Origin of the sequence: Robbsia sp. KACC 23696, assembly GCF_039852015.1 — a bacterium.
Lineage (GTDB): Bacteria > Pseudomonadota > Gammaproteobacteria > Burkholderiales > Burkholderiaceae > Robbsia.
The window spans coordinates 1-461,373 of sequence record NZ_CP156628.1 but is presented as its reverse complement, the minus strand read 5'-3'; the positions used below and the strand labels follow the sequence as shown (position 1 = coordinate 461,373).

The 461,373-nt window shown below is 59.8% G+C and carries 393 protein-coding genes, 6 pseudogenes, 1 riboswitch and 2 other annotated features (1 of these 402 only partly in view); of the genes and pseudogenes, 174 read left to right on the top strand and 225 right to left on the bottom strand.

The genetic code is table 11. The features are described 5' to 3' along the window. The 5 genes from hydA to ABEG21_RS23360 all read right to left on the bottom strand — a co-directional run. Positions 1-1,054: the 5' portion of a dihydropyrimidinase gene (gene hydA / locus ABEG21_RS23380; protein ID WP_347558955.1), read on the bottom strand. The gene continues 443 nt to the left of window position 1, outside the view; the window shows 1,054 of its 1,497 coding nt (coding positions 1-1,054); the start codon lies at positions 1,052-1,054; the stop codon falls past the left edge of the window. Continuing rightward, positions 1,051-1,779 (bottom strand): aspartate/glutamate racemase family protein, encoded by a 729-nt coding sequence (locus ABEG21_RS23375; protein WP_347558954.1) that lies wholly within the window; start codon positions 1,777-1,779, stop codon positions 1,051-1,053. The genes hydA and ABEG21_RS23375 overlap by 4 nt, the downstream gene beginning before the upstream one ends. 19 nt (positions 1,780-1,798) lie before the next feature. Further along, positions 1,799-2,644 carry an ABC transporter ATP-binding protein gene (locus tag ABEG21_RS23370; RefSeq protein ID WP_347558953.1) on the bottom strand — a complete coding sequence of 282 codons (846 nt, stop codon included), beginning with the start codon at positions 2,642-2,644 and terminating at the stop codon, positions 1,799-1,801. A gap of 16 nt (positions 2,645-2,660) precedes the next feature. Then, positions 2,661-3,461: an ABC transporter permease gene (locus ABEG21_RS23365; RefSeq protein WP_347559072.1), complete on the bottom strand. Its 801-nt coding sequence runs from the start codon at positions 3,459-3,461 to the stop codon at positions 2,661-2,663. Between the two features lie 121 nt (positions 3,462-3,582). Further along, complete coding sequence (locus ABEG21_RS23360; RefSeq protein WP_347558952.1) at positions 3,583-4,641, bottom strand: ABC transporter substrate-binding protein; 1,059 nt, start codon at positions 4,639-4,641, stop codon at positions 3,583-3,585. Positions 4,642-4,893: 252 nt separating this feature from the next. Here ABEG21_RS23360 and ABEG21_RS23355 point away from each other — a divergent pair, with 252 nt between their 5' ends. After that, positions 4,894-5,634 (top strand): GntR family transcriptional regulator, encoded by a 741-nt coding sequence (locus ABEG21_RS23355; RefSeq protein WP_347558951.1) that lies wholly within the window; start codon positions 4,894-4,896, stop codon positions 5,632-5,634. 76 nt (positions 5,635-5,710) lie between these two features. On the opposite strand, the gene ABEG21_RS23350 is transcribed toward ABEG21_RS23355, so the two are convergent. From ABEG21_RS23350 to ABEG21_RS23290, 13 genes and pseudogenes are all read right to left on the bottom strand, one after another. Beyond that, positions 5,711-6,847: a glutathione-independent formaldehyde dehydrogenase gene (locus ABEG21_RS23350; RefSeq protein ID WP_347558950.1), complete on the bottom strand. Its 1,137-nt coding sequence runs from the start codon at positions 6,845-6,847 to the stop codon at positions 5,711-5,713. 90 nt (positions 6,848-6,937) lie between these two features. Further along, positions 6,938-7,099, bottom strand: coding sequence for a hypothetical protein (locus tag ABEG21_RS23345; protein WP_347558949.1), 162 nt, complete (start codon positions 7,097-7,099; stop codon positions 6,938-6,940). Positions 7,100-7,136: 37 nt separating this feature from the next. Continuing rightward, positions 7,137-8,162 (bottom strand): LacI family DNA-binding transcriptional regulator, encoded by a 1,026-nt coding sequence (locus tag ABEG21_RS23340; protein WP_347558948.1) that lies wholly within the window; start codon positions 8,160-8,162, stop codon positions 7,137-7,139. 55 nt (positions 8,163-8,217) lie between these two features. Beyond that, on the bottom strand, positions 8,218-9,495 hold the full coding sequence (locus ABEG21_RS23335) for a Zn-dependent hydrolase (protein ID WP_347558947.1): 1,278 nt from the start codon (positions 9,493-9,495) through the stop codon (positions 8,218-8,220). 56 nt (positions 9,496-9,551) lie between these two features. Beyond that, positions 9,552-11,090 carry an amidase gene (locus tag ABEG21_RS23330; protein ID WP_347558946.1) on the bottom strand — a complete coding sequence of 513 codons (1,539 nt, stop codon included), beginning with the start codon at positions 11,088-11,090 and terminating at the stop codon, positions 9,552-9,554. Positions 11,091-11,497: 407 nt separating this feature from the next. Further along, positions 11,498-12,694: pseudogene (locus ABEG21_RS23325) on the bottom strand (amidase); the annotation flags it as partial. A 39-nt stretch (positions 12,695-12,733) separates the two neighbouring features. Then, positions 12,734-13,849 carry an ABC transporter ATP-binding protein gene (locus ABEG21_RS23320; protein WP_347559071.1) on the bottom strand — a complete coding sequence of 372 codons (1,116 nt, stop codon included), beginning with the start codon at positions 13,847-13,849 and terminating at the stop codon, positions 12,734-12,736. After that, positions 13,849-15,021, bottom strand: coding sequence for an ABC transporter ATP-binding protein (locus tag ABEG21_RS23315; protein WP_347558945.1), 1,173 nt, complete (start codon positions 15,019-15,021; stop codon positions 13,849-13,851). The genes ABEG21_RS23320 and ABEG21_RS23315 overlap by 1 nt, the downstream gene beginning before the upstream one ends. Before the next feature lie 4 nt (positions 15,022-15,025). Next, positions 15,026-15,880 (bottom strand): ABC transporter permease, encoded by an 855-nt coding sequence (locus tag ABEG21_RS23310; RefSeq protein ID WP_347558944.1) that lies wholly within the window; start codon positions 15,878-15,880, stop codon positions 15,026-15,028. Positions 15,881-16,056: 176 nt separating this feature from the next. Further along, on the bottom strand, positions 16,057-17,007 hold the full coding sequence (locus ABEG21_RS23305) for an ABC transporter permease (RefSeq protein ID WP_347558943.1): 951 nt from the start codon (positions 17,005-17,007) through the stop codon (positions 16,057-16,059). A gap of 145 nt (positions 17,008-17,152) precedes the next feature. Next, the gene (locus ABEG21_RS23300; protein WP_347559070.1) at positions 17,153-18,775 is read right to left on the bottom strand and encodes an ABC transporter substrate-binding protein; all 1,623 of its coding nucleotides are present in this window, start codon (positions 18,773-18,775) and stop codon (positions 17,153-17,155) included. A 634-nt stretch (positions 18,776-19,409) separates the two neighbouring features. Further along, positions 19,410-21,872 carry an FdhF/YdeP family oxidoreductase gene (locus ABEG21_RS23295; RefSeq protein WP_347558942.1) on the bottom strand — a complete coding sequence of 821 codons (2,463 nt, stop codon included), beginning with the start codon at positions 21,870-21,872 and terminating at the stop codon, positions 19,410-19,412. Positions 21,873-21,884: 12 nt separating this feature from the next. Beyond that, positions 21,885-23,006, bottom strand: a complete 1,122-nt coding sequence (locus ABEG21_RS23290) for a catalase family protein (RefSeq protein ID WP_347558941.1) — start codon at positions 23,004-23,006, stop codon at positions 21,885-21,887. 213 nt (positions 23,007-23,219) lie between these two features. On the opposite strand from ABEG21_RS23290, the gene ABEG21_RS23285 reads away from it, so the two are divergent. Then, positions 23,220-24,557, top strand: coding sequence for a putative DNA modification/repair radical SAM protein (locus ABEG21_RS23285; protein ID WP_347558940.1), 1,338 nt, complete (start codon positions 23,220-23,222; stop codon positions 24,555-24,557). Between the two features lie 7 nt (positions 24,558-24,564). Further along, positions 24,565-26,130: a UdgX family uracil-DNA binding protein gene (locus ABEG21_RS23280; protein WP_347558939.1), complete on the top strand. Its 1,566-nt coding sequence runs from the start codon at positions 24,565-24,567 to the stop codon at positions 26,128-26,130. Positions 26,131-26,224: 94 nt separating this feature from the next. Here the strand turns inward: ABEG21_RS23280 and ABEG21_RS23275 are convergent, their stop codons facing one another. The 7 genes from ABEG21_RS23275 to ABEG21_RS23245 all read right to left on the bottom strand — a co-directional run bounded on the left by ABEG21_RS23275 (position 26,225) and on the right by ABEG21_RS23245 (position 34,722). Beyond that, positions 26,225-27,913, bottom strand: coding sequence for a rhodanese homology domain-containing protein (locus ABEG21_RS23275; protein WP_347558938.1), 1,689 nt, complete (start codon positions 27,911-27,913; stop codon positions 26,225-26,227). A 50-nt stretch (positions 27,914-27,963) separates the two neighbouring features. Then, a complete protein-coding gene (locus ABEG21_RS23270; protein ID WP_347558937.1) occupies positions 27,964-29,232 on the bottom strand; it encodes an acyl-CoA dehydrogenase family protein in 1,269 nt (422 codons plus the stop codon). A gap of 45 nt (positions 29,233-29,277) precedes the next feature. Further along, positions 29,278-30,657, bottom strand: a complete 1,380-nt coding sequence (locus ABEG21_RS23265) for an NtaA/DmoA family FMN-dependent monooxygenase (RefSeq protein WP_347558936.1) — start codon at positions 30,655-30,657, stop codon at positions 29,278-29,280. A gap of 79 nt (positions 30,658-30,736) precedes the next feature. Beyond that, complete coding sequence (locus ABEG21_RS23260; protein ID WP_347558935.1) at positions 30,737-31,765, bottom strand: aliphatic sulfonate ABC transporter substrate-binding protein; 1,029 nt, start codon at positions 31,763-31,765, stop codon at positions 30,737-30,739. A 56-nt stretch (positions 31,766-31,821) separates the two neighbouring features. Next, positions 31,822-32,658, bottom strand: a complete 837-nt coding sequence (locus tag ABEG21_RS23255) for an ABC transporter ATP-binding protein (protein WP_347558934.1) — start codon at positions 32,656-32,658, stop codon at positions 31,822-31,824. Beyond that, positions 32,655-33,494, bottom strand: coding sequence for an ABC transporter permease subunit (locus ABEG21_RS23250; protein ID WP_347558933.1), 840 nt, complete (start codon positions 33,492-33,494; stop codon positions 32,655-32,657). The genes ABEG21_RS23255 and ABEG21_RS23250 overlap by 4 nt, the downstream gene beginning before the upstream one ends. 457 nt (positions 33,495-33,951) lie before the next feature. Beyond that, on the bottom strand, positions 33,952-34,722 hold the full coding sequence (locus ABEG21_RS23245; RefSeq protein ID WP_347558932.1) for an alpha/beta hydrolase: 771 nt from the start codon (positions 34,720-34,722) through the stop codon (positions 33,952-33,954). 485 nt (positions 34,723-35,207) lie between these two features. On the opposite strand from ABEG21_RS23245, the gene ABEG21_RS23240 reads away from it, so the two are divergent. From ABEG21_RS23240 to ABEG21_RS23215, 6 genes are all read left to right on the top strand, one after another. Then, positions 35,208-36,269 carry an acyl-CoA dehydrogenase gene (locus tag ABEG21_RS23240; protein WP_347558931.1) on the top strand — a complete coding sequence of 354 codons (1,062 nt, stop codon included), beginning with the start codon at positions 35,208-35,210 and terminating at the stop codon, positions 36,267-36,269. After that, entirely contained in the window at positions 36,257-36,901 is a 645-nt protein-coding gene (locus tag ABEG21_RS23235; protein WP_347558930.1) for a class I SAM-dependent methyltransferase, read from the top strand. The genes ABEG21_RS23240 and ABEG21_RS23235 overlap by 13 nt, the downstream gene beginning before the upstream one ends. Further along, the gene (locus ABEG21_RS23230) at positions 36,898-37,710 is read left to right on the top strand and encodes a glycosyltransferase family 2 protein (protein WP_347558929.1); all 813 of its coding nucleotides are present in this window, start codon (positions 36,898-36,900) and stop codon (positions 37,708-37,710) included. Before ABEG21_RS23235 ends, ABEG21_RS23230 begins: the two co-directional genes overlap by 4 nt. After that, positions 37,707-38,537: a PIG-L family deacetylase gene (locus tag ABEG21_RS23225; protein ID WP_347558928.1), complete on the top strand. Its 831-nt coding sequence runs from the start codon at positions 37,707-37,709 to the stop codon at positions 38,535-38,537. Before ABEG21_RS23230 ends, ABEG21_RS23225 begins: the two co-directional genes overlap by 4 nt. A gap of 182 nt (positions 38,538-38,719) precedes the next feature. Beyond that, complete coding sequence (locus ABEG21_RS23220; protein WP_347558927.1) at positions 38,720-39,394, top strand: heavy metal response regulator transcription factor; 675 nt, start codon at positions 38,720-38,722, stop codon at positions 39,392-39,394. Next, complete coding sequence (locus ABEG21_RS23215) at positions 39,384-40,838, top strand: heavy metal sensor histidine kinase (RefSeq protein ID WP_347558926.1); 1,455 nt, start codon at positions 39,384-39,386, stop codon at positions 40,836-40,838. Before ABEG21_RS23220 ends, ABEG21_RS23215 begins: the two co-directional genes overlap by 11 nt. Positions 40,839-40,876: 38 nt before the next feature. On the opposite strand, the gene ABEG21_RS23210 is transcribed toward ABEG21_RS23215, so the two are convergent. Next, the gene (locus ABEG21_RS23210; RefSeq protein WP_347558925.1) at positions 40,877-41,944 is read right to left on the bottom strand and encodes an SDR family oxidoreductase; all 1,068 of its coding nucleotides are present in this window, start codon (positions 41,942-41,944) and stop codon (positions 40,877-40,879) included. Positions 41,945-42,246: 302 nt separating this feature from the next. On the opposite strand from ABEG21_RS23210, the gene ABEG21_RS23205 reads away from it, so the two are divergent. From ABEG21_RS23205 to ABEG21_RS23190, 4 genes are all read left to right on the top strand, one after another. Then, positions 42,247-42,792 carry a sigma-70 family RNA polymerase sigma factor gene (locus ABEG21_RS23205; RefSeq protein ID WP_347558924.1) on the top strand — a complete coding sequence of 182 codons (546 nt, stop codon included), beginning with the start codon at positions 42,247-42,249 and terminating at the stop codon, positions 42,790-42,792. Positions 42,793-42,827: 35 nt separating this feature from the next. Continuing rightward, positions 42,828-43,985 (top strand): FecR domain-containing protein, encoded by a 1,158-nt coding sequence (locus ABEG21_RS23200; RefSeq protein ID WP_347558923.1) that lies wholly within the window; start codon positions 42,828-42,830, stop codon positions 43,983-43,985. Between the two features lie 153 nt (positions 43,986-44,138). After that, positions 44,139-46,676: a TonB-dependent siderophore receptor gene (locus ABEG21_RS23195; protein ID WP_347558922.1), complete on the top strand. Its 2,538-nt coding sequence runs from the start codon at positions 44,139-44,141 to the stop codon at positions 46,674-46,676. A 44-nt stretch (positions 46,677-46,720) separates the two neighbouring features. Continuing rightward, entirely contained in the window at positions 46,721-47,911 is a 1,191-nt protein-coding gene (locus ABEG21_RS23190) for an alpha/beta hydrolase-fold protein (protein ID WP_347558921.1), read from the top strand. Here ABEG21_RS23190 and ABEG21_RS23185 read toward each other — a convergent pair. From ABEG21_RS23185 to ABEG21_RS23170, 4 genes are all read right to left on the bottom strand, one after another. After that, entirely contained in the window at positions 47,812-48,381 is a 570-nt protein-coding gene (locus ABEG21_RS23185; RefSeq protein WP_347558920.1) for a thioredoxin domain-containing protein, read from the bottom strand. The two genes, ABEG21_RS23190 and ABEG21_RS23185, sit on opposite strands and share 100 nt — an antisense overlap. A gap of 141 nt (positions 48,382-48,522) precedes the next feature. Then, complete coding sequence (locus ABEG21_RS23180; protein ID WP_347558919.1) at positions 48,523-48,774, bottom strand: antibiotic biosynthesis monooxygenase; 252 nt, start codon at positions 48,772-48,774, stop codon at positions 48,523-48,525. A 75-nt stretch (positions 48,775-48,849) separates the two neighbouring features. After that, entirely contained in the window at positions 48,850-49,563 is a 714-nt protein-coding gene (locus tag ABEG21_RS23175) for an RraA family protein (protein WP_347558918.1), read from the bottom strand. A 21-nt stretch (positions 49,564-49,584) separates the two neighbouring features. Next, complete coding sequence (locus ABEG21_RS23170; protein ID WP_347558917.1) at positions 49,585-50,940, bottom strand: 2-hydroxycarboxylate transporter family protein; 1,356 nt, start codon at positions 50,938-50,940, stop codon at positions 49,585-49,587. 355 nt (positions 50,941-51,295) lie between these two features. On the opposite strand from ABEG21_RS23170, the gene ABEG21_RS23165 reads away from it, so the two are divergent. Next, positions 51,296-52,027 carry an IclR family transcriptional regulator gene (locus ABEG21_RS23165; RefSeq protein WP_347558916.1) on the top strand — a complete coding sequence of 244 codons (732 nt, stop codon included), beginning with the start codon at positions 51,296-51,298 and terminating at the stop codon, positions 52,025-52,027. Between the two features lie 54 nt (positions 52,028-52,081). Here the strand turns inward: ABEG21_RS23165 and ABEG21_RS23160 are convergent, their stop codons facing one another. Together ABEG21_RS23160 and ABEG21_RS23155 are read right to left on the bottom strand one after the other, a co-directional pair. Beyond that, positions 52,082-53,302 carry a GGDEF domain-containing protein gene (locus ABEG21_RS23160; RefSeq protein WP_347558915.1) on the bottom strand — a complete coding sequence of 407 codons (1,221 nt, stop codon included), beginning with the start codon at positions 53,300-53,302 and terminating at the stop codon, positions 52,082-52,084. 199 nt (positions 53,303-53,501) lie between these two features. After that, the gene (locus ABEG21_RS23155; protein ID WP_347558914.1) at positions 53,502-54,950 is read right to left on the bottom strand and encodes an HDOD domain-containing protein; all 1,449 of its coding nucleotides are present in this window, start codon (positions 54,948-54,950) and stop codon (positions 53,502-53,504) included. Between the two features lie 228 nt (positions 54,951-55,178). On the opposite strand from ABEG21_RS23155, the gene ABEG21_RS23150 reads away from it, so the two are divergent. Both ABEG21_RS23150 and ABEG21_RS23145 read left to right on the top strand, forming a co-directional pair. Further along, positions 55,179-55,709, top strand: coding sequence for a hypothetical protein (locus ABEG21_RS23150; protein WP_347558913.1), 531 nt, complete (start codon positions 55,179-55,181; stop codon positions 55,707-55,709). A gap of 18 nt (positions 55,710-55,727) precedes the next feature. After that, positions 55,728-56,951: a DUF2252 family protein gene (locus tag ABEG21_RS23145; RefSeq protein ID WP_347558912.1), complete on the top strand. Its 1,224-nt coding sequence runs from the start codon at positions 55,728-55,730 to the stop codon at positions 56,949-56,951. Positions 56,952-57,012: 61 nt separating this feature from the next. On the opposite strand, the gene ABEG21_RS23140 is transcribed toward ABEG21_RS23145, so the two are convergent. Then, positions 57,013-58,149 (bottom strand): GAF domain-containing protein, encoded by a 1,137-nt coding sequence (locus tag ABEG21_RS23140; RefSeq protein ID WP_347558911.1) that lies wholly within the window; start codon positions 58,147-58,149, stop codon positions 57,013-57,015. Between the two features lie 325 nt (positions 58,150-58,474). Between ABEG21_RS23140 and ABEG21_RS23135 the strand changes: the two genes are divergently transcribed. Next, positions 58,475-60,322 (top strand): sensor domain-containing phosphodiesterase, encoded by a 1,848-nt coding sequence (locus ABEG21_RS23135; RefSeq protein ID WP_347558910.1) that lies wholly within the window; start codon positions 58,475-58,477, stop codon positions 60,320-60,322. Here the strand turns inward: ABEG21_RS23135 and ABEG21_RS23130 are convergent. Together ABEG21_RS23130 and ABEG21_RS23125 are read right to left on the bottom strand one after the other, a co-directional pair. Next, positions 60,303-62,726, bottom strand: coding sequence for an SLBB domain-containing protein (locus tag ABEG21_RS23130; RefSeq protein WP_347558909.1), 2,424 nt, complete (start codon positions 62,724-62,726; stop codon positions 60,303-60,305). The two genes, ABEG21_RS23135 and ABEG21_RS23130, sit on opposite strands and share 20 nt — an antisense overlap. A 637-nt stretch (positions 62,727-63,363) precedes the next feature. Then, positions 63,364-63,804: a hypothetical protein gene (locus ABEG21_RS23125; protein WP_347558908.1), complete on the bottom strand. Its 441-nt coding sequence runs from the start codon at positions 63,802-63,804 to the stop codon at positions 63,364-63,366. Between the two features lie 435 nt (positions 63,805-64,239). Between ABEG21_RS23125 and ABEG21_RS23120 the strand changes: the two genes are divergently transcribed. Then, the gene (locus ABEG21_RS23120; protein ID WP_347558907.1) at positions 64,240-64,965 is read left to right on the top strand and encodes a class II aldolase/adducin family protein; all 726 of its coding nucleotides are present in this window, start codon (positions 64,240-64,242) and stop codon (positions 64,963-64,965) included. 38 nt (positions 64,966-65,003) lie between these two features. On the opposite strand, the gene ABEG21_RS23115 is transcribed toward ABEG21_RS23120, so the two are convergent. Beyond that, a complete protein-coding gene (locus ABEG21_RS23115; protein WP_347558906.1) occupies positions 65,004-65,444 on the bottom strand; it encodes a RidA family protein in 441 nt (146 codons plus the stop codon). A 726-nt stretch (positions 65,445-66,170) separates the two neighbouring features. Between ABEG21_RS23115 and ABEG21_RS23110 the strand changes: the two genes are divergently transcribed. After that, positions 66,171-66,890 (top strand): hypothetical protein, encoded by a 720-nt coding sequence (locus tag ABEG21_RS23110; RefSeq protein ID WP_347558905.1) that lies wholly within the window; start codon positions 66,171-66,173, stop codon positions 66,888-66,890. A 25-nt stretch (positions 66,891-66,915) separates the two neighbouring features. Here ABEG21_RS23110 and ABEG21_RS23105 read toward each other — a convergent pair whose 3' ends face one another. Further along, the gene (locus ABEG21_RS23105; RefSeq protein ID WP_347558904.1) at positions 66,916-68,538 is read right to left on the bottom strand and encodes a methyl-accepting chemotaxis protein; all 1,623 of its coding nucleotides are present in this window, start codon (positions 68,536-68,538) and stop codon (positions 66,916-66,918) included. A gap of 408 nt (positions 68,539-68,946) precedes the next feature. Here ABEG21_RS23105 and ABEG21_RS23100 point away from each other — a divergent pair, with 408 nt between their 5' ends. Then, complete coding sequence (locus ABEG21_RS23100; protein ID WP_347558903.1) at positions 68,947-70,110, top strand: Gfo/Idh/MocA family oxidoreductase; 1,164 nt, start codon at positions 68,947-68,949, stop codon at positions 70,108-70,110. Positions 70,111-70,730: 620 nt separating this feature from the next. Here ABEG21_RS23100 and ABEG21_RS23095 read toward each other — a convergent pair. After that, positions 70,731-71,957 carry an ROK family protein gene (locus ABEG21_RS23095; protein ID WP_347558902.1) on the bottom strand — a complete coding sequence of 409 codons (1,227 nt, stop codon included), beginning with the start codon at positions 71,955-71,957 and terminating at the stop codon, positions 70,731-70,733. 163 nt (positions 71,958-72,120) lie between these two features. On the opposite strand from ABEG21_RS23095, the gene ABEG21_RS23090 reads away from it, so the two are divergent. The 4 genes from ABEG21_RS23090 (at position 72,121) to ABEG21_RS23075 (ending at position 75,424) form a co-directional block, all read left to right on the top strand. Next, positions 72,121-72,999, top strand: a complete 879-nt coding sequence (locus ABEG21_RS23090; protein ID WP_347558901.1) for a sugar phosphate isomerase/epimerase family protein — start codon at positions 72,121-72,123, stop codon at positions 72,997-72,999. A 100-nt stretch (positions 73,000-73,099) separates the two neighbouring features. After that, positions 73,100-74,797: a sodium:solute symporter family protein gene (locus ABEG21_RS23085; RefSeq protein ID WP_347558900.1), complete on the top strand. Its 1,698-nt coding sequence runs from the start codon at positions 73,100-73,102 to the stop codon at positions 74,795-74,797. Beyond that, complete coding sequence (locus ABEG21_RS23080; RefSeq protein WP_347558899.1) at positions 74,794-75,057, top strand: hypothetical protein; 264 nt, start codon at positions 74,794-74,796, stop codon at positions 75,055-75,057. Before ABEG21_RS23085 ends, ABEG21_RS23080 begins: the two co-directional genes overlap by 4 nt. A gap of 124 nt (positions 75,058-75,181) precedes the next feature. After that, complete coding sequence (locus tag ABEG21_RS23075) at positions 75,182-75,424, top strand: CsbD family protein (RefSeq protein WP_347558898.1); 243 nt, start codon at positions 75,182-75,184, stop codon at positions 75,422-75,424. A 103-nt stretch (positions 75,425-75,527) separates the two neighbouring features. On the opposite strand, the gene ABEG21_RS23070 is transcribed toward ABEG21_RS23075, so the two are convergent. Next, positions 75,528-76,361, bottom strand: a complete 834-nt coding sequence (locus ABEG21_RS23070) for an oxidoreductase (RefSeq protein WP_347558897.1) — start codon at positions 76,359-76,361, stop codon at positions 75,528-75,530. Between the two features lie 165 nt (positions 76,362-76,526). On the opposite strand from ABEG21_RS23070, the gene ABEG21_RS23065 reads away from it, so the two are divergent. Then, positions 76,527-77,438 carry an AraC family transcriptional regulator gene (locus tag ABEG21_RS23065; RefSeq protein ID WP_347559069.1) on the top strand — a complete coding sequence of 304 codons (912 nt, stop codon included), beginning with the start codon at positions 76,527-76,529 and terminating at the stop codon, positions 77,436-77,438. A gap of 241 nt (positions 77,439-77,679) precedes the next feature. Next, positions 77,680-77,958, top strand: a complete 279-nt coding sequence (locus ABEG21_RS23060; protein ID WP_347558896.1) for a cupin domain-containing protein — start codon at positions 77,680-77,682, stop codon at positions 77,956-77,958. Positions 77,959-78,282: 324 nt separating this feature from the next. Here the strand turns inward: ABEG21_RS23060 and ABEG21_RS23055 are convergent, their stop codons facing one another. Beyond that, on the bottom strand, positions 78,283-79,260 hold the full coding sequence (locus tag ABEG21_RS23055) for a tRNA-dihydrouridine synthase (protein WP_347558895.1): 978 nt from the start codon (positions 79,258-79,260) through the stop codon (positions 78,283-78,285). A 178-nt stretch (positions 79,261-79,438) separates the two neighbouring features. On the opposite strand from ABEG21_RS23055, the gene ABEG21_RS23050 reads away from it, so the two are divergent. The 4 genes from ABEG21_RS23050 (at position 79,439) to ABEG21_RS23035 (ending at position 85,929) form a co-directional block, all read left to right on the top strand. Continuing rightward, positions 79,439-80,785 carry an MFS transporter gene (locus ABEG21_RS23050; RefSeq protein WP_347558894.1) on the top strand — a complete coding sequence of 449 codons (1,347 nt, stop codon included), beginning with the start codon at positions 79,439-79,441 and terminating at the stop codon, positions 80,783-80,785. Between the two features lie 116 nt (positions 80,786-80,901). Continuing rightward, positions 80,902-81,642, top strand: coding sequence for an alpha/beta hydrolase (locus ABEG21_RS23045; RefSeq protein WP_347558893.1), 741 nt, complete (start codon positions 80,902-80,904; stop codon positions 81,640-81,642). Between the two features lie 354 nt (positions 81,643-81,996). Next, on the top strand, positions 81,997-82,878 hold the full coding sequence (locus tag ABEG21_RS23040) for a hypothetical protein (RefSeq protein WP_347558892.1): 882 nt from the start codon (positions 81,997-81,999) through the stop codon (positions 82,876-82,878). Positions 82,879-83,007: 129 nt separating this feature from the next. Beyond that, positions 83,008-85,929 (top strand): EAL domain-containing protein, encoded by a 2,922-nt coding sequence (locus ABEG21_RS23035; protein ID WP_347558891.1) that lies wholly within the window; start codon positions 83,008-83,010, stop codon positions 85,927-85,929. A gap of 70 nt (positions 85,930-85,999) precedes the next feature. Here the strand turns inward: ABEG21_RS23035 and prpF are convergent, their stop codons facing one another. Further along, positions 86,000-87,172: a 2-methylaconitate cis-trans isomerase PrpF gene (gene prpF / locus ABEG21_RS23030; protein WP_347558890.1), complete on the bottom strand. Its 1,173-nt coding sequence runs from the start codon at positions 87,170-87,172 to the stop codon at positions 86,000-86,002. An 83-nt stretch (positions 87,173-87,255) separates the two neighbouring features. Beyond that, positions 87,256-89,856 carry a Fe/S-dependent 2-methylisocitrate dehydratase AcnD gene (gene acnD / locus ABEG21_RS23025; protein WP_347558889.1) on the bottom strand — a complete coding sequence of 867 codons (2,601 nt, stop codon included), beginning with the start codon at positions 89,854-89,856 and terminating at the stop codon, positions 87,256-87,258. Positions 89,857-90,027: 171 nt separating this feature from the next. On the opposite strand from acnD, the gene ABEG21_RS23020 reads away from it, so the two are divergent. Genes ABEG21_RS23020 through ABEG21_RS23005 form a run of 4 tightly spaced genes read left to right on the top strand, consistent with a single transcriptional unit; the run spans position 90,028 to position 94,507 of the window. Further along, positions 90,028-91,062 (top strand): ABC transporter substrate-binding protein, encoded by a 1,035-nt coding sequence (locus ABEG21_RS23020; RefSeq protein ID WP_347558888.1) that lies wholly within the window; start codon positions 90,028-90,030, stop codon positions 91,060-91,062. 54 nt (positions 91,063-91,116) lie between these two features. Next, positions 91,117-92,409, top strand: a complete 1,293-nt coding sequence (locus ABEG21_RS23015) for an MFS transporter (protein WP_347558887.1) — start codon at positions 91,117-91,119, stop codon at positions 92,407-92,409. Positions 92,410-92,460: 51 nt separating this feature from the next. After that, entirely contained in the window at positions 92,461-93,138 is a 678-nt protein-coding gene (locus ABEG21_RS23010; protein ID WP_347558886.1) for a response regulator transcription factor, read from the top strand. Further along, entirely contained in the window at positions 93,128-94,507 is a 1,380-nt protein-coding gene (locus tag ABEG21_RS23005; RefSeq protein ID WP_347558885.1) for a sensor histidine kinase N-terminal domain-containing protein, read from the top strand. Before ABEG21_RS23010 ends, ABEG21_RS23005 begins: the two co-directional genes overlap by 11 nt. A 57-nt stretch (positions 94,508-94,564) precedes the next feature. Here the strand turns inward: ABEG21_RS23005 and ABEG21_RS23000 are convergent, their stop codons facing one another. Both ABEG21_RS23000 and ABEG21_RS22995 read right to left on the bottom strand, forming a co-directional pair. Then, complete coding sequence (locus ABEG21_RS23000) at positions 94,565-94,924, bottom strand: helix-turn-helix transcriptional regulator (RefSeq protein WP_347558884.1); 360 nt, start codon at positions 94,922-94,924, stop codon at positions 94,565-94,567. Between the two features lie 406 nt (positions 94,925-95,330). Further along, positions 95,331-95,666, bottom strand: a complete 336-nt coding sequence (locus ABEG21_RS22995) for a hypothetical protein (protein WP_347558883.1) — start codon at positions 95,664-95,666, stop codon at positions 95,331-95,333. A 460-nt stretch (positions 95,667-96,126) separates the two neighbouring features. Between ABEG21_RS22995 and ABEG21_RS22990 the strand changes: the two genes are divergently transcribed. Then, the gene (locus tag ABEG21_RS22990; protein ID WP_347558882.1) at positions 96,127-96,903 is read left to right on the top strand and encodes a flagellar brake protein; all 777 of its coding nucleotides are present in this window, start codon (positions 96,127-96,129) and stop codon (positions 96,901-96,903) included. 52 nt (positions 96,904-96,955) lie between these two features. On the opposite strand, the gene ABEG21_RS22985 is transcribed toward ABEG21_RS22990, so the two are convergent. The 6 genes from ABEG21_RS22985 to ABEG21_RS22960 all read right to left on the bottom strand — a co-directional run bounded on the left by ABEG21_RS22985 (position 96,956) and on the right by ABEG21_RS22960 (position 104,687). Next, positions 96,956-97,900: a succinylglutamate desuccinylase/aspartoacylase family protein gene (locus tag ABEG21_RS22985; RefSeq protein ID WP_347558881.1), complete on the bottom strand. Its 945-nt coding sequence runs from the start codon at positions 97,898-97,900 to the stop codon at positions 96,956-96,958. A gap of 103 nt (positions 97,901-98,003) precedes the next feature. Then, positions 98,004-99,176 carry an FAD-binding oxidoreductase gene (locus tag ABEG21_RS22980; protein ID WP_347558880.1) on the bottom strand — a complete coding sequence of 391 codons (1,173 nt, stop codon included), beginning with the start codon at positions 99,174-99,176 and terminating at the stop codon, positions 98,004-98,006. Positions 99,177-99,227: 51 nt separating this feature from the next. Then, the gene (locus ABEG21_RS22975) at positions 99,228-100,115 is read right to left on the bottom strand and encodes an ATP-binding cassette domain-containing protein (RefSeq protein ID WP_347558879.1); all 888 of its coding nucleotides are present in this window, start codon (positions 100,113-100,115) and stop codon (positions 99,228-99,230) included. Continuing rightward, on the bottom strand, positions 100,112-102,151 hold the full coding sequence (locus ABEG21_RS22970) for a dipeptide/oligopeptide/nickel ABC transporter permease/ATP-binding protein (RefSeq protein ID WP_347558878.1): 2,040 nt from the start codon (positions 102,149-102,151) through the stop codon (positions 100,112-100,114). The genes ABEG21_RS22975 and ABEG21_RS22970 overlap by 4 nt, the downstream gene beginning before the upstream one ends. 37 nt (positions 102,152-102,188) lie before the next feature. Next, on the bottom strand, positions 102,189-103,091 hold the full coding sequence (locus ABEG21_RS22965; RefSeq protein ID WP_347558877.1) for an ABC transporter permease: 903 nt from the start codon (positions 103,089-103,091) through the stop codon (positions 102,189-102,191). A 51-nt stretch (positions 103,092-103,142) separates the two neighbouring features. Then, entirely contained in the window at positions 103,143-104,687 is a 1,545-nt protein-coding gene (locus tag ABEG21_RS22960) for an ABC transporter substrate-binding protein (RefSeq protein ID WP_347558876.1), read from the bottom strand. Positions 104,688-104,895: 208 nt separating this feature from the next. Between ABEG21_RS22960 and ABEG21_RS22955 the strand changes: the two genes are divergently transcribed. Continuing rightward, positions 104,896-105,780, top strand: a complete 885-nt coding sequence (locus ABEG21_RS22955; protein WP_347558875.1) for a LysR substrate-binding domain-containing protein — start codon at positions 104,896-104,898, stop codon at positions 105,778-105,780. A gap of 36 nt (positions 105,781-105,816) precedes the next feature. On the opposite strand, the gene ABEG21_RS22950 is transcribed toward ABEG21_RS22955, so the two are convergent. Further along, positions 105,817-107,883, bottom strand: coding sequence for an EAL domain-containing protein (locus ABEG21_RS22950; RefSeq protein ID WP_347558874.1), 2,067 nt, complete (start codon positions 107,881-107,883; stop codon positions 105,817-105,819). Between the two features lie 50 nt (positions 107,884-107,933). Between ABEG21_RS22950 and ABEG21_RS22945 the strand changes: the two genes are divergently transcribed. Then, a complete protein-coding gene (locus tag ABEG21_RS22945) occupies positions 107,934-109,028 on the top strand; it encodes a LysR family transcriptional regulator (protein WP_347558873.1) in 1,095 nt (364 codons plus the stop codon). Positions 109,029-109,039: 11 nt separating this feature from the next. On the opposite strand, the gene ABEG21_RS22940 is transcribed toward ABEG21_RS22945, so the two are convergent. The 8 genes from ABEG21_RS22940 to ABEG21_RS22905 all read right to left on the bottom strand — a co-directional run bounded on the left by ABEG21_RS22940 (position 109,040) and on the right by ABEG21_RS22905 (position 117,847). Beyond that, on the bottom strand, positions 109,040-110,029 hold the full coding sequence (locus ABEG21_RS22940) for a protocatechuate 3,4-dioxygenase (protein WP_347558872.1): 990 nt from the start codon (positions 110,027-110,029) through the stop codon (positions 109,040-109,042). 83 nt (positions 110,030-110,112) lie between these two features. Continuing rightward, positions 110,113-111,390: an MFS transporter gene (locus ABEG21_RS22935; protein WP_347558871.1), complete on the bottom strand. Its 1,278-nt coding sequence runs from the start codon at positions 111,388-111,390 to the stop codon at positions 110,113-110,115. A gap of 62 nt (positions 111,391-111,452) precedes the next feature. Beyond that, positions 111,453-111,854: a dihydroneopterin aldolase gene (locus ABEG21_RS22930; protein ID WP_347558870.1), complete on the bottom strand. Its 402-nt coding sequence runs from the start codon at positions 111,852-111,854 to the stop codon at positions 111,453-111,455. Beyond that, positions 111,847-112,710, bottom strand: a complete 864-nt coding sequence (gene folD / locus ABEG21_RS22925; RefSeq protein ID WP_347558869.1) for a bifunctional methylenetetrahydrofolate dehydrogenase/methenyltetrahydrofolate cyclohydrolase FolD — start codon at positions 112,708-112,710, stop codon at positions 111,847-111,849. Before folD ends, ABEG21_RS22930 begins: the two co-directional genes overlap by 8 nt. Before the next feature lie 7 nt (positions 112,711-112,717). Next, positions 112,718-113,590 carry a formyltetrahydrofolate deformylase gene (gene purU / locus ABEG21_RS22920; RefSeq protein WP_347558868.1) on the bottom strand — a complete coding sequence of 291 codons (873 nt, stop codon included), beginning with the start codon at positions 113,588-113,590 and terminating at the stop codon, positions 112,718-112,720. Between the two features lie 75 nt (positions 113,591-113,665). Further along, positions 113,666-115,033 (bottom strand): hypothetical protein, encoded by a 1,368-nt coding sequence (locus ABEG21_RS22915; RefSeq protein WP_347558867.1) that lies wholly within the window; start codon positions 115,031-115,033, stop codon positions 113,666-113,668. A 203-nt stretch (positions 115,034-115,236) separates the two neighbouring features. After that, entirely contained in the window at positions 115,237-116,685 is a 1,449-nt protein-coding gene (locus tag ABEG21_RS22910; RefSeq protein WP_347558866.1) for a methylenetetrahydrofolate reductase C-terminal domain-containing protein, read from the bottom strand. Positions 116,686-116,821: 136 nt separating this feature from the next. Beyond that, positions 116,822-117,847, bottom strand: a complete 1,026-nt coding sequence (locus ABEG21_RS22905; protein WP_347558865.1) for a porin — start codon at positions 117,845-117,847, stop codon at positions 116,822-116,824. A gap of 556 nt (positions 117,848-118,403) precedes the next feature. Between ABEG21_RS22905 and ABEG21_RS22900 the strand changes: the two genes are divergently transcribed. Further along, complete coding sequence (locus ABEG21_RS22900) at positions 118,404-119,249, top strand: aldo/keto reductase (protein ID WP_347558864.1); 846 nt, start codon at positions 118,404-118,406, stop codon at positions 119,247-119,249. A gap of 19 nt (positions 119,250-119,268) precedes the next feature. On the opposite strand, the gene ABEG21_RS22895 is transcribed toward ABEG21_RS22900, so the two are convergent. From ABEG21_RS22895 to ABEG21_RS22870, 6 genes are all read right to left on the bottom strand, one after another. Beyond that, the gene (locus tag ABEG21_RS22895) at positions 119,269-120,456 is read right to left on the bottom strand and encodes an SGNH/GDSL hydrolase family protein (protein ID WP_347558863.1); all 1,188 of its coding nucleotides are present in this window, start codon (positions 120,454-120,456) and stop codon (positions 119,269-119,271) included. Positions 120,457-120,604: 148 nt separating this feature from the next. Next, on the bottom strand, positions 120,605-121,456 hold the full coding sequence (locus tag ABEG21_RS22890) for an amidohydrolase family protein (protein ID WP_347558862.1): 852 nt from the start codon (positions 121,454-121,456) through the stop codon (positions 120,605-120,607). Then, positions 121,449-122,483: an NAD(P)-dependent oxidoreductase gene (locus tag ABEG21_RS22885; RefSeq protein ID WP_347558861.1), complete on the bottom strand. Its 1,035-nt coding sequence runs from the start codon at positions 122,481-122,483 to the stop codon at positions 121,449-121,451. Before ABEG21_RS22885 ends, ABEG21_RS22890 begins: the two co-directional genes overlap by 8 nt. After that, complete coding sequence (locus ABEG21_RS22880) at positions 122,477-123,682, bottom strand: LacI family DNA-binding transcriptional regulator (RefSeq protein WP_347558860.1); 1,206 nt, start codon at positions 123,680-123,682, stop codon at positions 122,477-122,479. The genes ABEG21_RS22885 and ABEG21_RS22880 overlap by 7 nt, the downstream gene beginning before the upstream one ends. A 12-nt stretch (positions 123,683-123,694) precedes the next feature. After that, positions 123,695-125,638 (bottom strand): TRAP transporter large permease subunit, encoded by a 1,944-nt coding sequence (locus ABEG21_RS22875; RefSeq protein ID WP_347558859.1) that lies wholly within the window; start codon positions 125,636-125,638, stop codon positions 123,695-123,697. Between the two features lie 24 nt (positions 125,639-125,662). Beyond that, entirely contained in the window at positions 125,663-126,691 is a 1,029-nt protein-coding gene (locus ABEG21_RS22870) for a TRAP transporter substrate-binding protein (RefSeq protein ID WP_347558858.1), read from the bottom strand. A gap of 365 nt (positions 126,692-127,056) precedes the next feature. Between ABEG21_RS22870 and ABEG21_RS22865 the strand changes: the two genes are divergently transcribed. Further along, positions 127,057-127,806 carry a hypothetical protein gene (locus ABEG21_RS22865; protein ID WP_347558857.1) on the top strand — a complete coding sequence of 250 codons (750 nt, stop codon included), beginning with the start codon at positions 127,057-127,059 and terminating at the stop codon, positions 127,804-127,806. A gap of 77 nt (positions 127,807-127,883) precedes the next feature. Here ABEG21_RS22865 and ABEG21_RS22860 read toward each other — a convergent pair whose 3' ends face one another. Further along, positions 127,884-128,438, bottom strand: a complete 555-nt coding sequence (locus tag ABEG21_RS22860) for a helix-turn-helix domain-containing protein (RefSeq protein WP_347558856.1) — start codon at positions 128,436-128,438, stop codon at positions 127,884-127,886. Between the two features lie 104 nt (positions 128,439-128,542). Here ABEG21_RS22860 and ABEG21_RS22855 point away from each other — a divergent pair, with 104 nt between their 5' ends. After that, positions 128,543-129,436, top strand: a complete 894-nt coding sequence (locus ABEG21_RS22855) for an SDR family oxidoreductase (protein WP_347558855.1) — start codon at positions 128,543-128,545, stop codon at positions 129,434-129,436. A gap of 40 nt (positions 129,437-129,476) precedes the next feature. On the opposite strand, the gene ABEG21_RS22850 is transcribed toward ABEG21_RS22855, so the two are convergent. Both ABEG21_RS22850 and ABEG21_RS22845 read right to left on the bottom strand, forming a co-directional pair. Beyond that, positions 129,477-130,031: a hypothetical protein gene (locus ABEG21_RS22850; protein WP_347558854.1), complete on the bottom strand. Its 555-nt coding sequence runs from the start codon at positions 130,029-130,031 to the stop codon at positions 129,477-129,479. 112 nt (positions 130,032-130,143) lie between these two features. Next, complete coding sequence (locus ABEG21_RS22845) at positions 130,144-130,584, bottom strand: ATP-binding protein (RefSeq protein ID WP_347558853.1); 441 nt, start codon at positions 130,582-130,584, stop codon at positions 130,144-130,146. 541 nt (positions 130,585-131,125) lie between these two features. Here ABEG21_RS22845 and ABEG21_RS22840 point away from each other — a divergent pair. The 5 genes from ABEG21_RS22840 (at position 131,126) to ABEG21_RS22820 (ending at position 136,176) form a co-directional block, all read left to right on the top strand. After that, positions 131,126-131,398 (top strand): hypothetical protein, encoded by a 273-nt coding sequence (locus ABEG21_RS22840; protein ID WP_347558852.1) that lies wholly within the window; start codon positions 131,126-131,128, stop codon positions 131,396-131,398. A gap of 94 nt (positions 131,399-131,492) precedes the next feature. Beyond that, on the top strand, positions 131,493-132,407 hold the full coding sequence (locus ABEG21_RS22835) for an alpha/beta hydrolase (protein ID WP_347558851.1): 915 nt from the start codon (positions 131,493-131,495) through the stop codon (positions 132,405-132,407). A 163-nt stretch (positions 132,408-132,570) separates the two neighbouring features. After that, positions 132,571-133,422 (top strand): archaetidylserine decarboxylase, encoded by an 852-nt coding sequence (gene asd, locus ABEG21_RS22830; RefSeq protein WP_347558850.1) that lies wholly within the window; start codon positions 132,571-132,573, stop codon positions 133,420-133,422. Between the two features lie 551 nt (positions 133,423-133,973). Beyond that, the gene (locus ABEG21_RS22825) at positions 133,974-134,474 is read left to right on the top strand and encodes an MFS transporter (protein WP_347558849.1); all 501 of its coding nucleotides are present in this window, start codon (positions 133,974-133,976) and stop codon (positions 134,472-134,474) included. After that, positions 134,467-136,176, top strand: coding sequence for a thiamine pyrophosphate-binding protein (locus ABEG21_RS22820; RefSeq protein WP_347558848.1), 1,710 nt, complete (start codon positions 134,467-134,469; stop codon positions 136,174-136,176). The genes ABEG21_RS22825 and ABEG21_RS22820 overlap by 8 nt, the downstream gene beginning before the upstream one ends. Before the next feature lie 103 nt (positions 136,177-136,279). Here ABEG21_RS22820 and ABEG21_RS22815 read toward each other — a convergent pair whose 3' ends face one another. After that, entirely contained in the window at positions 136,280-137,224 is a 945-nt protein-coding gene (locus ABEG21_RS22815; protein WP_347558847.1) for a LysR family transcriptional regulator, read from the bottom strand. A gap of 287 nt (positions 137,225-137,511) precedes the next feature. Between ABEG21_RS22815 and ABEG21_RS22810 the strand changes: the two genes are divergently transcribed. Together ABEG21_RS22810 and ABEG21_RS22805 are read left to right on the top strand one after the other, a co-directional pair. Next, the gene (locus tag ABEG21_RS22810; RefSeq protein WP_347558846.1) at positions 137,512-137,826 is read left to right on the top strand and encodes a hypothetical protein; all 315 of its coding nucleotides are present in this window, start codon (positions 137,512-137,514) and stop codon (positions 137,824-137,826) included. Positions 137,827-137,982: 156 nt separating this feature from the next. Then, a complete protein-coding gene (locus ABEG21_RS22805; protein WP_347558845.1) occupies positions 137,983-138,723 on the top strand; it encodes a GntR family transcriptional regulator in 741 nt (246 codons plus the stop codon). A 53-nt stretch (positions 138,724-138,776) separates the two neighbouring features. Here the strand turns inward: ABEG21_RS22805 and ABEG21_RS22800 are convergent, their stop codons facing one another. After that, positions 138,777-139,613, bottom strand: a complete 837-nt coding sequence (locus ABEG21_RS22800; protein WP_347558844.1) for a glucose 1-dehydrogenase — start codon at positions 139,611-139,613, stop codon at positions 138,777-138,779. 38 nt (positions 139,614-139,651) lie between these two features. Beyond that, entirely contained in the window at positions 139,652-140,482 is an 831-nt protein-coding gene (locus ABEG21_RS22795) for an isocitrate lyase/PEP mutase family protein (protein WP_347558843.1), read from the bottom strand. A gap of 137 nt (positions 140,483-140,619) precedes the next feature. Here ABEG21_RS22795 and ABEG21_RS22790 point away from each other — a divergent pair, with 137 nt between their 5' ends. Then, complete coding sequence (locus ABEG21_RS22790; protein ID WP_347558842.1) at positions 140,620-141,996, top strand: MFS transporter; 1,377 nt, start codon at positions 140,620-140,622, stop codon at positions 141,994-141,996. A gap of 96 nt (positions 141,997-142,092) precedes the next feature. Here ABEG21_RS22790 and ABEG21_RS22785 read toward each other — a convergent pair whose 3' ends face one another. The 5 genes from ABEG21_RS22785 to ABEG21_RS22765 form a co-directional block, all read right to left on the bottom strand. Further along, entirely contained in the window at positions 142,093-143,718 is a 1,626-nt protein-coding gene (locus tag ABEG21_RS22785) for an ABC transporter substrate-binding protein (RefSeq protein ID WP_347558841.1), read from the bottom strand. A 216-nt stretch (positions 143,719-143,934) separates the two neighbouring features. Further along, positions 143,935-144,909, bottom strand: coding sequence for an agmatinase (locus ABEG21_RS22780; RefSeq protein ID WP_347558840.1), 975 nt, complete (start codon positions 144,907-144,909; stop codon positions 143,935-143,937). Between the two features lie 36 nt (positions 144,910-144,945). Continuing rightward, the gene (locus ABEG21_RS22775; protein WP_347558839.1) at positions 144,946-146,373 is read right to left on the bottom strand and encodes an MmgE/PrpD family protein; all 1,428 of its coding nucleotides are present in this window, start codon (positions 146,371-146,373) and stop codon (positions 144,946-144,948) included. Next, positions 146,370-147,161 carry a transporter substrate-binding domain-containing protein gene (locus ABEG21_RS22770; RefSeq protein ID WP_347558838.1) on the bottom strand — a complete coding sequence of 264 codons (792 nt, stop codon included), beginning with the start codon at positions 147,159-147,161 and terminating at the stop codon, positions 146,370-146,372. Before ABEG21_RS22770 ends, ABEG21_RS22775 begins: the two co-directional genes overlap by 4 nt. 43 nt (positions 147,162-147,204) lie before the next feature. Next, on the bottom strand, positions 147,205-147,612 hold the full coding sequence (locus ABEG21_RS22765; protein ID WP_347558837.1) for a RidA family protein: 408 nt from the start codon (positions 147,610-147,612) through the stop codon (positions 147,205-147,207). Between the two features lie 128 nt (positions 147,613-147,740). Here ABEG21_RS22765 and ABEG21_RS22760 point away from each other — a divergent pair, with 128 nt between their 5' ends. Both ABEG21_RS22760 and ABEG21_RS22755 read left to right on the top strand, forming a co-directional pair. Further along, the gene (locus ABEG21_RS22760; RefSeq protein ID WP_347558836.1) at positions 147,741-148,625 is read left to right on the top strand and encodes a LysR family transcriptional regulator; all 885 of its coding nucleotides are present in this window, start codon (positions 147,741-147,743) and stop codon (positions 148,623-148,625) included. 273 nt (positions 148,626-148,898) lie between these two features. Further along, entirely contained in the window at positions 148,899-150,230 is a 1,332-nt protein-coding gene (locus ABEG21_RS22755) for an MFS transporter (protein ID WP_347558835.1), read from the top strand. A 32-nt stretch (positions 150,231-150,262) separates the two neighbouring features. Here ABEG21_RS22755 and ABEG21_RS22750 read toward each other — a convergent pair whose 3' ends face one another. After that, on the bottom strand, positions 150,263-150,964 hold the full coding sequence (locus tag ABEG21_RS22750) for a glutathione S-transferase C-terminal domain-containing protein (RefSeq protein ID WP_347558834.1): 702 nt from the start codon (positions 150,962-150,964) through the stop codon (positions 150,263-150,265). Positions 150,965-151,284: 320 nt separating this feature from the next. Here ABEG21_RS22750 and dld point away from each other — a divergent pair, with 320 nt between their 5' ends. Next, a complete protein-coding gene (dld, locus tag ABEG21_RS22745; RefSeq protein ID WP_347558833.1) occupies positions 151,285-153,051 on the top strand; it encodes a D-lactate dehydrogenase in 1,767 nt (588 codons plus the stop codon). A gap of 8 nt (positions 153,052-153,059) precedes the next feature. Here the strand turns inward: dld and ABEG21_RS22740 are convergent, their stop codons facing one another. Next, positions 153,060-154,133 (bottom strand): LacI family DNA-binding transcriptional regulator, encoded by a 1,074-nt coding sequence (locus tag ABEG21_RS22740; protein ID WP_347558832.1) that lies wholly within the window; start codon positions 154,131-154,133, stop codon positions 153,060-153,062. Here ABEG21_RS22740 and ABEG21_RS22735 point away from each other — a divergent pair. The 6 genes from ABEG21_RS22735 (at position 154,132) to ABEG21_RS22710 (ending at position 160,567) form a co-directional block, all read left to right on the top strand. Then, complete coding sequence (locus tag ABEG21_RS22735) at positions 154,132-154,278, top strand: hypothetical protein (protein WP_347558831.1); 147 nt, start codon at positions 154,132-154,134, stop codon at positions 154,276-154,278. The two genes, ABEG21_RS22740 and ABEG21_RS22735, sit on opposite strands and share 2 nt — an antisense overlap. A 54-nt stretch (positions 154,279-154,332) precedes the next feature. Next, a complete protein-coding gene (locus ABEG21_RS22730) occupies positions 154,333-155,370 on the top strand; it encodes a TRAP transporter substrate-binding protein (RefSeq protein ID WP_347558830.1) in 1,038 nt (345 codons plus the stop codon). Between the two features lie 95 nt (positions 155,371-155,465). Continuing rightward, positions 155,466-157,349, top strand: coding sequence for a TRAP transporter large permease subunit (locus ABEG21_RS22725; protein WP_347558829.1), 1,884 nt, complete (start codon positions 155,466-155,468; stop codon positions 157,347-157,349). Between the two features lie 25 nt (positions 157,350-157,374). Next, complete coding sequence (locus ABEG21_RS22720) at positions 157,375-157,914, top strand: VOC family protein (RefSeq protein ID WP_347558828.1); 540 nt, start codon at positions 157,375-157,377, stop codon at positions 157,912-157,914. Beyond that, positions 157,911-159,197 carry a ribulose-bisphosphate carboxylase large subunit family protein gene (locus tag ABEG21_RS22715; RefSeq protein WP_347558827.1) on the top strand — a complete coding sequence of 429 codons (1,287 nt, stop codon included), beginning with the start codon at positions 157,911-157,913 and terminating at the stop codon, positions 159,195-159,197. Before ABEG21_RS22720 ends, ABEG21_RS22715 begins: the two co-directional genes overlap by 4 nt. Continuing rightward, complete coding sequence (locus ABEG21_RS22710) at positions 159,194-160,567, top strand: four-carbon acid sugar kinase family protein (RefSeq protein ID WP_347558826.1); 1,374 nt, start codon at positions 159,194-159,196, stop codon at positions 160,565-160,567. Before ABEG21_RS22715 ends, ABEG21_RS22710 begins: the two co-directional genes overlap by 4 nt. On the opposite strand, the gene ABEG21_RS22705 is transcribed toward ABEG21_RS22710, so the two are convergent. The 4 genes from ABEG21_RS22705 to ABEG21_RS22690 form a co-directional block, all read right to left on the bottom strand. Further along, entirely contained in the window at positions 160,547-161,476 is a 930-nt protein-coding gene (locus ABEG21_RS22705; protein ID WP_347558825.1) for a PHB depolymerase family esterase, read from the bottom strand. The two genes, ABEG21_RS22710 and ABEG21_RS22705, sit on opposite strands and share 21 nt — an antisense overlap. A 96-nt stretch (positions 161,477-161,572) precedes the next feature. Then, a complete protein-coding gene (locus ABEG21_RS22700; RefSeq protein ID WP_347558824.1) occupies positions 161,573-162,886 on the bottom strand; it encodes an ATP-binding protein in 1,314 nt (437 codons plus the stop codon). Beyond that, positions 162,883-163,656, bottom strand: a complete 774-nt coding sequence (locus ABEG21_RS22695) for a response regulator (RefSeq protein ID WP_347558823.1) — start codon at positions 163,654-163,656, stop codon at positions 162,883-162,885. Before ABEG21_RS22695 ends, ABEG21_RS22700 begins: the two co-directional genes overlap by 4 nt. Before the next feature lie 94 nt (positions 163,657-163,750). After that, entirely contained in the window at positions 163,751-163,981 is a 231-nt protein-coding gene (locus tag ABEG21_RS22690; protein WP_347559068.1) for an EF-hand domain-containing protein, read from the bottom strand. A gap of 254 nt (positions 163,982-164,235) precedes the next feature. On the opposite strand from ABEG21_RS22690, the gene solA reads away from it, so the two are divergent. Next, on the top strand, positions 164,236-165,420 hold the full coding sequence (gene solA / locus ABEG21_RS22685) for an N-methyl-L-tryptophan oxidase (RefSeq protein WP_347558822.1): 1,185 nt from the start codon (positions 164,236-164,238) through the stop codon (positions 165,418-165,420). A 122-nt stretch (positions 165,421-165,542) separates the two neighbouring features. Here solA and ABEG21_RS22680 read toward each other — a convergent pair whose 3' ends face one another. From ABEG21_RS22680 to ABEG21_RS22620, 13 genes are all read right to left on the bottom strand, one after another. Beyond that, on the bottom strand, positions 165,543-166,232 hold the full coding sequence (locus ABEG21_RS22680; RefSeq protein WP_347558821.1) for a hypothetical protein: 690 nt from the start codon (positions 166,230-166,232) through the stop codon (positions 165,543-165,545). A 663-nt stretch (positions 166,233-166,895) separates the two neighbouring features. Beyond that, positions 166,896-167,246 (bottom strand): hypothetical protein, encoded by a 351-nt coding sequence (locus ABEG21_RS22675; protein WP_347558820.1) that lies wholly within the window; start codon positions 167,244-167,246, stop codon positions 166,896-166,898. Positions 167,247-167,254: 8 nt separating this feature from the next. Beyond that, on the bottom strand, positions 167,255-167,950 hold the full coding sequence (locus ABEG21_RS22670; RefSeq protein WP_347558819.1) for an acyltransferase: 696 nt from the start codon (positions 167,948-167,950) through the stop codon (positions 167,255-167,257). Positions 167,951-167,954: 4 nt separating this feature from the next. Then, complete coding sequence (locus tag ABEG21_RS22665; protein ID WP_347558818.1) at positions 167,955-169,361, bottom strand: oligosaccharide flippase family protein; 1,407 nt, start codon at positions 169,359-169,361, stop codon at positions 167,955-167,957. Positions 169,362-169,462: 101 nt separating this feature from the next. Further along, positions 169,463-170,371, bottom strand: a complete 909-nt coding sequence (locus ABEG21_RS22660) for a glycosyltransferase family 2 protein (protein WP_347558817.1) — start codon at positions 170,369-170,371, stop codon at positions 169,463-169,465. Between the two features lie 30 nt (positions 170,372-170,401). Further along, positions 170,402-171,427: a glycosyltransferase family 1 protein gene (locus tag ABEG21_RS22655; protein ID WP_347558816.1), complete on the bottom strand. Its 1,026-nt coding sequence runs from the start codon at positions 171,425-171,427 to the stop codon at positions 170,402-170,404. A gap of 8 nt (positions 171,428-171,435) precedes the next feature. Beyond that, positions 171,436-172,389, bottom strand: a complete 954-nt coding sequence (locus ABEG21_RS22650; protein ID WP_347558815.1) for a glycosyltransferase family 2 protein — start codon at positions 172,387-172,389, stop codon at positions 171,436-171,438. Positions 172,390-172,426: 37 nt separating this feature from the next. Continuing rightward, entirely contained in the window at positions 172,427-173,515 is a 1,089-nt protein-coding gene (locus ABEG21_RS22645; protein ID WP_347558814.1) for an EpsG family protein, read from the bottom strand. A 64-nt stretch (positions 173,516-173,579) separates the two neighbouring features. Continuing rightward, positions 173,580-174,749 carry a GNVR domain-containing protein gene (locus tag ABEG21_RS22640; protein ID WP_347558813.1) on the bottom strand — a complete coding sequence of 390 codons (1,170 nt, stop codon included), beginning with the start codon at positions 174,747-174,749 and terminating at the stop codon, positions 173,580-173,582. 24 nt (positions 174,750-174,773) lie between these two features. Beyond that, a complete protein-coding gene (locus ABEG21_RS22635) occupies positions 174,774-177,164 on the bottom strand; it encodes an SLBB domain-containing protein (protein ID WP_347558812.1) in 2,391 nt (796 codons plus the stop codon). Positions 177,165-177,247: 83 nt separating this feature from the next. Then, entirely contained in the window at positions 177,248-178,348 is a 1,101-nt protein-coding gene (locus ABEG21_RS22630; protein WP_347558811.1) for a glycosyltransferase, read from the bottom strand. A gap of 216 nt (positions 178,349-178,564) precedes the next feature. Continuing rightward, positions 178,565-181,585: a YjbH domain-containing protein gene (locus ABEG21_RS22625; RefSeq protein ID WP_347558810.1), complete on the bottom strand. Its 3,021-nt coding sequence runs from the start codon at positions 181,583-181,585 to the stop codon at positions 178,565-178,567. After that, on the bottom strand, positions 181,575-182,237 hold the full coding sequence (locus ABEG21_RS22620; RefSeq protein WP_347558809.1) for a hypothetical protein: 663 nt from the start codon (positions 182,235-182,237) through the stop codon (positions 181,575-181,577). Before ABEG21_RS22620 ends, ABEG21_RS22625 begins: the two co-directional genes overlap by 11 nt. Positions 182,238-183,461: 1,224 nt before the next feature. Here ABEG21_RS22620 and ABEG21_RS22615 point away from each other — a divergent pair. Together ABEG21_RS22615 and ABEG21_RS22610 are read left to right on the top strand one after the other, a co-directional pair. After that, complete coding sequence (locus tag ABEG21_RS22615) at positions 183,462-184,856, top strand: sugar transferase (RefSeq protein ID WP_347558808.1); 1,395 nt, start codon at positions 183,462-183,464, stop codon at positions 184,854-184,856. A 349-nt stretch (positions 184,857-185,205) separates the two neighbouring features. Then, the gene (locus ABEG21_RS22610; protein WP_347558807.1) at positions 185,206-185,463 is read left to right on the top strand and encodes a hypothetical protein; all 258 of its coding nucleotides are present in this window, start codon (positions 185,206-185,208) and stop codon (positions 185,461-185,463) included. 65 nt (positions 185,464-185,528) lie between these two features. Here ABEG21_RS22610 and ABEG21_RS22605 read toward each other — a convergent pair whose 3' ends face one another. After that, positions 185,529-186,428, bottom strand: a complete 900-nt coding sequence (locus ABEG21_RS22605) for an SDR family NAD(P)-dependent oxidoreductase (protein WP_347558806.1) — start codon at positions 186,426-186,428, stop codon at positions 185,529-185,531. A 169-nt stretch (positions 186,429-186,597) separates the two neighbouring features. Next, complete coding sequence (locus ABEG21_RS22600) at positions 186,598-187,230, bottom strand: lytic transglycosylase domain-containing protein (RefSeq protein WP_347558805.1); 633 nt, start codon at positions 187,228-187,230, stop codon at positions 186,598-186,600. Positions 187,231-187,548: 318 nt separating this feature from the next. Between ABEG21_RS22600 and ABEG21_RS22595 the strand changes: the two genes are divergently transcribed. Continuing rightward, positions 187,549-188,313, top strand: a complete 765-nt coding sequence (locus ABEG21_RS22595) for a hypothetical protein (RefSeq protein ID WP_347558804.1) — start codon at positions 187,549-187,551, stop codon at positions 188,311-188,313. Between the two features lie 45 nt (positions 188,314-188,358). Here the strand turns inward: ABEG21_RS22595 and ABEG21_RS22590 are convergent. From ABEG21_RS22590 to ABEG21_RS22565, 6 genes and pseudogenes are all read right to left on the bottom strand, one after another. After that, a pseudogene (locus tag ABEG21_RS22590) lies at positions 188,359-189,480 on the bottom strand (aminotransferase class V-fold PLP-dependent enzyme); the annotation flags it as partial. 174 nt (positions 189,481-189,654) lie between these two features. Further along, positions 189,655-191,322, bottom strand: coding sequence for an ATP-binding protein (locus ABEG21_RS22585; protein WP_347558803.1), 1,668 nt, complete (start codon positions 191,320-191,322; stop codon positions 189,655-189,657). Positions 191,323-191,325: 3 nt separating this feature from the next. Then, complete coding sequence (locus ABEG21_RS22580) at positions 191,326-192,441, bottom strand: ATP-binding SpoIIE family protein phosphatase (protein WP_347558802.1); 1,116 nt, start codon at positions 192,439-192,441, stop codon at positions 191,326-191,328. After that, positions 192,426-192,806 (bottom strand): anti-sigma regulatory factor, encoded by a 381-nt coding sequence (locus ABEG21_RS22575; RefSeq protein WP_347559067.1) that lies wholly within the window; start codon positions 192,804-192,806, stop codon positions 192,426-192,428. The genes ABEG21_RS22580 and ABEG21_RS22575 overlap by 16 nt, the downstream gene beginning before the upstream one ends. 17 nt (positions 192,807-192,823) lie before the next feature. Beyond that, positions 192,824-193,207 (bottom strand): STAS domain-containing protein, encoded by a 384-nt coding sequence (locus tag ABEG21_RS22570; protein ID WP_347558801.1) that lies wholly within the window; start codon positions 193,205-193,207, stop codon positions 192,824-192,826. A 4-nt stretch (positions 193,208-193,211) separates the two neighbouring features. Then, complete coding sequence (locus tag ABEG21_RS22565) at positions 193,212-194,075, bottom strand: STAS domain-containing protein (protein ID WP_347558800.1); 864 nt, start codon at positions 194,073-194,075, stop codon at positions 193,212-193,214. Positions 194,076-194,388: 313 nt separating this feature from the next. On the opposite strand from ABEG21_RS22565, the gene ABEG21_RS22560 reads away from it, so the two are divergent. The 7 genes from ABEG21_RS22560 to ABEG21_RS22530 all read left to right on the top strand — a co-directional run bounded on the left by ABEG21_RS22560 (position 194,389) and on the right by ABEG21_RS22530 (position 203,691). Then, a complete protein-coding gene (locus ABEG21_RS22560; protein ID WP_347558799.1) occupies positions 194,389-195,123 on the top strand; it encodes a hypothetical protein in 735 nt (244 codons plus the stop codon). Between the two features lie 47 nt (positions 195,124-195,170). Beyond that, the gene (locus tag ABEG21_RS22555) at positions 195,171-195,653 is read left to right on the top strand and encodes a secondary thiamine-phosphate synthase enzyme YjbQ (protein WP_347558798.1); all 483 of its coding nucleotides are present in this window, start codon (positions 195,171-195,173) and stop codon (positions 195,651-195,653) included. Positions 195,654-195,816: 163 nt separating this feature from the next. Next, on the top strand, positions 195,817-197,586 hold the full coding sequence (locus tag ABEG21_RS22550; protein ID WP_347558797.1) for a methyl-accepting chemotaxis protein: 1,770 nt from the start codon (positions 195,817-195,819) through the stop codon (positions 197,584-197,586). 83 nt (positions 197,587-197,669) lie between these two features. Further along, complete coding sequence (locus ABEG21_RS22545; RefSeq protein WP_347558796.1) at positions 197,670-198,350, top strand: hypothetical protein; 681 nt, start codon at positions 197,670-197,672, stop codon at positions 198,348-198,350. Next, on the top strand, positions 198,343-199,041 hold the full coding sequence (locus ABEG21_RS22540; RefSeq protein ID WP_347558795.1) for an RES family NAD+ phosphorylase: 699 nt from the start codon (positions 198,343-198,345) through the stop codon (positions 199,039-199,041). Before ABEG21_RS22545 ends, ABEG21_RS22540 begins: the two co-directional genes overlap by 8 nt. Positions 199,042-199,422: 381 nt before the next feature. Then, positions 199,423-202,485 (top strand): hypothetical protein, encoded by a 3,063-nt coding sequence (locus ABEG21_RS22535; protein WP_347558794.1) that lies wholly within the window; start codon positions 199,423-199,425, stop codon positions 202,483-202,485. A gap of 186 nt (positions 202,486-202,671) precedes the next feature. Continuing rightward, entirely contained in the window at positions 202,672-203,691 is a 1,020-nt protein-coding gene (locus ABEG21_RS22530; protein WP_347558793.1) for an aliphatic sulfonate ABC transporter substrate-binding protein, read from the top strand. 59 nt (positions 203,692-203,750) lie between these two features. Here the strand turns inward: ABEG21_RS22530 and ABEG21_RS22525 are convergent, their stop codons facing one another. From ABEG21_RS22525 to argE, 3 genes are all read right to left on the bottom strand, one after another. Further along, positions 203,751-203,888 carry a hypothetical protein gene (locus ABEG21_RS22525; protein WP_347558792.1) on the bottom strand — a complete coding sequence of 46 codons (138 nt, stop codon included), beginning with the start codon at positions 203,886-203,888 and terminating at the stop codon, positions 203,751-203,753. A 476-nt stretch (positions 203,889-204,364) separates the two neighbouring features. Further along, complete coding sequence (locus ABEG21_RS22520) at positions 204,365-207,571, bottom strand: EAL domain-containing protein (RefSeq protein WP_347558791.1); 3,207 nt, start codon at positions 207,569-207,571, stop codon at positions 204,365-204,367. A gap of 399 nt (positions 207,572-207,970) precedes the next feature. Beyond that, the gene (gene argE / locus ABEG21_RS22515; protein WP_347558790.1) at positions 207,971-209,212 is read right to left on the bottom strand and encodes an acetylornithine deacetylase; all 1,242 of its coding nucleotides are present in this window, start codon (positions 209,210-209,212) and stop codon (positions 207,971-207,973) included. A 314-nt stretch (positions 209,213-209,526) separates the two neighbouring features. Here argE and ABEG21_RS22510 point away from each other — a divergent pair, with 314 nt between their 5' ends. Then, the gene (locus ABEG21_RS22510; RefSeq protein WP_347558789.1) at positions 209,527-209,898 is read left to right on the top strand and encodes a response regulator; all 372 of its coding nucleotides are present in this window, start codon (positions 209,527-209,529) and stop codon (positions 209,896-209,898) included. 45 nt (positions 209,899-209,943) lie between these two features. On the opposite strand, the gene ABEG21_RS22505 is transcribed toward ABEG21_RS22510, so the two are convergent. After that, complete coding sequence (locus tag ABEG21_RS22505) at positions 209,944-210,273, bottom strand: hypothetical protein (protein WP_347558788.1); 330 nt, start codon at positions 210,271-210,273, stop codon at positions 209,944-209,946. Between ABEG21_RS22505 and ABEG21_RS22500 the strand changes: the two genes are divergently transcribed. From ABEG21_RS22500 to ABEG21_RS22465, 8 genes are all read left to right on the top strand, one after another. Continuing rightward, positions 210,272-211,567 carry an MFS family transporter gene (locus tag ABEG21_RS22500; RefSeq protein WP_347558787.1) on the top strand — a complete coding sequence of 432 codons (1,296 nt, stop codon included), beginning with the start codon at positions 210,272-210,274 and terminating at the stop codon, positions 211,565-211,567. The two genes, ABEG21_RS22505 and ABEG21_RS22500, sit on opposite strands and share 2 nt — an antisense overlap. Positions 211,568-211,718: 151 nt before the next feature. Next, positions 211,719-212,804: an alanine racemase gene (gene alr / locus ABEG21_RS22495; RefSeq protein WP_347558786.1), complete on the top strand. Its 1,086-nt coding sequence runs from the start codon at positions 211,719-211,721 to the stop codon at positions 212,802-212,804. 138 nt (positions 212,805-212,942) lie between these two features. After that, entirely contained in the window at positions 212,943-213,965 is a 1,023-nt protein-coding gene (locus ABEG21_RS22490) for a sugar kinase (RefSeq protein ID WP_347558785.1), read from the top strand. Between the two features lie 73 nt (positions 213,966-214,038). After that, entirely contained in the window at positions 214,039-215,304 is a 1,266-nt protein-coding gene (locus tag ABEG21_RS22485) for an MFS transporter (RefSeq protein ID WP_347559066.1), read from the top strand. A gap of 3 nt (positions 215,305-215,307) precedes the next feature. Next, positions 215,308-216,324 (top strand): D-glycerate dehydrogenase, encoded by a 1,017-nt coding sequence (locus tag ABEG21_RS22480; RefSeq protein WP_347558784.1) that lies wholly within the window; start codon positions 215,308-215,310, stop codon positions 216,322-216,324. Further along, the gene (locus ABEG21_RS22475) at positions 216,321-217,445 is read left to right on the top strand and encodes a LacI family DNA-binding transcriptional regulator (protein WP_347558783.1); all 1,125 of its coding nucleotides are present in this window, start codon (positions 216,321-216,323) and stop codon (positions 217,443-217,445) included. Before ABEG21_RS22480 ends, ABEG21_RS22475 begins: the two co-directional genes overlap by 4 nt. 271 nt (positions 217,446-217,716) lie before the next feature. Then, the gene (locus ABEG21_RS22470; protein ID WP_347558782.1) at positions 217,717-219,000 is read left to right on the top strand and encodes a DUF445 domain-containing protein; all 1,284 of its coding nucleotides are present in this window, start codon (positions 217,717-217,719) and stop codon (positions 218,998-219,000) included. 189 nt (positions 219,001-219,189) lie between these two features. Continuing rightward, positions 219,190-219,717, top strand: a complete 528-nt coding sequence (locus ABEG21_RS22465) for a hypothetical protein (protein WP_347558781.1) — start codon at positions 219,190-219,192, stop codon at positions 219,715-219,717. Between the two features lie 183 nt (positions 219,718-219,900). Here ABEG21_RS22465 and ABEG21_RS22460 read toward each other — a convergent pair whose 3' ends face one another. Both ABEG21_RS22460 and ABEG21_RS22455 read right to left on the bottom strand, forming a co-directional pair. After that, entirely contained in the window at positions 219,901-220,116 is a 216-nt protein-coding gene (locus tag ABEG21_RS22460; protein ID WP_347558780.1) for an RNA-binding S4 domain-containing protein, read from the bottom strand. A 198-nt stretch (positions 220,117-220,314) separates the two neighbouring features. Further along, positions 220,315-220,488: a hypothetical protein gene (locus ABEG21_RS22455; RefSeq protein WP_347558779.1), complete on the bottom strand. Its 174-nt coding sequence runs from the start codon at positions 220,486-220,488 to the stop codon at positions 220,315-220,317. Positions 220,489-221,027: 539 nt separating this feature from the next. On the opposite strand from ABEG21_RS22455, the gene ABEG21_RS22450 reads away from it, so the two are divergent. After that, positions 221,028-222,209: a metallophosphoesterase gene (locus tag ABEG21_RS22450; RefSeq protein ID WP_347558778.1), complete on the top strand. Its 1,182-nt coding sequence runs from the start codon at positions 221,028-221,030 to the stop codon at positions 222,207-222,209. Here ABEG21_RS22450 and ABEG21_RS22445 read toward each other — a convergent pair. After that, positions 222,206-222,580, bottom strand: coding sequence for a hypothetical protein (locus ABEG21_RS22445; protein WP_347558777.1), 375 nt, complete (start codon positions 222,578-222,580; stop codon positions 222,206-222,208). The two genes, ABEG21_RS22450 and ABEG21_RS22445, sit on opposite strands and share 4 nt — an antisense overlap. Before the next feature lie 319 nt (positions 222,581-222,899). Between ABEG21_RS22445 and ABEG21_RS22440 the strand changes: the two genes are divergently transcribed. Further along, entirely contained in the window at positions 222,900-223,316 is a 417-nt protein-coding gene (locus ABEG21_RS22440) for a hypothetical protein (RefSeq protein WP_347558776.1), read from the top strand. Between the two features lie 136 nt (positions 223,317-223,452). Here the strand turns inward: ABEG21_RS22440 and pcaF are convergent, their stop codons facing one another. The 4 genes from pcaF to ABEG21_RS22420 form a co-directional block, all read right to left on the bottom strand. Beyond that, positions 223,453-224,655, bottom strand: a complete 1,203-nt coding sequence (gene pcaF / locus ABEG21_RS22435; RefSeq protein ID WP_347558775.1) for a 3-oxoadipyl-CoA thiolase — start codon at positions 224,653-224,655, stop codon at positions 223,453-223,455. Positions 224,656-224,669: 14 nt separating this feature from the next. Then, positions 224,670-225,317 (bottom strand): 3-oxoacid CoA-transferase subunit B, encoded by a 648-nt coding sequence (locus tag ABEG21_RS22430; RefSeq protein WP_347559065.1) that lies wholly within the window; start codon positions 225,315-225,317, stop codon positions 224,670-224,672. Positions 225,318-225,431: 114 nt separating this feature from the next. Further along, positions 225,432-226,106, bottom strand: coding sequence for a 3-oxoacid CoA-transferase subunit A (locus tag ABEG21_RS22425; protein ID WP_347558774.1), 675 nt, complete (start codon positions 226,104-226,106; stop codon positions 225,432-225,434). Further along, positions 226,103-226,252: a hypothetical protein gene (locus tag ABEG21_RS22420; protein ID WP_347558773.1), complete on the bottom strand. Its 150-nt coding sequence runs from the start codon at positions 226,250-226,252 to the stop codon at positions 226,103-226,105. Before ABEG21_RS22420 ends, ABEG21_RS22425 begins: the two co-directional genes overlap by 4 nt. Before the next feature lie 232 nt (positions 226,253-226,484). Between ABEG21_RS22420 and ABEG21_RS22415 the strand changes: the two genes are divergently transcribed. The 6 genes from ABEG21_RS22415 (at position 226,485) to ABEG21_RS22390 (ending at position 234,597) form a co-directional block, all read left to right on the top strand. Next, on the top strand, positions 226,485-227,336 hold the full coding sequence (locus tag ABEG21_RS22415) for an IclR family transcriptional regulator (RefSeq protein ID WP_347558772.1): 852 nt from the start codon (positions 226,485-226,487) through the stop codon (positions 227,334-227,336). Positions 227,337-227,846: 510 nt separating this feature from the next. After that, positions 227,847-228,872, top strand: coding sequence for a porin (locus ABEG21_RS22410; protein WP_347558771.1), 1,026 nt, complete (start codon positions 227,847-227,849; stop codon positions 228,870-228,872). Between the two features lie 231 nt (positions 228,873-229,103). After that, positions 229,104-230,078 carry a PhnD/SsuA/transferrin family substrate-binding protein gene (locus tag ABEG21_RS22405; protein ID WP_347558770.1) on the top strand — a complete coding sequence of 325 codons (975 nt, stop codon included), beginning with the start codon at positions 229,104-229,106 and terminating at the stop codon, positions 230,076-230,078. A 95-nt stretch (positions 230,079-230,173) separates the two neighbouring features. Beyond that, the gene (locus tag ABEG21_RS22400; RefSeq protein ID WP_347558769.1) at positions 230,174-231,454 is read left to right on the top strand and encodes an MFS transporter; all 1,281 of its coding nucleotides are present in this window, start codon (positions 230,174-230,176) and stop codon (positions 231,452-231,454) included. 73 nt (positions 231,455-231,527) lie between these two features. Next, positions 231,528-232,514, top strand: a complete 987-nt coding sequence (locus ABEG21_RS22395; protein ID WP_347558768.1) for a protocatechuate 3,4-dioxygenase — start codon at positions 231,528-231,530, stop codon at positions 232,512-232,514. Positions 232,515-232,614: 100 nt separating this feature from the next. Continuing rightward, on the top strand, positions 232,615-234,597 hold the full coding sequence (locus ABEG21_RS22390; protein ID WP_347558767.1) for a hypothetical protein: 1,983 nt from the start codon (positions 232,615-232,617) through the stop codon (positions 234,595-234,597). An 82-nt stretch (positions 234,598-234,679) separates the two neighbouring features. Here the strand turns inward: ABEG21_RS22390 and ABEG21_RS22385 are convergent, their stop codons facing one another. Further along, the gene (locus ABEG21_RS22385) at positions 234,680-235,582 is read right to left on the bottom strand and encodes a hypothetical protein (protein ID WP_347558766.1); all 903 of its coding nucleotides are present in this window, start codon (positions 235,580-235,582) and stop codon (positions 234,680-234,682) included. A 528-nt stretch (positions 235,583-236,110) separates the two neighbouring features. On the opposite strand from ABEG21_RS22385, the gene ABEG21_RS22380 reads away from it, so the two are divergent. The 6 genes from ABEG21_RS22380 to cysE all read left to right on the top strand — a co-directional run bounded on the left by ABEG21_RS22380 (position 236,111) and on the right by cysE (position 242,280). Continuing rightward, positions 236,111-237,139, top strand: a complete 1,029-nt coding sequence (locus tag ABEG21_RS22380; protein ID WP_347558765.1) for a porin — start codon at positions 236,111-236,113, stop codon at positions 237,137-237,139. A gap of 196 nt (positions 237,140-237,335) precedes the next feature. Further along, positions 237,336-238,277, top strand: coding sequence for a helix-turn-helix domain-containing protein (locus ABEG21_RS22375; RefSeq protein ID WP_347558764.1), 942 nt, complete (start codon positions 237,336-237,338; stop codon positions 238,275-238,277). Positions 238,278-238,365: 88 nt separating this feature from the next. Then, positions 238,366-239,577, top strand: a complete 1,212-nt coding sequence (locus tag ABEG21_RS22370) for a lactonase family protein (RefSeq protein ID WP_347558763.1) — start codon at positions 238,366-238,368, stop codon at positions 239,575-239,577. A 125-nt stretch (positions 239,578-239,702) separates the two neighbouring features. Further along, positions 239,703-239,960 carry a YkgJ family cysteine cluster protein gene (locus tag ABEG21_RS22365; RefSeq protein ID WP_347559064.1) on the top strand — a complete coding sequence of 86 codons (258 nt, stop codon included), beginning with the start codon at positions 239,703-239,705 and terminating at the stop codon, positions 239,958-239,960. A 428-nt stretch (positions 239,961-240,388) separates the two neighbouring features. Beyond that, positions 240,389-241,225 (top strand): alpha/beta hydrolase, encoded by an 837-nt coding sequence (locus tag ABEG21_RS22360; protein WP_347558762.1) that lies wholly within the window; start codon positions 240,389-240,391, stop codon positions 241,223-241,225. A gap of 230 nt (positions 241,226-241,455) precedes the next feature. Beyond that, positions 241,456-242,280 carry a serine O-acetyltransferase gene (cysE, locus tag ABEG21_RS22355; RefSeq protein WP_347558761.1) on the top strand — a complete coding sequence of 275 codons (825 nt, stop codon included), beginning with the start codon at positions 241,456-241,458 and terminating at the stop codon, positions 242,278-242,280. A gap of 19 nt (positions 242,281-242,299) precedes the next feature. On the opposite strand, the gene ABEG21_RS22350 is transcribed toward cysE, so the two are convergent. After that, positions 242,300-243,229, bottom strand: a complete 930-nt coding sequence (locus ABEG21_RS22350; protein WP_347558760.1) for a DUF2090 domain-containing protein — start codon at positions 243,227-243,229, stop codon at positions 242,300-242,302. A gap of 258 nt (positions 243,230-243,487) precedes the next feature. Here ABEG21_RS22350 and ABEG21_RS22345 point away from each other — a divergent pair, with 258 nt between their 5' ends. Next, a complete protein-coding gene (locus tag ABEG21_RS22345; protein ID WP_347558759.1) occupies positions 243,488-244,078 on the top strand; it encodes a hypothetical protein in 591 nt (196 codons plus the stop codon). 140 nt (positions 244,079-244,218) lie between these two features. Here the strand turns inward: ABEG21_RS22345 and ABEG21_RS22340 are convergent, their stop codons facing one another. The 4 genes from ABEG21_RS22340 to ABEG21_RS22325 all read right to left on the bottom strand — a co-directional run bounded on the left by ABEG21_RS22340 (position 244,219) and on the right by ABEG21_RS22325 (position 247,838). Further along, positions 244,219-244,869 carry a cysteine dioxygenase gene (locus tag ABEG21_RS22340; RefSeq protein ID WP_347558758.1) on the bottom strand — a complete coding sequence of 217 codons (651 nt, stop codon included), beginning with the start codon at positions 244,867-244,869 and terminating at the stop codon, positions 244,219-244,221. Between the two features lie 30 nt (positions 244,870-244,899). Beyond that, a complete protein-coding gene (locus tag ABEG21_RS22335) occupies positions 244,900-245,685 on the bottom strand; it encodes an ABC transporter ATP-binding protein (protein ID WP_347558757.1) in 786 nt (261 codons plus the stop codon). Between the two features lie 63 nt (positions 245,686-245,748). Further along, the gene (locus ABEG21_RS22330; RefSeq protein WP_347558756.1) at positions 245,749-246,717 is read right to left on the bottom strand and encodes an ABC transporter permease; all 969 of its coding nucleotides are present in this window, start codon (positions 246,715-246,717) and stop codon (positions 245,749-245,751) included. Beyond that, a complete protein-coding gene (locus tag ABEG21_RS22325; RefSeq protein WP_347558755.1) occupies positions 246,714-247,838 on the bottom strand; it encodes an ABC transporter substrate-binding protein in 1,125 nt (374 codons plus the stop codon). Before ABEG21_RS22325 ends, ABEG21_RS22330 begins: the two co-directional genes overlap by 4 nt. Positions 247,839-248,050: 212 nt before the next feature. On the opposite strand from ABEG21_RS22325, the gene ABEG21_RS22320 reads away from it, so the two are divergent. From ABEG21_RS22320 to ABEG21_RS22300, 5 genes are all read left to right on the top strand, one after another. Further along, complete coding sequence (locus ABEG21_RS22320; RefSeq protein WP_347558754.1) at positions 248,051-249,172, top strand: LLM class flavin-dependent oxidoreductase; 1,122 nt, start codon at positions 248,051-248,053, stop codon at positions 249,170-249,172. A 207-nt stretch (positions 249,173-249,379) separates the two neighbouring features. Then, on the top strand, positions 249,380-250,717 hold the full coding sequence (locus ABEG21_RS22315) for an acyltransferase (RefSeq protein ID WP_347558753.1): 1,338 nt from the start codon (positions 249,380-249,382) through the stop codon (positions 250,715-250,717). Between the two features lie 188 nt (positions 250,718-250,905). Next, positions 250,906-252,687 carry an ABC transporter transmembrane domain-containing protein gene (locus ABEG21_RS22310; RefSeq protein ID WP_347559063.1) on the top strand — a complete coding sequence of 594 codons (1,782 nt, stop codon included), beginning with the start codon at positions 250,906-250,908 and terminating at the stop codon, positions 252,685-252,687. Then, positions 252,677-254,536: an ABC transporter ATP-binding protein gene (locus ABEG21_RS22305; RefSeq protein WP_347558752.1), complete on the top strand. Its 1,860-nt coding sequence runs from the start codon at positions 252,677-252,679 to the stop codon at positions 254,534-254,536. The genes ABEG21_RS22310 and ABEG21_RS22305 overlap by 11 nt, the downstream gene beginning before the upstream one ends. A gap of 279 nt (positions 254,537-254,815) precedes the next feature. Next, positions 254,816-255,685 carry a manganese catalase family protein gene (locus tag ABEG21_RS22300; RefSeq protein WP_347558751.1) on the top strand — a complete coding sequence of 290 codons (870 nt, stop codon included), beginning with the start codon at positions 254,816-254,818 and terminating at the stop codon, positions 255,683-255,685. A 52-nt stretch (positions 255,686-255,737) separates the two neighbouring features. Here the strand turns inward: ABEG21_RS22300 and ABEG21_RS22295 are convergent, their stop codons facing one another. Next, a complete protein-coding gene (locus ABEG21_RS22295) occupies positions 255,738-256,112 on the bottom strand; it encodes a CHRD domain-containing protein (RefSeq protein ID WP_347559062.1) in 375 nt (124 codons plus the stop codon). Positions 256,113-256,420: 308 nt separating this feature from the next. Here ABEG21_RS22295 and ABEG21_RS22290 point away from each other — a divergent pair, with 308 nt between their 5' ends. Both ABEG21_RS22290 and ABEG21_RS22285 read left to right on the top strand, forming a co-directional pair. Then, positions 256,421-257,473, top strand: coding sequence for an NADP(H)-dependent aldo-keto reductase (locus ABEG21_RS22290; protein ID WP_347558750.1), 1,053 nt, complete (start codon positions 256,421-256,423; stop codon positions 257,471-257,473). 183 nt (positions 257,474-257,656) lie between these two features. Beyond that, complete coding sequence (locus ABEG21_RS22285; RefSeq protein ID WP_347558749.1) at positions 257,657-259,387, top strand: NYN domain-containing protein; 1,731 nt, start codon at positions 257,657-257,659, stop codon at positions 259,385-259,387. A 55-nt stretch (positions 259,388-259,442) separates the two neighbouring features. Here the strand turns inward: ABEG21_RS22285 and ABEG21_RS22280 are convergent, their stop codons facing one another. Further along, positions 259,443-260,066, bottom strand: a complete 624-nt coding sequence (locus ABEG21_RS22280; protein ID WP_347558748.1) for an NUDIX hydrolase — start codon at positions 260,064-260,066, stop codon at positions 259,443-259,445. 147 nt (positions 260,067-260,213) lie between these two features. On the opposite strand from ABEG21_RS22280, the gene ABEG21_RS22275 reads away from it, so the two are divergent. Next, entirely contained in the window at positions 260,214-261,314 is a 1,101-nt protein-coding gene (locus ABEG21_RS22275; protein WP_347558747.1) for a branched-chain amino acid aminotransferase, read from the top strand. 27 nt (positions 261,315-261,341) lie between these two features. On the opposite strand, the gene ABEG21_RS22270 is transcribed toward ABEG21_RS22275, so the two are convergent. Further along, a complete protein-coding gene (locus tag ABEG21_RS22270; protein ID WP_347558746.1) occupies positions 261,342-262,292 on the bottom strand; it encodes an alpha/beta hydrolase in 951 nt (316 codons plus the stop codon). A gap of 183 nt (positions 262,293-262,475) precedes the next feature. Between ABEG21_RS22270 and ABEG21_RS22265 the strand changes: the two genes are divergently transcribed. Then, complete coding sequence (locus tag ABEG21_RS22265) at positions 262,476-263,654, top strand: hypothetical protein (RefSeq protein WP_347558745.1); 1,179 nt, start codon at positions 262,476-262,478, stop codon at positions 263,652-263,654. Positions 263,655-263,710: 56 nt separating this feature from the next. Here the strand turns inward: ABEG21_RS22265 and ABEG21_RS22260 are convergent, their stop codons facing one another. After that, the gene (locus ABEG21_RS22260) at positions 263,711-263,926 is read right to left on the bottom strand and encodes a DUF2945 domain-containing protein (RefSeq protein WP_347558744.1); all 216 of its coding nucleotides are present in this window, start codon (positions 263,924-263,926) and stop codon (positions 263,711-263,713) included. A 145-nt stretch (positions 263,927-264,071) separates the two neighbouring features. Here ABEG21_RS22260 and ABEG21_RS22255 point away from each other — a divergent pair, with 145 nt between their 5' ends. Next, entirely contained in the window at positions 264,072-264,536 is a 465-nt protein-coding gene (locus ABEG21_RS22255; RefSeq protein WP_347558743.1) for a MarR family transcriptional regulator, read from the top strand. 60 nt (positions 264,537-264,596) lie between these two features. Here the strand turns inward: ABEG21_RS22255 and ABEG21_RS22250 are convergent, their stop codons facing one another. The 6 genes from ABEG21_RS22250 to ABEG21_RS22225 all read right to left on the bottom strand — a co-directional run bounded on the left by ABEG21_RS22250 (position 264,597) and on the right by ABEG21_RS22225 (position 271,771). Further along, positions 264,597-265,007 carry an ester cyclase gene (locus ABEG21_RS22250; RefSeq protein ID WP_347558742.1) on the bottom strand — a complete coding sequence of 137 codons (411 nt, stop codon included), beginning with the start codon at positions 265,005-265,007 and terminating at the stop codon, positions 264,597-264,599. A gap of 120 nt (positions 265,008-265,127) precedes the next feature. Beyond that, positions 265,128-267,125, bottom strand: a complete 1,998-nt coding sequence (locus ABEG21_RS22245) for an ATP-binding protein (protein WP_347558741.1) — start codon at positions 267,123-267,125, stop codon at positions 265,128-265,130. Between the two features lie 304 nt (positions 267,126-267,429). Continuing rightward, on the bottom strand, positions 267,430-269,097 hold the full coding sequence (locus ABEG21_RS22240) for an APC family permease (protein ID WP_347558740.1): 1,668 nt from the start codon (positions 269,095-269,097) through the stop codon (positions 267,430-267,432). A gap of 369 nt (positions 269,098-269,466) precedes the next feature. Beyond that, positions 269,467-269,877 carry a YidB family protein gene (locus ABEG21_RS22235; RefSeq protein ID WP_347558739.1) on the bottom strand — a complete coding sequence of 137 codons (411 nt, stop codon included), beginning with the start codon at positions 269,875-269,877 and terminating at the stop codon, positions 269,467-269,469. 240 nt (positions 269,878-270,117) lie between these two features. After that, positions 270,118-270,492 (bottom strand): 2Fe-2S iron-sulfur cluster-binding protein, encoded by a 375-nt coding sequence (locus tag ABEG21_RS22230; RefSeq protein ID WP_347558738.1) that lies wholly within the window; start codon positions 270,490-270,492, stop codon positions 270,118-270,120. Positions 270,493-270,514: 22 nt separating this feature from the next. Further along, positions 270,515-271,771, bottom strand: a complete 1,257-nt coding sequence (locus ABEG21_RS22225) for an MFS transporter (protein ID WP_347558737.1) — start codon at positions 271,769-271,771, stop codon at positions 270,515-270,517. Between the two features lie 178 nt (positions 271,772-271,949). On the opposite strand from ABEG21_RS22225, the gene ABEG21_RS22220 reads away from it, so the two are divergent. Further along, positions 271,950-272,936, top strand: coding sequence for a LysR family transcriptional regulator (locus ABEG21_RS22220; protein WP_347558736.1), 987 nt, complete (start codon positions 271,950-271,952; stop codon positions 272,934-272,936). A gap of 330 nt (positions 272,937-273,266) precedes the next feature. Further along, complete coding sequence (locus ABEG21_RS22215) at positions 273,267-275,498, top strand: NADP-dependent isocitrate dehydrogenase (protein ID WP_347558735.1); 2,232 nt, start codon at positions 273,267-273,269, stop codon at positions 275,496-275,498. 151 nt (positions 275,499-275,649) lie between these two features. Here the strand turns inward: ABEG21_RS22215 and ABEG21_RS22210 are convergent, their stop codons facing one another. Beyond that, positions 275,650-276,420, bottom strand: a complete 771-nt coding sequence (locus ABEG21_RS22210) for an IclR family transcriptional regulator C-terminal domain-containing protein (RefSeq protein ID WP_347558734.1) — start codon at positions 276,418-276,420, stop codon at positions 275,650-275,652. A 401-nt stretch (positions 276,421-276,821) separates the two neighbouring features. Here ABEG21_RS22210 and shiA point away from each other — a divergent pair, with 401 nt between their 5' ends. Continuing rightward, positions 276,822-278,138 (top strand): shikimate transporter, encoded by a 1,317-nt coding sequence (gene shiA, locus ABEG21_RS22205; protein WP_347558733.1) that lies wholly within the window; start codon positions 276,822-276,824, stop codon positions 278,136-278,138. Between the two features lie 153 nt (positions 278,139-278,291). On the opposite strand, the gene ABEG21_RS22200 is transcribed toward shiA, so the two are convergent. Further along, the gene (locus ABEG21_RS22200; protein ID WP_347558732.1) at positions 278,292-278,669 is read right to left on the bottom strand and encodes a hypothetical protein; all 378 of its coding nucleotides are present in this window, start codon (positions 278,667-278,669) and stop codon (positions 278,292-278,294) included. Between the two features lie 178 nt (positions 278,670-278,847). After that, positions 278,848-279,351, bottom strand: coding sequence for a rubredoxin (locus ABEG21_RS22195; protein ID WP_347558731.1), 504 nt, complete (start codon positions 279,349-279,351; stop codon positions 278,848-278,850). A 784-nt stretch (positions 279,352-280,135) separates the two neighbouring features. On the opposite strand from ABEG21_RS22195, the gene ABEG21_RS22190 reads away from it, so the two are divergent. The 3 genes from ABEG21_RS22190 (at position 280,136) to ABEG21_RS22180 (ending at position 283,619) form a co-directional block, all read left to right on the top strand. Further along, positions 280,136-281,035, top strand: a complete 900-nt coding sequence (locus tag ABEG21_RS22190; RefSeq protein ID WP_347558730.1) for a sugar phosphate isomerase/epimerase family protein — start codon at positions 280,136-280,138, stop codon at positions 281,033-281,035. Between the two features lie 87 nt (positions 281,036-281,122). Then, positions 281,123-281,998 (top strand): tetratricopeptide repeat protein, encoded by an 876-nt coding sequence (locus ABEG21_RS22185; RefSeq protein ID WP_347558729.1) that lies wholly within the window; start codon positions 281,123-281,125, stop codon positions 281,996-281,998. A gap of 214 nt (positions 281,999-282,212) precedes the next feature. After that, a complete protein-coding gene (locus ABEG21_RS22180; protein WP_347558728.1) occupies positions 282,213-283,619 on the top strand; it encodes an MFS transporter in 1,407 nt (468 codons plus the stop codon). A 69-nt stretch (positions 283,620-283,688) separates the two neighbouring features. On the opposite strand, the gene ABEG21_RS22175 is transcribed toward ABEG21_RS22180, so the two are convergent. After that, entirely contained in the window at positions 283,689-284,618 is a 930-nt protein-coding gene (locus tag ABEG21_RS22175) for a LysR family transcriptional regulator (protein ID WP_347558727.1), read from the bottom strand. Positions 284,619-285,022: 404 nt separating this feature from the next. On the opposite strand from ABEG21_RS22175, the gene ABEG21_RS22170 reads away from it, so the two are divergent. Genes ABEG21_RS22170 through ABEG21_RS22160 form a run of 3 tightly spaced genes read left to right on the top strand, consistent with a single transcriptional unit; the run spans position 285,023 to position 288,350 of the window. After that, the gene (locus ABEG21_RS22170) at positions 285,023-285,274 is read left to right on the top strand and encodes a DUF485 domain-containing protein (protein WP_347558726.1); all 252 of its coding nucleotides are present in this window, start codon (positions 285,023-285,025) and stop codon (positions 285,272-285,274) included. A 5-nt stretch (positions 285,275-285,279) separates the two neighbouring features. Next, complete coding sequence (locus ABEG21_RS22165; RefSeq protein WP_347558725.1) at positions 285,280-286,872, top strand: sodium/solute symporter; 1,593 nt, start codon at positions 285,280-285,282, stop codon at positions 286,870-286,872. 35 nt (positions 286,873-286,907) lie between these two features. Then, complete coding sequence (locus tag ABEG21_RS22160; protein ID WP_347558724.1) at positions 286,908-288,350, top strand: CoA transferase; 1,443 nt, start codon at positions 286,908-286,910, stop codon at positions 288,348-288,350. On the opposite strand, the gene ABEG21_RS22155 is transcribed toward ABEG21_RS22160, so the two are convergent. The 6 genes from ABEG21_RS22155 to ABEG21_RS22130 form a co-directional block, all read right to left on the bottom strand. After that, complete coding sequence (locus tag ABEG21_RS22155) at positions 288,339-289,706, bottom strand: MFS transporter (protein WP_347558723.1); 1,368 nt, start codon at positions 289,704-289,706, stop codon at positions 288,339-288,341. The two genes, ABEG21_RS22160 and ABEG21_RS22155, sit on opposite strands and share 12 nt — an antisense overlap. Positions 289,707-289,813: 107 nt before the next feature. After that, positions 289,814-290,230: a MarR family winged helix-turn-helix transcriptional regulator gene (locus tag ABEG21_RS22150; RefSeq protein WP_347558722.1), complete on the bottom strand. Its 417-nt coding sequence runs from the start codon at positions 290,228-290,230 to the stop codon at positions 289,814-289,816. A gap of 89 nt (positions 290,231-290,319) precedes the next feature. Next, the gene (zwf, locus tag ABEG21_RS22145; RefSeq protein ID WP_347558721.1) at positions 290,320-291,792 is read right to left on the bottom strand and encodes a glucose-6-phosphate dehydrogenase; all 1,473 of its coding nucleotides are present in this window, start codon (positions 291,790-291,792) and stop codon (positions 290,320-290,322) included. A gap of 94 nt (positions 291,793-291,886) precedes the next feature. Then, positions 291,887-293,551, bottom strand: a complete 1,665-nt coding sequence (locus ABEG21_RS22140) for an ATP-binding protein (protein WP_347558720.1) — start codon at positions 293,549-293,551, stop codon at positions 291,887-291,889. Positions 293,552-293,575: 24 nt separating this feature from the next. Next, positions 293,576-294,205 (bottom strand): MEDS domain-containing protein, encoded by a 630-nt coding sequence (locus ABEG21_RS22135; RefSeq protein ID WP_347558719.1) that lies wholly within the window; start codon positions 294,203-294,205, stop codon positions 293,576-293,578. Positions 294,206-294,404: 199 nt separating this feature from the next. Then, entirely contained in the window at positions 294,405-295,130 is a 726-nt protein-coding gene (locus tag ABEG21_RS22130; RefSeq protein ID WP_347558718.1) for a helix-turn-helix domain-containing protein, read from the bottom strand. Between the two features lie 250 nt (positions 295,131-295,380). Between ABEG21_RS22130 and ABEG21_RS22125 the strand changes: the two genes are divergently transcribed. Then, on the top strand, positions 295,381-296,496 hold the full coding sequence (locus ABEG21_RS22125) for an AbrB family transcriptional regulator (protein WP_347558717.1): 1,116 nt from the start codon (positions 295,381-295,383) through the stop codon (positions 296,494-296,496). On the opposite strand, the gene ABEG21_RS22120 is transcribed toward ABEG21_RS22125, so the two are convergent. Next, entirely contained in the window at positions 296,484-297,485 is a 1,002-nt protein-coding gene (locus ABEG21_RS22120; RefSeq protein ID WP_347558716.1) for a glutathione S-transferase family protein, read from the bottom strand. The genes ABEG21_RS22125 and ABEG21_RS22120 overlap by 13 nt on opposite strands. Positions 297,486-297,716: 231 nt before the next feature. Here ABEG21_RS22120 and ABEG21_RS22115 point away from each other — a divergent pair, with 231 nt between their 5' ends. Then, complete coding sequence (locus ABEG21_RS22115) at positions 297,717-298,961, top strand: FAD-binding oxidoreductase (RefSeq protein WP_347558715.1); 1,245 nt, start codon at positions 297,717-297,719, stop codon at positions 298,959-298,961. A gap of 131 nt (positions 298,962-299,092) precedes the next feature. After that, on the top strand, positions 299,093-300,289 hold the full coding sequence (locus ABEG21_RS22110) for an MFS transporter (protein WP_347558714.1): 1,197 nt from the start codon (positions 299,093-299,095) through the stop codon (positions 300,287-300,289). A gap of 28 nt (positions 300,290-300,317) precedes the next feature. Here ABEG21_RS22110 and ABEG21_RS22105 read toward each other — a convergent pair whose 3' ends face one another. The 4 genes from ABEG21_RS22105 to garD all read right to left on the bottom strand — a co-directional run bounded on the left by ABEG21_RS22105 (position 300,318) and on the right by garD (position 305,416). Beyond that, a complete protein-coding gene (locus ABEG21_RS22105; protein WP_347558713.1) occupies positions 300,318-300,926 on the bottom strand; it encodes a glutathione S-transferase in 609 nt (202 codons plus the stop codon). A gap of 151 nt (positions 300,927-301,077) precedes the next feature. Continuing rightward, positions 301,078-302,436, bottom strand: a complete 1,359-nt coding sequence (locus ABEG21_RS22100; protein WP_347558712.1) for an MFS transporter — start codon at positions 302,434-302,436, stop codon at positions 301,078-301,080. A gap of 71 nt (positions 302,437-302,507) precedes the next feature. Further along, positions 302,508-303,734, bottom strand: coding sequence for a mandelate racemase/muconate lactonizing enzyme family protein (locus ABEG21_RS22095; RefSeq protein WP_347558711.1), 1,227 nt, complete (start codon positions 303,732-303,734; stop codon positions 302,508-302,510). Positions 303,735-303,790: 56 nt separating this feature from the next. Further along, on the bottom strand, positions 303,791-305,416 hold the full coding sequence (gene garD / locus ABEG21_RS22090; RefSeq protein WP_347558710.1) for a galactarate dehydratase: 1,626 nt from the start codon (positions 305,414-305,416) through the stop codon (positions 303,791-303,793). Positions 305,417-305,658: 242 nt separating this feature from the next. Here garD and kdgD point away from each other — a divergent pair, with 242 nt between their 5' ends. From kdgD to ABEG21_RS22065, 5 genes are all read left to right on the top strand, one after another. Next, positions 305,659-306,576, top strand: coding sequence for a 5-dehydro-4-deoxyglucarate dehydratase (gene kdgD / locus ABEG21_RS22085; protein ID WP_347558709.1), 918 nt, complete (start codon positions 305,659-305,661; stop codon positions 306,574-306,576). A 140-nt stretch (positions 306,577-306,716) separates the two neighbouring features. Continuing rightward, a complete protein-coding gene (locus tag ABEG21_RS22080; RefSeq protein WP_347558708.1) occupies positions 306,717-308,072 on the top strand; it encodes an MFS transporter in 1,356 nt (451 codons plus the stop codon). 155 nt (positions 308,073-308,227) lie between these two features. After that, positions 308,228-309,109, top strand: a complete 882-nt coding sequence (locus ABEG21_RS22075) for a FadR/GntR family transcriptional regulator (RefSeq protein ID WP_347558707.1) — start codon at positions 308,228-308,230, stop codon at positions 309,107-309,109. 426 nt (positions 309,110-309,535) lie between these two features. Then, positions 309,536-310,774: a porin gene (locus ABEG21_RS22070; RefSeq protein WP_347558706.1), complete on the top strand. Its 1,239-nt coding sequence runs from the start codon at positions 309,536-309,538 to the stop codon at positions 310,772-310,774. A gap of 233 nt (positions 310,775-311,007) precedes the next feature. Continuing rightward, entirely contained in the window at positions 311,008-312,510 is a 1,503-nt protein-coding gene (locus ABEG21_RS22065; protein ID WP_347558705.1) for an MFS transporter, read from the top strand. Between the two features lie 16 nt (positions 312,511-312,526). Here the strand turns inward: ABEG21_RS22065 and ABEG21_RS22060 are convergent, their stop codons facing one another. Next, the gene (locus ABEG21_RS22060; protein WP_347558704.1) at positions 312,527-313,039 is read right to left on the bottom strand and encodes a peptide deformylase; all 513 of its coding nucleotides are present in this window, start codon (positions 313,037-313,039) and stop codon (positions 312,527-312,529) included. 209 nt (positions 313,040-313,248) lie between these two features. On the opposite strand from ABEG21_RS22060, the gene ABEG21_RS22055 reads away from it, so the two are divergent. Both ABEG21_RS22055 and ABEG21_RS22050 read left to right on the top strand, forming a co-directional pair. Further along, the gene (locus ABEG21_RS22055) at positions 313,249-313,467 is read left to right on the top strand and encodes a hypothetical protein (protein ID WP_347558703.1); all 219 of its coding nucleotides are present in this window, start codon (positions 313,249-313,251) and stop codon (positions 313,465-313,467) included. A 69-nt stretch (positions 313,468-313,536) separates the two neighbouring features. Next, entirely contained in the window at positions 313,537-313,971 is a 435-nt protein-coding gene (locus ABEG21_RS22050) for a GNAT family N-acetyltransferase (RefSeq protein ID WP_347558702.1), read from the top strand. 24 nt (positions 313,972-313,995) lie between these two features. Here the strand turns inward: ABEG21_RS22050 and ABEG21_RS22045 are convergent, their stop codons facing one another. Next, a complete protein-coding gene (locus ABEG21_RS22045; protein ID WP_347558701.1) occupies positions 313,996-314,781 on the bottom strand; it encodes an SDR family oxidoreductase in 786 nt (261 codons plus the stop codon). Positions 314,782-314,951: 170 nt separating this feature from the next. Here ABEG21_RS22045 and ABEG21_RS22040 point away from each other — a divergent pair, with 170 nt between their 5' ends. Both ABEG21_RS22040 and ABEG21_RS22035 read left to right on the top strand, forming a co-directional pair. After that, positions 314,952-315,401: a helix-turn-helix domain-containing protein gene (locus ABEG21_RS22040; RefSeq protein WP_347558700.1), complete on the top strand. Its 450-nt coding sequence runs from the start codon at positions 314,952-314,954 to the stop codon at positions 315,399-315,401. 133 nt (positions 315,402-315,534) lie between these two features. Then, a complete protein-coding gene (locus tag ABEG21_RS22035) occupies positions 315,535-317,742 on the top strand; it encodes a hypothetical protein (RefSeq protein WP_347558699.1) in 2,208 nt (735 codons plus the stop codon). A gap of 105 nt (positions 317,743-317,847) precedes the next feature. On the opposite strand, the gene ABEG21_RS22030 is transcribed toward ABEG21_RS22035, so the two are convergent. The 3 genes from ABEG21_RS22030 to ABEG21_RS22020 all read right to left on the bottom strand — a co-directional run bounded on the left by ABEG21_RS22030 (position 317,848) and on the right by ABEG21_RS22020 (position 320,897). Next, entirely contained in the window at positions 317,848-318,258 is a 411-nt protein-coding gene (locus ABEG21_RS22030; protein WP_347558698.1) for a hypothetical protein, read from the bottom strand. Positions 318,259-318,446: 188 nt separating this feature from the next. After that, positions 318,447-319,808: an MFS transporter gene (locus ABEG21_RS22025; protein WP_347558697.1), complete on the bottom strand. Its 1,362-nt coding sequence runs from the start codon at positions 319,806-319,808 to the stop codon at positions 318,447-318,449. A 6-nt stretch (positions 319,809-319,814) separates the two neighbouring features. Further along, positions 319,815-320,897 (bottom strand): PRC-barrel domain-containing protein, encoded by a 1,083-nt coding sequence (locus ABEG21_RS22020; protein ID WP_347558696.1) that lies wholly within the window; start codon positions 320,895-320,897, stop codon positions 319,815-319,817. A gap of 428 nt (positions 320,898-321,325) precedes the next feature. On the opposite strand from ABEG21_RS22020, the gene waaC reads away from it, so the two are divergent. Together waaC and ABEG21_RS22010 are read left to right on the top strand one after the other, a co-directional pair. Further along, a complete protein-coding gene (waaC, locus tag ABEG21_RS22015; RefSeq protein WP_347558695.1) occupies positions 321,326-322,426 on the top strand; it encodes a lipopolysaccharide heptosyltransferase I in 1,101 nt (366 codons plus the stop codon). Between the two features lie 410 nt (positions 322,427-322,836). After that, positions 322,837-323,892, top strand: a complete 1,056-nt coding sequence (locus ABEG21_RS22010) for a porin (protein WP_347559061.1) — start codon at positions 322,837-322,839, stop codon at positions 323,890-323,892. Between the two features lie 21 nt (positions 323,893-323,913). Here ABEG21_RS22010 and ABEG21_RS22005 read toward each other — a convergent pair whose 3' ends face one another. The 9 genes from ABEG21_RS22005 to ABEG21_RS21965 form a co-directional block, all read right to left on the bottom strand. Beyond that, positions 323,914-324,864: a diguanylate cyclase gene (locus ABEG21_RS22005; protein WP_347559060.1), complete on the bottom strand. Its 951-nt coding sequence runs from the start codon at positions 324,862-324,864 to the stop codon at positions 323,914-323,916. 319 nt (positions 324,865-325,183) lie between these two features. Further along, positions 325,184-326,188, bottom strand: coding sequence for a chemotaxis-specific protein-glutamate methyltransferase CheB (gene cheB / locus ABEG21_RS22000; protein ID WP_347558694.1), 1,005 nt, complete (start codon positions 326,186-326,188; stop codon positions 325,184-325,186). Further along, the gene (locus tag ABEG21_RS21995) at positions 326,185-329,070 is read right to left on the bottom strand and encodes a hybrid sensor histidine kinase/response regulator (RefSeq protein WP_347558693.1); all 2,886 of its coding nucleotides are present in this window, start codon (positions 329,068-329,070) and stop codon (positions 326,185-326,187) included. The genes cheB and ABEG21_RS21995 overlap by 4 nt, the downstream gene beginning before the upstream one ends. Then, positions 329,067-329,819, bottom strand: coding sequence for a chemotaxis protein CheW (locus ABEG21_RS21990; protein WP_347558692.1), 753 nt, complete (start codon positions 329,817-329,819; stop codon positions 329,067-329,069). The genes ABEG21_RS21995 and ABEG21_RS21990 overlap by 4 nt, the downstream gene beginning before the upstream one ends. Before the next feature lie 13 nt (positions 329,820-329,832). After that, complete coding sequence (locus tag ABEG21_RS21985; RefSeq protein WP_347558691.1) at positions 329,833-331,563, bottom strand: protein-glutamate O-methyltransferase CheR; 1,731 nt, start codon at positions 331,561-331,563, stop codon at positions 329,833-329,835. 64 nt (positions 331,564-331,627) lie between these two features. Continuing rightward, entirely contained in the window at positions 331,628-332,089 is a 462-nt protein-coding gene (locus ABEG21_RS21980; RefSeq protein ID WP_347558690.1) for a chemotaxis protein CheW, read from the bottom strand. Next, entirely contained in the window at positions 332,089-333,726 is a 1,638-nt protein-coding gene (locus tag ABEG21_RS21975) for a methyl-accepting chemotaxis protein (RefSeq protein ID WP_347558689.1), read from the bottom strand. The genes ABEG21_RS21980 and ABEG21_RS21975 overlap by 1 nt, the downstream gene beginning before the upstream one ends. A gap of 166 nt (positions 333,727-333,892) precedes the next feature. Further along, positions 333,893-334,891 carry a hopanoid-associated sugar epimerase gene (gene hpnA / locus ABEG21_RS21970; protein ID WP_347558688.1) on the bottom strand — a complete coding sequence of 333 codons (999 nt, stop codon included), beginning with the start codon at positions 334,889-334,891 and terminating at the stop codon, positions 333,893-333,895. Between the two features lie 69 nt (positions 334,892-334,960). Further along, positions 334,961-335,581: a Fur family transcriptional regulator gene (locus ABEG21_RS21965; RefSeq protein ID WP_347558687.1), complete on the bottom strand. Its 621-nt coding sequence runs from the start codon at positions 335,579-335,581 to the stop codon at positions 334,961-334,963. A gap of 254 nt (positions 335,582-335,835) precedes the next feature. On the opposite strand from ABEG21_RS21965, the gene ABEG21_RS21960 reads away from it, so the two are divergent. Beyond that, positions 335,836-337,059: an MFS transporter gene (locus tag ABEG21_RS21960; RefSeq protein ID WP_347558686.1), complete on the top strand. Its 1,224-nt coding sequence runs from the start codon at positions 335,836-335,838 to the stop codon at positions 337,057-337,059. Positions 337,060-337,064: 5 nt separating this feature from the next. Here the strand turns inward: ABEG21_RS21960 and ABEG21_RS21955 are convergent, their stop codons facing one another. Beyond that, on the bottom strand, positions 337,065-337,610 hold the full coding sequence (locus ABEG21_RS21955) for a 6,7-dimethyl-8-ribityllumazine synthase (protein ID WP_347558685.1): 546 nt from the start codon (positions 337,608-337,610) through the stop codon (positions 337,065-337,067). A gap of 134 nt (positions 337,611-337,744) precedes the next feature. Further along, a riboswitch (FMN riboswitch) is annotated at positions 337,745-337,950 on the bottom strand. A gap of 327 nt (positions 337,951-338,277) precedes the next feature. Here ABEG21_RS21955 and ABEG21_RS21950 point away from each other — a divergent pair. The 4 genes from ABEG21_RS21950 (at position 338,278) to ABEG21_RS21935 (ending at position 343,236) form a co-directional block, all read left to right on the top strand. Then, positions 338,278-339,036, top strand: a complete 759-nt coding sequence (locus ABEG21_RS21950) for an aldolase/citrate lyase family protein (protein ID WP_347558684.1) — start codon at positions 338,278-338,280, stop codon at positions 339,034-339,036. A 249-nt stretch (positions 339,037-339,285) separates the two neighbouring features. Continuing rightward, complete coding sequence (locus ABEG21_RS21945; protein ID WP_347558683.1) at positions 339,286-340,809, top strand: hypothetical protein; 1,524 nt, start codon at positions 339,286-339,288, stop codon at positions 340,807-340,809. 275 nt (positions 340,810-341,084) lie between these two features. Continuing rightward, a complete protein-coding gene (locus ABEG21_RS21940) occupies positions 341,085-342,131 on the top strand; it encodes a hypothetical protein (RefSeq protein ID WP_347558682.1) in 1,047 nt (348 codons plus the stop codon). 157 nt (positions 342,132-342,288) lie between these two features. Next, a complete protein-coding gene (locus ABEG21_RS21935; RefSeq protein WP_347558681.1) occupies positions 342,289-343,236 on the top strand; it encodes an aldo/keto reductase in 948 nt (315 codons plus the stop codon). Here ABEG21_RS21935 and ABEG21_RS21930 read toward each other — a convergent pair. From ABEG21_RS21930 to ABEG21_RS21915, 4 genes are all read right to left on the bottom strand, one after another. After that, complete coding sequence (locus ABEG21_RS21930) at positions 343,230-344,189, bottom strand: MurR/RpiR family transcriptional regulator (protein ID WP_347558680.1); 960 nt, start codon at positions 344,187-344,189, stop codon at positions 343,230-343,232. The two genes, ABEG21_RS21935 and ABEG21_RS21930, sit on opposite strands and share 7 nt — an antisense overlap. Positions 344,190-344,258: 69 nt before the next feature. Then, on the bottom strand, positions 344,259-345,029 hold the full coding sequence (locus ABEG21_RS21925; protein WP_347558679.1) for a hypothetical protein: 771 nt from the start codon (positions 345,027-345,029) through the stop codon (positions 344,259-344,261). 82 nt (positions 345,030-345,111) lie between these two features. Next, positions 345,112-345,921, bottom strand: coding sequence for an NYN domain-containing protein (locus tag ABEG21_RS21920; protein WP_347558678.1), 810 nt, complete (start codon positions 345,919-345,921; stop codon positions 345,112-345,114). A 189-nt stretch (positions 345,922-346,110) separates the two neighbouring features. Beyond that, entirely contained in the window at positions 346,111-347,793 is a 1,683-nt protein-coding gene (locus tag ABEG21_RS21915) for a leucine-rich repeat domain-containing protein (RefSeq protein ID WP_347558677.1), read from the bottom strand. A 353-nt stretch (positions 347,794-348,146) separates the two neighbouring features. Here ABEG21_RS21915 and ABEG21_RS21910 point away from each other — a divergent pair, with 353 nt between their 5' ends. Next, a complete protein-coding gene (locus tag ABEG21_RS21910) occupies positions 348,147-349,019 on the top strand; it encodes a response regulator transcription factor (protein ID WP_347558676.1) in 873 nt (290 codons plus the stop codon). A 387-nt stretch (positions 349,020-349,406) separates the two neighbouring features. Here the strand turns inward: ABEG21_RS21910 and ABEG21_RS21905 are convergent, their stop codons facing one another. Beyond that, positions 349,407-350,801: a helix-turn-helix transcriptional regulator gene (locus ABEG21_RS21905; protein ID WP_347558675.1), complete on the bottom strand. Its 1,395-nt coding sequence runs from the start codon at positions 350,799-350,801 to the stop codon at positions 349,407-349,409. Positions 350,802-351,201: 400 nt separating this feature from the next. On the opposite strand from ABEG21_RS21905, the gene ABEG21_RS21900 reads away from it, so the two are divergent. After that, complete coding sequence (locus tag ABEG21_RS21900; protein WP_347558674.1) at positions 351,202-351,870, top strand: HutD family protein; 669 nt, start codon at positions 351,202-351,204, stop codon at positions 351,868-351,870. A gap of 33 nt (positions 351,871-351,903) precedes the next feature. Here ABEG21_RS21900 and ABEG21_RS21895 read toward each other — a convergent pair whose 3' ends face one another. Beyond that, positions 351,904-353,148, bottom strand: a complete 1,245-nt coding sequence (locus tag ABEG21_RS21895) for a flagellar brake protein (RefSeq protein ID WP_347558673.1) — start codon at positions 353,146-353,148, stop codon at positions 351,904-351,906. A 218-nt stretch (positions 353,149-353,366) separates the two neighbouring features. On the opposite strand from ABEG21_RS21895, the gene ABEG21_RS21890 reads away from it, so the two are divergent. From ABEG21_RS21890 to ureG, 7 genes and pseudogenes are all read left to right on the top strand, one after another. Next, the gene (locus ABEG21_RS21890) at positions 353,367-354,320 is read left to right on the top strand and encodes an urease accessory protein UreD (RefSeq protein WP_347558672.1); all 954 of its coding nucleotides are present in this window, start codon (positions 353,367-353,369) and stop codon (positions 354,318-354,320) included. A 94-nt stretch (positions 354,321-354,414) separates the two neighbouring features. Beyond that, the gene (locus tag ABEG21_RS21885; RefSeq protein ID WP_347558671.1) at positions 354,415-354,717 is read left to right on the top strand and encodes an urease subunit gamma; all 303 of its coding nucleotides are present in this window, start codon (positions 354,415-354,417) and stop codon (positions 354,715-354,717) included. Between the two features lie 164 nt (positions 354,718-354,881). Beyond that, positions 354,882-355,187: an urease subunit beta gene (locus ABEG21_RS21880; protein WP_347558670.1), complete on the top strand. Its 306-nt coding sequence runs from the start codon at positions 354,882-354,884 to the stop codon at positions 355,185-355,187. A gap of 96 nt (positions 355,188-355,283) precedes the next feature. Beyond that, positions 355,284-356,990, top strand: coding sequence for an urease subunit alpha (ureC, locus tag ABEG21_RS21875; protein WP_347558669.1), 1,707 nt, complete (start codon positions 355,284-355,286; stop codon positions 356,988-356,990). Between the two features lie 55 nt (positions 356,991-357,045). Then, positions 357,046-357,696 (top strand): annotated as a pseudogene (ureE, locus tag ABEG21_RS21870) (urease accessory protein UreE); the annotation flags it as partial. Positions 357,697-357,817: 121 nt separating this feature from the next. Beyond that, positions 357,818-358,609: an urease accessory protein UreF gene (locus tag ABEG21_RS21865; protein ID WP_347558668.1), complete on the top strand. Its 792-nt coding sequence runs from the start codon at positions 357,818-357,820 to the stop codon at positions 358,607-358,609. 2 nt (positions 358,610-358,611) lie between these two features. Next, positions 358,612-359,262, top strand: coding sequence for an urease accessory protein UreG (gene ureG, locus ABEG21_RS21860; protein ID WP_347558667.1), 651 nt, complete (start codon positions 358,612-358,614; stop codon positions 359,260-359,262). A gap of 60 nt (positions 359,263-359,322) precedes the next feature. Here ureG and ABEG21_RS21855 read toward each other — a convergent pair whose 3' ends face one another. Both ABEG21_RS21855 and ABEG21_RS21850 read right to left on the bottom strand, forming a co-directional pair. Next, positions 359,323-360,750 (bottom strand): alpha-hydroxy acid oxidase, encoded by a 1,428-nt coding sequence (locus tag ABEG21_RS21855; protein WP_347558666.1) that lies wholly within the window; start codon positions 360,748-360,750, stop codon positions 359,323-359,325. An 80-nt stretch (positions 360,751-360,830) separates the two neighbouring features. After that, positions 360,831-361,244 carry a VOC family protein gene (locus tag ABEG21_RS21850; RefSeq protein ID WP_347558665.1) on the bottom strand — a complete coding sequence of 138 codons (414 nt, stop codon included), beginning with the start codon at positions 361,242-361,244 and terminating at the stop codon, positions 360,831-360,833. 108 nt (positions 361,245-361,352) lie between these two features. Here ABEG21_RS21850 and ABEG21_RS21845 point away from each other — a divergent pair, with 108 nt between their 5' ends. Next, positions 361,353-362,447, top strand: a complete 1,095-nt coding sequence (locus tag ABEG21_RS21845) for a LysR family transcriptional regulator (RefSeq protein WP_347558664.1) — start codon at positions 361,353-361,355, stop codon at positions 362,445-362,447. On the opposite strand, the gene ABEG21_RS21840 is transcribed toward ABEG21_RS21845, so the two are convergent. Next, positions 362,404-362,862 carry a response regulator gene (locus ABEG21_RS21840; protein ID WP_347558663.1) on the bottom strand — a complete coding sequence of 153 codons (459 nt, stop codon included), beginning with the start codon at positions 362,860-362,862 and terminating at the stop codon, positions 362,404-362,406. The two genes, ABEG21_RS21845 and ABEG21_RS21840, sit on opposite strands and share 44 nt — an antisense overlap. Before the next feature lie 582 nt (positions 362,863-363,444). On the opposite strand from ABEG21_RS21840, the gene ABEG21_RS21835 reads away from it, so the two are divergent. Further along, entirely contained in the window at positions 363,445-364,956 is a 1,512-nt protein-coding gene (locus tag ABEG21_RS21835) for a SulP family inorganic anion transporter (protein ID WP_347558662.1), read from the top strand. Between the two features lie 16 nt (positions 364,957-364,972). Here the strand turns inward: ABEG21_RS21835 and ABEG21_RS21830 are convergent, their stop codons facing one another. Next, positions 364,973-366,157, bottom strand: coding sequence for a YncE family protein (locus ABEG21_RS21830; RefSeq protein WP_347559117.1), 1,185 nt, complete (start codon positions 366,155-366,157; stop codon positions 364,973-364,975). A 276-nt stretch (positions 366,158-366,433) separates the two neighbouring features. Continuing rightward, positions 366,434-367,156 carry a creatininase family protein gene (locus tag ABEG21_RS21825; protein WP_347559116.1) on the bottom strand — a complete coding sequence of 241 codons (723 nt, stop codon included), beginning with the start codon at positions 367,154-367,156 and terminating at the stop codon, positions 366,434-366,436. 507 nt (positions 367,157-367,663) lie between these two features. On the opposite strand from ABEG21_RS21825, the gene ABEG21_RS21820 reads away from it, so the two are divergent. Continuing rightward, positions 367,664-367,873 carry a DUF3820 family protein gene (locus tag ABEG21_RS21820; protein ID WP_347558661.1) on the top strand — a complete coding sequence of 70 codons (210 nt, stop codon included), beginning with the start codon at positions 367,664-367,666 and terminating at the stop codon, positions 367,871-367,873. Positions 367,874-367,921: 48 nt separating this feature from the next. Here the strand turns inward: ABEG21_RS21820 and ABEG21_RS21815 are convergent, their stop codons facing one another. Next, positions 367,922-369,145 (bottom strand): branched-chain amino acid ABC transporter substrate-binding protein, encoded by a 1,224-nt coding sequence (locus ABEG21_RS21815; protein WP_347558660.1) that lies wholly within the window; start codon positions 369,143-369,145, stop codon positions 367,922-367,924. A gap of 485 nt (positions 369,146-369,630) precedes the next feature. Here ABEG21_RS21815 and ABEG21_RS21810 point away from each other — a divergent pair, with 485 nt between their 5' ends. The 3 genes from ABEG21_RS21810 (at position 369,631) to ABEG21_RS21800 (ending at position 373,048) form a co-directional block, all read left to right on the top strand. Beyond that, a complete protein-coding gene (locus tag ABEG21_RS21810; protein ID WP_347558659.1) occupies positions 369,631-370,395 on the top strand; it encodes a 5-oxoprolinase subunit PxpA in 765 nt (254 codons plus the stop codon). A 58-nt stretch (positions 370,396-370,453) separates the two neighbouring features. Further along, positions 370,454-370,960, top strand: a complete 507-nt coding sequence (locus tag ABEG21_RS21805; RefSeq protein WP_347558658.1) for an ureidoglycolate lyase — start codon at positions 370,454-370,456, stop codon at positions 370,958-370,960. A 63-nt stretch (positions 370,961-371,023) separates the two neighbouring features. Continuing rightward, the gene (locus ABEG21_RS21800; protein ID WP_347558657.1) at positions 371,024-373,048 is read left to right on the top strand and encodes a diguanylate cyclase; all 2,025 of its coding nucleotides are present in this window, start codon (positions 371,024-371,026) and stop codon (positions 373,046-373,048) included. On the opposite strand, the gene ABEG21_RS21795 is transcribed toward ABEG21_RS21800, so the two are convergent. The 3 genes from ABEG21_RS21795 to ABEG21_RS21785 form a co-directional block, all read right to left on the bottom strand. Then, positions 373,026-375,779, bottom strand: a complete 2,754-nt coding sequence (locus ABEG21_RS21795) for an AAA family ATPase (protein WP_347558656.1) — start codon at positions 375,777-375,779, stop codon at positions 373,026-373,028. The two genes, ABEG21_RS21800 and ABEG21_RS21795, sit on opposite strands and share 23 nt — an antisense overlap. Then, a complete protein-coding gene (locus tag ABEG21_RS21790) occupies positions 375,779-377,176 on the bottom strand; it encodes a DNA repair exonuclease (RefSeq protein WP_347558655.1) in 1,398 nt (465 codons plus the stop codon). The genes ABEG21_RS21795 and ABEG21_RS21790 overlap by 1 nt, the downstream gene beginning before the upstream one ends. A 69-nt stretch (positions 377,177-377,245) precedes the next feature. Beyond that, positions 377,246-378,859 (bottom strand): catalase, encoded by a 1,614-nt coding sequence (locus tag ABEG21_RS21785; protein WP_347558654.1) that lies wholly within the window; start codon positions 378,857-378,859, stop codon positions 377,246-377,248. 351 nt (positions 378,860-379,210) lie between these two features. On the opposite strand from ABEG21_RS21785, the gene ABEG21_RS21780 reads away from it, so the two are divergent. The 8 genes and pseudogenes from ABEG21_RS21780 to ABEG21_RS21745 all read left to right on the top strand — a co-directional run bounded on the left by ABEG21_RS21780 (position 379,211) and on the right by ABEG21_RS21745 (position 388,951). Next, positions 379,211-379,759: a GNAT family N-acetyltransferase gene (locus ABEG21_RS21780; RefSeq protein WP_347558653.1), complete on the top strand. Its 549-nt coding sequence runs from the start codon at positions 379,211-379,213 to the stop codon at positions 379,757-379,759. Between the two features lie 367 nt (positions 379,760-380,126). Next, complete coding sequence (locus ABEG21_RS21775; protein ID WP_347558652.1) at positions 380,127-381,875, top strand: methyl-accepting chemotaxis protein; 1,749 nt, start codon at positions 380,127-380,129, stop codon at positions 381,873-381,875. Positions 381,876-382,255: 380 nt separating this feature from the next. After that, positions 382,256-382,519 carry a hypothetical protein gene (locus ABEG21_RS21770; RefSeq protein WP_347558651.1) on the top strand — a complete coding sequence of 88 codons (264 nt, stop codon included), beginning with the start codon at positions 382,256-382,258 and terminating at the stop codon, positions 382,517-382,519. Between the two features lie 504 nt (positions 382,520-383,023). Next, complete coding sequence (locus tag ABEG21_RS21765) at positions 383,024-384,292, top strand: FUSC family protein (RefSeq protein WP_347558650.1); 1,269 nt, start codon at positions 383,024-383,026, stop codon at positions 384,290-384,292. Positions 384,293-384,497: 205 nt separating this feature from the next. Then, a pseudogene (locus ABEG21_RS21760) lies at positions 384,498-384,784 on the top strand (transposase); the annotation flags it as partial. 598 nt (positions 384,785-385,382) lie between these two features. Then, positions 385,383-386,114 carry a DUF4396 domain-containing protein gene (locus ABEG21_RS21755; protein WP_347558649.1) on the top strand — a complete coding sequence of 244 codons (732 nt, stop codon included), beginning with the start codon at positions 385,383-385,385 and terminating at the stop codon, positions 386,112-386,114. Positions 386,115-386,153: 39 nt separating this feature from the next. After that, the gene (locus ABEG21_RS21750; RefSeq protein ID WP_347558648.1) at positions 386,154-387,143 is read left to right on the top strand and encodes an SDR family oxidoreductase; all 990 of its coding nucleotides are present in this window, start codon (positions 386,154-386,156) and stop codon (positions 387,141-387,143) included. A 44-nt stretch (positions 387,144-387,187) separates the two neighbouring features. After that, entirely contained in the window at positions 387,188-388,951 is a 1,764-nt protein-coding gene (locus ABEG21_RS21745; RefSeq protein WP_347558647.1) for a glycoside hydrolase family 15 protein, read from the top strand. A gap of 26 nt (positions 388,952-388,977) precedes the next feature. Here ABEG21_RS21745 and ABEG21_RS21740 read toward each other — a convergent pair whose 3' ends face one another. Further along, a complete protein-coding gene (locus tag ABEG21_RS21740) occupies positions 388,978-390,060 on the bottom strand; it encodes a mechanosensitive ion channel family protein (RefSeq protein ID WP_347558646.1) in 1,083 nt (360 codons plus the stop codon). Between the two features lie 82 nt (positions 390,061-390,142). Here ABEG21_RS21740 and ABEG21_RS21735 point away from each other — a divergent pair, with 82 nt between their 5' ends. After that, positions 390,143-391,453 carry a DUF2254 domain-containing protein gene (locus ABEG21_RS21735; RefSeq protein ID WP_347558645.1) on the top strand — a complete coding sequence of 437 codons (1,311 nt, stop codon included), beginning with the start codon at positions 390,143-390,145 and terminating at the stop codon, positions 391,451-391,453. Between the two features lie 323 nt (positions 391,454-391,776). On the opposite strand, the gene ABEG21_RS21730 is transcribed toward ABEG21_RS21735, so the two are convergent. The 9 genes from ABEG21_RS21730 to ABEG21_RS21690 all read right to left on the bottom strand — a co-directional run bounded on the left by ABEG21_RS21730 (position 391,777) and on the right by ABEG21_RS21690 (position 402,500). Beyond that, on the bottom strand, positions 391,777-392,094 hold the full coding sequence (locus ABEG21_RS21730) for a cytochrome-c oxidase (protein WP_347558644.1): 318 nt from the start codon (positions 392,092-392,094) through the stop codon (positions 391,777-391,779). Positions 392,095-392,111: 17 nt separating this feature from the next. Then, positions 392,112-392,735: a cytochrome c oxidase subunit 3 gene (locus ABEG21_RS21725; RefSeq protein WP_347558643.1), complete on the bottom strand. Its 624-nt coding sequence runs from the start codon at positions 392,733-392,735 to the stop codon at positions 392,112-392,114. Then, positions 392,732-394,843, bottom strand: coding sequence for a cbb3-type cytochrome c oxidase subunit I (locus ABEG21_RS21720; protein WP_347558642.1), 2,112 nt, complete (start codon positions 394,841-394,843; stop codon positions 392,732-392,734). The genes ABEG21_RS21725 and ABEG21_RS21720 overlap by 4 nt, the downstream gene beginning before the upstream one ends. Next, positions 394,840-395,871, bottom strand: coding sequence for a cytochrome ubiquinol oxidase subunit II (locus tag ABEG21_RS21715; protein WP_347558641.1), 1,032 nt, complete (start codon positions 395,869-395,871; stop codon positions 394,840-394,842). The genes ABEG21_RS21720 and ABEG21_RS21715 overlap by 4 nt, the downstream gene beginning before the upstream one ends. A gap of 383 nt (positions 395,872-396,254) precedes the next feature. Beyond that, positions 396,255-397,925 carry a GMC family oxidoreductase gene (locus tag ABEG21_RS21710; protein ID WP_347558640.1) on the bottom strand — a complete coding sequence of 557 codons (1,671 nt, stop codon included), beginning with the start codon at positions 397,923-397,925 and terminating at the stop codon, positions 396,255-396,257. After that, positions 397,915-398,568, bottom strand: a complete 654-nt coding sequence (locus ABEG21_RS21705; RefSeq protein WP_347558639.1) for a gluconate 2-dehydrogenase subunit 3 family protein — start codon at positions 398,566-398,568, stop codon at positions 397,915-397,917. The genes ABEG21_RS21710 and ABEG21_RS21705 overlap by 11 nt, the downstream gene beginning before the upstream one ends. After that, a complete protein-coding gene (locus ABEG21_RS21700) occupies positions 398,565-399,527 on the bottom strand; it encodes a hypothetical protein (protein WP_347559115.1) in 963 nt (320 codons plus the stop codon). The genes ABEG21_RS21705 and ABEG21_RS21700 overlap by 4 nt, the downstream gene beginning before the upstream one ends. 59 nt (positions 399,528-399,586) lie before the next feature. Beyond that, positions 399,587-400,690, bottom strand: a complete 1,104-nt coding sequence (locus ABEG21_RS21695; RefSeq protein WP_347558638.1) for an enolase C-terminal domain-like protein — start codon at positions 400,688-400,690, stop codon at positions 399,587-399,589. A gap of 1 nt (position 400,691) precedes the next feature. Next, entirely contained in the window at positions 400,692-402,500 is a 1,809-nt protein-coding gene (locus ABEG21_RS21690) for a thiamine pyrophosphate-requiring protein (RefSeq protein ID WP_347558637.1), read from the bottom strand. Positions 402,501-402,689: 189 nt separating this feature from the next. Between ABEG21_RS21690 and ABEG21_RS21685 the strand changes: the two genes are divergently transcribed. From ABEG21_RS21685 to ABEG21_RS21675, 3 genes are all read left to right on the top strand, one after another. Continuing rightward, positions 402,690-403,574: an SMP-30/gluconolactonase/LRE family protein gene (locus tag ABEG21_RS21685; RefSeq protein WP_347558636.1), complete on the top strand. Its 885-nt coding sequence runs from the start codon at positions 402,690-402,692 to the stop codon at positions 403,572-403,574. Between the two features lie 578 nt (positions 403,575-404,152). After that, positions 404,153-404,497 carry an IS66 family insertion sequence element accessory protein TnpB gene (gene tnpB, locus ABEG21_RS21680; RefSeq protein ID WP_347558635.1) on the top strand — a complete coding sequence of 115 codons (345 nt, stop codon included), beginning with the start codon at positions 404,153-404,155 and terminating at the stop codon, positions 404,495-404,497. Positions 404,498-404,541: 44 nt separating this feature from the next. After that, positions 404,542-406,089 (top strand): IS66 family transposase, encoded by a 1,548-nt coding sequence (locus ABEG21_RS21675; RefSeq protein ID WP_347558634.1) that lies wholly within the window; start codon positions 404,542-404,544, stop codon positions 406,087-406,089. Positions 406,090-406,466: 377 nt separating this feature from the next. On the opposite strand, the gene ABEG21_RS21670 is transcribed toward ABEG21_RS21675, so the two are convergent. Both ABEG21_RS21670 and ABEG21_RS21665 read right to left on the bottom strand, forming a co-directional pair. Beyond that, entirely contained in the window at positions 406,467-407,501 is a 1,035-nt protein-coding gene (locus ABEG21_RS21670) for an IS110 family transposase (RefSeq protein WP_347558633.1), read from the bottom strand. Between the two features lie 584 nt (positions 407,502-408,085). Then, positions 408,086-408,362, bottom strand: a pseudogene (locus ABEG21_RS21665) (IS3 family transposase); the annotation flags it as partial. 248 nt (positions 408,363-408,610) lie between these two features. On the opposite strand from ABEG21_RS21665, the gene lpxO reads away from it, so the two are divergent. Continuing rightward, positions 408,611-409,510, top strand: a complete 900-nt coding sequence (gene lpxO, locus ABEG21_RS21660; RefSeq protein ID WP_347558632.1) for a lipid A hydroxylase LpxO — start codon at positions 408,611-408,613, stop codon at positions 409,508-409,510. Positions 409,511-410,103: 593 nt separating this feature from the next. Here the strand turns inward: lpxO and ABEG21_RS21655 are convergent. Next, a protein-coding gene (locus tag ABEG21_RS21655) for an IS3 family transposase (RefSeq protein ID WP_347557067.1) occupies positions 410,104-411,338 on the bottom strand; the annotation gives its coding sequence in 2 pieces (ribosomal slippage) (positions 410,104-411,059 and positions 411,059-411,338; 1,236 coding nt in all). After that, positions 410,944-411,060 (bottom strand) — a sequence feature (AL1L pseudoknot). It overlaps the preceding gene by 117 nt. An 84-nt stretch (positions 411,339-411,422) precedes the next feature. Between ABEG21_RS21655 and ABEG21_RS21650 the strand changes: the two genes are divergently transcribed. Genes ABEG21_RS21650 through ABEG21_RS21640 form a run of 3 tightly spaced genes read left to right on the top strand, consistent with a single transcriptional unit; the run spans position 411,423 to position 414,383 of the window. Further along, positions 411,423-412,514 (top strand): glycosyltransferase, encoded by a 1,092-nt coding sequence (locus ABEG21_RS21650; RefSeq protein WP_347558631.1) that lies wholly within the window; start codon positions 411,423-411,425, stop codon positions 412,512-412,514. Beyond that, entirely contained in the window at positions 412,507-413,559 is a 1,053-nt protein-coding gene (locus ABEG21_RS21645; RefSeq protein ID WP_347558630.1) for a hypothetical protein, read from the top strand. The genes ABEG21_RS21650 and ABEG21_RS21645 overlap by 8 nt, the downstream gene beginning before the upstream one ends. Continuing rightward, positions 413,556-414,383, top strand: a complete 828-nt coding sequence (locus ABEG21_RS21640) for a galactosyltransferase-related protein (protein ID WP_347558629.1) — start codon at positions 413,556-413,558, stop codon at positions 414,381-414,383. The genes ABEG21_RS21645 and ABEG21_RS21640 overlap by 4 nt, the downstream gene beginning before the upstream one ends. A gap of 481 nt (positions 414,384-414,864) precedes the next feature. On the opposite strand, the gene ABEG21_RS21635 is transcribed toward ABEG21_RS21640, so the two are convergent. Together ABEG21_RS21635 and ABEG21_RS21630 are read right to left on the bottom strand one after the other, a co-directional pair. Continuing rightward, a protein-coding gene (locus ABEG21_RS21635; protein ID WP_347557067.1) for an IS3 family transposase occupies positions 414,865-416,099 on the bottom strand; the annotation gives its coding sequence in 2 pieces (ribosomal slippage) (positions 414,865-415,820 and positions 415,820-416,099; 1,236 coding nt in all). Then, positions 415,705-415,821, bottom strand: a sequence feature (AL1L pseudoknot). It overlaps the preceding gene by 117 nt. Before the next feature lie 573 nt (positions 416,100-416,672). Continuing rightward, positions 416,673-417,554, bottom strand: a complete 882-nt coding sequence (locus ABEG21_RS21630) for a manganese catalase family protein (RefSeq protein WP_347558628.1) — start codon at positions 417,552-417,554, stop codon at positions 416,673-416,675. Positions 417,555-419,022: 1,468 nt separating this feature from the next. Here ABEG21_RS21630 and ABEG21_RS21625 point away from each other — a divergent pair. Next, positions 419,023-420,272, top strand: a pseudogene (locus ABEG21_RS21625) (IS256 family transposase). 85 nt (positions 420,273-420,357) lie between these two features. On the opposite strand, the gene ABEG21_RS21620 reads toward ABEG21_RS21625, so the two are convergent. Beyond that, the gene (locus ABEG21_RS21620; protein ID WP_347558627.1) at positions 420,358-420,534 is read right to left on the bottom strand and encodes a CsbD family protein; all 177 of its coding nucleotides are present in this window, start codon (positions 420,532-420,534) and stop codon (positions 420,358-420,360) included. Positions 420,535-420,847: 313 nt separating this feature from the next. Here ABEG21_RS21620 and ABEG21_RS21615 point away from each other — a divergent pair, with 313 nt between their 5' ends. After that, positions 420,848-421,513, top strand: coding sequence for a glycosyltransferase (locus ABEG21_RS21615; RefSeq protein WP_347558626.1), 666 nt, complete (start codon positions 420,848-420,850; stop codon positions 421,511-421,513). A gap of 273 nt (positions 421,514-421,786) precedes the next feature. Further along, positions 421,787-422,077, top strand: a complete 291-nt coding sequence (locus ABEG21_RS21610) for an H-NS histone family protein (RefSeq protein WP_347558625.1) — start codon at positions 421,787-421,789, stop codon at positions 422,075-422,077. Between the two features lie 201 nt (positions 422,078-422,278). Here the strand turns inward: ABEG21_RS21610 and ABEG21_RS21605 are convergent, their stop codons facing one another. The 3 genes from ABEG21_RS21605 to ABEG21_RS21595 form a co-directional block, all read right to left on the bottom strand. After that, on the bottom strand, positions 422,279-423,040 hold the full coding sequence (locus tag ABEG21_RS21605; protein ID WP_347558624.1) for an EAL domain-containing protein: 762 nt from the start codon (positions 423,038-423,040) through the stop codon (positions 422,279-422,281). 180 nt (positions 423,041-423,220) lie between these two features. After that, positions 423,221-424,270, bottom strand: coding sequence for a methyl-accepting chemotaxis protein (locus ABEG21_RS21600; RefSeq protein WP_347558623.1), 1,050 nt, complete (start codon positions 424,268-424,270; stop codon positions 423,221-423,223). A 29-nt stretch (positions 424,271-424,299) separates the two neighbouring features. Then, complete coding sequence (locus ABEG21_RS21595; protein WP_347558622.1) at positions 424,300-424,740, bottom strand: MCP four helix bundle domain-containing protein; 441 nt, start codon at positions 424,738-424,740, stop codon at positions 424,300-424,302. 376 nt (positions 424,741-425,116) lie between these two features. Here ABEG21_RS21595 and ABEG21_RS21590 point away from each other — a divergent pair, with 376 nt between their 5' ends. Beyond that, a complete protein-coding gene (locus ABEG21_RS21590; protein WP_347558621.1) occupies positions 425,117-425,716 on the top strand; it encodes a DUF2254 family protein in 600 nt (199 codons plus the stop codon). 899 nt (positions 425,717-426,615) lie between these two features. Beyond that, positions 426,616-430,527, top strand: coding sequence for a response regulator (locus ABEG21_RS21585; RefSeq protein WP_347558620.1), 3,912 nt, complete (start codon positions 426,616-426,618; stop codon positions 430,525-430,527). 544 nt (positions 430,528-431,071) lie between these two features. Here the strand turns inward: ABEG21_RS21585 and ABEG21_RS21580 are convergent. Beyond that, positions 431,072-431,821 carry a glucose 1-dehydrogenase gene (locus ABEG21_RS21580; RefSeq protein ID WP_347559114.1) on the bottom strand — a complete coding sequence of 250 codons (750 nt, stop codon included), beginning with the start codon at positions 431,819-431,821 and terminating at the stop codon, positions 431,072-431,074. A gap of 125 nt (positions 431,822-431,946) precedes the next feature. On the opposite strand from ABEG21_RS21580, the gene ABEG21_RS21575 reads away from it, so the two are divergent. Continuing rightward, entirely contained in the window at positions 431,947-432,507 is a 561-nt protein-coding gene (locus ABEG21_RS21575; protein WP_347558619.1) for a helix-turn-helix domain-containing protein, read from the top strand. A gap of 211 nt (positions 432,508-432,718) precedes the next feature. Here the strand turns inward: ABEG21_RS21575 and ABEG21_RS21570 are convergent, their stop codons facing one another. Then, the gene (locus ABEG21_RS21570) at positions 432,719-433,702 is read right to left on the bottom strand and encodes a sulfate ABC transporter substrate-binding protein (RefSeq protein WP_347559113.1); all 984 of its coding nucleotides are present in this window, start codon (positions 433,700-433,702) and stop codon (positions 432,719-432,721) included. Positions 433,703-434,043: 341 nt separating this feature from the next. Between ABEG21_RS21570 and ABEG21_RS21565 the strand changes: the two genes are divergently transcribed. The 3 genes from ABEG21_RS21565 (at position 434,044) to ABEG21_RS21555 (ending at position 437,171) form a co-directional block, all read left to right on the top strand. After that, positions 434,044-434,550: a flavin reductase family protein gene (locus tag ABEG21_RS21565; RefSeq protein WP_347558618.1), complete on the top strand. Its 507-nt coding sequence runs from the start codon at positions 434,044-434,046 to the stop codon at positions 434,548-434,550. Positions 434,551-434,686: 136 nt separating this feature from the next. Then, positions 434,687-435,433, top strand: a complete 747-nt coding sequence (locus ABEG21_RS21560) for a gamma-glutamylcyclotransferase (protein WP_347558617.1) — start codon at positions 434,687-434,689, stop codon at positions 435,431-435,433. Positions 435,434-435,674: 241 nt separating this feature from the next. After that, entirely contained in the window at positions 435,675-437,171 is a 1,497-nt protein-coding gene (locus ABEG21_RS21555) for an MFS transporter (RefSeq protein ID WP_347558616.1), read from the top strand. Positions 437,172-437,178: 7 nt separating this feature from the next. Here ABEG21_RS21555 and aroQ read toward each other — a convergent pair whose 3' ends face one another. From aroQ to ABEG21_RS21515, 8 genes are all read right to left on the bottom strand, one after another. Continuing rightward, positions 437,179-437,628: a type II 3-dehydroquinate dehydratase gene (gene aroQ, locus ABEG21_RS21550; RefSeq protein WP_347558615.1), complete on the bottom strand. Its 450-nt coding sequence runs from the start codon at positions 437,626-437,628 to the stop codon at positions 437,179-437,181. Between the two features lie 197 nt (positions 437,629-437,825). Further along, complete coding sequence (locus tag ABEG21_RS21545; protein WP_347558614.1) at positions 437,826-438,137, bottom strand: DUF4148 domain-containing protein; 312 nt, start codon at positions 438,135-438,137, stop codon at positions 437,826-437,828. A 285-nt stretch (positions 438,138-438,422) separates the two neighbouring features. Continuing rightward, on the bottom strand, positions 438,423-438,740 hold the full coding sequence (locus tag ABEG21_RS21540; RefSeq protein WP_347558613.1) for a DUF4148 domain-containing protein: 318 nt from the start codon (positions 438,738-438,740) through the stop codon (positions 438,423-438,425). A gap of 343 nt (positions 438,741-439,083) precedes the next feature. Beyond that, entirely contained in the window at positions 439,084-439,401 is a 318-nt protein-coding gene (locus ABEG21_RS21535) for a DUF4148 domain-containing protein (RefSeq protein ID WP_347558612.1), read from the bottom strand. A gap of 366 nt (positions 439,402-439,767) precedes the next feature. Continuing rightward, a complete protein-coding gene (locus tag ABEG21_RS21530; RefSeq protein WP_347558611.1) occupies positions 439,768-440,097 on the bottom strand; it encodes a DUF4148 domain-containing protein in 330 nt (109 codons plus the stop codon). Between the two features lie 339 nt (positions 440,098-440,436). Beyond that, positions 440,437-442,524, bottom strand: coding sequence for an ATP-binding protein (locus tag ABEG21_RS21525; protein ID WP_347558610.1), 2,088 nt, complete (start codon positions 442,522-442,524; stop codon positions 440,437-440,439). A 315-nt stretch (positions 442,525-442,839) separates the two neighbouring features. Next, positions 442,840-443,979, bottom strand: a complete 1,140-nt coding sequence (locus ABEG21_RS21520; RefSeq protein WP_347558609.1) for a porin — start codon at positions 443,977-443,979, stop codon at positions 442,840-442,842. Between the two features lie 203 nt (positions 443,980-444,182). After that, entirely contained in the window at positions 444,183-444,944 is a 762-nt protein-coding gene (locus ABEG21_RS21515; protein WP_347558608.1) for a hypothetical protein, read from the bottom strand. A gap of 153 nt (positions 444,945-445,097) precedes the next feature. Here ABEG21_RS21515 and ABEG21_RS21510 point away from each other — a divergent pair, with 153 nt between their 5' ends. Beyond that, the gene (locus tag ABEG21_RS21510) at positions 445,098-445,259 is read left to right on the top strand and encodes a hypothetical protein (RefSeq protein WP_347558607.1); all 162 of its coding nucleotides are present in this window, start codon (positions 445,098-445,100) and stop codon (positions 445,257-445,259) included. 151 nt (positions 445,260-445,410) lie between these two features. On the opposite strand, the gene ABEG21_RS21505 is transcribed toward ABEG21_RS21510, so the two are convergent. The 5 genes from ABEG21_RS21505 to ABEG21_RS21485 form a co-directional block, all read right to left on the bottom strand. Then, complete coding sequence (locus ABEG21_RS21505; RefSeq protein ID WP_347558606.1) at positions 445,411-445,692, bottom strand: hypothetical protein; 282 nt, start codon at positions 445,690-445,692, stop codon at positions 445,411-445,413. Between the two features lie 207 nt (positions 445,693-445,899). After that, positions 445,900-446,067: a hypothetical protein gene (locus ABEG21_RS21500; RefSeq protein WP_347558605.1), complete on the bottom strand. Its 168-nt coding sequence runs from the start codon at positions 446,065-446,067 to the stop codon at positions 445,900-445,902. 147 nt (positions 446,068-446,214) lie between these two features. Then, positions 446,215-446,610 (bottom strand): hypothetical protein, encoded by a 396-nt coding sequence (locus ABEG21_RS21495; protein ID WP_347558604.1) that lies wholly within the window; start codon positions 446,608-446,610, stop codon positions 446,215-446,217. Positions 446,611-446,856: 246 nt separating this feature from the next. Then, positions 446,857-447,021, bottom strand: coding sequence for a hypothetical protein (locus ABEG21_RS21490; protein ID WP_347558603.1), 165 nt, complete (start codon positions 447,019-447,021; stop codon positions 446,857-446,859). Positions 447,022-447,057: 36 nt separating this feature from the next. Continuing rightward, the gene (locus tag ABEG21_RS21485; protein ID WP_347558602.1) at positions 447,058-447,237 is read right to left on the bottom strand and encodes a hypothetical protein; all 180 of its coding nucleotides are present in this window, start codon (positions 447,235-447,237) and stop codon (positions 447,058-447,060) included. Positions 447,238-447,352: 115 nt separating this feature from the next. On the opposite strand from ABEG21_RS21485, the gene ABEG21_RS21480 reads away from it, so the two are divergent. The 3 genes from ABEG21_RS21480 (at position 447,353) to ABEG21_RS21470 (ending at position 448,637) form a co-directional block, all read left to right on the top strand. Further along, positions 447,353-448,051 (top strand): SOS response-associated peptidase, encoded by a 699-nt coding sequence (locus ABEG21_RS21480; protein ID WP_347558601.1) that lies wholly within the window; start codon positions 447,353-447,355, stop codon positions 448,049-448,051. A 70-nt stretch (positions 448,052-448,121) separates the two neighbouring features. Further along, positions 448,122-448,265 (top strand): hypothetical protein, encoded by a 144-nt coding sequence (locus tag ABEG21_RS21475; RefSeq protein WP_347558600.1) that lies wholly within the window; start codon positions 448,122-448,124, stop codon positions 448,263-448,265. A 108-nt stretch (positions 448,266-448,373) separates the two neighbouring features. Then, positions 448,374-448,637: a hypothetical protein gene (locus tag ABEG21_RS21470; RefSeq protein ID WP_347558599.1), complete on the top strand. Its 264-nt coding sequence runs from the start codon at positions 448,374-448,376 to the stop codon at positions 448,635-448,637. Here ABEG21_RS21470 and ABEG21_RS21465 read toward each other — a convergent pair whose 3' ends face one another. The 16 genes from ABEG21_RS21465 to ABEG21_RS21390 form a co-directional block, all read right to left on the bottom strand. Beyond that, positions 448,638-449,354 carry a hypothetical protein gene (locus tag ABEG21_RS21465; protein ID WP_347558598.1) on the bottom strand — a complete coding sequence of 239 codons (717 nt, stop codon included), beginning with the start codon at positions 449,352-449,354 and terminating at the stop codon, positions 448,638-448,640. 13 nt (positions 449,355-449,367) lie between these two features. Then, positions 449,368-451,689 carry a hypothetical protein gene (locus ABEG21_RS21460; protein ID WP_347558597.1) on the bottom strand — a complete coding sequence of 774 codons (2,322 nt, stop codon included), beginning with the start codon at positions 451,687-451,689 and terminating at the stop codon, positions 449,368-449,370. Between the two features lie 62 nt (positions 451,690-451,751). Continuing rightward, the gene (locus tag ABEG21_RS21455) at positions 451,752-452,144 is read right to left on the bottom strand and encodes a hypothetical protein (protein WP_347558596.1); all 393 of its coding nucleotides are present in this window, start codon (positions 452,142-452,144) and stop codon (positions 451,752-451,754) included. Between the two features lie 24 nt (positions 452,145-452,168). Then, positions 452,169-452,609 (bottom strand): hypothetical protein, encoded by a 441-nt coding sequence (locus ABEG21_RS21450; RefSeq protein WP_347558595.1) that lies wholly within the window; start codon positions 452,607-452,609, stop codon positions 452,169-452,171. 302 nt (positions 452,610-452,911) lie between these two features. Beyond that, positions 452,912-453,235, bottom strand: a complete 324-nt coding sequence (locus tag ABEG21_RS21445; protein WP_347558594.1) for a hypothetical protein — start codon at positions 453,233-453,235, stop codon at positions 452,912-452,914. Further along, a complete protein-coding gene (locus ABEG21_RS21440) occupies positions 453,235-453,774 on the bottom strand; it encodes a glycoside hydrolase family 104 protein (protein WP_347558593.1) in 540 nt (179 codons plus the stop codon). The genes ABEG21_RS21445 and ABEG21_RS21440 overlap by 1 nt, the downstream gene beginning before the upstream one ends. Then, entirely contained in the window at positions 453,771-454,094 is a 324-nt protein-coding gene (locus ABEG21_RS21435; RefSeq protein WP_347558592.1) for a hypothetical protein, read from the bottom strand. Before ABEG21_RS21435 ends, ABEG21_RS21440 begins: the two co-directional genes overlap by 4 nt. Beyond that, a complete protein-coding gene (locus ABEG21_RS21430) occupies positions 454,095-454,421 on the bottom strand; it encodes a hypothetical protein (protein ID WP_347558591.1) in 327 nt (108 codons plus the stop codon). Positions 454,422-454,479: 58 nt separating this feature from the next. After that, positions 454,480-454,971, bottom strand: a complete 492-nt coding sequence (locus tag ABEG21_RS21425) for a hypothetical protein (protein ID WP_347558590.1) — start codon at positions 454,969-454,971, stop codon at positions 454,480-454,482. A gap of 62 nt (positions 454,972-455,033) precedes the next feature. Next, positions 455,034-455,318, bottom strand: a complete 285-nt coding sequence (locus ABEG21_RS21420) for a hypothetical protein (RefSeq protein WP_347558589.1) — start codon at positions 455,316-455,318, stop codon at positions 455,034-455,036. Positions 455,319-455,322: 4 nt separating this feature from the next. Further along, positions 455,323-457,239 carry a hypothetical protein gene (locus ABEG21_RS21415; RefSeq protein WP_347558588.1) on the bottom strand — a complete coding sequence of 639 codons (1,917 nt, stop codon included), beginning with the start codon at positions 457,237-457,239 and terminating at the stop codon, positions 455,323-455,325. Continuing rightward, entirely contained in the window at positions 457,239-457,889 is a 651-nt protein-coding gene (locus ABEG21_RS21410; protein WP_347558587.1) for a DUF2612 domain-containing protein, read from the bottom strand. Before ABEG21_RS21410 ends, ABEG21_RS21415 begins: the two co-directional genes overlap by 1 nt. A 1-nt stretch (position 457,890) precedes the next feature. Continuing rightward, a complete protein-coding gene (locus ABEG21_RS21405; RefSeq protein WP_347558586.1) occupies positions 457,891-459,318 on the bottom strand; it encodes a hypothetical protein in 1,428 nt (475 codons plus the stop codon). A 54-nt stretch (positions 459,319-459,372) separates the two neighbouring features. Then, a complete protein-coding gene (locus ABEG21_RS21400) occupies positions 459,373-459,732 on the bottom strand; it encodes a hypothetical protein (protein WP_347558585.1) in 360 nt (119 codons plus the stop codon). Between the two features lie 8 nt (positions 459,733-459,740). Beyond that, entirely contained in the window at positions 459,741-460,514 is a 774-nt protein-coding gene (locus ABEG21_RS21395) for an oxidoreductase (protein ID WP_347558584.1), read from the bottom strand. Then, on the bottom strand, positions 460,498-461,373 hold the full coding sequence (locus ABEG21_RS21390; protein ID WP_347558583.1) for a hypothetical protein: 876 nt from the start codon (positions 461,371-461,373) through the stop codon (positions 460,498-460,500). Before ABEG21_RS21390 ends, ABEG21_RS21395 begins: the two co-directional genes overlap by 17 nt.

Sequence of the window (461,373 nt, the reverse complement as noted above, 5' to 3'; positions counted from 1 at the left end):
TCGGTACGCGGTCGAACGACGCGTCGCTGCCGTGCATTTGCTTGCCGCCGTCCCCCACGTATTTGTACGGTGCATGATCGGATGAGAAAACGGTGAACAGGCCGCTATCCAGTGCCTGCCAGACCACCTCCTGGTTTGCGGCATCCCGCGGCGGTGGGCTGCAGATGCACTTCGCGCCGGCGAAAGCGTCGCCGTCACTGCCTTCCAGATCGTCCGCGGTCAGAAAGAGGTATTGCGGGCAGGTTTCCGCGAAGATCGGGGCGCCGCGATTCTGCGCCTGTCGAATCTGCTCGATCGCTTCCTTTCCTGAAACATGCACGATCAGCACGGGCGTATCGAGCATCTCCGCCAGTGATATCGCACGATGCGTGGCTTCTCGCTCCACCAACGGCACACGCGATGCACCATGAAACGACGGTGCGCGCTTGCCCCGCGCCAACAGTCGCTCGGTCAGCCAGGCGATGCAATCGGCGTTCTCTGCGTGGATCATCGTCATCGCCTTTTCCTTCCGCGCGATTTCGAGCACGTCCAGAATGTGATGATCTTCCAGCTTCAACGAGTCGTACGTCATGTAAAGCTTGAACGACGTATAGCCCTCCTCGATCAATCCCGGCAGCGTCTCGGGCAACTTCCCGGCCTCCGCATCGGCGATGATCAGATGAAAGGCGTAGTCGATGATCGACTTGCCTTCGGCACGCCGATGATAGTCATCGATGGCCTCACGCAGCGAATGACCCTTTTGCTGCGCGGCAAACGGAATCACCGTCGTCGTACCGCCGCAAGCGGCAGAACGGCTTCCTGCCTCGAAATCGTCGGCATTGATCGAACCATCGGAGCTGGGTTGGTCCAGATGGATATGCGCATCCACGCCGCCCGGCAATACCCAACGCCCCGCCGCATCGATCTCGCGTTCGCCGTCGACCAAACCCCGACCCAGGGCCGCGATCGTACCGCCGACGATTCCGATATCGGTATCGAACACATCCGCTGCCGTCGCCACGCGCGCGTTGCGAATGACCAGATCGTACATGGCTTTCACTTTTTGATCGCTCATACCACCTCCCGGAACAATCGACCCCAACCCTGCACACGCTTCGGATCCGTTCCGGCAAGCACCAGGGATTTCCAGACTACCGTGGAGATTGTGTCATAAATCGGGATACCGACCTCCTGCTCGAGGGCCTCGACCAATGGCGCGCCGCGCAGATTCGTGCAAAAAATCGAGATGGCGTCTGGCTTCGATTCGGCCACTTCATGCACCATCCGTCGGATCGTCGCGGCATCGACTTCCGAGAAAGAGAAATTGTCGCGCTTGTTCAAATGACGTTCGGCGACGCAATCCCATCCGGCGCCACGATAGGTCTCGATGACTTTTGCCTGCACATCATCGGTGTAAGGCGTCACCAGACCGAAACGCTTGACGCCGGTCTTCGTAAAGATCTCGTTCAAGGCCAGCACCGATGTACAGGCAGCAATGCCTGTACGTTCGGTAATGCGCGCGCAAAGACGCTCGTCGGCGTCGAAACCGAGCCAGCCCGACGAGGTACCGTTCCAGGCGATTACATCGAGCTTCGCATGCGACAGCAGTTCGGCCGCGGCCAGAATGGGGGCATCGTCGAACTGCGCCAACGCATTGTCCGACAGCGCGATCTCGGTCACTTTAAAGCGGCCGAAATGGGCACTGCTGTCCTCCAGACCATCGAGCATCGCCGACGTGACGGGTTCGAGCGTCGTATTGGAAGACGGCGTCAACATGCCGAGTAGGTAACGCCGATTCATATTTATCTCCAAAATCGTGTCAGGCCATTTGTTCTTCGCGCTGCAAGCGCATCGCCGCCGATGCTTCCTCGCGTATCAGCGCGTGAACGTGGCGCTTGAGGTCGTTGAACGCCGGCGATGTCATGTCGCGCGGGCGTGGCAAATCGATCGGAATCAATTCCCGGATACGTCCCGGCCGATGCGTCATCACCGCGACCTTCGTTCCCAGCAGCAACGCTTCATCGATACTGTGTGTCACGAAGACGATCGTCGAACGCGATTTCTGCCAGATCGTCACCAGCTCCTCCTGAATCTCCTCTTTCGTCTGCGCATCCAGCGCCGCGAAAGGTTCGTCCATCAGCACGACGTCCGGATTCAACAGCAAGGCGCGCGCGATCCCGACGCGTTGACTCATGCCGCCGGACAGTTCCGCCGGATAATGATTCTCGAAACCACGCAGACCGACCATCTCGATATACGGACGCGCCAGTTCACGTCGCGCTGCGGCGGACTTGCCCTTGAGCTTGTAGTGAAAGGCAATATTGTCCCAAACCGGTAGCCACGGCATCAGCGTGGGCTGCTGGAAGACCATGCCGCGTTCGGCACCGGGTCTGTTCACCTGCTTGCCGCCCACCTTGACGCTGCCGGACGTCGCCGTCTCGAAACCGGCGATCATATTCAATAAGGTCGACTTGCCGCAGCCGGACGGCCCTAGCAGACACAGGAATTCCTGCTGCGCCAGATCGAGATCGATGTGGTCCAGCGTGGTCAAGTCCGTGCCACGTTTCGGGTCAGAGAATACCTTGCTGACGTCGCTTATTTCGAGATATGCCGCAGGCGGCGCATCGACTGCACCGGCCGCGCCGCGATTCGGATCATATTGCATAAGATGCTCCGTGTATTCAGTGCTGGCGCGCCGCGCCGCGACGTTGCCAATGCAGTACGCGCGACATCAATTCGCGCATCAACAGGTCGGACAGATAGCCCAGCGCGCCGATGCTGATCATCGCGCCGATGACGAGGTCGTAACGCAGGAAGTAATACGAATCCCACAAGGCATAGCCCAGACCGCTTTTCACGGCGACCATCTCCGCCGTCACCGTCAACATCCAGGCTGACCCGATCGCAATACGCAAGCCGGCGAAGATACTCGGTAGCGAGGCTGGCAACACGACGAAACGCAACATTTGCGATTGCGACGCACCCATCATGGCGGCCGCGCGAATCAATTGCCGGTCCGTGTTCTTCACGCCATGGATCGTGTTCATCAGAATGGGAAAGAACGCGCCGAGGAAGACCAGAAAAATAGCGGGCTTGTTCGCGATGCCGAACCAGATGATGGCCAGTGGAATCCATGACACCGGCGGCACCGGACGCAGCAATTGCAAGGTCGGTTCGACGGTCCGTTCGATCCAGCGCCACCAGCCGATAGCCACGCCGAGCACGACACCGGAAATCGTGGCAATCGCGTACCCGGCCAGCACACGCCCCAGGCTGGCCAGCGCGTTGGGCCCCCAGGTGCCGCTATAGCTGCCAGACGTACCGTTGGTCCCGAAAATCCAATCGATCAGCGTCCACAACACGCGCGACGGCGCAGGCAATAAAGACTGCGGAATCGCACCCGATCGAGAAAAGGCTTCCCAGCCCGCCACGAGCACCACCGGCACGATGAAACGTGTCAGCCAGGTCGCGCCAGCCGTCATCCTCGCCTTGCCTTTTTTCGCCTTTACCGGAACCACGGCGTTCACCATGCTGGCCTCGCCGTCGGCGGCACCTGCGCCCTGTATCGTATCCATGGATTGCATCGCTCCTTCACGTACGACATCAATAGCCCAATGCGGTCTTCGGTTGACCGGTGGCCTTGCTCAGGAAGTCGTAGTCCATCTTGGCCGCGATCTGCGGCGTGACATCGCTGGATACGTAGTTCAGGTCGCGCATCATTTTGGCGATGGCTTCGGTCTTCTGGCGATACATCTTGTAATCCGGGAAGGCGTTTTTCAGCGATTCGGCGGCGACAGTCTTGTCCAGTGCCGTGTACTTGTCGATGGAAGCCAGCCAGGCGGTATTGCTCTGCTTCAGACCGTCAACCATCTTGACCACGGCATCCACCGTCTGTTGCACCTGCTCCGGATGTTCCTTGATGTAATCGCCACGCGTGACGATCAGATTGGTCAGATTGCCCGCCGCCTGGTCGTACGGAAAGTTGAAGAAATCGCCCGCGCCGGACAGACGAATTTGCGACGCGAACGGCTCGACCGCGCAAACAATGTCGATTTCACCGCGTTGCAGCGCACCGATATCGTCGGCCGGATTGGGGATATTGATGAACTGCACATCCTTGTCGGGGTTAATGCCGTGCATCAACAGCTCACCGCGCATATGAATATCCTGCGCATTGCCACGCGACGCCGCCACCTTCAATAACTTCCCCGACGCCTTGGCGGCCGCGACCTTCGCCTTCATGCCTGCCCAGTCGTTTTCCTTCAAGCCGAAGCCCTTACGCGTCAGGATGGCAGAGCCACCGTTCACTTGACCGGATACGGCGACCACATCGAAACCACGGTCCAAGGCGGTGACAAAATGGAGATAGGTGACTTGCGCGATGTCGATGCTGTGCGAGACCAGCGCCGTCAACACGTCATTCCCGGACGTGAAGTTGATCGCATCGATCTTTGCCTTACTGTATTGCGGCACCAAAGCCATCGACAGACATTGCGCGCATTTCGCAAAACCCAACTTCACGGTGTCGCCGGCCGGCGCCTGTGCGTGCGCCGAGGAAACAATGCCCAGGCCGATGACCGCCGACGCCATCGCCGCCACAAGTCGTGATTTGCACTGCGGCAATGTGAACAACGATTGCTTGAACGTCAGGTTCTTGAACATGGTCGGCGCTTGCTCCTCGTTCGGATCGAAAAATAGATGTGAATGTCCGCCGCGGATACTCGTGTCGCCCCCGCCCACCGGGCCGAACACCATGTTGCGGACATTTATGGGATGGATTGTATGCAATCCAAAAAACAATCAAGGTATTTTTCAAAAACGATTCGAGCGGGGTTTTTGAACATCGATGGCGACAAACACGGTGATTTTTGACTTATCATCGCAACAGAACCTTCCGAAGCCTCGCACGTCGTCATGGATCAGAACACCCCGCTTGACCGCTCGCCGAATGCCCCCGCCGCCGCAACAAGCGCTACGGCGACGGAACGGGCCGCGTTTACAAACGAGGAAATTTATCGGCGGATCCAGAACGCGGTTCTGGAGCACCGGCTGCCTCCCGGTACGCGATTGGTGGAGGACCGGCTGGCGGAAGTGTCGGGGGTCAGCCGCACCAAAGTGCGGGAAGTGCTGAATAAACTCGCGCACGAAGGGCTCGTGACGATGGTGCCGAACAAGGGCGCATGTATCGCCAGTCCGACCGTCGAACAAGCACGCGACGTCTTTGTGACGCGCAGGATGATCGAGCCGGAAATGGCCCGCCTGCTGACGGAAAGCATTACACCGGCACACATCAAAACGCTACGCCGCCATGTAAAGCAGGAAAGCGATGCGCGCAAACGCAACGATATGCACGCGGTCATTCGGCTGTCCGGCGAGTTTCACATTCTGATCGCCGAGATGGTTGGCAACGAAATTCTGCTACGTTTGATGCGGGAATTGGCGCCGCTGACTTGTTTGATTATCCTGCTCTACGACAAACCGAATGCACCGGCCTGTCCGCACCACGAGCACGACCATTTCATCGATGCCGTGGAGGCCCGCGATGCATCACGTGCCGCACAAGTGATGTTGACGCATTTGGAACATATCGAAGCGACGATCAGCCTCAGCACGCCGCCAGTCTCGCAGCCCGATATCGAAGCGATTTTCAGTTGACGCGCGGATGTGCAACGGGCGACGCCCTCGGCGTCGCCCGCTTCTTGATACCCCGCCCGCGCTTATTTCGCGGGGATCAAGCTCCGGTTTTCAAGACGACCTTCGTCCAGCCATCCTCTCGCGCATCGAAATGCGCATAACCGTCCGCAGCCTGTTCGAACGGTAGTTCATGCGAAACGATTTGCGATGGCGACAGTCGGCCCGACTCGATCAAATTGCAGAGCTTTCGGTTATACGCTTTGACATTGGCCTGACCAGTGGCAATTCTCTGCCCCTTCATCCACATCGGACCGAAATCGAAAGCCAGCTTCCCTTCCTTCATCAGCGGATCCGGGCTGCCAGGATCTTCGGCGACAAACACGCCAACCACGCCGATGCCGCCCGTTGCGCGGACCGATTTGACCAAGTTATTCATCGTCAAATGGGGCACTTCATGTCCTTTGCAGCTGCATTGATAGCCAACGCATTCGCAGCCGCGATCGGCCCCCTCGCCTCCGGTCATCTCCAAAACGCGATCGGCGCCATGTCCATCGCTATCGTCGACAGCAATCCCGCCGAGTTTTTCGGCCAGTGCCAGTCTGTCTTTGTGCGAATCCACCACCATGACCTTGCTCGCGCCCTTTAGATAGGCCGACATTGTAGCCATCAGGCCCACGGGACCCGCACCGTACACAACAACGGAATCACCCGGTTCGACCCCCGCGAGTTCGGTCGCGTGATACCCGGTTGGGAGGATGTCCGAGAGCATGACGTAATCGTTCTCTTTTTCAGCCGCGTTCTTTGGCAGGACCAGACAGTTGAAATCGCCAAACGGAACGCGCAATAGCTCGGCTTGGCCGCCCTCGTAGGGTCCCATGCCGGCAAATCCATAGGCAGCGCCGGCCATTCCAGGATTCGCCGTCAGGCAGAATCCTGTCAACCCGCGTTCGCAATTTTTGCAAAAACCACAACCGATATTGAACGGCAGGCAAACGCGGTCCCCTTTTTTGATCCGCTGAACACCGGGGCCGACATCGATCACCACACCGAGATTCTCATGCCCGAGGATCCGACCCGTCTCCATATTGGTTCGGCCTTCGTACATGTGGAGATCCGAGCCGCAGATATTGGTGGACGTGATTTTGACCAAGACATCGTTCGGCTGTTCGATACGGGCGTCGGGCATATTTTTGACGCTGACTTTTCGCGGCCCTTCGTAAACCAATGCTTTCATCGTCGTGCTCCCAGGTAAGTCCTAGCAACACCGCGACGTTCATGCCGCGCACGGACTTTTGGGATACATCGGATCCGGACGACTGATTCTTCAGGCGCCCCCGCGTTTCGCGATCAGCGCGTCGATATCGCTGTCGCCCGGCTGTGCCGCAACGAAGGCGGGGGCCAGGTATTGCATCGCCGCATCCGTTTGTGAAACCGGCGGCGACGGCATATGCGTGGGCCCGCTGAAATCTTGCGCACCGCCCTTCATCCCATCCCGAGCACACCCCTCCCATCCTCGCGTTGGCTTAATGCCCGAGACTGCTCGCGCGCACTTCCAAAGTTGGAGTCAACAAGACGGGGGCAACGGCCCGCCCCGCCAGGATATCGAGCAGCATGCCGACGGCCAGCCTGCCCATTTGTTGCATCGGCAGACGGACGCTGGTCAACGCCACCGGGAGCTGGGCCGCCAACGGCGTGTCGTTATATCCGATCACGGCGATATCCCGCCCCGCATGGAGCCCGCGATCGCGCATCGCGCCCATCAATCCGATCGCCAGGAAATCATTGACGGCAAAAATGGCCGTTGGATAAGGCCGCTTCGCCAACAACCGCTCGCCCAACTCCCGACCGGTCTCCGTATCGAATTTGCCGGACAGCACCCGCGCTTCCGGCACCGCGATTTCCCGACGTCGAAAAAAATCGAGAAAGCTGTCGCGCCGGTCGACGCTGGTTGCCGCATGCGTCTCGCCGGCAAGAATCGCGACCTCGCGATGCCCCATCTCGAAAAGATGCCGTGCCGCCAGTCGGCCGCCCGCGTTGTCGTCGCAGGTGACACTGGGATAGCCCGCCAATCGACGGCTCACCAGTACGAAAGGGACCTGTCTCTGTGTCAGCCAAGCCGCCAGCGGCTCGGGCGCATCGATATGGGAATCTCCGACGATCAGTCCAGCAACCTGTCGCAGCAATGCCCGTTCGGCTCTCGCGCGCTGGAGCGCCGGGTTATCGAGGGTATTCGAGACAAACGCGGCATAGCCGGCGGCGTCGGCCGCTTCGTCTATCCCCTCGTAGATCATCGCCATCACGAGATCGGACAGCCGCGTCATCAACACGGCAAACTCCTTGCTACGGCCCGCCTGCAGGCTCGTCGCCTGCACGTTCGGGCGATAACCTCGCCTTTGCGCCAATGCTCGGATACGCGTGACGACTTCCGCCGATGCCGCGCGACTGGCCTGCTCGGGTTCGCCATTCAAGACACGCGAGACGGTGGAGACATGCACCCCGAGCTCGGCGGCAATCGACTTCAATGTGGCGGGCGCGGCACGATCTGGCATGGCTATACGATAGTCGGACAGGAGACGGCGGAGCGTAAAGCCAGGGCGGGTTCACTCACACGGTTTGCGCTGCCTCCAACATCGCAAGCAGTAGCACATTGCACCCCGCATTGAGATGCGCCGGTTGCGCAGACTCGATCTCGTTATGACTGATACCGTCCTTGCACGGCACAAAGATCATGGCCGCCGGTGCGACGCGCGCGACATATACGGCATCGTGTCCTGCCCCGCTTACCGTCGGCATCGCCGGGAGACCCAGCGTCTGCGCAGCCCTTTCGACCGCTTCCACCAGTACCGGCGTGAATGCCTGGGCGGGGAAATAGACAACTTGCTCGACGTTGATCGCGACGCCATGCGCGTCTGCCGCGCTGGCACAGGCCGCACGCAATCGCGCATCCATCGCGGACAACGTGACCTCATCCGGCGCACGCAGATCGACACTAAATCGAACCTGCCCTGGAATCACATTGCGTGAATTGGGATAGTTTTCGATCCAGCCGACCGTGCCGCGTCCGTCCGGCGCAAAAGCCAACGCGACGGCATTGACCTCGGCAATCAAGCTGGCCGCGCAGAGCAAGGCATCGCGGCGCATCGGCATGGGCGTCGGGCCCGCATGCGCTTCCATGCCTTTTACCGTGACGTTGTACCACCGCTGTCCCAGCGCGCCTTGCACGACACCGATCACTTTGTCATGGGCCTCCAGCACCGGGCCTTGCTCGATATGCGCTTCGAAATAAGCGGACGGCGTCGTGGCCGGGCTCGCCAGCGCCGCACCGGGCGCCCCGGCATATCCGATTCGTTGCAAGGCCTCGGCCACGCTGATGCCATCGAGATCGCGCTGCGCCAATGCGTGTTCCAGTGTGAACGCCCCGCAATAGACGCCGGAACCCATCATGACGGGCACGAAACGCGAGCCCTCCTCGTTGGTCCAGATCGCTACCTCCAATGGACGCTCGGTGATGACGCCCGCATCGTGCAAGGCCTGCAGCACTTCTATTCCGGACAACACACCGAAGTTGCCATCGAATTTGCCACCGGTCGGCTGGGTATCGATGTGACTGCCGGTCATCACAGGCGCCAGGTCGTCGCGACGACCACGACGTCGCATGAAGATATTGCCGATCGCATCCACCCGCACCGAACAGTCCATCGCGCGGGCCCACCCCGTCACCAGATCGCGGCCCTGCCGGTCCAGATCCGTCAACGCCAGGCGGCAGTTCCCACCCGCCGGCGTTGCACCGATTTCGGCCAGCGACATCAGGCGCCGCCATAGCCGATCGCCATCGATACGCAAAGCGGAGACGTCGTGTTTCCCAGTTGCTACCTCTGTCATTGTGCTTTCTCCGTTCTCTATCGCCCGCTGGCGCATCGATATTGCGTTACCGACGATCACACGTTCGGACAGCGCGTATGCCAATCGGACCGTTGCTGGAAGTGATGGCCCATGCGGAACAAATACCCTTCCGTCAATGGACGGCCTACCAGTTGAAAACCATTCGGCAAGCCGTTGTCGGTAAAACCCATTGGCAAGGCCAGCGCGGGCAACCCCAGATAATTGATGCCCCGCATCCAATACGACAATTGACCAAAACGCGCCTCCACTTCCTCGGGCGCGCCCGCCAACGATGCCGCGATCGATGGCACTGCCCCGGGCAGGACCGGCAAAAGGATGGCCGCGCAATCCGGCATCGTCTCGGCAATGAAACGGTCGAGCAGGGGCTTTCGCAGGCGCATCGCCTGCACGTACTGCGCACTGGAATACAGCAGCCCGCGCTCGATGCGACGCCGGACCTGTTCGCCATACGCATCCGCGCGCGTTTGCAACCACGCGAGATGGGTCGCCGCCGCTTCGCTCATGCACAGCACGTTGGCCAGCGCTCCCAGTTCTCCGAAGTCAGGCAGCGGCACGCGAACGATGGTCGCACCGGCCATCTTGAAAATAGCGACGGCCCCTTCCAGCAATGCGCACACCTCCTCGGTCAGCAACGGTCCGACGCGCCAGGTCGGCACCGCGATGCGGGTGCCGGCAAGCGGCATCCGCACATCGCGTGTGTAATCGACACTTGTCGACGCGATACATGTCGGATCCTTCGGATCGGGGCCCACGACGGCAGAGAGCAGGCGTGCGCAGTCGTCCGCGCTGGGCGCGAGAAAGCCGACGCAATCGAGACTGGGCGACAGCGGCATCACCCCCTGCATGCTGACCAAATGATTCGTCGGTTTGATGCCGGTAACGCCGCACATGGCCGCGGGACCCCGTATGGAGCCGCCGGTGTCGGAACCCAACGCACCGGACACGAGGCGTTGCGCAACCGCCATTGCGCTGCCGCTGGACGATCCGCCGCTCACGTAGGGAATAAAGGGCACGTTCTCCGCGCTCGACCCATCCGGCATCGACGACCACGGATTCACGCCGTCACCCAGATGCGCGTTGACACCGGTCGGACTCATGGCAAATTCGGCCATATGCAATGCGCCGATATCGACGCCACCGGCCGCCTCGAGCCGCGTCACGACCGTGGCCGTGACCGACGGTCGATAGCCCCGCAGAATCGCACTACCGCATTCGCACGGCTCGTCATCCCGAAAAAACATGTCTTTTCGCGCGAAGGGAATGCCATGCAGCGGACCCAACGGCGCACCATCGTTGCGTGCCGCATCGCGTGCACGCGCGTCGTCGACCGCACTGCCCGCTGTCGACGTCGATCGATCACGAACACGGACAAAACCGCTGTGAGATCGATGCGCGATTGTGTCGATACAGCGCCGCGTCACCGTCTCGACGGCCAGGTTGCCCTCTCGAAAAGCCGCTGACAAGGTTGCGATATCGGACTCGACCGCAACGGCCGTCGCCGGCTGACGCGGTGTGTCACTTGCGGCGTTTCCGATAATGCCGTGCGCGGCTTCGCGCTTACCCGCATCGCTCATATGCCCTCCGCCGACGGTCCGTCGATGCTGTGCACTCTATTCGCATCGCCGCTATGTGCTCCGAGCTGTCGAAGCTGCGTGCCGAAGGCCTGCGTGGCATTCGTCCAATCGAGATGCGCGGCAGCCACCGCTCGCACCGTCGCCGAAACGGGGACCGCCAACGCCGAAACGGGTGCCAGATCCGATGCCGTAATGGATGCGCCGGACATGTTCTCTGCATACCACGCCAATGCGGTTGCGCCGATGTCAGCGGTGCTTCGGACGTCCCTCGACGACCGAACGCCGCCGACGCGCACTTCATCCCACGCACCCACGCCCCCTTCCATTACTGACGTTTTTTCGCACGTTGCGCTTTGTGCCCCACCCGACGCGACAATTGCGCCTTCGGGAAGCGGCAAGCTCGCAAGCAGACGTACAAGGGCGAGATCCGTTCCTGCGGGGCCTATCACCGAGATACCCAACGGCGCGCCGTCGCGGCCGGCAAACGGCATCGACACCTGGGGCATCCCGCACAAGGGCGTGAGCCCCATGAGATGCGTGGCACGGTTTCGGTAATGCTCGATGTCGTCGGCGTCGATGCTCCGAAGCGGCGCGATATCGGGTTGCGTCGGCAGGATCAAAATAGCATCGCGTCCAAGCAACGCCCCGATGTTCTCCTTGAAGGCCTGGCGGACTGCCGTCGCGTCGTCCGCCTGTTCCGATGTAACCGATCTCGAAAATGCGAAACGCGCCGCCACGTCCGGGCCCAGACATAAGGCATCACTTTCGATCCGTGCGCCTTGCATCCGCCATGCCTCCCACCCTTGCAACACACGATAGGCACCGTACAAGCGACTCGCATCGTCGGGCTTGGCGCTGTCACCAATCCGACATGCCGACACCGGATGTGCCTTGCCCCAAGCCGACTCGATCGCCGCGACCGCGGGCTGTAGCGCGTCGCGTACTTCGGCGGTCAATAAGGCGAATAAATCCTCGGCGATCAGGACGCGCGGAATCGCAGGGAGTGACGGCCGCGCTGTATCGTCGGGACCTAACAGCACGGTCGCCGCCTGCTCGAATGTGCGGGCATCGCGGGCAAAGAAACCGCACGTATCGAAAGTCGGCGCCAGCGGAAAACACCCTTCCAAAGAGATGCGCCCTTGCGTCGGACGAATCCCATAAATGCCGCAGTGACTGGCGGGACCGCGCACCGAACCACCGGTGTCGCTGCCCAATGCAATATCGCACTGTCCATTCGATACCGCCGATGCCGATCCGGACGACGAGCCGCCGGTGATTCGCTCCGGTGCGCCGCCATTGATCGGTGTCCCGAAATGTACATTGCTTCCCAGCGCGGAGAACGCCAGTTCATCGGTCACCGTCTTGCCGACGAAGCGCGCTCCGGCGGCGAGCAGCTCGGCGACGGGCGGCGCATGCGCCGTCTTGATACCCGAACGCACCAGCACATGCGGATTGCCTGCGCCGGTGGGATATCCGCAGACATCGAAGATATCCTTTACCGCAAAGGTCAGACCGGATAAAGGACCCCGTGCCGCATGCGGCACCTCGGCATGCGGATAGGGGAGGAACGCGCGTGTCGCGCGATCCGTCCTTTCATCGTTCATGGGTTGCGAAGCGTCTTCTTTATGAGATGCGTTCATCGTCTACTCCGGAAGGGACGCGGCGTCGGCAAGGGACGATATCGGCGGCTCGCCCGGCGCCGCGATCGGTGCAATACGGTGCCCTTTCGCATCGTAGAGAAAGCAGCGGACGCGATGGTTGGCGCCATCGGGCGACGGCACTTCGGTGGGTGCGCGCTGCGTGCATACGGGCATCGCGTGCGCACACCGCGGCGCAAACGCACAACCGGGGATATCCTGCGATAAGTCGGGCGGTGCCCCCGCTATCGCCTCCAACCGTTCGCCCTTGCGCATCCCGCCCTCCTGACGACTGCGCAACAGCGCCACGGTATAAGGGTGTCGCGGCGCACGGGTCACACTGCGCACATCGCCTTCCTCGACGATGCTGCCACCATACATCACCGCGATACGATCGGCGATTTCGACCGCCGCTCCCAAGTCGTGGGTAACGAAGACGATCGACAGACCAAGCTCGCGCTGCAGTTCGCGCAGCAGGATCAGCACCTGAATCTGCACGGTGGCGTCCAACGCGGTCGTGGGTTCGTCGGCGAGCAGGATCTGCGGGTTTCCCGCCAAGGCCAGCGCGATCATCGCTCGTTGACGCATCCCGCCCGACATTTCATGGGGATAGGCGTCCAAGCGGCGCTCAGGGCTTGGAATACGAACCGCCTGCAGCAATGCGAGGGCACGTTGCCGCGCCGCCCCGCGCGAACACGCGCTATGCGCGCGCACGGTCTCGGCAATTTGCTGGCCAACGGTATAGACCGGGTCCAAAGCGAGCAGCGGCTCCTGAAAAACCATCGCCACCTTGCCGCCACGCAATGCCGCAAGCTGTCTTGCGGAGGCGGCCATCACATCCTCACCGAAGACGCGAATGCTCCCTTCGATCTCCGTCACACGCGGAGGATGCAGGCGCATCATCGCCCGCAGCGTCACACTCTTTCCCGAGCCGGACTCGCCGATCAAGGCAAGCGCCTCGCCCTTCGCGACGTGCAACGATACATCGTTGACTGCCTTGACGACCTTCCCACGCGCATGGAAACGCACGCGCAGATGCGCCAACGCGATCGCATCGTGCACTGCTGGCGACGCATCGGTTGCGTCGGATTCAGAACGGCCCAAGGTCTGCGACGGCGTCATCATGCGTCGACCTCCGTATCTGCAAAGTGGCCGGCGCCGTCCTCGGCAACCAGAACGCTCTCGGCGTGTTGCCGCATATAAAGATGCACTGACGTCCCTGCTGCAATTTCGCGCGCGGCGCTATGACCCGAGTCCGCTTCCTGCATCAAGCACGCGGCGGCGTGTCCCGCTCGATCGAGCAGACGCGGCGCCACCCGCGCGCAGATCGGTTCGGCGAAACGACAGCGCGGATGGAACGCGCAACCGGACGGCGGGTCCACGGGATTGGGCGGGTCGCCGGCGAGTGGCGGCGTCAGCGTACGCCGGTCCGGATCCATCGATGGCACGGAAGACAGCAATGCCCGCGTATAGGGATGCTGCGGTGCTGAAAAAACCGCCTCCGCCTCACCGATCTCGACCACCTTGCCGAGATACATCACGAGCACGCGATCGCATAAATAGCGCACCACGCCGAGATCGTGGCTTATAAAGAGATAGGTCAGGGCGAAATCGGCCTTCAGGTCGCGCAGCAGGTTCAGCACTTGTGCCTCGACCGACTTGTCCAAGGCAGATACCGCTTCGTCCAGTATGACGAGCCGGGGGTTGAGCGCGAGTGCCCGCGCGATATTCACACGCTGCCGCTGGCCACCCGAAAGCTCATGCGGATAGCGGCCTGCAAACCGCGCCGGCGCCAAACCGACGCGTTGCAGCAGATCGTGCGCGCGACGCGTGGCTTCGGTCCGCGAGACCTTGTGCACGCGCGGCGAGAATGCAATCGACTCCTCGATCGTCAGCCGCGGATTCAGCGACGCATAACTGTCCTGAAAAACCATCTGCACCTGGCTGTAATACCGGCGCAGCGGCAATGCATGCGAGCCGACGGTCTCGGCATCGAACACCAGTTCACCGCCGTCTTGCCGCATCAACTGCATCAGCAGCCGCGCCGTGGTGGACTTGCCGCACCCGGACTCGCCGACCACACCGAGCGTCTCGCCTTTTCGTATATCGAAACTGACACCGTCGACCGCCTTGACGAATTGTCGCGACGATCCGGGCAACATGCCCTTCAGCGGGAAATACCGCTTCAGATTCCGTACGGTCAGCAACGGTTGCGCCGGCCCGCCAACATCGGCATGTTCGGCAAGCCCGAGGGGGGAAGCGGCGGAAGCGGACGCGCTTTTGATTTCGCTCATCGTCTTAACCCTTGATTTCCATTGCAGAACGGATCGCGTCCGCCAGCACATTGAACGAAATCGACGTGATGAAAATCATCACCCCGGGCAACGCCGCCACCAGTGGTTGCGTGTAGATGGCGGTCCGCAAGGTATTGAGCATCAGTCCCCACTCCGGATTCGGCGGCACCACGCCCAAACCGAGAAAAGACAAACCCGAAGCCAGGATCATCGACACCGAGATCAAGCTTGTGGCATAGACGAAGATCGGCCCCAATACATTGCCGAGCAGGTGCACGCGAACGATCGTGAAGGCCGAGGCACCGGAACTGCGCGCCGCTTCGATGAAATCGCTATTGCGCAATTGCGTGGTGACGCTTTCGGCCACGCGCACGATCTGCGGCGTGAAGACGATTGTCAACGACAGCAAGGAGTTGCCGATGCCCGAGCCGAGCGTCCCGGACAAGGCGACCGCCAACAAGACCGATGGGAAAGCGTAGAAAACATCCACCACTCGCATGATCGCCGTATTGACGAAGCCCCCCGCATAACCGGCGAAGATGCCGATAGTCCCGCCGAGAACGAAAGCGATTGCGACCGGCACGATCCCCATGAAAAGTGATAGCCGCGAACCGACGATCAGCCGGGTGAGCATATCGCGCCCCAATTCATCGGTACCGAGCACGTGCCCTGCACTGCCGATGGACTGGAGACGATGCAGCATCGACGTCTGGAAAGGATCTTGCGGCGCCAGGTGCGGCGCGAACAGCGCCATCAGGATCAGCAGCGCCACCACCGTCCCGGAGACCAGCGCGGTGGGATCGCGCCGCAGTTTCCGCAACGTACTGCGCCAGTAGTTTGGCGAACGTGGCGGTTCCATGGCGTGCTGATCCGGCGGTCCCGATGCATCGGGCCCCGGATGCGAGCTTACTGGACTGATCTGCGACATCGAAACAGGCACTCCCATGCTGGTAGAGGGATCCGCGTGCGATTTAGGCCGAGAAGAAAAAGCGCATCGTCGGGCAGGCCCGGCGTGCGCCTTTTATCCTGACGCGCTCAGCGTGCAATCCGCGGATCGAACAAGGTCTGCAATACGTCGACGATCAGGTTCAATACAACGAAGAACAGCGCCAAAACAAGGATCGTTCCTTGTAGCAAGGGATAGTCTCGTTGAAAAATCGCTGTATTCAGCAAAAATCCGGTGCCGGGCCACGAGAAAATCGTCTCGACCAGAATCGAGCCGCCCAATAGATAGCCGAGTTGTAATCCCATTACCGACAACGCGGTGGGGGCGGCATTCTTTACGACATGACGGAAAATTGCGCCCTGCCCTAGCCCGCGTGCCTGCAGCCCGACGATGAACTCCTGCGACAGAATCTCCGCCACCAGCGCGCGCGTGGTGCGGGCGATGATGCCCATCGGGATCATCGCCATCGCAAAGGCCGGAAGTACCATAAAGGAGAGATGCGCCCAATCCAGTGCCCAGCCGTCGACGCCGTCGGGACCGCCGCCTGTAGCAGGCAACCAGGGCAGCAGCACCGAGAAAACGATGACCAGGATGATGGCCAGCCAATAATGCGGAATGCTGACGCCGAGCACGGCAAAAAACGAGGCGATCTTGTCGAGCCAGGACTGCTTGAAATAGCCGCCGATAAAGCCGAAGGCGCATCCCAAAATGAAACCGATCAAGGTCGCCAGCACGGCAAGCCGCAGCGAATTGACCACGGCGGCAAGCACATCGCGGCTGACCGGTGCACCCGTCGAGATCGACGTCCCCAGATCGCCATGGAGCGCCCGCCAAATCCAACTGAGGAATTGGACCGGCAGCGGCCTGTCGAAACCGTATAGATGAATGAGTTGGGCGCGCAGCGCCTCCGACGCATCGGCCGGCAATACCGCCGATAGCGGATCACCCGGCGCCATATGCAACAGCGCAAAACACAGCAGGCTGACACCGAACATGATCGGTATCGCATACAGCACACGGCGGATCAAATAAACGAGCATCGCTTGTTCCACTTCTTATGCCCGACAACGACTCGCGAGAGCTGGCCATCAGGCACGACAGGGATCGGACGAAAGGGATGGATCGAATGGGCAAAGAAACGGTGACCACCGGCGCCGGTCCGTCGAAGACCGGTGCCGCACGCGCTTATTTCATCGACATGGTGGCAATGTCGATCAACCAGTTTTTGGGCTGCACCACGCCGCCGACCTTGGCGGAAATGGCGCGTGGTCCGACGTCATGTGCGACCCATAGGAAGGCCGCCTGATCGATCATATAAGCATTCAAATCGCCGAGCGCCTTATCGCGCGCCTTGGCGTCGAATGACGATCGCGCTTCGCCGACCAACTTCTCGGTGGTGTCGTCACTGTAGTAACCCCAGTTATTCGATACCGGCGGGAACGTGCTCTTGCTGGCGAAACGCACCATCCCGAAAAACGGATCCATCGAATTGAAGCTGACGTTGATCGCATTGGCACCGTGTGCCACCGGATCCTTTGCCCCCAGACGCCAGTTCGTGAACAGCGTATTCCAATCCACGGTGTCCAGCGTCACATTGAAATAGCACTGCTTCAGGTTCTCCTGAATGTACTCGTTCATCTGCTGCGGCTGCATCTGACCAGACCCGGACGGTGACACCTGCACTTTGATCTGTGCCGGCTTTGCCGCGGAGTAGCCCGCGTCCGTCATCAACTTCTTCGCTTCGGTCGGATCGTACTTGATGTTAAACGAAGGATTGCCGCGCCACGGATCGCCCGGTTCGTAGGTGCCTGTCGCTTCCGCCATATAGCCGCCCAACAGCGTTTTCAAGCCGGCACGATCGACGCAGAGATTCGCCGCTTTTCGCACGCGGATATCTCGCCAGGGCGAGCCTTCCAGATAGGAGAACTGCCAGGGCCAATTGTGCGGTTGAATATTGGCATAGACCTTGAAACCGCGCGATTTCAATTGCGGGATTGCGTCGGGTGCCGGCGCCTCGATCCAATCGACCTGCCCCGATAGCAAGGCCGCGGTCCGTGCGCTGGCCTCCGGCATCGGCAACAGAATCACCTTGTCGATCTTGGGTCGACGCTTCGGATCCCAGTACGCATCGTTCTTGACCAATTCGAGGCGCTGGCGCGGCACGAAACCGGTCACCTTGAACGGCCCGGTGCCCGCAGGACTGGCGGCAAACGTCGCCCAGGCCGCCTGGCTGCGCTTGGCCGGATCGCTCACCGAGGCGGGCACCGCCGTCAGATCCTTTTGCCACTGCGACGGCGAGGCGAAATAAAGATTCACCATCGCATACGGAAAAAAGGAATCGACGAGATTCGTCGTGAACTCGACGGTCGTGTCGTCGATCTTGCGCACCGCCTTCAATGTGGGCAGACGCGAAAGCGTCAAACCGGCCTGGCGCGGATCGTATTGCGGCGCCGACTTGTCCAGCACCTTGTTGACATTCCAGACGACGGCATCGGCGTTGAACGGCGTACCGTCATGAAATTTGACGCCACTGCGGAGCTTGAAAATCCATTTCGTCTTGTCGCCGGCATCGACGTGCCAATCCGTTGCGAGATCGGGAATCAGACCGCTGGGCGCATCCGACTTGCTCAGATCCCATTGGATCAAAGAGTCGAAGATCGTGATACCGGTGAAGCGATTGCCTTCATAGCCCTGATCGGGCTGCCCGGCCGTGTACGGGATATCGGCAGCCGTCATCGCGATACGCAAGGTCGACTCGGCATAGGCCGCACCAACTTGCATCATGCCTAATGCTGTGGCGACAGCCATCGCCAGCAGCGGCCGCTTATGCCGCGATCCGTATGCCAGCCCCACTCCTTCGGTTACGTCCTTGCCCGCCATCTTCACCACTCCCCGGAATGCGCGTTGATCGACTGGATAGCCCGCCGCGTCCTCGATGAAATCAATCGCACTCATCTATGAGGACTACGAATCGGATTTATGCGATACATGGGCGCGGTGCGTTTGACCGCTCGTCGCAATGCCCATGGACAATGCATCGTATGAAGGAAAAATTGACTTGTCCAACGCTGTCAAATGCGCGGTCGTCCGCGTGGCGCGATCGGCGCGCCGCGTGAACCGCTCACGGGAATGCAGGAATGGCGACGCGGGACGCTGATTTTTTTAATTTGACAGGCTGTAAAAGACGCCTATCAAGCCGGCGAACGGCGGGACGCCTTATGGCACAACCCTGCATTGCCCAAACGTTTGCGTAGACGCTTGGTCGTGTCAAAAATCATCCTGTAACGCCGCCGATTGTCGACTTGCTGCCATGTTTGTGAGATTGCAGCAAACAAAAAGCAGGGTGCGGCGATATGCCGCACTCTGCTTTTTGTGGCGATCCACGGCGTATTGTTGCGCCTTACCGTTTACTCGACTTCAGGGATTCGTCATAGAGGGAGGATCAGACGACATCTGCCTCCTTCGTCATGTCCGGGGTTTCCTCTGCCGCTGCGACATCGCTCATCATTGACTGCTTCACCACCCTGACGGAGATCGACTTGGCGGCCGGGACATGACTACCCTCGGCGTGATGCCACAACGGGATCAAGACATTGAGCTCGGGGTAATAGCCCATCGCGCAACCGCGAGGAATATCGAAGGCGCGCGCCGATAAGCCGGTCACCCGTCTCGTCACGCCATCATTGGCCACTGTCTCGACGTTCACGCGATCGCCCGGCACCAAGCCGCGCGCTGCAATGTCGGCTTCATGCATCAATATCACCTCGCGCGTGCCGTAGACGCCGCGAAACCGGTCATCCATGCCGTAGACCGTAGTGTTGAACTGGCTGTCCCCGCGCGTCGTCATCAACTGCAGGATCGACGGGTCCGCCAGCGCAGGCAAATCGGGATCGGCCGCCAATTGCGAGACGACGGTGAAATTTGCTTTCCCGTTCGGCGTCTTCCAACTCCTTTCCGCAACCGGCAAGGGTCGATGGAAACCACCGGGTTGCCATAAGCGTTGATTGAAGTCCGCAAAGATGGCGGGGAATGTTTCCGAGATGGCATCGCGGATTCGTGCGTAATCGCCTATCCAGCCGTCCCAATCGACCGCATTCGGCGGCAATGTGGCCTTCGCAATGCCTGCCACGATCGCCGGTTCGGACAGCAATAACGGGCTAGCCGGCTCGGCGAATCCTCGCGATCCATGAAAACATCCGGTGGAGTCTTCGATCGAGACAGCCTGTTCACCACCAGCTTGGCGATCGATCTCGATTCGTCCACGACAGGGGAGGATATACGACACCTCGCCGTGCATCAGGCAACTGCGGTTCAACTTCGTGACGATATTTACCGTCAATCGCAGCTTCTTCCATGCTGCCTCCATCCGGCCCGTATCGGGAATGGCCCGCACGAAATTGCCGCCCAACATAATGAAAGCCTTCAGCCGGCCCTCTATCGCCGCCTCGCATGCGCCCACGGTATCCAAGCCTTTATCCCGGGGCGGCTCGAAGTGGAATTGCTTCGCCAAGACATCCAACGGTGCCAGTTCAGGCTTCTCCGTAATGCCGACCGTGCGCTGTCCTTGAACGTTGGAGTGCCCGCGAACCGGGCAAATGCCGGCACCAGGCTTGCCAAAATTGCCGCGCAACAACAGCAGATTGACCAACAGCTGGATCGTATCGACACCCTTGCGATGTTGCGTCAGTCCCATCCCATAAAAGGCCATCGCCGTGCGCGCGTGCATATAAGTGTGCGCGGCCGTTTCGATTTCTGCGCGCGTAACGCCACTGCGATGCGCGATTTCCGTCCAATCCGCCCCGCGCGCCTGTTCCGAGAACGCCTCGAAGCCGTGCGTGTGCGTATCGATAAATGCGGTGTCGATAATGCGATCGGTGCCAGCGTTCCGCGCCGCATCGTCGGCCTCGATGATCACCTTGCACATGCCCAGGATCACCGCCGCATCGCCGCCGATTTTTAACTGCACATATTGGGAGCTGATGGCGGTGTCGTTGCCCGGTACCAGCATTTCCGCTGGAGACTGTGGATTGACGAAACGCATCAGCCCCGCCTCGCGCACCGGATTAAAGGCGATCAGCGGCACACCGCGCTTCCGGGCTTCTTGCAACGGGTGCAACATCCGAGGCGCGTTGGTGCCGACGTTATGACCGAAATACAGGATGCAGTCGGTTTTCTCAAAATCATCGAGACCCACCGTCCCGACTGGTACGCCGATCACGGGCGGCAGCGCGACGGAGGTCGTCTCGTGACACATATTCGAGCTGTCAGGGAGGTTGTTGGTGCCATAAAGCCGCGCCAGCAACTGGTACATATACGATGTTTCCAGCGAGGCGCGCCCGGACGCATAGAACACGGCGTCGTTCGGCGCGATCGCACGCAACTCGCGTCCGATCTCTTCAAACGCCTGCTGCCACGATACCGGCACATATTTGTCGCTTGCCGGGTCCCAGCGCAGCGGGGCCGTCAACCGGCCCTGCTCTTCCAACGCCAGATCGCCCCATTCTTCGAGCTCGGCGCAGGTGTGCTCCGCAAAAAAATCGGGCGTTGCGCGTTTGTCCGTGATTTCCCAGGCGGTGGCTTTCGCGCCGTTCTCGCAAAACTCGGCGAGGTGCGGGTCGGCGGGCTTCGCCCAGGAACAACTGACGCATTGAAAGCCATCGGGCTTGTTCTGCTTCAGCAGCAATTTGGCGCCGCGCATCAAGACGTGCTCTTGCCGAAGAATCTGCGTCACCGCCTTCATCGATCCCCAGCCGCCGGCAACGTTGTCTGCGTGCGCACTGGCGTCGGCGTCGCCACGCGCCTTGTCCGAAGGCGAGACGCGCTGCTCGCGCGATTCCGGCGCGTCGCCGTTACCGGTGCTGCCGTGAGGAGTCAATCCGTCGCCTGGAAGATCGTCTTTCAACATGAATGCCTCGGATCAGTCGGGGGTTTGCGTCGGGTTTTTCGCAGCAGCGGCCGCGGCGAACGGACAACCATTTGCGGAGAAGCGATGGCGCTGCGACGCCTCATATGCGGGCTTGCGCGAACGCATGATGCCGCCGAGCGGGCGATGCGCGCTGAGGCAGTGCCAGGGCGAAAAGCCCGAGCATTGATCGATGCTGCGCTCCACTTCGGCGGACCAGGCGTCCTGTTTCGGCACGGTGATCCGCGCGACAGCGACATATGGGCTGACCGACTCAGGCCATTCTTGCGACGCATCTTCGATTGGAAACTGCTCCCGATCGGCGGCCAATTGCACCCGTATTTCCCATTCGGCATCGTTCTGGCTGAAGAATGCAACGACGGCGGCGCGCAATCCATCCGGATTGTCTTTCAAAGAAACGGCTTGGTCGGTTAAGGACTGCAGGCCCGGCGACACAGGCGCGACCGATACCTTCCCGTAATACTCGCCATATAAAAGCGGGACCATCGTGTAGAACGTTTCGCCCAGCACGTGCGTCATCGGGTGACCGCCCATGCTTTTAATGGCGCCGCTCTCGCTACCGACCTTCTCGATTAGGGACTCTGTTCCGCGCAACACGGCGGACAAGGCCACCTTCAGACCCTCGGCCTTGTCGGTCGTCTTCGCCAGCAGTTTCAGATTGCCGAGAAAGGCCTTAGGCGTCGGCGCCGTGAACTTCGGCGCGTTCTGCATCACGAAATCCTGGCTGAACGTGCCGTCGAGCCCGGCAGCCACACCACCCTCGGTGGCTGCGTCGTCGGGCAACATGATTTTAAGCGCCAGTCCGCGCGGCGTCGAAACCCGGTCGTCGAGAATGTCGCCGGGATTCGTGGAGAAACGCATGACCACCGGATAGTGGGCGGGCTTGGCGAACAAACCTTGCGCAAGCTGCGGCGGCAAGTTGTCCAGTACCTGCACGGTGCCTTTGACGATCCCATGACTCTTGGCGTGGACCGAACGCACTGCGGTGGGATAGTCTTCCGTCGTAATGGCTTGAATGGTGTGCAGCGCTTCGATCAACTCTGCCGTCGTCTGCGCTTCGTCTTCCGGAACGACTTCCATGTCAGGTTGAAAGCGAATCGGGTGCAATGCGGTCATGGGGAACCTCTTTTTGTATTTTTAAAAAAACGTTTCGCAGTATGCGATTTTCAATGCCGACGCAATTCGTGTTCCCGGGGCAACGGTTAGGTATGAGCGACCGACCGCGCTTCGCTCCTGGCCGAACCAACAGCGGCTGTTACACAACAAACCTTGCCGACCCCGCCGTTTGCACCGATACTGTATATATGTACAGTATCGGTGCAAACGATCATGGATCGACTTAAGAAGTTGGAAATCCTCGCCGACGCCGCCAAATACGACGCCTCCTGCGCCAGCAGCGGCGCGGGCGGACGCGATTCGCGCGGCAAGGAAGGGATGGGAGTAACCACTGGTCAGGGCATCTGCCATAGCTATACGCCGGACGGCCGCTGCGTCTCGCTGCTAAAGGTGCTCCTGACCAATTTCTGCCTGTACGACTGCCAATATTGCGTTAACCGGCGAAGCAGCGACGTGCAGCGCGCGCGCTTCGCGCCGGAGGATGTCGTCCGGCTTACCCTCGATTTCTATCGGCGCAATTACATCGAGGGGCTGTTTCTGAGCTCCGGCGTGATCCGCTCGTCCGACTACACGATGGAGCAACTCGTCGAAGTCGCGCGGAGTTTGCGCGAGGACCACCAATTTCGCGGTTATATCCATTTGAAGACGATCCCTGACGCAGCGCCGGAATTGATTGACCTCGCCGGCCGCTACGCGGACCGTCTCAGCGTCAATATCGAGCTGCCTACCGCTGTATCGATCGCGCGTCTCGCACCGGAGAAAAATCTCGGGACGATCCGCAAAGCCATGGCGCGCATCCGCCATCGGCAATTGGTAACGGCGGACGACACGGCAGCTTCCGGCACGGCAGACGTCGGCACATCGCCTCATGTGGACAGCACGCCGGCATCGGTACCGGTGACGCGCGCCGTCGCCGCCTCACGGGTGAATCCTGCGGCGCGCGCTCGGCCGCCCCGCTTCGCGCCCGGCGGTCAAAGCACGCAGATGATCGTCGGCGCGGACGAGGCCGACGACCGGACGATTCTCGGGACGGCCGAGACACTGTATCAATCGTATCGCTTGCGGCGCGTCTATTACTCCGCCTTCAGCCCCATTCCCAACAGCCCCGGCAGCGTCCCGCTCGCGCCGCCGCCTTTGCGGCGGGAACATCGTCTCTACCAAGCTGATTTTCTGATACGGCAATACGGCTTTACATCGAACGAGATCATGGGCAAAGAGGCCGATCTTGCACTGGATGTCGATCCGAAAATGGCCTGGGCCCTGACGCATCGCGAGCTGTTTCCCGTCGATCTGAATCGGGCCGAGCGCGGCATGATTGCCCGTGTTCCCGGCATCGGCCTACGCAATGCGGAACGCATCGTCGCCTTGCGGCAGCAACGGCGGCTGCGCTACGACGATCTCGTCCGTCTGCGGTGTGGGCTCAAAAACGCCCGTGCGTTTATCGTTGTCGATGACTGGCGCCCTCGCAATAGCGAGCAGAGCAGTGCCGCCTTGCGACAGGCCGTTGCGGTTGCCGCCACGCAGGTCCCGGTACAAGCGTCGTTGTGGTGACACTGACGTGCGCATCGTCACAATCGAGAATGACTTCGCCAGTTGGCGATCTGCGGCACGCGATCTGATCGCGGCAAACGTCGATCCGTCGTTGGTGGAATGGCGTATGGCGACGGCACGCGGAGGCGAAACACGCAACGGAGCCGGTGCACGCGACGACAGCACGTCGCCCGCGATTGGCGCGGGGCATGGCCCATCCGACGCGCCGGACGCATCCGACACCGGGCATGATGCCGATCGTCCTCCTGCCCCGCGCGATTTGAGCGCGGCGATAAATGGCTCGCTATTCGAGGAAATCGCGGCGGTCAGCGAGACGCCAGGCGTCCGCGCTGCCCGCTTCTCCCTATCCCGAGAAGCATTGAAACAGTTGCGGGCGGCGGCGCGCCATGCCGAGCCACGACGCTGGGCCTTTCTGTACCGCGTGATCTGGCGCTACGCGCACGGCGATCATTCGGCGGTGCTTCCCGGCGACGTCGATGGCGCGCGTTTGGTACGCCTCGTCCGCGACGTGTCGCGCGAATACCATCATTGGCGCGCCTTCATGCGGTTCCAAGAAGCGCGGGGACCCGATCAGACGCCCGTATTGATGGCGTGGTTTACGCCCGAGCACGACATCCTCGAACCGCTCGTCGATTATTTCGAGAAACGCTTGGGACGGGCACATTGGATCATCGCATCACCCCGCGGGCTGGCGCGCCACGATGGACAAAGCGTCGCATTCGATTGGACTCCGCGTCTGCCGCCGCCGCAACAAGAAGACGACGCCGAAGCGTTGTGGCGGACCTACTATCGGAGCATTTTCAATCCGGCGCGAGTCAATCTCGCCCTGACCCGCCAACACCTGCCCGCGCGGTATTGGAAACATCTGCCCGAGGGCGACCTCATCCCGCAACTCGCCGCGGCGGCCTCCACGGGCCAACAGCGCCATGGGCAAGCCGGCGCCTTGCGTGGCGCACACGGCAGGATTATTCCCGTGTCGGCGGACGCGGCGCAACCGCAACGCGACACGCCACACGATCTCGACGCCTGCCGGCGCTGCGCGCTATGGGAGCATGCCACGCAAGCCGTGTCGGGCAGCGGCCCGACGCAGGCGGCCCTAATGCTGGTTGGCGAGCAGCCCGGCGATCAGGAGGATCTGGCGGGTCGGCCCTTCGTCGGGCCCGCCGGTCAATTGCTGGATCGCGCCCTGCAGCGTGCCGGTATCGCGCGCGATACCGTCTATTTGACAAACGCGGTGAAGCATTTCAAATGGACGCCGCGCGGTAAGAGACGGCTCCACAAAACCCCGGCGCAACGCGAGGTGGAGGCGTGTCATCACTGGCTCGAACAAGAGATCGCCGCGAACCAGCCGCGCGTCGTCGTGGCGCTCGGCGCCACCGCCCTGGCCTCACTGGCCGGCAGCCGTCTGTCGCTTTCGAAAATTCTGAACACGCCGTTCGAACTGGATGGCCTGTGGATCGTGCCGACTTATCATCCTTCGTATGTCTTGCGCGCGCCCGATGCGGACGTCCGCGACAAGGCCGAAAACGCTTTGACCGAAGCGCTGGCGATTGCGCTGACCTTATCTCGGTAGGTCCCGCGTTGCGCGCAGAGCAGCGCGCATTGTTTTGAAACTGTTCGTCATGCCATGAAAATGGTCGGGGCGCCACACTGCGCGCCCACGTCGATCAGATCACCGTGAAGAAATGCGTGGCATCGTTCTCCAACTGCGCGACCAGTCCATATTCCCATTCAAGATAGGCTTCCATCGCTTCGCGCGGCGCGTCGGTGCCTTCGTACGGCCGACGATAGCGATCCGTTCGCGGCGAGGCGAAGCGCGCCTGCACGGCCTGGGTCGCGTCGTACCCGGCGTTGGCCGCCGACGTTTCCACCGGCAGCCCGGCCTCACGCCACGCCTGGGTGCCGCCGTTCAATACATACACATCGGCGGAGGTCAGCGCTTGCAGATCGACCGCCGCATGGCGCGCCAAAGCGCTCGTGCCGCAGGTCAGCACATAACGCTCCGGCGCCACGCCGGCGGCATCCAGCGTTTTCAGCGCACCGGCGAGTTGCGCGCGCAGGGCGAACCATGCCCCCGGGATATGTCCCTTGACGAAGTTGGCCGACGCCGTGACGTCGAGCACGACGGTACGACCGTCGCCGCTCTCCAGATAAGTCGCCAGTTGCCGAGCGTCCACCAACGCCACTTCCGGCGCGATGATCGATTCGCTCGATACATCGCCGGTTTCCCGCCGTTGCGCACGATGCGCGGCATCGGCCGGATCGATGACGTAGACCTCCCATCCCATCTGCGCCAACCAGGATGCCGACATATCGGCGCGTACGCCATCGTCGTCCGCTAATAAAATCAGCGCACCGCGCACCGGCGCCGTGTGATCGGTTTCCTGCACCAGCTGGCCACCCGGCACGTTAATAAAGCCTGGCAGATGCCCGTCCCGATATTCCTCGGCGCTGCGCACATCCACGCGATAGACGGTGCGCACCGCAGCGCCGCCAGGCTGCGCCAGACCCGCCGCCTCATCGAGCGAAACCCGTCGAACCCCGGCCCGCTCGGCCACGGCGCGAGCATCGGCCTGCGCCGCCAAACGGACTTCCGGCCGCGATTCCGCATAGCGACGGCTCGCGCCCTTGTCCAACGTCAGACCCGCCAGCGTCCATCCGATGGTGCCATTGCGCAATCCGGCAACCGGATTCGGAATACCCGCATTGATCAACGATTGCGTCCCAATAATCGACCGGGTCCGGCCCGCGCAGTTCACGATGACCGTCGTTTCAGGATCCGGCGCGAGCTCACGTACGCGCAATACGAGTTCCGCGCCCGGCACGGAAATGCCGGACGGAATGCTCATCGTGTTGTATTCGTCGTAGCGGCGCGCGTCCAGGATCACCGGCGGCTTGTCGGAATCGATCAGGCGTCGCACCTCCTCGGCCGGCAACAGCGGCGTGTGTCGACGCGACTCTACCCATTCGCCAAAGGACTTCGACGGCACGTTGACGTCGATAAATGTTTCATATCCCTTCGCCTCCCACGCCGCCAATCCCCCCTCGAGCAGGTGCACATTCGTATAGCCCCACACCTCGAACTTCGCAGCAGCCAGCGGCGCCAGGTCTCGGTGCGCATCTTCACCATACAGTACGATCAGCACATCACGACGCGGCACCCGGCGACGTACCTCCAACTCCAGCTTGCCAAACGGAAAATTGGCGGCCCATAGCGGATGTCCCTTTGCATAAGGGTCCTCCTCGCGCAGATCGGCCAACAGGATTTCCTCGCGTGCCAGCAGGTGCGCACGAACCGCCTCGGCGTCGAGGAAGGGAAAGCGCCTGGCGGCGGTGGAGTGGAGCGAATCGGTCATGAGCAATAAGAACGAAGAATAGGGGCCGGAAGCGGCACGCGCGGCAAGGATCAGAAAAATGCGCCGGTGGGCGGCAGGCGCCCTTCCAGACGATTCTGACCGAGGAAGCGTTCCTTGTAGAGACGCGGATTATGAGAAGCAATCACCTTGATATTACGCCAATGTCGATCCAACCCCGCCCGGCGCGATACCGCGGACCCGGAGCCGAGATCGATCAGCCAACTGGCGACTTGCGGCGCGAGATCATCGACGACGATCTTCGCTTCCGCCGCCGACAAGGAGGCGGCCAGCACCGCATCGTATTCAGCGTCGGTGCCGATCGCGTCCCAGGCGCGCTGCAGCGCGGCGATGGTGCGATCGATCGTCGCCTCGATGCTCGCGGCATACGCGCGAATACGGCCGAGCTGCGCTTGCAACACGGCCTCTTCCGCCGGGTGCGCGTTTTCCCCGTGGTAAAAGTTGCGACCCCTTCCACGCAGCACCTCGACGGCATCGAAGGCGATGCGTCGCACGATGCCAGCGATGCAATTCGTCAGATACACCTGGTGAAAGGTGAACTTCCATGGTGCGGCCCCTTCGCGGTCCGGCGTGTCCGGCGGATAGGTCTGCGATGCCGGAACCGTCACCGATTCGAACGTCGCGGTACCGGAACCGGTGGCGCGTTGACCGAAGCCCTGCCAGTCGTCCTCGTTGCCGACACCCGGGCCGCGATCCAACACGTATTGGACGGTCTTCCCCTCGCGGCTCTCGATAGCCGTGCCGACAAAGGCATCGTTATAGAGATTGCCGGTGGCATAGACCTTCACGCCCGAGCCGGTATAACTGCCTCGCGCATCGTTCCATTCGAGTCGCGACAGCACCCGTGTCGGCCGCGCCCCGGCGGCAGGTGAATCCGTCACGGTAAAGCTCAAACCAACCGTTTTATGCGCGCCTGCCAAGGCCAGTACCTTGGCATGGAAAGGATGGTCCGCACGCCGCAACGCCGCTTCCACCTGAAACAAATGATTGCGGAAAGCGTGGGCGATATTGGAGTCCGCGGCCGCGATGTCACGCGCGACGGTAAAGAGGTCCGTCAGCGATGTGCCTTTACCGCCTGCTTCCACAGCGAGCCGAAGGGCCCCAAAACCTGCCGCTTTGAGTTCGGCGATTTCCTCGTGCGGCAAGCGTTGCGCGAATTCGCGCTCGGCCGCGCCGCGCGCGATACGCTCGATCAGCGGGGACAAGCCCAATGTGTCGGACAGCGACGAAGTCAGTGACGCGTTCGACGGCGACGCGGCCGACGGCTTCGCGTCGTCGGAGGAGGAGGAGGATGTCGACATATTCATTTCGAGATATTCACGCAGGCTCGGGCGTCCGTGACTGAATCAGGCGGCGCCCGCGAGTTCACGCGCGAAATAGGGGGTGGTGTCGGGCGATACGTTCGCCGCCTCGAAGCGCGGCAATCCCAAATTGTCCCGTAAGGTCTGCCCTTCATACGCGGTACGGAAGCGCCCGCGCCGCTGTAGCACCGGGATCACTTCGTCGGCAATCAGATCGAGGCCGGTCGGTTGCACGTCGATATTCAAATTGAAGCCGTCCGCACCCTTCGTATCGACCCAATGCAACATATCGTCCGCAAATCCCTCCGGTGTTCCGACGAAGATCCGATGACCGCCAGTGATATTCGAGAAGAGCAAGGCGCGGATATTCCAGCCATTCGCTTTCGCTTCTTTCAGCATCTCCTTGCGATGCCAGCGCGACGCGGTGGGCACCAGATGCTCGTTGGCCTCCGTTTCCCGATACGGAATCGGCGCGTCGAGATCGGCCAGCAGCGCGGCGTCGACGGCCAGGTGACGTGCCAGCTCCTCTCGCAAGGCCACGGAGTCCAACAGATCGTCGAGCCGACGCTTATGGCGCTGCGCCTCCTCGTCGGTGGACGCGAGGATCGGAAACAGCCCGGGCATGACAAGCAGATGATCGGGATTGCGACCGTAACGCGTCGCCAGTCCTTTCACCTCGGAATAAAAGCTCCGCGCGCCGTCGAGCACGCGCTGACCGGTGAACAAGGCATCGGCGTAACGTGCGCCGAAAGCCCGGCTGTCGGCGGATTGCCCCGCCTGGAAGATCACCGGGCGTCCTTGCGGCGTTTCCGGCACGGAAGACGCGCCGCGCGCACGGAAATGACGCCCTTCGTAATCCAGTTTCCGCAGCCGCGACGGGTCCAGATACACGGTCCGCTCCACGTCGGCCGCGACGGAACCTTCCGGCACGCTATCCCAGAATTGCGTGACGATCTGCACGAACTCCTCGGCGCGCTCGTATCGTTCGGCCTGGTCCCAGCCTTTGTCCACGCCATAGGCATGCAAAGCCGGTGGATTTTGAGATGTGATGACGTTCCACGCGGCGCGACCGCGGCTGACGTGATCGATCGATGCGATCTGGCGGGCGATCGTGTACGGATGACCGAACAGCGAGGTGGTCGTACATACCAGACCGATATGTCGCGTATGCGCCGACAGATGCGAGACGAGTACCGCCGGATCCAAGGCGCGCCAGGGGCGCGTGTAGGATTCGGAGACGAGGCCGCCGGGATTGTCGGCGAGAAATATCGCGTCGAGCAAACCGCGCTCCGCCGCTTTGGCGATGGCGACGAAATGGTCGATATCGGTGGACAGCGCCGCCTTGTCGTCAAACGTTTTCCAGGCCGCGTCATGGCGCCCCGAAGCAAGCACGTTGACGCCCAAACGGATGTGTGGCTTTGACATGATCGATTTCCGAATGTTGTCCGCTCGGCGGCGCACCTCGGCGCTTACGACGGCAGCGGTCTGTGGAATGCGGGTTCGCTTAGACGCGATAGCAATAGTCGGCGACCTTCACGTGCGAGCGGATGATTTTGCGGTCCGCCAGCCAATCTGCCGCACGCTGGAACTGCTTGTTGAAATCCGGATCGTCGGCTTCGTAGAAATGGTTGACCCGTTTCAGGCTCGTCAGGTAATCGCGCACCTCGTCCGGATATTTCCCTTCGGCCTGAAGGATCTTCTCAGAGTCGGCCGGATGCGCCGATTGCCATTGCCCCACCGTGTAGTACGCGTCGAGCACGGCACGGATCAGTGCCGAGTTCTCTTCACTGAATTTGCGCAGCGTCACCAGCGAGTTGAAATCGATCAGGAATTTCAGATCGCGCCCCTCGTTGAAGATATCCTTCGCATCGTTGCCAAAGCGCGCGATATCGACTGCCGGAGACCACATCGACCATGCGTCGATCTTGCCTTGTGCGAAAGCCGGCGCGGCATCGGGCGGGTTCAGATAGATCATATTGACCTTCGAACGATCGATCCCGTTTTGCTCCAGCGCCGCCACCAACAGAAACTCGCCCAGACCGGAACGGTTCACCGCCACGGTCTTGCCCACCAGGTCTTTGACCGAGTTGATACCGCTCGTCTTCTTGACGATGATCGCGGTCGAACGGGGCGAATAGATATTGAACGCGTTGAAGACCAAGGGCGATCCGGCCAACATCGCGGCCAGCGCCGGGGTGGTCGATCCCCAGAATCCGAAGTCCGCGCTCCCGCCCACAACAGCCTGCATTGACGGGGCGTGGTTCGGGAACGGGCCGACCCATTCCACCTTGATATCTTTTTCCGCGAGCGATTTCTTGAAGGTGTCGCTCTGCATCGCAAGCATCGACAAACTGCCATGGCCCCAGCCGATCCGCACCTTATCCGTATTGCGCGTCAGCTTTCGCGGCGCGTCGGCGGCAAACGCCGGCGTCACGCCCGATGCGATCAACCCCGACCCCACAGCCGCGGCACCCGCCAACAAACCACCCGCGGTGCGCAGCACGCGGCGCCGGCCGATAATAAAGTCCTGCATTGTCATTCATTCCTTTTTTTTATGGGATTGCGCACCTGTCGTGCGCATTGAAACCGTCAATGCAGCGCCGGCGCCACATGAACACCGAGTGCATCCAATAGCGCCTGCCGAAGCGATTGCCGACGGCCCTCTCCCGCATAGGCGGCCGGATGATAGGCGGCGGCGATCCGCCCCGCTCGCATTACGAGGATGCGGTCCGCCACGGTGATCGCCTCATCGACATCGTGCGTGACGATCAAGGCGCCCGGCTGATGGCGTGCCACCAGTTCTTTCACTAGCCCGTGCATCTTGATACGCGTCAACGCGTCCAGTGCCGCGAACGGCTCGTCGAGTAACAGCAATTTCGGATGCCGCACCAAGGCCCGTGCCAGGGCAACGCGTTGCAATTGACCACCGGAGAGATTGCGTGGCCAGTCATCGGCGCGACCTTGCAAACCGACTTCGACCAGGGCCTGCTCCGCACCGGCACGCCCGACGGTCTTCTCGTTCCCGAGCACGACGTTTTCCCACAAGCGCGCCCACGGCAGCAAACGATGCTCTTGAAAGACGACCGACGGCCGGTCCGTGGCACGGATCTGCCCGGCATCGGGACGATCGAGCCCGGCGAGCGCGCGCAATAAGGTTGTCTTGCCGCAACCGCTCTCGCCCAGCAAGGCCACAAACTCGCCCTGATGAATCCGCAGGTCCAGCGCACGAATCACGACCCGATCGCCGTAGTGTCGACGCAGTCCCGTGACCGATACCGCCAGCGGCGTATCGGCGAAGCGCTCGTCTGCGCCTATTGCCGCCACCGTCGCCGCCGTGTCCGTGGCGTGCTCGCCCTGACCGTTCGGACGCTGTCCGTGACGCACGCCTTCCACCGTCTCGCTCGAAGAAAACGAAGCCTGACTCATCGCCGTGCTCCTTTCGCAAAATTGGGATGCCATCCCAGAAGTCGGGTTTCCAACAAACGCGCAAAGGCATCCGCCACGACACCGATCACCGCATAAATGACGATCGTCAACACGATCACATCGGTCTGCAGAAACTCGCGCGCATCCATCGCCAGGAAACCGATACCCTGCTGCGTCGCCAACGTTTCCGCAATCACGAGCGCCAGCCAGGCATGGGCCAGCGCGTAACGCACGCCGGTCAGGATCGACGGCATCGCGCCGGGGAGAATGATGCGACGCACGACAGCAGACCAGCTCAGATTGCTGACCTTAGCCAATTCCATCAGCTTCGGATCGATCTGGCGGATGCCCAGCACCGTATTGATATAGATCGGAAACAAGACGGCCAGCGCCACCAGGAAGACCTTGGCGACTTCGCCCACGCCGAACCACACGATCACCAGCGGGAGCAATGCGAGGAAAGGCACGGCGCGTACCATTTGCACGGTGCGATCAAACAAGGCATAGGCCAATGGCGAGAAACCGACGGCCACGCCCAACATGAAGCCCACCGTCCCACCAATGGCGAAACCGATCGTCGCGCGCAATAGCGAGACGCCGAGATCGACGAACAATTCACCGGTCTTCGCCAAACCCCATGCGGTTTCCAACACCCGACTTGGCGCGGGCAAAGCCTGCGGCGAAAGCCAGCCGACGCGTGCTGCCGCTTCCCAGATGATCACGAGCACGACTGGCGCGGCCCAGGACAGCAGCCAGTAGAAGGACTGCCGGGAAGGGCCCTTGCGGCTTGCCACTTCCGGCGCGTAGTCGCGTAGCGACGTGGTGAGATCCGTCATCAGTATTCTCGTTTCCGAATGGATGTCGTTCGACACGCAAGGAGCCGCGCGTGCTGCGTCACCGTCTATTAAAAATGTCGCGCTAAGTACGCGTCGCGCACGAAGGCGCCCTGCCATGCCGCCACCGCAAGTCACCCGCCAGGCACACCGCCTCAATCGCGTGACCTCGTCTGTCGACAAGCGCCAGACGACCGCCGTCATTCACCCGGAAATCGGGTGAATCACCTTGTGAGATAAAAAGGGAATCGATCGAAGAAATCGACTGCGGCTGCGCTATGCACGGCAGCGCGAAAGGCTTGATTAAAACGTGCCATCGCTTCGTTAGCAAATGGTCGTTTTCGCTTTGCTAACCCGAAATTCTGCAATAGACATCACGGGATCAGCTTTCGTAGCGATAGTGAAACGCGGAAACACCCGCATTCCAGGCCGGCGACACGATGCGCCGCTGCCTGCGTTTCTAGGCCGCGTGCGTCAGCGACGCGTCGCGCGTCGGCCTCTGCGTGGCGGTGCTCGCATCCCGCCGCGCCTGCCAGCACAACATATCCGTCAACTCCAGCCCGAGCGGCCAGGGGCCGAATCCGGACGCGACATTGATATGTCCTGCGTTGCCGAGATTGATCAAGCTGCTGCCCCAGGCCTGCGCAAATTGGCGGACCGCGTCGAAAGGCATCCAGGGATCGTTTTCGCTGCCGACGGTGACCGACGTCACCGGCAAGGCGGCGCGCAGACGCGACGGATCGATGTCGAATCGTGCAGGGTTCGCCGGCGCGACCAATAAGGCCGCGGCAACGCGGTCGAGCCCTTGATCGCCGCAAGCGGCGCCGGATTCCAGCAACGCTGCCGCAATGGTCAAGCAGCCGAAGCTGTGCCCGACCAGGACGATCGGCGCATCGCTCTCCGCCGCCGCTATCGCGATCTCTGCTCTGACCCGTTCGCTCCACTCTTTTAGCGAGGGCCGCGCCCAATCGCGCTGAATGACGCGCCGCGCCGACGGCATCGTTCGTTCGAGGCAGCTTTGCCAGTGGGCGTCTTCGCTGCCGTGCAAGCCCGGTACGATCAATACGGTGACGGCGGTCTTGCCATCACGCAGTGCGTCGGTCGACGTACGTCCATCGCCGTGACGGCCACGCTGCGCGCTGTCCAACCGGCCCGGCGCGGCCCTGTCGAGAAAGGTCGAGCGGGCCGCAACGCCGGGTATACGTGGAGTGACTGAATGTGGGCTGGGCATAGTCCGCCTCCGCAACGGCTTCGAGATTTGTAAGACTGCCGCGTTTCGCGGCAGCGTGGAAGGAAGGAATAGTGATTTGCTAATGAGCAAGGGCGGGCGCTTGCGTGAATGCGCGCTGTATCGCGCGCGCCCGCTGGGTTTGACCTGACCCGCAGGTTGCGGCTTTGACGACATGGCCACAACGCCTATCCTCGCATCCGCCTCTAAGCCGGGCCCGTTAATTGCTCTGAAAGAATTACAACGTATCGATCCCGCTAGCCGACGGCCCCGGCCACGCATTTCAGGCGTCCATCACGTTCCCCGCCGGTTCCGCCCCCGATTGGCATGCGGACGGCATCGCGACTTTGCCTTGGAAAATGGCCTATATGACCGAATTAGCCGAACTCAGAGCACCGGAGAGGATATCGTCGCTTCCGCCGGATACGAAAGCACAAACGGTTGCGCATTCAGCGCTGCCACGCGTTGCACCTGCATCGGATAGCGCGATGACGAACAGTGCCGCGCTGCGTGCGGTAGCCGAGCTTGGAAGCCGGCTGTCGAGCGACGCCTATGTAGCGCCAGCAGACGACGCGTCCGTGAATGGGCGACTGACCGCGGTGAAACCGTGGATTCGTGACGGGCTGGATCGCATTCCCTTACCGGGACAAGGGCAAACGCTGGCACGCTGGCGCGCGCTCGCTGTTGTAGGTGCTTATGACCTGAGCGCGGCGAAGCTCTACGAGAGTCATACAGACGCACGGGCGATCCTTGCGGAATTGGCCCCCGGCGTGACACCGCCCGAAGGATTAGGCGCCGTCTGGGCCGCGGAAAATGGCTTGGATCGATTGCTGATCGACGATGACGGCCGCTTGCACGGGCGAAAGCCTTGGTGCTCCGGTGCGCATCTGGCCGACTGGGCGCTCCTGACCGCATGGCCTGCCCGCGCACCGCTCGGCGGTGGCGCCAGCCAGAAACGGCACCTGGTACTCGTCGATATGCGCGCTGCCGGGATTGCGCACGACGCGGCCGGCTGGCACGCCGTCGGCATGGCGGAAACGCAAACCGGCACGGTACGGTTCGACAACGTGCCGGCCGACGTAATTGGCGGTCCCGATGCTTATCTCGATCGGCCCGGTTTCTGGCAGGGGGGCGTCGGGATTGCCGCTGTCTGGTTCGGCGCGGCCTGTGCGATCGGCGCCCGCGTCGCACGCGGCGCCGGCGACGATCCCTATAAAACCATGCATCTCGGTGCCATCGACGGCCTGCTGTCCTCGGTCCGGGCGCTGCTCAGCGAGACGGCGCGCGAGATCGATGCACAACCGCAGGCATCGGCCTATCCCTGGGCGTTGCGGACTCGTACCGTTACCGATGACGCGGCGCGCCGGATCGTCGACCATGCCGCCCGCGCGCTCGGTGCCGCGCCCCTGTGCCAGGAAGCGGGTTTCGCCAAGCGCATGGCCGATTTACCGGTATTTCTGCGGCAAAGCCATGCGGAAAAAGATCTGGCCGCCTTGGGCAAACACGTGGCAGACGAAGCCCGACAGGGAGCGATGTCATGGCGGCTCTAAGCATCCACGCGCGGGAAACCGAGCAGCAGCCCGGCTTCTCCGAGCGGTACTTCGACGCGTGCTACGCGAACAGCCCGGACCCTTGGAAAATCGAAAAAGGCTGGTATGAGGAGCGCAAGCGCGCCTTATTGCTGGCCAGCTTGCCGCGCCAGCGTTACCGCCAGGCATATGAGCCCGGCTGCGGAACCGGCGTGCTGACGCGCGCGCTGGCGGCGCGATGCGACCGCGTACTTGCCAGCGATACCGCGCAAGCCGCGCTGGACATTGCCCGGGCGCATCCCGAGACGCCGAACCATATCGGCTGGCAAGTCATGTCGCTCGGCAAGGACTGGCCCGATGGGCGCTTCGATCTTATCGTCCTCAGTGAGCTCGCCTACTACTTGAGCGATGCCGCATTGAATGAGGTGATCAGACGGCTGAAAGCGACATTGCTCCCGGACGCGACCGTCGTGTGTTGCCACTGGCGCCATCCGTTCGAGGGCGCGCCGCGCGTTGGTATCGAATTGCATCGGCATATCGACAAACTCATCGGACTCCCGATGCTGGGCGAATATCTCGACACGGATTTTTGTCTTTCCCTTTGGACCACGTCATCGGAATCGGTGGCGCAGAGCGAGGCGCTGCGAACATGAACGACCCCTACGACACATCCCGTAACGGCGCCACCGGTATGCGTGGCGCGAGCACGATCCAGCCAGCGCCACATGGCGCCGCCGCGATGATATCGATGACATCGCTGCCCGTGAAGCTGGGCGAAACGGCGTCGCTAGCGGTGGTCATTCCAGCACATAACGAAGCTCTGCTGCTGCCGAGATGCCTTGACAGCATCGGAGCAGCAATCCGGCATCCTTCCCTGGCAGGGGTTCATGTCGATGTCATCGTGGTCCTCGACAGTTGTACCGACGACTCCGAATCCATCGTCGCGGCCTACGACTGCCGCGTCCTGCGCTCGGCGCATCGCAACGTCGGCCTGGCGCGTGCGATGGGCGCGGCCTATGCAATGGGCCTCGGCGCCCAGTGGCTATCTTTTACCGATGCCGATTCCGCAGTTCCCGTCGAATGGCTTGCCAGCCATCGTCGTTGGCACCATGCCGGTACCGATGTGGTCTGCGGTACCATCACCGTCGATGACTGGTCCCAGCGCAGCGCCGCCTGCATGGTACGCCACGAAGCGGGTTATCAGCGCATCGATGGCCACCGCCACGTTCACGGCGCCAACCTCGGGCTCTCCACGGCAGCCTATCTGGCCGCCGGCGGCTTCGCGCCTTTACGCTCCAGTGAAGACGTCGCACTGCTCGCCGCTCTGGAAGCCATGGGCGCCGTCATCGCGCGTCCTGGCAGCCCGTCCGTCATCACCAGTGGCCGGGACGAAGCACGCGCGCCAGACGGCTTTGCCGCGTTTTTGACGGCGATCGAGCATACCTCCGGCGTGCCCGGATGAGTCTCGACGTCGATCAGCCGGTTTTCGGGACATTCGGACGCGTCGTCGTCGTGTCGCCGCATCTGGATGACGCTGCGCTCAGTTGCGGCGCGTTGATCGCGGATTGCGCCGACGCCACGGTCGTCACCTTGTTTGCCGGGACCCCGCCCGACGCCTTCCTCAGCACGGCCTGGGATCGGGAGTGTGGCTATGGTTCCGCCGAGCAGGCGGTCCGCGCCCGACGCGAGGAAGACCATGTCGCGATGATGTCGCTTGGCGCGGCCGTCGTGCATATGGATTGCCTCGACGGCCAATATCTGCCAGCGTCCCCTTCCGCCGATGAGATCGAACGCGACGATGCCGACAACGCCGGCGCCCTGGCGGCCGTCTTGAAAAACCTCGCCCCCGACCTGATCATCGTACCCCTCGGCTTGTTTCACAGCGACCATATCCGCGCCCGACGCGCCTGGATCCGATGCGCCTCGGCGCCCGTCCTCCGCGCGATTCCCTGGATCGCCTATGAGGACGTCCCGTATCGGAGCATCGGCGGCGCGCTACAGCGCGCCTTGGTCGCGCTCCATCATGCCGACTTCATCGCCACGCCCGCGCGGTGGCAGAGGCCAGCAAGTAGCGCCGCCGTCGGGGGCACACGCGATGTACCAAACGGATCGACGGGTCGGGCGTCGTTACCGCTACACGGTGGCGCAGATCGCGCCGCCTTTCAGTGCAAGCATACGGCGATCCGCGCCTATGACAGCCAGCTCGGCGCACTTGGCGCGGCAGCGCTGGACGACGCGAACGCTCCCGAACGTTTCTGGGCGATTTCGCCGAGCCACGCCGCGTCCTGACGCCTTGTCATTTCTCTGTAATGATTCGGTCACCCTGCCGTGGGCGCGGGCGCTTTACTCTGCGCACTGGGCCACGATAGCCGTCATCTTGAAAAAGGACGGTTATCATGGCAGGCGCCGGTGCGATCCACCGGCCGTCGCCCGATTTCGCGGGCCTGCCGTGACTACCCACAGGAATGACAATGAAGATCCTCGTCATCGATGACGAAGCCAAGACCGCCGAGTATCTGCAAAACGGCTTGACGGAATCCGGCTATGTCGTCGATGTCGCGCATGACGGCGTCGACGGTCTGCACATGGCGCAGGAGTCACGTTACGACTTAATCTTGCTCGACGTGATGATGCCGAACATGGATGGTTGGACGGTGATTCAGAAGCTCGGCGTGCGAACGAAGACGCCCGTATTGTTCCTGAGCGCGCGCGGCACGCTCGAAGATCGACTCAAGGGCCTCGAACTCGGTGCCGACGACTATTTGGTGAAGCCGTTTTCCTTCGCCGAGCTGCTGGCACGCATTCGTATCATCTTACGCCGTGGCGCCCAGCCGGAACAACTGGCCGTCCTGCAGGTGGGCGACTTGACGATCGACGCGGCCAAGCGTCGCGTGCAGCGTGGCGAGACGCGTCTTACCTTGACGAACAAGGAATTCAATCTGCTGCTGTTTTTCGTCCAGCACCCAGGCGAAGTCCTGTCGCGGACACTGATTGCCTCGCGCGTCTGGGACATGAATTTCGACAGCGACAGCAATGTCGTCGACGTCGCCGTGCGCAGACTACGCCAGAAAGTCGACGATCCCTTTTCCGTCCGATTGATTCATACCGTTCACGGCGTGGGATATCGCTTCGAAGATGAATCCTGACATCCAGCCGCCGCGCCCTGCCGCTCGCGCACGCTTGGTCGGTACGTCATTGACGACACGGCTCGCCCTGCTCTACGCGACCATCGCGTTTTGCGCCATCGCGATTCTCGGTTATGCGATGTATCGAAAACTGGAAGCCCAGTTGATCCTGCGCGACGACGCGGCCTTGGTGACGCGGGTCGATCAGATCCGTACCTTGCTGCATGATGCGGATGTGCGCGAGCTGATTCGGGACAAGCCCCGCCTGTTTGCGAATATGCTCGGCAACACCGAGTCCCTGCTGGTGATTCGCTTCCCCGGGCAGCCGCCGCTGATCGCCGTCGACCCCGGGCATACGTCAGTCCCGGCAGTGCGTCCGATCGCGGCGGATGTCCCGCTATCGCTCGACGACGTGCATCATGTCGAGAGCGCACAGGGAACGCCCTTCATCTACGTCGCGGCAGCGGCGCAGGCCCAGGGCATGACGCCGACCCAATCATTGGAAATCGTATCGGGCCGCCTGATGAGCGAGCGCACGCGCATGCTCGCCGATTATCGTCGGCAGATCATCGCGTTTGCCATCCTCACCGCCTTGCTGGCTGCCGTCATTGCCTATGCGATCGCGCGTCGTGGGATGCGCCCACTGAGCCATTTGGCGGAGCAGACGGCCTCGATCGGTATCGACAATCTGTCGGTACGCGTGACGATGCGCCACGCGCCGCGCGAGCTTGCCCCCGTCATTCAAGGCCTGAATCAGATGCTGGCACGGCTTGAGCGGGGATTCACGCAATTGAGTCAGGTTTCCGCCGATATGGCGCACGACTTGCGCACGCCGATCAGCAATCTGCTGGGGCAAGTGGAAGTGGGCTTGCACCACCCGCGCGACACCGCTTATTACCAACACCTGCTCGGCTCCAGCTTCGAGGAGCTGCAGCGGCTCTCCAAGATGATCGACAATATGCTGTTTCTCGCACGCGCGGAACATGCCGATCATGCCATCGCACGGGACACGTTTCGCGTCGATCCGGAAATCAAGCGAATCACCGGCTATTTCGAAGATCTCGCCGACGACCGCGGCATCCAGTTGACCGTCGAGGGAGATGCAACGATCTGGGCAGATCCCGATTTGTTGCGGCGCGCGGTGGCGAACCTGCTGGCGAACGCGGTTCGCTTCGCCGCCGCCGGTTCGATCATTCGCACCACCGTCGAGACGACATCGGATGGCGTCACGATCGCCGTCGAGAATCACGGACCGACCATTCCCCTTGCGCATCAGGGCCGTCTGTTCGATCGCTTTTATCGCGAAGACCCTTCGCGGCAACGCGCGGCCGAGTCGAATGGGCTTGGCCTATCGATCGTCCGCAGCATCATGACGCTACATGGCGGCGCATGGGGCGTCCTGAGCGATGCCGGCGTCACGCGCTTCAGTCTGACCTTCCCAAAAAAGCCGGATAGCGCCACTTGATCGTCAAAACGCCCGCGATGGGGGCGTACGCCCGACGCTTACTTGCCGGGAATCAAACGATCAGCGCGGAGCTGCGTGAACAGATCGTAGAATGCGTCATCGGTCGCTTGATACGCGGTGAACCCCATGCGACGACTCTTCGACATATCGGTCACTACTTCGATCGGCCGCCCGAGATCCGCGTCGGTATGCCAGGGTGAAGCCAGTCTTCCCAAATCGGCTTCCGCCAGGCCCTCGCGCCGCGCGATCTCGCGCCACCGTTCGGCGTCCCCCGCCATCTGCTGCTCAAGCGGGCGTACCGTGCCATCGAACGGCACGGCTTCCACCCCGAACCATTCCGCGATGCGTCCCCACATCCAACTCCAGCGGAACACGTCGCCGTTGACGACGTTGAAATCCTGATTCGCCGCCGCTGGCGTGGTGCTGGCCCATAGCAACTGCTTGGCCAGCACACGGGCATCGGTCATATCGGTCAAGCCGTTCCACTGCGCGGCGGAGCCCGGAAACAGGAACGGGCGCCCAATCTCCCGGCATAGCGTCGCGTACGCCGCCAAGGTCGTGCCCATATTCATCGCGTTGCCGACGGCCTTGCCGATGACCGTATGCGGGCGGTGCACACTCCACGTGAAGCCATCGCGTTTCGCCGCCGCAAAGACCTCGTCTTCCTGCGCGTAATAAAAGTTCTCGACGTCCAAGCGACCCTGCTCCTCGCGGAACGGCGTCTGCGGCAATGTGCCCTTGCCATAGGCCTCGAACGGCCCGAGATAGTGTTTGAGTCCGGTGACCAACGCGACATGCCGCGGTCCGCCGCCAGCACGCAGGGCATCCAGCAGATGGCGCACCATCGCCGCATTGACGCGGATATTTTCGGCCTCGCTGTCTTGTCGCAGCCAGGTCGTGATGAACACGGCATCGTAGCGCCGACCGGCGAGCGCTTGCGCCGTCGCCGCAGCGTCTTGCAAATCGGCCGCTATCGGCGTGACGTCGGTCTGGGAGACGGGGCGGCGCGCAAGGCCCGATACCGTCCATCCCTCGCTTGCAAGCAAGGCCGCCGTCGCGCTGCCGACGATACCGCTTGCGCCAACCACCAATGCACTTCCTGCCATCGTCAAATCTCCGTAGTAGGTCGAGCGCCTCCGGGGCGCCGGCACCTCATGCACCATCCTTTATCATGCCCCAATTCCCGGAACGAAGACGACGCCCGGATCGCGACGCTTTTTAGGACAGACGCGCGGACGAATGTTGCATCTTGAAAACCGTCGGAGCCGCTTAGATCACCCTTGCAAAATGTAATTGTAAGATTATAATGCGACGCATTCTCATTTAAATCGATGGTGTCTCGTCTTTCGCTGCGGGCTCAGCATGCCGCCCGCCGACCGGTCACGCCACCGTAAGCGCTGCATCCACCTTGTCTGCCAACGACAGTCTGCTCCGCGCGTTTGAAGCGCACTATCGAACGCTGCTCCTCTTCGCGCGGCGACGGACCGCCTCGACCTCTCACGCCGATGCGGCAGCGGATATCGTGCAGGACGCCTTTCTCCGCATCGCGACGCTTGCCGCCCCACAGCAGATCCAACAACCGCACGCTTTTTTCCGCCGCGTCGTCGAAAACCTGATGATCGACCGATTCCGCGAGCGGGTCTGCCTGCCCTTGCCTACTGGCGACGAGGGCGAGGAAGACATCCCGCACGAACAACATGCCAGGCGCTCGCATGAACAAGCAGATGCGCCCGACGAGGTATTGCAGGCGAAGCAGACTGCTGCTGCGCTCGATCAGCTGATCCAGTCCCTGCCGCCCCGCTGTCGCGATGTGTTCCTGCTGCGGAAGGTCGAAGGATTGACGCATTGCGAGATTGCGCAGCGCCTTGCAATATCTCAAAATATGGTGGAAAAGCATCTGCGGCGCGCATTGCTGGCGTTCCAGGACTTCTCCGACGCGAAGGGCGCCCCTTGATGAAGGCTGCGCGCCACGACACTGTGCCGTCCCCGATGCACGAACAATCCGATATCCCCGATACAAGCGATACAAGCGACGCGTCCCTCTCGTCAGTCGCTACGCGCGCAGCACCGAATAACGGTGACGATGCGGCTGCGCCCGCACAGCGGCGGCGCAGGCGCTTGCGCGCCGAAGCGGCGGTATGGATGATTCGACTCGATGCGGGACGGGCGCGGGAAAGCGACCCATCCCTCGCCCGTTGGTGCGCGCGATCGCAAGCGCATCGCGACGCCCTGGCATCGGCACGCGAAAGCTGGTCGCGTGCGACGCCGATGGAAACCGGCGCACAGGCAGCCGTCCGTCAGCCCGATCGATCGCCGCTTCGCGACCGATACACGACGGCGCGGATGGCGAACCGCCGACCCAGCGCGAGCCATCACGTCGAAAGCAACCCTGCATCGAAACGCGCTAGCACGACCCGGTGGAATGGCAAGCTAGGTGCCGGTATCGGTCTGGCTGCCATCGTATGCGCCGTCGTTGTCGGCAATATGGCGCTGACACCGGATTTCAAGAGCGACACAGGTGCGGTTCGAACGGTTGCGCTCGCCGACGGTTCCGTCATGCGGCTCGACGCGCAGTCCGCCGTGGACGTGCATTACACGAACGACACGCGACAGATCGTCCTGCGCGAAGGCCGCGTGGCATTCGACGTCGCGCATGGCGATAGACGCCCCTTTGTCGTCGACACGGCTGGGGGTCACGTCACCGACATCGGGACCGCCTTCCAGATCGACAGCCGTGACACCCCAGCCCGGCCGCTCACGGTCACGGTCACGCAAGGCGCGGTCCGTTTTTCGATGGCGGGCGCATCGATGACGATGCATGCCGGTGACGTCGCCGAAGCCATGCCCGACACGGCACCGTCCCTCGTTCATACGAACGCGGACAGCGTCATCGCGGACACGGCATGGCAGCGGGGTCGCCTGCAATTCGACGACAGTCGGCTCGCCGATGTCATCTCGCAATTGAACCGCTACTTTCCCGGTCACCACATTTTCCTCGATGCGGCCGGGGGAAACCTGCGTGTCTCAGGCAACTTCGCCTTGAACGATCCGGCCACCGCGCTTGCGACGCTCGTGGAGGTGCTCCACTTGCAGGAGACCCGCTGGGCTGGACGCCTCATTTTTCTGAACGTGCGATCCGACGCCTGATCCCGGCGCATTGCAGGCACTGCCTGCGCACGAAACTATTTTTCACTTTTCGTCGATTTCGACATCCGGTTTTTCGTCGCGCGCCCGTCTATTCCGATAGACGCGGCTTCCCCACGACAGCGCGCCATCACCACACGAAAGTACCGGACGACCATGCAGCACGCTCAAAACTTTTTCAAACGCCGCGGCACGCGCGGCGTCTCGCATCACCCGCGCACCAAGCACGCCTTGCAGACGCGGTTCCGCCCCTGCCGCTCTCCTATCTCGCGGCTGATACTCGGCCTGACACTGGGGGCGGGAGCTTACACCGCGGCGTCAGGCGCGGAGATCGATACGCGTGAGCGCGCCTCGCAGGCAATGCCGGAACACGTCGCCCCCGCCGACACGCGTACGCAGCAATATGAGATAGCAGCGGCCCCCCTTACCCGAGCGTTGAATGCATTCGCCGAGCGCAGCGGTGTGCAATTGATCTACACCGCCAGCCTGGTTGCCAAAAAACAGTCGCCCGGCGTGCGCGGCCGCATGACCGCGATCGGCGCGCTCAATGCGCTCTTACGCGGTACGGGCCTCTACGCGCGTCCCGGCGCGAACGCTGCATTCGTGTTGGAACCGCAAAAAAACGTCGATCGCATCGATGCCGCCGACGCGCCGCTCAGCGAAGGCGCGTTGCCGGGCGTCACCGTCACCAGTGCCGATAACCAAACGTCGAACAGTGCGAACGCCGCTCTGAAAACACGCACGCCGCTGAAGTCGACTCCCCAGTCCGTCACGGTGATCGAACGCAAACAGATGGACGATCAGAACGTCCAGACCGTCGCGCAAGCGCTGCGCTATACCGCAGGCGTCGTCGCCGAGACCCGCGGCATCGGCGATCGCTATGACAGCCTCCAGATGCGCGGCTTCGGCGGTTTCGGCGGCAATGCCAGCTATATCAATTTTCTGGACGGCCTGAAATTAGGACGCGGCTTGTCGTATGCGGTGCCGCAGATCGAGCAATACGGCCTGCAGCGTATCGAGGTCCTGCGCGGCCCCAGCTCGCTCCTCTATGGTCAGGCGAATCCGGGTGGCGTGGTCATCATGGAAAGCAAGCTGCCGGAAGCGAACCACGTCAACGAGATCGAACTCGAAGGCGGCACGCATGATCGCTGGCAAGGTGCCTTCGACTTGGGCGGATCGCTCGGGGAAGACAAGAAAGTGCTCTATCGCTTTGTCGGTCTCGCCCGCGACGCAGACACCCAAGTCAGCGGCACCAAGGATCAGCGACTGTACTTCGCGCCCTCGGTCACGTTCAAACCGGACAGCAACACGACGTTGACGCTGCTCGCCAGCTATCAATACGATCCGGCCAACGGCTATTACGGCTTTCTGCCGCGTTATGGCACCGTGTCTTACAATCGCTACGGTCAGATCGGTACCAGCTTCAACGACGGCGACCCCGACTACGATCATTTTCGGCGTCAGCAGACCTCGGTGGGCTATTCGCTCACGCATCGCTTCGACGACACCTGGACCGTGCGTCAGAACGTGCGCTACATGCATATGTGGAGCGACTATCGAACGGTCTATTCGAGCGGCTATACCAATACGACAAATCGCTACCTGAACCGGCTGACCAGTGCATCGCTGGAGCATGTGGACAGCCTGTCCATCGATAATCAGGCGGAAGCGCATTTCCAGACCGGTGCGCTCCAACATACGGTGTTGTTCGGCCTCGATTATCAAGTTGCGGTATCGGATCGTCGACTCGCCTCGGGCAAAGCCGCGGCACTCGACATCACCGCGCCCGTCTACAACCTGACGATCGCCGATCCCACCCTTGCCAGCTACACACGTCAGCGGACCGATGAGCTCGGGCTCTATGCGCAGGATCAGATCCGCCTGGGGCGATGGTCCTTCGTCTTCGGCGGCCGGGAAGATTGGTCGTCGACCGATGCGAACGAATACGTTAAATCGACGACATCGCACCAGTTCGATCGCGCCTTTACCTGGCGCGCCGGCCTCGTCTACGAATTCGCCAACGGCCTGTCGCCGTACTTCAGCTATTCCCGTTCCTTCCAACCCAGTACGTCGGGAACGACATCGTCGGGGGCGCTGTTGAAACCGACAACCGGCGGTCAGTACGAGCTTGGCGTGAAGTATCAACCGCCCGGCGGCCATACCGCCACGACGCTCGCGCTCTACGATCTGCAGCAAAGCAACGTCGCCACTGCGGATCCGGCAAACTCCGCATACAAAGTGCAAACCGGTAAAGTGCATAGCCGCGGGATCGAACTCGAATCGCATGTCGATCTCACGTCCAGCCTGACGCTGGTGGGGGCGTACACGTACACCAGCGCCTGGGTGGCAGCTGCAAACGATAGCTCGCTGAATCACACGCCGGTCGCGGTGCCACGGCAGATGGTGTCGTTGTGGGCCGATTACACGCTGCATGGCGGCCCGCTGCGCAATCTGGGTGCCGGTGCCGGTGTCCGATATATTGGCAGCTCGTATGGTGCATCGGACGATTCGTTCCGCGTATCGTCCTTCACGCTTTTCGATCTGGCGATTCACTATGATTGGCGCAACTGGCGCTTCGGCCTCAATGCCACAAACCTCTTCGACCGGCAATACGTCGCTGCCTGCGCGAGCGCCACGCAGTGCTTCTGGGGAACGCGCCGCGAAGTGATGGGAACCGCGAGGTACCAATGGTGATGCGCAAACGTCCGATATCCATTGCGTGCCGGCGACTTTCGACCGTGCGCGGTGATGCCCTTGCCGCGCGAAGCGCGCGTGCTGCGCGCATCGCACCCGTCGCGCGCGTCGCACATATCGCACGGGCGGTCGTAAGGCTCGCCATCGCCTGGGCCTGTACGACCGCCGTGCCCGCATACGCGCACGCTGACCCCGTCCCCGATACACGCGATACACGCGGCGTCTCGACGCAATCGTACACCGTGGAAGCGCGCGCGGCACAAGCGGCCATGCAGGCGCTGCTGCCAAACACCACGTCGTTCGTGGTCCGCAAGGCAGGCCATGCTTACCGTGTGTGGCTTTACACGCCGGATGCACGCGCGGCAAACGGGCACGCCATGCCGCTGCTGGTGCTGCTCGATGGAAACGCCACCTTTCCGATCGCGCTGCAAGCCGCACGGCTGCAGGAACGCCTGATCGGCCCCCTGGTCATTGCGGCGATCGCGCCGGACGACGACAGCCTCTTCGACGCAGCGACGCGGTATCGCGACTTCACTACCCAAGCGTCGGACACGGTCTGGGGAGTCCCGACATTCGGCGCCTTGCGGGCACACGACGACGCCGCTCGGATCGCGCCATCGGCGGGCGATCGCTCGGGCGGGCCGGATGCCCGCGTGCCGACTGGGGGTGCGAGCGCCTTCCGCGACATCATCGGAAAATCGATTCTGCCTGAAATCGAACGCAGGGCCGCGATCGATACCGAACGTACCACCTTGTTCGGGCACTCCTTGGGGGGATTCTTCGTGTTGGATACGGCACGGCACGATCGCTGCCTGTTTTCCCGTTACATCGCCGCCAGCCCTTCCTTGTGGTGGAACGATCGAGAACTGCTACGAGAGACGGATCATCCGGCGCCGTCGGCGTGCCGCACGCGCCCCGTCATGCTCCAAGCCGGGGGATCCGAGCAAACCCTGGCGCCCGACGCGTCGCCCGCGCGCATCGAACGCGTACGGCGCGCCGCGATGTTGGACAATGTGAAAGCGATGGCTGCCATGCTGCAACAGTGGCCCGACCTGTACACGCTCGACGGGCCGCACCTCTATCCGGATGGCAATCATGTTTCCTATCTGCCTGCCGCGCTTAGCGAGGCAGTGCGTTATGCCACGCCCAGTCGCGCGGCCCACGCATCGATCTCTTCACCGCTGCTGAAGGCCGGGTCGACCACGCCATCGACGATAAAAGTCGGCGATACGTGAATGCCGTTCTGACGCGCATATTTGCACTGCCACTTCACGGCCTTATCCAGATCCGGTAGTGCGAAAGCGGCGGCCAATGCGACGCCGCTTTCCTGTTCGAGACGGGCGATCAGTTGATTCGGCGTGACGTCCATATTGGCGCCGCCGCTATGCTTGTGAAACTCATAGCTTTCGCGGTTCGCCGCGATCGCGGCGAGTACGGCCTTCGCGGCGGACTTTCCGTCCGGTGTCGTCGATGCGGCCAGCACGCAGCGGACCAGGACACCGGAGTACATATGCCAGGGCTGCGACTGCAGGCGAATTTTCACCGTCAGGCGATCTTCGCCAGCCTTGTCTAGCAACGGCCAAATCTTGTTGAAAGCTTTGACGGAATACGGACAGGTGGGTTCGAGAAACAATTCGAATACCGTGGCACCATGCCCCCACACCAAGGGGTCGGCACGCCAACCTTGACCTGCTATCTGACTCATCGAGACTCTCCTGAGTGAACAACGCGTCCTGGACGATCCGTTCATTATAAGGAGATTACGAAAACGCTTCCCGCAGGAAGGCGGCGAAGGCCCGGAGCACCTGGCCCGCGGGCCGAACGTCCGCCGCCCTCGCCCACGTCTTCAGCTGTTAGTACTGCTACCCGATACATCCTTGAGCAAGGCGCGATGACTCATCAGCGGCTTTGCCAGCGTCTGAGAGAACACGCCGCGAATTTCGCCGATCACCGGTCGCTTCAGATTAGCGTCGTGCGTTTGCGCGTTCGTCCAACGCTCCAGCTGCACCATCATGTCCGGGTCTTTCGCATCCTGGAAAACGTCGAACGCGATATTGCCGGGTTCCGTACGCGAGTGAGCGACATTCGCCTGCGTCACTTTGATACGCGGCGCATTCGCGCGCCTGTCTCCCCACCCCTACGAGGCGTATCGCCAATCTGCTTTTTTTTCGAACTACACCGGGCAACCCTTTTGCCGCAACAGCGCGGTGAATCGCTCAGGGTCCGCACTTCCTGCTTTGTTCACGGCACGAATACCGTCTTCTTTTTTGAGATGTGCTTGCACTTGCGGCAGCAGCGCATCGATACGATCGAACGGGATCGCCAATACGCCGTCCGCGTCGCCGACAACCAGATCGCCGGGCTGCACGACCATGCCCGCGCAGACGATGTCGACGTTGACTTCGCCCGGACCTTCCTTGGTCGGGCCACGGAACGTATGGCCGCGTGCGTAGACGGGCAAGCCGCCTTCGGCCCATTCGACCAGATCGCGCACCGCGCCATCGACCACGAATCCGCCGATCTTCTTGCGCAATGCCGACGTCCGCATCAAGCCGCCGATCAGCGCCTGGGTCAGATCGCCGCCGCCCTCGATGACAATGATGTCACCCGGCTGCGCCATCTCGATCGCCTTGTGAATCATCATATTGTCGCCTGGCCGCACACGAACGGTCAGCGCCGGCCCGCACATCGTCAGCGCGAGGTCGTTGTGATAAGCCAGCAGCCCCGTGGCACCGGTAATGCGGCCCATGCAGTCGCCGATATTCGCTACTTGCAGCGGCGCAAAGGCGGCGACCTGCTCGGGCGACGCACAGCGGCTCCGTTCGGCAATGAAAAATCCGGCGGGCCAACCCGCGCGCGGATCGGCTTGTTGGATTCGCTCGCTCATATCGAAGTACTCCGTTGACAGTCAATGAAAGTGAGAAACGGTCAGCAGCGCAAGGGTCACCGTCACGAAGCCGCCAATCTTCGTCGAGACCTGCGCCGTTGCCATCAAGCCCAGGCGCTTTCCCGCGCCGAGAATCGCGACATCGCCGGTGCCGCCGGAACCGGCGTGGCACACGGTAATGATCGCGGTTTCGATCGGATACATCCGACACCATTTGGCAACGTAGAAACCGGTTGCCGCCAAGGTGAACACCGTGCAGACGATCGTGATGCAGATCGATGGCGTAAAGGCGGCAACCATCGGTTTCCACGGCGTGAGCACGACGCCGACGCAGAACATCAACGGATAGGTGCCGGCCAGTGCGAAGAAGCGATAGACCCACCGCGTACCCTGCTCCATCGCCGGCGGCACCATCCGCGCCATCTTCATGACCACTGCCAACATCAGCATGATCAACGGGGCCGGCAGATCGACCAGATGCTCGACCGCCACCGATACCGCGTATAGCGTCAGCAACGTTAGCCCGGCGACGGCCGGACTGCGGATATCGGCCAGCAGCGAGGTATCGTCGTTGCCCGCAGTGCTGTCCGACAGCGCATCGCTTTTATCATCTCGCAGCAACAAGCCATTGCCGCTCAAATGCGCGCGTCGCTGACCCAGCGTGTGCAGTAGCCCGGCGATAACGATCGCGCAGACATTCGACAAGGCGACGATCGGCAGAATCTGGCCCACCACCTCGGCTTGCGTCCCATGCAGGATGCCGGCATAGCCGATCGCCAGCGGTACCGCGCCTTCTCCCACGCCGCCCGCCATGATCGGCGCCAGAATATAGAACAGCGTGTATTTCACGCTCAAACCCAAGGACACGCCTACGGCCAGGCCCACGGCGGTCGCCGCGACGGAACTGATGACCAGGGGAATGACAATCTTGACGATGTTCGCAAGCAGCGTCTTACGTTCCATCGAGAAAATACTACCGACGACAACCGCCGCGACGAAGAGATAGAGAAAGTTGCTTTGCTTGAAGAACAGGCCGATCGATTTCGTCAGGTCCGTCGGCATCAGGCCGTAGAACACCAGGGCCGACGGCAAAAACGTGTTCAGAATGACGGCGCCGCCCAAGGCCCGGAAGATCGGCAGGCGCTGGCCGATCTCGGCCAGCGTATAAGAGCAGGCCGAGAGCACGACCGCCATGATGCAAAGATCGGTGGGAACCTTTCCCCGGACGACGAACGAAACCAGACACGCCACGGCGACCAGATACAGCGGCATCGGCATAATGCCGACCTTGAAGCGTACGAAGCGCTGAAGGGGCGACGAATGGTCGGCCAGCGCCGTCTCGGCGTCGCGGGATGCTATGCGGGCGGGTTCCTGCATTTCTCTATCTCCAAATTCTCAATCGGGATGTACCTCCCTTCGATTTCCTGCCAGCGCCGGCGACGCTCCAGCCGCCACCCCGCACCGCTTATTTCGAGACAGGATGGCCGAGCGACACGTCGCCTTGGAATGTAACACGCTTCCATTAAATGATTTATAGTATCACCAGATGAAACTACATAGCGGGATCTGCTGTGTCGGGCCCGTGGCGGCGGCGGTTCCGGCGATGCTGCAACACGTCGGGCCGCGGCCCCGTGTAGGGCGTTTTGCGGCGACGGCCGTGCTGCGCCCCGATCGAACATGGCAAAATAGCCCGCACCTGTCACATCGGCGTGTACGGGATAAAGGAAACTGGATGGCAGGGGATTCGATTCGCTCGGTTGATCGGGCGTTGGACATTTTGAATGCCTTCTCGACAAGAGACGGACCACTCACGTTGACGGAGCTGTCGCGGCGTATCGATTTGAATAAAAGTACGACCTCGCGGCTGCTGCAAACGCTGGAACAACGACGCTTCGTGACGCGCCTGGCGAATGGCGCCTATCGCCCGGGACCGTCGCTGGGCCGGCTCGGAAATGTCTTTCGCGCATCGCTGCAATTCGACGAGCAGGTCTTGCCGGTCTTGCAACGTCTGACCGCCACCACTGGCGAAAGTAGCGCCTGCTTTCTGCGCGAAGGAGACATGCGCCGATGCCATATGCGCGTCGAGTCGAGCCTATCGGTACGCGACCAACTCGAAGTCGGAATGCGCGTGCCCCTGGGACCGGGCTCGTATGGGCGCGTGCTGACATTCTTCGAGCCGGTGGGCAATCGCGTGCCGACGGCGGCCGCAGTGATCGCCACTGCGGGGGAACGAGAGCCCAAGATGGCCAGCATCGCGGCGCCAGTGTTCGGACAAAACCAGCAGTTGCTGGCCGCGATCGGCATATCGCTGCCCTTGTTCCGGTTCAGTCGTGAATTCGTCGACCGCGCCGCCCCGGCCGTATTGAACGAAGCAATCGAATTGACCGAATTATTGGGCGGCGATCCGAGCTATCTCAAAGAAGCCGCGAAAAACGGTTTCGAGATACACGATAAAAAACCTTAGCCTGGTGGCCGCGAACGCGCGGTCTTGACCTGTCGTCCCAGTGCCGGCCACGACTTACGAAAAGCTGCTCGTATTGCTCAGTTCGTCCTCGGGCAGACGCAATGCCTGAAGCGACTGCGCCACCTCCAACCGATTACGGCCCAGCGATTTCGCGCTATAGAGTGCGCGATCGGCGGCGGCCAACAAGTCCGCCAGCGACAACAGCTCATCGCCGAACTGCGCCAAACCGATACTGACGGTGGCTTCGATCCGGCGATCCGCCAGTCGGCTCGACATCGTTTCGGCAAAGCGACTGGCGATCGATTCCCCCAGTTCCTTGCCCTTGAACGTATCGTAGCCGGGGAACAGCGCGGCAAATTCCTCTCCACCGATACGCGCGAGGATGGCGCCCGACGGCACCATTGCCAACGCGGTGTCGGCGAAGGCGCGCAATACTTCGTCGCCGGTCTTGTGGCCGAACTGATCGTTGATCGCCTTGAAGTGATCGAGGTCGAACACCATCAACGACATCGGACGATTTCGGGCCTCGCTGGAAAGATGGGTGAGCACGAGTCGCTCGCCTGCCTCGAAAAACCAGCGACGATTGCCGAGGCGCGTCAGGTAGTCGGTTTGCGAGTCACGCAACAGCTCGCCATGCGATTCTTCGCGAACCAGGCGGAGCACTGCCATCGGCAGCAGCACCGAGTACAGTACGCCCTCGTACATCGTGATCTTGCTGGCAATCGACAGAAAACCATCACCCATCGGCGCGACGAGCCAAGGCAGAATACAGGCCCTGAACAAGTAGAGCAGCGCATGGACGCCTGTTACCGCGACCGCGACATGCCGCGATTGGACCGCCTTCGCCGCATCGCTGCGGAACAATTCCCGCGCCGTCAATCCGGATACCATCGCGATCGGGAACGCGGTAACGAAGCGCCACATCACCGCCTGACCGGCCGACCCGGCGACGGCCCACGTCACGGCCGACAGCGCGAGGATGCCGAAGGAAAAAAGCGCATATCGCCGCCCGTTCCATATCGCCGCACCGTGCAGGACCAGCAGATAGCCACCGAGAATAATAAGATTACTTACCGCAGAGCCGCTGGCACCCGGAAAGTGGCCCCGCAGGAGCACCGCCCCGCACCCCAGCGCCAGCGTCACATACGCGGCCGAAAAGACACGGAGTTCCTTGCTGCGTTTCGGATGCGCGCGATGCTCCCAGTACGTCATTCCGGCGCTGGCCAGAAGCGTTCCTATTGCGAGAAAATAGAGAGTAAGGAGATCGACGTGCATGCTGGCGCGGCGCTTGGAGCGCGCGTACAAACCGGAGGCAGCTGCATTCTACGCTGAAAATTTATGCCGATGACAATGTGTATCTTTCCGGCCCGGCTGTGATTCTGCAAGACGCAAAGCCAAGCGGAAAATGCGAGAAAACAGCGTGGGCAGAGGGTGCCTAGGCATGGTCCCGCTATTCCAAAAATCCCGTGCGCGATCAATGCGGTAGCGATCGTGCAACGCTCAGTGACATCTCAGCTGCGAGCGCCTTCAATCCCTCGATCTCGCCCCCCATCAAGGTTCGTGACAGCGGCGCCGCTCCCCACGTGCCGCAGAAGAGCGCGATACAGCGGTCCCGTAAATACACCGGCACGAAAATCCAGGAACGGGCATGCGGAAACGCACTTCGATGCCATTCCGGGATGCGGGGTGCGACGGCATCGTCCTGAATATCGAGAAAGAACATCGGCATGGTCGTGTCCGTGGCCCGATGGAAGAGATCCGGCTCGAAACCGCCATTGAATTGCAACGTCGGCAAGACCTCCCGCATGCCATCGCCATAACCCACTTTCGCGGTGAACTGATCGTCCTTCGCCTGATGGATCATCAGGAATGCGCTTTGGAGATTCAAGCAACGCCCTATCGCCTCCACGACCCACGAGAGAACCGTCGCCGATCCGAGTGTCGGGGCCGATTCACGGATCTCGTTCAGCGCCGATGCCAAGCGCTCCAGCGTATGCGGCGGCAGCGCGAATTCCGCGCGTTCTTGCGTGGGCACAGCGTGTTGCTCGCCGACCCCCTGCTCGGCAAATGACTTCGCCACCGCCACGGCCTGCGCTACCGCCTGTTTCATCGTGCCGACGTCGAGCCCTAACGCGCCCAGATAGGGCAGTAAGAATCGTTCGATATCAACGATCTCTCTCTTTTTCTCGATCATCGACGCCACCTCCGCCGCCAGCGTCGCATTGACGCAGAGCCAACGCGAATGGCTCCCGATATGCAGCCCGGGCGGCGGCAATGCCGCTTCCATACTTTCCGCCAGCTCGGGCGGCAAACTGAATCGCTTGGCCAGCGCCGCACTTACTTCGGTCAAGGAAACACCGAACACGGCATGACACGCATCGCTCAATGTTATTTCGGGATGAAGCCGCTGCCTGGCGAGCACCTGCAGCCAGTCTTTCTCGAAATAGACCGCGAGGATCGCCGGCGCCCATTGCAACAACAGAGACGCTAGTACGGCCTCCTCTCCCGCCAGCGCCGCATGGCGATGCGTGAACGCACGGGTAAAGGCGCCCGCAATGGAAGCGGTTTTCAGTGCATCCCTCGCCGCTGCATGTGTACCGGCATGCGTCTCGAACTGATCGAGCACGCGGATCCCTGTGCTCAGCCGCTCGACCGCCGTCACGCCGAGCGCCATGATCGCGCGCGACACCGTGGTCACTTCCGCGCCCGATGCGTGCCCCATCGCGGCATTCGCCTGCGTGATTATTTTTTGAGATAGCGACAGGTCCGACAGGACCAGCGCCGTCAATTCCGACAGGTTTGCCTGCTCCCGATGCAATGTATCGGCAATTTCAGCGGACGCATTCTGTAAGGAAGGCAGATCGCCACGCGTTTCCATTTCAGAAAACAGGCGGTTGAACCAATGTGTTTTTTGATCTGTCACGTCCACGGCCGAGACCCATCCTTCTCGCGATTCCGATCGAACGATAACGGCACGCTGCACCGTTACTCTATTGAAACGTTACCCGTCCTGCCTCCAGTTGGGAAGCGAAATCACGCCGCCGTTGCGAATATATCGCAGCCAGTGGCACACAATTTGCATGAGGCTTTCCGAATCTGGCCTGTATCGGATCCGACCCACGCGAACCACCTTACGATGGAGCACTCACGCATGCGCAAGTCCGTAGAACAAGAAACCCTGAGCGGCACCTTTCAACATCTTATCTGGGCACCGCACGGCACCGTCGAAGGCATCATGATTCGATCCGCAGACGGACAGGCCCAATGGGTCGTGGGCCATCAAACGGCGGCGCTCGCATGGCACGATTTCCCGGTCAACGCCGCCCTCGAAGCAGAAGGCGAGTTTCTTGGCTGGTCATCGAAGAAAGACGATGCCCATCGCGTCTATTCCTTGACGCAACTGAAATCGGTGAACGGCAAGAAACCCCCGGCCGGCAAAGCGATAAAGCGCACGCCGTCGTATTCGGGAACGGTGACACGGATCAACTATGCACGCCACGGTGAACCCAATGGCGTCATACTCGATTCCGGTGATTTCATCCACGTGAAGCCGGACGGCTTCAAGAAACTCAAGCTCCAAGTGGGCGATCTGGTCGAAGCGGACGGCGATAGTCACGCGCTGGCGGCCAGTCACGGCTACGTCGTCGAGGCCACGCGCGTCAACGGCAAGTCCATTCGCTGAATCCACCTGGAATATCGCATGCCGAAGCAGTCGAAGCCATCCCGGCCCCCTGTCCTGGATCAGGAAGAACGGCGGCACATCCTCGCCGAGAAACGCAATGCCAAAATGGCCCGTTCGACGCATGCCTACGTCAGAGGCAACACGAATAAATTTTACGATTGGCTTCAGGAGGCGGACGTCAAGCGTCTTCCGCAAGGTCCCGCGATCTGGATCTGTGGCGATTGCCATACCGGCAATCTGGGCCCGGTGGCAGACACGCAAGGCCGCATCGAAATTCAGATCCGCGATCTGGATCAGACCGTTATCGGCAACCCGGCACACGACTTGATTCGCCTCGGCTTGTCCCTCGCCACCGCCGCCCGCAGTTCCGATCTTTCCGGCGTTACCACCGTCAGTATGATCGAGGCGCTCTTCGAAGGCTATCTCCTCGCCTTCGATGCCAAGCACGCCGCCGCGGCGCTTAAAAAGCGTCCGGAGGTCGTGCGCGTCGTGATGCGCGAAGCCGTACGACGTTCGTGGAAGCATCTGGCACTGGAACGCCTCGACGATATCGAGCCGACCATTCCGCTCGGCAAGCGATTCTGGCCCGTGAGCAAAATCGAACGCGCGGCGCTTACCGGCATTTTCGAGAAACGCTCTATCTCGCAATTAGCGACGAGTTTACGCGGCCGCTCCGACACAGGACAGACGACGATGCTCGACGCCGCCTATTGGGTGAAGGGCTGCAGCTCGCTCGGCCGTCTTCGTTATGCTGTGCTGCTGGATGTCGACGGCGGCGCCATCGAAGGCGACGATCTTTGTCTGATCGATATCAAAGAGGCGGTCAAGGCCGCCGCGCCGCGTTATGCAGGCACGCCGATGCCGACGGACAACGCCCAACGCGTGGTGGAAGGGGCACGCCACTTGTCGCCTTATCTGGGAGAGCGCATGCGCGCGAGCGATCTGCAAGATCACTCGGTCATCCTTCGGGAATTGCTGCCGCAGGATTTGAAACTCGAAATCGAACAGATCGGCGAGACCGAAGCACGGAAAGTGGCACACTACCTGGCTTTGGTCGTCGGGCATGCGCACGCCCGCCAGATGGATGCGGAGGCGCGGCGCAATTGGCTGGGCGATCTAGGCCGCAGCAAAAGCAAGTCCATCGCGGCCCCCCTCTGGCTTTGGCAGAGCATTGTCGACCTGGTCGGCAGCCACGAGACGGGCTATCTCGAACACTGTCGCCGCTTCCGCCAATACGCCTGACCTGCACGCCCGGCCGACAAACCGGACCGGCGCATTGCCTCGGTCGACATCGCTTGCTGGCTCATACCGACCGAAGCTGCCGATCGCGAAGGCGCAGATTGATCTTGTCCTCTACCGCGGTGGCAATGGTACGCAGCGCCTCGACTTGGGGCGGCCGGATCGACCGCGGCTTGCGATCGATGACACACAATGCGCCGAGCGGAAAGCCATCGAGATCTTTCACTGGAAAGCCGGCATAGAAGCGAATATTCGGCTGGCCCACGACCAGCGGATTCGACTTGAAACGCTCGTCGGATGCCGCATCTTCCACGACGAAGATCTCGTCGCCTTGGATCGTATGATTGCAAAACGACCAGGCACGGGGCGTCTGCGTCGCGTCCAATCCCCAATGCGATTTGAACCATTGCTGATCCGATGTCAGGATACTCAATAAGCAAATGGGCGCTTGCAAAGTCTGACCTGCCAACCGGGTGAGGTCGTCGAACGTCTTTTCGGGACCCGCGCCGGCGAGGCCGCTGCGATGCACCGCGAGCATCCGGTTGGCTTCGTTTGCCGGCGTGATAAACGTTGTCGTCTCGCACGGCGTCGCGGCGCAGTCCGTAAGTGGCATCAGCGCATTGGCGCCCGATGGGCCGCCCAAGCGAACATGGACGCTTGAGAGAAAGGCCGCCGTGTCGGTATCCGGTGCCAATAACAAGATGCGGTCCGTAGCACCAAGCTCGCTGCGCAGCTCCCGCTCGCTCAAGTCGCTTAAGACCATGATTTTGGTATGACTCAGACGCGGCGTCGAGATGATCCGTCGCAGCATCTCGAATTTCTGCCAGTCGATATCGCTGAGTTCGACGATAAGCAGCGCCGGCATTACGGAGCCGACCTGAATCAACAGATCGAGCATGTCGCCAGCATTGACGTGAACCGGATACGGCGTCTCGCGCAGTTGCTCGACCCGCACCTGCATCGCATTGCCGGACCGATGAATCAGGATGGTTTGATTCAGGCGGACATTCGCGGCCGGAGGTTGGCGCAAGGCGAGGACGGTGCTCCGTTTCGCGCGCCGATGTCCGCCAGGCGTCTTCCACGAAGGAATATCCCCCTGCTCCAACCACACTTGCGCGGTTTTTAACGAGACGCCTAGCAGCGCTGCCGCCTCGCGCGTGGTCACGAACGGATCGTCATCGGGAGCACTTTTCGCAGTCATCAAACGCACCTCGGCTTTTCGGATTGATCGATTCTATGCGATGAAATGGTAGAAATGGTGCCCCTGCCGTGGCAGTTACGCACGACATGTGGTCAACTGGCGACATCGGATCCTGTCTAGCTTACAGAAATGGTAAAAATGGTAATGTAGTGATAGTCTCGTCATCGACTCGACGGGCATACAACCCGGATGCGGGTTTGAAATCACTATAACAACGTCGAGAAGCAGAACGTCGGCAGGATGCCTTCCCTATTGCATGGCGGGAGGCACTTGGAACGACGCCTGCGACGCGGGCGAGACGGGGCTTCCCACAATGGCTATGTCGATGTCAGCCAAACCAGAAGATCAGCATTCGCGCGTTGATGCGCTTCGCTCGACACGGCGCCTGCGGTATGCATCGGAACCGTTCTACGATGAAATCACGGCGTTGACGGCCAAACTGTTCCAGACGCCGCATGCCGACATACTACTCATCAATGCCGGAAAGCATTGGGGTAAGTCACGCCACGGGTTTGCTTGCCATCGCCCGTTTCACGAGATTCCGTTCTGTCGACACACCATTGACACCTCCGGCATCACCGTTGTGGCCGACGCATCCCTGCACCCTCACTTCCAGGACGATCCACTTGTCGACGCCGATCCGGGCGTCCGCTTTTATGTGGGCGCGCCGCTGTACGGCGATAACGATACCGTGATCGGCCTTTTATGCGCATTCGGGCCGACGCCGTGCCACACGGTCGGCGAGATCGAATCGGAACAGCTCCTGCATCTGGCTGCGGCGGTCTCGGAACACTTGAAAGGCGTACGGGCGGTGGTGTATCAAGATCCCGCAACGGCGCTCCCAAGCTTGCCGAGTCTGATAGAAGACATGCAGCACTTCATACACGATCTGCAAGGCAGACCGCAGACGGAAGCCTATGCCGTAATGATCGATGTCTATTCATTGGCCGATATCAACCATCTCGTAATCGCGATGGGCATCCTTGCCGTCAGCCAGGTAGCAATAACGGCTGCGACACGCCTGAGAGCGGTACTGCCGGACGGCGTGGTCCTGTATCGCGTCGGCTATGCCCGTTACGTCTTTTTCCAGGCCACCGAATACCATGTGATTGCCGATCTGACGCAGCGCTGTGCCGCCGCTTTCGATCGACCGATGACGGTGGGCGAATCCGTGCCGATCGATGTCAACCCGCACATCGGTGTCGTCGGACTGCATCCGACGACCGACGCATTCGCGCTCGCCAGCGAATTGCTCGCCATCTCGGAGGAAGCACGTCGCTTGCGCGTGCCCATGTTGCTTGGCAACGCCTCGTTCTCGACCAAAACACGACGCGCGTTCGAAATCATCAATTCGGTCAAGCGGGCACTGCAATCGGATCCGCCGCAATTCCGCCTTGTCTTCCAACCGGTCGTCGATCTTCCCCAACAGGCAGTGAGCAAGTTCGAGGCATTAATACGCTGGGCGCACCCCAGCCTGGGGGAACTGATGCCGGGCGAATTCCTGCCCTTGATCGAGGCGACCGCCCTGATGCCGCGCCTCACGACATGGGTTCTCAACGCGGCGGCAAAGCAGCTCGCCGAATGGGGCGCGGATGCCGCGCATATCAAATTAGCCGTGAATATCGGCGCCAGCGATTTGATGCGTGAGGACCTGGGCCAGGACATCGTGGACGCACTGGCACCATACGGCGTGGCGACATCCCGTCTCGAATGCGAAGTCACCGAAACCGCGTTGATTTCCAGCTTCGAGCAAGGCATCAAAAATATTGCTGCACTAAAGCGTCTTGGCGTCGCGGTCTCGATCGACGACTTTGGTGCCGGCTATAGCAACCTCGCCTACCTCCAGCGCTTTGCCGTCGACGCGCTGAAGATCGATCAAAGTCTGGTGCGTTCCATCTCGGAAAACGCGCGCGACGCAGCCATTGTTCGCGCGGCTATTTCCCTCGCACACGAACTCGGCTATACGGTGACGATCGAAGGCGTCGAGACCTCGGGCATATTGTCACTCGTCGACGGTTGGGGCGCGGAATGCGCTCAGGGCTATGCGATAAGCCGACCGATGGAAGCGGCAGACGTCTCCGCGTGGATTCCACCGCCTCCGCTCGGCACGACCGGGGAACCCGTGCCGCGCCCCCTATCCGATCATCTCGATATCATCGATTCAATACTTTGATCGCGGCGACGCCCAAGCCTAATTGCGAGATGACCTGCGACCAATCTTTCAGCCCCGCCATGAACTTCGTCATCGTCGAACGCGGGTCGGCTTTTTCCGGCACGACGACAGTGTCCCCTGGCATTAGCTTCGTCGCTTCCAGCGAACGCCGCCAATTGGCCGAATCACGGGAATAGACGCTGCCATCGGCGCGCAGGACGAAGGTACGGCGCGTATCGGCGATATCGCTCTGTACGCCGGCCACCCGCAACACATCGGCCACCGTCCGCCCTTCACGCCAGATGATGGCATTCTCGTTGTTCACCGCGCCCATCACGGTAACGAAGGCAGGCATTGGCGGAATATACAAGGTATCGCCGTTATCCAGCGCCAGATCCGGCAGGTCCTCGATCCGCTGCGCGGCAGCGTCCAGCTCCAAGGAGACACGCCCCGTCGGCCGCATATCCCGCAACCGGGCAAGCTGCGTTTGATGGTGCTTGGTCATCTGCGCCGCCAAGGCGTCGCTTGTCCCCGCGTTATTGCTCATGCTCGCCACCAGGCTGGCGAGCCGTGCGCTGGCCTGTTGATCCATGCGCCGAATCGCATCCTGCAGATTGGTCTCCTGCTGTAGACGCGTCTGCTCTCGCGTGAATTCCGTTCCATACACATAGGCCGACGATGTCACGCCGCCGGCCCGCACCAGAATCGACTGCACCGTATCGTTCGGCAGCAACTCGTAGACACCGGCCGAACGGACCTCTCCATCCACCCGTATCAGTCGCGTATGATCGTCGCGCGGCAAACGCATATCCTGGCTGCCGAAGACGGTCACGATATCGCCGGGTTCGAGCAGCAAGTCTTGCGTCGGGTCCGTCTTATGGACCACCGCACCCAGATTGAAAGGCAGCAATCGCGTCGTCAACCGTTGACGATCCATCCGCTCGATGACGGCATACCGCCAATTCGGCTCATCGATCAGACTCTGAATGCGATTCGCCTCGAATTGCGCCGTGCCGGTCTTTCGGACCTCCACCGCGTCGATCTGAACCAGAACGTTTTTTCGCTTGAAATAGTCCGGGGTCAGCAACGCTTCCGGTTCGGGCAATAAATCGGAGAGCCGCATCCCGTCCCGATAGGGATAGCGCAGCGACGCGGCGACATTGCCTCGCAATGTGATAGCGTTCTTGAAAGACGGGTTGATTTTTTGCAACGTGACAACATCGCCATCCTTGACGACGCGGCCCAAGCCGGACACGTCGAGACGCAGCGCCTCCACCGACCGGCCGGGCGTCAGGAGGCCGCCCCCTGCATCCACCCGCTCGATGGTGACCTTATCGGTGCTGGTAAGCGCCGTGGTGCCGCCGGCGTATCCCAAGACATCGGCAAGCGACTCGTTCGCGCCCTTCAATTCATAAATTGCCGGCGAATCCAAGGCGCCCAGCAGCGCGACGCGGGCACCGGCAGGCGGAATCACGATGACATCACCCGCCATCAGGTGGCGATCCCCGTCTGATTTTCCGCGCGTGATAAAGCCATATAAGTCGACGGTCCCCACCAATACGCCGCCACGACGCAGGGCGATCTGTCGCATCGACCCGTTGGGGCCCGGCCCCCCGCTAGCAAACAAGGCATTGACCAAGGTCGACATGCTTGACACCGTGTAGGCACCTGGGCGCTTTGCCTGTCCCACGACATAGACTTGGATCGAACGCAGCTTGTTCAATGAAGCAGACGCCTCGAACCCGGTGAAATTGCGACCGATCGCCTGCTTCAAAACCGCATCCAAATTGGATGCGCGGCTGCCCGCCACCGTGACGTTGCCGATTTTCGGAATCGCGATTTGACCATTGCGATCCACGGTCAGTTGCAGATCCCCTTCCACTGCGCCCCAGACGTGCAGCGTGATACTGTCGTCGACGCCGATGACATAATCATCGGGAACGGCCTTATTCTGCACTGCTGTATATTGTGCGCGAACGTCGGAATCAAACAGACTCTGGCCAAAGACCGGAAGCCGACGCCCCGTCGTGTCCAACACGAACTGCTGGAAGGCATTGAGCCGAACCGGAAGATGCCGTCCGAGCGGATCGATCGACCGCTCCTCGCGCGTCGTCGATGCCGTCCGGGCCCAATGCGGGTCCGCCCCGGCGAGCAGGTCCCGTTCGCGAAATGGGTCCGAATCCTCGCGAAAGGCCCGATCATTGAACGTTGCCGACGATCGTCCCAGACTGTTAGCACCCGCAGCCGATGTCCGTAACGTTGGACTTGCCAATGATCGGACCGCGGGCGCGCCGGTCGAGACCTCATCGCTTTGTATCCACTCCGGAATGGGCGGTGTGTCGGAAGATCGGGGTATCGCGGCATCTGGCGACAGCGCAAGGCGTTGACTGGAAGCGCTTTGCGCGGTCGCATCGAGCGGAAGCATGATCGTTGCGATGGCGAACCAGGCAGCGGTAGCTAGCGAAAGCGAGGGAGGTGCGGCATGAACGATCTTTGAACAACCGAAAAACGGAAAACCCATCATATGCAACGGCTCTTGAATCTCAACATTACGCTCATTCCCTAACCATTCGTCTGATTCCCGAAATGGATTTCACTTGGCCGCCATCATCCGGGAATGGCCTCCAGTCGGAGGCATCACGTCGGCGCTGACATCGTTAGATAATACGTCAGTATGACGAAGTTTCTATTTTGCCCTGCACGATCGTAGACGTGTCTCATCATTTTTCATGACGGAGATCAATGAAAAAGAAAAGGATGATCGATGCCAACGCCGCGGTTAGGAGGGTAGAATGTCGGCGGTCGCTTCTATTGCAGAAGCAATCGATGTCCATTTCACGACATTGACACGACGCAAACGCTAAGAACGCGAACGGGCCGTTGCTATGGCGCTTCGTGAGATGAATGGCGAAGGGAGATGCGGGGGCCGCTAACGACCGCCGCGGATGACGATCGCTTGACGCGATATGCTGCATCGCAGCAATTCACGCGGCTGAGAGGGGATACCGGCTATTGCGCTCGGATATGCCGGAACGGGCGCACCGGCTCCCGATGCATGCGGACTAACCGCGATAAGTGAGCGCCCATTCCGGCGAGTCGGTCCATCGCCGGCCATGCTTGGCATCGGACAGCGCACCGGGGGTACCGGGCCGACGCATCTCGACAAGCGCGGCGATCGCCGCTTCGGCACGAAGCCGGGCGTGATCGGCGTGTGCCGTCTCCGGTGCGCCTGAAGCGCCCTCTTTCGGGCCGGCCGCATGCTGTGGAGGCGCTAGACTGGACGCGTACACGACGCTCTCGAAATCGATGTTCCAGCTCTTTTCCAACTCGGTGTTGTAAAGCGACAGTCCGACGGTCAGCAAACTGCGAACGTCATCTTCACCAAGTCGCTCCGCGTGGGCCGCGAGCCAATGCACCAGATGCGCAAGCGCATCACTGCCGCTGGGCGCACGCCCCGCACTGGCTTCCGATCTCAACATCTCAAGGATTGTTGCACTCTGCATGATCGCTCAACCTGCAAACTCTACCTGACTCGCCACATCGCCTACAGCATCAACCGCCGCTGTCACTAAAATCCTAGCGGATGTTGCTACCAAGCGAAAGATTTGTCTAATGCCGTAAGGGGTTTTTTACTACTGAGGCGGACCGACGTTGCAAATCCGCAATAGATAAATCTGACTTAAGCAGAGTGTTTAAATGATTCGATTTGCATTTGCTTAGGCTAGGGACCAACGCGCCCTTCCCAGTGCCGTCGAAACCGCCCGAATCGCGTGCTGCGATATACGCCATCTCGGGCTGTCATATGACGCGTTACCGCACGCGACGCTCCTCCTATCGGTGTAAATCGCAAATTCCTATTCGATGCGTGGGAAAACACGATCTTGTCATCTAATTTGGCTTGCTAGAGTGCACTGCCCCCCGTCACCAAGGTTGGAAACATGGATGAGCGTCAACTCCGCATAGACCTCGCAGCCGCCTTCCGCTGCTTCGCGAAACTCGGCATGCACGAGGCCGTTGCAAATCATTTCAGCGTCGCCGTATCGGCGGATGGTCGGCGATTCCTGATGAACCCCAAATGGATGCACTTTTCCCGCATCCGTGCCAGCGACCTGTTGCTGCTCGACGCCGATGACGGTGAGGATCTAGCCGGACGCACGGACGTCGACCCGACGGCGTGGGCCATACACGGTCAGATTCATCGGCACGCACCGCATATCCGCGTCGCGTTCCACCTGCATCCGGTCTATGCCACGGCAATCGCCTGTCTCGCGGATCCGGAGATTAGGCCGATAGAGCAGAACACGGCGCGGTATTTCAAGCGACTGGCTTACGATCAGGCTTTCGGCGGCATGGCGGATACGGCTGAAGAAGGCGCGCGCCTGGTCGCGGCACTCGGCACGCATTCCCGGTTGATGATGGGCAATCATGGCGTCATGATCACCTCGGCGACGATCGGCGAGGCGTTCGACGATATGTACACGCTCGAACGTGCCTGCCAGATCCTCAGCATCGCCTACGCGACCGGCCAGCCCTTGAAGGTGCTTGCCGATGACGTCGCCGAAAAGACCGCGCGCGACTGGGAAGGTATTCGCGATTTCTCCATCGCCCATTTTGACGAAATGAAACGGATCTTGGACAAAGAAGATCCTTCCTACGCCGATTGATGCGCCGCAACAATCGCCACGCACCCGTCATCGACGACTCACACCGCCCCGGCGGCCGACCAGCCCTCGGGAATCACCGCGATGACATCGATCTCCATCAACCACTCCGGCTGGCCTAAGGCTACGACCACAAGTCCCGTCGAGATCGGGTACACCCCCTTGAGCCAGGCGCCCACCTCCCTATACACCGGTTCGCGATAGCGCACGTCCGTCAAGTAGGTTGTCGTTTTAACGATATGACTCAGGTCGCTGCCTGCTTCGGCGAGGAGCTGTTTGACGTTCTTCATTGCCTGCTCCGCCTGCGCGCGCGGATCGCCCAAGCCAACCAGGCGACCCTCGAAATCCGTTCCAATCTGCCCTCGGACATAGACGGTATTGCCGGCGCGTACCGCTTGGCACAGGTCGTTGTCGAGCGTTTGATTGGGGTAGGTATCCTTGGTGTTGAACATGCGGATACGGGTATGCGTCGGTTGGTTCATGGTTGAAATCGGCTGCGGTTGAATGGCGTTGCGGGAAATGCTCTCGGATCTGACACACCTCGTCGAGCAATGTACGCGCGGCGGGATAGAAGCAAAAAAACTATTTCGAGATGACGTGCATCGCATTTTCCGATGGCGCGTGTCGGGGCGTCGCGCAGCGCCATGCTTTCGCTCCAAGGCAAGCACTATCGGCTCGTGGAACCATGCCTCCACAGGCTGAAAAGACGTGAATTACACTGCACTCCGAACCATTCAAACTTCTGGCTGCGGGCCTATTCGTTTTTAGGCTAAGCTTTTTACGCCATGCACACCAATCCCGTAACCCCGGCATATTTGAAGATGAAAATAATATACGGGTTTACAAAATACATGCCATGTAGTCATGGCGTCGACACGATCGGCCTCGTCGCCTTATTCCGACGACGACCACGTTGCTGTCCGGGACCGGAAATCCACACAAGCAGAAGAAACAGTATTCCCAAAGGGGACATCTGCGGTTTCGCGCTTTTCGTAGCAAACGGCATTTGCCGTCAGCGAAGATCTCTCGTTAGAATGGCGGGCACTACCGAATAACGAAAGACAATATGTCTTAAGCGACGTTCAATGTTTGGCCGTGCGCTTTTTCTCGTTATACAATCGCGTACCGCAAACGCGGAACCCAGACCGGCCGCCCCGTAATTGTCGTGGGATGCCCATGAACGCACCTACCTGCGGGAAGAAGATGAGATGAGAAGCGACGCTATTCTCAAGCTGTTTTCTGTCTACTCACTGTCGAGCTGCGAGCCGGTCGATCACGTTGCAATACGGTTTGCCGAGCATCTGTCGCATCGTTATAACGATATCAGCTCAGCGGAACTGGCATTTTTTCTTCGCGTGGGGGGGCAATTGGTCCGCCAGAGAATGGAAGATCTCTGGAACGCAGCCGACATGACGGAAAGCAGGCCGTGTTTTATTGCACACAAATCGAAAGGTGAATGTAATATCACGCCCGATAGTGCATTGTCCCATCGCCTTTATTGCGAGACCGCAGAGGCGATGAACGACGATCGATACGAAAGAATACGAGACTGGCCAGCCCTGCAGCGGAACGACCCAAATCCCGGAACGGTGTCTCGGCTTCGGCGCATTAGCTCGGAGACCAACACGACACTGAGCGGCGCCGCGGTCACTCCAACGGGCGTCCCCTGTCCGCTCGGGCAAAATGCGCAATGGCTGCGAATGAAGCCCCCTCACATTCATAGTGCGATCGAAAATGAGATTGCACGCTCGCACGAAATTGTCGCGTCGTCCCGAGAACTGATCGCGCGCTCCAAGGAATTGCGCGCGTCGATTAACTTGTCCCGGGCCAGTCGCGCCGCCTCGACCGCAAAAACCGCGGCAACCCGGAGCGCGTCGACAGTTGGCATGTGGACGTTCGTCATTTGCAAGGCGCGCGTTTGGTCCTGAGACGCGCGCGCATCGCTCCGACCGATCACGCGAGTGCCGCACGTACGCCATGACCCGTCGCCCAGGACGTCCCGACAGCGCGACGTTCTTGCGGTTTGGCATCCAACACGAAAACAGAGACCGCCTCGCGCATGGCGTGACTGCTTTCTGCCAAAGCTTGCGCCGCAGCCGAGGTCTGTTCGACGAGCGCGGCATTCTGCTGCGTGACCGCGTCCATCTGTGACAAAGCGAGATTGATCTGCTCCGCACCTGTGCTTTGCTCGATCGAGCCAGTCGTCACCTCCCGCATGATGACAACAAGATTGTCGACCGACGTCAATAACGAGTCCATGCTCACACCGGCCCGTGCGACCAGCTCGGCGCCCGACGATACCCGCTGAGCCGACTCGTCGATCAAACCCTTGATTTCCTTGGAGGCAGACGCGCTTCGCTGCGCGAGTGCCCTGACTTCCGACGCCACCACCGCAAAGCCTCGCCCTTGCTCGCCGGCTCGCGCCGCTTCGACCGCCGCATTCAGCGCGAGAATATTGGTTTGGAAGGCAATGCTCTCGATGACGGCGATGATCTGAACCATCTTTGCCGAGCTTGCGGTGATGCCTTGCATCGTATCGACCACCTGCGCCACGATTTGTCCATTTTCACGGGCTGTTTTTGAGACGCCGGATGCAACCGCATTACCGTGGTCGGCGTTCTCCGCGTTCTGTCGTGCCGTCATGGCGATTTGATTCATGCTAGCTGCCGTCTCTTCAAGCGAGGCAGCCTGCTCTTCGGTACGCTGCGCGAGGTCGGTCGAGCCCTGCGCAATTTCGCTCGAAGCCGCATTGATCGTTTCACCTGAGTGCTGGATGTCACGCACGATCTCGTTCAACTGTTTCCGCATCCGTTCGAGCGACGCCATCAAGCTGCCGTCGTCCTTCCCGTCGAGGGCGATTCTTTGCGATAAATCGCCGGCGGCGATGGCACGCGCGAGATCCACGGCCGCTGCAGGCTCGCCGCCCAGTTGACGAATTAGGCTGCGCGACGTGATTACCGAGGCCGAGATACCGAGCAAGACCGCAATGCCGCCGACAATCACAATCACGTCTTTTAGCATTGCCGCTGATCGATTCGCCTCATCGGACACGGCCGCATTCTGCTTCGACTCGATATCGGCGAGCGCCGCCAGGTTCGCTGTCCATGCACGTTGCTTGTCGCGCAGCTCACCGCTCAATAAAGAAACGGCACCACGGGTATCACCGCGCTCGCCCAATTTGCTGGCGATTTGAAGCAGCGGCAATGCCTCGGTCTCGTTGCGGCGCAGCACGTTGAAGGCCTGTCTTTCGTCCGGCGTTGCGCCGTAGCGTTGGAAGAGCTGGTTCAAATTGTCGTAGATCTGCCGGTACTTTTCCAATTGCGTGTGCATCCGCTCGATTTCGACACGCTTATCGTCGGCTGCATCGAACAGGACAACATTCCGCAGCGCGATCGTCACGTCCAGTACCGCGCTGCGCAAATCCAATGCCGCTTGCTTCTCCTTGTTATTGATCTGCGTAATTTCCAGGACTTTCTGTTGCAACAATTGGATGCCGGAAAAACTTGTCACGGCAATCCCGGTAAGGAGTACCAGAACGAGTCCAAATCCAAGGGCAAATTTGTAGGCGATTTTCATCTCAGCGCTCGTGTAAGACGACAGTCAGCAAAGTGGCCAGGGCATAGGTTGCCGTGACATCTCTCGCTCTAACGACATGATACGCACCTGACTTTAGCGATAAATACAGAGCACTCACACAAAACATTCGTTTTAATTAATGCACTGTATTTGTCGGGGATTTCCATTAATCAAGCCAAAAGATACAGAGCATACCTTTCCCTTTATCGTTTGGTCGCGACGGGCCATCGATGTGCCGATGCCGCGGCCCGGCCGGCGCTCCTTCGCCGCTCGCTCAGCGACGGCGAAACCCCGCGTCAGGAACGGTAGTTGCTGAATGTTGCTCGCAAACGACGCACACGTGTCGGTAGATCGGCCCGCGTGGACGGGACCGATTGCTAATCCATTTAAAGAAAGGTTGATTTCAAAATGAGTATTCTTTCCAAGATCGGACTTTCCAACTACAAGAAAATTCGCTATGCCATCGTCGGACTTGGCGACATCTCGCAAGAAGCAATGATGCCCGGCGTGGATCACACCGGTAATTCGGTGATCACGGCCTTCGTCACGAGCGATATCGAGAAGGCACGCCAGCTCGGCGAGACCTACGACGTGCCGCGGGAGAACATCTTTACCTACGATGGCTTCGAGCAGCTACTGACGTCCGGCAAGGTCGATGCAATCTATCTGGCAACGCCCAACTGGCGGCATGCCGAATTCATCATCCCGGCATTGAAGGCCGGTATCCACGTCCTCGCGGAGAAGCCGCTCGAAATATCGACGGCGCAATGCCGCGCTATCGCCGACGTCGCCAAAACGGCCTCTGCCAAGTTGATGGTGGCGTATCGCCTGCACTTCGAGCCGGGCACGTTATCGACGATCGAGCGGATACGCGCCGGCGAATTGGGTGACGTCATGCTCTTCACGTCGACGTTCGTGCAAAAGGTCGATCCCAAAAATCACCGTGCCCATAGTGGCGTGGTGGCGGGCCCGCTGTTCGATATGGCCCCGTACACGATCAATGCGGCACGTTATGTCTTCGGCGCGGAGCCGACTGAAGTGGTGTCGGCCGTCGGCACGCGTCGACCGGGTACCGGTTTCGGCGACTTCGACGATACGGTCGCCGTGACGCTGCGCTTCCCGGGTGACCGTCTCGCGCAATTCGTCGTGTCATACGCCGCCAATGCACTGGAGTCGTTTTTCGCGGTCGGAACCAATGGCAGTATCGCGATGCAGCCGTGCTATACGTACGGCAAGCCACTCGAACAGGTGGTCACGATCGGTCAAGACGAAAGTACCCAGTCGTTCAAGAACACCGATCACTTCGGTGGCGAGCTGAAATACTTCTCCGAATGCATTATCGAGAACCGGCAGCCAGAACCGGATGTCGAGGAAGGTTATGCCGATGTCCGCGTTATCGAGGGCATCGTCCAGGCATTGGAAACCAAGGCCGCGGTGCCGCTGGCACCTTTCACCCGAACGCGACGCATCGATACGAAGGCGCAGTTGCAGACGCTGCGCGCGGTGAAGTCGGCGGCGCTCGTGAACGCCGACAATCCGGCTGCCGGCGTCGACAAGGTTCCGCAGAATTGAGAAACGATACCGACAATACGGTCCGCGATGCGCATGGCACTCTCCCATTGGCCGCCTATGGGGTCTCATCGGCGACGGCCGATCGGTGGCGCCGGGCCGCCTTCCCTGGGCCGAATTGGCACGACGTGTGGAAGGCTTGGAGGGACGGTTCGATTCGACGTCCAAATACGGTGTAGCCGGCGCGGGGGCAAGATCAACTCGTACGGCTCCGTGATCGGCGGTCACGACGTCTTTCATGCCGGCCGGGTGTTGGGACTGTTTTTACACAGCGATGGCGTGAGCGTTCATCAGAAGGACGATGCGCGACTCGCCGCCCGCTTCACGGTCAGCGAGGGAGTCGCGATCGATGGGAACGCGAAAGGGATCGTATCCCCGAATGGATCCGCACCGAAGGCTGATCCGAGGCCAGAGACACGGCCGCGACGACAGCGACGCTCGATCAGGTGGTCGCCGCACTCTACCGCGGCGTCGGGATTTATCCCGAAATGGCGGCACCCGACACCGGCGACTATCTCGGAAATATGCCGCAAGGCTTGACCCATCTCGCCGTGATAAAAGCGCTAACGTCCCTCCACCTCGAATCGTCGGCGTGAACCACGCCGCATCGGGAATGCGACCCGCTAGGACAGCATCTCTGTAATACGACGGTCTACCGCCGGAGGCGCGAACAAGGTGTCGACCATCATCTGTGCGACGCCATGCAACGCCGCCGTATAGCCCAGCGGGCTTGCGACGATGTGCAGCTCACGCGTCGCCAAAGGCGATGCGCGCCGGTAGACGGCTTGACGCAACGCGGCCAGGAAGTGATCCTGAACCATCGCACCGCCGACGATGATGATTTCGGGATTTAGCAAACTGACCGCCAAGGTCAGGGCGTCGCCGATCCTCTCCCCCGCTTGGGCCAACATCTGCAACACCGTCGGATCCCCGGCTTCAGCCAGCGCCATTACGTCGCTCAACGTGCAGGGAGCCGTCTTTGGAAGACGCCCTCGCTTCGAAGGCGGGGACGAATCGCGCAGATCACGCAGCAGCGCCCAGCCGGACGCATAGGCTTCCAGGCAACCCAGATTCCCGCACCGACACCGCAGCGGCGCACGCGTGCCGGGAGGCGGCATGAACCAATGCCCGAGATCCCCCGCTGCGCCCGACGCGCCGCGCTGCAGCCTTCCCGACATAATCAAGCCGGCGCCGATCCCTTCCCCCACGGTGAGATAAACGAGATTATCGGTATCGTGAAAATGCAGGCGATGTTCCCCCAACGCCATCAGATTGGCATCGTTATCGACCATCACCACCGCATCGAAACGCGATGCGAAATAGTCCGGGATCCGGTAGTCGTCCCACCCTTTCATGATCGGCGGCCGTACCACACGGCCCTCCCGAAAAGCCACCGGCCCGGGCACACCGATACCGATGCCCCGCACTTCCTCGCGACTATGTCCGAACTGTTTCAGCAAGGCGTCGAACGCGACGACCACGCGCGCCAGTACCGCCTCGGGCCCCTCGCCGATGTCGATCGCTTCATAGCGACTGAAGCGCAGCGTACCCGCCGCGTCCGCCAATCCCACATGCATGCCATGCGCGCCTGTAGCGGCGATCAATAGCACGCCGAATGCCGGATTCACGCGAAACGCGCCGGCCGGTCGGCCCCCACTGGACTCCGCCGGCGCGGCCGCGGCCAGATAGCCCGCCTTGTGCAAGAGGTCGAGGCGCTGGGCAATCGTCGATCGCGACAGTCCCGTCACGGCGATCAAAGACTGCCGCGTGACCGCCCGCCCCGTCCGCACCAAGGCAAGAATTGCCCCAGGGCCGTCCGTCGATGCCGCCTCGCTCTCCCATTCCGCCATTGCCCCCTCCTACGCGCCCCACACTTTTGCGTAATAATAAATCAAAAGTAGGTCCAAAAGCAGCAAAAGGACATGCGCTCTGCCGCATGCTCTCGTGCTGCAACGCTGGGCCAGCCGCGCGCGGCAACGCGATCCACGACACGAAGCATAGGAGATTGACGCAATGAACACCCTCGGCGTACATGCATTGGTATGGGCAGGCGATCTCACCGCCGCGTCGGTCGAGACGATCGTCAAGGGCAGCAAAGCCGCTGGATACGGGCTAGTGGAATTCTCGCTGCACGATACATCGGTGCTCGATGTCGCCGCCACCCGTGCGTTGATGGAACGCGAAGGGATCGAGGTCGCGTGTTCCCGCGGCCTCGCCTTCGACGCGGACGTATCGAGCGATGACCCCGAGATCGTTGCGCGCGGGGTCGCCCTGCTCGAAAGCAGCCTCGACGTCGCCCACGGACTTGGGTCGAAGTACTTCTGTGGCGGCCTTTACAGCGCTTTCGGCAAATACACGCGACCCGTAAGTGCGCAAGGACGACGCAATGTCGTCACCTCGTTGAAACGCGTCGCCGACAAGGCCGCGGGACTTGGCATCACCCTTGGCCTCGAAGTCGTGAACCGGTACGAGAGCAATGTCGTCAACACGACGGAACAGGCGCTCGAGGTGATCGAACAAGTAGGTGCCGATAACCTGAAAGTGCATCTCGATATCTATCATATGAACATCGAGGAAGCGGACTTCTTCTCGCCGGTGATCGCCTGCGGCGACAAGCTCGGCTATGTGCATATCGGCGAGAATCATCGCGGATTTCTAGGCTCCGGCCATCTCGATTTCGCCAGCTTCTTCCACGCCCTCGCCACCATCGGGTATCGCGGCCCCCTCACCTTCGAGAGTTTTTCGTCCGCCGTCGTATCGAAAGGACTGTCGGTCGACCTCGCCATCTGGCGCAATTTATGGGACGACAGTGCCACGCTCGCACGTCATGCGCGCGATTTCATGGCCCTGCACGCGAGTGCGGCAGGCCTGGGCAAGGCAACGGCTCGCTGAGCGACGGAAAAGCCTGTCGGTGGACGGATCACCGGCAGCTTCGACGGCAGGTTCACCGGCCAAGCGGGCGCCGTGACGACATATAACAGGAGGGGCAACGATGTCCTCAAGCCATACCGGCATTCTGCATCTCAATTTTCTCGACTATACGATCCTGGCGATCTATTTCGCGATGATCGTCATCATCGGGCTGCTAGCGAATCGCGCGACCAAGACATCGAGCGACTTCTTTCTTTCCGCCAGATCGATGCCCGCCTGGATTACCGGCATTGCCTTCATCTCGGCGAATATGGGTGCGCTGGAGATTCTCGGCAACGCCGCGAACGGCGCGCAGTACGGTGCCGCCGCCGTGCACTTCTTCTGGCTCGGCGCCATTCCAGCGATGGTGTTCCTCGGTGTCGTGATGATGCCCTTCTATTATTCGTCGCGCGTGCATAGCGTGCCGGAATATCTGCGTCGTCGCTTCAATGCGCCAACCCATTTGCTGAACGCACTGATATTCGCCGTCGGTCAGATCCTGATTGCCGGCATCAATCTGTATGCGCTTGCATTGATCATCGAGCGGCTTCTGGGCTGGCCCTTGATGGTGTCCGTTGCCTTGGGCGCGGCCTTCGTCCTGCTCTATATCTTGCTGGGCGGCTTGTCAGCGGCGATGTATGGCGAGGTCCTGCAATTCTTCGTGATTCTCGCGGGCCTCGCGCCTATCGTGGCACTCGGTCTGCACCACGTCGGCGGCTGGCACGCCCTGGCGGCCGCCATGCCTAGTCCCGAACATACGATGACGTGGGAAGGCACGCAGGTGGGACATTGGCATAACCCGATGGGCGATTGGATCGGCCTCGCCATGGGCGAAGGCTTTCTGCTCGCCTTCGGCTATTGGACGACGAACTTCGCCGAAGTTCAACGAGCCTTGTCCGCCAGCAGTTTGAACGCGGCGCGACGGACGCCGATCATCGGCGCTTTTCCCAAAATCATCCTGCCGCTGTTCACCGTGGTCCCTGGCATGATCGCATTGGTGATGATCCCGGGACTCGGCACGAGCCACGGTCCGTCCTTCAATCAGGCCATCCCGGAATTGATGCAACGGCTGCTTCCCAACGGCGTGCTCGGCCTGGCGGTCACCGCCTTGCTTGCCGGCTTCATGGCCGGCATGGCAGCCAACATCAGCGGTTTCAACACGGTGTTTACCTACGACTTGTGGAAGCCTTACGTCGCCAAAGATCGTAGCGACCACTACTATCTACAGGTCGGGCGGCTGGCCACCATTGCCGGCATCGTCATCACGATGGGCACCGCGTTTATCGCCGCGAGCTATAACAACATCCAGAATTACATGCAGATGTTGTTCTCGTTTTTCAACACACCGCTGTTTACCGCGTTCATCATCGGCTTGTTCTGGCGCAAGACGTCAGGCGCGGGTGCGTTCTGGGGAATGCTCGCAGGCACCGTCGGGGCCGCGCTGGCGCACCTGGCCGCGCCCCATGTCGCGTATTTTCATCGTGACGGCATCCTCGATACCGATCACTTCAGCGAACAGATGGCCAACTTTTATGGCGCCATTGCCGCCTTCGTTTGCACGGCAATCGTGACAGTGGGCGTCAGTCTGTTCACGACATCGCGGCCGATATCGGAGTTGAAAGGGTTAATTTGGGGCCTGCCCGATCCCGATTCCCCCGACGCGGCAGAAGCCATGCAGGCAAGCGTCTGGTACCGGTCGCCCGCCGTGCTGGGAAGCATCGTGTTGGTGATGGCTGTCGGCGTGTCCCTGTTGCTGATCTATTGGAGAGCCACATCATGAGCAAGCCGGTAATAGACGTCGCGGACAAAGAAGCCGATAAAACAGGACGCAGCGGATCGGGCGGTCTATTCGATTTGCGCGTCCTCGTGGCAGGACTCTTGTTCGTATATGGACTGTTGCTGCTCGGCGCGGGCCTTGTCGATACTGCGTCCACGCTGTCCAAGGCAGACGGCGTACGGATCAATCTCTGGGAAGGCGTGACGCTGCTGGTCGTATCCGCCTGTTTTGCCGGGTGGCGTTGGCTGGACAAACCGCGCTAGGAAGACATGCCGTGCCCGCACGCGGCGATGCGCAAGGTACCATCACGCGGACCGGGAACGGATCGTGCTTGCTTGGTGTGTTCAAACGACGTTAACAACGACATCAAGACAACAGGAGTTGCACATGTACGAAGATCAAGCAATCGGCACGGCGAAGAACCTGGCAGGCAAGGCACAAGAAGGCATCGGCAAGCTGATTGGCGATCCGGCCACGGAATTCGAAGGCACGCTGCGTCAAGCCGGTGGCGCGCTGCAACAGTCGTATGGACAGGCGATCGACAAGGTGAGCGAGACGACGCGCATCAACCCGCTCGGCTCGCTTCTGGTCGCCGCGGCGTTCGGCTTCGTTCTGGGCAAGCTTCTCTGATCGAACGCGGTGTCGGCGCTTTAGGGCCAACACCGCAGCAGTACGATCCAGACAAACAGCGACCGACGGTCGCTGTTTGTCGTTTTTGCGTTCCGGCCGGTGCTCAGCCGTCCGTCGAGCGTGTCAGCGATTCCCACGCATCGATCTCCTTTTCCATCGCTTGCAACTTTCTCCGGACCAGGCCCAGCGCGTCGGTGCCGAGCAGGATGCGCGCGGGCGGATTCTCGCTCGCAAGAATCGTCAGCATGGCCAGTGCGGCCTTTGCCGGATCGCCGAGTTGCTTGCCGCTTTTTGCTTCACGCGCCTCCCGGATCGGGTCGAATTGCGCATCGTAGTCCGCGATCGTGCGCGGCGTCCTGACCATCGACCGGCCGGCCCAATCCGTGCGGAACGAACCCGGCTCGATTGCCGTCACATGAATGCCGAAAGGCTGCACTTCCTTACCGACCACCTCGGAAATGCCCTCCAAGGCAAATTTGCTGCCGCAGTAGTAGGCGATGCCGGGCATCGTGATAAAGCCGCCCATCGACGTGATATTCAGGATACGGCCACGGCGCCGACCCCGCATATAAGGCAGCACCCCTTTCATCATGGCCACCGCGCCGAACACATTGACATCGAATTGCTGGCGCATCTCGGCGATCGATGACTCTTCCATGATGCCTTCATGGCCGTATCCGGCATTGTTCACCAGCACGTCGATCTCGCCGACTGCTGATTCGATGTCGGCGATGACACCCTCGATATCGTCGAAATGGGTCACATCGAGCATCCGAGCGAACGCCCGCGTCGGGTGGAGCGCCTCGAAGTCCCGTTGCGCCGCGGCGTTTCGCACCGTGCCGACTACCGCATAGTCGGCGGCCAGCGCCGCCTCCGCCAAGGCGCGTCCGAAGCCGCTACTGACGCCGGTGATAAGCATGATTTTGCTGGAAGACATGTCGCTGCTCCTTTATTCGCGGGAAGAATTGCATGTTAGTCTTTCATCTCAGCCTTTTTAAGGCAGCTTTCTCTCGCCTTCTTGCCTATTTCTATGAACGCCATCCTAAGCGGCGCGACCCCCGACACCTCGCGCGAATACGACGCGCGGGTCGATCAGCAACGCATGGTCGACTTGCTCCGTACGATGGCGCCGAGAGAAGGCTATAACCTCACGCCACTGCCCGGCGTGCGCTTTCTCCGGTGCGACCGCAATCTCAGCCGCACGCCGGTGTTGTATGACCCGGGCATCGTGATCATTTGTCAGGGGCGAAAGCGCGGATTCTTCGGAGACCGGGTTTATTTATACGACGAGCAGCATTATCTGGCGGTCTCGGTGCCGGTTCCATTCACGATGGAAACGGACGCGACGCCGGCCTGTCCTCTATTGGCGATTTATCTCCATCTGGATTTTCAATTGGCGGCAGAACTGTTGATCCAATTGGATCGCCACGAGGCCCCCCTCGCCGACGCCCCACCCCAAACGATGATGTCCAGCCCGATGGACAGCGACATACGATCGTCGGTGCTCCGTTTCCTTGAAGCGATGGGTAAGCCGACCGAAGCCGCCATTCTCGGTCCGGCGCTGCTGCGCGAGCTGTATTTCAGGGTGCTGACCGGCACGCAAGGCAATGCGATGCGCGCCGCGTTGGCGATGCAAGGGCAATTCGGCAAGGTGGGAAAAGCATTGGAGCGCATTCATGCAACCTACGCCGAACCTCTGAATCTGCCATTGCTGGCAAATCAAGCCGGGATGAGCGTACCGACGTTTCACAGCCATTTCAAGATCATCACCAACACGTCGCCGATGCAATACGTCAAGTCGACCCGCTTGCACCAAGCACGCTTGCTGATGGTAAGGCAGGAGATGACGGCGGAGGCGGCGAGCCATGCGGTGGGCTATACAAGCCCCTCTCAATTTAGCCGCGAGTTCAAACGACTCTTCGGGCTGACGCCCGCGGAAGAGACGAAACGCCTGAAGGCGAGCTTTTCCCTACCGCCCGCCTTTCCAGATTCGCGCTTCGTGTCGTCTCATTAAGCGCCGCCGAGGCGATGAACAACGTCACGGCCCACGCACGGCAGACGTATCGCATGCGTGCCCGAACCGCACCGGCACGCATTCGGTTTTTTTATTGACAGCGGGTAAAATCCGGGCGAAGCCGACGGGCAGCCCGGTCCCGTCCATGTCACATGCAAGGAATCCTGTGTCTCTTCTCGTCAGCCTAGATGCGAATCCCGATTTCGAACCCGAGCAGGGAACGCCGCGTCCCGATCGGCTCGTGTCCGGCAACCCGCTTTTCAAGACATGGCTTCTCGACAGCTCACGGAACGGCGCCATTGAAACCGGCATTTGGGAGGCGACGCCCGGCGAGACCCGCGCCATCCGCGGCGAGATGTACGAGTTCTGCCATATTCTTTCCGGGATCGTCGAAGTCGTCGAAGAAAACGGCGCCACCGTACGCTACGGCGCGGGCGATAGCTTTGTCATCAAACCGGGCTTTGTCGGCATCTGGCGGACGATCGAAACGGTGCGCAAAATCTTCGTCATCTGCGCTTGAGGGAGAGAAGAAGACCGGACCCTTCCACCAATGAGGGAATTTCCCTATGCGCGAAGGACCGCACGTTGCTTCCGATACGGGCCCCAACCCCGGTTGCTCATCGCCATGTGGTCCCTCCGTTCATTCCTGTTTCACAAAGAATCGCACTTACCGGTCGGCATGGACGCTGCCAAGACGTGCGATCCTGAAACCCCGCCGGCAACCGTTGCCGGCCAGGGCCCTCTCGCTCGCCCCGATCACCCGCATGACGCACCGGCCTCGAGCAGACCGCCTGAACGCTGGAGACCGCTGCAGTAACACGCGCCTGCAACTTACCCGATTGCCTCAGGCAGTCGCCATACCGTACGCCGGGGCATCGCGCATCGTCTCGACCACCGCCAGGATCTCTGGAACGTCCTGCAAGCGCCGCACGGCGGTATGCAGCAGCGTGGCTTGCGGCCAGGTCCGTTGCAGATAGCTTAGCCATTTCTTCAGGCGCCCATGCCCGTGATCCGGCTGGCCCGGCGCCTGCAGCGAATGCAGATAACCGATGATCGCGCTCAATACGAGCGGCCACTCCGCATCACTGGCACAGCGGGCCATATCGCCACGAATACGTTGCGCCAGGAAGGGATCCGATACCGCGCCGCGCCCGATCATCACGTCCGCGCAACCGCTCACCTCGCGGCAGCGCTCCCAATCCGCGACGGTCCAGACCTCGCCATTGGCCACGACCGGCACGGACACGGCCGCAGCAATCCGGGCGATCCACTCCCAATGCGCTGGCGGCTTATACCCATCGTCGCGGGTGCGCGCGTGGACGACCAGCGATGCCGCGCCGCCGTCGGCCAGGGCCTGCGCGCATTCGACCGCCTGCGATGTATCCGAGACGCCCAGACGCATTTTGGCCGTCACCGCGATAGAGGATGGGACCGCAGCGCGCACCGCGGACACGATGGCATGCAGTTTTTCAGGATCGGCCAGCAGCATGGCGCCGCCGCCGTGTTGATTGACGACCTTGGCCGGGCACCCGAAATTGAGATCGATACCCCACGGAGAGACCTTGGCCGCTTGCACTGCATTACGCGCCATCCATTCAGCGTCACTACCAAGCAATTGGATGACCATGGGCGTGCCGCCCGGCGTGCGCGCGCCATTCAGAATCTCGGGCGCCTCACGCTCATAGACGCGTCTGGGCAGCACCGATGCGGTCACCCGGATAAACTCCGACACGCAACCGTCGAATCCGCCCGCACGCGTCAACACATCGCGCAACACACTGTCCGCCAGTCCTTCCATTGGGGCAAGAAGCAGCCGACTCATACCGAAAACTCTCTGTTGGCGATGTGGAACCCGCAAGTATACCGGAGCACGCCGTCTTCATGCCATTGATTTTACAAGGATCTGTTCTATTTTAAGACAGCGCTCGGCATAACTTCGTGGCTTCCGATACACTCCCGGCAAATTCTCGAAATCTGATTCTTTGCACATTCGGAGTCGCGTGGACAGTTTGTCTTCATCGCAGCGCAATTGGGTGATGTCCTGCCTTTTGTTGGGCACCATCCTCAGTTCGCTGGACAGCGCTATTGCGAATATTGCGCTGCCCATTATTTCCCGATCGTTGCAGACCAGCGATTCCGCCGTGGTGCTGGTGGTGAACGCCTACCAGGTCGCCGTGACGGTCTGTCTGCTGCCCGTTGCCGCCTTGGCGGAATCCTTCGGCTTGAAACGCCTTTACGCTAGCGGGCTGGTGATTTTCACCTTAGCGTCGTTGGCATGTGCGTTGTCACCCACCCTCGCGATATTGGTCAGTGCCCGCGCGATGCAAGGCGTAGGCGGCGCTTGCATGGCCGTCACCAGCATGGCGATGATCCGTTCGATCTATCCGCCTCAGCTGTTAGGCCGCGGCTTTGCGTTAATGGCGCTCGCGATTGCCGTTTCCGGTGCGATCGGACCGACGGTCGCGGCGGCGATCCTGTCGATTGCCAGTTGGCATTGGCTGTTTTTGATCAACGTGCCGCTGGGTGCCATCGCCGCACCGGTCTTTCTGGCGCTCGCGCCGGCCGGTGTCCGCCAGAAGCGGGCCTTCGACTTTATCGGGACCCTTCTCAATGCCTTCGCTTTTGGCTTGATCATCGTCGGCGTCGACACGCTCGGTAATGGCCACACGCCCTTGGCGATCGGCGAAATGATCGCGGGCCTGGCCTGCCTCGGACTCCTGGTGCGGCAGCAGATGCATCGGACGGCGCCGCTGTTGCCATTGGATTTAGTCCGCATCCCGGTCTTCGCCCTGTCGATGGGCACGTCGATCTGCTCGTACGCCGCGCAAGTGCTCGCCTATGCCAGTCTGCCGTTTTATTTCGAACGCACGCTGCACCTGAGCGCGGTACAGACCGGATTACTACTGACGCCTTGGCCGATTCTTGTCGCCGTGACGGCCCCTATCGGCGGCCGCCTGATGGTGCGCTATGCGGCTGCCAAGCTGAGCAGCATCGGACTGGCGGTGATGGCCGCCGGCCTTTTCTTATTAGGATGCTTGCCGACCGATCCCTCGCATCTCGATATCGTCTGGCGCATGGCACTCTGCGGCATCGGCTTCGGTCTGTTCCAGACGCCCAACAACACGACCCTGATGACGGCAGGGCCACCAACGCGCAGCGGCGCGGCCAGTGGCATGGCTGCCGTTGCCCGTTACGTCGGCTGGTCCTTCGGGTCTGCCGTAGTCGCGCTGATTTTCTCGTTTGGCGGTTCGAGCCCGACGATTGCCTGCTTGATTACCGGCGCGGTTTTCTCCGTAAGCGGCGCCGTGTTCAGCACCGCGCGGTGGCGACTGCAGACGACGCGCTAGCGCGTTCGCGACGGGCGTGCATTGACGCTGCCCAACGTCGCTACCCCTTTCCGATCCGAGCCGCTTTTGCTATCGTGCCCCCTTCCCTTCGGAGACGTGGTGACGCAGTGAATAAAATGCCCAGGATTCGACTGGCGGAGGGCGACCCGGATGCACCCACGCTGGTGTGTCTGCCAGGTGCCATGTGTTCGCCCGAGGTATTCGCCATGACCGCGCAACGCTCCGGTCTGTCGGCGATCGCCCTTGCCTGGCTCGAAGACGACGGGCCGCATGATCTCGAGGCCATCGCCAGCCGCGTCACCGACGCGATACGCGATCTGTCGTCGGTGATCCTCGTGGGCCATTCGATGGGCACGCCCATCGCGATGCTGACGGCGCTGCAATCCGAGCAAGGCGCCGAGCGGCATCCATCGAAGATCAAGGGCCTGGTCTTATCGAACAGTGGCGCCAATACGCGCGGGCATGGCGATATCACGGCGTTGCTCGATCGCATCCGTGACGACTGGGACCAGCCTTTTTGGGATGCTTTCATGGCGCGCTGTTTTCATACGCTGCCGTCATCGCCCTTGCTGGAAGCGGTCAGACACTATCCAAGCCGACTTCGCCAACAGGCCGTTATCGATGTCCTGCAAAGTCAGCGGCAAATCGACTTCGTGCCCTTGCTACCCCAATTGGCGGACAAACGCATCGCCGTGGTCCACGGCAAGCACGACCAGGCGCGTACGATCGATCATGCGCGTGAATTAGCCGAAGGCATTCCCGGCGCCACGCTGCACGTCTTCGACACCGGCCATACTTCCTGCGCCGAAGATCCGGATCGGTTTGCCGAGGTGCTAGGGGCAATGGCCGCTCGCTAGCGGGATGTCATCGCTGTTCCCGCGATTTTCCCAGCCGGGACGTTTTACGCGACACCACGTGCCGCGCTGATGTCGCCACGCTAAGCGCAAAGCGGCATTTTCTTTCATATTGCTTTCTACTGCAGGCGAGATCGATAGCGCGGATGGGCCATCGGGCCGGCATCACCGCGCGATCCATTTCCAGACATCCCCTTGCGGGCTTCCCGCCCTCCGCGAGAGGGTGTCGGCGGCCCCCGCTCGCACCGCCCTTCCCCTTTCCCTCATCGTGCTTCCAGCGTGATTTTGCTGACCGAAAGCCGCTTACATCCCATGCTTTAAATACTGCCCGCCAGCGCTATCAACGCCTTTGCGTTCATGCGAACCTTGTTTTGTCGTCTTTCTATCGATCGACTGTATCGAGAGGCGACGCTTTGTCTGTTAATTACTCACGAGGTTTGTATGGACCGCATCGAAGCAGTTGTCTTGAATCAAAACACCGGTTTTACACCGTTGGATGCCCTTGTCGACCAACGGAGGGTAAAGCTATCCGAACGATTGCCGTTTACCGTGAAAGTAGTGAGTTCCGACGCCGAATTGGAAAAGGCCGTGCACATGCGTCGCGCTGCATATGGACGGCATTTGCCGGAGTTTGCCGAATCCATGGGGGTGGAAGCGTTGGATAGCGCCCCGGGCACCGTCGTGTTGCTTGCGCAGTCCCGTCTTGATGGCGGGCCGCTCGGCACCATGCGGGTTCAAACAAATACGTTCGGACCCCTGGCGATGGAACAGTCAGTGCAGTTGCCAGACTGGCTCACTGGCACGCGGATGGCCGAGGCGACACGGCTCGGCGTGGCCCGCGGCACGATCGGTAGACTGGTGAAAGTCGCACTTTGCAAAGCGTATTACACGTACTGCGCGCAGAACGACATCGACTGGATGCTGATCACGGCGCGTTCGCCGCTCGATCGGGAATATGAAGCCATGCTGTTCAACGACGTCTATGAACAAAATGCCTTCATCCCGATGACGCACGTGGGTGGCATGCCGCACCGCGTGATGGCAAAGCCGGTGGCAACGGTCCGGCAGCGTTGGGCACAAGTCAACCATCCCTTCTTCGGTTTCTTTTTCGAGACAGATCATCAGGACATCGATGTCACCGTTGCCGCAACACCCGCGGCAACGAGATTAATGGCGACGGACGGCACTACACTGTTGCCTAGCCCGTCCAGCGAAGCGATTTCGTTGAGCGCGGCGTAAAACACCTGTCCGCTCGCTGCATTTCGAGCGGACAATACACCGGCGGTCGATTGGGTTCGCGCCCATCGATCGCCGGCGCGTAGAGCATCGTTATGCATTTGAGAATGAAGCCATTGGGAAGCGCAGCAAATGACGAGCGTTAAGTGGGCATTCCGGGACAGGCTGACCGGTTGGGCATTTCACCGGTTCTCTGTTTTCGTTGCGCCGTTTGTGATTGTGCTGGGTAGCGTGGTGGTCATGCTCTGCCTGCCGCGTCAGTTCGATACCAAGGGGACGGTGACGCTCAGCTTTCCCGTGCTCGCGGATCCGTCTGCGAGCCTGACGGCAGCGGACGCCTTCGCACGCCTCCAGAACACGGCTGCCACCACCCGATTCAGCACCCATCTCGCCGAAACACCGTTTTGGTTCCTGCTTTCGGTGCCAGTGGTCGCCGACAAGGTGCCGTTTCTCGAATTACCGTCGCGTCACGCCCAGACCATCACGTGCTGGCAGACCGACGCCGATTTTCATCTGCTCGGCAAGGGCGACCGCTACGGCACCAGTGGCGTGATACGGCCGAACAAAGCCGGTTTCGTCGTTCAACTTGGCGAACAGACGCAGGTCGATCGCGTGCTATGCCGCGGGACCTTTTCCGGCCCGGCCTACATCAGCGCCATCGCACTCACCGCAACACAGCTAAGCGAAACGACGCTCGACTTCCAGGAAAGTGCCTCGCTGATTACCGGCGGCCTGCTGACCCTGGCGATATTCGTGTTCGTCACCGCGATCATCAATCGCGAATGGACCTATGTCATCTTTGCCGCCTGGTTGATCGGCAACCTGCGATTGAGCGCCAATGCCATCGGCTTCGATACCGAGTGGATGGGCCGCGCCCTCCCGCCCGAGCATATGGCCTTCATCCGCGAATTCTCTTTCGCGGCCTATTACGTCCTCACCACCACGCTGTTTATCGCGCTATTCCGGCTCGAACTGAAGACCATCGGTCCGCGCTGGATTCTGAACATTGTCCGTTATGGCGGCTGCGCGTTGATGCTCGCCGCCTTCCTGCTCGACTACGCGCATTTCGTCCCTGTGTTATGGGTCTGTGCGAGTTTCTGCATCATCGTCCTGACCTACTTCCTCGTGCAACTGGTCGTGAAGGTACGATCGCGCACGGTGCTCTGGTATGTCGCATCGATGGCGGTCGTATTGATCGGCACGCTGTCCGAGGTCTTTGCCGCGGCCTTCGGCCTGAAATCGCTCGCCGGGGCCCACAGCCCCGTCGTGACGGCGCTGTCGTCGAGCATGCTATGCGCCTTTGCCATCGCCGAGCGCATGCGCGAAGATCGCGAGCGCCGTCGGCAGATGCAGGTCGCTTTGCGCAATACCTATGACGTGACGCCCATCGGGCTGTTTACGCTGGACCAGGACGGCTGTTTTGTTCGCGCGAATCCGGCCGCGCACAGCATGCTTGGTCTGCCGTTGCAACAGTTCGAAGCGCATCGCTGGGCCGCCTACTTCGCCGGCAATGCCGCGGCAACGCTCGCCGGGCTGCTCGAACGTAACGACGCGTCGTCGATCGAAATCGACGGTATCGCCGGCACCGAGACTGGCGCACGACGCTATTCCTTACGCGCGATCCGCGCGAACGGCTTTATCGAAGGCTCGCTCGAAGATGTCACCGAGCGGTCGAAGGCGGTCACGCGGCTGCACTTTCTCGCGGAGCACGACTCGCTCACAGGGCTATTGAATCGCCCCGGCATCGAGCGCGCCATCGAAGCGCAGGCCGCGCTGCCCGGCACCTGGGCGCTCGCCTATCTCGATCTGGATCGCTTTAAAATATTCAACGATCTGTTCGGCCATGGCACCGGCGATCAGATACTGCGCCACGTCGCCGCACACTTGGTGAAGCACCTGGGCGTCGACGTGCCGATCGGCCGGATAGGCGGGGACGAATTCGTCTGCGTGCTTGCCGATATGTCCGTCGATGCCGCCACCGAGCGGTGTCGCGAAGTCGTCATGGCATTGAACTCGGCGCCGTTCAGCGTCGATCGTCGCGCGTTCCAGGTCAGGGGATCCATCGGCGTGGTCGAGTGTTCGCACGGCGATCGGGTGCCGGATGCACTGGCCTATGCCGATCGTGCCTGCCGCTCCGCTAAACGCGGCGGCAATGCCCGCCTTGTGGTTCTGCGTAAGGGCGCGCCGGCTTTCGAGGAACGGGCGGCCGAAATCGCGTTGATCGAGCAACTCGGCAACAGTCGCTTGCCCGAGGGTCTCTTCCTTGTCATGCAACCGATCATGTCGATGCTGGCGCCCACGCAGACGCTCGACTTCGAGGTCCTGCTGCGCCTACGCGCCCCGGATGGCTCGGTCACCACCGCCGCCAAGTTGATCGCCGCCGCCGAGGACTCCGGCAATATCATCGCCATCGACCGCTGGGTGCTAACCACGACGCTAGACTGGTTGAGCGCGAATCGCCACGTTCTCGTCAATACGAACTTTGTCTGCGTCAATCTCAGTGCGGGCTCGCTCAATGACGAAGAATTCCTCGACGAGTTGTTCGCCCTCCTGTCTCGCCACGAAGAGATCATTCATTTCCTTTGCCTCGAAATCACGGAAAGCGTGGCACTGCACGATCTGGAGCATACCGAGCGGTTTATTTCGCGCGTACACGATATGGGCGCGAAGATCGCCATCGACGATTTCGGGGCCGGCCAGACCTCGCTGCGATATCTTAAAATGCTATCCGCCGATGCGCTGAAAATCGACGGCGAGTTCGTGCGGACCATGTGCAACCATCCGGCCGACGTCGCCATCGTCGAAGCGATCATCGCACTGGCGCGAAACCTGGGCATGCGCAGCATCGCCGAATGGGTCGAGGATTTCGAGACGCTGCGTGCCTTGCAGGAAATGGGCGTCGACTATGTCCAGGGATTCGTGATTGCAAAACCTCAAGACGCCGACGACATACTCACGGCCACCTCCTCGGCCAGCTTCCTGACCAATGCCGAAGTAACGAATTATTTGATTGGACAGCAGGCCAGGACAGACGGCTTCAGCGGTCTGCTGTGATTTGTCTGCCTGCCCGCCAGCCGGGACGGCGACGGCTGAAGAGGTCGCCGCACGCCGCGGCGTCACGCGGCTAGGCCAGCGGCACGCGTACATAGCCTTCCATCAACACCCGCGCGCTACGGCTGACACTGACTTTTTTCACGGTCCATTCGCCCGCTATGTGTTCGCTTTCCGCCCCCACGAGCAGGCTTCCGGACGGATGTCCGAACCGTATCTGATGCCGCACGCCGCCACCCGCCGCGCGATTCACCAAGGTCCCTTCGATCGAGGCGGCCGCGCCGATCGCCACCGCCACTGTGCCCATCATCGCGTGGTGCAGCTTGCCCATCGACATCGCCCGTACCGATAAGTCGATATCCCCGGCACCGATGGGCGCGCCGCTCGACGATGTGTAATCGGTTGGCCGCGCGACAAACGCCACCTTCGGCGTATGCTGCCGCGTGCCGATCTGATCTGCATGCGCGATCAGCCCCATACGGACGGCGCCCGCCGCACGGATGGTTTCGAGCATCGCGAGCGCATGATCGTCACCGTTGACGCTGTCCTGCAACTCCGTCCCGGAAAAGCCGATTTCCTCGGCGTTCACGAAGATCGTCGGAATACCCGCATTGATCATCGTCGCCTTGATCGTGCCGATCCCCGGCACAGCCAGATCGTCGACGACCTGCCCGGTAGGGAACATGCCGCCCTCGTCCGCCGCCGGGTCGACGAACTCGAGCCGAACCTCCGCTGCCGGGAATGCCACGCCATCCAGGGAAAATTCGCCTAGCTCCCGGACGACGCCATCGCACATCGGCACGTGGGAAACGATCGTCTTACCGATATTCGCCTGCCAGATATGGACCGTGCTCGTCCCATTTTGAGAAAGGCGTTCACGATCGACCAAGCCATTGGACACGGCAAAGGGCCCTACCGCGGCGGACAGGTTGCCGCAATTCCCGGTCCAATCGATAAAGGGCCGATCGATCGACACCTGCCCGAACAGATAATCGACATCGTGACCGGCCCGCGCGCTTTTACCGACGATCACCACCTTGCTGGTGCTCGATGTGGCCGCGCCCATGCCGTCGATCTGCTTTCCATACGGGTCCGGGCTCCCGATCACGCGCATCAGAAAAGCATCCCGGGCGGCACCCGGGGTGCGTGCGTCGGGCGGCAAATCCTCGAGAAGGAAAAAGACGCCTTTACTGGTGCCGCCCCGCATATAGGTGGCGGCGACCCTGCTCTGAGGCACATATCCCATGATCGGGTGATCCTTATGACAGTGAACGTATCGGTAAATATCGCCGCGGCTTCCACCGCGTCAGACGCCTGGGCCAACGGCGATCAATGCGCGCCAGCCACTTCACCACGCAGAAAATCGCTTGCAAACCGTTGCAGCACGCCGCCCGCCTCATAGATCGACGCCTCCTCGGCGGTATCGATTCGACAGAGGACATCGATCTCGACGCGCGTGCCGTCGGCGCGATCGATGCGAAGGCAAACCGTACCACGTGGACGCGGCGTGCCGATTACCGCGAACGTCTCGCGCCCGTCCAGCTGCAACGTATGCCGCGTCACCCCTGGGGCGAACGCAAGGGGCAACACGCCCATTCCAATCAGATTCGTGCGATGGATACGCTCGAATCCCTCGGCCACGATGACTTCGACGCCCGCGAGCCGTACCCCTTTCGCGGCCCAGTCCCGCGAAGATCCTTGCCCATAGTCCGCCCCCGCGATGACGATCAGCGGTTGGCCCCGCGCCATATAGGTTTCAATCGCTTCCCACATGCGCATCACGGTGCCGTCGGGCTCGACGCGGGCCAGCGAGCCGGTCTGGATATCGCCGTTCACCCGCGCCATCTCGTTGCGTAAGGTGGGATTCGCGAACGTCGCGCGCTGCGCGCTCAAATGATCACCCCGATGCGTCGCATACGAGTTGAAGTCCGCTTCCTGCAAACCCATCTTAGCGAGATACTCGCCGGAAGCACTGTTCGCCGAAATGGCATTGGACGGCGAAAGATGATCGGTCGTGATGTTGTCGCCGAGTAACGCCAACGGTCGCATCCCCGTCAGCGTCCGCTTGCCCGCCAAGGCGCCTTCCCAATATGGCGGTCGCCGGATATAGGTACTGGCGGGGCGCCAATCGTAAAGCGCTTGCACGCGCTTGCCGTCATCCACCGCGATTGCAAACATCGGATCGTACACAGTGCGGAACTGCGTTGGTTTGACATACGCCGCGACACAGGCATCGATCTCTTCGTCGGACGGCCAGATATCGTCGAGCCGTACGTCGCGCCCTGTCGCATCGCGACCCAGCACATCCTTTTCGATATCGAAGCGAATCGTGCCGGCAATGCTGTAAGCGACTACCAAAGCCGGCGAGGCGAGGAAGGCCTGTTTCGCATTTGGATGGATTCGCCCATCGAAATTGCGATTCCCCGACAGTACCGCGGTCGTGAAAAGATCGCGTGTCTCGATTTCTTCTCGAATAGCCGGATCCAAAGCACCGGACATACCATTGCACGAGGTACAGGCATACGCCACCACGCCGAAACCCAAGGCCTCCAGCGCCTGCAGCAAGCCGGCCTCCTGCAAGTACAGCGTGACCGCCTTGGATCCGGGCGCCAGCGAGGTCTTCGTCCAAGGCTTGCGCATCAAGCCTAGTCGATTCGCATTGCGGGCAAGCAGGCCGGCAGCCATCATGTTCCGTGGGTTATTCGTGTTCGTGCAACTCGTGATCGCCGCGATGATGACCGCCCCGTCGGGCATCAGGCCAGGGATATCGTCGACCGGGCCGCTGATGCCGCGCTCCGCCAGACGTGACGTGGGCAAATACGCATGCGGATTGGACGGCCCGGCAATCGAACGCACCACGGACGATAGATCGAACGCCAGCACCCTATCGTATTCGACTTCCTGCAAGGTATCGGCCCACAGTCCGGCTTGCTTCGCATAGCGCTCGACCAAGGCGACCAAAGCGCTATCGCGACCCGTCATCGTCAAATATCGGGTCGTCTGCTCGTCGATGTAGAACATGGCCGCCGTCGCACCGAACTCCGGTGCCATATTGGCAATGGTCGCGCGATCGCTCAAGGTCAAAGTGGCAACGCCCGCGCCATGAAATTCGAGATACGACGAAACCACCTTCTCTCTGCGGAGAAAGGCCGTCAAGGCCAACACCGTGTCCGTCGCCGAGATACCGGGGCCGACACGCCCGGTCAATCGTACGCCCACGATTTCCGGCAGGCGCATCCAGCACGCGCGCCCGAGCATCACGCTTTCCGCCTCCAGGCCGCCCACACCGATCGCCAGCACACCGAGTGCGTCCACCATCGGCGTGTGCGAATCGGTGCCGACGAGCGAGTCGGGAAAGGCGACGCCATCCTGCACCTGCACTACCGGGCTCATCCGCTCCAGATTGATTTGATGCAGGATGCCGTTGCCCGGTGGAATCACCTCGACATTGTGGAAAGCGCGCTTGCTCCAGTCGATAAAATCAAACCGATCTTCATTGCGCTGATCTTCGATCGCGCGGTTTTTCGCGAACGCATCGGGATCGAAGCCGCCGCACTCGACTGCCAGCGAATGGTCCACAACCAATTGCGTCGGTACGACCGGGTTTACCAGTGCGGGATCGCCTCCCTGCTGCGCGATGGCGTCCCGCAGGCCGGCCAGATCGACGAGCGCGGTTTGTCCCAAAATATCGTGGCAGACGACGCGCACAGGAAACCACGGAAAATCCGCATCCTGCCGACGCGCGATAAGCTGCATCAAGGCCGCGTGTATCTGCTCCGGGTCGCACCGTCTTACGAGGTTTTCGGCGAGGACCCGAGAGGTATAGGGAAGGCGGTCGAACGCGCCGCCCTGAATCGCATCGACGGCCGACCGCGCGTCGAAAAAATCAAAGTCGCTGCCGACAAGACGCTTACGATTTTTAATATTCACGGCGGATGGCATCCCGGAGGTTGGAAAGAACGCAAAGTCTACGTCGCTTTTTCACTGCCCAACTCCCAGGGTTAACGACGACGTTTTTCCGCTCGGCGGGAAAGCATATGGAAGGCTTTTAGTTCTTATACTGTCTCCATAAATCCAAGAAATACAACGAGACACGTATTCATGCCGCGATTTTCCCGACCGAAGAAGGGTGCGTTGGCCGGCTTCGCCTTGTCGCTGGCCATGACGCTGGCCTTGTCGCTCGCATCGTCGTTCGCCCAGGCCGACACGCTGACGTTGATGACGGCCGGCAAATCGAAATTCATTTACATGCCGCTGGTCCTTGCGGCATCGCTCGGCTATTTTCGCGACGAAGGACTCGATGTCAAAATCCTGTCGCAACAAGCCGGCATCGATTCGACCACCGAGTTGCTGAGCGACGCCGTGCAAGGCGCCGCCGGCTTCTACGATCACACGATCGATCTCCAGACGCGCGGCGTCGGCCTGGTGTCGCTCGTCGTTTTCGCGCAGAGTGCGGGACTGGTGGAGCTGGCCTCCGCGCGCACCGATTTGCACAGCATGTCCGGCATCGCCGGCAAGCAGCTCGGCGTTACCGGTCTGGGTTCGTCCACCTACTTCATCACGCGCTATATCGCATCGCGCGCCGGGGTGCCGTCGAAAAACTACACGATCGTGCCGATCGGCTCCCCCGACAAATTCATATCGGCTTTCCGGGAAGGTCGGCTCGATGCGGCGCTGATCGAGGAGCCGGCTGCGACGCAACTTATCGCCGAGAGCGGCGCGACGGTGCTGGCCGATCTGCGAAGCGTCGAAGGCAGCCGGAGCGTATTCGGCGGCAACTATGCCGGCGCCTGCCTGTACGTTCGTCGCGAATGGCTCGAATCGCATCACGCTCAGGCGCAGAAGCTCGTCACGGCCCTGGTGCGTTCCCTGCATTACATCGCCAGCCACGATGCCGCGACGATCGCCGCGCATCTTCCACAGGATTCCGACCGGCCCGCGAATGCGCTTTATCTCGATGCGCTGCGCCGTTCGATTCCGATGTTCGTCGTCGACGGAAGAATGCCCGAAGGTGCGCCGGAGACGGTTCTGAAGCTGCTTACAAGCAACAACACCGCGATCGACCCGCGCCACGTCGACTTGTCCGAGACCTATACCAATGCCTTCGTCGATCAGGCATCGGCAACCCTGCATTGACGCATCGCTTTCCTGTTGCACACACCCGATTACAGTTGAAGGACGGTATACGCCATGTCTAGTCACGCCCATCGCGCCGGTGATTCTCCGGCAAAAGCAGTGCTCCGCGTGGTCAGCGGAAACTTTTTGGAGATGTATGACTTCACCGTCTACGGGTATTACGCCTCGGCCATCGCGAAAACCTACTTCCCGAATGGCAATGAATTCGCCTCCTTGATGCTGGCCTTGTCAGTGTTCGGCGTGGGCTTCCTGGTGCGCCCCATCGGCGCCGTGATCCTGGGTGCCTACATCGACCATCACGGCCGGCGTAAAGGGCTGATCCTGACGCTCTCGCTGATGGCGATCGGCACCGCCTTCGTGGCCTTTGTCCCGAGTTACGCAACGATCGGCCTGCTTGCGCCCGTCCTGGTCTTGATCGGGCGACTATTACAAGGCTTCTCCGCCGGCGTCGAACTGGGCGGCGTGTCCGTCTACCTCTCGGAAATCGCCACGAAAGGCAATAAAGGCTTTTATTGCGCCTGGCAATCGGGCAGTCAACAGGTCGCCGTCATTTTCGCGGCGTTGCTCGGTGTGATCCTGAGCCAAGTCATGTCGCCCGAGCAACTGGGCAGCTGGGGTTGGCGCGTGCCGTTCCTGATCGGTTGCCTGATCGTCCCGTTCGTCGTCTATATTCGCCGCTCGCTGCGTGAAACGGAGGCGTTTTCCTCGCGCTCGCATCATCCCAGCATTCGGGAAATCATTGCGTCGATGGGCCAGCATTGGCGCTTGATCCTGGCCGGCATGGGCTTGGTCACGATGACGACGGTCGCCTTCTACTTCATCACCGTCTATACGCCGACGTACGGACGCGCCGTCCTGAAATTGTCGACCGTCGACGTCATGTGGGTCACCGTGTGCGTCGGTCTGTCCAATTTCATCTGGCTGCCGATTTCAGGCGCCGTATCGGATCGGGTGGGTCGTCGCCCGGTGTTGCTGGTCTTCACGATTCTCGCGATCGTCACGGCCTATCCCACTATTCAGTGGCTCGTCGCGCAACCGTCGTTCACCCGTCTGTTGATGGTCGAACTGTGGTTGTCCTTCTTGTACGGCTGGTATAACGGTGCCATGGTGGTCGCACTCACCGAAGTAATGCCGATGAGCGTGCGCACGACCGGCTTCTCGATTGCATACAGCCTCGCATCGGCGCTCGGCGGTTTCACGCCGTCGATTGCTACCGCGCTAATTCAAAGTACCGGCAATAAAGCCTCACCAGGAATCTGGTTGAGCTGCGCCGCGGCGTGCGGCCTGGTCGCCACCCTCGTGCTCTATCGTTCGGCGGCGGCGCGTGCACAGTGGAAAGTCGCGTAATGCGAAATCCGGGCTACACTTTGGGCAGATAATCCCGGGCGGATGGAAAGCATGAAAGTCTTGTTGGTGGAGGATAACGAGCAACTCGCGCATTGGATCGCGCGCATCCTGCAGGATGATGGTTTTCTGCTCGATCAGGTGCGCGATGGCGAAAACGCCGATCTGATGCTGCGTACCAACCACTACGATGTGGTGTTGCTCGACCTCAACCTGCCGGGATTTTCAGGAAAGGCCGTGCTTCGTCGCCTGCGTGAAAGAGGCGATGCCACGCCCGTACTGATCTTGACCGCCACCGGCTCGGTCGATGAAAAGGTGGTCTGCCTGACGGCCGGTGCCGACGACTACGTGGTCAAACCGTTCGATTCCCGTGAACTGGTTGCTCGGGTCAAGGTGTTGGTCAGGCGACAATTGCCATCGCGAGCGAACGTTGTCCACTGCGGCGACCTGGCGTATAACCTGGACACGCGCCAATTTACCGTAGACGCCCAGGCACTGGCGCTGCGCCCGAAGGAACATGCGGTACTCGAAACGCTGATCCTCAAAGCCGGAAAAACCGTCTCGAAATCGGCGCTCGCCGCCTCGCTTGGCGACGCGACGTCGCACACGACAGAAGACGCCATCGAAATCTACGTCTCCCGCGTCCGCAAGAAGCTGGAACACAGCGCGGCGACGATCATCACGCTGCGAGGCCTGGGCTATTTGCTGCAGGCTGGCGACGATGAGGAATAGCCTGCGTCTGCGGTTGTTATTGTGGCTGCTCTTCCCGCTAACGGTCTATGTCGCCGCCGCGGGATTTATGGGATACGGCAACGCACAGCGAACGGCAACGCTGATCCAGGACAACGCCTTGCTGTCTTCCGCCAAAGTCATGAGCGGCGATGTGAAATGGGAAGGCGAGACGCTCCGGGCCGATATCTCACCGAGTGCCATCGAAATACTGAGTACCCCGGCCGGCGACTCGGTGTATTTTCGCATCGGCGTGATAGACGGCGCATCGATCGCCGGTACCTCTGAACTGCCGCAGCGTACCCCGGTGTCCTCTCCGACTTGGTACGACACCGTTGTCGAAGGCCAGTCCGTCCGTGCGGTGAGCATCATCCGCACCATGTACGACGCCGGCATCAAGCAGCGCGTGCTTATATCGGTGGGACGCACGCAAATGGATCGCGATGCGACGGCAGCGCGCTTCTGGCAACCGCGCTTGCTGAACTTGATGGAGATCGTGGGCATCGCTATTGTCCTGATGTGCGTGGGGCTCACCTTCGAACTCCGGCAATTGATGGCATTGACGAACGATCTGCGCGATCGCGCGCCCGATACGCTAACGCCGCTCTCGACCGCTCGGTTGCAAACCGAGCTGCGACCCATCGTCGATGCCATCAATCAATGCATCTCCCGCATTGCGCTGCAAACGGCGATGCAGCGACGCTTTATCGCGCATTCGGCGCATCAATTGAGAACACCGCTTACGCTATTGGGCGCGCAGCTGCAGTATGCGCGGCGCAGCGACGACCCGGCCGTCGTCAAGGAAACGCTACGCGCGATACATGAAAGTCATCGCTCACTTGTGTCCCTGACCAATCAGTTGCTGATGCTCGCGCAAGCGGAGTCGGCAGACTATGATCAATTCGATGGCGAACGCGTTGACTTGTGCGAGCTATCGACCACGACGATCGAGCAATTGGCCCTGCATGCACAGCGTCGCGGCATTCATCTGGCGGCGCAGCTCTGCCAGGACGCCCTTGTACTGGGTAACCCGCGACTGCTGTCCATCATGATTTTTAATCTGATGGATAACGCCATTCGTTACACGCCACGGGAGGGACAGGTGACGTTGTCGATCGAAAAGCGGGACGAGAGCCTGGCTTTGACAATCAGCGATGACGGACCCGGCATCGCACCCGACATGCGCGAGCGTGTCTTCGAGCCATTTTTCAGGATATCGACCGAAGAAGGTTCCGGGCTGGGCCTCGCCATCGTCCGCGAGATCGTCCGCGCGCATCGGGGTCAGATCGTGCTGGCGGCAGCCGCGCAAGGGACCGGACTGTGCGCCGAGGTGACATTCCTGGCTTTATCGCGCAATGGCGACGTAACGTAGTGAGGATCATCAGCGCGGATTTCACCGCGCGATGATCAAAACAATCCGACATCCGCCCTACGCACGTCGAAAGTCGCCAGCACTCGAACGCATCGCCACCGAATTCTCAAGTGCTGAATCTAAAGTGTTCATGTCGCAACCGAGCGCTGTGCAAAACAACCGCATCGTTTCGCGCTTCATATCCGAACGCGCACCTGATTCGTACAAAGAGATATTCGACTGCTTCTGCCCTACCAATTGGGCTAATTGCACTTGCGTAAGCCCGGCACTCATACGTAATGAGGTGAGCGTTGCGCGACCGTCACCATCTGTCGCCAGCGGAGCAAGTTCCTGACCAGTGGATGCCAACACCGCTTTGAATAACGGGTCGGCGTCACCCAGCTCGGACATCAGTGCCGCGATTTCATCAAATGACACATCGTCGCTCGAGGAGACGCCAGCGAGCGACGATGTGTCACCGCCGCCCTCTTGGTTCGACGCCGATCCACCGCCCGGTTTGCAATCGCGTGATCTTAGTGTGTCCATTCTCGATCCTCGTAACGACGTTTTAGTTCATTCAACGTGCTCAGGAGATAAGCCACGTCTCTATGAAACACGCCCAAGACCTGAAAAACGGCGGTCTGCCCCCTGGACATTCGCTGAGCGTAAAAAAACCGATATCGATCGGCTGGGCTATTGCGCAAGTCGCGGGGGTATAGTGATCCAAAACGGTTCGTACGATCGTTTTTTGGGCGCTTCTGGCATTTTCGATAGTAAAACCAGAGGCTTTCTTGGTTACTGCCGCACTACCTGCGAGATTCACCCACAGGTCAACTCCCCATCCCTACGGCGCGCAGCGGGACACGATGTCGTTGAACGCGTCGCTCGACAGCTTGTCATCCTTGGGTTTCGAGTGACGCACCGATACGCGGGTGCCGCGCTCCTGATCGGCGATATCGATCAAATAATAGTTTCGATAGCCATAGCCGTCGTAACCGCCCAGCGTGAGCCGCGTGACACCCGGCTCGATTTCCGGGAAATTCCCGACATCGCTTCCGAAACGCGATAAGGCGTCGGAGACGCAACGTGCCACCTGGTCACGCGTCCGCAACGTATTCAGTTGAAAAGAGACCGGTGCCTTTTGCAGCTCGTCGAATGTGCCGCCATTGCAGCCGGCCAAGATCAATGCTAAACCGCTTAGAAGGCAAGGCTTCCAAAATATCGCACGCGTCATGCTTCGCAATTCAAAAAATGAAAACGCCATCATACGCTGGTGGCAGCTTGCATTTGCGTAAGGATAATAATGGGTAATACGATAGCGCGGCCACCTTGGGCCAAGGCGCGCGATCGCGCCACCTAGCGTCAAAGGATCATTGCCACAGCACTGAACAGTCCTATTCGTGCCGTAACAAGTAGCCGGCCGTTACGTAGCACACCCTCGCACATCGGGCTCATTTCGCCCCGTCACAGCGAGTGCAGCGTTCCGGGAACCCCCGTTCCCTAAGGCGCCCCGGCCTTTTTCACATCACTGGCACGCTCTATGCATTATCCGGTTCAACCGATGATGGGCTCGCCGTACGCCTCCGCTTCTCCCGGAAACGACGTTCTCACGGATCGATCACGTAACAACGGATATCACGATGGCTCCCGCCCTTGCTACTGCCGCCGCCGAATCAGAAGTCGATGTTTCCGCGCTGACCGCCGATGCCGCGTACTGGCAACATCATCCGTTGCAGATCGCGATGTGTCTGCGCAATCTGATATCACATCATGATCGCGTGACCGTGACCTTCGACGACGATTGCCAATATACCTTGTGCATACTCGATGTGGACTCTCGCAAAGGGCGCTTCACCTTCGACGTCAGTAATGTCGATGCCGATAACGCCACTTTGCTGAAATGCGACGAACTGTCGTTCTCCAGTTTGCCCGGCACGATTCGGACGCAATTCAAGACGAACGGCGCGATCAAGGTCCGCTTCGACGAACGCCCGGCATTCGAAACCGACTTCCCCTCTGCCTTGTATTTCGCGCAACGGCGTGAACACTTCCGCGTGCACACGCCCACGATCGAGCCCTACATCGCCTATGGCGTCGCACCGGACGGCGAGCGTTTTCAGACCGAACTTTACGATATGTCCTTAGGCGGGATCGCGCTGCGCGTCTCGGAAAAACGCTTCGGCGAATGGGTGCTCGGGACCCAACTGCCGAAAGTGGAAATGCATCTGGGACACTTTGGCGCCGTAACCGTCGATCTTGAAATCATGTCGCCGCGCTGCATGACGACGCCCAAAGGCGAAACGCAGTACATCGTCGGCTGCCGTTTCCTGGATCGCCCGGCCGCGGCGGAACGGCTGTTGCAACGCGTGATCATGCAGCTCGAAACCAGCCGTCAGGCAGCCGCCCTGCGGTCTTGAACGCCGAAGCGCGACGCATCGCGTCGCTACCAATCCGCACAACACACGCCTGCTATGCGCGCTGTCGCGGAGTACCGTTATTGCCGATCAACTCGCCTTTCCGGACAAAGACCTTGGACGTGAGGCGCACGATATAGCCCGTCATCGGGCTCTGTATCGCCTCCGTCGGATAGGATCCATCCACCGCATGCAAATGGGCGACAACCTGTCCTTGCTCGACGAAATCATGCAGTTCGACCGCATGTTCGACAAGCCCGGCGCGGGGGGCCAGCCACTGGTTTTCAGGACCGGCGTCGAAATGGATGCACGGGCCGATGTCGACCGACGTCGCTGCCGCCATCGGTGACGTCAATACGCCATAGGCGGCCATTCCGCGCAAAAGATTCTGATACATCGTCTCCACCTCGGTGCCCAGCAACCGCGAACCGCCGCCGCCCTCGATTTCCACCGATGCGATGCCGGCGGCCAACGCCACGCCACACGAGGTGCTGGCCACCGGCGTGACATGCTGAACGTAGCGATAGCCCCACGCCTCCATCACGCGATTCAGCTCGGCGTCGCTCATGCCGCATTCCGGTGAGGTAAAACCGAAAATCATCGGCAATACCGTGCAGCCGGCACCGCCCGCATGGACATCGATCAGAAACGTACACACGGGAAAGATCTGCTCGGTCAGAAACGCGGAAAGCCGCTGCGTGATCGTCCCGGACGGATCCCCAGGGAATTCCCGATTCATGTTTTGTCCGTCTTCCACCGAAACCCGCTTGCCCGCATGCGCCGCCGGATAGTTCAGAGAGGGGATGATGATCACGCGCCCCAGCACGTCCTTTGCTTCCAAGACACGCGCCAATCGACGCAACACCAACTGCGCCTCGTATTCGTCCCCGTGAATCCCTCCGGTCAACACCACGCTGGGGCCCTCGCCCCGATTGATACACACCACCTCGTCCGTCGTTGCGCGATCGTCGTTGGGGAAGATCTCGCTGAAGGTATACACGTGCTTTCCTTCCCGAGTCGGATCGAATCTTGTAGTACTGCTCATATTGTTAGCATTCCTATTTTTACCGCAATAAACCTGTCTTTTCAATGTCGATACCGGATTACATCGCGGGCTTCAAGAAGCGACTGGGTGCGAACGGCGCCAAGGCCTCCGGCTTTTTACCGCTCAGCACCCATTCCGTGAAGTAGTGGGTAAATCCCAGCGAGATCGCAAAACCGTGTCCGCTCCAGGCATAGCCATAGATCGTATTGGACAAGGCGACCGATTGTTCGATGATCGGGATACCGTCGAGCGCGACCGTATCGGTGCGTGACGCGTCTACCTTGATAAAACTGGATGCTTCGAGAAAGGGCAAGGTGGCGATCGAATCGGTGAGATTCACAGCGGTCGCGCTCAAGGAACCCACCATCTTATTGTCGCCGACATGACTGACGCTGACCCCGCCCGATAGCATGATGGTGCCATCCGGAATCTGCTTGACCGCAAGGCGCCGATGCGCGTGCGACAGTAGATGATGAATCTTGCGCCCCTCGGGATTACTGACATACATCATCTGCGGCATGATGTTCCATACCGGCGCGGGTTCCTGAGGCGTGAATATCGGCTTCATCAACTGCTTCACGCCGGCATTCGCGAGAATGATCAGCTTGCTGCCGACCGTTATCGTCTCGCCGCTGTCCAGCTTCACGCCATTGGCCTCACCCCCGCGATGAAGAATCTCGCTGACCTTGGCCCCGGTGCGAATCACCGCACCCGCCTTCCGCGCTTCTTTGGCGAACTGCTGGGTGGCAAAGGTATGGTCACCCACGCCGTCGTTTCGGCAATACATCGACCATTTGACGCCCGAGAACATTTCCGGCTCTTTATCCAGCGTTGCCTCGCGAGAAAGGATCTCGGTCGGGACCCCCATCTCGTTCTGAATATCGGTCATCGCCTGCATGCGCCCATACACTTCGTGCTCCCGATGCCCGTACGGCACATCGAACGCTTGCAAACCGCCGATGCGACGATAGCCGACGCCGCCCTCGAATGTCGATTGAAACGTTCTCCAGCGATCCAGCGCCAAGGCCGCAATAGGTAGCTCGCGGATATCGCGGCGGTTGGCGCGCACGCCTCGCTCTCCCGGGCCGCCCGACGCACCGGATGCGATTTCGCTCGCTTCCAGCAACATGACCTGCTTGCCCGCCTTCGCTAGCGCATAGGCCAGACTCGCCCCGTAAATGCCGCCGCCGACGATAACGATATCGGATCCGTTCATTGCTTCCGTGCTCATGATATTTCCTCGCTACGCAGAAAAATACAACGCTAAAGGGGTCAGCCGCGCTTACGACGCCGCCGAAGAAGAATGAAAGCCGCCACCCGGTACCGACGACAATAAGTGCTTGGTATAGGCATGCTGCGGGTCGTAACAGACCTGCAGCGCATCGCCCTGCTCGACGAATTTTCCGTGACGCATAACGCCCACCGCATCGGCCATGTGGGCGACCAGAGAAAGATCGTGCGTGATCATGATGTAAGTCAGGCCGAACTCTTGCTGCAGGCTGACCAACAGATTGATGATCTGCGCCTGCACCGATACGTCGAGCGCACTCACGGGCTCGTCAAGCACGAGGACATCGGGTTCGCACAGCAGCGCCCGGGCGATGGCAACCCGCTGTCGTTGACCGCCCGACAACTGATGCGGAAAACGCGGCAGGAATGCCGGCCCCAGACCGACGCGCCGCAGCACCGCTTCGATGCGCTCGCGCTGCGGCTCGACGCCGGGATGCAAGCGATGCACGATCAAGGCCTCTTTCATGATCGCGTAGATATTCATACGCGGATCGAGCGAAGCGCGCGGGTCTTGCAATACCATTTGCACATGCCGCCGAAAACTGCGCAACGCAGCGGGCGCCTGCGTCGATAGCTGGACGCCATCGACAAATACCTCGCCCGACGTGGGGCGATGCAGTCCAACGATCAGTCGTGCCAGGGAGCTTTTGCCGGATCCCGATTCGCCTACGATTGCAAAGCAGCGCCCGGCCGCCACGTCGAAAGAGACGCCGTCCACCGCGCGAACGATGCCGAAATCGGTCGCGCCAGCACGACGCTTGCTCGCCAGGAATTGCGTCAGCCAACTCGATGCCACCGGGTAATGCAAGGCGGCATCGTCGACACGAATCACCGGCGAGGCGGCATCGATTACCGCAGGCTGTCTGGACGTCGTGCTCATAGCCACTCCTCTGCAAAATGACACGCCACCGCGCGTTCGTCCACACGCCGCAGCACCGGCACGTGCGTCACACACTCGGGGCGATCGCGACACACGCCGCAACGCGCTTGAAACGCGCAACCAGTGGGCAAGGCGTCGAGTGCGGGCGCCTCGCCTTGAATCGACGCGAGATGCCGCGACGCCCCATCGTTCGACGTGGCGCCCGTCACGCGCGGCTCGGGCGCCGGGCTGGACGCCTTCAGCGCCCGTGTATAGGGATGCAGCGGCCGGTCGAATACGCGATCCACCGGACCCTGCTCGACGAAGCGGCCCGCGTACATCACCGCGACCTGGTCGGCATATTGATGGACCAGCCGTAAATCGTGCGTGACCAGAACGATGGCAAGCCCGCTGGCGCGCTGTCGCTCCCGCAGCAACGTCAGAATCTGACGCTGGATCGTGACATCGAGCGCGCTGGTAGGTTCATCGGCGAGCAGCAGCCCCGGGCGCTGCGCCAACGCCATCGCGATCACGATGCGTTGCTTCATCCCTCCGGAAAACGCATGGGGATACATCGCCAAACGCGTTTCCGGCGCCGTGATGCCTACCTCCCGCAACAGCGTGATGGCCTGGACGCGCGCCTCGCCGCGGTCGATGTGGGTGCCATGTCGAATCGCTTCGATCAACTGCGCGCCAATCGTCACCACCGGATTCAGGGCACTCCCGGGATCTTGAAATACAAAGCCCATGGCCTTCTGGCGTATCGACGACAGCGCTTTTCGAGACAATGCCGTCACCTCGACATTGCCGATACGGATCGAACCCGCCGTCACCTTCGCTTGGCCCTGCGGCAACAACGTGGCCGCCGCCCGCAGGAAAGTGCTCTTGCCAGAGCCCGATTCCCCCACCACGGCTAGGGTGCCCCCTGGCGCAACGTCGAGACTGATGCCACGGACGGCAGTCAGCGGTCCGCGCGGGGTCGTGAATGCGATATGTAGATCGCGCACCGATAAGGCGGCGTTCGCACGCGGGACATGAACTGCACTGTCCGTGCGCGGCGCGGCCGCGCCGTCATCGCGCGTTTCGACATCGCGCATCGTCCCTTTCTTGAACCAGCCCGCAAACGCCTTCCGCCGTGCAATCTTGACTGCCGTGGGGTCGTAGACGTTTCGCAAGGCTTCGCCGAACAGGTTGAAGGCCAAGGCGGCGAAGGCCAATAGGAGGCCGGGAAAGGCCGAGAGATACGGCTGCGTCGTGATATACGATCGGCTCTCGCCGAGCATCGCGCCCCATTCGGGCGCAGGCGGCTGGACACCGAGGCCGAGAAATCCCAAGCCCGACGCGGTCAGCAACGTGGAGGCAAACAGCAAACTCGACAACGTCAGCAAGATGCCGGCGATGTTCGGCACGATATGCCGCAGCACGATGCGCAACGGGCCGCAACCCAGCGTGCGGCTGCCTTCGATATACGGTTCCGCCAGCGTGCTCAAGGTCACCGCCCGCGCCGTGCGCGTATAGACCGGTACCGACACTAGCCCCACGGCAATGATGACATTCTGCGTATCCGCACCCAGCAACGCGACGATCGCCAGCGCGAAGATAATGTCGGGAAAGCTCAGCATCACATCCGCGGCACGCATGATCAGGCTGTCCACCCAGCCACCGCGATAGCCGGCGACGATGCCGAGCGGTACGCCGATCACGAGTGCGATCAACACGCCGCCCACACCCACGCCCATCGAGGGCGCGGCGCCGGTCAGCACGCGGCTGAACATATCGCGTCCCAATTGATCCGTGCCGAACCAATGCGCCAGAGAGGGTCCGTGAAGCGTTTGCGTGAAGCTTTGGGCATACGGGTCCTGCGGCGCCACCCACGGCCCGGCGATCGCAAGCAAAGCGTAGAAGCAGATCAGGACGAGTCCGATCGCCCCTTTCGGTTGCCCGACGATGTCGCGCAAGCGCCCCCAGCGCGGGAGCACCGCGACTGCGTCGCGCGTCCGTCCCGAGGATAGCGGGATCGATTTACCGGATTTCAGCGCTTTGATCGTAACGGTCATCGTTCTCCATCCTTTCCATGTCGAGAGACAAGCGCATTCATCGCGTGCGGGGATCGAGCCATTGCGTGGCCAGATCCGTCAGCAGATTGATGATGATGAAAAACACGGCGAACATCAGGATCGTGTATTGAATGACCGGATAGTCGTCGCCGCTGACCGCATCGACTAGCAAGCGACCGACGCCGGGAATGCCGAAGACCGTCTCGGTCACCACGGCACCGCCCAGCATCGCGCCGAACTGCACGCCCGCCACGGTCACGGCGGCGACCAAGGCATTGCGCAGCGCGTGTTTCACGATCACGGCCCATTCGGGCAAGCCTTTGGCGCGCGCCGCATCGAGGTAGTCGCGCCCCACCACTTCCAGCAAACTGGCCGATATGAGCCGACTGAACATCGCTGCGGGACGTGTGGCCACCACGAGAATCGGCAAGACGAAATGCATTGGGGTGGACGCCCCCGCTGCCGGCAGCCATCCGAGCGTCACCGCGAACAGCCAGATGCAAAGCAGGGCCAGCCAGTAGATCGGCATCGACACGCCGGCCAAGGTCACGGCCGTGATCGCCGCATCGAGCCAACCGCCTTGCCACAAGGCGCTGATCACACCGGTGCTGACGCCGATGAGCATGCCGACCAGCAAACCGCCCACGGCGATCGCGATCGTGTTCGGCAATCGGTCTCGAATTTCTTGCACCACCGGCCGACTGGTCAGAAACGACGTGGCCAGCGACGGCGTGTACAGCCCTTCTAAAAAGCGCCCGTAGCGCTGAAGCGGTGGCGCATCGAGACCGAGTTTGTCGCGAATCAATTGCACGTCCGCATTCGATGCCATCGGGCCGGCCAGCAGCCGTGCCGGATCACCAGGCATCATATTCGCAAACGAGAACACCAATAGCGAGACGACCAACAAGGTGACACACGACGCGAAAAGACGTTTCAGCATGAGTATGTCGACTCCGATAGCAGCGGTTCACCAGGATGGCGATCACACGGCTTATAGATGAATGTGATCGAAATCGATGACTTCATCCGGGCGTGCCTGGAAACCCTTGATGGACTTCGCGACGCCGAACGCTTGTTTTTGATACCAGAGGAAGAGGAAAGGCTGCGCATCCCAAATACGCTTCTGGATCTCGGCGTAAATCGGCGTCTGCTCGGCCACCGTGGTCGTCGTACGCCCCTGCGCTAGCAGCTTGTCCACCGTGGGGTCGTCGAAGCCGGTACGATTCGAGTCGACATTGCTGTGGAACAGCCGATACAAGGTGTAATCCATCCCGGCCGTGCCGCGACCGACCATCCCCATATTGTCGCGACGGGCCGCCGGTGGCGTGTTCACCACCGCCGACCAGGTGGGCCGATCGACGATATTCGCCTTCGCTTTGATGCCGATCGCGGAAAACGATCCCTGCAAGGCCTGGCATATCGCCGCGTCCTTGATATAGCGACCGGTCGGGCATGTCAGCGTCAAGGCCAACTGGTTCGGCCGATAACCGGCCGCCTTCAGCAAAGCCTGGGCTTTTTGCGGATCGAATGGAATTTCCGGGAAGGTGGCGCGCAGGTCGTCCTGCGTGCCCGGGCCGGGCATGCCGACCGACGGCGTCCCGAGGCCACCCAAAATGCCTTGAATCATGCCCTTGCGATCGACGGCCAGGTTCAACGCCTCGCGCACCCGAGGATCCTTCAGCGGGCCCGTCAGCACCATCTCCATATTGATCGAGAACATGCTGGGCAGCATGACGGCCGAGGCATTCGGCAGCTTATTGATCGTAGGCAGGGCTTCCGCCGGCACCCGCTCGGCCAATTGCACATCGCCGGTCTGGAGCAAGGCCATGCGCGCGCCGTCCTCCGGCGCCACGACGAATTGAATCGATTGCAGTGTTGCCGGGTGATCTCCCTGATATTTGGGATTGGGCACCAGCTTATAGCCCTCCCCGCCGATGAAATTCTCGACCAGATACGGTCCGCTTCCCACCGGTTTGCGCCCGTATTCGGCCCCGATCTGTTGGGCCACCTTGACGTCGACGATATCGGCGGGGTCGCTTGCCAATAGCGTCAGCAGATGGCCGTTCTTCGCAGGCAGGTGAAACACGACGGTGTCGTTACCCACCGCTTCCGCCTGACCCAGCGTGGCGTAGAGCCCGCGATAGACCGATGCCACCTTCGGATCGGCGAGCCGATTGAACGACGCGACGACAGCCGCGGCGTCGAGCGGATCGCCATTGCTGAACGTCCGGCCCGTCACGATCTTGACGGTAAAGGTCAGTCCATCAGGCGAGAACTGCGCGTCGGTGGCCAGGTCCTTCTGGATGGCATTGTGGCCGTCGAGGCGATACAGGCCGTCGAAGACGAGGCGCTGGATCGTGGAACCGGCCGGCAGGTCATTGGCGACCGGATCGAACGTGGAGGCCCCGGTGCTGAGCGCGACACGGATGGCCCCGTGCGGGGCCGGCAGCGGTGTCTGCGCATGGGCAGGCGGCATGCCGAAACACAGGCCGGCAATCGACGCGGCAATCAGGGACTTCGGGCAAAACTGCTTCACAGGCTGCTCCACATTGAGTACGGAAAGACTGATCGTCCGATCCGCCGTAACACGCGCGTGGCGACTGACACACGTCGCCCGCGCGGCGCGCACGGGTGGTACAAAAGAAGGCGTTGCCGTGTTACCGATGCGGGAATATTGATAGGCGCTAAAATCGACGTCAAATTCAGAAAATTCGAGGGTCGATAGCCTTCGGTTATATCGCTCAATGAACTTTCGCCAGACTGAGGTCTTCAAAGCCATCATGGAAACGGGGTCCGTCACACAAGCCGCCGCGCGTCTGTGTGTCTCGCAACCGTCGATCAGCAAGTCTTTACAGGCGCTGGAGCAGGATCTTCATGTTCAGCTGTTCGAACGTACCGCGCGCGGCCTGGTGGCCACGGTAGAGGCCCACAGCCTGTACGAGGAGGTCGAACGCGCCTACGGCGGAATCACGAGTTTGTCTCGCTATGCCGCGGGGTTGCGGCATATGAAGCATGCACGGCTGGTGGTCAGCTCGATCACGGTGCTGGCCATGCAATGGTTGCCCCGCGTGGTATCACGCTTCGTCGCGGATTATCCGCAGACCAATCTGACCGTGCAGTCGTGGGATTCGAGCCGCACGGCGCAGATGGTCGCCGAAGGCCAGATCGATTTCGGCATCGCGCAATCGAAAGTCAACGAACAATCGGTGGGACGGCTGAAGCTTTTCGAGATCGAAACGGTATGTGTGCTGCCACGCGACCATCGCCTCGCGGGGGCGACGTTCGTGGAAGCGGAGGACCTGCGGGGCGAGACCTTGGTATTGCTTTCGACAAACGACGAGATACGCGTCCAGTTGGAAAAGATCCTGCACGACCGCGACATCCCCGTTACCTCGTTCATCGACGCGACGCTCGGAGTGACGCTCTGCGCCTTGATCGAGCATGGCTGTGGCATAGGCGTCGTCGATACCGAAACCGCGCGCTTGTATGCCAATGATCGACTGGTCTTTCGGCCGTTCAAACCGGCGATCCAGATGTCGGTTTATTTGATGCGCACCACGGCGCGCGCGCCTTCCGCGATTGCCAGCACATTCCAAGAGTATGTTTTGGAAGAAGCGCGAAAACGATAGGTGTCGGCGGCATGGCGTGATGCCGAGCTTCCCTTATTACGCAACCGTATCGGCCCCTGTGAGCAGATGGACGAACTGTTTGGGCGGAACCGGCTTTCCGAGCAGATAGCCCTGCATTTGATCGCATCGCATCTGTTGCAGCAAGGCCAGTTGCGTGTGTGTCTCGACGCCCTCGGCCACCACTTCCATGTTCAAGGCATGGGCCAGCGCGATGATGGCGGTCACGATCGCACGCCCCTGAGCCCCATGCGCATCGAGGCCATCGACGAAGAAACGATCGATTTTCAATTGTTTCACCCGAAAACGCTGCAGATAGGCAAGGCTCGAATAACCGGTACCGAAATCGTCGATCGCGATGTCGAAACCCGCCGCCTCGAATTCCTTCACCATCTCGACGGTGCGCGCCGCATCTTCCATCGCCACGGACTCGGTGATCTCGAACATGATCGATTTCGGTGCGATCCCTTCTTCACGCAATAGCGCCAATATGCTGTCGAGGAGATCGGCTTGCAACAATTGCTTTGGCGAAAGATTGACGGCAATCTTGATCGGCGCATGCCCTTCCGCCAGCCAGGTCTGTATCTGTCGACATACTTCCCGCACGACCCAAGACCCGATCGGAATGATTTGCCCGGAACGCTCGGCAATCGGGATAAAGGCCATCGGCGACAGTGTTCCCAGACAGGGGTGATGCAGTCGAAGCAGCGCTTCCGCGCCGACGACACGCATGCCGTCGCAGCAATACTTCGCCTGATAGTCGATTGAAAAATAGCCATGAATCAATGACTCATGCAAGGCGCGTTGTAGTTGCAAAGTGCGCTCCGCCGCCTGATTCATCGACGCATCGAAAAACCGGTAGGCGCCGTATTCGTTCCGTTTGGCATCGTGCATGGCGGCATCCGCATTTCGCAGCAGTTCATCCACGCTTCGCCCATTTTCAGGAAACAACGCGATGCCGATGCTGGGACTGACCTGATACGGCTGCGCGTCATCCCACGAACCGACGCGCATCTCGTGCGAAATCCGCACCGCCAACGATTCCGCGCTATCCGCCGATGCGCTTTGCAGCAGAATCACAAACTGATCGCCGCCCAGATGCGCCACCGTGTCACCGCCACGCACACTGTCGAGTAATCGACGCGCGAACGACTGCAGCACGTGATCACCGGCGGCCTGCCCGAACGAATCGTTGATCGCCTTGAAATTATCGAGATCCACGAATAGCACGGCGAATCCGCTCGTCTGCTTCTCCGACATCGCAATGACCGCATTGATCCGCTCATGCAGGGTCCGTCGATTGGGCAGATTCGTCAGGCTGTCGTAGGTCGTCATCCGGACGATTTGACCGTTCAGTTCGGACAGGGAACCCGCCAGCATCGTTGTGCGCTGGTCATAGAGCGACAACAAGAAGGAGACGATCATGACCGCGAGCGTAAAAACGGTCACCGTGGTCGCCAGCCATTGCGGATTGATGCCGGACGCCGCGCCGCATATGGCACCCGGTAAAAATGTCGCGGCCGCCATGCCGGTATAATGCATCGCGGTGATGAACAGGCCCATCAACACCGCGGCCAGCATCCGACGCTGGACCAGATGCTTTCGCTTCCCGGCAATCAAGGCCCGCGCAATATAGATCGCGACACACGACGCAACCACGGCGATGGCCACCGACGCAATGAACAATGTACGGTCGTAGACAATCGCCGGCGACATCAACATCGCCGCCATCCCGGTGTAATGCATCGCCGCAAGCCCGGCGCCGACGACCACGCCCTCGACGATCAAACACGCCCACCCCCGCATCGGCCGCGCCATCAGATAAAGCGCGACATAGGCGATACCGATCGCCAGCACCAATGAAAGCCCGGTCAGCGTCAGGTCATAGCCGACGGTAATCGGCAATGACATCGACAACATGCCGACAAAATGCATCGACCAGACGGAGATGCCGAGCGCGACTGCGCCGCCGGCCAGCCACAGCTGGCGCGCCCAACGGGCCGTCAGCGTTGCGATTCTGGACGCCAGATCCAAAGTGGTATATCCGGCCAGGGCTCCGACAAAAATCGAAATCGCGACTAGGGGGAAGGAATAGCTGGTGTGCATACAAGGACAAACGAGGGACTCGCCTCTTCTAACGGCAGTATTTCGACTTTATGAAGCAGGGTTTACCGCCTGCGACGCTATTTCGCTGCCAGCGAACCATCCAAACGTCCGCTTTCGAAAGATTGGCCGGGTGCGACTTCCGGTATCATGACTTCACTTACCGCGGCATAGACCGACGGCTGAAATTCGCCCGTAGAAGGGACGCGGCCCGCCGTAAAGGGCGCGATTCCAAGGGCCTCAGGAGACAAAAAAAAGTGGATCGATTGAGCGCGATGGAGGCTTTTTTCGAAGCCTCCAGGCAAGGCAGCCTGGGCGCCGCGGCATTGCGCCTCGGCATTTCCCGAACCTTGGTCAGCCGGCAAATTCAGGCTTTGGAAGACAAGCTTGGCGTGCGATTGATGAATCGCACCACCCGCTCCCTGGCATTAACCGAAACAGGGCGACGCTATTACCAGTTTTGCGACGAGATCCTGACACGCGTCAATGAAATGGACCGCCAGGTATCGTCACAGGCGGCCGAAGCGCGCGGCGAAATATCGGTCCTGGGTCCCCGATGGCTGCAAAAATCGGCGACCGAAATGCTGAGCGCATTCTCAAAATGTCATCCCGAAATACAGCCGAGACTGATCTTGGGCGGCGTCGCGCAAACGGCCTATGGCTTCCTGGAAAATGGCTGCGACATCGCATTGCACACCCGCCCTATTCCGGACAGTCGCATCCTCGCCCGCAAAATCGCCGACATTCCCTATAGTCTCTGCGCCTCGCCGCGCTACCTTGCCACGACGCCCCCGCTCGCGCATCCGAGCGATATCGCAAAACATAATGCCTTGGTGCACTTCAATTACCCGACTTGGCAGTTTGCAAAAAACGCCGTCGAGGAGCGAATCGTCCCGACACCCGCCTTCTCGACGAATGCCTTTTCCGCACTCCGGGACGCGGCACAGGAAGGCTTCGGCCTAACCCTCCTGCCGACGCAACTGATAAGCGACGACCTTACGCAGGGCACCCTCCAGGCCGTTCTCCCCGAATGGACGCCCTCGCGCCAAATGCTCTATGTGGCCATCGCGCCCGGGACCGGCGTTCCGGCGAAGGTTCGACTACTGATGGATTTCATCGTCGATTGGTTCCCCAAACACCCCGCCTGACCCCAGCGCGCTTACTGCGCGCCGACATTCCAATACATGAAGCCCATCCCCTCGCCGGTGCCGGCAGGCGTGCGCCAGCACGGAACGTAGTCCACGAGCGTCATCTCCGCACCGGTGCCCTGCACCGCCTTCATCACGCTGACGTACAACTTGATTTCCGACGTGCCGGACTGATAGGAGCGATCGTCCACCGCCGCCAGACCGTCATAATCGTATTCGGCCAACATTTTCAAGATGCGATGGTCGAATTCCTCGTCGTTGACGAAGTGCGACAAACCGCCGGAAGCAAAGATGCCTACGCGGATATCTTCGGGCCACGCAGTGATCGCTTCCCGCAACAGGCGGCCGAATGCGATGCATCGTGACATGGACGGCTGCGTCGGCGGGTAGAAACAATTCATGATGATCGGGACGTGTGGCGGCGGATTGTCGTCCATGATCTGGTGATACACGAAACTGTACGCATGGGGTGCCACCGGATAGTCGGGCAAGGGCTTCATCCACACGTTATCCGGCCATGCGAAAAGGTCGGTCAGATCGAAATCCTCGCGTTGAAAAAAATCGATCAGGTAGCGCGCGAAAGCGGGATGACACTTGTGCGTCACATGATGATCCGGCGCATAGACGGCGCGTTGCGGGGGACCGTTATGCACCTCCTCACCGGTATAGATCGCGATCGACGGCGAAAATGTCGTGAAGATTTCCTTCTGATCTTTTCCCAAAATAATCGCCACATCGATCTTCGCATCGCGATAGGCGCTTGCCATCTTGTCCAACGCCGCGCGACAGCGGTCGGCACGCGTGGTCCGCTCCTCGAGCGTCAGAAAAGGTTCGAACGCGGCGCCGCGATGCGCTTCCAATTCGGGATACGTCCACGTTCGGTTTTGAAACCAAAGCTCGGGATTATTCCGATCCCGTTCGCCGTTTTTGAGCCAATCCTCCGGTGCCTGTCCCAGCATGCCGCTGTGCGGCACGGCCATGCCAAATACGATTTTCGCCATGTTGTCTCCGTTCTCGTTCGATGTATCAGGATGGAATGCATATGCCGGGGAAGCGGAAGCGCCCCAGCGGTTCAGTATCGGCATTACGCGACCGCGGTCACTTTCGGCGACCATTTCGGCCGCAGCAAGATCGCCGTCGAGGCCGCGCCGATCAGCAAGAACACAAAAATCACCATCATCGGCAAGGTATAGCTGCCGCCGACATGCAGTAACCACCCTGACAAGGTCGCCGCCACCCCACCGGAAAAACTGGTGGCCACCTGCTGCACCCCGGTCACCAGTCCGATCGCTTGCTTCGGTATCAAGGTCAGCCGCGACAAGGCCAAGGCATTCGCCGTGGCAAGGCCGAGAAAGGAAAGCGAAAAGACATTCCAGAACAAAGCCATTTGCAGTGACGTGGCGTAGGCGCCGAGCAGCACCGTACATCCGCCCACGAAGCCGGCGATGACGAAAAGCTTTCTTACTCGAATGGGATCGTGACCTCGCGCGATGATGCGATCCGCGGCCCATCCCGAAATGGCGGCGACGATCGCGATACCGGCAAAACTGAAAAATGTGTAGAGCCCCGACTCACTCAAGGAGAGGCCGCGCTGCTCCACCAGGTAGGCCGGCATCCAGGTCGCGCAATAGAAGGTGAAATAGCCGTAGCAAAAACTGGTGAGCATGCCGCCCCAAACCACCGGGCTGGAAAGGATGTCTCGCAATCTGACGGTCGACGCTTTCCGGCACGACAAGGCGCGAGTCGCCGCCGTCGGGAAGTCGTTCTTGACGCAGAACAACCACGGAATCAGCCACAGTATGCCGACCGCACCGGTGGCGACGAACATCACCTTCCACGAATAATGCACGATCAGCCAGGCACCGATCGGTGCGCCAATGGCCGGACCGAACTTATTGCCCATGGTAAAGATGCCGACCGCCAAGCCGGTCCGGCTTTCGTCGAAGTTATGGCGGATCCAACGGTAGCTCGCCGGAATCACGATGGCCTCCGCCAAGCCGATCAGCAGACGCACGACCACCAGCGCGGTAAGGGCAGTAACGGCCCCCATCAACGCCGTGCCGAGGCACCAAAGCGCGAAACAGACCGCGTACGGCCATTTGACGCCGTAGCGATCGACGAGCCAGCCCATAGGAATCTGAACCAGCCCGTAGGACCAAAAGAACGCGGAATTGACCCAACCTCGATCCACGCTACTTAGCGCAAAGGTCTGGATGAATGCACTGTTCGCCAGTGCGGACGACATGCTGGTGCGATCGACAAAGGAAATCAACACGCCCAGGGCCAACAGCGCCAGAACGGTCCACCGGTTGGAACCCCCGGATCGATCCGGGGCATGTGTCACGACATTGAACGTCTCCATACATCTTGTCTCCAATGGCTGATTTTATTTTTTAGCCGGAACGACGCTTGCGCCAGCGGTCGTCACGGAGGGTACTGGCTCAGCGTGATACGCGTGCCCGCCATGCAGCCGGGGATGGCACGCGGCTTGTCGATGCGCACCTGTGCCTCGATGACCCTATCATCGACCAGACAGCGCTGCGCCAACTTCATCGCAAACGTTTCGATCAGCACCGTGCGCTCGATGGCAAGCTCGGATGCAAACGCTTGGATAGCGGAATAGTCGAACGTGTGCGCAAGGCTGTCCCTTGCCGGGGGCACGATGCGGAGCACGACATCGATCCGTAACGGCTGCAATACGCCGATTTCGCTCTCGAAGGCGCCGATGTCGGCCATCACCTCGATATCGCAGAGCTGCACCTCGCAACATGCCGCGCGTGGCGCGCGAAGCGTCGGCAGGCTTCGGGAAAAAACCGATTCATCCATGGAAAGACATCCTCGCAGCTTTCAAGGTGTTCGCCAGCAAGCAGGCGATCGTCATCGGTCCGACACCGCCGGGAACCGGCGTCACCGCGGCCGCATGCGCCATCTCCTCTATCGCGCAGTCGCCGACCAACACCGTCTTGCCGTCCGCGCGTTGCACTCGTGTAATACCCACATCGATCACCACCGCACCCCGCTTGATCCAATCACCGCGAACCAGGCTCGGCGAGCCCGCCGCCGCGACGACGATATCGGCGTGACGAACGATGTCCGGCAAGCCACGCGTGGCGATATGCGTCACCGTCACCGTGCATTCGCGTTCGAGCAGCAGCATCGCGACGGGCTTTCCCACGATATTGGATTTGCCGATCACCACGGCATGCTTGCCGCGCAGCTCATCGATGACGGTATCCAGCAGCATCAGGCAGCCCAATGGCGTACACGGCGTCAGCCCTTCGTTGCCCGACGACAGTCGCCCCATATTGACCGGATGAAAACCATCGACGTCCTTTCCCGGGTCGATCGCATCCAACATCGCCGCGGCATCGATATGGGCGGGCAAAGGCAATTGCACCAAAATGCCATGCACCGTCTTGTCCGAATTAAGACGATGAATCAACTGGCGCAGCATTGGCTCGTCGGTGTCCTTGGGCAGCCGGTATTCGACGGATCGAATACCGGCCACATCGCACTGCTTCACCTTTTGTCTGACATAGACGTCGCTGGCCGGATCTTCTCCGACCAGAATTACCGCGAGTGCCGGCGCGAGACCGTGACGCTCACGGAAGCCCCGTACCTCCAATGTCACCGTCTCGATCAGCTCTCTCGCGATCTGCTTGCCGTCAATCACTTTACGCACGGCGCCCTCAGTTCCGGAATACGATTGTCTTGCTTCCCGAGAGCTGCACGCGGTCCTCGACGTGCAGCCGAACAGCCTCCGAGAGCACGCGCCGCTCGATATCTCGGCCCTTGCGCACCAGATCCTCCGCGGAATCCGCGTGCGTGATGCGTTCGACATCCTGATGAATGATCGGTCCCTCGTCCAGATCCGCCGTGACATAGTGGGCCGTCGCACCGATCATTTTCACGCCACGCTCGTGCGCCTGATGATACGGTTTGGCACCCTTGAAGCCGGGGAGAAAGGAGTGGTGAATATTGATACAGCGCCCCGCGAGAAACGCCGCCATATTATCCGACAGGATCTGCATATACCGGGCGAGGACGACGAGATCCGCGCCCGTTTCTTCCACCAGCGCACGGATCTGCGCCTCCTGCTGCGGCTTTGTTTCGCGCGTGATCGGAAGATAATGGTAGGGAATGCCGCTGCTGAGCGAAATCGTGACGGCTTCTCGCGGGTAGTTTCCGGCAATGCCGACCACATCCATCGCCAGCTCGCCCATTCGACGGCGATATAGCAGATCGCCCAGACAGTGATCCATCTTGCTGACGAGGAAGAGCACTTTGGTCGGCGTCGCATTGCGTCGCAGCTTCCACTGCATCCTGGCCGATCGCGCATAGGCCGCGAAATCTTCATCGAATGCTCGCAGCGCGTTTCCGTCGGGAAGATCGATCTCGATGCGCATGAAGAAGCGACGCGAGTCGCGATCGTTAAACTGCGCCGCGTCGACGATATTGCCGCCGTGCGATGCCAGGCAGGTCGCGACTGCAGCGACAAGCCCGGGATGGTCGTCGCACTGCAATGTGAGGGTGAAGGTTTCGGCCACGTCGAAGTCTCTCATTCCAAGATAAGGCCCTGCCGATGCGAGCGATCGGCAAGCGGCGCCGACCCGCGCTGCAACGGGCCGGCGATTGCGTCACTTCCGGTACACGCTCCGCGCGTGATTGCCATACGGCGCCGGCGCCACAATCGCTTTGATCGACGTCTGTTCGTGCGGCTCGACCTGCGGCTTGCCGGAAACTGGATTCTCGCCCCACAGCACGGTGACTTCGGTACCCGTTTCCGCATAGGCTTCGTCGATCACCGCCAACGACACGATGGCCCGCTCATTGGCGATATAGCCGCAGTCCATCGAAATCCCGACGCGCTCGCCGCCCACCAGCACATCGTCCATTTGATACAGGCCGTACCGCGCCTTCGGCATATTGAAATGCTTGAACTTCGGGCCCGGCGTCCAGGCCGATGCCACCACGCGCGCCATATCCTGCGGATCCCAGACCAATGTCACCTTCCGCCGCCGACGCCCCTTCGCATGTTCCTGCAGCGCCTGGGCCCCGACGAAATCATGGTCGAACACCACAAGCCGCTCATAGCCGAGATCGAAAGGCGTGACGTAGTAGTCAGCAATATCGGACGAAAAATAGCTGCCGGCGAGGCTACCCGCGGACTTGGCCGGCAGCCATTCGCGATAGGCCTTCAGTTCCGGTTGATCGAAAATGGCGGGGAGCGGACCCGGAATCCAACCCGATTCGAGATTGGCCGTCGAATACGCCGTCGAACCCACGCGCAGCAAACCGAACTCCTCGCCTGCGGCAAGAATGGCGTCACGCACCGCCTCGCCTTCGGCCCACGGTCCGAACATCTCGAAACCGACAGCGCCGGCCATGCCGTGACGCAATGCGCGAACGCGATGCCCGGCAATCTGGAAGTCCGTCATGCCGAAGAACTTGACGTCCGGCAGCGGCTTGCCCGTCAACTTTTCGATCAATGCCGCGGCACGCGGACCTTGCAACTCATAGCGATAAACCACCGGCGGACGACCCCCGCGATCCATCGATTGCGGATCGCGTTCCGTTGTGACATCCCATTTACCCGTTTCGACGTGATATTGAACCCAATCGAGGGCCGTCGGACGTCCCACGAGATTGAATAGTTCCTCTTCCAGATAGAAGAGCACGCAATCTCCAAGGTAATGACCGTCCGGCGTTGTCGCGACGAACTGCTTGGCCATGCCGGGCTTGAAGTTCTTGAAGCTGTTGACGGCCAGACTCGAGAGCAGATCGAATGCCCCGGGCCCTTTCACATAGTGATCCACCATGTGATGTGACTGATCCATGAAACCGCAAGACGTCAGCCAGGAATTGACTTCACTTTGCCAATTGGTGAATTGTCCCGATACGGTGCCATGCGAGAAGGCACGGCGTTGGCTGTTGCGAAGCAGCTCGACGGCGCTGCCTGCGCGTTGAATGGCGCTTTCCAGGCTCTCATGGGGTAGGGCTGTCATTGGGTCATCTCCTGTGTCGGTTTTGGTTTCTTCACGCTTGACATGGTCGGGTGCGTCAACAGCGTGGTGTTGCATTACGCAAAAGCAGTCTATTCCCTTGCTCGATGCGGAAAAAGCGGCTCGGCCGCACACTTACCGTGCGAAAACAGCGCAAATCGATTCGCGGGCCGCGTCCGTTCCGCAGCCGTTCGAAAGCGCGCGTGTCACGAGGCCAATACCAATGGATCGACCGACGGACGCAGTCCCGCTTCGACGATGATCTGCGCCAATACGGCCTCGTTTCGATATCCCATAAGATGCACGCCCGCGACGCCCTCGATGTTGCGGATTCGCTTTATGGTCTCTATACAGAAGCGCTTTCCTTCCAATCGCTGATCCGATGCGGCGGCGATTCGATCGGTGACCGCCATCGGAATGTGGACGCCCGGAACGTGGTCGGCCATCCATCGCAAGGCCTTCGCCGTTGAAAGCACCCCCACTCCGACGATAATCGCCGCGCGCTCATGCAAGCCGCGTGCACGAACCACCTCCATGAATGCCGCCAGCAAATCGAGGTCGAAGCAAAATTGCGTCTGGATGAATTGCGCACCGGCATCCACCTTGCGCTCCAAGTTGGCCACGCGCTCGACAAACGGCGGCACGAACGGATTGGCGGTGGCACCGAGAAACAATCGCGGCGCCCGTTCGAGCGTGCGGCCGGACGCATAGGTAGCGTCATCGCGCATCCCTTTCAATGTGTGCAGCAAATTGACGGAATCCAGATCGAATACAGGCTTGGCTGCGGCATGATCGCCCTTCGACACATCATCGCCCGTCAGGCACAGTACATTTCGAATGCCTAGTGCCGCGGCGCCCAATACGTCGCCCTGCAATGCAATGCGGTTTCGATCGCGACAACTGAACTGGCTCACGGCGGGATAGCCCGCGGCCACCAATATCGCGCTCGCGGCCGCACTCGACATATGACAGTTGGCGCCCGCACCATCGGTGATGTTGATGGCATCGACCAAGCCGCCGAACAGCGCCGCCCGGCGCAATAGCGATTCCGGGTCCGCCGAGTCCGGCGGTGAGATTTCGACGGTCACGATGAAGCGGTTTCGCTCACGGCATAAGGACTCGAACGCATTGTCGGATCGGTCCCGCGCGTGCACGCCTGCAGGCGCGGCGCGCGTTCCGGCGGACGCTGACGCACGATTCGACTGCACGTTGACCGGCGCGATCATCGGCAACCATGTCGACCGTCCGGTACGCCGATAATCGCGTGGCGCGGCGCGCTGCGTCCACGTCTCGGTATGGCCGGTTCGAATCCGTGCATCACCTTCCGTCGCATCCACCCATGTACAGCGGCGCTCCGGCACCACCTCACAATTCCCGTCGGCGCGCACGCCACCGCACGGTCCGTTACGCATGCCTTTTGCGCAGCCTGTCGGACAGGCCATCCCAGTAACCGACAAGCCGCATTGGCCGCACATCTGACAGTCGAAGAACGCCTCCTTTGCAGCGCGTTCTATCGGGAGCACGACCTTTTCGAGACGATCGCGACCCACGACGCGCTCGGCGAATGCAAGATGCGGCGCGAGCGTTTCGAACCATCCATATAAGCGCCGAACACCGCGCGCGTGATTGAGGGACCAACGACGTAACGCTTTCACCTGACCGCTCCTGTATTTTTACGACGCGCGCTTTCAATGACACCCAGCTTATTACGGCCACTGCATCGGAAAAAGCGCCTACCGTGCACACTTAGGTTGCGCAATCCACGCAAATCCCACCGACAAACGCTAGCCATTAGAATTTGTGCGCCATCCCGACGATCACGCCGCGTGCATAACTTCCCGGGGCAACAGGGATGCCGTCGTATTGGGTGCCGTTCAAGGTGTAGGCGGCTTGATTCTTGTTTTGGATGACGGCAACCGCGGCATACAACAAGGTCCGCTTGGAAAGGTAATATTGGTACATCGCACCCACTTGCTGCGCGTTGTTGGCAGCGCCGGTCCTGTCTTGCGCATACCCGTACAGCAGCGTCAGACTATTGAAGGGATTGAACATATAGATAGCGGACAGCTGATAGATGCGCCGGTTCTCGGTGTTATCCGACTGCCGCTCCTGCTGATAGGCCAGGAAGAAACGCGCTTTCCCCATGCGATAGACCAAGGAACCTCGCAGTACCCGTTGCAACGCGGTGCCGGTTGCATTACCCCACTGTTCATAGCCCAGCCCGGCAACGAAGGGGCCATTCGTGTAGCGCGCGGCAACGTTGTATAACTCCAGCCCGTTCGTCGGCTTCGTCGTCTGGTCGCGCATGGCCACCATGAATTGCGTGGTCAGCCCGTAGAGGTTAGGGGTGAAGTAGGCAATGGCATTGTTGGCCCGCACCGCGACGTCCTCGAAATTGCCGTACGGTGACGCGAGGCTTTTACCGGCAATCGGGTCCATCACGCCATTAAGAAATTGGTATTCCGGCTTCTTCTGACGACCAAATCGAAATTCACCGAAAGGACCTGACAGGCCCACCCAGGCCAAGCGATTGAATGCGGCAGTGGCAACGGTGGCGGCGCCGGTTGCCGCCGAGAAACCTTGCTCCAACTGGAAGTTGGCGTACAGCCCACCGCCAAGATCCTCCTTGCCTTTCAAGCCGTAGACGGTCGCATACAAACCGCTCGACATCATGCGAACCGCCGCGCCGGCACCGCCATTTTGATATTCGATGGCGTTGTCGATAATGCCGTACATCGTCACAGACGACTGCGCGTGCGCCGCATGCAGCGCACACGCTGACGCGAGCACCAACGCGAGCCTGGAATGCTTATTCATCGTGTCTCCGAATATTTTGATTTTTGTGCGGTCCGCTTCTGTCGTGAGCGATAGCCGCTATAACAACGTCTTTTCGATAATTCGTATTCCTAATCTGTATATACGTAGAAACCCGTTTATCCCATTTCGCCATGACCCCGAGACGCGCGGAAGTGCTCGGAACGGAGAAAGGTGCGGGAACGTAGGCGATAACGATGCAGCGCGGTAGCAAAGCGTCGAGAGGTCTTCCAGCGCTCGGCCCTGCGACCGCCGATGGCGAGGCGTGCGTGCTGACCTGAGCTTATTACGTAGCGAGAGCGGGAAAAAGCGGGACAGACGCACACTTAAGTTGCGGAAATCGTGCAAATTGGCGCGCGGAAGGGCCTTCGGCTCGGCCGCCCTCGCTCGCGGGCCCTGCCGATTCGGCGAAAAGTGATGGCATGATGGGCACCACGTGCGCGTCGCCGAAGCGTGCACGATTCTGCCTAACTGCTACCATTACTGTCTCTAAACGACAGTAATCGGACTCTGAAACGCGCTTTTTAGGACCTTGACACAACAAACAGGGTAATTCACCATGACGACACACGCTCCCGTAGCGGCAGCCCCCACAGTGACATTGGCGAATGGCGTGAAAATGCCGATGCTAGGCCTGGGAACCTGGCCGATGAACGACACGCAAGCCGCCGACGCCGTATCCAACGCGCTCGGTATCGGCTATCGACTGATCGATACCGCGGAGAATTATGGCAACGAGGTGGGTGTCGGGGAAGGTATTCGTCGTTCGCACGTCCCGCGCGATCAGGTATTCGTTACGACGAAATTCAATAAGCGATGGCATAGCGTCGATGGCGCGAAAGTCGCCTGCGAAGCTAGTTTGAAGCGTCTGGGGCTCGATTACATCGATCTATTGCTGATTCATTGGCCGAATCCGGACCAGGATCGTTATGTCGATGCTTTCCGCGGTTTGGTCAAACTGCTGGATGCCGGCGTCGTCCGCGCCATCGGCACTTCGAACTTCAAACCCGCGCATCTTCAAAAACTGTTCGATGCGGGTATGGTGCCGCATGTCAACCAGATCCAGTTGGACCCGATGCATACGCGCTCGGACATCGTGACGATCCATCAAGCACGCGGGATCGTCACGGAGGCATGGAGCCCCTTGGGTCGCGACAGCGCCCTGCTGAAAACGCCGGTCATCGTCGATATCTCAAACCGAATCGGCCGCACGGAAGCGCAAGTCGTGCTGCGCTGGCATGTACAACAGGGCATCATTCCCACGCCGAAGTCGAGCGCTGCCACGCGCCAGGCAGAGAATCTGAGGGTCTTCGATTTCACGCTGACCGCAGCGGACATGGCCGCGATCAGCGCGCTGGATCGGCCTGACCCGAAGATGATGGATGCCGATGTCTTCGGCCATTAAGGCCATTGCGATCGACGGACTATTTGCCTAAACCACTCGCCGCCACCTGCTGTTCCACATACGCCGCGAACAACGCGTGCGTATGCGTGGTCGGATGCACGGTATCGGCGTACATATACGTTTGATCCGCCCCGCTCACCGTCAGGAAATTCGCGGTGCAGTAGAGCGATGACGCATAGTCCGTGGGGCTGGACAAACCCGCCAGCGTGGCCGCCGCCGCCATCGCGGCGAGATTGCAAGCGGTGCCGGTATTCGACACCGTATAGCCATTGCTCTGATAATTCGTCGCCAGGTTGTCCTGCCACGAATACGCATCGACATAGATGACCTTGCTCAGATTGCCAGAGGCAAGAAGCTGAGCGCGCAATGCCGTATTGAACACCTGGGTGATGCCCGACAGCACCGCTTGCGCATCGGTGCCGAGCGCCGCGCCGAGCGGGGTCTGACCGATATCCGGTACGTTCGACACGACGACGTGCGTCGCCCCCGAATCGAGAATGGTCCCTACCGTATCGGCAAGACTTTGTGCCGCCGGCACCAGCGTCGTCAACGTCTCCTGAGCAATCGCCGCCTGCGAAGACATGCCGCCGGTAATATCCGCTTCGATCGCCGTCAGCAAATCGGTGAGCTGTATGAAGATGTCGTTCGCACCGCCGTTGACCAACACGATTTGCGCGGAATTGAACGAGCCGTGCGCGGCGAGATAATTGCTGACTTGGGTGCTGACCGGCACTGTCGTCGCGGCTGCATAATCCGCTTCCGACGACGAGGCGTGCCCTTCTCCATCAGGGTCCTCGACCCGCGCGCCCCCTTGCGCATAGCCAAGACCCGAGCTTGCCACCAGCGGCGTGCCATAGCCCCCTAGCGCCGCAGGCGTCAACGTGCCGCCATAGTACTCGGCGACTTTCTGCGTCCACACCTCGCCCGGGTTCGTCGTGTAACGCCCGCGGGTGAACCCACTTACCGGCGTCGTGGACGCATAGGTCCCGACGTCGGACAGGCTGTCCCCAAACGATACCGCTTGTAGCGTCACGCCACCTGGGGCATTCGATGCAGGTGCCGATGCATTATTGTCACCGCCCCCGCAGCCCGTCAGCGCCGATGCCAAAATCAGAGAGATCGCACTTCCTTTCAACAAGGATACGGAATGATACGGTGCGGCGTGCGGCGTCTTTTTGATACGCGCGTCTCGATCGATGGGACCCATGGGATTCAGTTTGCCCTTCTACGAACTAGCGCCTTCTCGATCGCCCTCGGCAGCGCTGTTTCAGAATGGAGGGCATTACGGGATAGCAAAAAACGTTCCATGAATCGACGATACCGCGCGCCCCACGCCGACAGTGACGGGCGACCATCTACGCCACTTCGAAGCCGTACAAGGCGGCGGGATTTTCTACCAGAATGCGCGTCCGTTCTTTCGCGTCTGGGACCCAGTAAGTCAAGAGATCGAGCATCGCGGCATCGTCCGGCGCAGGCGCGCGCCCTGGATGGGGCCAGTTGCTGGACCACAGGCACCGCTCCGGATGCGCCTTTGCCAGCGCCATCGCCAGCGCACTGACATCCTCGTAGAACGGTGCGCCGCGTTTCGATGTTTCATACGGTGCCGAGAGCTTGACCCAAGTATTGCCGGCGTCCAATAGCCGCATAAGGCTAACGAAGCCGGGATGCGAGAGGGGCACCGGTTCCAGGAATTTGCCGATATGGTCGATCGACAACTTGCTCCGCACCTTCTTCAACCTCGCCTCGTACTCCGCGATCGATCGGCCATCGAGTTGCAAATTGATAACCCATCCGAACGCCGCAATCTTGGCATCGAGCAGTTCCAGCGCATCCCAGCCGAGCACGCCGCCACTTCCTGGAATCATCATGAAGCGCACGCCGCGAATGCCGCGGGCCTGTAATGCGGCCAACTCCGCCGTCGATGTCTCCGGTGCAATGACGGCGATCCCTCTTGCAATGTCGCTTCCTAATTGCGATGCCGTGTCGAGCGCATCGAGCAAGCACGCATTATCGAAACCATAGCCGGTTGGCTGAACCAATACGGCGCGGCGCAACCCGAGCGCCCCGCGCACCTGAAGGTAATCGTTCCAACTCGCTTGCGGCGGCCCGTATGTCGAGGTGCTTGCCAAGGGAAAACGCGTGAAATCGTAGATATGCACATGACAATCGCAGCCATCGCCCGATATGTCCCGAACCGCGTCACTCATTGACATTCTCCTTGCACGGCATCCCAACAGGTGACACGGATGGCAGGCTCGCCAAGCGGCTCGCCTGTTCCGCATTGACGGCACCAGATGGCATGACCCCACGCCGCAGGTCCGCCACCTGACGCACGGTATCCATTGCTTGATGTGCGCTAGCAGGTGGCGTCAAGCCGCCGATGTGCGGCGTCGAAATCAGCTTCGCATGGGGCGTCAGTGAGGGGCTCGGCATCTGATCGGGTGCTCGGCCGACATCGATGGCCGCCCCCGCGATCAACCCGTTATCGAGCGCGTCGTGCAGCGCCCGTTCATCCAACAATTCGCCGCGTGCCGCGTTGATGAAAAACGCATCCGGCCGCATCGCCGCAAACGCCTCGGCGTCGAACAGATCGGTTGTCTCCGGCGTCGCGGGTGCAAGGCATACGACGTACTCGGCGGCCGCCAAGACCGCGTCGAACGCGCACTGCGTCACCTCGGCATCGGAGATCGTCGTGTAAGGGTCGTACACCACGATCCGCATCCCGAACGCTTTCGCGAGCGATGCCAGACGCTGTCCGATAAAGCCATAGCCGATGATGCCGAGTGTCGCACCGCGCAGTTCGCGCCCCATCTCGATAGTCGGCAGATGCCCTGCCCAATACGTCGCGGCAGCGCGGCTGATGCCGCGCCCCAGATCGATCATCACACCGATCACCCACTCCGCCACCGACGTATCAAAACCCGGCGAGGCCCGTGTGACCAGCACGCCGTGGCGGCTGGCCGCGTCGACATCGATATTGCGGATATCCACCGCCACCCGCGAAAACATGACGAGCTCGGGCAACTGTTCGAACAACGCCGCCGGCGCCGCGGTCTCGCGACTCGAGACGATGACGGTATGCCCCTGCGCAAGGTCGATCAGTTCCTCCGTCGTCAACGGGTGCGGCAACGGATTCAATGTGACCTCACCCAGCGCCTGAAGGCGGGACAGCGCCGCTTGGCCATAATAGTGATCCAAGGTCTGCGGTGCGTGCGTGAGGAATATTTTCAACATGACCGGATAGACTCCTTTCCGTCTTTGTCAGAAGGCGGCATGACGGACTGACGTTCAACCAAGCTCGTCTCGAATAAGGCATTGAGCGGCGGCAGATCCGGCTCGCGCGCGCGGGCGATCACGCGCTCGACCATCGCCTCCGCCATTGCGGCCAATGGCATCGCCACCGACGTGAGTCCCGGATTGACGAACGCGGCGATCGGCAAACCATCCATGCCCACGACGGAGATATCGTCGGGTATTTTCAATTTCAATTTGTTCAGCCCCGACATCAAGCCGATCGCCAGCATGTCGTTGACGGTGACGACGCCCGTCGGGATCGGCTTCATTGCGGCGATCTGTTCGGCCATCGCCGCCCCGAGATCGAGCAATTCGGAGTCGCCGAATGCATCGGCGGTAGGCGCTTTGACGACGCGCGCCAAAACGGGTGCGCCAAGATCGCCGCCTTCCTCGGCACGCGCCAAGAAGCCGGCGATCTTCGCGCTGCGACTGATCGTCGTCGCCGACGGGAGCAGGAACGCGAGATGGCGATGACCCCGATCGATCAAATGCTCGCAGGCGATATAGCCCGCTTGAAAATTGTCGGGAGAAATATGGTCGACGCGACTCACGTCGTCCGACCCTGTCGCTCCGGACATCGAAACGGCGTCGCCATGAAGGAAGGCGGACGACGTCGACAGCGGCGTACTCGATACGACACGCGCCCCGGCACCGGACGCGGACGACAGATGCACCGCCTTGGTATGCCGCGCGGCGCGGTCATAGCTCACCACGGCCATGCCGTTGCGCGCGGCCTCGTTTAAATGCTGCTCATCGGCCAATGACGAAACGACGATCACGGCGCGTAATCCGTACGCGAGCATGTCGGCGAACATCCGGCTTTCCTGCTGCTTGTCCCGATGCGTATTGCCGAGCAGCACGCTATAGCCATACCGCGACTGCGCCGCCGCCTCGATGTTCAGCGCGAGTTGGCCATACATCGGATTTGCCGTGGAAGGGACCAGCAGGCCGAGCATCGACGTATGCCCCGTCTTCAATTGGCGCGCAACGCGATTCGGACTGAAATTCAAACTCCGAATGGCCGCTTCCACACGCGAGTACGTCTTGGCGCTGAGCTTGTCCGTGCGTCCGTTCAGCACATTGGACACCGAGCTGGCCGATACGCCGGCCAAGGCCGCAACGTCGTGAATCGTTGTCATGAAAGGGTTCCCTTACGCCATGTGGAAAAATCGCGGAAGCGAAAGTGAAATCGACGGCACCAATATCAATAAAACCAACATGACCGCAAGCAATGCCAGATATTTGAACATGTGCTTGGACACTTCGTCGACGCGCGTCCCCGTGATCGCGCAAGTCGCAAACAGGCCGAGACCGAATGGCGGCGAGAAGAGACCGAAGCCCATCGCGACCACGGCAATCGTGCCGAAGTGCAGCGGGTTGACGCCCGCTTGCGTGGCGATGGGAACGAGCAGCGGTCCAAAAATGATCAAGGCCGGCGCCCCTTCCAGCACGGCGCCGAAGACAATCATGATAATGACGGAAACCCCCAAGAAGGCGACGGCGCCATAATTGTGCGCGAGTGCCAGCAGCGAGGTCGACATAATCGACGGAATCTGCAGTACCGTCAGCGCGAAGGCAACGCCGGACGCCGCGGCCATGATGAACAGAATGCCCGCCGCCATCGACGCGGCGCGCACGAAGAGATCCACGATCGCGCGCGGCGTCAATTCCCGAAACGTCAAACCACCCACCACCAAGGCATAGACCACGGCGAATGCCGACACCTCGGTCGAGGTCGCGATGCCCGACGTGACCCCTTTGCCGATCATCACCACCATGACCAAGGCGACCAGTGCGCCTCCGAGCAAGCGAAATAGCGGTCGCCGCGAGATAAACGCGCTGCCCGGATCCACCTTCTTCCCAAAAATGACCACCATCGTCGACAAGGCGAGTGCCGTCATCAAGGCCGGCACGATGCCGGCGAGGAATAAGCCGCCGATGGAGATATTCGCGACGAAACCGATGATGATCATATTGATACAGGGCGGAATGGTTTCGGCCATCACACCCGACGCCGCCAGCACCGCGGCCGTTTCATTCGGATCTTGTTTCGTGCGGCGCACGGCGGGTACGACGATGCCTCCTACCGCGGCGATATCGGCGAGCTTCGATCCCGAGACGCCCGAGAAAAACGCCGTCGCCAGGATGGCAATGAGGTTCATCGAACCGCGTACGCGCCCGAATATCCGCACGAGCAGCTCGATCAAGCGCGCCGACATGCCGTTGACCTCCATCACCAGACCGGCGAGGACGAAGAATGGAATCGCGAGCAAGACGAAATGATCCATCCCCGCCATGACCTGCTGCGAATAGATCACCATCGGCAAGCTGGGATCGCTGATGAAGTACAGCAACGCCGACAGCGCCAGTACGAATGCGATAGGCACCCCGAGGGCCAGGCCACCGACAAAGCCGATGAGCATCAACGACCAGGAAGGGATGGCATGATCGGGAACATACACGTCCCATGCCCAGACAACCGCACACACGGCGCAGCAGCCCAGCAAACTCCACCATGTCGATCGAGTGGGCCGGTGGGCCGCCACGGCGATGCCAACGATCGTCATCAGCAGCGCACCGACAAATACGGGAAGGACCGTCAGCCACTGCGGGAAACCCATCGGCGTGGTGACATTGGCCGCGTCATCCAGCAGCAACCAGGCGGACCAGGTCAGGCCGCCGGCGGTGCCTGCCACGGCCCAGCCCCCTATCCGGATCAGCACTGGCCGCCACGACGCCGGAAGAAGCTTCCGGAAAGCATCGATATGCACATGCTGCGCGCGTGCCAGCACGGTGGCGCCGCCCAGGAAGACCAGGATGATCATCAATCCTCGCGCCACCTCTTCCGCCCAATCCACCGGATGATGGACGAAATACCGAAGAATGACGGAGAGGAAGACCACGAGCACATCCACCGCAAGCACCAGCGCGCAGAGCCGCTCGATAGCCGTGCACACCGCGCCCAGCACGCGCCCCGCTGCGTGCGTCGTGCCGAATGCAAACGTGTGCCGATGGAGCACCGGGCCCGCCAATGCCTCGTCGGCAGGCTCCGGATGGAAGTCATCGATGGTCAAACTGTCGACGGAGTTTTTCATGAAAACCTCTGATTACGCGGTAGATCAGGCGCGCGCCTTGTCGATCGCGCTCAGCACCGGCGCGGTTTCAGGATGACTTTGGGTGAAAGGTACCCAGAGTTTTTCCCGCATCATCGCGCGCACCGTGGCACGTTCGCTGTCGGCCATCGGGTAGAGCGTCATGCCGGTTTTCTTCAGCGTGGCCAACGCTTCCGTCCCCTTGACGGCGGCGATCTGACGTTGATACTGCGTTGCCTCTAGCGCCGCCGCCCGAAAAGGTCCTTGCAGCGCGGCCGGAATCTTGCTCAAGCCCCGCTTGCCGATCACCGTCAGGCTCGGGCTGAACAGATGATTTGTCTGCCAGCTGTTGCGCACCACTTCGTTGAGCTTGTTCGCCAGCACGCTGGCTGCGTCATGTTCGAATCCATCCACCACGCCTGTCTGTACTGCGGTATAGACTTCATCGAATGAAATGGGCACCGGCGTGGCGCCCATCAGCTTGAACGTCTCGATAAACGGCTGCGTCGGCAAAACGCGCAGCTTGACGTTTTTCAACTGCGCGAGATTTTGGATGGCCGGCTTGGTATAGACGCTGCGCGCATTGAAGTGCGAGCCCCATCCCAAAATCGTGCATCCCGTCCGCGTTTCCATCAGCTTGTCATAGACACCGGAGACGCCGTTATCGACCGCCTTCGCGACATGGGCCCAACTGTCGAAGAGAAAGCCCAGATCCAATAAAGCCAGCTCGGGCAGCGCCGTGGCCCAGATTGAGCTGCCCGTGATCATCATGTCGATCGATCCCAGTCGCACTTGCTGCACGACGTCCGCCTCCTTCCCCAACTGACCGTTGGGGAAAAAGTTGATCTGAATCTGGTCACCCACCGCGGTTTTCAAATTGTCTCGAAAACGGGTGTACCAGATGTATTGGGTCGAATTCGGATCGGCCGTCATCGACGAGGAAAATCGCAATTGCACCGGCGACGCCGCAACGCCTCGGGTGGATATCCCCGCAGTGGCGACGGCCGCCAGCCCCGTTGCGGCAGTGCCAAGAAATCGACGACGTGATAAGGCCATGTTCTGTCTCCGCTATTTTTAGTAAATCGATTTACTAAATCGATTTAGTGATGATAGAGAATTCGAACGGCCTTGCCATCGACGTATACCCCGCGCTAGGGGTACACCCTGAAATCTTACGAAGGAATACGCTTTTTTACTAAAGTAACGCCGACACGGGCCGATATCACGCACAGGGAAGCCGCCGCAGCTCAGTATGAGTGCGGTCAGAGAATCGTCGCGGCTCAGATCGAACCGTTCTGCCAGGAACAAGAACCGCAATGCACGCGCAGCGAATCGTCAACCGAAGCATCGTCGTTGGGCTCTGTATGCCCCTCTTTCTGACATTGGGGTGTGCCTCGATCGCTGGAGGGACGCATCAATCCATGGATGTCGAGACACGCACGATCGACGGGCAAGTAGTTGGAGGAATCGGCTGCAAGCTCGAAAATTCGAAGGGGACGTGGTTTCTGACCACGCCGGGCCATCTGACGATTCACCGCGCTTCCGACGACCTTCGGATCTCCTGTTCCGATGCTGGAGAGCCCTTTGGCAGCACGGTCGCCCGGTCTTCCGTTCGCGGCTTGATGTATGGCAATGCGTTGGCGGGCGGATTGATCGGTGTCGGTGTCGATATCGGCACCGGCGCCGGCTTCCAATACAACGATCACGTCACCGTGACATCGCGGTTTCCGACGAAATCGGCGAATCTGGCTGCGAACGGCAATAGTAAGGTCATCGTGACACCGCTGGCGTCCACTTTCGGCGCATCCGCGACGGCCAATGTCCCGGAGACGGGCACGCGTGAACTGCCCGAGGCGTATCGCGATGTCACAAGCAACGTGCCAATCATGATCGCTGCTCACGCGGATTGGGACCATCTGTGTCGTACCGAGGGGCCGACGCCGACCATCACGATACTGACTGGCGCCCAGCACGGAACGCTCGAAATCAAATCGGGGAATTTCGCCGCTCCCGACGCACACGCCGCATCGTCATGCCCTGGCGGCCAGCTCTACGGCTCGCAACTCGTGTATCGATCGAACCCGGCATACCACGGTCCCGACCAGCTGCGATACGAAGTCGCCACCGAAACGGGCCGATTTACCCGTGTCGTCGATATCGCGGTGAAATAAGGCAGCGTCGATCATGTGACGCATCGTTTTGCGATACCAGCGCGACGATGCAGAAAGGCAGCGGCCTGGCGCTGCGCTCAGAAAAGCGACTTCAGCCCATCGTATGCGCGATCCAATCGCTCGGCCAAGCCGATCTCCGGATCTTCCAACCAACTGATCGTCGCATAGGCGAATGCGGCCATGCCGGCCCGTGCCGCTAGCGCCGCGTGCAGTTCGGAAACGCCTCGCGCCTGCAATGCATCGGCAAGCGAACGCGCCAGCGCCTCCGTTTTTGCAAGCTCTCGCTCTTGCAGTGCGGGCGTGTTCGAAATCACGTCGTGGCGGGGCTTGGCAAACGGCCGGTTCGCTTCGATAACCTGCTGAATAGCATGGAAGGCCCGAAACAGCGTATCGAGCGGTCCAATCTCCGCCGGCGCGCTCGCGATCGACGCCGTCAAGGCCGCCCGCAGAATAGCCTCGCCCTGAAATAGCACTTCGCGTTTGTCAGGGAAATGCCGAAAAAAAGTCCGCTCCGTCACGCCGACGCGCGCGGCAATCTCCGCCGCCGTCGTCTGCTCATAACCGCGCTCCTGAAATAGTGCCAATGCCGCCCGCTGCAAACGCGTGCGGACGTCCTCTTCGTTTTTTGTCATTTTATTGCCTGGCCCTTGCTGTCAGTCACTGACAATGCTACCTTGTCAGTGACTGACATGACGGTATATCGATGCCGCTGTTCTTAAACGTGAGGGAGATTAGCATGCGTGTGTTTTTGACAGGGGCAAACGGCTGGATCGGCTCGACGATCGCGGCGGCGCTGCTTGAGGCAGGTCATACGGTGCAGGGATTGGTGCGTACCAAGGAGAAAGCGGAGGCGATCGCGGCGATCGGCGTCACGCCCCTGCTCGGCACGACGGCCGATCTGGACGTTCTCCGAGCGGGCAGCCGCGACGCCGACGGGATCATCCACACCGCGTTCGGCGTCGACTTCGCGCGCATCGTCGCGATGGCGGACGAGGATCGACGCGCGATCGAGACGTTCGGCGAAGTCTTCGCCGGTTCCAAGCGGCCGATTGTCGTCACGGGCGGATTTGGCTTGCTGCCCGCAGGGCAGATATTCAACGAAACGGCACGGCCACCCATCGTTCCCGCGTTTCCTCGTGCATCGGAGCAAACTGCGTTTGCGCTGGCCGAACGGGGCCTGCATGCCTCGGTCGTTCGTTTGCCGCGTTCGGTTCACGGAAAGGGAGAAACGCACGGTTTCGTGCCGATGCTGGCCAATGTGGCGCGCCAGAAAGGCGTGTCCGCGTATATCGGCGACGGACAGAATCTCTGGCCGTCGGTGCATCGCATCGATGCCGCGCAGCTGTTTAGGCTCGCGCTCGAACACGGCGCGTGCAACCAGGCGTATCACGCCGTCGGCGAACAGGGCGTGCCGTTTAAAGAGATCGCTGAAGCGATCGGGCGCCAGGTTGGGGTGCCGGCTGTCTCACTGAGCGCCGAGGAAGCCAATGCCCATTTCGGTCCACTGGCGATGTGGGTAGCGGGCAATGGCCCGGCGTCAAGCGAGCACACGCAGCGGACGCTCGGCTGGGTCCCGCATGAAGCGGGCATCGTCGCCGATATCGCTCGGGCGGACTACTCTCGCGCTTAAAGACGTGCAAGCGCGCAAGTCCAGTTAGCAGCAACTGCGACTAGCGTCCGTCGGCCGCCTGCGCGAAAGCGTCCTCGGCCTCATAGCCATCCATCAACAAGGCGATGATCTTGGCTTTCTGCTTGGCGATGTCTGGCGGCAGTTGGCGCTTATGCGCTGCGTAGTATTCGAAGAGGACCTTTGACGCCTCCGGTTCTTTTCGCTTGGTCGGTTGAACGGCGCCCTTCAAGGCATCGATGACGTACGTATCGAAAGCAATCAGCTTTTGCTCCCAGTCATAACTGAATGCTTGCTGCTGTGCGGCCGACGCAACCGGCTTTTCGACAGCCTCATCGGCGCTGGCCGAGTCCGTATTGACGGCCAAACTTGCCAGATCCGGCGCATTCGCTTTCTTACAAAATGCTTTGATGACTTCCAGTTTCTGGCCAGTCGACGACGGCATGGCGCGTGCCACATCCTCATTTTTGGGATGACGCGCCTTTGCGGCTGAAATCAAATCGTCATAGGTGGTGATGCGCTTACGTCTGGCGCAATCCACCAGGATCGGGAAATAAACAGACGCAAGACGAACAGCATTGGGCGTGAACAGGGACATAGGGTCCAAATATTAGGAATGAATAGGTAGACCAGAACGCGAGTTTACAACGTTCAGCGACGAGCGTCTCCTCCTAGTACCGCGAAGCGCAATACGGGGTGGTGATCGCGCGCTAGGCGAGCACGCCCGGGTCCGACGATCGTGGCAACGTCATGATGAACGTCGCGCCCTGTCCTGGCCCGGCACTCTCGACATGGAGCGTGCCGTGATGGGCGGTTACGATCGTATGGGCGATCCAGAGTGCCAGCCCTAATCCACTATGTCGTTGCGCACCTGCCTCCAGTGCTTGCGTGAAACGTCCGAATATTTTGTCCTGCGACGCGACGGAAATGCCGATGCCGCTGTCTTGCAAAGCGAATCGGATCGATGTTTCATTCGACGTCAGCGTCGCGCTGATTTCACCGCGGTCGGTGAATTTGATGGCATTGGTCAGTAAATTGAAGATCACTTGCCGCAGCCTCGTCTCATCGCCTGAGATTGCGCAGCGTGGCGCTATGTCGGTCTTTAGAACCAGGCCTTTTGCTTCGATATTCAATCGGGCATCTTCCAACACTGCAGCGCTGCTTCGAGTACCGCGCGAACACGCGGACGATCGGCTGGGTCGATGAGCTCGTTCAGGAGACTGTCGTGCGTCACATTGACGATCTGGCGTCGACTGCCGAACACTTTCCAGTATCGGTCAGAGGTGCTTGAAGGATCGTTCGGCAGCGGATATCGTAACGGGGACGTTTCCGCGAGCTCGACAGATCGTAGACGCGCTAAAAGCGTCGTCAACGTCATTTCCCGCTGCTCGCGCGCCGTTTGCGACGCATGCTGATTGACCTCGTAAATGCTACGTCCCAGGACTGCCGTTGCCGGTTGCTTCGTCAGGCCGCAATATCGCTCGTTCGCTGCGACAACGCGGTATTCGTCATCTAAGACAAGGTAGGCGTCCGTCAGAAGATCGAACGCGCGTTGCTTTGGCGACGATATGCACATCCCCGCACTCTGCCATTCAATCCGATCACGTCGGATAAAGTGATGTAAGCTTTTGTCGAAACCCGCTCGCGAAACGGGCAAATTATCGATGCGCGATAACACTATCGGAGGAGAGGATGAGCGATTCCACGAAGGGGGCGCCTTCGGGCGCGTCCGGCGACATAAGCTTCATTCACGAAGTGGACGGCGCCGCCTACGACATCACCATCACCAAGCGTTGCTACGATCTCCGCTTTGGCGGAACGATGGGCGATGATGCGCACCAGACAGGCGAGGCACGCCGTCAGATGATCGAGCATATCGCAGAAGAAAAAATCAGGAACGGCGCGACCTCCCCTGTCGTTATCGATCTAGGCGATATCCCCGACGACTTCGTACCGCGCACTTGATAACACGTCGATGTCTCGCATGTTCTCATTGACGAGCGATAAAAAGGGAGGGTGAAAAAGGATGCGTGGACGGTTCATCAGCAGGATCGGTATCGTGGGTGTCGTCGCGTGCACGGCAATATTGCCTTATACGCTGGCGCATTCCGCGCCGCCAGACAACGCAATTTCCGCCGCTGCGTCGCCCAATTCGCCATTGCCGCATGGCGTCGTGCAATCCTTCGTGCAAGCGGGCCCGGCGCGGTTACAAGTACTGAGTCAAGGCAAGGGGCCGACGGTGGTGATCCTGCCGTCTCTAGGGCGCTCGGTGCGCGATTATGACGAGGTCGCACAAATCATCGCCGCCCACGGCTTTCGCGTGCTGCGGCCTGAGCCACGCGGCATCGGACAGTCCCGGGGTCCGATGGACAATCTCACCTTGCACGATTACGCCAACGATATCGCCGCCGTCATTCGGCAAGAGCATGCGGGCGATGCCGTGGTCGTCGGGCACGCCTGGGGCAATTTCGCCGCCCGGCAATTCGCAACGGACTATCCCGATTTGGTGAAGGGGGTGGTCCTGGCAGCGGCATCGGCCGGCAAAGTGCCTCCCGGCTCAAAAGAAGCGCCCATCTCGCCTGAAATGCGCAAAGCCATCGATGGCGCCGGGGACCTGTCGCTGTCGTCGGCACAACGGATGGCCTATCTGAAAGAAGCCTTCTTCGCACCGGGCAACGATCCCCGTCCATGGGTCGACGGCTGGTATCAAGCCGCCCATGACGCCGAATCGCACGCGCGGGATGTCACGCCCGTCGATAGCTACTTCGCGGCCGGCCAAGCCCCTATTCTCGACCTCCAGGCAGAAGACGACGCCGTGGCACCACGGCGCTTCTCCAAAGTCCTGAAAACGATGGTCGGAGACCGCGTGACGATCAGCGTCATACCGCATGCCGGCCATGCACTGGCACCGGAGCAACCGAAGGCCATGGCGGACGCGATCGCGGCGTTTGCACATCGCCTCGACGCCGTCTAGCCTGGCGCCGCCATGCGCTGCCTGACGTGGCGCCAACAGAACTTATGTAAAATCCCGGCTATTGCCAACGCTGCCAGCCGAAACCTCCGCGACGTCGTCGCGTCGCCTCCGGTTCGAATCCGCCTGCAGCGTTTCCATGCTGAATCATTCTGTTGGGGTATCCGTGTCTGATCGAATTGCATTATTGTTTCAACACCTGCTGCCGAAGGGCGCGCTGACTTCTTTCGCGGGTCGCGTCGCCAGCGCACGTGCAGGCGCATTGACGACCGGCCTGATCCGCTTGTTCGTCGACAAATATCACGTCGACATGACCGAGGCGGCGAACAGCAATATCGATAGCTACGCCAGCTTCAATGATTTTTTCACCCGTGCGCTCAAGCCCGGCGCCCGACCCATTGCGGACGCAGCCTTTGTCAGCCCCGTCGATGGCGCCATCAGTCAGCTCGGTGCAATCGACGAGCAGAAGATCGTCCAGGCCAAAGGCCACGATTACACGGTGAGCGAACTGCTGGGTGGCGATGCGGCACTGGCCCAACGCTTTCAGAACGGCCGCTTTGCAAATCTGTATCTGTCGCCGCGCGACTATCATCGCCTGCACATGCCCTGCGATGGACGTCTGACGCGCATGGTCCATGTTCCCGGCAGCCTGTATTCGGTCAATCCGACGACGGCACGCGGCGTACCCAAGCTTTTCGCGCGCAATGAGCGCGTCGTCTGCGAATTCGAAAGCGATACCGCCGGCACCTTCGTCATGGTCTTGGTCGGTGCGACGATCGTCGGCAGTATCGCCACCGTCTGGCACGGCGTCGTCAACGCGCAGCGTCCGCAGACAATCCGGGAATGGAAGTACGACGATCAAGACATCGTGTTGAAACAGGGCGCCGAAATGGGCCGCTTTCTGCTCGGCTCCACGGTGATCATGTTGTTTCAGTCCGGCTCGATCGCGCTTAACCCGGCATGGACATCGGAGCGCGCGGTGCGCCTCGGTGAAGTGATGGGTACACGCGGCGCCTGAGCATCCCCCTTCTGCTGCAAACAGTACAGTTCTGTCTCACAAAACCATTTTTAAGACACATAGGCACGATTGCAAGCGGCACTGCTTGCATAGCTGCTATGCATCCGTCGCAATCCTCCACGAAGCGATTGTCACCATACTAGGCGCTTGACGTCGCAGGTGCCTCTGCCAGCACGCCCTCGCGGCGCCTGAGCACGCTCGGGATCGTCATTCCGAGATGGAACGTGCGGATAGAAAAAAACAAAAATGTAAGGTGACGAGAATGCAGTCCTGGTACAGCAGTATGCCGTCGCCCCATCGCAGAATCTTCTGGGCCTGTTTTCTGGGATGGGCATTGGACGCGATGGACGTTCAGCTCTTCGCTTTCGTGATTCCGTCGCTGCTGGGACTTTGGGGCATGACGAAGGGCCAGGCAGGCATCATCGGCACCTCCGCATTGATCTACTCCGCAATCGGTGGCGTACTGGCGGGTGGTCTGGCCGACCGTATCGGCAGAGTGCGCGTGCTGAAAATCGCGATTCTCTGGTTCTCGCTTTTTCCTGACTTGGCTCGTGACCTATTTACGCCAGACCCAAGCGTTGACCGTCAATCTCACATCGATCTTTCTGGCGGTGAATCTTTTCGGTTCGTTTTGCGGCTACGTCGGCATGGCGTATATGAGCGATTGCCTGGGACGTCGCGTCATGTTTGCCTTCTCAGCCGCAGCCGCGACGGTCACGGTGCTGATCTACACCCAATTACACCTGCCGCTCTTCGGTCTGCTACTGCTCGGCTTCCCGCTCGGACTGTTTCAATCGGGGATCGTCTCCGGCATGGGCGCATGCTTCACCGAGCTGTTCCCGGCACAGATCCGCGGGACCGCCGGGGGCTTCTCGTACAACTTCGGTCGCGGCATCGGCACACTCGTTCCCGCTGTCGTCGACTTGACGAGCGCATCGTTGGGCCTGGCACCCGCTATTGGCATCTGGGCCGCATTGTCATACGTCCTCGTTTTCATCGTCGCCATCTTTCTGCCGGAAACCCGAAATAAGGAGTTGGAAATCCATGTCTGAAGTCGCTCACCGCTCAGGTCCGCGCAACGGCGGCCAGATTCTGGTCGATACGTTGGTGAACAATGCCGTCGATACCGTCTACTGCGTTCCAGGCGAAAGCTATCTCGCGGTCCTCGACGCGCTCCACGACGCCTGCAGCATCCGCACGATCGTCACGCGTCATGAAGGCGCCGCCTCGAACATGGCCGACGCCTACGGCAAGCTCACCGGCCGGCCCGGCATCTGCTTCGTCACACGCGGCCCCGGCGCCACGCACGCCGCCAATGGTGTTCATACTGCCTTCGAAGACTCGACGCCGATGATCCTATTCATCGGCCAAGTGGAACGCGGCATGATCGGTCGTGGCGCATTTCAGGAAGTCGATTACCGTCAGATGTTCGGTGGCCTGGCAAAGTGGGCCACGGAAATCGACAGCATCGAACGCATTCCTGAAATTGTCTCGAAAGCGATCAGCATCGCCCTTTCCGGGCGACCGGGTCCGGTTGTCATCGGGCTGCCCGAGGATGTCTTGTTCAATGCCGCCGAGGTCCCCGACGCGCCCCCCGTGCGCGTTGCCTATTCCGCGCCTGCTACGGCAGACATGGCGGAACTGGTCACGCTGTTGCAGGGTGCGCGTCGACCGCTCGTGGTCGCTGGTGGCACGGCCTGGGACCCCGTGGCGACCGATGCGCTGAAGCGCTTCGTGCACGCTTACGATCTCCCTCTGGCGGCATCATTTCGTCGGCAAGATTTGCTCGACAACCGCGATCCGCATTATGTCGGTCAACTCGGTCTCGGCATCTCCCCCCAGCTCGCCGAACGCGTTAAAAATGCCGATCTGCTGCTGGTCATCGGCTCGCGACTCGCGGAGACGACATCGGTCGGCTATACCTTGATCGAAAGCCCCGCACCAAAGCAAACGCTGATTCACGTCCATCCCGATCCGGAAGAACTCGGGCGCGTGTTCCAGGCGCACTTGCCGATCAATGCCAGCCTGCGGGGTTTTGCAGCGGCGCTCGATACGCTCGATCGCGTGCGGACCGATCACACCGATGCGCATGGCGACAACGCGTTTGTCCCGCCCTGGCATGACTGGACGCAGTCCGCCCGCGCCGACTACGTGAAGCATTCGACACCGGCGCCAAGCGCGACCGATATCAAGGGCGTCGATCTGGCGCATGTGGTGTCGCATCTCAGCGAGGTGCTACCCGATGATGCCGTCATCACCAACGGCGCCGGCAACTACACCGTCTGGGTGCATCGTTTCTACCGCTATCGGCAGATGGCCACGGAATTGGCGCCGACGAATGGCGCGATGGGGTATGGCTTCCCCGCGGCCATCGCTGCAAAACTGCACGATCCAAAACGCGCCGTGGTCTGTTTCGCCGGTGACGGCTGCTTCATGATGTATGCACAGGAACTCGCCACCGCCGTACAGTTCGGTGCACCGCTGGTGGTGATCGTCGTGAATAACGGGATGCTGGGAACCATCCGCATGCATCAGGAGAATAGCTATCCGGGCCGGGTATCGGCGACGCGGTTGACGAATCCGGATTTCATCGCGCTGGCGAAGGCCTTCGGTGCGCATGCCGAATGCGTGGAAACCAACGCGGCCTTCCCCGCCGCGTTCGAGCGGGCGCTTCATGCGGGCGTACCGGCGCTGATCGAGCTGCGCACGGATCCGCTACAGATCACGCCGGCCAAACGACTCGAGCACGTGTGATTCTGACGCAAAGCGCCGTCTTTGGTCTGTCGACCGGTCAGGAACGCTATCATCGCCGCCGAGGGGTCTTCCTCATCGGCGATGCGCGTGAACAGCGATCATTTCACACAGCCTTTATCGCCTCGGACAAACGCGCATTCGGCCAGGCACCACTGCCGACCAACTCGGCGGCGGCGCGACGAATGATGTGCGACGCTTCCCACACTGTACCGGCAGCCGCGCCGTTCGACGGCAAGACAATGCCGACGTCGCGCGACACCTGCGGTTGATCCAGGCGAAAGCGTTTCAATCTTCCCGCCGCCACTTCCTCGACGACCGCCGCCTCCGGTAACACGGTGCACCCGCAATGCGCCAACACCAGCCGTTTGGTAATCGAAATAGAGCCATCGCATTCGAAGGCGATGGTGGGAGAGAATCCGTGGGGCGCCGCAAGCGATTCGACCAATCGTCGCAAGCCGTGATGCGTGCTGGGCAAGATCAACGGCAGGCCATTCAACACGCGGACATCGATCCTGTCGCCTTTTAGCGGATGATCGGGCGGCGTGATCAGGCAGACGTCCTCGGTCAGCAGGCGATCGTACTGCAATGCCCCGCGCTCCTCCGGAAGATACATCACGGCCACATCGATTTCGCCATTGCTCAACGCGCTTAACAATTGACTGGCGAGCCCCTCCACGAAGCGAATTTTCGTGTTCGGATAGCGGTCGGACAGTGCGTGCGCCAGCGTGCCGAACATGATCCTGGCAATCGTCGGTTGCGCGGCAATACACAGCCGGGTGGGCCCCAGTTCCGAACTGTTCCGAAGGGTTCGGCTGACCTCGTCGATACTGTGCTTCACCGTCTCGGCATAGCGCATCAATATCTCTCCGCGCTCCGTCAAGGCAACGCCGCGCCCGCTGCGACGAAACAAGCGAACCCCCAACTCTGCTTCGAGCGTGGCGATATGGCGGCTGACCGTCGATTGATTGAGCCCGGTGTCCAGTGCCACGCGCGATAAGCTGCCCGAGCGGGCAACGCGCGCGAAAAGATTCAGATCGTCGGAATTCATTCTGATGCAAAAACTCGCATAAAAAGTGATCTGCTGGCGATAAATACCGATTCAATCGCCCAGGCGTGCAGTATAGATTCAACGAGCCGACCGTGTCCGCCTTCTCTCCCCACGAGGCGCAAGTTCCGGCCACGGTTTTATCACTCTACCCGCTGGGGAATAAGGCGCACGCGCGATACCCATCATGACAAGGCCTCACGCAGCGGGCGCCCAGACGCAACCGGCAACGAGATAGTGGCGTATATTAAGACACGGATTACCCTGTAACGCGGCCCTCGGAGGGCACCATGAACAAGCGATACCTCGTGCAATATGGGATGTTGGGTTTGCTTGTCTGGTGCGCTACTGCCCAAGCCGAGCCGGTGTTCCACTCCAGCGTATTTGCCGGGAATGTCTTCATCGACGGCACGAATCCCGACAATCGCGCGTATAACTGCCGCGCGGTATTTTCGTATCACTACTTCGCTGGCGCCACCTTAACCCCTGGCAAGGTCGACGAGGCCTTCACAATGCCCCCGAACTTCAGCGGCCGTGTGGTGACGTCCGTCATCCCGAGCGCGAATGTGCAGATCGACGGCGATATCCAAACGCCCTGTCAGTAGTGGTATACGGCAGGAAGCGGCGACCGGCTTGCATCGCGCCGACAAGAGGCGCGGAGATAACAGCGATGCCCGGACTTGATGCCGGGTCCGCCCGCCGCACACATGCAGTGCTACCATGTCGACTATTCTTTTTTCATTCGACAGACTGGGAACTACATGGGTCGAACGCTTGCGATGACGCGTCCGCGCACCCTGGCGGGCGTCGTTACGGAAAGGTTGCGCGCGGCAATCGTCGACGGCGAATTTGCCCCCGGCGAATTGTTGTCCGAAGACGCTCTGGCGGCGCAATTGGGCACGAGCCGGACGCCCGTGCGCGAGGCACTCAACACGCTGCAATTTCAGGGTCTCGTCAATATCGTGCCGCAGCGCGGCACCTTCGTGTTTTCGCCGACGGACGCCGATATCGCGGAACTCTGCGACTACCGGGCGACACTGGAAATGAAGGCGGTACAGCTCGCCATGGCCCGGCATCCTGACGCGGCGCATCGCGATCTGAAAGCCGCGCTGGCCGACATGACCCGTGCACACAAAAAACACGACGACATTGCCTATGCACGCGCCGACAGCGCCTTTCACGAGACGTTCCTGACGCATTGCGACAACCCCTATCTTAAAAATGCCTATTTGCTGGCATCGGGGCGCGTGGCAGCAGTGCGCTGCTTTCTTGCGTCGCATGTAACCGGCGAGCCGGCGCGCTCGTTCGACGAGCATCGAGAGATCGTGAAGCTGTGGGGCGAAGGAGACGGGCAGCGCATTGCCACGATTCTCGCAGCGCATATCATGCGCACACAGGAAAACTATTTACGGGCGCTGAAAGCCGGCACGATTACGACGCAAACCGCCACGACGCCGACGCGTCGCGCATCGGCACTTAAATCCGGCCTGACCCATGCTTAAGCGGAAGGCGTGGCGGCCCGCGCAGGCCTGCTCTCGCCTTCCGTCGTTCGCCATCAGCTCATCGTCAGGCCGCCTTCGATATTCAAGGACTGGCCGGTCATATAGTCGGCATCGGGGCTCGCCAAAAATGCAGCGAGACCCGCCACATCGCCCGGCGTCTGCGCGCGACCGAGCGGTACCGCCGCCACGCGGGTTCGCCAGGCCTGACCGGACTCCCATTGCTCGATATCGGACCACTGTTGGTCGATTTTCTTCCACATATCGGTATCGACCAAGCCCGGGCAGATTGCATTGACGGTAATGTCCGGCGCGAACGTGTAGGCCGCGGACTGCGTAATGCTGATGACGGCCGCCTTGCTGGCTCGATAATGTGGGATGATCGGCGCCATCGGCCCGGCGCCGTAGCGGCCCGCGATCGACGACAAGGTAACGATCTTTCCCTTCGGCCGGCCATCCCCTAACGCGGTCTGCTTCTGCATCTGTTTCGCGGCGGCTTGCACGGTGAAAAACACGCCCTTGACGTTGACCGCGAAAATCGGATCCCAGTCCTCCGCCTCGATATCTTGAAAACGCTTCACTTGCACGACGCCGGCATTGCATACCATCATGTCGAGACGACCATAATGTTCGACGATATGCGACACCATCGCCTCGCATTGCTCGCGTTCGACGACATTGACGGAAAGACCGATCGCGTCATGCCCGTCGGCGCGCAGGCGCGCGGCAGCCTGTTCGGCGCGGTCCGCATCGATATCGGCTATCGCAATGCGCGCGCCGTCCGCTGCAAGTCTTTGCGCCATCGCAAAGCCAATACCTTGCGCGGCACCGGTGATCGCGACGATCATTCCGTCCAGTCGCCCGGCGATTTGCTGCGTCTGTGCGTGTGTCATTATCCTGTCTCCTTTAGTCTGTCTTCGATAAGCGGGCGTTACTGATAGCCGTCTTTGCCCAGCACGCTCTCATAGTCGTGCAACGACATCAAACATTGCGGCGCACCGGCCGTGGTTCCCGCTTCTTTGATATGAGCGACGAAGGTCGTCATCATCTGCGCATAGGCAAGCGTCGACGACACCGGAAAGGCCATCATCTTGACGCCTAGCCGTTCAAAGTCCGGCGCGGTAAGCGGCGGCGCTTTACCGTCGACATAGTTGAACATCAGCGGCGCGTCGATCGCGCGCACCGCCTCCGCGATTTCTTCGTCGGACTGCAACATTTCCAGCAGTACGAGATCCGCGCCGGCACGGGCATACGCCCGGCCGCGCGCCAAGGCATCGGCAAATCCATTTGGAATGCGTGCGTCTGACCGACCGATGATCAGCAGATTCGGATCCTTGCGCGCCGCCACGGCTGCCCGAATCTTGTCCGCATGTTCGTCCGCCGAGATCAAGGCGATCCCCGCCATCGCCCCGCAACGCTTCGGCGTGACCTGATCTTCGAGATGGATCGCGGCCACCCCTGCCGCCTCATAAGCGCGAATCGTTCGCGCGACATTGTTGGCGTTGCCGTAACCGGTGTCGGCATCGGCGATGACGGGTATCTTCACCGCATCGGCGAATGCCCGGCCACGCTCGACCATTTCCGACATGCTTAAGAGGCCAATGTCCGGTGCGCCGATCAACGACGCCGACAAGCCGTTGCCGGTCATATACACGGCCTCGAAACCCGCCTGCTCGATGATCCGCGCGCCCAAGGCATCGTGACACCCTGGTGCCACCACGATGCCGGGTTGTTTGAGCCGCTCGGCCAGGGTTGCTCGCATAGTCCTTGTCTCCTTAATTGCTTTCGTCGACGCCCTCCCCGCGAGTCGAACCCTCGGGAAAACCGCCATTTTTAGGATACTAGTACCTCAGTTAAGATAGCGCAATCCGGAAATATCTGGAATCGAGGAGACATACGATGGCATTAGAAACATCGGGAAATACCGTGCCGAAGGCATGGCCGGCCGTCGCGACCGCACCGCGCGACGGTGACATCGACGGTCCGGATGCCGCCATGGCAAACGCGGCACTGGCCACGCAAGTGACCAAGAAGCTCTATCGCCGTATCGTCTGGTATTGCTTCTTCCTCTTCGTCATCAATTACCTCGACCGCGTCAATATCGGTTTCGCCGCGCTACAGATGAACGCGGAGATCGGCTTGAGCGCGAAGGCGTACGGCATGGGCGCCGGGATTTTCTTTCTCGGCTATATCCTCTTCGAGGTCCCGAGCAATCTGATTTTGCATAAGGTCGGGCCGCGCATCTGGATTGCGCGGATCATGGTGACCTGGGGCATCGTCTGTTGCGCGATGGCGGCGTTGCAAGGGCCGAACTCGTTCTATCTGCTGCGTTTCCTGCTGGGGCTGGCCGAAGCGGGCTTTGCGCCGGGCATACTGCTTTACTTGACCAATTGGTTCCCCAAAAAGGAACGCGGCAAAGCGGTGGCCGGTTTCATGTTGGCTACGGTCTTGTCTTCGGTGTTCGGTGCGCCGCTGTCGGGATGGATCATGAGCGCGGCACATGGCTGGATGGGATGGTCGGGCTGGCGCTGGATGTTCCTGATCGAAGGGATACCCGCGGTGATCTTCGGCGTGGTCACGTTCTTCTACCTCGCCGACCGTCCTGAAACGGCCCGCTGGCTGAGCGCGGCCGAGCGCAACTGGCTGACGCGAACGCTGGCGCGCGATGTCGACGCCTCCGCGGCACACAACACGCATTCCTTCGGGGCAGCATTGGGCGACACCCGCGTTTGGGTGCTGACCGCGATCTATGCCTTTAACGGGATGGCGATTTATGGCGTGGTGTTATGGCTGCCGCAGATCGTGCGCAGCGTGGGCGGCCTGACCACGATGCAGACCGGCATCGTGTCTGCGATACCGTTTATTTTCGGCGCCCTGGGACTGATTTTTATCGCACGCAGTTCCGATCGTACCGGAGAGCGACGGTGGCATACGGCCTTGGCGGGACTGAGCGGCGGAATCTTTTTAGCCCTCAGCGCCATCGCGCCCACCCCGTTGCTAGGCCTTGTCGCGCTGTGCTTTTGTGCAATCGGCTTGTGGGCCACGCTCGGCGTGTTCTGGACCTTGCCGGCTCAGTTTCTCACTGGCGCGGCCGCAGCCGGCGGATTGGCCTTCATCAACGGCGTGGCGCAATTGGGCGGCTTCACCGGCCCCTATTTGGTGGGCTGGATCCGGGAAAGCACGGGGAGCTTCACCGCACCGCTGCTGACGCTATCGCTCGGCCCCTGCATCGCCTTCCTTTTGTGCATGACACTGAAAGGCGTGCGCGATCGATAATGTTTCAAGGATGTTGGATCGTTTCGCGGGCTTTAGAAGCGATCCGACATTTTCAAGATGCGACGCTTTCGGTCGCAATCCTCTTAACACCATCTATCAGGTCTTCACCAGATAGACATCGGAGAGATTACCTTCCAGCCCTTGCGCCGTGACCGTATGGTTGCGGACGCGCTTATTGGCGAGGGTCATCATGCGCGGTGCGATCAAATTCAAGATCGGCAGATCCTGATTCACGATCTGCTGAAACTGGCGATACAAGGCCACGCGCTTCGACTCGTCGATTTCGACCGATGCCGTTTCGAGCAAGCGATCCACTTCCGGATTGCTGTAGTGCGGCGCATTCGAGAACGGCACACCCGGCCGGTAGTTCTTCGACCAATACAAGCGTTGCACACCCACGCTCGGATCGAACAAGGTGTTCACACCAATACTGGTGAAGTCGAATTGCCGGTCCGTATAGACGCGCTTCAAGAAACTCGGCAGATCTTGCGAGCGCACCGTCACGGCGATACCGATACGCGCGAGCGCAGATTTCACATAGCCCGCGCAGCGCTGATGCAAATCCCCGTAGGGCAAGTAGTCGTGCGTCAGTTGAAACCGAATGCCGTCGGCTTTGCGCGGATAGCCGGCCTGATCCAGCAAGCGTTCCGCCGTGGCGACATCGATCGTATAGGGATGTATCGTCGCGTCGTGATACGGCGAGGCTGGCGTGATCGGCGTCGGCGACAGGTCCGCATAGCCGTAGGCCACCGTCCGTTGCACGACCTGCGGATCGATCGCATGGGCAATCGCCTGGCGCACGCGAAGATCCTTCAAAATGGGATGGTCGAGATTGAAGTCGATCTCGGCCAACGGCGACAGGAAACGATAGCCACGCGTTTCCACCGTCAGTTGCGGCAATTTTTCGAGACGCGGCAAATCCGTCAGCGGTACGGGATTTTCGCCACCCAAGTCGAGTGCGCCCGTCTCGAACGCCGCCGACCGCGCAGCCGCGTCCGGGATCACCTTGAAGATCAAACTGTCGATGTAGGGCTTGCCGGGCGCCCAGTAATCGGGGTTGCGTTCGTACTCGATGCTGGAGCCGCGGGTCCAGGATTTAAAACGATAGGGACCGGTGCCGATAGGCGCATTGTTATGCGGATTCGTCAGCGGATCGCCCGTCTCATAAAGATGTTTCGCGACGATGGGCGACTCGCCGGCGGACAACGCTTTTAGCAAGTAAGGCGCCGGCTTCGAGAGCTCGATCACCGCGGTATAAGCGCTCGGGGTAGTCACACGCGCGACGTTGGCGAAAGTGCTCCGCCCACGCGGATGCACGCTCTTCAACAAATCGATCGAGAAGGCGACATCCGCCGACGTGAAGGACTTTCCATCGTGCCACTTGACGTTTTGGCGCAGCGTGAACGTGTACTTGAGACCGTCCGGGCTGACATTCCATGCGGTCGCCAATTGAGGCTGCGGCGAAAGCGAAAAGTCGTACGACAGCAAGCCCTCATGCACTTTCGAGCTGGCAACCAAGGTCGGACCGGTGGTTTGCGCAATCGAGACCAATACCGGCGGTTCGGGATTGATGAGCATGTTCAGCGTCCCACCGCGCGTCGGCGCTTCCGCCGACGCCCCCTTCTGCTCGGCGGCCCACGCCGGCACTCCAGAAACCGCCAAGCCGGCCGCGGCAGCGCCGGTCGTTATCAAAAAGCCACGTCTATCCAAGCTGCTGCGCATATGCTGCTAACCCTCTGCCTCTTCCGGCGTCTCCGGCGCCGCGGTTGTCACGCAGAACGCAGGATGTCGCATCGCATGACGCCGTGTCGCCTTTTTGTTGATGTCGGCGTGATGGTAGGGCGCGGCGCGCGAGACGCGAACCAACGCTTTGCGATATCTATTTCGCAAAACGCGATAACCGACAACGAAAGCGGAAGGCTGAGGACGACTTCGACGTCAGACGCCTGCGTTACGCGGTGCGTCGAAATAGTCCGCGCGTACCGCCGCGCCGATCATATTGACGATAAGGCGCCCAGCGGTGATCGAGGTCAAATTATTGACATCGGTCGCCGGCGTGATCTCGACGATATCCATGCCGACGACGCGTCCCTTTTTCACCAATCCGTGAATCAGCTTGCGCATCTGGACATAGGTGATCCCTCCCAAGGCAGGACCGGCTACCGCCGGCGCAATCGACGGGTCGAGGCCATCGGCATCGATCGTCAGATAATAGCGGCCGCCATCGGGAATTCGATCAAGCACGGACTGCATGCCGTTATCGTGCACGTCATAGGCCGGGATCAGATGCGAACCGTAGGCGATCGCCGCATCGTAATCCGCCTGCCGGCCGCTACCCTGCGCGCGCAATCCAATCTGAAAAATCTCGCCGATATGCGGCATCTCGGACGCGCGACGTATCGTGCTCGACAAGCCTTCGCGAATCCCGTTCACTTCATCGCGCCAATCCAGATGGGCATCGATGTGTACCAAGGTGATCGGCCCTTGATCGTCATAGGCCCGCAATACCGGGATCGGAATCGCATGATCGCCGCCCAGAATAATCGGCATGGCGCCGGCCTTGAGGATCTTGCGCACGGCAGCTTCGGAGCGCGGACCGTGTGAACTCAGATCCTGCGGATCCGCAGGAACATTGCCACAGTCGACGACTTTCAACGCGCGATTGTCGTAGATCGGCCCACCAACGTCGAAGTCGTAGTGATGCAGCGCACGACAAATGCGATCGCTCATCGCGCGGATCGCATCCGGCGCGCGACTTTGATCGTTGCTGATGTGTTCGGCCGTGTAAGCCTGCCCATAAGGGATGCCGAGGATCGCAACATGGGCGTCCAATTGATCCAGGTCAGTACAGATCGGCGACCACAAGAAGCTTTGGTGTTTTTTGGATGGCGGAATGGTAAGGGGGAATGTCATCGAACCTCTCCCGAATAATAGGATGGAGAAAATGCGTCAAGGAAACAGCGTATCGAGTGTCGCAAGTGTCTCGATATCGCCAAGTGTGTCGAGAATGCGGCGCGCCGATGCCTCAGGCATGGCACGCGTGGCGCAATCCAGAAATTTTTGCTGCAGTTGCGCGTCGCTGAGCGGCTTCGATGCCGCGCCGACCGGATAATCGCGAAACGCTTGCATCGTGCCGCCATCGGCAAAACGCACGGTTACGAAAGCCCCTTCCGGGGCCCGCTCGCACAGCGTCGCGTCCCATCGTTCAGACGAGTGCATCGAGACGCGATTCATGGCGGCACGAATATCGTCGCGCGCCAAAACGGCCGGCGTCAGCGAATCCAGCGTGACTTCACCATCGCAGCAGATGCATGCGAGCGCGAACTGCATGCTGAATTGCGCCTGCTGCGCGGTCTGTGGATTCGAATAAATCAGATTTTTGAGAACGATCGGCGGCACATCGCAATCGATCGCAACGATCGTATCCCGGTCGTAAGCATCCTCCGCAGAATGACCGAGCATCTCTGCGAGCGCATCGGCTGCGGCATGTGACGAGAGGCAGACAGGGATCCGTTTGATATCCAGACCCGGCGTCAGCAGGCGCCAGGTCTGACCCAAACGCAGTGCGTCGACGTCGAACACCCCGCCATTTATCAACGCAGCAAACCCGTTCGGCCCCTCCAAGGCGTGCGCCGGCCCGCTGCACCCTTGCCGGGCGAGCAATGCCATCATCACGCCCTGTTGTGCGGCGTTACCCAACAGGATCGCTTTTGCATCGCTGCCAAAGCCCGCTTTCATCCCCGCGCTGCCGACCACGGCCAAGCCGAGCGCCGCGCTCGTTTGTTCCACGGACAACGCCAACGCACGGCATGCCGCGGCACAGGCACCAAACGCACCGTACAGCCCCGTAGTCCACCAGCCGCGATCATAGGGACCGCGACCAAGGGCGCTAGCCAGGGCAAATTCGGCTTCCGCGCCAGCAATAAAGGCATCGATCAGCGTGGCGCCGCTGCCCCGAACCATCTCGGTGGCAGCGAACGCAGCGGGCGCGATCACGGCCGAGCCGTGCACGAAACCGGCATAGCAGTTGTCGTCGTAATCGAGCGCATGGGCAGCAACGGCGTTTGCGAAAGCCGCGCCACCGGCCGCGAGACGCGCGCCGTCGTTGTGCCATACGGCGGCGCCCGGGGTACTTGCCGCGTACTGGCTCGACTGCATGACGTCGAGCGTCTTGCGCGCGATGTCGGTCGTACTGCCTGCCAGCGCGACCGCCACCGTGTCGATCAGCGCACGTCCGGCAACGCGCCGCACAGGCATCGGCGTATTGTCGGCACCAACACCAACGACCCAGCGAGCAATGCGTTGCACCGCGGATTCAGGTAAGCGCGCGGCGTCGACTGCCCCGCCGTTCGCGCTCACGTCCAGGCGCTCGGTCATTCCGGCAAGTCACCCGGGCCGGTGCCGAGCCACTTCATCGAGATGGCTTTGATCGTGCCATCGGCCTTTGCCGCACGAATGATCTCGTTCAGCTTGTTCACCAGATCCGGATTGCCCTTCGGCACGCCGATGTAGCAAGGCGAATTCGACAGCACGACCTTCAAGGCGATATCGACATTCGGATGGTCTTTCTTGATCGCCGCCGCAACGGTAGTGCCGATCGCCATCATCTGCACCTGCCCCGACAGGAAGGATTGGATCGTCGCACTGTTGTCGTCGTAGCGCTGAATCAACGCCTTCGGTGCGCGGTCGCTGATTTCCTGATCTTGCATCGATGCTTTCGTCGCCGAGATCGTCTTGCCGTTCAGATCGTCGAAATTCGAGACGGCCAGATCCTTCTTCCCGAACACCGCGTCGAAGAACGGCGCATAAGCGATGGAGTAATCGATGACCTTCGAGCGCTCGGCGGTCTTCCCCAGCGACGATATCGTGATATCGGCCTTGCCGGTTTGCAAGTAAGCGACGCGATTCGGCGACGTGACCGGCACCAGATCGAGTTTCACGCCCAATTTCTGCGCGATAAGCCGTGCGGAATCGATATCGATCCCCTGCGGCTGCATATCGGGACCGACGAAACCATACGGCGCATAGTCGGTCGGCACGGCGATGTGGATGACGTGCGACTTTTCGATTTTTTCCAGCAATCCATCAGCATGCGCCGCAAAAGAGGTGCACGTAAGCAACGCTGCGGTAGCGCTCAGCATCAGTCGGAGGGAGAGACGTTTCACTTTTTTCGCTTCCATTTTTTAAGATTGCGTTGATGCGGCTTTTTCAGGATTTCACAGCGATCACATCGACTTCGACCAGCCACTCGGGCCGCGCGAGCGCGGTCACGGTGAGGCCCGTCGATACCGCATGGACACCCTTGAGCCAACGGCCAATGACGTTATAGACCTGCTCGCGGTAGCGCACGTCGACCAGATAGACGGTGACCTTGCAGATGTCTTCCAACTTGCTGCCGGCTTCTTCCAGCAACATCTTGATATTCGCCATTGCCTGTTCCGTCTGCGCCGCGGCGTCGCCAATCCCGACCGATTCATAGGTGTCGAGGTTCTGACCAATCTGGCCGCGCAAAAACACCATGTTCCCCGCTACCACTGCCTGGGCCAGATCGTTATCGAGCGATTGCTCCGGATAGGTTTTCTTCGTATTGAATGGGCGAATGCGCGTGTGTTCCATAACGTCGTCCTTGGCTCAAGGGGCTGTAAAGGGGTGTAGCAAAAATGTAGGTGGCTAAAATGTATTTGAAAAATCATTTTTCTGCGCCTAAGGTTGCGAAAAATGAAACCTTTTACGATGAGAGCGCAATGAAACGTCAGGGCCTGTCGGAACGTGACCTTCTGTCGCTACGGGTCTTCTGCGCCGTCGCCGAGGCCGGCGGGTTCGCCCCGGCAGAAACGTCGCTTGGCATGTCGAAGGCCACGATCAGCCGACATATCAAGGATGTCGAGACCCACCTCTCGGCAAAGCTGTGCGAGCGCGGCCCGGCCGGATTCGCGCTGACCGAGGCGGGTGACGTGGCATTGCGCGTGGCACGGGAAGCATTGGATGCGCTGGAGCGCATCAAACCCGAGGTGGATGGCGTGCGCGGAGTATTGTCCGGGCCGCTGTTACTTGGCAGCGCGGAACACGTAATGGCACATGAGGATTGCCATCTCGTCGAGGCCATCACTGAACTCCAACGCACGGCACCCTTGGTGCGGCCTACGCTGACGGTCATGGCCTTTGGCGATCTGGGACGGGCGTTGACGGACAGGCGCGTCCAGATCGCCATTCGCGGGAAATACAAGCCGATCCCCGGTCTGCGTCATTACCCACTTTTCGATGAAACCCAGCGCGTCTTTTATTGCCCATCCCACGCCGGTGTCATTGCCGCTCACAGCGATACGCGTTCCTTGCCCCTGGTCTGCCGCCGACATCCCTTCGTAACCGATGCCCTTGCAAACCACGGCTTTACGCCGGGACCGGACGTCGATGGTCTGGAGGCCGTGGCGACGATGATTGCAACCGGACGCTATGTCGGTCTCTTGCCTGAACACTATGTCGCGAAGCTGGGGCCGCGCTATCAGTTCGACGTGCTGCCCGACTCCCCGCACTACACCGTGCCTTTCTGCGCGATCGTCGAAGAGGCCCGCGGTTTGACGCGCAGCGCCGAAGCGTTTTTAGAGATATTGCTTGCCGCGCATCGCTGAAGCCTGCATCCAGCAGGGCAGCCGCCGAAGCTGATGCTTTGCCTAGCCGAGCGCCGGCCCCCTTCCGCTAACACCCTGATTCCAAGGCGTGATCTTTCCCAATAGCTATGGAGATTGGTTGTCCGACAACGGCGACTTCAGCTTACTGAAATCCATTAAACCGCGCGAACCTAGGGCTATCCCGGGCTCTTTCCCTGCATTTCCCCGACTATACTGCCTGCACGTCAACGCTTCCTACAGTTACGACGTCAGACAATTAGATTGGAGCGCTGCATGAAACCTGCCGTTTCCGCCGCACCGGTTCCTCCGGACAGCGACACGCTGCATGTCGATGCGCATGGCGCTGAAAGCAAGCTCTACGCGCGTGTGACAAGCAAGCTGGTGCCGCTGTTATTGACTGCGTTTTGTATCGCCTATCTGGATCGTATCAACGTCGGGCTTGCAAAGCTTCAGATGGCCGACGATCTTGGATTCAGCGATGCCGTCTATGGCTTTGGTGCAGGAATTTTCTATGTCGCCTACGCTATTTTCGAGATACCAAGCAATCTGATCATGCATCGCGTTGGCGCTCGCCGCTGGATCACACGGATCGCGATATCGTGGGGCCTGGTATCGATGTGCATGCTTTTCGTCAGCACCCCGTTCTCTTTCTACGCCCTACGTCTGCTTCTGGGTATTGCCGAATGCGGCTTATTTCCCGGCATCATTCTGTATTTGACCTATTGGTACCCGGCAGAGCGGCGTGCACGAATCATCGCCATCTTCATGGCGGCATTGCCGCTGTCCGGACTCGTCGGCGGCCCGCTCTCCGGCTGGATCATGCAACGTTTCGTCGGCGTGGCAGGACTGCATGGATGGCAATGGCTTTTCATGTTGGAAGCGCTACCGGCAATCGTGATCGGCTTTGTGATCTGGCGCCTGCTGCCAGACGGCATTGCCGACGCCAATTGGCTGAGCGCCACGGAAAAGAAAGTGCTTTCCGCCAACATCCAAGCGGAAGACGGCTCCAAGCCGACGCACAGCGCGCGCGCCGCATTCAAGAGCCCACGCATCTGGGTGATGAGCTTGATGATGTTTTGCTTTGCCACGGGAAACATGGGTATCAGCTTCTGGCTGCCGACGATCGTACAGCGTGCGGGACACGGCAACACACTCAGCGTCGGATGGCTTACGGCGATACCGTATGCCTTTTCAGCCGTGGCGATGTTCGCCCTATCTTGGAGTTCCGATAAGCATCTCGAACGCCGTTGGCATCTCGCCATCCCGGCTTTTATCGGCGCAGCGCTATTGGTCGCGAGCACATGGTGGGATCACGCACTGACGCCGACGATCATCGTCATGACATGCGCTTCGATGTGTGTGTTCGCCGTTGCCCCGCTACTCTGGGCCCAACCCACGGCACTGCTGAGCGGCAGTGCCGCTGCGGCCGGCATCGCACTGATCAGTTCGCTGGGGAATCTCGCGGGCGTATTCGCGCCCTCGCTTTTCGGCTTCCTCACGACACGCACGCACAGCACGAGCGCGGGGATGGTTTTACTCGCCTCGGCGATGGTGCTAGGCGGCCTTCTCGCCCTGACTGCGCCCGCGCGGTTGGTGAACAAGTGAACAGATGCGGCAACGGCTTCCGTCGGGCGCGTTTATGCCCGAGGATAATTCGACGGAAACAGCGCGCGCTCGGCTTCCTCGTCCCTCACCGTTTTGAACGTATGTGACTTGGCGAGTGCTCTTGCGCGCGTGATCGCGGGGCGCGCGTCCACGCGGGCGAACCAGCGTTGCAATTCAGGAAACGCCCCCAAGGGATCTTCGGCGCCGCCGAACACACGGGACGCGCGATCGATCCATCCCCAGGCCGAAATGTCCGCAATCGTGAACTGCTCACCGACTATGAATTCGCGCCCCGACAAGTGGTCTTCGAGCACTTGATAGTGCCGTTCCGCCTCGCGACGGTATCGATTGACGGCATAGTCCAGTCCCTTCGGCGCGGCAAACTGGAAGTGCACTGCCTGGCCCGAATAAGGCCCCAAGCCGGATGCAATGAAGAGCAACCACGACAGCAGCTCCGGGCGATCCTCAGGCGCGCCCAGAAGCTGCCCGGTCTTCTCTGCCAAATAGATCAGGATCGCGGTCGAATCGAAGACCCTTACCTCCTTGCCACCGGGCCCCTCGGTATCCACGATCGCTGGCACCTTGCCATTCGGATTGATCGCCCGAAAACCCGGCGCGTGTTGTTCGCCCTTGCTGGTATCGACAGGCACGGCTTCATACGCAAGCCCTGCTTCCTCCAAGAACAATGCGATCTTTGCGGGATTAGGGGTCGGGTGAAAATAAAAACGAATCATGACGCGTTCCTCATCGATATGAATGCCAGTCGGGTCTTAAAATGACGGCCCGCTCTCGCGCGGACATCATGTTGGGATAATTACTGGTCCCACATGGTAAGCGAGCATTGGACGCAAGGCCTAAACCAGATTACAGAAATAGCGGAAATTGCCGTTAAACGGTTTGTCGTCAGCGCATTTTCAAAACATTCTTTTCCTCCAAACCATCCTCACCGTCGAGACCGCTCGAACCCGCTAACAACCCAAAACCCCATCCGATTTCCACGCTATGATAGCGGGCGCCGCAGCGCTTCGCATCGCATGCTTCTTTTGGAAATTTTATGCGACAAGGTTCCGCTATCAAGCCTGAACATCCGCTCTCTATTTCTCAAAATGCCCACGCATTCGTCGGTACGTTGCGCGACATTGTAGGGAGCCAGCATGTCTTGACCGATGCCGACAAGACGCGCCGATATCGCACCGGCTATCGCTTTGGTGGAGGCGATGTCATTGCGGTGGTGGCGCCTGGATCGCTGGTGGAACAATGGCGGGTGCTATCGGCCTCCGTGGCGGCAAACGCTATTGTCATCATGCAGGCAGCCAACACCGGCCTGACAGGCGGATCCACGCCACATGGGGAGGACTACGATCGCCCCATCGTCATTGTGAACACGCTCCGCGTCAATCAGATCCACGTCATCGACAACGGACGACAGGTGATTTGCCTACCGGGCGCCACGCTGGATCAGCTCGAACGCGTCCTGAAGCCGCTGGGGCGCGAACCCCACTCCGTCATCGGCTCCTCGTGTATCGGCGCGTCCGTTATCGGCGGCGTCTGCAATAACTCGGGGGGCTCGCTCGTGCAGCGAGGGCCGGTGTATACAGAAATGGCCCTGTTTGCGCAGATGGACGCGGATGGATCCATCCGTCTGCTCAATCACCTGGGTGTCGCGCTACCGGGCGACCCGGAGCAAGCGCTTTCCACGCTCGAGCAAAAACGCTATGCCGACAGCGACATTCGCTTCGGCGAAGCAGCGGCATCGGATCATCGGTATGCAGCACAAGTCCGCGAGGTCGATGCGCCCACGCCCGCGCGATATAACGCCGATCCCAGCCGATTGTTCGAAGCGTCCGGCAGCGCAGGGAAACTGGGCGTCTTCGCCGTCAGACTGGACACCTTCCCGATCGAAAAGAATGCCCAGGTTTTCTACATCGGATCGAACGATGCCGACGAACTCACGGCGATCCGTCGCGATGTTCTGACCCATCCCGATATCCTGCCAATCGCCGGCGAATATATTCACCGCGAAGCATTCAACGTCGCCGAGGTCTACGGCAAAGACGTTTTCATCATGATCAATAAGCTTGGCACGTCGCGTCTGCCAAGCATCTTCAATGCTAAAAGTCGTTTCGATGCGCTATGCGAACGCTCCCGCTTTCTGCCGAACGGCTTAAGCGACCGCATCCTGCAAGCGGTCAGTCGGCTCTTTCCCTCTCACCTGCCGTTAAAAATGCGGCAGTACCGCGACCGCTACGAACACCATCTGCTGTTGAAAGTCCCCGAGAAATCGGCGTCGATCACGGGCCAGTATTTGGATCAATTCTTTTCTCAAGCGAAAGGAAGTTATTTCCGCTGCTCCGATGAAGAGGGAAAAAAGGCCTTCCTGCATCGCTTTGCCGTCGCTGGTGCCGCCGTTCGCTACCGCGCCGTGCACCGCCAGCAGGTAGAAGAAATCGTGGCCCTGGACATTGCGCTGCGTCGTAACGACAGACAGTGGTTAGAAACACTGCCCCCTGAAATCGATCAAAAATTATCCAAAAAACTGTATTACGGGCACTTTCTCTGCCACGTCTTCCACCAGGACTATGTCGTCAAAAAAGGCAATGACTGGCTCACGGTGGAACACGACATGCTCCAGCTACTGGATGCCCGCGGCGCCGAATATCCGGCGGAACACAATGTCGGACATCTATATCAAGCCAAACCCGCGTTGGCCGATTTCTATCGTAAACTGGATCCCTGCAATTGCTTCAATCCGGGCATTGGCGGTACGCCGAAATTCAGTCACTGGCTATCCGATTCGGTAGACGCGAAAGACACGCTCTGATTTACCCATCAAGGCAAGTTCTCCCGCAGCACGATGGAAAAGGGGACCGGCTTCACGCCATCCAAGGCGTCGCCCTTTCGCCGCAGGTTATCGAAAATCTTCAGGCAGTTTGCAACGATAGCCTGCGGCGTCTGGGTGATGAGCGCGTCCATGGTCCCGTCGATCAATCGTGCGCGGGTGTCCGAAGTCAGGCCGTGGCCGATAAACAGAATCTTGTGCTCCGGCCGCGCTTCGATAATCGCTCTCGCGACGCCTTCCGATCCGCCCCCGCTGTTGTAGATCCCGACAAGATCCGGATGCCGTCCCAATAAACTGCGCATCTGCTCATAGTTTCGTTCGCTATCGTCCTGCCCCTCGCGTAAGCCGAGCACCTCGACGTTCGGAAAAGAGGACTTGATCAAATGCAGGAAGCCGATCTCGCGCTCTTCGTGGCCACGGTAGTTCAAGCTTCCCGCCAACATGGCGATCTTGCCGCATGGCTTGGGACCGAGAAATCGTCCGAGCAGCAGTGCAGCCGTACGGCCTGCGGAGCGATTATCGATGCCCACATAGGCGACGCGCTGCGCGTTGGAGAGGTCCGATATCATCGTGACCGCCGGCACCCCTCTTGCCGCTAGCGCATCGACGGCGTCGCGTACCAATGGATCGTCCAGCGCCATAAAGGCGAGGCCGTCTGCACGTTGGCCGTAATGCAATAGCCCCTTTGCCAGCGCCTCCGGGTTGAAGCTCTCCACATAATGCACCCGGCATTTCATCCGCTGCGCCGTCCACTGGGCATGCGCGAGTTCGATATAGTCGCCCAGCATACGCAGATAGCGATTCGTCCCCGCGGGCATGAGAAACGCAATATGCATCGGCTTTACCGGCGCTTTAATCGGTTTCTGCACCGCCATATCGCGGGGTTCGGTGAGATAGCCGGCTTTTTCGGCGGCAGCCAAGACGCGCTGGATGGTGGCGGGACGCACGCCGTCGCGCGCATTGAGCACGCGGTCCACCGTGGCGGCCGAGACGCCGGCGGCCCCCGCGATGTCGGCAATGCGTGGGCTTTTCAATGACTGTGGCTCGGGTACGGCGTCTGACATGATCGATGAACGCTCCTCGGAAACCATCAAAAACCATCATTTTGTGCGTTTGACAGCACCCACCATGTTCCTTAGGCTTGCCGCTAACGTAAGCCGTTTTGCCCAGCAAGATCAAGCGCATAGGGATGCAGACTATCCGACTTGATGCAATTTGAGGGCTAGGGTTTACATCAAATAACAAAAGACGGAGACAAGCCGAATGACGCGCGCAATGATGCCTGACCGCCGAAGATTTCTATCCGCTGCGGTTGCAGCCCCGCTTGCTGGTTTGGCCGCGAGCGCTTTCTCCCCCGCGGCGCGTGCCGCCGCGCCCGAGTTCCTGTTCAAATACGGCAATAATTTACCGTTGACGCATCCGCTGAATGTACGCGCCCAGGAGGCAGCGAATCAAATCCGCGATGCCTCGAAAGGACGCATGGAGATACGCATTTTCCCCAACAACCAGTTGGGCGGCGACACGGACATGCTGGCGCAGGTGCGAAGCGGCGGCATCGAGATGTTTACGCCCTCGGCGCTGGTGGTGTCCACGCTGGCGCCCGCGGCGGCCATCAATGCGGTTGGCTTCGCCTTCAATGACTACACGCAAGTGTGGAAGGCCATGGACGGTCAACTCGGCGCCTACGTTCGCGCGGCGATGGCAAAAGCGGGGCTCGTCTCGTTCGAAAAGATGTGGGACAACGGCTTTCGCGAGACCACGACCAGCAATCGTCCCATTAATAATGCCGCCGATATGCGCGGTCTCAAAATTCGGGTGCCGGTCAGTCCGCTCAGTATCGATATGTTCAAGGGCCTGGGTGCCGCGCCCGCCAGCCTGCAATTCAGCGAAGTGTATTCCTCGCTGCAAACGCACATCGTCGATGCGCAGGAAAATCCGCTGCCCATCGTGCAAGTGGCGAAGCTGTATGAAGTCCAGAAATACTGCTCCCTGACGCATCACATATGGGATGGCTTCTGGTTCGTCTTGAACCCGCGTGCGTGGCAACGTCTTCCCAAAGATCTGCAAGCGATTGCATCGGACGCCTTCAATCAAGCGGCCCTGAAACAACGCGACGATGTCAGCAAGCTGAACGAGGCGGCCGTCACGGAATTGCAGGCAAAAGGCTTGACCATCAACCGCCCCGCGCCGGACACGTTTCGGGCCGCCCTACGGCAAGCCAATTTCTACGCGCAATACAAAGAGAAATTCGGCAACGAGACGTGGTCCTTGCTGGAAAGTTATACCGGCAAGCTGGTCTGAACGGCACAGGACGCCCACGCATCGGAAAGCGGTTGGCCCGTCCGACATGCCTGTCATTTGTCACTAGGTTGTCATCTCAGTGCGGGAGGTAAGCCATGGCGAACCCGATTTCAGCGACGCAACGCCCTATCGATGGCGTCTTCGCCGGTGGCCCGCGACGTTGGCTCAGACGCTTCGACCGGGCACTGATCCTGTTGGTCGAATGCTTGGTCGCGTTGCTCTTGGCCGGCGAAGTGCTGGTGCTGCTAGCGGGCGTGTTTTGCCGCTATGTGCTTCAGTCGCCCATCGTCTGGTCCGACGAATTCGCCGCCACGCTGTTCCTTTGGCTCTCGATGCTGGGTGCCGTACTGGCCCTCCGACGCGGCGAGCATATGCGCATGACGGCCCTGGTCAGCCGCCTGTCGCCCACGGCACGTGCCTTCGTCGATGCCCTCGCGTTGACCTTGTCCGTGACGGTACTGATCCTCGTGCTGCTCCCGGCGAGCGATTACGCCATCGGTGAGCTGCCGATTCTATCGCCCGCACTGCAAATCAGCGATGGGTGGCGCGCTGCGGCACTCCCGGTCGGCACGGCGTTGATGTTGGTGGTCGGCCTCGTGAGATTGTTCGAATTTTGTCGGCCGCGCGATATCCTGCTGGCCCTCGGCGTATGTGGCGTCGCCGCGCTTGGCGTCTGGCTCGTGGCGCCCGCGCTGCTGGAATTGGGCAAGATCAACCTGATCATCTTTTTCGTCGGCGTCGTGGCGGTGGGTATCTTCAGTGGCCTGCCCATCTGCTTTGCGTTTGCCCTGGCGACATTCGGCTATCTCGGTCTTACCACGCAGACACCGCTCGAAGTCATTGTGGGACGCATGGACGAGGGCATGTCGCATATGGTGTTGCTCGCCGTGCCGCTCTTCGTGTTTTTGGGATTGATGATCGAGATGGCCGGGCTCGCCCGCGCCATGATCCAGTTCCTTGCCAGCCTTGTCGGCCATGTGCACGGCGGTTTGTCGTATGTCTTGATCGGCACGATGTATCTGGTGTCCGGCATCTCCGGTTCGAAAGTCGCCGATATGGCGGCCATCGCGCCGATTCTTTTTCCCGAAATGAAAAAGCGCGGTGCCAATGAAGGCGATCTCGTCGCGCTGTTGTCGACCGCGGGCGCGCAGACGGAAACGGTGCCGCCCAGTATTGTCCTGATCACCGTCGGCTCCGTCACTGGCCTGTCCATATCGGCCCTTTTCACCGCCGGGATGCTGCCTGCATTGGTGCTCGCGATCTTCCTGTGTTTCGTCGTATGGCGGCGCTATCGGAACGACGACCTGACGAAAGTGCAGCGCTTCAGCCGACGCGAAATCGGCAAGATGTTTGTGGTCGCCCTGCCCGCGCTCGCATTGCCCTTCGTGATTCGTGCAGCCGTCGTGGAAGGCATTGCCACCGCCACCGAGGTATCGACGATCGGCATCGCGTATTCGATCGTGATCGGCCTCTTCGTCTATCGCCAGTTCCAGTGGTCGAAAGTGCCACGCATGCTGGTGGATGCCGCCACCTTGTCCGGCGCGATTATTTTCATTATCGGCTTCGCGACGGCGATGGCCTGGGCGCTTACCCAATCGGGCTTCTCCCAGGATCTGGCGGATCTGATGACGCATCTGCCGGGGGGCGCTTACGCCTTCATGGCCTTGTCCATCGTGATCTTTATCGCCTTGGGCAGCGTCTTGGAAGGGATTCCGGCCATCGTGCTGTTTGCCCCCTTGTTCTTCCCGATCGCGCGTATGGCGGGGATCAACGAGATCCATTATGCGATCGTCGCGATCCTATCGATGGGCGTCGGGCTCTTCTCCCCGCCCTTCGGCGTCGGCTACTACTCGGCCTGTGCGATCAGCAAGGTCAATCCCGATGCCGGCATGCGTCCGATCATCGGCTATATGAGCGCGCTGATCGCCGGATTGGTATTGATCGCGGCGGTGCCCTGGTTATCCACTGGTTTTCTCTGATTTACCCTTCTTGCGGAGCATTTTCATGAGTCGTTATTTCGGCGAAATTCGTCAGGCGGGCTATGTCGTGCACGACATCGAGGCGGCGATGGACCATTGGAGCCGTGTACTTGGCGTCGGACCGTGGTTTTATAAAGAGAAAGTGCCAATCGAGGACTACACCTATCGCGGCCAATCCTACGAGGTGCACAACTCGGTGGCGCTCGCCAACTCCGGCAGCTTGCAGGTCGAACTCATTCAGACACGCAATGATGCGCCCTCGATGTACCGGGACTTTCTGCGCGCGGGTAATACGGGATTGCAGCACAACGCCTATTGGACGACGCAGTTCGATGCCGATCTCGCCCGATTGCAATCGGAAGGGTTCAAGGTTGCGATGAGCGGGAACGTCGGGGCCAACGGCCGCTTCGTTTATTTCGATACGGAAAACCATCCTGGCACCGTGATCGAATTGTCCGAGATCGCCGGCCCGAAGGGCACGCTGTTCAAACTTATTCACGACGCGTCACTGGATTGGGATGGATCGAATCCGGTTCGCCCTTTTCCTGATTTGAGCACCCTATGAATGCCACGCATGCGCACACCGAACGGTTCGAGGCGGACTATCTGATCGAAACGCCCTTCGACCCCGCACAGGTGGCCGAAATCATGGCGGGCGAACAGTCCAGCGGCACGTTTGTCCGGGTCGCGAATGAAACCGACGCCTTGCGCGAGCGCAGTCGCGCACAAGTAATCCATATTGCCGAGCTGGAGCCGGCATCGCGCCCAAGCCTCTCGAATGCCTTCCTCACGCGTAAAGGCGTCACCGGGCCATGGCGTCGCGCGATCGTCACGCTGTCCTTTCCCGTCAGCAATGTCGGCGCGAATCTGCCCACCTTGGCCGCCACGGTGAGTGGCAATCTATACGATCTCGGCGAGGTCACCGGCATGCGCCTGCTGACGTTACGCTTGCCTGCGGCGTACCGGCAGCGCTTCGACATGCCGGTCCACGGCGTCAGGGGCACACGCGCGATAACCGGCGTGGCGCGCGGCGCGATGATCGGCACTATCATCAAGCCGAACGTCGGAATGGGCACCGAGGAGACGGCCTTGCTGGTCAGAGGCCTGTGCGAGGCCGGCGTCGATTTCATCAAGGACGACGAGGTGTGTGCCAATCCGGAGCATGCACCGTTGGATGCGCGGGTTCGCGCGGTCATGAAAGAAGTCCGCGCCTACCGTGATCGGGCCGGCCGGCACGTCATGGTGGCGTTTAATATCACCGACGACCTGGACGCGATGCGTCGTCACGCCGAGCTGATCGAAGCCGAGGAAGGATCGTGCGTGATGGCGAGCATCAATTGGTGCGGATTCTCGGCGATTCAGGCTTTACGGCGCTCCACTGGATTGGTCTTGCACGCGCATCGGAACGGATACGGCATGATGTCGCGCGACGAGAGCCTGGGGATGTCGTTTCAGGCCTATCAGACGCTATGGCGGCTCGCCGGCGTCGATCACATGCATGTCCACGGACTGCAGGGAAAATTTGCGCAGACCGACCAAGAGGTCATTGAATCGGCGCAGGCTTGCGCAACGCCATTGACGGCGGACATCGAGGATAGGGTCCTCCCGGCGTTTTCATCGGGACAATGGGCGGGGACCGTGCCCGCGACCTTTGCGGCCACGCAGTCCGACGATCTCTTGTTTATGTCCGGTGGTGGCATCCTCGCGCATCCCGATGGTCCGCAAGCTGGCGTGCTGAGCGTGCGCCAAGCCTGGCAGGCTGTCACCGACGGCGTCACGTTGGAACAGTTTGCAAAAGACGCGCCGGAACTGCGTACCGCGCTGGCATTCTTCGGTGGGCGCGCATGAGCGAGGCACCGGCTTACGGATTCTACGGTGACGACTTCACCGGCGCGACGGACACCCTCGCCCATCTGTCGCGCGCCGGTTTTCGCACGATGCTGTTTTTTAATCCGCCTACCGATGCGCAACTGGAGGCGGTCGGGCCATTGGATGCCATCGGCGTGGCGAGTTCGACGCGGGCGATGGGGCCGGCTGCAATCAAAGCGCAGCTCACCGATGCCGGCGCTCGCTTTGCCGCGCTCGGCGTGCGTCTCTTTCATTACAAGATCTGTTCGACGTTCGACAGCAGCCCGGACATCGGAAGCATCGGGGCCGCTGTCGGTGCATTGCGGCCCTTCTTCCCCAATCCACTGCTTGCGATCGTCGGCGGCCAACCAGGCCCGCGACGCTATTGCGTCTTCGGCAATTTGTTTGCGGCGAGTACGATCGAAGGAGACGGAAGCGCCTCGGTCGTGCGTATCGATCGCCATCCCACGATGGCCAATCACCCCTCTACGCCGATGCATGAGGCCGACTTGCGACAACACCTCGCGGCGCAAGGGCTGTCGCCCATCGCCTTGGTCGATTGCCTGAGTTATCGGCCGTTGGGTGACGTTGCCAGTATCGATCATGACAGCGATACCGATATACGCGCGAAGGTAGCGCCCCATCTCGCGCCAGACGCCACGGCTGCCGCCGTGCTTTTCGACGTGATCGATGATAGCCATCTCGCCATCATCGGGCGCGTACTGGCGCATCACAGCGCGCAGGCGCCCCTGTTAGCGGTGGGTGCCAGTAGCGTTGCCCAGGCGTGGGCTTTTGCAAAAGGCAGAGGACCACACGCGAACCTCGCTGACGGGACTGCGCAAGCTAAACGTCCCAACGAAGCAGCAGTTCCTGATCTTCCCGTTTTTGCTTTTGCCGGTAGTCTGTCGCCGATGACAACGCGCCAAATCGCCGCCGCGCATTCGTATTCGACTGTCGAAATCGATCCGGACAATTTCAATATGCAGACGCTAGGCCATCATGTCGATGACATCGTGAGCCGGCTGAACGCGGGAAAGCATGTACTGGCCTTCACCGGGCGATCCGTGCGTTCGGTGGCGTCGCGCGACGAGACCGCGCGCTGCGCCGCGTCGCTGGTCGCCGCGGTGCTCGCTTCCACCCGCGTCCGACGATTGGTCGTTGCAGGCGGGGACACCTCAAGCTTCATCGTGCAAGAACTAGGCGGATGGGGTCTGTCCTACGTGGCAACCGTTTCGGAAGGGGTCGCCATGTGTCGCTTGCACGCCGACGCCGCCTCGCTGAACGGGCTGGAAATCGCACTCAAAGGGGGCCAGATGGGCGGGATCGATTTCTTCGAGCAGGTGTTGACGTCACTTGGCCCGCGGCAATGACAGGAAAAAGCTGGCGATCGTTTCGCTGGCATCCAGTTGCTGGCTTGCAAAACCGACAACGCGGGGCCGAGCATACTGTGGGCCGCCGGGCCATGCGTGTCCCCCGCCGATTACGGACAGCAGGGTGACAGGTGCACCGGGTGCGCATCCTTGATAACGGGCTTCCATAATCCGCGTTCGATCAAACGCTACAATCGGCGGTAAAAGCTGTTGCGAGGCATGGGTTGAACAATGGTTCTGCTTCGCCCAGAAGGAAGCGGTGGCTGGAACGGAGATGACGTCCCCTCCCTCTCCTGCCCCTCCCAAAGTGGAGACCGCACCGCCGCCGAACGGCATGATTGGATCCTTGGTTCCATCAATTTGCATTACGGCAATCGCGCGACGCGGATGGCAGATCAATACGAGATCGGAAGGTAACGAACCGGCAACGGGCGCGATGCCATGTATTTTCCCGGAAAGATCGCACCCCAGACGCTCGGCAAACAACGCACCATTCGAGATGCCTGTCGCATAGACGCGCTCTTGATCGATTCGGGAAAGATGCGTCATTCGATCAATGAGAGCCGAGACGAAGGCGACATCATCTTGCGGGTTCTTGATACTAGACCGACCGTCATTCCAGTGTTTATCGATGCCATTCGGATAGACGACGATGAAACCTCGGGTGTCGGCGACTTGATCAAGGTGGGTGAGTCGACGCATTCCCTCCCCTTGCATACCCCCACCGTGGAAAGCGAGTATCAGCGGGAAGCCCTCGGCAGGAGGCGACCGATCCGGCACATGGATCAAGAAAGTACGAATATGATCGTTGATCGTCAACTCCCCTTGCTCATCGTTTGCGAAGGCGAAGGGGGATAGCAAAACGAAAGACCAAGCCAGCGCGGCATGAAATATTTTCTTAATTTTCATTTATTCCGCACTCCAAATCATATTTAAGAACAGCGTTGCTCCGGGCGAACTCTGCTTCCCTCTCCGAAACGTCGCGACCTTCATGCCGCATCTTTATTACGCTTCAGGCGCGACACGTATCGATAGCGTCACATCCAATCCCCCACGCTCGCGGCGGCGCAAAGTGAGGTCACCGCCGTGCTCGCGTATTATCCGCGTTGCAATTGCAAGGCCGAGCCCTGTTCCGCCGCGTCCCTGATCGACGGCATTGCCGCGTCGGAACGGTTGTTGAATGACGGGAAGCAAAGCCTCAGGCACGCCTGGCCCCCGATCTTGAACTGCAACGTAGACGAAATCTTTCTCGGCCCACGTCTTTACGTGCAATCCACGTTGACCATAATCCGCCGCGTTCTGCATGACGTTCATCAGCACCCGAAGCATGCTGACTGGCCGAAACTGCACCAGCGGGAGCGCCCCAAGCGAAAGATCGAAAAAATGCCCCAAGCCCGAAAAATCGGCTGCGATCTGCGTAACCAAAGCATTCAGATCGCCCTCCTGCGGCGATTCACCTTGTGCGCCACGTGCCAGATCGATGAATTGTTGCAAGATTGCATCGATATCCTCGATCGAGCGTTCCGCGATGGCGGACTGCGAGGCGTCGTGGCGTAATGCAATCGCCAGACGCAACTTTGTCAGCGGCGTACGGATGTCGTGAGAAATGCCGGCCAGCATTGCAGCGCGTGTCGCCTCCATTTCCGCCAGGCGCGCGGTCATGCCGTTGAAGGCCGACGCAACCGATGCAATCTCGACGGGTCCGGTGGTCGGAATGGGATCAGGCCAGACATCGCGACCCACCCGATCCGATGCCCGCACCAATTGCTGCAACGGCCGATTGATGCGGCGATGAATAGCGAAGGCGGCCAGCACTGCCAGCAAGCTCTGAAAAAATGACAACGATATCGCGATCCATGCGCGCGGGTATCGCTCGCCCCGCTTTGCCGGCAAGGCGATCCAATAGCTATCGCCATCGGTGTTCATTTGCACCCAAAGCCGGGCGGCCGGCGGACCTGGTTCCCATCGCAATTGCGTACCTTCCGGGAGGTGTGCCGCCAAGGCGCGCAAGAACACCTTCAATTCGTAGCTGCCGAACGGTCGTCCGGTATCGATGGGGCTATCGATCGATCGTCCCGGCAAGCTTGATTGCCGATTCAGTCTCTCGACATAAGGCGCGCGTTGCGCGTCAGGCAGTTCGGCAAGGAGACGCTGAACGAGCACGATCTCCTGACCGAACACCCCGGCCGCATCCTCCAGGCGCGGTTGCTGCACGAAGAACATAAAAACCAGCACCGCGACGATCTGACTGACCATGACGGTGGCGATGAGCAGCGCGATATTGCGTCCGAGCAAGCTGGATGGCCAGAGCGTCTTCATGCGACCACGTCCGCCGCAAGCATATAGCCAAGCCCCCACACCGTCTTGATATAGCGCGGCTGCGCAGGCTGGTCTTCGATCAGTTGCCGTATCCGTAGCACTTGTACATCCACGCTTCGCTCACTGGCCTCGTATTCGCGCCCACGCGCACGCAATAGCAAATTGTCTCGGCTAACGGCACGGTTTGGCGTGCTCGCCAACGCCTGCAATAGCCGCGCCTCGGCAGAATTTAAGACAACTTCCTCGCCGTCCTTCAATAACAGGCCGCGCGGCACGTGAAACGTAAAAGCACCGAATCTCAATTGCGTCGGTGCGAATGGCACGTCGCCGCGCAGGACTTGCTGCCGGCGCAAGATCGCACGGATGCGCGCGACGAGTTCCCGCGGCAGAAAGGGTTTTGCAAGATAATCGTCGGCGCCCGTCTCCAGTCCGATCACTTTATCGATTGGATCGCCACGCGCGGTCAGCATCAGAATAGGGATGGTCTGCCCTTCCGCGCGTAGGCGTCGACACACCGAGAGACCGTCCTCGGGCTCCATCATCAAGTCCAGCACGAGCAGATCGAATGACTGACGCTCAAGAAGGCGTTCGAGCCGCACGCTATCCGGGACGGTGCGGACGTCGAAACCTTCGCCGGTCAGAAAACGCTGCAACATGTTGCGCAGCTCGGCTTCGTCGTCCAGCACCACGATACGGTCGACACGCGTCGGTGCCCCGGTATCGCGCGCTATTGCCCTTCCCGCCTCGTTATCCGCTGTCGAATCGGTCATCGACGCACTCCTTCCCTCCCGGCAAGCTGGCCGGCACATATCGCGTGGCAGACGTGGAGCGAGTCCCCACGACAGTCACGGCAATCATAAACGCTCAGCCGCCGCGCTGCCTCTGCATCGCCGCGACAATTTGGTCCAGCGTGATGCTGCCGCGTTTCTCGGTATCGATCTGATCGAAATGCGCCGCGACCCTGGGCATACCGGCTTCCGCCTCGCTCCGTGTCAGGCGCCCGTCGTGATTCGTATCCGCTGCCTGAAAACGCGCGGTCAATTGTTGCATGCCGCTGCTCTGTGCAAAGGCGGTGCCGATCGCCCCGCCCGCCATGCCCAGGCACAACGTGGCTGAAAGCACGAGGCGTGCAGGGGTGATACGTCCGCTGTAGCGGCGGGGAGAAACCGTCGTCATGCCTGTCTCCTAACGGAAAGATTCCTTAAAGCAGCGAGTGTAGGCGCGGGGGGAAAAAACCGGGTTTCAAGCCCGTGAGAAATTATGTCGCCTGATGTCATGGCGCGTTTCTCGCAAACAGACAGAAATGCGGCGTGACGATAAAATCGGCCGATCCATTGAGGGTTTTCCGAATGAAAACAGACACTGTCGCCGACGTGATCGTCGTGGGCTTGGGAGCGTTTGGCAGCGCCACCGCTTATCAACTGGCGAAACGCGGGGTGCGCGTCTTGGGCATCGATCAGTTCACGCCGCCGCACGACCGCGGCTCCAGCCACGGCGCAACGCGTATCACCCGCATGGCCGTGGGTGAAGGCGAGGTGTATGTGCCGATCATCAAGCGCTCTCATGCTATCTGGGACGAGCTGGAACGCGATACTGGCGCCACACTCTTCCATCGCACAGGGGGTCTTATCATGGGCCTGTCCGGCGAGACCAGCCATCACGGCAGAACGGACTTCATCAAACGATCCATCGACACCGCCGTTCAATTCGGCATACCCCATGAAGTGCTCGACGCCGCCGAAGTGAGGCGACGCTATCCCCAGTTCCAAACACAGGACGATGAAATCGCCTACTTCGAGCCGGGCGCTGGTGCGCTCGTGCCGGAATCCTGCGTGCAAGTGCAGTTAGACGAGGCCAGACGATTAGGCGCTGATTTGCGGTATGGCGAAAAGGTGCTGTCGATCACGGAGCAAGGCGATAGCGTCACGGTGCGCACAACAAGCGGCGACTATTCGGCCGCCAAGGTGATCGTCACGGCGGGGCCGTGGGTGCCCGGGATGGCCGGTGGTGTTGTACAGGCGAATCTTCGCGTGATGCGACAGACGTTGCATTGGTTCGCAACCGATGCGCCGCAATGGTATGCGCCGGAGCGCTGTCCGGTTTTCATCTGGATGCACGGTCGCGGCGACGATGAATATCTTTACGGATTTCCGATGGTGGATGGCAAACCCGGGGTCAAAGTGGCTTCCGAGCAGTACTTTGCGGAGACCCTTCCGGATCAGTTTGCGCGCGCTGTCGAGACGGAAGAATCGGAGGAGATGTACGACCGGCATGTGAAGAACCGACTCCGTGCGCTTCAACGCCAAGCTGTTCACGCTGCCGCCTGCTTATACACCGTCAGCACCGACTCGCACTTTATCGTCGATCGCTACCGCGACATGCGCAATGTCCAAGTCGTATCGGCCTGCTCGGGGCACGGTTTCAAAAACTCGGCGGGACTCGGGGAACAATTGGCGTTGGCGGCGATAGAGGGTGTCACGGATGCCGGTCGCGCCGAAACGCTTGCGGCGTTTTCAGTTTCCCGCTTTTGTTGATGTTGATGTGGCAGGGGTGGCACTAATCGTGGAGATCCGGGCCTTTCCGCCAACGATTTTCATAGATGCCGCAATGGGGCTATCCGCTAGACAATTGGAGAATACGGCAGCAAGTGACGTCATCAGGCTCGCTTACTTCTCTGCCATTTTACCCACTGAACGATAGTCCCCGCGTAAATTGGAGCGCATTGCGAAAAATCCAGGATGACATAGAACCAGAAGTGCTTCGGGTCCGTGTGTATATCGGCGACATGTCGGCCGTGACGCGCTTGCCCATGACGCAATAAATACGTCAGCAAGCAAGTCATGAAGATTGAAAGTGCTATCGAGAATGCCAGCCAGAATGCATTCCACCGTGACCAGGTGGGCTTCGATCGTTTCTGCGTCGGCGCCCGCTCGAAATCGGGAACCAAGGGCCTAGCTGGCGTGATGCCAGGATCGTTAAGCCCGCTCTCACTACGCGTCACTTGGCTGACAGCTGAAGGACGCCAAAACCACCGTAACGTGACCGGAAAAAATCCGCAAATCAACGCAGCGGGCCCCGCGTAGATCAACATCGCCAGGAAATAATTCAAATGCCTCGCCGGCGATTCGTAAAAATTCAATAGCGCCGCGCATACCATCGCCGCCGTTGCGATCTGATAGATCCATGCGACGCGGACACGTTTGACCAGAAAATACGCCATCGCACCATCAACCAAAAATGCGATAACGAGGAAATCGAGTCGATGCGCTGCCTCCGCCGGTGAATTAGTCGAGATGCTCAGCCACAGACCCACCGTCAGCGAAAATAAGGCGAGGGCACGGACCATAGCGGCCCCCAAAAAATAGCTGACCGGTGTAGGCCATCGACGGTGCGTGACGCCATCATCCGCCGAATTTATTATTTATCTTTTTTCTCTTCGTAGGTCTTTATTTAACCCGATTTTATCGCTCGATGTGGAAATTCGGAAGAAAAATGGATAATTGAAAGCGGTTCGAAAGGCCGGGTTTCCAAAGTGTTGCTCGACGTGCGAAGAGGAGTATCGGCCTCCTTGAAGCATGACTCCAAGAACCCGGCGGAACTGGGAAGCAATTTGGCCTTTGCGGCGATAAACGGCATCACGGCCGCCGATCACGTCGAAGCATCCGCAGAGTTCTTATCTTCCCGGTTTAGCTGATGCTTATGCGGCGGTAATAGCGTTTTATCCGCTCGCCATGGTTCCGTAGTAGCCCGTCCACGATCCTCCCAATTTGCACCGCGGTAAGAACACATTCGCGATTTCTCTTCTATTCCATCGCGTACATCATGGATGCGTTGCGTCATAGGTTTAGGGCGATGCGACGAACATACCAGATATGTTTACCGCCCCCCCGCCCTGAATCTCAGTGTAAAACACTGGTGGCTCATACATTCAGCCCCATCCTCAAATCTTAGGCAAGAAATTGTCGTGGGCAACGCCTTTTTATCCAAAGATTTCAAAGTTTTATTCATTTCAAAAACACCATTTTCTTATTGCCACATTTACATTTTTTTCAACAGTAATGTGAAAAATAATACCAGAAAAAACAGATGTAAATACTATGAAAAAATACAATAGATAAGAATCAATTGAAACGAAAATTTTTAACTTTGCAGACAATTTGCACAGCACAGAAACAACGGGCAAATGAACAAGATATATAGCATAAGACGAATCCCCCAATTTCTGAAGTATTAAAGGAACAGTGACACGGCCATCTCGCTCCCATCCCACAAACGCCCAAATCATTAAGAAAGTAGCAACTCCATAACCAAGCTCCAGCCACAACCCCATTTTAATATCAGAAAAGAAAAATGTCGCCAAGAAATTTATTAAAAATAAGATGGCCCCTGACAGAAAGCTGACCTTAGGAAAATAAATAAACTTGGAATCCAGATAAAAAAGCAGTGCCCCCAAAAAAATATAACATTTAGAGGGGAAAAATAAAATTTAAAAAATATTGAATCTAGAAAATTAAATAAAAGAGAAAGCAAACAACCCATAAACCATGAAAATAAAATGACAACACCAAATCTTTTATTTATTACCACACAGCAATAAAAAAGGTAAAATAAAATTTCATGATATAGCGTCCATGCCACCGTCAAAATGGTGGCTGCACTTGAAATGTGCACCAATAGTATAGACGAAAGCAAAAGACCAAAACCGTGAACGTCCTCTGCACCCGAATCTTTGAGCAAAATTGGCGGCGCAACAAATAATAACGTCACCCAATATAAAGGGTAAATACGCAACAACCTTTTTTTCACATAGTTCCACAATCGCCCCACATTGCCAGCATCGGACCAATGTGAGAAAAAAATCACAAAACCACTTATTACAAAGAAAAATGGAACGCCCGAGTATCCGAAGTTCCAGAACCCATTAAATGGATCAAATCCAAGATATTTATCTTTGGCAATCGTAAAAGCCGTATGTGCAAAAACGACAAATATAGCGGCAAAACCTCGCGCCGCTTGAATCGTTAATATTTTTTCAGGCCTATTATTGACCAACCCAGAAGCCATAAAATTACACCCTCTTAAAAGTAAAACATATCACAAAAATATCGATTATTAAAGCGACAAGGTAACCACTCGCCACCCCGAGTAACGCACCATACCCGCCATAGATAGGGATTAATATTATATCGAAAATAATAGCCGCGAGAAATGCTATGCACCACTTGAAAAGAACAGAGCCTTTCATTTGAAATTTTAATAAATATTGTGAAGTAATAGATTGAATTCCTACAAGAACCGCGATCCATGTTGACCATGTGAGATAACGAGCCGCATCGACAAATTTACCGCCAAAAACCAACCGGATGATATCGGTTGAAAAATAACTTATAATAATAGCGCCAAGCGACATGAATATTGTTACTATCAACGACAAAACCGCTATATTTCTTCTGAGCTTTTTCCTATCGACAACACCAAAAATAAATATTGGAGCGACAGTTTGCGCAATCATTAACGCCATCGTTATCCAATTTTCGGTAATTTGCTGCGCCGCCCCATACTGCCCAAGAACGTCATAGCCGACGTACCGCTGTAAAATAATCCGATCAATTTTCAAAAAAACCGTGTAAAAAATCAAAGCAACCCAAAAAACAGCGCCATTTAAAAGCAGATCTCTTGCCATCTCGGTTCGAAAATTCCAATCACTTAACACCTTAACTATATTATTGAATCTCGCTTTTAAAGAACATTTTAAATTTTCTACATTATATTTATAATATTTATTTACTAAAAAGATAGGGCGTCTCGATTTAAAAAGAACGTAAATCCAACACAAACCAACGGCAACCACAATTGATTCAAACGCCCATAGTGACGAATAAAATTTAGTCGAAAAGCTAAATTTAATAAAAATGTAAAGTAAGACCGTTTTCATTACTGCAGCAATCAGACTCACCAACAGCGCAGGCCTGGAATGAGTGCGAGCCTGCAACCACGCAGTAAAAACAGCAAAAGGTTCACGAAACAATAAGGCGCCTAGAAAGCCAAAAAAAATATTCGAAACCACCGGATCAACAGTGCTTCGTTGACCAAACAAAACTACAACAAGTCCCGACACGAAGACCACAAAAATCGATGCGATGAGTCTTATAACGAATGCAGTCCCAATAATATCGTTTATAGCAGGAATCGAATCTATCGACATATTGTCAACTCGAGTCTTTCCATTTTCCGCCAAACTACGTACCATCAATGGCACAAGGATTTCAGCGCCGCACACCCACGTCAGCGGCGATATGATAAGCAAGATAGAATTAGCGTATTGCCACTTACCAAAATCATCTGGGCCAAGTCCACGCGCAAGCATTCCCGAAATGATGATCGCCAAGGCAAATTGCCCCCCCCTTTCAACGAAAAGCCAAAATAAATTTCTTGTGATCTTTCCTATATTTTCAATATTATATATTTTTTTCATTACACTAAAATATTTGTTTAAATAATTACTCGAATTCCCGAGAGCGTCTTTTCGGAATAAAACCTGCTATTTATCGCCGACGTCTGATCAGTTGAAAGAAATTATTCGACCCAATACCGCCTGTGCATCCCTATTTTCTTTTTTATAAAAATTGGCAACTTACTTTCAATTTTTCCAATTTTATACCCTAACAACTTCACAAACGTTCTAATCATAGATTTAAAAATAAAAGCCAATCCTCCGGAACGTACATATTTTAATTCGGAACGAACAAATCTCTTCCCTTCGTTGTTCGCGGAACCAAATGCGTCGGAAATCCAACTCTCGCGCGCGTGGAACACGCCCATGTCAAAATAACGGCGAAACTCTTCTTCCAATGAATAATTGTGCGAATGTTTGCAAATAGCACTGCTTTCATATGAAATCTTCCAACCATCCAGCAATAATTTTGCGGCTACATACATATCCTCTCCAAATATTAAATTCGAAGGGAATCCACCAACTGAAGTGAGCGCCGTCGAACGATAAGCAGCAAAAGAATTCGACATAAACGCTGCTTTCAATCCCAACTTTGGGATATCCCCTCGATCTCGAATAAAACTTTTATTGGGATAATTGAACAGCCTCGCATGTGAAGCGAAACGATCGGCATTATCATGTGGTATCTGTCTGCCACAAACGGCGCCGACCATGGGGTCAGAAAAAGGCTTGACTATATTTTCAATGGCATATTGATCATTTAACAGTGCATCTTGTGTCACAAAAATATAAATATCAAAACCGCTATTTTTTTCGACAATACTTTGACGCGTCCCTCCATGGTTAAAATCCTTTGATAAAATTGAATAAAATTGAATATTATTTTGTTTTAAAATTGATTGCGTTTCGTCCGTCGAGCTTGAGTCGACAACAAAAATGGATAGTGCCACAGATTGATTAATTATCCGATGCAATGCATCATCCAACGACGGACCAGCATTAAAAGTTGGTAAAATACATGCAATTTTCATAAAAACCCTACGGATATTAAAATAATTTAATTAACGTTCTAACGCCGTCAACGTCTGGGCTATGCAACGATCCCAAGTAAAAGCACTAGCGTGAGACGTACCTTTTTTAACCATCTCATTTCGGATCTGTTCATTTGTTGCTAAAAGGAGCAGCTTTGACGCAATATCTTCAATTGACGTAGGATCGAAGTAAACTGCGCCGCCACCGCATATTTCTGGAAGTACAGACGCCTGGGAGCAAGTTACAGCACATCCGGAAGCCATTGCCTCAAGTGGTGGAAACCCAAAACCTTCAAATAACGAAGGAAAAGCAAAAATCTCCGCTTTACCATACCATTCCACCAGTTCAGCATCGGAAACGTACCCGGTCTCTATAATCTTATTTTTTTTTCGGAGGACATCTAAAATATCGTCAAAATTTTCTGAGTCAGAAATTATTGATCTTTTCGGCCCAACGAGTACTAGTTTATGCGGAATCTTGTCTGCAATGCTTGCGAAAGCAGACACTAATCGAGCTATGTTTTTGTGTTTATTTCTCGCCGAAACAGCTAATATCAGCTTCTTTTTGGGTTGGACTTGGCGAAACTTATCCGATACCCCATGGTATACAACATGAATTTTCTCCGGCGCGACTTTAAATCGTTCAGAAATATATTCTTTTTCAAAATTTGATAAACAGATTATTGAGTTAGCTCGGCGTAAAATAAATGGCATAACTGATTTATAATACAATCTGAAGCCGCTATTGTACATTTCAGGATTTCTTAAGAACGCCAAGTCGTGTATAGTCACTACGAGTCGTATCTTATTAGCCAAAAAAATGGGTGCATCCATTACCGGACAAAACACTGTTGTAGCGTTAAGTCTCGTCGCCAGCAACGGAAGCATTGCCTGGACCCAGATATGATCTCGAGCCGTCCCTCCGCATTTAGGATGCGCAAGAAGCGTATTTTTCCTAGTGGATACACCTTCAAATATTTCAGCCGCGTAGCGCTCAACGCCCGTGATTGTGTCACGAGACAACACCCGTCCATCAAATAAAATCAATTCCGACATGTTATAGCTCACACTTTTTTATCAAGCAATTTTCGTGTTGAAGTACTCTTGGATGCCCTTATCGCGACAAAAAACCAATGCCATGATATGTAAAACCACGACAAAGACAGCTCACCATTTTTCGCGGCGGAATAAATATCAACTACTGGTTTTATAAAAAAAACGCTAATAGCATAAATTGGGAAAAATCTTGTAAAAAATCGCATGCAATTAATTGCGTCCAGATTTCTCTGCGTGAAAGTTCTGCGTCCTACTTTCGCGCCTTCCTTGTGGAATACAACACTCGTCGGAACACACTTAGGTTTTTTTCCAGTGATAAAACTAAATCTAAAGCAATAGTCCGTTTCTTCCCAGTATAAAAAATAGCGCTCATCCATAACTCCGATACTTAAAATAACTTCTTTTGGTATAAAAATAGAAGCACCGCACACGTAGTCAACATCGAATATTTCAGCATAACTTCTAATGTCTTTATTCTTCCCTATTTTTATCGGCACCCCGAGCATCTTGTTTAATCGCCCCCCAAGCATCTGGATTTTATTTGGCGAATCAAGATCGCACAATGCGCTTCCCAATATGTACTCGTTGCCAAACCTATTTGATGCGTTAATTAACTCATGAAAGGCGCGATTATCTAAGATAGTGTCATTATTTAATATCCAAATTGCCCTCATGTTAAACTTCGATAGTGCTATTTTTATGCCAGCGTTGTTTCCTGCGGCATATCCATTATTTTCACCAACTTGAACTAGAGTTAGAAATGGGTCGGCACTGCCATTGAAGTCACAATCTTTCACATCGACTTCCAAATAACCACCTAACTCAGAAATATTCGAATTCCTTGAAAAAAATTTCGACATTTCTACAAACGAGTCATCGGTCGAACAATTATCACAAACAATTACTCTAATCGACGTAGACTGCATCCCCAAAATTGACTCAACACATGCAACTGTGTCCACCCAATTATTCCAGTTTAGTATTATGCAATATACCATTTCACCCATTCCAATCAAAACTTCTATACTGTAGCATTTGATATACTCCAGTATAAAAAACAAAAATCACTAGACACAACGAAAAATAAATTGGCGCAATCACTTTACCAAAAGACAAATTAGTTTTTTCGGAGACAAAATTGAGGCCTCGGGGAACTAAAAAAACTGTCGAAAATAAAAGAAATTCGACCAGCCGAAATTGTATTACCTTGAAATCTGGAAAAACCACAAAAGCTAAATTCGCTATGCATAAACATCTAAAAAATAAGAACTCTGCTCGGCCAAAAGATTTACTGACAAAAAGAAAAAATGAGGTAAATAAAAATGACATTATGTGAAATGTCGAAAATGGGCCGACACGAGTTAGTTCTTCGGCATTTTCACCGTATATCGCGAGTTTATTGGTAATGATAAGTAATGCCGCTATTTTAAAATTTGCCAGCGATACCAACGAAACAGTTGCTGTAATTGCCCCAATAAAAAGGGATAAAATTAAAACTTTTAAATCGAAATTATTTATCCTCCTACCGAGCAAGTTATAGGGCAGCAACAGCAATGCGATAAAACTACTGGAATGCACAAACACTCCAGAAAAAATTATAACAAATATAAATATAAATTTTTTGTTTTGCGAAAGCAAATATATTGCGTAATAAGCGACGGCTATGCCAATAGAAGCGCGAATTTGGGTTGAATCATGTAATATAAAAAAATAACAAAAAAACAAACCAAAAGAAATTTTTGGAGAAATGCTAACCTTCGATATTAAACTGATTTTCGTCGATACGGAAATAAATGCAAAAATCAAAAATACAAAGAAAACAGGAAGGCCAATAGCATGATTTATTTTTGATACAACAAGAAATAGCGGCTCCATGTTTATCCGCTCAACCGCAAAATTCGAAAAATCAGTTGCGCCGTACATCTGATACGCATTATGATAAATAGGAGAATCTTTTGCGTAAAAACATGAATACACTGCGGCCATTAAGCCAGAGATGATCAACAGAATTTTACGCCAATTCGCCCCTGATAATTGAGCTACTGCACATTGCAAAATGTATAAAAATGAAGTTATCAGAAGAAACATTGATTTTATTTATGTAATTTTTCAGCGGATGCTTTAATTGCGAACACGCGTGTGTAATTGAATTTCACTTCCAACTCCAAGCCTTACGAAGACTGCCAATTTTTTCCCTAAAATCTTCTGAATCAGAAAATGATGTTTTAAATAGCGAAAAAACCAAGCCTAAAGTCGATCCGATCAATAAGGCGATCGATATTACAAGCATTTTTTGAGGCGATGTTGCTCGTATAGGCGGAACCGCCATATCTATCTGCTGAACAAAAGCACCTTGTTTAGCTTCATCAATCTTTGCAATTTCTAATTGTTTCCGCATTTGATCAATCACGGATTCGTCGTACTTGATTTCGCGGACAAGTCGCCCTGTTGAAATAGCGCTTAGGTCGCCGCCGGATTTTTGAACATCGTCGTTGCCTGTTTCCAGTTGCGAAAGTTGTCTTTTCAATGCGTTGATTTTTGCTTTTAATTTAATGACATCCGGATTTTCATCGGTCGCATAGGTATTGAGGGAGGACAACTGGACTTCGCCATCGGCTATTTTAGCTTGCAATGTTGCCGTATCGCGAATCACCGATGTAACTTGACCCTCCAAACTAACAAAACCACTATTCCTCATTGCGCTATCTAGCTGGCTCTGATCGAGCGACAGTTTCGCTTGGTTTTTTTTAATTTCATTTTCGTAAAAAACGTGACGTTGTTGTGCGTCCGTCATCGCAACGGTTCCTAACATTACCTGCAATTCCTTAACATATGAATTCGCCAAAGTTGCAGCTATAGCAGGTGATCGATCCTTAACGGATATTAGGATAAATCCAGTTTTTTTGTCGGTAGAAATTTCAACATTTTTTTCTAAAATCTTCGACACATCTTGATCGTTATTTGCGTTGAAATAAGACTTTAAGTTATTCTCTTTTGAAACTAAGTTTTGCAAAGTATTGCTTTGCAGAAGCCCTATGAACATACCATTTGAATTTTTTGCACCCAACGCTCCGCTTAAGTCGAGACCATCTCCAAGAGCATCTAGACCACTAAGCGCCGTTTTTTCAGGCTGCGGAGGCAAAATTACTGCGCTTGCCGTATATCTTTTAGGCAACGAATACGCTGTCGCGATACCTAGTACGCATCCAACGACAGCTCCTGCAAATAGCGGCTTTTTATGCCGCCCGACTAACAAAATGATATCAATGAAGTGGGTCGGTCGCTTTTCGAATAATTCGGCAGGACTATGATTTGAGATCATGTTGCGGATATCTTTTAATTAACGTTATTTCAAAACGGTTATGGCAGCCGCGCCGAGACCGAAATTCGCGAATACCTGAGTCCAATCTTTTAACCCAGCCATGAACTTGGTCATCGGAGATCGGGGGTCCACTTGCTCCGGAACAATTACGGTGTCGCCGGGCATCAGTTTGGTCGATTTAAAGGATCGAAGCCACGAAGCTGAGCTCTCCGAGAACACGCTTCCGTCCGCGCGAAGGATGAACGCAGCGCGAATATCTGCGATGTCACGTTGAACACCAGCAACATTTAGAACATCTGCGACTGTGCGATTAGGTTTCCAAATTAAAGCGTTCTCGTTATTCACCGCGCCAACAACCGTCACAAATGCAGGCATAGGGGGCACATATATCGCATCTCCATTTTCCAACGGGAGATCCGGAAGGTCTGCGATTGTATGCGTCTGGGTGCTTAGCTCCAGGGATACCCGGCCATTAGGATGCAAGTCACGCAATCTTGCTATTTGCTGCTGTTGTTGCCGAGCGAGCTGTGTTGCTAAGCCATCGCTTGATCCCGGCGACGAGAGGTTTGCGGTTAGCGCGGCTAATTTCGCTCCAGATTGTTGATCTACGCGATTTATCGCCTCCGCAAGATTCGCCTGCTGCTGAACCTTGGTCTGCTCTCTCGTAAATTCTGTTCCATAGAGGTATGCTTCAGCCGTTACGCCGCCAGCTCGCCGAAGTACGGACTGTACCGTGTCACCCGGCTGCAGTTCATATACCCCAGCGGCGCGTACCTCTCCGTCCACCCGGACTAAACGCGTATGATCAGCCTGTGGTAGCCGCATGTCGCGATTCCCAAATATGGTAACAATGTCACCCGGCTGTAAAGCGAGATTTTGGCTCGGATCAGTTTTATGAACAACAGCCCCAAGATTGAACGGAATCAACTCAGTAGTTAATAGCTTCGAATTCATACGCTCAATTACAGCATAATTCCAGTTGGGCTCATCCGCCAGACTATGGATTTGGCGAAGCTCAGGCCTTGTTGATTGATCGCCCTTCGTATCAATACTATCCATCTGAACAAGCACATTTTTCCGCTTGAAATAATCTGGTGTCAGAAGTGCCGCTGGCTCGGGAAGTAAATCTGACAGGTGCATGCCTTTTTTGAATGGATAACGTAACGGTGCAGCGACGTTACCTCGCAACGTAATTGCGTTAGTAAAATCTGGATTGATTTTTTGAAGTGTAATTACGTCGCCGTCTTTTATCACGCTGGACAGTCCGCTAGCGTCGAGACTCCGGCTCATCACACTTCGTGACGGTGCAGTCAATGTTGGGTCGTCCACTCGTTCAATAGATACCTTGTCCATACTTGTCAATGCAGTAGTTCCTCCTGCATAGCCGAGTACTTGCCCCAAAGGCTCTTGCGGACTTTTCAACTCATAAACCCCAGGCGTGTCCAAAGCTCCAAGCAGAGCAACCCGCGGACCGGCGGGCGGAATAACAATTATGTCTCCGGGAAGAAGATGTACGTCACCATCAGCGGCCCCCTTTGTAATGAATCCGTAAAGATCAAGAGAGGTAATCAAACTCCCGCCTCGGCGCAACTCTATGTGTCGCATAGTACCGTTCGGCCCCGGGCCGCCACTTGCGAACAAAGCATTTACTAAAGTTGACAAACTTGAGACGGTATATGCACCGGGTCTCCGTGCCTGCCCAACCACGTAAATTTGTATTGATTTTAGTTTCCCTAACGATGCGGCCACTTCGAAAAGGCTGAAGACACGTCCAATCTCTCTTTTCAACAGACCATTAAGTCCCGACGCAGGGGAACCAGTAACGGTAATTGTACCGATCTTAGGAATATTTATTTGGCCATTTCGATCGACGACTAGTACTAAATCCGCGTCGACTCCGCCCCAAACTTGCAAATGAATCTCGTCTCCTGGACCAATGATATAGTTCGACGGCGCCGGAATATTATCAATTGCACCAAAAGCTCGACCATTAACACCTTGAAATAAATTTTGCCCAAAAATCGGTAAACTTTGCCCCGTAGTATCCGTAACAAATCGTTGAAAAGCATTTGGGATATCGGGCAAACTTCCTACCGTCGATACCGAAGACTGGGACACACTCGGAATGGATGCACCGGTGTTGATATCATTTAAGACTACGGAGCCGCGCCCTCCATTATTCGATGTTTGAGCTTTGCTCGTTGCTTGCGCTTGCAATTTAGCTGGGACCGTCGGCGAATCCGCACTATTTTGCATCCAAATCGGGATTGGAGGCACATCTTCCGTGCCCTCTGCCGACGCATGTAACGGGAAAGCTATTGCCAAAAAAGCGTTGACTCCACATAACAGAATTCTTATGGATTTCAAACTATTTTTGCCGTTAAGGTTTTGAATTTTAACAATTGCTTTTTGCATAATTTAACTACATTAAATTTAATTTTATTTTCCGGAAACAGTCGTCTAGTGTAGAAAAAGATCTACTAGCTAAATTTCTTAGCTTATCTATCAAAATGCTTTCGAAAAATAATAAGCAAAGAGTTGACAATCACATTCCAGGAAAATGCAACGCAAAGTTCAGTATTAATGCAGTTAAAAGTTGGCATCGATTCAACTTCATTTAAAGATTTTTCCAATGCTTCTCTAAACGATTTAACATCATCCTGGCACACAACCAACCCGGGAATTCTTCCGTCCCGTACCATCTCTAAGCCTGATACGTCGGTTGATATAATTAAATTTCCGCAAACAGCAGCCTCTCCGATGACAAGTGGCGTTCCCTCCCATCTAGAGGTTTGACAAAAAATGCGGCTAGAAGCTAGCAGTTTGTAATATTCTTCCCGACTGTTTACGGATCCCACAAACTCTACATGTGCACGAGCAAGGGGATTTTTTCTAAAAAATTTATCTGCGATGTTCTCAAAATCTTTAGATATTGGACCGACAATCTTAGCCCGCCACTCGCTGCCAAAAATACATGGAATAGCATCGAGAAATAACTCGGTATTTTTTTGGTAGGTGCCAATGCGCCCCACCTGTACAATCAATTTTTCTTTGGTTGCTTCTTTCAATGCACCTACCGCGATTTCGATGTCACTTACACCATTCCTGACTAAGATGCATTTATCTTCTTTGATCTTATCTTTTTGACGCAACAACATTAATGACTCGATTGATTCGATCGAAAATAAATTTACATCACTTTTAAATTTTTCAGAGAACAAAAAATAAAATATAAAAGGGATAGTTTTTCTCTTTTCAAATAGGCTTTCATTTTTTACGGCAACCACATGATCCAAATCCAACTTTATGTAGCAAAATCCTTTTTGGTTAATAAATTTATAAATAAAAACATATATCATAGTTGGTTTTCCGCTGTGATATAAATTCAAAACATCAATTAATCTAGCATTCTTTAACAAATACGCAATTATCGCAATGAACTGCAAAAATTTAGACGCAGTTGTGGCAACTCGAACGAGCTGAATTGAGTCCAAACTTTCTAATTCGCTTACGTCAGAATTAGTAGCGGTGACAATTTTCACCTGAAAATCATCCTCACGAGCTATTGCCATGGGGATCTGAACGACATCTTTATGCACGTGAGAGTTCGAGACTTCTCCAAATATTGTCGTGAATCGTATCATTCTCATCAATCCCTTTTGACAAATCTATGACTGCCCAAAACCATTTACACGAAGCTTTGCAAAGAGCTTGTATTTTTACGGCGGCGCCTCACTTCACATTACTTAACATTCCAATACTAAAGAAAAAAAAGTGCAATGCGCCTATTTTTTATAAACGCGCAATATCAAATCTCATCGGTCAGCGGTTGGCGGTTGGCGGTTGGCGGTTGGCGGTTGGCGGTTGGCGGTTGGCGGTGCATACCATATGCTTTTGAGGTCGCTTAAATTTGTCATTTCATACAAACTATAATGTCGAGCGAGCTTGGCTCCGCCGTCACGTAGTACTGGGGCCCAAGTCGCACGTCCAATGCTGTCGCTCGATCTCGTAAGTATCATGTCGAATGGAAACGACATATATATACCTTTGTCGAAACTACCCTCGCCAAATTCCGCGGCTGAGATATTCGTTTTCGTTGCATAAATACCAATTCGAACCCCATTTTGAAAAGCGCGCGATATATCGACGCTTATCCCTGTGTCTTTAGCGAGATACCGACCGAAGCTAACATTAGCTTGAACCCCATTCCAACCTGTATCCCAGTATGCTGTGACATGTCCCGTGAATGTCCGGTACGGAAGCATCGCGAAATCTTGCCGGAAACCACGTTGCCTCACCTCGTTCCCATCCACGCCAATTGCCAGGCGACTACCATATGGGCGATACAGCCACTCAGCCCCCACCCCCGCAAACATGCTCTCCAGCAAGCCACCGTAAACGCTATAAAAATTGCTCGCTCCAACGCGACCTACTTTAGTTACCTGCAGGTTCGGTAGCGTCAGTCGGGAACTCGTAACATACTGGCGTACATCCGTACGGACCTTTGGCAAAGCGCTGTAGCTATCCGATTTGTACCGGCTATAGTTGTCGATCAAGTTCAGATTGACAGTTCCTGTGATCCAAGACGTTTGCGTGAGGCGCGCTTGTCCGTTCGCGGCAGCTGAAATCGCAAACAGGAATCCATCCGGGCCACCGAATGATTGTTGGTATCCTGGCCCAATGGAACCGGTGAACCATTTCGGCGGATTGTTATAAACAAGCGGGATTTCACCGTCGTGTCCTCGACTCAAGGGAACGCTAGACGATACGTCTTTTCGATCACTCGGGGGAAGCAGACGGGTCTTAGCCGCGACCCACGAATTTCTATCAACAGCGAAATCCGCGATCGGCATGCCGCTCTGGCGCATCTCCAAACGGAATGTCTTTATGTCAGAAGGGGCGTCCCGGTTTAGTATCGCCGTAGCTTTCTCAATTGGTGCATGTAAATAGAAAGCATTTGGGTCATCAATAGAAACGATTAGCGTGTCACCATCGCTCCGGACGTCTGCGACGTGCCAACCAAGTTCAGTAGTCAGATCATCTGACAGGGTTTTCCAGCGTACTTGCTTGAATTCGCCGACGCTCTGTTGGCTAAGGGGCTGCACTACCATCTTCTTGGCTTCCGGGCTTACGGAATCAAAATTCGAATTGTCGCTACTTGGTGCATTTTCGCTAGCCAAGATTGGACTACCGTCGGATTGCGATTGAGAAATCCGGGACGAGCGCGCCGTCAGATCTCCAAATTTCGGGAAGGACGCCTGGCTCAGGTTTCCGTGGATCGCAAGACCGAACATCAGCCGTGATCCACGCTCAAAAGCAACGCTGAGATGAAGATTGCGGCCAGCTTTGTAAACAAATCCCACGTTGAAGGGACTACGGTCTTTGAATTTGTTGCCGAACGGCTCGCTTTGGTAGTTGTTCCCGTCGAATTCAAGTTTCAGGATCAAAGGATCCCAAGGCGTCTGATATTGGACACCTCCAAACAGCGATGTTGGACCTCGGAAATACGATGTTCCGACGGAGCCTGCCCCGCTGCTGCTGCCTCGCGTATTGAATTTCGCAGAAAGCGGTGTCAACGGGTTCTCGAACATGCCACGGCTACCCAAATACCCCCAACCAAGGCCTAAGCTCCAATCGAAAGCACCATATCGCTTGCTAGCGACCAGATACTCACCGGAAAAGATACCAGTACCACCCAAGTCGCGAATCCCGACAGCCACAGCTGGTCGGAACTTCGTCTCTTTAAGCAATCGAATCTTTACATCAACGCTCTTATCTTTATAGCCCTGCGTGCCACCAAAATCGATCCCGGGGTTGTAACGCACATTGGTGATTTCCGTATATCGAAATCCAAACTCCAGCCACTCCAGCGGCTGAAACATCACGTTCAGCCGGATGTAGGGATTAACGGTGCTAGCACTGAACGATGCAGAGCCCACGGGCGACATCCGTGCTGACGGGGTTTGCAAGACACCCACATCGCCCCAATCACTACTAGTCGGGCGCACCTCGTAAGAGCGCGATACGTCACTAGGGGACGGGACTGGCGTAGGAACTGTTGGACGGAATCGCGGGTTATCGTCGCTGACACCTTGGCTTGCGAAAAAAGAAGCGATACGCTCCGAGAGCGCATCGGACCAATGCTCATCTTCGTTTGGCGCCCATATCCACGCCCCTGGCGCTGGCAGTACCTGTGCCTCGTTATTCCATCGCGCAATATCAGCATTCGCTACCGAGCCGTCAGGTTGACCTATCCACGCTCGAGGTGCAGTCTCATGCGTGTCACACAATCCGACATAATGGCGCGCTTCGGCATTTACCTGATAAGGAATGACGCACAAAGATCCAGTTGTGCGAACCACGGTAACGGTCTTAGGTCGGTCCGGAAGGCGAACAACGTCGCCGGGCTCCAACAAGGGATCAGATGACGGGTTACCTTGTAGCCACCGAGGATCAGCGTTCTTAAGCGGAACACGCCCTGTAGCGGGAAAACCGTCGATCAACGCCGCGACCCGACTTGCTTGCCAAAACTGCGACGGATCGCCAGTTATCGAGCTTTGTATATCGTGAATGAGTTTTTGGCGCGCGATCTCCTGCTGTGCAATTTCGCGGTGGGATTGCCAGACAACGCCAGCGAGAAACGGCGGCATGTCCGCATCCGTCGAGCCAGCCAACGCCGATTTCGCTTCTGCACTCACTAACCAATCACCCAACCGAATGGGCGTCGCAATCGTTGCAATTTGATCGGCACGCGCCATCGGAGCGAAAACACTGGCCAACAATCCGGTCATCAACAAAGCAAGACGCGGCTGCTTTTTTACCGACTTAATTCGCATGATTCTGGCCATCGGTCGGCGGAAACCAGCGTTGCCAACTGAGGCAAAACGATTCGCTTAAACATTGCTCACCATAGGTCACTAAGGCGTGGCCATCGACGTGCGACACAGCATATCTTGCTGGCGGTAAATGACGGATTCCCGAAGAGCGCTCCTCATACCAAGAAAGAGAAGATGAGGACACCTTCGCAAGTGCAGATTTCTTCGGCGGAGCAATGGGGGTCACGGACAACGTGTCAACAATGCCATAGTCATATCCAGGCATTACGTCGCGCGTACGTGAATAGGAAAAATCTGCCTTGGAATCAGCCCATGCTAAGTTGGCCGACAGGCGAACATTGGACCAATCAACTGGCATGCCTGCGGTACCCAGCACCCGACTGTTCTGCAACCGAAGCACCTCACCGCCAGCGCCATACCAAATCTCGATAGGACCCTGCTGACTCGGATCCACATAACCCAAGACAAGGAATGTGAATCGCTTCCCAACGCCGATGCGAAGATACGAAAACCTTGGATCTAGTCGTTCGTTAATAGTTTTGTCATTACTGGACGCACGCATCACCGCCACGACGTCGCCGACTCCCTTTACATATGAAGCGCATCCACTTAACACGGTCCATACGCAGCCTATAACCAGCCAGTGATACATAAGCCGATCCTGCCGTGTTGCGGCCTACAGTAAAAAAAGCCATCGCTTTCCTTATAACGGGTGCGCGGGAGCTCAGAACTATCGGCCGCGTTAAAACTTACCGCGCCGTCGAGGTTGACGTTGCAGTTGCCGTGATGACACTACCGCTGCTGCCGCCCGACGAGGCGGCCACGCCAGCAGCTATACCGGCTACGGCTATTGCGCCAACAGCAATACCGGTGATAGCGGCCGTGCTCAAGCCAGCTTCTCCTGCCGCAACCCTGGCGCCGGTAGCACCATCGCCCGCACCGCCTATAGCGCCAATTGGATCACCGCCCGCGGCGCCCTCGGTTGTTCTGTCACCAGTCCCTACAACAGCAGCCGGAGCGACCGCTTGCGGATACGCGGACGACGACACCAACGCGGACGATACAACTATTGTCGATACAAATTTCTTTATATTCATATGAACTCGCGTGCGGATAAAGCAAAGACGTCCTGAGGGTTGAACGTCATAAAGGGGGAAAACCCCGAAACTCGCAAAAAAATTCTTATATGGCATAGGGACGACTCCTTTATCTAAAAAATAAGACAAGTCATTGCCTATGCAAAATGTTTTTTGCAACAGGAATTTACTTGCTTAAAATCATATAGTTATCAAATAAAAACGTAAATTTTTCTTCTAAAAATAATTATTGCTTTATCAATTTAAATGGAAAAATCACATGATCCCTGACTTCGTAACAAAAAATTCCACGTAGTTCCCTCGTATCGACGATAATCGCCTCAATAAGAATTAAAGATTGCGCCGAGCGTGAGGACATCGGACATATTTTTGAACGAGTTGGATCAGTCGCATAGACGAACTCGTTGTCGAATGCACGGGATCACATCGTGTATATTGAAATTTATTGATTTTCAAAGATTTTATTGATGATATATTAAAATCCCAGCGAGTATGACTGAAACCTTATGGGTGTGGATTATATTTTCGACTTCAATGTCACCCAAAAAATAAAAGAAAACTATTTTTTAGAAATATATGAAAATAATATTAAAAACTCCAATAAATAACTTTTAAAAAACTTCGCTACTCCGAACCATTTTTTTAAGCAATTTTCATCCACACAACCAATTAGAACTACTTATCAATAAGATATGGCCGCCGATCCTCCATTAGTCGAAAGTCTCTTTTTCAAGTCGAAAGGAAAAAGAAAGAATACGGGCTTCCAGATGCGACTCGCGATGCGTGCCATCGACGTTTTGATCATCATTGCCACCGGCTATATCGCAGGCTTTATTGTTTTCGCAAATAAAACTGGAACTGTCGCACCTGTCTACCAGTTCCTCACGATCTTTTGCGCTTTCTACGCATTCACGCTATTCGAATACTTCAAGCTGTATTTGAGCTGGCGCGGCAAGCCCGTAGTGACCATGTGCGCACAAGTGCTTGGCGCGTGGGGATCGGTATGGCTCGTGGGTATCTTCACTGCTTACCTGCTCCACCTCAGCGGCGACCTCTCGCGCGCGTGGGCGTTGATTTGGCTGACTTCCGCTGGTGGCTTGCTCGCACTAAGCCGCGTCGTATCCCAGTTGATACTTCAACGGATCCGCAGCAACGGTCTGAACAAAAAGTCCGTGTTTATCGTCGGCTACGACGCACACGGACAGGAATTCCACCGCCAATCCGAGAAATCTTCGGCGTTCGGCTATCGCGTCATTGGCTGCTACGACAGTCAGTCAGACAAAACGCTCGCGCAAATTGGCGACACCGGACCGAGCGTTCCGCTGCTGAATCAAATTGCAACGATCCGTCCCTTCCTGGCAGAAAACAAAGTCGACGAAGTCTGGTTGACGTTGTCGCTGGATGCCTACGCGGAAATGAAGACGATTCTCGCGCAGCTGCATGCACTGCCGGTTGAGATTCGTTGGATGCCGGACGCGTCGATGATGAGCTTTATCTCGCATCGCACCAGCGAGATCTTCGGTCACTTGACGATCGATATGAATCACACGCCGGCACCCGGCGTGCAAGGCTACCTGAAGGAAGTGTTCGATCGCAGCTTGGCCACTTTCTTGACGCTGCTGGCTTCCCCGACGCTGATTGCGCTGGCCCTGGCCGTCCGCGTCAGCTCCCCGGGCCCTGTGTTCTACGGCCACACGCGTATCGGCGCCAACGGCAAACGCTTCAAGGTCTACAAGTTCCGCTCGATGGTGACGAACTCGCAAGAAGTGCTGGAGCACCTTCTCGCGACGGACCCTGTTGCACGAGCCGAATGGGAAGCCGACCACAAGCTGCGCAACGATCCACGCATCACGAAGATCGGCAAGTTCCTGCGCGCGACCAGCCTGGACGAACTCCCTCAGCTGTTCAACGTGATCCGCGGTGAAATGAGTCTGGTCGGTCCACGTCCGATCGTCGATGCCGAAGTGATCAAGTACGGTAACGCCATCCACTATTACTACGCGGCTCGCCCTGGCATCACGGGTCTGTGGCAAGTCAGCGGCCGTAACGACGTGACCTACACCTCCCGCGTTCGCCTGGACGCGCACTATGTGATGACTTGGTCCCTGATGCGCGACTTGACCATCCTGTTCCGTACCATCGGCGTGGTGTTCGGCCGGAAAGGCGCCTACTAAAGATCGAAAGCGGTGGCTCGCGTCCTAGAGACGTGAAAGGGCTGCGCGAATTGCTCGCGCAGCCCTTTTCCTTTTCAGACCAGTCTGATTGTGCCCGTAGTGCAACGAGCGATATCCTGACTTGGTCATCTCAACAAAGATGATCAGGTTTGGTAGCCTGGCAACAACAAGCGAAGTCGACCGACTCCGGTCGACTTCCCACATTCTTGCGCGTTCTATGGGCGGGCTTTGATGGGGAGTCCCTCGGGACTGCCGGGTTTTGCTTGTTGTCTCGGTCTACCAATCCTTTCATTGTTCCGCCCACCATTCTTCTGTCTGGTGGGTCGACTTTTCATCCAAGGACCGCGCCATGCATACCATCCCTTCCAGCGCTCTTCGCCCGAACTTCGACTCGGACGCCTTCCAAGATCGCGTCGAAACCCTATCGATCAAGCTCCTCCGCGTCATCAAGACCTTACGCCTCCACGCCGACCTTGCCGGAACGGATGACTCGCGTGAAGTCACCCTCGATGCTGAAACCATCGGCATCGCGATGGACGGCATTGCCGACGATCTCGACGACGCCCGCGTGTCGCTATTGGCATTGTCAAAGCCAGCGAAGGACTAGCCAATTGTCGTCGCTTCGAGAACGTGCCGCTGCCCATCAAAGACTGAGGGCCGACAGGAAAGCCGTCAACTTTCCGGCGCCGGCGAAATCAAATCCCCTAAGCCCATTGCATCGAGGATCTCCTGACGCATCGTTTCCGCGGCAGCAATGCGCGCGGTAGTGCCGCCAGGAGATGGGCCGACATGCGCACGAAACGGACGCGTGCCAAATGGCAGATCCACCACCCGCACGATTTCCCTGGCGACTGTCCTGGGTTCCACATCGTCGCTTTCCATGCCGATGAAACCGATCAACACCTTATCCGGCACCCCCGAATAGGGACCCGCGAGATAGGCATCCCCCACGGCAATATCATTAGGCGTTTCGGCATTCGCCAAGCGATTCATGGTTCTCGTGAACGAGCCGGGAACGATGATGGTGGTCTCGATGCCCCATTTCGCCAGCTCCGTCGAATACGACTCCGCCAGAACATCCATCGCGGCCTTTGCGGCGAAGTACGGCGCCAGGAACGGCGGCGTGCCCATGTGCATCACCAGCGATCCAATCCAGATGAGATAGCCCCGTCCCTGCTTCCGCAGATAGGGCAAGACCGCGCGGTTGACCCGCTGACAACCAACCACATTAATGTCGAAGAGCAGATGCATCTGCTCGGGGGTAAAAGCCTCCGCGGGCCCGAACGCCATATGACTCGCGCCATGGATTACGACATCCAATGACTGGCCGGCGTCGATGATTTGCGCAACGCCACGTTCCACGGACGCGTCGGACTGCACATTCAGCTCGATGATCCGCAGATCGACACCATGCTGAATGGCCCAATTGGCTACTTTCTCGATGTGCGTCGCCCGCAGATCGTTCAATTCAGGCACGCAGGCATACACGGTATGACCCGCCAGCGCCAGCTCGCGCGCCGCCAGTAAGCCATGTCCGTATGCAGCTCCCGTCACGAGAATCGAATAGCCCATTCCCGCTCCGGTTAAGAATGGAAGTCATACGTCCGTTTAGCTTTAACGACGTTTGAGCGCCTTTCTGAAGGGTAGGCATTTCGATAAATGACAAAAGACCTTCCTGTCTACGACACGGAGGCATGTCGACGGACTGAAATGCACCTATTGCCCGAACCCATCGCCCACTTCAGCCGAGCGGCTTGTCCGCGGTCGCGGTCGTTGTCTTTGTCGTGGCGCGTTTCATCGGCGCGCTTTCTATCGGGCGGGCGTTTTTGGGCATGTCGCTGGCGTAGGCATAGCCGTTCTTGATCAGCCATTGCACAGTATTCCGCACGCGCAGCGCATAGGCGTCCCGAAACGTCGGCGTCGCCGAATGGTAGGAGCCGATCGCCTGCCAACTGTTCCCGTATTTGTCCATCTGCTTGCGCAGAATCCAGGCGCCGGTATAGACGTTTTTGCAACCGTCGTAGAGATCCGACGCCTTCACCCCATACCGCTGTAACTCGGGCAAGTGGATCGAGTTGATTTGCATCATCCCCATATCCGTCGAGCCATTGGTATTGACGTTGGTGGCGTTTGCCCGCATCCGGCTTTCGACAATGGCGATGCCCAACAGAATCGTCGGGTTGACCTTGTGATATTTGGCGGCGTCCAGTACGCAATCCGCCTGGGCGAAACGTGGCACTGCCAGCGTGGCGCACGACAATAGCGCGGCCAGTGCAAAGGGCGTGGACAACGTCAACGAGATCACGCGCGACAAACCGGGTGACAGGCGCAACGCGGAGGCAGCACGCGGCGCGACCCAAAATACCTTTGGCATCACGGCTGTACAGGACGGAAGGGAAAGGGAACCAGCGCGCATTTTCCCATATCCAAATCCGGAAATGATAGGGCGCGCTTGGAATCCTGAGAATTCGTCGCGCCGGCGCGACTGCCGACGCCACACACAAACCGGGCCTTCCCGGCGACCTGCCAAGCAGTGTCGGAAAAACGGCTTGCCCCCCTGTCACGCCAACCGCTATCCCCCGCCGCGCTGAGCATTGTTGGCTTTCGCCATTTGCCTAGGTAATACACGCCTCTCGCTCGCGGGCTTCGCCGATTTTTACTACACCGCCATCCCGCACCGGAACCGCGCCGCATGACGTTTTACCAAGCAAATGCATGCTCGCTTTTAATAAGTCATTCTAAATATCGAGATAAAATGAATATCACGGACATAGCAATCGAACCGCTGCCGTTCACGATAGAAGTCGCCGAAACGGAATCCTTATTACACAGCGCATTGGCAGTGCGTCAGGCGGCTTATGCGCGACACAACCCAGAAGTCGGAACGCTCCTTCAGAATGCCGAAATCGAGGATTCCATCGCAGGATCGCTGGTGCTCATCGCGCGGTCTAAAACGGATGCGCGCACGCTCGGCTCAATGCGCATTCACACGAATGCCTTCTTGCCATTGCCGCTGGAGAAATACACCGCACTGCCGTCCGGGATTGCCGGGCGTCGTCTTGCCGAAGCGACGCGCCTCGGCATCATGCCTCACCCATTAGGCCCGGCGGTCAGAACCGCGCTGTTCAAGGCCTTCTATCTGCATTGCGTACAGCAAGAGGTCGATTTCATGGTCATCACCTCTGCTCGCTCGCTCTATCGAATGTACAAGCAAATGACATTCATGGACATCGATCCCGCAGCAGACTATCGGTCGATGCCGCACAGCGGCACGTTACCGCTTCGCGCGATGTATCTCGAGGTCAGAGAGTCCGAGCGGGCATGGGGGGAAGCACGCCATCCCCTCTTCACGTTTATGTTCAAAACCATTCACGAGGACATCAACGTGACGTCGGCCGCCTCGCTCCGCGCGGCAGCCGCGGTACCCGTGCCGCTTAGCACGACCGACAGCCCTTAGGCGCTACACGGTGAGCGGCGCGCAAAACGCCAAGGCATTGCGCAGGCATTGCACGGCACGATCGATGTCGGCTGACGTCGTGAAACGGCCCAGGCTGATCCGTACCGAACGCGAGGCTTGCTCGGCGCTCAGGCCGATCCCCGTCAAAACATGCGAAACCGCACCGGATGCCGAATTACATGCCGAGGTACTCGATACTTCAACGTCCCCTCCCAGCAGCATCGGCATAAAGCCAGGAAGATCGATACAGAGGTTCACGATGTTCGGAATACATGCCGCCATCGCACCATTACGGCGAATCGCAGGCACGTCCGCCAGCGCGTCGAGAAGCTGCTTGTTCAGCGCGGTGATGTGAGCGTGATCGTCAAGCAGACGTCGCTGCGCAACGACGCAGGCGCTGCCCATGCCCACGATCTGGTGCGTCGCAAGCGTACCCGAACGCAATCCCTGTTCGTGGCCGCCGCCATGCATTTGCGCGCCGATCTGCGCCTTGATGGCTGCACGAACGTAGAGGGCGCCGATACCTTTCGGGCCATAGATCTTATGCGCGGACATCGACAGTAAGTCGATGCCGTCGCGTACGACGTCGATATCGACCTTGCCCAGGCCTTGCGCCGCATCGACGTGAAGCAAAGCGCCGCCGGCGTGCGCCACTGCCCCGATGGCTGCAACATCGGTCAGCGTGCCGACCTCGTTGTTGACGATCATGACCGACACCAGGCCGGTGTGCGGGCGCATCGCTTTTGCAATGATATCGGCCGTGATCGCGCCGTTTGCGTCCGGCGCAACCACGGTCACGTCGATGCCTTGCGTTGCCAGATGCCCGACCGTATCGAGAATGGCCTTGTGTTCGAGACAGCTGGTGATGATGTGGCAGGGCTTGCCCGCCGCCAAGGCGCGATCGGCAAAGCCCTTCAGGGCTAGATTGTTGGATTCGGTTGCGCCCGACGTCCAGACGATGTCGCTGGAAGCAGCGCCGATCAACGCTGCCACGTCTGCCCGCGCCTGTTCGACGACGACTTTGGCGCGATTGCCGCTGCTATGCGAATTCGAAGCCGGATTGCCGAACACCCCGTCCGGCCCGAGACAGGCGATCAAGGCGGGAATGATCTCCGGATCCACCGGCGTGGTGGCGGCATAATCCAGATATACGGGCTTCGGTGACATCGTACGCGTCCTTCGCATGGGTTTTTAGTGCAATGCGAAAATGGTACGTCGGTGTGCGCGCAAAAAATTGCTGAATCAGCGGTGCAAAAACACCGAAAGAGCAATTTAATGCTCATTCGGCGCCTCTGATTAGTTATTTATTTCTGGCAGTATGCCGTCGCAGCTGATGAGCGTCTAGAGAGAAGTCAGGATCGACAGAAGGCCGTCGATCGGCAGCGGTTTCGAGAAATAATGATCGAATCCGACCTCGTCGGCCTTCACATGGAATTCTTTCGAGGAATAGCCGCTGAGCGCGATATGCGTCGCACGCGTCGGCGCGTTCGCGTCGCTTGAGGACACCCGACGCAACGCCGAGGAGAGATCGAAACCGGTCATATCAGGTAGACCGATATCGATTATATAGACCTGCGCCGCATGCTTCGCGCTCAACGCCAGCGCCGATCGACCATCGAAAGCGGTAAGGCAGGTACAGCCTTCGAGTTCCAGCAACGCTGCCATCGCATTCACCGCATCCTGATTGTCATCGACGAGCATGACGGTCAGGCCCGTCGGTAACGGCGGCACGCTTTCTGGCATCTCCACTTTCGGCAACTTCTCGTTCACGATCGGCAGCTCGACCGTGAAACGGCTGCCCTTTCCCGTGCCCGCGCTATACGCCGATACGGCGCCGCTGTGATCCGACACCAGCCGCTGCACCAGGGTTAAACCGATCCCTAGTCCCGCGTCCTGTCGCCCGACACCGTTGAACTCCTGCGCAAACAACTCAAAAACACGCGGCAGCATCTGCGGCGTGATGCCGATGCCGTTGTCTTCGACGGTGACGATAGCCGCACTGTCGCGCTCGGTGAGCGTGACAGTGATTGTGTCGGGCTGCGGCGTATAGCGCGCCGCATTGTGCAGGATATTGCCGAAAACCTGCTTCATCCGCGCAACGTCGGCACGCACGATCACCGGTGCGGGTGTCGGCGTGAAGCGGACCTTGTGACCCCGGTTTTCGACTTCCGGATGGGTCATTTCGATCGCACCGGCCAGAATGACGTTCAAGTCCGCTACTTCCGTACGCAAATCCACCTTGCCGCGCGTGACACGGGAGACGTCGAGCAAATCGGCGACCATCCGCGTCAAATGCGTTGTTTGGCGACCGATGACGGAAAACGCGTCTTCCGCGTCGCCGGTCTTTGCGCCTAGCTCCAGCGCGAGGCTGATGGCCGCCAAGGGATTACGCAGCTCGTGCGCCAGCATCGCGAGGAATTCGTTCTTGCGATCGTCGGCTGCTTCCAGTTCGGCTTTGCTCGCCCGCAATTCATCGAGGGTGCGCAGCATTTCATGGTTTTGCTGCTCGATTGCTTCGATCGGCGTCTGCGGCTTCTTGCGCGCCATTTGCGCGACGATGTCGTTGATCTGCGCGACGCTGAAAATAGGCGTGTCGCGGGGCAGATACATTTCAATGCCGACCCGCGTGCCATTGCCGATGACCGATTCGATCGAGAAATCGTCGACGAGCCGCCGTGTACCGGGAATGCCGACACCGCCCCCCCTCGACGTCATGTGGCGCGCATTGTCCATCACCGCGGCCGCGTCCATTCCCGGCCCCTTATCGCTGATCTCGGCGCTGACGCATTGCGTGCTCTTTTGATTCGTCGCATCGCCCACATAGAACGTCAGTGTGCCGCCTTTCGCATACTGAATGGCATTACGCGCTATCTCCGAGATAGCGGTGGTGAAGCGCGTGCGCTGGATTTCCTCTAGGCCAAACAGCTCGGCGATCTGGCGCGATCGATCCCGGATGGATACCAGGCTCAGGATCGACGCAATCTGCACGGAAACGATACGATGACGCATGATCTACACCCCTTTCACAACCACCACCGTGGCGTCGTCGTTATCGCGCGCAAAGTCGCGGTGTAGGACCGCCGCGATCAAACTGGGGTGATGTTGCAGTAAGTTCGGATGCGCGCTGAGGTTCCACCTCGTCGACAGGCCATCCGTACTGGCAATATAAACACTGCCCGAACGCCATTCGGACTGCGTCGGTCGGATACGATGCATCATGTAACCCACGGTACCATCGGTGGACAACAGCCGCGTGATGCTGTCCTGCCGGAATACGCCAGCGATGATGTTGCCGACGCCAGTAAAGTCCAGCACCGATCCACTCCTGGAGATCTTCGCCAGACCTACGACCGCGCCCCGCGTTCCACGCAGGGTTTTGTGCAGCTGCTCGGCCAGACCGTCCGGCGTCTGATAGGCATTCGATACTCTCAGATAATCGATCCCCTGATTCGATGCGTGATGCGCGAGCGGGCCATGACCCAGACCATCCAGCACCGCTACCCACAACGCATCGTCGCGTTGCACCACTGCCCACGCATCACCGCACATATCCTGTCCGGCACGCGGTGTCGAACGTGCGCCCACCAGAAATCCTGGGAGGGCCTGCGCGGCCATCGCGGAAGGCGTGGACGGAGCGGTCAATGATTGCGGACTCGGTGCCGCCGTCAGCGACACGGGTGCGCCCGATCGCGCGGCACCACCGTAGGCGGTACTCGCCGGCGTTTCGCCACGTGCTGCCGAAAATTGCGCCAATACCGCAGTGCCTTGATCCGGCACCGAATAAATATCGAAAAACGAGGCACGGCGCTGCATCGTCCCTAAGCCGGCGCCAAGACTGCCGCCGGTGGAATGCCCATCGCGCATCGCCTCGGCGATATTGCGAATGCCCGGCCCTTTATCCAACGCGATCATCTCCAACGAGGTGGTCGCACCGGAATGCACGGTTCGGCGCAGCAATATCTCGCCGCGCTGCGCGTACTTCAGGATATTGCTGGCTGCTTCGGACACGACCAAGGTCACTTCACCGTGCAATCTGTCCGGCAACCCTACCCACTCGGCCATCTTGGCGGCCTGTCGACGCGCATCGGCGACGCCCGTGGCGTCGTCGACTATTACCTTCGTTTCCACTGCGTAATGCTCACTGTAGTACCGACACCGACCTCCGATTGAATGGAGAACTCGTTGACGAGACGCTTCGCGCCCCCCAACCCCAGTCCGAGACTCTTCGACGTGCTGAAGCCGTCCGAAAGCGCCTGATCGATGCTCGGAATCCCCTTACCGGTATCGTGAAACACGGCCTGAAGACCGGGCCGCCCGTCGATATTGAGTTCCGACAATTCCATGTAACCGCCGCCACCGTGCACAAAGGTATTCCGCGCCAACTCAGACGCGGCCGTCACGAATTTGGTTTTGTCGATGGCGCTGAACGCGAGCTTGGTGGCCCAATCCTGGACGACCCTCCGTGCGGCGCTGGCTTGTTCCGCCGATTGAATATCGACCTTGACCTTATTTAAGGTGACGATGACGGGTCTCCCGCGTCGCCAACGCGGGAACGAAGAAGTGCCATTCCTTTGTCGATATTCAACGCCGTCGAGATACCCGTCAGCGGCATTCCCAGTTCGACCAGCGTAATGGCTACCGCCGGTCGCATCCCGACCAATACCGTCGCTGCATCCATGATTTTCGACATGGCAGCGATATGGCCCAGAATCCGCCCGATAAATGAATCGACGATCTCAAGTGCCGAGATGTCGATCAACACACCTTTTGCCTTGTGTCGCGTAATTTGCGACGCAAGATCGTCCTGCAGGGAAAGCGCGAGCTCGTCATGCAGTTCCACCTGGATGGACACAAGCAGGAAATCGCCAAGGCGCAGAACAGGAATCTTTTCCATGGGGCTATCGGGCTTCCACGCGCTGTTCGCGCACGATATTCATGCCCACACGCTTCAATGCCAGCTTCAGCGCATCTTCCAATGTGGCCTTCGTCACCACATTACCCAGGTCCACTCCCAGATGCACGATGGTCTGGGCGATCTGCGGGCGAATGCCGCTGATGATGCACTCGGCGCCCATCAGGTGCGCCGCAGCCACGGTCTTCAGCAAATGTTGCGCGACGAGAGTATCGACGGTCGGCACGCCGGTGATGTCGATAATCGCAATGGCGGCTTCGTTCGAGACGATCGACTCAAGCAAACTCTCCATCACGACTTGCGTGCGCTCGCTGTCCAGCGTGCCGATCAGCGGCAAGGCAACAACCGACTCCCACAGACGCACGACCGGCGTCGTCAGGTCCAGCAATTCCTGTTGTTGACGCTCGATGATCCGCTGACGTGTGGCCTGGTAGGCCTCCACCGTCAGCAGACCGAGCTTGTCCAGCGTCACCGTCAACTTCCAGAGCGCGTCGGTGAGGACGTCGGCCTCGGTCACGCGGGCCCGCAGCGCCTTGAACAACGGCTCCTTCAACGAGAAAACGAACATCGCCGTCTCGGAGGGGGTAAACCCTAGGGTCGCCCTTTGTCCGGACAATGTTACGAGATGCGACTTGATGGCATCCCAGTTTTCACCGGTCAGCGATGCGTCGTAGTCACGCGTGACGGCCTTCGTGAACAGGGAAAGAAAGGTACGGCTCGTCTCTTTCAGTTCCGACTCGGCGATCAAGCCACGTTGGGCACCGGCCGCCGTTTGCACCGCCACCCAATCCCGGAGGATGTTCTCTTCTTCAGTGGACAGAAATTGTTCAAGGCTTTTATTGGCTTGCAAAGTGGGCTCCTGGGGCCGCCTGTCTCAAGGTCACGCGTCGCACGCTGTCGACGCGCTGTGTTACATACTGCGATTTCGCTTTAACCGGGCGTAGCGGTGTCAACACAACCACGCCCGAAAGCTGGCGGGCCATTGTATAACGGATTTTTTAGATATCCACATTACACATTTTTAGATGCGCCTGCCTTTCCCAGAATGCCGAGGCAAGGGACGGTCGGTATGGCCAGCAATTCCCCCGCAAATCGGCTATCGTGAAAGACTCCCTTTTTCTTTGTTGGATTTTGCCGTGCTGCAACAACGAACCAGGCTGTGGATGTTTCTGGCTGTACTGGGGCTGAGCGCTACGGCGCACGCCGCGACCGATATCGACTGCAGCACCGCCCGCGTGCCCGGTCAGCGGGTGGTCTGCGATTACACGATCGTCGGTCATGAATATGACGAACTCTATGCGCAGCAGCAGCGGATGGCCGCCTCCGGCGTGCTGTCGCAAGGGCAGGTTGCCGATTTCCGCGCGCGGCGCGATGCCTGCGCCGATGTCGGCTGCGTTGAAAAAGTCATCGCCGACTGGCAAACGCACGCCGCCGCGTTGAATCGCGCGCAAACCGATGCGGCGGGAATGCAAGCCGTCGGCGGTAATGGCGCGGTTTCGAATGCGGCATCGATGCCCGCTGCGACCGATCAACCGCCGCCCCCGACGCAGGACCCCAACGCGCCGCCCAGCGCCGCGCAAACCCAGTTCGGTGCGCCGACCCAGATGACGAATAATCTGGTGCCGGTATCGCCCGATGGTACGGCGAGCGGTGCGACGGTCGCTAGCGCCGCGAGCGCTACGGCCGGGAGCGCAGCGACGGCCTCGGATCCGAGCACGCTACCGACCGCGGAGCGCAACGCGCTCTCGGGAAGCCAGGATAATCGGCCATCGACGGGCAGCCTGCTGCGCAATGGCGCACTGCTGATCATCGTGGTCGCGATCGGCACGGCCATCTGGCGGACACGTCGCCGCTTGCGGGACCGTAACGACAACCGGCGTGGCGGCGGCCGCGTTTAGCTTTTCCCAGCGAATTCGGCGTATTTAAGATATCTGAGGAGTTTTTTATGGCCTCGCGACACGATAATGCCTTTTCGGCGCAGCATCCGACCGAGCGAGGTAGCGCACCCGCCCGTCCGATCGCGCGCATAGATGTGCCGACGCGCGGCACCGGACTCGTCGAGATAACCAGTCAGCTGCGCCGTTTCATGGACACGCAGCCTGCCGGTGACGGCTTGTTGACGGTGTTTTGTCGTCACACCTCGGCGTCTTTACTGATACAGGAAAACGCGGACCCTTCGGTGCGCGTCGATTTGGAGGCGTTTTTCGCGCGCATCGCGCCGGAATCGCGGACGCTTTACGAACACGACGCCGAAGGCCCGGACGATATGCCGGCCCATTTGCGCACCGCGCTGACCCAAGTGCATCTGTCGATACCGGTGGATCAAGGGCGAATGGTGCTGGGAACCTGGCAAGGCGTCTATTTATTCGAACATCGTCACGCGCCCCATCGGCGCGAAGTGGTCCTGCACTTCTTGCCGAATTCCTGACAATCCGATGCGCCCACCCAACGTGCGTCAGTCTGACGCAGGGCGCTTGGACAAAGCTTGATCCAGCGCAAAGTCTTGGCGATTCGCCACTGCCACCATCGGTCCTGAAGCTTGCCGGCTGAACCGCGGCAAGCATATGACCCCGATGCGCAGGATAGCCAAGATGAGACTGAACCAACCCGTCACCCAGCACCAATTCGACTTCCCCGCCTCCGAACAGCTGGTATCGGTCACCGATCTGAAGGGCGTTATCCGATATTGCAATCCGGGATTTATCAAGGTCTCGGGTTTTGATCGCGACCAGCTGATTGGACAGCCCCATAACCTTGTGCGTCATCCCGACATGCCGGCCGCTGCCTTCGCCGATATGTGGGCGACACTGCGCGCCGGCAAGCCTTGGACCGCTCTGGTCAAGAATCGGCGCCGCAATGGCGACTATTACTGGGTGCGCGCAAATGTGACGCCGATCGTCGAGCGCGGCGCGGTATCGGGTTATCTGTCGGTGCGCACCAAACCCTCGGCGGAGGAAATCAGCGCGGCGGCGCCTGCTTATGCCGCTTTGGTGGCTGTCGAGAACCGCAATCGACGCGTCGATGCCGCCGCTGCACCGGCTTCCGGTTCTGGGACGGCCGATAGCGGCAAGGTCGCGTCAAGCGCGAGCAACCCGGGAGGCCGTTCCGGCTATGCACTCCATGAGGGTCGGCTGATACGTACCGGGTGGCGCGGGCGGATCGAGACACTGCGCCGGCCGACGCTTGCCGCGCGCATCGCCGTCGCCCTCGCCGCGCCGATGGCCATCAGCTTTCTGGCGGATCGTTATGTCGCGTCCACCGGCACGCCGATGCCTTGGTTCCACTGGCTCGCCGCGTTCGCCACGGCGGGACTCTCCGGTTACTTGCTGCACCGAGGCATTCACCAGCGCCTGGCGGAACTGCGTCGCGACGCGGATCTGCTTGCCGCCTGCGACCTGTCGGTGCATCACGGCTCGCGGATCAATGCCGCGCATTCGGACGAATTCAGCGCGATGCAACGCGCATTGGCGCAGTTACGCGTGAATCTTTCGGCGGTCGTGCACGATGTGCATACGCAGGCAAGCAGCGTACGTCACGCGGTCGGCGAGATTGCGACCGGCAATTCGGATCTTGCAAACCGTACCGAGCGTCAGGCGGTACACCTGGATCACACGACCACGACGATGCAGGCCTTGCACGGGATCACGCAACAGGCGCAGCAACATGTGCGTGACACGGTGGAGCAAGCACGCAATGCGTCGCGTACCGCGGAGGAAGGCGAACGCGTCATCAACGATGTCATCTCCTCGATGCAGCATGTGGCCGCGGCATCGAAGCAGGTGAAGGAAATCACGTCGATGATCGACGGCATCGCGTTCCAGACGAATCTGCTCGCCTTGAATGCCGCGGTCGAGGCGGCGCGTGCCGGAGAACATGGTCGCAGCTTTGCCGTCGTGGCAGGCGAAGTGCAGTCTCTCGCGAAACGCTGCAAGGATGCGGCGCAGCAGATCGACACGCTCGTGAGTTCGACGGTTTCGCAGGCGCAATCGGGCGCGGTGCTGGCCGAGCGGGCCAGCGAATCCATGCACGCGATCGTCGACAGTTTCAGCAAGACGGTCCATGTGATCGGACAACTCGACGAGACGCATCATCAGCAGGAGCGCAACCTGAACGAGATGGAGCGCGCGATGGACGATCTCGACGTAGTGACGCAGCAGAATGCAGCATTGGTGGAAGAAGTCGCGGCGGCGGCGAGCCATCACCGCGAGCAGACCGACGTATTGCGCGACGCGGTGGAGATTTTCACCTTTCACGGAAAATCGGAGACGGCGTTGACGCGCAAGGCGACACCTGTTCCGGCTGGCGGAACGGCTGGGCGTACGGCGCCGCGTAAACGCTCGCCGGTGGCTCAGGCGGCGTAATCAGACAGAAGAAAGCGGCGGCACGGGTTAGATGGGGTAGAATATATAAAACCTAACCCATCTCACCCACTTTGGTGATTGCCATGAACGTCATGCACGACTCCGTCAAATGGGCTGGCGTCTCGACCTTGTCGGGTTCTAGCGACGACATTCGTCGACAGCTGACGGGTATGCGCGCGAGCCGCGTCGTGGCGATCGCACTGGAAGACGCGACGGAACAAGAAGCCGAGGCGCTCGCGGGGACGCTGCTAAACGTCGCTTATGTCCTGCGTTCGAAGCTGGCGGAGCAGGATCAACAGGTCTTGGAGTCCCTTGTAGACGCGTTGGTTCCGCGCGCACCCCCTACCCCGACGCTGATGCGAGAAGCGACGATGGTAGCGCGCTCACGTAAAGCGGTACTTGAAAGCGCCGACTGGCTCACGGCGGTGCAGATCGCGAAACTCGCGGGCTTCAGCGAAAGCAATCCTAGCGCGCAGCCCAATAAGTGGAAGCGCGATGGCGCAACGTTTGCGATCCGGCACAACGGCGTCGATTACTTTCCGGGCTATGGACTCGATGTCCCTGCGGGATATCGTCCACTGAAATCGCTCGCCAAAGTACTGGCGGTCTTTGGTGATTCGAAGGATGGTTGGGGCCTCGCCTACTGGTTTCTATCGGCGAACAGTTTCTTGGGCGGCAGGCGCCCTCAGGATGTGCTGGCAACGCAACCCGACCAGGTAATCGCTGCCGCGGCGGACGAGAAGGCGGGACTGCTACATGGTTGAGAGCAACACCAAGGGATCCCGGAAGCGGATTCTTGCATTGGTCTCGAACACTGACACACCGCTCCCCGCTAGCGTGCTCCATACGAGCCTGCTCACATGGCCGACGCGTCGCCTATTCCATCGAATACACCGTGAGGCGTATCGACCCAATCAATTCAATGACACGGCGCGCGGCAATGCGCGCTTCAGCCCTATCGTTGACCTTGCCGGCAGCGTGATTCCCACACTCTACGGCGGTGCGACATTCGACTGCTCCGCCATGGAGACCGTTTTCCACGACATTCCGTTTGCGCCGGGCTACAAGACCTTCGACAAACAGAAGTTGATTGGCATCGTACATTCACGCCTTCTGCCGCTGAACGCACTGCAACTCGTCGATCTACGCACCAAGGCTTTACGTAAGCTCGGCGTGCGCCGCGCGGAACTGATCGATACCGAGCAAGACCGTTATCCGAAGACGCGCCTATGGGCCGAGGCTATTCACGCGCAATGCCCGGAAGCGCAAGGGATGTGCTGGACGTCGCGCCAAGATGACAGCGCCGAGGCCATCGTGCTGTTCGGCGATCGCATTGCGTCCAGTGACCTGGAAACCGTCGACGGTCCAACACCACTCCTCGGTGACGAATCGACTTACGATGCGGTGTTGTCGCTCGCCGATCGCATCGGCGTGAATGTCGTTTCGGGGCGGTGATGGACTTTTTAATGGCGTTCTTTTCGGGATTGGCGACACCGCTTCGCTTCTCGTGAGACGTAATTTAAGAAGCGCTATCCCATTGAAAATAAAACCATTTTCGCAAGCCTCGCCTACGGATAACCCCGAATATACGCCCTATCGAAGCGCTGTAAAAATCCCAACCCATGCATCTCACATTCGACACACGCAGGCCAAGCGCGTTGTTCGAAGAGAGATTGAATTATTTTGGGAGGTGCGATGAGGGGTCTATCGGCTTTAACGGCACGGCGGTTGGCAAGTACTACGCAAGATGATGCGATAGGCGATCGCCCCCTACCTCGACGTGCAGAAAGCAGCGCTTCGACTCACAGCCCGCGAACGTCCTCACCATTGCAGGACATGCTCCCGAAGTTCAAACGCGCCGCGCGTAACCTCGACGGGGGCGCGCATTTCACGGTTGTCTCTAAAACCACCGACGCCTGGGAAAAGATCAGAGGCTCCCGTCCTTTCGCGAGGACCCGACATAACACCAGCGGCTTGCAGCTGATCAAGACGGCAGACCGCACCCTTCTCATCGCCCCGCTCGCCACTGAACGCAGCGCAGACGACGATCGCACGGCCAGGCCTGATACGTCATTCGTCGTGTTGGAACGCTTCAAGGAAGGTCCCAAAAAAAGCAAGACAAAGGAGACGCTATTCCATCCGGTGCGGACCGATCTGTCGGCTGACAAGTCCGTGTCGCTCTATCGTCGCGAGGATGGGAAATGGGCTGTCTACGGAGCGAAGTCGACAACGACCAACCCCGCCGCTTGGCTTACGGCAGACGATGCCAGTCGACTGAGCGCGCTTCGGCCCGACGGCAGCATCTGTAAAGTAGGAAACCGTGAGTTATGCGGCGTCACGTTGCATTCGGGATATGACCTGAAGACGCATCAAAAGCAGGCGGTAATAGAACGCGAACGCACACCGAATGGGATTCGCTACCGATTGCTCGATGGCAACCTCAAACCGGGCGCCGACGTCGCGCCAATCGATGGCTCTCCCGCGGAAGAGCGCTTTGTAAGCGAACTTCTCGATCGCGTGGCCGCGAACCACCGCTGGCCAGACGCGCAGACGCGCACCCTCGCGCAGCATGCTGCTTTAACAGCATTTCACGCAGGCGCCGGTGTCGCGGACGCTGCCGCGTTATCCGAATTGATGCTGTTGAGCGCGCGAACAGACCTGGGTGACAACGCAACGGCCGCCTATGGCCAAGCGGCCGCGATTGCCGGCACGCTGCTCGCGCAAGGCCAGCCCTTCGATCAGGTCCGAAGTGCCACGATCGACCTGCTCCGCACTGCGGAATGGCTGCAAGCTGGCGCCCCTGAAACGCCCGCGTCGGGTGAAACAGCAGATATCGCCGATGCAATAAGCGACATCCGTGAAGCGCCGCGCTCCACGCGAAGCGGTGCGACGTCCGAGCCGAGTGCTACCGTCAACGCGGAGGAGGCCGCGCGCTACGCACTTCGTACCGCACTACGCACGGCACAGGAAGCGAATTTCGACGGCTACGCCGACGCTTTAGTGCAGACGCGCTCGGCCGACCGGCATGGTCAGGGACCGCAGATGTCCGCGCTCCATGCGCTTGCACGCGAGTACTTTGTCGAAAAAGTGACTGACGTGGGCACATTGCGCGCGGTGGCACAACGTGCTGCCGGCAGCGGTATCGCAAAAATGCAGGATCACGCCGCCACATTGGGCCGGGAAGCGGCAGCGCTGGACAAGGACATTGCGGATACGCGCGACCTGCTGGCGCAGGCTGAACGCGCAGGCGCGACGCCCCCACTCGACACATCCGGCTTCTCCACCGCAGCCCGACGTACCAGCGCCGAAATATCTCAAAATACAGGATGGACGTCGCGTCTGTTTGGATGGGGTACAGGCCGCGCCGCCACAACGTCCTCCACGCCGCGTCCCACTGCGGCAAGTGAGCGGACTGTTGGACGACGCGATGACGCTTCGTCGCTGCGCGACACATCGCCTGCCCCAATACACTCCACCGGGGATGTGGCCGCATTACGTGCCACGCTTCGCACGCAAACTGACCAAGCTGCGCTGCTGCATGCGCGCGCCCACGATCTCTCGACGCAGGTCGAGCGGATCACTCGCACACTGGGTCCAGGCGTCGACGCAATGGTCGCCGCGCTAATCGACGCACACGGCCAAACGCCTGGCAATCAGTCCGCCGCGCTCAGCGCCTCAACCGCCGCATGGCGGGCTGTGGCAGAGGGTGCAGACGCGGCAAACACCGCACAAGCCGCCAGTACCGCCCATCTCGCCCGATTGGCCGGCGGCGACGACGACGCGGCTCAAACAGTTGGCGCACGCATGGCCTCGCTCTGTAATGACGGCATCGCAGATCCGGGCACCGACGCAGCGCGCGCACATCAACTTAGCTTGGTGCAATCGGCTATCCACGGCGAAGCGCCGTGGACCGAAGCCAGCGCGAACAATGCAATGCTGAACGCGGTTGCCGCGCTACCCTCGCTGGTATCGGCGGAAGACGTGGGCAAGAAAAATCGCACCGATACCGCGGCCATCTTGAAAGCCAGCGCGCCCGCGCCGACGGCAGCCGATACCCTCGTCCTTGCGACAGGCGCCGCGCCGATGTTCCATCGGGTAAAGCCGCCCGCGGCACCCAAGGTTGCGCTCTCGGAGAGCGAAGCGAGCGGTATCCCCGAGCGTTATGAAGCTATCGCGACGCGCTTCGACCCAAGCAAAGGTGCCCCAGTCGATGGGCTGAATCACGCCAAGGTGAGAACCGTCACGGACGCAGGCTTCCAAAACCCCACGGGCGTGGGCGCAACGCACTACATGATCGAATTGGCAGGTTCGAAGGGCCGACAGTGGGTCGATTTCGCATGGTCGGCGAATATGAATCAGCTGTACGGCGAGGTGTCGGTCAAACCGACGCGCCACGCAACATCCGCGCCCACGGCAGCCGGCAACAATCCATCCGCCGACGACGACCATGACGTCGGCGCCGAGGTGAAAGTCGTCGTTGCCTTCAATGGGTTCTCCGCAAAGTGGGAGTCCTTTGCAAAGCGAACGAGCGATCTGAAGACGCGCACCGATGCCGCGATGCACGAGATCGATCAGTTGGTCACGTCACGGGATTCGTCGTTGAGCTGGCGCAATCTGTCGTATTCGGGAGCGGACAGCGGGCATCTCGATAATATCGTGCCGCAATTCAAGATACGCATCGAAGAAGAGATACGTCTGTTTGCGCAAGGTCGCCACTCGCAGCCGCTCTTCAAAGATAACTTGTCGAAGCTGTTTATCGAACTGGCGCAATCGATCGAATCGGACCGATCGCGTAAAAAATCGATTACCCGACATCAGATCGATTCGACTGTACGGGTAGTGGCCGCGGTCGCCGTCGGCGGAGGCATTGGCGGTGCCCGCCTCGGCGCCGTCTTCTGATCGTGCTGCTCATGCGCCGCACGTGTAGGCTGGGACATTACCTAATCCGCTTTTCCTGCAATCGATATTCAGATTGATCATTAGGACGTTGAGGACCGGCTCGATACTATTCGAAGCTGGCTCACTTTCCGTCCTCCTTCGATGAAACTGAATACGCGCTTCGCCCACACCGTTGATCAGAAGCCAATGCTTAAGCCGATCCTGCGACGCGCTTCTGCCTCGTTGCTAGGCGTAATCCTTAGTGCCGTTATCGCAGTAAGTTCCACGACGACCGCTTACGCGCAGTCATCGGGTAGCGATAACGTCACGCTGCGGATCGGGTATCAGAAATCATCGACCTTGATGGCGATCTTGAAAGCACGCGGGACGCTTGACCAAGCGCTGGCGCCCTTGCATGTGAAGATCGAGTGGGCAGAGTTCGCAAGCGGATTGCCGCTAACGGAAGCGCTGAATGCGAGTGCGTTGGACGTGACGGCCGATATTGCCGACACCGTGCCGATTTTCGCTCAGGCGGCGAATTCGCATTTCGTCTATATCGCGCAGGAGTCACCGTCCCCTTCGGCACAGGCGGTGATCGTCCACCGTGACGATCCGATTCATTCGCTGGCGGATCTGAAGGGCAAGCGCATTGCCGTAACGAAGGCTGCGGGTTGCCACTATCTGCTGCTTGCGGCGCTTGCCCAAGCCAAGCTGACCCCGGCGGACGTGCAAATCGCGTATCTCGCGCCGGCAGACGCACGTGCTGCATTCGAGCGCAATAGCGTCGATGCGTGGTTCACCTGGGATCCGTATGTGGCATCGGTCGAGAAAGCGCCGAACGCACGCATCCTGGTTCGCGGCGATGGCATTGCGTCGTATCAGCGGTACTACCTGGCGTCGACGTCATTTGCGCAGGCACATCCCGATATTTTGAACGTCGTCTACAAGCAGTTAAGTGCGGCCGGGACTTGGACGAAGGCCCATCCGCAAGAAGCGGCAAAGATTCTCGCACCTGTCTGGGGTCTCGATGCGGAGACGGTCGAGCGTGCGAATGCGCGTCGTAGCTATGCAGTGCGGCCGGTCCTCGCGAAGAATTTCGGCGAACAGCAGGCGATTGCCGATGTGTTCTATAAAGCGAAGCTGCTGCCCAAGCCGATCGATACGCACAAGGCATTAGTGTGGGATTTCGACAAGCGCGCCGCGGTGGTCGAAGGCGATAGTCATTGAGTAAAGATAGTCTGCCGAGACAGACGTGCTTGGCAGCAACCTTCGTGGCTAAGCAGGCGTTACACCACGTCGACAATCGCCTCAGCGACCGGCGCAGGCCAGAGCGTGTCGAAATCGCGCATCTGCGCTTCGCTGATCAGTCCGGCTTCCAGTAGCGCGATTAAATCGGCGCGCAGGGTTCGAATGCTTTCATTCATAGCGGTGTCGCCTCTAGCAACCCGCGCGCGTCCGGCGTCCGGGCAAAAAAAAAGCCCGCCTGGGCCGAAATACTGACTAACCGGCGAAGGCGGGGGTGTTGGCAATGATCATTAATATGGTCATGACCGGAGCGGCAATCGTCGCTGCGACGAGTGCGCCGGTAACAATGGGTGTCGACATGGCAAACCTCCTACTGCGCTATTGCTGAACACCAACGTCATGTCAGTGCATAGGCAAATAATAGCCTATTGTAAGGCTTAGAGCAATAGGCGGCGTTTATTACATGCCATAGCAGTAGACCTTGCAATTCATCGGAAATCGTTACCGATTTCGTCACAAATGCCACGAAAACAACCGTATAACAAGGGTTTAGGCGCCTTACCCAGCCACGCCCACCACGTTAAAACAAAAGTGTTTTGCTAAAAATGATAGGCGACGCGTGGCCAAAAAACGCCAGTTTGAATAAATTACAACCTTACAACGAAGGGCTGCTAGCGGCACCCGGCATCGGGCCGTCCATCAGATGCAGTCGCGCGTTCGTTCCTCGTATACGACTGATTTCGGCATCGATGACTTTTTCGAACGGCTCGGGCGCGTGGATGTGATAGCCCTGGAAGAAGTCGACTTCCATCTGCCGCAATAGCGTGAGCGTCGCGGCGTTCTCGACGGATTCGGCCACGGTACGGGCGCCTAGATCGCGTGTGATTTGGTGGATCGATTTGACAATATTGCGGTCCACAGCGTTCTCGATCATGTTCACCACGAAGCCGCCATCGATCTTGACCAGATCCACCGGAAAATTACGCAGATAGCCAAACGAACTCATCCCGATGCCGAAGTCGTCCAGCGCGACATGGACCCCCGCCCCCCGCAACGCATTGATCGCGACAGAGGCCGAGGCGAGATTGCGCATCAGCGCCGTCTCGGTAATCTCGAAGGTCAACGACGCCGCGGGGACGCCCGATGCGGCAATGGCTTTCAAGGCATCGCCGACAAAATCCGGGTCGTTCAGCGAGTTGGCCGACATATTGATATGTACCGCGCATAGCGCACCCGACGCCATCGCCCGCTGAAGCTCGCCCAGCGCCGTCGTCAGCGCCCAGCGATCGATATGTACCATCAGGTCATAGCGCTCGGCGGCGGGAATAAACACCGACGTCGGAATGGGCGTGCCGTCCCGGTCGAACATGCGTGCGAGCAACTCCCAACGCGGCGCGGAACGCGCATCCCGTGGTAACACCTTCTGCGCGTAGAGGGAGATGCGCTGTTCGCTGATCGCCTCGGTAATGCCCGCCGCCAGCACGATCTTACGGTGCCAATCGGCGGCATCGCTTTGGCCGCCACGGTAGACGCTCACCATATTGCGCCCGTTGTCCTTGGCCGAATAACAGGCGGCGTCGGCCTCGGTCAGCAAGGCGTTCGGCGATTCCGCGTGCCGATCGATCGCGGTGAGCCCGACGCTCGCTCCCACACTATACGTGCGGCCGTCCCAAACGAATTGCAGCGCGTTGACGGCGGCAATCAACTTGTCGAGCACCACCTTCGCCTCGTCGATCGTGCAGTCGTGCAGGATCACGCCTAATTCGTCGCCACCAAGCCGACCGACAAAGTCCGTCGCGCGCAATTGCGCCGGCACCAATTGGCCGATCTGCTTCAGCAGCATGTCGCCGGCACGGTGACCGGCGGTGTCGTTGACGATCTTGAAGCGGTCGAGATCGATAAAAGCCAACGCGCTTTGCCGATCCGAGAGCTGAACGTCCAGCAGCGCCTGCTCCAAGGCATCGCCGAACGCCGTGCGATTCGGCAAGCCGGTCAAGGCATCGTGGCTGGCGTTGTATGCGAGCTTGCGCTGCAATTCGCGCGATTCACTGACGTCGCGCATCACCAGCACCGCCCCGATCACGGCACCCTCGGCGGTTCGAACCGCCGAGGCATTGCACGCCACTTCGCGCCGCCAGCCATTTCGGTCGATCAGCACACCGCCGATGCTGACATGCGAGGCGCGCGGGGTGCCCAGCGCGCGCCGCACCGCGTCCTTGACCGGCTGGCCGGTATCGGGATCGCGCAGCGAAAATATCGCAGCGATCGGCAGCGTAAGCGCCTCGCTGTTCTGCCAGCCGGTAATGGCCTCGGCGGCCGGGTTGACGAACTGCACCATGCCGTCGTTGTTCGTCGTGATCACGCCGTCCGCAATCGATGCCAACGTCACGCGCAGATGCTCGTTCTGTTCGCTCAGCAGTTGCTGCGTCTGCATCCGCTCGGTGACGTCCTGCACCTGCGCGACGAAGAAGCGCGGACTTCCGCGCTCGGTACGCGCCAGCGTGATCGTCACCATGACGTCCACCTGGCGCCCATCGGGATGCGTGAAACAGCGTTCGATCACGTACGATTCGGTCCGCCCTTGCTCCAGCGCCGCGAGACCCGCTTCGTCGTTATGCCAAAATTGCGGGCCCAATAGATCATGCAAGCGGTCGCCCAATAAGCGTTCTTCAGCCACGCCCAGCATCGCGCTCAACGCCGGATTGACATACGAGACGTAGCGGTTCAATTCGACGAGCGCACTGCCCACGGACGCGCTGCTCAATGCGGCGCGGAACAACGATTCGTTGCGCACCGCCGCCAGATTCGCCAGACGACCATGTTCATAGACGCGTCGGAACATCATCGCGAGACCGACGATGCACAGCGTCAAAGCCAAGTCGAGCAAGACGAGCAACTGCGCACGATCGCGCCAGGCGCCATACACCTGGTTCACCGACTGCCCCATCGCCAGCACCAGCGGCAGGCCGTCGACGCTGTGATACACGTACAGACGATCTATTCCGTCCATTCTGGAGCGGGATTCAAGATAACCGTGCTTGGCCTTGGAGAACGACTGCCAGAGATCGGCACCCGCCGTATCGGCGTTGATCGCCCCAGCATTATCAGGCCGGCGCGCTAGCACCACACCGTCGGTGCGCAGTAAGGCGGCGGCGCCCTCCTCATTGATCGGCAACAGCGAAAACGCCAAATCGAAAACGCTTTTGGGAATCGAGGCGAACACTACGCCGGCAAAACTCCCGTCGGCGTTCGACAAGCGTCGGCTCAGACAGATGTAATACTTATTGTCGCGCTGACCCTGCAGCACGTGGCTTACATAGGCCTGCTCCGTCGCATCCCGGTCCGAACCGGGCGGATTCGGCAACTTATCGCGTTGGACCGTAAAGAAATCCTGTTTCGCCACATTGGCCCGCCGTAGCGGCCCCGCGCGCGAATCTAGCACGACATTGCCGTCGGCATCGGCGACCATCAACGAGCTGGCATGCCGCAGCCCGTCGCCCTGCTGAAACAGTGCAAGCAGATGCCCGGTCGGCCCGATTACCGTGTTGGACCGCGCGGAACTTGCTGGAACAATCGGAGTGACGCTCGAATCGGCGTTTGGACTAACGCCCGACACATTGCGTGCGCCGTCTGCGCGCAATGGCGTACTTTCAGGCACCGCCGGCGTTGGCGCGTCCTTATACAGCGTGCGCGCGGCGGCTTGCAGCGATGTGTCGACAACGGCAAGACGCGCGCCCAGATCCGCCGACAGCGTCTGGTTGGCATTGGCGAGCAATGCCAACGCGCGGTCGCGGGCGTCGTGGCGTTCACGCAGCAGCGTATAGGCAAAAATCGCATTCATCGCGACGGCCAAGGCAACCATCCCCCAAATCAGATGCCTTGCGGCGGTTCGGGGGGCGGATGTCTTCTCCATCTGCTCTACGGCAAGCGATTCGTGACCGGGCTGCGACGCGCGGGAATGCTTGGCGTCGTTTGGGCTGATCAGCAAGGCTTATTCGAATTGGCGAGAATGAGGCAGAAATCGAGCGCGCTGGCGCCGCCATCGAATACCGATGAAGGCGCCGGGATAAGGTGCTCGGGGGAGCAAATCTCGAACAAGACTAGCTTGCCTAAGGCTCAGTCTCAAGCTCTATAGAGAAATGTTTCAAACTGACACATTCCCTCGCTTCGTCAGCGATGCCTTTCTCGAATTCGAGGCAAAATTTCCCGGATAATCAGGTGCTTCAGTGCAGTGAAAGGCGTTTTTTTCCGCTCTGATTTTTTATTGCACGAGGCTTTGCAACAGGCGTCCGAGAAATACCTCGCAGGCGACAATCTGTTCGAGCGCGACATATTCGTCGGCACGGTGTGCTTGCTGAATGTTGCCCGGGCCGCAAATAACGGTGGGAATGCCGGCCAGTGCAAATTGACCGCCCTCGGTGGCATAAGCCACCTTGCGGACGACGTCGTCGCGGGCCAGGGCACGGACCAACGTCGTCACCGCCGCTTGCTCGGCCGCATCGAGCGCCGGCGCACCGGCGGTCCGCATCAATTCGATGGCCGCATCGGGGTGATCGCGCTTCATTCGCGGCAACAGCTCGCTGTCGATGTAGGCCCGGATACGCGCTTCGATCGCGGCGGCATCGACGCCCGGCAAATTGCGGTATTCGAACTGAAATTCGCACTCGGCCGGGACGGTGTTGATGGCGTTACCGCCGCGGATTAAGCTGGTCTGGCCCGTGCTGAAGGGGACATCGAAGTCTTCGTCGAACGGCCCCTTGGCGCGGAATTCGTCCACCATGTCTCGGATGTAGCAGATCAAGCGCGCCGCGTGTTCGATCGCATTGGCACCGCGTGGCGTCAACGACGAATGGGCCGCCTGCCCATGCACCTGGCAGCGGAACGTGTTGATCCCCTTGTGCGCGACGACGACACGCATCTCCGTCGGTTCACCGACGATACATCCGGACGGTTTTACCCCGCGCGCCGCGAGGTCCGCCAGCAGCACCGGCGCACCCAGGCAGCCCACCTCTTCGTCATACGTAAAGGACAAATGCACCGGCTGCTTGAGCGGCTGCGCCGCGAAGTTCGGCAACTGCGACATCACGGTGCCGATAAAGCCCTTCATGTCCGCGGTGCCGCGCCCGTACAGCAAGCCGTCGCGGATCTCGGGCTTGAACGGGTCCGACTGCCATTGCTGGCCGTCCACGGGCACGACGTCGGTATGCCCGGACAGCACGATGCCACCGTCCACCTCACCATTCGCCGCCGGCAAGGTCGCGAACAAATTGGCTTTTTTCCCCGTGCGGTCGTAGGTCAGCACCGGCGCCCTGCCCGTGATCCGCTGAACGGCGTCGCGGATGGTTTCGATCAGTCCGAGATTGGATTCCCTACTGGTCGTGTCCATTCGTACCAGCTGTTCGATCCAATCCAGCGATTGCGGACGAGCGGAGGACGCTGCAGCGCTAGCCGCGCCGGATCCGGTTCGAGACGAAGCAAGCGATTCGGAAAAGAGGGTGGTCATGGATTCGATCAAGAAAACGGGGTTTTTGCGGTCACAACCGCGCGCAGCGCCCCGCTGCGCGGCGGGTGCCTCGGCGTGAAACACACATTAAGAATTTGTCACAAAATTGAGACGTTACGCGAAAAAGTCGTCCCGCGCTGCACAATCCACCGCCACGCGGGGCCTGGACGCCTACAATGGCGCCGCCGCTCGTCCAAGTCGACGAATGGGGGCACGCGGCGAAACGACGCGATCGCTATAATCGAATTTTGTCCGCGCCGCGGGAGCAATTCAAGAGCATGAACACTGCAAGGCCGCTCGATCGAGGCACGATCGTGCTGATCGAGGACGACGCGCCCACGCGCGAAGCATTATCGACGCTACTGTCCGACCTGGGCGCCACGGTTCTCGCCGTCGCCGACGCCGAAGACGGTTGCGCCACCGCCATCGAAGCGCTGCCGGACGCCGTCATCTGCGACATCGTCCTGCCGGGCATGGATGGTTTCTATCTGATCCAATCATTGCGCGAGCATGAGATAAGGCACAACGTGCAACCGGCGGTCGCTATCGCGCTGACCGGCCATGACGACGAGGTGCACCGGCTGCGAAGTTTCGCGGAAGGTTTCCAGCACTTTCTGACCAAGCCCGCCGATATCGACGCGCTCGTCGCCGTCCTCACTGACGCCATTCGGCGCCGCTCCCGCTAAGTTCGCCTCTTCCGCTGTCGCATCCCTCGCCGTGTGATGTCAACATCACGCGGCGTGGCATTCCCGGCCGCGCGACATCGGCACTTCATCGCTATTTTCTTGGCCGATACCCCGGTCATATCGAATAGTATCTCCGGGTTTTCCCTTGCTTTTTACTAATCGATTGGTTTCGCCTCCCCAATTACTTTCGTGTGGTTTACCATGCGCGTCAGCTTCGTAAGACGCGTTATGGTTTCGCATTCGCTCGGCCTTGACCAACAATAAAAAGACGAAGACGACGAATGCAACCGAACCGTTATTCGCTGCATTCGACGCACAGGGAAAGCGGCAGTTTATAAGCGGTGACAGCACGCCGCGCATTTGGAGGCAGTACATGACGCAGCACATTGATCGCACCGCACCGCGCGACCGTAAGCATCGGATTTATGCAATCGTCGGTGCTTCTTCGGGGAATCTGGTCGAGTGGTTCGATTTTTACGTTTATTCCTTCTGTTCTATTTATTTCGCGGCGTCGTTTTTTCCAAAAGGCGATGCGACGACGCAGTTATTGAATACGGCCGGCGTATTTGCCGCCGGCTTTCTAATGCGGCCGATCGGCGGCTGGTTCTTCGGTCGTATTGCCGATAAGTTCGGACGCCGTCGCGCCATGCTGATTTCGATCAGCATGATGTGCGGCGGATCGCTCGTGATCGCCTGCCTCCCGACCTATGCCACGATCGGCGCCGCGGCGCCGTTCCTGCTGTTGATGGCGCGCCTGTTCCAAGGCCTGTCCGTCGGCGGCGAATATGGCACCAATGCCACGTATATGAGCGAAGTGGCCATCCGCGGCGAGCGCGGCTTCCTCAGTTCCTTCCAATACGTGACCTTGATCGGCGGCCAATTGCTGGCGGTGCTGGTGATCGTGATCCTGCAGGCGCTGCTCAGCGATACGGAATTGCGCGCCTGGGGCTGGCGCATTCCGTTCTTTATCGGCGCCCTGTCTGCTGTGGTGTCGCTGTTCTTGCGCCGCTCGCTGACGGAAACGGCGTCCGAGGAAACACGGCAACGCAAGGATGCCGGCACGTTGTCCGCACTGATGAAGCACCGCGGCGTATTCATCACCGTTATCGGCTATACCGCCGGCGGCTCGCTGATTTTCTATACGTTCACCACGTATATGCAGAAGTACCTGGTGAACACAGCGCATATGTCGGCGAAGACGTCGAGCACGATCATGACCGGCGCGCTTTTCGTGTATATGATCTTGCAACCGGTGTTCGGTGCGCTATCCGATCGGATCGGTCGCCGTAACTCGATGATCGCTTTCGGCGTGTTGGCCACCGTCTGCACCTACCCCTTGTTGACGGCCCTCGGCAATGTCACCAGCCCGTGGGCCGCATTCGGCCTGATCGTGGCCGCCTTGGCGATCGTCAGCCTGTACACCTCGATCAGCGGCCTGATCAAAGCGGAAGTCTTCCCGCCGGAAGTGCGCGCCTTGGGCGTGGGCCTGTCCTATGCGATCGCCAACGCAGTATTCGGCGGCTCGGCCGAGTACGTGGCGCTGTGGATGAAGCAGGCCGGCAACGAGCAGATGTTCTATGTCTACGTCTGCGTGATGATGGCGATCGGGTTGCTCTTCTCCTGGCGTATCCCGAAACGCGGGGAAGGCTATCTGGAAAACGTCGATTAAGCGCGGCGTCCCGCTTTGCCTGCGTCGACACCCCGTTGACGACGCACTTATTCCCGAAATTCCGGTGAATAAAAGTAACTTTTGCGGGGCGTTCTTCGTTACGATCCGGTGACTCGCTGTTCGACTGTCACTCCCGGATTGGAGACCCGCCTTGCCCCGCCCTATCGTTGCCCGTATCCATACGCACGCTCTCGCCCATAACCTCGCGGTCGCGCGCGCCTGCGCGCCGCGCAGTCGCGTGTGGGCCGTCGTCAAGGCGAACGCCTATGGACACGATATTGCCCATGCCTTCCCTGGCTTGAAACAAGCCGACGGCATCGCGCTGCTGGATATGGACGAGGCGGTACGGTTGCGCGAATTGGGATGGACCGGCCCGATTCTGCTTCTCGAAGGCATCTTCGAGATGCGGGACTGGGAGGTCGTCGAGGCCTATGGGCTGACGACGGCGATTCATCACGAAGATCATTTGCGGATGTTGGCCGAGCGTCGTCCGACGCAGCCGCTGCCGATCTATCTGAAGATGAACAGCGGTATGAACCGACTCGGTTTCACCCCCGACGCGTATCGCGACGCTTACGCACGCGCACGCGACACGTCCGCTATCGGCCCAATCACGCTGATGACGCACTTCGCCACCGCCGACGGACCACAGGGCGTTTCGGCGCAAATGACGGTCTTCGACCAAACGGCGAACGGCTTGCCCGGCGAACGCTCGCTCAGCAATTCGGCGGCAACGCTATGGCATGCGAACGCCCACGGTGATTGGGTACGGCCCGGCATCATGCTCTACGGCGCCGCGCCCAGCGGCATCGCCGCCGATACGGCAGGTCGCCTGAAGCCGGCCATGTCGCTAGTAAGTCGCCTGTTGTCGGTGCAGACGCTGCGGCCCGGCGATACGCTCGGCTATGGCGCGACGTTCACTGCCAAGGGCGCGATGCGGATCGGCGTCGTTGCCTGCGGTTATGCCGACGGCTATCCGCGCACGGCCCCCGAAGGCACGCCGGTCGTCGTCGATGGCGTGCGCACGCGGGTGGTGGGCCGGGTGTCGATGGATATGCTGACCGTCGATCTGACACCCTGCCCGAACGCCGGCGTAGGTGCTGCGGTCGAACTGTGGGGCACGCAGCTGCCAATCGACGACGTGGCGCAAGCGTGCGGCACGATCGGCTATGAATTGATGACGGCCGTCACCGCGCGCGTGGCCCGCGTCTCCGACGATACTTCCCCCACCGTATAATCCTGGTCTCACGCCGATGAACGCGAAGCGCATCGGGCGCTTCCGCTCTATCATGTAAGCGAATACAGGGATTTCCCGAATACACTGCATGAGCAATTGCCTGGACAATCAACAGGAACCGATTCCATTCCCTCTCTTATGTCATCCGTACCTTCCACGACTCCCCTGCACAACGCGCCGATCGACTTTCTGACCTATGGCGAGGCCATGACGCTATTTGTCGCCGAAACGCCGGGCGACCTGGCGCTGGTCGAGCGCTTTTCGCGCCGAATCGCGGGGGCAGACCTGAATGTCGCGATCGGCCTGTCCCGTCTGGGCTATCGCGTGGGCTATCTGAGCCGCGTGGGGAACGACTCCTTCGGCCGTCATGTCTTGGCGACGCTGGCACAAGAAAACATCGACGCCAGCCATGTCACCGTCGACGATCGCTATCGCACCGGCTTTCAGTTGAAGGAGAAGGCCCAGCGCGGTGCCGATCCGATCACCGAATACTTCCGGAAAGGATCGGCCGCGAGTCATTTAAGCGAGGACGATTTTGATATCGCTTACATCGATCGCGCCAAAGCCTTGCATCTGACCGGCATCGCACCGGCCATCTCGGAAAGCTCGCGGGCATTGGCGTTCAAGCTGGCCCGGCACTTCCGCGCGGCCGGCAAGCCGATTTCCTTCGATCCGAATCTGCGACCGTCGCTGTGGCCATCGCAGCAGGTCATGATCGACACCTTGAATCAGCTTGCTGATCTCGCCGACTGGGTGCTCCCTGGCCTCGGTGAAGGCACGCTGTTGACCGGCGCCGAGACGCCGGAGGGCATCGCCGATTTCTATTTGAAGCGCGGCGCGAAGGGCGTGGTCGTGAAATTAGGCGAGACTGGCGCGTTTTATGCGTGTGCCGATGGAACACAAGGCCGCGTGGCTGCCACCCCGGTGGCCGAAGTGATCGACACCGTTGGGGCCGGCGACGGCTTTGCGGTAGGCGTCATCAGTGCGCTTGCCGCCGGCAAGACCGCGCGCGAGGCGGCAACACGAGGCGCGCGGATCGGCGCCCTGCAGGTGCAGGTGGTAGGAGATAGCGAAGGGCTTCCCACCACGGACCAGTTGACGCAACTCGAGCGCGACGCGTCGGCACAGGAGACCCAAAATGCAATCGCCTCAATCGAGTGATTCGGATCAGAAGCCGACGCTAGCGCGGCAGGACACCCGTGGTGCCTTGGCGCCGCGCCGTTGGTGGTTGTTGATGCCGGTGATTTTCATCACCTACAGCCTCGCGTATCTGGACCGTGCCAACTACGGCTTTGCATCGGCTGCCGGCATCGAGAAAGACCTGCATATCACGCCGGGCATTTCGTCCTTGCTGGGCGCCCTGTTTTTTCTGGGTTATTTCTTCTTCCAAGTGCCCGGCGCGATGTATGCCGAACGGCGCAGCGTAAAGCGGCTGGTCTTTGCGAGCCTGATCGCCTGGGGCATTCTGGCCGCCGCCACCGGAATGGTCGACAACGTCGCCATCTTGATGGCGATCCGCTTTTTGCTCGGCGTCGTCGAAGCTGCCGTGATGCCGGCCATGCTGATCTTCATTAGCAATTGGTACACGAGTCGCGAACGCTCGCGGGCGAATACCTATCTGATTCTGGGTAATCCGGTCACCATTTTGTGGATGTCGGTCGTGTCCGGTTATCTGGTGAACAGCCTCGGCTGGCGCACGATGTTTATCGCCGAAGGGGTACCGGCCGTAATCTGGGCCTTCCTCTGGTGGATGATCGTCCAGGACAAACCGCGCGACGCGAAATGGATCTCCGACGCCGATAAGCAGCGCCTCGAAGAGACGTTAGCTGCCGAACAAGCCAATCTGAAGCCGGTCCGGAACTATGCCGAAGCATTGCGATCACGCCCGGTGATCGTACTGTCGCTGCTGTATTTCTGCTGGAGCATCGGCGTCTACGGCTTCGTCCTGTGGTTGCCGTCGATTCTTAAAAACGGCGCGCACGTGGGCCTGGTCGCCACCGGCTGGTTGTCGTCGCTGCCCTATCTCGCCGCCGCGCTATCGATGGTCACGCTGGCTTGGTGGTCCGATCGGACACGGGCGCGCCTGCGCTTTGTCTGGCCTTCGTTGCTGGTGGGAGCGATCGCTTTCGCGGCATCGTATGCGGTAGGACAGCACGTCTTCTGGATTTCGTATGCGCTGCTCGTCGTCGCGGGCGCCGCGATGTACGCGCCGTATGGCCTGTTCTTCGCGATCGTGCCGGAGTTGCTGCCCAAGAACGTGGCGGGCGGTGCGATGGCCTTGATTAACGGCATGGGCGCGCTCGGTTCCTTCGTCGGGTCCTATGCGGTTGGCGCGTTGAACGGCGCCACCGGCAACCCCGCTGCGTCCTATGCCTTTATGGCAGGCGCATTATTGATTGCCGTCGGCTTGACGTTCGCCGTTTCCGGACCCCGCACCGCCGCCGCTGCAAAAGCCGGCTCGGATGACGCATTGAAGCATTCTTCTAGGCACTTTTCCTGATCCATGACCACTTCTTCCAGCAAGCCCCGCGTTGTCGTTTATAAACCGTTGCCGGATGCGGCAATGACCAAACTGGCCTCGCACTTCGAGCTGCTCCATGTCGATACCGGCGGTGCCGATGGCGCCGCGGCATTGAAGGCCGCCCTCGTCGATGCCGATGGCGCGATTGGATCCAGCGTCACGATCGATGCCGATGCGGTATCGGGTGCGCATCGCCTCAAGGTTCTCTCGACGGTATCGGTCGGCATCGACAAGTTCGATGTCGCGGACCTCACCGCACGCGGCATCATCCTGACGCATACGCCCAATGTGCTGACCGAGACGACGGCCGACCTCGTGTTCGCCTTGCTGATCGGCGCAGCACGGCGCGTCACGGAGCTCTCCGATTATGTGCGCAGCGGCGCATGGGAAAAATCCGGCCGTGGCATCGGGCCCGCGCAGTTCGCATTCGACGTGCATCACAAGACGCTCGGCGTCATCGGCTTTGGCCGTATTGGTCAGGCAGTGGCGAAGCGCGGCGCGCTCGGTTTCGGCATGAAGGTGCTCTATACGAGCCCCCGGCATGCACACGACGCCGAACGCGCCATCGGGGCCGAACGCGTGTCGCTCGACGAACTGCTCGAGAAATCCGATTTCGTCTGCCTGCAAGCGCCCTTGACGGAAAAGACGCGGCATATGATGGGCGCGGAACAGTTTGCAAAAATGAAACGCGGCGCGATTATCGTCAATGGCGGCCGCGGTCCGCTGATCGATGAAGCGGCCCTGGCCGAGGCGCTGCGCTCCGGGCATCTCGGTGGCGCCGGCCTCGATGTCTTCGATCAGGAACCGCTGCCGGCGAGTGCGCCGCTGCTGACCTTCCCGAATGTGCTGGCGCTGCCGCACGCCGGCTCCGCCACCCAGGAAACGCGCGATGCGATGGCGATGGATGCAGTCGAAAACCTGATCTCGGTATTGGTCTCGGGACCGCCGCTGAACGTGGCGAATCCCGACGTCCTGACCTCGTCGGCAGTGGCGCGATGAGTGCGCCCACGATCAGCGACGTCGCCAAGTCCGCCGGCGTCGGCAAGACCAGTGTCTCGCGCTTTCTGAACGGCGAGACGGCAGCCCTGTCGCCCCCCTTGCGCGCGCGCATCGAGAATGCGATTGCATCGTTGAACTATCGCCCCAATCAGATGGCGCGCGGACTGAAACGCGGTCGCACTCGCTTGGTCGGCGTACTGCTGGCGGATTTGCAGAATCCCTTCTCGGTGGCGCTGATACAGGGCATCGAAGCGGCCTGCCGTGAGTGCGGACTGATGCCGATGATCTGCAATGCCGGCAATGAAGTCGAGCTCGAAAACCGCTTTCTCGATCTGCTGCGGACTTATCGCGCGGAGGGTTTGCTGGTGAATCCGGTCGGCTTGCCCGAATCCGCGCTGCGCAACGTCGTCGAAGGCGATATCCCGGTGGTGTTGATGGATCGGAAGGTCGAGGGCATCGCCTGCGACAGCGTCGGTCTCGACAATGTGTCGGCATCCAAGATGTTGGTGACGCACCTTGCCGCGTCGGGGTTTCAGTCGGTCGCTTTCGTCAGTGAAGCCTGGTCCTCGATCAGCTCCCGTCGAGAACGCGAATCGGCCGTGCTGGCGGAGGCGCGTCTGAACGGCATGTCGGTATCGTCGCTCGTGGTCGACCGCGAGGACGAGCAAAGCATCGCCCGGATCATCGACCAGATGCGCGAGTCCGCCACGCGCGTTCGGACGGCGCTCGTCGCCGCTAACGGGCAGACGATGCTCGCACTGGCACTGGAACTCGCCCGCCGCCGCGACGTGGGTTTGCCAGGCAGCGATGCGCCGGTCGCGTATCGCGGCGCCGATGCCCCGCTCGGACGCCTTGGCTTGGCATCGTTCGACGACCCGGACTGGGCGGCGATGATGACGCCTGGCATCACGACGCTGCGTCAACCGACTTTCGATATCGGTGCGCGCGCGCTCTACTTGCTGAACGATCGCCTCGACACCCATGCGCAGGCCGTCCGCGAGAAAGCGTCTGGCCGCGGCAATGCCGCCTCCTCGCCCGCGGACACGCCGCGCAATATGTCGTTTGAAGCCGAACTGATCGTGCGTTCTTCCACCCACGCGGCTTTCGCTCTGGCAGGGTAAATTAGAGGGAAGCCCTCTGGCTGTCCGGCCGAGGGCTGCAAGCGACACGCCGTTCGGTCAGACTGGCCGAATCGGCCCGGCTCCCTTACGATACGGCCGCGGCTTGGCGAAGCGCGTTATAACCCATTCATTATCTTTCTACGTAGAAAGTGACGTCATTTCGCATAATGCGACTTGTCGGCTCGGGATCACGACATCGGCGATCGCTGATTTTGTCGCGTCCCCGATCGACGAAGGCGTCCTGTTCGTATCGACCTAAGACTCTGCCTTGATGCCAGTATTGCCCGAAAACGACCAAAAACTGAAGACGATGAAGCGCCTGGCCACCAGCTTGTTGGTGGTGGCGGCCGCGCTGCTCGCCTTGTCCAAATATCACCATGACACGGGCGGCTGGGCGTGGCTGAGCGCCTTTGCCGAGGCGTCGATGGTCGGCGCGCTCGCCGACTGGTTCGCCGTGGTGGCCTTGTTCCGCCGGCCATTGGGGCTGCCCATTCCGCATACGGCGATACTGCCGAGCAACAAGCCGCGCGTGGCCGATGCATTGGCGGTCTTCGTCCGCGACAAGTTTCTCGGCACTGAAGCCTTGCTCGCCAAGATTCCGGCCCTCGATCCCGCCGCGGCCCTGGCCGGATGGCTGCGCGAGCCGAAGCAGGCGCAGGTGGCGGCGGACAAGTTATCGGAGGGGATTGCGGTGTTCGTGCGGTCGTTCGACGATACGGCGCTGAAGGAATCGTTGGCTGGCTTGATACGTGAGCGGGCGCGCGACGTCGACGTCAGCGGTGCGGTAGGCCAGCTCCTTGACCTGTTCACCGAAAACCGTCGCCACCAATCGCTGCTGGACGAAGGCATCAAACGGGCTGCGCTGTGGCTCGACGATCCGGCCGTGCAAGCGTATTTCGCGAACCGGATCGTCGCCGTGGCGGGCGAAGAGTACCCGACCTTGATCAGCGCGCTTGGGCTGTTTGGTGTGAAAACGGAGGACGTGGGCGTCAAACTGGCCGGGGCGCTGGTGCGGGGCTTCCATGTCTATCTGCATGAAATAAGCGAGAACCCGGAACACGAGCGCCGCCAGGCCTTCGACGCCGCGGTATTCGGCTTTATCGACAAACTGAAACAGGACGAGGGTTTCCTCGAGCGAATTGACGAAGCCAAGCTGGCGCTGCTCCGCAGCCCTGCGCTATCGGCGCATATCGATCGTGTATGGGAATCGGCGCGCGAGCATCTGCTGCTGGGCCTGACGACACCGGGTTCGTCGTTGCGAGCGGGCCTGACCGACGCACTGGCGACGTTCGGCGACACGCTGTTGTCATCGCGCTCATGGTGCGACGCCTTGAACGCGCAATGCGCGCAGTTTGTGGCGGCGATCGCGCCCGCCTTGCGGGAAACCGTGGCGAATCATATCGCGCAGACGGTGCGCCAATGGGACGATGCGGTGCTGGTCCAGGAAGTGGAGCGCAGTGTGGGGAGCGATCTACAGTACATCCGGATCAACGGCACGATCGTCGGCGGCCTCGCCGGCGTGGCGATTCACGCAGTCACGACGATCTTCGCTTGATTGAATTGCACGGACTGCCCTGCGCATGCCTCAACGCTACGCGCAGCAAGTCAATTTTGAGCCAAGAGCTGAATCCTCGTCTTTGATTCAGCAATCAATCCCGCGATTCAAACGCACGCAATAAAATATAAAAAGAGGACGGGCAAAGCTTCGCGCTATACGGTGCCTTAGTAACTACACAAGGGCACTATGAGCACCGCAACAGGATTTGGTACCCGCGTACACCGCATACATATGGCCCCCGATTTACCGGGTTTCATTGAGCAGCAGCGCGACGGCAAGGGGTACACTCGCGAATTCCTGGGTGTTGAAGTTCAAATTGGCCGATTCTCGCGAGTAGTGCTTTCCGCATTAAACGCCCCCGATCTGGCGGTAGTCACAACGGTGAATGTCCTAGCCAAGCTGCTCGACAAACACAAGCTTATGCGTCGGGTCGTCGCTGGCCTCGCGAATAGCGTTTTGAAGCCTATTGCGATTTACAAGTCAGCCTCCACCTCGGGCAGCATCGTCGTTTTGAGCGCCGAAATTGTTGGGGAGCGCCCGCTTATCGGAAGCTTTGTTCTTAACAAAGCAAGTGCTTCCGGCCGCCAAAACGTCCATTGGATGACAAGCGCCTATCCGAAAGAAAACGACGGAAAATTTGCCCAGTGGGAAAGAGATGGCCTCCTTTTGTGGAAGGCCCACCCAGGAACGTCTTTGCAACAAGAGGCCCGGTAAAAGGCAAAGGGCTGCTCGAAAGCAGCCCTTTAAATTAGTTTGCCCAGGTGCACGGATAAGGGCTAGTCTGTTCCCCGCCGTTATTTGACGCACTCCCTGAGCAACGTCAGCATAACATCCGTAGGGCTTTTGGGCAAATCACCTTCGTGCCATACAGACGAAGTCCCGCGCCGGCGTGGCGATTCACGCAGTCACGACGATCTTCGCTTGATTGAATTGCACGGTCTGCCCTGCGCGGATTTTGCACGTTTTGCGCAGTTCGACTTTACCGTCCACGCGCACCTGCCCTTCTGCTATCAACATCTTGGCAACGCCGCCACTGGGCGCAACGCCGGTGACCTTCAAAAGGTCGTTCAAAGCGATGTGCTCGGTGCTTAGGGCAAACGTAAAGATGTCCATCAATCGATCCTCGGGCGCTCGCTGTTTCCCGGCACGCATTAGCGCGTGATCCGTTCGATAAGACAGCAAAAACGGCCGATGGTGCCCGGGAATGATGAGACGGTCAAGGTGGCGGTGTCGGATGGACAGACGCCGCGATCAATCGATAAGAAAAAACGCGCTTGAATACGCCAGCCGTCATCTAGCGCGACCGACCATTTACTGACGCATCTTCATCCGATCGAAACACATCCGGACCCCTTGATCAGCCGGCACGTTGCGCATGCTGTGCTCGGAAAGGCATTTCTCATAATCCGTCTGCGGCGTGATCGCCTGTGCCATCGCTACCGGGGCGCACAGCATCGCAATGATCAGAAACACGAGGGATTTCATAGCAAGTTCCTTATAAGGTGACTGCCCGATGTGGCAGCCGTCAGTCAACGGTGCGGCAGTGAGGGTGCATGGATACCGCAACCGAGGCCAAGGCTAATACACGGTTGCTAAACCGCAAGACCGACCAAGGGAAGGAAACGGCTTAGAAAACACCGCACGAGAAACCATCCCCTTAAACGGCACTGCATCGCTCGCCTATCGCGCTCTTTGGAGGAGGAAACCAGTCCGAATCTTGCTATTTCTCATCGCGCACTTAGCATCATTCACTTACCGCGAACGAACGCGCGTGGTGCATGCCATGCCGTTGGGCCATACTGCCAGCACATTTGACATCGTTCCTTGCAGCGCAGTGTTTTTTAAACACCGTTAGAATAAAGATCGCGTCCGTTGACTCAACGGACGTCCAACCCGATCGAATCGCAGTTATTCCACTCGGTCGTACCGCTTCCGGCTGGCAGGTTGCCTCGGATTTGTCACGCACCTCGCGTGCAATCAGGGGGGTGATCTGCTGGTCGTCTCTTCTGCCCCACGGGATTTCCATGCGCAGTTTTTTTCTTCGTGTCGTCACCATCGGCGTGCTGCTGCATGCCTACGTCGGCTTCCGTCTGATTCCCGCTCTCCCCGGCAACGCCGCTGCACACACGGCGATGGCGCTATGGCTGGTCTTCTCCTGCTTGATCGTCCCGGTCGGCATGCGTCGACGCGACGGCGGCGCGCAAGGACTGCGCGCATTTGCAACATGGGTCGGCCTGCTGGAAATGGGATTTTTCTCATTTCTACTGACGCTCACGCTTATCCGTGACGTCGTGCTGCTCGTCTACGCGGTCATCGCCGCGATGCCGTTCTCGTTTGCTGCCGCTTTGCAGACCGCGCTGCCGGTGGACGTCGCCGTGCGCACCACCGCCGAGACGGTCATTGCACTGGCGATCCTGATGCTGCTGACGGGTATCTACAATGCGCGGCGGCGTGCCCCGGTGATCGACGTCGAGATCCCGATCGCCAATCTGCCCGCCGCGCTGCACGGTTTCACCATCGCGCAATTGAGCGATATCCACGTCGGCCCGACCATTCGCAAGCGCTATCTGGATCCGATCGTCGATGCGGTCAACGCCCTGAATGCCGATATGGTCGCGATCACCGGCGATATCGTCGACGGCAGCGTGCCGGCGCTGAAGGCGCATACAGCCCCGCTATCACGCTTGAAAGGCAAGCACGGCGTCTATCTGGTCACCGGCAACCACGAGTACTATGCGGGCGCCGACGCCTGGGTGGCCGAGTTCCGGCGTCTGGGTCTGCATGTACTGATGAACGAGCACGTCGTGCTGAAACAAGGCGACGCATCGATGGTGCTGGGTGGCGTGACCGATTTCAGCGCCAGCCATTTCGGCAATATGCACAAGAGCGATCCAGCGAAGGCCATGTCCGGCGCGCCGGCCGACGCGGCGCTCCGCCTGCTGCTCGCCCATCAACCGCGCACCGGCGCCGCGGCGGAAAAAGCGGGTTTCGACGTGCAACTGTCCGGCCATACGCACGGCGGCCAGTTCTTTCCGTGGAATTTCGCTGTACGCGTCCAGCAGCCGTTCACCGCCGGCTTGGTACGCAGCGGCGCCATGTGGATGTATATCAGCAGGGGAACCGGCTATTGGGGCCCGCCGGTGCGATTTGCCGCGCCGTCGGAAATCACGCGCATCCGTCTGGTGCCCGCCCCCATCAAACCTTAAGGCGCGATATAGCCGGCGCTGCCGCTGGCTACCTGATTCTGCAAAGCGGTGTTCGCGCGGAACATCGCACTGTCATTGAGCGGCGCGGTGGTTTCGCCGATCTTCGGTTGCACCGCCGATGCCGGACCCACGATTTTCGCTGTCTCATTATTGATCGGCCCGACCAACGGTGCGGTGCCAGTCGAAATCGCACCGGTGACGTTGTCGCGTATTACCGGAATCGACACGCTACCGGCGTAGGCCGCAAGGAAGGGGATCCCCGCCAATCCCACGGCACACGCCAGGACGCACGCCGCGCGCCGCCCGCGTGCGCGTCCATCGGCACGCTTTACCGAGCCGGTGCCGAAGCTACCATTCCCGCGTCGTTCCATATCGTTGGCCTCGCTGTTCCTATCTGCCCGACATGCCTTCGATGCTACCCCAAAGCCGCAGCCTAGGCCCGGCGATCCCCCGAATGGGATCTACCTCGCCGTTTCCACGCGAACTTCTGTCTCCTGGCCCGAAGTTTGCTTACAAAAAGGCGCTTCACATCGGGGAATATCCCGACACCGCGATTTTTACGCGGCGGGCATGATCGGGGCTGGTCGGGCTCAATAACGTAAAAGAGTGCCCGGATTTACAAAACAGCACAGATGTAACTCAGGTACCACGATACGATGGTGCCGTTGTCAGTAGAAGAAGGAGAATGCAATGAATCGGATTCAGTCGATCCTGTTAGTCACCGCAACCGCGTTTTCGGTCAATTTGGTCTATGCGCAAACGCAGCCAGCAGCCGGCTCTGCCGTGAATAACGGGATTAACAGCTCGTCCGCGCCGGTGCGTATCGTCACGCCGACGACGGATCCGCTCGTACAGAAGCGGAACGATAATGCGCTAGCCAACGAGCAATACCGCTCGAACAAAAAGGCGGCCAAGCAAGAGTACAAGCAAAAGACGAAGACGGACAAAACGACCGCCAAGCAGGATTACAAGCAGAAGGTCCTTGCCGCCAAGACAGACCAGCAGCAGTTCAAGAAGGACGCTGCGTCGCAAGAGAAATCGGCCTTGAACGGCGATACCCCTGCCGCGCCGCTGCAAGCGGTGCCAACGGACGCCGGCTCGAAATAAGCCGATAATCCTGCCGACGCGTCGCCGTCGACACGTTGGCGATCCACGTAATAAAAGAGAGCGGGGCCTGCGCATATCGCAGGCCCCGCTCTCTTTTATGCGTCGCAAGGCGCGCCTTCACCGCGCCCGAGATTGATCAGACGCGCTCGATCGCGATGGCGATGCCTTGGCCCACACCGATGCACATCGTACACAAGGCGTAGCGACCGCCGGTGCGTGCGAGCTGGTGTACCGCCGTGGTCACGAGCCGCGCGCCACTCATGCCCAGGGGATGGCCCAATGCAATCGCGCCGCCTTGCGGATTGACGCGTGCATCGTCATCGGCAATCCCCAGTTCCCGCAGCACGGCCAGACCTTGGCTGGCGAATGCTTCGTTCAATTCGATCAGATCGAATTGCTGCTGCGTCATCTGCAACCGCGCGAGCAGTTTTTGCGTTGCCGGTACCGGACCAATTCCCATCACACGAGGCGCGACGCCCGCGGTCGCCATACCCAGGATCCGCGCGCGCGGCGTGAACCCATATTCCTTCGCGGCGGACGCCGATGCGAGGATCAACGCGGCCGCGCCGTCGTTGACACCCGATGCATTCCCGGCAGTGACGGTGCCGTCGGCGCGCACGATCGGCTTCAATTTTGCGAGCGCTTCCAGGCTGGTTTCGCGCGGATGTTCGTCGCGGTTGACCGCCACCGGATCGCCTTTCTTTTGCGGCACGAACACCGGCACCATCTCGGCGTCGAACCATCCGGCCGCCTGCGCCGCAGCCGCCTTCTGCTGGCTGCGCAATGCAAAGGCATCCTGGTCCGCGCGACTGACCTTGTAGTCGTCGGCGACGTTTTCCGCCGTTTCCGGCATCGCGTCCACACCGTATTGCTGCTTCATCAGCGGGTTCACGAAGCGCCAGCCGATGGTCGTGTCCTCCAAGCCGGCACTGCGCGAAAACGCGCTGGTCGCCTTGCCCATGACGAAGGGCGCGCGACTCATGCTCTCGACACCGCCCGCGATCATGAAGTTCGCCTCGCCGGACCGGATCGCGCGTGCGGCAGTGCCAACGGCATCCATCCCCGAGCCGCACAGGCGATTCATCGTCGTGCCCGGCACCGTCAGCGGCAAGCCGGCCAGCAGCGACGACATGCGCGCGACGTTACGATTGTCCTCGCCGGCCTGATTCGCACAGCCGAAGATCACATCATCGATCGCCGACCAATCGGCATTCGGATAACGCGCGATCAAGGCCTTCAACGGCACGGCGCCGAGATCGTCCGCGCGGATCGACGACAACACGCCACCGTAGCGGCCTACCGGCGTGCGTACTGCATCACAAATAAAGACTTCGCTCATCGTCTACTCCGGTATCAGGCCTGCGGGCGGTAGGTCATCGGCACACCGGTCTTCTCGACCAGCTCATCGAACGGCATATCGGTGAAGAGGTCCGTCACGACGAGGCCGTCCGGCGTGACCTCGATGATCGCCAGGTCCGTATAGATACGGCTGACGCAATTCACGGCCGTGACCGGATAGCCGCACTGCGCGACGATCTTGCTTTCACCTTGCTTCGTGAAATGCTCCATCATCACGAACACGCGCTTGGCGCCCAGCGCCAAATCCATCGCGCCGCCCACCGCCGGGATGGCATCCGGCGCGCCGGTATGCCAATTGGCCAGATCGCCCTTGACCGATACCTGAAAGGCACCCAGGACGCAATAATCGAGATGGCCGCCGCGCATCATGCCGAAGGAATCGGCGTGATGGAAAAACGCGCCGCCCGCGAGCAGTGTCACGTATTGCTTGCCGGCATTGATCAGATCGCCATCTTCCTCGCCCGGCTTCGGTGCAGGCCCCATGCCCAGCACGCCGTTTTCGCTATGCAGGAAGATTTCCTTGTCGGCTGCCAGGTGATTCGCCACCATCGTCGGCACACCGATTCCGAGGTTTACGTAGGCGCCTTCGGGAATGTCGGCTGCCACGCGCTTTGCCATGTCGTCTCGGCTGAGTCGCTTCATCATTGTTCTCCGCGATGTCTCGCGATAATCCGGTTGATTCAAGGTGTTCCGCTCGCGGTCCGCATCGGACCGAGCGATCCGCTCACAGCGGCGCTGCGCCGCTCGGCTTGCACCTCACAGGGCCCGCGGCGTCAGTTGCACGACACGCTGAACGAAGATACCCGGCGTCACGACGGCTTCCGGATCCAATTCTCCGAGCGCGACGACTTCCGACACCTGCACGATGGCGGTCTTCGCGGCGGTGGCCATGATCGGACCGAAGTTACGCGCGGTCTTCCGATACACCAGATTGCCCCACCGATCGGCCTTCAACGCCTTGATCAACGCGACATCGGCGTGCAACGGGCTTTCCAGCACATAGGAACGTCCGTCGATTTCGCGGACTTCCTTGCCCTCCGCGAGCTTCGTACCGAAACCGGTCGGCGTGAAGAAGCCGCCGATACCGGCGCCCGCGGCACGGATACGTTCGGCCAAATTGCCTTGCGGCACCAATTCGAGTTCGATCTTGCCGGCGCGATAGAGGCCGTCGAAGATGTGCGAGTCGGTCTGGCGCGGAAACGAACAGACGATCTTCCGCACGCGCCCGGCTTTCAGCAGCGCGGCAAGCCCGGTCTCGCCATTGCCGGCGTTGTTATTGACGATCGTCAGTTCGCGCGCGCCCTGATCGATCAGGGCATCGATCAGTTCGGCGGGCATCCCGGCATTGCCGAAGCCGCCGATCATGACAGTCGATTCGTCGCGGATATCGGCTAAGGCCGCCGCCGCGCTCTCGTAAATTTTGTTGATCATCTGTCCTGCCACTCCCAGCCAGTCTGGGCGATTTCGCCCGGTTGATACGCGATGGACAGCCCGCCGATCATTCCCAACGGCAACGATCGGAAGCCGTGCCGTACCGCGCCCGCTCCATTGTCCTTGCGCACATCACCCGACGCCATCGGGTTTTCCTCGCTTGACTTGTTCGTATATCGAACATACATTCGCTAAACGAACATTTGTTGTCATACTAGGTTTCTCCTATTTGACCGGTCAACAAGGGATAACCCTTGGGTCCTTTTGTGCGCGGATGGGTAATGCTGGCAATGCTGGTTGAACACCGCATCAGGCGTTCGCAAGGTTCCCCTGCGAGGTGCCTGCTTGCCGCGCCTCCCTATTAGACGATTCACGCTTATGACCGACGATTCTGCAGACGTGGCGCACGGCGCCGACCTATCCCGTACTCGCCAACAGGTCGCGCCCGATCTCACGCGCGAGGACCGGCCCGGTGACACGTATGTGCAATCCTTTGCACGCGGCCTTAGCGTAATCCGCTCGTTCAATGCCGAACGGCCGGCACAGACGCTGACGGACGTCGCCGAGGCCACCGGGCTGACGCGTGCCGGTGCGCGACGGATCCTTCTGACCTTGCATACGCTGGGCTATGTCGAAACGGAGGGGCGGTTGTTTCGGCTGACGCCGAAGATTTTGGAATTGGGCTTTACGTTTCTCACGTCCCTGCCTTTCTGGAATCTGGCCGAGCCGGTGTTGGAGCAGCTCTCCGCGCGCGTGCAGGAAAGCGCGTCGGCGGCAGTGCTGGACGGACATGAGATCGTGTATGTCCTGCGGGTGCCGATGCAAAAGATCATGACGATCAATTTATCGATCGGCAGCCGTTTGCCGGCCTATTGCAGCTCGATGGGGCGCGTGTTGCTGTCGGCGCTCGATGACGAGGAGCTGGATGCGCGACTCGCGGCAACGACGTTAACGCAGCGCACGCCGCGCACGAAAACGGAGCCCGCTGCCCTGAAGGCCGAAATCGCACAAGTGCGAGATCAGGGATGGTCGCTCGTCGATCAAGAGCTGGAGGCGGGCTTGATTTCGATATCGGCGCCCATTCGGAATCGCCAGGGACGCGTGATTGCCGCGATGAATATCAGCGGTAACGCCCAGCGGAAAAATGCGCAACAAATGATCGATACCTATCTGGCACCGCTGCGCGACGCGGCGGCAAGCGTGTCTCGCCTGGTGGCACAGCGCGGTTAGGCCAGCTTTCATCGCTAGCACACGCGACTTGCGCCTTATACGCAAAAAGTGCCACTGAATATCCATTTTGTGTAGGGACCTGAGCGTCTCCCTCTCCTATCCTGTGCGCATCGAGGCAGTTCGATCCGACTCCGCCATGCGCTCTTGACTACGTTCGACGTCGAGCAATGCGGGCTATCGCCGATAACACCGTCACGGCGCGTTCCCCGGCAAGGCATCGTATTGGCGTCAGCCATCTCAGATGCGATGCCCATTGAAGCGACACGGTCGCCCCTGCGTGCGGGTCTGGCTGTCCTATCGTTCTCGTCGCGCATGTCATTTCAACGCGTGGCATGCCCTTTCATCTTTTAACGCTTCGGGCACAGCCTATTTACTAAGTATTACTACCTATATTCATTTTATAACGATTTCAATACCGGCCGGGTGCATCGATGCGATTCGAACAAAAAGCGCGTTTTGCACCCTTCCTAGCTGTCAGATTCAAATACAAAAAATCAATACGGAGACTGTATGGAAAAGCGTTTTACTGCAGCATTGTTCTTGGCAAGCACCTGTGCGCTCGGCACCGCGCACGCCCAGTCATCCGTCACCCTATACGGGTTGATAGACAACGGCATCGAATACCAAAACGGCGGCAATGGCGGTGCGTTTCGGGCGGTGTCCGGCGGCCTGTATGCCACTGTCTTTGGTTTCAGAGGCCGCGAGGATCTCGGGGGCGGCTTGCAGTTGAATTTTACGCTGGAAGAAGGTTTTTCAGGACAGACCGGGGCGCAACAGACGGCGGGATATGCATTCAACCGGCTGGCATGGGTCGGCCTTGCCGGAGATTGGGGCGAGTTTCGTATCGGTCGGCAGAAGAAACCGGAGTACCTGCTGCTGAACGATGAAATGGATCCCACCGGCGTGAAAAGCATTGCATCGCCACTCGATAACTTCATGGCGGAGACCGTCCGGTCCAATAACGCCATCGCTTACTTTCTGCCGGTCATGTACGGCCTGACCGTGCAGTTCATGGTCGCGATGCGCGACAGCACCACCAAGCCCACCGATGGACTCCAGTTCTACAATGCGGCCGCACGGTATGTGCATGGCCCCTTCCGGCTTGCCGGGGGCTATGAACAGCAGGGCAATGCTACTGGGACGTCGCTGCAGCGCATCGTCAGCGCCGTCGCGTCGATGGGCATCGGCGACGGCCGGGTGTATATGTCCTATCACTCCGAACGTCAGAGCGATCATAGCGAAAACTTTGCCATCTACGAGGCGTCCGGATCGTATTCCTTCACCGCCGCCGATCAATTGTCGCTGATGTACGCCTATGCGCACGATCAGCGAGGTCTCGGCAACAACGCACAGCAGGTGGGCGTGGTCTACGAGTACAGCCTTTCCCGAAGAACCAAGGTCTATGGCGCGCTAGGCATCATTCAGAATCGGAACCAGGCGGCCTACTCCTTGAACGGCACCGCCTATTCCGGCGTCACCGTCGCGCCCGGCGCGTTTGCGCGCGGCATCATGTTCGGCATTGCCAATCGGTTCTAATGCGGGCGTAACTACGGGTTTCACCTAGGGTCCCGTATCGCGTCGTTCGAAATGCCCGGTAATGTCGGGCGTCGATCCATCACTCGATCACCGACAAAAGTGCAATTGATTGTTCGATTTGTATAGGGACGTCCGTCGGCTGGTCTCCTATCCTTCTCCCATAACGTCGAAAAGTCCAAGGCGTGCCGATCGGCACCCGCCATTGGCGACGAATCAGCAAAGGAGATGAAGTTGACTAAGAAAGTACCGCTCAAGATCGCGATTGCCAATTTCCCGCATACGGCGGCAGTGCGCGACGGCACCATTCCCATCGAAGGCGTGGATGCCGAATTTGTCAATGTGCAGCCGCAGATCGGCGCGTTCCGTCGCATGGTGCGCGACGTGGAATTCGATGTCTGCGAGCTTGCGCCAACCACCTATATCATCGCGCGGGCTTACAACGCGCCGTTCGTAGCGTTGCCGATCTTCGTGACACGGCGCTTCCACCATAGCGGCTTGCTGGTGCGCCCGGATGCCGGCATCAAGACGCCGAAAGACCTGGAGGGGAAAAAGGTAGGGGTGCGGGCCTATTCGGTGACCACGGGCGTCTGGACGCGTCAGGTGTTGATCGATGAGTACGGCCTGGATTCCTCGAAAGTTACCTGGGTCGTGGATGACGAAGAACACGTTACGCAGCTGACGCTGCCGAAAAATGTGATCCATGCACCGGCCGGCAGCTCGCTCGCCGATATGATGGCCAAGGGAGAACTGGTTGCAGGCTTCGAAGCGAACGCCGGCATCGGTCGCACCGGCGCACCGACGGGCGGTTGGCAAGAGGTGGAAGCGAATTATCCCGATTTATTCCCGAACGCTGCCGTTGCTGAAAAGGCGTACTACCAGCGTACCGGCATCTATCCGATGCACGGCACGATCGTCGTGAAAGACGCCATTCTCGCCGAGCATCCGTGGATCGCCCGATCGATCTATGACGCCTTCGAGAAGGCAAAGCAAGCATGGCTGCAACGCCTCGACGCCGGCGAAGCGACCACCGCAAGCGACAAGAAATACCTGGCGCTGCGCGACATCGTCGGGCACGACCCGCTGCCCTACGGGATGCAAGCGAATATCAAGACGATCGAGGCGCTGGAAGCAACGGCGTTCAAGCAAGAACTGACGCCCCGCCGCATGTCGATCGACTCGCTGTTCGTCGACCCTCTGGCCGTTTGATGCCCTGCTCATAACGCGTACAGGGCGGCGAAAAAAAAGCTTAAACGCTTCGGCCGCCCTAGCCTAGACAAAATGCAGGAGAGGGAGACACATCGATGGAGACAAGCAAGCCGGCCGTCACAGGCATCGCAAGCCGATGGGGCGTCCTTGCCCTGCTGGCAAGCGGCGTATTGATTTCGTATGTCGATCGCACCAGCATATCCAGCGTGCTGGCCGACCCGAGCTTCATCAAGCGATTCGCGCTGACGAACGTTGACCGGGGTTGGATCAACTCGGCCTTTTTCTGGTCCTACGGCCTGTTCCAGGTTCCGATGGGATGGGTGGCCGACCGCTACGGCGTCAAATTTCCGTATGCGATTTGCTTCGGCCTCTGGTGCATCGTCACGGCACTGATGGGCGCCGTGACCACGCTGGAAAGTCTCGTCATGCTGCGGCTGATTATCGGGATGGCGGAGGCGATTGTCATTCCCGCGAGTTACCGCTGGATCCGCAATAACTTCGACGAAAGCCAAAACGGCTTGGCGGCGGGCGTGCTCACGATGGGCAACAAATTCGGTCCGGCACTGGGCGCGCCAGTGGGCGCCTGGTTCATCGTGCATTACTCCTGGCAGGCAATGTTCATCGCCACCGGCATCGTCGGCTTGATCTGGCTGCTTCCCTGGTCACTGCTCGTGCGGAATGATTTCCCTTCCAAGTCGGCCCGCGTGCAGGCGGATACGCGAGCCCGCACGGTGACGTTCGGCAGTGTTCTGGCAAGTCCGGTGGTATGGGGCGGCATGATCACGAACTTCTGCTACGGCTATTTCACGTTTTACTGCATGACGTGGATGCCCGCCTATCTCGTGGAACAGCGTGGTCTTTCGATCGCCAATTCGGGCCTTTTCACCTTCTTCAGTTTTGCCGGTATCGCGATTGTCGCCGTGTTGGCAGGGTGGGCTGCCGACCATCTGATCGCCCGGGGCGGTAACGCGACGTTCGTGCGGAAGGCGTTCACGATCGCCGGCTTTGTCGGCGGATGCACCGTCTTGCTTGGCGCCTACGCGCATTCGCTTGGCATGGCGCTGTTCTGGAACGTGCTGTCGCTCTCCTTGCTCGGACTGGCCACCGCGAACAACCTGGTGCTCTCGCGCTTGACGATGATCCCGCGACCCGCTATCGGCCTGGTAACCGGCGTACAGCAGTTGGCAACCAGCCTGGCGGGCGGCGTGGCGGCCAGTCTCTCGGGCTGGCTCCTCCATGTCAGCGGAAGCTATGACCTGCCCATGCTGGTGATCCTTGTGTTCCTGCTGATCGGCGCTGTCACCACCGTGTTTATGTTCCGCCCGGAATGGGCACCCAAGGTCACGGAAGGCAACGCCAAGCTGAGGGAAGCGTAAGCATCGCCGTTCGCATCAGCGCACGCACTTTATTGATACCGGTGAAACCGGTGTTATTTGACTGGAATTATAAATGGCGAAGATCGTATTCGGGATGGCCGTGCCGCACAGCGGCATGTTGGGGCAAGCGCCGGAAGACTGGCTCAAAAACGGAGAACGGGACAGAAACAATCCCGAGCTGTGGTACCGCAATCGGACATGGACCTACCCGGAACTGGAAGCAGAACGCGGCGCCGCATTCGACCCATTTCTCACCCTGGAGGAACGGACGGCGCGCGCCGCACGCTGCCGCACGGCATTGGACACGATGGCCCAAGCCTATCGCGATGCCAAGATCGACGTCGCTATTATTTTGGGAAAAGACCAAAAGGAAATCTTCACCGATTTCTCGCCGTCGATTGCGATATACACCGGCGAGGACGTCCATAACGGACCGCCGCAGCGCTCCGTCTATGCGCCGGACCATCACGTCACGCACAAATGTCATCCGCCCTTGGCGCATTTTCTGATCGATCACTTCCAGCGCGAACACTTCGATCTGACCGACTTGTTCGCCTGGCCGGACAACGTCTGGATGAAACCGCTCCCCGACTACCCCGTCGTGCCGCATGCTTACAGCTTCGTCTATCACCAGATCATGGGCGACAACCCGCCGCCGCATGTCCCGGTGATCATGAACTGCTTCTATCCGCCTACGCAGCCATCGATGGCGCGATGCATCGACTTTGGCCGCGTCCTGCGCGATGCCATCAATGCCTGGCCCGACGATGTCCGCGTAGGAATTTTCGCATCGGGGGGCCTGTCGCACTTCGTCAACGACGAGGAATTCGACAAGAAGATCATGAAGATGCTGGCCGAATACGATTACGACGGCTTGGCCGCCGTGGACGATCGCTCCTATCAATCCGGGACGTCCGAGATCAAGTTGTATGTCAGCGTGATGAAATCGGTAGAGGAAACCGGCGCGCAAATGACCCTGGTGGACTACGTTCCTTGCTGGCGTACCGCAGCAGGCACCGGTGAAGGCATGGGCTTCATGTACTGGCGCGGCGCAGACTGATCGGCAGCGCCACTGTATCAAGACGAAAAGAAACGATAAATTGTCGCATCGGCGCGCTTTCAAGGCAGCCGGTGACGCAAAATAATTGGAGACATATGCCGTGCCCCGTATATCCGCATCGACGGCGCGCCTGACCCCGCGTACGCCGCAATTCGTTTCGTTGTCCTTATCCTATGACATCGTGAAGCATGTGCTTGCATGCCTTGCCATCGGCAGCGTGGCATTGAGCGCAGCCGGCGATGCCGCAGCCGCCACTGCAAGCAAAGGCGTCGCGCTGCTTAACCGCATCGGCCCCGTGACCTCCGAGTTATATATCGCCAATGCGGACGGGTCGGACGAACACAAACTGATCCCCACGCCAGGCTTCGATTATCACGCGTCGTTTTCGAAAGACGGGAAGACAGTCTTCTTTACATCGGAGCGCGACGGTCTGGGTGAATCGAATCTGTACAGCGTCGACGTCGATGGGACACATCTAAAGCAGCTGACGCATCACATCGCGGTGGACGATGCAGCAGCCGTCTCCCCTGCCGACCCCGATATCATTGCGTTCGTCTCGTCGCGCCGAGGCGCGAAGGGGTTCGGTACGACCCATATCTGGACGTTGAACATCCGTACCGGTGCGCTGAAGAATGTAACGGGTGCGATCCCGTTCGATCCGAACAAACCGCACAGCTTCTTCAGGCCCTCGTGGTCCCCGGATGGCAAGTGGATTGCGCTATCTTCCGATATCGGTTCCGACTGGCGCGGTCACAACCTGCCCGTTGGATGGGAACGCACACAGGAAGGCAGCATCTATATGATCAAGCCGGATGGCTCCGGCTGGCGAAAGCTTGCATCGCATGAAGGCTTCGATGAAGGCTCGCCATCGTGGTCTCCCGACGGGAAAAAGGTCGTGTTCTATGAAACACCGGTAGAGTCGACGTGGGGTGCCCACCGACCCGAAGGCATCGACAAGGTCGAGTCGCAACTGATTGCAGTCAACGTGTCGGATCTGAAGCGCACGACTTTGACCGCGACGCCGGGCTTCAAGGTCTTTCCCCAATACCTGACTGACGACACGATCGCCTATCACGTAAAGGGCGGATCGCATGAAGGGCTGTACACCACGGCCGGCACCTTCCGCTCGACCAGCGATTCAGGTATCCGATCGCCGCACTACTCCGCCGACGGGCGCAAGATCGTCTACGAGAAGATCACGCTCCGTCCGGCCCGTGCCAACGGCACGCCGGTATTCAGCTTCGATCCCGATTGGCGATACACGTATATCGACGTCTTCCCGCAACTCTCGAAAGACCGACAGAAGCTGGTCTATACCGAGAAGGCCATCAACTCCTCGATCGCGACGATCAATCCCGACTTCACCGGCTATCAACGGATCTATGATCCCGCCGGCAGCGGGCTGGATCCGGTGATGATCAAACAAGGTTTAGCCGGTGCGTTCCAACCGACATGGTCGCCGGATCGACAATGGGTCGCGTTTGGCGTCGGTGACTGGTTCTTCACGCGCGGCGCGGGACCGGGCCGCATCGCGCGCGTCAAGGCAGACGGCAGCATGAAAGGGCAGCCGGAATTCTTGACCGACGGGACGATCAATGCCGGATTCCCCAGCTATTCTCCGGACGGTAAAAAGATTGTCTATCGCGTCTGGAGCCAGAAGGTACAAGGACTCCGCATACTGGATCTGGCAACGCATACGACGACCATTTTGACGACGGACGCCGACAACTTGCCGGGATGGTCGCCTGACGGCAGCAAGATCGTCTTCACGCGCAAGCAGATCAACCCGAACGATCCGAATAAATTCAACTATGACGTGTTCACGATCAAGCCGGATGGCAGCGGCCTGAAGCGTCTGACCACGGATGGCGCGAATCAGGGACATGCCGTCTGGCTCTATGATGGACGCATCGGTTACAGCTCCGGCTCCTACGGCTTCCGCGACGAGCTGGCGCTATACGACAACAGCTTTCAGCCCGATGGACAAAACTGGGTGATGAATGCCGACGGCTCGGATAAGCACGCCATCGAAGACACCTTGTGGGAGGAGTCGATGCCGATATACGTTCCCGACCCGTCGTAAGCCGCCGTCGCGCGGAACAAGGGGCAAACGGCGATACGGGGATCTTGCTCTCGTATCGCCGCTTGCCCCTTGTCGTTTCCAATCAGAAATGGATCTCCGCCATGACCATCGGCGCCGATGTATTCGTATTCACCGTTTCCGACGAAGGCGTGCCGTACATATTGTGCCAATACTCATACCCAACCCCGGCATAGAGCACACGCGGATGCCCTGCGAATGAGCCGAGGTCCGCCAACACGGAGACGCGTGTCAGGAATTCCGTCGTCGTATTGACGTTGAAGCCGTCCTTCCCCTTGGGCCCCGTCACGCTGGCGAAACCTTTGAAAACCAATGGCACGGGCCCGAGCCGGAATGGCACCATCCAGGCACTTTCGAGATGCCATGCCGCGTGGAAACTGACATCGGTGTTCGTCAGTCCATTGTGGTTGTGTTCGGTCCGAACGCCCGCCGTGACGTTCCAAAATCCGCGCGGCACGGCGAACTCGATCGTGGGCCCGAAGACCAGCATGCGCGCGGCCTCGGCATAGGCATCGTTCTTGGTGCCAAACTCGTAACCGGTCGTGAAGCCGATGTCGCGAATGAAGCCAAATTGCATCGGACGGCCCAGAACCTTGGATGCGCTCCATTCCACGCGACCCACGCTGTAGACCTCCTGCGCGCCACCGGTGGCGCTCTCGTGCGAGGTGCCCGCTTCGGGATTTGCCGCATTGGAGACAAGGTAATCGACGTTAAAAGAATAGCTACCGAATCTGAATCCGCCTGTCGTCGCCAACGTGCCGATGCGTTGCGCCACTTTGTCGGGAACACCCGGATAGTGAAAATCGGTACCGTAGCGGAAGCCTAGGTAAGTGTCGTTCCACGTAACAGGGGGCGCTCCTTCGCTGCTTGCCTGGCTCGCGCCCTCGGATCGAGCGGGCGTTGTCGTGGTTGTGTTGGGTGCGACGCCATCATCCGCATGACAAACGTCCACCAGCCAAAAGAGCATTGCCGAACCTATCGCACACCTTCGTACAACTGATGATATGGCGCGGCGCGATACAGGGCACCGTTCAATACTGCGGACGCGTACCCGCTTGACTCCGTTCTTCATGTCTCCGTCCTATTTTCTATTAGGGATCGTTTTATGTCGATACCGGCGAGAGGGCGATACCAAGCGCTCGTCGGTTTCGTCGACGACAACGTGCAGCGACGAAAAAAAACAGCCGCGACACAAGGGTTGCTGTCGAAAAGGATCTTAGGGGATGACGGCAAGCATGCCTTTACACAAAAACGACATTCACTGGCATTTTTCTTAGGCAATGCGCTGCATGGCAGAAGGAGCAAAAACGATTGTAAAAAAATGCCAGTGAATATTGATTTTGTATAGGGACGTGTCACGCGCAGTGCCCTATGTTCCTATCAACTCAAAGAGACACGCGGAGCTAAAGCGACTCAGGGTAAACCTAAAGTAGCACCGGGTTGTTGGTCGATATCAAGACGACCAAACGATAAAAAAAATGAAGATGGAGACAAAATGAAAAAACTGGCCATTCTTGCAATGGGCATGGCGTCTGCATGCCTGCTTCCCACAGCGCATGCACAGTCGTCGGTGACCCTCTATGGCGTCATCGACAACGGCATCGACTACCAGAGCCCGAACGGCGCGAAAGCCACGGTCCGCGCGGTGTCGGGTGGACTCTTCGCCAGTCGCTTCGGGTTGAAAGGGACGGAAGATATCGGCGGCGGCCTGCATGTCAACTTCCAGTTGGAAGATGGCTTCAATGGCGAGACCGGGGCGGCCGCGAGTGCCACCGCGGCATTCAATCGGCAGGCCTGGGTAGGACTATCCGGTCACTTCGGCGAGGTCCGTCTGGGCTTGCAGAATACGCCGCAATATATTTTCCTGAATCCGGAACTCGATCCGCTCGCGGTGCAAAGCATCGGCTCACCGATGAATAGCCTCAACAGCCTGACGGTGCGGGAGACCAATGCGATCTCGTACTTCACGCCAACGTATTACGGCCTTAGCGCGCAGTTCATGGTCGCGATGCGCGACACCACGACCAAACCTTCACAGGGCTTACAGTTCTATAATGCCGCCGTCAAATATATCAACGGTCCTTTCCACATTGCGGCCGGCTACGAGCAGGCGGGCAACGCTACCGGCACATCGCTGCTGAAAATATTTAATGCCGGCACGTCGATGAGCTTTGGCGCGGCCCGGGTCTTTCTCGCGTACCACAACGAACGTCAAACCGATAACAGCATCAAGCGCGATACGTACCAATTGTCCGGCTCGTATATGCTCAATCCGGCGAATATGGTGGTGGCCATGTATGCGTATGAACATGACCGTACAGGGCAAGGAAACAATGCACAGCAAGTCGGCTTAACTTACGAATACTTGCTTTCAACACGGACGACGCTGTACGGCGCCGCCGGCTTTATTCAGAACCGAAGCAAGGCGGCTTTCACACTAACAGGTACGAACTACGCCGGTGTGGCCGTATCGCCGGGTGCCAATACGCGCGGCGTGACGCTCGGCATCGTGCATCGCTTCTGAACGTTCGGCGATGCGCCGCGCCGGCCAAGCGCAAGGCCGCTTTATTCGGGAAAGCCTCATCTCGCGCGCATGCTGCCGGTGTGCAAAAATACAGCGAGTCCCGAGCGGTAGGCCTTGCGATTGATGTCGATATGCGCAACGGCGACCCCCGCCTTATCAGCCGGACCGCGGAGAAAGGCAAATTATGGCAGAGAGTGTGATCACCAAAGTTCAAGCGAATTGGACTACGAAGAAGAAACTGACCACCGTGCCGAATGTGCGTTTATACGTCGATCGTCCCGACGCCGAAGATTGGTTCGTGCATGTAGGTCATGTGACGGACCGGGGTCGTTGGAAAACGGAGCCTCACGCGCATCCGGCGTATGGTCAAGTGATCTTCGTGCGTAATGGGCACGGCATCATGAATCTGGAAGGGTATCGGGTGCCGTTCGAAGGCCCCTGTGCCTTGGTGTTGCCGACAGGCTGCGTCCATGGTCTCGACTATGAGTTGGATGCGGACCGGTGGGTGGTCACCATCGAGCAAGCATATTTGACACAGGTCAACGCCAAGCTTCACGAATTCATCGCTTTCTGGTCCCTCCCCCGTATCATCTCCCTCTCCCACTCCGCCGAAGCCGGCATGGCTTTCTACAACCTGATCGGCAGATTACAGCAGGAACTGGATTCGGAGGCAGTCGGTCAAGTCGTGGGCATCGAAGCGGTCCTGACGACCTTGCTGCTCATGTTGTTGCGGGAAGCCCGCTTGGACCAGAGCCGTAACGACGGTGCGATGCGCAACGACGTGCGTCTGGTGGACCGCTTTCGGAAGCTGATCGATCAGCATTATCGCGAGAATCTGCCGCTACAGGACTATGCGTCGATGATGGCCGTATCACTGGTGCAATTGCGTGCGGCGTGTGCCTCGGCGGCAGACCAAAGCCCGACGAAAATGATCCATGCGCGCATCATCACCGAGGCGAAGCGCACCTTGATTTTCGGCGATATGTCGGTGGAGCAAATTGCCTTTTGGCTCGGCTTTGGCGATGCTGCTTACTTCACCCGATTCTTCCGTCGAGAAGTGGGTCAAGCGCCAAGCCAGTTCCGCATCGCCGCGCGCAATCAGTCGCATCACAAAGTCTTGCCCCACGGTCCCACGTGAAAAACACCAGCGAATCGGCGTTTTGTGCAGGGACGGTGTACCGCCGCCGGGCTAGGATGAGAGGCGCTCACTCTCTCCTTAAAATGCAATGATGCAGCTCCTGCAAAGCACGAAAACACAAAAGTTCGGCACGATCGTTGCGCTGTTTTCTCTCCTCTTACTCGCACCGTTAGCGTACGCCGACGCGGCCCCTTCCGCACCCGGCCCTATCGCTGCGGCGACGACCGCGCAAGCCGCCGACGAAATCATTTACGTGGGCACCCAAAGCAATCAGATACACGCGTTGCGCTTCAATGCCGCGGACGGCACATTGCGAGACATCGGTGTCGTTGAAACGGGTCTCGCCTCGACATGGCTCGTTGCGAATAAAGCGCCCGCTTCCAAGGTTCCGGTCCTGTATTCGGTGGACGATCATACGCAAAGCGAAGGTAGCATCACGGCGTTTTCAGCCGACCCGGCCGACGGCACGTTGCGCAAAATCAATACGGTGAGCACGGAAGCCAAGGGAACGACCTATCTGTGGCTGGACAAACGCTCCATGACATTTCTTGCCGCCAACTATGGCAGCGGATCGTTGGTCAGCGTCGCCGTGAACGACGACGGCAGCGTGGGCTCGCTCGTGTCCACGGTAAAGGAAACCGGGGCCGGTCCGAACCGCCGCCAAGCCAGCGCGCACGCGCATAGCGCCGCCGTGGATCCTTCCGGCCGCTACGTGCTGGTGCCCGACCTTGGCGCCGATCGCGTCTTCGTCTACCGCTTCGATCGCGCCACGCGCATGCTGACCGATAGTGCCGCGAGCGGTCCGGCACCCTTCGTTGCGCCGCCCGGCACCGGTCCGCGTCATCTCGTTTTCGGCAAGGACGGGCAGTTTGTCTATCTGTTGACGGAGCTCAGTGCAGAGGTGATGGTGCTGCGCTGGGACGCGTCGCACGGACAGTTGGCGTTGGTGCAGACGTTGCCGATCAGCAGCCCGCAGTTCAACGGTGTTAAAAGCGGCGCCGAGATCGCGCTCAGTCGTGATGGTCGTTTCGTCTATGTCGCGGACCGTGGCGAACATACTTTCGTCGTTTACCGCGTCGCCCCCGACGCCGGCACGTTGTCGCTGGTACAACGCGTGTCGACCGGTGGCGAACGGCCGTGGGATTTTGAGATAGATGCCTCGGGGAAGTGGATCTTCGTCGCGAATCAAGGCAGCGGCTCGGTCAGGCTGTTTTCGATCGATACCGCGACCGGCATGGTGACGGATAGCGGTCAGTCGGTGGACATGGCGGGCCCGGTCAGCATCGGATTTTTGCGATAGTCCGCGGGTCGGCGGCCCAGGCGATGCAGGCGGGCCAGTTTTCCGTCCCGGGGACGGACGAGATCGGGCGTTTCGCACTCTGGCATAATGCGTCCATCCCACGGTCAAACGAATCCAGGCACACCATGCATTGCCGTCCCGGATGCGGCGCATGCTGCATCGCCCCTTCCATTTCCAGTCCGATTCCCGGCATGCCGCTTGGCAAAGCTGCCGGCGAAAAATGCATTCAGCTCGATAGCGCGCTGCGCTGCAAGATTTTCGGCCACCCGGAGCGGCCGGACGTTTGCGGATCGCTCCAGCCTGAACCGACAATGTGTGGGGATAACCGAGAGCACGCGATGCATTGGATCGCCGTACTGGAAAGCGCCACGACGCCAGTCTGACCGATAAAGTCTCGCGCCTCCCTCTCCTTTAAATCCGAAACAATCTTCCTCTGCACAATTTCCACTATCTACATCTGTGGAACGTAAATTAGCCAAACCCCTCTTCATCTGCCTCGGTTTTGCTCCTAAAGTGGCGGCATTGACAACCCGCGAGATCGGCCTGGCATTGGCGCAGCACCTCGCCGCGGATCGCGGACAGCCGCAGGTGTAAAGGCCGTACGAGCGTCTCGCCTAGCGGCCGCGCCAGGCCATAAAGCGGCGTCGCAGCCCCCACCGCCGGACCATTTTCAAGATATTTCAGGAGTATTAAATGGACAACGCTGCAAGCCATCTCCGATAATACTTTGCGTCAGTGCGTAATCCGAAAGCCGCCACCAATTCGCAGTGTCCGTTATTTTCCCAATCGCTACAAACACCAGGAAATGAACATGCCGTACGTGACGACGAAAGACCATGTCGAGATTTTCTACAAGGATTGGGGCCCGAAGGACGCACAGCCAATCGTATTTCATCACGGCTGGCCACTGTCTTCCGATGATTGGGATGCGCAACTCCTCTTCTTCGTGCAGCACGGTTACCGCGTCATTGCGCATGACCGCCGCGGGCACGGTCGATCGGCGCAGGTCTCGGAAGGCCACGACATGGACCACTACGCAGCCGATGCGTTTGCCGTGGTGGAAGCACTCGATCTGCACAATGCCGTTCACATCGGTCATTCCACCGGCGGTGGCGAAGTCGCCCGCTACGTCGCGCAATTCGGTCAGCCGGCGGGCCGTGTCGCCAAGGCAGTGCTCGTCAGCGCCGTGCCGCCCCTGATGCTCAAGACCGACGACAATTCCGAGGGACTACCGCTCGACGTATTCGACGGTTTTCGACAAGCGCTGGCCGCCAACCGCGCGCAGTTCTTCGTCGATGTGCCGACCGGTCCTTTCTATGGCTTCAATCGCCCCGGCGCGACGGTCCAGCAAGGCGTCATCCAAAACTGGTGGCGCCAGGGCATGATCGGCAGCGCGAAGGCCCATTACGAAGGGATCAAAGCGTTTTCCGAGACGGATCAAACGGAAGACCTGAAAGCGATCTCGGTGCCAACGCTCGTCTTGCATGGTGAAGATGATCAGATCGTTCCCATCGCCGATGCCGCGCTTAAATCGATCAAGCTACTGAAGCACGGCACATTGAAAACCTACCCCGGCTTCTCGCACGGCATGTTGACCATCAATGCCGATGTGCTCAACGCGGATTTGCTCGCGTTCGTGAAATTGTAACGGGCATGGCATCGGGCGGATCGACGCCCTTGCCGACGGCTTGCGCGTCGCCTTCCGCTTTGTCTACGGCGGCTTCGGCTGGGCGCCCGGCAACCCTGCTCCAAACAAGGTTGCCTTTCATACGATTGACGCAAATCGCCGCACAAGCGACGATACGGCATATTGATATGAGAAACGCTGGGTAGACGATCGGCACAAACCGACCGTGCGCCCGCGACGCCCGCCTCCCCATGACCGCACATACCCTCGACGACGCCCGCAAGGACGCCATACCTGTCGCGACAGACATTCGCCTGATCTGGGACCGCGTCCGCGAAGAAGCGCGTGCGTTGGCGGAAGCCGAGCCGTTATTGTCGATGCGACTGTCGCACCGGATCTTGCAATGGTCGACGCCGCAGAACATGTTGGCGGCATCGTTGGCGGCGCGTCTTGCTTCCTCGGATCTTCCCGAGACCGCGCTCCGTGAATTGTTCGCCGCGGAAATGGCCGATGGCGCGATTCTCGCCGCCGCCACCCGCGACATCGCCGCCGTCATCGGTCGCGATCCCAGCTCGCCGTCGCCACTCCAGGTCGTGTTGAACCAGAAAGGGTTTCACGGACTGCAGACACAACGGGTCGCGCACCGCTTGTGGCATGCCGGTCGCACCGGCTTCGCCCTGACGCTGACGAACGACGCGTCGCTTCGTTTTGGCGTCGATATTCATCCGGCCGCCCGTATCGGGCGCGGCGTGATGTTCGACCACGCCACCGGCATCGTCATCGGTGAAACAGCGGTATTGGGCGACGATGTCTCGCTGCTGCAGAACGTCACGCTCGGAGGCACGGGGAAGGAATGCGGCGACCGGCACCCGAAGGTGCGCGATGGCGTCATGCTTGGCGCCGGCGCAACCGTGCTAGGGAATATCGAGATCGGGGCATTCGCCAAAGTGGCTGCCGGCAGTGTCGTGCTGTCGCCGGTACCGCCGCATTGCACGGTGGCCGGCGTGCCGGCACGGATCGTCCGCCGCTTGCACGACGATACCGTGCCGGCGATGGAGATGTGCCAAAAAATCTAGGCGGGGAAAAGTAGACGCCTTACTTCAAACCGGCTTCGAAAGTCTGCACCCACTCGCGGTACTGCGTGCCGATCTTCGCTGCGGCTTCCTCCCGCGACAGCGTGTTCTTTTCATAGCCGGCAACGGCATCCCAAAAACTGGTGCGGCCCACGGCGAAACCGGTAAAGCCCGGGACGCTGGCGGCGGTCTTCAGCCAGAATCCCACTTTCTTGGCATCGGCACCCCGTCCCAGCACGATGCATCCCACGCGGTCGCGACCGTCGCGGCGGGCACTCTTGACGATCATCGCGGCATCCGTCTTACTGTCCAACCCTTCGATCTTCCAGATGGCGGGCTCGACCCCATCGTCCTGCAAACGCTCGATCGCCTGACGCATCAGCGTGGGCCGCAGCTTCTCGTCGAAGGCATCCTTATCGCCGCCGACCGAGGCCAGTTGCGCGTCGGTTGCCGGCACCAGCAACTCGAACATGAAAGGCAAACCTTTCTCGATGCAGAAGTCGGACAATCGTTTGAGGCGCGCCGTTTGCCGCGCATTCATGTCCGCGTCACCTTCGGGGTTATAGCGGACCAGCGCTTTGGCAAAAGTCGGTTTCACCGCATCGAGGTGCGCGCCGAACGCTTCCCCGTACTCGAAGTCGAACTCTTCGCTACCGCTCTGCTCGGTGGACACGGCCGTCAGGAAACCGTGCTTCGCCGCATCCTGCAATATATCGGCGCCGAACTCTTCATCGACGAGGATACCGGCGGCGCCGGCAGCAACGCCTTGCTTCAGCGCGACCTTAAAACCTTCGTAAATCAACTGCTTACTGTCGGCTACCTTGGCGTGCTGCTCGTCGGTGAGCGGCGGTTTTAGCGAGAACATGCCCTTGATATAAGACGACCGATGGTCGAACGGCAGGATATACAACGGCTTGTCATAGCCTGGCTTGGCTTGTGCGGTTGACATCATTGACTCCTCTTTCGATTGGCATGCGCGCGCCGGCCTTGGGCGATATCTCCGCTGACGCGCGAATTCTGCAAAAGTCTTCAAACCATTATCGCGCCGTGCGCCGACGCGTGCAGGAAGCGGGACAGGCCGCCTCGCATCAGGAAAGGATTCGTAAGGAATGGCGGAAAAGGCGCCAGTATTCGGTCGATGAGATTAAGGCTGCGGCAGCGACTATACGTCTGGCAGCATCGCGCTCCAAACCGAATATGAGGAATCCAAGTGCAACGCTCGACTCTCCTTCGCTCGCCCGCCAATGGCGGTGCTTTGATCCGCCGCGCCGTGGGCGCCGCGTTGGTTCTGGCCGCTGGTGCCAGCCTGTCGGCTCACGCCGCTAGCTTCGATTGCAAGAAAGGCCAGTCCTTCTCGGAAAAAGTCGTGTGCGAGACGCCTTACCTGTCCCGCCTCGACGACCAGTTGTCCGCCGCTTACAAGCATGCGATGGACGTGACGCCGGATCGTCAGGCATTGGAAGACAGCCGTGTGGCGCAATGGCAATGGCGCCAGAAGAACTGCCATGACGCCGCCTGCGTGACCAACTGGTACGAGCGTCGCCTGAGCGAATTGCATGCCGATGCAGCGCAAGGACAGAAGGCGCAGCGTGTCTCGTTCGAATTGCAGCTCGATCACCAGAATCTGACACCGGAAGCCGCCGCGGCCGTCCGCCAGATGAAGACGCCTCAAGTGCAGCCGACCGCAGCGACGACGATGCCGGACGTCCCGGTGACGATGTCGACGAAGGGCCTGTCGATGCCGGCCCAAACTGCGACGGTGCAAGCCGGTGCGACGAAGGTCATCGGCGTGAATCCCTGATTTCGCTATAGCGACCCGCTAAAAAAGCCCTTGAAACGTCGGAAGACGTTTCAAGGGCTTTTTTACGTTGGGGGCATTGCCCCGACACTGATAGCCGACACGATTAAGCGCAATGATCGGATCTTCGCACTGACGCGTCCTTAGACCAGCAAAGCCGGAAGCGCACCGTTGGAATAGCCGGACACGAAGCGCTTGGGCGCGCCGCCGCCTTCCGGATAGACCCATCGCTCGACCTGCCCGATATCGGCACCGTAGACGTGGATGCTGATCGACACGGCGTCGTCGTGGAGATTCGCCACGCGATGAATATCGCCGATTGTCGGCGATACCGCTTCGACCGCGCCGGGCTGCAGCGTGACGTCTTCCCCGGTAGGGACAACATCGCCGGATGCGGACCGCGCAAAACCAGTCGAGACTTCCGCACCGCGCAGCATGCCGATCAGGCCCCATACCGTGTGGTCGTGGATCGGCGTACGTTGCCCCGGGCCCCACACAAAACTGACCACTGAAAAGCGTGCCGACGGATCGCGATAGAGCAGAAACTGCTGATATCGCTCCGGCGACGGTTGCGCATACGCGTCGGGCAGCCAGTCATCGCTGGCCACCAGTTCCCGTAACGCGTCGCCACCCCGTGACACCAAGGTGGCCTCCTGACTGGCATCGTATTCCGATACCAAGCCGGTCAGCGTCTCGATAAAGCGGCGGAACGATGCGGCCGGCACGGTCGCGCCTGTCGTCTCGCTATCTTGCCCCGCGTCGCGGGCCTCCGCTACATCACGCTGCGTACCCATCCCTCTCTCCTCGATTCAATTCGATTTCATTCACGCGGCATGCGCATGGACGTCAGGCGCTCTTTCCTCCACGCCCAGCCAATCGAGCAGGTTACGCCGCAAGACGCCAAAACCCGGCGCCGTCACGTCGCGATCCTCCGGGCGCCCCAGATCGACGCGTACCTGATGCGCGATCCGTCCGGCTTCCATCACCAGGACACGATCCGCCAGCAGCAAGGCTTCATCGATGTCGTGAGTGATCAACAATACCGCACAGTCGTGCGCGCGCCAAAGTCGGCTCACCAGGCGCTGCGCATTGCCGCGCGTCAATGCATCGAGCGCGCCGAAAGGCTCGTCCAACAGCAGCAACTTGGGCTGACGCAGCAGCGCCCGCGCCAACGAGGCGCGTTGCGCTTCGCCGCCGGACAGCACGCGTGGCCAGACGTCGCTGCGATGGGAGAGGCCGACTTCCGCCAAGGCATCGGCCACGCGACGACGTCGTTCGTCGGCGCTCCCACCGCTCACATCGCCCAGCGCCACATTCCGCGCCGTCTTTAGCCATGGGATCAAGCGCGGCGCCTGAAACGCCACCGCGCGCCGACGCGGCACGGTCACTTCGCCATCGTCGGCATCGTCCAGCGCCGCCAGGACGCGTAACAAGGTGCTCTTGCCGCACCCGGAGCGCCCCACCAGCGCGACGAACTCGCCATCGGCGATATCGAGGTCGAGTTGGTCGATGACCGCCCGGTCACCGAACCGTCGGGTCAGCCCGCGTACCCGGACGACATTCGCGTCGGCACCGGGCAGGTCTTGCGTGTTTGTCAGATCTTGTGTCATGTGCATCTCATCATGAAGGGCGTCGCAGCGCCGCCAGTCGATTCGCGAATTCGCGGCACGCGCTCAGTTGCCGCCAAACGCCGGGCGCCAGTCCAGCAGACGCGATTCGAGCCCGCGAACGATCAGGTCGCCCGCCAATCCCAGCAAGGCATACACGATCAAACAGACAATGATCACGTCGGTCTGGAACAGATCGCGCGCATTGCTCAGCAGATATCCGATACCCGCCGTCGCATTGATCTGCTCGCCGAACACCAACGCCAGCCAACTGGCACCCAGCGCATAGCGCAGCCCCGTCAGCAGATTCGGCAAGGCGCCCGGCAACACGATCAGGGCGATCATCCGGAACCGGGATAGCTCCAGCATCCGACCCGCTTCGATCAAACTGTTATCGACATTTCGAATACCCGCATAGACGTTCAGATAGAGCGGAAACGCACTGGCCAGTGCGATCAGCGTGATCTTCGGCGTCTCGCCGATACCGAACCAGATGATCAGCAACGGGATCAAGGCGATATGCGGCACCGTACGCAGCATCTGCATCGGGGGATCGACAAGATCCTCGGCCACCCGCGACAAGCCGCAGAGCAAGGCCAATCCGATCCCTGCGGCGGCGCCTAGACCCAAGCCGAGCGCGACCCGATGCAGCGATACCAACAGCGCCGTCGGCAGATCGCCCCCCTGCCACAGCGACACGGCAGCCGACAAGATCGCCGGCGGCCCGGCGAGGACTTCGGGGCGCAGCACACCGGTGGCGGACAGCACCCACCAAATCGCGAGCAATGCGGCCGGTCCCAGCGTTCGGCGCAAAGGCCGAGGCAGCCGCTGCCAGGCCGAGGCGGGCCGCGCGGACGTTGCGGCAGGCGACGCCGACGACGCACCGCGCCGCGTGCCGGCGGAGCGCAGACGCACTGTCTCCGCCGACGCGGCACGCGTCGTCGCGGCCTGCCGCGCACGACCGCCAGTCGCCCTCTCGTGCGGCGACGCGACAGCGCGGCCTCCAACCGACAAACGTTGTGGATCTGCACTCATACCGTTACCCCATGATAGAGGTGGCTGGCCAGATCGACACCGGGTTTCAACAACCCCGCGCCGATCCAGGTCTTGTAGGTTTCATCGACCCGTTGCTGGACGCCTGTGGCGATCGGCTGACGCTGATAGCCGACCGAATCCTCGTAGGTGCCCGCCGCAACTTGCTCATCCTGCTTCGAGAACTGCTTGAACCAATCGATATAGCCGGCGCGGTTTGCCCGACCCCACGCATACGCCTGATCTTGCAGTCGCGAGTAATGGGCGATGGCCGCCACCTTGGCGGGATCCTTCAGCGCGTCGGGATGCGCGCTCAGCAACAGCAGCCCGGAGTTCACGCTCGCACCGTTGTCGAGGATCTGCGCGTGCAACACGCCGACGGTCCGCGCGCGGAAAACGCCCCAGGTGGACCAGGCGTCGATACTGCCGCTTGCAAACGCGGCGCTGGCATCCGTGGGCGCGAGGAACGCCAATTTCACATCGTCCAGAGGAATGCCGGCCTTCTCCAACAGACCGACGACCAGGAAATGGCCGACGCTGCCGCGCGTCGTGGGCGAAATGGTTTTGCCGCGCAATGCCTGCAACGACTGAATCTTGCTGCCGTGTGGCGTCAGCAAGGACGTATCGGTGGCGCGCAGACGCTGCCATGCCGATACGACCTGCACCGTCGAGCCGCCGGCAATCGCCGTGACAGTCGGTGAATCGTTCGCCGAACCGATATCGGTCGCGTTCGCTTTTAGCGCTTCGTGCAAGGCGGCCGCGGTCGGAAAGACCGACCATTCGATCTTGTAAGGCACGTTTTTCAATAAGCCGGCGGCTTCCAGGAAACCGCGCGTTGCGCCGGTCTGGTCGCCGACACGCAAGGTCACATTCTTCAACGCCGCATCCGATACCTGTCCTGCAGGCCCGGGCGCGGCCGTTGCCGCCCACGCCTGCCAGGGCATGCCGCCGGCCGCCGCCAAGGCCCCGAGGGACGCCGCCTGCCGCAACCACGCCCGGCGTCCAGGCTCGCGGCAACCCATCGCGGCCGCATCGGCGCCTGCCTGCGCGTCGGTATTGGCGAAAGGGCGTTGGATCTGCGGCGAACGGTACGACGGGAGCAGCTGGATCAGTGGCTTCGACATGGATCTCGATTCCGGCACAACCGGAGCAGGTGGTGGACCTCACATGCTAGATGCCGCTTCGCGGCATCCCAAAGAAGCATTTCTAAGATCGATAGAAGCGATTTCTTCATATCCTTATCGGAAATGCTCGTTTGCGATTCACCGCGCGTGCCCGCTATCGTGAGCGGACGGGACGGTCGTCCCCGCATGGAAAGTCTTCTCGGAGAACACGCATGAGCATCGAATTCATCGGTTACGTCAGTCACCAAGAGTCCAGCGAAACCCATCTGCCGCAAGGGCCGACCTTGAATGTGCCGTACATCGGCGCCGTCGCGCAGGCCCATGAATACGGGGGGTTCGACCGTGTGCTGATCGCGCACTCGAGCGCCTCGCCCGATGGCGCGCAGATTGCCTCGTATGTGTTGAACCGAACGAAGCGCCTCGGCGTCCTGCTTGCCCACCGCCCCGGCTTTGTCGCGCCGACACTGGCGGCACGTCAGCTCGCGACGCTAGATCATTTCGGCGATGGGCGCCTGGCCGTGCATATCATTTCCGGTGGCGACGACACCGAGCAGCAACGCGATGGCGACTTTCTCGATCATGCGGCACGCTACCGCCGCACCGATGAATATCTGGACGTCGTGAAACAGTCCTGGACCCGCGAGACGCCGTTCGATCATCAAGGCGAGTTCTATCAAGTGAAGGGCCATAAATCGCAGATTCGCCCGGTACCGCGCGCCGATCTGCCGCATTTGCCGGTGTATTTCGGGGGCGCGTCGGACGCCGCCATCGAAGTGGCGGGCAAGCATGCGGATGTCTATGCCCTGTGGGGCGAATCGCTCGCGCAGGTCGCCGAACTGCTCGGCCGCGTGAAGGCCGCGGCGGCGCGATATGGACGCCAGGACAAAATCCGTTTCAGTCTGTCGCTGCGCCCGATCGTCGCCGCGACGGAAGAGGCCGCCTGGGCCCGCGCCGACGCGATCCTCGAACAAGCCAAGCAAGTCGTCACGCGTTCGCCGAATTTCACACGTCGGCCGCAGGACCCGCAAAACGCGGGCTCGCAACGGCTGCTGGCAGCCGCATCGCAAGGCACCGTCGTCGACAAGCGGCTCTGGACCGGGATGGCGGCGTTGACCAAGGCCGCGGGTAATTCGACCGGCCTCGTCGGGACGCCGGAACAGGTGAGCGAAGCGCTAGTCGAGTATTACCGGCTCGGCATCACCACCTTCCTGATCCGCGGCTTCGATCCGCTGGAAGACGCGCTGACCTATGGCCGCGACCTGTTGCCGGTGGCGCGTGCGCGTCTGGCCGCCGAGGAAGCGCGCGCGGCACGTGTCGGTCGCGCTGCCGCCTGACGCATCACGCTGCCGCCCCTAGCGCCCTCCCTTACGCACCTCACGCACCTTACGCATCTCACGCACCTTACGCACCTCACGCACCTCACGCCGATTTAACTGCCAATACGCGACGGAACACGGCATTTTCGAACGCCTGTTATGCTATTTCTGGCTCGGCGCCGCCCGGCCGCTAGTCCAACCGCAGTGCATCGAGAGGTGCCGTTCATGCGTTTCACACTGCCCGTCCTCGCACCAGGCGCCTTCCGCCTCTGGCTCGCCTTCATCGTGTTCGTCACGCACACGACGCCGTTGAAGCTGGGCGCGTCGGCAGTCTTTCTGTTCTTCGCGTTGAGCGGCTATTGGATCGACCGAATGTGGCATGCGGAATACCGGCATGTCGCGCGTCCGATCCGCACCTTCTATCTCTCCCGGATCTGGCGCATTTTCCCCGTGTTTTATGCGGCGCTGGCGTTGATGTTGTTCTGCGCCGCCTGCGGCTGGATCGCCTTGCCGCATCCCTCGCTGACACCCGCGTCGGGCGCTGGCGCGGATACGGCCGCCAGCGCCGCTTCCGCAACAGGCACCGTTGCCGTGCTCCACTACTATCTGTCGCACGTGCTGCTTTTCGGCTATGCGACGATCACGCCGGCCTGGCGCGTGATTGCGCCACTGTGGTCGATCGACGTGGAACTGCAGTTCTATGTCGTGGCGCCGCTGGTCATCTGGCTATTGGACCGGGCCTGGTCGCCCAAGCCGGCATCGGACATCCCGCATGGCGTGGCGCCCGCCGCACGCGGTGACGCCAGTCAAAAAACCGTCGGCGGCCGCCTCGGGCCGATGCTGCTGTTCGTCGTTTGTGCCCTGGGTTTGTTACATATGCTGCTCGCCTATCGCGGCGACGATTCGACGATCGGCGTATTGCCCGATTACCTGGCATTTTTTGTCGCCGGGGCCTGGGTGGCACGGCGCGACTGGCACTTCTCGTCGGCCCAGGTACAGGGCGGCGCCGCCGTCGCCTTAGCCATCCTGGCGATCTGCGCCGCCATCCATCCTTTACGCGGCGTAATGTTCTTCGGCAGCAATTACGGCGTCATGTCCTACTTCAACACCTTCGCGAATCTGCTGATCGCGGTCGCGCTGCTGCCCTATGCGATGACGACCACCCGCGTCCGCCCAGCCGGCAAGACGGTGGCGAGCAGCGCGGCATCGGCGACGACGTCCGCTGCCGGCCCGGTGAGCGCATGGCGACGGATCGATCGGGCCCGTCTCGACCGCCTTTTCGGTGCGCTGTCGTACGAGGTCTATCTAATTCACGGGATCGTCCTGCTGGCCGTGCATGGCCGTGGACTGTTGCCGGCCGGCACAGCGGCCCGTCTGCCCTGGTTACCGCTACTGCTGGTCGTCATCGTCGCCCTGTCCTTGCTGGTCTATTATGTCGTCGACCAGCCGCTGGAGCGGGCGCGTCGGCGCTGGGTTCGCGTACAGCCGGGCTATCCGAGCCGGCACGCTGCCGCCCACGCCGGCACGCCCGATACGCTCGTGCCGCCACCGACCCTTCGCTGACGGGGGCTAATGCGCCGCGAAGCGCCTGTCATCCGAGTCCGCTACACTAGCGGTCGACTTACGGCAGGCTGACTGGCGCCTCGGGCGCCCCTGGGCCGACGTGCGGCCAACGGGACAATCTGCCCGCAGGGCCCGCTTCGGTGCCGGCTTTATCCCAGCGCTGCCGCAACAGCGCCTCTATGCAATCCATGTCCTTGTTACGCCTTCTGGCGACCTTCACGCGCCAGCATTGGCGCCCCTACGCCGCGTCCGCCGTCATGCTCGCGGGCGTCGCAGTCCTCAGCGTCATGATCCCGCGCATGGTGGGTCGGATCATCGACGCACTGGTTGCGCACCGCCTCGGCTTTTCCACGTTGTTGGGCGATCTGGCGATCCTGCTGGCGATGGGGCTCGCGATCTACTTCCTCCGCGTGGGTTGGCGCATTACGCTGTACGCCGCCGCCTATCGGCTGGGCACGTCGCTGCGCGAGCGCATTTATCGGACCCTTTCCGAGCAAAGCCCGGGATTTTTCCATCGGCACCGTACCGGCGATCTGATGGCGCGAGCCACCAATGACATCGACGCGGTCGAAATGTCGGCCGGCGAGGCCCTGCTGGCCGGTTTCGATGGCTCGATGACGCTGATCCTGGTGGTCGCGATGATGACCGGCGGCATCGACTGGCGACTCAGTCTTGCCGCATTGCTGCCCTTTCCCTTCATGGCGTTCGGCTTCTATCTGATCTCGAACCGCATCCACCACGCGTGGCGGGATTCTTTGGGCCGATTCAGTAAACTGAACGACCATGTGCAGGAAACGCTGAGTGGCGTGCGTACGGTCCGCGCCTTGGGCCTGGAATCGCATAATGAGCAGGTATTGGCCGGCTTGGCCCGCGATGCGGCCGACAGCAATCTCGAGGCCCAACGCTGGGAAGCGGCGTTTTCGCCGCTCATCGGCATCGCGCTGACGGCCTCCACGACGATCACGCTGGCATACGGCGGCTATCTGGTCTGGACCGCGCAGATGACCATCGGTAGCTTGACCAGCTTCAGCATGTATCTGGGACAGCTGATCTGGCCGATGTTCGCCGCCGGCTGGGTGCTGTCGCTGATCGAGCGCGGACGCGCCGCCTGGACCCGCTTGAATCCGCTCCTTTCCGCCGAATCCGAGGTCCGCGACGACGGCAAACGCGAGCGCGCCGCGCAAGGCCAAGCGTCGACGGCCCCGGCGGCCTTGCGGTTCGATGCGCTGACGTTCCGTTACGCCGACCAACCGCGCGCCGCGATCAACGATGTCTCGTTTTCCGTCGCGGCGGGCAGCACGCTCGGCATCGTCGGGACGACGGGGGCTGGTAAGTCGACCCTGCTCCGTCTGTTATTGCGCCACTATCCCCTGCAACAAGGCGACATTCTCTGGCAGGGGGAGCCACTGGCGAGCTATTCGCTCCAGGCACTACGAGAGCAAATGGCCTGGGTGCCGCAGGAACCTTTCCTGTTCTCCGCCTCCGTCGCCGACAATATCGCACTCGCGCGCCCCGACGCGCCGCAGGACGAGATCGAGCGCGTCGCCCGGCTGGCCGCCGTGCACGACGATATCCTGCGTTTGCCTCAAGGCTATCGCACCCCCGTGGGCGAGCGCGGCGTATCGCTGTCGGGCGGTCAACGCCAGCGCATCGCCATCGCCCGCGCCTTGCTTGCCGATGCGCCGCTGCTGCTACTCGACGATGCCTTGTCCGCCGTCGATACCGGCACCGAGACGCAGATCCTGCAACATCTGCGCGACGCACGCCGTGGCCGCACCGTGCTGATCGTCAGCCATCGCCTGTCCGCGGTGGCCGACGCCGACGACATCATCGTCCTGGGCGGCGTCGAAAGCCGTCACGAGGGGCACATCATCGAGCACGGCAATCACGCCGCCTTATTGGAACGGGACGGTTGGTACGCTCGCCAATGGCGTTACCAGCAGCTAGAGGCCAGTCTCGATGCCATCTGACACCACGGAAACACCGAACGTGACGACCGATACCGGCAATGCCCGCAGCGAACGCCGCGCCGCATTCGCGCTTTTAAGGCGCGCCGCCGCACCGGAGCGTCGGCATATCCTGCTCGGCACCGCCTGGCTCACCGCCGCGGCGCTGTTGGAGGCGTTGTCGCCGCTTCTCGGCAAGCGTTTCATCGATACCTATCTTTTGCCGCACCGGCTGGCCTGGACACCGATCATCATGCTGCTGACGCTCGGTGCCGTGAGCGCCTGTCTGGCCGGCGTGATCCGCTATTTCCAATTGACGCGGCTGGCGGGCGTGGCAATGCGCTCGGTCCGGCGTCTGCGCGAGCAGGTCTATGGCCACGTTATGCGCTTGCCGATGGCGTTCTTCGATAAGGCGATCACCGGGCAATTGGTCAGTCGGGTGACGAACGACACCGAATCGGTCAAAGCGCTCTATGTGCAAGTCCTGTTCGTGATGCTGGACAGTTGCATCGTCGTACTGGGCGCGCTGCTGGCAATGGCCTGGCTCGACTGGCGGCTGATGCTGATCGTCCTGATGCTGGTGCCGGCGATGGTGCTGATCGTCTGGCTGTATCAGCGGTGGAGCGCACCGTCGGTGGCCCGCGCGCGGCAGTTGCGCAGCGATATCAATGCACAAATGGGCGAATCGATTGCCGGCATGCCGATCGTGCAGGCCAGCAATGCGGCGGGCCGATTCACTCAGCGCTTCGTCACGACGAATAATGCGCAGTATCAGGCGCGGCGCGCGGAACTGGTCGTCAATGCCTGGCTGCTGCGCCCGGCGCTCGACTTGTTGAACGTGTTGATTCTCGTCGTCGTGCTGTACGGCTTCGGCTTGCAGACCATGTCGAGCGCACAGGTCGGGATCCTCTATGCCTTCGTCAGCTATATCGCGCGGGTCGTCGAACCGTTGATCCAGATCACGATGCAATTCAGCCAGTTGCAACAGGCCGTCGTCGCGGCGGCGCGTGTCAACGGCTTGCTCGAGGAAGCGCTGCCGCCGGCAATCGTGTCGGCGTCGGCGTTCGCGTTAGAAGGAGCAGCGGCAAACGGTCCGCTCGTCGGCGATGTCGAGAACATGCAAGGCGGTGCCGTGCATTTCGACCACGTCACATTCGGCTATGACGCGGCGCATCCGGTGCTGCACGACGTCGTCCTGAACATTCCGGCAGGAGCGTTCTACGGCATCGTCGGGCATACCGGCAGCGGAAAGTCGACGATGCTCTCGCTCCTCCTCCGCTTCTATGCAGCCCAGCACGGCACAATCAGCGTCGATGGACAGGATTTGCGCACGATCGGCGATGCGGCCTTCCGCGCCGGCGTCGGCCTGGTACCGCAGGACCCCTTCCTGTTTGCCGCCAGCGTGCGGGAAAACATCGATATGGGCCGCGGCCTGAGCGATGCGCAGATCGAAGCCTCCGCCAAGGCCGCCGGCGCCCATGCGTTGGTCATGGCATTGCCACAGGGCTATGCGACCGATATGGGCGAAAATGGTGGTCGGCTGTCGAGCGGGCAAAAACAACTGATCGCGATCGCGCGCGCCTTGGCCGGCAAACCGAAAATCCTGCTGCTCGACGAGGCCACCTCGCATATCGACAGCGAAACCGAACAGACGGTGCAGCGCGCGTTGGAGGCGCTCCATGGAAAGGTAACGATGATTTCGATTGCCCACCGTCTGTCGACGATCCGCCGCGCGGACCGCATCGTCGTTTTGAATCACGGGCGCATCGCCGAAGCCGGCGACCATGAAACGTTGATGGCAATCGATAGCGGCATTTACCAGCGCCTTTATCTTCTCCAGCAAATGCAAGGCGAAGTCAGCGAACAAAGCTGAGCCGTCGCACCCCGCTTCCCGAGGCCGCTGTCACGCGGCCTCGCTCTTTTTCGAGATCGATTCGGCAATTTCCCGGCGATACCGCAGCGCGGGAACGGCACGTGCTGAGTCAATGGCAAGGACGCCTCACCCCGAGGCCTCCTTGGCACCCCTCACGCTGCGCGCCACAACAGCCACCAGGTGAACGCTGCCGACATCGGTCGACGAATCGGTCTGTCGAAGCAGGCCCGACTGCCGACCGCCTGTCCACACGACATCAATGAGCGGAGCACCCCCACAATGTTTATCCATAACAAGCGTCTCCAATACACCGTTCGCGTCGCCGGCCCGAATCCGGGGCTTGCAAACCTGCTGCTGGAACAATTCGGTGGACCGCAAGGCGAGTTGGCCGCGGCGTGCCGTTACTTCACACAGGCGGTCGCCGAGGACGATCCCGGCCGTAAGGACCTGCTGTTCGATATCGCGACCGAGGAATTGAGCCACTTGGAAATCATCGGGTCGATCGTCGCGATGTTGAACAAGGGCGCGAAGGGTCAGCTTGCCGAGGCGGTCGAAAGCGAAGCGACGCTATACCGTTCGATGACCGGCGGCGGCAACGACTCGCACACCACGTCGCTGCTCTATGGCGGCGGCCCGGCGCTGACCAACTCCGCGGGCGTGCCTTGGTCGGCTGCCTATATCGATACGATCGGTGAGCCGACGGCGGATTTGCGCTCGAACATCGCCGCCGAAGCGCGTGCGAAGATCGTCTACGAGCGACTGATCAACGTGACCGAAGATGCCGGCATCAAGGATGCACTCGGCTTCTTGATGACGCGGGAAATCGCGCATCAAAAGTCATTCGAGAAAGCATTGCACGCGATTCAGCCGAACTTCCCGCAAGGCAAGTTGCCGGGCAAGCCAGAGTTCACCAGCGTGTATTTCAATATGTCATCCGGCGACGATGTGGCCGGATCGTGGAATAGCGGCGATGACTGGGAGTTCGTCGAATCGCCGACGCCGGCGGTGGACGGCGGACCCGGCACCGCCTCCGTCAATGGCTCGGCGGACGATGTCGCGGCCCTCGACGCATTGGCGGCGCGTACCAAATCGGATCCGACCGCGAATCCGATCACCGGTGCCGACCTGGGCAGCGCCAAGGTCGATTAACCATTGCGTAAAGCGGCTTCCCCGCCCGAGCGGACGGGGAGCCGTCGCGCGATCAGGACTTCGACTTCTCGATCTGACCGCGAATTTCGCCGCCCGGATTCGCTGCGGTGTGCACATTGAAGTACCACTTCCCCGCCAGCAGATCCTTGGCCTGTTCCGCCGTCAACGTTTTGCTGCCCTTGATAGGGCTTGCCAGCGCATCGGCGGCAATCGGAATCACGGGCTTGGCATTCACGCCCGCCAGTGCCGGCCCATGAAAGTGGGCGGCCGTTGCCGGTCCAGTCAGCTTGTCATAGGTAATGTCATAGGTGAACGACTTGCTCTTCGTATCGTAGCTAGCCGTTACCGTCCCCGTGCCGTCCGTCTGATGCGGCGGCACTTCATTTGCCGCTGTCAGGGTCGAGCTGAAATGCACCGTTTTCGCCATGGCCGCGACCGGCGCGGCGAGCGTCGCAACGGCCAGCGCCGAAGCCAGCAACGTATTACGGGACAAACGGGCAAAGCGCAATGATTCGATCGACATGCTTTCTCCAGGTATGTTTTTTAGAACAGCAATCGCCATCAACACCAGCGTCTTCTCCAGCCAAACGATAGTAGCGCACAACGCGCATCGACGGCGGATGTGATAGCGTACGGCTCTTGCCGGCTCTCTCCGTCTGTCATAGGTGCGCTGTCGTTGGCGCGCCTCGACGGCGTGTTTTTCGGATGCCTGGACGTTGACCAAGGACAATGCGAATGGAATACAGAAAACTGGGTGACAGCGGTATCGACGTCAGTGTGATCGGTCTGGGTACGATGACCTGGGGCGAGCAGAACACGGAAGCCGATGCCCATGCGCAACTCGACTACGCGGTCTCCCGCGGCGTCACGCTGATCGATGCAGCGGAAATGTATCCGGTGCCCCCGCGCCCTGAAACGCAAGGTCGCACCGAGCAGTACATCGGGACGTGGCTGGCCAAGCATCCGGAGCAGCGCAGCAAGGTCGTGCTGGCCACGAAAATCGCCGGGCCCGCGCGCCAGCCGCACAACCCGAAGCACATTCGCGGCGATGCGAATCAATTCGACCGTGCCAATCTGCAACAGGCCATCGACGGCAGCCTGAAACGGCTGCAGACGGATTACGTCGATTTGTATCAGTTGCATTGGCCGGACCGCAGCACGATGACGTTCGGCCGCTCGAACTATCCGTGGGTGGAAGACGCGTATTCGGTGCCGATCGAGGAAACGCTGACGGCGCTGGCCGAGCTGGTCAAGGCCGGCAAGATTCGCCATATCGGCGTCTCGAATGAAACGCCGTGGGGTGTCGCGCAATTCCTGCGTGCGGCGGAAAAGCTGAATCTGCCGAAAATCGTCAGCATCCAAAATCCTTACAGCCTCGTGAACCGGACGTTCGAGACCGGTTTGTCCGAATTCACGCATCGCGACGGCGTGGGTCTGCTGGCGTATTCGCCGCTCGCCTTCGGCTGGCTGAGCGGCAAGTATGAAAACGGCGCTCGTCCGGACGGCGCGCGCATCACGTTGTATGAGCGGTTTGCGCGCTACAGCAAGCCCCATTCGGTCGCCGCGATCAGCGCCTATGTCGCGCTGGCCAAGCAGCACGGCCTGTCGCCGGCGAAAATGGCGCTGGCCTTCATCAACAGCCGTCCGTTCACGACCAGCAACCTGATCGGCGCGACGTCGTTGGCGCAGTTGAAGGAGAACATCGACAGCGCCGACCTGACGCTGACCGACGATATCCTCGCCGCGATCGAGGCCTTGCACGAGAAGCAGCCGAACCCGGCACCCTGAATGCGTGGTCAAGACGCGCGAATACCCTATAATCAAAAGGTTTGCTATGTCCGCCGAGCGATCCCTTCGACGCCGGCGGCGGCAATGACCAGGGCGGCGCCGGGATATCCGGGCCGGGCCGTGGCAACCGCGTCTTGACCTTATTTACGCAACGCGTGCATCGTGCACGCGCTTGGAGCATTCATGGCTTTACCCAATGACAGCGTCAGCATGGCGCTTTTCTGCGATTTCGAAAACGTCGCCCTCGGCGTACGTGACGCGAAATACGAGAAATTCGACATCAAGCCCGTGCTCGAACGGCTGTTGCTCAAGGGCAGCATCGTCGTAAAGAAAGCCTACTGCGACTGGGACCGCTACAAAGGGTTCAAGGCCGCGATGCATGAAGCCAGCTTTGAACTGATCGAAATCCCCCACGTCCGCCAGACCGGCAAAAATTCCGCCGATATCCGCCTGGTCGTCGATGCGCTGGATCTTTGCTACACAAAGTCGCACGTCGATACCTTCGTCATCATCAGCGGTGACTCCGATTTCTCGCCGTTGGTCTCGAAACTTCGGGAAAACGCGAAGAAAGTGATCGGCGTCGGCGTCAAGAATTCGACGTCGGACCTGCTGGTCGCCAATTGCGACGAATTCATTTTCTACGACGATCTGGTGCGCGAACAACAGCGCGCGCAAGCGAAGCGCGACGCCGCCACCCGCAAGAACGACGAAGAGCGCTTGCCGCGTCAGAAGCCGGGCAAGCAGGATTCGCCGGAAGTGGAGGCGCGCAAGGAAAAAGCCTTCGCACTCGCCGTCGAGACCTTCGATGCGCTGGTGTCGGAGCGTGGCGACAGCAACAAGATCTGGGCATCGGTGCTGAAGGAAGCGATCAAGCGTCGCCGGCCGGATTTCAACGAATCCTATTTCGGTTTCCGGGCCTTCGGCAGCTTGCTCGACGAAGCGCAGGCGCGTGGACTATTCGAAGTGGGCCGTGATGAAAAGTCCGGTACCTTCGTTTTCCGCAGCGGGCAGGAGCAGAACGCCCGCCTTGAAGAAAGCACGCCGGTAACGGCGCAGGCGCCGCAACAGACGCCGTCGCGCGGCGGACGTCCGGACCGCAACGCGGTGCCCGACAGCGTCGCGCCGGTTGTCGCCGAAGAAGAAGCGAGCGACGTGCAACGTACCGGCCCGGCCGCCGATGCGCGCGCCCCGGAGGCGGCCAACACGGACCGCCCGGCGAAGAAGTCACGTCGGCGTGGCCGGGACCGTGATCGGGATCGCGACCGTGACGGCAACCGCGACGCGACGGTCCTTACGTCGGACGTGGACGGCAATCGCGCCGAGCCGGCGTTGGAGCCGTCGAACGCGTCGGATGCGGTCCTTGCCATTATCGATGCGCCCTATGGCGATGCAGGGGATGCGTTCTCCGACGGCGCGCCGGTGATCGAGGCACTGCCGGATACGCGGCCGTCGCTGGCATCACGGATTGCCGATGCTGGGCTATTCGACCAGGATGCGGTCAGCGCATCCCCGGCGGCGCACTATCTGGATGCGGATCGCGACGCCGACGCGTTGTCGGTCGCCGAACCGCCCCGTCCAGGCAAGGCGTCGGCGGCCCGCCGTGCACGCCGTACGAGTACGAAGCGCGCAGGTGCCGTTGTATCGGAAATGCTCGAATTGGACAGCGATGCCCAGCCGGGCGCCGCCTTGGAAGTGGCCGCGCCGTCTGCGGATACGCTGGCCAATGACGTGACCAGCGTCGTGCCGCCGAGCACCGTTGCGGCTGCCGCCAGCTCGGCGGACGTACAAGCCGACGCCAGCGATAGCGCCGGCGCGTCGGCGGACGCCGCACCGGTACCTGCCAAGCGTGGCCGTCGCCCGGGGGCATCGGCCCGTCGCGCCCGCAAGACGCCGCAGCTCTTCCCGGAAGAGTAAGCGCGCGTCATGCCGGGCGCTCGCCGCGTAAGCGCTGGCGCCCGGCATGCTCCCCTCAGTCGAAGATCGTCGTCGTAATCTCGCCGCGAACGAAACGGAAAGCGTCGGTGATATCGCTGGCGATGGTCCGTCCCTCCGATAGCGGCGGCAAGGCGTCCGGCGCGAAAAACCCCACATCGGTCGTCTCGACACCGATCTTCGGCACCGCACCCGGCGCCGATTCGCACAGAAAATACAGTTTGTAGAAATCCCGCGGATCGGCTCGATAGCCGCCTTTCGCCTTGTGTCGCACGCTGATCAGCGATTTCACTTCGACGCGCAGTCCCGCCTCTTCCCACACCTCCTTCGCGGTATTTTCCGCGCCGGACAGTCCGACATCGGCGTAACCGCCCGGCAAGGTCCACAGGCCGTCGAATTTCTCACGCACCAGCAGGATCTTCCCGTCGACGATCACGACGCCGCGTACCTCCACCATCGGCGTGGCGTAGGCAGTGCCCATCGGCGGCATCAGCTCGGGGATACGTTCGATGGGAACACTGCCGAGATCTGCCAGCATCGCATTCGAAATTGCCGCGATCTCCTCGAAACGTTCGCGATCGAACACGCCTTCCGCAAAATGCAGTCCGGTGGAGGCGATTGCCTGGAGCCGTTTGACATAGGCGAGCCACTGATTTTCCATAAGCCTCACGGGTTGAGTGATTCGGATTAGGGGGCAATCCATCATGCTAAACCACCGCATCGATCCGCGGCCTAGGCAAATTCCAAGCTGAATTGTTAATTTTTCGGTAGGATCGTGGTTTTCCGTGTTTTCAAGAAACCGCTTGCCATGATCGCCTCCACTCCGACGCTGCGCGTCACGCCTTCCGACCACATCCTGAGCGACGCAGAACGCGTTGCCCGTACGACGGGCCCGGGTTTCGGCCGCGTATTCACGGATCACATGGTCGTGATTCCGTACCGTGACGGTGCCTGGCAACAGGGTGAATTGAAGGCCTACGGCCCGCTGTCGCTGGATCCGGCAACGTCGGCGCTGCATTATGGCCAGGCGATTTTCGAAGGCTATAAGGCTTTTGCCCAGCCGGACGGCAGCATTGCCACGTTCCGCCCGGATCAAAACGCCGAGCGTTTCAACCGCAGCGCCGCCCGTCTGGCGATGCCTGCCTTGCCGCCGGAGCGTTTCCTGGAAGCGGGCGATGCGTTGATCTCGATCGATCGCAAGTGGGTGCCGTCGAATGTCGGCGAAAGCCTCTATATGCGTCCGCTGATGTTCGCATCGGATGCCTATCTGGGCGTGCGTCCGTCGCACGAGTACTTCTTCCTGTTGTTCGCATCGCCGGCGGGTGCTTACTTCGCGCAAGGCGTGAAGCCGGTGACCGTGTGGATCAGCGAGGACTACGTCCGTGCGGCCCTCGGCGGCACCGGTGAAGCGAAGTGCGCGGGCAACTATGCCGCAAGCCTCGCGGCCCAGGCGCAGGCCGAGCAACACGGCTGCGACCAAGTGGTCTGGCTGGATGCGGCGCATCGGGCCGATGTCGAAGAAATGGGCGGCATGAACCTGTTCTTCGTCTACAAAGACGGCGATCAAGTCACGCTGGTCACGCCGGAACTGACCGGCTCCCTGCTGCCGGGCGTCACACGCCGCAGCCTGCTGGAACTGGGCCGCGACCTCGGTTTTAAGACCGAAGAGCGCAAGATCTCGGTCCAGCAGTGGCGCGACGATCTGGCAGCGGGTCGCATGACGGAAGTGTTCGCCTGCGGTACCGCCGCGGTGATCACGCCGGTGGGCAAAGCCAAGGCGAACGGTTTCGAGATGACGATCAACGATTTCGAAAACGGCCCGGTCACGATGCAACTGCGCGAAGCGCTGCTGAATCTGCAGCACGGCGTGTCCGCGGACACGCGCGGCTGGCTGCGCAAGATTGCCTGATGGCAGGACGCTAGCGGCGCGCAGCCGTTAGCGCAAAAACGCGGCGATCCGATGGATCACCGCATCCACGCCCCATTCGGGATCGGTGAAGGCCTGTCGCATCCGGAGAAATCCGTGCACTTGTCCGGGCACCGATACGTGCTCGACCTGTACAGCCGCCTCTTTCAGTCGATCGGCAAAGGCGTCGCCTTCATCCCGCAGCGGATCGCATCTGGCCGTGATCACCATCGAACGCGGATAGCGATCGAGGCGATCCGAATACAGCGGCGAGAGTAAGGGATCCCGCGCCCGCGCCTGTAGTCGGGCAAAGTCGCTGCCGACATACTGCTCCCAGAACCACTTCATCCTGTCGTAGGTCAGCGGATAGCCGCTGCCGAACGTCGTCCAGCTTGTCGCGCGCATCGATGCATCGGTGACGGGATAGAGATACACCATCGATTCCGGCAGCGGCTGATTTTCCTCGATCAGGCGATGTGTGGCGGTCGCGAGCAAGTGGCCGCCCGCACTGTCGCCCGCGGCCGCCACGCGGAGCGTGCCGAAGCCTTCATCGGCCGCCAGCTGCGATGCGTTCGCTAATACGGCACAGACTTGATCCAGCGCACCGGGATAGGCGGTTTCAGGCGAGAGGCCGTAGTCGATCGACAGGACGAACGCGCCGGAGCGCAGCGCCAAGGCGCGGCATAAGACATCGTGTGAATCCAACGAGCCTTTGACCCAGCCCCCACCGTGCACATACACCAGCAGTAAAGTGGGGTTTGTTTCGGTTGGCTGATACCAGCGCGCGCCTATTCCGCCCGCTTCCGTCTGCAGCACGCGATCCCAGGTTTTAAAGACCGGTTCGGGCGCGCCTACCAGACGCGCCTCGCTTACCGGATCGATCGCCCTGATTTTTTCGACCGATAGATCAGCGGGGCTGGACGGGGCACCGAGCAGCAGCGGCCACACGGCAACAACATCAGGATGTAAAGCATCTGGCATAGGGCGCACTTTCAAAGGATGGTCGAGCAGCGTCATACGCCATGATAGTCCGATCGCACGCTCATCGCCCACAAGGCATCCGTTCAGCTCGATATCGAACGCCACCCCGCGCCATGCCAGGGAATCTATTCGAGATCACCGTTACTCAGCGTGGCACTCCACTCCTTTGCGCCGAGGCTGACAATGGATTTCATCTCCACGTCGCTGTCGAACCTGTATTCACGGGTAACGGGAAACCAGCCCGAAAGCGACGCGGCATCCAAAGCGACAAGCTCAGATGCCCTGGTCGAATCCTCCGATGTGCCCCGTTTCGCGCTCCCCGCAGATGTGTTCAGCGTCATTGCCGCCTCCCTCCCGCTGCGTGACGCCGTCTCGCTTAGTCTGACGGGAAAGTCGATCGAGTCAACGCTGAACACCTATTTTCCGCATCACCGCACGACGTGGGTCATAGTGCAGCGTGCGCGAACGGTCGCCGATATTCCGGCCACGCTCGAACGTATCCAGGCGCTGCCGTTCGAGCGCCAGTGCCCCTTGCTGCGCGAACTGACGCGGCAACTGAAACATTTCCCCGAGCGGGTACAGAAGACCGACATCCAGCCGATAAGGGAAGCGCTCGATATCTTGGCAAAAACCCTGCACCAGCCCGATACGAAACAAACGCTATCGCGCACGCTGGCATTATGCGATATCGGCATCGCGCGACGCCTCGCCACGATGGCAGCACTCGACGCTACCCTCCGTGTCGACTCGAACGAACCGCTGAATATCGATCCCCCCGTGGGAGACGGTGCGACGGGAGCAGACGCCCGCCCGAGCGCGGCATTCCCGACGGAACACTGGCCCGCCGCGTTGGAATCTTATCTGGACGACTCGCACTGGCTACTGATGCGCGAGGGCTTGCTCAACTTCATCACATGGGCGCCGGAATATTCCGCGATTTCTGACACATTAGCCAGCGCATTGGCCAATGTCGCCTTTGAAACCGGCGCCCCGGAAACACGGCATCTGGGCCCGGAAGTACGAGCGCTGCTGACCGCCCGCTTCGGCGTCACGACAGAACGACAGTGGGCGCAGGTCGACCGCAGCGTCGCGGATCGGATCGCCGAGCGGTTTGTGCAAGACGGCTTGGTTGCCGACTGGAATGGCTTTACCCAAGCATGTGAAAATTGGCGCCCGCGCGACCTCGCGTTTGTCTCGCTGGCGGAACAAAGCGCGCTGACGAAGTTGGGCGATTGGGTGCTCACCGAGCGGGAGCACGTGGGCGACGGACCCGGACTGCCTGGAATAAACGCGACGCTTATCTCGAAAGACAATCCGCTCGACAGTCTATGGCATTACCTCCCCGGGGGATGGCGATCCTGATTGCACCATCGCGTATCGAATCGATTGCCGTCGATGGCCGGTATTGCCGGTGCGTGTCACCGTCGTAACGCATGCAAACTATCGCCTCTGTGCACCGCGCGCTTTCCTGTCTTTGCACTCTCCACTTCGAAGCGCGGATCGTCGGCACTCGCATCGAAAGTGTGGCCATCGACGTGCTCGCGCCGATGCAACACGCGGACCACTTTTCCCTCGGTTTTTCCCTGGGGCGTTTGCCATTGCACGGCATCACCGGTTTTCCAATTCGTCGACATAGACCCTCTCCTTGATCGCGGTTCACAGCCCCCCGCCGCAAACATCGTGCCCTGGCCAGTTTGGCGATCGGCGTATCATTGCAACAATGCTTTGGGGCGTCACCGTGGGTGCCTGCGCCGACGTCGGAATCGATATAGGAAGGGAGTGAGCTTGACCGTGCATCAGAATAACGACCGAAGCAATCTCACCGTTGAAACGCTCGCGGAAGACGTGCGTCGCGCCGTCGGTACGTTTGTGCGAGCCGTTAGAGAGAAGACCGATGCAGAGAAATCGGCGCAGACCGAAGCATTGGGATTATTGGACCGAGATGGTCCGATGAATATCGCCGCATTGGCGCAGCGACGGAATGTCACCCATCAAACGATGCGCCTCGTCGTCGGTCAGTTGGAGAACGCCCGCCTGGTCGAACGGCAAGCGGATCCGACCGATGGGCGCAGTCAGATATTTTCCTTATCCGCATTCGGCAAAGCTGAATTGCTACGCGGCCGTGCCGCACGTGCATCGAAAATCGGCGACATGATCGAAAAGACCCTGACGGCCGATGAGCGGATCGCGCTCAAGACCGCAGTGGGCATCCTGGATAAGCTGAGTGCCGCAGCAGGCGGTTAAACGCGTCGCGCCTCTTGCTGCAAGCGCTGAAACGCGCGCGAAGCGGATCGACGCCCTCGCCTAGCCCCGCAATTGCGCCAACACGCTTGGCAGCGTATTGATCCCCCAATGCTCGGCATACCGCCCGTCCACCACCCGTACGATGTCGATCACCTCGATCGTCACCATCCGATTGCTTGCGGGAACGCCCATCAAGCTGCCGGTGTGCATGCCCGAGATACGCTTCCTGCTCGTGACCTTATCCTCCTCCGCGACCTGATCCAGGATCGTCACGCGCAAGTCCGACAAGGCCGGGCGCAGGATGTTCTGAAACGTATGCCACATCGACTCCGCGCCGTTCGGCACGTTCGGCGGTGCCGAATGATTGACGAAATCGGGCGCCATCAGCGCGTCGAAACTGGCCCGATCGCCTTTGACGATCACCTCGTCGTTGAAACGACGCACCACGCGTTTATGATCTTCGAGCGACATTGTTAACGAATCCAGAAGAGTAGCGATTCGCCAAATATATACAGCTATGCTGTATATGTCAAACAGATAGGCGGCCATGGATCACGGACGTTGACGCGTTGTTCGCCAGGCGCCACGCCACTACGCGCGGCGCCCCTCGGCGATCAACTCCCCGACCTTCGCCACCAGTGCTTCGATCAAAAACGGCTTCGTGAGGACGTGCATACCGGGTTCCAGTGCGTTTTTACCGGTAGCGGTGCCTTCCGCATAGCCGGTGATAAACAGCACCTGCAGGTCGGCGCGCAGCGACCGCGCCGCATCGGCCAATTGGCGGCCGTTCATGCCGCCGGGCAGGCCCACATCGGTGACCAACATGTCTATCTTGATATCCGACTGCAAAATCGTCAGGCCGCTGGGGCCATCTGACGCTTCGATCACCGTATAGCCGCTGTCTTCCAGTACTTCGGTGATCAGCATGCGGAGCGTCGCTTCATCGTCGACCACGAGCACGGCGCCGCCTGCCTGTGTCGGTGCCATCGCGTCCTTGACCGGCTCGGCGGCGGGCGGGACGTCGCGCGTAAAGCGCGGCAAGTAAATGCGCACCATCGTGCCCCGCCCCACGGCACTCTCGATCCGCACATGCCCACCTGACTGACGCGCAAAGCCGTAGATCATCGATAGACCCAGCCCGGTTCCCTGCCCGATCGGTTTCGTCGTGAAGAAAGGATCGAAGGCGCGCGCGGCGATCTCCGGTGTCATTCCGGACCCGGTGTCGGTCACCGTGATCGTTACGTAATCGCCGGCGGACACATCGAACTCGGCCGCCGTCTGGGCATCGATCGCCTCATTCGCCAGACCGATATCGATCCGTCCGCCGTCGGGCATCGCATCGCGGGCATTGATGCTGAGGTTCAACAGCGCATTCTCAAGCTGGTTACGATCGATCATCGTCGTCCAGAGCGCCGCAGGCGCCTGGATCGACAGCACCCGATCCGGGCCGATCGTCCGTCCTATCAATTCCTCGAGATCCGCCACCAGCGCGGCCACGTCCGTTACGGACGGATCCAGCGTCTGACGCCGCGAAAACGCCAACAGCCGATGCGTCAGCGCCGCCGCGCGCTTCACCGATCCCTGCGCGGCGCTGACATACCGGTCCATATCGCTCAGTCGGCCTTGCGTCAGCCGCACGCTCAGTAATTCGAGATTGCCGTTGATGCCGGCAAGCAGGTTGTTGAAATCATGCGCCAGGCCGCCAGTCAATTGGCCGACGGCCTCCATTTTCTGGCTTTGTCGAAGCTGCGCTTCCATCCGCTTCAGCGTTTCGGCCTTCTCTTTTTCCTCGGTGACATCACGGCCGACGGCATTGATCATGTCCTTCGACGGTTGCGTCGACCAGTCGATCCAGCGGTAGTCGCCGCCCTTCGTGCGATAGCGATTCTCGAAACGACGCAGAGACACGCCGCCTGCCGAACTCTCGGCGCCCTCGCGCGTATGCGCCAAATCGTCGGGGTGGATCAAATCAAAGAGATTCGAGCCCAGCATCTCCGCTTCCGACCAGCCCAAGGTGGTCGTCCACGCAGGATTGACCGCCACGATCTCGCCGGTAAAACGACAGCGCAACATGATGTCGGTGGAAAGTTGCCAAAGTTGATTCCGATCCGTCGTGCGCGCGGCCACTTCCTCTTCGAGTCGCGCAGCCAGCGTTCGCAGACTCAACTCAGCGGCACGGCGTTCCGAAATATCGGTGAAAAGAATGGCGACATGATGCAGTTCGGGAAGCCCTATCGGGAAAGCCTGTACTTCATACCAGCGTCCAAGCGCTTCGGCGGCGTTTTCGAAGCGCACCGGCTTGGCGGTCCGCGCGACCTCGCCGTAGATATCGAACCAATGCTGCTCGTGCGCGGGAACGAGATCGCGAATCCACTTTCCTCGGGCGTCGACGAGACCCGTCTGCCGGATGAACGCGGCGTTTATCTCGACAAATCGGTAGTCGACCGGTGTGCCATCCGCGGCGAACTTCATTTCAATCACGCAGAATCCCGCGTCCAGCGCGGCAAACAGCAGTTTGAAGTCGCTCAACTCGCGCTGCAGCGTCTGCATTCGACGCCGCAGCGCCTCGTGTTCATCGAGGGAAGTCACCGAATTTTCCAATGTTGTGCGTTCGATTTTTCGGAATGGGTCGCGCGCGGCAGACGGGGATGCGCGGGAACAGCAAATATCGCGCCGGACGATAAAAGCAAAAGCCACCGCGGGACCCCATCTCAAAATTCGAACTACTGTCCGAATTTCGAGATGCAGTCCACCGAGGTGGCTTTCGTTACTAAGGCCGGGAGGGCGTCGTACTCGGCGGACTCATTCCTTAGTCTAACGGAATACCCACCCCCGGGCAGTGTACGGCGCGTAATGCACCTTAAAGGAGGCGCCGCGAACGCGCGACGGCGGTTCAGTGACCGGCGTGATCCGGATCGTTGTCTTCCTTCGCTTCCTCCAGATAAGGCGTGCGATAGCCGCTGTGGACACCCCAGCGATAAAACAGGAAGGCGATGACCGCCACGATCAGCATGTCCCAATTTTCTGGGAGATAGCCCTTTCCACCGAATTCGCGACCGCCGAAGTACGACAGCAGCGCCATGACGAACAGGTAGGTCACGAGCCATCGGGCGGCACGCCAGTCGCTGCCCCAGCCCTGCCAACCCTGCTTGGCCTGGTAGTACAAATACACCGGCAGTGCGACCGCCATCAGCAAGATAATCTCGCCGGTCAGCGGCCAGCGCGCCCAATACAGGATCAGCGACGCGAAAACAAACGCGAGCGGTGCAACCACGCCCATGCCCGCCAGCACCAAGGGGCGCTTCAGATCGGGCGCATGGCGGCGCAAGGCCATCACGCTAACCGGACCCGTCAGGTAAGAGATCACCGTCGCCACCGAAATCACCGCTGCCAAGGAACTCCAGCCGCGGAAGAAAAACAGGAAGATGAACGAGACGATCAGGTTGAACCACATCGCCGGCCGCGGCACGCCGAACAGCGGATGCACATTGCCGAGGATCGCCGGCAAGGTGCCATTGCGCTCCATCGCATAGATCATCCGCGACGTCGTCGCCATATAGGTGATGCCGGTGCCGCTCGGGCTGATGAAGGCATCCATGTACAACACGATCGCCAGCCAGTTGAGGCCCAGCGCGATGGCCAGGTTGGCGAACGGCGAGCTGAAATCGATCTTGTTCCAGCCCTGCGCGATCTGCGTCGGCGAGACCGCACCGATATACGCCGCCTGCAGCAGCACATATAGCACCAGTGCCAGCAGGATCGAGCCGATCACCGCGAACGGGATGCTGCGCGACGGGTTGCGCGCTTCACCGGCCAGGTTCACCGGGCTCTGGAAACCGTTGAACGCGAAGATGATGCCGCTGGTTGCCACGGCCGTGAACACGGCAGACCAGCCGTACGGTGCGAACTGACCCAATACGCTGCCGCTGGCCGCCGCGGCGGCATCGCCAGCCGCACCCAGATGACCGAAATTCGCCACCGTGAACTGGCTGGCCATCAGGCCGATGACCGTCAACGCCGGCACGATGAACTTGAATACGGTGATCAGCGAATTGGCGCGCGCGAAAACCTTCACGCTCCAATAATTCAGCAAGAAGTACACGATGACGAGCGCGGCGGACAGGAGCAGGCCGGTCGTCGAGAGTGTCTCGTTCTGGTATAGCGCATGGGCCCAGGGAAACGGCCAGGAGCTCATGTACTGAATCGACGCCTCGGCCTCCACCGGAATCACCGACACAATGGCGATCCAATTCGCCCATGCGCTGATGAAACCTACCAGGGAGCCATGCGAGTAGCGCGCATAGCGCACCATCCCGCCCGACTCCGGAAACATCGCGCCCAGCTCCGCATAGGCCAGCGCGATCGCCAGAATGACCAATGCGCCGATGACCCAAGCCACCAACGCCGCCGGGCCGGCGATCTTCGCCGCGCGCCAGGCGCCGAACAACCATCCGGAACCGATAATCGAGCCCAGGCCCGTCAACATCAATGCAATCGGACCAATGGACCGATGGACGCGTGGGGCGGCCCCGCCACCATTCTTCGTCTGTGTTCCCTGCATGCGTACTCCCAATCAGATGCCGCCCCTGACGAAAGGGACGGCTGAAGGGGCGGTAGTTTATCCGACCGCCGCCGCTTCGTCCTATTAAATCTGATTTCGCGAATAGTCGCAGGCCGTCATATTCGAAAGAATTGAAAGCAAGAAAAATCAAGGGGGGGTAAAAGACGGTGCCGCGGATGGCGCTACACGACTGAAAATGCGTGAACTGTTCCGCATTTCACCACTAAACGTTAAAACGCCCACGATCAATCACCGATCGTGGGCGCATGCGCAAGTGAAACGTCGGCTTTTTTGAAAGAATATAAGACATACCCTTATAGCTTTCCGACGCCACCGATGCGTTCGCGCATTGCGCGCGGCTTGAATGGCTTACTTATTTCCGCCAAACATCCCCATTAAGCCACCAAGGGCAGACAGAACGTTATCGGGCTTGAGTTTGCCGTCTTCCGGCAGCGTGCCGTCTGGCGTCGCCCGATCGACCACGCCGGGCAAGACCATCGCGAGGATGCTCACCAACTGTTCGACCGGCATGCCGACCTTTGCGGCCAGGGGCTCCAGCAGCGGTTTGCCCAAGGCCATCAGCAGCGTCGCCGGATCGATCGGCAGGTTGCTGCCCTTCCCGATCCACGACGACACGATCGAACCGGCCCCGGCGTCGTTGAACTTCTGCACGATGCCGTTCAGACCACCCGGCTGGCTGTTCACGAAGCCGATGGCCGCGTCGACCAGATTGCTGCCGCCTGCGGCGCCCTGTGCGCCCAATCCGTCCAAAATGCTCATCGCACCCTCTCTATCGTTGGTTTCCGTATGTGTCGACACGCCGACGGCGAAGACACACGCTCTATGGCGCGGCATTGTACCGGACAGCGTCGATGCGCCTTTGCTGCATCATGCCGCGCCCACCGAAAACCGGTCATCGCGGCTGCCGCGGCAGGCCGACACGCACGCCGTGCCTTCGACGATGGCACCAGCAGCGGCGGCGCGGAATCAATACTTCGGGACGACGTCGACGAAATCGGCTCAAAAGCCGCGGGACCGTATCGGGCGCACCGGTATGTCGGCGGTCTCGCGCATGGCCGGCTGCTCGATCGTGACATGGCCCTCGGGATAGGCGATACAGGGCAGCATCCATCCTTCAGCCTGCTCGTCGCGGGTGACACCGGGCCATTCGACGCGGTAGTGGATCGTGCCGGCCACGATGCGGCACAGGCAAGCGCGACAACTGCCATTGCGACAGGAGCTGGGAAGGCGCATGCCGCCGCGCGAAGCGGCCACCAACACGGTGGCGTCGCGCGAGGCCGGCACGGTACGCCCCGCAGGCAATACCGTCAGGGTTTCCGCCGCATCGGCCTCAGCGCGGCTCAGACTCGATCCACTGTTCTCCGCCTCTGCCATGCACGCCACTCGGAAATCATTGTCAGGCGGTGCGGCGCCACAGCCTTATCCCCAACATCAGGCACAGCGCCAATAACACCACCGCGAATATCGCCACGCCGGGCCAACTGCCCTGTTCCCAGAAATGGCCACCGGCCGATCCAAGGAAACTCGAACCCAGATAATACGCCAGCAGGTAGAGGGACGAGGCATGTCCTTTCGCGCCATCGGCCAAACGGCCCACCCAGCCACTTGCCACCGAGTGCGCGATAAAGAAGCCGATCGTCAGCAAGACGATCCCCACAATCACCAGCGTCAACTGATGTGGCAAGGTCAGCAGCACGCCGAGGATAGCCAGCGTGACGCCGGTCACCAGCACCGGCCCGCGACCGAAGCGATCGGCCATGCCGCCCGCGACCGACGAGGCGACCATCCCGAATAAATACGCGCTGAAGATCAACCCGGTTTCCGCCGCATTCAAATTGAATGGCGGTTCGATCAGACGAAAGCCGGCGTAGTTATAGACGGTAACGAACGCGCCCATGACGAGACAGCCGACACCGAACACCATCGGCAGCATAGGATGCGAGAGATGACGGCGCCAGAGCGCGACATGGTGCGCCGCGCCCAGGCCGGCCTTCGCCATGAAGTTGCGGGACGGCGGGAGCAGCAGCACGAAAGCGATAGCGGCGGCCAGATCGATCACGCCGAGCGTCGCCATCGCCGTGCGCCACGAAAACCAATCGGTCAGGAAGCTCATGCCCACGCGGCCCATCATGCCGCCGAATGCCGTGCCGCCGACGTACAGGCCCATCGACATCCCCAGCCCTTTCGGATTGATCTCCTCGGCGAGATAGGCCATCGCCACCGCGGGGACCCCGCCCAGGACGAACCCCTCCAACGCACGACCCAGCAGGATCAGATTCCAGCTCGGGGCAACGGAGACGAGCAGATTGCATAATGCCGCCAACGTCAACGAGGCGAACATCAAGCCACGTCGCCCCAAGCGCTCGGACAGCGGTCCGGCGCAGAGGATCGAAAAAGCGAGAAACCCCGTGGACAGAGACAGTGCCAGCGAACTCTGCGCCGCGCCGATGTGGAATTCGCCGGTCAAGGACGGGAGCAAGGGCTGCACACAGTAAAGCAGCGAGAACGTCGAGAAACCCGACAGAAAAAGCGCCAGACTGATGCGCCGGTAGTCGGCCGAGCCGCGCTGAACGCCGGCAAATACGGGACCGGCGGACGACGATGGCAACGGTAGCGTGCCGTCGCGCACCGGAGAAGCGGTTTTCGTTTGCATGAAGGTCTTTTTGCCCAAGCCGCCCTCATCGGCATCCGCTTGGGTCGCATCTGTGACAGGAAAAGCGCCGACCAGCCCGGCGCAAGGCGCATAAGCTTGCCGTGACAGAAGTGTGCGCTGTAAGGGATATACTGTCCAATATATGGAATCGGCATATCCCATACATAGGACATATAGGATGGAATTGCGCCACCTGCGGTATTTTCTGGCGGTCGCCGACGAGGCCAATTTCACGCGGGCCGCCGCACGCCTCGGCATCGGGCAGCCGCCGCTAAGTCAGCAGATCAAGCAGTTGGAGACATTGATCGGCGCGCGTCTTTTCCATCGCGGCGCACAGGGCGTGAGTCTGACCGACGTCGGTCTGGCATTCGCACCCGAGGCCCGTGCCACGCTCGCCGCGGCCAGCCGCGCGATGCAGGCGGCGCAACGGGCCGCGCACGGCGAGATCGGGCGCTTGAGCGTCGGCTTCACCAGTTCGGCCTCTTTCAATCCGATTCTGCCGGATGCGATCCGCCGTTTCCGGCGCGCCTACCCGGAAGTCGCCCTGTCCTTGGTGGAAGCGAATACGCAGCAATTGCTCGACGACATTCAGGCGAGTCGACTCGACGCGGTGTTCATTCGACCGAGCGATGCGGCAATCGAAGGATTGATGCTGCACCGCTTCGCCGACGAGCCCATGAAAATCGTCGTGCCCTCGGATCACCGGCTGGCGCAGGAGACCGGCCTGCCGCTCGCGGCGTTGGCCGGCGAACCCTTTGTTATTTTTCCGCGCATCAACGGTATCTCTTTGTTCGAAGAGGTCTACAACGCCTGTCTGAACGCAGGGTTTACGCCCCTTCTCGCGCAGGAGGCACCGCAGATATCGTCAGTGGTCAATCTGGTGGCAGCCGGACTCGGCGTCTCAATCGTGCCGGCCGCCATTGCCACGGTGCGCGTCGACGGGGTCCGTTATCTCGACATCGTGGGACCAGCGCCGAAGGCCCGACTCGCGCTCGCGGTACGTCGCCCCCTCGATGCGAAAAGCGGCGATGTCACGCCGCTGACATGCGCAACGTGCGTAAATGCGTGGAAAAGCCTGACGCCGATGCTGCGCAATTTTTTAGCACTGCTGCCGCCGGCGCATGCCTCGTCGAACGCAGGCATCACTGGTGAAACGCCCGTGTAACGGGCGTTTCCGGCGATTCGGCAGCCCTCTTGCAGGACCGCAACCGCGGTGTGCACGTGCCGTTTCAGACGTCACGGCAGGCGGAGAAAGCAGAATACTGCACTGCAAGTCTTATATTAGACCCAAGACTGACTCCGATTCTTGTTATACTCGGAGTCGCTCATGGTCCCCACCCGGAACCCGTCCGGCACGCAACAGTTTCACCGTCCGCTTGGCCTTGTTAAACGTCGGACGGATGCCGTGCCGCGCGCCTGCCGTTGAGAGGAGCCGGCGGATGCGAGAAGCGGGATCGGGCGACACCTTCATGTGGAAATCGAGGTAACCAGAAAAATGTCCAAGACGTCGAAGATCATCTATACCCTGACCGACGAAGCGCCCGCGCTCGCGACCTACTCGCTGCTGCCTATCGTCAAGGCCTTTACGCACTCGTCGGGGATCGACGTGGAGACCCGCGACATCTCGTTGGCCGGTCGCATCGTGGCGCAATTTCCGGACGTTCTGGATGCCGCGCATAAGCAAAGCGACGACCTGACCGAACTGGGCGAGCTGGCCACCACGCCGGAAGCGAACATCATCAAATTGCCGAACATCAGTGCTTCGGTGCCGCAGTTGAAGGCGGCCATCAAGGAACTGCAGGCCCAGGGCTATAAGCTGCCGGAATATCCGGACGAGCCGAAGAACGACGCCGAGAAAGAAACGAAGGCCCGTTACGACCGCACCAAGGGTAGCGCCGTGAATCCGGTACTGCGCGAAGGCAATTCGGACCGCCGCGCGCCGCTTTCGGTGAAGGCCTATGCACGCAAGCACCCGCACAAGATGGGCGCATGGTCGGCCGAGTCGAAATCGCATGTCTCCCATATGTCGAGCGGCGATTTCTACGGTAGCGAGAAGTCCGCGCTGATCGATGCCGATGGCGCCGTGCGCATCGAGCTGGTCGGCAAGGATGGTAGTGTCAAGGTCCTGAAAGAAAAGACCTCGGTCAAGGCCGGCGAAATCATCGACTCCGCGGTGATGAGCAAGAATAAGCTGCGCGCTTTCATCGATGCGGAAATCGCCGATGCCAAGCAAAAAGGCGTGCTGCTGTCGCTGCATCTGAAGGCGACGATGATGAAAGTGTCCGATCCGATCATGTTCGGTCATGTCGTCACGGAATTCTACAAGGACGTGCTGACGAAGCATGCCGACGTGCTGAAGCAAGTCGGCGTCAACGTCAACAACGGGATCGGCGATCTGTACGCCCATCTGGCGGATCTGCCGGCAGACAAGCGCGCTGAAATCGAAGCCGACCTGAAAGCCGAGTACGCCAAGCGTCCGCCGCTGGCGATGGTCAATTCGGATAAGGGCATCACGAATCTGCACGTGCCGAGCGACGTCATCGTCGACGCGTCGATGCCGGCAATGATCCGTGACTCCGGCAAGATGTGGGGCCCGGATGGGCAGTTGCACGACACGAAGGCGATCATCCCCGACCGTTGCTACGCGGGCGTCTATCAGACCGTCATCGAAGACTGCAAGAAGCATGGCGCGTTCGATCCGGTGACGATGGGCAGCGTGCCGAACGTCGGCCTGATGGCGCAGAAGGCGGAAGAATACGGTTCGCACGACAAGACCTTCGAAATCGCGGCAGACGGTGTTGTCCGCGTGGTCGCGGCGAGCGGTACGGTGCTGCTGGAGCAACCGGTGGAAGCCGGCGATCTGTGGCGCATGTGCCAGGTCAAGGACGCGCCGATCCAGGACTGGGTCAAGCTGGCGGTCACCCGTGCCCGCGCGAGCGGCACGCCGGCCGTGTTCTGGCTGGACGAAAACCGCGCGCACGACGCGCAGGTAATCAAGAAGGTTCAGCGCTACCTGAAGGATCACGACACGTCGGGTCTCGATATTCAGATCCTGTCGCCGGTGGCCGCAACGCAGCTGTCGCTGGACCGTATCCGCGCCGGCAAGGACACGATCTCGGTGACCGGTAACGTGCTGCGCGATTACCTGACCGATCTGTTCCCGATCATGGAGCTGGGCACCAGCGCCAAGATGCTGTCTATCGTGCCGCTGATGGCCGGTGGCGGCTTGTTCGAAACGGGCGCCGGCGGTTCGGCACCGAAGCACGTCCAGCAATTCCTGGAAGAAGGTTTCCTGCGTTGGGATTCGCTCGGCGAATTCCTGGCACTGGCAGCCTCGCTGGAACATCTGGGCACCGTGTACAAGAAGCCGAAGGCGAATGTGCTGGCCAAGGCACTCGACCAGGCAACGGGCAAGTTCCTCGACGAAAACAAGTCGCCGTCACGCAAGGTCGGCGGCCTGGATAATCGTGGTAGCCACTTCTACTTGGCACTGTACTGGGCGCAGGCCTTGGCCGCGCAAACCGAAGACACGGGGCTGCAAGCCGAGTTCAAGGATATCGCGCAATCGCTGACGGAAAACGAAGCGAAGATCGTCAAGGAACTGGCCGAGGGACAAGGCAAGGCGAACGATATTGGCGGCTACTACCATCCGAATGCCGAGTTGACCGAGAAGGCGATGCGCCCGAGTGCGACGCTGAACGCGGCACTGGCAACGCTGACGAAGTAATACTCCGAGGCGCCAGGCAATACACCACCTGGCGCCGGACGCACGATCGAGCGCGGCAACGCGCGATGGATGGATGCGGCACAAGCAAAGCGCCTCGGGTTTTATCGACCCGAAGCGCTTTTTTTGCGACTTACGCGACGTCAGCGTCCGGTCACAAGACGTTCAACATCGACAAGGCCGTGTCGCGAAGGGGCTGCAGGACACGGGCCACGGCGGCATCGGTTGTCTCCTGACCGATCAGCATATTCGTGCTCAGCGCGGCGACAACCTGCCCATGACGATCCTTCAACGGCACGGCCACGCCCCGGACGCCCACCTGCAGTTGCTGCTCGATCACCGCATACCCATCTTTTGCCGCCTGGCGAACTTTCTCCAGCAAGCGATCCTTATGCGTGATCGTATGCGGCGTGAACGGCGTCAAGATCGCCGCATCGAGCCATTGCGCCAGTCCCGCTTCGTCATCGCGCGAGGCGAGTTGGACGACGCCCGGCGACGTCAGTGGCGCCGGCACGCGTGCGCCGAGTACAAAGCCGGTGCTCATGACCCGCGACGTGCTGTTGCGCGCGATAAAAACCAGTTCCCAGTCGTCCAGGACGCTGACATAGACCGGCTCGTCGATCGTCGCGCTCAGTTGCTGGAGATAAGGCTGCACCATGCGCGGCAAGCGCGCGGAATCGAAATACGACCACCCTACGCGCAGCACGCGCGGCGTCAACTCGAATAGCTTGCCGTCGCCGCGAAGATAGCCAAGCGATTGCAGGGTCAGCAGGTAGCGACGCGCCGCCGTGCGCGTCAAGCCGGTGCGCGCGGCGGCCTGTGTCGGCGTCATCCGGGGATGCTCGGCATCGAATGCCTCGAGAATCGACAACCCTTTTTCCAAGCCGGCAATCCAGTCCCGTCTGTCCAACATGCGCGTCTCCAACCCTCGTTAACCCGATACGCAAACGATCAGCGTTCGTCCCCGAGCGATTATCGCGCAAAACGACGGCATTCGCCTTTCTTCCCGCGCAGTGCAACTTTAGACTGCGACCTAATGACCCAACGCCAGCCAGCGCGACGCCGCGGTGACGCCGGCATGCAAAATGCGGCCATCCCGCAAGACACCTTCCTCACAAAGGAAATTCACGCATTTCGGCGACAGAAATAAACAATTGTCGCGCGCAGACGGGCCATGACGCTTGCCTTTCCAATAGCAACGTGGTTTGATCGCGGGCCTTGGTCGAATCATGCTGCCGAAGCCGGGTTCGCGGTATGCAATCGGTACGCAACGGTGCACCGGACAGGTCCGCCGACGATGACGATCAACGATTTATTGAGACAACGATGACCAGCGCTTTTCGCTCCGCTACCCAACAGACTGCCGATCAGGCAATCGTCACCGCCAGCCGGGCCCGCAAAGCCGCCTGGGGCAGTTTCGTCGGCGCCGTCGTCGATTGGTACGACTTCCTCTTATATGGCATCGTCGCCGCGCTGATTTTCAATACGGAATTTTTCCCGAAGATCAGTCCGGCGATGGGCACGCTGGCGGCATTCGGCACCTTCGGCGTCGGCTTCCTGTTCCGTCCACTCGGCGGCTTTGTATTCGGGCATTACGGCGACAAGCTCGGTCGCAAGCGCATGCTCGTATTGACCGTCACCTTGATGGGCTTGTCAACGGCGTTGATCGGCCTGTTGCCGACTTATGCGAGCATCGGTTGGTGGGCGCCGGTGTTGCTGATCGCGCTGCGCGCGATTCAAGGCTTCGCTGTAGGGGGCGAATGGGGCGGCGCGGCACTGCTCGCGGTGGAGTCGGCACCGGAGAAGCGTAAGGCTTTCTACAGCTGTGGCGTACAGGTCGGCTATGGCGTGGGGCTCGTGCTCGCCACGGGTCTGGTTTCGATCCTGAGTCAGACGCTGGACAACGATGCCTTCCGCAGTTGGGGCTGGCGCCTGCCGTTTATCTTCAGCGTCGTACTGGTCGCCATCGGTCTGTGGATCCGTACGACGATGGACGAGTCGCAAGCATTCGAGAAGGACGTCGTCGCGCAAGCCGACACGCCGGCCAAACTGCCAATCCTCGAAGCGCTGCGTGAGAACCCGAAGGCCTTCCTGCTGATCATCGCGCTGCGCCTCGCGGAACTGTTCACGATGTATATCGTCACGGCGTTCGCCCTGAGCTATTCGACGTCGAACCTGGGCATGCCCCGACAGTTCTTCCTCAACATTGGCTTGGCCGTCGGCGCGATCAGCATCGTCACGATCCCGATCTTCGCCTGGGCGGCCGATCGCTTCGGCCGTCGACGCGTCTATATGCTCGGTGCGTTCGTCGGTGCCTTGAGTGCCATCCCGTTCTTCCTGGCCTTGGATGCGCGGTCGACCGTCTGGATCGTCATCTGCTCGGTGCTGCTCGCCAACGTTGCACACGATATGGTTGTCTCGGTCCAGCAACCTCTGTTCACGGAACTGTTCGGTACGCGATTCCGTTATAGCGGTGCGGGCGTCGGCTATCAGGTCGCCAGCGTGGTTGGCGGCGGATTCACCCCCTTCATCGCCGTCGGACTCGTCAGCATGGCGGGCGGTAGTTGGCATCCGGTCGCCGGCTATCTGTTCATTGGCTGCCTGATCTCCTTGCTGGTATCGTGGAAGATGAAGACGCGGTGATCGCGTGACACCGCCTGTGTCGTCCGCCAGGACGGCCATGGCGGCACAAAACAAAGCGGCGCCTCATGTCAGTGAGGCGCCGCTTTGCTTTATCTCGATCGTATCGTCATCGCTGCGGGCCATCAGACCCGCTCACGCGTACGAGCGTGCCCCTTACTTCTTGAACATGGCGCGACAGCCGGGGCTCAGCTGTTTCACTTTACGCTGCATGCAGGCCGTGATTTTTTCCTTGCTGGGAATATCTTCCGAACACAAACGGATGGCATCGGCCTTGCACGCCTTGCTCTGCTCTTCTTCCGTCGCGCCGTGTGCCGAACCCATATAGGCTGCAGCAGCGACGGGGAGCAGCAGGCAGGCCGTCATTCGCGTCACGCGCGCCCCACCCGCGCGACGATCGTGCGCGGCATGGAGACGATTCAGGTTCGCTTCGGACGGGGAGATATCGTTACCGCCGATGCCGTACGCATGACGCGTGCTCGGCAGGAACGGGGCAATCAGGCGTTGGGGAATGGCACGCAATAGGGCACGCATGGTCGCTGTCTCTCTCCATTGTCATTCAGTGTCGATGTCTTCGCCCCGCGACCGCAAGCACGAGGGTAACAATGACCCAATACGACAACGTGCAAGCCGGCGAGGCTCGCACCGACTGAGCAATTTTCGTGCCGCGCTTGCACTTGTGGAGACAAAGACACGCGATACTGCGAAAGGATCAGAATTCGACGACAGCGAAGTCTTCCTTGCCCACGTCGCAGAGCGGGCAACGCCAATCGTCGGGGATGTCCTCGAAGCGCGTGCCCGGTGCGATGCCCTCTTCAGGCAAGCCCAGTGCTTCGTCGTAGATCCAACCGCAGATCACGCATACCCATTGCTTGTATTCGACAGGCGCTGCCGCGCTGTCCAGGGTGGCGGCAACGGCACCGGCCGTCGCACCCGACGCGGCCAACACGATCGCGTCGAGGTCGGGCTGCTCTTCCTGCGGCATCGTTTCCTGATTGGCGAGGCTGACCACCACGGGCGCGGTGATATCCTCGGCCGCCAGTCGCCGACGCAGACCATCGAGCAAGGCGCGCGCTTCGTCCGCATTCAGCGTCACGGTGTAGGCCGGCGCCGAGGCGGCATCGGAATGCCCCGCCGCGCCCGGTACGCCATCCTCTGCACGGATCAGCCGATTGGCTGGAAACTGCAACTCCAGTGCTACGCCTTTCTTATACATAGAAAACTCAACGTCACTTCAAAAGGGTGGCCAGGTAATCGCACAGGACGGCGGCGCCCAAGCCGGCCAACCCAACCACCATCAGCATCTGGAGCAGGGAAAGGGAGCGCGATGATTTAGCTTGATTCGAGGAAGCCTGCATGGTGTCAACTATCTTGAAATATCGGTTGGCCGGCGCCGCGCCCTTCCACGGATGGCGGTGGGCACGCGCGGGTAAAACACGGCGTGTCGTGTAAAAAACGTCTGCGGATCGAACGGTAAAGGCGGCACCGTGTCATGTCAATGCAGGCGGCGCCTGCGCTTGACGCAGATCAGGCGCCCGCTGCATGGACCCGCCGTCGTCCTGGTATCGCCCCGCCGCAGACATCGCGGTCGACGCACCTGAGGGACAACGGCATCGCGCGACGCAGTCTAAAAGGAAATGGCGTGTCGCGGAACCCATTGCTCGGGATTATTCATCTCATGAACTGAAACAACGGGCGATATTCGACGCGATTTGTTTCAACTCATGACACCGAGGCGTCGTGAAAGATAGTCCATTCTTCCGTCGTAAACCCTAGTTTCGCATGCTCAACGCGCACTTTGCGCGATTAACGTACTATTTGACGGCACGCCCAATTGTCAGTGCCATGCAACGGTCTATGCTGATCGGCATTACGCGCGGAACGTCTACCGGATGACGGCTCGCATCGCAGGCGCATGTCCGCGCCTGCGGCGACACGGTCTCCTCTCGCCGATAGCGGCGAGCGTTCCCTTACGCGCTCTCTGATGGAGATGGACTGCAATGACCCGCGATACCGATTTTGCTCAAGACCCTGCTGCCACGTCGGCGCTGCCGCACGACTTGGCGAATCCCCTTTTTATCAACACGATCCTGCTGGGAGGGCCGACCGTGCAGAAACTGGCCGCCGCGAAGGCCGCCGGTTTTGCGCAGGTGGAACTCTGGCGCCAGGATGTAGAAGCGTATGACGCGGGCGCGGCTGCGCTCGGGCGGCATCTGCGACAGATCGAACTGGGCTTGACGGACCATCAGGTACTGCTCGATTTCGACGGCGCACCGGACGAGATACGGGACGCCAAACGCCAGGAAGCGATTGCCCTATTGGATCGCGCTCAGGCGCTGGGCGCCAATACGGTACTGGTGCCGGCAAGCACGCATAAGGCGTGCGTCGCGGCGCGCGTTGTCGACGACTTGCGTTGGCTCGCGCGCGAAGCGGCCACGCGCGGACTGCGTGTCGCCTATGAAGGCATGGCGTGGAGCACGCTGACCTACACGGTGCCGGCAGCGTGGGCGACGATCCAGGCGGTAGGCGAGCCCAATATGGGCTTGGTCGTCGACGCCTTCCACATGTTCGCGCGCGGCCGCGACGCAAACGATCTTCGCGATATTCCGATCGATCGCATCTTTCTCCTGCAGCTGTCGGATCTGATGGAAGAGATCGATCTGCCGAATATCATCGAGATTGCGCGTCATCGGCGCCTGCTGCCGGGCCAGGGGCGCTTCCCCGTCACCGACCTCGTGGCGCGACTGCTCGATGCCGGCTACAAGGGCCCGATCGGCCTGGAAGTGTTCAACGATGCGATGAAGGCGCGCGACCCGATGGACGTTGCGCGCGAGGCGATGACTGCGCTGCGCAGCACCGTCGCCGCCGCGCTGGCCGAGACGGCCGGCGCCTCGCATTAAGCCGACGCCAGCGGCGACGCGACGCCTCGATGTGACATTCATACCGCGACGTTTTTGGAGAGCGATACAGCGGCGGGAAGTTTCGCTATGATGGAGACGCCTTGTTTCCTCTGCCCGAAGAGTTCCGCCATGCGTCCGACGATCGACTGCCGAATCCCAAAAACGTTGGCGGCTTTGCTCACCGTCAGTATCGGCATCGGGCTCAGCGTCATGTCGATCGACACGCGGGCGGCGGCATTGGATGCGCATAGTCAGGCCACGCGCGACCCGAAGTTGTCGACCGCGCTCGAGGACTACGCGGAGAGTAACTATCCGGTGGCGTTACGCGAGTTTCGCGAAGAGGCGCAGCGGGGAAATCGGATCGCGCAGTTCGACTACGCGATGATGCTGCTCAATGGCGAGGGCACGCAGCCGGATCTGCCACAGGCGCTGCAATGGCTGCACAAGGCGGCAGACGCCAATATGACGCACGCGCAGTACATCTACGCCAAGATCTTCGATGACGGTCAAATGGTGCCGTCCGATCCCACGCTCGCCCATCAATGGTTTTTGCGCGCGGCGAAACATGGCCACGTCGGCGCGGAGATCGCGTTGGCGACACAGTTCATGGATGGTCGCGGTACCGCGCGCAACTACAATGCCGCTTTCCATTGGTATCTTCGGGCCGCACGTCAGGGCGACAGCACATCGCAATACATCGTGGCGAGCTTCTATGAAAAAGGCGGCGACGGCGTGAAAGTCGATCTCGTCTCGGCACAACTCTGGTATGCGCTTGCGTCGGCCCAAGGCGATCCGGCGGCTATTGGTAAATACGCGGAAGTGTCGGAGCGTTTGAAGGCAGAGGGGCACGCGCATGGCGCAAAAGGCGGAATCGCGACCGCTCCCCATCGCACTATCCCGACGCCGGCACCGGCAGATCCCGTCCCCGATTCGCTACCGCGCTCCACAGCCGCACCGGTCTGAATCCCAGGCAAAACGGCAGACTTCGCACCGCGTCAGACAGTGCAGCACATCGTCCCCTCGATTTCTCGCCACAGGCGCGGCTTTCCGCAGCATCGCCAGCAGTTTCACGGGTTAACCCGTCTGACCCGCCCGCCCCGTATTTCGTAAGCTGACACCACAATTGTTCGCTTGTTGAAACGACGTTCATCTATCGAACGCACCCCGGGGAAAACCAATGTCAGCGCGCCCAGCCACGTCCATCGACGTGCAGCAATTCATCGATCTCCAGCCGCTGTCCGCGCGCCAGTGGTTGATCTTTGCAATGTGCTTTGCAGTCGTCCTGCTCGATGGCTTCGACACCTCCGCGATCGGCTTTATCGCGCCGTCATTACTGGGCGAATGGGGCGTGGCGCGCACGGCATTGTCGCCCGTACTCAGTGCCGCGCTATTCGGTCTCGCTTGCGGCGCCTTGCTTGCCGGCCCCTTGGCGGACCGCTTGGGACGACGTGCGCTGCTCTCCGTATCGGTGGCACTTTTCGGGATAGCCTGCCTGATATCGTCGCAGGCCGGCAATCTGACGGAACTGACGGTGTCGCGCTTCGTCACCGGCCTAGGGCTGGGTGCCGCGATGCCGACCGCGGCAACGCTGATGAACGAGTATTGTCCGAAGCAACGGCGCGCGACGCTCGTCAATCTGATGTTCTGCGGCTTCCCCTTAGGCGCCGCGCTAGGCGGCTTTCTTGCCGCGTGGATGATCCCGCATTTCGGTTGGCGTAGTGTGTTGGTCTTTGGCGGCGTAACGCCGCTGTTGCTGCTGATCGTCCTGTTGCTTGCCATGCCGGAATCGATTCGCTACCAGGTTGCGAGCCGACATGCCGGCGCATCGATACTGCGCACGCTTAGCCGCGTATGGCCATATGCCGCCGCGGATCTGCGCCCGGATACCGTTTTCACGTTGACCGAGCAGTCGGCGGTTAGCAAGCAAAGTGAGGCGGGCGCATTGTCTTCCGGAGAACGTCGTGGCTTGCGTCTGGTGCTATCCCGCGATTATTTGCTGGGTACGCTGATGCTGTGGACCGCCTATTTCATGGGTCTGGTCATTTTCTACGCGTCCATCAACTGGATGCCGATCCTGCTGCGCGAAGGCGGCGTATCGCCAGCACATGCCGCATTGATTTCCGCGCTGTTTCCGTTGGGCGGCGTCGGCGCGGTGCTATGCGGTTATCTGATGGACCGGTTCAACGCGGATCGAATCATCGCGCTGTGCTACGCCTTGACGGCGGTCAGTATGGCTGCGGTAGGACAGGCCCTCGGGCATGTCGGTTTATTGATACTGGCGGTTTTTTGCGCTGGCGTATTGATGAACACGGCGCAGTCCTCGTTGCCGGCGCTCGCCGCCGCCTATTATCCGACACAAGGTCGGGGGACCGGTGTGTCCTGGATGCTTGGCATCGGTCGCTTTGGCGGCATCGCCGGCTCTTTTCTGGTGGCGGAGCTGGGGCGTCGTCACTTCACGTTCGGCGGCATCTTCGCGACCGTCGCGCTCGCCGGCGTCGTCGCCTGTCTCGCATTGCTGATCAAATACCGCGGGCGCAGCGGAGCACCCAATGACCCGCTCAATCGCGTTACGGTAAACGGATAAACGTGCTTCGTGAACCACGCTGAGGATGGCACCGAACAACGTTGCACGCAGTCGCTTTCAATGGACCGTTCAAGATAACGTCGATGCCCTCGGCGCCTCCGCGCCCTCCGTATCAACAGCGAAGTGCGCAGCGACGGTCTCGACAAAACGCGCCAATGCGGACGACACGAAGGTATCGCGCCGACGAACGAACACCGAGTCCACCAGCCCTTCCCCGGGTGCAAGACGATGCACGGCGATCTTGCCGGCATCGGCCAACGGCGTCGCCACCGACAATGGCAACAAGCTGATCGCAATCCCCGCCCGCACGCAGCCCATGATGCCGTCCAGGCTGCCGATCTCCATTCTTCGAATACTGGTCACCCCCTGCCGTATCAGCAGGCGCTCGATCCGTTCACGATAGGAACAGCCGCTGCGAAAGATCGCAATCTTCGCTTCTGTCGCCGATGGCAGCCAGGGCGGACGATTGCCATGCGGATAGCGAAGCCAGGGTGCCGTCACGATCACCAACTCCTCCGAGCCCACTTTCTGCTGCATCAACTCCGGATGATCGATGGGACCCGCGACGATGGCACCCTCGATTTTTCGATCGAGCACATCCGCCAGCAGCCGTTCCGTCGTGCTGGTTCGTAGCACCATATCGACGTCAGGATAGTGCTGTGCATAGTCGACCAAGACCTCGGGCAGGCGTAATGCCGCGGTCGTTTCCATCGCGCCCACTGTCAGCGCGCCACTCGGCTTTGTCGCATCGATCACAGAGCGCCGCGCTTCATCCATCGCATGATCGATGCGCTTGGCGTGCGGCAGCAACTGCGCCCCCGCCGGCGACAAGCTCATGCCGCGCCCATTGCGATGAAACAGCGCGACACCCAACTCTTCTTCCAGCCGCTTGATCCGCTGCGTCACATTGGACTGCACGGTATCGAGAAATGCGGCCGCTTTCGTGATACTGCCCGTTTTCGCCACCGCGACGAAATACACCAGATCGATCGAGTTCATCCACCGCCTCATCCATTCGCTTGCGCACGTCAAACCCATCACCCGTCAAAGCAACGGACATGCCCAGCAAGAAAGCGCGCCATCGAGGCGGTATCGCACACGTCGCGCACCGTAAGCGAGCACCCTGCTCCGGTTTTGGTGCAAGGCGCCGGTATCGGCCACAAATCAGTGCACTGCAACGCCGACAAGGGCAGCGCGACGACGTCGACCGACCCTTGTTTTAGTGGTCCAAACCGAGATGCCGATCGCGAAACCAACAAAAGTCGCTTCCGTCATCTGCTGCCGTCATATCAGGCATCTCGAAAAGTGAAATCAGCCCGGTCCGGCATACAGCTCGCATTGCCTGTCGCATGCGCAGCCCCGCTGCAACGATAACGATGCACAACGAGAGGCAGGATCACCCTATGAGAAACGCGCAAATCGATCAGTCCGCCAGCGGCGACAAGCCCCGCTTGGGCCTACTGCTCGCCGTGATACAGATCGTGGCGTACTTCGCCTTTGTCACGATGTGTTCTTACCACCCGACCGCGCTGAAATCCGCGTTTCTGACGACGGGCGTGCCCCTTTCGTTTGTCTCCGGCATTGCGGTCATCCTCCTCGGCGTCGTGCTGACCGCGATCTATGTCGTCGCCTGCCGCCGATCGTCGGAGCGATGATTAAAATGAAAAAATGCTTGATAGCCGTGCTCTTTCTCACTGCGGGCGCCCATGCGGCCACTGTCAACGGGACATCGACTGCGGAGGGCAATGGCCACACGCTGTCCATCGCCATGTTCTTCGGCATCATCCTCGTCACGCTCTACATCACGTGGTGGGCCGCAAGGAAAGTACGGTCCACCGGTGATTTCTATAATGCAGGCGGGAACATCAGTGGCGTTCAAAATGGCCTGGCGATCGCCGGCGACGCGATGTCGGCAGGCGCCTTGCTCGGTCTGAGCGCCCTTGTCTATAGCAATGGATTCGATGGTCTGGTCTATGCAGTCGGCTATACGACCGGCATGCCGATCGTCGTCTTCCTCCTTGCCGGACCGCTTCGGAAACTGGGGAAATATACCTTCAGCGACGTGGTCTGCGCCCGACTGGAGGGGAATGGTGTGCGCGTCTTCGCCGCGATTGCCTCGCTGTGCATCGTTCTCTTCTATCTCGTCGCGCAGATGGTGGGCGCCGGGCAACTGATCCAGACGCTCTTCGGACTGGACTATCTCTTCGCGCTATTTTTAGTCGGCATCTTGATGGTGTTGTACGTCGTCTTCGGCGGGATGATGGCGACAACCTGGGTGCAGATCGTCAAAGCGATTCTGATGCTGTCGGGCTGCCTCTTTCTCTGCTTCCTGATCATGCGTCACTACGGCTTCAGCTATGCGCTGTTGCTGCGCGATGCGGTGGCGACGAGCCCGAAAGGAGAAGGCATCTTGACCGCCAGCGCCTTTTCGCAATCGCATCTGTCCGCGCTCTCGCTTGGCATAGCGCTGATGTTCGGCACCGCCGGCTTGCCGCACGTCTTGATGCGCTTTTTTACGGTGCCCGATGCACGCGCCGCGCGCAGCTCGGTTCTCTGGGCCACGATTCTGATGAACGGTTTCTACGCAATGATCTTTATCATCGGCGTGGGCGCGATCTGCTTTCTGCACCGAGCGCCACGATTTTTCGATGTGCATGGCGCGCTGATCGGCGGCGGCAATTCGGTCGCGCTGCATCTCGCCGATGCACTGGGCGGCGGCGCATTGCTCGGCTTTCTCTCGGCTGTCGCGTTTGCGACCATCCTCGCCGTCGTCGCCGGCCTGACGCTGTCCGGCGCCTCCGCGATTTCGCATGACCTCTATCGTTGCGTGTACGCCAAGGGCAAACCGACTAAAACGTCCGAACTGACCGTATTGCGACTTTCCGTCGTGGCACTCGGCATCGTTGCGATCCTGTTGGCGCTGGTCTTCAAGAATCAGAACATCGCCTACATGATCAGCCTCGCGTTTTCGATCTCCTGCTCGTCCACCTTTCCCGTTTTGCTACTGGCGATCTACTGGAAGCGCTTCACGGCACGCGGTGCCGTATGGGGCGGACTCGCGGGCTTGATGTCGTCGCTGACGCTGACGGTTCTCGGACCCTCGGTCTGGGTGAAGGTATTCGGCTTTACGCAACCGATGTTCTCCATCGATCCACCGGCGCTGTTCACCGTGCCGCTGGCCTTCCTCGTCTGCTTTACGGTGTCGCTGCGCGAGAAAGCGCCGGTTTCGACGAACAACGTTTCACTGCAGTAACACCCGACGCTTCCTGATTTATTGCGATCAATCACATGACGAACAGAATCGATCAAGACGATGGCTTCCGCGAACTAATGGCCATACGCGGGCGCGGCATGCCATCGCGCGACGAAGTCGATATACACGGTGCAGACCCGCTCTTCACCTCGCCCTTTCGCATCGGCGAAACGGCGGCCATGGCCTTGGCGGCGCGCGGCGTGGCCGCCAATGACTTGTGGGAAATCCGCACCGGCTCGCGCCAGCGGATCAGCGTCGATGTCCGCGCCGCGGCAGCCACGTCGCTCTACGGTGGCGACATGACGCAGTGCAAGGACGCGAACGGCATCTACCAAGGCATCCCCTATTCCGATGCCATGCGCCATATGGTGTCCCTCACGCAACCATGGCGCACACGCGACGGAGGATGGCTATTGCCGCATACGAATCTGCCGCACCTCGAAAAACGCGTGCTCGGGGTGCTACAGTGCGCCAGTTCGGTGGACGACGTGCGCGCCGCGGTGGCGGGCTGGGATGCCGATGCACTCGAGGACGCGATTGCCGATGCGCAAGCCTGCGCCGGCAAGGTGCGAACGCCCGAAGCATGGCTTGCGCACCCCCATGGCGCCTACCTCGCGAGCCGGCCGGTGGTCGAGATCACGAAATTGGCAGACGGCGAACCGGAGCCCCTTCCCGCCGGCGACTACCCGCTATCGGGCATTCGCGTGTTGGACCACACGCGCATTCTCGCCGGCCCTACCGCCGGCTTGGGCATGGCCGAACATGGCGCCGATGTGCTGATGGTCACCGCGCCGCATCTACCGCAAGTAGCGTCCTTCGTGCGGGACACCAGCCATGGCAAACGCAGTTGTTTTCTGGATATGGATCAGGCCGACCAAGCGGCCACGCTGCGGCGACTCGTCAAGGAAGCCGATGTCGTCATCGACGGTTATCGTCCGAACCGTCTCTCCGCCCATGGTTTCGGTGTCGAGGATCTGTTGGCGCTGCGGCCCGGCCTAATTCACGTATCGGTCAATTGCTTCGGATCGGGCGGCCCATTCGGCGATCGCGCGGGATGGGATCAGGTCGCACAGGCGGTCACCGGGATCTGCCACACGCAAGGCCTCGCGCTAGGCGCCGGGCAACCGCAGCTCACCCCTGTCTTCATGTGCGACTTTCTCACCGGCTTCCTCGCAAGCTATGGCGCCATGCTCGCGTTAGCGCGACGCGCGCGCGAAGGGGGCAGCTATCGCGTTCAGGTGTCGCTTTGTCAGGCAGCGATGTTCCTGCAGAGACAGGGACTGATCGAAGGATTTGCCGATGCGCCGAATCGCCTGACGCCCGCCGAATTCGACGCACTCGCCGTGTACGACGACGACACCGCCTATGGCGATTTGAAAACGCTCGGCCCGGTGCTACGGATGTCGCAAACGCCCTGTCTATGGCGCGGGACGACGCCAACGTTAGGCAGTGCACAGGCCGTCTGGTTAGCACGCTAACGCGAATGCCGCGCTCAACACTCTCAGCATCGCGGACACATCGAAAGCCCGCACGGCACCGGCCGTCATCGTCGCGGCGGAGCCTAGCAACGTTGCGCCGAACAAGGCCACACCCATCGCGCTACCGATCTGCCGCGCCGCATTAAAAATCGCCGATGCCGTCGCGGCGCGCGAGGCGTCGACGTTATCGAGAATCGCCGCTGTCATCGCCGGCGTGCTGATACCCGATCCCACCGCGAGCAAAATCAGGCTCGGAAAAATCAAGACATACGGCGTCTGTGGACCGATGCCATGGAGCAGCATGAAACTCGATGCGCACAGGAGGCTGCCGGCCACCGTCAACGCTTTCGCCCCAAATCGTCGCGTCAAATGCCCACTCGCCATGTTCGCCAACATGATCACCGTAAAGGGAGCCAGTGCCAATCCGGTCTGGATCGGACTGTAGTGTTTGACGCGTTGAAAGTAGAGGCCGAGTACGAAGACAAGGCCGTAGAACGTCAAATTCGAGATAAAGCCAAGAAGGACCGATGCCGACAATGCTTTGTTGGCAAACAAGGACAGCGGAATCATCGGCGTGGACACGCACGCCTCGTTGACGAGAAACAGTACGCCCGCCACCGCCGCGCCCGCGAAACCGATCCAGACTGCGCCGGCATTCCACCCCTTCGCGCCCGCCTCGATCACAGCGTGCGTCATGAGAAACAGCGCGACCACCGATAGCGCCTGCCCCGCGCCATCCAGTCGACGTTCGGCCACCGGTACCGTTTCGCGCACATGACGGAACGTCAGCCACAGGCCGGCTGCGCAGACCGGCACATTGACAAGAAAAATGGCCCGCCAGCCGAACGCCGTGCTGAGAAGGCCGCCGGCGACCGGCCCCACTGCGCTGACGGCACCGCCGATCGCCGTCCACCATCCAATTGCCCGCGCTCGGGCCGCGGCATCGTCCGCGCAGGCATGAGAAAGCAAGGACAGCGACGTCGGCAAGATAAGCGCCGCGGCCAGTCCCTGAAGCGTCCTTGCAACGATCAAACACGCCATCGTGGGCGCACACGCACAGCCCAAGGAGGCCGCACCAAATACCGTCAGACCGACGATAAAAACAGCGCGACTACCGAATCGATCCGCGGTCGCACCGGCCGTGAGCAAACAGGATGCGAAGGCGAGCGTATAAGCATCGACGATCCATTGCAGCGCGCCAATACCGGATCCGAGCGCAGTGCCGATCTGCGGCAGCGCGACGTTCACGATCGTCACGTCGAGTTGCACGACGATAAATCCAAAACTGGTCGCAATCAATGTGCGGCCGACACCGCCCCGCGATCGCGCGCGGTTCCCTGCGAGCACTAGCGCCACTAATGACACTCCTGTTTCCAAGATTGCGATCGACGCGACACGCTTGTACCGCATCGCCTTTGTGTCGTTTCTTATAGTTAGCTTGCTAACTATAAGAGGAAAAAAAATCAGGTCAAGGAGGAGCGGATCGTTTTCATCTCGTCGACCGTGCGCTCGAATCGCTCGGCCCCCACCTTCCGCTTCAGCCGTTGCGCGATCTGTGCGCTGGCGTGATTCAGCGGCGCCGCCATTGCTTTGCCGGCCTCGGTCGGGACGATCCGCCATTCCCGCCCATCGGCTTCGGCCTGATGTCGTTCTATCAAGCCTTTGCCACAGAGGGTATCGATCAGCCTCGTCGCCGTCGGTCGCGAAATCGCCAACGTTTCAGCAATCTCACTGGCCAGACAGGCCTCGCGCGCCAAGACGACGCGCAGCACGAAGCCCTGCGGCGGCGTGAGCCCGAAAACCGCATAGGCGGCTGTCCACTCGCGCTCGACGGTTCGCGCCAGCGCAGTCGAATTGAAATAAAGGCAATGATCGAACATGCCGCGTATTACATCCGAAAATGGTTAGCTTTGCAACTGTATGAAGAAAAAACGATCGCTGCCCTTGCGGCGCAGCGATCGTTCGAGAATTACAGGTTCTCGGGCCAGGAGGTCTGGTTCCGTGCCATCAGGGCATACGAAGCCGGCGGCCCGTAGGTACCCGCCGCGTAGCGATGCGTCCGAATACCCAAACGCTTCCAGCCGTTCAGGATTTCCTCGACCCAGGACCATGCCGCTTCCAATTCATCGGAGCGCATGAAGTGCGTCAGACGGCCGCGGATGACGTCGATCAGCAGACGCTCGTAGGCCTCCGCACGCCGTCCGGACATGGCGCTCTGCAAATCGAGGTCCAGACTGACCGGCAAGGTATTCAAGCCGCTGCCCGGCTCTTTCGCCAGCATCTGCAACTGGATCGACTCTTCCGGTTGCAGGCGGATCACCAACCGGTTCGCGCTGCCTTCGCCGGAGCGCGGGATGATCGAGAACGGCATATCGGCAAACTCGATGACGATCTCCGAGCGCCGCTCCGGAAAACGCTTGCCGGTGCGCAGGAAGAAGGGCACGTTCGCCCACCGCCAATTGTCGATCATGACACGCAATGCCACGAAGGTTTCCGTATCGCTGTCCGCCGGGACGTCCTTTTCGTCGCGATAGCCCTGCACCGGCGCGCCGTCGACGACGCCGGCGCTGTATTGCGCGCGGATCACATCGCGCGAGATCGATTCGTTCGACATCGGGCGCAACGAGCGCAACACTTTGACCTTCTCGTCGCGTACCGCGTCCGAGTCCAGCGATACCGGCGGCTCCATCGCCACGATGCAGAGCAATTGCATCAGATGGTTCTGCACCATATCGCGCATCGCACCGGTATGGTCGTAGAAATCCGCCCGACTGCCCACGCCGACCGATTCGGCCACGGTGATCTGCACGCTTTTGATATACGGCGCCTGCCACAGCGGGCCGAAGATCGGATTGCCGAAGCGCAGCACCATCAGGTTCTGAACGGTCTCTTTACCGAGGTAATGGTCGATGCGATAGATGCGCTCTTCGGGGAAGTATTTCGTGACCGTCGAATTGATCGCTTTCGCCGACGCGAGATCATGGCCGAGCGGCTTTTCCAGTACGACGCGGGCGTGCTCGTCCGCTAATCCCACCGCCGACAGGTTCTCGCAGACGCCGCTGAACAGATCCGGTGCGGTCGCCAGATAGAACACCTTCAAGGAATTCGGCTGGCAGGCCGACACCAGACGCTGGTAATCGCCCGATACCGCTGCATCGATCGCGACATAGTCCAGCAATTCGAGGAAAGCGGCCCATGCCTTCGGATCGGCATCGCTCTTCTCGATAAAGGGAAAGGACTTCTCATTGATCAGCGCGAGATAGTCCTCACGGGAATACTTGGTCCGGCCAACGGCAATCACTCGCGTCGATGCGGGCAGGCTTTTATGGACGTGCGCCATGAACAAGGCCGGCAGAAGCTTCCGAATCGAAAGATCGCCGGCGCCGCCGAAGATGACCATGTCGAGCGCTTGCTCTTGCGCACTCGAATTCGCTTTGCTCATGTTGGTGGACTCAGTAGTGATAAGGCCCGACTATTTTACCGCCGATCGCCATCCCGCTTTGTAACAGGGCGCGCCGCGACGTCGTCGCCCACGCTCAGGCGCTCGTCTGACGCAGTGCGAGCACGTCGCTGTTCAACGCATCGACCAGATCGAACAAAGCCACCGGTTTGACGAAGTGGCGCTCGAACCCCGCACTGGAAGAGCGTCTGAGGTCTTCCGCCTGGCTATATCCCGTCAGGGCAAAAAGCCGGAGGTCGGCATGGCGCGCCTGGCTACGCAAGGCGGCGGCCAATTCGAAGCCATTCATGCCGGGTAAGCCGATATCCAGTACCGCGACGGCGGGATCGAAATGCTCGGCCAGATCCAGGGCTTGCACGGCGTCAGCAGCCGTTGCCACGACGAAGCCCATTTCGGACAGGAAGGCTTCCATCGCCGCCAGCCCATCGGCGTTATCGTCGACGAGCAGGACACGCACGCCGGCACCATCGGCGGCGCTGACCGGGTGATGCACCGGCGCCGCCAGCGACAGCGCGATCTGCTCCGGCGTCGCGAGCGGCACGTTGATGGTGAACGTGGCGCCCAGGCCAGGGCCGTCGCTATGGGCGAGTACCTGACCATCGTGCAGTTCCACGAGGTTCCTGACGAGCGCCAATCCGATGCCTAGACCGCCATCGGAGCGGTCGATCGTTACCCGACCCTGTTCGAAGATACTGAACAATTTAGGCATCAGATCGGGCGCGATGCCGGCACCGTTATCGACGACCGACAGCATCAGATCACGCCGCACCACGCGTGCGGCAATATGAATCGCGCCACCCGGCTGCGTGTATTTCGCGGCATTGTTGAGCAGATTACTGATGGCCTGCGTCATGCGCGTTAGATCCGCATAGAGCAACGCGCTTTCATCGGCGATATCGATCGACAGGCGCTGCTGACGCTGCTCGATCAAGGGGCTGACCGCTTCCACCGCGCGCATGACGATCGGGCCGACGCAGATCGCTTCACGCTGCAGCACGATCTTCCCGCGCGTGATACGACTGACATCCAATAAATCCTCGACCAGACGCGATAGATGGGCGACCTGGCGCTCGATGATGTCGTGGTATTTCTCAGGAACGTTGCCGCGATCGCGTCGAATCAAGGCCAGCGACGTCGAGATGGGTGCCAGCGGGTTACGCAGCTCATGGCCGAGCATCGCCAGGAACTCGTCTTTTGCCTGATGGGCTTCTTCCCGTTCGTAGGCGGCCCGTGCCGACACGATCCCCGTCGCGGCAAGGGATGTGGCCGCGCGTAGCAGCGCGACCTGATTGACCGAGGGGAAATCGGCCGCCGTCGCGCCGAACCAGACGCTGCCCTGTCCCGAATCGAATCCGAGGCTAAGGCGCACCATGCGCATCGGGCCCGCCGGCGTTTCGGACAGCACGACGCGGGTGCCGATCGGGAAGGCATACCATTGCCGGATGGTATCGGCCCAACCCAAGGTCTGGGCCTGCGCCTCGGTCAAATCTTGGCCGGCCAGCCGGAGCCGCACGAACGCCGGCTTGCTGCGCAGCAGCGGCACGTCGATGTAGCAAACGTGCAGGGGCACCACGCTCTCGACCGCCTCCGTCATCAAGCCGACGATGGCTTCGCCATCTCGACCGGACCATAGCGCAGGCAATGCCAGCAGGCCCATCAAGTCGCGCAGACTCTGCTCCGGTGCATCCAGCGGCGTCGGGCGGTCGTCCGATTCGACCGGCGGGGTGCTCAGGCTATTCAAAGTGGTTCTCGAGAAACGGAGCGCTCAGGCCGCCGCGCGCGCTTTGCGTGCTTCGATTTCCTTCATCATGTCCGAGGGCCGTGTGAAAAACGGATTCTCCTGGACCACGCCATTGATCAACGTCAGCGGATGCGTGCGCAAGACATCCATCAGCGTTGCACCGGACAGTTTGGCCATATCGTAGACGCAGATCGCCGGCTGACAGTTCCGCTCCAGCACCTCGTTGACTTCGGATTCGTACAGGATCAAATCGGTCTTTGCCGGTCCGTCCTGGAAGGCCCAATCCATATTGCCCATGATCCGCAGCCGCGTAAAACCGGCCTCGCGCGTTGCGGCGGTCATGCGATCGATCATGCCGAGCATCCGGTCCTTATCGAAGCGTCCATCGCCGTCGAAATAGGCTTTCGGCCAACTGGCGATTTCCAACTGGCCACACGCCTCGCAATGCGCAACGTCGACGCCCGCGCGCTGCAGACGGAGGCGATGGTCGTCGATCAGCGCCGGATCGATGATATGGATGTTCTTTTCGCCGTTTTCAAAACCCTGGATGTAAAACGGGGTCAGGACGTCGTACTCCAGATCGCGGCTATCAAAGAAGGCGCACACGTGGAACGCGTCCATCGGTGCGCCGGCCAGGGAGAGCGGGTGATCCATCAAGAGTCTCCAGGGGCGCACGCGCCGACGGCGGCGGGATGAACGAAGGGGGCTAGCCGCAGAACGCGCAGTGTCGCGATACCGGCAGCGGCAATTGTAATCCATACATCGCGTCGGCTGGGGCGTTCCACGCTGGGATAGGCCGTTTGCAGCATTTTTCTAATGGGGAAGGACGCAATCGTCTTAGCCACGATAAGACTCACGTCCGCATGATCTGATGGGCGATCAAGGCGCGCAAATGCGTCAGCAGCGTATCGCGTTCGGCGGTATCGGCATCGGCAAACGTCGGCACGCCTTTCAGTAGCAACAAGATGACCTTCGCCGACGCCAATGCGGGCGCCGCTTGTGCGGCGGTCACTTGTTGCAGCAGCAAGACCAGCCGTTCGAGCATCGCATCTCGCAAGCGCGCGCGTAATGGCGCCGACGCCGCCCCCTGAGCATCGACCAGGGCGAGGACAGAAGCACGCTCGGCCATTAGCGTCGTCATCATGCCGATCAGCGCATCGGCGAGACCCATCGCCCCTTCACCCCGCGCCATCTCGACGTCGCAGCGTCGCGTCACGTCGCTCAGCAAGGTCACGACATGGGCCGCATATCGATCGACCAACATGTCCGCCAGCGCCGTCTTGTTCGGAAAGAAGCGGTATAAGGAGCCGATCGCGGTGTCGGCGCGCTGCGCGATCTCGGTCATCGTGGCAGCGTCATAGCCCTGCTCGGCGAATACGGCCGCGCTCGCGGCGAGGATCGCCTCCACGCGCAATCTGCCGCGTGCACGCTTCGGTGCCACGGCAGACCGGTCGACGCCGGACCGCTCGCTCGGCCGGCGACCCGCCGTCCCGCTGTCCGACCCGCCAAAACCGAGACTCGAAGCGACGTCGGCGCCCGAGTCGATGACAGGCAAACGATTTGACTTTTGCGAGTCCATCCTCAACAATTCCATTTCGTTATGCGAGGCGATCCTCGCATAAGTAATTGTCGCATTATGGCATAAGCATCGCTCTAGCCGGTCTGAGTACGATGCGGCCGAATACCGTCCTACGCAAGCGCTGCCGTCGAGCGACCGGTCATTTCAGACTGCGCCAAGTGGCGAGCGCTTGCGTTCACGCACCCTTATGACCGCTCGCCACCCCATGTCCTTTGTCTCTCGCGCCCTGACTGAGGGACCGCTACGTACGATGCCCGCCCAGTGGGCGACGCTGCTCGCCTTATCGGCAATCGTTTCCTGGCTGATGATGCGGGCCGGCCTGTCCGCCTCCTTACTGCTCGGCCCGTTGGTCGCGGGGATCGCACTCGCGACGCAGCGCGCGGCCATCAAGGTGCCGAAAATCCCTTTCTATACGGCACAGGGGGTCGTCGGCAGCATGATTGCCACGAAAGTGCCGCCGACGATTTTCATCGAGATCGGCAAACATTGGGAAATGTTCACATTGGCCGTGCTGTCGGTGCTGTTGGCCAGCTGCCTGCTGGGCTATTTGCTAGGCCGGCTGCAGGTTTTGCCCAATACGACGGCGATCTGGGGCAGTTTCCCGGGCGCCGCCACGGCGATGACCTTGATGGCCGGCTCGTTCGGCGCCGATACCCGATTGGTCGCCTTCATGGCGTATTTGAGAGTGGTCGTCGTCGCCGTCGTCGCATCGGCCGTGGCGCGCTACAGCTTGCACGTCAGCTCGACGCACGACATCGTGCACGTGCTGCCGAGTCCCGTCTGGTTTCCACCGTTGCAGTGGGAATGGCTGGCGGCAACCTTGGCGATCGTCGCGGTCGGCATCATGATCGGCCTGCGCTTCCGCATTCCTGCCGGCCCCTTGTTGATTCCAATGGCCTTGAGCATCGTGCTGTCGCATGCCGGTCTTGTCGAAATAACCCTGCCTTACTGGCTGCTTGCGGCCAGCTATGCCTTGGTGGGTTGGACGATCGGTCTGCGCTTTACGCGCGAAGTGGTCAGTCACGCGGCCAGCGCTTTTCCGCGCGTGCTCTTGTCGACTCTGGCCTTGGTTGCCTGCTGCGGCGGCTTCGCCGCGATCCTGGTGAAGGTATCGGGCGTCGATCCGTTGACCGCCTATCTGGCGATGAGTCCCGGCGGCGCGGATTCCGTCGCGATCATTGCCGCCGGCGCGCCGAATGTCGACATGCCGTTCGTCATGTCACTGCAGATGGCGCGCTTTTTGACCGTCGTGCTCTTCGGACCGGCCATTGCCCGATGGATGGCGCGCTCGCTGCAACGCTCCCTGGTCCGGAAAGCCGACCGCAAAGCCAAACGCGCCGACGCGGAACGCCGTCAGGCCCGATAGAACCCTTTGCCGTCGAGTCCGTCGCGACCATGCGGCTGGTCGAGCGTATCGGCTGGCCCGACCGGCACGATGCGATTCGGATTGATCGTCGGATGGCTGCCGTAGTAGTGCCGTTTAATATGGTCGAACGAGACCGTCTCGCGAATCTCCGGTATTTGATACAGCTCGCGCAAATAGCCGGACAAATGCGGGTAATCGGCGATGCGTCGGATATTGCATTTGAAATGGCCGTGATACACGGCGTCGAAACGCACCAGCGTGGTGAACAGGCGGATATCGGTCTCGGTGATATAGGCGCCCATCAGGAAGCGTTGGTCAGATAGACGCTTGTCCATTTCGTCCAGCGCCTCGAAGAGACGCCCGACATGGCGCTCGTACACGCCCTGCTCCGATGCGAATCCCGCTTTATAGACACCGTTGTTGATACGGTCGTAAATGTAATCGTTCAACACGTCGATCTCGATCGCCCACGGTTCGGGATAGAGATCGATCTTGTTACCGGTCTGGCTGTCGAATGCCGTATTCAGCATCCGCATCAGTTCCGCCGACTCGTTATTGACGATATTGCCCCGCTGCTTGTCCCATAGCACCGGCACCGTCACGCGCCCGGTGTACTGCGGGTCGCTCAAGGTATAGAGATCGCGATGGAAGGCCTTGCCGTTCAGCGTATCGCCGGTCGAGCCAGTCGACGTGTCATAGGTCCAGCCGTCATCCCCCATCATCGGGCTCGTGATCGACACGTCGATCAGCGGCGCCAGCCCCTTGATATTGCGCACGATCAGTACGCGATGCGCCCACGGACAGGCAAGCGACGCATACAGATGGAAACGGCCGGGCGTGGCCAGTACTCCCCGCTCGGACTCCCGCGCGCCAGAATCCGGATCGATCAGATAGCCGCGCAGCTTCGCCTTTTCTCGGACGAATTCACCGCCATGCGCCTTCGTGTCGTACCAGTCGGTACGCCATTGCCCTTCCACCAACATGCCCATCGCGTTTTTCTCCCTTACCTTTCACAGCCGTTACTAACAGGATAACCCGGACCCGACGCGACGCGCGGCACTTGCCGCATCAGTCGCCTCGTTGTAACGATGCACCGACGACAACGAACACGCGCGGCGAGCTGCACAAAAAGCAGGTGGCACGGTACACTGCGCGCCGACGGCTCGGACGCATCGAGCACCTGCGACATCCTCTCTTCCTCGAATTTCAAGAATACTGATATGGAACGCGACATCGTGATCGTCGGCGCCGGGATGGTCGGCGTCTGCTGTGCGCTGGAAATGCAGCGTCGTGGCGCACGTGTCACCTTGATCGATCGGCGCGCGCCGGGCCTGGAGACGTCGTATGGCAACGCCGGGTGCTTTGCACGGAGTTCCATCGTGCCGTTCAATAATCCGACGCTTCGTCATGCCTTGCCCAAGCTGCTCGGAAACAATACGCCGCAATTCCGCTATCGGCTCGGTTATTTGCTGCGCGAGACGCGGTGGGCGCTGTCCTTCCTGGCACATTCGCGCGAACACGTTTTTTCGCAGACGGCGCGCGCGCTAGACGCGTTGATCCAGTTGTCGAACGGCGAGCACCTGCGCTTGCTGGCCGAGGCGGGCGTCACGCACCGCTTGCGGGAGAACGGCTGGCTCTTTCTGTATCGCTCCGAGGTCGGCTATGCGGGAAGCGCGTTCTCTCAGCAGATCTACAGGCAGTTCGGCATCGATATCGAGACGCTCGACGCCGAGGGCGTGAAAGCGCTGGAACCGAGTTTGGCCCCGCTGTTCCCGCGAGGCCTGTGGGTCAAGGACAGCCGTTCCGTCGACAATCCCGGCGCCGTGGTCGCCGCCTATGCCGCGTTGTTTCAGGCGCGCGGCGGCCGGATCGTGCAAGCACAGGTGACGTCGATCGCTCGGGATGGCCAGGACTGGCAGGTCGTCGCCGACGATGCGCGTCAATGGCGCGCGCGGGATGTCGTGGTCGCCCTCGGGCCCTGGTCGAAAGCGCTCTTCGCCCAATTGGGTCTGCGCGTGCCGATGGCATTCGAGCGGGGCTATCATCGCCATTTCGCGGCACAGTCCGGGGCGGGGCTGAATCGGCCAATCTACGACACCGCGGCCGGTTATGTGATGTCGCCCATGGAAATGGGCTTGCGGCTGTCTACCGGCGTCGAGCTGGCCGACTGCGACGCGCTCCCACGGCCAGTGCAAATGGACTTGGTCGAAGCGTCCGCGCGCGAGGCGTTTCCGCTCGGCGAGGCATTGCAGCAGACGCCGTGGATGGGCCGCCGCCCGACGCTACCGGACAGCCGCCCGATGATCGGCGCCGTACCCGGCCGCGAGGGCTTGTGGTGCGCCTTCGGGCATCAGCACATCGGTTTCAGCACCGGCACGGGCACCGCATCGCTGCTCGGCGCCTTGATGCACGGGGAGGGGCCGCCCATCGACCCGACGCCGTTTGCGCCGTCGCGGTTTCTCTAAGCGCGGCAACGCACCGGACGCCGCGCCATCGTCCGTTTCTGAAAGTGGACCGAATGGTCCACGGTTGTGCAAGGGCCATTGCGAATCCTGTAAGCTGTCTAGCCTTGCTCTCTCGCGTGACGGCGCTTCCTGTGAATTCGCGTAAATCTCCCGATTTTTCCGCATCGACCGCCTCCGCCCTCGCCATCGGACGCGGCGAGCAATGGGCCACGCGCTGGGTGTTTCTGCTGTCCGGCCTCGCAACGGCCGTCTGGGCGGCCCTTGTCCCGTTTGCCAAGGCACGACTCGATGTCAGCGATGGCACGCTCGGCTTGTTGCTGCTGTGCCTGGGCGGCGGGTCCGTCGCCGCCATGCCCTTGGCGGGCGCTGCCGCGGCGCGACTCGGCTGCCGCGCATTGCTGCTTTTTGCCGGTGCGCTGATTTGCGGCACGCTGCCCTTGCTCGCCACCACGGACAGCATTCCGGTTTTCGTTGCCGCCCTGCTGATTTTCGGTGCCGGTGCCGGCACGTTCGACGTCGCCATGAATATGCAGGCGATCATCGTCGAACGGGAGAGCGGCACCGTGATGATGTCGGGCTTTCACGGCCTCTTCAGCGTCGGCGGCATGGCGGGCGCCGGGGCGATCAGCGTATTGTTGGCGGCCGGCCTGTCGCCGTTGCAGGCCACATTGGCCGGGGTCGCGTTGACGGTGGGGCTGCTCTGCCTTGCCGCACCACGGCTGCTGCCCTATGCCAATCCCAAGGACGGCCCGTCCTTCGCGCTGCCACGGGGCATCGTGCTGCTGATCGGTGCGATGACTTTCGTCGCGTTCCTGACCGAGGGCGCCGTTCTCGATTGGGGCGCCGTCTTTCTCAACCAGACGCACCATGTACCCGCGTCCGTTTCCGGCCTGGGTTATGCCGCGTTTGCGACGACGATGACGATCGGAAGACTGCTAGGCGATCGCATCGTCGCGCGTCTGGGCGAACGGGCCATCATCGTCGCCGGCGCGCTCAGTGCGGCCGCCGGTCTGCTGCTGGCGACGTGGTTGCCGTGGTGGCCAGCCACCTTGGCGGGCTATGCCTTGGTCGGCGTCGGCTGCGCCAATATCGTGCCGGTGCTCTTCAGCGCGGTAGGACGCCAGAATCGCATGCCGCAAAGCGTCGCCGTGCCCGCCATCACGACATTGGGCTATGCCGGCATTCTCGCCGGACCGGCAGGCGTGGGCTTCGTCTCCCATCTCAGCAATCTGCAAGTCGGGCTGTCCTTGGTCGCCTTGCTGCTGGTGGGGGTGGCCATTGCTGGCGTAATCACGGCCAGCCGCTGGACCGGCGGGCGCCGCGGCTGACGCGAAAGCGACCCATCGACGATAGCTGTCAGGAAAGCGCCCACGCCTGCTTCTGGCTCGGCCGCTGGGCAAATCGGCTGTACCACTCGGCCAGCGCCGGAAAACGCTCGGCCCAGCCGTGGTCCGGGAATCGGATGCCCAGATACCACAGCGCACAACCCACGGTAATCTGACCGATGCAGAAACGTTCGCCGAGCAATGTCGGGCGCGCCTCCAGATACTGCAGCGACGTTTCCACCTTGTCGAGTTGTCCGGCACGCCATTCATCCCAGCGTAGCGCCTCCGGTCGGGCGACATCCTCATAGCGTGCGAGCAGCAGTGCATCGAGCATGCCGTCGCCGAGCGACTGCAGCGTCAAGCTGCGCCACTTGCTTTCGCCCGCTGCCGGGAACAACGCACCGCCATGGACGTCGTTCAAATATTCGCAGATGACGCGGCTATCAAACAGTACGAGACCATCGTCGGTGAAGAAAGTGGGAACCTTGCCGAGTGGATTGGCCTTGATGATCGTCTGATCGCGATTGACCGGATGCGCGTTCGATGGCAACAGCAAGAGCGCGTCATGGACGCCCAACTCATGCGCGGTGGTCAGACATTTGCGGACGTAAGGGGAAAACGGCGAGAACAGGATTTTCATAAAGGCGTCGATGGACTTCGAGGGCCTGTTTATGATCGACGATCCAATAAAGCTCGGCAAGATCGCCGCTGCCTCGCAATGCGCATGCGTTGATAGGGCGGCAGCGTTTAGCGCTTATTCGCGGGAAGCGGGCCGTCTCGTCAAACCAGGATCACGCCCCAACCGGCACCCCCTTCAGCCGCGCGACATAACTTTCCCGTACCGTCAGCAACAATGCCACCACGCCGACTGCGGACAAAGCGCTGGCGAGGATAAACGCCGACGCATAGCCCGCGCCGTATTGCACGAGCCAGCCGGTCAGGCTGGGCGACAGGATACCCGCGAGGTTGGCGAGCAAATGCACGAAGCCACCGGTCGCGCCGATACGTCGGGCCGGCACGATATCCTGCAATAAGGACCAACAGGCCTGTGGCGTCATGAAAGCGAACAAGCTGGCCGTCGCGATCAATGCCACCGCCGGCGTCAGCGTGGTGGCCTGCGAGGCCAGCAACACGCAAAGCGCCGACACGCCCAGACCCGCCGTGATCACCACCTTTCGCGCAAACAGCACATTGCCGGTCCGCTTGTACAGGGCATCGGAGACCACACCGCCACCGGCGAAACCCAACGCCGCACCCAACCAAGGCAACATGCCGACAACGCTCATCTGCTTCACATTCAAATGCTGGAAGTCGACGAGATAGCTCGGCAGCCAGGTCAGAAAGAAATACAGCACGTAATTGAAAGCAAAAAAGGCCAGTGCCACGCCGATGACCGGCAAGGAGAACAGATACTGCCACATCGTTCTTTCATGTTCGGGCGTCGCTGCGCCGCGCGTTGCGTCGAATACCGGCGACGGCTCGCGATCGGAAGCAATCAATGCCGCCTCAGCTGCATTCACGCTCCGATGCGCACTCGGCAGATCACGAAATCCCCACCACCAGCAGGCCAGCCAGACAAAGCCCAGCACCGCGATCACGACGAAGGATAGACGCCAGCCGAAGGACAAGGCGATCAGACCGACGATCGGCGCGGCAATAGCGGCCCCCAACGGTTGTCCCGCGTTGGTCAGGCCGACGGCGCGCCCCGCCTCGCGGCGCGGAAACCAATTCGAGATGGCCTTGTTGGTCGTCGTGCCCATCGGCCCTTCCGCCACGCCAAAGGCAACGCGCGCCACCAGCAGATGGGAGAAGGTTCCCGCCAGCGCCGTCGCGCCGCAAAAAGCCGACCAGAACCCGGCCGCCATCATGAACACTTTGCGCGGCCCAAAGCGGTCCGCCGCCCACCCGCCGACGAAGCAGAATACGCAGTAGCCGATAAAGAAGCTGCTGAAGATCAGCCCCATCGACGCATCGTCCAGATGCAGATCGTGCTTGATAAAAGGCGCGGCAACCGACAACGCGGCGCGATCCAGATAGTTGAGCATGCCCGCGAAGAAAAGCAGCGCGGCCACCCACCAGCGAAAATGCGTCGCCTTGCCCGGGACGCTGTCATTGCGAGATGACGGCGGCGTGCCCTGTTGCTCCAACATAATGCATCTCCTGATGTCCGCCGTAGCGGCGGCAGCCCGCCACGGCGTCGTTTGTTCTTATGGAATAGGTGTCAGGCTGCGTGCGCGCGGTCGATCGTATGTCGCGCCAGCACATCCTCGTCGGGTGCGAAGCCAAGCCCCGGCACTTGCGGCAATGCGAAAACCGGCCCGAAGACCTGCTGTGGATACAGCGGCGTCGGCCATTGCAACCAAGGTACTTCCAACGCGATGTCGTTCGGCAGCGTCGCGACGATATGCGCGGTGGCGAGCAAACCCGCACCGTAGTAAAAGCAGTGCGGGACGACCTTGACGCGATGGGTCTGCGCCAGCGCGATCACTTCGCGCATGGCGGTGATGCCGCCAATCTTGGCCACGCTCGGCTGAGCGACATCGATGGCGCGACGGGCGAAATGCTGCGCGAAACCGGCCACGCCCGAGGCGTTCTCCCCCGCCGCGATCGGCACGCCCAGCGTACGCACATCGGCCAGCGCATCGAGATCGTCGGGCGGCCAGACGGGTTCTTCCACCCAGCCCAGGCCCAATTCGTTCAATTCACCCACGCGCACTTTCGCTTCGTCGGCGGGCCAGGGGCAATTGACGTCGACCATCAAACCGAGATGCGCCGGCAAGGCCTGACGTGCGGCAGCGATCGCATCACGTTGCGTCTCATGCAGTTTCATCCGACGGAAGCCAGCCGCTTGCGCACGCTGCACTTGGTAGACGACCTCTTCGGGATCGTTGTCATAGCTGACCAGACTGGCGTAGACATCGATCTGGGCCAGTCGGCCGTCCGCGGTTGCCGCATCGCGACTCGGGTGCGCGCCGCCCAGCAGTCGATAGAGCGGAACGCCGGCGGCTTGCGCACACAGATCCCATAGCGCCGTATCGATGGCAGATAGCGCGAATACGACCGGCCCGGTACGACCGAAGGGGTGAAAGGCCTGTCGCGCGGCCTCGATCTTCGCGGCGAAACTGCCGGGATCGGCACCGATCTCCGTGCCGATGAAGAAACGGCCGACCGGGCCGGCCAACGCGGCGAACGTCACCGGATTGACCAAGTGACCGAATCCCTCGCCCCAACCGACATATCCCGCATCGGTGCTGACTTTGACCAGCAACGTTTCCATCCGCTGCAAAGTGCGGGACGCGGCGTTAAACGCATCCTCCGGCTCGGCCGTCTGGCCTGCCGCCCCTGCACGCACGCGACGTCCTGCATCGAACGGCAATGCCACGCGCATCACCTCGATCTTCGTCACCCGCCCTACGTTCTGCTTTACCTGCGCTGCGTCTGTCTGCACCCACTGCTCCTCGATTTCAAATCCCGCCGTCCCGATGCGCCAAGGTCATGCGCGCTTCAGGTCACCGGCGCCGGATTGAAAAGCACGAGCGCGTTATGCAGCTTCAGGGTTTCCGCACAGGTTTTCTTGCGACCGCTGGCCACGTCGAGCATGTAATGGAACAGCTCCCAGCCCACATCCTCGATCGTGGCGTCGCCGGTGGCGATACGGCCCGCGTCGATATCCATCAGGTCATGCCAACGGCGCGCCAGATCCGTGCGCGTCGCCATCTTGATCACCGGCACTTCCGCCAGGCTATACGGTGTCCCGCGCCCGGTCGTGAAAACGTGCAGATTGATACCGGCGGCCAGTTGCAGCGTGCCGCAGATGAAATCCGAGGCCGGCGTCGCCGCGTAGATCAAGCCTTTCTGCTTGACCTTCTCGCCCGGCGAGATGACGCCGCTGATCGGCGCATTGCCGGATTTGATGATCGAGCCCATCGCCTTCTCGACGATATTCGACAGGCCGCCCTTCTTGTTACCGGGCGTGGTGTTCGCACTGCGATCCGCGCCACCGCGTTTCAAGTAATCGTCGTACCACTGCATCTCGCGGATGATGTCCTGGGCCACTGCCGGCGTCGCGGCGCGGCGCGTCAACTGATCGACGCCGTCGCGTACCTCGGTGACTTCGGAAAACATCACCGTGGCGCCGGCGCGAACCAGCAGGTCCGTGGCGAAACCCACGGCCGGGTTCGCCGTCAGGCCGGAGAATGCATCGCTGCCGCCGCATTGCACGCCGACGACCAAATCCGCCGCCGGACAGGTCACGCGCTCGCGTCGATTCAGGCGCTCAAGATGTTTTTCGGCGGTCCGCATGATCGATGCGATCATCGCGCCGAAACCGACGTTTTCCGGGTCCTGCAGCACGACGACGTCGCCATTCTCCGGAACGGCGCAGGCATCGTCGGCCAACGCTGCGGCCGCGCCAGTGGCAGCCGACGAATCCGGCTTCGGCATACGGACCAGCGGAATCGTACCGGCCGGCATCAGACGCTCGGGCTGCAGCTTTTCGCAGCCCAGGCTGACCATCATCACTTCGCCGCCGAAATTCGGATTTAGGCTGATATTGCGGACGGTACGAATCGGCACGATCGCGTCAGGCGCATCGATCGCAACACCGCAGCCATAGGTATGCTCCAAGCCGACGACGTCGTCGACATTCGGATAGCGCGGCAACATTTCCGCCTTGATGCGCGCCACCGCATGTTCGACCACGCCGGATACGCACTGCACCGTCGTCGTGATCGACAAAATGTTGCGCGTGCCCACGGAACCATCGGCATTGCGAAAGCCTTCGAACGTGAAACCGTCCAGTGGCGGCATCTCCTTGATATCGGCCGTCGCCATCGGCAGCCCTTCGAGCGTCGGCGGCTCCGGCATCCGGGTCACATGCTCGTTGATCCAGCTGCCGCGCGGCAAGGCCTTCACGGCATAACCGATCACCACGTCGTAACGGATCACCGGATCGCCCTCGGCGAAGTCCGTCAGCGCCACTTTATGACCCTGCGGCACGCGCTCGCGCAGCGTCAGACCGTCAGCAAACGTCGCTCCCTCGCCCAGTCCACCGTCATTGACCACGATGGCGACATTGTCATTCGGATGCACTTTGATATAGAGGGGACTCATCACTGATTGCGTGTCCATCGTCATCCTTTTGTTCTTTCCGGCAGTGATCTTAATTTATCGGTCATCCTACAACTAGATGCCATTTTAATCGATGAAAACGCCCCCCGTATTTACCCTATCTAGCATCTTGAAACGAACCTCCCTACTATGCGTTTCATGTTGTACGACAACTTATGAGCTGAGCTTCTGACGCCGCCACGGCCTCGTACGACGACGAAGTCCAGCCTGACGAACCACCCATCACAGACGACATACGGATCATGACGACACCTCAAGAGCTCAAAACCATCGTTTCCGAAGGCCTGCTGTCCTTCCCGGTGACCGACTTCGACAAGAACGGCGACTTCCGTCCGGACACCTATGCCGATCGCCTCGAATGGCTGGCACCGTATGGCGCCACCGCCTTGTTCGCCGCGGGTGGTACGGGTGAGTTCTTCTCGCTGACGAAGAGCGAGTACTCGAACGTGATCCGCACCGCCACCGAAACCTGCAAGGGCAAGGTGCCGATCCTGGCCGGCGCGGGCGGCCCGACGCGCGTGGCCATCGAATACGCACAGGAAGCCGAGCGCCAAGGCGCCAACGGCATCCTGTTGATGCCGCATTATCTGACCGAAGCCAGCCCGCAGGGTATTGCAAACCACGTCGAAGAGGTTTGCAAGGCCGTCAAGAATATCGGCGTGATCGTCTACAACCGCGCGAATTCCAAGCTGAACGCCGATATTCTGGAGCCGCTGGCCGACAAGTGCCCGAACCTGATCGGCTTCAAGGACGGCGTGGGCGAGATCGAAAACATGGTGACGATCCGTCGTCGACTGGGCGATCGCTTCTCCTATCTGGGCGGCCTGCCGACCGCGGAAGTCTATGCCGCGGCCTATAAGGCGCTGGGCGTGCCGGTCTATTCGTCGGCGGTCTTCAACTTCATTCCGAAGACGGCCATGGACTTCTACCGCGCGATCGCGGCGGACGACCATGAAACGGTGGGCAAGCTGATCGATTCGTTCTTCCTGCCGTACCTGAAGATCCGCAACCGCACCGCGGGTTACGCCGTCAGCATCGTCAAGGCCGGTTGCACGCTGGTCGGACATGACGCGGGCCCGGTGCGCGCACCGTTGACGGATCTGAGCGCAGCCGAAGCCGAAGAGCTGGGCGCGCTGATCAAATCGCTCGGCCCGCAATAAGGCTGCCAGCGTCATAGCGCAAACGCCGCGACACCACACGATCGGACGGTCAGGGCTCCCTCGGTAAGCGATGGGGCCGAAGTCGGCCCGTGCCCGCTCGCGGCGCGCGTGAAGCAACAACAATACTGGGGACAATCGCCATGGATGCGAGCCGGGTCGGCAGTGCCGTCGGAGTCATGAAGCGCACGAACACGCGCTATCTGATCCTGGCGATGCTCTTTATCATCACGACGTTCAACTACGCGGATCGCGCGACGTTGTCCATCACCGGTGGCGAAATCAGCAAAGAGCTGGGCATCAATACCGTGCAGATGGGGTATATCTTCTCGGCATTCGCATGGTCCTATGTGATCGCCCAGATTCCTGCAGGCTGGCTGCTCGACCGCTTCGGCGCGCGCCGCGTCTACGCCACCAGCATCTTCGTCTGGTCGCTGTTCACGATGATGCAGAGTGCAATCGGCATCACCGGCTCGGCGGTCTTCGCCGTCGGCGCCCTTTTCTCGCTGCGTTTTCTGATGGGAGCGGCCGAAGCGCCCGCCTTCCCGGCTAATGCCAAGGTCGTTTCCAGCTGGTTCCCGACCAAGGAACGCGGCACGGCCTCGGCGATTTTCAATTCGGCACAATATTTCGCCGCCGTCGTGTTCACGCCCTTGATGGCATGGATCACGCACATGTTCGGCTGGCACCATGTCTATCTGGTCATGGGCTTCGCCGGTATCGTGCTGTCGTTTATCTGGCTGCGGACGATGAAGGCGCCGTCGCAGCACCCGATGGCGAACAAGGCCGAAGTCGATTTCATTCGCGAGGGCGGCGGCATCGTCGACGCCACGAGCAGCAGCGCCGCTGTCGGCGGCAAACGCCGTGACCAGAGCTGGTTCTATGCAAAGCAATTGCTGAAGAGCCGTATGTTGCTCGGCGTCTATCTCGCGCAGTTTTCGATCAGCGTACTGACCTATTTCTTCCTGACCTGGTTCCCGATCTACCTGGTGCAGGCCCGTCACATGACCATCCTGAAAGCCGGCCTGATTGCGTCGTTGCCTGCCATCTGCGGCTTTGTCGGCGGGGTCCTCGGCGGCTTCATCTCGGACTGGCTGATCAAGCGCGGCAACTCGCTGACCGTATCCCGAAAAGTCCCGATCGTCGTCGGCATGTTGCTGTCGTCGAGCATCATCGCCTGTAATTACGTGTCGGCGACCTGGCTCGTGGTGCTGTTCATGTCGCTCGCCTTCTTCGGCAAGGGCGTGGGCGCGCTCGGTTGGGCGGTAGTCGCGGACACCTCGCCGAAAGAAGCGATCGGGCTGTCGGGTTCGCTGTTCAATATGTTCGGCAACATCTCGGGGATCGTGACGCCGATCGTCATCGGCTACCTGGTGTCGACCCACGGCTCGTTCAACGGCGCGCTCGTATTCGTCGGCATCAACGCGCTTGTCACGGTGTTTTCCTATCTGGTCATCGTCGGCGAAATCAAGCGATTCGAATTGAAGCAACCGGCCTGAAGCACGACGCGTCGCCACGCACGGCGGCGCGTCGAATGGGTGTGCGGGTCAGCGCCGGTATAATGTCGTCCATAAACGTGACACAATCCCGTGTCCGAGACACCGTGCCGGAAAGCCCGCGTTTCTTCTTGCTTGAATCCTGAAAGGAATATGCCATGTCCGCGTCCTTGACGTCGCTCGCCGCTCCGCGGCGCGCCCGCAATCTGGCCGGGCTCGTCGTCGACTACGTGAAAGAACGCGTAGAGGCGAATATCCTGAAGCCGGGCGACAAGCTCCCCACAGAATCGCAATTGATGTTGGCGCTCGGCGTCAGCCGGACGGTCGTCCGGGAAGCCATTTCGCGGCTTCAGGCCGGCGCCGTGATCGAGACACGCCACGGCATCGGCAGTTTCGTCCTCTCGCCGCGCCAGGACGCCTTCGATATCGACATGGTGCCCGCCACCACGTTGCGCGACGTCCTGAGCGTGCTCGAACTGCGAATCAGCCTGGAAACGGAATGTGCCGGCCTGGCGGCCCAACGCGCGACGGCCGACGATGTCGCCCGGATGCAGGCCGCCCTCGAAGCGATCGAAGCCTCGCACGATGCCGTCAACGACAGTGCCAATGGTCCGAAACAGCGCTCGGCCGCCGCCAACGCCCTGCTCGACGGCGACCCGGCAGACGCCGTCAACGCCAGTATCGCGAAACGACGCGACCGCAGCGTATCGGCCGATCTGCAATTCCATCTCTCGATTGCGCAAGCAACGGGCAATCGCTACTTCGTCGATATCCTGACGCAGATGGGCACGGCGCTGATCCCGCGCAACCGGATCGATTCGGCCGGCATCGCCCACGCCGACCCGAAGGCCTACGTCGCTCTGGTTAATGTCGAGCATAAGAGCATTCTCGACGCGATTCGACGCGGTGACGCCGATGGCGCACGCGCCGCCATGCGCCTGCATTTATCGAACAGCCGTGAGCGTGTCCGTCAGGCCAGCGAAATCAGCGCCATGAAAGCCGATGGCCGGGCGCAAGGCGCCGCGCCTTTCTCTCCCTGAACCGGTGAGACGGCAACGCCGGCTCTGACCGGCGTTGCCGTCTCAGACTCCCCTTCCCAGACGACCCAAGCAATTTCTCCGAACGGCGTTCGACCCGCGGCTGTGTGTCCGCGGTGCCCGTCGCGCCCGTCGCGCCCGTCGCACATATTATCCGAACCGCCTTGCGCGCTTCAATAGCGTCGACAAATACGCCGTTATAAGATGTTTCGCATTCCTTGTTATAGGATTGCGTTATCAACAGCCCGTCCCTTCGTCTGAAACTACGCAGTGACCCGTCCACTTCCCCGCGCACGCCCTTACTATCGTCGCACTCAGGCAATGGCATGTCTGTTTCGGCACGGCGGCTGCCCCGTGCGAAGCGCGTCATGCCCTTGTTTGCCGATCCGCGCAATGAGCACGCGGGATGACTACAGAGGAGACAGGGTGATGGCAGTTTCATTGATAAAAACAGATGTGGGTATCGATCATGCCGGTAAGGCAGCGCGGGCGGCGCGCGTCTCTCGGCCGACGCGACGTCTTCGATCGGACCACTGGCAAATGGCGGGCCTCGGCGCCTGCCTATGGGCCTTTACCGAGTCGGCCGCCGCGGGCAACGTCACCTTATACGGACTCGCCGACGTGGCAGTCCGCTATGAATCGAACCAGGACGAAAAGAACCGCGGCGTGCTGCGCATGACACAGGGACCGATCTCGCCGAGCCGAATCGGTTTCCGGGGCAGCGAGACCTTGAACGAGGACCTGCGCGTCTTCTTTCAACTCGAGGCCGGCTTTAATCTCGAAAACGGCACGATGGCGGCAAATGGCGCGCGTCTGTTTCATCGATGGGCGCAGGTCGGCATCGAAAGTAGGCGCTACGGCCAGCTCTCGTTCGGTCGGCAACCCTCGGTCATGTTCGACTCGCTGACGACGACCTTCGATCCGATGACGTTGGCCAACTACGATGGCAACAGCTGGCTTCCCGGCGCCCTGTCCGGCGGCATCTTCCTCGACAACACACTCAAATACCGATACACGATCAACGGCTTGACCTTGCTCGCCGCTTACTCGGCCGGCTATGACACATTGAGCACGGGCCCGAACGGCTATTCCGGCGGTGTGACTGGCAGCCCGAGCGCCGGCAGCCTGCGTGGCCTGGGCGCCATTTACCACCACGGCGCCTTCGGCGCTGCCGCGTTGTGGCAGCAAGGGCGCGACAACGGCAATCGCCGTCGTGATGCCTACAACGCGGCGCTGACCTATCAAATCGGCCATACCCTGATTGCCGGCGGCTATATGCGCTCGCAGGACAACACCGGCGGCGTGGATGCGCGCCTCAATCGTGGCCTCGTCGCGCCGTCGCCGACGGCCTACAAAGGAACGAATCGGATCGACGACGCCTTCTACCTGGGCGCCACCTGGCGTCCCGATGCGGCCTGGACCTTGATCGGCGCCTGGTATTTCGCCCGGATGCGAAACGCCACCCAGGCCTTCACCGCCACAGGCCAAGCCGTCAAGGGCACGGGGCACCGGCATAGTTGGGCAGCGCAAGCACAATATGCCTTGTCGAAATCGGTCTACATGTATGTGGAAGCCGATTTCGGCGTCGTCAGCGGTGCCGCGCAAGTCCATTATCGGGGAAACCGCTATCAATACGGCGCCTCGATCGGCATGGGCAAACGATTCTGAGACACCCCAGCGGCTGATCGACCGATCGTCGCGCCTGGGTTTTTCGAGCGCGCTCCCGAGAGGAAGGCGCTTTTCGAGCCAGTATTTTTGGAACAGCGCGGCACGCCAGACTCGCATATCATACGGGCCTGCCCTTCTGGATCGGCGACTGCTCGCGCAAGGCTGGTCTTAGCGCGCGTGGCGCGATCTTGCGTTTGTCTTACTCGTTCGCCGCGCTTTTCTCGGAAAACTCGATGGCCCAGCCCGATTTGCCGCCCCGCCCTAGCGCGGAATCCGCTCCCACCGCGAGTGACACATCAGCCAATCCCTATGCGCAGGGCAAATGGCTGCGCTATCTCCCCTTCCTGGTGGCGGCCACCTTCTTCATGGAGTATCTGGACACGACGGTGCTCGCGACCGCGCTGCCTCAGATGGCCCATTCTTTCGGCGTATTGCCGAATGCGCTGAGCATCGGGATGAGCGCCTACATGCTGGCGCTGGCCGTTTTCATCCCGGTGAGTGGCTGGATGGCGGATCGCTTCGGCTCGAAGTCGATTTTCAGCACGGCGATCGTTATCTTTACCGTATCGTCCATACTCTGTGGCCTCTCGGTCGGCATCGTTTCGTTTACCGCCGCGCGTGTCCTGCAGGGCATCGGCGGCGCCATGATGGTTCCGGTGGGGCGCTTGATCGTGGTCCGGGCCGTGGACCGCGCCAATCTGATGCGCGCGATCGCGACCATCACCTGGCCCGCGATCGCGGCGCCGGTGATCGGACCGCCGATCGGCGGCATTATCACCACGTATGCGTCATGGCGCTGGATCTTTCTGCTGAATGTCCCGTTCGGCATCGCGGCGCTGATTGCCGCCGGCATCATGATCCGCAATACGCGCGGCACCGCACGTCGCCCGCTCGACGTGCTGGGATTCATTTACTGCGCACTGGCGTTGACCGGCCTCATGTATGGCACCGAACTCGCCAGCCAGCAAAATGCCAACCTCTGGACGGCAGCCGGCTGCTTCTTTGGCGGCATTCTGATTGGCGTGCTCGCGGTCCGGCACCTGCGCGGCCATTCCCACCCGTTGCTGGATTTCTCGGCGATGCGTGAGCCGACATTCTCGGTCACCGTGCTCAGCGGCTCGCTGACGCGCATCGGCATCAATGCGGTGCCCTTCCTGCTGCCGCTGCTGTTTCAAGTCGGCTTCGGCCTGTCGGCCTTCCACTCGGGCATGCTGTTGCTCGTCAGCGCGCTCGGCAATTTCGGGATGAAGGCGGTGACGACGAAGGTGTTGACGCGGTATGGCTTCCGCAACCCGTCGCTGATCGACGTCGCGATCGGCGGCATCGTCATCATCGCCTGCGGCTTGCTGACGCCGCAGGCGCCTATCGCCATCACGCTGATCGTGATCTTCGTCTACGGCTGCACCCGATCGATGCAGTTCTCACTGCTCGCGACCCTGGCCTATGCCGACATCCCCAAGGATCAGGTCAGCAGCGCCAATACCTTATGGAATGCCGCACTGCAGATGACGATCGGCCTGGGCATCGCCTTTGGCGCGCTGGGCCTGCGCATGGCATCGGCACTGCGAGATGCCGGTACCGATCATGCCAGCGCCGCTAGCGCGCCGACCGCAGGCCATCTGGTGCTGGCCGATTTTCGGTTGGCCTTCCTCGCCGCGGGCATCCTGACACTGGTATCGCTGTACGGCTATTGGCGACTGGCACCGCAAGCCGGGCGCCATTTGAGCAAGACCTAGACGGCTCGCGGTCGCGCTACTCAGCAGCCGTGCCGGCGCGAAGCAGCTTATTGAAGCGCGCAATCGCGCGGTCGCGCTTCAGGCGCGATAGACGCTCGACCCAGAACACGCCGTCAAGCTGGTCGATCTCGTGCTGATGACAGACCGCGCGGAAGCCGTCGGCTTCCTCGATCTGCTCGACGCCATCCAGGTCCTGATATCGCACGCGGACCTTCGCCGCGCGGCTGACTTTTTCCACGACACCGGGCATCGATACGCTCCCCTCGTCATGCACGATCAGATCGTCCGCGCGCCAGATAATGACGGGATTGACGTAGTGGCGGGGCGCCGGATCATCGGGTAACGCCAGTACCACGACGCGCTGTCCCACGCCGATATGCGGCGCCGTGATACCCACGCCGTCGACGGTCAGCATCGTGTCGTGCAGATCCTGCGCCAATGTACGAAGCGCTTCGTCGAACACGGCGACGGCCTGCGCCGCGGTGCGCAATGCCGGGTGGGGATAGCGGACGATTGAACGAACGGACAAGATGGACGCTCCTGGAGTAGCAAAACCCGCATCCTACACTGACGCATGTTCCGCCGTCGCATTGTTATACTAAAAGGCAGGTCTGCATGGCGACGATGCTGACGACGTGATTGCACGGCTATCGCGATGACGCTAGCCGCGGCGCTTCGTTGTACTGGCATTTGCCGCCATGCAAGCCGATCCTGCACAACGATATGAGGAGGAGCACCATGCGCATTCATCGATTGATCACGCTCACGCTGGCCGGTACGGGCCTCGCATTGGCAGCCTTGACGGCCAACGCACAGAATGCCGCGTCGGCACCGATGTCCCCGGCCGATAAGGGCGATGTCGCGAAGTCCGCGACGCACGCCGACAAGAAAGCCAGCAAAGCCCGCAAGAAAGCGGTAAAGGCACAGAAGAAGGCGGAAGAGAAAGACGCCGATTAACGAAGTACCGCGAGGGCCGGGCCCATCGGGAGACGGGTCCGTACCTTCCGGCATGCACAGGAGCAGTTGATGTATCAGATTCGCGAGATGGTGATCGAAGATTACGATGCGGTACGCGCGCTCTGGGAGGCCACTCCCGGGGTCTCGGTACGCGATGCGGATTCGCAAGCGTCCATTGCCCGATATTTGCTGCGCAATCCCGGTCTAAGCTTCGTTGCGATTCAGGACGACGCAGTGATCGGTTGCGCGATGTCGGGCCATGACGGCCGACGTGGCTATCTGCAACATGTGGTAGTGCTGCCGGCCTTGCGCCGACGCGGCATCGCCAACGCCATGGTCGAACGCACGCTCGCCGCATTGGAAGCACTCGATATCTGTAAAAGCTATCTCGAGGTGCTGTGTACCAATGTGGAAGGCGCGGCCTACTGGGAAAGCCGGGGCTGGCAGCGCCGCGACGACATCACACGCTATTCCTTCATTCGCAATGCCGGCGCGAACTGCTGAGCCGTTCATGCCCGCACGGCGCCCTTATTTTTCGCCTTGCCGCGCAGCGGCCATGCCGTCGTTGAATTGCTTGAAGAAGGCCGCGTAGTCGGCGGTCTTGTCGGCCCCGCCCGCTGCAAACCGCAGCGGCTTGACGCGATCGACCAGGATTTCGTGCACCTCCGGCTGCGTGCTCAAGATCGTCATTACCTCGTCGATGAAAGCCTTCAACGGCATCGCGTGCGGATCGTTCGCCTGCCGGTCACCCATCAAGCCCGTCTGAACGTAGGGCGGCGCAAGTTCCAGGACCTGCAGCGACGTGTCTTTCAACTGGTAACGCAGCGATTCCGTGTACGAGTGAATGGCCGCCTTCGTCGCGCAGTAGGTCGGCGTCATGGCCAGCGGTAGATAGGCCAGACCCGAGCTGACTGTCATCAAGGCGCCATGCGGCTGGGCCGTCAGATGCGGCAGCAAGGCGGCGGTCAAGCGAATCGGACCCAGCAGATTCGTCGTGATCGTCGCTTCGGCCGTGTCAGTCTCGCCTTTCTGCAGATCCTCGTTGCGCATGATCCCGGCATTCTGGATCACGACATTGAGCGCCGGAAAATCGGTCGTCAGCTTTGATGCAAACGCTTTGATCGCATCGTCGCGCGTGATGTCCAATTCCAGCGCCTGCATACCCGGGTTCGCCGCGACGACCTCTTCCAGCATCGCGCGTCGCCGCCCCGCCACGATCACCTGGTTACCCTTTGCATGAAACGCTTCCGCCAGCGCTCGACCGATGCCCGAGCCGCCACCGGTAATCAAGATCGTATTGCCTGTCATTTGCATGATGTGATGCTCCCGCGAAATGGATCGTTGTCGATAAGAAAAGCGCGGCGGTCCGGCAACCGACACCCTTGAGACAGATGGTATGATCTACACTCTCCATTGGGAAGTAGGCACCCAAAAAATCCATACTTACCGATAGGAAACTGACTTACACGTTGAACGGGCATGCCATGGAAAACGCAGACATCGAGAGCGCAACACACGTACCCGGCCATGCCGCCTACGCGGCCGCGCACGCGCCGAAACCGTCGGAGCGCGACCCGGAACTGGACGCCCTCGTACGCGAGATCATCGAGCGGATCGCCGACAAATGGACGATGTTGGTATTGGAAGCGCTGGAGGAGCACGGCAAGCTGCGCTTCATGCAGCTGGGCCAGCGGATCGGCGGCGTCAGTCAGAAGATGCTGACGAAGACCGTTCGGCAAATGGAAGCCGACGGCCTGGTGGTGCGCACCGTGCATCCGGTGATTCCCCCGCGCGTCGACTATGAGCTGACCGAAATGGGGCGAAGTCTTGGCGCGGCGTTCTGCGGCGTCTGGATATGGGCGGAGCAGCATCGGAAAGCGATCGCCGACGCGCGCGGTGCCTTCGCACGCCTCCATGCCCCCGAAGCGAAATAAAACCAAACGTAACGGTGCCTCACATCGCATCGGATTTGCTTCTAAAATACGAAGCTGCGCCACCGCTGCCCCGCGCCAGCGTGGGATTGCATGAGGGGCGCACTCTACGGACCCCTTTCTTTACGGACGCTCGATGGCCTATCCCTGGCAATACTTTCGCGCCGGTGGCGTGGATCAGGTTGCAATTCGCTCCGGCGCCGATCTCGCGCACCTTCGCGAACTGGATCAGAAACAATGGGTGGCTCTCGCCTGTCCCACACGCGGACTCGAATTCGACGCACGTACGCTCGACCTGCTCGATACCGATAAAGACGGCCGCATTCGTCCGCCGGAACTGATCGCGGCCTGCGAATGGGCCTGCGCGCAATTGCGCGATCCGGACGACTTGATTCAGGGCGGCGACGCCATCACCGTTGCGCAGATCAGCGACGCCGAGGGTGCCGCCGACCTGATCGTCGAAGCCAAGCGCATTTTGGAGCTTTTGGGCAAATCGACCGACGAGCCCTTGACGCTGCAGGATGTCAGCGACCGTACGAAGTTGATTTCCGCGATGCGCTTCAACGGCGATGGCGTCATCACGCCGGACACCGCTGGCGACGACGACGCGGTCCGCGCCACGCTGGAAAAAATCATCGGGACGCAAGGCGCCGTAAAGGATCTGAGCGGCGCCGATGGCGCGAATCAGGAGAAGTCCGACGCGTTCTTCGCCAATGCGGTCGCGCTGCGGGATTGGCACGCCAAGAATGCCGGCGACGAAGCGATCATGCCCTACGGCGACGGCACCGCCGCCGCGGCCAGCGCGCTGGAAGCCATCCGCGCGAAGATCGACGACTTTTTCGCACGTTGCAGCCTGGCCTCCTACGATGGCCGCGCCACCGAGGAATTGAATCCGTCGCAGGACGATTACAAGGCCATCAGCGCCTTATCGCTGTCCAGCGGCGCCCCGGAAATCGCCGGTCTGCCCCTGGCGCCGATTCAGCCGGGCCGCATGCTGCCCCTGCTCGGCGAAAGCGTCAACCCGGCATGGGCCGACGCGCTGGCCGCCTTGCAGAAGACGGCCGTGACATCGCAATTCAGCGAGACGCAAACCACGTTGTCGCAAAGCCAATGGCAGACGCTGCAGGCGCGCCTCGGGCCGTATCGGCAGTGGAGCAGCACGCGACCCGCGTCGAGCCTCGACAGCTTGTCGATAGACGAGATCACGCAGATCGCAAATAGCGAGGCGCAGACGGCCATCAACGCCCTGATCGAGGAAGACAAGGCGATCGAGCCGCATAACGCCCGCATCGTCGATCTGGAAAAGCTGCTGCGCTACAAGCGCGACTTGCTGCGCCTGGTTCACAACTTCGTCTCCTTTAAGGACTTCTATCGGCGCGACGGGGCAATCTTCGAGGCGGGCAAGCTCTATCTGGACAGCCGCAGCTGCGATCTGACGGTCGAGGTGTCCGATATGAACCGCCACGCGCAACTCGCCGGCATGGCGAAAGCCTGCCTGGCCTATTGCGAGTGCCGTCGACAGAATCGGAAAATGACAATCGTCTCGGCGTTCACGGCCGGCTCGACGGACTTTCTGTTCGTCGGCCGCAATGGCGTGTTCTATGACCGAGAAGGTCAGGATTGGGACGCGACCATCGTCAAGCTGATCGATAACCCGACCAATGTGTGGCAAGCCTTCCTGTCGCCGTACAAGAAATTCGTGCGGGCGATCGAGGAGCAAGTCGCCAAGCGGGCCGCTGCCAGCGATGCGAAGGTGCAAGGCAATCTTGGTTCGCTCGCGACCAATATCGCCTCGACCGGTACGCCGACTGCCTCGGACCCGAAAGCGGCGCCACCGCCAAGCAAGATCGATGTGGGAACGGTTGCCGCCTTGGGCGTGGCCTTGGGCAGCATCAGCGCGGTGATCGTCGGCCTGTTCGGCAAATTCATCGAACTGGGCATCTGGATTCCGGCTGCGCTCGTCGGCATCATCATTGCGATTTCGGGACCGAGCATGGCCATCGCCTGGCTCAAATTGCGCGAACGCAGTCTCGGGCCGATCCTGGATGCGAGCGGCTGGGCCATCAATGGCCGAATGAAGGTAAATGTGCGGATGGGGTCGCTGCTGTCTCAGACAGCGCATATTCCGCTGTCGTCGCGTCCGATCAAGGATCCGTACGCGGATCGGCATACCGGCGGCTATATCACCGCGGCATTGGTCGTGCTGGCCGTCGTCGCGATCGTCGGCTGGCGCTATGGCTGGGCCGATCGGTGGCTGCCGGCGAAGGCGCAATTCGCTAACGTCCAGGCGCAAGTCACCGGCGTGAAACCACCGGCAGCGCCGGCCGCACCGGCCGCGAAGTAGCACGTCTTCCGTTGGCTCGGTCTGGCCGCGCGATCGCGCGGCCTGGGGCGGGCACCCCTGAACGGCCTACTCGCTCGGGGGCGCCGTCACCCCACCCAGGTCGGGTCAGCGGGCTTTTTTCAGTGCCCGCTCGGCTTCCTGATACGCAATCTCCGCCATCAATTCCGCCCATGTCGCCAACAGCGTCTCGTCGTTCGACAGAAAGAGCGGATCCCGGATCCAGACCACTTCGGTATGCGATCCTGTCGACGCCCCGTCCTCGCGCCGCCAGCTCGTCTCAAAAATCCGTAGATCCTCGTCGTCGCTGCTACCTTGCGCGACCAACTCGGCATGGGATGCCACGCTTCGGACCGCCACCTCGGTGGTCGGCACTTGTCGTAATGTCGCCAGGACTTGGGCCGCTTTACGTACGGCTGCGCCGCGCGCGCCAGCCTGAATGAATATCACGGTCTCAGGCAACGGCGCCTCGCAAATCAGCCGAAACAACGTGCTCTTGCACCGCTCCGAAAGGCTCATCGCAAAGCTCGAAAAGACAAAAGAAAACCGACTCTACCGCACTCGTGTGGCGGCAGGTCGTACGACAAAATTCACATTTTGGAATTATAGGCAGAAAACGGCCGCTCGGATGCATTGAAAAGCGCCGAAAGACACGCGAATCGTGCTGCGTGCCTTCCTGAATGCCATGCAATCCTGCCGTTCGCGCTTTAGCGAGGCTGCTTTCCAGACGATGGGCCATCCGGCGCAATCGTCTCGCTCGCGGCATCGGTATCGAAAGACGCATCACCCGGCACACGCTCGCGCGTTTCCGGCATCGCCTTCCAGACCATCAGCACCGCCAAGGCGCCCACCGCGGCCAGACCGAAAAACGCCATCATGCTGCCGAAGCGGTCGGCGGCAAAGCCGGCGAGCGTCGTGCTCAGCGTCGCGCCGATGCCGGCGGCCAGCCCGAAGAAGCCGATACACAGATTGTATCGGCCCTTGCCGCCTGCAACATCCGCGGCAATCAGCGGCAGCATCACGCCGAACACGGCGGCACTAAGGCCGTCGAATGCCTGAACCGGCACCAACAGATAGGGGCTGTTGCTGGTGACCGCGAACAGCAGTGCCCGGATCGGCAAGGCCGAGAAGCCGAGCACCAGAATCGGCCGCCGTCCCCAGCGCTGCGACGCGCGACCGACCCAAGGCGACATCGCCGCAACGATGATCTGCGGCACGACGATACAGGCCGCGATCACCAACTGCACGTGATCGCCCATCTTCAATGTCACCTCGCCCGCCGCCAGGTTCAACATCGCCGCGTTCGACAGATGGAACAGCACGATACAGATCGCGAACGTCAGCAGCCGACGGTCGCGCACGAGGGTCCAGATCGATTCCTTCGGCTCGTCATCCTGTACCGGGCGAGCGGGCGCGGCCGTGCCGCCCGTGCTGTCGGCAGCCACCGGATGATCGACGCCGGCGACGGTGCTGCCCCCAAAACGCGCAAGCAAGCGGTCCATCCAATCGAAGGCACTGCCGCCGCCCTCGATCATCGCAAGCGCGAATATCGCCGGGATCGTCAGTGCCGCCGTCAACCAGAAGATCGCCACAACCGACACGTACTGCCCGAACAAGCCCATCAGCAAGGCCGCAAAGGCACTGCCGATCGATGCCCATCGCGCATTGCGCCCAAGCCGATCGCCTAGGTTCGCGCGCCCAACCAGCTTCAGCGAAATGGCGGCCAATGCCGGCACCAGCATGCAACTGGCAAAACCATGCAGCACCTCGGCGGCGACGACAGAGATCCAGGCCGCGCTGAGCGCGAACATCAGGGCGCTGATCGTGACGGCGACGATCGCCGAGACGGCAGCAAAATGCTTGCTGCGAATGGCATCGACGACCGCGCCTGCCGGCAACTGGCTGATCATCGCCGTGATCGTCCCGACGCTCAGCGCCACGCCGATCTCACCCTGCGTCCACTTCTGGGAAGCCAGGTAGGAGGCAATGAAGGGGCCAAAACCGGTCTGGACGTTCGCGATAAAGAAGTTCAGCCAGTCCAGCGCGCGAAGACTACGAATCGTGATCATAGGCGATCACTGCTTCGCGGGACCGGAGGCTGGGGGCTGTCCCCCGGCCGCGGTCTTCGCTGTGGCACCGGCGCCGCTCGTCGACTTGTCGTCGCTGTCGGCCACATCGGTCACGGGGGGAGGCGATACCAGACGAATCGGCTTGCCGGCGATAAACTCGGGCGATGCCTCGATCTGTTTTTCGTCCAGCTCCGTTTCCAGTCGCGGCGCCTTCGGATCGCCGCGCAGATGCATGGCGCTCCACGCCGCGGCGATCAAGTGCTTATCGTGGATCAGCGAATCGCTGATATTCAACACCACGCCTTGCGGCTTGCCGGCGGCGTCCAGCAGGACATCGACGACATGGCCGACTTCTTGCCCCTTGGCGGTCCGCGCGGTGGCGTCGATCAAATTCATCATGCCGGCCGGTGCCGCGGGACTGCCCCCTGAGCCCGGGCTCGAGGCGGTCGGCTCGACCTTGTCCGACGTCAACGTGAACGGCGGTTGGCCATGCGGCGCGGGATTGAAACGCACCATCGACCAGGCGAGCCGCACTTTACGGTCACCCACGCCCATGAAGCCGACCAGATTGACGACCACCGCTTGCATCGAGCCGTTTATCCCGGCCACCGCATCGACGGCGCGGCCGATGACGTTGCCGTTCGAGCGCTGCACCTCGGCATCGAGCATGCCGCGCATCGTCCCGGCCGGCACCTCCTGAATCGCGACGACGAGCGGCGCCTTTGGCGGGGCCGTGGGAGCGGGCGGCGGCGGTGTTTCCTTGCGCGGCGGCGCGAGCTTGCGCACCGGGCGGGGCACGGGCTTGCGCACCGGACGCGGTGCGGCCGTTCGCATCGGATTCGGCTCCAATGCGACGGGCGCTGGCAAAACGGGCGCCTGCGGCTCGTCATCCGGATCCGCCGGCAAGATATGCGCATCGATGATGGGCGCCGGTACGCGGTCCGTCATCGCGCTGCAGGCGCTCAGCAGCGCGAACGCCAGCAAACAGCTCGCCGTTCGCCAGCCGGCTGCGAAAGCGGCAGATAGCGTCAGCCACAATGAACAACCGATCAAGCGGGCGAACTCAAACGACTGGCGGCACGTCCTCATGAGCGGGCTGCATTCCTCTTTCAGGCTGACGACGGGCGCCATAAATTATTACGGATGATGTCGGGAGCCAATACGCCCCAATCGGCCGCATGATAGCAATACGCCGGCCGACAATCGGAAAACGCGACCGATGACGAGAAATTCTCGATGATGCGCGCCCCAAAAGCACCGCATCATCGATCCGATGCCACTTATAGTAAGTCATTCTCGTCGAAATCGTCGAGATCCGAGCCTGCAGCACGGCGTCGCGGGGCATGCACCACCGCCTCGCCGCTCGCGCTGCAGGCCGCATACCTAAAAAGACAAGGAAGCCGCGCGAGACATTTGCATACGCAAAAGATACGCAATTGCGTGTAAAGTCTGCCTTTTGAATCGACAAGACAGATCTTCGTGACGAGTCTCAGCCTACGCGGAACCCCAGCCTACCGATGAAGCGCATTCTGATTGTCAAGATCACGTCCCTCGGCGACGTCGTGATGGCCCAACCGGTCGTCGCCGATATTCGCCGCGCCTACCCGGATGCGATCATCGATTGGGCCAGCGACGAAGCCTTCTCCGAGATTCCGCAATGGAACGCCGACGTGGACACAGTCCATCGCGCGCCGTTGCGGCTGATCAAGAAACAGCGGAATCTGAACGGCGTCCGGCAGGTGCTGGAGGCGATTTCGGCGATGCGGACGCACCGCTACGACGCGGTCATCGATATTCACGGCGCCTACAAGAGCGCGATCGTCGCCTTCCTTGCGCGGTCCAAGCACCGCTATGGCTATCCGAACAAGGCGCTGGGTGAACGCGGTGCTGCTTTTGCCTATCGAAGCCGGATGTCGTATTCGAAAGGGTGCAGCGCCGTGCAGATGATGCGCGAAGCGGCAGGCAGCGCCTTGGGCTACACCGTCGAGGGTCCGCCCCGCTTCGGGCTGCAGCCGCCGACGCTGGACGCCGCGCGATTGCAGGCGTGCCGGCTGCCCCCGCGAACCGCGCTGTTGTTGCACGGTGCCTCGAAGCCGGAAAAATGCTGGCCGCTCGAATCATGGACCGCCGTCGGGCAGGCCTTGTGTTCGATGGGCCTGACGTGCGTGCTTCCCTGGCATTCGGACGAGGAGCATGCGCGCGCGCACGCGCTCGCCGTGACGATCCCCGGCGCGCGCGTCTTGCCCAAGATGCCATTGGCCGAATGCGCGCAAGCCATCCACTCCGCCAGCCTGGTCATTGGCGTCGATACCGGGCTGACGCATCTGGCCTACGCGCTCGAACGCCCGACCATCGCGATTTTCGCCGCGACATCCCGTAGGCACTTCGGCTTCGAGGCCCCGGGACGCGCCTACTCGGTTGGCGAGGAAGGTCGCGTGCCGGATGTCAACGAAGTACTGGACGCCGTCCAGAAACTGCTGCGCGGCAGCGCGCCACAGCCGCCCAACGCCGACGTCACCGACGTCGCCGACGTCGGCGAGACGGCGCGACCGATAAGCGGTGCGGCGCAAACGGCAAGCGACCCAGCCGGCTCCCGCCTCTCCATTCAACCGGCTTAATCCATCACGGTCGTCGCCGCGCCAGACATACGCGCGACGACCGTTCTCGCGCTTCACGCCTTCCTTCCCCTGCTTCGCCCTGCCCTATCGCGCGAACGCGGCCGCCTCGATACGCAACATTCCGGTTTATTCGCATAACGAAACGATTTATCGCGCTCCCCGTGTGCGAACACGAGATCGAACTCTATAGTTGCGACGCGAAACGATCGCCGCGCTGGTACACGCCTTCCTGGACAAGACATCGACGATGCATCCAGACCGTACCGGCGACGCACTCAGGAGGAGACCCATCAATGAGCGATGTCATCACATCAACCGGCTTCACGTCACCGCGCGCGGCCGCTCGCCCGCATCCCCCACACACGAAGGGAGCGCACCTAGCAGGGGGCATCGTCGGCGCCCTGCTTGCCATGGCGATCGGCAACACGTCGGCACACGCCGACGCCCGGCTGACCCTCTACGGCCGCATGGACAATGGCATCGAGTACTTGCACGGCGTGACCGATGCCGACGGCAAGCGCGCCGACCGGTGGCGCGGACAAAGCGGCGACTGGGGCACCGGTATGTTGGGCGTACGGGGCGCGGAAGCGCTTGGCGGCGGGATCACGGCGCTGTTTCACCTCGAACAGGGCTTGAACACGATGACGGGTACCGTAGGCGGCAATGGCGGCTTCAACCGCTGGGCGCTTGTCGGACTCGCGCATCCGACGTGGGGCACCATGTCCGCGGGACGCATGCTGTGGCTCTCGAACGGCGTCTGGGACTTCGACCCCTTCGTGCAGCAGATCTGGTCTAGCGCTTCCCTCGTACGCGGCCGCAATTGGCCGCAGACAAGCAACAACCTGCGGTATCAGTCCCCGCGTATTGCCGGCTTCGACGTCACGGCGCAGATGGCACTCGGCAATCAGACCGGCTTCAATTTAGGCGCGCCCGGTGAATATGGCCGCTCCAGCGCCGTGCAGGTCACCTACACACGGCCGCAATTCCAACTACGCGCGATCTATGACGATCTACGCGATTCGAATGGCCGTTTCTCGGACTTGTATGGATTTTCGAGGGAATGGACCGGTGCGATCAATGTATTTGCCGGCCGCTTCAAGATTCAGGCGGCCTGGACGCATATGTGGGCCAGCGACACGCGTGGTGGCGGCGCGCCGACGCGAGGCGATCATCGCTGGCTCGGCCTGACGTATCAATTCTCGCCGAATCTGGCGACGACGATCGGGGGCTTTCATATGCAAGCCAACGGGGACCCGGCCAGGGGCGGCGGCCGTGCCACGATGCTGGAAGCCGGCACGACCTACAACCTGTCCAAACGCACCATGCTTTACGCAACGGTCGCCCATGTCCGCAATAGCGCGGGGGCGCGCTTCGGCTTGACACCGGATCCGATCACATCGGCAAACAATCCGCTGCCAGGCGGTAAGCAAACCGGCGCCTATGCCGGCGTCAACCACAGCTTTTGATAAGACGCGGCAAACCGCACGTCAGGTGCGTACGCGGTTGCGTCCATCCCGCTTGGCCCGGTAGAGCGCGGCATCCGCCGCCTCGATCAGCATCGTCGGCGGCTGTCCTTCCTCCGGCTCGATAATGGCGACGCCGACGCTGACGGTCACGCACTGGGCCGTCGACGATCCGCTGTGCTCGACACCAAGCTTTTCGATCAACAGTCTTGCCTTTTCAGCCATCATCCGCATGCCGACCGGCGTCGTGCCCGGCAGAATCACCGCGAACTCCTCACCGCCGAAGCGGGCCGGCAGGTCGGCCGCCCCCGCTCCCACCTGGGTCAGCACGTTTGCCACGCGCTTCAATACGTCGTCGCCGGCGACGTGGCCGTAGGTATCGTTATACGATTTGAAATGGTCGACGTCGATCATCAACATGCCGATCGCACGCCGTTCACGCACTGCGCGCTTCCACTCCGCGCCCAGGTATTCATCGAAATATCGCCGGTTCGACAAGCCGGTGAGTCCGTCCGAATGCGTCAGCCGCTGGAGCTCGAGATTGGTCTCCAGCAGTTGCTGCTGACTCTGCCGCAACGCCCGGTAGGCTTCGTCACGTTGCTGCAGATTCATGTAAGAGCGCGAGTGATAGCGGATCCGGGCGATCAGTTCGATCGCATCCGGCAACTTCACCAGATAATCGTTCGCGCCCGCGGCAAACGCGGCGCTCTTGATCTGCGGCTCTTCCTTCGTCGACAGCACGATGATCGGGATCTCGCGCGTCTCGCGCCGCGAACGGTAACGCTGCACCAAAGTCAGCCCGTCGATACCCGGCATCACCAGATCCTGAAGGATCACCGTCGCACGCGTGTCGATAACGGCCCGCAACGCCTGCTCCGGATCCGTGCAGTAATGGAAATCGATGTCCGGTGCCGATGCCAGCGCCCGCTTCACCGCCTCGGCAACGATCGGCTGATCGTCGATCAGCATCACCATCGCATGGCCGGACTTGTCTTCCAGCTTGGCCTGCGCGGGGGCACGCGCCGACGACTCCTCGCTCGCGTGCGACACCGCATCGGCGGGGTGCGCGGAGGACGCGTCGGCCACGGGCGCGCCTGACGGCGCCCCCCCGTGGGGACCTGGCGCACCGAAGGAAGCGCTGGCTGGGGTTGCCGCCTGACCGGCTGACCCGGCCGGGGTCGAATGAATACGATCGTCCATATGATTATGCAGGGAAGCATCTTCGCCGAAGCGAGCATTGCGATGCGGAGTGGCCGGTTGGCTGTCGCGGGGCGGCGTCATCGCATCATCCATCTCAAAAATGCGACGCGACTGCGCCCGCAATCTGCCCGAGCGGCAGCACATCCACTGCCGCATTGGCCTCGGCTGCTGCCTTCGGCATACCGTAAACAGCACTGCTTGTCTTATCTTGAGCCACGGTGTAGAACCCACGGTCACGCATTGCTTTCAGGCCGATGGCGCCGTCTCGGCCCATGCCGCTGAGGACCACCCCGACGGCCTTGCCTTTCCAGACCAAGGCGACATCCCCCATAAACGCATCCACCGAGGGACGGTAAAAGCTTTGCACCGGTTCCGCACTGTAGCGCAACACCCCCTCCGCGTCGAGTCGCAGATGGTCGTTGGTCCCCGCCAGCAGCGCGACACCGGGCTGCGGTTTCTCGCCGTCGCGCGCGATCCGCACGGGCATGACTGCCTGCTGCGCAAGCCATTCGGCCATGCCGATCGCAAACGCCGCATCGACATGTTGCACCAACACCACTGGTGGCGCGAAGCCTGCGGGCAGGTGCGACAGGAGTTCCGCGAGCGCCGCCGGCCCCCCCGCGGAAGCCCCCACCGCGAGGAGGGGACCGTGCGTGCCGACCTGCGATCGGGCCGCGGCCAGCGCGGGCGCGCGATCCAATCGCGTCTGCTGCTGTTGGGCTATTCGTTCCAGACGGTTATGCAGCACGGCCGCCGTCTTCGCCAATTCATTGCCCGCGAACGAGGGGGTATCGACGGCATCGAGGGCGCCATGCCCCATCGCTTGATAGACGAGCGGCACATGCGCGCCGATGTCGCTGGTCACGATCAGGATCGGGCAAGGCGACGCCCGCATGATCTGGCGCGTCGCCTCGACGCCGTCCATGATCGGCATCAGCAAGTCCATCAGCACGGCGTCCGGACGATCGACTGCGCAGAGTTCGACGGCCTCCGCACCGTTGCGCGCAACCCACGCTATTTCATAGCCTGGGCGCAGGGCGAGCGCGCGACGTAGCACCGTTATCGCGAGGTCGAGATCGTTGACGATGCCGATTTTCATGCAGAAGCGTCTCCTATCAGGTCACGCACAGCGTCTAAAAGCGCCGCATCGTGGAAACTGCTCTTGGCCAGATAATGGTCGGCACCGGCGTCGAGGCCGCGTTGCCGGTCCGCCGCCCGGTCCTTGTACGACACGATCATCACCGGCAACGTGCGGAACTCCGGATCGCGACGGATCATCGTTACCAATTCGATACCATCCACGCGCGGCATATCGACGTCGGTCACGACCATATCGAAGCGACTCGACATCAACGCATTCCAGCCCTCCATGCCATCGACGGCGACGCTGACGTCATAGCCGCCGTTCGTCAACAGCTTGCGCTGCAGTTCGCGCACCGTCAACGAATCGTCGACCACCAGCACGCGCTTGCGGGGCGCACGCGACGCGTCGGCACTGGCTCGCGTCACCACATCGACCCGCGCTGCCGACGCAAGTCGCGCCATCGACCGCATCACGTCGGCGACATCGATGATCAACACCGGGGCGCCGTCGTCCATCAGGCTCGCGGCGGCGATGTCGGTGATCTTGCCGAGTCGCGGGTCGATCGGTTGAATCACCAGCATGCGCTCTTCGCGGAATTTGTCGACGACCAGGGCATAGCGCTCATCGTCGCTGCCGAGAACCACCACTTGCATGCTGCCGTCGCCGGCCGGTGGCGGCGCACATCGCAATACCTGCGACGCCAGCACCAAGGCAACCGATTTTCCGTCCAAGGTGAAATGCGGGCGCCCCTCCACCGTGTCCACCACCTCGGCTTCCACACGAAGGGCACGCACGATATGGGCCAGCGGAAACGCATAGGGCTCGCCACCGATCTCGGCCACCAGGCAACGCATCACCGACAGCGTCAACGGCAGTTGCAATTGGAAGCGTGTACCGACGCCTGCCGTCTGCGTGATGCGCATATTGCCTCGCACCTGCCGGACCGTTGTCTGCACCACATCCAGGCCGACGCCGCGACCGGACACGTCACTCACCGTTTCGCGCATGCTGAAACCCGGCAGCATCAGGAACTCAAGCAGCTCCGCTTCCGAGAGACGCGGCGCGACCGTCGGATTGACCAATCCGCGTCGCACTACCCGTTCGCGAACCGCGTCGATGTCGACACCGCCGCCGTCATCGACGATGTCGATGACGAGCGTCCCGGCCACGTGTCGCGCATCGATTCGAATCTCGCCTTCCTCCGACTTGCCGGCACGCGAACGGATTGCCGGGGACTCGATCCCATGATCGACGGCGTTGCGCAGCAAGTGTCCGAGCGGCGCATCGAGCAGCGCCAGGATGTCCCGGTCGACCGGCACCGTTTCCCCGACGATCGTCAATTTGACCTGCTTGCCGAGGCTGCGCGCCACCTCTCGAACCATCCGCGCATACCCGCCGGTGATATCGGCGAAAGGGCGCATCCGCGACGCGAGGGCCGCTTCGTAGAGCTGGTTCGACAGGCCGTGATGGCGCTGCTCGACTTGCTCGATGACACCGACCCGGCCCGCGGTCTCCTCCACGAGACTGTCGACGAGGCGAGCGGTTTCCTCGAACGACGCCATCGCGACTTCATCGACACGCGCATCGATCAGGCGATTGCGCAACGACTGCATCGACAGCACCGTTTCGCGTTGGCGCTGCATCAAGCTGAGCATGCTCGCGATCAAGGGGCGGAAGGTGCGTGCCTCCACCACCGCCTGCCCGGACAAAGCAAGCAGCCGGTCCAGATTGCGCGCCGCGACGCGCAGCGTGCGCTCTCCCGACGGCGGCTGGGCAGCGACCGTCGCGGTTGCCGCCGCCGGTGGCGCGACCGCTACCACGGCTGGTGCTGGTGCTGGTGCTGGTGCTGGTGCTGGTGCTGGTGCTGGTGCTGGTGCTGCCGGTGTCGGTGTCGGTGTCGGCAATGTCGCCGATGCCCCCGGCTCGACGTCGCGCTCGCCCGTCGTCACATCGGCACGCGCGGCCTCGGCCTCGACATCGTCCTGCCGCGCCGCCGGTTGAGCGACATGCCCGCGCTGTTCATTCGCGACCGCCATTGCCGGCTCGGAGCGCATCGCGAGGGCCTGCGCGAGGTCTGCCTCGTCCTCCTCGGCGCCCTCGCCCTCGACAGGCGCCTCCTCGGGTTGCTGCACCGCGCCGAACAAGCCTTCGAACGCGGCGTCGGCGAGCGACGCATCCGCGTGCGGGACATCCTGATCCGCGTCGTTCGAATCGCGTTCGGCGTTCGATTCCGCCGGGACGGATGCCAGCGCCTCGGCGTCCGCGCCGTCGGTTTCCGATCGCGGCGATTCAGACTCAGTCGACGCCACATCGGAATCGGCGGCCGCATCCCACGCCGACGCCGACGGCTGTGCCGCCGCATCGTCCGACGCGCGCGGAAAATCGAACGCCGGAAAGGGCGGCGCGGTATCGGGAAACGCGCCTGATCCGGTATCGTGGTCGTCATCGAGGCGGATCGGCCCATCGTGCTGCGGCGCAGTCGGCAGTGCCGTGGCGGTGCCAGGATGCTCTCCCGCGCACACCTGTTCGAGGGCGACGATCACTTCGGCCATCGTCGCCGGTGCCGCGGCCCCTTCACCCGCGAGCGCGATATCACGGAGCAAATCGACACCGCGCAATAGCAGATCGATATCGGTCGGCTCGAGCCGGATGTCCTGTCGCTGCGCCTGAACGAAACACTCTTCCATCACGTGCGCAATGGCAACGCCCGGGGCAACGCCGACGATGCGCGCCGCACCCTTCAGCGAGTGCGCGGCGCGCATGCAGGATTCCAACGTGGATGCGTCGTCCGGTGTCCGCTCGAGTGTGATCAGCCCGTTCCCGAGGAGTGCCGCTTGCGCCTCGGTTTCCTGGGCGAATAGCCCGAATAGCGACAGATCGCCGTAATCGTCGCTCATCCGAGGCTCCGTCTCAGGGTTTCGAATAATTTTTCGCCATCCAGCACACCCAGCGTTCCCTCGCGCCAGTCGGCAATCGCCCGCGTGTGCGAGGCACTGGCATGCGAGAGCGTGGCCGGGACCGGGCGGTAGCGATCGCGCCTGAAGCGTACGATGCCATGGACTTCGTCGACCGGGAAGACGGTATGCGGTTCATCGCTACGGTCCTGACCCACGAGGAAGCGCCGCAGCGCGTGTTGCGTGCGCGGCCCGGAAGCGCCGGCGGGCGCCGCATCGGCGTCGGCACCGTTTTCCTGTAAATCGAGCAGTCGCGCCAGGGACACGCAGACGGTCAACTGCCCGCGAATATTCACCAGCCCGATCACAGCCTTGCTGCGCAATCGGGGGAGCGAGTGAACGGGTCCAGTCTCGGCGATCTGCGCGACATGCCGCGCGGGCAAGCCGAGCCATTCGGTGCCGATTCGCACCACCAGTAACGGTTCCCCGGTCGTCTGTACCGATTCGGCGCCCCGCTGCAGCGACGCGATATCGAGGCCCCCGACGTCGATACTGCCGCCTAGCGCCCCGTCATCGTCGCCCGCCGTCCGCGCGATGCGGTCGAGCAGATCGGCCGCGCTGCGCGCATAGACCTCGCAATTGCGACAATGAATGTGTTTGACCAGTTTTTCGCAGGACTGATCGCCATGAATGCCGATACGATTCCAGCAATCGTCGACCGGTGGCACGGGAATGGACAAGGTTTCGATCATTGATCAGCTTCGATCAGAAAAGGTCAGGGTGAGCACGTCGAGCGCGGGCCATCAGACGCTGCGCCCCCGCATCGTCGCCTTCCATTGCGAGATGCTCGGCAAATTGCACAAGCGCGCCAGCGTGGTTGGCTTCCATATACAGGGCGCGCCGAAAATGTTCGCGCGCATCGGCACTACGGCCGCCAGCATCCGCCAGCACGCCCATCAGGCAATACACATCGGCCGTGGCCGCGCCTCGGGCCACGATCGCCTGACATTGCCGCATCGCCTCGGCAATCGCGCCCAGATTCGCCAATCGCTCGGCCTCGGCATAGGCCGCCGCTTCGGTCTCCCGCTTCGATGGGGCATCATGCGCATCGGACAGATGCCCGCGCGACCTCGCCGCACGCAAGCCGATGCCGCCCGCGCCGCCGTCGGCGGTCGGCGCGCGCTGCGGCTGGCCGAATGCGGCATTGGCGACGGTAGCAGCCCGCGCCGGCGCGGGCGTCGATGCAGCACTCCGCCCGCCGGCGAACGCCGCGCCCTGCGGCAACGATCCCGGCAACGATGCGGCGCCGGAAGCACCGATCGGCCGCCCCGCTTGGCCGGACCGCGCGGCAGCCGACGACGCCGCACCGGCGACAAACGGCTGGGTGATCGGCGCGATCGACCGCGGTGCGGTTGCCGGCGATCCCGCACGCGACACCGACACGGAAGCCGCGCTCCCCATCGGCGCGCTCGCGCGATAGGCGACGGGCGCATCGGCCGCCGGCTTATCGCGGTGGAAGGCAAACGCCAAAGGCGCCGGCGCGGCAGTCAGGCCCGCGCGGCTCACCAATGCCGCCTCGGCGGGACCGACCAGCAGGAAGCCGCCAGGACGCAATGCCTGTCGCAGTTTCTCGATAACGGCGGCCTGCGTCGGCCGATCAAAATAGATCAGCACATTGCGGCAAAAGATGAAATCGTAGACGCCGCCCTGAGCCGTAGCGGCACCGATATACGTGTCCGCGACCAGATTCACCTGTCGAAACGAGACGCCAGCGCGCACATCGCCATTGATGTTCCACACGGATTCCCGGATAGGCGAACCCTTTACCGGCTGACTCTGTGCGGTGAAGAAGCGGTCGCGCAAGGTATCCGGACAGCCGCGAAACGCATTGGGGCGATATATGCCCGCTTCCGCCTGGGCCAAGGCCACGGCACTGATATCCATCGCATCGATCAGAAACGCGCTCGGCGGAAATCCGTCCTGCAACAAGGTCATCGAGATCGAATAGGGCTCTTCCCCGGTCGAGCACGGCACCGACGCAATACGCAAAGGCGTGGGCGCCCGCCCTGCCGAGATGTCGCTTCGGCCGTAGTAATGCTGGCGCGCTTGCGCCGTGAGAAAGTCGAACGATTCGCGATGTCGGAAGAACCACGTCTCGGGCACGACGGCAGCCTCGATCAGCCATTGCCGCTCTTCCGCATCCTGTTCGACACGGGAGGGGTAGGCCCACGCATCGTCGATCACGCGCTGCGCGATCAGGTCCTGGATACGCTCCCCCACTGCCCGCTCGACGCTGCGCGCACCCACCAGATCGATCTCGAGCCCCGACAGCCGTCGCAGGGCCGCCGCGATATGGGCGGCCAAGCCGGCCGGCAGACCATTGTGGGGGGGAACGGCCGACGCGCCACCGCTACCGGCATCGGTGCCGGCGGGGCCGAGCAAGCGCCTCGCAGAGCCGGCACGGACGGCGGCTGGCCGAGGCACGCTAGCGATCATTGCGTTCTCCTTGCATCGAGGAAGCAGCCTGGGACAGGGTTCACTCAGGCGTTTTCCGGGACGGTCACTGCGCGAAAAGGCGCTCGCGCACCCACGTAGGGAGCAGGTCCCGTACCACCACACGTTGAATCACGCGGCCGTCCTGATGCTGCAGCACCGGGCCCAGATAAGGCGCCTCGGGCGTCGCGAGCCCCGGATCGACAAAATCGGCCTCGTCCGCCGACAACGTGGACGTGGCTTGCTCGATGATCACGCCGAGTCGCGGCTCGGACAGCGCCGCGGTCGCACCTTCCGTATAGCGCAGCAAGGCCATCCGGGTCGACATCACCGCACGTGCCGGCCGATTGACCGCCAGCGCGCACAAATCGATCACGGGAAAGGAGCCGTGCGCGTCGCTTGCCAAGCCGGAAACCCAGGGCGGCGTGGATGGCAAGGCTTTCACCACCGGAACCGGGCGCACCACGAGAACGTCCGCGGTACTCAAAGCGTACCTGTCCGCGCCGAGCGAGAAAATCAGATACAGCATCAGGCCTGCAACCGGAAGCGGGTCACGCCGGTACGCAGTTGATTCGCGACCAGCGTCAGGCCATCGATCGCCTGCGTCGACTGCTGCAAGGATTCCACCGTCTGCTGCGCGGCTTCGGTCAACTGGGACAAGGCTTGGGTGATCTGCTCGGCGCCGCCGGCCTGATGTTGCATGCCTTCATTGACCACCTGGAAACGGGGTGCCAACGCCTGGACCTGCGCGATGATCTGCGACAACTGACCGCTGGCCTGCTGCACCTCGATGATGCCGCGCCGTACTTCCTCGGCAAACTTGTCCATCCCCATCACGCCGGCCGACACCGCCGACTGGATTTCCTTGACCATCTGTTCGATGTCGTACGTTGCGACGGCGGTCTGGTCCGCAAGGCGCCGAATCTCCGTCGCCACCACCCCGAAGCCACGACCGTATTCGCCGGCTTTTTCGGCTTCGATCGCCGCGTTCAACGACAACAGATTGGTCTGGTCGGCCACCTTGGTGATCGTCGATACCACCTGATTGATCTTGCCCGCCTTCTCGTTCAGGATCGCCAGCTTTGCATTGACCGAACCGGCAGCTTCCATGACGTGCTGCATCGTCTCGCCCATCCGCGTCAGACCTTCATGACCGGTGTCGGCAAGCATTGCCGTCTGTTCGGCCACGGTGGACACTTCGCTCATCGTCCGCACGAGGTCGGTGGACGTGGCGAGCATCGTCCGCGTGGTCGCGCCGATTTCAGCCGTGGTCGCGGCAGTCTCGGTCGCCGTCGCCTGCTGCTCTTTCGACGTGGCGGCAATTTCAGCCACCGACGTCGTCACCTGCACCGACGACTGCTGCGCTTGCCCGACCAGCCCCGTCAACTCCTCGATCAGGCGATTGAAGCCCACTTCGAGCATGGCGAACTCATCTCGGCGACGCAGATCGAGGCGCCCGGTCAGGTCGCCGGTGCGCATCACATCGAGTGCTTCGACAATTTCGCGCATCGGGCGCGTGATCGCGCGGAACAACAGATAACCGAAGAGAATGGCACACGCCAACGCGACACCCAGCGTGATCGCCATGGCCCTCTGCGCATCCTGAACGGACTGCCGGATGGCCTGCGTGGCGTCGTCGGTGCTGTTCTTGTTGATGTCGACGATCTTGCGCAAGGACACGCGACCTTGATCCCACGTCGGTGTCAGTTGCGTCGCGAATGCGGCGTCGGCGGCCTCGTGCGAGACATCGCGCGCGGCCAGCACCGCATCGACCGACTTCGAGTAACGCGCTGCCGCCTCGCGGAACACGATTGCCTCGCGCTGTTCGACTGTGGAATGGACGGTGCGGCTGTACTGTTCCATCAAGCTAGCCAACGACTTGCGTGACTCGTCGAGACGCTTGCGATCGTTTGCCACCTGCTCATCCGTGCTGTCCACATAGACCAGGCGCAGGTTCGTCAAATAGACTTCCCCCCAGGTGGCCCGCAAAGATGTTGCGTCGAACAAGCCGGGAACGCCGTCGTTCTGGACGCGGTCCGCCTCCTTGTCGATCAGAAGCAAACGATTGTAAGACACGCCTGCCATCACGATCATCAGAACGAAGATGACGCCGAGGCTGAAAATGATTCGCTGACGAATCGATCCCTTGACCATATTTCCCCACATTGACCGAAGATCCTTGTGGGGCCGAGTGTATCGGTTTTTTTTAACAGGTCAAAGAAGAAGGGGTAGATCAGGCAGTTTCGACAGGGAAGACCCTCGTTGCCGAATAGGCTGTCGTAATGACGCCACTCCGTGCGAGCAGCGTGCGTCAGCGCTATGCAAAAACATATTAACGCAGATAGCCCGCGTCCTTGAACCAGGCGATGGCATCGACCAGGGCGTCACGATAGGGACGCGCGGTATAGCCGAGTTCGGCCTGCGCCTTGGCGCTGCTGAAGAACATCATGTAGCGCGACATATTCAAGCCGTCCACCGTCACGAAGGGCTCCCGCTTCGTGACCTTGGCCAGCGCCTCTGCGGCGGCGGCCAATGGATACAACGGCCAGCGCGGCAATTGCATCATCGGCGGCTTGCCACCGGTAATGCCGGCGATGGTCTGGAGCAAGGTGCCCAGTTGCACATCGTCGCCGCCGAGGATGTAATGCTCCCCGATCCGCCCTTTGTGCAATGCCAGTAGATGCCCTGCTGCCACGTCGTCGACATGGACGAAGTTCAAGCCGGTGTCGACATAACCCGGCATCTTGCCGGCAGCGGCCTGCACGACCAGCCGGCCGGTAGGCGTCGGCTTGATATCGCGTGGGCCGATCGGCGTGGACGGATGCACGATCACCGCCGGGAGTCCGCGCGCGGCGATCATCTGCTCGACGACGCGTTCGGCCGCCACCTTGCTGCGCTTGTACGCACCAATGGCTTCGTGCTCGTCGACACGTGCGGTCTCGTCCACCGGGGCGGTGGCGCCCTTGACGCGCAAGGTCGCGACACTGCTGGTATAGACGATCTTCTCGACGCCGGCTGCCAGCGCCGCCTCCATCACCGTCCGCGTCCCCTCCACATTGGTCCGCACGATCTCGTTCGGGTCGGGTGCCCACAAGCGATAATCGGCCGCGACATGAAACACGTAGCGCACGCCGACCAACGCCCGACGCATGGCGGCCGCATCCCGCATATCGGCTTCCACGACATCGAAGCCATTACCGTCGATATTGCCGCGCGGGCTCGTACGACGGACGGTGACGCGAACGCGGAAACCGGCACGCTGCGCATGATGCGCAACGGCAGCACCGACGAACCCGGAGGCTCCGGTGACGAGTACTGTGTCTTGATTCATTCAGCTGCTGATAACGGGATACCCAAATCGGGCTCCTCGGGGGTGGGGGTGCGGTAGAACCGGGCGAAACTAGGCAGCGCTACGCCCTTTCGTTCCGGCCTCGCGTTGCTGACAGTCCGGACAAATGCCTTTTAGTTCGGCGGCATCGCTCGCCAATTTATAGCCGGACAGCTTGATTCGCTCGAACAGCACACGCTCGATCTCGGGCTCGTGCATCTCCTGCACCGCGCCGCATTGCTGGCACACCAACAGCATGCCGTGATGACAATGGGTGAGGTCGTGGCACGCGGCAAACGCATTGATCGATTCGACCCGATGTACCAGGCCGACCGACAACAGGAAGTCCAACGCGCGATAGACGGTGGGCGGCGCGGAGCCGCTGTGTACCTTGCGCATCTCATCGAGCAAGGTATAAGCCTTGGTCGCCCGCCCGGACGACAGCAGGAGGCCCAAGACCTTGCGCCGGATGGGCGTCAAACGCTCGCCACGCCGCTGGCAAAACGCCTCGGCGGTAGCAAGTTCGGCCTCGACGGCCTCATCGCTCAAGCCGGGAGCGCCCGCATCGTGGTGAGGGTGAGCATGGTCATGGCCATGATCGGTCGCCGGGCCGCCCTCGGCGGTCGGCGTAGCACCGGCAAGAACGGTATCGGCGGGGGAATCGCTCACGACGGCATGAAGATGATTTGACATGCCTCGATTCTACACCGTCTGAATGGGCAGCCCCCGAAGCCGCCGATAGCCCCGTGCGGTGCCCTGCCTATTCCGATGATTAAGCGCGACGCAATCCATTGGAACCGGGTCCGTCGCGGCTGCCCCCGACGACGGCCTCCCCCCGAAAGACAGTTGAAAGTTGCTCTGGCTATGATGTTGCGCGGAGACTTTGACAGCGTCGAGCAACCTGTCACGACGCGGCGTCAATAATGTAAAAAAGGAGAAGCCGCTTCATGAATGAAAAATGGACCTCTGTCCAGCGCAATGTCGTCATTGCCGCTGTGGGGAGTTGGACGCTCGACGCGTTCGACTTCTTCCTGCTGACTTTTTTATTGAGCGATCTGGCGAAGGCTTTCAGCGTCGATATCAGCAAGGTCACCTTCTCGATCCTGTTGACGCTGGCGGTTCGCCCGATCGGCGCATTTATTTTCGGCCGCGCAGCGGAGAAATGGGGCCGCCGACCGGTGCTGATGGTGAACATCGTGATCTTCTCGATCATGGAGCTGGCATCGGGACTGGCACCGTCACTCGAGGCCTTTCTGGTGTTACGGGTGCTGTACGGTATCGCGATGGGCGGCATCTGGGGCGTGGCCTCCTCGCTTGCCATGGAAACCGTGCCAGCGCGCTCGCGCGGCCTGGTTTCGGGCATGTTCCAGGCCGGCTATCCCGGTGGCTATCTGATCGCCTCGATCGTCTATGGCCTGTTCGCCTGGCTGGGTTGGCGCGATCTGTTCTTTATCGGCACGCTGCCGTTCCTGATGGTTTTCTTCATCTGGTTCAAAGTACCGGAATCCCCGGTGTGGATCGCCGCGCGGGAGCAGAAGGTGCGAACCGCGCTGCTGCCGGTGATCGGTCGCGAATGGAAGCTCTGCCTCTACGCCGTCTTGCTGATGGGCTGCTTCAATTTCTTCAGCCATGGCACGCAGGACATGTATCCGACCTTCCTGAAGGTCCAGCATCACTTCGATCCGCATACGGTAGCAATCATTGCCGTCGTCTATAACATCGCCGCCATCTGTGGCGGACTGGTGTTCGGATCGCTTTCCGAGAAAATCGGACGCCGACGCGCCATCATTATCGCGGCGTTGCTGTCGCTGCCGGTGTTGCCGCTCTGGGCATTCTCGTCGGGCAGCCTGGCAATCGGCGCGGGCGCCTTCCTGATGCAATTCATGGTACAGGGCGCCTGGGGCGTTATCCCCGCCTATCTGAACGAACTCGCGCCCGAGGGCACGCGTGCCGTGCTGCCGGGCTTCGTCTATCAGTTGGGGAATTTCATCGCGTCGGTCAACGGACCGTTGCAGGCGGGATTTGCCGAACGGCACGGCAACAACTATGGCTTGGCGATGGCCATGGTTGCCGGCGTGGTGGCAGTACTGATCTCGATCTTTATCTACTTCGGCCGCGACACCCAGGGGCAGCTTTTTGTTCCCAAGGACGCCACGACCAACACGCACTGATCGCGTCAGGCGGCAACGGCCTCGTTCGCGGCGTGTGCGCTAGAGGCCGACCCGGCCGCGGGCAAGCGGCTCAACGCCGTTACCGTCGCGGTGCAGGCATGCGCCGCTTCGGCGCCCTTCGTCACGAAGTGCGTCCGGAAATACTCGGTGTGCGCTTCTTCGTGGAAATGATGCGGCGTCAGCGACACCGAGAACACCGGCACGTTCGTGTCCAATTGCACGCGCATCAAGCCGTCGACGACCGCTGCCGCCACGAAATCATGGCGATAGATGCCGCCGTCGACGACAAGCGCCGCGCACACGATGCCATCGTAGCGCCCGCTTTCCGCCAGGCGCTTCGCGTGCAAGGGCAATTCGAAAGCGCCCGGTACGGCAAAGTAGTCGATCGTGTCTTCGGCATGGCCGAGTTGGGCCATCTCCGCGGCAAATCCGATGCGCGCCTGATCGACGATCGCTTTGTGCCAGCTCGCCTGGACGAAAGCGAAGCGCGGACGGTGCGCGGTGCCGGACGTGTCGTGGGCACCTGCGGACAAAACTGAAATTGATGACATGGTCGGTTCCTGTTCGATTAAGAAACAGGGCGATCGGCCGGTTCCGGCGCCAGACACCTTGACTGGCGACCTTACGTCTTGCAGGTAAAGCGCCTCGCACGTACATGCGTCAGGTGGCCCAGCGCGCCGTAAACCGCTTCTCTCTTTCATCCGGACTATACCGTCGGCCCCGGATTCACACCGGATCTGCTGACCCTGACAGCATCGCCGTCAGGCGCTCGCGGGCTTTGATGGACAGTGTGACCGGACGGCCTCGGCTTGCGCCTGCTGCCGTCCCTCGCTCACGCCTGTTCCATCCATCACCGCCGGTGGGGAATTTCACCCCGCCCCGAGAGCACTTCGAGAAGTGCGAACCGCAAAGTAGCATGAATTGTCTACGCATGCAGTATTCCTGCCTCGTCAACTTATAACGATTGCATCGATGCATCGCAGCAGAAATGCGTTAGTCCACCAATTCGGCCGCCCGCGGCCACGCGCGCCCCGTCGGATAGCCGGAAATGCGTGACCATCGGAGCCAAATGCACCATTTGCAACACATTTAATAAAACGCATAAAATGGTGCATATCAACGCGCGCACCGATTGAGGAGATGCCTCGGAGGCGGGATGCCCCTTGGATCCCGTGCGTCGCATTTGTGGCAATCGATCAATAACAAGGAGACAACATCATGCGTCCAAACCGCATTCGTCAAAAGTGGGCCGCGGGCGAACCGGTCATCAATGGCTGGCTCGCCATTCCGCATTCGTTGTCCGCCGAAACGATGGCGCACCAGGGTTGGGACAGTGTCACGATCGATATGCAGCACGGGCTGGTCGATTATGAAGGCGCGCTGAGCTTGCTGACGGCAATCTCGACGACCGACGCCGTGCCGCTGGTGCGCGCCGGCTGGCTCGACGAGGGCATGCTGATGAAAGTGTTGGACGCCGGGGCCTACGGCATCATCTGCCCGATGATCGAAACCGCGACCGAGGCCGAACGCTTTGTCCGCGCGACGCGCTACCCGCCGCGCGGTAATCGGAGTTACGGGCCGATCCGCGGTTTGCTTTATGGCGGCGCCGATTATGCGCAACATGCCGACGAAACGCTGGTCCGGTTTGCAATGATCGAAACGCGGGCGGCCATCGACAACGTCGATGCCATCCTGGCCGTCGATGGCGTCGATGCGGTGTATATCGGGCCAGCGGATCTTTCCCTCGCGCTGGGCGAGTCACCGAAATTTGACCAGGAAGCGCCCGTGGTGCTGGAAGCCATCGACCATATCCTGGCGCGGGCACGCGCCGCCGGCAAGCCGGCGGGAATCCACAACGGCACGGCGGCCTACGCGAAGCGAATGATCGACAAGGGATTTCAATTCGTGACCATCGGGTCGGATGCGCGCTTTATTGCGGCAGCCGCCGCGCAAGCATTGGCGACGGTGCGCGGTTAAAGATTTCAGCAAGGCTTCGCATCCCTTAACGCCATCTCGCATGCTCGATTGAGCCAGTCTCATCTTGGCCGATATAGTTGACCGCAGAAGTCTGTCGAATCATTCGACGGACCGCGCAATCGCGCGCGCACGCCTACTCGAGCGCGTGAACAGCATCGGATATGCCATTACAGCATCGTCCGTAGCATGCTATTGCGCAATCAACTGGGGCAATCCCAAGGCCAAGCGATGCAAGCAGCAAACAATCCCATGACGTTCAGCCAATTTGTCGAACTGCTTCCGATGGCATTCGGCGAAGAGGATGTCCTCACCATACAGCCAGACGCCTTATCTGCAATCAACACCTTGGGGCGCACCACCTACACGACCCGCAGCGGCTTCGCCGTAACGGTGGAAAAGAGCCTGCCTGAAGAACGATGCGCCGTACGGCTGCGGGCCAATATCGCCTTCGTGCATCCGCAAAAAACGGACGCGATGGAATTAAGTCCAATGCTGACTTATCTTCAATACGCGATCGCGACGAGCAAGTTATCGATTGCAAAAGACGCGCAGGTCCTGGAACGGCAAGTATCGCTTTTCGACCTCACGCCGAGCCGCGTGGAAACCGAGGTCGCACGCTTCTGCAAGAACTGTTTTTGCGCATTGACGATGCTGGAGTACAGCCCCTGTCCGGTCGGTGCCAAGGATAAAATGCGGCGCGTGGTGATGCCCGCCATAAACGCGCCGAACCGGGTTCCCGATTGGGCGAATCTGTCGTCGATGCCGTCGTCTCTCACGCAGAAGCCAGAATCCGCACACGGCCCCGCACAGCCTATCGACGGCAACCGGGTCGGGTTCGCGAACCGCGCTGAAAACGCAGAACTGATGCTGTTTCCCTTGTCCGCAAAATCGCATCAGCTCTCGCATCTCCACCAATCAGACAATCACCACGGGGCGTTGGAAGCGGTACAGGATTGGACGACGTTGCTCAGGAAGACCTCTTATTTCCTGGGTGACACGCCGGCAAACATCTCGCACGTGCAGGTCTTTTACGATGTGGAAGCAACCCGCGGCTTCTGGTACCGGATGTCTAACGGTGCCGAACTCTACTTCCTGGCCAATCCCATTAACGATGGGGATGGCGATGTCTCAATTGCCGCGCGAATAAAAACGCTCGATATGAATCCGGCGGGCGCTACGCAGATGACGAGTTTTGTCAGCGCGTATAACCGTTCGCCGTATGTCGGGACATTGTCCTTCGACACCGATTCGACGTTGACGTTATGGCGCGCCATGAATCTGCAATCGTCGCAGCCCGGCGAAGTCAAACGATCGATGCAAGAATTTGCAGCCGCCGTCCGGGACATCGACGAGAAAGTGACTGCGATGACCCACTACATCAAAGTCCCGTTCTGCCCCTATATCGGCGTGCGCCCGCTGTCGAAGCCACAAAAAATGCATCGGATGAATGAACCATCTTTTAGGGAGAGTCTGTTGACCACCCTACAAGACTTTGGGGTCGACGGAAAATTCGCCGGCTTGGACCTCGACGCAATTCGGTCTATCGATATCAAGTCGATCAGCGCAGCGGCATTGCGGGATATCTGCCTGCAACGTCTGACCCGTTTCAATTATCACTGGGCCCTCGACATAGCGACGCGTACGTACAAGGTTGCGCTGTCCGCACGGAACGCGACCCCGACCATCAACAACATGTCTCAATCGATAGGGCAGACAGAAACCGGAGGCCTGCCATCCGCGCAGGCGGAGGATAGGGACTTTGCGTCGATATAGGACGGCATGACCGCGACCAGCAGCGCTGCCGACAAGGCCATGCCCTTCCCGCGATCTCGCTGAATCCCCTAATCCGCGTCGCTTGTCCGTTGAAAAGACCACTTCGCATCCTGCAACGCCAGCTCGCAGGATCGATTTAACCAGTCTCATAGTCCTCGATATAGTCGGTCGCAGAAGTCCGTCGAACGATTCGACGGATCGTGTGCACATTGGGACCACAACCGCGGGTACCAGTACGTGCAGTAGCGTAACTGGGGCAACCCCGAGGCCGAGCGATGGAAGCAAACAACCGCATGACGTTTAGCCAGTTTGTCGAGTTGCTACCCATGGCATTCGGTGAAGAAACCGGTGTGCCCATAGAGCGCGAGACCCTCACGGCTATAGACCAGTTGGGTCGCGCCAGTTATACGACGCGCAGCGGTTTTGCCATGACCGTCGAAAAGGGTTTTCCTGAAGAACGTTGTACGGTGCGCCTGCGCACCAATATTGCGTTCGTCTATCCAGTGACGATGGACGGCATCCGACTCACCTCGATGCTTACGTATTTGCAGTACGCCATATCGACGAGCAAGATATCGATTACCAACAACGCGGAAATCCTGGAAAGACAGGTATCGCTTTTCGATCTGACCCCGGAACGCGTCGAGAGCGAAATCGCGAAGTTCTGCAAGAACTGCTTTTGCGCACTGACCATGTTGGAACATAGCGTCTGTCCTATCGGTCATCAGGAAAAGATACGACGTATGGTGATGCCTGCCAAAGGCGTTCCGAATCCGTCGCCTGAATGGGCACAGCTGCCGGCATCGGAGTCGTCGCTCTGGAAGAAAAGCGATATCGAACTGGGCCAGATTCGTATCATAAAAGGGAAAGATCTTGATCTGATCGGGTCAGAAAAAACCAGCGAATCACAACTGTTCCCGCCATCCGCCAAATCGAATCAGCTCTCTCATCTCCGTCGGTGTAACGATGACACCGGACCGCACGACCATGTAAGGCATTGGCGCGCCTTCCTTCAAGGAAAGCCTGTTGACCTCGTTAAGGGACTTTGGGGAAGACGGGAAATTCGCCGGACTAGACCGCGACGCGATACAGTCCATCGATATCAAGTCATTGGACGCCCCTACATTACGAGACATCTGCCTGGCCCGTTTGACACGGTTCAACTATCGCCTGGACTTCAAGCCCGGGGTAGGAGGCTATCCGGTCTTTACGTCATGGAAAATGACGCCGATTACGAATGCGACGTCCGACCTCGGTATGCAATAGGAAAAGCGGTGATAAACCGAAAAGGCGACATAACGCCATCTATGCAGACCACCTAAAGCCACTCGAATCGGCCTTCACGCACGCCACGCGCACGCTTGCTTTCAAAAAACATGTGAATTTGAAAGATCCCCGCGAATCTGCAGAAAATACCGCTGTCTGCTACGCTTCTCTATCGGTACCTTTCCCTCTACCCGTTATGGAGAAATACGCGACATGGCACTTCGTTCATTGGGGCAATCCGATATCCAGGTCTCTTCCATCGTCCTCGGCGGGAATGTATTCGGCTGGACGATCGACGAAGCGACGTCGTTTTCCATTCTGGATGCGCTAGCGGATACGGGCATCAACTTCATCGATACCGCGGATATGTATTCGCAGTGGAAGCCGGGCAACGAAGGCGGCGAGTCCGAGACGATCCTCGGCAAGTGGTTCAAGAAGTCTGGCAAGCGTTCGCAATTCGTATTGGCGACGAAGGTCGGCATCGCGGACAAACGCCCCGGTCTATCGCGCACCAATATCCTGAAAGCGATCGATGACTCCCTGCAACGTCTGCAGACGGATTATGTCGACCTCTACTTCTCGCATCGCGATTTGCCCGACAGCGCGCCGTTGGAGGAAACGCTGGCCGCCTACGACACCTTGATCAAAGCCGGCAAGGTGCGTCTGATCGGTGCATCGAACTACTCGGGCGCACGCTTGCACGAAGCGGCGACCATCAGCGCGCGTGATGGCTTGCCGGCCTATACCGTCGTGCAACCGGAATACAATTTGTACGATCGCGCGGCCTACGAGCGCGAAGTCGAACCGGCGGTGAAGGATCTGAAACTGGGCGTGGTCAACTACTACGCGCTAGCAAGCGGCTTCTTGACGGGCAAGTACCGGACGATGGCCGACGTGAAAAACGGCAAGCGCGGGGACAAAGTGGGCACGTATATGAACGAACGCGGCCTGAAGATTCTGAAGGCGCTCGACGAGGTCGCCGCCGCGCATGGCAAGCCGCTGTCCAGCGTTGCGCTGGCGTGGCAGATTGCACGGCCCAGCATCACCGCACCGATCGCCAGTGCCACGTCGCTGACACAGCTGCAGTCGCTCGCCGACGCGATGCATCTTACGCTGACGCCGGATCAGATCGCCGCGATCGACAAAGCCAGCGCTTACTGAGTCGAACGCGGGGCCCGGCCGTCGAGATCGAGCGACAGTCGCGCGGCCATCGCCATCACCAGTGACTGCGCCGCGCACATCGGCGCGGCCAGCGATGCCGCAAAGTTGTGCTCGCCCGCCGGCACGATCAAACTGGTCACGGCGTGCTTCGTAAGTGGCGACAATGTGCTGTCGGTGATGGCGATGACCGGCACCTTGTGGCGCGCACGTTCCTCGACCAAATCCACCACTTCTCTTGCGTAGAATCGGAAACTGACCGCGATGAGCACGTCCTCGGGACCGCTCAGTTGGGCAATCTCCGGCGCCAGTCCACCGCCGACGCTGACCAGATGCACCGGTCTACGCAAATGCAGCATCGCATAGTGCAGATAGGCCGCGACCGGAAACGCCCGCAGTTGTCCCGCGATATAAATCGTGCGGGCCTGCGCGAGCGTATCCGCCGCTATCGCCAAACTGGCTTCCGAAACCGATTGCGCCAAGTCACGGATCGCTGCCATGTCGTGCGCGGCAAGGTCGTGTACCACGCGCTGCAACGGGCCGGCATCGTTTGCGTCACGCGGGCGTCCGGCGCGCGATACGCGCGTCGGTCGGGCGCGATCGCCCGTCCCTGCAAGCGGTGACGCGTCGGCAGGCGACATGGCCTGCAAGCCTGTGCGCATGTCCATCCGCAGTGCATCCATGCGCTCGGCCTGACCCGGCGCCTCGGCAACGAGCCGGGACTGGAACACGCGCTGCATCTCGGAGAAGCCGGCATAACCGAATCCCTGCGCAAACCGTACGAGGTTCGACGATTGCACCCCGATCACTGCGGCGAGGGTTTTCGACGACGACAGCGCGATGTCGTTTGGATTCTGGATGACGAAACGGGCAATGTCCTGCGCCCGTCTACCTAAGGAATCGTGCCGCGCCGTGATGACCTCGATCAGACGTTCATAACTATCTGGCCCGGCCACACCGCCCTCCTTCTTCCGGACGACGACAACCCATCACACGGGTCCGACTTGGCCCTGCCGCCCACTGCTTCATGGATTTTCCGGGCCCTTTGCGCCCTTGGCCGCCCATCCGTCCTTACCGAGCACCATCGTCGTGCTCAAACGCGCATCGTCGGCACCAGTCAAGGTGTTTTGCAAGGCGGGGAATGCCGCACCCAGCGCCGGCGTCTTGGCCCAATCCGCTACGTGACTCACCTTATAGGTGTAATGCACGACCGCTTCCTTGCGCCCGTCCACCGTGGTCGGGCCATCCCAATCAATGACCTTGTCCACTTCGATCTTGCCATAGCACAGGTCGCTGCGCTCCACCTCGTGTTTGCCGGTAGCCTGCACTTCGTCACCGACGATCTTGCGCGTCGCATCACGGCCGGCGGTCGTCAGCGTATAACGGCGTACGAGCGCGCGGCGGCCCGTCAGATGTTGGTCGCTATAGGCCATGCCACCCGTCAGCACATCCACCGAGCTGACCAAGCCAGCGCGCTGCAATGCAGCCATCTGCGCCGCCGGACCCGCCGGCGTACTCGCCTGCGCCTTCAGCGCCGCTTCGTCGATATCCGCGGGGAAGCGCCCGACGTTCAGGCAGAGGTCGCCATCGACGTCGAGGTAATGGTTCAGCGCAGTCGCAAAATTGCCGGTGGACGCGTCCTGCTTGCTGCTACAGCCCGCCAAAGCGCCGAGTCCGGCCAGCACGCTCACTGCGCCCCATCGACGCCATGCATCGGCGCGGCGTCGATGGCGAGCCATGCCGAGGTCATTCCGTGCCGAAGACAGATCCTGCTGTAACTGGCTCGCTGCTCTCATGCAATACATCCTCTGTATGACCGTTATCGACAGATAGTGTAAAGGATGCCGCCCGTTACGGCCGATGACATGGCCGCGGCTGTCAGGCGCTAATGACGTGAATACGCCGCGCTTCGGGCGCACCGTCGGGCCGCGCCGGGGGATGAAGTTCGAATTCGAGCACGACCTGCCGGGACGGCAGCCGCGCGGCCACCTGCGGGTCGATCAGGCTGGAGAGCTTGAAATACGCCGGTTTCGTCTCGGTTGCGGCCAGAATCGGCGTCTCGGGCAAGGCCGACCAGTAGGCGATGAAGCCATAGCCGTCTTCCGGCGAATACCGGTTGCAGATGCCCCGCACCTTGGCGCCATACTGCCCCCACCGCGAACCCGGCGTCGGATTGTCGCGCAGCGGCAGCAGATTCGGCACCAGATAACCATTGATGAACTGGTCCGCACCGTCCCGCAGTTCCCGCGACACATTGTCGAAACCCAGGACCTCCACGCGGCAACCCTTGCTCTGCAGCGCCCGCACGACGCGGATGAAATCCCCGTCCCCCGTGGCCAACAGCACCGTATCGAGCCGCTCAGACTCGGTCAATACGTCCACTGCCATATCCAGATCAGCGTTCGACTTCGTCGTCTCGACGCCGTCTTCGTCACGGTAATATTTAACCGGCTTGACGGTCACGCGAAAGCCCTGATCCCGAAGGGCGGCCTGATAGGCCAACGCCCGGGCGCCGTATTCGGGATAGGTGTCGGAGCGGCGCTCGTCGAATGCCAGATAAACGTTCAGCCGTTGGGCCTCTCCGTCGTCGCGACAGGCCAAGGCGCGCAGGACGTCATAGCGCATGCCATGCCCCCCGTTCATTCCGATATTGCTTGCGTCGACGTAAACGCCAATTCTACGAATCATATTCTTCCACGTGCGGCAACCCGCCGAACTGGGACGCCGCCGCCGGGCAAGCTCCGCACGTAAAACGGCGCGGCGCATGCCCGGCGATCGGAAACCCATACCGGAGGCTCGGCTTTTCAGGGCCTGGATCTGTGCATCTGCTACACGTATTGTGCCTGCCGCGCGCGCCTTCCGGCAATCACGATCGCATCATCCGATACAGTTTCCGCGTTCGGCGCAGTCGCCCGCAAGCGAATGTCCGTCTTCCCCCTCGGTCCGAACCGTCCGGAGGCAATCGACGATATCGTCCTCGGACATCACGTGCAAGGCGGGGGCAAGCGGCAGAAAAGCCGGTGCGGATGAGCGCAAAGCCGGCAGAACAGGACGCGGGAACGACTGCACGGCGGCATGGCGGTCAAAATGCCCGACGACGATTCGGCATGCATGCAACACATCGGCGCAATCCAACAAGGGATGCGCGACGACGTAATTGTCGATCCATGTCCGAAGGCGCTCCTCGCATGCCGGACCGAGCGTGAGATCGCCGTCCGACAAAGGTTTGCGCGGCGCCCACACGATATCGGTTTTGTCGGCCTGGCGTTTCGGGGGGACCGCAGCACACACGCCTGCCCAGTGGGTCCGCGTCCAGGCCGCGCGGCGACGCGCCACTTCACCGGGAAGGTCATCGGCGACCGGTAGATCGCCGTGTTCAGCCTCCCGTCGCCGTGGCATGGCAGTCTCTGCTTGCGCAAGAAAACGGATGACCCCCGCCGGCGCCGCCTCGATGTCCTTCAGTACGTCGCGCACCGCGGCTCGGAACGCTTTCCGCGTATCGCCATTCGTCGCTTCGGGCAGACTGCCGAGGTCGTCGAGCAGACGCGTTAGCGCGCAGGCGACGTCCGGATGACGGGCCGCGATGCCTTGCCAGACATCGAGCGATGCCCGACATCGGTCCGCACCGGCAATGAGCCAGGCAAACGCCGCTTCATCGAGCGTCCGCGAGAAGGGTTGCGCGCCACGATGATCGAACATCCAGACCGGCGCGGCCGGGCCGTCGCGCAAGGCCCGACGGACGCGATCCGGAAGCGGGTTGTCATGCAAGCGCACGACACAGGCAGCGGGTAGCCAGCGGATCGCGTCCGGCAGCGACGTCAAAGCGTTATCGGAGACATCCAGCTCCCGAAGCAACGGCAGCGACCCCAAGGACGGGGGAATCCAGCGCAACAGACAGCCGTCGGCGCGCAGAAACTCGAGCGCGACCGCCTCACCCAGTGCGTCCGGCAATCCCTCCAGATCATTTGCGGCGACATTCAAATAGGACAGTGCCGGGAGGCGCTTCAATGCATCCGGCAAGGAAGTAAGCCGATTATGCGCGACGCTCAGATGCCGCAACGACGACAGGCACGCGATACGCTCCGGTAGCACGCGGAGGCAATTGCCATCCAACAGCAATTGACGCAAGCGCGCAGCCGGCTGAGACGGCTGAGACGGTTCAGTGTGCCTGTCATCAGCAGGCGATCGTTCGCACATCGGCATGCCCTGCATCCCCGGCGTTCGCCGCGGATAGCGCTGGCTCAGCATCCACAGGCCGGGAGGAAGCGTCGATAGCCGAAGGTCACGCAAATCGAGCACCGTCGCATCGGTTTCCCAGCACTGCAAAATGCGCAGCGCCGCTTCGGCCCGCAATTCATCGGCCGCCTGATGCGCATCGGCCGCCCAGCGCTCCACGCTCATCTGGAGCGTGGTCGCGTTCTCGCCGCGTACGTCGGCCGTGCCGTCGGTCCAACGCATCGGACGAGGGACGTCGCCGCGTGTCATGTTCGCCATCGCCTCGTCCACGCACGCATCGTTCAAAGCATCGCTGTCGTGCATCTTATTTCTGTCTACCGTCATCGCAGTCACCATCGGCGCGGGGCGCCATGCCATTTCCCTGTCTGTCACGCCATCGTAGTGGGCAAGTACAGCAATCGCGTGTAGGAGTTGTCTGAACCTGTCAGACCCGATTCGCATGCCCCCCGCCTGCTTCGGACTCTATTGCCTGTTAGAGCAATCGTTTACTGATCAATCGCACGCCGAACGAAATACGACCGTTTCAAGCGAAATGCGGAACCGCCGTTTCGCTTTTTGTTACATAAAGTTAAGAAATGGCTCATTCGCCATCGAGGCGACTGGCACGCATGCATGCAATGCGCCGAAGCCAGCGTGTTCGACATTTCCTTCGTCTTTGATTTTCTACCGGTGTGCCCGTGAAACTTGCCATTGTGACTTCCAGCCAGCGCTTCCAGGACGCCGTAACGTCGTGCTTCAGCGACGACACGAGTATCGTTTCCTTCAGTGATGACAAGGCGTTGATCCGGGCACTGACGCGCGACCTGTTCGAAGCCATCCTGATGGAGGCGAACGATATCGGTGCACTGCGGGAAAATAGGCCGCTTTTCGTATCGCGTCATTGCCAGTCGCGCTTGCAAGTGCCCTTGATCCTCGTCGGTCATTTCGCCAACCGCGCGGCGCTGGACCTCGCTTTTTCCCTGGGGGCCGACGATATCGTGCGACTGCCCATCGATCAGGACGAACTGTTCGTGCGGACCTCGCGCGCTATCCGGCGCGCGCAGCAGGATCCGGTTGTCGGCGAGACGTTGAGACTGTCTGAATACCGCCTTGAAAAACGCATTGGTGCCGTCGTTTTCAATGGGCAAACGGTGCAATTGACGCCGAGAGAGTTCGCGATCGCATGGATGCTGTTTTCGCGCCCCGGCCAGTATCTGAGTCGCAAACAAATATCGATCGCGATTTGGGGCTGCGGCGAAGAGGTGGCCGGCCGCACGCTCGAACAGCACATCTACAAGCTGCGAAAAAAGCTGTTGCTGTCCGGCGTCCACGGCGTCCGCCTGAGCACGCAATATGCTCACGGCTATCGCGTGGAGACGTTCGGCTCGCTGCAAACACCGAACGCCCCCACTGCGGCCCATGCTGCAGCGAACGAGAAAGATGCCGCGCTGCATGACAGCGCTCGGGACGACGCGCCACGCTATCTCTCGCAAGACGGCGGCGACGGCAGCGAGGCGCGCACGCCGCACGGCGATCGTGCATCGGAGACGGCGCCGCTCGACGTCTTGTAAAACCGGTGCCGACCGCCAGCGGTTCTCCGACGCGCGTTGCCGTAACCACGATCGCGTTCCATGCAGCTGCATCGACATGCCGTGCGCGCACCGGTCGTTCAAACCATAGCGATCCGCACGCCCCCTCCCCACACACTGCTTATGCGACCGTTGCGGCTTGCACGACACTGGTCTTCCCCTCACGTTTTTAAAAGTCACTAACAGTTGTACTATCAATTAATTAACAGGGAAATCAGCGCATGCGTCGCGGTGTTTCCTGATCCGAACCGGTGCCGTCAGGCAAAGCGCCGCAGGCTCGCCCGTCCGGCGTCGCGCTTCTGGGCGCACTCGACAATGCAGGCCGTCGCGAACCGCCGACGGCCTGCGCGCGGGGAGAAAACCCGCCGTTCAGCGCGATAAGGTTTCCGAAGGCACTTCGTCGAAATACTTCCGATAGCCGTTGACCAGCGTGGAGCGATGCATCACGCCCCAGCTGTTCGCAACGTCGAGTACCGTCTTGTCATTGCCCTCATGCGATAACTCCGCATGAATGGATTCCATGCGGCGTCGACGAATGACTTCGGTCGGGGTCAAACCGACAAAGTTCTTGAAGGCCGTTTGGAGCGCGCGCTCGGTCACCTTGATTTCAGCCGCGACTTCTCGCACGGACAGATCTCGTCGATCGAGATTGGCCAATAGATAACGATAGGCGCGGCGGTATTTCGCTGGCAAACGCGCGCCCACATCATCGAGCGGCGCGTCGGGACGGGCGGCTTCGCGCACCGAATACGGCGTCGGCACGCGGGCGTCATCGCGGCTGGCGCGCAGCGATAGCAAGGCATAGCGACTGTACTTCTGGTGCCAATCGGCCGTGCGCCCCTGTTCTCGTCGGACTTTCGCCGTGCAATACAGATGCTCCAATTGCAGACGGCCAGCGGTATCGCGTGCCGGATCGCTGAGCGGCTGCAACACTTGCTCCGCCACACCGAAGCTGCTGCTGCTCAGACTCGCCACGGCAATATCGACACGCAATGCACGCTGATATTCAACCTGGTTTTCCTGGTTTGCCCAGCGCAGATGCGCGTCCAGGCTTGCGAATGCATCTCTCGCACCATTGGCCAGCATGCGTAGATCGTTCAGCGCTTGGAAACGCATCCGCAGTAGCGCCGATGTCGGCGCGGTCTTGGGCGCCTTGGCTTCGGGACCGGCCGTATCGCGCCGAATCGATTGCCAATAAACATGATCCTGTAATGCCTCGGATTGACGGATCTCGTTCTGCACCGCGATATCGAAACGCATCAGCGATGCCAGTTCACGCCATATCGGATGCGCCTCGGCGACATCCGCCTCGAACGCATCCAACGCCCGATCCATTTCCGTCAATCTGCCCAGCTCACCCAAGACGGCCACCAGCGCAAAACGCGCCTCGCGGCGCCGATCGGGGTCCAAATTCGGTTCGCCCAACACGCGGACCCAACAACTCAGCGCCGTCCCGCTGCGGTGACGGAACATGGCCTGCCAACCCGTGTCACGGCAAGACATCGCCCGGAGTTCGTGCGAGGCCCGCATGATGCGTAACGTCCGCCGATAGCCATCTTCCGCATCCTCCGTCTGGTCGGCGACCAAGCGTAGATCGGCAGTGAGCCGAACGATGTCGGCGTTCGACTTCTCCGAGGGCGAGTCGAGCATTCGCGCAGCCGCAGACAATGCATCCACCAAACGGCCGTCGGATACACGGCCAATGATGGCGGGTTCGTTTGCCGCCAGCGCCGCGACGAGAGGAAAATACACGGGAGAAAACATACATGCACTCCGTTTTGCAGGCCGGTTGATGTTTGCCGGGCGCATTAACCTCCTGCGCACTTGGTAGGGGCCGATCGTCGATCTGCACGATCCGCACGGCCAAGCTGGCGTCGAGAGATCTGCTCGGTGCGTCGGGCGGTCGTCTCGGCGGAATCCACTCTATCAAGGCGCGCGCAACGTAATTTCAACAATCTTTACGATCCGATGATTAAATGCCTCCTTACCACTGTTTGAAACAATAATTGCCGCAATAACGGTGTAAGTCGCCGACCGCCGAGGCGCGGATCAAACAGGGCATGCCGTTTTTAAAAAAATAAAATTGGCGGTTGGCGGTATGATTAATTCATGGACCAAGGGCGGTATCGCGCGATACCGCCTGTGCTTCAGGATTCGATCCGACATGATGAAGACTGTGGATACAGCGCTTCCGCTTGCCATACGGCGCGCGGCAACGCTGGAGACAACGCTCTGGTCGAATGGCCGTGGAGCGAGCTGCGAAGTGGCGATCTCGCCCGAGAGTGCAACGATGGACGATTTCATCTGGCGCGCGAGCATGGCGCAGATTTCGGCCGATGTTTCTTTCTCGACCTATCCTGGCATCGATCGTACCTTGGTACTGCTTGGCGGCGCCGGCATGGAGCTCGACTTGACGCATCACGCCGCGGCAGGCGCCTCGCATGCACTGCGCGAACCGCTGAGCGCGTTCGGCTTCGACGGGGCAACGCCTCCCGAAGCGAAGCTCGTCGATGGCCCCACGCATGATTTCAATCTGATGGTTCGGCGCGATAGCGCCAATGGGCAGGTGGAAGTCTGGCGCGGCCCGGGACGCTTTACGTTGCCCGACGATCTGGTATTGCTCTTCGTCGTGCGCGGCACAGCCGCATTGGCAGGGGTCGATTTGAACGACCCACTGCCGATCCCGCTCGAACCGTGCGACAGCGTCAAATTAAACGGCGTTGCGCGACTCGACTTATCGGTCGAACTTCCGGAAAGGACGGTCGTGCTGGGAGTCCGGGTGCAACTCCATGACGATGACAATGCCGCCGACGATGGCGGCATCGCGCGCTGATCGTCAGGCGTTCTTCCTGCGCTAGACGGCGTGTCAGTTCCAGTCGTGTTCCACGCGCAGACTGAGCACATAGCTTTTCAGCACGAGGTATTGCGTCGGCGTCAGCGTGGCGAATGCCAGGCCATGCACCCAGTCGCCCGTAGACGGGTCTTTCGACTTCGATTGCTTGACGCTGCGGATCGTTCCTTCCACATCGACGGCGACCGGCACGCCCTCCGCCTCGACATAGAAGTTGACCTTCAACTGCTCGCCCACCGCGCCGAGAGGCCGGTCCGCCGCGAGTAACATACCGAAAGTACTGACATTGATGGCGACGCCCAAGCCCGGGGCCTCCCGCATCGCCGCATCGGCAACCGGATTCGCCGCGGCCTCGGCGGGATCGCCGCCAGAAATGACGCTGGCATCACCACCGCCAGCAGTAAGGGTGGCGTCGGCGGTCAAGCCGGCGTCGGGCGCGGGGGATGGAAGCGGCGCGGATTTGTGCGACGGATCGAGCAGACTGACCTTGATCGGGGTGTACAGCACGGCAAGGCGCGCCGGGGAGCGGATGGCCCGGCGCTCGCGCAGCTTTCGGATACGCGCCGGCGGCGACAAAACGACGTGATGGAACGGCATCGTGGCCAACCATTCCACGGTGCACGCAAAAAGGTAGATCGATCGCGGACAGACCGCCACCACCTCGACCGTCTCGCCGACAGTCAGCTTCAGGCGAGCGTGGTCGAGCACCGGCGGCATCACCATCAAGGGGCCGTGCGGCGCGACACCGATCAATCGGCTCGCGTACGCAAGGCCGCCGTTCCCCAACGGCAGGCGAATGGCCAGTCGATTGCCGATGGACAAGCCCATCTCATTAATGGCACGTCGGACACGCAGCGCGTCATCGTCGTCTGTCGCACCGACACGCAGGTCGGGCGGCAAACCGCCGGTGCTCGGCGTCTCGGCGAATTCCGCGCCATAAGGCGATGTTTGACCGGCTTCGCTGCCGTCCTCCGCCTGCGGCGCCGCATCGCGCGGCCGATGCGGGCGGAAGTAACGAAACAATTGCGCCCGCCGCACCGTGTCGACCACCGCGCCGATATCCAGCAGCAACGTTCCGTCGGCATCGAGTACCCGTATGTCCAACGGCTTGTCGACCGGCAAGTCTTCGATTTGCAAGGGATTGCCCAGCTGGGCGTCTCGCCGAGCGGGCGCGATCCCGTTTTGCTCGTCGTTAATCGCCGTCAATGCCTGCTCCTCGTGGAATATTGTCAAATTGCCGACAACGCGATTTTCGTTCATGCTTCGCGCTGCGCCAAGCCGGTCGGCGCGATAATTTGCGCACTGTACTACGCCGAATACACGCCTTACTCCCGACCGACTGACGCGCTTGCGTCCCGATCACGGTATCGTTGTCGAAACAGCGCCTGGTCCGTCACGATAGCGTTCTGTTCAATGATTTCCAAAACGTGGATTTGCCGCGACGCCGCGCCGCCTGCCCGCCCATTGTCACTCGATTTATGCTCGACGCCGTAACTGCCTTCCCGTTCAACGATGCCGTCGCCCCTGCGGGCGGGGCGCCGCATGGCGCCAACCTGGACACCCCGGCCGCCGATGATGCCGGCTGGCAAGCTCGGCTTGCGCTCCGCTTCGCGACCCGCTCGGTGACGGACTCGGCCACCTACATGGCATCGTGTCGACACGTCGGGCCGTTGCGGATTCAGAAAACCCTGTTCCCGGAAGGGCCCGGCATCTGTCACGCCCTGATCGTTCATCCGCCGGCGGGTATCGCGGGCGGTGATACGCTGCGCATCGATGTGACACTCGACGCGCACGCGCACGCGGTGCTGTCGACTCCCGGCGCCACGAAATGGTACAAGGCGAATGGCCGCCGTGCGGCGCAGCATCTGCGTTTCCGCGTGGCCGACGGCGCCCGCCTCGACTGGCTGCCGCAGAATAATATCGTTTTCGATCACGCGCGTGCCGACATGTCGGTACACGTCGAGATTGCGGCGGACGCGTCGGCGATCGGCTGGGATGCCTGCTTGCTGGGACGTCAGGCCGCCGGCGAAACGTGGCGCGATGCGGATCTGCACGCCGATGTGCGCCTGCAACGCCCTGACGGCACGCTGCTCTGGGCCGAGCAGGCGGTGTTTTCGTCGGACGACGCGATCCGACTCTCGGCGCAAGGCCTGGACGGCTGGACCAGTTTCGGCACGCTTTGGGCGGTGGTGCCAGCCGCACGGGCAGCCGGCCTGGCCGAACATGCCGTGGTGGAAGACGTCCGCGCGATGTTGCCCTTCGATGACACCATGCGTGCCGGCCTCACCTGCCTGCCCGATGGCGTAGTATTGATCCGCGTGACCGCACAGCGCATGGAAGCGTTGCAGCAACTGCTCACGCAGTGTTGGACGGCATTGCGTCCCTTGATTCATGGCGTCCCGGCGCGCCCACTGCGGATCTGGCGCACCTGATGAATGCGGGTCGGTCCATGGTGCGTGGTTGGCACGGCGGGCACGGCACGGCTATCGTTTCCTTTTTCGCTTCACCCCTAGACACCGTCATCCAATGAACCTGACTCCGAGAGAGAAAGACAAGCTGCTGATCTTCACCGCCGCGCTATTGGCCGAACGCCGACGCGCCCGCGGGCTGAAGCTGAACTACCCGGAAGCGGTGGCGTTCATCTCGGCCGCGTTGATGGAAGGCGCACGTGATGGTCAGACCGTTGCGGATCTGATGCATTACGGGACGACGCTGCTGTCGCGCACCGATGTGATGGATGGCGTGCCCGAGATGATTCCGGACATCCAGGTGGAAGCCACGTTCCCGGACGGTACGAAATTGGTCACCGTGCATCACCCCATCCCCTGACCCGGGACGGACCGCTTGCCCCGTGCCCGGCACGCCGTGCACGGGGCAAGCCTGCATTTTGCAAAGATTTACGTGTCCCCGCCACGGAAAATGGTTGTATAACCCCCCGTTGGCGCCGCGGGCACCCTTCCCATTTGACGCTTTCAGATCTCGACGAGGCTGCAATGATTCCCGGTGAACTGCTGACCGAACCAGGCGAACTCGAATTGAACGCCGGCCGTGCGACCGTCAGCGTGACGGTTTCGAACACCGGCGACCGTCCGATCCAGATCGGCTCCCATTTCCACTTCTACGAAGTGAACGATGCGCTGGCGTTTCCGCGCGAGCAAGCGCGGGGTTTCCGGCTGAACATCGCCGCCGGAACCGCCGTGCGCTTCGAACCGGGCCAGGAACGGACCGTCGAACTGGTCGCGCTCGACGGCGACCGGATCGTCTATGGCTTCAACGCCAAGATCATGGGCCCGTTATAAGCGCTTCCCGCGCATCGACCGGACGCTTTTCAAGATAGCTGCGCGGGAGTGCCTCGAACGAGGCTCCCGCCGACGCGCACCAACCAGGACCAGCACATGACGCTTCGCATCGACCGCCGCGCTTATGCGGAAATGTTCGGCCCCACCACGGGCGACCGTGTCCGGCTTGCCGACACGGAACTGTTGATCGAGATCGAGCACGATGCCACGATCTACGGCGAGGAAGTGAAATTCGGTGGCGGCAAGGTCATTCGCGACGGCATGGGCCAGTCGCAGCGCTGCCATGCCGATGTCGTCGATACCGTGATTACGAACGCGGTGATCATCGATCACTGGGGTATCGTCAAGGCCGATATCGGCATCAAGAACGGCCGCATCGCCGCCATCGGCAAAGCTGGCAATCCGGATATTCAGCCGGGCGTGACGATCGCGATCGGCGCAGCCACCGAGGTCATTGCCGGCGAAGGCAAGATCGTGACCGCCGGCGGCATCGATACGCATATTCACTTCATCAGCCCGCAGCAGATCGATGAAGCGCTGTGCTCCGGCGTGACGACTATGCTAGGCGGCGGCACCGGTCCGGCCACGGGGACCTTCGCGACCACCTGCACGCCCGGTCCCTGGCATATGGAGCGGATGCTGCAGGCCGGCGACGGCTGGCCCATTAACCTGGGCTTCCTCGGCAAGGGCAATGCGAGCCAGGCTGCCCCGCTGCTCGAGCAGATCGCTGCCGGCGCCATCGGTCTGAAGCTGCACGAAGACTGGGGCACGACGCCGGCGGCGATCGATACCTGCCTCAGCGTCGCCGAAGACACCGACACGCAGGTCGCGATCCATACCGATACGCTGAACGAAGGCGGCTATCTGGAAGCGACGGTGAAGGCCTTCAAGGGCCGCACGATTCACACGTATCACACCGAAGGGGCCGGCGGCGGCCATGCGCCGGACATCATCGCCGTGGCCGGCGAGCCGAACGTATTGCCGTCCTCGACGAACCCGACGCGCCCGTACACGGTCAACACGCTCGACGAACATCTGGACATGCTGATGGTCTGCCATCACCTGGATCCGTCGATTGCCGAAGATATCGCGTTTGCCGAATCGCGCATCCGTCGCGAGACGATTGCCGCCGAAGATATCCTGCACGACCTGGGCGCCTTGTCGATGCTGTCGTCGGATTCGCAAGCAATGGGGCGCGTGGGCGAGGTCATCATGCGCACGTGGCAGACGGCGCACAAGATGAAGGTACAGCGCGGGGCGCTGCCTCCGGATAACGCGCGCCACGATAACTTCCGCGTGAAGCGTTACATCGCCAAGTACACGATCAATCCGGCGATCACGCACGGTATCTCGCACGAAGTGGGATCGCTCGAAGTGGGCAAGTGGGCCGATATCGTAATCTGGGACCCGGCTTTCTTTGGCGTGAAGCCGGCGCTGATCCTGAAAGGTGGCATGATCGCGATGTCGCTGATGGGCGATCCGAACGCGTCGATCCCGACGCCGCAACCGGTGCATTACCGGGAAATGTTCGGCTCGCGCGGCGGCGCGCTCGCGCGCAGCTCGCTGACCTTCGTTTCGCAAATGGCCTTGAATGCCGGCATCGGCGGTCGTTACGGGCTGAACAAACAACTGGTGGCGGTCAAGGCATGCCGGAACATCACCAAGGCACAGATGATTCACAATGCCTGGCAGCCGAAGATCACGGTGGACCCGGAAACGTATCAGGTAATGGCCGATGGCCAGTTGCTGACGTGCGAGCCCGCCAAGGTGCTGCCGATGGCACAACGCTACTTCCTGTTCTGACGCACACGTGTGCGTCGAACGGAAGCAGTGATAGTCCGAATGCAGGAGAATCGCAATGCGTAAGATCGAAAAACGCCTGGACCGCAGCGTGCGGCTGGCAAAACCGTTGCTGGCCCGCGCCGGCGTGCTGACCTTGCCGTACGAGGCGCGTTGCAAGAGCCGTCAGGCCGCCACGCTGGAAAGCGGCGAGGAAGTGGGTCTGGTGCTGCCGCGCGGCACCGTCCTGGCCGAAGGCGATGTGTTGGTGGCCGACGATGGCGGCCTGGTGCGCATCGTCGCCGCCGCAGAACCGTTGATGCGGGTGACGGCGCCGACGCTGGCGCAGCTGATCCGTGCCGCCTATCACCTGGGCAATCGCCACACGCCGGTGGAATTCGGCGAAGGCTATCTGCAGTTGGAAGCGGACAGCGTGCTGCGCGCCATGCTGCAAGGCATCGGCATGAGCGTCGCAGCCGTGGATGCCCCATTCCAGCCGGAACCGGGTGCGTACGGCGGCGGCCACAAGCACGGCCACGACGCTACGTTCGCGGAAGACTATGCGCTCGCGCAAACGGTCTATGCCGAGCATGGACATGCGGGCCATGACCATGGTCACGGTCATGATCACAAACACGATCACGGCCACAGTCACGACCATGATCACAAGCACGACCATGGCGGCCCGGGTCATGTGCACACCGCGGCGTGCAACCACGGCCATGACCATGGACATGCACCTGTGCAGATTCATCGAAAATCGCCGGTAAAAAAAGCCGCCGATGCGCCGTCTCAAGATCACGACCACGCTCACGGGCATAAGCACGGACACGATCACGGGCATAAGCACGATGACCACAAGCACTGACGTCGCGTCGACAGGCGCGCCGACGTCGTCGGACGCCGCCGTCACGCAACCGGGCGGCTCGGAGACAGCGAATCACGAGCTGATTTCCCTGCTGCATCTGGCATCGCCGGCGTTGCCTATCGGCGGCTTCAGCTATTCGCAAGGACTCGAATCCGCGGTGGATTGCGGCTGGATCCACGATGGCGAATCGGCCGGCACCTGGATACGCAATGGCTTGTCGACGGTGCTGGCGCGCTGCGAACTCCCCTTCCTCGCCCAGCAATGGCAACGGTGGGACGCACTGCTCCAGCCGTCAGCGCACACCGATACCGCGCCGACGACCGCACTGCGAGAAGCCGATGCGTGGTTCCTGGCCAGCCGTGAATCGGCTGAATTGCGTCAGGAGACCGAGCAGATGGGCTGGTCGCTCTCCCAGCTTTGCGTCTCGCTCGAATGGGGCGAGCCGGCGGCGCGTGCCGTGCTGGCATCGATGAAACCGCTGGCCTTACCGACGGCCTTTGCCTTTGCCGCCCGCGCGCATGGCGCCGGCGCGCGCGCAAGCTGTGCCGCCTACGCCTTCAATTGGGTGGAAAATCAGGTCGCGGCCGCGTTGAAAGCGGTGCCACTAGGCCAGCTTGCCGGGCAACGCGTGCTCTGGGGTCTGCGCGGCGACATCGCCCGCGCCGCGGAAGACGCTATGCAAACGCCACCGCACGCGATGTCCACCTTCTCGCCGCTGCTCGCGATCCTGTCGGCGCGGCATGAATCTCAATATTCACGATTGTTTCGCTCCTGATCATGACGACCTCCTCCTCTGCTATTGCCGCCACTCGTACGAAAAAGTTGCCGCCGTTACGCGTCGGCATCGGTGGCCCGGTGGGCTCCGGCAAGACCACTTTGGTCGAAATGCTGTGCAAGGCCATGCGTGAACGCTATGACCTCGTGGTGATTACGAACGATATCTATACGAAGGAAGACCAACGCCTGCTGACGGTCGCGGGCGCGTTGCCCGCCGAGCGGATCATGGGCGTGGAAACCGGCGGCTGCCCGCATACGGCGATTCGCGAAGATGCGTCGATCAATCTCGAAGCGGTGGATCGGATGCTGACCCGTTTTCCCGATGCGGACATCGTCTTCATCGAGTCCGGCGGTGACAATCTGGCGGCAACCTTCAGCCCGGAACTATCGGATCTGACGATCTATGTAATCGACGTCGCCGGTGGCGAAAAGATCCCGCGCAAGGGCGGCCCCGGCATCACGAAGTCGGACTTGCTGGTGATCAACAAGACGGACCTGGCTCCGATGGTCGGGGCGTCGCTGGACGTGATGGCCAGCGATGCGGCAAAGATGCGTGGCGTACGCCCCTTCGTGATGTGCAATACGAAAGCCGGCGCGGGGCTGGACGAGGTGATTCGTTTTATCGAGCGCAAGGGCCTGCTGCAGGATTGATGTCGCGCAGCTAGCACGGCCGGCCGGCGTCGCGCAGCCGCGTCGTGCAACGCGCCGCGCTCAGATACTGACCAGACGATCCCGGGAGATCCCGGCGATCGACGTCACGCCGAGCATCCCCATGTCGCGGGACACCTCCTGGCGCAACAGATCGATGGCATGCAGCACGCCGTCACGACCGCCGATCGACGCGGCATAATTGAACGGTCGGCCGACGAAGACGAAACTGGCGCCCAAGGCGAGCGCCTTCAACACATCGGTACCGCGTCGGATACCGCTATCGAGCATCACTGGGTAATCCGGCAAGGCTTCGACAATCGCAGGCAATACCGTCAGCGGCGCTACCGTGCCATCCAACTGCCGCCCGCCGTGGTTCGAGACGATGATGCCGTCGGCACCGATGGCGCGTGCGGTCCGGGCGTCGTCGACATCGAGGATGCCCTTGATCACCAGCATACCCTGCCAGCGTTGACGGATCTTCTCGATGTGCGCCCAGTTCAAATGACCGCGGTCTGCGAAATCGCGCAGCACGGACTTCGACATGATGGGCGCGCCACGGGTCGCGTAGTTGTTCTCGAAGTGGGGCATGCCATGCTTGGCGATCGTCTTCAGGAAAGTCCCGAACAGCCAGCGCGGGTGGGTGATGCCATCGATGGCCAGCCGTAGCGATGGCCGCAACGGCGTCGAAAAACCCGTTCGCACATTGTTCTCGCGATTCGCCGACACCGGCGTATCGACGGTGATGACCAAGCGCTTGAACCCCGCCGCCGCGATGCGGTCGATCAGAGCATCGATCTTCTGCTGCTCGCCCGGCAGATAGGCCTGAAACCAGGCATCGGGATTGACGGCCGCCACGTCCTCCATGCGGATCAAAGAGGATCCGCTCATGATCATCGGAATGCCGGTATCGGCCGCAGCCAATGCCAGCACTTCGTCGCCCCGATACGCGGACAAGGCGGATATCCCCATCGGCGCGATGCCGAACGGCGCGTCGTATGTCGCCCCCAATAGCGTCGTGCGCATCGAACGACGCGACACGTCCACCAGCGTCTTGGGAATGAAACGGTAGCGCTGAAACGACTCGCGATTGGCGCGGACCGACACGTTGTCCTCGACCGCGCCGTGCACATAGCCGAAGATCGGACGCGGCAGGTGGCGCCGTGCGGCGGCCTCGAAATCATCGAGGCTGAGGATATGCGGAAACCCGGCCGCGCGGGACGGGATGCGGTCCGGCGCGGGCGTCGATTCGGGCGTCGCACCGTCAGGCGAGCCCGCCGACGCTGCACCCGGCACGCCGGACAGATCCGACGAGACGAAGAGTGGACGCGTCACCGTGTCGACCACTGGCTCGTTCACCGCGGCGGCGCGCGCTTTTGCGCCCGATCGGGCGCGCGGCCTGCCTGCTGCGCGGGCCTTGTCGCCGCCCTCTTCCACAACGGCAGGGACCTGCGGATCGGATGTCTCGGAGTCTACGGCGATTTGCTTCATGAGGATGAGGGGCGAATAGCGGGCGTCAGGCGATAGGTCACATCTTACCGTATGCGCCGCCGCCCGACTTTCCCGTGAACTTACTTGGCGAACAGGTTGTCCATGCCCGTGAACCCCTTCACCTCGATCGGATTACCGCACGGATCGAGGAAAAACATCGTCGCCTGTTCGCCTGGCTCGCCGGCGAATCGGATCTGCGGCGCCAGTACGAAATCCATCTTCGCTTCGGTCAAACGGGCCGCCAGCGCTTTCCAGTCGGCCATCTCCATCACAAAGCCCAGATGCGGCATCGGCACCATGTGATCGCCCACACGGCCCGTGTTCGTCACCGGGAAGGGCTCGCCCAGGTGCAACGAGATCTGGTGACCGAAAAAATCGAAGTCAACCCACGTATCGGTGCTTCGCCCTTCGGTGCAACCCAAAAGCGTGCCATAGAAGGCGCGGGACGCGTCGAGGTCGCGAACGTGATAGGCAAGGTGGAAGGCGGTCTTCATGGGGCTCTCCGCGCGGATCAGGCCGGCGTGTTTTTAAAAAAAGCAGCGTAGCATTGACCATTCAAAAGCGATAGCATGTAATTTTTTATCGCTTCGAAAGGAAATCTTTTGGATACGCGCTATCTGCGGAGCCTGCTCGCGGTGGTCGATACCGGATCCATCGCCGAAGCCGCGCGCGCCGAAGGATTGACGGCCGCAGCGGTCGGCCAGCGCATCCAGGCGCTGGAACGCCAGCTCGGCGTGTCGCTGCTGTCCCGCGCCCGACATACCGCCCGTCCGACCGAAGCGTGCTTGAATCTCGTGCCCAGAGCACGACACATTGTCCGGGAAGCCGCGCGGCTGGCGGCGGACATTGATCCGGGCGTGGTACGTGGAACCTTACGCGTCGGCGCGATTTCCACCGCGCTGACCGGCCTGATGCCAGCGACACTGCGTCGGCTCACCGCCGATGCACCCGGCATCAAACCGGTCATCGTGCCCGGCACGTCGCGAGAACTCTACGAAGCGGTGGCCGATGGCTCGCTCGATGCCGCCCTGCTGGCCACGCCGCCGTTCGGCTTGCCGCGAACGCTTACGGCACGAACGCTGCGGCAGGAGCCTTTGATGCTCGTCACGCCGCTGCAGGGTCCGTATCGCCTGGATGGCGAGCGCGGCACGCAGCAATCGGGCGCCGACAATCAGGAGGAGTTTAGGACGCCCACGCGCGGCGGACCGACGCGACACGATGCGATTGCGTCGATCCTGCAATCCCTGCCGTATATCCGATATGACCCGCAGGCCTGGGGCAGTCGCCACGCGGCGCGCTGGCTCGAGGACGCGGGCATCGCGCCGCCGATCGTATGCGACCTCGACGCGTTGGAAACGATCGTGATGTTGGTGTCGGATGGCGTGGGGTTCAGCCTGCTGCCGGGATGGCACGGGATCGAGAGACTCGCGCACGGCTGTCGTCTGACGTCGCTCACGACAATCGCGCAAACCGGGGCGCTTCCCGCCATCGACCGCCCTGAAAATCGGATCGACGCGCGGCACCGCCGCGATGTGGACGATGACGCGCACCGCTACGCCCGCCCGATCATCCTGTTGCAGGCGGCGCAGCCGGACCGGCCCGGGATGCTCGCGGCCTTGGCGCGGGCATTGGGTATCGACGGCCCTGCCAACCTTATCGCGCCTGCCGCACCACGAGATGATCGATCAGGCTCGTGATGGCATCCAGCGTACAACCTTTCTGACAGTAGGCGTCGAAGCCGGCCGGCAGTCCCTGTCGCGCGACGTCGGGCGCCGACAAGGCGGTGAAGGCGATAATGCCCGCGTTGCGCGTGTTCACCAGACAGCGCAGCAGATGCGCCGTCTCGAACCCGTCATACTCCGGCATATTGATGTCCAGAATGATGATGTCCGGCACCCAATGCGATACCAACTGGATGGCCGAGACGCCGCCGAACACATAGCGCGTCTCGTAATCATCCTCGGCCAGCGCCAGCGACAAGGCTTCCGCCGCGGTTTCGTTGTCGTCCACCACAAGGACGCGCACGCGCCGATCCGGATCGATCGCCAGTCTGCGCTGGCTCCATAACGCGTGGCGCACCGATGCATCGAACCTGTCGGTCGACTCTGCCAATCCCACTCCGTAGCATTCTGTAGATCGCATAAAGAACGATAGTGCTGTGCGAATCGTGCTGTCCCCGCCTCGAATCGCCTGGGTTGGATGCGTCGGGGCACGCCTCGAATACGCATCACGGTTGGTTGTAATAACCCCGAAAGCACGCCATTCCTCGGCACGCGCTCTCCGCCCTCATACGGTTTAACGGCCGGCTTTCTCATTCCTGAAGGGGAAATCCTTACCTTTTTGACAACGCCGCGTGTCACGGCCTTCGGACCGTCGCACGCGTCGCAAAAATCCCGCACAGTCCGTGTCGCGTTAGCGAAATACAGTGAAAAATGGCACAATACGGGTTTTCCAGAGTCAATTCGTGCCATGTCGGCGCGTGCGTCCTGGGCCTGCGTGGCGATGCATGCGGTGAATGCTTTCACCCTGGTCGCTGTGTTTGTGCGCCCCCAGGACGCGATGCCCGACGATTGGAATGGATGTCGACTCGCCCGTCGCTGCTTGCCGGTGACGCTGCCCTCTTTCCCCAGAAGCGTCTGTCATGGTGTTTTCGCTGGGCCGCGTCATTGCAAGCGGCCCTGAAATAGGAAACGCATGAATGCCGTCGCTTTACGCCAGAATGTTCTCGCTGGCCTGACCTCGTCGTTCGCGCTGGTGCCCGAATGCATCGCGTTCGCACTGGTCGCGCACCTGAACCCGTTGATGGGTCTCTACGGCGCCTTCATCATCTGCACGATCACGGCCCTGTTCGGCGGTCGTCCCGCGATGATTTCGGGCGCGGCCGGATCGATGGCGGTCGTGATCGTCGCCCTCGTGGTTCAGCACGGCGTGCAATACCTGCTTGCCACCGTCGTGCTGTCCGGCATCGTCATGGTACTGTTCGGCGCCTTGCGGCTGGGAAAGCTGATTCGCATGGTGCCGCATCCGGTGATGCTGGGCTTCGTCAACGGGCTCGCGATCATCATCGCCATGGCGCAGCTTGAACATTTCAAGCTGACGTCCCCCGACGGCAGCACGCACTGGCTGCAAGGCGGCCCGCTCCTGATGATGCTGGGCCTCGTGGCGCTGACGATGGCGGTCGTCTATCTGCTGCCGCGCGTGACGAAAGCAGCGCCGGCCGCGCTGGTCGCCATCATCGGCGTCGGCCTGCTGACGCAACTGCTGCATCTGCCCACTCGCGTGCTCGGCGACATGGCGCACATCGCGGGCGGCCTCCCGGCGTTTCATATTCCCACCGCCCCGCTGAATGGCGAGACGTTGCGGATCATCGCCCCATATGCGGTGCTGATGGCGATGGTCGGACTGCTGGAAACGCTGCTGACGTTCAATCTGACCGATGACATCACGCAGACCAGCGGGCAGCCGAATCGCGAGTGCATCGCGCTCGGCGCCGCGAATATCGTGTCGGGACTGTTCGGCGGCATGGGTGGCTGCGCGATGATCGGCCAGACCGTCGTCAACCTGTCGTCCGGCGGCCGTGCGCGGCTGTCCGGCATCGTCAGCGGCGTGATGATCCTACTATATATCCTGTTCCTGTCGCCGTTGATCGAACGGATTCCGATGGCAGCCTTGGTCGGCGTGATGTTTGTCGTCGCGCAACAGACCTTCGCCTGGGGCTCGCTGCGCGTCCTGCGCAAAGTACCCCGCAACGATGCGCTGGTCATCATCGCCGTCACCGTCATCACCGTGTTTACCGACCTCGCCATCGCGGTGGTCTGCGGCATCCTGATCGCCGCGCTGAACTTTGTCTGGCAGCATGCGCACGACATTCGCGTCGATGTCGTCGACGACGTACACGATAAGACCGCCCACGACGACAAAACGCCGCACAGCGCCGATCGCAAAGTCTATCGGCCTCACGGCACGCTGTTTTTCGCGTCGACGACGCAGTTCCTGTCGCTGTTCGACAGCGCGAACGATCCGGCGCGTGTCATCGTCGACTGCCGTGACCTGCGCGTGACCGATCATTCGGCGATCGCGGCATTGGAAAGCTTGATCGGGCGCTATGCCCAGGCCGGTAAGGAGCTGACCCTGCAGAACTTGACGCCTCGCTGTGAGCACCTGCTCGCCCGCGCCGGCGTGGCCGTGCCGCAGCCAGCTCACTGAACGAGTCGTATCCTGCTCAGCGCATATTCCCGGTATGGCCGAGCGAATAGCGGCCCGGCTGCGGCCACACGGTCAGGCCATGCGGCTCCATTCCGACCTTGATCGATCGCGACAGGCCGCTCTCGGTATTGATCGCATAGACGACGTCGTCGAAGCGACCCGACAGCCAGAGCGTCTTGCCGTCCGCGCTGACATTCCCCATGTCCGGACTGCCGCCGCCAGCGATCGGCCAGGTATGCACGACCTGGCGCGTCGCGAAATCGATCACCGACACGCTCCCCGGACCGCGCCGCGGCCCGTGCACGCGATGCGAACCGCGATTCGCCACATACAGGAACTTGCCGTCGCGGCTCGGATACAGTCCATGCGTGCCGATGCCGGTGGCAATGAAGCCGATTTTCTTCAACGCATCGCCGTCGACGACGAACACGCCGTCCGCCATCATATCCGCGACATAGAACACGCGACCGTCGGGCGAGACGCGAATATCCTGCGGCATGCCGCCCTTATTCAATTCCAGATAGCCGACGACCTTGCGATCGACCATGTCGATCTTTGCCAGCTTGCCGCCGAATTCGCAGGTGAACAGCGCATACCTGCCGTCGATCGAGAAGTCCGCGTGGTTGATGCCCTTGCACACCGGCACGTCCAGGCTTTGCTGTAGCGCCATCGTATGCGCATCACGGAAGTCCAGACGCGCGTGCGCTTCCGCCACGACAATCGCCTGCTTGCCGTCCGGCGTGAAATACATATTGTAGGGATCGTCCACCGGAATCGATGCGCCGGGTTTGCCGGTCAGCGGGTCGATCGGCGTCAAGCTGCCGTCGTTATGCCCTTCCGCATTGTTCGCGACCCAAAGCGTCTTCAGGTCATAGCCGGGAACCACGTGCTGCGGGCTGCGGCCGACCTTGAACTTGTCGACGACGCGATACGTCGCCGGATCGATCACATACACATCGTCGGATCGCAGGTTCGGGACATACACACGCGGCAGCGCGCCCTTGACGGCGGGGCTCATATCGCTGGGCGTCGTGTCGCTGTAGAGATTGTTCGGATCGGTGACCGGCATCATGCCCGCTACCGAGTGGATGGGCGATGGCGCACCGTTTCGCGCGGCGGTCGGCGCGGTGGCGGCGCCGTCACTCGCGGGGGCGGCATACGCCGCGCTCACCAGCGTCAACGACATCGCCAATGCGGTCATCGCGGTGCGCGCGCGCCCCGTTCCCCGCGCCCTCAGGGCGGTACGCGAGCCGCACACCGATTCACGCGCCGCATCGTCGTCCAAACCGGTCGCTCTCACCGCACCACGCTGTTGCAAAGCCATGAACAATTTCCTGTAGATCGATGTCAAAGACGCGCGACGTAGACACTCCGTGCAGTCCCAAGCATGCAGACTAGCACCGCACGGGGCAGTCGTCGCCGCGCCACTGCGAAGTTGCGTGCAGCGCAGCCTCACGGCCACCTGCCGCATCAGCACTCATTGTGCCTGCCGGATGGCGGCAACCGTATTCGACACGATGGCATCGATGCCGAGCTGGCCCAATGCGGCGGTGGCTTTGCGTGGGTCCCCACCATATACCCCATCCGCCACGCCGGGCTTCGGTGCGCCCTGCATGGCCTCGGTCCGAACCATCGACGGCGCAACGGCCAGTTGCAGGGACGCATCCGCCAGACCGGCATGCGTCCCGATCTCGTCATCGCGGAAACCCTTTGCCCGCAGAATCGCATTAAAGCCGTCGGAGCTGGTCCGATAATACGTTTCCGGCACCAAGGCACGCGCCGTTCCGCCAGCCCACTCACGGTTCAATTGCGCGACCACCTTTCGGACATCCGCCTGATATCCGCCGTGATCCCCAAGGAAAACGATGCGCGTGAAACCATGCACCTTGAAGCTGTTCGCCGCGGCGACCAGCGTTTTTTCGAACACATCGTCCGGCACGGTGATCGTGCCGGGGAAGCGCATATGCGAAGACGGCGGCGCATAGCTGCCTTCCGGCACATAGGCGATGACCGGCGCGACCAGCGCATTGCCGAGCGTCCGCGCGATGCGCGTCGAAATGACGCCGGCGCGCACATCGTGCTTGCCTACGGCGATATACGGTCCACTTTGTTCGGTGCCACCGATCGGGATCAGTATCGTCGATCGCCCCGCACGCACGGCATCTCGGATTTCCGGCCAGGTCATGTCTTCGATGCGCACTTCGGAAACGGCGGCCGTCGTGCCGGTTACGCCGCCGCTCGCCGACCACGCGGAGCGGGTCGCGCCACACAGCACCAGCGCGCACAGCGCCGCACTGGCGGACAATTGCAAAATCTTTCTCACTTTCACTGCCTTTTTTCGGCGCTTGGCGCCTTGCTGTTGACGATGTCCGTGATGCCTGCGGGACACGCCGAATGGGAACGGGATCGTCAGCGTCGCACCCTCAGTCTAGCGGCACGATCGGGGCGCGACAAACTGAAAGGCTGCCGGCCTTGCCGCGCCAGCGCACCGAGGGGCGCAAAGCGCGAGCCACGCCAGCGCACCGACGCCTGCGTCGCGTCATCGGTCATTATAGTCAGGCGCGCGCTATCCGCTTTCCACGCAGCGAACGCTTACCACGCCGACAAAGCGCATCAGCGGCGACGGCGGAACGCAGAAAAGGACGGTTGTGCGGGATGTCGGTGCAGCCGATAATGGCCGTTTCGACGGGACGGGAATGGCGGATTGATGGAACCAGAAGATCTGCAACGTCTGACGACGATGCGCATGCCGTTTGGCAAATACAAGGATCGCGTGTTGGCCGATCTGCCGGGAGCCTATCTGGCATGGTTTGCCCGTGAGGGTTTCCCGCCGGGGCAGATCGGCCATCTGCTGGCCTTGATGCACGAGATCGATCACAACAATCTGCGTGCGCTGTTGCAGCCCTTACGTCGCTGAGTCGGCAAGGGGCAGCGGTGACGCGCATTGCACGCGTCACCGCGACGATCACTCTTCCGAGGTGACGGTCTTCACCGCGACCCACTTGCCGCCTTCGACCTTGTACAGCGTGGTCTTCGCGTGCTGCAAGTCACCGTACTGATTGAACGTGATGTGGCCCAGGACGCTATCGAAGGAGAGTTTCGCGATGGCCGGTCCGAATACCTTCGGATCCGTCGAGTTCGCCGCCTTCATCCCTTCGATCGCAACCCATGTCGATTGATAAGCGAATACGGCATAGCCCACCGAGTCACCGTTGTACTTCGCGCGGAAGGCCGCCAGGAACTTTTGCCCTTCCGGCGTTTTATTGAGCTGCGCCCCTTGTTCGAAGGCATACATGCCTTCGGCGGCATCGCCGGCCAGACCGAGGAACTTCGCATTGGCAAAGCTTGCGCCTGCCATCAACGTGCCCTTATACCCCAATTGGCGGGCTTGCTTGACGAACATCGAGCCCTGCGGCGCCAGACCCGCGAAGAAGATCAAATCGGCACGCTTGCCTTTCATCGACGTCAAGACGGCGCGGAAGTCGACATCCTGGTCGCCGATATATTCATGCGCGACCATCGTGCCGCCATCGGCCTTGACCGCCTTCTCGAACTCGTCCGCGAGGCCTTGACCGTAGGCGGTACGGTCATCGACGACGGTGATGCGCTTCAGATGCAATTCCTTCACCGCGTAATCGGACGCTGCCGTTGCCACGGTGTTATCGGTGCCGTATGGACGATAGAGCAGTTTATAACCGTGCTTCGAGATGCCGGGATTGGATGCCGACGGCACGATTTCCGGAATGCCGGCCTTATCGTAGTAGGACGATGCAGCGATCGTCGGCCCCGAACCGTAGTGGCCCACGACAGCGACGACCTTCTGGTCCACCAGGCGATTCGCCCCTTGCACGGCAACCCGCGGATCGCCTTGATCGTCCTGCGCCAGCAATTCGAACTTGATCGTCTTACCGCCGATGACCAGATGTTGCGCATTCGCTTCGTCGAGCGCCAACTGCGCGCCCTGCTCCTGATCCTTGCCGTAGTTGGCCAGCGGCCCCGTCAACGGCCCGTTGTACCCGATCTTCACGGTTTCGGTACTTTGCGCGTGCGCGGCCAGGGGCAGCATCGTCGCACCCACGGTCGCCATCAGCGCGGCGATCAAGGTCTTACGCGCCCGTTGTTTCATGCCTGCGTGGCGCGTCGCCACATTCGTCGACTGACTACGATCCATCCAATCCCGTGCTTCCATTCCATACTCCAGACCAAAATTGATGAGCCAACGGCGAGGGGAGCGCCCACAGGGGCGCAAGGCGCACCACGCCGCCGTTCCGACGTTTCAGCGGCGCGGCGCGGTGCTGCCAGACCTTCCGAACGACGTTGCGGCGCGACGTCTGATCGGTGCGCCATTCGGAAGGTCCGTGTAAGACGATATGTGTCCAATATTCCCGCGACAACGATTGTCAAATTTTTAATGCAGTTAAAATCGCCTAAAATTGCTTTATCGGCAGCGAGTGCGCAGCACTCTGCTGCGATCTACCAAAACGGCAGATGCGCCGACAATGCCGTGGCAAGGTCCGCGTCAACGCGACGCAGCGGTGACCTGGCCCGCGATCGTCTGCGCGCCGGCACCCGAGAAGGAATTGATCAGGCGTTTCTATCAGAAAACGTAATTTGACTGATCAAAAAAAAGTCTACAGTGTGAGTTTTCCGGCATTTACCGAAGGACAACGCGTGATGAAGCAGATCGATATCAATTCCGATATGGGCGAAGGGTTTGGCATCTATCGTGTCGGCGACGACGAGGCCATGCTCGACATCGCGACCACCGCCAACCTCGCCTGCGGCTACCATGCCGGTGACCCGTCGATCATGACGGCCATGTGCCGCCTGGCAAAAACCAAGGGCGTCGCGATCGGCGCACACCCGGGCTACCCGGATTTGCTCGGTTTCGGGCGGCGCAATATGCCGTTCACGAAAGCGGAAACGATGGAGATGATCGCCTACCAGATCGGCGCCTGCGATGCGATCGCGAAGTCCGTCGGTTATCGCATGACCCATGTGAAAACGCATGGCGCCGTGGGTCACGTCATCGCCAATGATCCGGAGATGGCGGAGGCCTTCGTCCAGACGGTCCGCCGTATCAATCCGGAGCTGCGCATTTCGGTGATGTCCTGCACCTTGCTGGAAGATGCCGTGACCGCCGCCGGCTCGCCGATTCTGCGCGAGCTTTACGCCGATCGCGCGTATTTGGACGACGGCAAACTGATGCCGCGCAGTCGCGAAGGGTCGGTGATCCACGACGCCGAGGAAGGCGCCCGCCGCGCGGTCGCGATGCTCGAAGCCGGTGGCATCATCACCGAATCCGGTAAGGTCCTGCCGGTTGCCGCGGACTCCGTCTGTATCCACGGCGACACGCCCGGCGCGCTGGCGATGGCACGCGCGGTCAGAGCGCGCATCATCGAAGCCGGCTGGACAGTGCGGCCTTACACGGCGGCCTGATCATCGGCGTGCAACACGCTTTGTCCATTTTTATGTTTTTGTAAGACGGTCTCACCTCATGAAAACGCTTGAAGTACACCCGCTGACGCGTGATGCCTTCGCCCCCTTTGGCGACGTCATCGAGCTGGAAGGCGCGCGGCAGATTCCGATCAATCTTGGAACCACGATCCGCTTTCACGATCTGGCGAAAGTCGATGTCGAGGACGGCGGTGGCCGGACCGCCATCAATCTGTTTCGAGGCCAGCCGCGCACGCTGCCGTTCGAAATCAAGATGATGGAGCGCCATCCGCTGGGCAGCCAGGCTTTCATTCCCCTGACGGAAGCACGCTATCTCGTCGTCGTGGCGCCGGCCGGGACATTGGATCCGACGCAGATCCGCGCCTTTGTCAGCAATGGCTGGCAAGGCGTCAATTACGCGAAGGGCGTCTGGCATCACCCCTTGCTGGCACTACCGGGCACGACGGATTTCATTGTCGTCGACCGGGTTGGAGAAGGCCTGAATCTGAACGAAGAGGACCTCGAGGCGCCCTTTCTTGTAACCTTGCCGCAAGGCCGAACGGCGTAAATCCGGCGCACGGCGTATTTCGGGATAAACTGGGAAACAACCTCCTTCAGAGGCAGACCTGCGATGCCCGTTTCCGCCTACGCCACGCGTGCGCCGGCCTTGCCTGACGACGAGGCCCGCGTCGCGCTGCTACAACGCCTGAATCTGCTGGACACGCCCCCCGAGGAAACCTTCGATCGTGTGACGCGTCTGGCGTCGATCATCGCGGGCGTACCCATTGCGCTGGTGTCGTTAGTCGACCACGACCGGCAGTGGTTCAAATCGCGCGTCGGTCTAGAGGCACAGCAGACGCCGCGCGACATCGCATTCTGTCCGCACGCGATGCTCGGCACCGACCTCTTCATCGTCACCGATGCGGAAAACGACCCGCGCTTCCGCAATAATCCGCTCGTCACCGAGAATCCGCACATCCGCTTCTACGCGGGCATGCCGCTACGCTCGTCGCAGGGCCATGCCTTGGGCACGCTTTGTGTCATCGATACCCAAGTCCGTCAGTTGACGCCAGCGCAGGAAGACGCGCTACGCGATCTCGCCGCCATCGTCCGACGGGAACTGCTGCAACGGGAAGCCGCCGCGATGTCGCAGCGCATGCACCGTGACGATCGCCGGGCACTGGAGGAATCGATCGCCGCGCTGGAAGCCACTTTCGAACAGGCGGCCGTGGGGATGGTCGTCATGGGCATGGACGGCCGATTGCAGCGCTCGAATCAGCGCTTCGCCACGATGCTGGGCTATACGGCGGCGGAGTTGAAAGGCTGGCACTACAGCCGCATCATCGACCCCAGTGAAAGGGCGCGGACCGAGCGGGACATCGTCAGGATAGGCAGCGGCGAATTTTCGTCCTACACGCGGGAGCGCCGCTATCGTCGGCGCGACGGCGATTATCTCTGGGTCAATGTGACGGTGGCGCTGGCGCGGACTCCCGACCGGCAGCCCTTGCACTATATCGCCGTCATCGAGGACATCTCGGAACGCAAGCGCAGCGACGAGGCGTTGGCGGATTTACGCGCGGATCTGGAGGCGCGCGTGGTACGGCGCACGGCGGAACTGCAGGCCGTCAATACGGATCTCGCGCAGGTCGTGGAAGAACGGGACCGCACCATCGCGGCGCGGCGGCGCATCGAGGAAGCATTGCGATCCAGCCGGGAAACACTGCAAACGATCACCGACAACCTGCCGGTTCTGATCGGCGATATCGATCGGGATCTGCGCTACCGTTTCACCAACGCGACGTATGGCGACGTCTTCCACTGCGATGCCGCGGACTTGCACGGACGCCGCGTCGCCGACGTCGTCGGACCGGAGCGCATGGCGCGACTCGCGCCCTTGTTCGAGCGCGCCTTGGCCGGCGAGCGCGTGGTCAACGACAATGTCGTCTATGACGATGCGTCGGGCCGCATCTGGAGCGCGACCTATATTCCGCATCGGCAAAACGGGGAGGTCAACGGTTTCTACGTGGTCAGCTACGACGTCACCGAGCGCAAGCGCCTGGAATCGTCGCTGACCGAACAGGCCTTTCAGGATCCGCTGACCTTGCTGCCGAATCGCCGGTCACTGATGGCACACCTGAGCGAGGCAATGGCCGACAATGCGCCGATGGCGGTGCTCTTCCTCGACCTCGACGGCTTCAAACGCATCAACGATCTCTACGGCCATGAGAGCGGCGACGTCTTGCTGAAGCGCGTCGCCGACCGTCTGAAAGCCTCGGTGCGAACAACGGACATCGTGGCGCGGCTGGCCGGCGACGAATTCGTTCTCGTGCTGCACGGTGTGCTCGGCGAGCACTCGCTGTCGGCCGCCGATGCGCAACACGTGGCCGCGAGCGTGATCGTCGCCTTGAACCGCCCTTTCGATATCGGTATCCAGCAAGTCGGCGTCGGCGCCAGCATCGGCATCAGCTACTATCCAGGGCGGCCTTCCCGCCCCGTCTCGGCCAAAGGCGTGCTCAGTTGCGCGGATCTGGCGATGTACGAGGCGAAGGCCGCTGGCAAGAATGCCTATCGGCTCGCGAATGACGACTGCGTACTGGCGCATGCGCCGCGCAAGCAAAACGACGGCGTGCTGGTTATCCCAGCGTCCGAGGCGTAACGCCGAGATCGCGCCAGCGTTCCGGATGACAGGTAAAAAGCAGGATCTGATGCCGTGTGCCGGCATCGAACAACGCGCGTTTCATCTGCGCGAGGCGCGCCTCGTCGCTGTGCACGAGCGCATCGTCGAGCATCAACAAGGTCGGACGTCCCGCCTCCCGCAACAGGTCGGCGTAGGCGAGACGCGTCAGAATGCCCAGCTGCTCGCGTGCGCCGAAGCTCAACGCGTCGACATCGGCGCGCTCGTCCCGTTCCACCCGGCCCCCGCCGCCGACATCGCCATCGCCGTCGCTGCGCGATGGGCCCGTGCCATCGTATCGTTCGCGAACCAGCGTCATCGGCTGCATCTTCGCATCGAGCGTCAACGCGGCGCCGGGAAACAGCAAGGACAGATAGTGCTGCAGGTGTCGTTGCAATGGCGCCTGCAAGCGCTGGGTCAGCGCCTTCTGCTTGTCTCGCAATAGCGTGAGCAGATAGTCGAGCGCGGCGGCGCGACGCTGGAGATCGTCGCGCCGCCGCGCTGCCTCACCGAAAGCGCGCGCCACGTCCGCCGCCTGTTCGTCGAGACCTTGCGCGCCGGCCGCTTCCAGGGAGACCTCCAACTTCAACAGCGCCTTGCCTCGCGCATCGTGCTGTTGTTCGTGTTGCTCCGCGCTTCGTGCAAAACGCGCGATATCCTGCCGCAGAATATCGGGCCGTGCTTGCGCAATCGCTTGCTCCTGCCGTGCGATGCTGTCCTGCAAGGTCTGCGCTTGCGCCAAAGTATCGGTCAACTGTCGCGCTATCGCCGCCACGCGAGCTTCGCGGTCCGGCGCGTCCAAGGCGACCTGCGCACGCTCCCGTTCACGCTGCGCGGTGTCCAAGGCGGCATGCGCCTGTGCCGCCTGCAGTCGCGCGTCATGCCATTGTTGCGTCGCGCGATCCAGCTGCTGCCGCGCCTGTCCCTGCGCGGCGGCGGCGCGTTCCAGTTCCGCATCGTCCACCGCCGCCTCGACAGGCGCGTCGGTATCCGGGCTGCCTGTCGTCCCGGCGGGCGGCGTCTGAAGGCGTGCAGCCAGATCGCGTGCGGTCTGATACGTGTCACGCAGGGCCTCCACGCCTTTCGGCGCCAGCGCATCAAGCGACGCCGTTGCGGCCTGGAGGTCCGCCTGCGCGATGCGCGCCGCGTCGCGGCGTTGCCGTGCGGCGTCCAGATCGGCCAGATCATGGGTTGCCAGCAGCGCGTCGTGCTCGGCGCGCAAAGCGGCCTCGTCACGGCCCAAGGCCGCCAGATCGGTGCCACCCGGCACGATGTCGAGACGCCCGACCGTGGGGATATCGATCGTCATCTGTTCGAGCAAAAGGCGCTCGCCGTCGCCCTGGAGCGTCGTATCGCCCAGTTGCAGCGACGCGCCCGGATGCAAGGCAAAACGCACCCGCGTGGCAGCCACCTCGCGCCTGACGCGGAGGTCTCGCAACGCATCGTGCTGTTTCTCCAACGCTGCCAACACCTTGTCATCGAGCGTCAGTGCCGCCAACGCCGCCTGTCGATCGCGCACGCGCGCCTGCGCTGCCTCGGCATCGGCCAACTGACGCGACGCTTTCTCCGCCAGTGCGAGCGCATCGTTCAATTGCCGACGCCATTGCGCCCGCCGCACGCGGTGTTGCAGCAAGACGCCATCGCGACTCGCCTGCTCCATCGCGGCCTCGGCCTGCTCGCGACGCGCCGCGCTTTGTGCCAACGCGGCATCGGCGTCAGCGCGCTTTTGCGTCGCCGCGGCTTCCGCCACACGCCGTGCCTCGAACGCTGTCTGCTGCGCATCGAACGCCTCGCGCTGACCTCGCAATAGCGCAATCTGCGCATCGCATTGTCGCCACTGCCGCTGTGCGTCCTGCAACGTCTGTGTCAGCGCATCGATCTCGGCCAATGCCCGCTCGGCGTCGCGCTGCTGCGTTCGCAAGGCGCGCCACGGCTGCACGGCGCTGTCTTCCGCATGGGCACGCCGCAAGGCACTTAATTCGTCCACTTGCTGCCGATACTGCAGGATCTGCCGCGACAGTACGTCGCGTTGCTCCGCCCGCGTCTGATACTGCGCATTCGCCTCCGCAAAGGCGCCGCGCGGCGCACCGGTCGCAGGCGTGAGCAGCGCATTGCGCGCGGCCTCGACCTGTGCGGTTATCGCATCGGCGCCCGTGCTCGACAGCGCGTCCAGACTGTCGTGCAACACGCCTCGAAGATGATCGGTCGCGTACGTGATGGCATCGCGGAAGACCTGCCCGCTGCCTTGCTGTATCCACAGCAGGCCGGGAACGCCCCATTGCGGCGCGTCACTCGCGCCACGCGATGCGTAATGGAAGCCGAGCAGCTCGGCAAGCCGGTCCTCCGCCGCCGCGCCATCCAACGTTTCGATCGACGCCGTGCGGCCGCCGCCCGGGACGTCGTCGGCGGCACCGATGCTCAGCGTGCAGCGCTTCCGTTGCAGGAAGCGCTTGGAGAGCGCATAGCGGCGCCCATCCAACGTGAAATCGATATCGATCTCCGGCGCGGCCGCGCTATCGCCCCACGGCCGCAGATCCTCGACGCCGTTCGATCGATGACGCTCTAGAAAAGCAGCACGGATGGCGGCCACGACGGTGCTCTTACCCGCCTCGTTCGGGCCGCTGAACAGATTGATGCCACTGTCCAGGTCGCGCAACTCCAGCGCGCGCCGGAACTGTCGGACCTGCTCGATACGGATGCGTTGCAGTTTCATCACTGTGCTTTCCCGGTTGCGCCGGTGCGTGTATCGGTGCCGCTTTCGGCGCTCGGGTCGGGCTGCAGCAGGGCTGCGAGCAGGATCAAGGCATCGTGCGCGCATTCGGCCTGTTGCGGGTCGCTATCCTGCTGCGCGTCCTGCAGCGTGGCGATCACCTCGCCGAGATAACCGTCGGCACGCAGGGCAGCGATATCGTCGGGGGTCGGTTGCAGGCGCAGCCCGCGCATGTCCGCGCTGACACTCCGCGCTCGCCCTTGCGCCCGATCGAGCGCCTGTTGCAGACGCCGTTGTCCGGCGAGATCGGCCACGCCCTCCACCTTGTATTGCACGACATCCTGCGTCTGCAGTGTGGCGATGTCCTCTTGCAGCTTTTCCAGGTCGCTATCGACGTGAAGCGTCGCTGCAACGGTTCGCCAGCGATAGTGGGTGGTGCTCAACACTTCGACCGTCGGCGGCGGGCGTCGCTCGGTGCGGTCGGTGCGGTCGGTGCCGTCGGGGTTCTGCGCGGCACCGTCGATCGTCGATGTCGATGCTGGCCAGGTCAGCAATAGCACCTGGCCGGACTCGTTGGCACGGAACCGGTCGGTCTCCGGTGTCCCGCTGTACCAGGTCCGCGCATCGATGCGGCGCGTACCGTGCCAGTCACCCAAAGCCAGATAATCCAGATCCGCCTGATCGGCGCGGTTCGGCGCGATCGGATTGCTCGAATCGATATCGTCGGCCAGGATGCCCTGGACACTCCCGTGCGCGAGGCCGATGCGCCACCATCCGGATGGCGTATCGGCTTGCGCGAACCATTCGGTCAAATCGTGATGGGTGTGCCGTTGCGTCAATGGCGCCGGCAGGATCGCCAGACGCAGCGCGTCGACCCGATGGACACGCGGCGCCAGACAGAGATGGACGTTATCCGGCACGCAGCCCAGCCGTTGCGCGCGCGACCAGATCGACTCCGTCAATGCGGCATCGTGATTGCCCGGCAATAGAAACCAAGGCCCGGTGAAGGCGGCCAGGCTATGAAACAGACGATGGATCGTGCGATCGCTCAACCCTTGCGCGTCGAACACATCCCCTGCTACCAGCACCGCGTCGACGCGCGCTGCCTGTGCCTGCTGCGCGATGCGTTCGACCACTTGGAAACGCGCTTCCGCCAGCATGACCGCGTCTTCGGCCGGAAAGCTGTTGTACGGCTTGCCGATCTGCCAGTCCGCCGTGTGCAGCAGCCGTAAGCCGCGCCCGACGTCGGCCCGAACCTCTACCGACGCCGCAGGGGAAGCGGCCGAGACGCGCATCGCATCAGTCGCGGCGGGCGGCAGGGACATGTCCGCGTCGTGCTGAACAGCGGTATCGAAAAGATCGGGCGTCGCGGTGGGATCGGACGTATCAGACTTCGGCATGGGGTCCAAGGGGCGGCGGAGGGAACGGTAACGGTTGTCATGTTACCAGCCAAGCGCCCCACGATCACCCTAGCGGGCGCGCGTTGGCGTCTCGTCGAAACGCGCTTGGGTCAAGCCGAGCCGCTTCGACAGCCTCGCGCCGAATGCCGCGTCGGCTTGAGTGAAGTACGCGACCATGGTCTGTTTGGTCTTCATACTGCGCACTTGCCCGAGATCGCCGATTAAATTATCGATGAGCGCGGTTTTTTCGGCGCGACTCAGCGCACGATAGAAGTCGCCTGCTTGCTGAAAGTCAGCGGTTTTCTCGATTCCCACTTGTTGGCTGGTGCCGCGCAGCGGCGACGGATGCAAACGATATTGCGTATCGGCGCGCGTCACCGGCGCCGCGGCGCCTTCGTAATTGACGCGATGCGATGGCATCGGCGCCATCGACTCAGGACGCGCGGCCGACAGGGCCGTACCGCCTGCACCGCTGTTTCCGCCGCTGTTCATCGCACCATCGATATTGTAATCTGCCACCGGCGCGACGGGCCGATTGATCGGCAATTGCAAGGCATTCGTGCCTACCCGATGCAACTGCGTATCGGCATAAGAAAACAGCCGGCCCTGCAACAGGCGATCCTCGGACGGTTCAATTCCTGGCACCAGATTGGACGGTGCAAACGCGGCCTGCTCGGTTTCGTTGAAGACATTGTCCGGATTTCGGTTCAGCGTCATGACGCCCACCGTTAGATACGGCGCAATGCGGGCGGGCCAGATTTTCGTCGCATCGAGGGGGTCGAAGTCGAGCGCGGCAAAGTCCGCCGACTGCAGCGTCTGAATCTGCAGCTGCCACTGCGGGAAGCGACGCGCGTCGATATTCGCCAGCAGATCGAGCGTGAGGTAATTGAAATCCTTCGCGCGCGCCGCAGACGCGGACAACGGAGACGCGCGCTGCATGCTCTTCCAGTGGAATTTCACGTACCGCGTTTCACCCGCTGCGTTCACGAATTTATAGGCATGGACGCTGTCACCGTCCATCGCGCCGTACGATGCGGGCGTCCCGGCATCGCTATATAGCTGCGTCAGCATATGCGTCGACTCAGGATGCCGCGCAAAGAAATCGAAATACCGGTTCGGATCCTGCACATTTGTATCGGGTGCCGGCTTCAAGGAATGCACCATGTCGGGAAACTGCATCGCATCGCGGATAAAGAAGATCGGCAGATTATTGCCGACCAGATCCCAATTGCCCTCGCGGGTGTAGAACTTCGTCGCGAAACCGCGCGGATCGCGAAGATATTCAGGCGAGTCCTTGCTATGAATCACCGCCGAGAAGCGCACGAACACCGGTGTTTCCCGCCCCGGCGTGAACACCGACGCGCGGGTAAGCGCCGAGATATCGCGCGTGGCCACGAACACTCCATGCGCACCGGTACCACGCGCATGCACCACGCGTTCTGGAATGCGCTCCCGGTCGAAGCGTTGCAGCTTTTGAATCAGGTTCGCATCCTGCAATAAAACGGGGCCATCGGGACCGGCCGTCTGGGAATGGCGGTTCTCTCCTACCGGCGCCCCGTTGTCGCGGGTAAGGCGGGCCGGCGCGGATGCCGATCTCGGCAGGGAGTCGGCCTGAGCCGCGCCGATAAGCGATATCGATATCGCTGCAGCCACAAAGCGTCTCAGTGCGGGGGATGCATTCATTTTATCGTTCCTCTTGACAAGTGTGAATGCCTGCACCCTACCGGAGCCGGCAGCGTAAAACCTAATATGAAGTACTAATGAGTTTGATAGCCATAAACCATTGCTCCAGCCACCAATGAGACCGCTTGATCGGCTGGAAAGGCTGACGCCCGGTCACACCGCACTTCTATCTGGTGCGGTCTTACCGACGCTTCCGCGGACACCTCAGGGAAGCGGCTCCTGGCACGCCGGCGACACCGCCATTTTGAGACCACTGACCGGGGCCCTTATGCTCCAAGCCGCGCGTCAGGTGGCAACGTTATGCACCCTGCGCGTACAATTTGCGCATTACACAAAAAGGAGAGGTAGGCAATGAACCAGGAATGGGTGTTTCGTCTCGCCGAGCGCGCCGACACCGACGCCGTCGTCGCGCTGATGCAATCGGCCTATCGCGGCGAGTCCGGAAAACGGGGATGGACGACGGAGTCGGATCTTCTCGATGGTCAACGCACCGATGCCGCAGAGGTGTTATCCACGATCACCAATCCGGATAGCGTCGTCCTGCTTGCGTTCGAGCAAACGCCGGAAGGACTGCGGCTAGTGGGCACCTGCAACACCGCGCGGAACGCCAATGGCACGGCCGCCTATTTCGGCGCCTTCGCCGTATCCCCCGACTGCCAGGCCCGCGGCCTGGGCAAGCGGCTGCTGGAACAGGCCGAGCGGCATGCACACGAGACATGGGGGGCGGCCACGATGCGGCTATGCGTCGTGCATAGCCGCGAAGAACTAATCGCCTTTTATCTGCGGCGCGGTTATCGCGCCACCGGTGAGACCGAGCCTTTTCCTTACGGACAGCCGCGATTCGGCCTTCCGCGCGTGGAAAATCTGCAATTTGTATGGTTTTCTAAAACACTCGTTTGAATGATTTTATAAACACGCGTTTGAATAAAGCGAAGTAATCTACTAATCCCGCATTTTATTTGCCGCTTACCCTTCATTCGCCACGTATTGCGTCGTTAATCACGTTGCAACCGGCAGAAGGGCGCGGCGTCGTTATTGGGAAGTCAGAACGATGTCTTGGCAAGAAGCTTTGCCTTAGAGCACTTTGCGCTACTTCGGTCAGCCAGTTTTGTATTTCTTAAGATAGTCGGGCGATTATTCCTGCATTGCGCAAAAAACCGCTTGCCTACCTTCTACGCATTAACGCTGCAATCGGATCACTGCTCTCACGCACATTTTGAGCAGCACCTGGCAGCGATTTACGGCCGATTTTTCACCGAGAAGCGCAATGACACTTGCCAACATGTCGATAAAAAACAAGCTGATCGCCGGATTCGGCGTGATGGCCTTGCTTGTGATGATCGTATCCACGATGTCCTTGCGCGCGCTTGGATGGGCGACGGACGGCTTCTCGGGATTCGTCGACGGCGTCAATGCCCGCGCCGACGTCGCGAGCCAGTTCCGCACGGCGGTGGATCGCCGCGCGATCGCCGCACGCAATCTCGTGCTGGTCACGAAGCAGGATGACGTATCGCTCGAACGCGCAGCCGCCGAGCAAGCGCAGGGCGATGTCATGGCGCGCTTGAAGCAACTGGATGACATGGTCACCAAAGCCAATGACACCAGTGATAAAGCTAAGGCCTTGGTCGCTGAGATGAATCGCATCGAAGCGCTATATAGTCCGGTCGCGTTGAAGATCGTCGGTCTCGCCGTCGCCGGCAAGCACGAGGAAGCCGTCACGATGCTCGACGACGAGTGCCGGCCGCTGCTGGCTGCCCTGGTCGGTGCCACCGATGCCTATGCGACCTATACTCGCGAAGTCCAACGTGAGCGTGTCGCCGAATACGAGGCGCAGTTCGTCATTCAGCGTAATCTGCAGATCGCCTTGTCCCTGGCAGCCATCGCGCTGGCCACGCTGGCCTGCTGGTTTATCACGCGCTCTATCACCCGACCGATCGATCGTGCGGTACGCGTTGCTCAAACGGTTGCCGCTGGCGATCTGACAACGACGATCGTTGCCACCTCGACCGATGAAACCGGTGTGCTCCTGCGCGCCTTGGGAGAGATGAACGATCATCTGCGCGACACCGTGGGCCGGGTCCGCAACAGCGCCAACTCGATCGGCACGGCGACGCGCGAAATCGCCGCCGGCAATCACGACTTGAGCGTGCGGACCGAAGAACAGGCGGCCTCGCTCGAGGAAACGGCCGCAAGCATGGATCAGCTGACGCACGTGGTCCAACAAAACGCGGAAAACGCCCAGCAAGCAACGTCGCTTGCCAGCACGGCATCGGAAATCGCCACCAAGGGCGGCGATCTCGTCGATCGGATGGTCCAGACGATGCAGGACATCGAGCGCAGCTCCGCCAAAATCGCCGATATCACCGGCATGATTGAAGGCATCGCGTTCCAGACGAACATCCTGGCGCTCAATGCGGCCGTGGAAGCGGCGCGCGCCGGCGAAGAGGGACGCGGCTTTGCCGTGGTGGCCGGCGAAGTGCGGAATCTCGCGCAGCGTTCGGCGTCGGCGGCGAAGGAAATCAAGGAACTGATCTCGACCTCGGTCGTGCAGGTCCAGCAGGGCTCGTCCCTGGTGGGCGAAGCCGGCGGCACGATGCATGAAGTGCAACAGGCGATCGGCCGCGTCAGCGTGCTGATGGCCGACATCGCCGCCGCGTCCGGCGAGCAGGGACGTGGCATCGAACAGGTCAATGAAGCGGTCTCGGTCATGGATCAGGTCACGCAACAGAACGCAGCCTTGGTCGAAGAAGCGGCCGCGGCGTCGGAGTCCCTCAAACAGCAGGGCCGTGAACTGACCGATGCGGTCGCGTTCTTTATCGTCGAAGCGGGTCAACGTTCGATGGACGCCGTTGGTACGCATGACGGCGGCACGCATCGCGAGCCGCCGGCACGTCCGCGCAAGCCCGCCCGCGGCGCACCGCGTGCGCGGCCGGCATCGACGCCGACGCGCTTCCCCAGTCCCGCCGGTGCACCTGCAATGGCGCGGGTCAGCCAGGAGCAATGGTCGACGTTCTAATCGACGTCATTCGCCTGAGCGCATAAGCATTCCCCCGTTTAACCGCCGCCCATCGCGGCGGTTTTTTTAGGCGCAAAACGGCGTTACGACTGCTCCTTTTGCGTCGACCCGGTCAAAATTGCTTCTTCCGCGCATCCCCGTGTCCCTTTGTCACGCAAAAATAACCGATCTTCATCGCACGTCGATTTGTTAAAAAAAAATCCTCAAGTTCTTCTCAAGCGCGCCGTTTACCCAATTGTCGACATAGGACCAATGGCCAATCCGATGTAAAGCGGATGATCCATTCCGACTCACAATCAATCGCCCGGGGATTGACGATGCTCAGACAACAACTTTATGTATGGATGCGTGACAAACTTTTCGCGAAGCAATACGCGGAAATGAACGCACTGTATGGCAACAGCGCGATGCCGGCCGGCCCGAACGTGCCCCGCCGTGTGCCGCTCGCGCAGGCTCCGGGAGCGTGGAGCGCCGCCGGCGTCACCGACAGCTTGGCTGCGGCGACCGCCAGCGTCACCGATACGATCGTCGCGGCGACGGAAGCAGCAACGGGCGCAGTGGCTGCGTCGGTCAATGCCGTGTCCGCAGCGGCGGCCGTATCGCCGGTCGTGGTCGACTCGATCGCCACGTCCGCGCACATCTGAATAGGTCGCATCGGGTTCGCGCCTGATTCTGGATTTCTTCTAGACGGCGCGCCCCCTGTGTTTTACCCGCTGGTGATCCTTGCTCAGCGGCGTTTCGACGTTCAGCCTCCTTGCGCGGCTTTTCCGTTGTAATTCCCCCTCGATTCGGACCGTCCGCCGCGCTGCTCGCGCGCCGATTGCACCGAACAATATTGATCACGCTACGATCAGACTTATCGGCCGATCATGGGACGCTGGCGCATTCGGTGCGCTTGACCGTACAATGCCGGCCGCGACGTGTTGATTCGCCACGCCTTTTCTGCGTATCCGCAGTGGCCGGCGAATCGCGCGCCGCCGCGCCGTCGATGACGTGCGTAGCGAAATACAGACATGCTCCGCTGGCGCGCGCGGTTGGTGATCCCGACCATGCGCGCCGATGGGGCGCTTCGACACCCGGGGCTTACGCCTCAGAAAGGCAGGTCGTCGCCACAAGCGACGCCCTGTCCTGGTCTGGAATCATCGATCATGATCAACGCCGCAGCCATTGGCACGCTACGACACGTACGCGCCGACCAACTGAACAGCACACCCGCACTCGCCCATTTGCGCTACGGCCTCGTCAGCGTCACCGCTGCCGTCGCAACCGCCGCCTTGACCGTCCCCACACTGCATCAACTCGCGCTGCCGATTCCGATGGCCGGCGTGGCCGTCTTGTTCGGCATGATCTGCCCTTTGTTCCTGCGCGACAGCACACGTCATGGCGCCGGTGGACATGACCACAAAGCGCGGTGGTGGCAGACCTTATTCCTGCTATACGGCACCGTATGCCTGTCCTGGCTGGCGGGTGCGCTATTGAGTCATTCGGTCCTGACCGCCGGTATCGGCTTCCTCGCGATCTTCTTTGTCGGGCTTCTGCTTCAGGGTTGGGGCCCGCGCGCGGTGGGCGCCGCATTAAACGCCTTGGTGGCCTATTACCTCGGCATTTACCTACAGCCGAGCTTGAACCATACGGGCCTGGCACTGTTGTTATCGGTGGTCGGACTTGCCGTCGTGGTGCTGACCTGTCGCGTGGTGTGGCCCATCGCAGCGCCCGATGCGGCATCGGCGCTGCCCTCGACTGGCAGCGCTTCATCCTCTGGTCAAACCAACGAAGCGCGCGGTGCGAGCGCATTGTCCGCGGCGCGGTGGCAGGAGATGCGGGCCTCGCTATGCTGGTCGCCGGCATTACGGGGCATGGGCGCCGCGGTGTTGGCGATTGCCGTCGGTCACTCACTATCGCCCGAGCGCTGGTGCTGGGCGGTGATCAGTGTCTTCGTCGTGTTCATGGGCACGCGCTCCCCTACCGACGCGCTGCGTCGCGGCCTGCAACGCCTGGGCGGCACCGTTGCGGGTGTCATGGTCAGCGGGCTGCTGATCATGTGTATCGGGCACTCGCTGTGGTTCGATTGCTTGCTGATGGCACTGTGCGTGGCCGGGTGGGCGTATCATATCCTCCACGCCTATGCGCGCGGGGTATTCTTCATCACGATCCTGGTGGCGCTGGTGTATGCCGCGCTCGGGTTCTCGTTGACGCCGTTATTGGAAGTACGCTTGCTCGAAGTCATCGCCGGATGTTTGTGCGCGTTCGCGACGGCATTGATTCCGGTTCCAGCAGCGTGGATGCATGGCGGGAGCAAGGGCGTGGCGGCTTCCCCGGTCGCGGAAAAAGTGGACCTGGCGGAAGCGCTAGCCGAAGCGACATCGGACGAAGGCGGTATAGAGCCGTCACGCCCGGGGTTTGTGCCGGTGGATTGATTGGAAAGGGGACTGTCAGAAATGTTGTGTGTGAGGCTACCATTATGGAAATGGAGCCGTTATGCCACGCAAACCTAAGACACCGCCACGCGAACTGCCATCAATCCCTAAAGACCTGATCGACCAATTGGCTTCAGGTCCGATGACGGCAGGTTCCATCGAAGACCTGTCTGCTGCCTTGAAGAAGGCCCTCATCGAGCGTGCCTTGGGCGCAGCATGGCGACGAGGGTGGGAACGTGTCACTCCCTTCTTCACGTTCCAGACGGCGGTGTGCAAGGTGATTTACACGACGAACGCGTTGGAGACCGTGAATGCGGGCCTCCGCAAGATCATTCGCACGCGCGGCCACTTCCCGAGCGATGAGGCCGCAACCAAACTGCTATGGTCGTGTTGCGCAACATCACGGCGGGCTGGACGCGTGCCGCGCAAGACTGGAAAGCAGCCATGAATCAATTCGAGATACTGTACGAGGAGCGCTTCATGCATCCCTAAGACTGAGATATCCTCAAATTCCGCCGAGCATCCCAGGCGGCATTTCTGTTCCATCCCTGCCAATTGCTACTTGATTCGACAGTGTCCTGCAAAAAAAGAGCTTTTAGAGCCTTTCGATCCCCCTGTTGACTGCGCTCGGCATGGCCGGATGACTCGAGGAAATGTTTGCAATGCGCTATGTTGCTTGAAAAATGAATTGTACCGACGCATGCGCCAAACATACCATGCGCGGCTAGGCGCACACCCCATCCCGTGGTTGCGTAAGGTAGACGACATCTGCGACGAATCACCAGATTACAGAAAGCGAAACGCCACCGAAATCGGTGGCGTCTCTTCGACCTAAAGGCCGTATTGTTAGCTCCTCCCAAGCCTCCCCACTTAACGGCGCAATTCTGCCAGCCACCACTTGCCGCACAAACCCGAAGATACCCTAGATGCATGGCTTGAAATTTTTCATTCGCCATACATTTTTCACATGCATGCGTAACTCCGAACTGGTCCCTGGCAGTTGTGCTTTAACTGTACATCTTCGCTCCCTGGCATGTAGTTTGCTCTCCTATTCGGTCCAGATCAGGCGAAAACATCCCCTTCGGAAAATATGGCAAACAGCGAACTAGAGCACATCTCGATTATTTACATTGCTGTAAGCATTTTTTGCGCTCTTGTTACACTCGTCGATATTTTCAAAATCGGGCGGCGGCAAGCGATGGGCATCATGGATGCCGTGTGGCCACTGACAATGCTTTACTGGGGTCCGATCGGCCTCGTAGCCTATGCGTGGTTTGGCCGTACCAAAAAACCTGTCAAGGCTGCCGCGCACCAAAAATCGTCGCCGCCCCACCACCACCACCATGAACACACCTCCGGCATGTCACATGGGCAGGCAGGAAAGCCAATGTGGCAAGCCACTTTTGTCGGCGCCAGTCACTGCGGAGCAGGCTGCGCCCTGGGAGATTTTATCGGCGACTGGTTCGCCTTTGGTATCGGTCTGACAATCTTTGGCTCCGCGCTTGGTGGCACCTATCTCTTCGCATTTCTCTCTGCGTATTTGTTCGGGATTCTATTTCAATACTTCTCTGTCGCGCCGATGCAAGGGCTTAAGCTTAAAGCAGGGTTGATCGCGGCCGTCAAGATTGACACGCTATCCCTACTTGCTTACGAGATCGGCATGTTCGCATGGATGGGCTTTCGCGCCTGGCGCTTCCCAGATCTGCGGCCGGATCAGTGGTCTTATTGGTTCATGATGCAAATTGCGATGATCATCGGCTTTGCCACAACCTACCCGTTGAACTGGTGGCTCATTCGAAAAGGTATCAAAGAAAAAATGTGATGTGCGCAGCCCACGCGATGGTCTAACCAGGAATGAATCATGGCTAAAGTTGCAGTGATAACAGGCGCAGGAGCAGGCGTTGGTCGAGCAACCGCCGAGGAATTTGCACGGCAAGGCTATAACCTCGCGCTGCTCTCACGCAATAAAGACCGACTTAACAAAGCAGTCGACGAGTTGGAAAGCTGCTACGGCATCCGCGCACTCGCCATTCCGACGGATGTGGCCGATGCGAAAGCGGTAGAGCGAGCTGCTAGTGCCACCGAGGATGAATTGGGTCCGATAGACGTATGGGTCAACGTCGCGATGGCCACGGTTTTCGCGCCGGTGTCCGAGCTAACCCCGGAAGAGTTCGAGCGCGGCACACAAGTGACCTACTTAGGGCAAGTGCATGGCACGATGTCTGCTCTGTCACGCATGCGCAAGCGTAATCGCGGCACCATCGTCAACGTCGGATCCGCACTGGGTTATCGTTCAGTACCCCTGCAATCGATCTATTGCGGCGCTAAATTTGCGATCCGCGGTTTTACCGCCGCTCTGCGTTCGGAAATCATTCACGACAAGTTGAAAGTGCATTTGACGATGGTAGACCTACCCGCCGTCAATACGCCGCAATTTGACTGGGCCAAGAACAAAATGGGCAAACGGGCGAAGCCCGTCGCGCCGATCTATCAACCGGAAGTGCCAGCACGCGCTATTTTCTTTGCCGCAACGCATAAACGTCGCGAAGTGTGGGTCGGTTTTCCCACGGTGCGTGCCATTCTCGCGAATCGCATCGCGCCGGGTCTAATCGATAAATACCTCGCAACAGCCGGGTATAAAGGCCAGTTGAGTCAAGAGGCGCTCCCAGTGAATGCACCAGCAAATCTTTTCCAGTCAGTGTCCGGTCCGTATGGCGCACACGGGCGTTTTGATACAAAGTCAAGAACGGGCAGTTGGGAAATGTTCACTGATCGTCACAAGTCCGTTCTATTGGCAGTGGTTGGGGTAAGCATTCTCGGCATCGCTCGCTTGGCGTTTGGAAAGAAGTAATACCTATTCACCCTGTTTCGCGTCAATCGAACTTAGGATAATCAATGAGCGCTCGCATCGAAGATTATGCGTTGTTGGGCGATGGCGAAACAGCTGCACTGCTGCATCGCAATGGCTCGATCGATTGGCTTTGCTGGCCAAGGTTCGATGATGATGCGTGCTTTGCAGCACTTCTAGGGTCGAACGAAAATGGGCACTGGAGCTTGCGGCCGGTCGGGCAAGTCTTGAACATCAATAGACGGTATCAGTTGGATACGCTGATCGTCGAAACGGATTTCGAACTTGCCGAAGGAACGGTACGAATCATCGATTTCATGCCCCCTCGAGCCGATTACTCATCCATCGTTCGAATAGTCGTAGGGTTACGAGGAACAGTGGAGATGCGCTCAACGCTTCGTTTGCGTTTTGACTATGGCGCGCTCTCTCCTTGGGCACGGGAATGCGGCTTAGGAATAACTGCCACAGTAGGACCCAACACGGTGGCTTTCCACGCACCCGTAGCGGTGCATAGCCATAGCGACGCCACGTATGCGGATCTCACCATTTCCAGAGACGATCGCTTCGCGTTCGTGTTGCGCTATGGACCAGCCAACGAGAGCCCTCCGCCAAATATCAACGCTGAGGCGGCATTGCGAGCAACTCAGGACTATTGGCAGGGTTGGATCGCCAAATTTGACAATACCAAAAGCGATTGGCCTGCGGCAGTCAGACGCTCGTTGATCGTGTTGAAGGCAATGATTCATCAAAAAACAGGGGGGCTCGTCGCTGCACCCACGACGTCCCTCCCGGAAATGCCAGGTGGCGACATGAACTGGGACTACCGGTATTGCTGGCTGCGCGATGCCAGTTTCACCATGGGTGCTTTGATTGCGTCTGGCTTTCATGTAGAAGCCGAGGCTTGGAAAACCTGGTTGCTTCGCGCTATCGCCGGCGCGCCAGATAAAATAAGGATCATGTACCGCGTTGATGGGGCGCGCCACTTAAACGAATGGACGGTGGACGCACTCGACGGCTACCGGTCTTCGCTACCGGTCAGAATCGGCAACGCTGCATCGACACAACACCAAGTGGACGTCGTTGGTGAGGTGTTGAATTGTCTGTATCTAGCACGCGAAGGGGGGCTCTCGGCGTCCACGGCGGAGCGAGACATCGAACGACAGCTCGTTGAACATATCGAAGCGATCTGGCAAACAAAAGGCTCCGGCATATGGGAGGCGCGAAGTATGCCGCGCCATTACACCTACTCAAAGGTTATGGCATGGGTCGGCGTTGACCGGGTCCTTCGCGGCGCTCAGGCAGACTCGCACGGACACGAAACGATTGCACGACTTGAGCATCTCCGTCAAACCATCCATGACGATGTTTGCGAAAACGGATGGAATGCGGGCTTGGGATGTTTTACACAGTACTACGGCGGCCAGTGCATTGATGCGAGCCTGCTTTTATTACCCGTTGTCGACTTCCTGCCGGCCGATGACCCCAGAATCGCATCTACGATATCCGTAATTCAACGCGAGTTATCCGAAGACGGACTTATTAGACGCAACAAAGCGCTTGTCGATGGGCCAAACGAAGGGACCTTTCTTGCCTGCTCGTGCTGGATGGCCGACTGCTTATATCTCCAAGGAAAAACGGCCGAGGCAGGCGCCCAATTCGAACGCGTCCTTTCGGTTGCCAATGACCTCGGCCTACTTTCTGAACAGTACAACGTTCCAGGTGCGCACTTGTCCGGCAATTTCCCACAAGCATTGACACATCTTGCCATCGTGAATACCGCTTCACGCCTGAGTGCGCCACGTGTGCTCTGAGCTCGGCATCACTTTGCGCGCAGCACTCAAGCTGCTTCTGGTATTGCCTCTTCCGCTATTGGCTGAACCACATGAACGGTCCGTGTGGGGAAGGCAAATTCAATATTCCGCTTGCCTAGCTCCTCCATCAACTCAAGGTTCACCGCTTGCTGAATGTCCATATAGAGGTTGTAACTCGGGTCGGTGACGTAATACACCGCCTCAAAATCCAACGAACTGTCACCAAACTGCTTGAAGTGCGCCCGGTCAAATCGGGTGTTTCCTGCGGATTCAATGGCGCTTTTTACGATGCTCGGTACTTCCCGAAGCTGCCCAGGTGTCGCGTCGTACGTTACACCGAATCCGAACAAGATCCGTCTTTCCGCCATGCGCTTATAATTGTGGATAATGTTTTTAAGAAGTTCTGTATTGCTACAGACAATTTCTTCACCACTCAAACTTCGAATACGCGTGGTTTTAAGGCCGATCTGCTCCACGCTACCCGCGACGTCTCCGAACACGACGAAATCACCAATCTCAAAAGGCTTATCCAAACCGATGGCCGCGGACGCGAAAACATCGCTGAGAATACTTTGCACAGCCAGCGCGATCGCAATACCCCCGACACCAAGACTGGCCACGAAGGCGGTAATATTCACTCCCATGTTAGCAAGGACGTCCAACAACAGGACAGCCCATAGCAGCGCCCGCAATAGCCACGAGATCATGGTCGTAATAACGGGATTGTGAGCGGCAGGCCCGGTCCCTGTTAGCCTGGAAGCTGTCCAGACACTCACAGCCCGGTTGATCCAAATGGCAATCTGTAGACCAATCACGAGGAACCAAAGATGGCTGATACGTACATCCCACTTTGGCCCTACCTCCAGAAACTTCGCGCCAATCAAAATGGCAGCGATCAGTAGCGTGAAGCGATGCGTGCGCTTTATTACCGCAATGACAACATCGTCAACCTGCGTTGTCGTTTTCGCAGCAAAAATCTCCAGGCGTTTGATAATGAAGCCCAGCGCCGCAACCAACACGACGTAGCTCACGATCGCTGCGACACAGGCATAAAGCCAATCCAAAGCAGAAATTCCTAAAAGCGTATTAATTGTTAACCAGTTCAGCATCCAATATCGTCGAATTTCGGTTCGCAGTAGCGGTCAAGGATAACAGCATCGCTTTTCAGCTTGGAGTTTGCAAAGATAGCGTATGAGCCACCTGTCGCGTCGAAGGTTCCAAGCCAACCAACAACTCAACAAAGAAACCGCAATGTACGCAAAATGGCAGTGGGTCTTACGTCGAATCAGCAAACGGATTTGGTTCAGAGCCAGCCTATTCTCGGTGCTGGGCATCGTGTCCGCCCTCGCATCGCTGACGCTTCGTCAATATATGCCGGATACGCTTTCCACGAAGATCGGTGCAGATGCTGTGGATAACATCCTCGGCATCATCGCGTCCAGCATGTTGGCCGTCACCACGTTCTCGTTGAGTACGATGGTATCCGCGTATGGGTCTGCCACGAACACGGTGACACCGAGAGCGACCTCGCTGCTGGTGGAAGACAGCACGACGCAGAACGCCTTGTCGACTTTCATAGGATCCTTTCTCTTCAGCTTGGTCGGGATCATTGCGCTAAGCACCGGTGCCTACGGAAACAAGGGTCGCCTGATCTTGTTCGTCGTCACTATCGGCGTGATCGCGGTCATTGTCTATACGCTATTGCGTTGGATTGATCATCTTGCCCGCCTAGGTCGGCTGGGCGAAACGACAGATCGCGTAGAAGAAGCGACGCTACGCGCCATAGCGGAAAGAAAAGAGCGCCCCTACCTCGGCGGCCAACCATTCCCTGTCAACGGCGTCTTGCCGATGGCTGTGCGTCATATTTACCCGGTTGACATCGGCTATGTGCAGCACATCGATATGCCAGCCCTTGCGAGATTATCTGAAAACCCTGAGAGCCGAATCTATCTGCATGCTGTGCCCGGCACGTTCGCGGAACACACCATGCCGTTGGCCTCGGTGATCGCTGTCGATGAGGATGACGACGGCGGGGTGAGAGCGGCGTTTTCTATCGGCGTTCGGCGTTCCTACGAACAAGATCCTCGCTTCGGTATATCCGTGCTCACGGAAATCGCATCCCGCGCGCTCTCTCCTGCGGTGAATGATCCCGGGACTGCTATTGATATTATTGGGCGCGGCATCCGCGTGTTTTCCGCGTTTGCCGACACACACCCAACCGAGGTCCAAGATGAACACGATTGCTCGCGTGTTTTTGTGCATGGCCTAAACGTGCAGGACATGTTCGATGACTTTTTTATGCCTATTGGCCGTGATGGTGCCGCAATGGTCGAAGTAGGTGTCCGAATGCAAAAGGCATTGGCCGCCTTGTCAAGAATCGATTCACCCGGCTTCGCGACGGCCGCTCAAAGACATTCGACCCTCGCGCTCAAACGCGCTGGAGCGGCATTAGCGATCGAAGAAGATTTGCAGCGACTGCGCATACTCTCCCTACAAATCTAGGAAAGCTCTTGGGATATTCACCTCCGTTGATGTGCCTCGTAAGGAAAGGTACGCTCAGGTGCCATATGGCGCTTCCCTCTAGGCCGTCAATCGAGAATTCGTTGCCTAGCTAGACGACTCCTCATTTTGCTCGGGACCAGAGCCAGCTAGTTTTTCCGCGATCTGCTTCGGAAAAAGCTAGATGCCGCATACCAATCTCGACAACCGAGGCTCTCGGAGCAGTGACGTTTCTCATTTCTTCTCCTCACGGTCAAGGCATCGTTACTACGCGCCGAGTGCGGGCCGCACCTATCCGATCCACTTTGAGCCATCAGGATCCGCGCTCACATTCGCTCTGCCAGGCTACCCATGATCCAGATCGTCCCGCCGACCATAATGGTCAACAACAGAGCAGAAAACAAGATCAGCTGCAGATCTTCCCGTTTTCGGTGGAAACCGATATGTAGAAAGCAACGAAAGTGAACTATGACTTGAGCGAGTGCTACAGCGCCGATAATGCCGAGCCTTGAGAGGTGCGCAACCCCAAGCCGCTGCCACGGAGCAAACGCAGCAAGGGTGAATACGAGCGCAATCCCGGCTCCCCAAGTATAGGTTCTGAGCTCGGTACGTTCCTGTTGCTCGGCTTCGGCCCCGTTCTTCATTCTCCCGCTAGACCTCGTCATCGAATCGATCCTATATAGACGATTGAAAAGATAGCGATCCAAATGATATCGAGGAAATGCCAAAACAACGCAAGGCGCATGATTCCCAATTTTGTCTGCGTGTCTATGCCATAACGAGCTATCTGACCCATGATGCAAACCAGCCAAATGCAGCCAACGAAAACGTGGATTCCGTGCAAAGGCACGAGATCGAAAAAAGCGGACAGAAACCCGCTTCGGCTCGGATAACCGCCGTTCGCAAACATGTTTTGGAAATCCCGCAGCTCGAAGCCAAGAAAAGTGACACCTAGCAGCAGTGTCACAGTAAGCCACACAAGCAAACGGAAGATATTGTGCCTGTATTTGAGTGCAAGCGACACCAAGCCGAAAGTGAAACTGCTCAAGAGCAGCAGTAAGGTTTCAATGAAGACACTTTTGATGTCATAGAGCTGATACGGCCCGGGTCCTCCAGCGGTGGCACGCAACGATGTCACATAGGTTGCGAAAACCATGCCAAAAAGGATTGCGTCGCTCATGAGAAAGACCCAGAATCCGAAAATTAAGGACTCGGCGGCCTCGTCATCGTTACCGTGCGAGACGCTCAGATTCAACCCGGGGTATTTGGCGGCTTCTCGGTTCATGAGGCAGTCTCACGCAAGTTTTTTCCCGCCAATCCATGATTGTTCGGCATGCATTCTTTGGCTCGCGATATTGACGAAGTGGCCGCCACTCTTTCGAGCCAATCAAGATGCTCCGCCCGCACCTGCGCCGCGGCGACTACACGCGTCGTGTCTCGGGCGAAGCCGTGCACTATCATCACTGCCATCACGGCAATAGATGACACAATGACCATCCACCACATGTGCCACACAAGGCCAAATGCAAGTGTGAAACTGATGGCAGCAATAGCCGGACCCATTGCGCTATTCTTAGGCATTTCGATATCTTCGTAATGCGCGTGCGGCTCGTACGCGCGATCTTGAGACTTAAGCGCGCTGAAAGCGTCTCGGTCCGACACCCTTGGGATTAGCGCGAAGTTGTACTCGGGCGGTGGCGCCGACGTGGACCACTCCAAGCTTCGCCCGTCCCATGGGTCACCGGCGAATACACGATTAGCTTCACGTTTTCTAATCGATACCCACAATTGAATCGCTAACCCCGTTAGGGCCAGCACAATGATCACGGCACCCAGCAATGCCACCATCTCGAGTGGAGCGTAAGCTCGCTCTGAATAAGCAACGGTACGACGTGGCATTCCCATCAGTCCCAATGCGTAAAGTGGAAAGAACGCAAGCATAAAGCCGACGATCCAAAGCAGAGCCGAGATTTTTCCCCACGGCTCATTCAAACGAAACCCAAAGGCTTTTGGAAACCAAAAGTGATAGGCAGCCAGCATGCCGAACAATACGCCGGGAACCGCAACGTTGTGAAAATGGGCGACGAGAAAAACGCTATTGTGCACTTGGTAATCGATACCAGGGTCTGCTAGCAAAATTCCACTCATGCCACCCAACACAAATAAAAGCATAAAGCCGACGGAATAGATCATTGGGACGGTGAAGCGGATGCGCCCCCGAAACATCGTGAGCATCCAGTCATAGATTTTAACGCCGGTGGGAATGCCGATCAGCATCGAGGCAATGCCAAACACAGCGTTGATATCTGCTCCTTGCCCCATTGTAAAAAAGTGATGTACCCAAACCGTGAACGAAAGAATTGCGATGGCCATCGTCGCCATGACGAGAGCGCGATACCCAAACAGTGCCTTGCCTGAGAAAGTTGAGACGACTTCGGAATAAACACCAAACGCCGGCAGTATCAAGATGTAGACCTCGGGATGCCCGAACAGCCAAAAGAGGTTGGCAAAATGCATCATGTTGCCGCCAAGATCGTTTGTAAAATAGTGGAAGCCAAGATAGCGGTCGAGCGCGAGCTGTGCTGTCGCAACCGTCAGCGGCGGCATAGCAAAAATCATGAGGATGCTGGTACATAGCGCAGTCCAGGTAAAGAGCGGCATACGCATATACGTCATGCCCGGCGCACGACGTTTGTAGATCGTGACCACGAAATTGATCCCCGTGAATGTGGATCCGAGAGACGCCAAAGACAACGACCAGATCCAATAATCAGGTCCAACCCCAGGACTGAAAGTAGCCTCTGTATATGGCGGATATCCAAACCAACCTCCGGTTGAGAACTTTCCAATGCAAAGGGATACCATGATGAGCGCCGCGCCCGCGGCGGTTAGCCCCAAGCTAATTGAGTTAAGCACAGGAAATGCAACGTCACGCGTGCCGATCTGTAAAGGCATCGCGTAGTTGATGATGCCGGTAAGGAATGGCATGGCCATGAAGAAAATCATGATCGTGCCGTGTGTGCTGAATAGCTGTGCAAAATGATCGGGAGAGAGGAACCCACCGCCCAGCCCGAATGCTTGTTGCGTGCGCATCAATAGCGCCTCGATGAGGGCGCGCGCGAGCATGACAAAAGCGAGGACGACATACATGATGCCGATCTTTTTATGGTCGGGACTCGTGAGCCATTCGGACCACAATACACCCCACTTTTGATATCGTGTAAGCAACAAGACGGTCACGAACCCTCCAAGAACAACCATCGACGCCGCGCCCGTCGCTATGATGCCGTTGATCACATTAACCTTGGTGGGGTCCTGCAGCATTTCCCAAAAAGGAAGCGATGGCAGACTAAGCCGGCCCAACGGGTGCGAAAAAATCTCGGAGCAGCTCACGGGTTGGAGTCCTGACGTATCGGGGTGGAAGGAAGATACCCATGCGCAACGCGCATGGTAGAGGTCGTTCCAGTGGCCAACCGCGTAAACGCGGTGCCATTCATCGTCGCCTTCACAATGCTCGGAAAGACGGCGGGATCAACGTGGCTGAAGTAGATGCCCCCTTCGGCGTCCTTGGACACACCTAATGCGAGCGCAAGTTGCGCTTGTGTGGACGGCTGCGCTAAGTGGCTTAGGGTGCCTGCGTCGAGATGCTGGCTAGCCGATTGCCGCTGCTTCACCCAACTTTGAAATTCCTGCGCGCTCATGGCCAACGCTGAAAATTGCTGTGCATGGAAACCGTTGCCGTTATACATCGTATTTTCGCCCATAAAGCGCCCGGGCTTGTTTGCCAGCAAGTGTAGCTGTGTCACCATGCCGCCCATCGCGTACATTTGACTTCCTAAAGACGGTATCAGCAGTGACTGCATCGCCGTGGCGGACGTGATGTCCATTGCGACAGGCTGCCCCGTCGGAATAGCCAAAACGCCAATGGATGCTATCCCCAAGTCAGGATAGAGAAACAACCATTTCCAGTCGTATCCTATGACCTGCACGCGAAGCGCCGAATTGGGGGATAAGATTGGTCTGTAGGGGTCGAGCGCATGCGTGCTCCGCCACACCAGCGTGCCGAGCACTGCCACGATTACGACCGGTCCACTCCACGCGATTACCTCCAAAGGGGTACTGGAAGCCCAGTTCGGGGCATAGCGCGAGGACTTTGCACCAAATCGGTACCGCCAAGCAAACCAGGGAAGGAGAATAAATACGGGAAGAGCAACGAAGATTGCGAGTATTGCCACCATTTCGAAGAAGTGCGTCTGCTGTATCGCTGCTATCGGGCCCTGCGGATCTAAAAAGCTCCGGTGAATGTCACTAGCGCATCCGCTCAGTGCCAACGGAATTACGCAAAGATAGGCATCGCGCAAAATCGACTTTGTTCGGGGTCGTTGATCGATAACATCGGGTTGATCATGTTTAGCAGACATACGATGCCACCTCTGCCGGGTGCGGCGATGTTTCAAAGCGCGAATGAGCAGAAACATTTTCACGATAACGTACAGTCTAAGTTTGTTGCTCTTTAAAAAATCCAAGTGTCAGGCAACGTTTACTGGAGGCGTGGAGATACGATTTCGAAAAAATCTTACTTCTCTTCAGGGCCGACGAGATATTAAACCACTGACAGTCAGCCAATCCGGTTGGGCGACGCCACTCCCGCGTATGGAGCAAATTTGTGCTTTCTGCCCCGGGTGCCACTACCAATACTCAGCCTTGCCGGATTTCTTGGGAAAAATGACGTTTAAGTTTGTCGCGATCGTTTTCCCCTTGGCTTAGGTCAAACCCGTCGAGATCGGGCGTAGCTATAAACATGTCAGACATACGTAGCCGCAGCGCGCCCCCTTACCTCACCACTTCTGTTCAGTTCTGAGATCCGGTCTGCGGTGCGTAAGGCAATCGCTTGGATCGTCAGGGAGGGGTTGACGCCCCCAACCGTCGGAAACACCGACCCGTCACAGATCCACAGGTTAGGAACGTCCCAGCTCCGACAGTCTGCATCGACGACACTTGTTTTCGGGTCCTTACCCATTCTGACCGAACCGTTCAGATGGCAGGTGTCGTCAACTTCTCTCCACGTATCGCGCCCGCCCGCTGCCTTCAGAGTTTTGTCCATAAAATTCACGGCATGCGATACCATGCGTTTATCGTTTTCGCATAGCGAATACGTGACGCGCGCGATGGGTAAGCCGTATTGGTCTTTGTCGTCTGCCAGCGTCACGCAATTACGCTCCTGCGGCATATACTCTCCGACCATTTTGAAGCCGGCCTGATGGTTGTATTTCAACATTTCCAGGCTCAAGGCGTCGCCCCATAGACCTCGGCCATTGAGCGTTGCGGACCATGCTTTTGGCAACGGCCCCTGACTCATGAAACTGTAACCACCGAAAAAATCTTTATCCGTATCCTTGTAGTTCCAATGCTCAGTCAATGACAGAGAGGGAGGCCCCTTATACCAACGAATCTCCTCATCCATCGTGCCATAGACGCCTTGATTGGCTTGTACTGTCAGATACTTACCGACCAGCCCAGAACTATTCGCCAAGCCATCGGGATAACGACCGGTCGCCGACATTAACAAAAGTCGCGGCGTCTCGATCGCATAGCCCGCAACAATGACGTTTTTCGCCTTTTGAAATTGCCACTTACCCTCGCGGAAATATTCCACGCCCGAGACTCGCCCTGCGTCATTCACCGCGATACGACCGACCATCGCTAAGTCCCGAATCTCGGCACCCGCCTCGACGGCACGAGGAATCCAAGTCACCAGGGCGCTTTGTTTTGCATTCGTCGAACAGCCAGATACGCAAAATCCACGGTACACACATGGGTGCGCTTTCCCGTCCGGCGCCGACAAGGTCGCCAATGGCGTGGCCGACCAGTCGATTCCCATCGCCTCGGCGCCCCTCGCCAGCACCAGCGCCGAAGCATTCAGTTCGTGCGCACGGTACGGGTATCTTGGCCTCTTCGGTCCCCACGGGTAATTAATGGGGCCAGAGATATGAAGCGCCTGCTCCACTTGCGCGTAATATCGCCACATCTCTTTCCAATCAAGGGGCCAATCCTCGCCATATCCCAGTAAAGTTTTGGATTGAAACCACTCTGGCCTGAATCGAAGGGAAACCATCGCAAAGTGAACGGTACTCCCTCCCACCGCCTTGCCACTGTTGTTGTTCCCAAGCTTGAGCGGGTTATCGCCATCGCAGATTCGGTCATCGGTCCAAAAGAGTTTGGATTGGTGAGTCTCGTCGGAAGCAAACTCTTCCAGCGGCCGCCACCACGCCCCCGCATCGAAGGCGACTACGCTAAAACCCATCTCCGCGAGTCGACACGCGAGGGTCCCGCCGCCGGCACCTGTTCCGACTATCGCAAAATCAACCTCTTCATTTTCTGGATATTCGCGCATGGGAATCCAGCCTTTTTGGCTGAAAACGTCCGGGGCTTGACCGTTTTTGCCTCTAGGGATTTCAAGTGCGTCACTTAACACGGCCATTCTCCAGGCGAGCGGCAACGACGCCGCCATTTTTTTTCACTTCGACGGCTTCCCAAGGATCTCTGCGATCAAAATATAGACGCACGTAGCCACGAGGATTAGCAGGTCCGCCAAAGCCTATTTCGGACCACGCGTGTGGGTGGGAGTAATAGGCACCGCAGATATCGTGTAGAACCCGAGCCGAAAAAAAGAGTTTCGGCGCTATCTTCTCCCAGGCGCCATGGATGACGTCGCCATTTTGAACGCTCTTGAGCAATTCGATGCGCTGCGTTTGCGTGAGGTCTGCAAAAGATCGATGCCAGCGGGCTTCGGATTCCGCGTCCAGCGCAGCCAACCCGAGTAGCCAAGCTTCGGATGGCGGAGGAAGCTGAGCATTGCGAAAGCCGTCTTTGATACCCTTCTGCAAATTCTCATCCAACATGGCGGCCAGGGGGACTTCGGGAGGAGCTTCTGCCTGCGGGACAATACAATGACACAACGCCATTACCGTGCGCGATTGCGCTTGATCAAAGAATTGGGGAGCAGAGCGGACCGACATACGATCGCTGACAACTCGGCGCGAGGCGTCATCCCATGATGGCGTGGCAATCTTGCGCAGCACATCGTAACCGGGGTATTGCGTCTCTCGCTGTGTCATTTTTCCGTTTCTCTCAATCTGAGCGCTGCCAGCCCTGCTAAAGCCAAAGCAGAAAAACTGGGTGGTGCCGGCAGTGGCGGCCCGCTAAATAAGTTCTGGCTCCAGTTCCGCCACCCGCCCTGGCGCCGCGCGATGCCACGTGCATGAAACCCGGAGCCAATCACGCCGAGGCACATCGTTACAAACATCCAAAGACGTGCAAAGCCACGCGGGCGCGGTGCTGAAACAGTGGCAGCTGCCAATACCAGCGCCGCTGCAGGCGGGATCAACACCGGTGCATACATGGCTTTATGCTGAAACGACCCTCGAAAATGCAGAAGTGCAGCCTCACCTACCGTGCCCATCAAGCCAGCGCTGATAAACAACCCCAGCGCAGTCCCCGCAGGCAAACCCAACAGTCGCGGGTCTTCCTCCGGCTGATCTCGCAAACGTTCCGCCAAAGCACCCAAAGCGCCTGACAACAAAAGGGCCATGGGCGCACCAAGCGGTGCTGCATGAAACAGGTTATTCCAACTCCAGCCGCCTGGACGCTTTGTGACGTTATAAAGATGGAAAGCGGTGCCGGAAATGCCGGCCGCTGCGGCACAAAGATACACGCCGTGACGCAGTGTGTGTTGCGCGGGCGTTCGGTCCGCGCCACCGTGTACGCCGGAAATCATCGATAGCGTTGAAGAGATCAACGGCGTCCACATGGCCGGATTGTTGAACGACCCTCTGTAGTGCTCCATCGCGCTATCGGTCAGCACGGATAAAGCTAATAAACCAGCGCTATGGTTCAAAGAACGAGCCGCCTCTATGTGCGCAGGAATATTGTCAGACAACGTTGACATACCCGGAGACGGTAATCGCGGCGTCGCACGGAGTTCTGGCTTGTCAGTTTCTCGCGTCTGCTTTCGTACCGTCGCTAAAGCGATCCCGCCTGCAACAACACCAAACAAAGCCATCCATCGATTACCCATCATGCTGACTTTTCCAAAGTTACTGACATTTCACCCACGAGGTAGCGCTTGGCATCGACCTACCGCAACGCGATGCCAAAACCTGGCCGGGATAAGTCGAGGCGAACAACGCCATTCGATGCAGCAGGGGCTCCGTCAAATAGCATCGTTTCAATGCGGACATGATCATGAAACCATTCGAGATGCCTGAAGTTCGCGATCGAACCGGCAATGTGACGGTGTAATGCGGGCGCGCAATGCGCTGAAAAAGGAATATGAAAAGCATCTGAAAGCGCCGCCGCTTTTAGAAATCCCGTGACGCCACCGCACCTGCTCGCATCCGCTTGAAGCACATCCACCGATTTTGCATTTAGCAAACCCAGGAAATTGTCAGTGTTGTATCCGTATTCGCCTGCGGCGATCTCCATGCCTACCGGTGCTCGCCGTCGTACGCTGGAAAGCCCCAGGGTATCGTCAGATGAGACTGGCTCCTCGAACCATGACACGTCATACGTAGAAAACGCCTCGGCCATCGCTAACGCTGATCTTACTGTAAACGCACCATTGGCATCTACAAAGAGCCCCGCTGTACCTCCAATTGCGGCTCTCGCGACTTTGACCCGATCTACGTCCTTCTCGGGATGCGTTCCGATCTTCATCTTAACCCACTGGCATCCGTCCTTCTCGATCCAACTCGATAGCTGAGCTTGAAGTTGCCGATTCGAATAGGTTGTGAAGCCACCGCTTCCGTAGATGGGTACGTCGTTCCGTACCATGCCCAGCAATTGCCCCAGAGGCAATCCCAAAAGCTTCGCTTTCGCGTCCCATAGGGCGGCGTCAATGGCAGATATCGCCGTCGCACACATTCCTTCACGCCCAATATTGCGGATATGGCGCTGCAACTTTTGCCAACACGCCTCGATATCGAAAACGTTTGCACCGGCAAGCACGGGCGCCAGGGTTTGGCAAATCAACCCAACGCTGCTAGCGTCTGTATAGGTGTAGCCAAGACCAATCACGGAGCCCGCCGTCAACTCGACCGCAATCAATGTGGTCGAGGACCATGCAAAGGTACCGTCCGCTTCCGGACAGTCTGTGGGGATCGTAAATGCACGAGCGCGTACCTGCGTGATCGGCACTCGCTCTCGACAACTAGAGATGTCACCTCCCGATGGCGTCGCCATTTCAATCTCTATGCCCAGGAAGTACGGAACTCAGCACTTGTTTAGCCGTTTCCACAATCACACTCCCTTCATTCGGGTCTCCCTCAAAAAGCGTCGTTGCGAATGCCTTTGCTTGTTGCAGTGTGATATGCGGCGGTAGCGGCGGCACGCTCGGGTCGGCCTTCACCTCGATCAAAACAGGTACGTGGGACGCAAATGCCGCTTCCCAGGCCGTCCCCATCTTCTCAGCGCTATCGACATAAATGCCCTTCAGTCCGATCATTTCCGCAAACTGGTGGTAGGGCACCGACGGAATATCTTGAGAGGCGGAAAACTTCGGATCGCCTTCCATGACACGCTGCTCCCACGTCACCTGATTCAGATCGGCATTATTCAACACCATGCATATCCACTGAGGGGAGGCCCACTGCTTGTAGTACTTGGCGACTGTGATTAGCTCGGCCATATTGTTCATTTGCATTGCACCATCACCAACCAAAGCGACGACGGGACGGGACGAATGCGCAAATTTGGCTGCAATTGCATAAGGGACTGCGGCCCCCATGGATGCAAGACCACCGGATAAAGAGCACATCATGCCAGTCTGCACCTTTAGATCCCGCGCATACCAATTTGCGCAGGAGCCTGAGTCGCTTGTCACGATGGCATTCGAGGGAATCCGGGAGGACAGTTCGAACACGGTACGCTGCGGATTAATACCGGTCTTCGCGCTATCCTTAGATTCCACAAGCGCACGTTTTTCCAGCGTGGACCACCACTTCGCAGTCCACCCGGAAATCTTCTTGCGCCAGCTCTGATCGTCTTTCTGCTGAATGAGTGGCAAGAGTGCACGGATCGTTTCGCCGCTATCTCCCACCAAATTCACTTCCATTGGATACCGCAGGCTCAGCATGTCAGCCTTGAGGTCGATTTGAACCCCTCGCGCAGCACCTTCCTTGGGTAAAAACTCTGCGTAAGGAAAGCCCGATCCGATCATTAAAAAGGTATCGCATTCGGCCATTAAGTGATCACTCGGCTCTGTCCCCAAAAGGCCGATCGATCCGGTAACCCACGGCAAATCATCAGGAAGAACCGCCTTACCGAGCAGCGCCTTGGCAACGCCTGCACTTAGCTTGTTTGCAAGCACGATGAGGTCTTCACGAGCGCCCAATGCGCCTGCACCTGCCAAAATCGCGACCTTCTTTCCGGCATTCAAAATCTCGGCTGCTCGCCTCAAATCTGCGTCAAACGGCACGACCCTGGAGGGCTGATAGCCCACCCCCGAATGCACCGTCCCGTGCTTACGAGCGGGCGCTTCATAGGGAAGATCCTGCAGATCATTCGGTAGGATCAGTGCCGTAACCTTACGCTCGGAAATGGCCGTTCGTACCGCACGATCTACCAGGTGCCGCACTTGCGCCGGAACCACTGCTTGTTGAACGAAAGCGCCGGCCACGTCCTTGAACAAACTGGAAAGATCTAATTCCTGCTGATAATGGCCTCCTAGCGAAGCCCGTGCTTGTTGACCGACGAGTGCTAGAACTGGCATATGGTCCATGCGCGCGTCATACAGCCCTGTCACCAAATGCGACGCACCGGGGCCGGAGGTGGCAATACAAACGCCAAGTTCCCCCGTAAACTTTGCGTGGGCCGACGCCATAAATGCCGCCATTTCCTCATGGCGGGCTTGAATGAATTCGATTTTTCCTTCGGCACGATTAAGGGCACCAAAGACACCATTGATGCCGTCGCCCGGATATCCGTAAATCCGCCGAACGCCCCACGCGTACAAACGATCGACGATAAAGTCGCCAACTGTTGGCTTACTCATTCTGGACTCCAAGTTAGGGACACACCGAACTCCGCTAAAGCGGCATCAGATCGCCGTCATCATCTAGCAAAGCCCGGGCCTGAAAGGCAATCGAAGGTGTCCAGAAGATAATTGCGAATCCGTGGCGAACCAGCATCACACTCCGGTAAGCTGATAGGAGATCGGGGCTTCCTGCGGAGGAAAAGCATCATGCATATCGAACTGATTCTGGATGCAGGCGCAACCATTGGAGAGTCACCAACATGGGTCCCCCAAGAAAATGCGCTTTATTGGATTGATGTGAAAAAACCTGCACTTTATCGATTGGCCGCGGACACCCGACACACGCGCTGCTGGCCTTTACCAAGTGATATCGGCGCATTTGCATTGCTTGAATCACAGGATGGCGCAGTCGTGGCGTTACGCCACGGCGTGTTTCATCTAGAATTTTCGTCAGGCGCGCTCACACTGTTGTCGCCTCCTCCTTTCGATCCGAATCTGTTTCGGTTCAATGAGGGAGCCTGCGACAGCGCGGGGCGATTTTGGATTGGTGCAATGTTCGATCCGGTAGTACCTACGAACACGCGAGCGAAAACGTCGCTGCACTCATTTACATTTGCGAGCGGACTGCGGCCGGAGCCTGATGCAGCGGAGCTGTATAACGGTATGGCGTGGTCGCCTGAAGAGACTGCCTTCTTCCTATCCCATTCGCAAAAGCAGGAGATCTACCGCTTTGACTACGATGTACAGAAGGGAAAGATCTCAGAGCGAAAGCTTTTCGCGCGCGTGCGCGCGGAAGACGGCGTCCCCGATGGTGCTGCAGTCGACATAGAAGGCGGGTACTGGTGTGCGTTGCATGGGGCGGCGAAGATCAGACGTTATACGGCAAACGGCGCGGTCGATCGCGAAATTGATTTGCCCGTCAGCCAGCCGACCATGTGCGCTTTTGGCGGTGCGAAATTAAAAGATCTCTTCATTACTAGTGCTGCTGACAGTCTTAGCGTTCAACAGAAACGACAGGAGCCGCTTTGTGGTGGCCTGTTCCGCGTGCGTACATTGGTACGGGGTGCGGAGCGTCATTGCTTCGTGCGTTAGACTTATTGTGTAGTAATGGTATGAACGCGTCCCACCCGTGATCTTGAAGGAATAGACTGGGATTCTTACGATTCGACGAAATCGATAAGTCGAAGCGAGAATGCTCCATTCCTAGTCAATCAGGGGTAAGCGTCCACCCAAGGCATCTTTCGTCGCGACATGAACGCGATCATGCTGTCGGATTTTTCGGTGGATGCAGACGATGGAAGGCAAGGAAGTGGTACCTGTCACGCGGCGCACGGCGCGGCGCAGTTTCACCAAGGAATTTAAGCGCGAGCTTGTGCGCCAAGCCATGTTGCCGGACGTGTCGCGCGCAGCATTGGCATTGGCCAACGGCGTCAACGCCAATCAACTAGCGCGCTGGTGCCGCGAGCATCACCGCGCTGATCACGTCACGTTCGTGCCCGTAGTGAGCGCGGCACCCCTGCCTCAGAATATGCTCGCGCTCAGAATGCTCCGGTCTTACCGACTGAGATCGCGTGGCAACATGGCGATACCAGCATCGTTATTCGGGGTAAATTCGACGCCGAGGTGCTGCGCACCCTCATCTCGCAAACCTTGACATCGTCACGTGCAGCATGATCGGACTACCTCCCGGCACGCAAGTGTGGCTGGTCGCGGGCGTGACCGATATGCGGCGTGGCTTCGACGGTCTGGCTGCTGTCGTGCAAACCAAACTTGCCAACAACCCGTACGGCGGCAAGGTGTTCGTCTTCCGAGGTCGGCGCGGCGACCGAATCAAGGTGCTCTGGTGGGATGGGCAGGGTCTGTGCTTGCTCTGCAAACGCCTCGAACACGGTTACTTCGTCTGGCCGCAGGCCAATTCCGGTAGCGTGCATTTGAGCGCTGCGCAGTTGTCGATGTTGCTTGAAGGCATCGACTGGCGCCGTCCACAGCGCACCGCCACACCCCGTGCGGCGTAGTCGTAGCAGTTGTATACGTGGCCTGAAGTGCGTAAACTGTCGCCATGACCGAATCCCCTCACAATGCGCTGCCCACCGACGTCGAATCGCTCCAGCGCATGGTCGCGGATCTGGCCGGCCAGGTGCGCAAACTCCAGTCGAATCTGAGCGCACGCGAACTACTCATCGAGCACTTGCAGATTCAGATTGCGGCGCTTCGCCGCCAGATGTATGGCCGCAAGTCCGAGAAGCTGGAGGCCGAGATCGGTCAGCTCGAGCTCAAGCTCGAGGAATTGCTGCTCGACAACGGGGAAGATCCGCCGCCCGCCACACCTGCCGAACAAGAACGTAAAAACCGCACTCGCAAGCCGCTGCCGGCAGACCTGCCGCGCGACACGGTCGAGCATCTGCCCTCAGGCGATGACTGCCCGGACTGCGGCGGCGCGCTCAAGCCAATAGGTGAGGATGTCGCTGAGCAGCTCGAGTACGTGCCGGAGAGCTGGCGCGTCATTCGACACGTGCGTCCCAAATTCAGTTGCGCATGCTGTCAGACACTCGTTCAAGCGAGCGCGCCGTCGCGACCCATTGCCCGCGGGTTAGCCGGTCCGGGTTTGCTCGCACACGTCATGATCGGCAAATATGCCGATCACCTGCCGCTGTATCGACAGTCGCAAATCTATGCACGCGACGGACTGGACCTGGATCGTTCGACACTGAGCGAATGGGTAGGCGGTGTCACGCTCCTGCTTCGTCCATTAGTGGAAGCATTGCGCCGATATGTCATGTCGGGGCCAAGCGTGCACGCTGACGACACGCCAGTGCCGATGCTGGCACCGGGCAAAGGCAAGACTGTCACGGGTCGGCTGTGGGCGTATGTGCGTGACGAACGCCCAGCGGGCTCGGTGAATGCCGCCGCATTGTGGATGGCATTCACGCCCGATCGTCGCGGCGAACACCCTCAGCGCCATCTTGGCGAGTTCAACGGCGTCATCCATGCCGACGGATTTGCAGGATATGACGCGCTGTATGGCGAATCGCGAACGCAGGCGGCCTGTTGGGCACATGCCAGACGCAAGTTCTACGAACTCACAAAGTCGCATCCGTCACCGGCGGCGGGCGAAGCCGTGCGCCGTATAGCCGCCCTGTACGCGATAGAAGAGCAGATCAGGGGCGAGCCGCCGGATAAGCGTTTGCAAGTAAGAACCGAACACAGCAAACCGCTGCTCGACAGTATGCGAGCCTGGCTAGACACGCTGATCCCAACGCTATCGAACAAATCGGCGCTCGCCGGTGCGATCCAATATGCGCTCAATCGATGGGATGCGCTGAACACGTTCGTCCAGGATGGCCGTGCGGAAATCGACAATAACGCTGTCGAACGCGCGTTGCGTGCCGTGGCATTGGGTCGCAAGAATTATCTATTTGCCGGATCTGAATCTGGCGGCGAGCGTGCTGCCGCCATGTACAGCCTGATCGGTACGGCCAAGCTCAACGATATCGAGCCCGGGGCGTATCTGCACGAGGTGCTCACGCGCATAGCCGATTACCCGGTCAACCAGATCGACGATTTGCTGCCGTCGAACATCGCTTCCAGCAAACTCCGCGAAGCTTAAAAGGCTTATTGAAGTGCCCATTTAAAAATAAATGGGCACTTCCGTCATGCCGCGGATCATCAGCACGACACCGAAAATACACATCACGCAAGATGCCGTCGTTGGACGTACATGGACGCCCCCGGTTTGCCAAGCTTTCAGTCCATGACAGTTTGAGAGAGAAGATTGCACCCGTACATCCGGACTTTGTTCGCGGGCGTAGCTCGCTGTCCCTGATGGGTTTTGCTGGTCGGCTCCACAATCGCTTACACGCACTCTAGGTGCCTCGTCCACCGCGGGTTTTGCCAACCACGGTCTTACCTGTCTCGCCATCACTGCCTGATTACTTGCGCAATCGTTGGATCGTTTGCTTGCTGATAAGTCAAAAAAGTTTCATCTTATGCAGATGCGCGATCTGCTTTAAAGCTCGGGTCAAACTCTCGGTGATGAACTAACATCGCCCAGATAATTCTCGCGGTTTTATTGGCCAGAGCAACCGCCGCGACGTTTGCGTTACGTCGATTAACCAATTTTAATAGCCATGAGTGAGTGTCGGCGCGCTGGTTTGCCCGGTAGATCACGGAGCGTGCACCATGAATGAGTAGCGTGCGCAAATAGGCGTCGCCACGTTTGCTCATGCCCAGTAGAGTCGACTTACCACCACTTGAACTCTGCCGTGGTACAAGCCCTAGCCATGCGGCTAGCTGCCTCCCATTGGTAAAATTCTTTGCATCGCCGATCGTCGCGGCCATTGCACTTGCGGTGATCGGGCCGATGCCAGGTACTCTCTCGAGCCGGCGGCTCAACTCACTGTTTTTATGCCAGTCTTTGATTTGTGCTTCGAGTTCGTCGACCTGCTTGTCCAGCAATTTAAGATGCTCCAGCAGTCGGTCGATTAATAGTCGAAATGCGCCTGTCAACGGCAACGTCGCGTCTTCAATAAGTTCCGGCACGCGCTTGGCTATGTACGCGATGCCCTGTGGGACGACAAGTCCAAATTCAGCCAGTAGTCCACGGATCTGATTGGCCTGTGCCGTACGTGCCTTCACAAATCCTTGCCTTGCGCGATGTAACGCGAGTACAGACTGTTGTTCGATATTCTTAATCGGCACGAACCGCATGGTCGGACGCGATACGGCCTCACAAATTGCTTCAGCATCGGCGACATCGTTTTTATTGCTCTTGACGTATGGCTTAACGAATTGCGGCGCGATCAGCTTGACATTGTGCCCGAGCGCTTCGAGCTTACGGGCCCAATGGTGGGCACCACCGCATGCTTCCATTCCTATGAGGCATGGTGGCACATTGGAAAAGAAGATTACAAATTGATCGCGGCGTAGCTGTTTGCGCAGAATCGGCTTGCCATGTTCGTTAGCGCCGTGGATCTGAAAAACGTTCTTGGCCAGATCAATTCCAATAGTCGTGATTTGCATGGTGGTCGCTCCTTGCTGGTCGACAGGTGACAGACTCCGTCACTTTATACGCCAGCACTCCGGTGTGAGGTGGAGGCGTCCATCCCATTGCTTACGTTGTACCAGCAACAGGCCTCCGAAATGCTTTCTTGCCTCAAAATGCTCATGCCAGAAGGGACTAGTTGGAATACTCCTCAAGGCGGAATGTTCATTTGGCTCCGGCTGCCTTCTGGGATGGACAGCAACGCATTATTGAGCATTGCTTTAGCTCACAAGGTCGCCTTCGTTTCAGGTGCATCGTTTTATGGGCCCACAACAAACTCAGACGACTCTCGACGAACTCTGCGGTTGTCTTTTGTTACATCAAGCACTGAGCAAATTCGTGAGGGCATCAGTCGATTGGCTGCTACTATAGAAAAAGCGCGGAAATTGCACCGCTAAGGATTGCCTAAGGAGTAGCCCTGGCTAGACGTCGACTTGTCGATGGGCCGTCCAATCAGTCTAACCGCCGGCCGCACGAACTCACTTAGCGCCGGGTGATAGCACGTTTAGGATCGATGGCCTGCTCCCCGCGATTGGTACGCGAATGCTAGCCAGGTATCTCCCGTTTTCCGGGAACGCTCACGAACCCACGCTGTCATATTTGATGACAGGGGTAATCTAACTCCGGAGGGTGAAGCTGATGCAGCGCCCGTGACCGACGTAGTCCTCGAGTGGTAGCTTCTTCTCTTCCTCTAAGTACTTGGGCGTTCCACGAACATACGTTTTCTGCAGATTGCCGCTCTACTCGAATTCCTGACACCACGCTTTGAGAAAATTCTTCGTCGGATAACTCCACTGCCGGATTGTCGCCTTGATCTGCGTTCCGAGCCTCAGATACAACTCGGCCGCACGAACACGGTCCTCGTATCAATACATGGACTACCTCCTAATAGTCCAATATTTTGTCCGCCCCCTAGGTCAGAATTCCATGCAAATTGACATACGGGAAATTTCCCCCCACTACGTAAAGCTTTGATCTGAACCCGCTAGGACAGAAATTTTTCGCGTATTTATAATATTCCATTCTCGCCGATAGACGTAGTCGGCGAAAGCGCGGCATGAACTGGAACCAGTGTGGAGTAACGAGAATGAGATGGATTATTTTGCTAGTTTTCATTTTGTCGGCCTTATATGTGCATTTTCGCGGAAAGGTCAGACACCGGTTTTTCCGTCAGATGTCGGATCACTCCACGTTCCTCGCCCCCCTAAATGTCCTGATGTATGCATTCTCGCGTGTGCCGAATACACCTTATCTTTCGCCCAGTCTGTTTCCGGAATTACGGTTGCTCGAAGCGCACTGGGAGGAAATCCGCCTGGAAGCACTTGGTCTGCTCCGTGGCGGTAACATCAAAGCCGCCGATACCTACAACGACCTTGGTTTTAATTCCTTCTTCAAATCAGGCTGGAAGCGCTTTTATCTAAAGTGGTATGACGAGGCGCATCCGTCGGCGGCGGTGCTATGTCCACGCACGACGGAACTGCTACGTGGTTTGGGCTCGGTGAAGGCGGCGATGTTTGCAGAGCTGCCGCCCGGAGCAAATCTAGTCGTGCATCGTGACCCTTATGCCGGCTCGCTGCGATACCACCTTGGTCTGGCAACACCTGGCGATCCTGACTGTTTTATCGATGTGGACGGCCAACGCTATCACTGGCGTGATGGCGAGGCAGTCGTGTTCGACGAGACCTTTATTCACACTGCGTCGAACCGGACCGCGCAAGATCGGATTATCTTATTCTGTGACGTCGAACGGCCGATGAAATACCGATGGGCACAATGGACGAACCATATGGTCGGCCGCTTTCTTATGTCTGCGGCCACATCCCCGAACGATGCGCATGACCGCACCGGCGGCTTGAATCGCGTTTTCAAATATATCTACCAGATCCGGATTGTCGGCAAGCGCCTCAAAGCATGGAATCGCAGCGTCTACTATTTGGTGAAGTGGAGTTTGTTTGCCAGCATTTTTGCCCTGATCTTCATACACTGATTTCGGTGTCAGGACTTGCACCAGTCCGCTGATCATTTTTGACCGATTTTTTTTGCTTAGGAAGACTTGCATAAGCAGCCAACTACTCACACCGGAGTCCAATGACAATGCCGTCAGTAGGTAAGGGGCGTACGCAGAAATTGCGAGGATCTCGACAGAGGTTTCGACGTCCAAACCTTCGCGCAACAGCTGCGACTGATGTACTCGATCATGGCGCGGACGTTGCAAAGGTTTAAGAGCGGCCCGGACAGCTGAAATTGCGACAACCTGCATCTATGCTAGGCCGCAAAACCGCACGGGAATTTGCTTACCTATAACTTAGCCTGCTAGATCGCCTGCTTGTCACGAGAAGCGGCAGGAAAGGGATCGCGCGGGGTAAAACTAGTTTCATATTCAGTCGGTCAAGCAAATCGGTTGACAGCTGACCAGGTATGACGCTTGCTTAACCCGTATTTTGTTAGCTGGCGCACCCTATAGTTGCTAAGCAATACGACGCGCCCTGACCAAGGTATCGTAGGCCGCGGAGGGTCTGGGAGCTCGCACTTTTGGCAGCGTCACCTGAACCACGCCGGGTTTCGTGGAGGCCGGTTGGTTTAAGTTAATACTGCCTCGGCGACGTTGATTTTGCCGTGACGGTAGTAGTTTGCCTCAGCTTCGGCTGGAGGGATATAACCGAGTGGCCCCATCAGACGATGATGGTTGAACCAAGCGACCCATTCCAACGTTGCGACTTCCACCGATTCGCGCGTTTTCCACGAACCGCGCCTGTGAATCACCTCTGCCTTGTACAATCCGTTGATGGTTTCAGCGAGCGCGTTGTCATAGCTATCGCCGCGACTTCCAACCGATGGTTCAATGCCCGCAGTACTTAATCGTTCGCTATAGCGAATGCTTAGATATTGAGATCCGCGATCCGAGTGATGCACCAATTTCTCATCGTTTGACGGTTGCCTTGCGTAAAGTGCCTGTTCTAAAGCATCCAAAACGAAATCGGTCGTCATCGAAGAGCTTACCCGCCATCCCACAATCCGCCGCGCGAAGACGTCAATGACGAATGCCACGTACAGCCACCCTTGCCAAGTAGACACGTACGTGAAATCCGAAACCCACAGCTGGTTCGGACGTTCGGCCTTGAAATGGCGGTTGACGCGATCCAGGGGGCACGGCGCGCTCTGATCGGGTATCGTCGTGCGAACGCGTTTGCCTCGCATTACACCGCGCAGACCGTGTCGTTTCATTAGACGTTGCACGGTACAGCGCGCGACCGTAATCCCTTCTCGATTGAGCTGCTTCCAGACCTTCGGCACGCCGTAGACCTGACGGTTAGCCTCCCAGACCCGCTTTACCTCTGGGCTGAGCATCTCGTCGCGTACTGCGCGGGGTGGGCGTTGCGAAGGATCCCGCAAACGCGCTGCATGGCGCCAGTAAGCCGACGGGGCCATCTGCAAAACCTTGCAGATCGGCTCGACCCCAAACGTGTCGCGATGCTGATCGACAAACGCCCTTAGGACTTCAGCCGGCGGTCGAGCTCCGCCTGGGCGAAAAAAGCGCTGGCGAGCTTCAAGATCTCGTTGGCGCGGCGCAATTCCTTGACCTCGCGCTCCAGCGCTTTTACGCGCTCACGCTCGGTACTCGTCGCGCCGTCACGCTCGCCCGAGTCGACCTCTTCACGCTGCACCCAGGCAAGTAACGTCGCGCTGGAACACCCGATCATGGGGGCAATCGACTCGACCGCCGCCCACATCGATGAATGCTCGCCGCGCTGTTCGCGAACTAGGCGAACGGCCCGCTCGCGCACTTCCGGGGAAAACTTCGATTTCTTGTTCATAGCTCCATTCTCTCAAAGATTGGAGCCTCCTCAAAATCCGGCTCGGTTCACACCTCGTTTTCCTATATGAGACAAGTGAACTGAATGAATCGATTGCGGGTCGGTATTCTTACTCATATAAAACATCCGATTCGCCAACCTTTCGCAGGAGGTCTGGAGGCGTTTACCTACGACGTGACACTCGCACTTAGAGCACGAGGGCATGATGTAACCCTGTTCGCGAGCTCGCGTTCCGCGCCCGAGTTGCTACACACATCGATCATCAGCGACGACGACTATGACCCAGATGGGGTGGATAGTCGCGGCAAAAAAGAAGCTTTCTTTCGTGAATACCTTGGTGAGCACGTCGCCTATATGCAATGTATGCAAGGCATTGATGCTCAACGCTTTGACGTCATCTTCAATAATTCTCTTCACTACGTCCGAATTACCATGGGCAGTATCGTCGCGACGCCCATGCTAACGGTGCTCCACACGCCCCCTTTCTTCGAGATGACTAGCGCGTTTTCCGCGGTAGCGCAGAAACCAACGCAGCGTGTCTGCACCATTTCGCATGCCAACGCTACAAACTGGTCTAAGTGGGTAACCCCTTGTGAAGTAATCCACAACGGAATCGATGTGACCATGTGGAAGCCCACTTCGGAAAAGCCTCGTAACCGCGCTATGTGGTACGGCCGAATCGTGCCGGACAAAGGTCTGCATCATGCGATTGATGCTGCGAAAGCCGCAGGGATCCCGCTGGATATTGCAGGCCACGCAAACGACCGGTCTTATTTCCAGACCGAGATTGCTCCTCGCCTCGACGCTGACGTGATCTATCTCGGTCATCTTAGCCGAAATGAAGTCATTGAACATTTGCAGCGTGCCGCTGTTTGCGTCGTCTCACCCTGTTGGGACGAGCCATTCGGGTTAGTGGTTGCAGAGGCTCTTGCCTGCGGGACCCCTGTTGCGGCTTATGGCCGCGGCGGTTTGGTTGAACTACTCACGCCTGAGACCGGTGTACTAGCGAAGCCTGGCGACGCGTCTTCGCTTGCTTGCGCCATTAAACAGGCTATAGAGCTTGATCGCGAAGTTTGTCGGCAACACGCAGTACGTCATTTTGGCCGGGACAAGATGCTAGACAGCTACGAAAAGGTTTTGTTCGAGCTTGCAGAGCTGAGACAAGTCAATGCATAACGTCAAAATTGGCTATTACGCGCATCATCATGGCAGCGGGCACTTGCAACGCGCACATCTGATCGCGCGACATATGAGAAGCCGGCTTACGATCTTCACAAGCGCTGGGGATGGTGGAAATTCGCGTTCGCTCGCGGAGATCGTCACCCTGCCCATCGATACTGATGACCGCAGTCGAGAACATAATGTTACAGGATTGCACTATGCGCCGCTTGCCTTAGAAGGCATCGCGCGCCGTATGTCAATAATGAGTAGTTGGTTTCGTGACCACTGGCCATGCGTACTTGTCGTGGATGTATCCGTCGAAGTCGCACTATTCGCTCGCTTACACTCGGTACCGGTCGTCTATGTCAGGCAAAATGGCGCACGCGATGATTTGCCTCATCGGCTTGCATATGCCGCATCAAGCCAGCTCTTGTCGCCTTTTCCCGAAGCGCTCAGCACCCTACGCGAAAGCGACGAATGGCGTGAGAAGACTGTCTACACTGACTTCATATCTCGCTTTGCGCCTCGCACTGATTCCCACGAAATTGATCCACACACTGTGGCTGTGTTGATCGGCAAGGGTGGTACATCGCTGAGCGCCAAAGACATGTATGAGGCCGCTCAGGCTACACCACATTGGCGATGGACCGTCCTAGGGCCAGTCGACAAACCCTCCAAAGCAGATTGCCCCGAAAACATCCGCTTCATGGGCCTAGTATCCTCGCCGGGCGCAATTCTATCTCGCTCAGAAATCGTTATAGGATCCGCCGGCGACAACGTCGTTGCCGAAATGGCATCGCTAAGAGCAAGATTCATTTGCTTCGCCGAAAAAAGGCCATTTGATGAGCAAAGCGCAACGGGTGAGATGTTGGCGCGCCTGGGCCTTGCTTTATTTATCAAAGAATGGCCCGACGCATCGTTTTGGCCTGCTTTACTCGCACGCGCGGCAAAGTTTGACTGCAAACGCTGGGACAACGTAGGCGCCGGTGGCGCCCGAAAGGCAGCCCTGGTCATCCAAAATTTAGCCAACCGGTTCGAGCGGGAGGGAGCGTTACCTTGACGAGTATACTGACCCTGGTACATAACCGGCCGGAGCACTTAGACAATCTCATTAAGGGTTTAGAAAAATCGATCGTCGCTCCTAGTGAGTTGGTCATCGTGCACATGAATGAGTCGGCGGTACGGGCTCGGTCAGAGGCGTTTCCTATTATCACCAAAACGCTGCAAGTCAACCAAAAATCGCTGCCGCTCGCACAAGCCCGCAATCTTGCAGTCTGCTCCGCCCATTCGGAACAATTGCTATTTCTCGACGTTGACTGCATTCCTGCACCTACCTTTTTGGCAGATCACCAAGTGGCGCTCATACGAGACCCGAAGGCGATTCATCAGGGAGTTGTACGTTACCTTTCTGAGCCCGTTGAGATGCGTACTGCTACCATCGCCAACTTGTCGACACGCTCAGCAGTCCATCCGCTGCAAGCTGATCGGCAAGCACACGACATCCTCCCCTATGCCCTATTTTGGTCGCTAAACTTTTCTTGCTATCGCGACACGTTCAATCATGTAGGAGGATTCGATGTTGCGTACACCGGATACGGGGGTGAAGATACAGACTTCAGTTTTACAGCGCAACGTATGGGTGTTCCCTTGCGCGCATCTACTGCGCTTGCGTTCCACCAGTATCATGCAGCATATGACCCGCCGCTTAATCACTTTGTAGACATCGTGCAAAACGCCCGCGTTTTCAAAGCCAAGTGGGATGAATGGCCCATGATGGGTTGGCTGCAGGCTTTTGAGGCAAGAGGTTACCTTCAGCTCGCCGATGGCAATATATCAATAATTCGGCACCCGAGTAGCGAAGAAATCCGCGCGGCTCTTGTTTAAGCAGCGGTTAAATTATCTACCTATCGTGCCTTAGATGTGCAGCGTATAAAAAACAAACCCATGATCGGCTCGCTCAAAATTACCGATATGCAGTTTTGGCTGAATCGAATGCATCAGCATATGTACTTATGTTCATTTACGGCGGCATTTTGCCGTTGAGTCGATGCCAAAAACAGCACAGGGGGCCGATGGGTTGGATCCCATGAGAATAGCATCCGCACCTTGGTACGTCGCGTTACGGAGAAGACCATGTTGCAGATATGAGCGAAAGTATTAGCGCCTACCAGCGAAACCCGTGCAATGCCGCCTTTCCCCCGATTCGGCTATCCGTACCGGACGCCGGACGCCCGCGTTTCGCCGAGTAATGCGCTCGGTAGTCACATACCCTGCGCGTGAGTGTGAATGAAGCAGAAAATCCTCAACTTCATGAGAAGCAAAGTTGACGTGTGAACCACGCCGGGTTTCGTGGAGGCCGGTTGGTTTAAGTTAATACTGCCTCGGCGACGTTGATTTTGCCGTGACGGTAGTAGTTTGCCTCAGCTTCGGCTGGAGGGATATAACCGAGTGGCCCCATCAGACGATGATGGTTGAACCAAGCGACCCATTCCAACGTTGCGACTTCCACCGATTCGCGCGTTTTCCACGAACCGCGCCTGTGAATCACCTCTGCCTTGTACAATCCGTTGATGGTTTCAGCGAGCGCGTTGTCATAGCTATCGCCGCGACTTCCAACCGATGGTTCAATGCCCGCAGTACTTAATCGTTCGCTATAGCGAATGCTTAGATATTGAGATCCGCGATCCGAGTGATGCACCAATTTCTCATCGTTTGACGGTTGCCTTGCGTAAAGTGCCTGTTCTAAAGCATCCAAAACGAAATCGGTCGTCATCGAAGAGCTTACCCGCCATCCCACAATCCGCCGCGCGAAGACGTCAATGACGAATGCCACGTACAGCCACCCTTGCCAAGTAGACACGTACGTGAAATCCGAAACCCACAGCTGGTTCGGACGTTCGGCCTTGAAATGGCGGTTGACGCGATCCAGGGGGCACGGCGCGCTCTGATCGGGTATCGTCGTGCGAACGCGTTTGCCTCGCATTACACCGCGCAGACCGTGTCGTTTCATTAGACGTTGCACGGTACAGCGCGCGACCGTAATCCCTTCTCGATTGAGCTGCTTCCAGACCTTCGGCACGCCGTAGACCTGACGGTTAGCCTCCCAGACCCGCTTTACCTCTGGGCTGAGCATCTCGTCGCGTACTGCGCGGGGTGGGCGTTGCGAAGGATCCCGCAAACGCGCTGCATGGCGCCAGTAAGCCGACGGGGCCATCTGCAAAACCTTGCAGATCGGCTCGACCCCAAACGTGTCGCGATGCTGATCGACAAACGCCCTTAGGACTTCAGCCGGCGGTCGAGCTCCGCCTGGGCGAAAAAAGCGCTGGCGAGCTTCAAGATCTCGTTGGCGCGGCGCAATTCCTTGACCTCGCGCTCCAGCGCTTTTACGCGCTCACGCTCGGTACTCGTCGCGCCGTCACGCTCGCCCGAGTCGACCTCTTCACGCTGCACCCAGGCAAGTAACGTCGCGCTGGAACACCCGATCATGGGGGCAATCGACTCGACCGCCGCCCACATCGATGAATGCTCGCCGCGCTGTTCGCGAACTAGGCGAACGGCCCGCTCGCGCACTTCCGGGGAAAACTTCGATTTCTTGTTCATAGCTCCATTCTCTCAAAGATTGGAGCCTCCTCAAAATCCGGCTCGGTTCAGTGAGTGCGTGGAAATGTGTAGGAGAAGTTTCGTAACAGTTGCCTAGAAAAGTTAGGAAAGGGCGCCTCGCTTTGATGGTGTGGTCGGAACTGCTTATTAAGGCACTATGCAATCGCCCATGGGTCGCAACGTAGATGCGGGCCGCAGTGTCGGTCAAATCCCTCTTCGCGTGACTGTATGGTAATCGATGGATGCCTCAGCACTCAGCCATGAGCGCGAAGCGTTGCGCTTGCCGATTTAGGCTGTGGAATCGGGGACGCTACGCTAATAACAGACGTTGCGATGCGGTCATACGCCATACCTCGAGAAACCGCGGCCATTGGACAGGGTGACAACCGTAGCCCCTTGCAACTAGATATCAGAGTAGGCTGTAAAAAGCGTACGTTCGTTGAAAGAAAAAACAAAAAGCCCGCGTATTAACAACGCGAGCTCCCGCGTATCTTCTGATCACCATCAGAACTTGCTGCGTATCCTCTCGCAATGACCGTCAGATCTTTAGGTACCTAGCTCAGCTTGTGCTGGCTAGATCGAGTCTTGGACGCCCTTTCCGGATCCTAAGTCGGCGCCGGTAAGTGGGTTCGATTTGACATCTGACTTTGTGCGAGTGGCCATCGCCTCCAATGCCGCTACGTCTTCGGGGGCGCCATTCGCAGTTGCAGTGCCGCTGCCCCCGTCCACTGCCGGCTGCGGCGACTCTACAAACTCCCACTGGTCGCCCGAGTTCCATGGACCCTTCACATCATCCCCGGAGGACATGTTGTAGTAGACGCTAGCAAATTCTGGCTTGCCAGGCAACTTGCCTTGCGGGAAGTTCGGTTGAATCGAGTGTAGCGCCTTTTCAAAGGATTTTTGATGTGCGATTTCTCGCGTCATCAGAAATCCGAGCGCATCTTTCACACCGGCGTCGTCGGTGACATTGATTAATCGCTCATAGACAATTTTTGCGCGGGCTTCCGCCGCAATGTTGGAGCGGAGGTCAGCCGTCGGCTCCCCGATCGTATCGACATACGCGGCAGTCCATGGGGTGCCCGCAGAGTTCGTCAACGCAGGGCCGCCGCCGTAGAGCAGCGACGTGATATGAGAATCGTTGCCGCCGCCCGTCATCGATCGATAGAGCGCGGCTTCTTCCTCAATGCCTTCAGCCAGCTGCCCCTTTGCGCCCTTATTTAACATGGCGACAATCGAGCCAATGATTTCCAGATGGCTCAGTTCTTCTGTAGCGATGTCGAATAGCAGATCCTTGCGGCCCGGGTCGTCCTCAGCGATCGCTTGCGTAAAGTACCTGCACGCCGCTGCAAGTTCGCCTTGCGGACCGCCAAACTGTTCAAGCAAGAGATTAGCGAGACCTGGGTTTGCGCCCGCGACGCGAACCGTGTATTGCAACCGCTTATTGTGCATAAACATATGATGGCTCCTGTGATTGACAGCGTTCATCGCTTAGTACTATTTCGCTGTTCCCGAGCAGCGGGTTCAATTAGACAACCGCCCCCCTCGCTTTCGTCGAGGCGCTCGGGTCTCAGAGGCTAGCTCTGGCTTCTTGCGGTCTAGCCGCAGTGGAAAAATGCGAAATGCCCTCTGCCAGTCGCAGAAAGCGTGCCTTGCCCCGAATAGCCAGGGTAGCTAGAATCTCAAACGGTCGTTCGTTTTAACTTTTTATTGAGGCGGTCTGAGTGTAGGTATTGATTAATTATTTTACGAAAATTGAGAGTTTCATTGTTACGGCGATAAACATGGCGTTTCGGAAAATTTTTCGTGATCTATATCGCGGCGAGGGGAGTAAGCCTCCATTCAACTTCAACCGCGACAAGCGAGCACAGCTCGCACCTTACCTTCATGCGCATTGTTGGAGCGCCAGAACCGGTGAGTATTTTGTAAAACATCTTGGTCGGCATTTACGCGTTGTCTTTCAGCTGAGCGTCGGCCTCGCTATAACTTGGTGCGCTTATCGAGGCTATATATGAAATGGAGAATGTTTGCCGAACCAGCTGGTGCTTTGCCGGCAGGCGCGCGAACGTTCACGCGGGTATATGTTCAACGGATTGAAAAACATACCTCTCGAAACGAATCGTTTGCCAACATCAAGAACGCCGAGACTTTGCGCGCCTACATAGGCGATCTTGGTTAGTCCATGGGATTCGCCGGTATCATGCAGCCTGACGAATTTCGTCTTGTGACACGTGCACACGTCATAGTATGGCGGAGATGGCTCGAGAAACGCGCGTGGTTTAACATGACGATCGGGAGTACGCTCGCTGCGCTTTAATGATTTTAAACTGCCTGTGCAAGAGGACCGCTGTTGGCTTCAAACCGGTCAAAAATAGGATGCCAACGTATTTACACGCATTAAGCGGCTGTGAGCCGTACCGAGCCGCGAAGCACACGCTGGGTGGCCTGTTGAGCTCAGAATCACTACTGATTGCGTATTCCGCTGTCTTTTCGCAAGCGTTGAATTTTCGACCAATTCGGTCACTGGTGTACATAGCCTCGCGCAACCGGTGCAAACAATGCTTTATATCACGAAGTTGATATTGCTAAAGTCCTAGAGTGGCCTGGGCATGCCACATTGCGATGACTCGTATCTTTGATCGCCGCCAGAGCCGCCCTAAATACTCGCCAACCTTTAATATTGCGTAATAGCACCCGGGGACGGCTGCGATCGGCAGCTTGCAATTACGTGGTCGGCTGGCCGATTATCCCCTCGTGCGTCTTACGCACTTTCAGCTTAAGGGATCAGCACTCGGCAGTGCGCCAGCGTTGCTGGTCGGCTTCTTTGGATCAGACACCGGATCGTTGGGGCTGCCTACTTCATCGTCATTTGAGGGAGTGTCAGAAATTTTGTGTGTGAGGCTACCATTATGGAAATGGAGCCGTTATGCCACGCAAACCCAAGACACCGCCACGCGAACTGCCGTCAATTCCTAAAGAGCTGATTGACCAATTGGCATCAGGCCCGATGACGGCAGGTTCAATCGAAGATCTGTCCGCCGCCTTGAAGAAAGCGCTCATTGAGCGCGCCTTGGGCGCTGAACTCGGTCAGCATCTGGGCTACGCGCCCGGGGCCGCGAAGCCCGCAACCGCCACGAATCAGCGCAACGGGCACAGCGCCAAGAAGGTGCTCACATCCGATGGCCCACTACACCTGCAGATTCCACGGGACCGCGATTCCAGCTTCGAGCCGATTCTGATCCCGAAGCACGAGCGCCGATTCACGGGCTTCGACGACAAGATTATTGCCATGTACGCACGCGGCATGACGGTGCGTGAGATTCAGGCATTTTTGCAGGAGCAGTACGGCACCGAGGTGTCACCGGAGTTTATCAGCTCGGTCACCGACGCCGTGATGGACGAGGTTCTCGCCTGGCAGGGCCGTCCACTCGAACCGATGTATCCGGTGGTCTTCTTCGACGCTTTGCGGGTAAAAATCCGTGCCGATGGCTTGGTCCGTAACAAGGCCGTGTATCTGGCCTTGGGCGTGCTGCCGGACGGATCGCGTGACATTCTGGGTCTGTGGATCGAGAACACCGAGGGAGCTAAGTTCTGGATGAAGGTCTTCAACGACCTGAAGACGCGCGGCGTGCACGACACTTGATCGCCGTCACGGATGGGCTGCAAGGCATGGAGCAAGCGCTGGGTGCCGTGTTCCCGAAGACGACCTTACAGACGTGCATCGTGCATCTGATTCGCAGCAGCCTGGATTACGCGAACTGGAAGGACCGTAAGGCGCTGGCCGCCGCGCTCAAGCCGGTGTACGCCGCACCAAGTGCCGAAGCCGCTGCGGCCGAACTCGATGCGTTCGATGAAGGCGAATGGGGACGTCGATATCCGACAGTAGCCGCAGCATGGCGACGAGTATGGGAACGTGTCATTCCCTTCTTTACGTTCCCGCCAGCGGTGCGCAAGGTGATTTACACGACAAACGCGCTGGAGAGCGTTAATGCGGGTTTGCGCAAGATCATTGGCACACGCGGCCACTTCCCGAGTGATGAGGCAGCAACGAAGCTGCTATGGCTGGTGCTGCGCAACATCACGGCTGGCTGGAAGCGCGCGGAACATGATTGGAAAGCGGCGATGAATCAATTCGCGATACTGTACGGGGAGCGCTTCACGCATCCCTATGACTGAGATACCCTGAAACCGCTGCCCGCCGGAAAGCGGGTTGCATTAACCGCCTCGAACACAAAAAATCTGACAGTCCCGCTCAGCGAGCCTAATGCGACTGCTTTGCCTGTTCAGCCGCGTCACCTGCGGCCTTTTCCACTTTCCCTGCACCTTGCTGGGCGTGACCCTTGGCTTCTTGTGCCTTGTCACCCGTCACCTTTCCGACCATTTGACCAACCTTGCCCTTGACTTGATCCTTCATGCCTTCGGTTTGTGCCTTATTCATGGCCTATCTCCTATGACGGTTGCAGAAAAGCGTAGATACCATTGACTATAGAGTAATGAGCCAAGGCCAAAGCGGGTATTAGGCGACATCTTATTCATGTGTCAGACCACTCTGACATCCAGGCGCGGAATTATTCGCTCGGCTTAATACTGTCCATGCTAGTCCGGTGGATCAGCAGACGCAGCCGCAACCGAGGCGGAACAGATTCTGCTTACGCTCGCCTGTCACCGTTTCAAAACAATCGCATCGGCCTTGCCGACCGCGCGGCGCGCACCTACCGCCGCATTCAGTGGTCTTCGACCAAGAAAACTCTATGCTAGGCATTGTTATCCCTGCCCATAACGAGCAGGACTGCATCGAAGCAAGCGTAACGGCGGCCGCAATCGCGGCGAACCACCCTACTTTGCTCGGCGAGCAGGCCGTCGTCATCGTTGTTGCCGACGGCTGTCGCGATCGCACTGCGGAATTGGCCAGAAGCTGCGGGGCGACTGTCATTGAAGTCGATAACAAGAACGTCGGCGCCTCGCGTGCGATCGGCGCGGCTGCCGCAATTGCGCTCGGCGCACGCTGGCTAGCATTTACCGATGCCGACACCATCGTGGCCCCAGACTGGCTTACCTGTCAGCTTTCGTGCGCAGCTGACGCGGTTTGCGGCACCGTCAGCGTGTCAGTTTGGCCAACAAAAGCAGAAATAGCGCGCACTTGCTTCCTCCGATCCTACCGAGACGAGGATGGGCATTCGCATATCCACGGCGCAAATTTCGGCGTGAGCACGGCTGCCTACTTGACCGCAGGCGGGTTCCAAGACCTGACAGTCCATGAGGATGTCGCTCTGGTCAGGGCGCTGGAAGGCACTGGGGCGATGATCTGTTGGAGTGCGCTCCCACGCGTGGAGACAAGCGCTCGGCTCCATTCGCGGACCGTAGCTGGATTTGGCGCTACGCTGTGCGGATGGAACGACGGCCTGTTCGCGGCCTGAGCGGCCCGCCGATAGGCGGGGTGCAGTTTTTGCGCACGCTTCTTTTTGCCTGACACTCAAATTGGTCTTATTACGCCCCATGCATGCGACTGCGCAGAGATCATTCGCGTAGAGGTGCGCCTCGCTTGCCACAAGGACACAGATCCCCTAGCCCCTGCCGCTGGGATCTTTTCTGCTGCGGAGCTTGTGGGTGTTTGCGCCACGCACACGAATTTTGTCGCGGCGCTCGAGTGGATATACTTTGCACCTAAATTTCAACCTATAGGGGGAGCAATGTCAGAGAGGCTTGCAGATCTTCTCGCCCAGCGCGCAACATTGAATGACGCTATTGAGAAAGCGGAGAAGATAGAGAGATCAAATGCGCTAGAAAAAGCGCGTGAACTCATCGCAGTATTTAACCTGACAGCGAAAGATATCGGATTGAATAACGCGAAGCACCATTTTGAAGTACGCAAGCCACTCGTCGCGAAATATAGAGATCCAGAATCAGGTCTGACTTGGGCAGGGCGCGGGAAAGCCCCAAAATGGATCCGTGACAAAGACCGCGAAAGTTTCAGGTTGTAATCGATCTGAATCACAGCATCCACACCGAGACCCATAGACCCGGCTGACCGTTTCGACGGTGTGGAGCGCAGCGTTTTTGCCACTAGTTGGGAGTGCGCCGTTAGGGGCGCCACACGGACGGTCAGCTGCTGGCGCAGCGTTGCGCGAGCATCGCACCGATTGTTTTCACTTTGCGGTTTGACCGAACTTAAGTTGATATCTTCACAGCAGTGAAGTGTGAAACACGTTATCCGGAACCACAGCCAAGCTCTTAAATGCGGGCTTCGCAAAATAGAAGCCCTGCATCAGGGTTATCCCTTGCGCAAGTAGAAAATCGCGCTCCTCCTGCGTTTCGATTCCTTCGGCGATGACTTGGACGCCGAGATCTCGACAAATGGCCAGCACACCTTTGACGACGCTTTGACGCGCTTTATCTTGGTCAATGCCGCGCAACAGATGCATGTCGAGCTTTATCAGGTCCGGCTGAAAATCGACAAGCAGCGAAAGCCCGGAATGACCTGCGCCAAAATCATCGATTGCGGTTTTGAATCCAAAGCGTTGGTAGGCCCTGAATATGTTGACGAGGTGCTCGCGGCTCACCATCGTCTCGCTCTCAGATGTCTCAAAAATGATGCGATCGATTGGAAATCCGTATTGGTCTGCCGCAGCAAAAGTGCTTCGGATACACGCCTCTGGCTGATACACAGCATTCGGCATGAAATTAATAGACAGCCGGCATTGAACGCCAAGTTCAGCGGCCTGCGCGATCGCCGCAGTCCGACAGCGCTGGTCAAATTGATATCGATTGGCGTCTTGGACCTGGGCGAGAACGGATTGCGCAGACTCTCCCGATGGGCCGCGAACCAGCGCTTCATGCGCGTAAATCGACCCATCACCGAGGTCAACGATTGGCTGAAGCGCAAATGCCAAGTCAATTTGACCGACTTCCGTGCTTCGACAACCGGCACACCCTCGAACGTTCATTTTGTATCTCGATTTGCCCGCATAGTACTTACGCACCTAGCTGGCAATTGGTTCCGAAACCCAATTATTGCCTGCTATGTTTCTGTTTACGGCAAGCGGTAGGAAATCATGAGCTTTCGGCGAGCAAGATAGTAAAACGGGCACCATGCCAGTCGTATGCCTAGACTTGGAATTGTTCGACTACAGTTCTGAGGTTTCGCGACTGCTCAGACATCGTCGTGCGGAAGTGGCGGCCGCCTCAACCAGCACCGCGTTGCGCTGCGTTAGAGCGTCCATCTGCGCGACGGCTTTATTGACTTGCTCAATGCCGGTTTGCTGCTCTGCTGTGGCCGTCGTTATTTCTCCCATCAGGCGCTTTACATTGTCCACGGACGTCACAACGCTCGCTAGCGTGATCCCCGCCTCCTCTGCAAGGACGCGACCTTGTTGTATTCCGGAAACCGACTGGCTGATGAGATCCTTCGTCTCTTTGGCCGCCCCCGAGCTTCGGAGAGCGAGCGCTCGCACCTCGCTCGCGACCACAGCAAACCCGCGTCCATGTTGCCCCGCCCGCGCGGCCTCCACTGCGGCATTCAGGGCGAGAATATTCGTCTGGAACGCGATGCCTTCAGTTACGCCGATGATCTCCGAGACGCGAGCGGAATGGTTCGAGATCGCCTGCATAGTTTCGACTACTCGGCTGACCACAGCGCCACCAGTTTGCGCGATTTGAGATGCCTCACTCGAGAGCGCATTGCCGTTTCTGGCATTTTCCGCATTTTGCCGAACGGTCGCCGTAAGTTCCTCCATACTGGCGGCGGTTTGGGCCAAGGCCCCCGCTTGCTCATTCGTGCGGGAGGAAAGGTTGACGTTTCCACTGGCAATTTCTTCGGCGGCCGATGCCACCCGTATACTCGTATGGTGGATTTCCTTGACCATCCCCCCCAACTGCGCGTTCATTTTGGATAAAGCGCGTAGTAGACGACTCGTCTCGTCCTTGCCCGTCGCATTGATTGGAGAGCTGAGGTCGCCGGTTGCGACCGTTTTTGCAATACCAACCGCCGTGACGAGCGGGCGCGTAATCGAACGGGATACGGTAATTGCTACTGCGATACCGACTAGCAATGCAATCAGCAGCAGGCTAAGGGTCACGCCCACAATCGTCTTATACGTCGCATCTGCCTCAGCAGCTGCGGCAGATGCGCCGGCAGCGCTTCGTTTGACTGCTTTCTCGATAAGGTCGGAAAGCACGGTGAATTTTGCAACGGCCGCATGAGACGCTATTTCCCGCGCAGCGGCGAAAGATTCTCCCTGCCGGCAGCGGTATCGATGCCTCGCTGTTCGACCGGAAGATAGCCTTGCCACGCCGCATCAATGTCGCGCGCGAGCGTCTCGTCTACGTGAGCTGCTTGTGTTGCCTGGTATTGCTGCCAAGCTATCCCATAGGCGGCAATCGCCACGTTATGCGCCTTGACCTTTCCTGCCCTTTCGGTCGGCGTGAGCGCTAACAAATAACCCTGCGCGGTCCTGTGCGCGTTCTGCGCTTCGTTGCGCAATTCACCCAAGTTTTGTACGGCAATTAGCCAATCCGATGCTAGCTCGGTGACGCGAGCATGCAGTCGCGCCGTCTGAATGAGCGAACCAATACCAATGATCAGGGTGATGGCGATCGTGACACCGAACCCGAGAGTCAGTCTTGTACTTATGCGAATGTTATTCATATCGTTATTTCTCAAGCATCGCCGAGCGTCCCGGCGTACGTTTAGTTAACGACAATTCAAGCGATTGTTTTGAATAGAACGTTACAAAAGTTACAGTTAAAATAGATATAAGACGGTAATTTATTTACCGTTTTAGAATTTAATCGGTATTTTTCCGATTTTTGCAATTTAAAAATGCACCGACGCGGGCGTAAGCGATGGGTGAAACCAGGTCTGTGATCTGCTATTAATGGGGGTATGAAGGAATGACGCGCTCCCTACGCCGCCCTTGCCGACCGACCTATTCGGCCCCACGTCACTCAAATAGCCCAAAAGGCGCTTGTGGTGGCCGATATTTGCCAATGGGCGGAAGCCACCGCAGCATCGCTTAGAGCCGATGGCTTTGAGGTTGCAGTCGCTTATTCGGGTCGGCGAAACGACAGACCGCGTAAAAGAAGCGACGCTGCGAGCCATAGCGGAAAGAAAAGAGCGCCCCTACCTCGGCGGCCAACCATTCCCTGTCAACGGCGTTTTGCCGATGGCTGTGCGTCATATTTACCCGGTTGACATCGGCTACGTGCAGCACATCGATATGCCAGCCCTGGCGAGATTATCTGAAAACCCTGAGAGCCGAATCTATCTGCATGCTGTGCCCGGCACGTTCGCGGAACACACCATGCCGTTGGCCTCGGTGATCGCAGTCGATGAGGATGACGACGGCGGGGTGAGAGCGGCGTTTTCTATCGGTGTACGGCGTTCCTACGAACAAGATCCTCGCTTCGGTATATCCGTGCTCACGGAAATCGCATCCCGTGCCCTCCTTCCTGCGGTGAATGATCCCGGGACTGCTATTGATATTATTGGACGCGGTATCCGCGTGTTTTCCGCGTTTGCCGACACACACCCAACCGAGGTCCAAGATGAACACGATTGCTCGCGCGTTGTTGTGCATGGCCTAAACGTGCAGGACATGTTCGACGACTTTTTATGCCTATAGGCCGTGATGGTGCCGCAATGGTCGAAGTAGGTGTTCGATTGCAAAAGGCATTGGCAGCCTTATCAAGAATCGATTTGCCCGGCTTTGCGACGGCCGTTCAAAGACATTCGGCGCTTGCGCTCAGACGCGCTGAAGCGGGGTAAGCCATCAAAGAAGATGTCCAGCATCTCCGCGCATTTTCCGTGAGAATCTAGAAAAGCCGCTGGAAACCTCACCTCCATGATGTGCCTTGGAAGGATGAGGTAACGTCAAGTGCCTTCTGAGGCATCCGTCTAAGCCGTCAATATGGGCTCGGCGGCTCGTAAGACGCTTCCTCATTTTCCTCGACGCGCGTCAGGGCAGGAATATCGGCAAAAGTAGCGCGGCGAGTATACTTGTCGGAGTATCGTTGTTCGTCGGCCTGCGGTCATCAAAATCGATAAAAACGTCGCATTTTAGCAACAAACCATCTAGCGTTGCCGTGCTTATCGAACGCAGCGGCGCGAAACTCTGGACGATTATATTCTGATCGATGGAAAGCTAAGAACATCAATTTTATACCGCAATTTATCGCCCGGAGGGCGGGCGTTCCCTGCCAAGAATAAACAATCGTTCAAGCCGTTATGCCGAACACGCCAGACCACTCCTTTCTCAATGTTCCAGGGGACCTCCCTAAACTGATTCGCGAGCATGACTGGACGACGAGCCCATTAGGTCCGATCGATACATGGAGTCCAGCCTTGCGCTCGGCCGTTGGCATTTGTTTAGGGTCGAGATTTCCGATCGTACTGTATTGGGGTGAACAAAGAGCGCTTATATACAACGACGCTTGGTCTCCGGTTCTTGGGGAGAAGCATCCTTGGGCGCTAGGTCGCGCAGGATCGGAAGCTTGGGCTGAAATATGGGACATCATCGGGCCGATGTTTGATCATGTCATGGAGACGGGGGAAGCGACTTGGTCCGATGATCAACTACTGCCGCTAAAACGGTATGGCTACACAGAAGAGTGTTATTTTTATTACAGCTACAGTCCTGTTCGCGCCACCGATTCAGGTGAGGTTGAAGGGATTTTCACGGCGGTAACTGAAACTACCTACCGTGTACTTGCCGAGCGTCGCGAGAGGCTTTTGCGACAAATCTCTGAAGCCACATCGGTAACACAGTCAGCGCCGCAGGCATGCCAAGTCGCTCTGTTGAAACTTTCTGAAGTTCCGGAGGAGGCGCCGTTTTGCGTCGCCTATCTGTATGAAGACGATGGCAGTACCCTGGCCGAAGTCTCGGCTATCGGCGTTGTAGATCGTGAGTTGGCACCGCGACGGTTCGACACCTCCGTAGTCAATCCCAGGCCGATGCCACTTCACGGCGTCGAAAAGATTCAGGTCGATTTTAAGCGTTTTCCGCAACTCCCCGGCACGCCATGGCCAGAACCCTTGGTCGAACTGGCGGTGATCGCCATCGAAAATCCTGCGGGTCTCAAGCCCTTTGGATATTTGCTTGCTGGTGTGTCACCACGGCGCCGGTTTGACGCCAACTATTCGATGCTTTTTTCGCGCATTGCGGGACACATTGCAACGGCAATCATCAACGCGCAGGCTTATGAAGCTGAAAAAAGAAGAGCGGAGCAGCTTGCTGCGATCGACGAAGCGAAAACCGTCTTTTTTTCAAATGCTAGTCACGAGTTCCGTACACCGCTCACGCTCATGCTCTCGCCGGTTCAGGCCATTCTTGACCGAGAGGCCGACCAGACAATGCTCCACGTGGAGCGCTCCGAACTCGAAATGGTGGCTCGCAACGGCCAGCGATTGCTGCGCCTCGTCAATACCTTGCTTGATTTTTCCCGGATCGAAGCAGGCCGCGCGCGCAGCACACAGATACCCTTAGACATTTCCAGCGCGACGGCCGACATGGCAAGCGCATTCCGATCGACAATCGAAGCCGCAGGTTTGGAATACAACGTCGCTTGTCCAACACTCTCGCATCCCGTATCGATGGATCCCGAGATGTGGGAAAAAGTTGTCCTCAACTTGATATCGAATGCGTTCAAGTACACCCTTGTCGGGGGCATCAGCGTGTCGGTGAAAGCGGAGGAAGATGTTGCGTCCATCCAGATAACCGATACTGGGGTAGGCATCCCATCTGGAGATTTGCCTCGCGTATTTGAGCGATTCCACCGGGTCAAGGATCAGTCTGGTCGCACGTTTGAAGGAACAGGGATCGGGCTTGCACTCGTAAAAGAACTGGTCGAACTGCACAACGGTTTTGTCAGCGTTGAAAGCAAGGTGGGCGAAGGGACAATCTTCACGATTAAGTTGCCTTTTTGCACCGAGCTCGAGAAGACAGACGCGGTTACGCATACGCTTGACGGCATAACCTCCAAGAGGGCCGAGTCGTTTATCTCTGAGGCGCGACGATGGATTCCAGCGGAAATTTCGGACAGTGGTCAAGGGAATGTCGAGGCGCCAGCGGCCGTGCGATCAGTCAACGAGTTTAGAGGTCAAGTCTTGCTGGTCGACGATAATGCAGACATGCGAGACTACGTTCGTCGACTCTTGGAGGATATGGGGCATACCGTTCACGTCGCAGCCGACGGTCTGGATGCGCTTGAGCGTTTGACCGATGAGTCACCCGATCTGATCGTGACCGACGTCATGATGCCTCGTGTAGATGGTTTCGAGTTGGTCAAACGGATTCGTAAGACTCCCTCGCTGTCACACATTCCGATCATTATGCTGTCGGCCCGGGCCGGTGAGGACGAGGCGGCGATTGGTTTAAACGCTGGCGCGGACGAGTACCTTGTCAAACCGTTTACCGCGAAAGACCTCCGCGCGCGCGTAGATGCCATGTTAAAGCGCAACGAGCATCGCAATCAGGTTGCTCGAAAACTGGTGGATTCGAATAACGAGCTTGGTGAGACGGTCTTGCAACGAACACGTGAGCGAGATCAAGCATGGAACTTGTCCCACGATCTGTTCGGAATAGCGAACTACGATGGCATTTGGGTGTCGATCAATCCGTCGTGGACTCGCTTGCTCGGCTGGAAAGAAACCGATATTTTGGGGCGCACGTCCGAGTGGATGGAGCATCCGGATGACATACGCAAAACGCGTGAGGAGATTGTCGCATTATCGACGGGAACCGCCTCATACAGTTTTGAGAATCGGTATCGAACTGCGGATGGAACCTATCGGACACTCTCCTGGACGGCAGTGCCGAAAGAGGAGCTTTTGTACTGCGTCGCGCGTGATGTGACCGATGAACGCCTACGTGAAGACGAAGCGATGCGGGCTCGCGAGCGCTCCATGCAGAGCCAAAAGATGGAGGCGGTAGGACAACTGACGGGCGGCGTTGCTCACGATTTCAACAATGTCTTGCAGGTGATTGGCGGGAATTTACAGATCATTCGACAACAAACCGTGGACGCACAGGTATTAAAGCGAGTCGACGTGGCTTATTCGGCGGTCGAACGAGGTGGGAAGCTAGCGTCGCAACTGCTTTCTTTTGCTCGCAGGCACCCGATCGAGCCCGTGGTAGTCAATCTTCGGCGATTGATCGATGGGATGGACGAGCTGCTGAGCCACGCTGTTGGTGAAGCCATCACGTTACGGATTGAGAGTCCGCCTGACTTGTTAAACAATCGTGTAGATCGTGCGCACGTCGAGAATGCCATTTTGAATCTATCGTTAAACTCGCGTGACGCGATGGATGGATCTGGCCGCTTGACCATCACGCTGAAAAATACTCACGTTCCCACCGATGAAGAAATCCCGGTCGATCCGGGTGCCTACGTCCGTCTGACCGTCACGGATACGGGGTGCGGTATGAGCGAGGAGGTGCGCGCCCGTATTTTCGAGCCCTTCTTCTCCACGAAACCAGAAGGACGTGGAACGGGACTTGGGATGAGCATGGTGTATGGCTTCACAAAACAAGCAGGCGGATACGTTGATGTTGTGAGCGATTTGGGTAAAGGCACCAGCATCAGTCTTTACTTGCCAGCCGTCCCAGACGACGAGACCCCGCTCAAGGTCACAACGAACGATGCTCCAAAGGGTGCCGGTCAAGTCGTTTTAGTCGTCGAAGACAATCCATCCGTGCAGCAAACTGTGACCGAGATGTTGCGGATGCTCAACTACCAAACGGTGACAGCGGACAGCGCGGATGACGCCGTGGATGTTTTAAACAGCAGGAGCGACATCGACATCTTGTTCACGGATGTGGTGATGCCGGGGACGATGAAAAGCGAGGAGCTCGCGAAACTTGTTAGCCAATCTTTCCCGCACATCGCAATCCTTTTTACTTCCGGCTATGCCGAAAATCGCTTGACGCGTGGAGGATTGGTCGATTCAGGTTTGCGTCTATTAAGCAAGCCATACACACAGATTGCACTCGCTCGCTGTCTGCACGAGACGTTGTTCCATCATCACGGTGCGACCAAACTTTCAACGCGCAACAGAAGATCCCCCGTGGTGATTCTCGTGGAGGATGATGAAAACCTGAGGGAAGCCACATCCGTATTGCTGTCGGATTATGATTTGGATATCCACGAAGCGAGCACTGGTCTAGGTGGAGTGCGTTTGATCGAGGCCGTTTCAGCGGATGTTCTTGTGACAGACGTCAATCTTCCAGACATGACGGGTGTTGAGCTCGCTGTTCAAGCACGCCGTCTGATGCCGCATATCAGTGTCCTGTTCGTCACTGGTGAAGGAGCGCAAGAATACGCGAACGCGGTGCCTAATGCTTCTTCGATTCAAAAGCCATTCACGGTCGAGGACCTCGAACGCGAGATCACGCATCTTATGGAGACTCAGTATCTCAACACGGTAAAGTCGAATTGAGCCGCTGATGAAACGAACCGTCCAGCTAGGCAACGCCATACATGGATTTGCGATTACTCCTTCGGTCACGCGATCGATACGATGCATCGCCGCGTTGTCCCAAGCGTTTGCTCGCCGACTCATCGACATTGACATACGATATTGTTGCGCTACCTCCCGAGAACACCAGCTTGCTTATTAGCTTCCCCTATCGGAATGCAGAATCAGTCCCGCGCGGGGACGGCGCTGCCAGTACGCCGCCCTCAGCGCATTGCAAACAAGTTCGGCGTCGATATGCTCGGACATCGACCACCCGACCATTCTCCAACTTCCCAAGTCCAATACCGCGGCCAGATAGAACGAGCCCTCGTTTGTGGGCAGGTACGTTATGTCCGTTGCCCAAGACTGATTCCGTTATGCCCGAGAGAATTTGCCAGCCTTGCCGCTTCCGTTCGGAACTCCTCCGTGTAGTGACGATTCGGTACATTCTTTCCGCCCATCTCGACCTCCGTTCAACAGATTATCTAACATCTCTGCTGTACGTCGATCCGAGGCGGGGTAACCTTTAAACCTGCGCCATTCCACCATCCACGAACAGCTCCACTCCAGTAACAAAGCTGCTTTCGTCCGAGGCAAGAAACAACACAGCGCTCGCGATCTCGTCAGCTTCGCCGAGACGCCCTAGCGGAACAGTCTGCTCAAATCCATCGCGACGCTTCTCCCCGTCCGGCGAGCTAGCGAGCAGTTGACGCAGCCCGTCGGTGTCGATCGGGCCGGGGCTGACGGCGTTGACACGAATCTTTCGCCCTTTCAAATCCGTCGCCCAGGTCCGTGCGAATGAGCGAATCGCCGCTTTCGTCGACGCATAAACACTGTTGGCCGGAAACCCCTTGCTGCCGACAATCGAACTGGTCACAACAATGGCACCGCCGTCACGCATCAGCGGCAACGCCTTCTGCACGCTGAAAAACAACCCTTTGACGTTGCCGTCGAACAGCCGGTCGTAATGCGCTTCATCCACCTGACCGAAAGGCGCGAATTCGGCCGTGCCGGCGTTCGCAAATACGATGTCGAGCGCGCCTTTCTCGTGCTTGATCTGCGCGAATAGCCGGTCCAAATCGTCCTGCTTTGCCACGTCCCCCCGTACGCCCGTGACGCCAGCGCCAAGCGCCCGAAGTGCCTCGTCCAACTTTTCTTGTCGACGCCCCGTGATGTAGACGTGTGCGCCTTCGGCAATAAATCGCTTTGCCGTTGCAAAGCCAATACCACTCGTCCCGCCCGTTACCAAAGCGACCTTTCCATCGAGCTTGCCCATTTCCCTTCTCCCGAGATGACGATCCAACCGACAAGCGGCCAAATGCTTATTCATGTCCACCAACATGATTCTGGTCTCGACAATCATGTTGGTCAACCTGTATATTCATGTTTTGGGAGTGGGATATGAAAGTCAGTCGCGAGCAGGTTGCAAAAAATCGTCTGAACATCGTCGTCGCCGCCAGCCGCCTTTTCAGCGAAAAGGGCTTTGATGCAGTGACGATCGACGAAGTGATGAAGCATGCCGGACTGACCCGGGGCGGCTTCTATGGCTATTTCGCGTCGAAGGACGCATTGATTGCAGAAGCGAGCGCATTCTCCGCGACGCGTCAGGCGGCGCTCCCTGAAGAAACTTTCGTCGATTACTGCCAACGCTATCTGAGCACGCGACACCGCGACAATCGCGCCGATGGCTGCGCGTTCGCCGCGCTTGCCACCGAGGCGATACGTCAATCGCCTGCCGTCCGCCGTGAAATGACGCGTAACCTGCAACGGATGATCGATGACATCACCCGCTTGGCGCCAGGAAGCGATATCGAAGCACGCCGCAGCGCGGCCGTAAAAGGACTGTCGTCGATGCTGGGTGGTTTGATCCTCGCGCGTCTGGTCGACGACCCGGAATTATCGGATAGCTTGTTGGCGGCGAATCGCGATGCGCTGGCGAAAGTGGCGACGTCCACCGCCTGACTGTTTGATTGCAGCCGTTACCCGAAAGCGAGACGGTTCGTCTATCTTTCGTAGTCCATAATATCGATAGTAAAAAAACGGACGATGACATCCTGCTTCATCGTCCGTTTTCACACTGATCAAATCATCACAAGCGCAGGGTATTCTAGACGGCACGCGTTCGGCCGCATGCCTGAATCCTGCCTGCCCGACGGATTACGCCATAACAGGCTTAGCTGCGCTTCGTGTAGATCTGATCGAACGTGCCGCCATCGGCAAAGTGTTTCTTGTTCGCTGCGGGCCATCCACCGAACGCCCCATCGATCGTGACCAGATCGAGTTTCGGGAACTGGCTCGCGTATTTCGCCTTGGCCACGGTACCGATCGGACGATAGAAATTCTTCCCGATCAGATCCTGCGCGGGATCCGAGTACAGATATTCGAGATACGCTTCCGCGACCTGCCGCGTGCCCTTGCGATCGACATTCTTGTCAACGACAGCGACAGTCGGCTCGCACACGATGCTGACGCTCGGCGCGATGATTTCGAACTGGCCGGCACCGAATTCCTTTTCGGCCAGATGGGCATCGTTTTCCCACGAGACGAGCACATCGCCCACGCCGCGCTGAGCGAACGTGATCGTCGATCCCCGCGCGCCCGAGTCGAGAACCGGCGCGTTCTTGAAGACCTTCTGAATGAAATCCTTCGCACCCGCCTCGCCGCCGAAATGCCGCACACCGTATTCCCACGCGGCCAGATAGTTCCAGCGCGCGCCGGCCGATGTCTTCGGATTCGGGGTAATCACCGCGACGCCGGGCTTTGCCAGATCGCCCCAGTCCTTGATCCCTTTCGGATTGCCTTTGCGCACCACCAATACGATCGTCGACGTGTACGGCGCCGAGTTGTTCGGCAGCCGTTTCTGCCAATCCGCATTAACCAACCCGCCATGCGTCACCAGTGCATCGACGTCCGGCGCCAGACCCAGCGTGACCACATCCGCCGGCACCCCGTCGATCACGGAGCGTGCTTGCGCGCCCGAACCGCCGTGCGACTGGCGAATCGTCACATCCTGACCGGTCTTCTGTTTCCAGTAAGCCGAGAACAACGTGTCATAGGCCTGATAGAGTTCCCGCGTCGGATCGTACGAGACGTTCAACAATTCGATTGTCTTGCCCGCTGCCTGCGCACGCGTGCTCACGCCAGCCAAGGTTGCCAGGCCGCCAGCAACGCTGGCGAGCGCCAGGCCGCCCAATGCCGCGCTTTGCTTCAGGAAAGCTCGTTTTTGCTTTTGCACGTTCCCTCATCCTTTCCGATCCCGCAGGATCGACTATTCTCGCGTCCGCACGCCGTCGCCGAAGACCCGCTCCGTCGCGATGGCGCTCATGACCTATTGTTCGATTTCAACCAGCAAACAGTATAGAAAGCTCGCACAGCGCGCTAACCAACGATTTCGTATATCTATTGCACGTCAGGGAATAATTGCGCCGGCATCAGGCCCTTTATGGCAGGTGTTACCATGCCCGCATTTGCCACATTTTCTGAAACAGGATCGTTTTCGTGGAATCTGCTGACCTCGTTCAAGACTTCCGTGACGCCATGTCCCGCTTTCCGGGCGCCGTCACCGCCATTACGACCCTCGATAACGATGCGCCGGTGGGGCTCATCGCCACCGCCGTCTGCAGCCTGTCCGCGGAGCCGCCATCCCTCGTGGCGTGCGTGAACCGCAGTTCGTCCACGCACGACATCATCCTGCGCAGCGGCTTTTTCGCCGTCAACGTCCTGAGCGGCGAACTGGCCGACGTCTTGGAAAAATTCAGCTCGCGTCGCGGCGCCGAGCGTTTCGAAGGGGTCACGTGGACCAGCGGCGTAACCGGCGCCCCGCTGTTGACCGGCGCGCACCTCGTCTTCGATTGCGAGGTCGACAAGGTCCATGACGGCTATAGCCATTCGATCATTGTGGGCAAAGTCCGAGCGATCGAGCGCCATTCCTCGCTCGACGCCCATGCACTGTTGTGGCAAGGCCGCTCGCTGCATCGTGCGATCGAAATCGAAAAGGCCGAGTAAGTCAGATCGTCCGGTGCGCGTGCCTGCGCACCGGGCATAGGCGATCTCGGCATATCGATATCGCGAACGAATATTTCCCTTGCCGCTTCCCGCTCGGTATCGTGACAGACATTCCAGTTGTCAATGATCCGTTCCCATGGTCACGCGTCACTGCCTCGCTTCCGGTGCATTTCTTTCCAGCCTGACGGGTTTGCCCGCAGACCTGCGCTGGTCGACGGCCGCGATCGAAGCGTCGATGCACGCAACGCTTGCGCAGGCGGCATGCGCGACGCCATCGGGGGAATCCGACCACGCCGACGGCGGCGATGTCTGGCTGTTCGCCTATGGGTCGCTGATATGGAACCCGCAATTGCGTCACGGCGCGCAGCGGGTAGCGACGTTGTCGGGATGGCATCGCCGTTTTTGCCAGAAATTGCTGGCTGGACGCGGAACGCCGCAAACGCCGGGTCGCATGCTGGCACTCTGCCCGGGCGGCGAAACGCGCGGTTTGATCTATCGAATCGCAGCCGCCGATCTGCACAATGAGCTGCGGCTCGTTTGGATTCGCGAGATGGCGATGGGCGCTTATGTGCCCATCTGGGTCGATGTTACGTTGGACGACGGGACACAGGTAAAGGCGCTCGCCTTTGTCGCCAACAGCACCCATCCGCACTTCGACAACCTTGGCGATCTGCCGAGCGTCGCCTCCGCGATCGCCCATGCCAGCGGCGATTGGGGAAGCAATGCCGAGTATCTCTGGCGCCTGCAGTCGTCGCTCTCCGCCCACGCGATCGACGACGTCTATATTCAACGTCTCGCCGACGCCGTCAGCCACGTGCAACAAGCACGATCCGATGCGGCTACCGATGCGTACCGCCCGAATAACTGGGCGATGGCGGCCTGAACCCAAGGCGCGACGTGCCGATAGGACAAGTAGTCCCGCTCCTCCCGGCAAGGCGATCCGCATGCCGAATTGCTTGACGTGTTGGACGCACGCGCCGATCTAAGCACATTACGAGAAAAGATTTAAGGGCACGCGCCTGACATCTTAGAATCCGCGCAAGCGTCTGCGCGCGGCATTCTCATCGCGCGGACGCACCTCTATGTGCGCCAAGTCGCGATTTTTCACGTTTCAAGCAAGGTCCATGAGCTCCATCGCCTCTTCTACTGCGCCGCTCCGTCCGGTCATTCGACGCGCCAGCGACGTCTCAAATCTCGTCAATAATGGCGCCGTCCAGGGTGCCGATGCGCGTATCGTCGTCGCCATCGCGCTGGGCGGCGTCTTTCTCGATGCCTACGATCTGGGCGCACTCGCATTCGGCGTCAAGGATATCTCGCGGGAATTCTCGCTGACGCCGGCGGGCCTGGGTGCGGTGACGTCCGCGATCACGTTCGGTGCCGTGATCGGCGCTTTTATCGGCGGCTATCTGACTGACCGAATCGGCCGCTACCGCGTCTTCATGGCCGATATGCTGTTTTTCGTCGTTGCGGCCATCGTCTGCGCGTTGGCGCCGAACGCTTGGGTGCTGGGCGGCGCACGCTTCGTCATGGGTCTCGGCGTCGGGATCGACCTACCGGTCGCCATGGCCTTCCTGGCCGAGTTCTCCCGTCTGCGGGGGCCTGGAAACAAAGCCTCACGTGTCGCCATGTGGTGCCCGGTCTGGTACGCAGCGATCAGCGTCAGTTATCTACTCGTTCTTGCCGGATTTACTTTCCTGCCGGCCGACCACTCGAACCTCCTGTGGCGCCTGACCCTGGGCTTCGGCGCCGTACCCGCACTGATCATCATCGCAGTACGTAGCCGTTACATGAGTGAGTCGCCGGTCTGGGCGGCTAATCAAGGAGACTTGGAAAGCGCCGCGCGTATCTTGAAAAAGTCTTATGGCATCGATGCGGTGGTCGCACCACAAGCGGCGTCGGAGCAGTCGGCACCTACCGCACGACCGCTGCGTGCGCGGTGGAGCAGCTATGGCGCGTTGTTCCAAGGCGTCTATCGTCGGCGGACGATCTTGCACACGGTAATGGGCTTTGCGTCGTCTTTTGCCTATAACGCCGTGGCATTCGGATTGCCGGTCATCATCGCGAGCTTTTTGGCACAAAACGTTTTGAGCACCATCCTTGCGTCGTTGGTGCTCAATCTCTGCTTCGCATTTGTCGGCGGCATGCTGGCGGTAAAGTACGTGCCGAAATGGGGCGCATGGCCGATGACGGTGATCGGCTATACGTTCCAGTTCGTCGCTTTGCTGATGCTGGCCGTGATCGGCCGTCCCGGCAGCGGCGCGGAAGTCGCGATTTCTCTCGCGATGCTGGCTTTATTCCTGTTCGGACAAGGCATGGGTCCGGGATCGCATACGATGACCTATGCATCGCTGAGCTATCCGACGTCGATCCGCGGGATGGGCGTCGGTTTGCATCAGACCGCCGTGCGGACCGCGTCGACGATTTCCCTATTCCTGTTCCCGGTGTTGGCGCATGCGCTGGGAACGCAGGTGTTTTGGGTCATCGCCGTCGCCCCTTTCATCGGACTGGTGACACTGTTGACCCTGCGCTGGGAACCGTCGAACTACGACGTGGATGCGGAAGATTTTGGCGCGGAAGCGCCGACATCCGAACCCGCCTCAGGCAGCGTCAAGGCCGCTTGACGGCATATCAGGCCAATGCCGACATGGCTGCGCGCAGACCCAGCAAATAGCTTTCGACACCGAAGCCGCTGATCTGGCCTTTCACCACTTCCGAGAAGACCGAGACGTGGCGGAAGGCTTCGCGGGCATGCACGTGCGACATATGCACTTCGATGACCGGTACGGTCAAAATCGCCAAAGCGTCACGGATGCCATAGCTGTAATGGGTCCAAGCGCCGGCATTGATCACCACTGCATCGACGTTGTCCGCGAAGGCCTTGTGAATGCGTTCGGCCATTTCACCTTCGTGATTGCTCTGAAACGCCTCGACGTCGGCACCCAGCTCCTTGCCGAGTGCCTGTACCTGGCGATTGATCTCGTCCAGCGTCGCTGTACCGTACTGCTTGGGATCGCGTTTGCCGAACATATTGAGATTGATGCCGTGAAGCACCAAAACGCGTTTGTTCCCTGAGGCCATACCAGTCTCCAAAGTGTTATCGAGTGAGCATCGATCTACGGTCTGAGGCTTTCCACCAGATCCGACTTTGCAGCACTATACCGGATTACCGACGCAAAAAAGCCGCTCCATGAGCGGCGTTCAAGGGGGTCACCCGAAGCAAACAGCGCGTCGGCTACATTGACCGTGCCACATGCCGATTGGCTGCGGCGCATAGATCACGAGTGGTTGTAGTCCACCGGGTTCGGGTTCCAGCTCCCGGTATCGGCCGACCCACGGACACCTGCGGAGGAGCTGCCGGCAGCCGACGAGCCCGCCGATTTTTCTTGCGAAACACGGCGTTCCGCTTTTTGCAGGTTCAGCGGGTAATCGAGGCGATCTGCTTCCGGGCGATAGCCCGCGTTTTCCAACTGGATCAATTCAGCGCGAACGCTGGCGCGCGTGGCCGGTACGTTCGATTGCGCATGTGCGAAGATCGGCGCGCTTAACGAGGCGGCGATAGCAATAATCGGGAGAATCTTGGTGTTCATGGCGGTGACTCCAGTAGTGTTGGTTAACTGGAAACCAGGGCATCTTTTTGTCGTGGATGTCGCGTGCAATTGATTTGGCGCAATTGTTTTTGGTTTCTTGACTACAGTTTATGGCCATGCAGGGGAAGTGAAAACCCTATGTAAGGCAAAAGATCTTTACCGCAGACAACAAGAATCCGGCAGTTGCACGCGAACTCTTTTTCAGAAAATGAAAAAGCGCCACCCGCGGTGGCGCTTCGTCGAACTCATTGATTATCCGTTACCGCCTACAACACAGCAGTCGGTTTAGGCACCCGGATGATTGTCGACCGGGTTCGGGTTCCAGTCGCCTTGGCTGGCGGAATGGCGCACGCCCGATGCGCTGCTACCTGAGGTCGAAGAACCCGACGATTGCGCTTGTTGCACCCGACGCTCTGCATTTTGCAGATCGGCCGGATAATTGGGGCTGGCATTGGCAGGGCGATAGCCTGCCTGTTCGAGCTGAATCAATTCAGCCCGAACGCTGGCACGGGTCACCGGCGCATCGGACGACTGCGCATGGGCGAACAGCGGTGCACTGAGGGAAGCGGCAATAGCGATAATGGGGAGAATCTTGGTCTTCATGGTGGTGACTCCAGTAAAAGGTTGTTTAACTGGAAACCAGGGCATCTATTTGACTGCGATGTCGTGCAATTGGTTTGGCGCAATTGTTTTTGGTTTCTTGACTACAGTGTATGTCCTCGAGGTATCCGTGAAAACCCTATAAAGAACAAAAAACTATTACAATAAAAAGAGGGAATACAAAAATCCAAGCGACATTTTCCAAAAACAAAAAGCGCTCCACATAGGAGCGCTTCCTGTTTTTAGCATTAATCGCCGAGCACCACACCTAAATCGCGTTTATGGTGGATATGATAATAAACTAAGCTTTTTATCGCAAAACTATCCCGCGACAGAATTACGAAATTCAAGCACCAGGATGATTATCAACCGGATTCGGATTCCAATTACCTTGGTCTGCCGAATGGCTTACACCCGACGCGCCGCTACCCGACGTCGACGATCCCGACGATTGCGATTGCTGCACGCGCCGCTCTGCATTTTGCAAGTTGACCGGGTAGTTCACACGGTCCGTGTCCGGCCGATAACCGGCATTTTCCAGCTGAATCAGTTCATTACGGACGCTAGCGCGCGTTGCTGGTGCATTCGACGACTGTGCGTGAGCAAACAGCGGGGCACTCAAGGAAGCGGCAATAGCGATAATCGGGAGAATCTTGGTCTTCATGTTGGTGACTCCAGTAAAAGGTTGTTTAACTGGAAACCAGGCATCTATCTGACTGTGATGTCGTGCAATTGGTTTGGCGCAATTGTTTTTGGTTTCTTGACTACATTTTATGTCCGTGTTTGATCCGTGAAAACCCTGTAGCGGACAAAAGATTTTTACCAAAAACGTGAGGAATCGGGGAAATGACGCAATTACCCTTTCGTAAACAGAAAAAGCGCCACGAAGCGTAGCGCCTTTTCCCTGAAAAATCGCGGTTAGCGGGTTAAAATGTCGCGTGCCCGGGGGCAGAACACCCGACGATTTTTACGTTACGCCAATTCGGATTTCAGACAAACCTTATTCGCTAAAAAAGCGAATGCTCGGGCTTTATGCACCCGGGTGGTTATCGACCGGATTCGGATTCCAACCACCATTATCTGCGCGGCCCGGCGCGCCTGCCGACGAGCCCGAAACCGAGCTACCCGACGAATCTGCGACATTGGCACCGCCGAAATTGATTCGCTTCTCAGCACGTTGCAAACCGGCCGGGTAGGTGGCACGATCTGCGTCCGGGTTATAGCCGGCGCTTTCAAGTTGCGACAGCTGACTCTTCACGTCAGCACGCGTCACGGCACCGTTCGCCGACTGCGCTTGCGCGAAAGCGGGAACTGCCAAAGCGGCGGCAACGGCAAGAATAGGCAAGAATTTGGTGTTCATGGTTGACGCTCCAATTAGTATTTGATTGGAAACCGTCGGCATCAGGTCGCTGATGTCGCTAAGGACAAGCGCAATTACAAATGAGGCGTTTGTTTTTGGTTTCTTGAAGCCATTCTAGGTCGCCACCCGGCGATCGTCCTCATCGCCTGGGGTAAAACTATATTGTCTTTTTTGAACTTATGGTAGGACGATGCTGACACGACGGAATATTTCTCAAAATTTTCAACCACTTATATAATTACAGCAGTAATTTTTCGTCATCGAAAGAGATAATTCCTTCCATTTCCTTCCCGAATGCGCCCCTTCCAGCGCATCAGGCATCGACGATACCGCGCAGCGTCACGCACTGGCGATCGCCACGTCGCTTTCATACGGAACCACAACGGTCACGCAAGCGCCTCCGCGATTATCGAAACGCACCGTGCCATTGCAGCGGCGTACCCGCTTGGCGATGCTGAACAAACCAGCGCCGAACTCGGGGCTGCCATCGCGGTTTTCCGAGAAACCGACCCCATCGTCCTGGACGATCAAAATCAACTGACGCACCGTCGCGCACCACGTAATGTCGACACGCGACGCATGGCTATGCTTCAGAACGTTGGTCAGCGATTCCTGGAGAATACGCATCAAATCGAGGGTGCTTGGAGCAGGCAGTGTGCATGTCTCGATGCCGGTCATATGCCAATGACAATCAATATTCTGTGCCTCGAACAAGCGCGTCCAACGGTGCCGCAACGGCACCAGAGACTCGTAGAGCGCGCGCTCCGGATTTCCGGCTTGCGCCGCAGAGTCGATGATGATGCGGAGATCGTCTCGCAGCTCCTTCAAGATCGGCAGAAATCGTTCAGCGGGGAGCACGCCGTGTTGCTCGAGCAATGCAATACTGCTGACCAAAGTCCCCCCCAACCCATCGTGCAAATCGTGCGCAAGATTCAACCGTTCGTTCAATCGTGCATTTGCCAGTTGTAGCTCGTACTGACGCTTCAATGTGCTTTCAAGTCCTTCGCGCGTTTCATCGATTTTGAGCCGCAAATCATCGTTGAAACGCTCGACCCGCCGGATACTTGCAATGAAGTCATCGACGAGCACGAAGCCGATGCTCACGATCTCCAAAAGCGAAGTAAGCGCGCTGTAATATAGATTGCCCGACAGCAATTCGAGCCACGTCAATAGATCGTGCACGCCGGCCAGCATAAACACCATGGTTGCAAACGCGACCACGCGATGTTTACGTTCCCCTCCCCTGACGGCAAACCAGACGAAGCAGGAGAATCCGGCCAGGAATACCGCGGCGGCGGACAACACGACCACTATGCGCCCCATCGCCAGCCATTCTCCCGGCAATACCAATAGCGACACGGCAGCGACCGCGTCGAATCCAAGCACGCGCCGCAACAGACATTCGATTCGAGGCAGTCGACGTTTGGCGTAGCGGATCATCGCCATCGTAAAGGCCCATACATACAGTACGATGCCCAATAAGACCATGGCTTGCCACTGCGTATTGTTCTGAAAGGGCCAGGGTGATGTCGCGAGCGCGTTATAGCCGACGATGATCCATGCGATGGCGGTCAGACAGAACCAACCATACATTCGTTGCTCAAGGCGCATGACCCACAAGGCAAAAAAGAAAATGCCGAATGCGAAGTTCACTGCGATGCTGATCAACGTCAAATCATGACGCAGGAACATCTCCCGTTCGTATCGCTTGCTTAACGTTACGTAGGAGCCCACCGTGATCTCGCCCAGGCCCGGGCCGAAGGCCGACAATCCTGAAATACGCAGTAAGAGCGTGTTTTCCCCCGGCCGCATCAAGGATGCGGGCAATACATCGAGTTGCGGTGTATTCCAGGACCGACTCAACGGTTTGGTGAGGCTGACATCGCGATCGATCAAGGCGCCATTCAAGTAGAGCGCGCCGGCCATGTTCCAGTAGGAAATTAGGACCGTCGTTTCCTGTGCGCGACGCGCGGCTAAGAGAGGCTCACCCTGAACGTCGGCGGTCCCGATGCTGTCGGAACCGGGCGACGATGCGTGCCACCATCGATATCGATACCAGACCACCCCGTCGTGATGGGGCCAGCGCTTGGTCCAGACATCCGGTAGCGTGACGGCCTCCCAGCCCTCCACGGGAGGCTGATCGCCTTCCCACGTTCCGCGTGCCGCATCGACTCGAACGACGTCCCGCGTTCCGGCTGTCGTATTTGCGCGCTCCGAGAATATCGAGGATACGGCGTCAGTCGATAGCGCGCGGACCTCGCGTACCAGGGCCGCGGGCAGGTCGGGAAACAACGATGGAGAAATATGCTGAGCTGACGACGGTGGCCCGAGACTCTGATTTTGCGCCGAGACATCGGCGCTAAGCGCCGTGCACCCAAGGCATAGCCAGACGACGTACAACGATACGGTCCAGGCCGAAGGTGCCATACCTGATATCGATCTTATTGGGCAATGCGACGGCGATAACCCGACGATCTTTGCCGCACTACGCGCCGATCGACGGCCTGATGCTCGTATACGCCCCTACTCGCCTCTCTCTCAAACAGTAGTCGCAAGCGCGATGGCTCGTTCCCACGTAAGGATTTGTTAGGGCAATCATTGTCCCGAGAGTAACAGATAGTCGATTCACATACTTGAATAATCCGCAGCACCCTCCATGCGGGGGCATGGATAGGACATGCAAAAAAACCGGCCAACGCGATTTCGCCCCGGCCGGTCGGCATAACGATCTATCAGATAGCGTTAGAACTTGTGGCGGATGCCCACGCGCGCTGCGATCTGGTTGCTCGTACCGTTGCCCGAGTTACCGAAGTAGCTGCTGCTCGAACCGATTTCCGCTTGGTTCGATACGCCATTGTTGCTACCGACGGCCTTTTGATACACGCCCAGGACGTAGACATCGGTCCGCTTGCTCAGCGCGTAATCCATCGTCAGGTTGACTTGATGCCACTTGCCTTCGAAGTTACCCGTCAAGTCGGTGAAGGTGTAAGCACCGCTGAGGGTCAATGCCGACGTCAAACCGTAGTTCGCGCCGATTTCACCGATGTTGGCCGTGGAGCTCGCGGTTGCAACAGGCGTGAAGTGCGTGTTCGTCCACAGCGCCCACATCGTCGCCGGGCCGAAACGGAACTTGCCGCCCAGACCGAACGTGCGAAGGTCATGCAGACCGTTGGTTGCCACGTTGGCAATCGTCGTCGTGAAGCCGGTGACCGCCGGGAAGTGGATGTCGGTGTATGCAGCACCGACCGAGAACGGGCCGTTGCCATACGTTGCACCGAAGCTGTACACACGCGACGACGAACCCGTCAGCGAGCCGCCGAAGGCGCCTGCCGTGTTGGAGAAACCGTACAAGCCGCCGAACTTCAAGCCACCGAACGAATCCGACGTGTACTTGATCGAATTGTCGGCGCGGCTCGACGTCAATTGGTCGATGTCGTTGATGTGGAAGCCGTAGTTACCGGCCGCGGTCATGTTACCGCCGGAGAACGGCGCCAGGAAATCCGTCGAGAACGTGTATTGGCGACCCAGCGACACGGTACCGACACCCTTCTGGGTCAGACCGACAAAGGCTTGGCGACCGAACTCGCGGCTGTTCTGACCGAGCGCGCCCGTGCCGGAATTAAAGCCGTTTTCCAAGACGAAGTTGGCGCTCATTCCGCCGCCCAGATCTTCGTTGCCCTTCAAGCCCCAGCGGCTGCCTTGTGCAACGCCGTCGTCGTACTTGAACAGGCTCTTCGAGCCGCCCGTCACGGCCGAGTGATTCACGTAGCTCACGCCGGCGTCGATCACGCCGTACAGCGTGACGCTGCTTTGTGCGTGTGCAGCCGATGCCCCGATCAAACCTGCGCTTGTCAGCGCCAACGCGATAATTTTGTTCTTCATCTCGATTTTCTGTGGTTTAAAAATCCATGCCGGTACAAGCCGACAGCGTGCCGAGTATGAAGATCTATTTTTTCAGAATTGTGTCGCTCATTATGGTGGGGTATATGCGACACTTAATTACAAGACATATACAGCTTTAAACCGAGGCTGGACTTTTCCCGAAATATACGCATCTCCCTACCCGGGCAACGACGCGCTATTCCTCATGCCGAGGCACCCGGCTGCCATAGCCGCGCCGGCGATAATAAGTACGCCGTTGTCGCTGGAGGAGAAACAGCACTTGTGGGAAATGGCGCCAAGCGATTTCGCGCAGCCGCATGAGGAACGGGCGCAATCCCGCTCGCTGAAGCGACGCGCTGCTCGTATCGCTCGAGACAATCGATGAAATACGCCAATGGACGCGCTTTGACCTCGTTGCGCTTTGCCTGGTCGTCATATCGGCGCAGTCGCACGGCAGCCGCATGACAGGGATATTGACGGAAACGTGCTACCAGCGCGGCATCGTAAGGCCCACCCGCCTCTAGCAATTCCGCCTGGGACGCTGGGGTCAATTCATCCCAGTAATCGGCCTCGACCCCGCATAAATAATGTTTTGCGGCACCGAGGAGCCGCACCGTGGCCACCGATTCATTCGGCAACCAACCCTGCAGTGCCGATAACGTCAGCTGGCGAACGGCGCGTTTGGCCTCCGCGCTTTCCCCTCTCAGCAGACCAGTGGTCGCATCGAATGGCGAGGAAGCGCCACCGAGCAAGGCGGCTCGATCGCTCGTGTCGGCCGCCAGCATGTAGCCAATGTCATGCAGCAGTGCCGCGATGACAAGATCCGGCCCCTCGCCTGCGTCCTCGGCGCGTGTTGCGCATTGCAGGGCGTGATCGGTCTGGGACATGTCGAGCGTCGCTTTCAGCACGCGCCCCCGATCGTCCAGCAATTCTGCGACAAGGGCACTGTTCAGGGGCATCGGCATGACATTTCTCCGCAGGGTCGGATGATCCGCACAGCGTGCGCACCGCCCGTGTCACCGGTATGAAGAAAGCATGACCGAAATATGCCGTTACACGCGCTCGCGCGTGGCACGGTTCCTGCGGCAGAGCATCAACCACCATAGCGGAGTGATGTCATGAGCGAAAACACGATGCAGGATCGCATTCCCGATCAACGCGCTGGAGAAAAAGCAACACCGACGCAACCGGCCAAGCCGGCGCCCGGTACTGCCGACAAGCGCAAGCACATCGACGAAACGCTGCGCGACGCGGAAAAGCACCGCGATAACGGTTATTGATGGCAAGTCCGCTGCGTTCGGATAATGGGTAGTGCGAGAGCGGAGGCCACGGTCGGATAGGCCGCTTTCGGCATTCACAATGCGTGAGTAAGATCCTATCTAAGCAGAAACGCCAGCGCTGCCAGCGAAAACGCCCGCTTGCGCGGGCGTTTTACTGTGGCAAAGGAAGTCGGCGTCTCGCAGCCGAGCGGCGTTCAGATGCGACCAAAGGCAGCGCGGGCCTTTCCCTATATCTGCCCCACGCTGCCTCATCTTCATATGCCAGGACTGCGGCGCCCACGCGGATCATCACAGATACATCATTGTCGTTGAGTTTTTCAAGATTCAACGCTAGCCATGTCGCCAACCGCAGTGCATCCGATTCCGATTCCGAACCAAACGACGGTGCGCCCTCCGCCTCGCTAAACCATTTCATTGCATCAATTGGCGTCATCAGCATCCCCATGTGAGCCATCACAATAACAGCTTAAGTCATCCTAATTTTATATTGCGCTTTTTATTTGACATCCTTGCAATCTGCTTGCAAATACTCATAAAAGAAATGACGATTTAGGCGCGATTTTTAATCGCACTGGAGCAGGTAGGGTCGGGATTGTCATCACCCGCGAAGGCGGGTGGCTCAAACGATTGACGAAACGATTTAGACCGTGTCGCCGATAGGATCGAGCGGGGTGTTTGTGGGATTACTGGGGTCCCCTGGCTCCGACCAGGCTATTTCATCCTCGTCAGATACCTCATGCGGCGCATTGGACGTATCGTCTATCTCTGGCGCATCTAGATCCACTTCAGGCTTTTGTTCGGGTGACATGGTGTTCCTCCTGGAACGGTTGTACCGCGCTGGTAAGTGCGCAAGGAACGTTCCGTCCCGAAGTGAGAAGTCCACATTTTCCCAATACGTTTGCGAAGTCAGGTCATGGAGCACCAATGCATGCGGCGGTAGGAAGGCAAATCTCCTTCAGATACCCGCCCATCGCAATTCGTCGGGGGTAATGGTCACTTCGTGCGTCTTAGCACTAAGCGCCTTGGCAATCGCGATGCCGACAATTTTCCACGCCTGCGATTTGATCACGGCCTCATGGCCTTCAGGTGTTCCGTCCGAGCGCAGAACATCCTTGAGCGCCTGGCGCGTTACCTGGATTTTGATAGAGTATTCAATCGGTTTCTTCGCCGTGCCCGCCATGTGGATATGGTCAAAAAACACGTCGCCGTCCAAATGCAGAAAGGGCCCGACCATGCATGAACTCCCGATATTATTTTCAGGCGTCATGGTGCGCGTCATTGTTGAAGTATGCAAGACGCACAGGCGGCGGGTAATTTGCGGCTTTTGCTGCGAGGTGGAAAAGGAACTCAAAATTCGAAATTCTCCTTTTGAATCAAGCCTGCTTTGAGCAGCGCGGCGACGCGCGAAGTGACGGCGAGTTTCTTGTAAATTAAGTTGATGGCAATCCCATTTTTCTTCATTTAATCAATACTTTAACCTCGAAATCGCAACATGGATGGCCACCCCAAGGTAACAAACTCACCCTTGGGTAAACAACGACTTACAAAGGCGTTTTGAACGCGGATAGCCCGCACCGCGGGCGTCCGCCCCGCCGCGCTAAACCATGCCGCCTATCGGATCGAGCGGGCTGGTCGTTGGATTGCTCGGGTCATTTGACGCAATCTCTGCCTGCTCCCCGTCGTCGAACGCTTCGTGCGGCGGCGCGTCGGATGGATCCTCAAGTTCTGGCGCGTCGAGGTCGGGTTTCTGTTCGGGTGCCATGATAATTCTCTGGATATGTTTGGCCTGCAAGAGACCTTACGGTGCGGTCGATGGCTTCTTCGGATCGGAAACCGGATCATTGGGGCTGCCGACCACGTCCTCACCTCCGTTTCCGTCCCCTTCTGTATCGCCGTTTTCTTTGCGGGCAGGCGGGATCGACGACGGATCGATATTGCTGGGATGTTTTTGATCGAGCGGAGCGGTATTTGTCGGCATGTCTGTTCCTCCTGGAACGTTGTCCTGCACCTTTCAGGTTCGCAAGGATCGTTCCGCGCCCGACCGCCCGCCGATTAGCGCTGTACGATGGGGAATTCCGTTTCGGAGTTGCAATATGTGCGGTCGTATCGGTCAGTTCTCGGCGTGGCAATCGTATGTCGCAGCTCTTGAGGCATTCCGCCACGCGCACGCTGTCATAGACGATCACCGCCCGCGCTTCAACGCTGGGCCTGGCACTCGAATCGGCGTTGCCTACCCTGACGGTCAAATGCGGCCGGTCTGGTGGGGATTCCGGCCGCACTGGGCCGTCGCCCGCAAAATCCCCCAGATGATCAACGCCCGCGGCGACAAAATTGAGTCGGCCACATGGAAGCCGATGCTCAAGGCCGGCCGAGTGATCGTCCCGGTGGACTGCTGGTACGAATGGATCAAGGCGGATGACGGCAAGAAACAGCCGTTTCTGCTGCGGCCGAAAGATCTGGCGCCGCTCTATCTCGCCGGACTGACTAATGTGAAGGTGGAAGGTGATTCAGGGCCGCGCGCGCCGGATGACGGCGGCGGGATGGTGGACGGCGTCGTAATCGTCACTGACGCGTCGGATGAAGGGATGGTGGACATTCATGACCGGCGCCCCGTCGCACTGACGGCGAAAGACGCCAACCTCTGGCTGGATCCGGATACGCCATTCGAGTTGGCGGCCGAGATCGCACGGACCGGCACGCGGTCAGTCGAAGAATTCGAATGGTATGAGGTCAGTCGAGAGCTGAACGATGCCCGGCATGACGGGCCCGCGCTGATCGAGCCGAAGGAGTAGGCATCGGCCAACAGCCGACCAGCTCGCCTTTTTCTTCCAGGCCGGCCAGCCAATTCAGCGCCGACGCGCCGTGGGCGCTCAGCTGGACGCGGTCGCGGGCGCCCTGCTCGGCCAGGCCGGCGGCGAGAATCGCGTCGTTCAGCTTGTCGCCGCCGCGGTACACCGGACAGTCAAGTCGGATTTGCCGCAGGCGGACGAGCAATCGCAAATTTGAGATCTGCATGATCGGGGTCAGATATACTGTATGGATAAACAGTATATCCCATCGCAAATGGCACACCACGGTCGTCCCGTCAGATTCAAACCACCCGATGCGCTCACAATGGAACGCCTGCGGGAGATCCAAGCCCGGCACCGCGGCGACGCCGACGTGCGGGCGTTGCTCGCGGAGATCAAGCGCCTCCATCAGAAACTGGTCAGCATTGAGGACCTGCGAGAGACGATCGACAAGTCGTGGAAAATGGACGTCGGCGGTCAGCTCGCAGCGCTGCACATCCTGAAGCGGGAAATGCTCAACGAGCCGGCCGTCATGGTGTTCCGTGAGCAGCGCCCCGAGCCCGATGAGTACTCCGGCCCGGCGTTTTGATCAGCCGATCGTGACCGAGCTGCCTTTCAGGTTTTGGAAGAACGTCGCCATCTGCAAAATCTCAGCATCGGTCAGCGCGGTCGTCCAAAGGCCCGCGCCCGTTATTTCGACGCTGCCTAGCGACGTGGTGTCGAACGGCGCACCGACGTGGACCGTGCGGCTCGGCGTGTAGCGCGTCGCCAAGGTCGACGCGGCGCCGTTGACGATCGCCCCATTGAGCACATACGACATCTGCGCCGTCGTCGCCGTGAAGCGAGCCGCGAAGAGGTAGTACGCGGCCGAATTCGAAAATGTCGTCGAGCCGGTACCGCCCGACACGATTGACTGTGTGCCGCCGGACGCCGTCGCCGCAATCCCCTCGAACAGGTCGGCAGACGACGTGTGATTCAGGAAGATGGTATCGCCCGTGTTGACACCGTTATAGGCGCCCATCGGTAACGCAGTCGAGGTTTGGACCGCCGGATACTTCGCCCACACCAGCATCGTCTTCGTGACCGTGTCCGGCACGGAAGTATCGTACCCCTTCCCCGCGGTGCCGATGAACGAGTAGGCATTCAGGGTCGGCGTGCCGATCACGGACGGCTGCGCACCAAAAAGCACGGTGGGCCCGCCGGCGCCAAAGCTGAGAAGAGACGCCAGCGACGCCCCCTCCGGATAGAGGGAGCCAACCGAATACGAGAAGACTCCGGACCCTTGGACGTTCAAACCGTTTGCCATTTATCTTTCTCTCTTAGACGAGCGTCAATTCGAACATCAGCGACCAGTTATGCATCGGCCAGGAAATGCTTTCGGCTTTGTCGAAGACGATGTAATCGCCCTGCTGGTCCCGCAGACAACCGCGATTCCCGGTGATGTATCCGGGCCGGTTGATCGTGGTTGACTGGCCGATGAAACCGTAGCGCAGCTTGTCGCCAGCAGCCCAACCCGCGGCGCATGTGAGCCGCACGGTATTGCCGTTGACGATGACCGGCGTCGCGGTGATGGTTTTGGCGTTGCCGGACGAATCCACAGCGCTGAAGCCATAATTGCCCGGGTCCGTGACGAGCTTCGAGTCGAAGACCAGCTTGCCCATCGGCACGTTGAATTCGACCGACAGCACGGTGCCCTGCCGGATCATGTTGCCGGTCGGCTGCGTCGCCTTGTAGGCGACCTTATCCATCAGCACGCGCTTCATGGCGATGCCGTAGTAGGCACCCATCACCTTGTAGTACATGGCCTTCATGTGGTACTGGTCGACGTAGTCGAACATGTACATCGGCATGACCATGTAGGCGTTGGCCACCGTGTCGCAGAAGGCTTTCATCTGCATCGGGATGTAGGGATACGTGTTGTTCAACGACCCGTTCGCCCACGACGCCATTTGATAGCAGAAGAACGGCAGCACGAAACTCGAATCGCCGATGATCGCGCGAATGTCGGTCTGCAGGTCCGTCTGCAATTTCGTCAGCGCGGCCAGGTAGACGGACGGCTGAGTACTCGACTGCTGGTCCGCTTCGCCTTGCGTGTAGGACAAGGCGATCGGGCGATACGTTTTGCCGGCGGCGTTCGCGAGCGACAGACCATAGGTGACGTCGTCCAGAATTCGCTGATACGGCGCCGTGCCTTTAGATAACGCTGAAATCAGGAGGCCGCCATACCCCGGCGCGGATCCCAGAAGCGTAAGCTGCGTCGTGTCGAAACTCGGGTTCTCGACTTGCAGGCGCTCGTAAATGGAATCGGTCGTGCCGCCACAAGGCGTCTCGCCACCCACGCCGCCATTGCCGGTGTTGTAGATCGTCTCGACGAGCGGCTGAAACGATGCGTGCGCGCCAGCTACGTCGGTCGTGCTGTAGTCCTGCGCCCGCACGCCGCCGCTAAATTTCAAGGCCGAGAAACGCTGACTGGCCGTGACGACAGCGCCGGCTCCAACGCCGCCGGAGTTGATCCCCTGCGACAGCGATTGCCCATAGGCGATGACGTGCGGAATGTCCGGCATCATCGTTCCGGAAAAGTCACCGCGCACGATGCCGCGCGCCGTCTTGCCCACGTAGACGTTGGCCGACAGAATGCCGGCAACGGCGTTCATGATCTGCGCGCGCGCGAAGTCCCAACTACCATCCAAACGCAGGCCCGACGAGATATTCGTCAGCGCGTCCATGAACTTGACGAGGTACGTCGGATCCTGCGCGGCACTGATCGTCGTCGGGCCCACCGCGAGCGACGCCGCGGACAGCGCCGAGATGATCATCGATAGCGCGTTCAGCTTTGCAACCGAGAACGTTCCGTCGGCGAGGAAGCCGCCGGCGATGTTACTCAGCGAGTCGGTGAACGCCACCATCCAGCCCGGAACCGACTGAAGCCGCAACTGCGCCGCCAGGTTGTTCAGCGCAACGTTGCTCGGCAGGTTGCCGTAATAGACGGCCGTGCCACTGTTGTTCAGATAGAGGTCCAGCAGACCCAGGCCATTGGCCGATGGCGAAACCCAGAAATACTTGCCCGAGGCGACGGCGGCCAAGCCTGCAGCCGTGGTTCCGTAGATGCCCGCAGCCTGAGAGGCAGCCGTCGCCGCGGCAGCTGCGTTCGCGGCTTGCGTCGTCGCGGCCGCTGCGCCGGCCGCTGATGCCGTAGCACCAGCAGCGGCGCCGGCTGAGGCACCGGAGGCCTGGCCCGCTGCAGCACCCGCCGCAGACGCGGCGGCAGCGCCCGCCGTCGATCCCGCGCTCGCGCCAGCTGCTGCGCCGGCTGTCGCGCCTGCCGACGCGGCATCGTTCACGCTCTGCGCAGCTTTGTCCGCGCTGTCCGCGGCGTCGTCGGCCGATGCCTGTGAATCGGAGACGGCTTTCTCGATTGCTGCTTGTGCGACGGGCGACACGTCGCCGGATGCGACGTACAGCTGCCACGTCGTCGCATCCGTTCCAGGCTGAACACCCGTATGCGCTTTCAATGCGAGGTAGGCGCTCCCCGATTCCGTCACGAAGTCGTCGACGTCATACGACACATCGATCGCCCACTCGCCGCGCGGCACGAGCCCGGGAGGACCCTGAAACCCGGGGATACCTACTTTGTTCACCATCAAGCCCTCGCAAACAGAAAAGCCGCCTCATCGGGCGGCTGAAATTGGTTCAGAACGACGGCCTAGCGGGTCACACTAAGTGACAGATCAATGCGGCCCTCGTACACGCGGTATGGCTTGGCGTCGAGAGTCACGATCAGATCGTAGACGCCAAGCTGGCTGATCCTCGTTCCTTGCGCCCGTAGCCCCGGCGGCCACTTAAGGCCGGCGGTGGTTGCTCCGAGCACGGAACACGTTACCGATCCAGCAACGCTCCCGATTACCAGCGAGCCATTCGCACTATCCAGGTCGAGCAAGACGTTTGGGCTGCCGAGGTATGGCCGGATCTGGAGTCGCGCCGACGCGCCACGCAAATTGACAGGCGAGTCGTCCGGGTTTGTGATGAAAAACACCCGCTCCCAAACGGCCCCTTGAACAATGACATCGTCAAACTTCGTCGCGTAATCGCAGTTCATGGCGCTTCCAGATCGATTCGGGGATTACGCGGCGACTGCGGCGGCGCCGGTGCTGACATCGGCGGTCGTTGCGGCCGGCGTAGCGGCTGCAGCGACGGTGGTCGCGGCGTCGGCGGTGGCCGTGGCTGCGGCCGTGGTGCCGATGTTCTGAACCAGCGCAACGGCCGACTTCCACGCGGCGATCACCATATCGATCCACGAAGAGAGTTCGGAAGCCATCTTCGACCAGTCTTCGCCCAGCGCGGTGACGAACGCTTGCAGCGCGGCCATGACGGCAGCCTTCTTCGATGCGCCGGCACCCGTCTGGGCGTCATACGCGCTCTCGGCCGCCGTGATCATCTCGGCGCCGTACTTGTAGATCGTTTCGGCGACCGTGACGGTCGTGCTGGCCAGCGTCACAGCACTGGTTGCGATCGTGCTGATGCTTGCGATAGCCGCTGCCATCGTGGACAGAGAAAAGCTCATGGTGTTTCCTTTGAGTTCAGTTGATAAGCCCACGGGCACGGAGGCCTGCGGTGCATTTGAGGGTTTGATGGCGAAGGATTTGCTCGTCTGCGTTGACGCCACCAGCGCGGACGGCCCAGACGGACTGGGCGGTTGAGAAGCCCCGGAGGGCGATGAAATCAGCGCGGAGCGCGTCGTACCCAGCGCGGAGGTCTGCGTCGTTGGCGTAGGTGCTGGCGACGGGAGGATCACCGGCGTCGAAACGAAGATGCGGCGAAGCCGGGTAATCAGGGAGGTCAAAATCTGCATGGTCTTCCCCGCAATCAACTGTCGTCGTGAGCACGTGCACGGGCGCGAGCGAGCTCGTCACGGACGGCGGCGTTCTCATCGGACACGCTGCCAGCGTCACGCACGCGAGCAACACCAGCGTCAGTTTGCAAATCATTTGCGGATAGCTCCTTTTGGGTGTCGGCACGCGTCTCGCGCGCCTGATCGGCCGACAACCGGCCGGACTTATTGGCGACCTCGACGGCTTGCGTGTTCTCGTCCGGCTTCGGCTTGTCGCTACCGATCGCGATGCCGAACCAACCGAGCACCACCTTGATTGCGGTCCATGCAGCGTTGAAGATTTGAAGGTCGGTCAGCATTAGCTGGCACTCACAGTCCCGCCGGCGGCGAGGTAGTAGGAACGAACGGTGTCGATCGGATGTTCGAGTTGGCCATAGCCGGCGCTCGGCAGGCTCGCCCACAGATTTGCAACGCGCGCGACGGCGTCATCGAAGCGCCCCGCATCTATCAATCCGAGCGCGCCGCGCTCGTTGATCATGTAGAGCGCGATTGCATCCTGATTGTCCGGTCCAAAATCCTTGGCGCCTACGAGCGGGCCGTAATAGCGCCAATTCGATAGCTTGATCTGCAGGCCGCCCGACGCGGTTGACAACAGGCCATGCGCATTGATGATCTTCGACGGTCGCCCGTTCGCAAAGGGATGCGTCGAGAAGTCGGTCATGAGTTCGATCGGCGCCAAGCGCGCGTTGCCCTTCGAATCGAGCACCGGCCGACGCTGATCATCAACGACGATGCCGCGTACCACCACGTCGTAGCCTTGATACTTCGTGCCTGGCGTCGTCGCGGTGCCTTCCGAGTAACGAAGCATCTGCAGGAATGCCCTGCGGTTCGCCGTCATGCCTGAGGCTCCGCGGGGTTGGACTGCGCCTGTGGAGATGGCACTCGCTCGATCGACGTCACCCGCAGCAGAATCGCCAGCACCTGCGCGATCGCCACCCAATTCGACGCGCTGACCGATGGGAACACGCGAGCCAGAAACGGCTGCAATGCTGGCCAATTCTGGTTCAGCCAATCCAGTACGGTCGGCAGGTGCTCCAACAGCTCCGGGAGGTGCCCCGCTGCCGCCACGATCGCGACCAAAAAGACTTGCCAGCGCACCGAGGACCACTTGTAAAAGTGACGGGCGTCCGCCACCAGCTTCACTTCGATCTTGTTCACTCACTTTGCCCCTTCCGTATCCGGGCCAGCCGGTGTGCTCGGATCTTTCCTGCCGAACGTGAAATAACGATCGCCCGCCCAAGCCGCCGATGCGGCAGCGAGGTAACAGGCCATGATGTTTTGGTTGGCCCCGGAGGCTCCCCAGAAAGCCATGACGCCGAAGAACAGCGCCTGAATGACGCCTTGCACGATCACGAGCTTTCGCCTAGGCGTGCCCTCACCCCAATCCGCGAGCACCGGCAGAGAGTTCACCGCCCAGCCAGACAGGCTGATAAAGATCACCCAGGCGTATTTGATGAAGACGTCGCCGGCAGACTCGACCGGCACGACGACAACCGATGCCGCATACGCCGCAGAAGCGAAAGCAACGCAGCAGCAGACCAGGCTAACGAGCCCGCGCAAGTGACTCTTTACCGATAAAAAACCGTACACGGCTGTTCTCCCACACGAAATAAGCAGCCAACGCGAGATGCACCGGCACAGTCAGGGTCAAGCCTTTGAAGGCGCTCAATGAAGTGGTGGAGAGGAGGTAGCCCACGATGAGCCACAGAATCCCGGCGGACGCTGCACAGCCCTTTCGCCACGTGGCGAACCATGAAATCGTCTTGTCGTCCCAGTGGCGTCCGATGAAAAATTCGCTCAGAGAGAACCAGACCATGGCGAGCCCGATAACGATGAAGCAATAGCCCCAGATGTCGTCGATGCCCATGCGCTCCAGGACTTGATGCAGGACGCCCGACCCATCGCCGCCCGTCTGACCGCTGTAGCCGAGGGCAATCATCGTGATGCCCATGTAAGTCTCGGCCAGCAGGGTGTGCCGCGCTGCCAACCTGCCACGTATCGGCGGGCTGTATCGACCGCCCTCTCTGTTTGGCATTTCCGTCTCCTTTAGGCGTAAAAAAACCGCCCTCAGGCGGTTGGTGTTGGGTCGGCGGCGGATCACTTCGTCGTGTCTGCGGGCGTAGTGGTTGGATCCGTTCCGCTTTCGGCGGCAGTCGTCCCGGTTGCGGCCGAATCTGTTTCAGTCGCGGTCGATGTCGTACCGCTATCGGTTGCGCCGGCGGTCGTTTCGTTCTCTTCCGTCTTCGCCGGAGTGAAAACGCCGTCAGCGTAGCTGTCGCCTATGTTCACTTTCGTGGGATCGGGAACCACTACCACGCTGTCGGCCTCGATGAGGATAAGGTTCGTGACGATGCCGTCTTTTACTGTCGCGTATGTGCTCATCAAATTACCATTGAATGTATGCAAAACCCTGGGAGCCGCCAAACCCTATGGCTCCTGTACCTGCGCCTGAGATGTAATAACCGCCGCCCGCACCGCCGCCAGTCCCATATCCGCCCGCCACTGAGCCAACTAGGCCAGATGATTGGCCGCCGCGCCCACCACCACCGCCGCCGCCGAAAGGCCCTGACGCGCCCGTGCCGCCGTCGCCGCCTGCGTAGCTGCTACCACTATCTGAGCCATCTGTCCCTTTCGGGTATCCTGCGCCGCCTGCTGCGCCGCCTGCATAGCCCACTAAATTAACGCCGCCGCCACCGCCCGTTCCACCCGTAAGGGTAAGCAATGTGCCTGATACGCTGCCGACAATCGTAAGATTCCCGCCGTTCCCACCCGCAGTATTAGCCGTACCGCCGTTAGTCGCAGCAGGCACCGTAACGGTGATCGTTTCACCGGGGGTTACGTTGAGTAAGCGATGCACCGCCGATTGGCCTGCACCACCGCCGCCGCCCCCAGACCCAACGCCGCTAGTACCGGAAGCACCGCCGCCGCCACCGCCGCCTGCCGCGCAAGCATCCACAACAATCTGCGTAATGCCTGGAGGCACAACAACCGAGCCGCTGGCCGTGAACGTCATGCGGCCAACTTGCTGGCGTTGCAGGGCGTGGGCGGGTTGCGTGGCAGTGGCAATTATGATCGGACTAAACTGCAGCAGTGTGGAACCCGAGCTTAACGTCCAATACGCCCCAACAACAAAGCGCGCAGTATCGCCGGGTCGAATCGTCACAGCCGTTAGTGCTTGGGTAGCAACAGACATCACGGAACCATCGCTTACACTGATGACCCAATTAGCCGTACCCGTATTCTCGAAATCAATAATGCTATTCGTGGTTAGCCCGGCAGTGCCTATTGGGGGGAGCGTCAGTGTCTGCGCGGTCGAACCGTAGAGAGAAACCCAATTGCCGAGCGCGGATACACCGAGCGAAACAGCAGATGCGCCCGTATAACCAAGATAGCCTTGATACTGCCCGCGCATCGCTTGCACTTGCTGCAGTTGCGCTGCTGCATACGAACTTACCGCGGCCCCAACGGGAAATTCGTTGTATTGCGCAAGCGATGTTCCGCCCGTCAGCGTGAATGCCGTTGACGTGGTCACCGTGATGTCAACAAACGTACCAGGAGGGACGAGAATCGACGTCGCCCCAGGCACTGCTGCGGGACCGTCAAAAGCATTTCCGTTCGCGCAGGCAACCGTCAACGCGGCGCTCCCGAAGTTTGCTACGCGACAGCTTGAACGAAGCGCCAACGAAGACGCCGCCGGCAACGTCCATGTCGTTGCAGCGGTGATCTTCGTGTAATAGAAGACGCCCTCAAATTCCGACAGCGTAATGGGAGCCGTCGAATATGCGAGATCTCTATACGACCCGAAGGACGCGAGAAGCGTCTCGAGATTCACCACATCAGTCGCAGCTACAGCATCAGCTGCGCTGAAGCGGTTTGAGGGGGATCCGTTGAGGGAGGCGTAGGGCTGCGCCCACCCTTCGCCACCCTCGTCCGGATTGGACGAATTCGCGGCGACCGTGTTCAGCCAGAACCCCGAGTAATCGGCTTTCGGGATAAGGGCGCCCAGCGGGTAGCCATCAATGGCTGCGGCAAAATCCGCGTCAAACGGATAACCCATCCCTGCGCTGGCCCAGCGGATCGCAGCAGTGATCGGGTTGAGAATGCCGTTGAAATCTGCTCCGGAGGGCGGCACGCCGCCTGCCGCGACCGGCAGGAAATTCAACGGAACGAAACCATCGGTGAGTGACGCGGCGCCCGCTGTCACACTGATCTGCGATGCCTCGGGGATCGTGCGGATATAGCCCGCGCCGGCTGCGTTTGCAAACGGTATAGGGAACTTCGAAGGAATGTTGGTACCGTTCATCAAGCATATCCGTCAAAAAAACTGCCCTGGCCGAACCCGGCCGACTTAGCGCCTGCCTCGGAAAATCCGAAGGTGGCGCCGATATCCAAATTCAAGATGTCGAAGCGCACACCAGTCGGCGGCGCAAACGCGCCCGACTGTTTCAAGATCGCTATCTCGACATCGGACAAAAGGAATTCAAACGTGAGCCGCGCGCTCATTTCGCCGGTGTCGGTGACATAGGCGTTGCCGCGGCCCGCGAAGAGCTGCATGAGAATCAGGTTGTAGGTCGCGATCGAGCAGTTGCTGACGTTGGCAAGCGCCTTGATCAGGATCAGTTGCCGAAAAGCGTCCGGCGCCAGTACGTAATTCGATGTAGTTGGCTCGCCCGAATAAAACGGAGACTGACCAAATGGATCCGCCGAGTCGGTACCGGCTTCATCAAAGCCGAGCGTCTTACCACCGGCCACCGTCAACACATCGGACACGCCGACGATGCGCCCCCACACTTGAAGGCCATATCCCTGCGCAGTGTCGATGTTCCACACCATCTCGTAGAACGCATCGATGTCAGCCGCTGGATCGATCGCATCATTGAGCGACGCGATCAGCGACATCATTTTTGGGCTGTTCGCGTACTGCGACAGCTTCGTGTCGATGAGATTTTCCATGTCAGGTGAACACCACCGAGATGTTGGTCGCGGCTGTTGTCGGCTCCTGGTCGATCTGCATCAGCACCGCGTTCTGATCGGCAACACCGACGCCGAGCTCAATCGAATAGATCAGAGCCCACGTGCCGAGCGCGGCGATGCTTCCGTAGAAGCGACTCGCGAAGATCCACGAGCCGACTCGTGCGCGCGTCCCGCCGTCCGCCCCAGTGAATGCGGCGATGATTGCCGCCTGCACCTGCGCGATCGCATCCGACGGAACGTTGGCGTTGTTCTGCATCGCGATCGAGAACCAGATCGGCGTGTTCTTCAGGGTCTGGAACTTGCCGGTGTATGTCGGCAATGGCGGGCTGTACGGGTAGCCAGTCGGACCCGGATCCGTGTAGGTGAACGTGGTGTCGCCGTTGTAATTGCAGCCAGGACTTTTCTTCCCCCAAATGGCCGCGCCCACTGCTTGCGCCTCACCCCCGGTAACGCCGATGTAGAGCGAGTTTTTGCCAAGCGGCACACCGCCGACCGCCGCCGTCATGTCTGTCGATGCCACGGTCTGGCTGATGCTGACCGCGTAGGTGCCGACGCCGCCGGTCGCGGAGCCGAGCGCCGTGATCAAGGTGCTTTGCTTGACGCCGGTGCCAACCACCGTCTGGCCGACGGCAAGCGTTCCGGACTCCACCGCAGAGACCGTGAGGGTGCCCCCAGTGATCGAACCGGTAAAGACCGCGCCACTCTGCACCGACTCGTTGTTCTCGGTCGCATAGGCGTCCAGCACGCCGGACACGTTGAACACCGCGCCAAGGACAGCTGGCAGCGATCCTTGCGCATTGAGCGCGACCGACTGCCGACGCCGAAACTCGAATGCCGTCCGCGTCTCCACGGCGTTCCCGACGACGCCTGAGGCGCACGTCACCGAATCCCATCCCGGGATCGCTTTGTAGATCGAGACGCCATTCAGCGCCGGCACCGCGGTAGGGCCTGTGGTCGTGCACGCAAACGACGTCGTCACGGTCCCGCTCGCCGGAATCGTCACCGTCGCCGTGCACGACCAGATGTTTCCCGCAGCGTCTACGATTAGGGCGTTGTTCGCTGGGATCACCGTGCCAGCAAGGCCCATGCAGGGCGCTTCTATCACAGTCGCCTGCGCGGCGATGCGGGTGATGAAATAGATCCGCCCGATCGCATCCTGCATCCGGCCCGCGGCGTACGCCGGGTCCACGCCGTTGGCCAGCGCCAGGAACTTATCGTTCTTGTCGCCGATGATTGCCGACGTGCTTTGCGCGAGCTGCCCTTGCGATGTGGTCAGGCTCGGATTGAGGTTTCCGCCGAACGCCGCCTGCTGATCGGCTTGAACGCCCGCGAGAACGTCCGACTCGGCGGGCGCGACGAAGCCGGTCGCGCCGAAAGTCGGTGCGGGTACATTGGTGGACGTCGTCATTGAGTGGGCGTAAAAAAACCGCCCGGAGGCGGTTGGATTGCTGAGTGATACGGCTTAGAACGAGGCTACTGACGTAACGCCATCGGCATCAGTGACTTGGACCTGCCCCTTCAATGTTCGCTGCGTGATCTCCGAGACGAAGACGCGCGCGGACTTCACGCCCGGCACCGTCATCGCGGCCGACACCAATTGCGCCTTGAGCGTGACCAGCGACACCCGCTGCCCAAGAATATCGGTCCAGTAGGCCACGCCAATCGTCGTGTCGTAGTAGCACTCGCCCAGGAACGTGCGGCAGGCGCTCGCGGCGTCCTGCGCTAGGCTGTACGGCGCCGATGCGACCGCGATGTTGCCGTTCGCATCGAGCGCCCAGTCCCAGGTATCCGGTTCCAGGTAAAGCGTGTCTGTCTGCGTCATGTTTCCGCTCAGTTCGGCGGGTCGGTGATGTCGCCGCCCTCCTGCACGCCACCATGAGTGTGCGTGCTGTCAATACTCTTGCCATTCGACGTGATAGTCCCGACAAACTGCACGGCGCCAGTGATAACCGAGGCCACGCCGCTGACGACGCTACCTGTCATGCCGGCGAGCCACGACAGCAAGCCCTGGACGATCACCGCGCCGCTGAACTGGGATTGCGGCGAGTTGACCGTAAAGGTGCTGGACGCATTGCTCACGATCACTGGCGCCGTCAGGCTGATCCTGGTCGGCGACAGGATGTCGATGCCGTTACTCGAGAAGGCCATGTACTGCTTGGGCGTGCCGTTGATAATTCCCCCGAAGTAGACGGCATCCGCCATATCGAACTTTCGGCCGCTGCCCGGGTTCGCCTGCGCCTTTGTCGCGACCACCTTCGAGATGTCGCGGTCCGCGAACCCAGCCCAACCGATATCCCCGACCACCGGATCGATGATCACCGCGTTGTCGCCGCCTTGCAGCCGGAAATACGGGCATCGGTAGATGGTGCCGTGCGGCACCGCATTTCCGTTGCCGTCGACTTGATTCACCAGCGGCAGCAAATCGACGAACCCAACCGCCTCGATGCCGCCCGCGTTCGTCACGCCCATCACTTTGCAGATCTGCATGGTGCGAACGCGCGCCAAGATCGACCAGACGAGGAAGGTGTGGGCATTGAAGTCTGCGCCGGCTGTCTGGGGAGTCTGAGTACCGGTGTATCCCTTGCCGCTATTGGGTGACGTCATTACCCACCGATCCATAAAATTGCGTAAACCACGCCCCGTTCGGCGTCTCGCTTTGCAGCTCATGAGCGAGATGGAACATGATGAACGTCCCATTCGCAAAAGCGAGTGAACTCTCCACCTTTACCTTTGCCCCATAGAGCAATTGGTTATTGAAGACCGTGCGGACGGTAATGCCGGGGCTGTCGTAAATCGGGTATCCGACCATTCCCGTTTCGGGAGACACAACGGGAATAGCGCCGCCGCGCGCGCCACCCTTTGGCCAGATAGCCAGCACGCCATCATCAATAATCCATTCAATGCCAGCAGCATTCGCACAAGCGACCATTTGGTCGCGCGCCGATCCATGAAAATACGGTGACGAAAGAATTACGCTGACGCCGTTGTTCTCGAACGAATATCCGCTTTGCGTCGCGAGGTTCTGCATGATTACAGCGGCATCAGCGGACCCTGGGTAACTGACTGCCGGGACGGGCTTCGACGCATCGAATAAGCCGGCGGTGCCGACGATCATAAGAGCCGACTCGGGCGCCCCACTCATGTCAATTTGCGACTTTGCAATCTGCCCTTGAAAAATTACCGACATGCCCGCAACGTCATCGCCTGCCTCGACAACCACCTCATTCGCGCGATAAGCGATCTGTCCATCAATCAGAGCAACGATGCCAGTAAGCTGATTCATCATCGACATCGTTAGACCGAACACACGCAAGTGCGCCGTCCCCATTGATGCTCCGCCCGCCTTCTCAATGGACGCGTGCACCCGAAGGCCAGACACCTTGACGGTGTTCGATCCGCTTTCGCCGAAATTGCCGGTGCCTAGCCGAAATGTCAGGTCGATCTTCCGCCGAGCGAATGACAT

Coding starts and splice junctions, on each gene's coding strand:
- ABEG21_RS23375 (WP_347558954.1), bottom strand. CDS start 1,779: ATGAATCGGCGTTACCTACTCGGCATGTTGACGCCGTCTTCCAATACG.
- ABEG21_RS23370 (WP_347558953.1), bottom strand. CDS start 2,644: ATGCAATATGATCCGAATCGCGGCGCGGCCGGTGCAGTCGATGCGCCG.
- ABEG21_RS23365 (WP_347559072.1), bottom strand. CDS start 3,461: ATGACGGCTGGCGCGACCTGGCTGACACGTTTCATCGTGCCGGTGGTG.
- ABEG21_RS23360 (WP_347558952.1), bottom strand. CDS start 4,641: ATGTTCAAGAACCTGACGTTCAAGCAATCGTTGTTCACATTGCCGCAG.
- ABEG21_RS23355 (WP_347558951.1), top strand. CDS start 4,894: ATGGATCAGAACACCCCGCTTGACCGCTCGCCGAATGCCCCCGCCGCC.
- ABEG21_RS23350 (WP_347558950.1), bottom strand. CDS start 6,847: ATGAAAGCATTGGTTTACGAAGGGCCGCGAAAAGTCAGCGTCAAAAAT.
- ABEG21_RS23345 (WP_347558949.1), bottom strand. CDS start 7,099: ATGAAGGGCGGTGCGCAAGATTTCAGCGGGCCCACGCATATGCCGTCG.
- ABEG21_RS23340 (WP_347558948.1), bottom strand. CDS start 8,162: ATGCCAGATCGTGCCGCGCCCGCCACATTGAAGTCGATTGCCGCCGAG.
- ABEG21_RS23335 (WP_347558947.1), bottom strand. CDS start 9,495: ATGACAGAGGTAGCAACTGGGAAACACGACGTCTCCGCTTTGCGTATC.
- ABEG21_RS23330 (WP_347558946.1), bottom strand. CDS start 11,090: ATGAGCGATGCGGGTAAGCGCGAAGCCGCGCACGGCATTATCGGAAAC.
- ABEG21_RS23320 (WP_347559071.1), bottom strand. CDS start 13,849: ATGACGCCGTCGCAGACCTTGGGCCGTTCTGAATCCGACGCAACCGAT.
- ABEG21_RS23315 (WP_347558945.1), bottom strand. CDS start 15,021: ATGAGCGAAATCAAAAGCGCGTCCGCTTCCGCCGCTTCCCCCCTCGGG.
- ABEG21_RS23310 (WP_347558944.1), bottom strand. CDS start 15,880: ATGGAACCGCCACGTTCGCCAAACTACTGGCGCAGTACGTTGCGGAAA.
- ABEG21_RS23305 (WP_347558943.1), bottom strand. CDS start 17,007: ATGCTCGTTTATTTGATCCGCCGTGTGCTGTATGCGATACCGATCATG.
- ABEG21_RS23300 (WP_347559070.1), bottom strand. CDS start 18,775: ATGGCTGTCGCCACAGCATTAGGCATGATGCAAGTTGGTGCGGCCTAT.
- ABEG21_RS23295 (WP_347558942.1), bottom strand. CDS start 21,872: ATGTTGAAAGACGATCTTCCAGGCGACGGATTGACTCCTCACGGCAGC.
- ABEG21_RS23290 (WP_347558941.1), bottom strand. CDS start 23,006: ATGACCGCATTGCACCCGATTCGCTTTCAACCTGACATGGAAGTCGTT.
- ABEG21_RS23285 (WP_347558940.1), top strand. CDS start 23,220: ATGGATCGACTTAAGAAGTTGGAAATCCTCGCCGACGCCGCCAAATAC.
- ABEG21_RS23275 (WP_347558938.1), bottom strand. CDS start 27,913: ATGACCGATTCGCTCCACTCCACCGCCGCCAGGCGCTTTCCCTTCCTC.
- ABEG21_RS23270 (WP_347558937.1), bottom strand. CDS start 29,232: ATGTCGACATCCTCCTCCTCCTCCGACGACGCGAAGCCGTCGGCCGCG.
- ABEG21_RS23265 (WP_347558936.1), bottom strand. CDS start 30,657: ATGTCAAAGCCACACATCCGTTTGGGCGTCAACGTGCTTGCTTCGGGG.
- ABEG21_RS23260 (WP_347558935.1), bottom strand. CDS start 31,765: ATGCAGGACTTTATTATCGGCCGGCGCCGCGTGCTGCGCACCGCGGGT.
- ABEG21_RS23255 (WP_347558934.1), bottom strand. CDS start 32,658: ATGAGTCAGGCTTCGTTTTCTTCGAGCGAGACGGTGGAAGGCGTGCGT.
- ABEG21_RS23250 (WP_347558933.1), bottom strand. CDS start 33,494: ATGACGGATCTCACCACGTCGCTACGCGACTACGCGCCGGAAGTGGCA.
- ABEG21_RS23245 (WP_347558932.1), bottom strand. CDS start 34,722: ATGCCCAGCCCACATTCAGTCACTCCACGTATACCCGGCGTTGCGGCC.
- ABEG21_RS23240 (WP_347558931.1), top strand. CDS start 35,208: ATGACGAACAGTGCCGCGCTGCGTGCGGTAGCCGAGCTTGGAAGCCGG.
- ABEG21_RS23235 (WP_347558930.1), top strand. CDS start 36,257: ATGGCGGCTCTAAGCATCCACGCGCGGGAAACCGAGCAGCAGCCCGGC.
- ABEG21_RS23230 (WP_347558929.1), top strand. CDS start 36,898: ATGAACGACCCCTACGACACATCCCGTAACGGCGCCACCGGTATGCGT.
- ABEG21_RS23225 (WP_347558928.1), top strand. CDS start 37,707: ATGAGTCTCGACGTCGATCAGCCGGTTTTCGGGACATTCGGACGCGTC.
- ABEG21_RS23220 (WP_347558927.1), top strand. CDS start 38,720: ATGAAGATCCTCGTCATCGATGACGAAGCCAAGACCGCCGAGTATCTG.
- ABEG21_RS23215 (WP_347558926.1), top strand. CDS start 39,384: ATGAATCCTGACATCCAGCCGCCGCGCCCTGCCGCTCGCGCACGCTTG.
- ABEG21_RS23210 (WP_347558925.1), bottom strand. CDS start 41,944: ATGGCAGGAAGTGCATTGGTGGTTGGCGCAAGCGGTATCGTCGGCAGC.
- ABEG21_RS23200 (WP_347558923.1), top strand. CDS start 42,828: ATGCACGAACAATCCGATATCCCCGATACAAGCGATACAAGCGACGCG.
- ABEG21_RS23195 (WP_347558922.1), top strand. CDS start 44,139: ATGCAGCACGCTCAAAACTTTTTCAAACGCCGCGGCACGCGCGGCGTC.
- ABEG21_RS23185 (WP_347558920.1), bottom strand. CDS start 48,381: ATGAGTCAGATAGCAGGTCAAGGTTGGCGTGCCGACCCCTTGGTGTGG.
- ABEG21_RS23175 (WP_347558918.1), bottom strand. CDS start 49,563: ATGAGCGAGCGAATCCAACAAGCCGATCCGCGCGCGGGTTGGCCCGCC.
- ABEG21_RS23170 (WP_347558917.1), bottom strand. CDS start 50,940: ATGCAGGAACCCGCCCGCATAGCATCCCGCGACGCCGAGACGGCGCTG.
- ABEG21_RS23165 (WP_347558916.1), top strand. CDS start 51,296: ATGGCAGGGGATTCGATTCGCTCGGTTGATCGGGCGTTGGACATTTTG.
- ABEG21_RS23160 (WP_347558915.1), bottom strand. CDS start 53,302: ATGCACGTCGATCTCCTTACTCTCTATTTTCTCGCAATAGGAACGCTT.
- ABEG21_RS23150 (WP_347558913.1), top strand. CDS start 55,179: ATGCGCAAGTCCGTAGAACAAGAAACCCTGAGCGGCACCTTTCAACAT.
- ABEG21_RS23145 (WP_347558912.1), top strand. CDS start 55,728: ATGCCGAAGCAGTCGAAGCCATCCCGGCCCCCTGTCCTGGATCAGGAA.
- ABEG21_RS23140 (WP_347558911.1), bottom strand. CDS start 58,149: ATGACTGCGAAAAGTGCTCCCGATGACGATCCGTTCGTGACCACGCGC.
- ABEG21_RS23135 (WP_347558910.1), top strand. CDS start 58,475: ATGTCAGCCAAACCAGAAGATCAGCATTCGCGCGTTGATGCGCTTCGC.
- ABEG21_RS23130 (WP_347558909.1), bottom strand. CDS start 62,726: ATGCTTCCGCTCGATGCGACCGCGCAAAGCGCTTCCAGTCAACGCCTT.
- ABEG21_RS23125 (WP_347558908.1), bottom strand. CDS start 63,804: ATGCAGAGTGCAACAATCCTTGAGATGTTGAGATCGGAAGCCAGTGCG.
- ABEG21_RS23120 (WP_347558907.1), top strand. CDS start 64,240: ATGGATGAGCGTCAACTCCGCATAGACCTCGCAGCCGCCTTCCGCTGC.
- ABEG21_RS23115 (WP_347558906.1), bottom strand. CDS start 65,444: ATGAACCAACCGACGCATACCCGTATCCGCATGTTCAACACCAAGGAT.
- ABEG21_RS23110 (WP_347558905.1), top strand. CDS start 66,171: ATGAGAAGCGACGCTATTCTCAAGCTGTTTTCTGTCTACTCACTGTCG.
- ABEG21_RS23105 (WP_347558904.1), bottom strand. CDS start 68,538: ATGAAAATCGCCTACAAATTTGCCCTTGGATTTGGACTCGTTCTGGTA.
- ABEG21_RS23100 (WP_347558903.1), top strand. CDS start 68,947: ATGAGTATTCTTTCCAAGATCGGACTTTCCAACTACAAGAAAATTCGC.
- ABEG21_RS23095 (WP_347558902.1), bottom strand. CDS start 71,957: ATGGCGGAATGGGAGAGCGAGGCGGCATCGACGGACGGCCCTGGGGCA.
- ABEG21_RS23090 (WP_347558901.1), top strand. CDS start 72,121: ATGAACACCCTCGGCGTACATGCATTGGTATGGGCAGGCGATCTCACC.
- ABEG21_RS23085 (WP_347558900.1), top strand. CDS start 73,100: ATGTCCTCAAGCCATACCGGCATTCTGCATCTCAATTTTCTCGACTAT.
- ABEG21_RS23080 (WP_347558899.1), top strand. CDS start 74,794: ATGAGCAAGCCGGTAATAGACGTCGCGGACAAAGAAGCCGATAAAACA.
- ABEG21_RS23075 (WP_347558898.1), top strand. CDS start 75,182: ATGTACGAAGATCAAGCAATCGGCACGGCGAAGAACCTGGCAGGCAAG.
- ABEG21_RS23070 (WP_347558897.1), bottom strand. CDS start 76,361: ATGTCTTCCAGCAAAATCATGCTTATCACCGGCGTCAGTAGCGGCTTC.
- ABEG21_RS23065 (WP_347559069.1), top strand. CDS start 76,527: ATGGTCGACTTGCTCCGTACGATGGCGCCGAGAGAAGGCTATAACCTC.
- ABEG21_RS23055 (WP_347558895.1), bottom strand. CDS start 79,260: ATGAGTCGGCTGCTTCTTGCCCCAATGGAAGGACTGGCGGACAGTGTG.
- ABEG21_RS23045 (WP_347558893.1), top strand. CDS start 80,902: ATGCCCAGGATTCGACTGGCGGAGGGCGACCCGGATGCACCCACGCTG.
- ABEG21_RS23040 (WP_347558892.1), top strand. CDS start 81,997: ATGCGAACCTTGTTTTGTCGTCTTTCTATCGATCGACTGTATCGAGAG.
- ABEG21_RS23035 (WP_347558891.1), top strand. CDS start 83,008: ATGACGAGCGTTAAGTGGGCATTCCGGGACAGGCTGACCGGTTGGGCA.
- prpF (WP_347558890.1), bottom strand. CDS start 87,172: ATGGGATATGTGCCTCAGAGCAGGGTCGCCGCCACCTATATGCGGGGC.
- ABEG21_RS23020 (WP_347558888.1), top strand. CDS start 90,028: ATGCCGCGATTTTCCCGACCGAAGAAGGGTGCGTTGGCCGGCTTCGCC.
- ABEG21_RS23015 (WP_347558887.1), top strand. CDS start 91,117: ATGTCTAGTCACGCCCATCGCGCCGGTGATTCTCCGGCAAAAGCAGTG.
- ABEG21_RS23010 (WP_347558886.1), top strand. CDS start 92,461: ATGAAAGTCTTGTTGGTGGAGGATAACGAGCAACTCGCGCATTGGATC.
- ABEG21_RS23005 (WP_347558885.1), top strand. CDS start 93,128: ATGAGGAATAGCCTGCGTCTGCGGTTGTTATTGTGGCTGCTCTTCCCG.
- ABEG21_RS22990 (WP_347558882.1), top strand. CDS start 96,127: ATGGCTCCCGCCCTTGCTACTGCCGCCGCCGAATCAGAAGTCGATGTT.
- ABEG21_RS22980 (WP_347558880.1), bottom strand. CDS start 99,176: ATGAGCACGGAAGCAATGAACGGATCCGATATCGTTATCGTCGGCGGC.
- ABEG21_RS22975 (WP_347558879.1), bottom strand. CDS start 100,115: ATGAGCACGACGTCCAGACAGCCTGCGGTAATCGATGCCGCCTCGCCG.
- ABEG21_RS22970 (WP_347558878.1), bottom strand. CDS start 102,151: ATGACCGTTACGATCAAAGCGCTGAAATCCGGTAAATCGATCCCGCTA.
- ABEG21_RS22965 (WP_347558877.1), bottom strand. CDS start 103,091: ATGCTGAAACGTCTTTTCGCGTCGTGTGTCACCTTGTTGGTCGTCTCG.
- ABEG21_RS22955 (WP_347558875.1), top strand. CDS start 104,896: ATGAACTTTCGCCAGACTGAGGTCTTCAAAGCCATCATGGAAACGGGG.
- ABEG21_RS22950 (WP_347558874.1), bottom strand. CDS start 107,883: ATGCACACCAGCTATTCCTTCCCCCTAGTCGCGATTTCGATTTTTGTC.
- ABEG21_RS22945 (WP_347558873.1), top strand. CDS start 107,934: ATGAAGCAGGGTTTACCGCCTGCGACGCTATTTCGCTGCCAGCGAACC.
- ABEG21_RS22940 (WP_347558872.1), bottom strand. CDS start 110,029: ATGGCGAAAATCGTATTTGGCATGGCCGTGCCGCACAGCGGCATGCTG.
- ABEG21_RS22935 (WP_347558871.1), bottom strand. CDS start 111,390: ATGGAGACGTTCAATGTCGTGACACATGCCCCGGATCGATCCGGGGGT.
- ABEG21_RS22930 (WP_347558870.1), bottom strand. CDS start 111,854: ATGGATGAATCGGTTTTTTCCCGAAGCCTGCCGACGCTTCGCGCGCCA.
- purU (WP_347558868.1), bottom strand. CDS start 113,590: ATGAGAGACTTCGACGTGGCCGAAACCTTCACCCTCACATTGCAGTGC.
- ABEG21_RS22915 (WP_347558867.1), bottom strand. CDS start 115,033: ATGACAGCCCTACCCCATGAGAGCCTGGAAAGCGCCATTCAACGCGCA.
- ABEG21_RS22905 (WP_347558865.1), bottom strand. CDS start 117,847: ATGAATAAGCATTCCAGGCTCGCGTTGGTGCTCGCGTCAGCGTGTGCG.
- ABEG21_RS22900 (WP_347558864.1), top strand. CDS start 118,404: ATGACGACACACGCTCCCGTAGCGGCAGCCCCCACAGTGACATTGGCG.
- ABEG21_RS22895 (WP_347558863.1), bottom strand. CDS start 120,456: ATGGGTCCCATCGATCGAGACGCGCGTATCAAAAAGACGCCGCACGCC.
- ABEG21_RS22890 (WP_347558862.1), bottom strand. CDS start 121,456: ATGAGTGACGCGGTTCGGGACATATCGGGCGATGGCTGCGATTGTCAT.
- ABEG21_RS22885 (WP_347558861.1), bottom strand. CDS start 122,483: ATGTTGAAAATATTCCTCACGCACGCACCGCAGACCTTGGATCACTAT.
- ABEG21_RS22880 (WP_347558860.1), bottom strand. CDS start 123,682: ATGACAACGATTCACGACGTTGCGGCCTTGGCCGGCGTATCGGCCAGC.
- ABEG21_RS22875 (WP_347558859.1), bottom strand. CDS start 125,638: ATGAAAAACTCCGTCGACAGTTTGACCATCGATGACTTCCATCCGGAG.
- ABEG21_RS22870 (WP_347558858.1), bottom strand. CDS start 126,691: ATGGCCTTATCACGTCGTCGATTTCTTGGCACTGCCGCAACGGGGCTG.
- ABEG21_RS22865 (WP_347558857.1), top strand. CDS start 127,057: ATGGATGTCGAGACACGCACGATCGACGGGCAAGTAGTTGGAGGAATC.
- ABEG21_RS22860 (WP_347558856.1), bottom strand. CDS start 128,438: ATGACAAAAAACGAAGAGGACGTCCGCACGCGTTTGCAGCGGGCGGCA.
- ABEG21_RS22855 (WP_347558855.1), top strand. CDS start 128,543: ATGCGTGTGTTTTTGACAGGGGCAAACGGCTGGATCGGCTCGACGATC.
- ABEG21_RS22850 (WP_347558854.1), bottom strand. CDS start 130,031: ATGTCCCTGTTCACGCCCAATGCTGTTCGTCTTGCGTCTGTTTATTTC.
- ABEG21_RS22840 (WP_347558852.1), top strand. CDS start 131,126: ATGAGCGATTCCACGAAGGGGGCGCCTTCGGGCGCGTCCGGCGACATA.
- ABEG21_RS22820 (WP_347558848.1), top strand. CDS start 134,467: ATGTCTGAAGTCGCTCACCGCTCAGGTCCGCGCAACGGCGGCCAGATT.
- ABEG21_RS22815 (WP_347558847.1), bottom strand. CDS start 137,224: ATGAATTCCGACGATCTGAATCTTTTCGCGCGCGTTGCCCGCTCGGGC.
- ABEG21_RS22810 (WP_347558846.1), top strand. CDS start 137,512: ATGAACAAGCGATACCTCGTGCAATATGGGATGTTGGGTTTGCTTGTC.
- ABEG21_RS22805 (WP_347558845.1), top strand. CDS start 137,983: ATGGGTCGAACGCTTGCGATGACGCGTCCGCGCACCCTGGCGGGCGTC.
- ABEG21_RS22800 (WP_347558844.1), bottom strand. CDS start 139,613: ATGACACACGCACAGACGCAGCAAATCGCCGGGCGACTGGACGGAATG.
- ABEG21_RS22795 (WP_347558843.1), bottom strand. CDS start 140,482: ATGCGAGCAACCCTGGCCGAGCGGCTCAAACAACCCGGCATCGTGGTG.
- ABEG21_RS22790 (WP_347558842.1), top strand. CDS start 140,620: ATGGCATTAGAAACATCGGGAAATACCGTGCCGAAGGCATGGCCGGCC.
- ABEG21_RS22785 (WP_347558841.1), bottom strand. CDS start 143,718: ATGCGCAGCAGCTTGGATAGACGTGGCTTTTTGATAACGACCGGCGCT.
- ABEG21_RS22780 (WP_347558840.1), bottom strand. CDS start 144,909: ATGACATTCCCCCTTACCATTCCGCCATCCAAAAAACACCAAAGCTTC.
- ABEG21_RS22775 (WP_347558839.1), bottom strand. CDS start 146,373: ATGACCGAGCGCCTGGACGTGAGCGCGAACGGCGGGGCAGTCGACGCC.
- ABEG21_RS22765 (WP_347558837.1), bottom strand. CDS start 147,612: ATGGAACACACGCGCATTCGCCCATTCAATACGAAGAAAACCTATCCG.
- ABEG21_RS22760 (WP_347558836.1), top strand. CDS start 147,741: ATGAAACGTCAGGGCCTGTCGGAACGTGACCTTCTGTCGCTACGGGTC.
- ABEG21_RS22755 (WP_347558835.1), top strand. CDS start 148,899: ATGAAACCTGCCGTTTCCGCCGCACCGGTTCCTCCGGACAGCGACACG.
- ABEG21_RS22750 (WP_347558834.1), bottom strand. CDS start 150,964: ATGATTCGTTTTTATTTTCACCCGACCCCTAATCCCGCAAAGATCGCA.
- dld (WP_347558833.1), top strand. CDS start 151,285: ATGCGACAAGGTTCCGCTATCAAGCCTGAACATCCGCTCTCTATTTCT.
- ABEG21_RS22735 (WP_347558831.1), top strand. CDS start 154,132: ATGATCGATGAACGCTCCTCGGAAACCATCAAAAACCATCATTTTGTG.
- ABEG21_RS22740 (WP_347558832.1), bottom strand. CDS start 154,133: ATGTCAGACGCCGTACCCGAGCCACAGTCATTGAAAAGCCCACGCATT.
- ABEG21_RS22730 (WP_347558830.1), top strand. CDS start 154,333: ATGACGCGCGCAATGATGCCTGACCGCCGAAGATTTCTATCCGCTGCG.
- ABEG21_RS22725 (WP_347558829.1), top strand. CDS start 155,466: ATGGCGAACCCGATTTCAGCGACGCAACGCCCTATCGATGGCGTCTTC.
- ABEG21_RS22720 (WP_347558828.1), top strand. CDS start 157,375: ATGAGTCGTTATTTCGGCGAAATTCGTCAGGCGGGCTATGTCGTGCAC.
- ABEG21_RS22715 (WP_347558827.1), top strand. CDS start 157,911: ATGAATGCCACGCATGCGCACACCGAACGGTTCGAGGCGGACTATCTG.
- ABEG21_RS22710 (WP_347558826.1), top strand. CDS start 159,194: ATGAGCGAGGCACCGGCTTACGGATTCTACGGTGACGACTTCACCGGC.
- ABEG21_RS22705 (WP_347558825.1), bottom strand. CDS start 161,476: ATGAAAATTAAGAAAATATTTCATGCCGCGCTGGCTTGGTCTTTCGTT.
- ABEG21_RS22700 (WP_347558824.1), bottom strand. CDS start 162,886: ATGAAGACGCTCTGGCCATCCAGCTTGCTCGGACGCAATATCGCGCTG.
- ABEG21_RS22695 (WP_347558823.1), bottom strand. CDS start 163,656: ATGACCGATTCGACAGCGGATAACGAGGCGGGAAGGGCAATAGCGCGC.
- ABEG21_RS22690 (WP_347559068.1), bottom strand. CDS start 163,981: ATGGCGGGCGGGGCGATCGGCACCGCCTTTGCACAGAGCAGCGGCATG.
- solA (WP_347558822.1), top strand. CDS start 164,236: ATGAAAACAGACACTGTCGCCGACGTGATCGTCGTGGGCTTGGGAGCG.
- ABEG21_RS22680 (WP_347558821.1), bottom strand. CDS start 166,232: ATGGTCCGTGCCCTCGCCTTATTTTCGCTGACGGTGGGTCTGTGGCTG.
- ABEG21_RS22670 (WP_347558819.1), bottom strand. CDS start 167,950: ATGGCTTCTGGGTTGGTCAATAATAGGCCTGAAAAAATATTAACGATT.
- ABEG21_RS22665 (WP_347558818.1), bottom strand. CDS start 169,361: ATGAAAAAAATATATAATATTGAAAATATAGGAAAGATCACAAGAAAT.
- ABEG21_RS22660 (WP_347558817.1), bottom strand. CDS start 170,371: ATGAAAATTGCATGTATTTTACCAACTTTTAATGCTGGTCCGTCGTTG.
- ABEG21_RS22655 (WP_347558816.1), bottom strand. CDS start 171,427: ATGTCGGAATTGATTTTATTTGATGGACGGGTGTTGTCTCGTGACACA.
- ABEG21_RS22645 (WP_347558814.1), bottom strand. CDS start 173,515: ATGTTTCTTCTGATAACTTCATTTTTATACATTTTGCAATGTGCAGTA.
- ABEG21_RS22640 (WP_347558813.1), bottom strand. CDS start 174,749: ATGATCTCAAATCATAGTCCTGCCGAATTATTCGAAAAGCGACCGACC.
- ABEG21_RS22635 (WP_347558812.1), bottom strand. CDS start 177,164: ATGCAAAAAGCAATTGTTAAAATTCAAAACCTTAACGGCAAAAATAGT.
- ABEG21_RS22625 (WP_347558810.1), bottom strand. CDS start 181,585: ATGCGAATTAAGTCGGTAAAAAAGCAGCCGCGTCTTGCTTTGTTGATG.
- ABEG21_RS22620 (WP_347558809.1), bottom strand. CDS start 182,237: ATGTATCACTGGCTGGTTATAGGCTGCGTATGGACCGTGTTAAGTGGA.
- ABEG21_RS22615 (WP_347558808.1), top strand. CDS start 183,462: ATGCGTGCCATCGACGTTTTGATCATCATTGCCACCGGCTATATCGCA.
- ABEG21_RS22610 (WP_347558807.1), top strand. CDS start 185,206: ATGCATACCATCCCTTCCAGCGCTCTTCGCCCGAACTTCGACTCGGAC.
- ABEG21_RS22605 (WP_347558806.1), bottom strand. CDS start 186,428: ATGGGCTATTCGATTCTCGTGACGGGAGCTGCATACGGACATGGCTTA.
- ABEG21_RS22600 (WP_347558805.1), bottom strand. CDS start 187,230: ATGCCAAAGGTATTTTGGGTCGCGCCGCGTGCTGCCTCCGCGTTGCGC.
- ABEG21_RS22595 (WP_347558804.1), top strand. CDS start 187,549: ATGACGTTTTACCAAGCAAATGCATGCTCGCTTTTAATAAGTCATTCT.
- ABEG21_RS22585 (WP_347558803.1), bottom strand. CDS start 191,322: ATGCGTCATCGTATCGTTTCCGTGCAGATTGCGTCGATCCTGAGCCTG.
- ABEG21_RS22570 (WP_347558801.1), bottom strand. CDS start 193,207: ATGGAAAAGATTCCTGTTCTGCGCCTTGGCGATTTCCTGCTTGTGTCC.
- ABEG21_RS22560 (WP_347558799.1), top strand. CDS start 194,389: ATGTTTCTGGCTGTACTGGGGCTGAGCGCTACGGCGCACGCCGCGACC.
- ABEG21_RS22555 (WP_347558798.1), top strand. CDS start 195,171: ATGGCCTCGCGACACGATAATGCCTTTTCGGCGCAGCATCCGACCGAG.
- ABEG21_RS22550 (WP_347558797.1), top strand. CDS start 195,817: ATGAGACTGAACCAACCCGTCACCCAGCACCAATTCGACTTCCCCGCC.
- ABEG21_RS22545 (WP_347558796.1), top strand. CDS start 197,670: ATGAACGTCATGCACGACTCCGTCAAATGGGCTGGCGTCTCGACCTTG.
- ABEG21_RS22540 (WP_347558795.1), top strand. CDS start 198,343: ATGGTTGAGAGCAACACCAAGGGATCCCGGAAGCGGATTCTTGCATTG.
- ABEG21_RS22535 (WP_347558794.1), top strand. CDS start 199,423: ATGCTCCCGAAGTTCAAACGCGCCGCGCGTAACCTCGACGGGGGCGCG.
- ABEG21_RS22530 (WP_347558793.1), top strand. CDS start 202,672: ATGCTTAAGCCGATCCTGCGACGCGCTTCTGCCTCGTTGCTAGGCGTA.
- ABEG21_RS22525 (WP_347558792.1), bottom strand. CDS start 203,888: ATGAATGAAAGCATTCGAACCCTGCGCGCCGATTTAATCGCGCTACTG.
- ABEG21_RS22520 (WP_347558791.1), bottom strand. CDS start 207,571: ATGGTTGCCTTGGCCGTCGCGATGAATGCGATTTTTGCCTATACGCTG.
- argE (WP_347558790.1), bottom strand. CDS start 209,212: ATGACCACCCTCTTTTCCGAATCGCTTGCTTCGTCTCGAACCGGATCC.
- ABEG21_RS22500 (WP_347558787.1), top strand. CDS start 210,272: ATGACGCAGCACATTGATCGCACCGCACCGCGCGACCGTAAGCATCGG.
- ABEG21_RS22505 (WP_347558788.1), bottom strand. CDS start 210,273: ATGTACTGCCTCCAAATGCGCGGCGTGCTGTCACCGCTTATAAACTGC.
- ABEG21_RS22490 (WP_347558785.1), top strand. CDS start 212,943: ATGTCATCCGTACCTTCCACGACTCCCCTGCACAACGCGCCGATCGAC.
- ABEG21_RS22485 (WP_347559066.1), top strand. CDS start 214,039: ATGCCGGTGATTTTCATCACCTACAGCCTCGCGTATCTGGACCGTGCC.
- ABEG21_RS22480 (WP_347558784.1), top strand. CDS start 215,308: ATGACCACTTCTTCCAGCAAGCCCCGCGTTGTCGTTTATAAACCGTTG.
- ABEG21_RS22475 (WP_347558783.1), top strand. CDS start 216,321: ATGAGTGCGCCCACGATCAGCGACGTCGCCAAGTCCGCCGGCGTCGGC.
- ABEG21_RS22470 (WP_347558782.1), top strand. CDS start 217,717: ATGCCAGTATTGCCCGAAAACGACCAAAAACTGAAGACGATGAAGCGC.
- ABEG21_RS22465 (WP_347558781.1), top strand. CDS start 219,190: ATGAGCACCGCAACAGGATTTGGTACCCGCGTACACCGCATACATATG.
- ABEG21_RS22460 (WP_347558780.1), bottom strand. CDS start 220,116: ATGGACATCTTTACGTTTGCCCTAAGCACCGAGCACATCGCTTTGAAC.
- ABEG21_RS22455 (WP_347558779.1), bottom strand. CDS start 220,488: ATGAAATCCCTCGTGTTTCTGATCATTGCGATGCTGTGCGCCCCGGTA.
- ABEG21_RS22450 (WP_347558778.1), top strand. CDS start 221,028: ATGCGCAGTTTTTTTCTTCGTGTCGTCACCATCGGCGTGCTGCTGCAT.
- ABEG21_RS22445 (WP_347558777.1), bottom strand. CDS start 222,580: ATGGAACGACGCGGGAATGGTAGCTTCGGCACCGGCTCGGTAAAGCGT.
- ABEG21_RS22440 (WP_347558776.1), top strand. CDS start 222,900: ATGAATCGGATTCAGTCGATCCTGTTAGTCACCGCAACCGCGTTTTCG.
- pcaF (WP_347558775.1), bottom strand. CDS start 224,655: ATGAGCGAAGTCTTTATTTGTGATGCAGTACGCACGCCGGTAGGCCGC.
- ABEG21_RS22430 (WP_347559065.1), bottom strand. CDS start 225,317: ATGAAGCGACTCAGCCGAGACGACATGGCAAAGCGCGTGGCAGCCGAC.
- ABEG21_RS22425 (WP_347558774.1), bottom strand. CDS start 226,106: ATGATCAACAAAATTTACGAGAGCGCGGCGGCGGCCTTAGCCGATATC.
- ABEG21_RS22420 (WP_347558773.1), bottom strand. CDS start 226,252: ATGGCGTCGGGTGATGTGCGCAAGGACAATGGAGCGGGCGCGGTACGG.
- ABEG21_RS22415 (WP_347558772.1), top strand. CDS start 226,485: ATGACCGACGATTCTGCAGACGTGGCGCACGGCGCCGACCTATCCCGT.
- ABEG21_RS22410 (WP_347558771.1), top strand. CDS start 227,847: ATGGAAAAGCGTTTTACTGCAGCATTGTTCTTGGCAAGCACCTGTGCG.
- ABEG21_RS22400 (WP_347558769.1), top strand. CDS start 230,174: ATGGAGACAAGCAAGCCGGCCGTCACAGGCATCGCAAGCCGATGGGGC.
- ABEG21_RS22395 (WP_347558768.1), top strand. CDS start 231,528: ATGGCGAAGATCGTATTCGGGATGGCCGTGCCGCACAGCGGCATGTTG.
- ABEG21_RS22385 (WP_347558766.1), bottom strand. CDS start 235,582: ATGCTCTTTTGGCTGGTGGACGTTTGTCATGCGGATGATGGCGTCGCA.
- ABEG21_RS22380 (WP_347558765.1), top strand. CDS start 236,111: ATGAAAAAACTGGCCATTCTTGCAATGGGCATGGCGTCTGCATGCCTG.
- ABEG21_RS22370 (WP_347558763.1), top strand. CDS start 238,366: ATGATGCAGCTCCTGCAAAGCACGAAAACACAAAAGTTCGGCACGATC.
- ABEG21_RS22365 (WP_347559064.1), top strand. CDS start 239,703: ATGCATTGCCGTCCCGGATGCGGCGCATGCTGCATCGCCCCTTCCATT.
- ABEG21_RS22360 (WP_347558762.1), top strand. CDS start 240,389: ATGCCGTACGTGACGACGAAAGACCATGTCGAGATTTTCTACAAGGAT.
- cysE (WP_347558761.1), top strand. CDS start 241,456: ATGACCGCACATACCCTCGACGACGCCCGCAAGGACGCCATACCTGTC.
- ABEG21_RS22350 (WP_347558760.1), bottom strand. CDS start 243,229: ATGATGTCAACCGCACAAGCCAAGCCAGGCTATGACAAGCCGTTGTAT.
- ABEG21_RS22340 (WP_347558758.1), bottom strand. CDS start 244,869: ATGGGTACGCAGCGTGATGTAGCGGAGGCCCGCGACGCGGGGCAAGAT.
- ABEG21_RS22335 (WP_347558757.1), bottom strand. CDS start 245,685: ATGACACAAGATCTGACAAACACGCAAGACCTGCCCGGTGCCGACGCG.
- ABEG21_RS22330 (WP_347558756.1), bottom strand. CDS start 246,717: ATGAGTGCAGATCCACAACGTTTGTCGGTTGGAGGCCGCGCTGTCGCG.
- ABEG21_RS22325 (WP_347558755.1), bottom strand. CDS start 247,838: ATGTCGAAGCCACTGATCCAGCTGCTCCCGTCGTACCGTTCGCCGCAG.
- ABEG21_RS22320 (WP_347558754.1), top strand. CDS start 248,051: ATGAGCATCGAATTCATCGGTTACGTCAGTCACCAAGAGTCCAGCGAA.
- ABEG21_RS22315 (WP_347558753.1), top strand. CDS start 249,380: ATGCGTTTCACACTGCCCGTCCTCGCACCAGGCGCCTTCCGCCTCTGG.
- ABEG21_RS22310 (WP_347559063.1), top strand. CDS start 250,906: ATGTCCTTGTTACGCCTTCTGGCGACCTTCACGCGCCAGCATTGGCGC.
- ABEG21_RS22305 (WP_347558752.1), top strand. CDS start 252,677: ATGCCATCTGACACCACGGAAACACCGAACGTGACGACCGATACCGGC.
- ABEG21_RS22300 (WP_347558751.1), top strand. CDS start 254,816: ATGTTTATCCATAACAAGCGTCTCCAATACACCGTTCGCGTCGCCGGC.
- ABEG21_RS22295 (WP_347559062.1), bottom strand. CDS start 256,112: ATGGCGAAAACGGTGCATTTCAGCTCGACCCTGACAGCGGCAAATGAA.
- ABEG21_RS22290 (WP_347558750.1), top strand. CDS start 256,421: ATGGAATACAGAAAACTGGGTGACAGCGGTATCGACGTCAGTGTGATC.
- ABEG21_RS22285 (WP_347558749.1), top strand. CDS start 257,657: ATGGCTTTACCCAATGACAGCGTCAGCATGGCGCTTTTCTGCGATTTC.
- ABEG21_RS22280 (WP_347558748.1), bottom strand. CDS start 260,066: ATGGAAAATCAGTGGCTCGCCTATGTCAAACGGCTCCAGGCAATCGCC.
- ABEG21_RS22275 (WP_347558747.1), top strand. CDS start 260,214: ATGATCGCCTCCACTCCGACGCTGCGCGTCACGCCTTCCGACCACATC.
- ABEG21_RS22270 (WP_347558746.1), bottom strand. CDS start 262,292: ATGCCAGATGCTTTACATCCTGATGTTGTTGCCGTGTGGCCGCTGCTG.
- ABEG21_RS22265 (WP_347558745.1), top strand. CDS start 262,476: ATGGATTTCATCTCCACGTCGCTGTCGAACCTGTATTCACGGGTAACG.
- ABEG21_RS22260 (WP_347558744.1), bottom strand. CDS start 263,926: ATGTCGACGAATTGGAAAACCGGTGATGCCGTGCAATGGCAAACGCCC.
- ABEG21_RS22250 (WP_347558742.1), bottom strand. CDS start 265,007: ATGTCGCTCGAAGATCATAAACGCGTGGTGCGTCGTTTCAACGACGAG.
- ABEG21_RS22240 (WP_347558740.1), bottom strand. CDS start 269,097: ATGCAGGGAACACAGACGAAGAATGGTGGCGGGGCCGCCCCACGCGTC.
- ABEG21_RS22235 (WP_347558739.1), bottom strand. CDS start 269,877: ATGAGCATTTTGGACGGATTGGGCGCACAGGGCGCCGCAGGCGGCAGC.
- ABEG21_RS22230 (WP_347558738.1), bottom strand. CDS start 270,492: ATGGCAGAGGCGGAGAACAGTGGATCGAGTCTGAGCCGCGCTGAGGCC.
- ABEG21_RS22225 (WP_347558737.1), bottom strand. CDS start 271,771: ATGCAAACGAAAACCGCTTCTCCGGTGCGCGACGGCACGCTACCGTTG.
- ABEG21_RS22220 (WP_347558736.1), top strand. CDS start 271,950: ATGGAATTGCGCCACCTGCGGTATTTTCTGGCGGTCGCCGACGAGGCC.
- ABEG21_RS22215 (WP_347558735.1), top strand. CDS start 273,267: ATGTCCAAGACGTCGAAGATCATCTATACCCTGACCGACGAAGCGCCC.
- shiA (WP_347558733.1), top strand. CDS start 276,822: ATGACCAGCGCTTTTCGCTCCGCTACCCAACAGACTGCCGATCAGGCA.
- ABEG21_RS22200 (WP_347558732.1), bottom strand. CDS start 278,669: ATGCGTGCCCTATTGCGTGCCATTCCCCAACGCCTGATTGCCCCGTTC.
- ABEG21_RS22195 (WP_347558731.1), bottom strand. CDS start 279,351: ATGTATAAGAAAGGCGTAGCACTGGAGTTGCAGTTTCCAGCCAATCGG.
- ABEG21_RS22190 (WP_347558730.1), top strand. CDS start 280,136: ATGACCCGCGATACCGATTTTGCTCAAGACCCTGCTGCCACGTCGGCG.
- ABEG21_RS22185 (WP_347558729.1), top strand. CDS start 281,123: ATGATGGAGACGCCTTGTTTCCTCTGCCCGAAGAGTTCCGCCATGCGT.
- ABEG21_RS22180 (WP_347558728.1), top strand. CDS start 282,213: ATGTCAGCGCGCCCAGCCACGTCCATCGACGTGCAGCAATTCATCGAT.
- ABEG21_RS22175 (WP_347558727.1), bottom strand. CDS start 284,618: ATGAACTCGATCGATCTGGTGTATTTCGTCGCGGTGGCGAAAACGGGC.
- ABEG21_RS22170 (WP_347558726.1), top strand. CDS start 285,023: ATGAGAAACGCGCAAATCGATCAGTCCGCCAGCGGCGACAAGCCCCGC.
- ABEG21_RS22165 (WP_347558725.1), top strand. CDS start 285,280: ATGAAAAAATGCTTGATAGCCGTGCTCTTTCTCACTGCGGGCGCCCAT.
- ABEG21_RS22160 (WP_347558724.1), top strand. CDS start 286,908: ATGACGAACAGAATCGATCAAGACGATGGCTTCCGCGAACTAATGGCC.
- ABEG21_RS22150 (WP_347558722.1), bottom strand. CDS start 290,230: ATGTTCGATCATTGCCTTTATTTCAATTCGACTGCGCTGGCGCGAACC.
- zwf (WP_347558721.1), bottom strand. CDS start 291,792: ATGAGCAAAGCGAATTCGAGTGCGCAAGAGCAAGCGCTCGACATGGTC.
- ABEG21_RS22135 (WP_347558719.1), bottom strand. CDS start 294,205: ATGGATCACCCGCTCTCCCTGGCCGGCGCACCGATGGACGCGTTCCAC.
- ABEG21_RS22130 (WP_347558718.1), bottom strand. CDS start 295,130: ATGGACTCGCAAAAGTCAAATCGTTTGCCTGTCATCGACTCGGGCGCC.
- ABEG21_RS22125 (WP_347558717.1), top strand. CDS start 295,381: ATGCCCGCCCAGTGGGCGACGCTGCTCGCCTTATCGGCAATCGTTTCC.
- ABEG21_RS22120 (WP_347558716.1), bottom strand. CDS start 297,485: ATGGGCATGTTGGTGGAAGGGCAATGGCGTACCGACTGGTACGACACG.
- ABEG21_RS22115 (WP_347558715.1), top strand. CDS start 297,717: ATGGAACGCGACATCGTGATCGTCGGCGCCGGGATGGTCGGCGTCTGC.
- ABEG21_RS22105 (WP_347558713.1), bottom strand. CDS start 300,926: ATGAAAATCCTGTTCTCGCCGTTTTCCCCTTACGTCCGCAAATGTCTG.
- ABEG21_RS22100 (WP_347558712.1), bottom strand. CDS start 302,436: ATGTTGGAGCAACAGGGCACGCCGCCGTCATCTCGCAATGACAGCGTC.
- garD (WP_347558710.1), bottom strand. CDS start 305,416: ATGGACACGCAATCAGTGATGAGTCCCCTCTATATCAAAGTGCATCCG.
- kdgD (WP_347558709.1), top strand. CDS start 305,659: ATGACGACACCTCAAGAGCTCAAAACCATCGTTTCCGAAGGCCTGCTG.
- ABEG21_RS22080 (WP_347558708.1), top strand. CDS start 306,717: ATGGATGCGAGCCGGGTCGGCAGTGCCGTCGGAGTCATGAAGCGCACG.
- ABEG21_RS22075 (WP_347558707.1), top strand. CDS start 308,228: ATGTCCGCGTCCTTGACGTCGCTCGCCGCTCCGCGGCGCGCCCGCAAT.
- ABEG21_RS22070 (WP_347558706.1), top strand. CDS start 309,536: ATGGCAGTTTCATTGATAAAAACAGATGTGGGTATCGATCATGCCGGT.
- ABEG21_RS22065 (WP_347558705.1), top strand. CDS start 311,008: ATGGCCCAGCCCGATTTGCCGCCCCGCCCTAGCGCGGAATCCGCTCCC.
- ABEG21_RS22055 (WP_347558703.1), top strand. CDS start 313,249: ATGCGCATTCATCGATTGATCACGCTCACGCTGGCCGGTACGGGCCTC.
- ABEG21_RS22050 (WP_347558702.1), top strand. CDS start 313,537: ATGTATCAGATTCGCGAGATGGTGATCGAAGATTACGATGCGGTACGC.
- ABEG21_RS22045 (WP_347558701.1), bottom strand. CDS start 314,781: ATGCAAATGACAGGCAATACGATCTTGATTACCGGTGGCGGCTCGGGC.
- ABEG21_RS22040 (WP_347558700.1), top strand. CDS start 314,952: ATGGAAAACGCAGACATCGAGAGCGCAACACACGTACCCGGCCATGCC.
- ABEG21_RS22035 (WP_347558699.1), top strand. CDS start 315,535: ATGGCCTATCCCTGGCAATACTTTCGCGCCGGTGGCGTGGATCAGGTT.
- ABEG21_RS22030 (WP_347558698.1), bottom strand. CDS start 318,258: ATGAGCCTTTCGGAGCGGTGCAAGAGCACGTTGTTTCGGCTGATTTGC.
- ABEG21_RS22025 (WP_347558697.1), bottom strand. CDS start 319,808: ATGATCACGATTCGTAGTCTTCGCGCGCTGGACTGGCTGAACTTCTTT.
- ABEG21_RS22020 (WP_347558696.1), bottom strand. CDS start 320,897: ATGAGGACGTGCCGCCAGTCGTTTGAGTTCGCCCGCTTGATCGGTTGT.
- waaC (WP_347558695.1), top strand. CDS start 321,326: ATGAAGCGCATTCTGATTGTCAAGATCACGTCCCTCGGCGACGTCGTG.
- ABEG21_RS22010 (WP_347559061.1), top strand. CDS start 322,837: ATGGCGATCGGCAACACGTCGGCACACGCCGACGCCCGGCTGACCCTC.
- ABEG21_RS22005 (WP_347559060.1), bottom strand. CDS start 324,864: ATGGTGATGCTGATCGACGATCAGCCGATCGTTGCCGAGGCGGTGAAG.
- cheB (WP_347558694.1), bottom strand. CDS start 326,188: ATGAAAATCGGCATCGTCAACGATCTCGACCTCGCGATAACGGTGCTA.
- ABEG21_RS21995 (WP_347558693.1), bottom strand. CDS start 329,070: ATGAGCGACGATTACGGCGATCTGTCGCTATTCGGGCTATTCGCCCAG.
- ABEG21_RS21990 (WP_347558692.1), bottom strand. CDS start 329,819: ATGATCGAAACCTTGTCCATTCCCGTGCCACCGGTCGACGATTGCTGG.
- ABEG21_RS21985 (WP_347558691.1), bottom strand. CDS start 331,563: ATGATCGCTAGCGTGCCTCGGCCAGCCGCCGTCCGTGCCGGCTCTGCG.
- ABEG21_RS21980 (WP_347558690.1), bottom strand. CDS start 332,089: ATGCTGTATCTGATTTTCTCGCTCGGCGCGGACAGGTACGCTTTGAGT.
- ABEG21_RS21975 (WP_347558689.1), bottom strand. CDS start 333,726: ATGTGGGGAAATATGGTCAAGGGATCGATTCGTCAGCGAATCATTTTC.
- hpnA (WP_347558688.1), bottom strand. CDS start 334,891: ATGAATCAAGACACAGTACTCGTCACCGGAGCCTCCGGGTTCGTCGGT.
- ABEG21_RS21965 (WP_347558687.1), bottom strand. CDS start 335,581: ATGTCAAATCATCTTCATGCCGTCGTGAGCGATTCCCCCGCCGATACC.
- ABEG21_RS21960 (WP_347558686.1), top strand. CDS start 335,836: ATGAATGAAAAATGGACCTCTGTCCAGCGCAATGTCGTCATTGCCGCT.
- ABEG21_RS21955 (WP_347558685.1), bottom strand. CDS start 337,610: ATGTCATCAATTTCAGTTTTGTCCGCAGGTGCCCACGACACGTCCGGC.
- ABEG21_RS21950 (WP_347558684.1), top strand. CDS start 338,278: ATGCGTCCAAACCGCATTCGTCAAAAGTGGGCCGCGGGCGAACCGGTC.
- ABEG21_RS21945 (WP_347558683.1), top strand. CDS start 339,286: ATGACGTTCAGCCAATTTGTCGAACTGCTTCCGATGGCATTCGGCGAA.
- ABEG21_RS21940 (WP_347558682.1), top strand. CDS start 341,085: ATGGAAGCAAACAACCGCATGACGTTTAGCCAGTTTGTCGAGTTGCTA.
- ABEG21_RS21935 (WP_347558681.1), top strand. CDS start 342,289: ATGGCACTTCGTTCATTGGGGCAATCCGATATCCAGGTCTCTTCCATC.
- ABEG21_RS21925 (WP_347558679.1), bottom strand. CDS start 345,029: ATGAGAGCAGCGAGCCAGTTACAGCAGGATCTGTCTTCGGCACGGAAT.
- ABEG21_RS21920 (WP_347558678.1), bottom strand. CDS start 345,921: ATGATTCGTAGAATTGGCGTTTACGTCGACGCAAGCAATATCGGAATG.
- ABEG21_RS21915 (WP_347558677.1), bottom strand. CDS start 347,793: ATGACGGTAGACAGAAATAAGATGCACGACAGCGATGCTTTGAACGAT.
- ABEG21_RS21905 (WP_347558675.1), bottom strand. CDS start 350,801: ATGTTTTCTCCCGTGTATTTTCCTCTCGTCGCGGCGCTGGCGGCAAAC.
- ABEG21_RS21900 (WP_347558674.1), top strand. CDS start 351,202: ATGATGAAGACTGTGGATACAGCGCTTCCGCTTGCCATACGGCGCGCG.
- ABEG21_RS21895 (WP_347558673.1), bottom strand. CDS start 353,148: ATGAACGAAAATCGCGTTGTCGGCAATTTGACAATATTCCACGAGGAG.
- ABEG21_RS21890 (WP_347558672.1), top strand. CDS start 353,367: ATGCTCGACGCCGTAACTGCCTTCCCGTTCAACGATGCCGTCGCCCCT.
- ABEG21_RS21885 (WP_347558671.1), top strand. CDS start 354,415: ATGAACCTGACTCCGAGAGAGAAAGACAAGCTGCTGATCTTCACCGCC.
- ABEG21_RS21880 (WP_347558670.1), top strand. CDS start 354,882: ATGATTCCCGGTGAACTGCTGACCGAACCAGGCGAACTCGAATTGAAC.
- ureC (WP_347558669.1), top strand. CDS start 355,284: ATGACGCTTCGCATCGACCGCCGCGCTTATGCGGAAATGTTCGGCCCC.
- ABEG21_RS21865 (WP_347558668.1), top strand. CDS start 357,818: ATGACCACAAGCACTGACGTCGCGTCGACAGGCGCGCCGACGTCGTCG.
- ureG (WP_347558667.1), top strand. CDS start 358,612: ATGACGACCTCCTCCTCTGCTATTGCCGCCACTCGTACGAAAAAGTTG.
- ABEG21_RS21855 (WP_347558666.1), bottom strand. CDS start 360,750: ATGAAGCAAATCGCCGTAGACTCCGAGACATCCGATCCGCAGGTCCCT.
- ABEG21_RS21850 (WP_347558665.1), bottom strand. CDS start 361,244: ATGAAGACCGCCTTCCACCTTGCCTATCACGTTCGCGACCTCGACGCG.
- ABEG21_RS21835 (WP_347558662.1), top strand. CDS start 363,445: ATGAATGCCGTCGCTTTACGCCAGAATGTTCTCGCTGGCCTGACCTCG.
- ABEG21_RS21830 (WP_347559117.1), bottom strand. CDS start 366,157: ATGACCGCATTGGCGATGTCGTTGACGCTGGTGAGCGCGGCGTATGCC.
- ABEG21_RS21820 (WP_347558661.1), top strand. CDS start 367,664: ATGGAACCAGAAGATCTGCAACGTCTGACGACGATGCGCATGCCGTTT.
- ABEG21_RS21815 (WP_347558660.1), bottom strand. CDS start 369,145: ATGGAAGCACGGGATTGGATGGATCGTAGTCAGTCGACGAATGTGGCG.
- ABEG21_RS21810 (WP_347558659.1), top strand. CDS start 369,631: ATGAAGCAGATCGATATCAATTCCGATATGGGCGAAGGGTTTGGCATC.
- ABEG21_RS21805 (WP_347558658.1), top strand. CDS start 370,454: ATGAAAACGCTTGAAGTACACCCGCTGACGCGTGATGCCTTCGCCCCC.
- ABEG21_RS21800 (WP_347558657.1), top strand. CDS start 371,024: ATGCCCGTTTCCGCCTACGCCACGCGTGCGCCGGCCTTGCCTGACGAC.
- ABEG21_RS21795 (WP_347558656.1), bottom strand. CDS start 375,779: ATGAAACTGCAACGCATCCGTATCGAGCAGGTCCGACAGTTCCGGCGC.
- ABEG21_RS21790 (WP_347558655.1), bottom strand. CDS start 377,176: ATGCCGAAGTCTGATACGTCCGATCCCACCGCGACGCCCGATCTTTTC.
- ABEG21_RS21785 (WP_347558654.1), bottom strand. CDS start 378,859: ATGAATGCATCCCCCGCACTGAGACGCTTTGTGGCTGCAGCGATATCG.
- ABEG21_RS21780 (WP_347558653.1), top strand. CDS start 379,211: ATGAACCAGGAATGGGTGTTTCGTCTCGCCGAGCGCGCCGACACCGAC.
- ABEG21_RS21775 (WP_347558652.1), top strand. CDS start 380,127: ATGACACTTGCCAACATGTCGATAAAAAACAAGCTGATCGCCGGATTC.
- ABEG21_RS21770 (WP_347558651.1), top strand. CDS start 382,256: ATGAACGCACTGTATGGCAACAGCGCGATGCCGGCCGGCCCGAACGTG.
- ABEG21_RS21765 (WP_347558650.1), top strand. CDS start 383,024: ATGATCAACGCCGCAGCCATTGGCACGCTACGACACGTACGCGCCGAC.
- ABEG21_RS21755 (WP_347558649.1), top strand. CDS start 385,383: ATGGCAAACAGCGAACTAGAGCACATCTCGATTATTTACATTGCTGTA.
- ABEG21_RS21750 (WP_347558648.1), top strand. CDS start 386,154: ATGGCTAAAGTTGCAGTGATAACAGGCGCAGGAGCAGGCGTTGGTCGA.
- ABEG21_RS21745 (WP_347558647.1), top strand. CDS start 387,188: ATGAGCGCTCGCATCGAAGATTATGCGTTGTTGGGCGATGGCGAAACA.
- ABEG21_RS21740 (WP_347558646.1), bottom strand. CDS start 390,060: ATGCTGAACTGGTTAACAATTAATACGCTTTTAGGAATTTCTGCTTTG.
- ABEG21_RS21735 (WP_347558645.1), top strand. CDS start 390,143: ATGAGCCACCTGTCGCGTCGAAGGTTCCAAGCCAACCAACAACTCAAC.
- ABEG21_RS21730 (WP_347558644.1), bottom strand. CDS start 392,094: ATGAAGAACGGGGCCGAAGCCGAGCAACAGGAACGTACCGAGCTCAGA.
- ABEG21_RS21725 (WP_347558643.1), bottom strand. CDS start 392,735: ATGAACCGAGAAGCCGCCAAATACCCCGGGTTGAATCTGAGCGTCTCG.
- ABEG21_RS21715 (WP_347558641.1), bottom strand. CDS start 395,871: ATGTCTGCTAAACATGATCAACCCGATGTTATCGATCAACGACCCCGA.
- ABEG21_RS21705 (WP_347558639.1), bottom strand. CDS start 398,568: ATGACACAGCGAGAGACGCAATACCCCGGTTACGATGTGCTGCGCAAG.
- ABEG21_RS21700 (WP_347559115.1), bottom strand. CDS start 399,527: ATGGGTAATCGATGGATGGCTTTGTTTGGTGTTGTTGCAGGCGGGATC.
- ABEG21_RS21695 (WP_347558638.1), bottom strand. CDS start 400,690: ATGGCGACGCCATCGGGAGGTGACATCTCTAGTTGTCGAGAGCGAGTG.
- ABEG21_RS21690 (WP_347558637.1), bottom strand. CDS start 402,500: ATGAGTAAGCCAACAGTTGGCGACTTTATCGTCGATCGTTTGTACGCG.
- ABEG21_RS21685 (WP_347558636.1), top strand. CDS start 402,690: ATGCATATCGAACTGATTCTGGATGCAGGCGCAACCATTGGAGAGTCA.
- tnpB (WP_347558635.1), top strand. CDS start 404,153: ATGATCGGACTACCTCCCGGCACGCAAGTGTGGCTGGTCGCGGGCGTG.
- ABEG21_RS21675 (WP_347558634.1), top strand. CDS start 404,542: ATGACCGAATCCCCTCACAATGCGCTGCCCACCGACGTCGAATCGCTC.
- ABEG21_RS21670 (WP_347558633.1), bottom strand. CDS start 407,501: ATGCAAATCACGACTATTGGAATTGATCTGGCCAAGAACGTTTTTCAG.
- lpxO (WP_347558632.1), top strand. CDS start 408,611: ATGAGATGGATTATTTTGCTAGTTTTCATTTTGTCGGCCTTATATGTG.
- ABEG21_RS21650 (WP_347558631.1), top strand. CDS start 411,423: ATGAATCGATTGCGGGTCGGTATTCTTACTCATATAAAACATCCGATT.
- ABEG21_RS21645 (WP_347558630.1), top strand. CDS start 412,507: ATGCATAACGTCAAAATTGGCTATTACGCGCATCATCATGGCAGCGGG.
- ABEG21_RS21630 (WP_347558628.1), bottom strand. CDS start 417,554: ATGTTTATGCACAATAAGCGGTTGCAATACACGGTTCGCGTCGCGGGC.
- ABEG21_RS21620 (WP_347558627.1), bottom strand. CDS start 420,534: ATGAATAAGGCACAAACCGAAGGCATGAAGGATCAAGTCAAGGGCAAG.
- ABEG21_RS21615 (WP_347558626.1), top strand. CDS start 420,848: ATGCTAGGCATTGTTATCCCTGCCCATAACGAGCAGGACTGCATCGAA.
- ABEG21_RS21610 (WP_347558625.1), top strand. CDS start 421,787: ATGTCAGAGAGGCTTGCAGATCTTCTCGCCCAGCGCGCAACATTGAAT.
- ABEG21_RS21605 (WP_347558624.1), bottom strand. CDS start 423,040: ATGAACGTTCGAGGGTGTGCCGGTTGTCGAAGCACGGAAGTCGGTCAA.
- ABEG21_RS21595 (WP_347558622.1), bottom strand. CDS start 424,740: ATGAATAACATTCGCATAAGTACAAGACTGACTCTCGGGTTCGGTGTC.
- ABEG21_RS21590 (WP_347558621.1), top strand. CDS start 425,117: ATGGCTTTGAGGTTGCAGTCGCTTATTCGGGTCGGCGAAACGACAGAC.
- ABEG21_RS21585 (WP_347558620.1), top strand. CDS start 426,616: ATGTTTGATCATGTCATGGAGACGGGGGAAGCGACTTGGTCCGATGAT.
- ABEG21_RS21580 (WP_347559114.1), bottom strand. CDS start 431,821: ATGGGCAAGCTCGATGGAAAGGTCGCTTTGGTAACGGGCGGGACGAGT.
- ABEG21_RS21575 (WP_347558619.1), top strand. CDS start 431,947: ATGAAAGTCAGTCGCGAGCAGGTTGCAAAAAATCGTCTGAACATCGTC.
- ABEG21_RS21560 (WP_347558617.1), top strand. CDS start 434,687: ATGGTCACGCGTCACTGCCTCGCTTCCGGTGCATTTCTTTCCAGCCTG.
- ABEG21_RS21555 (WP_347558616.1), top strand. CDS start 435,675: ATGAGCTCCATCGCCTCTTCTACTGCGCCGCTCCGTCCGGTCATTCGA.
- aroQ (WP_347558615.1), bottom strand. CDS start 437,628: ATGGCCTCAGGGAACAAACGCGTTTTGGTGCTTCACGGCATCAATCTC.
- ABEG21_RS21545 (WP_347558614.1), bottom strand. CDS start 438,137: ATGAACACCAAGATTCTCCCGATTATTGCTATCGCCGCCTCGTTAAGC.
- ABEG21_RS21540 (WP_347558613.1), bottom strand. CDS start 438,740: ATGAAGACCAAGATTCTCCCCATTATCGCTATTGCCGCTTCCCTCAGT.
- ABEG21_RS21535 (WP_347558612.1), bottom strand. CDS start 439,401: ATGAAGACCAAGATTCTCCCGATTATCGCTATTGCCGCTTCCTTGAGT.
- ABEG21_RS21530 (WP_347558611.1), bottom strand. CDS start 440,097: ATGAACACCAAATTCTTGCCTATTCTTGCCGTTGCCGCCGCTTTGGCA.
- ABEG21_RS21525 (WP_347558610.1), bottom strand. CDS start 442,524: ATGGCACCTTCGGCCTGGACCGTATCGTTGTACGTCGTCTGGCTATGC.
- ABEG21_RS21520 (WP_347558609.1), bottom strand. CDS start 443,979: ATGAAGAACAAAATTATCGCGTTGGCGCTGACAAGCGCAGGTTTGATC.
- ABEG21_RS21515 (WP_347558608.1), bottom strand. CDS start 444,944: ATGCCGATGCCCCTGAACAGTGCCCTTGTCGCAGAATTGCTGGACGAT.
- ABEG21_RS21510 (WP_347558607.1), top strand. CDS start 445,098: ATGAGCGAAAACACGATGCAGGATCGCATTCCCGATCAACGCGCTGGA.
- ABEG21_RS21505 (WP_347558606.1), bottom strand. CDS start 445,692: ATGACGCCAATTGATGCAATGAAATGGTTTAGCGAGGCGGAGGGCGCA.
- ABEG21_RS21500 (WP_347558605.1), bottom strand. CDS start 446,067: ATGTCACCCGAACAAAAGCCTGAAGTGGATCTAGATGCGCCAGAGATA.
- ABEG21_RS21490 (WP_347558603.1), bottom strand. CDS start 447,021: ATGGCACCCGAACAGAAACCCGACCTCGACGCGCCAGAACTTGAGGAT.
- ABEG21_RS21485 (WP_347558602.1), bottom strand. CDS start 447,237: ATGCCGACAAATACCGCTCCGCTCGATCAAAAACATCCCAGCAATATC.
- ABEG21_RS21480 (WP_347558601.1), top strand. CDS start 447,353: ATGTGCGGTCGTATCGGTCAGTTCTCGGCGTGGCAATCGTATGTCGCA.
- ABEG21_RS21470 (WP_347558599.1), top strand. CDS start 448,374: ATGGAACGCCTGCGGGAGATCCAAGCCCGGCACCGCGGCGACGCCGAC.
- ABEG21_RS21465 (WP_347558598.1), bottom strand. CDS start 449,354: ATGGCAAACGGTTTGAACGTCCAAGGGTCCGGAGTCTTCTCGTATTCG.
- ABEG21_RS21460 (WP_347558597.1), bottom strand. CDS start 451,689: ATGGTGAACAAAGTAGGTATCCCCGGGTTTCAGGGTCCTCCCGGGCTC.
- ABEG21_RS21455 (WP_347558596.1), bottom strand. CDS start 452,144: ATGAACTGCGATTACGCGACGAAGTTTGACGATGTCATTGTTCAAGGG.
- ABEG21_RS21450 (WP_347558595.1), bottom strand. CDS start 452,609: ATGAGCTTTTCTCTGTCCACGATGGCAGCGGCTATCGCAAGCATCAGC.
- ABEG21_RS21445 (WP_347558594.1), bottom strand. CDS start 453,235: ATGCTGACCGACCTTCAAATCTTCAACGCTGCATGGACCGCAATCAAG.
- ABEG21_RS21440 (WP_347558593.1), bottom strand. CDS start 453,774: ATGACGGCGAACCGCAGGGCATTCCTGCAGATGCTTCGTTACTCGGAA.
- ABEG21_RS21425 (WP_347558590.1), bottom strand. CDS start 454,971: ATGCCAAACAGAGAGGGCGGTCGATACAGCCCGCCGATACGTGGCAGG.
- ABEG21_RS21420 (WP_347558589.1), bottom strand. CDS start 455,318: ATGAGCACATACGCGACAGTAAAAGACGGCATCGTCACGAACCTTATC.
- ABEG21_RS21415 (WP_347558588.1), bottom strand. CDS start 457,239: ATGAACGGTACCAACATTCCTTCGAAGTTCCCTATACCGTTTGCAAAC.
- ABEG21_RS21410 (WP_347558587.1), bottom strand. CDS start 457,889: ATGGAAAATCTCATCGACACGAAGCTGTCGCAGTACGCGAACAGCCCA.
- ABEG21_RS21405 (WP_347558586.1), bottom strand. CDS start 459,318: ATGACGACGTCCACCAATGTACCCGCACCGACTTTCGGCGCGACCGGC.
- ABEG21_RS21400 (WP_347558585.1), bottom strand. CDS start 459,732: ATGACGCAGACAGACACGCTTTACCTGGAACCGGATACCTGGGACTGG.
- ABEG21_RS21395 (WP_347558584.1), bottom strand. CDS start 460,514: ATGACGTCACCCAATAGCGGCAAGGGATACACCGGTACTCAGACTCCC.
- ABEG21_RS21390 (WP_347558583.1), bottom strand. CDS start 461,373: ATGTCATTCGCTCGGCGGAAGATCGACCTGACATTTCGGCTAGGCACC.